Annotated in this window: 449 protein-coding genes, 2 tRNA genes, 1 other RNA gene, 12 pseudogenes and 1 riboswitch (2 of these 465 running past the window's edge); of the genes and pseudogenes, 203 read left to right on the forward strand and 261 right to left on the reverse strand. The window is 62.1% G+C overall.

Annotation, left to right across the window (positions count from 1 at the left end; all coding sequences use genetic code 11):
- Both DVR09_RS10725 and DVR09_RS10730 read left to right on the forward strand, forming a co-directional pair.
- Positions 1-160: the 3' portion of a type II toxin-antitoxin system ParD family antitoxin gene (locus DVR09_RS10725; RefSeq protein WP_115416920.1), read on the forward strand. It extends 92 nt beyond the left edge of the window; 160 of the gene's 252 nt are visible here — the last part of the coding sequence; its start codon lies beyond the left edge, outside the window; it ends in the stop codon at positions 158-160.
- Positions 157-447, forward strand: coding sequence for a type II toxin-antitoxin system RelE/ParE family toxin (locus DVR09_RS10730; protein ID WP_115416921.1), 291 nt, complete (start codon positions 157-159; stop codon positions 445-447). The genes DVR09_RS10725 and DVR09_RS10730 overlap by 4 nt, the downstream gene beginning before the upstream one ends.
- A 79-nt stretch (positions 448-526) precedes the next feature.
- On the opposite strand, the gene sdhA is transcribed toward DVR09_RS10730, so the two are convergent.
- The 3 genes from sdhA to sdhC are packed head-to-tail and all read right to left on the reverse strand — an operon-like array spanning position 527 to position 3,147.
- Positions 527-2,371 carry a succinate dehydrogenase flavoprotein subunit gene (gene sdhA / locus DVR09_RS10735; protein WP_115416922.1) on the reverse strand — a complete coding sequence of 615 codons (1,845 nt, stop codon included), beginning with the start codon at positions 2,369-2,371 and terminating at the stop codon, positions 527-529.
- Complete coding sequence (gene sdhD / locus DVR09_RS10740) at positions 2,371-2,757, reverse strand: succinate dehydrogenase, hydrophobic membrane anchor protein (RefSeq protein ID WP_115416923.1); 387 nt, start codon at positions 2,755-2,757, stop codon at positions 2,371-2,373. The genes sdhA and sdhD overlap by 1 nt, the downstream gene beginning before the upstream one ends.
- Positions 2,758-2,766: 9 nt before the next feature.
- On the reverse strand, positions 2,767-3,147 hold the full coding sequence (sdhC, locus tag DVR09_RS10745; RefSeq protein WP_115416924.1) for a succinate dehydrogenase, cytochrome b556 subunit: 381 nt from the start codon (positions 3,145-3,147) through the stop codon (positions 2,767-2,769).
- Positions 3,148-3,352: 205 nt separating this feature from the next.
- On the opposite strand from sdhC, the gene DVR09_RS10750 reads away from it, so the two are divergent.
- Genes DVR09_RS10750 through DVR09_RS10765 form a run of 4 tightly spaced genes read left to right on the forward strand, consistent with a single transcriptional unit; the run spans position 3,353 to position 6,548 of the window.
- Entirely contained in the window at positions 3,353-4,063 is a 711-nt protein-coding gene (locus DVR09_RS10750) for an SDR family NAD(P)-dependent oxidoreductase (RefSeq protein ID WP_115416925.1), read from the forward strand.
- A complete protein-coding gene (gene bla, locus DVR09_RS10755; RefSeq protein WP_115416926.1) occupies positions 4,053-4,964 on the forward strand; it encodes a subclass B3 metallo-beta-lactamase in 912 nt (303 codons plus the stop codon). The genes DVR09_RS10750 and bla (DVR09_RS10755) overlap by 11 nt, the downstream gene beginning before the upstream one ends.
- Positions 4,909-5,862: a 50S ribosomal protein L11 methyltransferase gene (locus DVR09_RS10760; RefSeq protein WP_115416927.1), complete on the forward strand. Its 954-nt coding sequence runs from the start codon at positions 4,909-4,911 to the stop codon at positions 5,860-5,862. The genes bla (DVR09_RS10755) and DVR09_RS10760 overlap by 56 nt, the downstream gene beginning before the upstream one ends.
- Positions 5,859-6,548, forward strand: a complete 690-nt coding sequence (locus DVR09_RS10765) for a DUF2459 domain-containing protein (RefSeq protein ID WP_234041405.1) — start codon at positions 5,859-5,861, stop codon at positions 6,546-6,548. Before DVR09_RS10760 ends, DVR09_RS10765 begins: the two co-directional genes overlap by 4 nt.
- Here DVR09_RS10765 and bla (DVR09_RS10770) read toward each other — a convergent pair.
- Both bla (DVR09_RS10770) and DVR09_RS10775 read right to left on the reverse strand, forming a co-directional pair.
- Complete coding sequence (gene bla / locus DVR09_RS10770; protein ID WP_234041406.1) at positions 6,545-7,672, reverse strand: class A beta-lactamase; 1,128 nt, start codon at positions 7,670-7,672, stop codon at positions 6,545-6,547. The genes DVR09_RS10765 and bla (DVR09_RS10770) overlap by 4 nt on opposite strands.
- Positions 7,673-7,713: 41 nt before the next feature.
- Positions 7,714-9,186: an FAD-binding protein gene (locus tag DVR09_RS10775; protein ID WP_162814941.1), complete on the reverse strand. Its 1,473-nt coding sequence runs from the start codon at positions 9,184-9,186 to the stop codon at positions 7,714-7,716.
- A gap of 141 nt (positions 9,187-9,327) precedes the next feature.
- Between DVR09_RS10775 and DVR09_RS10780 the strand changes: the two genes are divergently transcribed.
- Positions 9,328-9,999 (forward strand): SDR family oxidoreductase, encoded by a 672-nt coding sequence (locus DVR09_RS10780; protein ID WP_115416929.1) that lies wholly within the window; start codon positions 9,328-9,330, stop codon positions 9,997-9,999.
- Here the strand turns inward: DVR09_RS10780 and DVR09_RS10785 are convergent.
- From DVR09_RS10785 to recN, 4 genes are all read right to left on the reverse strand, one after another.
- Entirely contained in the window at positions 9,996-10,514 is a 519-nt protein-coding gene (locus DVR09_RS10785) for a CinA family protein (RefSeq protein WP_115416930.1), read from the reverse strand. The two genes, DVR09_RS10780 and DVR09_RS10785, sit on opposite strands and share 4 nt — an antisense overlap.
- Positions 10,511-12,637 carry an NAD-dependent DNA ligase LigA gene (gene ligA / locus DVR09_RS10790; protein ID WP_115417911.1) on the reverse strand — a complete coding sequence of 709 codons (2,127 nt, stop codon included), beginning with the start codon at positions 12,635-12,637 and terminating at the stop codon, positions 10,511-10,513. Before ligA ends, DVR09_RS10785 begins: the two co-directional genes overlap by 4 nt.
- A gap of 35 nt (positions 12,638-12,672) precedes the next feature.
- Complete coding sequence (locus DVR09_RS10795) at positions 12,673-13,326, reverse strand: hypothetical protein (protein ID WP_115416931.1); 654 nt, start codon at positions 13,324-13,326, stop codon at positions 12,673-12,675.
- A gap of 84 nt (positions 13,327-13,410) precedes the next feature.
- Entirely contained in the window at positions 13,411-15,075 is a 1,665-nt protein-coding gene (gene recN / locus DVR09_RS10800) for a DNA repair protein RecN (protein WP_115416932.1), read from the reverse strand.
- Positions 15,076-15,218: 143 nt separating this feature from the next.
- Between recN and DVR09_RS10805 the strand changes: the two genes are divergently transcribed.
- Positions 15,219-16,379, forward strand: a complete 1,161-nt coding sequence (locus DVR09_RS10805; RefSeq protein WP_162814942.1) for a GGDEF domain-containing protein — start codon at positions 15,219-15,221, stop codon at positions 16,377-16,379.
- 9 nt (positions 16,380-16,388) lie between these two features.
- Here the strand turns inward: DVR09_RS10805 and DVR09_RS10810 are convergent, their stop codons facing one another.
- Together DVR09_RS10810 and proB are read right to left on the reverse strand one after the other, a co-directional pair.
- Entirely contained in the window at positions 16,389-17,192 is an 804-nt protein-coding gene (locus tag DVR09_RS10810; protein WP_115416934.1) for an outer membrane protein assembly factor BamD, read from the reverse strand.
- A gap of 79 nt (positions 17,193-17,271) precedes the next feature.
- Entirely contained in the window at positions 17,272-18,441 is a 1,170-nt protein-coding gene (gene proB / locus DVR09_RS10815; RefSeq protein WP_115416935.1) for a glutamate 5-kinase, read from the reverse strand.
- Positions 18,442-18,689: 248 nt separating this feature from the next.
- Here proB and DVR09_RS10820 point away from each other — a divergent pair, with 248 nt between their 5' ends.
- From DVR09_RS10820 to DVR09_RS10830, 3 genes are all read left to right on the forward strand, one after another.
- A complete protein-coding gene (locus DVR09_RS10820; RefSeq protein WP_115416936.1) occupies positions 18,690-19,439 on the forward strand; it encodes a pyrroline-5-carboxylate reductase family protein in 750 nt (249 codons plus the stop codon).
- Positions 19,440-19,470: 31 nt separating this feature from the next.
- The gene (locus DVR09_RS10825; RefSeq protein WP_435867795.1) at positions 19,471-20,748 is read left to right on the forward strand and encodes a glutamate-5-semialdehyde dehydrogenase; all 1,278 of its coding nucleotides are present in this window, start codon (positions 19,471-19,473) and stop codon (positions 20,746-20,748) included.
- Positions 20,749-20,988: 240 nt separating this feature from the next.
- Positions 20,989-21,966, forward strand: a complete 978-nt coding sequence (locus DVR09_RS10830; protein WP_162814943.1) for a hypothetical protein — start codon at positions 20,989-20,991, stop codon at positions 21,964-21,966.
- On the opposite strand, the gene DVR09_RS10835 is transcribed toward DVR09_RS10830, so the two are convergent.
- Together DVR09_RS10835 and DVR09_RS10840 are read right to left on the reverse strand one after the other, a co-directional pair.
- Positions 21,883-22,641 carry a uracil-DNA glycosylase gene (locus DVR09_RS10835; RefSeq protein ID WP_199798571.1) on the reverse strand — a complete coding sequence of 253 codons (759 nt, stop codon included), beginning with the start codon at positions 22,639-22,641 and terminating at the stop codon, positions 21,883-21,885. The two genes, DVR09_RS10830 and DVR09_RS10835, sit on opposite strands and share 84 nt — an antisense overlap.
- A complete protein-coding gene (locus tag DVR09_RS10840; protein WP_115416940.1) occupies positions 22,619-23,788 on the reverse strand; it encodes a nucleoside triphosphate pyrophosphohydrolase family protein in 1,170 nt (389 codons plus the stop codon). The genes DVR09_RS10835 and DVR09_RS10840 overlap by 23 nt, the downstream gene beginning before the upstream one ends.
- Before the next feature lie 93 nt (positions 23,789-23,881).
- Here DVR09_RS10840 and DVR09_RS10845 point away from each other — a divergent pair, with 93 nt between their 5' ends.
- Both DVR09_RS10845 and DVR09_RS17930 read left to right on the forward strand, forming a co-directional pair.
- Positions 23,882-24,346, forward strand: coding sequence for a hypothetical protein (locus DVR09_RS10845; protein ID WP_162814944.1), 465 nt, complete (start codon positions 23,882-23,884; stop codon positions 24,344-24,346).
- 27 nt (positions 24,347-24,373) lie between these two features.
- A pseudogene (locus DVR09_RS17930) lies at positions 24,374-24,859 on the forward strand (Nmad2 family putative nucleotide modification protein); the annotation flags it as partial.
- A gap of 176 nt (positions 24,860-25,035) precedes the next feature.
- Here the strand turns inward: DVR09_RS17930 and DVR09_RS10850 are convergent.
- Positions 25,036-25,245 (reverse strand): annotated as a pseudogene (locus DVR09_RS10850) (elongation factor 4); the annotation flags it as partial.
- 59 nt (positions 25,246-25,304) lie between these two features.
- On the opposite strand from DVR09_RS10850, the gene DVR09_RS10855 reads away from it, so the two are divergent.
- Together DVR09_RS10855 and DVR09_RS10860 are read left to right on the forward strand one after the other, a co-directional pair.
- On the forward strand, positions 25,305-25,556 hold the full coding sequence (locus tag DVR09_RS10855) for a type II toxin-antitoxin system CcdA family antitoxin (protein WP_115416942.1): 252 nt from the start codon (positions 25,305-25,307) through the stop codon (positions 25,554-25,556).
- The gene (locus DVR09_RS10860; protein ID WP_115416943.1) at positions 25,556-25,855 is read left to right on the forward strand and encodes a CcdB family protein; all 300 of its coding nucleotides are present in this window, start codon (positions 25,556-25,558) and stop codon (positions 25,853-25,855) included. Before DVR09_RS10855 ends, DVR09_RS10860 begins: the two co-directional genes overlap by 1 nt.
- Positions 25,856-25,858: 3 nt before the next feature.
- Here the strand turns inward: DVR09_RS10860 and lepA are convergent, their stop codons facing one another.
- Positions 25,859-27,694 (reverse strand): translation elongation factor 4, encoded by a 1,836-nt coding sequence (gene lepA / locus DVR09_RS10865; RefSeq protein ID WP_115416944.1) that lies wholly within the window; start codon positions 27,692-27,694, stop codon positions 25,859-25,861.
- A gap of 63 nt (positions 27,695-27,757) precedes the next feature.
- Positions 27,758-29,977, reverse strand: coding sequence for an EAL domain-containing protein (locus DVR09_RS10870; protein WP_115416945.1), 2,220 nt, complete (start codon positions 29,975-29,977; stop codon positions 27,758-27,760).
- A 184-nt stretch (positions 29,978-30,161) separates the two neighbouring features.
- On the opposite strand from DVR09_RS10870, the pseudogene DVR09_RS10875 reads away from it, so the two are divergent.
- The 3 genes and pseudogenes from DVR09_RS10875 (at position 30,162) to DVR09_RS10885 (ending at position 34,142) form a co-directional block, all read left to right on the forward strand.
- Positions 30,162-31,471: pseudogene (locus DVR09_RS10875) on the forward strand (FAD-dependent oxidoreductase).
- A 94-nt stretch (positions 31,472-31,565) separates the two neighbouring features.
- Positions 31,566-33,254 carry a PHA/PHB synthase family protein gene (locus DVR09_RS10880; RefSeq protein ID WP_115416946.1) on the forward strand — a complete coding sequence of 563 codons (1,689 nt, stop codon included), beginning with the start codon at positions 31,566-31,568 and terminating at the stop codon, positions 33,252-33,254.
- Positions 33,255-33,275: 21 nt separating this feature from the next.
- Positions 33,276-34,142 (forward strand): alpha/beta fold hydrolase, encoded by an 867-nt coding sequence (locus DVR09_RS10885; RefSeq protein WP_234041407.1) that lies wholly within the window; start codon positions 33,276-33,278, stop codon positions 34,140-34,142.
- 408 nt (positions 34,143-34,550) lie between these two features.
- Here the strand turns inward: DVR09_RS10885 and DVR09_RS10895 are convergent, their stop codons facing one another.
- The 7 genes from DVR09_RS10895 to DVR09_RS10925 form a co-directional block, all read right to left on the reverse strand.
- Complete coding sequence (locus DVR09_RS10895) at positions 34,551-36,659, reverse strand: TonB-dependent receptor (protein ID WP_115416948.1); 2,109 nt, start codon at positions 36,657-36,659, stop codon at positions 34,551-34,553.
- 503 nt (positions 36,660-37,162) lie between these two features.
- Positions 37,163-38,029, reverse strand: coding sequence for a DUF2855 family protein (locus tag DVR09_RS10905; RefSeq protein ID WP_234041408.1), 867 nt, complete (start codon positions 38,027-38,029; stop codon positions 37,163-37,165).
- Positions 38,008-38,232 carry a DUF2855 family protein gene (locus DVR09_RS17635; RefSeq protein ID WP_234041409.1) on the reverse strand — a complete coding sequence of 75 codons (225 nt, stop codon included), beginning with the start codon at positions 38,230-38,232 and terminating at the stop codon, positions 38,008-38,010. The genes DVR09_RS10905 and DVR09_RS17635 overlap by 22 nt, the downstream gene beginning before the upstream one ends.
- Positions 38,233-38,288: 56 nt before the next feature.
- The gene (gene dnaN / locus DVR09_RS10910) at positions 38,289-39,413 is read right to left on the reverse strand and encodes a DNA polymerase III subunit beta (RefSeq protein WP_115416950.1); all 1,125 of its coding nucleotides are present in this window, start codon (positions 39,411-39,413) and stop codon (positions 38,289-38,291) included.
- Positions 39,414-39,730: 317 nt separating this feature from the next.
- Positions 39,731-40,483, reverse strand: a complete 753-nt coding sequence (gene fabG / locus DVR09_RS10915) for a 3-oxoacyl-[acyl-carrier-protein] reductase (RefSeq protein ID WP_115416951.1) — start codon at positions 40,481-40,483, stop codon at positions 39,731-39,733.
- Positions 40,483-41,421 carry an ACP S-malonyltransferase gene (gene fabD, locus DVR09_RS10920; RefSeq protein ID WP_115416952.1) on the reverse strand — a complete coding sequence of 313 codons (939 nt, stop codon included), beginning with the start codon at positions 41,419-41,421 and terminating at the stop codon, positions 40,483-40,485. Before fabD ends, fabG begins: the two co-directional genes overlap by 1 nt.
- A gap of 24 nt (positions 41,422-41,445) precedes the next feature.
- Complete coding sequence (locus DVR09_RS10925) at positions 41,446-42,270, reverse strand: LD-carboxypeptidase (RefSeq protein WP_115416953.1); 825 nt, start codon at positions 42,268-42,270, stop codon at positions 41,446-41,448.
- Between the two features lie 54 nt (positions 42,271-42,324).
- Here DVR09_RS10925 and DVR09_RS10930 point away from each other — a divergent pair, with 54 nt between their 5' ends.
- Entirely contained in the window at positions 42,325-43,752 is a 1,428-nt protein-coding gene (locus DVR09_RS10930) for a glutamate ligase domain-containing protein (RefSeq protein WP_115416954.1), read from the forward strand.
- On the opposite strand, the gene DVR09_RS10935 is transcribed toward DVR09_RS10930, so the two are convergent.
- On the reverse strand, positions 43,749-44,387 hold the full coding sequence (locus DVR09_RS10935; RefSeq protein WP_115416955.1) for a glutathione S-transferase family protein: 639 nt from the start codon (positions 44,385-44,387) through the stop codon (positions 43,749-43,751). The genes DVR09_RS10930 and DVR09_RS10935 overlap by 4 nt on opposite strands.
- Complete coding sequence (locus tag DVR09_RS10940) at positions 44,380-45,330, reverse strand: DUF808 domain-containing protein (protein WP_115416956.1); 951 nt, start codon at positions 45,328-45,330, stop codon at positions 44,380-44,382. Before DVR09_RS10940 ends, DVR09_RS10935 begins: the two co-directional genes overlap by 8 nt.
- A gap of 204 nt (positions 45,331-45,534) precedes the next feature.
- Here DVR09_RS10940 and rpsF point away from each other — a divergent pair, with 204 nt between their 5' ends.
- The 5 genes from rpsF to DVR09_RS10965 all read left to right on the forward strand — a co-directional run bounded on the left by rpsF (position 45,535) and on the right by DVR09_RS10965 (position 48,941).
- Positions 45,535-45,900, forward strand: a complete 366-nt coding sequence (gene rpsF, locus DVR09_RS10945; protein WP_050601122.1) for a 30S ribosomal protein S6 — start codon at positions 45,535-45,537, stop codon at positions 45,898-45,900.
- A complete protein-coding gene (gene rpsR, locus DVR09_RS10950; protein WP_102154155.1) occupies positions 45,900-46,124 on the forward strand; it encodes a 30S ribosomal protein S18 in 225 nt (74 codons plus the stop codon). The genes rpsF and rpsR overlap by 1 nt, the downstream gene beginning before the upstream one ends.
- A gap of 11 nt (positions 46,125-46,135) precedes the next feature.
- Positions 46,136-46,768 (forward strand): 50S ribosomal protein L9, encoded by a 633-nt coding sequence (gene rplI, locus DVR09_RS10955; RefSeq protein WP_115416957.1) that lies wholly within the window; start codon positions 46,136-46,138, stop codon positions 46,766-46,768.
- Positions 46,769-46,904: 136 nt separating this feature from the next.
- Positions 46,905-48,344: an AMP nucleosidase gene (locus DVR09_RS10960; protein WP_115416958.1), complete on the forward strand. Its 1,440-nt coding sequence runs from the start codon at positions 46,905-46,907 to the stop codon at positions 48,342-48,344.
- Positions 48,345-48,407: 63 nt separating this feature from the next.
- Positions 48,408-48,941, forward strand: a complete 534-nt coding sequence (locus DVR09_RS10965; RefSeq protein ID WP_115416959.1) for a GNAT family N-acetyltransferase — start codon at positions 48,408-48,410, stop codon at positions 48,939-48,941.
- On the opposite strand, the gene rimK is transcribed toward DVR09_RS10965, so the two are convergent.
- The 14 genes and pseudogenes from rimK to DVR09_RS11035 form a co-directional block, all read right to left on the reverse strand.
- Complete coding sequence (gene rimK, locus DVR09_RS10970; RefSeq protein ID WP_115416960.1) at positions 48,938-49,843, reverse strand: 30S ribosomal protein S6--L-glutamate ligase; 906 nt, start codon at positions 49,841-49,843, stop codon at positions 48,938-48,940. The genes DVR09_RS10965 and rimK overlap by 4 nt on opposite strands.
- A 10-nt stretch (positions 49,844-49,853) precedes the next feature.
- Positions 49,854-50,318 (reverse strand): ATP-dependent zinc protease family protein, encoded by a 465-nt coding sequence (locus DVR09_RS10975; RefSeq protein WP_115416961.1) that lies wholly within the window; start codon positions 50,316-50,318, stop codon positions 49,854-49,856.
- Entirely contained in the window at positions 50,315-51,331 is a 1,017-nt protein-coding gene (locus tag DVR09_RS10980; RefSeq protein WP_234041410.1) for a YncE family protein, read from the reverse strand. Before DVR09_RS10980 ends, DVR09_RS10975 begins: the two co-directional genes overlap by 4 nt.
- Positions 51,325-53,169, reverse strand: a complete 1,845-nt coding sequence (locus DVR09_RS10985; RefSeq protein ID WP_115416963.1) for a M2 family metallopeptidase — start codon at positions 53,167-53,169, stop codon at positions 51,325-51,327. Before DVR09_RS10985 ends, DVR09_RS10980 begins: the two co-directional genes overlap by 7 nt.
- 71 nt (positions 53,170-53,240) lie before the next feature.
- A complete protein-coding gene (locus tag DVR09_RS10990; RefSeq protein ID WP_115416964.1) occupies positions 53,241-53,759 on the reverse strand; it encodes a hypothetical protein in 519 nt (172 codons plus the stop codon).
- Positions 53,756-54,520 (reverse strand): alpha/beta fold hydrolase, encoded by a 765-nt coding sequence (locus DVR09_RS10995; protein WP_115416965.1) that lies wholly within the window; start codon positions 54,518-54,520, stop codon positions 53,756-53,758. Before DVR09_RS10995 ends, DVR09_RS10990 begins: the two co-directional genes overlap by 4 nt.
- Positions 54,517-54,966, reverse strand: coding sequence for a GFA family protein (locus DVR09_RS11000; protein ID WP_162814946.1), 450 nt, complete (start codon positions 54,964-54,966; stop codon positions 54,517-54,519). Before DVR09_RS11000 ends, DVR09_RS10995 begins: the two co-directional genes overlap by 4 nt.
- Positions 54,963-55,622, reverse strand: coding sequence for a 2-hydroxychromene-2-carboxylate isomerase (locus DVR09_RS11005; RefSeq protein ID WP_115416967.1), 660 nt, complete (start codon positions 55,620-55,622; stop codon positions 54,963-54,965). Before DVR09_RS11005 ends, DVR09_RS11000 begins: the two co-directional genes overlap by 4 nt.
- A gap of 25 nt (positions 55,623-55,647) precedes the next feature.
- Positions 55,648-56,190 carry a hypothetical protein gene (locus DVR09_RS11010; protein WP_115416968.1) on the reverse strand — a complete coding sequence of 181 codons (543 nt, stop codon included), beginning with the start codon at positions 56,188-56,190 and terminating at the stop codon, positions 55,648-55,650.
- A complete protein-coding gene (locus tag DVR09_RS11015; protein ID WP_115416969.1) occupies positions 56,190-57,215 on the reverse strand; it encodes an aspartate-semialdehyde dehydrogenase in 1,026 nt (341 codons plus the stop codon). Before DVR09_RS11015 ends, DVR09_RS11010 begins: the two co-directional genes overlap by 1 nt.
- 86 nt (positions 57,216-57,301) lie before the next feature.
- On the reverse strand, positions 57,302-59,593 hold the full coding sequence (locus DVR09_RS11020; protein WP_115416970.1) for a S9 family peptidase: 2,292 nt from the start codon (positions 59,591-59,593) through the stop codon (positions 57,302-57,304).
- Positions 59,594-59,715: 122 nt separating this feature from the next.
- Positions 59,716-60,084, reverse strand: coding sequence for a 50S ribosomal protein L19 (gene rplS, locus DVR09_RS11025; protein WP_115416971.1), 369 nt, complete (start codon positions 60,082-60,084; stop codon positions 59,716-59,718).
- 12 nt (positions 60,085-60,096) lie between these two features.
- Positions 60,097-60,820: pseudogene (trmD, locus tag DVR09_RS11030) on the reverse strand (tRNA (guanosine(37)-N1)-methyltransferase TrmD).
- A 59-nt stretch (positions 60,821-60,879) separates the two neighbouring features.
- Positions 60,880-61,179: a hypothetical protein gene (locus tag DVR09_RS11035; protein WP_115416972.1), complete on the reverse strand. Its 300-nt coding sequence runs from the start codon at positions 61,177-61,179 to the stop codon at positions 60,880-60,882.
- 206 nt (positions 61,180-61,385) lie between these two features.
- Here DVR09_RS11035 and DVR09_RS11040 point away from each other — a divergent pair, with 206 nt between their 5' ends.
- Complete coding sequence (locus DVR09_RS11040) at positions 61,386-62,300, forward strand: NAD(P)/FAD-dependent oxidoreductase (protein WP_115416973.1); 915 nt, start codon at positions 61,386-61,388, stop codon at positions 62,298-62,300.
- Here DVR09_RS11040 and rimM read toward each other — a convergent pair.
- From rimM to DVR09_RS11065, 5 genes are all read right to left on the reverse strand, one after another.
- On the reverse strand, positions 62,297-62,782 hold the full coding sequence (gene rimM / locus DVR09_RS11045; protein WP_115416974.1) for a ribosome maturation factor RimM: 486 nt from the start codon (positions 62,780-62,782) through the stop codon (positions 62,297-62,299). The genes DVR09_RS11040 and rimM overlap by 4 nt on opposite strands.
- An 8-nt stretch (positions 62,783-62,790) precedes the next feature.
- Positions 62,791-63,258: a 30S ribosomal protein S16 gene (gene rpsP / locus DVR09_RS11050; RefSeq protein WP_115416975.1), complete on the reverse strand. Its 468-nt coding sequence runs from the start codon at positions 63,256-63,258 to the stop codon at positions 62,791-62,793.
- A 34-nt stretch (positions 63,259-63,292) separates the two neighbouring features.
- Positions 63,293-64,780 carry a signal recognition particle protein gene (gene ffh / locus DVR09_RS11055; RefSeq protein WP_115416976.1) on the reverse strand — a complete coding sequence of 496 codons (1,488 nt, stop codon included), beginning with the start codon at positions 64,778-64,780 and terminating at the stop codon, positions 63,293-63,295.
- A 321-nt stretch (positions 64,781-65,101) separates the two neighbouring features.
- A tRNA-Ala gene (locus DVR09_RS11060) sits at positions 65,102-65,177 on the reverse strand.
- 92 nt (positions 65,178-65,269) lie between these two features.
- Positions 65,270-65,614, reverse strand: a complete 345-nt coding sequence (locus DVR09_RS11065) for a TIGR02300 family protein (protein WP_115416977.1) — start codon at positions 65,612-65,614, stop codon at positions 65,270-65,272.
- A 190-nt stretch (positions 65,615-65,804) separates the two neighbouring features.
- Between DVR09_RS11065 and aroA the strand changes: the two genes are divergently transcribed.
- The 7 genes from aroA to DVR09_RS11100 all read left to right on the forward strand — a co-directional run bounded on the left by aroA (position 65,805) and on the right by DVR09_RS11100 (position 72,962).
- Positions 65,805-67,094, forward strand: coding sequence for a 3-phosphoshikimate 1-carboxyvinyltransferase (gene aroA, locus DVR09_RS11070; RefSeq protein WP_115416978.1), 1,290 nt, complete (start codon positions 65,805-65,807; stop codon positions 67,092-67,094).
- A gap of 38 nt (positions 67,095-67,132) precedes the next feature.
- Entirely contained in the window at positions 67,133-67,348 is a 216-nt protein-coding gene (locus tag DVR09_RS11075) for a CBU_0592 family membrane protein (protein ID WP_115417913.1), read from the forward strand.
- Positions 67,345-67,965: a (d)CMP kinase gene (locus tag DVR09_RS11080; protein WP_115416979.1), complete on the forward strand. Its 621-nt coding sequence runs from the start codon at positions 67,345-67,347 to the stop codon at positions 67,963-67,965. Before DVR09_RS11075 ends, DVR09_RS11080 begins: the two co-directional genes overlap by 4 nt.
- Before the next feature lie 87 nt (positions 67,966-68,052).
- Positions 68,053-69,003, forward strand: a complete 951-nt coding sequence (locus tag DVR09_RS11085) for a bifunctional helix-turn-helix transcriptional regulator/GNAT family N-acetyltransferase (RefSeq protein WP_115417914.1) — start codon at positions 68,053-68,055, stop codon at positions 69,001-69,003.
- 383 nt (positions 69,004-69,386) lie between these two features.
- Complete coding sequence (gene rpsA, locus DVR09_RS11090) at positions 69,387-71,090, forward strand: 30S ribosomal protein S1 (RefSeq protein ID WP_115416980.1); 1,704 nt, start codon at positions 69,387-69,389, stop codon at positions 71,088-71,090.
- 146 nt (positions 71,091-71,236) lie between these two features.
- Positions 71,237-71,992: a hydroxyacylglutathione hydrolase gene (gloB, locus tag DVR09_RS11095; protein ID WP_115416981.1), complete on the forward strand. Its 756-nt coding sequence runs from the start codon at positions 71,237-71,239 to the stop codon at positions 71,990-71,992.
- 4 nt (positions 71,993-71,996) lie between these two features.
- The gene (locus DVR09_RS11100; protein WP_115416982.1) at positions 71,997-72,962 is read left to right on the forward strand and encodes an NADPH:quinone oxidoreductase family protein; all 966 of its coding nucleotides are present in this window, start codon (positions 71,997-71,999) and stop codon (positions 72,960-72,962) included.
- Between the two features lie 58 nt (positions 72,963-73,020).
- On the opposite strand, the gene DVR09_RS11105 is transcribed toward DVR09_RS11100, so the two are convergent.
- The 8 genes from DVR09_RS11105 to DVR09_RS11140 form a co-directional block, all read right to left on the reverse strand.
- Positions 73,021-73,599, reverse strand: coding sequence for a F0F1 ATP synthase subunit B family protein (locus DVR09_RS11105; protein ID WP_115416983.1), 579 nt, complete (start codon positions 73,597-73,599; stop codon positions 73,021-73,023).
- Positions 73,592-74,086 carry a F0F1 ATP synthase subunit B family protein gene (locus DVR09_RS11110; RefSeq protein WP_115416984.1) on the reverse strand — a complete coding sequence of 165 codons (495 nt, stop codon included), beginning with the start codon at positions 74,084-74,086 and terminating at the stop codon, positions 73,592-73,594. The genes DVR09_RS11105 and DVR09_RS11110 overlap by 8 nt, the downstream gene beginning before the upstream one ends.
- A 79-nt stretch (positions 74,087-74,165) precedes the next feature.
- Positions 74,166-74,393: a F0F1 ATP synthase subunit C gene (locus DVR09_RS11115; RefSeq protein WP_006832363.1), complete on the reverse strand. Its 228-nt coding sequence runs from the start codon at positions 74,391-74,393 to the stop codon at positions 74,166-74,168.
- Between the two features lie 36 nt (positions 74,394-74,429).
- Positions 74,430-75,188: a F0F1 ATP synthase subunit A gene (locus DVR09_RS11120; RefSeq protein WP_115417915.1), complete on the reverse strand. Its 759-nt coding sequence runs from the start codon at positions 75,186-75,188 to the stop codon at positions 74,430-74,432.
- 84 nt (positions 75,189-75,272) lie between these two features.
- Positions 75,273-75,593, reverse strand: coding sequence for an AtpZ/AtpI family protein (locus DVR09_RS11125; RefSeq protein WP_115416985.1), 321 nt, complete (start codon positions 75,591-75,593; stop codon positions 75,273-75,275).
- A gap of 188 nt (positions 75,594-75,781) precedes the next feature.
- Positions 75,782-76,171 (reverse strand): YdbL family probable chaperone protein, encoded by a 390-nt coding sequence (locus tag DVR09_RS11130; protein ID WP_370459096.1) that lies wholly within the window; start codon positions 76,169-76,171, stop codon positions 75,782-75,784.
- 11 nt (positions 76,172-76,182) lie between these two features.
- Complete coding sequence (locus tag DVR09_RS11135; protein ID WP_234041411.1) at positions 76,183-76,377, reverse strand: YnbE family lipoprotein; 195 nt, start codon at positions 76,375-76,377, stop codon at positions 76,183-76,185.
- A gap of 5 nt (positions 76,378-76,382) precedes the next feature.
- Positions 76,383-79,610 carry an intermembrane phospholipid transport protein YdbH family protein gene (locus DVR09_RS11140; RefSeq protein WP_115416986.1) on the reverse strand — a complete coding sequence of 1,076 codons (3,228 nt, stop codon included), beginning with the start codon at positions 79,608-79,610 and terminating at the stop codon, positions 76,383-76,385.
- Between the two features lie 72 nt (positions 79,611-79,682).
- Here DVR09_RS11140 and radC point away from each other — a divergent pair, with 72 nt between their 5' ends.
- Positions 79,683-80,381, forward strand: a complete 699-nt coding sequence (gene radC, locus DVR09_RS11145) for a RadC family protein (RefSeq protein ID WP_435867796.1) — start codon at positions 79,683-79,685, stop codon at positions 80,379-80,381.
- Between the two features lie 13 nt (positions 80,382-80,394).
- Here radC and DVR09_RS11150 read toward each other — a convergent pair whose 3' ends face one another.
- Positions 80,395-83,175 (reverse strand): DUF3857 domain-containing protein, encoded by a 2,781-nt coding sequence (locus DVR09_RS11150; RefSeq protein ID WP_162814947.1) that lies wholly within the window; start codon positions 83,173-83,175, stop codon positions 80,395-80,397.
- Positions 83,176-83,371: 196 nt separating this feature from the next.
- On the opposite strand from DVR09_RS11150, the gene purB reads away from it, so the two are divergent.
- The 9 genes and pseudogenes from purB to DVR09_RS11190 all read left to right on the forward strand — a co-directional run bounded on the left by purB (position 83,372) and on the right by DVR09_RS11190 (position 91,278).
- A complete protein-coding gene (purB, locus tag DVR09_RS11155) occupies positions 83,372-84,682 on the forward strand; it encodes an adenylosuccinate lyase (protein ID WP_115416989.1) in 1,311 nt (436 codons plus the stop codon).
- A 56-nt stretch (positions 84,683-84,738) separates the two neighbouring features.
- On the forward strand, positions 84,739-85,107 hold the full coding sequence (locus tag DVR09_RS11160) for a lipopolysaccharide assembly protein LapA domain-containing protein (protein WP_115416990.1): 369 nt from the start codon (positions 84,739-84,741) through the stop codon (positions 85,105-85,107).
- On the forward strand, positions 85,104-85,778 hold the full coding sequence (gene pyrF, locus DVR09_RS11165; protein ID WP_115416991.1) for an orotidine-5'-phosphate decarboxylase: 675 nt from the start codon (positions 85,104-85,106) through the stop codon (positions 85,776-85,778). The genes DVR09_RS11160 and pyrF overlap by 4 nt, the downstream gene beginning before the upstream one ends.
- A 12-nt stretch (positions 85,779-85,790) precedes the next feature.
- The gene (locus DVR09_RS11170) at positions 85,791-86,432 is read left to right on the forward strand and encodes a phosphoribosylanthranilate isomerase (RefSeq protein ID WP_115416992.1); all 642 of its coding nucleotides are present in this window, start codon (positions 85,791-85,793) and stop codon (positions 86,430-86,432) included.
- An 86-nt stretch (positions 86,433-86,518) separates the two neighbouring features.
- Positions 86,519-87,735: pseudogene (trpB, locus tag DVR09_RS11175) on the forward strand (tryptophan synthase subunit beta).
- Between the two features lie 105 nt (positions 87,736-87,840).
- Positions 87,841-88,032: pseudogene (locus DVR09_RS17640) on the forward strand (endonuclease domain-containing protein); the annotation flags it as partial.
- 126 nt (positions 88,033-88,158) lie between these two features.
- The gene (gene trpA / locus DVR09_RS11180) at positions 88,159-88,938 is read left to right on the forward strand and encodes a tryptophan synthase subunit alpha (protein WP_174223744.1); all 780 of its coding nucleotides are present in this window, start codon (positions 88,159-88,161) and stop codon (positions 88,936-88,938) included.
- Between the two features lie 181 nt (positions 88,939-89,119).
- On the forward strand, positions 89,120-89,968 hold the full coding sequence (gene accD, locus DVR09_RS11185) for an acetyl-CoA carboxylase, carboxyltransferase subunit beta (RefSeq protein WP_115416994.1): 849 nt from the start codon (positions 89,120-89,122) through the stop codon (positions 89,966-89,968).
- Between the two features lie 8 nt (positions 89,969-89,976).
- The gene (locus tag DVR09_RS11190) at positions 89,977-91,278 is read left to right on the forward strand and encodes a bifunctional folylpolyglutamate synthase/dihydrofolate synthase (protein ID WP_115416995.1); all 1,302 of its coding nucleotides are present in this window, start codon (positions 89,977-89,979) and stop codon (positions 91,276-91,278) included.
- On the opposite strand, the gene DVR09_RS11195 is transcribed toward DVR09_RS11190, so the two are convergent.
- The 3 genes from DVR09_RS11195 to DVR09_RS17650 form a co-directional block, all read right to left on the reverse strand.
- Positions 91,275-91,652: a PilZ domain-containing protein gene (locus tag DVR09_RS11195; RefSeq protein WP_162814948.1), complete on the reverse strand. Its 378-nt coding sequence runs from the start codon at positions 91,650-91,652 to the stop codon at positions 91,275-91,277. The two genes, DVR09_RS11190 and DVR09_RS11195, sit on opposite strands and share 4 nt — an antisense overlap.
- A 65-nt stretch (positions 91,653-91,717) precedes the next feature.
- Positions 91,718-92,563, reverse strand: coding sequence for an MFS transporter (locus DVR09_RS17645; RefSeq protein ID WP_234041412.1), 846 nt, complete (start codon positions 92,561-92,563; stop codon positions 91,718-91,720).
- A gap of 70 nt (positions 92,564-92,633) precedes the next feature.
- Complete coding sequence (locus DVR09_RS17650) at positions 92,634-93,470, reverse strand: MFS transporter (RefSeq protein ID WP_234041413.1); 837 nt, start codon at positions 93,468-93,470, stop codon at positions 92,634-92,636.
- Between the two features lie 71 nt (positions 93,471-93,541).
- Between DVR09_RS17650 and DVR09_RS11205 the strand changes: the two genes are divergently transcribed.
- From DVR09_RS11205 to rsmD, 3 genes are read left to right on the forward strand one after another with little or no spacing between them, the layout of a single operon-like run.
- On the forward strand, positions 93,542-94,705 hold the full coding sequence (locus DVR09_RS11205) for an aromatic ring-hydroxylating oxygenase subunit alpha (protein ID WP_115416997.1): 1,164 nt from the start codon (positions 93,542-93,544) through the stop codon (positions 94,703-94,705).
- Between the two features lie 18 nt (positions 94,706-94,723).
- The gene (locus DVR09_RS11210; RefSeq protein WP_115416998.1) at positions 94,724-95,491 is read left to right on the forward strand and encodes a pseudouridine synthase; all 768 of its coding nucleotides are present in this window, start codon (positions 94,724-94,726) and stop codon (positions 95,489-95,491) included.
- The gene (gene rsmD / locus DVR09_RS11215; RefSeq protein ID WP_115416999.1) at positions 95,488-96,042 is read left to right on the forward strand and encodes a 16S rRNA (guanine(966)-N(2))-methyltransferase RsmD; all 555 of its coding nucleotides are present in this window, start codon (positions 95,488-95,490) and stop codon (positions 96,040-96,042) included. The genes DVR09_RS11210 and rsmD overlap by 4 nt, the downstream gene beginning before the upstream one ends.
- Positions 96,043-96,049: 7 nt before the next feature.
- On the opposite strand, the gene DVR09_RS11220 is transcribed toward rsmD, so the two are convergent.
- Positions 96,050-96,508, reverse strand: a complete 459-nt coding sequence (locus tag DVR09_RS11220; protein ID WP_162814949.1) for a hypothetical protein — start codon at positions 96,506-96,508, stop codon at positions 96,050-96,052.
- A gap of 293 nt (positions 96,509-96,801) precedes the next feature.
- The gene (locus tag DVR09_RS11225) at positions 96,802-97,164 is read right to left on the reverse strand and encodes a hypothetical protein (RefSeq protein WP_234041414.1); all 363 of its coding nucleotides are present in this window, start codon (positions 97,162-97,164) and stop codon (positions 96,802-96,804) included.
- A 99-nt stretch (positions 97,165-97,263) separates the two neighbouring features.
- On the opposite strand from DVR09_RS11225, the gene DVR09_RS11230 reads away from it, so the two are divergent.
- Positions 97,264-99,573 (forward strand): ATP-dependent helicase, encoded by a 2,310-nt coding sequence (locus DVR09_RS11230; RefSeq protein ID WP_115417918.1) that lies wholly within the window; start codon positions 97,264-97,266, stop codon positions 99,571-99,573.
- Positions 99,574-99,621: 48 nt separating this feature from the next.
- On the opposite strand, the gene DVR09_RS11235 is transcribed toward DVR09_RS11230, so the two are convergent.
- Positions 99,622-100,956 carry a DEAD/DEAH box helicase gene (locus tag DVR09_RS11235; protein WP_115417002.1) on the reverse strand — a complete coding sequence of 445 codons (1,335 nt, stop codon included), beginning with the start codon at positions 100,954-100,956 and terminating at the stop codon, positions 99,622-99,624.
- A 119-nt stretch (positions 100,957-101,075) separates the two neighbouring features.
- The gene (locus tag DVR09_RS17225; protein WP_162814950.1) at positions 101,076-101,645 is read right to left on the reverse strand and encodes a hypothetical protein; all 570 of its coding nucleotides are present in this window, start codon (positions 101,643-101,645) and stop codon (positions 101,076-101,078) included.
- A 157-nt stretch (positions 101,646-101,802) separates the two neighbouring features.
- Here DVR09_RS17225 and DVR09_RS11245 point away from each other — a divergent pair, with 157 nt between their 5' ends.
- The 5 genes from DVR09_RS11245 to DVR09_RS11265 all read left to right on the forward strand — a co-directional run bounded on the left by DVR09_RS11245 (position 101,803) and on the right by DVR09_RS11265 (position 107,088).
- Positions 101,803-103,251, forward strand: coding sequence for an FAD-binding oxidoreductase (locus tag DVR09_RS11245; RefSeq protein WP_115417004.1), 1,449 nt, complete (start codon positions 101,803-101,805; stop codon positions 103,249-103,251).
- Positions 103,252-103,317: 66 nt separating this feature from the next.
- Positions 103,318-104,106: a SapC family protein gene (locus DVR09_RS11250; RefSeq protein ID WP_115417005.1), complete on the forward strand. Its 789-nt coding sequence runs from the start codon at positions 103,318-103,320 to the stop codon at positions 104,104-104,106.
- Positions 104,075-105,151, forward strand: a complete 1,077-nt coding sequence (locus DVR09_RS11255; RefSeq protein WP_115417006.1) for a PDZ domain-containing protein — start codon at positions 104,075-104,077, stop codon at positions 105,149-105,151. Before DVR09_RS11250 ends, DVR09_RS11255 begins: the two co-directional genes overlap by 32 nt.
- A 96-nt stretch (positions 105,152-105,247) precedes the next feature.
- Positions 105,248-106,285 (forward strand): mannose-1-phosphate guanylyltransferase, encoded by a 1,038-nt coding sequence (locus DVR09_RS11260; protein WP_115417007.1) that lies wholly within the window; start codon positions 105,248-105,250, stop codon positions 106,283-106,285.
- Positions 106,282-107,088 carry a class I mannose-6-phosphate isomerase gene (locus DVR09_RS11265; RefSeq protein WP_234041416.1) on the forward strand — a complete coding sequence of 269 codons (807 nt, stop codon included), beginning with the start codon at positions 106,282-106,284 and terminating at the stop codon, positions 107,086-107,088. The genes DVR09_RS11260 and DVR09_RS11265 overlap by 4 nt, the downstream gene beginning before the upstream one ends.
- A gap of 208 nt (positions 107,089-107,296) precedes the next feature.
- On the opposite strand, the gene DVR09_RS11270 is transcribed toward DVR09_RS11265, so the two are convergent.
- A complete protein-coding gene (locus DVR09_RS11270; protein WP_115417008.1) occupies positions 107,297-108,232 on the reverse strand; it encodes an N-formylglutamate amidohydrolase in 936 nt (311 codons plus the stop codon).
- A 220-nt stretch (positions 108,233-108,452) separates the two neighbouring features.
- Between DVR09_RS11270 and cpdR the strand changes: the two genes are divergently transcribed.
- Both cpdR and DVR09_RS11280 read left to right on the forward strand, forming a co-directional pair.
- Positions 108,453-108,845, forward strand: coding sequence for a cell cycle two-component system response regulator CpdR (cpdR, locus tag DVR09_RS11275; protein ID WP_115417009.1), 393 nt, complete (start codon positions 108,453-108,455; stop codon positions 108,843-108,845).
- A 78-nt stretch (positions 108,846-108,923) separates the two neighbouring features.
- Positions 108,924-108,998: transfer RNA gene (locus DVR09_RS11280), tRNA-Val, on the forward strand.
- 273 nt (positions 108,999-109,271) lie between these two features.
- On the opposite strand, the gene DVR09_RS11285 is transcribed toward DVR09_RS11280, so the two are convergent.
- From DVR09_RS11285 to DVR09_RS11300, 4 genes are all read right to left on the reverse strand, one after another.
- Positions 109,272-110,387 (reverse strand): hypothetical protein, encoded by a 1,116-nt coding sequence (locus DVR09_RS11285; RefSeq protein WP_162814951.1) that lies wholly within the window; start codon positions 110,385-110,387, stop codon positions 109,272-109,274.
- A 50-nt stretch (positions 110,388-110,437) separates the two neighbouring features.
- Complete coding sequence (locus DVR09_RS11290) at positions 110,438-112,606, reverse strand: GumC family protein (RefSeq protein WP_115417011.1); 2,169 nt, start codon at positions 112,604-112,606, stop codon at positions 110,438-110,440.
- Positions 112,603-113,331 carry a polysaccharide biosynthesis/export family protein gene (locus tag DVR09_RS11295; protein ID WP_115417012.1) on the reverse strand — a complete coding sequence of 243 codons (729 nt, stop codon included), beginning with the start codon at positions 113,329-113,331 and terminating at the stop codon, positions 112,603-112,605. The genes DVR09_RS11290 and DVR09_RS11295 overlap by 4 nt, the downstream gene beginning before the upstream one ends.
- A 70-nt stretch (positions 113,332-113,401) precedes the next feature.
- Positions 113,402-114,808 (reverse strand): O-antigen ligase family protein, encoded by a 1,407-nt coding sequence (locus DVR09_RS11300; protein ID WP_115417013.1) that lies wholly within the window; start codon positions 114,806-114,808, stop codon positions 113,402-113,404.
- Positions 114,809-115,235: 427 nt separating this feature from the next.
- Between DVR09_RS11300 and DVR09_RS11305 the strand changes: the two genes are divergently transcribed.
- Positions 115,236-117,200 carry a polysaccharide biosynthesis protein gene (locus tag DVR09_RS11305; RefSeq protein ID WP_115417014.1) on the forward strand — a complete coding sequence of 655 codons (1,965 nt, stop codon included), beginning with the start codon at positions 115,236-115,238 and terminating at the stop codon, positions 117,198-117,200.
- A gap of 12 nt (positions 117,201-117,212) precedes the next feature.
- Positions 117,213-117,317: pseudogene (locus tag DVR09_RS11310) on the forward strand (IS5/IS1182 family transposase); the annotation flags it as partial.
- 73 nt (positions 117,318-117,390) lie between these two features.
- Here DVR09_RS11310 and DVR09_RS11315 read toward each other — a convergent pair.
- The 19 genes from DVR09_RS11315 to DVR09_RS11410 all read right to left on the reverse strand — a co-directional run bounded on the left by DVR09_RS11315 (position 117,391) and on the right by DVR09_RS11410 (position 138,749).
- A complete protein-coding gene (locus tag DVR09_RS11315) occupies positions 117,391-118,524 on the reverse strand; it encodes a DegT/DnrJ/EryC1/StrS family aminotransferase (protein WP_275543157.1) in 1,134 nt (377 codons plus the stop codon).
- A gap of 2 nt (positions 118,525-118,526) precedes the next feature.
- A complete protein-coding gene (locus tag DVR09_RS11320; protein ID WP_115417016.1) occupies positions 118,527-119,174 on the reverse strand; it encodes an acetyltransferase in 648 nt (215 codons plus the stop codon).
- On the reverse strand, positions 119,171-119,767 hold the full coding sequence (locus DVR09_RS11325; protein WP_174223745.1) for a sugar transferase: 597 nt from the start codon (positions 119,765-119,767) through the stop codon (positions 119,171-119,173). The genes DVR09_RS11320 and DVR09_RS11325 overlap by 4 nt, the downstream gene beginning before the upstream one ends.
- Before the next feature lie 110 nt (positions 119,768-119,877).
- Positions 119,878-121,104 (reverse strand): glycosyltransferase family 4 protein, encoded by a 1,227-nt coding sequence (locus DVR09_RS11330; RefSeq protein ID WP_115417017.1) that lies wholly within the window; start codon positions 121,102-121,104, stop codon positions 119,878-119,880.
- 4 nt (positions 121,105-121,108) lie between these two features.
- A complete protein-coding gene (gene wecB / locus DVR09_RS11335) occupies positions 121,109-122,176 on the reverse strand; it encodes a non-hydrolyzing UDP-N-acetylglucosamine 2-epimerase (RefSeq protein ID WP_115417018.1) in 1,068 nt (355 codons plus the stop codon).
- Positions 122,177-122,225: 49 nt separating this feature from the next.
- Positions 122,226-123,275 carry a glycosyltransferase family 4 protein gene (locus tag DVR09_RS11340; protein WP_162814952.1) on the reverse strand — a complete coding sequence of 350 codons (1,050 nt, stop codon included), beginning with the start codon at positions 123,273-123,275 and terminating at the stop codon, positions 122,226-122,228.
- 19 nt (positions 123,276-123,294) lie between these two features.
- Entirely contained in the window at positions 123,295-124,575 is a 1,281-nt protein-coding gene (locus DVR09_RS11345) for a hypothetical protein (protein ID WP_115417020.1), read from the reverse strand.
- Positions 124,576-125,270: 695 nt separating this feature from the next.
- Positions 125,271-125,957: a phenylacetate--CoA ligase family protein gene (locus tag DVR09_RS11355; protein WP_115417022.1), complete on the reverse strand. Its 687-nt coding sequence runs from the start codon at positions 125,955-125,957 to the stop codon at positions 125,271-125,273.
- A gap of 10 nt (positions 125,958-125,967) precedes the next feature.
- Entirely contained in the window at positions 125,968-126,987 is a 1,020-nt protein-coding gene (locus DVR09_RS11360; RefSeq protein WP_234041615.1) for a CapA family protein, read from the reverse strand.
- Between the two features lie 41 nt (positions 126,988-127,028).
- A complete protein-coding gene (locus tag DVR09_RS11365; RefSeq protein WP_115417024.1) occupies positions 127,029-127,922 on the reverse strand; it encodes a carbohydrate deacetylase in 894 nt (297 codons plus the stop codon).
- Positions 127,923-127,948: 26 nt separating this feature from the next.
- On the reverse strand, positions 127,949-129,862 hold the full coding sequence (locus DVR09_RS11370) for an N-acetyl sugar amidotransferase (RefSeq protein ID WP_115417025.1): 1,914 nt from the start codon (positions 129,860-129,862) through the stop codon (positions 127,949-127,951).
- Entirely contained in the window at positions 129,855-130,493 is a 639-nt protein-coding gene (gene hisH, locus DVR09_RS11375) for an imidazole glycerol phosphate synthase subunit HisH (protein WP_162814954.1), read from the reverse strand. Before hisH ends, DVR09_RS11370 begins: the two co-directional genes overlap by 8 nt.
- A complete protein-coding gene (locus tag DVR09_RS11380; RefSeq protein ID WP_162814955.1) occupies positions 130,490-131,734 on the reverse strand; it encodes a lipopolysaccharide biosynthesis protein in 1,245 nt (414 codons plus the stop codon). Before DVR09_RS11380 ends, hisH begins: the two co-directional genes overlap by 4 nt.
- Positions 131,735-131,769: 35 nt before the next feature.
- Positions 131,770-132,849: a DegT/DnrJ/EryC1/StrS family aminotransferase gene (locus tag DVR09_RS11385; RefSeq protein WP_115417028.1), complete on the reverse strand. Its 1,080-nt coding sequence runs from the start codon at positions 132,847-132,849 to the stop codon at positions 131,770-131,772.
- Complete coding sequence (locus DVR09_RS11390; RefSeq protein ID WP_115417029.1) at positions 132,846-133,436, reverse strand: acyltransferase; 591 nt, start codon at positions 133,434-133,436, stop codon at positions 132,846-132,848. The genes DVR09_RS11385 and DVR09_RS11390 overlap by 4 nt, the downstream gene beginning before the upstream one ends.
- Complete coding sequence (locus tag DVR09_RS11395) at positions 133,433-134,377, reverse strand: Gfo/Idh/MocA family oxidoreductase (protein WP_115417030.1); 945 nt, start codon at positions 134,375-134,377, stop codon at positions 133,433-133,435. The genes DVR09_RS11390 and DVR09_RS11395 overlap by 4 nt, the downstream gene beginning before the upstream one ends.
- 4 nt (positions 134,378-134,381) lie before the next feature.
- On the reverse strand, positions 134,382-135,710 hold the full coding sequence (locus tag DVR09_RS11400; protein ID WP_115417031.1) for a nucleotide sugar dehydrogenase: 1,329 nt from the start codon (positions 135,708-135,710) through the stop codon (positions 134,382-134,384).
- A 36-nt stretch (positions 135,711-135,746) separates the two neighbouring features.
- The gene (locus DVR09_RS11405; RefSeq protein WP_199798572.1) at positions 135,747-137,081 is read right to left on the reverse strand and encodes an FAD-binding oxidoreductase; all 1,335 of its coding nucleotides are present in this window, start codon (positions 137,079-137,081) and stop codon (positions 135,747-135,749) included.
- 720 nt (positions 137,082-137,801) lie between these two features.
- Positions 137,802-138,749 carry a sugar transferase gene (locus DVR09_RS11410; RefSeq protein ID WP_234041417.1) on the reverse strand — a complete coding sequence of 316 codons (948 nt, stop codon included), beginning with the start codon at positions 138,747-138,749 and terminating at the stop codon, positions 137,802-137,804.
- An 872-nt stretch (positions 138,750-139,621) separates the two neighbouring features.
- On the opposite strand from DVR09_RS11410, the gene DVR09_RS11415 reads away from it, so the two are divergent.
- The 6 genes from DVR09_RS11415 (at position 139,622) to DVR09_RS17385 (ending at position 145,683) form a co-directional block, all read left to right on the forward strand.
- Complete coding sequence (locus DVR09_RS11415) at positions 139,622-139,849, forward strand: hypothetical protein (protein WP_115417032.1); 228 nt, start codon at positions 139,622-139,624, stop codon at positions 139,847-139,849.
- Between the two features lie 292 nt (positions 139,850-140,141).
- Positions 140,142-141,362, forward strand: a complete 1,221-nt coding sequence (locus tag DVR09_RS11420) for an NADP-dependent isocitrate dehydrogenase (RefSeq protein WP_115417033.1) — start codon at positions 140,142-140,144, stop codon at positions 141,360-141,362.
- 110 nt (positions 141,363-141,472) lie between these two features.
- Positions 141,473-143,128, forward strand: coding sequence for a bifunctional GNAT family N-acetyltransferase/carbon-nitrogen hydrolase family protein (locus tag DVR09_RS11425; RefSeq protein WP_115417034.1), 1,656 nt, complete (start codon positions 141,473-141,475; stop codon positions 143,126-143,128).
- A gap of 50 nt (positions 143,129-143,178) precedes the next feature.
- On the forward strand, positions 143,179-144,939 hold the full coding sequence (locus DVR09_RS11430) for a cation:proton antiporter domain-containing protein (protein ID WP_115417035.1): 1,761 nt from the start codon (positions 143,179-143,181) through the stop codon (positions 144,937-144,939).
- Positions 144,940-144,942: 3 nt separating this feature from the next.
- Complete coding sequence (locus tag DVR09_RS11435) at positions 144,943-145,464, forward strand: hypothetical protein (protein WP_115417036.1); 522 nt, start codon at positions 144,943-144,945, stop codon at positions 145,462-145,464.
- Positions 145,465-145,506: 42 nt separating this feature from the next.
- On the forward strand, positions 145,507-145,683 hold the full coding sequence (locus DVR09_RS17385) for a hypothetical protein (protein ID WP_174223746.1): 177 nt from the start codon (positions 145,507-145,509) through the stop codon (positions 145,681-145,683).
- A 9-nt stretch (positions 145,684-145,692) separates the two neighbouring features.
- Here the strand turns inward: DVR09_RS17385 and alaS are convergent, their stop codons facing one another.
- The 10 genes from alaS to dapA form a co-directional block, all read right to left on the reverse strand.
- Positions 145,693-148,359 carry an alanine--tRNA ligase gene (gene alaS / locus DVR09_RS11440; protein WP_115417037.1) on the reverse strand — a complete coding sequence of 889 codons (2,667 nt, stop codon included), beginning with the start codon at positions 148,357-148,359 and terminating at the stop codon, positions 145,693-145,695.
- Positions 148,360-148,431: 72 nt separating this feature from the next.
- Positions 148,432-149,262, reverse strand: a complete 831-nt coding sequence (locus DVR09_RS11445) for a class I SAM-dependent methyltransferase (RefSeq protein ID WP_115417038.1) — start codon at positions 149,260-149,262, stop codon at positions 148,432-148,434.
- Between the two features lie 4 nt (positions 149,263-149,266).
- The gene (locus DVR09_RS11450; RefSeq protein WP_115417039.1) at positions 149,267-150,289 is read right to left on the reverse strand and encodes an NAD-dependent epimerase/dehydratase family protein; all 1,023 of its coding nucleotides are present in this window, start codon (positions 150,287-150,289) and stop codon (positions 149,267-149,269) included.
- Positions 150,289-151,455: a nucleotide sugar dehydrogenase gene (locus DVR09_RS11455; RefSeq protein WP_115417040.1), complete on the reverse strand. Its 1,167-nt coding sequence runs from the start codon at positions 151,453-151,455 to the stop codon at positions 150,289-150,291. The genes DVR09_RS11450 and DVR09_RS11455 overlap by 1 nt, the downstream gene beginning before the upstream one ends.
- 95 nt (positions 151,456-151,550) lie before the next feature.
- On the reverse strand, positions 151,551-152,177 hold the full coding sequence (locus DVR09_RS11460; RefSeq protein ID WP_115417041.1) for a glutathione S-transferase family protein: 627 nt from the start codon (positions 152,175-152,177) through the stop codon (positions 151,551-151,553).
- A gap of 196 nt (positions 152,178-152,373) precedes the next feature.
- The gene (gene recA / locus DVR09_RS11465; protein WP_115417042.1) at positions 152,374-153,438 is read right to left on the reverse strand and encodes a recombinase RecA; all 1,065 of its coding nucleotides are present in this window, start codon (positions 153,436-153,438) and stop codon (positions 152,374-152,376) included.
- 148 nt (positions 153,439-153,586) lie between these two features.
- A complete protein-coding gene (locus tag DVR09_RS11470) occupies positions 153,587-156,061 on the reverse strand; it encodes a hybrid sensor histidine kinase/response regulator (protein ID WP_234041418.1) in 2,475 nt (824 codons plus the stop codon).
- Positions 156,058-156,666: a DUF2062 domain-containing protein gene (locus DVR09_RS11475; protein ID WP_234041419.1), complete on the reverse strand. Its 609-nt coding sequence runs from the start codon at positions 156,664-156,666 to the stop codon at positions 156,058-156,060. Before DVR09_RS11475 ends, DVR09_RS11470 begins: the two co-directional genes overlap by 4 nt.
- A gap of 127 nt (positions 156,667-156,793) precedes the next feature.
- The gene (gene smpB, locus DVR09_RS11480; RefSeq protein ID WP_115417043.1) at positions 156,794-157,276 is read right to left on the reverse strand and encodes an SsrA-binding protein SmpB; all 483 of its coding nucleotides are present in this window, start codon (positions 157,274-157,276) and stop codon (positions 156,794-156,796) included.
- 40 nt (positions 157,277-157,316) lie between these two features.
- Positions 157,317-158,198: a 4-hydroxy-tetrahydrodipicolinate synthase gene (gene dapA / locus DVR09_RS11485; RefSeq protein ID WP_115417044.1), complete on the reverse strand. Its 882-nt coding sequence runs from the start codon at positions 158,196-158,198 to the stop codon at positions 157,317-157,319.
- Positions 158,199-158,302: 104 nt separating this feature from the next.
- Between dapA and DVR09_RS11490 the strand changes: the two genes are divergently transcribed.
- The 3 genes from DVR09_RS11490 to DVR09_RS11500 are packed head-to-tail and all read left to right on the forward strand — an operon-like array spanning position 158,303 to position 161,215.
- Entirely contained in the window at positions 158,303-160,237 is a 1,935-nt protein-coding gene (locus DVR09_RS11490) for a lytic transglycosylase domain-containing protein (protein ID WP_234041420.1), read from the forward strand.
- A 23-nt stretch (positions 160,238-160,260) separates the two neighbouring features.
- The gene (gene greB, locus DVR09_RS11495; protein WP_115417046.1) at positions 160,261-160,740 is read left to right on the forward strand and encodes a transcription elongation factor GreB; all 480 of its coding nucleotides are present in this window, start codon (positions 160,261-160,263) and stop codon (positions 160,738-160,740) included.
- Positions 160,733-161,215 (forward strand): invasion associated locus B family protein, encoded by a 483-nt coding sequence (locus DVR09_RS11500; protein ID WP_115417047.1) that lies wholly within the window; start codon positions 160,733-160,735, stop codon positions 161,213-161,215. The genes greB and DVR09_RS11500 overlap by 8 nt, the downstream gene beginning before the upstream one ends.
- Before the next feature lie 77 nt (positions 161,216-161,292).
- On the opposite strand, the gene DVR09_RS11505 is transcribed toward DVR09_RS11500, so the two are convergent.
- A complete protein-coding gene (locus tag DVR09_RS11505) occupies positions 161,293-161,958 on the reverse strand; it encodes an outer membrane protein (protein ID WP_115417048.1) in 666 nt (221 codons plus the stop codon).
- A 278-nt stretch (positions 161,959-162,236) separates the two neighbouring features.
- Between DVR09_RS11505 and rlmN the strand changes: the two genes are divergently transcribed.
- From rlmN to DVR09_RS11540, 7 genes are all read left to right on the forward strand, one after another.
- On the forward strand, positions 162,237-163,484 hold the full coding sequence (gene rlmN, locus DVR09_RS11510; protein WP_115417049.1) for a dual-specificity RNA methyltransferase RlmN: 1,248 nt from the start codon (positions 162,237-162,239) through the stop codon (positions 163,482-163,484).
- Positions 163,484-164,092 (forward strand): class I SAM-dependent DNA methyltransferase, encoded by a 609-nt coding sequence (locus tag DVR09_RS11515; protein ID WP_234041421.1) that lies wholly within the window; start codon positions 163,484-163,486, stop codon positions 164,090-164,092. Before rlmN ends, DVR09_RS11515 begins: the two co-directional genes overlap by 1 nt.
- Entirely contained in the window at positions 164,089-164,736 is a 648-nt protein-coding gene (locus DVR09_RS11520; RefSeq protein WP_115417050.1) for an MOSC domain-containing protein, read from the forward strand. Before DVR09_RS11515 ends, DVR09_RS11520 begins: the two co-directional genes overlap by 4 nt.
- A 121-nt stretch (positions 164,737-164,857) precedes the next feature.
- Positions 164,858-165,244 (forward strand): glycine zipper 2TM domain-containing protein, encoded by a 387-nt coding sequence (locus DVR09_RS11525; protein ID WP_115417051.1) that lies wholly within the window; start codon positions 164,858-164,860, stop codon positions 165,242-165,244.
- 104 nt (positions 165,245-165,348) lie between these two features.
- Positions 165,349-166,119, forward strand: coding sequence for an SDR family oxidoreductase (locus DVR09_RS11530; protein ID WP_115417052.1), 771 nt, complete (start codon positions 165,349-165,351; stop codon positions 166,117-166,119).
- Positions 166,116-166,781 (forward strand): cytochrome b/b6 domain-containing protein, encoded by a 666-nt coding sequence (locus DVR09_RS11535; protein ID WP_115417053.1) that lies wholly within the window; start codon positions 166,116-166,118, stop codon positions 166,779-166,781. Before DVR09_RS11530 ends, DVR09_RS11535 begins: the two co-directional genes overlap by 4 nt.
- Positions 166,778-167,518 carry a molybdopterin-dependent oxidoreductase gene (locus DVR09_RS11540; RefSeq protein ID WP_115417054.1) on the forward strand — a complete coding sequence of 247 codons (741 nt, stop codon included), beginning with the start codon at positions 166,778-166,780 and terminating at the stop codon, positions 167,516-167,518. The genes DVR09_RS11535 and DVR09_RS11540 overlap by 4 nt, the downstream gene beginning before the upstream one ends.
- On the opposite strand, the gene DVR09_RS11545 is transcribed toward DVR09_RS11540, so the two are convergent.
- A complete protein-coding gene (locus tag DVR09_RS11545) occupies positions 167,519-167,956 on the reverse strand; it encodes a DUF1801 domain-containing protein (RefSeq protein WP_115417055.1) in 438 nt (145 codons plus the stop codon).
- An 85-nt stretch (positions 167,957-168,041) separates the two neighbouring features.
- On the opposite strand from DVR09_RS11545, the gene DVR09_RS11550 reads away from it, so the two are divergent.
- Entirely contained in the window at positions 168,042-169,337 is a 1,296-nt protein-coding gene (locus DVR09_RS11550) for an SAM-dependent methyltransferase (protein ID WP_115417056.1), read from the forward strand.
- Between the two features lie 116 nt (positions 169,338-169,453).
- Here DVR09_RS11550 and DVR09_RS11555 read toward each other — a convergent pair whose 3' ends face one another.
- The 3 genes from DVR09_RS11555 to DVR09_RS11565 all read right to left on the reverse strand — a co-directional run bounded on the left by DVR09_RS11555 (position 169,454) and on the right by DVR09_RS11565 (position 170,844).
- Positions 169,454-170,167, reverse strand: coding sequence for a helix-turn-helix domain-containing protein (locus DVR09_RS11555; RefSeq protein WP_115417057.1), 714 nt, complete (start codon positions 170,165-170,167; stop codon positions 169,454-169,456).
- Between the two features lie 177 nt (positions 170,168-170,344).
- Positions 170,345-170,623 carry a type II toxin-antitoxin system RelE/ParE family toxin gene (locus DVR09_RS11560; RefSeq protein ID WP_115417058.1) on the reverse strand — a complete coding sequence of 93 codons (279 nt, stop codon included), beginning with the start codon at positions 170,621-170,623 and terminating at the stop codon, positions 170,345-170,347.
- Positions 170,620-170,844: a hypothetical protein gene (locus DVR09_RS11565; protein ID WP_115417059.1), complete on the reverse strand. Its 225-nt coding sequence runs from the start codon at positions 170,842-170,844 to the stop codon at positions 170,620-170,622. Before DVR09_RS11565 ends, DVR09_RS11560 begins: the two co-directional genes overlap by 4 nt.
- Positions 170,845-171,060: 216 nt before the next feature.
- Here DVR09_RS11565 and DVR09_RS11570 point away from each other — a divergent pair, with 216 nt between their 5' ends.
- Both DVR09_RS11570 and DVR09_RS11580 read left to right on the forward strand, forming a co-directional pair.
- Positions 171,061-172,275, forward strand: coding sequence for an argininosuccinate synthase (locus tag DVR09_RS11570; RefSeq protein WP_115417060.1), 1,215 nt, complete (start codon positions 171,061-171,063; stop codon positions 172,273-172,275).
- Positions 172,276-173,220: 945 nt separating this feature from the next.
- Positions 173,221-173,736, forward strand: coding sequence for a septal ring lytic transglycosylase RlpA family protein (locus DVR09_RS11580; protein WP_115417062.1), 516 nt, complete (start codon positions 173,221-173,223; stop codon positions 173,734-173,736).
- Positions 173,737-173,795: 59 nt separating this feature from the next.
- Here DVR09_RS11580 and DVR09_RS11585 read toward each other — a convergent pair whose 3' ends face one another.
- Positions 173,796-174,428 (reverse strand): response regulator transcription factor, encoded by a 633-nt coding sequence (locus DVR09_RS11585; protein ID WP_162814956.1) that lies wholly within the window; start codon positions 174,426-174,428, stop codon positions 173,796-173,798.
- 259 nt (positions 174,429-174,687) lie between these two features.
- On the opposite strand from DVR09_RS11585, the gene DVR09_RS11590 reads away from it, so the two are divergent.
- Positions 174,688-175,458: a LuxR family transcriptional regulator gene (locus tag DVR09_RS11590; RefSeq protein ID WP_115417064.1), complete on the forward strand. Its 771-nt coding sequence runs from the start codon at positions 174,688-174,690 to the stop codon at positions 175,456-175,458.
- Between the two features lie 460 nt (positions 175,459-175,918).
- Here DVR09_RS11590 and DVR09_RS11595 read toward each other — a convergent pair whose 3' ends face one another.
- From DVR09_RS11595 to uvrA, 4 genes are all read right to left on the reverse strand, one after another.
- Complete coding sequence (locus tag DVR09_RS11595; RefSeq protein ID WP_115417065.1) at positions 175,919-176,119, reverse strand: hypothetical protein; 201 nt, start codon at positions 176,117-176,119, stop codon at positions 175,919-175,921.
- A gap of 237 nt (positions 176,120-176,356) precedes the next feature.
- Positions 176,357-176,914: a hypothetical protein gene (locus tag DVR09_RS11600; RefSeq protein WP_162814957.1), complete on the reverse strand. Its 558-nt coding sequence runs from the start codon at positions 176,912-176,914 to the stop codon at positions 176,357-176,359.
- Entirely contained in the window at positions 176,911-177,486 is a 576-nt protein-coding gene (locus tag DVR09_RS11605; protein ID WP_115417067.1) for a ComF family protein, read from the reverse strand. Before DVR09_RS11605 ends, DVR09_RS11600 begins: the two co-directional genes overlap by 4 nt.
- A 366-nt stretch (positions 177,487-177,852) precedes the next feature.
- Positions 177,853-180,840, reverse strand: a complete 2,988-nt coding sequence (uvrA, locus tag DVR09_RS11615; RefSeq protein WP_234041422.1) for an excinuclease ABC subunit UvrA — start codon at positions 180,838-180,840, stop codon at positions 177,853-177,855.
- Between the two features lie 417 nt (positions 180,841-181,257).
- On the opposite strand from uvrA, the gene DVR09_RS11620 reads away from it, so the two are divergent.
- The 7 genes from DVR09_RS11620 to DVR09_RS11650 all read left to right on the forward strand — a co-directional run bounded on the left by DVR09_RS11620 (position 181,258) and on the right by DVR09_RS11650 (position 190,698).
- Positions 181,258-182,388: a hypothetical protein gene (locus DVR09_RS11620; protein ID WP_162814958.1), complete on the forward strand. Its 1,131-nt coding sequence runs from the start codon at positions 181,258-181,260 to the stop codon at positions 182,386-182,388.
- 191 nt (positions 182,389-182,579) lie between these two features.
- A complete protein-coding gene (locus tag DVR09_RS11625) occupies positions 182,580-184,634 on the forward strand; it encodes a M13 family metallopeptidase (protein WP_115417069.1) in 2,055 nt (684 codons plus the stop codon).
- A gap of 326 nt (positions 184,635-184,960) precedes the next feature.
- Positions 184,961-185,881 carry a lysozyme gene (locus DVR09_RS11630; protein ID WP_234041423.1) on the forward strand — a complete coding sequence of 307 codons (921 nt, stop codon included), beginning with the start codon at positions 184,961-184,963 and terminating at the stop codon, positions 185,879-185,881.
- A gap of 77 nt (positions 185,882-185,958) precedes the next feature.
- Positions 185,959-187,116 (forward strand): GGDEF domain-containing protein, encoded by a 1,158-nt coding sequence (locus tag DVR09_RS11635; protein WP_115417070.1) that lies wholly within the window; start codon positions 185,959-185,961, stop codon positions 187,114-187,116.
- A gap of 38 nt (positions 187,117-187,154) precedes the next feature.
- Positions 187,155-187,700, forward strand: coding sequence for an RNA 2',3'-cyclic phosphodiesterase (thpR, locus tag DVR09_RS11640; protein WP_115417071.1), 546 nt, complete (start codon positions 187,155-187,157; stop codon positions 187,698-187,700).
- Positions 187,697-188,326 (forward strand): hypothetical protein, encoded by a 630-nt coding sequence (locus DVR09_RS11645; protein WP_234041424.1) that lies wholly within the window; start codon positions 187,697-187,699, stop codon positions 188,324-188,326. The genes thpR and DVR09_RS11645 overlap by 4 nt, the downstream gene beginning before the upstream one ends.
- Before the next feature lie 212 nt (positions 188,327-188,538).
- Positions 188,539-190,698: a M3 family metallopeptidase gene (locus DVR09_RS11650; RefSeq protein WP_435867816.1), complete on the forward strand. Its 2,160-nt coding sequence runs from the start codon at positions 188,539-188,541 to the stop codon at positions 190,696-190,698.
- On the opposite strand, the gene DVR09_RS11655 is transcribed toward DVR09_RS11650, so the two are convergent.
- Genes DVR09_RS11655 through DVR09_RS11670 form a run of 4 tightly spaced genes read right to left on the reverse strand, consistent with a single transcriptional unit; the run spans position 190,699 to position 195,078 of the window.
- Entirely contained in the window at positions 190,699-191,427 is a 729-nt protein-coding gene (locus tag DVR09_RS11655) for an ABC transporter ATP-binding protein (protein WP_115417073.1), read from the reverse strand.
- Entirely contained in the window at positions 191,424-192,377 is a 954-nt protein-coding gene (locus DVR09_RS11660; RefSeq protein WP_115417074.1) for a FecCD family ABC transporter permease, read from the reverse strand. Before DVR09_RS11660 ends, DVR09_RS11655 begins: the two co-directional genes overlap by 4 nt.
- Positions 192,374-193,189, reverse strand: coding sequence for a helical backbone metal receptor (locus DVR09_RS11665; protein WP_115417075.1), 816 nt, complete (start codon positions 193,187-193,189; stop codon positions 192,374-192,376). Before DVR09_RS11665 ends, DVR09_RS11660 begins: the two co-directional genes overlap by 4 nt.
- Positions 193,186-195,078 carry a TonB-dependent receptor plug domain-containing protein gene (locus DVR09_RS11670; RefSeq protein ID WP_234041425.1) on the reverse strand — a complete coding sequence of 631 codons (1,893 nt, stop codon included), beginning with the start codon at positions 195,076-195,078 and terminating at the stop codon, positions 193,186-193,188. Before DVR09_RS11670 ends, DVR09_RS11665 begins: the two co-directional genes overlap by 4 nt.
- A gap of 76 nt (positions 195,079-195,154) precedes the next feature.
- A riboswitch (cobalamin riboswitch) is annotated at positions 195,155-195,380 on the reverse strand.
- Between the two features lie 190 nt (positions 195,381-195,570).
- Here DVR09_RS11670 and DVR09_RS11675 point away from each other — a divergent pair.
- The 10 genes and pseudogenes from DVR09_RS11675 to DVR09_RS11720 all read left to right on the forward strand — a co-directional run bounded on the left by DVR09_RS11675 (position 195,571) and on the right by DVR09_RS11720 (position 207,262).
- Positions 195,571-196,656, forward strand: a complete 1,086-nt coding sequence (locus tag DVR09_RS11675) for a cell wall hydrolase (RefSeq protein ID WP_234041426.1) — start codon at positions 195,571-195,573, stop codon at positions 196,654-196,656.
- A 121-nt stretch (positions 196,657-196,777) separates the two neighbouring features.
- Complete coding sequence (locus DVR09_RS11680; RefSeq protein WP_115417077.1) at positions 196,778-197,119, forward strand: hypothetical protein; 342 nt, start codon at positions 196,778-196,780, stop codon at positions 197,117-197,119.
- A gap of 356 nt (positions 197,120-197,475) precedes the next feature.
- Complete coding sequence (mdh, locus tag DVR09_RS11685) at positions 197,476-198,438, forward strand: malate dehydrogenase (RefSeq protein WP_115417078.1); 963 nt, start codon at positions 197,476-197,478, stop codon at positions 198,436-198,438.
- A 95-nt stretch (positions 198,439-198,533) separates the two neighbouring features.
- Positions 198,534-199,424, forward strand: coding sequence for a succinate--CoA ligase subunit alpha (sucD, locus tag DVR09_RS11690; RefSeq protein WP_115417079.1), 891 nt, complete (start codon positions 198,534-198,536; stop codon positions 199,422-199,424).
- A gap of 100 nt (positions 199,425-199,524) precedes the next feature.
- Positions 199,525-202,358: pseudogene (locus DVR09_RS11695) on the forward strand (2-oxoglutarate dehydrogenase E1 component).
- A gap of 27 nt (positions 202,359-202,385) precedes the next feature.
- A complete protein-coding gene (gene odhB, locus DVR09_RS11700) occupies positions 202,386-203,621 on the forward strand; it encodes a 2-oxoglutarate dehydrogenase complex dihydrolipoyllysine-residue succinyltransferase (protein ID WP_115417080.1) in 1,236 nt (411 codons plus the stop codon).
- 11 nt (positions 203,622-203,632) lie between these two features.
- Positions 203,633-203,923, forward strand: a complete 291-nt coding sequence (locus DVR09_RS11705) for a GIY-YIG nuclease family protein (RefSeq protein WP_115417081.1) — start codon at positions 203,633-203,635, stop codon at positions 203,921-203,923.
- A gap of 87 nt (positions 203,924-204,010) precedes the next feature.
- Positions 204,011-205,429, forward strand: coding sequence for a dihydrolipoyl dehydrogenase (lpdA, locus tag DVR09_RS11710; protein ID WP_115417930.1), 1,419 nt, complete (start codon positions 204,011-204,013; stop codon positions 205,427-205,429).
- A gap of 21 nt (positions 205,430-205,450) precedes the next feature.
- A complete protein-coding gene (locus tag DVR09_RS11715) occupies positions 205,451-206,437 on the forward strand; it encodes a Rossmann-fold NAD(P)-binding domain-containing protein (protein ID WP_115417082.1) in 987 nt (328 codons plus the stop codon).
- Positions 206,438-207,262, forward strand: coding sequence for a hypothetical protein (locus DVR09_RS11720; protein WP_177822621.1), 825 nt, complete (start codon positions 206,438-206,440; stop codon positions 207,260-207,262).
- Between the two features lie 50 nt (positions 207,263-207,312).
- On the opposite strand, the gene DVR09_RS11725 is transcribed toward DVR09_RS11720, so the two are convergent.
- On the reverse strand, positions 207,313-208,998 hold the full coding sequence (locus DVR09_RS11725) for a DUF8614 domain-containing protein (RefSeq protein ID WP_115417083.1): 1,686 nt from the start codon (positions 208,996-208,998) through the stop codon (positions 207,313-207,315).
- Positions 208,999-209,121: 123 nt separating this feature from the next.
- Here DVR09_RS11725 and DVR09_RS11730 point away from each other — a divergent pair, with 123 nt between their 5' ends.
- The 3 genes from DVR09_RS11730 to DVR09_RS11740 are packed head-to-tail and all read left to right on the forward strand — an operon-like array spanning position 209,122 to position 211,793.
- On the forward strand, positions 209,122-210,456 hold the full coding sequence (locus DVR09_RS11730; RefSeq protein WP_115417084.1) for an amidase family protein: 1,335 nt from the start codon (positions 209,122-209,124) through the stop codon (positions 210,454-210,456).
- A gap of 15 nt (positions 210,457-210,471) precedes the next feature.
- On the forward strand, positions 210,472-211,176 hold the full coding sequence (locus DVR09_RS11735; RefSeq protein WP_115417085.1) for a PepSY domain-containing protein: 705 nt from the start codon (positions 210,472-210,474) through the stop codon (positions 211,174-211,176).
- The gene (locus tag DVR09_RS11740) at positions 211,173-211,793 is read left to right on the forward strand and encodes a trimeric intracellular cation channel family protein (protein ID WP_115417086.1); all 621 of its coding nucleotides are present in this window, start codon (positions 211,173-211,175) and stop codon (positions 211,791-211,793) included. The genes DVR09_RS11735 and DVR09_RS11740 overlap by 4 nt, the downstream gene beginning before the upstream one ends.
- Here DVR09_RS11740 and DVR09_RS11745 read toward each other — a convergent pair.
- The 38 genes from DVR09_RS11745 to DVR09_RS17230 form a co-directional block, all read right to left on the reverse strand.
- The gene (locus DVR09_RS11745; protein WP_234041427.1) at positions 211,790-212,563 is read right to left on the reverse strand and encodes a hypothetical protein; all 774 of its coding nucleotides are present in this window, start codon (positions 212,561-212,563) and stop codon (positions 211,790-211,792) included. The two genes, DVR09_RS11740 and DVR09_RS11745, sit on opposite strands and share 4 nt — an antisense overlap.
- A 116-nt stretch (positions 212,564-212,679) precedes the next feature.
- Positions 212,680-213,258 carry a hypothetical protein gene (locus tag DVR09_RS11750; RefSeq protein WP_115417087.1) on the reverse strand — a complete coding sequence of 193 codons (579 nt, stop codon included), beginning with the start codon at positions 213,256-213,258 and terminating at the stop codon, positions 212,680-212,682.
- A gap of 133 nt (positions 213,259-213,391) precedes the next feature.
- The gene (locus tag DVR09_RS11755) at positions 213,392-214,744 is read right to left on the reverse strand and encodes a serine hydrolase domain-containing protein (RefSeq protein WP_115417088.1); all 1,353 of its coding nucleotides are present in this window, start codon (positions 214,742-214,744) and stop codon (positions 213,392-213,394) included.
- A gap of 90 nt (positions 214,745-214,834) precedes the next feature.
- On the reverse strand, positions 214,835-215,254 hold the full coding sequence (gene rplQ, locus DVR09_RS11760; RefSeq protein WP_115417089.1) for a 50S ribosomal protein L17: 420 nt from the start codon (positions 215,252-215,254) through the stop codon (positions 214,835-214,837).
- 227 nt (positions 215,255-215,481) lie between these two features.
- Positions 215,482-216,537, reverse strand: a complete 1,056-nt coding sequence (locus tag DVR09_RS11765) for a DNA-directed RNA polymerase subunit alpha (protein ID WP_115417090.1) — start codon at positions 216,535-216,537, stop codon at positions 215,482-215,484.
- Between the two features lie 107 nt (positions 216,538-216,644).
- Positions 216,645-217,034, reverse strand: a complete 390-nt coding sequence (gene rpsK / locus DVR09_RS11770) for a 30S ribosomal protein S11 (protein ID WP_006831904.1) — start codon at positions 217,032-217,034, stop codon at positions 216,645-216,647.
- A gap of 56 nt (positions 217,035-217,090) precedes the next feature.
- Entirely contained in the window at positions 217,091-217,459 is a 369-nt protein-coding gene (gene rpsM, locus DVR09_RS11775; protein ID WP_115417091.1) for a 30S ribosomal protein S13, read from the reverse strand.
- A 332-nt stretch (positions 217,460-217,791) separates the two neighbouring features.
- Entirely contained in the window at positions 217,792-218,433 is a 642-nt protein-coding gene (locus tag DVR09_RS11780) for an SRPBCC family protein (protein ID WP_177822622.1), read from the reverse strand.
- Positions 218,434-218,498: 65 nt separating this feature from the next.
- Positions 218,499-219,146: an adenylate kinase gene (locus DVR09_RS11785; protein ID WP_115417092.1), complete on the reverse strand. Its 648-nt coding sequence runs from the start codon at positions 219,144-219,146 to the stop codon at positions 218,499-218,501.
- A gap of 31 nt (positions 219,147-219,177) precedes the next feature.
- The gene (gene secY, locus DVR09_RS11790; protein WP_115417093.1) at positions 219,178-220,542 is read right to left on the reverse strand and encodes a preprotein translocase subunit SecY; all 1,365 of its coding nucleotides are present in this window, start codon (positions 220,540-220,542) and stop codon (positions 219,178-219,180) included.
- Between the two features lie 105 nt (positions 220,543-220,647).
- On the reverse strand, positions 220,648-221,172 hold the full coding sequence (gene rplO, locus DVR09_RS11795; RefSeq protein ID WP_115417094.1) for a 50S ribosomal protein L15: 525 nt from the start codon (positions 221,170-221,172) through the stop codon (positions 220,648-220,650).
- A gap of 201 nt (positions 221,173-221,373) precedes the next feature.
- Positions 221,374-221,559, reverse strand: coding sequence for a 50S ribosomal protein L30 (rpmD, locus tag DVR09_RS11800; protein WP_115417095.1), 186 nt, complete (start codon positions 221,557-221,559; stop codon positions 221,374-221,376).
- 5 nt (positions 221,560-221,564) lie between these two features.
- On the reverse strand, positions 221,565-222,392 hold the full coding sequence (gene rpsE / locus DVR09_RS17655) for a 30S ribosomal protein S5 (protein ID WP_234041428.1): 828 nt from the start codon (positions 222,390-222,392) through the stop codon (positions 221,565-221,567).
- A complete protein-coding gene (rplR, locus tag DVR09_RS11810; protein WP_115417096.1) occupies positions 222,392-222,736 on the reverse strand; it encodes a 50S ribosomal protein L18 in 345 nt (114 codons plus the stop codon). Before rplR ends, rpsE begins: the two co-directional genes overlap by 1 nt.
- Position 222,737: 1 nt before the next feature.
- The gene (gene rplF, locus DVR09_RS11815) at positions 222,738-223,271 is read right to left on the reverse strand and encodes a 50S ribosomal protein L6 (RefSeq protein WP_115417097.1); all 534 of its coding nucleotides are present in this window, start codon (positions 223,269-223,271) and stop codon (positions 222,738-222,740) included.
- Positions 223,271-223,666, reverse strand: a complete 396-nt coding sequence (gene rpsH / locus DVR09_RS11820) for a 30S ribosomal protein S8 (RefSeq protein WP_115417098.1) — start codon at positions 223,664-223,666, stop codon at positions 223,271-223,273. The genes rplF and rpsH overlap by 1 nt, the downstream gene beginning before the upstream one ends.
- 11 nt (positions 223,667-223,677) lie before the next feature.
- Positions 223,678-223,983 (reverse strand): 30S ribosomal protein S14, encoded by a 306-nt coding sequence (rpsN, locus tag DVR09_RS11825; RefSeq protein ID WP_067690105.1) that lies wholly within the window; start codon positions 223,981-223,983, stop codon positions 223,678-223,680.
- 26 nt (positions 223,984-224,009) lie between these two features.
- Positions 224,010-224,588, reverse strand: a complete 579-nt coding sequence (gene rplE, locus DVR09_RS11830) for a 50S ribosomal protein L5 (protein ID WP_115417099.1) — start codon at positions 224,586-224,588, stop codon at positions 224,010-224,012.
- Positions 224,581-224,901 carry a 50S ribosomal protein L24 gene (rplX, locus tag DVR09_RS11835; RefSeq protein ID WP_115417100.1) on the reverse strand — a complete coding sequence of 107 codons (321 nt, stop codon included), beginning with the start codon at positions 224,899-224,901 and terminating at the stop codon, positions 224,581-224,583. The genes rplE and rplX overlap by 8 nt, the downstream gene beginning before the upstream one ends.
- On the reverse strand, positions 224,901-225,269 hold the full coding sequence (gene rplN, locus DVR09_RS11840; protein ID WP_067464754.1) for a 50S ribosomal protein L14: 369 nt from the start codon (positions 225,267-225,269) through the stop codon (positions 224,901-224,903). The genes rplX and rplN overlap by 1 nt, the downstream gene beginning before the upstream one ends.
- 65 nt (positions 225,270-225,334) lie before the next feature.
- Positions 225,335-225,625: a 30S ribosomal protein S17 gene (rpsQ, locus tag DVR09_RS11845; protein WP_067690112.1), complete on the reverse strand. Its 291-nt coding sequence runs from the start codon at positions 225,623-225,625 to the stop codon at positions 225,335-225,337.
- 10 nt (positions 225,626-225,635) lie between these two features.
- On the reverse strand, positions 225,636-225,845 hold the full coding sequence (rpmC, locus tag DVR09_RS11850) for a 50S ribosomal protein L29 (RefSeq protein WP_115417933.1): 210 nt from the start codon (positions 225,843-225,845) through the stop codon (positions 225,636-225,638).
- On the reverse strand, positions 225,845-226,279 hold the full coding sequence (gene rplP, locus DVR09_RS11855; protein WP_115417101.1) for a 50S ribosomal protein L16: 435 nt from the start codon (positions 226,277-226,279) through the stop codon (positions 225,845-225,847). Before rplP ends, rpmC begins: the two co-directional genes overlap by 1 nt.
- A gap of 21 nt (positions 226,280-226,300) precedes the next feature.
- Entirely contained in the window at positions 226,301-226,996 is a 696-nt protein-coding gene (rpsC, locus tag DVR09_RS11860) for a 30S ribosomal protein S3 (RefSeq protein WP_115417102.1), read from the reverse strand.
- Position 226,997: 1 nt separating this feature from the next.
- The gene (rplV, locus tag DVR09_RS11865) at positions 226,998-227,375 is read right to left on the reverse strand and encodes a 50S ribosomal protein L22 (protein WP_067690121.1); all 378 of its coding nucleotides are present in this window, start codon (positions 227,373-227,375) and stop codon (positions 226,998-227,000) included.
- Positions 227,375-227,650, reverse strand: a complete 276-nt coding sequence (rpsS, locus tag DVR09_RS11870) for a 30S ribosomal protein S19 (RefSeq protein ID WP_050599053.1) — start codon at positions 227,648-227,650, stop codon at positions 227,375-227,377. Before rpsS ends, rplV begins: the two co-directional genes overlap by 1 nt.
- 6 nt (positions 227,651-227,656) lie before the next feature.
- Positions 227,657-228,493, reverse strand: a complete 837-nt coding sequence (rplB, locus tag DVR09_RS11875) for a 50S ribosomal protein L2 (RefSeq protein ID WP_115417103.1) — start codon at positions 228,491-228,493, stop codon at positions 227,657-227,659.
- A gap of 14 nt (positions 228,494-228,507) precedes the next feature.
- Complete coding sequence (locus tag DVR09_RS11880; protein ID WP_115417104.1) at positions 228,508-228,816, reverse strand: 50S ribosomal protein L23; 309 nt, start codon at positions 228,814-228,816, stop codon at positions 228,508-228,510.
- Entirely contained in the window at positions 228,809-229,432 is a 624-nt protein-coding gene (rplD, locus tag DVR09_RS11885) for a 50S ribosomal protein L4 (RefSeq protein WP_067504748.1), read from the reverse strand. The genes DVR09_RS11880 and rplD overlap by 8 nt, the downstream gene beginning before the upstream one ends.
- 3 nt (positions 229,433-229,435) lie before the next feature.
- On the reverse strand, positions 229,436-230,302 hold the full coding sequence (rplC, locus tag DVR09_RS11890; RefSeq protein ID WP_115417105.1) for a 50S ribosomal protein L3: 867 nt from the start codon (positions 230,300-230,302) through the stop codon (positions 229,436-229,438).
- Between the two features lie 260 nt (positions 230,303-230,562).
- Positions 230,563-230,874 carry a 30S ribosomal protein S10 gene (rpsJ, locus tag DVR09_RS11895; protein WP_006831877.1) on the reverse strand — a complete coding sequence of 104 codons (312 nt, stop codon included), beginning with the start codon at positions 230,872-230,874 and terminating at the stop codon, positions 230,563-230,565.
- Positions 230,875-231,185: 311 nt separating this feature from the next.
- Positions 231,186-232,376 carry an elongation factor Tu gene (tuf, locus tag DVR09_RS11900; protein WP_115417106.1) on the reverse strand — a complete coding sequence of 397 codons (1,191 nt, stop codon included), beginning with the start codon at positions 232,374-232,376 and terminating at the stop codon, positions 231,186-231,188.
- 94 nt (positions 232,377-232,470) lie between these two features.
- Complete coding sequence (gene fusA, locus DVR09_RS11905; RefSeq protein ID WP_115417107.1) at positions 232,471-234,564, reverse strand: elongation factor G; 2,094 nt, start codon at positions 234,562-234,564, stop codon at positions 232,471-232,473.
- Positions 234,565-234,673: 109 nt separating this feature from the next.
- Entirely contained in the window at positions 234,674-235,144 is a 471-nt protein-coding gene (rpsG, locus tag DVR09_RS11910) for a 30S ribosomal protein S7 (RefSeq protein WP_115417108.1), read from the reverse strand.
- 221 nt (positions 235,145-235,365) lie between these two features.
- Positions 235,366-235,737 carry a 30S ribosomal protein S12 gene (rpsL, locus tag DVR09_RS11915; protein WP_006831873.1) on the reverse strand — a complete coding sequence of 124 codons (372 nt, stop codon included), beginning with the start codon at positions 235,735-235,737 and terminating at the stop codon, positions 235,366-235,368.
- A gap of 535 nt (positions 235,738-236,272) precedes the next feature.
- Positions 236,273-236,689, reverse strand: a complete 417-nt coding sequence (locus DVR09_RS11920; RefSeq protein ID WP_115417109.1) for a hypothetical protein — start codon at positions 236,687-236,689, stop codon at positions 236,273-236,275.
- A gap of 81 nt (positions 236,690-236,770) precedes the next feature.
- Positions 236,771-237,148, reverse strand: coding sequence for a cold-shock protein (locus DVR09_RS11925; RefSeq protein WP_234041429.1), 378 nt, complete (start codon positions 237,146-237,148; stop codon positions 236,771-236,773).
- Positions 237,149-237,354: 206 nt separating this feature from the next.
- Complete coding sequence (locus DVR09_RS17230) at positions 237,355-237,720, reverse strand: hypothetical protein (RefSeq protein ID WP_162814959.1); 366 nt, start codon at positions 237,718-237,720, stop codon at positions 237,355-237,357.
- Positions 237,721-238,255: 535 nt separating this feature from the next.
- Here DVR09_RS17230 and DVR09_RS11930 point away from each other — a divergent pair.
- Together DVR09_RS11930 and DVR09_RS11935 are read left to right on the forward strand one after the other, a co-directional pair.
- Positions 238,256-238,954, forward strand: a complete 699-nt coding sequence (locus tag DVR09_RS11930; protein WP_177822623.1) for a hypothetical protein — start codon at positions 238,256-238,258, stop codon at positions 238,952-238,954.
- Between the two features lie 43 nt (positions 238,955-238,997).
- Positions 238,998-239,645: a GNAT family N-acetyltransferase gene (locus DVR09_RS11935; RefSeq protein ID WP_234041430.1), complete on the forward strand. Its 648-nt coding sequence runs from the start codon at positions 238,998-239,000 to the stop codon at positions 239,643-239,645.
- A 57-nt stretch (positions 239,646-239,702) separates the two neighbouring features.
- Here DVR09_RS11935 and DVR09_RS11940 read toward each other — a convergent pair whose 3' ends face one another.
- From DVR09_RS11940 to DVR09_RS11955, 5 genes and pseudogenes are all read right to left on the reverse strand, one after another.
- On the reverse strand, positions 239,703-240,320 hold the full coding sequence (locus tag DVR09_RS11940; protein ID WP_115417110.1) for a TadE/TadG family type IV pilus assembly protein: 618 nt from the start codon (positions 240,318-240,320) through the stop codon (positions 239,703-239,705).
- A 1-nt stretch (position 240,321) separates the two neighbouring features.
- Positions 240,322-240,942: a TadE/TadG family type IV pilus assembly protein gene (locus DVR09_RS11945; RefSeq protein WP_115417111.1), complete on the reverse strand. Its 621-nt coding sequence runs from the start codon at positions 240,940-240,942 to the stop codon at positions 240,322-240,324.
- Entirely contained in the window at positions 240,942-242,132 is a 1,191-nt protein-coding gene (locus tag DVR09_RS11950) for a vWA domain-containing protein (protein ID WP_234041431.1), read from the reverse strand. Before DVR09_RS11950 ends, DVR09_RS11945 begins: the two co-directional genes overlap by 1 nt.
- Positions 242,133-242,453: 321 nt before the next feature.
- A pseudogene (locus DVR09_RS17935) lies at positions 242,454-242,567 on the reverse strand (hypothetical protein); the annotation flags it as partial.
- A gap of 173 nt (positions 242,568-242,740) precedes the next feature.
- Entirely contained in the window at positions 242,741-243,541 is an 801-nt protein-coding gene (locus DVR09_RS11955; protein WP_115417936.1) for a LysR family transcriptional regulator, read from the reverse strand.
- Between the two features lie 132 nt (positions 243,542-243,673).
- On the opposite strand from DVR09_RS11955, the gene DVR09_RS11960 reads away from it, so the two are divergent.
- Both DVR09_RS11960 and DVR09_RS11965 read left to right on the forward strand, forming a co-directional pair.
- A complete protein-coding gene (locus DVR09_RS11960; RefSeq protein ID WP_115417113.1) occupies positions 243,674-245,839 on the forward strand; it encodes an RNA degradosome polyphosphate kinase in 2,166 nt (721 codons plus the stop codon).
- The gene (locus DVR09_RS11965) at positions 245,836-247,365 is read left to right on the forward strand and encodes a Ppx/GppA family phosphatase (RefSeq protein ID WP_115417114.1); all 1,530 of its coding nucleotides are present in this window, start codon (positions 245,836-245,838) and stop codon (positions 247,363-247,365) included. Before DVR09_RS11960 ends, DVR09_RS11965 begins: the two co-directional genes overlap by 4 nt.
- 20 nt (positions 247,366-247,385) lie before the next feature.
- On the opposite strand, the gene apaG is transcribed toward DVR09_RS11965, so the two are convergent.
- Entirely contained in the window at positions 247,386-247,784 is a 399-nt protein-coding gene (gene apaG, locus DVR09_RS11970; RefSeq protein WP_115417115.1) for a Co2+/Mg2+ efflux facilitator ApaG/CorD, read from the reverse strand.
- A gap of 189 nt (positions 247,785-247,973) precedes the next feature.
- A complete protein-coding gene (locus DVR09_RS11975) occupies positions 247,974-248,588 on the reverse strand; it encodes a 2-hydroxychromene-2-carboxylate isomerase (RefSeq protein WP_115417116.1) in 615 nt (204 codons plus the stop codon).
- Positions 248,589-248,638: 50 nt separating this feature from the next.
- Between DVR09_RS11975 and DVR09_RS11980 the strand changes: the two genes are divergently transcribed.
- Positions 248,639-248,953 carry an excalibur calcium-binding domain-containing protein gene (locus DVR09_RS11980; RefSeq protein WP_115417117.1) on the forward strand — a complete coding sequence of 105 codons (315 nt, stop codon included), beginning with the start codon at positions 248,639-248,641 and terminating at the stop codon, positions 248,951-248,953.
- Positions 248,954-249,053: 100 nt separating this feature from the next.
- Positions 249,054-249,467 (forward strand): DUF6628 family protein, encoded by a 414-nt coding sequence (locus DVR09_RS11985; protein WP_115417118.1) that lies wholly within the window; start codon positions 249,054-249,056, stop codon positions 249,465-249,467.
- On the opposite strand, the gene DVR09_RS11990 is transcribed toward DVR09_RS11985, so the two are convergent.
- Positions 249,464-249,676 carry a PLP-dependent transferase gene (locus DVR09_RS11990; protein WP_369692533.1) on the reverse strand — a complete coding sequence of 71 codons (213 nt, stop codon included), beginning with the start codon at positions 249,674-249,676 and terminating at the stop codon, positions 249,464-249,466. The two genes, DVR09_RS11985 and DVR09_RS11990, sit on opposite strands and share 4 nt — an antisense overlap.
- A 179-nt stretch (positions 249,677-249,855) precedes the next feature.
- Between DVR09_RS11990 and DVR09_RS11995 the strand changes: the two genes are divergently transcribed.
- On the forward strand, positions 249,856-250,617 hold the full coding sequence (locus tag DVR09_RS11995) for a hypothetical protein (RefSeq protein WP_115417119.1): 762 nt from the start codon (positions 249,856-249,858) through the stop codon (positions 250,615-250,617).
- Here the strand turns inward: DVR09_RS11995 and DVR09_RS12000 are convergent.
- Both DVR09_RS12000 and DVR09_RS12005 read right to left on the reverse strand, forming a co-directional pair.
- Positions 250,614-251,819 (reverse strand): trans-sulfuration enzyme family protein, encoded by a 1,206-nt coding sequence (locus DVR09_RS12000; protein ID WP_115417937.1) that lies wholly within the window; start codon positions 251,817-251,819, stop codon positions 250,614-250,616. The genes DVR09_RS11995 and DVR09_RS12000 overlap by 4 nt on opposite strands.
- Positions 251,820-251,859: 40 nt before the next feature.
- Entirely contained in the window at positions 251,860-252,399 is a 540-nt protein-coding gene (locus tag DVR09_RS12005; protein WP_234041433.1) for a TetR/AcrR family transcriptional regulator, read from the reverse strand.
- A 69-nt stretch (positions 252,400-252,468) separates the two neighbouring features.
- Between DVR09_RS12005 and DVR09_RS12010 the strand changes: the two genes are divergently transcribed.
- Both DVR09_RS12010 and DVR09_RS12015 read left to right on the forward strand, forming a co-directional pair.
- The gene (locus tag DVR09_RS12010) at positions 252,469-252,855 is read left to right on the forward strand and encodes a DUF2834 domain-containing protein (protein WP_115417120.1); all 387 of its coding nucleotides are present in this window, start codon (positions 252,469-252,471) and stop codon (positions 252,853-252,855) included.
- Positions 252,856-252,898: 43 nt separating this feature from the next.
- On the forward strand, positions 252,899-254,170 hold the full coding sequence (locus DVR09_RS12015) for a phospholipid carrier-dependent glycosyltransferase (RefSeq protein WP_115417121.1): 1,272 nt from the start codon (positions 252,899-252,901) through the stop codon (positions 254,168-254,170).
- Positions 254,171-254,400: 230 nt separating this feature from the next.
- Here DVR09_RS12015 and DVR09_RS12020 read toward each other — a convergent pair whose 3' ends face one another.
- From DVR09_RS12020 to DVR09_RS12045, 6 genes are all read right to left on the reverse strand, one after another.
- Entirely contained in the window at positions 254,401-255,540 is a 1,140-nt protein-coding gene (locus DVR09_RS12020) for a glycosyltransferase family 2 protein (protein ID WP_174223781.1), read from the reverse strand.
- A 32-nt stretch (positions 255,541-255,572) separates the two neighbouring features.
- Complete coding sequence (gene leuB, locus DVR09_RS12025; protein ID WP_115417123.1) at positions 255,573-256,640, reverse strand: 3-isopropylmalate dehydrogenase; 1,068 nt, start codon at positions 256,638-256,640, stop codon at positions 255,573-255,575.
- 114 nt (positions 256,641-256,754) lie between these two features.
- On the reverse strand, positions 256,755-257,354 hold the full coding sequence (gene recO / locus DVR09_RS12030) for a DNA repair protein RecO (protein ID WP_115417124.1): 600 nt from the start codon (positions 257,352-257,354) through the stop codon (positions 256,755-256,757).
- 49 nt (positions 257,355-257,403) lie between these two features.
- Positions 257,404-257,649, reverse strand: coding sequence for an accessory factor UbiK family protein (locus DVR09_RS12035; RefSeq protein ID WP_115417125.1), 246 nt, complete (start codon positions 257,647-257,649; stop codon positions 257,404-257,406).
- Positions 257,650-257,934: 285 nt separating this feature from the next.
- Positions 257,935-258,483, reverse strand: a complete 549-nt coding sequence (locus tag DVR09_RS12040; protein WP_115417126.1) for a TspO/MBR family protein — start codon at positions 258,481-258,483, stop codon at positions 257,935-257,937.
- A gap of 99 nt (positions 258,484-258,582) precedes the next feature.
- The gene (locus tag DVR09_RS12045; protein ID WP_369692534.1) at positions 258,583-259,299 is read right to left on the reverse strand and encodes an SDR family oxidoreductase; all 717 of its coding nucleotides are present in this window, start codon (positions 259,297-259,299) and stop codon (positions 258,583-258,585) included.
- A 170-nt stretch (positions 259,300-259,469) separates the two neighbouring features.
- On the opposite strand from DVR09_RS12045, the gene DVR09_RS12050 reads away from it, so the two are divergent.
- The gene (locus DVR09_RS12050) at positions 259,470-260,606 is read left to right on the forward strand and encodes an NAD(P)/FAD-dependent oxidoreductase (RefSeq protein ID WP_115417939.1); all 1,137 of its coding nucleotides are present in this window, start codon (positions 259,470-259,472) and stop codon (positions 260,604-260,606) included.
- 37 nt (positions 260,607-260,643) lie between these two features.
- On the opposite strand, the gene gorA is transcribed toward DVR09_RS12050, so the two are convergent.
- The gene (gorA, locus tag DVR09_RS12055) at positions 260,644-261,996 is read right to left on the reverse strand and encodes a glutathione-disulfide reductase (RefSeq protein WP_115417128.1); all 1,353 of its coding nucleotides are present in this window, start codon (positions 261,994-261,996) and stop codon (positions 260,644-260,646) included.
- A gap of 94 nt (positions 261,997-262,090) precedes the next feature.
- A complete protein-coding gene (locus DVR09_RS12060) occupies positions 262,091-263,461 on the reverse strand; it encodes a DEAD/DEAH box helicase (RefSeq protein ID WP_115417129.1) in 1,371 nt (456 codons plus the stop codon).
- A gap of 270 nt (positions 263,462-263,731) precedes the next feature.
- On the opposite strand from DVR09_RS12060, the gene DVR09_RS12065 reads away from it, so the two are divergent.
- Both DVR09_RS12065 and DVR09_RS12070 read left to right on the forward strand, forming a co-directional pair.
- Positions 263,732-264,523, forward strand: coding sequence for an alpha/beta fold hydrolase (locus DVR09_RS12065; RefSeq protein WP_115417940.1), 792 nt, complete (start codon positions 263,732-263,734; stop codon positions 264,521-264,523).
- Positions 264,510-265,631, forward strand: coding sequence for a PAS domain-containing sensor histidine kinase (locus DVR09_RS12070; RefSeq protein ID WP_115417130.1), 1,122 nt, complete (start codon positions 264,510-264,512; stop codon positions 265,629-265,631). Before DVR09_RS12065 ends, DVR09_RS12070 begins: the two co-directional genes overlap by 14 nt.
- On the opposite strand, the gene pgi is transcribed toward DVR09_RS12070, so the two are convergent.
- Positions 265,628-267,178 carry a glucose-6-phosphate isomerase gene (pgi, locus tag DVR09_RS12075; protein ID WP_115417131.1) on the reverse strand — a complete coding sequence of 517 codons (1,551 nt, stop codon included), beginning with the start codon at positions 267,176-267,178 and terminating at the stop codon, positions 265,628-265,630. The two genes, DVR09_RS12070 and pgi, sit on opposite strands and share 4 nt — an antisense overlap.
- Before the next feature lie 67 nt (positions 267,179-267,245).
- Between pgi and lepB the strand changes: the two genes are divergently transcribed.
- Genes lepB through DVR09_RS12095 form a run of 4 tightly spaced genes read left to right on the forward strand, consistent with a single transcriptional unit; the run spans position 267,246 to position 270,997 of the window.
- Positions 267,246-268,142, forward strand: a complete 897-nt coding sequence (gene lepB, locus DVR09_RS12080; protein WP_115417132.1) for a signal peptidase I — start codon at positions 267,246-267,248, stop codon at positions 268,140-268,142.
- A complete protein-coding gene (rnc, locus tag DVR09_RS12085; protein ID WP_115417133.1) occupies positions 268,139-268,810 on the forward strand; it encodes a ribonuclease III in 672 nt (223 codons plus the stop codon). Before lepB ends, rnc begins: the two co-directional genes overlap by 4 nt.
- The gene (gene era, locus DVR09_RS12090; protein WP_115417134.1) at positions 268,807-269,721 is read left to right on the forward strand and encodes a GTPase Era; all 915 of its coding nucleotides are present in this window, start codon (positions 268,807-268,809) and stop codon (positions 269,719-269,721) included. Before rnc ends, era begins: the two co-directional genes overlap by 4 nt.
- A 22-nt stretch (positions 269,722-269,743) precedes the next feature.
- Positions 269,744-270,997, forward strand: coding sequence for an MgtC/SapB family protein (locus DVR09_RS12095; RefSeq protein ID WP_115417135.1), 1,254 nt, complete (start codon positions 269,744-269,746; stop codon positions 270,995-270,997).
- Positions 270,998-271,039: 42 nt separating this feature from the next.
- Here the strand turns inward: DVR09_RS12095 and DVR09_RS12100 are convergent, their stop codons facing one another.
- The 5 genes from DVR09_RS12100 to plsY all read right to left on the reverse strand — a co-directional run bounded on the left by DVR09_RS12100 (position 271,040) and on the right by plsY (position 277,818).
- Positions 271,040-272,863: a diguanylate cyclase gene (locus DVR09_RS12100; RefSeq protein ID WP_115417136.1), complete on the reverse strand. Its 1,824-nt coding sequence runs from the start codon at positions 272,861-272,863 to the stop codon at positions 271,040-271,042.
- 209 nt (positions 272,864-273,072) lie between these two features.
- Positions 273,073-273,255, reverse strand: coding sequence for a hypothetical protein (locus tag DVR09_RS12105; RefSeq protein WP_115417137.1), 183 nt, complete (start codon positions 273,253-273,255; stop codon positions 273,073-273,075).
- A complete protein-coding gene (topA, locus tag DVR09_RS12110) occupies positions 273,255-275,831 on the reverse strand; it encodes a type I DNA topoisomerase (RefSeq protein WP_115417138.1) in 2,577 nt (858 codons plus the stop codon). Before topA ends, DVR09_RS12105 begins: the two co-directional genes overlap by 1 nt.
- A 257-nt stretch (positions 275,832-276,088) precedes the next feature.
- Positions 276,089-277,198 (reverse strand): DNA-processing protein DprA, encoded by a 1,110-nt coding sequence (gene dprA / locus DVR09_RS12115; protein WP_115417139.1) that lies wholly within the window; start codon positions 277,196-277,198, stop codon positions 276,089-276,091.
- Complete coding sequence (gene plsY, locus DVR09_RS12120) at positions 277,195-277,818, reverse strand: glycerol-3-phosphate 1-O-acyltransferase PlsY (protein ID WP_234041434.1); 624 nt, start codon at positions 277,816-277,818, stop codon at positions 277,195-277,197. The genes dprA and plsY overlap by 4 nt, the downstream gene beginning before the upstream one ends.
- A 74-nt stretch (positions 277,819-277,892) precedes the next feature.
- On the opposite strand from plsY, the gene murI reads away from it, so the two are divergent.
- The 7 genes from murI to DVR09_RS12155 all read left to right on the forward strand — a co-directional run bounded on the left by murI (position 277,893) and on the right by DVR09_RS12155 (position 284,942).
- Positions 277,893-278,687: a glutamate racemase gene (gene murI / locus DVR09_RS12125; RefSeq protein WP_115417140.1), complete on the forward strand. Its 795-nt coding sequence runs from the start codon at positions 277,893-277,895 to the stop codon at positions 278,685-278,687.
- Between the two features lie 6 nt (positions 278,688-278,693).
- Positions 278,694-279,176 carry a globin family protein gene (locus DVR09_RS12130; RefSeq protein WP_115417141.1) on the forward strand — a complete coding sequence of 161 codons (483 nt, stop codon included), beginning with the start codon at positions 278,694-278,696 and terminating at the stop codon, positions 279,174-279,176.
- Positions 279,177-279,284: 108 nt separating this feature from the next.
- Positions 279,285-280,505 (forward strand): 5-aminolevulinate synthase, encoded by a 1,221-nt coding sequence (gene hemA / locus DVR09_RS12135; RefSeq protein ID WP_115417142.1) that lies wholly within the window; start codon positions 279,285-279,287, stop codon positions 280,503-280,505.
- A complete protein-coding gene (locus DVR09_RS12140) occupies positions 280,505-280,867 on the forward strand; it encodes a DUF6463 family protein (RefSeq protein WP_115417143.1) in 363 nt (120 codons plus the stop codon). The genes hemA and DVR09_RS12140 overlap by 1 nt, the downstream gene beginning before the upstream one ends.
- A 232-nt stretch (positions 280,868-281,099) precedes the next feature.
- Positions 281,100-282,143, forward strand: coding sequence for a cell wall hydrolase (locus DVR09_RS12145; RefSeq protein WP_234041435.1), 1,044 nt, complete (start codon positions 281,100-281,102; stop codon positions 282,141-282,143).
- A gap of 62 nt (positions 282,144-282,205) precedes the next feature.
- Positions 282,206-282,898, forward strand: a complete 693-nt coding sequence (locus DVR09_RS12150; RefSeq protein WP_234041436.1) for a nitroreductase — start codon at positions 282,206-282,208, stop codon at positions 282,896-282,898.
- Between the two features lie 142 nt (positions 282,899-283,040).
- On the forward strand, positions 283,041-284,942 hold the full coding sequence (locus tag DVR09_RS12155; protein WP_234041616.1) for a serine hydrolase domain-containing protein: 1,902 nt from the start codon (positions 283,041-283,043) through the stop codon (positions 284,940-284,942).
- 151 nt (positions 284,943-285,093) lie between these two features.
- On the opposite strand, the gene DVR09_RS12160 is transcribed toward DVR09_RS12155, so the two are convergent.
- Positions 285,094-285,666, reverse strand: coding sequence for a glutathione S-transferase family protein (locus DVR09_RS12160; RefSeq protein WP_115417146.1), 573 nt, complete (start codon positions 285,664-285,666; stop codon positions 285,094-285,096).
- Between the two features lie 34 nt (positions 285,667-285,700).
- On the opposite strand from DVR09_RS12160, the gene DVR09_RS12165 reads away from it, so the two are divergent.
- From DVR09_RS12165 to DVR09_RS12175, 3 genes are all read left to right on the forward strand, one after another.
- Complete coding sequence (locus tag DVR09_RS12165) at positions 285,701-286,483, forward strand: helix-turn-helix transcriptional regulator (RefSeq protein WP_234041437.1); 783 nt, start codon at positions 285,701-285,703, stop codon at positions 286,481-286,483.
- A 125-nt stretch (positions 286,484-286,608) separates the two neighbouring features.
- Entirely contained in the window at positions 286,609-286,947 is a 339-nt protein-coding gene (locus DVR09_RS12170) for a YciI family protein (RefSeq protein WP_115417147.1), read from the forward strand.
- A gap of 7 nt (positions 286,948-286,954) precedes the next feature.
- Complete coding sequence (locus tag DVR09_RS12175; protein WP_162814961.1) at positions 286,955-288,172, forward strand: RNA polymerase sigma factor; 1,218 nt, start codon at positions 286,955-286,957, stop codon at positions 288,170-288,172.
- Between the two features lie 9 nt (positions 288,173-288,181).
- Here the strand turns inward: DVR09_RS12175 and DVR09_RS12180 are convergent, their stop codons facing one another.
- The 6 genes from DVR09_RS12180 to DVR09_RS12205 form a co-directional block, all read right to left on the reverse strand.
- Positions 288,182-289,384, reverse strand: a complete 1,203-nt coding sequence (locus DVR09_RS12180) for a type III PLP-dependent enzyme (RefSeq protein ID WP_115417149.1) — start codon at positions 289,382-289,384, stop codon at positions 288,182-288,184.
- Between the two features lie 189 nt (positions 289,385-289,573).
- On the reverse strand, positions 289,574-290,752 hold the full coding sequence (locus tag DVR09_RS12185; RefSeq protein ID WP_115417150.1) for a carboxynorspermidine decarboxylase: 1,179 nt from the start codon (positions 290,750-290,752) through the stop codon (positions 289,574-289,576).
- Between the two features lie 31 nt (positions 290,753-290,783).
- Positions 290,784-292,085: a S41 family peptidase gene (locus DVR09_RS12190; protein ID WP_115417943.1), complete on the reverse strand. Its 1,302-nt coding sequence runs from the start codon at positions 292,083-292,085 to the stop codon at positions 290,784-290,786.
- A 178-nt stretch (positions 292,086-292,263) separates the two neighbouring features.
- Positions 292,264-292,656 carry a GxxExxY protein gene (locus DVR09_RS12195; RefSeq protein ID WP_115417151.1) on the reverse strand — a complete coding sequence of 131 codons (393 nt, stop codon included), beginning with the start codon at positions 292,654-292,656 and terminating at the stop codon, positions 292,264-292,266.
- Between the two features lie 63 nt (positions 292,657-292,719).
- Positions 292,720-292,953 carry a helix-turn-helix domain-containing protein gene (locus tag DVR09_RS12200; protein WP_115417152.1) on the reverse strand — a complete coding sequence of 78 codons (234 nt, stop codon included), beginning with the start codon at positions 292,951-292,953 and terminating at the stop codon, positions 292,720-292,722.
- A 37-nt stretch (positions 292,954-292,990) separates the two neighbouring features.
- On the reverse strand, positions 292,991-294,202 hold the full coding sequence (locus DVR09_RS12205) for a saccharopine dehydrogenase family protein (protein ID WP_115417153.1): 1,212 nt from the start codon (positions 294,200-294,202) through the stop codon (positions 292,991-292,993).
- Between the two features lie 67 nt (positions 294,203-294,269).
- On the opposite strand from DVR09_RS12205, the gene DVR09_RS12210 reads away from it, so the two are divergent.
- The 3 genes from DVR09_RS12210 (at position 294,270) to DVR09_RS12220 (ending at position 296,200) form a co-directional block, all read left to right on the forward strand.
- A complete protein-coding gene (locus tag DVR09_RS12210) occupies positions 294,270-295,229 on the forward strand; it encodes a threonine ammonia-lyase (RefSeq protein ID WP_115417154.1) in 960 nt (319 codons plus the stop codon).
- A gap of 68 nt (positions 295,230-295,297) precedes the next feature.
- Entirely contained in the window at positions 295,298-295,750 is a 453-nt protein-coding gene (locus DVR09_RS12215; RefSeq protein ID WP_115417155.1) for an MAPEG family protein, read from the forward strand.
- Between the two features lie 15 nt (positions 295,751-295,765).
- A complete protein-coding gene (locus DVR09_RS12220; protein WP_115417156.1) occupies positions 295,766-296,200 on the forward strand; it encodes an MAPEG family protein in 435 nt (144 codons plus the stop codon).
- 122 nt (positions 296,201-296,322) lie between these two features.
- Here DVR09_RS12220 and trxB read toward each other — a convergent pair whose 3' ends face one another.
- The 10 genes from trxB to DVR09_RS12270 all read right to left on the reverse strand — a co-directional run bounded on the left by trxB (position 296,323) and on the right by DVR09_RS12270 (position 309,734).
- The gene (gene trxB, locus DVR09_RS12225) at positions 296,323-297,288 is read right to left on the reverse strand and encodes a thioredoxin-disulfide reductase (RefSeq protein ID WP_115417157.1); all 966 of its coding nucleotides are present in this window, start codon (positions 297,286-297,288) and stop codon (positions 296,323-296,325) included.
- Between the two features lie 61 nt (positions 297,289-297,349).
- Positions 297,350-298,129 (reverse strand): tyrosine-protein phosphatase, encoded by a 780-nt coding sequence (locus tag DVR09_RS12230; protein WP_115417158.1) that lies wholly within the window; start codon positions 298,127-298,129, stop codon positions 297,350-297,352.
- A 55-nt stretch (positions 298,130-298,184) separates the two neighbouring features.
- Positions 298,185-299,525, reverse strand: coding sequence for an alpha,alpha-trehalose-phosphate synthase (UDP-forming) (locus DVR09_RS12235; protein WP_234041438.1), 1,341 nt, complete (start codon positions 299,523-299,525; stop codon positions 298,185-298,187).
- A 41-nt stretch (positions 299,526-299,566) separates the two neighbouring features.
- Entirely contained in the window at positions 299,567-301,354 is a 1,788-nt protein-coding gene (locus DVR09_RS12240) for a glycoside hydrolase family 15 protein (RefSeq protein ID WP_115417159.1), read from the reverse strand.
- Positions 301,351-302,001: a trehalose-phosphatase gene (otsB, locus tag DVR09_RS12245; protein ID WP_234041439.1), complete on the reverse strand. Its 651-nt coding sequence runs from the start codon at positions 301,999-302,001 to the stop codon at positions 301,351-301,353. Before otsB ends, DVR09_RS12240 begins: the two co-directional genes overlap by 4 nt.
- Positions 301,938-302,798: a retropepsin-like aspartic protease family protein gene (locus tag DVR09_RS12250; RefSeq protein ID WP_115417160.1), complete on the reverse strand. Its 861-nt coding sequence runs from the start codon at positions 302,796-302,798 to the stop codon at positions 301,938-301,940. Before DVR09_RS12250 ends, otsB begins: the two co-directional genes overlap by 64 nt.
- 51 nt (positions 302,799-302,849) lie before the next feature.
- Positions 302,850-303,848, reverse strand: a complete 999-nt coding sequence (gene egtD / locus DVR09_RS12255; protein WP_115417161.1) for an L-histidine N(alpha)-methyltransferase — start codon at positions 303,846-303,848, stop codon at positions 302,850-302,852.
- Complete coding sequence (gene egtB / locus DVR09_RS12260; protein ID WP_115417162.1) at positions 303,848-305,107, reverse strand: ergothioneine biosynthesis protein EgtB; 1,260 nt, start codon at positions 305,105-305,107, stop codon at positions 303,848-303,850. Before egtB ends, egtD begins: the two co-directional genes overlap by 1 nt.
- A 191-nt stretch (positions 305,108-305,298) precedes the next feature.
- Positions 305,299-306,672, reverse strand: coding sequence for a class II 3-deoxy-7-phosphoheptulonate synthase (locus DVR09_RS12265; protein WP_115417163.1), 1,374 nt, complete (start codon positions 306,670-306,672; stop codon positions 305,299-305,301).
- A gap of 122 nt (positions 306,673-306,794) precedes the next feature.
- Positions 306,795-309,734 carry a M16 family metallopeptidase gene (locus tag DVR09_RS12270; protein WP_115417946.1) on the reverse strand — a complete coding sequence of 980 codons (2,940 nt, stop codon included), beginning with the start codon at positions 309,732-309,734 and terminating at the stop codon, positions 306,795-306,797.
- Between the two features lie 101 nt (positions 309,735-309,835).
- On the opposite strand from DVR09_RS12270, the gene DVR09_RS12275 reads away from it, so the two are divergent.
- From DVR09_RS12275 to DVR09_RS12305, 7 genes are all read left to right on the forward strand, one after another.
- Positions 309,836-310,417 carry a NifU family protein gene (locus DVR09_RS12275; protein WP_115417164.1) on the forward strand — a complete coding sequence of 194 codons (582 nt, stop codon included), beginning with the start codon at positions 309,836-309,838 and terminating at the stop codon, positions 310,415-310,417.
- A 40-nt stretch (positions 310,418-310,457) separates the two neighbouring features.
- Positions 310,458-311,042, forward strand: a complete 585-nt coding sequence (locus tag DVR09_RS12280) for a malonic semialdehyde reductase (protein ID WP_174223783.1) — start codon at positions 310,458-310,460, stop codon at positions 311,040-311,042.
- 78 nt (positions 311,043-311,120) lie between these two features.
- Positions 311,121-311,690 (forward strand): tRNA (adenosine(37)-N6)-threonylcarbamoyltransferase complex dimerization subunit type 1 TsaB, encoded by a 570-nt coding sequence (gene tsaB / locus DVR09_RS12285; RefSeq protein ID WP_435867797.1) that lies wholly within the window; start codon positions 311,121-311,123, stop codon positions 311,688-311,690.
- Positions 311,687-312,139: a GNAT family N-acetyltransferase gene (locus tag DVR09_RS12290; protein ID WP_234041440.1), complete on the forward strand. Its 453-nt coding sequence runs from the start codon at positions 311,687-311,689 to the stop codon at positions 312,137-312,139. Before tsaB ends, DVR09_RS12290 begins: the two co-directional genes overlap by 4 nt.
- A 148-nt stretch (positions 312,140-312,287) precedes the next feature.
- Positions 312,288-312,728: a Ros/MucR family transcriptional regulator gene (locus tag DVR09_RS12295; protein ID WP_115417167.1), complete on the forward strand. Its 441-nt coding sequence runs from the start codon at positions 312,288-312,290 to the stop codon at positions 312,726-312,728.
- A 74-nt stretch (positions 312,729-312,802) separates the two neighbouring features.
- Positions 312,803-313,225, forward strand: a complete 423-nt coding sequence (locus tag DVR09_RS12300; RefSeq protein WP_115417948.1) for a Fur family transcriptional regulator — start codon at positions 312,803-312,805, stop codon at positions 313,223-313,225.
- Entirely contained in the window at positions 313,197-314,093 is an 897-nt protein-coding gene (locus DVR09_RS12305) for a lysophospholipid acyltransferase family protein (RefSeq protein WP_115417168.1), read from the forward strand. The genes DVR09_RS12300 and DVR09_RS12305 overlap by 29 nt, the downstream gene beginning before the upstream one ends.
- A gap of 5 nt (positions 314,094-314,098) precedes the next feature.
- On the opposite strand, the gene DVR09_RS12310 is transcribed toward DVR09_RS12305, so the two are convergent.
- The 7 genes and pseudogenes from DVR09_RS12310 to DVR09_RS12340 form a co-directional block, all read right to left on the reverse strand.
- Positions 314,099-314,983, reverse strand: coding sequence for a LysR substrate-binding domain-containing protein (locus tag DVR09_RS12310; RefSeq protein WP_115417169.1), 885 nt, complete (start codon positions 314,981-314,983; stop codon positions 314,099-314,101).
- 68 nt (positions 314,984-315,051) lie between these two features.
- Positions 315,052-315,918, reverse strand: a complete 867-nt coding sequence (locus DVR09_RS12315; RefSeq protein ID WP_234041441.1) for a hemolysin family protein — start codon at positions 315,916-315,918, stop codon at positions 315,052-315,054.
- Positions 315,919-315,990: 72 nt separating this feature from the next.
- Positions 315,991-316,482, reverse strand: a complete 492-nt coding sequence (gene ybeY / locus DVR09_RS12320; protein WP_115417171.1) for an rRNA maturation RNase YbeY — start codon at positions 316,480-316,482, stop codon at positions 315,991-315,993.
- A 37-nt stretch (positions 316,483-316,519) separates the two neighbouring features.
- Positions 316,520-316,786, reverse strand: coding sequence for a GIY-YIG nuclease family protein (locus tag DVR09_RS12325; RefSeq protein ID WP_115417949.1), 267 nt, complete (start codon positions 316,784-316,786; stop codon positions 316,520-316,522).
- A gap of 96 nt (positions 316,787-316,882) precedes the next feature.
- Positions 316,883-317,901, reverse strand: a pseudogene (locus DVR09_RS12330) (PhoH family protein); the annotation flags it as partial.
- 220 nt (positions 317,902-318,121) lie between these two features.
- Entirely contained in the window at positions 318,122-319,465 is a 1,344-nt protein-coding gene (gene miaB, locus DVR09_RS12335) for a tRNA (N6-isopentenyl adenosine(37)-C2)-methylthiotransferase MiaB (RefSeq protein WP_115417172.1), read from the reverse strand.
- Between the two features lie 130 nt (positions 319,466-319,595).
- Complete coding sequence (locus DVR09_RS12340; protein ID WP_115417173.1) at positions 319,596-320,057, reverse strand: peptidylprolyl isomerase; 462 nt, start codon at positions 320,055-320,057, stop codon at positions 319,596-319,598.
- Positions 320,058-320,158: 101 nt separating this feature from the next.
- Between DVR09_RS12340 and mgtE the strand changes: the two genes are divergently transcribed.
- The 3 genes from mgtE (at position 320,159) to DVR09_RS12355 (ending at position 324,143) form a co-directional block, all read left to right on the forward strand.
- Complete coding sequence (gene mgtE, locus DVR09_RS12345) at positions 320,159-321,610, forward strand: magnesium transporter (RefSeq protein ID WP_115417174.1); 1,452 nt, start codon at positions 320,159-320,161, stop codon at positions 321,608-321,610.
- 166 nt (positions 321,611-321,776) lie between these two features.
- Positions 321,777-322,166 (forward strand): DUF1489 family protein, encoded by a 390-nt coding sequence (locus DVR09_RS12350; protein ID WP_115417950.1) that lies wholly within the window; start codon positions 321,777-321,779, stop codon positions 322,164-322,166.
- A 174-nt stretch (positions 322,167-322,340) separates the two neighbouring features.
- Entirely contained in the window at positions 322,341-324,143 is a 1,803-nt protein-coding gene (locus DVR09_RS12355; protein WP_115417175.1) for a methyl-accepting chemotaxis protein, read from the forward strand.
- 91 nt (positions 324,144-324,234) lie between these two features.
- Here the strand turns inward: DVR09_RS12355 and DVR09_RS12360 are convergent, their stop codons facing one another.
- The 3 genes from DVR09_RS12360 to DVR09_RS12370 are packed head-to-tail and all read right to left on the reverse strand — an operon-like array spanning position 324,235 to position 327,086.
- Positions 324,235-324,918, reverse strand: coding sequence for a DsbA family oxidoreductase (locus tag DVR09_RS12360; protein ID WP_115417176.1), 684 nt, complete (start codon positions 324,916-324,918; stop codon positions 324,235-324,237).
- The gene (nudC, locus tag DVR09_RS12365; RefSeq protein ID WP_234041442.1) at positions 324,915-325,772 is read right to left on the reverse strand and encodes an NAD(+) diphosphatase; all 858 of its coding nucleotides are present in this window, start codon (positions 325,770-325,772) and stop codon (positions 324,915-324,917) included. Before nudC ends, DVR09_RS12360 begins: the two co-directional genes overlap by 4 nt.
- A 3-nt stretch (positions 325,773-325,775) precedes the next feature.
- A complete protein-coding gene (locus DVR09_RS12370; RefSeq protein WP_115417177.1) occupies positions 325,776-327,086 on the reverse strand; it encodes a serine hydrolase domain-containing protein in 1,311 nt (436 codons plus the stop codon).
- A 110-nt stretch (positions 327,087-327,196) separates the two neighbouring features.
- On the opposite strand from DVR09_RS12370, the gene DVR09_RS12375 reads away from it, so the two are divergent.
- The gene (locus DVR09_RS12375) at positions 327,197-327,418 is read left to right on the forward strand and encodes a hypothetical protein (RefSeq protein ID WP_115417178.1); all 222 of its coding nucleotides are present in this window, start codon (positions 327,197-327,199) and stop codon (positions 327,416-327,418) included.
- Between the two features lie 76 nt (positions 327,419-327,494).
- On the opposite strand, the gene DVR09_RS12380 is transcribed toward DVR09_RS12375, so the two are convergent.
- Entirely contained in the window at positions 327,495-328,514 is a 1,020-nt protein-coding gene (locus DVR09_RS12380; RefSeq protein WP_115417179.1) for an A/G-specific adenine glycosylase, read from the reverse strand.
- 14 nt (positions 328,515-328,528) lie between these two features.
- On the opposite strand from DVR09_RS12380, the gene DVR09_RS12385 reads away from it, so the two are divergent.
- The 5 genes from DVR09_RS12385 (at position 328,529) to DVR09_RS12405 (ending at position 335,422) form a co-directional block, all read left to right on the forward strand.
- Positions 328,529-329,074, forward strand: coding sequence for a DUF721 domain-containing protein (locus tag DVR09_RS12385; protein ID WP_115417180.1), 546 nt, complete (start codon positions 328,529-328,531; stop codon positions 329,072-329,074).
- Positions 329,071-329,778 carry a thioredoxin domain-containing protein gene (locus tag DVR09_RS12390; RefSeq protein ID WP_115417181.1) on the forward strand — a complete coding sequence of 236 codons (708 nt, stop codon included), beginning with the start codon at positions 329,071-329,073 and terminating at the stop codon, positions 329,776-329,778. The genes DVR09_RS12385 and DVR09_RS12390 overlap by 4 nt, the downstream gene beginning before the upstream one ends.
- A gap of 110 nt (positions 329,779-329,888) precedes the next feature.
- The gene (locus DVR09_RS12395; protein WP_115417182.1) at positions 329,889-330,629 is read left to right on the forward strand and encodes a thioredoxin domain-containing protein; all 741 of its coding nucleotides are present in this window, start codon (positions 329,889-329,891) and stop codon (positions 330,627-330,629) included.
- 27 nt (positions 330,630-330,656) lie between these two features.
- Positions 330,657-334,079, forward strand: a complete 3,423-nt coding sequence (gene smc / locus DVR09_RS12400) for a chromosome segregation protein SMC (protein WP_115417183.1) — start codon at positions 330,657-330,659, stop codon at positions 334,077-334,079.
- A 134-nt stretch (positions 334,080-334,213) separates the two neighbouring features.
- Complete coding sequence (locus DVR09_RS12405) at positions 334,214-335,422, forward strand: GGDEF domain-containing protein (protein WP_162814962.1); 1,209 nt, start codon at positions 334,214-334,216, stop codon at positions 335,420-335,422.
- A gap of 24 nt (positions 335,423-335,446) precedes the next feature.
- On the opposite strand, the gene DVR09_RS12410 is transcribed toward DVR09_RS12405, so the two are convergent.
- The 5 genes from DVR09_RS12410 to rpmF all read right to left on the reverse strand — a co-directional run bounded on the left by DVR09_RS12410 (position 335,447) and on the right by rpmF (position 338,451).
- Positions 335,447-335,812, reverse strand: coding sequence for a MerR family transcriptional regulator (locus DVR09_RS12410; RefSeq protein WP_115417185.1), 366 nt, complete (start codon positions 335,810-335,812; stop codon positions 335,447-335,449).
- Positions 335,813-335,819: 7 nt separating this feature from the next.
- Entirely contained in the window at positions 335,820-336,119 is a 300-nt protein-coding gene (locus tag DVR09_RS12415; RefSeq protein WP_115417952.1) for an integration host factor subunit alpha, read from the reverse strand.
- Between the two features lie 125 nt (positions 336,120-336,244).
- Positions 336,245-337,210, reverse strand: a complete 966-nt coding sequence (locus DVR09_RS12420) for a beta-ketoacyl-ACP synthase III (RefSeq protein ID WP_115417186.1) — start codon at positions 337,208-337,210, stop codon at positions 336,245-336,247.
- Positions 337,207-338,244, reverse strand: a complete 1,038-nt coding sequence (plsX, locus tag DVR09_RS12425; RefSeq protein WP_115417187.1) for a phosphate acyltransferase PlsX — start codon at positions 338,242-338,244, stop codon at positions 337,207-337,209. The genes DVR09_RS12420 and plsX overlap by 4 nt, the downstream gene beginning before the upstream one ends.
- A gap of 27 nt (positions 338,245-338,271) precedes the next feature.
- Positions 338,272-338,451, reverse strand: a complete 180-nt coding sequence (rpmF, locus tag DVR09_RS12430) for a 50S ribosomal protein L32 (RefSeq protein ID WP_067464131.1) — start codon at positions 338,449-338,451, stop codon at positions 338,272-338,274.
- 241 nt (positions 338,452-338,692) lie between these two features.
- On the opposite strand from rpmF, the gene DVR09_RS12435 reads away from it, so the two are divergent.
- Entirely contained in the window at positions 338,693-339,091 is a 399-nt protein-coding gene (locus DVR09_RS12435) for an MAPEG family protein (protein WP_115417188.1), read from the forward strand.
- 161 nt (positions 339,092-339,252) lie between these two features.
- Here the strand turns inward: DVR09_RS12435 and DVR09_RS12440 are convergent.
- Positions 339,253-339,893 (reverse strand): annotated as a pseudogene (locus DVR09_RS12440) (MBL fold metallo-hydrolase).
- A gap of 120 nt (positions 339,894-340,013) precedes the next feature.
- Here DVR09_RS12440 and DVR09_RS12445 point away from each other — a divergent pair.
- Positions 340,014-340,391, forward strand: a complete 378-nt coding sequence (locus DVR09_RS12445; RefSeq protein ID WP_115417189.1) for a hypothetical protein — start codon at positions 340,014-340,016, stop codon at positions 340,389-340,391.
- Positions 340,392-340,395: 4 nt separating this feature from the next.
- Here the strand turns inward: DVR09_RS12445 and DVR09_RS12450 are convergent, their stop codons facing one another.
- The gene (locus tag DVR09_RS12450; RefSeq protein WP_115417190.1) at positions 340,396-340,845 is read right to left on the reverse strand and encodes a GCN5 family acetyltransferase; all 450 of its coding nucleotides are present in this window, start codon (positions 340,843-340,845) and stop codon (positions 340,396-340,398) included.
- 44 nt (positions 340,846-340,889) lie between these two features.
- Positions 340,890-341,531 carry a S24 family peptidase gene (locus tag DVR09_RS12455; protein ID WP_115417191.1) on the reverse strand — a complete coding sequence of 214 codons (642 nt, stop codon included), beginning with the start codon at positions 341,529-341,531 and terminating at the stop codon, positions 340,890-340,892.
- A 173-nt stretch (positions 341,532-341,704) separates the two neighbouring features.
- On the opposite strand from DVR09_RS12455, the gene DVR09_RS12460 reads away from it, so the two are divergent.
- Both DVR09_RS12460 and DVR09_RS12465 read left to right on the forward strand, forming a co-directional pair.
- A complete protein-coding gene (locus tag DVR09_RS12460; protein ID WP_115417192.1) occupies positions 341,705-341,920 on the forward strand; it encodes a hypothetical protein in 216 nt (71 codons plus the stop codon).
- Positions 341,910-342,254 (forward strand): hypothetical protein, encoded by a 345-nt coding sequence (locus DVR09_RS12465; protein ID WP_234041443.1) that lies wholly within the window; start codon positions 341,910-341,912, stop codon positions 342,252-342,254. Before DVR09_RS12460 ends, DVR09_RS12465 begins: the two co-directional genes overlap by 11 nt.
- A gap of 67 nt (positions 342,255-342,321) precedes the next feature.
- Here the strand turns inward: DVR09_RS12465 and DVR09_RS12470 are convergent, their stop codons facing one another.
- From DVR09_RS12470 to DVR09_RS12525, 12 genes are all read right to left on the reverse strand, one after another.
- Complete coding sequence (locus DVR09_RS12470; RefSeq protein ID WP_162814963.1) at positions 342,322-342,654, reverse strand: hypothetical protein; 333 nt, start codon at positions 342,652-342,654, stop codon at positions 342,322-342,324.
- Positions 342,655-342,755: 101 nt separating this feature from the next.
- The gene (locus DVR09_RS12475) at positions 342,756-344,189 is read right to left on the reverse strand and encodes an aldehyde dehydrogenase family protein (protein WP_115417194.1); all 1,434 of its coding nucleotides are present in this window, start codon (positions 344,187-344,189) and stop codon (positions 342,756-342,758) included.
- 49 nt (positions 344,190-344,238) lie between these two features.
- Positions 344,239-345,177 (reverse strand): D-2-hydroxyacid dehydrogenase, encoded by a 939-nt coding sequence (locus DVR09_RS12480; RefSeq protein ID WP_115417195.1) that lies wholly within the window; start codon positions 345,175-345,177, stop codon positions 344,239-344,241.
- Positions 345,174-345,638, reverse strand: coding sequence for an RES family NAD+ phosphorylase (locus DVR09_RS12485; RefSeq protein WP_115417196.1), 465 nt, complete (start codon positions 345,636-345,638; stop codon positions 345,174-345,176). Before DVR09_RS12485 ends, DVR09_RS12480 begins: the two co-directional genes overlap by 4 nt.
- The gene (locus DVR09_RS12490) at positions 345,638-345,949 is read right to left on the reverse strand and encodes a DUF559 domain-containing protein (RefSeq protein WP_162814964.1); all 312 of its coding nucleotides are present in this window, start codon (positions 345,947-345,949) and stop codon (positions 345,638-345,640) included. The genes DVR09_RS12485 and DVR09_RS12490 overlap by 1 nt, the downstream gene beginning before the upstream one ends.
- A 2-nt stretch (positions 345,950-345,951) precedes the next feature.
- On the reverse strand, positions 345,952-347,394 hold the full coding sequence (gene cysS, locus DVR09_RS12495) for a cysteine--tRNA ligase (protein WP_115417198.1): 1,443 nt from the start codon (positions 347,392-347,394) through the stop codon (positions 345,952-345,954).
- A 142-nt stretch (positions 347,395-347,536) separates the two neighbouring features.
- A complete protein-coding gene (locus tag DVR09_RS12500) occupies positions 347,537-348,208 on the reverse strand; it encodes a nitroreductase (protein WP_115417199.1) in 672 nt (223 codons plus the stop codon).
- Between the two features lie 2 nt (positions 348,209-348,210).
- Entirely contained in the window at positions 348,211-348,621 is a 411-nt protein-coding gene (locus DVR09_RS12505; protein ID WP_162814965.1) for a GNAT family N-acetyltransferase, read from the reverse strand.
- 8 nt (positions 348,622-348,629) lie between these two features.
- Entirely contained in the window at positions 348,630-349,040 is a 411-nt protein-coding gene (locus DVR09_RS12510; RefSeq protein WP_115417201.1) for a hypothetical protein, read from the reverse strand.
- Positions 349,040-350,863: a cobaltochelatase subunit CobT gene (cobT, locus tag DVR09_RS12515; RefSeq protein WP_115417202.1), complete on the reverse strand. Its 1,824-nt coding sequence runs from the start codon at positions 350,861-350,863 to the stop codon at positions 349,040-349,042. Before cobT ends, DVR09_RS12510 begins: the two co-directional genes overlap by 1 nt.
- Positions 350,864-351,526: a fructose-6-phosphate aldolase gene (gene fsa, locus DVR09_RS12520; protein ID WP_115417203.1), complete on the reverse strand. Its 663-nt coding sequence runs from the start codon at positions 351,524-351,526 to the stop codon at positions 350,864-350,866.
- 65 nt (positions 351,527-351,591) lie between these two features.
- Positions 351,592-352,287, reverse strand: a complete 696-nt coding sequence (locus tag DVR09_RS12525) for a DUF4197 domain-containing protein (protein WP_115417204.1) — start codon at positions 352,285-352,287, stop codon at positions 351,592-351,594.
- Positions 352,288-352,352: 65 nt separating this feature from the next.
- Here DVR09_RS12525 and DVR09_RS12530 point away from each other — a divergent pair, with 65 nt between their 5' ends.
- Complete coding sequence (locus DVR09_RS12530) at positions 352,353-354,518, forward strand: primosomal protein N' (RefSeq protein ID WP_115417205.1); 2,166 nt, start codon at positions 352,353-352,355, stop codon at positions 354,516-354,518.
- On the opposite strand, the gene DVR09_RS12535 is transcribed toward DVR09_RS12530, so the two are convergent.
- Complete coding sequence (locus DVR09_RS12535) at positions 354,515-354,940, reverse strand: winged helix-turn-helix transcriptional regulator (protein WP_115417206.1); 426 nt, start codon at positions 354,938-354,940, stop codon at positions 354,515-354,517. The genes DVR09_RS12530 and DVR09_RS12535 overlap by 4 nt on opposite strands.
- Before the next feature lie 41 nt (positions 354,941-354,981).
- Here DVR09_RS12535 and DVR09_RS12540 point away from each other — a divergent pair, with 41 nt between their 5' ends.
- The 4 genes and pseudogenes from DVR09_RS12540 to DVR09_RS12555 all read left to right on the forward strand — a co-directional run bounded on the left by DVR09_RS12540 (position 354,982) and on the right by DVR09_RS12555 (position 359,830).
- Positions 354,982-355,578: an FMN-dependent NADH-azoreductase gene (locus DVR09_RS12540; RefSeq protein ID WP_115417207.1), complete on the forward strand. Its 597-nt coding sequence runs from the start codon at positions 354,982-354,984 to the stop codon at positions 355,576-355,578.
- A 34-nt stretch (positions 355,579-355,612) separates the two neighbouring features.
- Positions 355,613-357,162, forward strand: a pseudogene (locus DVR09_RS12545) (cryptochrome/photolyase family protein).
- A gap of 246 nt (positions 357,163-357,408) precedes the next feature.
- On the forward strand, positions 357,409-358,311 hold the full coding sequence (locus tag DVR09_RS12550) for an OmpA family protein (protein WP_174223749.1): 903 nt from the start codon (positions 357,409-357,411) through the stop codon (positions 358,309-358,311).
- 139 nt (positions 358,312-358,450) lie between these two features.
- A complete protein-coding gene (locus tag DVR09_RS12555; protein ID WP_115417208.1) occupies positions 358,451-359,830 on the forward strand; it encodes an NAD-dependent succinate-semialdehyde dehydrogenase in 1,380 nt (459 codons plus the stop codon).
- Positions 359,831-359,859: 29 nt separating this feature from the next.
- On the opposite strand, the gene DVR09_RS12560 is transcribed toward DVR09_RS12555, so the two are convergent.
- Both DVR09_RS12560 and ada read right to left on the reverse strand, forming a co-directional pair.
- Positions 359,860-360,600, reverse strand: a complete 741-nt coding sequence (locus DVR09_RS12560; RefSeq protein ID WP_115417209.1) for an isocitrate lyase/PEP mutase family protein — start codon at positions 360,598-360,600, stop codon at positions 359,860-359,862.
- On the reverse strand, positions 360,597-361,637 hold the full coding sequence (ada, locus tag DVR09_RS12565; RefSeq protein ID WP_115417955.1) for a bifunctional DNA-binding transcriptional regulator/O6-methylguanine-DNA methyltransferase Ada: 1,041 nt from the start codon (positions 361,635-361,637) through the stop codon (positions 360,597-360,599). The genes DVR09_RS12560 and ada overlap by 4 nt, the downstream gene beginning before the upstream one ends.
- Before the next feature lie 89 nt (positions 361,638-361,726).
- Between ada and DVR09_RS12570 the strand changes: the two genes are divergently transcribed.
- The gene (locus tag DVR09_RS12570; RefSeq protein WP_115417210.1) at positions 361,727-363,271 is read left to right on the forward strand and encodes a S1 family peptidase; all 1,545 of its coding nucleotides are present in this window, start codon (positions 361,727-361,729) and stop codon (positions 363,269-363,271) included.
- Between the two features lie 449 nt (positions 363,272-363,720).
- Here the strand turns inward: DVR09_RS12570 and DVR09_RS12575 are convergent, their stop codons facing one another.
- Complete coding sequence (locus tag DVR09_RS12575) at positions 363,721-364,587, reverse strand: TauD/TfdA dioxygenase family protein (RefSeq protein WP_234041444.1); 867 nt, start codon at positions 364,585-364,587, stop codon at positions 363,721-363,723.
- Positions 364,588-364,756: 169 nt separating this feature from the next.
- Between DVR09_RS12575 and DVR09_RS12580 the strand changes: the two genes are divergently transcribed.
- The 9 genes from DVR09_RS12580 (at position 364,757) to DVR09_RS12620 (ending at position 374,081) form a co-directional block, all read left to right on the forward strand.
- Positions 364,757-365,311 carry a F0F1 ATP synthase subunit delta gene (locus DVR09_RS12580; protein WP_115417212.1) on the forward strand — a complete coding sequence of 185 codons (555 nt, stop codon included), beginning with the start codon at positions 364,757-364,759 and terminating at the stop codon, positions 365,309-365,311.
- A 12-nt stretch (positions 365,312-365,323) separates the two neighbouring features.
- Positions 365,324-366,853, forward strand: a complete 1,530-nt coding sequence (gene atpA / locus DVR09_RS12585) for a F0F1 ATP synthase subunit alpha (protein WP_115417213.1) — start codon at positions 365,324-365,326, stop codon at positions 366,851-366,853.
- 30 nt (positions 366,854-366,883) lie between these two features.
- Positions 366,884-367,756: a F0F1 ATP synthase subunit gamma gene (locus DVR09_RS12590; protein ID WP_115417214.1), complete on the forward strand. Its 873-nt coding sequence runs from the start codon at positions 366,884-366,886 to the stop codon at positions 367,754-367,756.
- 11 nt (positions 367,757-367,767) lie between these two features.
- Positions 367,768-368,130: a hypothetical protein gene (locus DVR09_RS12595; protein WP_234041445.1), complete on the forward strand. Its 363-nt coding sequence runs from the start codon at positions 367,768-367,770 to the stop codon at positions 368,128-368,130.
- Positions 368,131-368,148: 18 nt separating this feature from the next.
- Complete coding sequence (gene atpD, locus DVR09_RS12600) at positions 368,149-369,606, forward strand: F0F1 ATP synthase subunit beta (RefSeq protein WP_115417216.1); 1,458 nt, start codon at positions 368,149-368,151, stop codon at positions 369,604-369,606.
- Between the two features lie 4 nt (positions 369,607-369,610).
- Positions 369,611-369,868, forward strand: coding sequence for an ATP synthase F1 subunit epsilon (locus DVR09_RS12605; protein ID WP_115417217.1), 258 nt, complete (start codon positions 369,611-369,613; stop codon positions 369,866-369,868).
- A 161-nt stretch (positions 369,869-370,029) separates the two neighbouring features.
- Complete coding sequence (locus DVR09_RS12610; protein WP_162814966.1) at positions 370,030-371,523, forward strand: ArnT family glycosyltransferase; 1,494 nt, start codon at positions 370,030-370,032, stop codon at positions 371,521-371,523.
- Between the two features lie 68 nt (positions 371,524-371,591).
- Positions 371,592-373,709, forward strand: coding sequence for a prolyl oligopeptidase family serine peptidase (locus DVR09_RS12615; RefSeq protein WP_369692535.1), 2,118 nt, complete (start codon positions 371,592-371,594; stop codon positions 373,707-373,709).
- Between the two features lie 132 nt (positions 373,710-373,841).
- Positions 373,842-374,081, forward strand: a complete 240-nt coding sequence (locus tag DVR09_RS12620; RefSeq protein ID WP_115417219.1) for a hypothetical protein — start codon at positions 373,842-373,844, stop codon at positions 374,079-374,081.
- 9 nt (positions 374,082-374,090) lie between these two features.
- On the opposite strand, the gene DVR09_RS12625 is transcribed toward DVR09_RS12620, so the two are convergent.
- Entirely contained in the window at positions 374,091-374,372 is a 282-nt protein-coding gene (locus DVR09_RS12625) for an HNH endonuclease (RefSeq protein ID WP_115417220.1), read from the reverse strand.
- Positions 374,369-375,736 carry a bifunctional UDP-N-acetylglucosamine diphosphorylase/glucosamine-1-phosphate N-acetyltransferase GlmU gene (gene glmU, locus DVR09_RS12630; RefSeq protein WP_115417221.1) on the reverse strand — a complete coding sequence of 456 codons (1,368 nt, stop codon included), beginning with the start codon at positions 375,734-375,736 and terminating at the stop codon, positions 374,369-374,371. Before glmU ends, DVR09_RS12625 begins: the two co-directional genes overlap by 4 nt.
- 62 nt (positions 375,737-375,798) lie before the next feature.
- On the opposite strand from glmU, the gene DVR09_RS12635 reads away from it, so the two are divergent.
- Positions 375,799-376,470: an HAD hydrolase-like protein gene (locus DVR09_RS12635; RefSeq protein WP_115417222.1), complete on the forward strand. Its 672-nt coding sequence runs from the start codon at positions 375,799-375,801 to the stop codon at positions 376,468-376,470.
- A gap of 116 nt (positions 376,471-376,586) precedes the next feature.
- On the forward strand, positions 376,587-377,516 hold the full coding sequence (locus tag DVR09_RS12640) for an SDR family NAD(P)-dependent oxidoreductase (protein ID WP_115417223.1): 930 nt from the start codon (positions 376,587-376,589) through the stop codon (positions 377,514-377,516).
- 60 nt (positions 377,517-377,576) lie between these two features.
- Here the strand turns inward: DVR09_RS12640 and DVR09_RS12645 are convergent, their stop codons facing one another.
- From DVR09_RS12645 to DVR09_RS12660, 4 genes are read right to left on the reverse strand one after another with little or no spacing between them, the layout of a single operon-like run.
- Positions 377,577-377,927, reverse strand: coding sequence for a DUF2794 domain-containing protein (locus tag DVR09_RS12645; protein WP_115417224.1), 351 nt, complete (start codon positions 377,925-377,927; stop codon positions 377,577-377,579).
- Positions 377,927-378,616, reverse strand: a complete 690-nt coding sequence (gene epsC / locus DVR09_RS12650) for a serine O-acetyltransferase EpsC (protein WP_115417225.1) — start codon at positions 378,614-378,616, stop codon at positions 377,927-377,929. The genes DVR09_RS12645 and epsC overlap by 1 nt, the downstream gene beginning before the upstream one ends.
- Before the next feature lie 26 nt (positions 378,617-378,642).
- The gene (locus DVR09_RS12655) at positions 378,643-379,257 is read right to left on the reverse strand and encodes an HdaA/DnaA family protein (RefSeq protein ID WP_115417226.1); all 615 of its coding nucleotides are present in this window, start codon (positions 379,255-379,257) and stop codon (positions 378,643-378,645) included.
- Between the two features lie 12 nt (positions 379,258-379,269).
- On the reverse strand, positions 379,270-380,541 hold the full coding sequence (locus tag DVR09_RS12660) for a heavy-metal-associated domain-containing protein (RefSeq protein WP_115417227.1): 1,272 nt from the start codon (positions 380,539-380,541) through the stop codon (positions 379,270-379,272).
- A gap of 69 nt (positions 380,542-380,610) precedes the next feature.
- Between DVR09_RS12660 and purM the strand changes: the two genes are divergently transcribed.
- The 3 genes from purM to DVR09_RS12675 are packed head-to-tail and all read left to right on the forward strand — an operon-like array spanning position 380,611 to position 383,911.
- Positions 380,611-381,720: a phosphoribosylformylglycinamidine cyclo-ligase gene (gene purM / locus DVR09_RS12665; RefSeq protein ID WP_115417957.1), complete on the forward strand. Its 1,110-nt coding sequence runs from the start codon at positions 380,611-380,613 to the stop codon at positions 381,718-381,720.
- 55 nt (positions 381,721-381,775) lie between these two features.
- Entirely contained in the window at positions 381,776-382,690 is a 915-nt protein-coding gene (gene purN, locus DVR09_RS12670; protein ID WP_234041618.1) for a phosphoribosylglycinamide formyltransferase, read from the forward strand.
- Between the two features lie 6 nt (positions 382,691-382,696).
- Positions 382,697-383,911, forward strand: coding sequence for a sulfotransferase (locus DVR09_RS12675; RefSeq protein ID WP_115417229.1), 1,215 nt, complete (start codon positions 382,697-382,699; stop codon positions 383,909-383,911).
- Here DVR09_RS12675 and DVR09_RS12680 read toward each other — a convergent pair.
- The 6 genes from DVR09_RS12680 to DVR09_RS12705 all read right to left on the reverse strand — a co-directional run bounded on the left by DVR09_RS12680 (position 383,908) and on the right by DVR09_RS12705 (position 387,605).
- Positions 383,908-384,321, reverse strand: coding sequence for a nuclear transport factor 2 family protein (locus tag DVR09_RS12680; protein WP_162814967.1), 414 nt, complete (start codon positions 384,319-384,321; stop codon positions 383,908-383,910). The genes DVR09_RS12675 and DVR09_RS12680 overlap by 4 nt on opposite strands.
- A 79-nt stretch (positions 384,322-384,400) precedes the next feature.
- Positions 384,401-384,823, reverse strand: coding sequence for a nucleoside-diphosphate kinase (ndk, locus tag DVR09_RS12685; RefSeq protein WP_115417232.1), 423 nt, complete (start codon positions 384,821-384,823; stop codon positions 384,401-384,403).
- A 78-nt stretch (positions 384,824-384,901) separates the two neighbouring features.
- Positions 384,902-385,435, reverse strand: a complete 534-nt coding sequence (locus DVR09_RS12690; protein ID WP_115417233.1) for a hypothetical protein — start codon at positions 385,433-385,435, stop codon at positions 384,902-384,904.
- A 34-nt stretch (positions 385,436-385,469) separates the two neighbouring features.
- Complete coding sequence (locus DVR09_RS12695) at positions 385,470-385,916, reverse strand: DNA polymerase III subunit chi (RefSeq protein ID WP_115417235.1); 447 nt, start codon at positions 385,914-385,916, stop codon at positions 385,470-385,472.
- 39 nt (positions 385,917-385,955) lie between these two features.
- Positions 385,956-386,114, reverse strand: coding sequence for a DUF2256 domain-containing protein (locus DVR09_RS12700; protein ID WP_115417958.1), 159 nt, complete (start codon positions 386,112-386,114; stop codon positions 385,956-385,958).
- A gap of 30 nt (positions 386,115-386,144) precedes the next feature.
- Positions 386,145-387,605 carry a leucyl aminopeptidase gene (locus DVR09_RS12705; RefSeq protein ID WP_115417237.1) on the reverse strand — a complete coding sequence of 487 codons (1,461 nt, stop codon included), beginning with the start codon at positions 387,603-387,605 and terminating at the stop codon, positions 386,145-386,147.
- Positions 387,606-387,705: 100 nt separating this feature from the next.
- On the opposite strand from DVR09_RS12705, the gene DVR09_RS12710 reads away from it, so the two are divergent.
- The 4 genes from DVR09_RS12710 to rsmA all read left to right on the forward strand — a co-directional run bounded on the left by DVR09_RS12710 (position 387,706) and on the right by rsmA (position 393,407).
- Positions 387,706-390,102 (forward strand): LPS-assembly protein LptD, encoded by a 2,397-nt coding sequence (locus DVR09_RS12710; RefSeq protein WP_115417239.1) that lies wholly within the window; start codon positions 387,706-387,708, stop codon positions 390,100-390,102.
- 143 nt (positions 390,103-390,245) lie between these two features.
- A complete protein-coding gene (locus tag DVR09_RS12715) occupies positions 390,246-391,580 on the forward strand; it encodes a peptidylprolyl isomerase (protein WP_115417240.1) in 1,335 nt (444 codons plus the stop codon).
- An 8-nt stretch (positions 391,581-391,588) separates the two neighbouring features.
- Positions 391,589-392,590 carry a 4-hydroxythreonine-4-phosphate dehydrogenase PdxA gene (gene pdxA, locus DVR09_RS12720; RefSeq protein WP_115417242.1) on the forward strand — a complete coding sequence of 334 codons (1,002 nt, stop codon included), beginning with the start codon at positions 391,589-391,591 and terminating at the stop codon, positions 392,588-392,590.
- On the forward strand, positions 392,583-393,407 hold the full coding sequence (gene rsmA, locus DVR09_RS12725) for a 16S rRNA (adenine(1518)-N(6)/adenine(1519)-N(6))-dimethyltransferase RsmA (protein ID WP_115417243.1): 825 nt from the start codon (positions 392,583-392,585) through the stop codon (positions 393,405-393,407). The genes pdxA and rsmA overlap by 8 nt, the downstream gene beginning before the upstream one ends.
- Here rsmA and DVR09_RS12730 read toward each other — a convergent pair.
- Both DVR09_RS12730 and DVR09_RS12735 read right to left on the reverse strand, forming a co-directional pair.
- The gene (locus DVR09_RS12730) at positions 393,404-394,183 is read right to left on the reverse strand and encodes a DUF2189 domain-containing protein (RefSeq protein ID WP_115417244.1); all 780 of its coding nucleotides are present in this window, start codon (positions 394,181-394,183) and stop codon (positions 393,404-393,406) included. The two genes, rsmA and DVR09_RS12730, sit on opposite strands and share 4 nt — an antisense overlap.
- A 58-nt stretch (positions 394,184-394,241) precedes the next feature.
- A complete protein-coding gene (locus tag DVR09_RS12735; protein WP_115417245.1) occupies positions 394,242-396,338 on the reverse strand; it encodes a malate synthase G in 2,097 nt (698 codons plus the stop codon).
- A 132-nt stretch (positions 396,339-396,470) separates the two neighbouring features.
- On the opposite strand from DVR09_RS12735, the gene DVR09_RS12740 reads away from it, so the two are divergent.
- From DVR09_RS12740 to DVR09_RS12760, 5 genes are all read left to right on the forward strand, one after another.
- A complete protein-coding gene (locus tag DVR09_RS12740; protein ID WP_115417246.1) occupies positions 396,471-397,679 on the forward strand; it encodes a hydrolase in 1,209 nt (402 codons plus the stop codon).
- Positions 397,676-398,692 carry an arginine N-succinyltransferase gene (locus DVR09_RS12745; RefSeq protein WP_115417248.1) on the forward strand — a complete coding sequence of 339 codons (1,017 nt, stop codon included), beginning with the start codon at positions 397,676-397,678 and terminating at the stop codon, positions 398,690-398,692. The genes DVR09_RS12740 and DVR09_RS12745 overlap by 4 nt, the downstream gene beginning before the upstream one ends.
- Positions 398,689-399,942: an N-succinylarginine dihydrolase gene (locus DVR09_RS12750; protein ID WP_115417250.1), complete on the forward strand. Its 1,254-nt coding sequence runs from the start codon at positions 398,689-398,691 to the stop codon at positions 399,940-399,942. Before DVR09_RS12745 ends, DVR09_RS12750 begins: the two co-directional genes overlap by 4 nt.
- A 114-nt stretch (positions 399,943-400,056) precedes the next feature.
- Entirely contained in the window at positions 400,057-400,338 is a 282-nt protein-coding gene (locus DVR09_RS12755) for a hypothetical protein (protein WP_417319463.1), read from the forward strand.
- 195 nt (positions 400,339-400,533) lie between these two features.
- On the forward strand, positions 400,534-400,839 hold the full coding sequence (locus DVR09_RS12760; RefSeq protein WP_162814968.1) for a GNAT family N-acetyltransferase: 306 nt from the start codon (positions 400,534-400,536) through the stop codon (positions 400,837-400,839).
- Here DVR09_RS12760 and DVR09_RS12765 read toward each other — a convergent pair.
- From DVR09_RS12765 to mscL, 3 genes are all read right to left on the reverse strand, one after another.
- On the reverse strand, positions 400,836-401,315 hold the full coding sequence (locus DVR09_RS12765; RefSeq protein ID WP_115417253.1) for a DM13 domain-containing protein: 480 nt from the start codon (positions 401,313-401,315) through the stop codon (positions 400,836-400,838). The genes DVR09_RS12760 and DVR09_RS12765 overlap by 4 nt on opposite strands.
- A 118-nt stretch (positions 401,316-401,433) precedes the next feature.
- Positions 401,434-401,778, reverse strand: a transfer-messenger RNA (tmRNA) gene (gene ssrA, locus DVR09_RS12770).
- Between the two features lie 69 nt (positions 401,779-401,847).
- Positions 401,848-402,315 (reverse strand): large conductance mechanosensitive channel protein MscL, encoded by a 468-nt coding sequence (gene mscL, locus DVR09_RS12775; protein WP_115417254.1) that lies wholly within the window; start codon positions 402,313-402,315, stop codon positions 401,848-401,850.
- Between the two features lie 138 nt (positions 402,316-402,453).
- Between mscL and DVR09_RS12780 the strand changes: the two genes are divergently transcribed.
- The 5 genes from DVR09_RS12780 (at position 402,454) to DVR09_RS12800 (ending at position 406,124) form a co-directional block, all read left to right on the forward strand.
- A complete protein-coding gene (locus DVR09_RS12780) occupies positions 402,454-403,077 on the forward strand; it encodes a LemA family protein (protein ID WP_115417255.1) in 624 nt (207 codons plus the stop codon).
- An 11-nt stretch (positions 403,078-403,088) separates the two neighbouring features.
- Positions 403,089-403,922, forward strand: coding sequence for a TPM domain-containing protein (locus tag DVR09_RS12785; protein ID WP_174223750.1), 834 nt, complete (start codon positions 403,089-403,091; stop codon positions 403,920-403,922).
- Positions 403,922-404,596 carry a TPM domain-containing protein gene (locus DVR09_RS12790; RefSeq protein ID WP_115417257.1) on the forward strand — a complete coding sequence of 225 codons (675 nt, stop codon included), beginning with the start codon at positions 403,922-403,924 and terminating at the stop codon, positions 404,594-404,596. The genes DVR09_RS12785 and DVR09_RS12790 overlap by 1 nt, the downstream gene beginning before the upstream one ends.
- A 173-nt stretch (positions 404,597-404,769) precedes the next feature.
- A complete protein-coding gene (locus tag DVR09_RS12795; protein WP_115417258.1) occupies positions 404,770-405,339 on the forward strand; it encodes an NUDIX hydrolase in 570 nt (189 codons plus the stop codon).
- 2 nt (positions 405,340-405,341) lie between these two features.
- Positions 405,342-406,124, forward strand: a complete 783-nt coding sequence (locus DVR09_RS12800; RefSeq protein WP_115417260.1) for an SDR family oxidoreductase — start codon at positions 405,342-405,344, stop codon at positions 406,122-406,124.
- 113 nt (positions 406,125-406,237) lie between these two features.
- Here DVR09_RS12800 and DVR09_RS12805 read toward each other — a convergent pair whose 3' ends face one another.
- From DVR09_RS12805 to DVR09_RS12810, 3 genes are read right to left on the reverse strand one after another with little or no spacing between them, the layout of a single operon-like run.
- Entirely contained in the window at positions 406,238-406,459 is a 222-nt protein-coding gene (locus tag DVR09_RS12805) for a PspC domain-containing protein (protein WP_115417262.1), read from the reverse strand.
- On the reverse strand, positions 406,456-406,572 hold the full coding sequence (locus tag DVR09_RS17435; protein WP_194294739.1) for a recombination protein F: 117 nt from the start codon (positions 406,570-406,572) through the stop codon (positions 406,456-406,458). The genes DVR09_RS12805 and DVR09_RS17435 overlap by 4 nt, the downstream gene beginning before the upstream one ends.
- Before the next feature lie 44 nt (positions 406,573-406,616).
- A complete protein-coding gene (locus DVR09_RS12810) occupies positions 406,617-406,736 on the reverse strand; it encodes a recombination protein F (protein WP_115417264.1) in 120 nt (39 codons plus the stop codon).
- A gap of 228 nt (positions 406,737-406,964) precedes the next feature.
- Between DVR09_RS12810 and recF the strand changes: the two genes are divergently transcribed.
- Positions 406,965-408,044, forward strand: a complete 1,080-nt coding sequence (recF, locus tag DVR09_RS12815; protein ID WP_115417266.1) for a DNA replication/repair protein RecF — start codon at positions 406,965-406,967, stop codon at positions 408,042-408,044.
- Here the strand turns inward: recF and DVR09_RS12820 are convergent.
- Positions 408,041-408,727: an arylesterase gene (locus tag DVR09_RS12820; protein ID WP_234041447.1), complete on the reverse strand. Its 687-nt coding sequence runs from the start codon at positions 408,725-408,727 to the stop codon at positions 408,041-408,043. The genes recF and DVR09_RS12820 overlap by 4 nt on opposite strands.
- Positions 408,728-408,789: 62 nt before the next feature.
- Between DVR09_RS12820 and DVR09_RS12825 the strand changes: the two genes are divergently transcribed.
- Both DVR09_RS12825 and DVR09_RS12830 read left to right on the forward strand, forming a co-directional pair.
- Positions 408,790-409,494, forward strand: coding sequence for an ABC transporter ATP-binding protein (locus tag DVR09_RS12825; RefSeq protein WP_115417270.1), 705 nt, complete (start codon positions 408,790-408,792; stop codon positions 409,492-409,494).
- The gene (locus tag DVR09_RS12830) at positions 409,491-411,998 is read left to right on the forward strand and encodes an ABC transporter permease (RefSeq protein ID WP_115417271.1); all 2,508 of its coding nucleotides are present in this window, start codon (positions 409,491-409,493) and stop codon (positions 411,996-411,998) included. Before DVR09_RS12825 ends, DVR09_RS12830 begins: the two co-directional genes overlap by 4 nt.
- Here the strand turns inward: DVR09_RS12830 and DVR09_RS12835 are convergent.
- Both DVR09_RS12835 and DVR09_RS12840 read right to left on the reverse strand, forming a co-directional pair.
- Positions 411,995-412,462: a GNAT family N-acetyltransferase gene (locus tag DVR09_RS12835; RefSeq protein WP_115417273.1), complete on the reverse strand. Its 468-nt coding sequence runs from the start codon at positions 412,460-412,462 to the stop codon at positions 411,995-411,997. The genes DVR09_RS12830 and DVR09_RS12835 overlap by 4 nt on opposite strands.
- 86 nt (positions 412,463-412,548) lie before the next feature.
- Entirely contained in the window at positions 412,549-415,230 is a 2,682-nt protein-coding gene (locus DVR09_RS12840; protein ID WP_115417275.1) for a TonB-dependent receptor, read from the reverse strand.
- A gap of 259 nt (positions 415,231-415,489) precedes the next feature.
- Between DVR09_RS12840 and typA the strand changes: the two genes are divergently transcribed.
- Positions 415,490-417,310 carry a translational GTPase TypA gene (gene typA, locus DVR09_RS12845; RefSeq protein WP_115417277.1) on the forward strand — a complete coding sequence of 607 codons (1,821 nt, stop codon included), beginning with the start codon at positions 415,490-415,492 and terminating at the stop codon, positions 417,308-417,310.
- A gap of 73 nt (positions 417,311-417,383) precedes the next feature.
- Here the strand turns inward: typA and DVR09_RS12850 are convergent, their stop codons facing one another.
- Entirely contained in the window at positions 417,384-418,229 is an 846-nt protein-coding gene (locus DVR09_RS12850; protein WP_115417279.1) for an outer membrane protein, read from the reverse strand.
- 199 nt (positions 418,230-418,428) lie between these two features.
- On the opposite strand from DVR09_RS12850, the gene putP reads away from it, so the two are divergent.
- The 4 genes from putP to DVR09_RS12870 all read left to right on the forward strand — a co-directional run bounded on the left by putP (position 418,429) and on the right by DVR09_RS12870 (position 422,868).
- Complete coding sequence (putP, locus tag DVR09_RS12855) at positions 418,429-419,907, forward strand: sodium/proline symporter PutP (RefSeq protein ID WP_115417281.1); 1,479 nt, start codon at positions 418,429-418,431, stop codon at positions 419,905-419,907.
- Positions 419,908-419,948: 41 nt separating this feature from the next.
- Positions 419,949-421,739, forward strand: a complete 1,791-nt coding sequence (ggt, locus tag DVR09_RS12860; protein ID WP_115417961.1) for a gamma-glutamyltransferase — start codon at positions 419,949-419,951, stop codon at positions 421,737-421,739.
- A gap of 11 nt (positions 421,740-421,750) precedes the next feature.
- Positions 421,751-422,122, forward strand: a complete 372-nt coding sequence (locus DVR09_RS12865; RefSeq protein WP_115417283.1) for a VOC family protein — start codon at positions 421,751-421,753, stop codon at positions 422,120-422,122.
- Between the two features lie 68 nt (positions 422,123-422,190).
- A complete protein-coding gene (locus DVR09_RS12870) occupies positions 422,191-422,868 on the forward strand; it encodes an extensin-like domain-containing protein (protein WP_234041448.1) in 678 nt (225 codons plus the stop codon).
- Positions 422,869-422,880: 12 nt separating this feature from the next.
- On the opposite strand, the gene DVR09_RS12875 is transcribed toward DVR09_RS12870, so the two are convergent.
- The 7 genes from DVR09_RS12875 to DVR09_RS12905 form a co-directional block, all read right to left on the reverse strand.
- Complete coding sequence (locus DVR09_RS12875; protein ID WP_115417286.1) at positions 422,881-423,510, reverse strand: response regulator transcription factor; 630 nt, start codon at positions 423,508-423,510, stop codon at positions 422,881-422,883.
- Positions 423,511-423,645: 135 nt separating this feature from the next.
- Positions 423,646-424,389: a proteasome-type protease gene (locus tag DVR09_RS12880; protein WP_115417288.1), complete on the reverse strand. Its 744-nt coding sequence runs from the start codon at positions 424,387-424,389 to the stop codon at positions 423,646-423,648.
- Between the two features lie 20 nt (positions 424,390-424,409).
- Entirely contained in the window at positions 424,410-425,225 is an 816-nt protein-coding gene (locus DVR09_RS12885) for a transglutaminase family protein (RefSeq protein ID WP_115417290.1), read from the reverse strand.
- The gene (locus DVR09_RS12890) at positions 425,225-426,169 is read right to left on the reverse strand and encodes an alpha-E domain-containing protein (RefSeq protein WP_115417291.1); all 945 of its coding nucleotides are present in this window, start codon (positions 426,167-426,169) and stop codon (positions 425,225-425,227) included. Before DVR09_RS12890 ends, DVR09_RS12885 begins: the two co-directional genes overlap by 1 nt.
- Positions 426,169-427,596: a circularly permuted type 2 ATP-grasp protein gene (locus DVR09_RS12895; RefSeq protein WP_115417292.1), complete on the reverse strand. Its 1,428-nt coding sequence runs from the start codon at positions 427,594-427,596 to the stop codon at positions 426,169-426,171. The genes DVR09_RS12890 and DVR09_RS12895 overlap by 1 nt, the downstream gene beginning before the upstream one ends.
- An 82-nt stretch (positions 427,597-427,678) precedes the next feature.
- Entirely contained in the window at positions 427,679-428,446 is a 768-nt protein-coding gene (locus DVR09_RS12900) for an esterase/lipase family protein (RefSeq protein WP_115417962.1), read from the reverse strand.
- A 55-nt stretch (positions 428,447-428,501) separates the two neighbouring features.
- The gene (locus DVR09_RS12905) at positions 428,502-429,050 is read right to left on the reverse strand and encodes a DUF3617 domain-containing protein (protein WP_115417293.1); all 549 of its coding nucleotides are present in this window, start codon (positions 429,048-429,050) and stop codon (positions 428,502-428,504) included.
- Positions 429,051-429,145: 95 nt separating this feature from the next.
- On the opposite strand from DVR09_RS12905, the gene uvrB reads away from it, so the two are divergent.
- From uvrB to DVR09_RS12925, 4 genes are all read left to right on the forward strand, one after another.
- Positions 429,146-431,341, forward strand: a complete 2,196-nt coding sequence (gene uvrB / locus DVR09_RS12910) for an excinuclease ABC subunit UvrB (RefSeq protein ID WP_115417963.1) — start codon at positions 429,146-429,148, stop codon at positions 431,339-431,341.
- A 110-nt stretch (positions 431,342-431,451) separates the two neighbouring features.
- Positions 431,452-432,243, forward strand: coding sequence for a class I SAM-dependent methyltransferase (locus DVR09_RS12915; protein ID WP_115417295.1), 792 nt, complete (start codon positions 431,452-431,454; stop codon positions 432,241-432,243).
- A 58-nt stretch (positions 432,244-432,301) separates the two neighbouring features.
- Positions 432,302-433,801 carry a S10 family peptidase gene (locus DVR09_RS12920; protein WP_115417297.1) on the forward strand — a complete coding sequence of 500 codons (1,500 nt, stop codon included), beginning with the start codon at positions 432,302-432,304 and terminating at the stop codon, positions 433,799-433,801.
- Between the two features lie 54 nt (positions 433,802-433,855).
- Positions 433,856-434,434, forward strand: a complete 579-nt coding sequence (locus DVR09_RS12925) for a hypothetical protein (protein ID WP_115417298.1) — start codon at positions 433,856-433,858, stop codon at positions 434,432-434,434.
- Here DVR09_RS12925 and DVR09_RS12930 read toward each other — a convergent pair.
- A complete protein-coding gene (locus tag DVR09_RS12930; RefSeq protein ID WP_234041449.1) occupies positions 434,382-436,487 on the reverse strand; it encodes a protein-disulfide reductase DsbD family protein in 2,106 nt (701 codons plus the stop codon). The genes DVR09_RS12925 and DVR09_RS12930 overlap by 53 nt on opposite strands.
- Positions 436,488-436,512: 25 nt before the next feature.
- Between DVR09_RS12930 and DVR09_RS12935 the strand changes: the two genes are divergently transcribed.
- A complete protein-coding gene (locus tag DVR09_RS12935) occupies positions 436,513-437,727 on the forward strand; it encodes an FAD-dependent monooxygenase (RefSeq protein WP_115417302.1) in 1,215 nt (404 codons plus the stop codon).
- On the opposite strand, the gene DVR09_RS12940 is transcribed toward DVR09_RS12935, so the two are convergent.
- From DVR09_RS12940 to hemC, 3 genes are read right to left on the reverse strand one after another with little or no spacing between them, the layout of a single operon-like run.
- Positions 437,724-438,611: a hypothetical protein gene (locus DVR09_RS12940; RefSeq protein ID WP_115417304.1), complete on the reverse strand. Its 888-nt coding sequence runs from the start codon at positions 438,609-438,611 to the stop codon at positions 437,724-437,726. The genes DVR09_RS12935 and DVR09_RS12940 overlap by 4 nt on opposite strands.
- A gap of 49 nt (positions 438,612-438,660) precedes the next feature.
- Positions 438,661-439,350: a uroporphyrinogen-III synthase gene (locus tag DVR09_RS12945; protein ID WP_115417306.1), complete on the reverse strand. Its 690-nt coding sequence runs from the start codon at positions 439,348-439,350 to the stop codon at positions 438,661-438,663.
- The gene (gene hemC / locus DVR09_RS12950) at positions 439,347-440,276 is read right to left on the reverse strand and encodes a hydroxymethylbilane synthase (protein ID WP_115417308.1); all 930 of its coding nucleotides are present in this window, start codon (positions 440,274-440,276) and stop codon (positions 439,347-439,349) included. The genes DVR09_RS12945 and hemC overlap by 4 nt, the downstream gene beginning before the upstream one ends.
- A 44-nt stretch (positions 440,277-440,320) precedes the next feature.
- Between hemC and tsaD the strand changes: the two genes are divergently transcribed.
- The 11 genes from tsaD to DVR09_RS13005 all read left to right on the forward strand — a co-directional run bounded on the left by tsaD (position 440,321) and on the right by DVR09_RS13005 (position 450,805).
- The gene (tsaD, locus tag DVR09_RS12955; RefSeq protein WP_115417309.1) at positions 440,321-441,349 is read left to right on the forward strand and encodes a tRNA (adenosine(37)-N6)-threonylcarbamoyltransferase complex transferase subunit TsaD; all 1,029 of its coding nucleotides are present in this window, start codon (positions 440,321-440,323) and stop codon (positions 441,347-441,349) included.
- Complete coding sequence (locus DVR09_RS12960; protein WP_115417311.1) at positions 441,346-442,338, forward strand: NAD(P)H-dependent glycerol-3-phosphate dehydrogenase; 993 nt, start codon at positions 441,346-441,348, stop codon at positions 442,336-442,338. The genes tsaD and DVR09_RS12960 overlap by 4 nt, the downstream gene beginning before the upstream one ends.
- Positions 442,335-443,837: a lipopolysaccharide biosynthesis protein gene (locus DVR09_RS12965; RefSeq protein ID WP_115417312.1), complete on the forward strand. Its 1,503-nt coding sequence runs from the start codon at positions 442,335-442,337 to the stop codon at positions 443,835-443,837. Before DVR09_RS12960 ends, DVR09_RS12965 begins: the two co-directional genes overlap by 4 nt.
- Before the next feature lie 283 nt (positions 443,838-444,120).
- Positions 444,121-445,626, forward strand: coding sequence for a vWA domain-containing protein (locus DVR09_RS12970; protein ID WP_174223751.1), 1,506 nt, complete (start codon positions 444,121-444,123; stop codon positions 445,624-445,626).
- A 42-nt stretch (positions 445,627-445,668) separates the two neighbouring features.
- Positions 445,669-446,409: an OmpA family protein gene (locus DVR09_RS12975; RefSeq protein ID WP_115417313.1), complete on the forward strand. Its 741-nt coding sequence runs from the start codon at positions 445,669-445,671 to the stop codon at positions 446,407-446,409.
- A 109-nt stretch (positions 446,410-446,518) separates the two neighbouring features.
- Positions 446,519-446,995: a helix-hairpin-helix domain-containing protein gene (locus DVR09_RS12980; protein WP_115417315.1), complete on the forward strand. Its 477-nt coding sequence runs from the start codon at positions 446,519-446,521 to the stop codon at positions 446,993-446,995.
- A gap of 64 nt (positions 446,996-447,059) precedes the next feature.
- Positions 447,060-447,422 carry a response regulator gene (locus DVR09_RS12985; protein ID WP_234041450.1) on the forward strand — a complete coding sequence of 121 codons (363 nt, stop codon included), beginning with the start codon at positions 447,060-447,062 and terminating at the stop codon, positions 447,420-447,422.
- A 79-nt stretch (positions 447,423-447,501) separates the two neighbouring features.
- On the forward strand, positions 447,502-447,888 hold the full coding sequence (locus DVR09_RS12990; RefSeq protein WP_115417316.1) for a four-helix bundle copper-binding protein: 387 nt from the start codon (positions 447,502-447,504) through the stop codon (positions 447,886-447,888).
- A gap of 84 nt (positions 447,889-447,972) precedes the next feature.
- Complete coding sequence (locus DVR09_RS12995; RefSeq protein ID WP_115417965.1) at positions 447,973-449,148, forward strand: acyl-CoA dehydrogenase; 1,176 nt, start codon at positions 447,973-447,975, stop codon at positions 449,146-449,148.
- On the forward strand, positions 449,148-449,789 hold the full coding sequence (gene maiA / locus DVR09_RS13000; RefSeq protein WP_115417966.1) for a maleylacetoacetate isomerase: 642 nt from the start codon (positions 449,148-449,150) through the stop codon (positions 449,787-449,789). Before DVR09_RS12995 ends, maiA begins: the two co-directional genes overlap by 1 nt.
- 5 nt (positions 449,790-449,794) lie before the next feature.
- On the forward strand, positions 449,795-450,805 hold the full coding sequence (locus tag DVR09_RS13005) for a fumarylacetoacetate hydrolase family protein (protein WP_115417317.1): 1,011 nt from the start codon (positions 449,795-449,797) through the stop codon (positions 450,803-450,805).
- Positions 450,806-450,830: 25 nt separating this feature from the next.
- Here the strand turns inward: DVR09_RS13005 and DVR09_RS13010 are convergent, their stop codons facing one another.
- The 3 genes from DVR09_RS13010 to DVR09_RS13020 are packed head-to-tail and all read right to left on the reverse strand — an operon-like array spanning position 450,831 to position 453,330.
- Positions 450,831-451,322: a GNAT family N-acetyltransferase gene (locus tag DVR09_RS13010; RefSeq protein WP_199798574.1), complete on the reverse strand. Its 492-nt coding sequence runs from the start codon at positions 451,320-451,322 to the stop codon at positions 450,831-450,833.
- A 38-nt stretch (positions 451,323-451,360) separates the two neighbouring features.
- On the reverse strand, positions 451,361-452,524 hold the full coding sequence (locus tag DVR09_RS13015; protein WP_115417320.1) for an acyl-CoA dehydrogenase family protein: 1,164 nt from the start codon (positions 452,522-452,524) through the stop codon (positions 451,361-451,363).
- 44 nt (positions 452,525-452,568) lie between these two features.
- On the reverse strand, positions 452,569-453,330 hold the full coding sequence (locus DVR09_RS13020) for a crotonase/enoyl-CoA hydratase family protein (protein WP_115417322.1): 762 nt from the start codon (positions 453,328-453,330) through the stop codon (positions 452,569-452,571).
- A 116-nt stretch (positions 453,331-453,446) separates the two neighbouring features.
- Here DVR09_RS13020 and DVR09_RS13025 point away from each other — a divergent pair, with 116 nt between their 5' ends.
- Positions 453,447-453,478 carry the start of an acetyl-CoA C-acetyltransferase gene (locus DVR09_RS13025; protein ID WP_115417323.1) on the forward strand. The gene runs 1,237 nt beyond the window's last position, so only the first 32 of its 1,269 coding nucleotides appear in the window; the start codon lies at positions 453,447-453,449; the stop codon falls past the right edge of the window.

The raw sequence follows: 453,478 nt of genomic DNA on the forward strand, positions 1-453,478 counted from the left end.
CGAAGTGGTGCGCGAAGCGATGCGGCAGTACATCGCGCAGGATACCAAACGCGAAGCGCTGGACCGCGCGCTGAAAGAAGGGCTCGACAGCGGGCCTGCCCGGCCATTCGATTTCGACGGCTTCCTCCGCGATATGCGGGCGAACTACAAAGCCGAATGATGCAATTCCGCCTGCGCGACGCGGCGAGGCGCGACCTTGCGGAAATCTGGCTAACCACCGCCGAACGCTGGGGCATCGATCAGGCCGACGACTATGTTCGGGCTCTTGAGGATTGCCTCCTACGCATCTGCGATTTCCCAGCGAGCTATCCGAACTACGAGGGTTGCCACGGAACCTTTCGCAAGGCCCTGAGCGGAGAGCACCTGATCTTCTATCGGGTTGGCCAGCAGGTGATCGACGTCGCCCGCATCCTGCACAACCGCATGGATGTAGAGGATATCCTCTAGCGCACAATCCACGCCGGGGGCCGATGAGCGCTGCCATGCAGGCCGCTTGTCCGGATGCGGTGACGCTCTCCCCCCGCGACTAGTAAACCCGCTTCTTCGGCTCGATATACTTCACATCGTCGGTCAGCGTGTATTCGTGGACCGGGCGGTAGTCGATCTTCACGCCGCCGCCGTTTCCGCCCCAGCCTTCGAACCAGGCGATGGTATGCTTCATCCATTCGCCATCGTTGCGGTCGGGGAAGTCCTCATGCGCGTGGGCGCCGCGGCTTTCCTTGCGGTTTTCGGCCGATGCCATGGTGACATTGGCCTGCGCCATGAGGTTGTCGAGCTCGAGCGTTTCGATAAGGTCGCTGTTCCAGATCAGCGAGCGGTCGTGGACCTTCACGTCCTCCATGCGCTTGTTGATCTGCTTCAGGTTTTCCACGCCCTCGGCCATCAGCTTGCTGTCGCGGAACACGGCTGCGTGGCGGGTCATGGTCTTCTGCATGTCCGCGCGCAGCGCCGCGGTCGGCGTGCCGCCATCGGCATGGCGGAAGTGGTCGAGACGCGTGAGCGACATTTCGGCGCTGTCCTTGGGTAGCTCGTCATGCGACGTGCCCGGCTTGATCAGCTCCTTGAGGCGATGGCCGGTCGCGCGGCCGAACACCACGAGGTCGATCAGCGAGTTCGAGCCGAGGCGGTTGGCACCATGGACCGAAACGCAGGCCGCTTCGCCCACCGCGAACAGGCCGGGGACGATCTTTTCCGGATCGTTCGCATCGCCCGCCATCACTTCGCCGTGATAGTTACAGGGGATGCCGCCCATGTTGTAGTGGACGGTCGGGGTGACCGGAAGCGGTTCGCGGGTCAGGTCGACACCGGCGAAGATCTTGCCGCTTTCGGTGATGCCCGGCAGGCGCTGCGCGAGCACGTTCGGGTCGATATGGTCGAGATGGAGGTAGATGTGGTCCTTTTCCGGGCCCACACCGCGGCCTTCGCGCATCTCGAGCGCCATCGAACGGCTGACGACATCGCGCGAGGCGAGGTCCTTCGCGCTCGGCGCATAGCGCTCCATGAACCGCTCGCCTTCGGAGTTGGTGAGATAGCCGCCCTCGCCGCGCGCGCCTTCGGTGATAAGCACGCCCGCGCCGTAAATGCCGGTCGGGTGGAACTGGACGAATTCCATATCCTGCATCGGAAGACCCGCACGCAGCACCATGCCGCCGCCGTCACCTGTGCAGGTGTGTGCCGATGTCGCGGTGAAGTAGCAGCGGCCATAGCCGCCGGTCGCCAGAACGACCGCCTTCGACCGGAAGCGGTGGATCGTGCCATCGTCGAGGCACATGGCGATCACGCCGACGCATTCCTTCTCGCCATTGGCCCCGTCCTTCATGATGAGGTCGAGCGCGAAATATTCGATGAAGAAGTCCGCGTCGTATTTCAGGCTCTGCTGGTAGAGCGCGTGGAGCATGGCATGGCCGGTGCGGTCGGCGGCGGCGCAGGTGCGCTGCACCGGCGGGCCTTCGCCCATGTTCTGCATGTGGCCGCCAAAGGGGCGCTGGTAGATCGTGCCGTCGTCGTTGCGGCTGAAGGGCACGCCCGCATGCTCCAGCTCGTAAACCGCCTGCGGGGCTTCGCGGACCATATATTCGATCGCGTCCTGATCGCCGAGCCAGTCGGAGCCCTTGACGGTATCGTACATGTGCCACGTCCAGTGATCGGGCGTGTTGTTGCCGAGGCTGGCGGCAATGCCGCCCTGCGCCGCGACGGTGTGCGAACGGGTCGGGAAGACCTTGGTGATATTGGCGGTCTTGAGGCCGCTTTCGGCGGCGCCCATCGTGGCGCGCAGGCCCGATCCGCCCGCGCCGACGACGACCACGTCATAGGTATGGTCGGTGATCGGATATTCGCGGCCGTTGATGCTGAAAGTATCGGTACGGGCCATCAGGCGGCTCCTCCGAGGGCGATGCGGGCGATCGAAACGAGGCCGAAGGCGCCGCCGCCGATGGTTGCAAGGTTGAGAAGGGCGAGAGTGCCGAACTTGGTGCCGGCGTCATGGACATAATCTTCGATCAGCACCTGCAGGCCGAGGCGCGCGTGCCAGAAGACCGAAATCACCAGCAGCGCCAGCGCGGTCGCGACCAGCGTCTGCGATGCCCAGCCGGTGACGGCGGCGTAGGAATAGTCCGGCAGCAGCGCGAGGCTCACCGCGAGAAAGAGCATCAGCACCAGATTGCCGATGGCGGTGAAGCGCTGCACCAGCCAGTGATGCGCGCCCTCATGCGCCGAGCCGAGCCCGCGCACGCGTCCGATGGAGGTTCCGTTACCCATGGGTGATGCTCACTTGAGAAGGACGAGGGCCCAGAAGCCCGCCGTAAGAAGAATGCCGATGACCGGTGCGAGGATCGACCAGGTCTTGTTGGTGTCGAGTTCGTAACCGGCGCCGATGTCGAGGACGAAGTGGCGAAGGCCGCTCATCATGTGGGTGAAGAAAGCCCACGACAGGCCAACCAGCACCACCATGCCCAGCGGCGATCCCATGACCGCTTCGAAAGTCGCATAGGCGTCCGGCCCCGCAGCCATCGCACCCAGCCACCACAGCAGCACGCCGAGGCCGACAAGGGCGAGCCCATCGCCGGTGATGCGGTGGAGGATCGAGACCGCCATATGCGGCCCCCATTTCCATATCTGAAGGTGCGGTGCGATCGGGCGGTTGGCCATGCGTTTCGTCCGGTTGGATAATTTGGAGGCCTTCCCTTAGCGAAGCTGGCGCATGGTGCAAGGCGTAGAGCCTCCTCTTTCCAACCTTCCCGTCATTCCCGCGAAGGCGGGAATCCAGATGCCCTTCCTGCCACTGGCAACGGTTGTAATGGACCCCCGCCTGCGCGGGGGTGACGTAGAGGGGTTGAGACGGTAACCGACGGCAATGACTAATATCCTTCTTACAGGCAGTTCCCGCGGGATCGGCGCGGCAGCGAAGACAGCGCTCGAAGCGCGCGGCGCCGAGGTCATTGGCCAGGCGACGCAGAGCAGTTCGGTCGACACCGTTCCGGCCGATTTTTGCGAACCGGGCGCGCCGCACGAATTGTGGGAAGCCGCCCGTGCCCGTCTCGGCGGCGCGATCGATGTGCTGGTCAACAATGCCGGCCTGTTCGATCCCAATCCGATCGAGCGATCGGACATCGAATGGCTCGATGCGTGGGAGGATACGATGCGGATCAACCTGACCGCCGCCGCGCAGCTCAGCCGTTTCGCCGTGAAGCACTGGCAGGAACGCGGCGTGCCGGGGCGCATCGTCCATGTTGCCAGCCGGGCGGGCCATCGCGGCGATTCGCCCGCGCACTGGCACTATGCGGCGAGCAAGGGCGGGATGCTGGCAATGCACAAGACCATCGCGCGCCAATATGCCAGCGAGGGCATATTGAGCTTCGCGATCACCCCGGGCTTTACCGACACGTCGATGGCGGGCGACTATCTCGAAAGCCGCGGCGGTTCCGGCCTGCTCGCCGACATCCCGCTGGGCCGCGTCGCCGAGCCGGAGGAAATCGCCAGGATCATCACCTTCTGCGCGCTCGATGCACCGCCGAGCATGACCGGCGCGACGCTCGATGCCAATGGAGCCAGCTATGTCCGCTAAATCGCTTCTTGCTTGCGCACTTGCGACTCTCGCTTCAGCCTGCGCCCCGCCGATCCAGCGGCCCGATCCGCTGCCCGAGCCCGAACGCGTCTCGCCGCAGCAATGGGCGTCCGGTTGCACGAAATGGGACGAATGGGACAAGCCCGCCCCACCCTATCGCATCCATGGATCGACCTATTACGTCGGCACCTGCGGCATTTCGGCGATCCTTATCGCGGGCGAGCAGGGCCATGTGCTGATCGACAGCGGGACCGAAGCGGGTGCCAAGGTAGTGCTCGACAATATCGGCAAGCTCGGCTTCCGCCCCAATGAGATTGCCAGCCTGTTGCATAGCCACGAACATTTCGATCACACCGGCGGACACGCGCTGATCAAACAAGCCAGCGGCGCGCATGTCGTCGCCTCGCGCAGAGCGGTCGAGGTCCTGAGAACGGGCGAATCCGGCCCGCAGGACCCGCAATTCGGCATGCACGATGCCATGGAACCGGTCGGGGTCGACGTGGTGGTCGGCGATGGCGACACGGTCCGCAGCGAAACCGCCACCCTCACCGCGCTCGCCACCCCCGGACATTCGCCCGGCGCGCTGAGCTGGACATGGCAATCCTGCGATGCAGCAGGGGACTGCCTCGATATCGTCTATGCCGACTCGCTGTCGCCGGTCAGCAGCGATGATTACCGCTTCGCCGATCATCCCGACTATGTCGCCGCCTATCGCGCCGGGCTGCAAACCTTGCGCGAGGTCGACTGCGACCTGCTGATCACGCCGCATCCATCGGCGAGCAAGATGGTCGAGCGAGCGGCAGGGGGATCGCTGGTCGGCGGCACGAGCTGCAGCCAATATGTCGATGCGATCGAGGCGCGGCTCGACAAGCGGCTCGCCAAGGAGCGTGGCGGTGAGTGACGCGTGGAAGATCCGTGCCGAAGTATCGAAGCCGGTCGCCAGGGCGGCGCTCGTCGCGCATGAGGATGCGCTCGACTGGCCTTGCGAATGGGTGGTCACCGGCATGGAGGTCGCCGACCATCTGCCCGACGAATGGACTTTCGAAGTCTATCTCGACCGCAAGCCCAAACCGGCCGATCTCAAGCGCGTGGCCGCGCTGTTCGAAGGCACGCCTCCCGCTCTTTCGGTCGAAAAACTGCCCGATACCGACTGGGTGACCGAAAGCCAAAAGGGCGTCGATCCGATCCGCGCGGGCCGGTTTTACGTCCGCACGCCAGAGCACGACGCCGATCCGGCGATGGTCGATTTCGTCATACCCGCCAGCCAGGCCTTCGGCACCGGACAGCACGAGACCACGGCGGGCTGCCTCGCCATACTCGACCTGATGAAGCGCGAAGGCGTGGTCGCGCGCAACCACGTCGATATCGGCACGGGCACCGGATTGCTGGCCTTCGCCGCCATGCACCTCTGGCCGAACGCCACGGCCACCGCATCGGATATCGATCCCGTCTGCGCGGACGTGGTGCGCGACAATATGGCGACCAATGCCATTGCCGAAGGCGACGGACCGGGCGAACTGACGATGGTGATTGCCGACGGTATGGACAACCCGCTTCTCGCGCTGCGCGGACCATACGATCTGTTCATCGCCAATATCCTTGCCGGGCCGCTGGTGGAGCTTGCGCCGTCCTTCGCTGGATCGATCGCACCGGGCGGCAACCTGCTGCTTGCCGGCCTGCTCGAAACGCAGGAGAGCCGCGTGCGCCGCGCCTACCGCGCACTAGGCTTCCGTCTGTCGCGCAAGCTGGTCAATGGCGACTGGTCGATCCTGTGGCTGCGCAAGAGCCGCATACGGTGAGACGCGCGGCGAAGTGGGCTGCCTGGGCACTGGCCGTTCCCGCGACGCTGCTGACCCTGTTCTTACTCGCCGCATGGATCGGCAGCGCCATTCCGCGCAATGCAGGCTGGACCGAGCCCGCCGTCGGCATCGACATCATGGTGGAAACCAATGGCGTCCACACGGCCATCGTCATGCCGCTGACCTCCCCGCAAAAGGATTGGCGTGCGGAGTTCCCGGCACGCGATCTGTCGATGCCCTATCGCCCCTACACCCATGTCTCGGTGAGCTGGGGGGAACGCGAAGTATTTCTCAACACACCGACCTGGGGCGATATCACGCTGTCGACGGCGGTCGGCGCGCTCGCCAATGGCGACGGTCTGCTGCATGTCGCGCACTATATCCGCCCTGCCCCAAGTCCAACGCTGCGCGTGCTGAGGATCGCGCCCGACGAATACGCCCGGCTGGTGACGGCGATCGAACGGGTCGTGCCACCGCTCGAAGGCCGCGCGATCCATCCCGGCTATTTCGACCACGACGTGTTCTACGATGCCCCCGGCACCTATCACCTTGGCAACACCTGCAACCAGTGGACCAGCGACACGCTCGCCGCAGCCGGTATCCGTACCGGGCTGTGGACGCCGCTGGCCGGCGGGGTCATGCGCTGGGTCCCCCTGCCGGAGACACGGGGGCATGCGGAGGGCTAAGGCGCGACGGCTCCGCGGCTGGGCTCGGTCGCATTCGCGTCGCTCGCCCGCATACCGTCATACTTGGCGATTGCCTGCACGATACTTTGCATCATCTCCATCCGCGTAAGCGTCGGCTCTCGCGTGCGGGCGATCATCACCGCGACGGCATAGCCGCGACCTTGCGGAGAGGTGACGATGCCGACATCGTTGTAACCCGATTGTTCGCCATCGAAAAATTGCCCGGTGCCGGTCTTGTGGCGCACGGTCCAGCCCTCGGGCGCCCCCGCTTTCAGTCGCCTCGGTCCGCTTTTGGTCTGCTCCAGCGTGTCCAGCAGCAAGCGAGTCGACTCTTCGGACAGCAAATCGCCGCGATAGAGGCGGGCCAGCGCCTCGACGATCGCCACCGGCGGCGCGCCGTCCGGCGGATCGGCGAGATAGGTTTCGAAGGCCTCGCGCCGACGCGCATCGGGCACCTGGTCGCGCGCATCGAAAAAGGCCGGCCCCTGCGAATAGGACTGGCGCCATTCCAGCCCGGCAATCGCGCTCTGCTTGGTCCGCTCGTCGGTGCCGAAACGGATGCTCGACAGACCATGACCGTCGAGGAAATCCTGCACCGCCTCCGGCCCGCCGACACGCCTTAAAACACGGTCATTCGCGGTATTGTCGCTTTCGACGATCGCACGCGCGATCAGATCGGCGTAATCCGAAGAAAAGCTGCCCTTCCGCCGCACGATCTTGCGGATCGGCTGATAGAACACCGTAAGGTCCCGGCTGCGGATTTCGACCATTTCGGCCAGATCGAGACGGCCCGCATCGACTTCGTCGAGAGCGGTCATCGCCACCCACAGCTTGCTGACGCTTTGTTGCGGGAAGCGCTCCAGCCCGTTGAAATGCAGCGTTCGGAGCGCCTCGATATCGTGCACGGCGATACCCACATGGCCTGCGAAGGTGCCGCCGATTCGGCTGATTTCGCGGTCAAGCTCTTGCTGGTCCGGTGAAAGCGCGATCGGTTTGATTTCGGCCTGGACCTGCTCGACGACGGGATCTTCCGCACCCGTCTGTGCCTGAGCCAGCCACACGACCAGCACGGCCAGCAGCATGACCGGAATGGCTATCAGCAGGAAACGGAGCGGGACGGACACACTGTCTCAACGCACGAAACCGTTCATGTTCCGCCGAAATTTCAGCCGACCAGCCCCGAATCCGCCGCCGCTTCGCCCGGTAGCGGACGGCCGACATCGAGCATCGTGCGCACGCGCTCCGAAAACATCAGCCTGCCCTGTGGGTAATGGGTACGATGAATGTCCATCAATCGATCGAGATGCGCCTGGCCGAGACTATCGCGGAAATGCGGCCCCAGCGCGCTCTTGCCGAAATGCGGGCGCGTATCCGGTTCGTACTGCATCACGAGAAGCTGGAGCCGCTCGAGCCAGGCATAATCGCGCGGGTCGGCGAACAGGTCGATCGCCGCCATCGCCTGCCTGGCATTGGCGGCGAAATGCGGGCCTGCCTCGCCGGGCAGTTCGCGCACCGAGATGATACCCTTGAGATAGAAGCCCAGATCGCGCAGCGCATCGGCCTCGTGAATGATGAATTTCACCACGGCGGGCGCTTTTTCGAGCGGTACGAAAAAGGCGAGATTGTACCCTGTGTACGTGGTCGAAAAGAGCCCGCGCGTAATGCTCGGCGCGCGGTTTTCCTTCAGTCCCGGTTTGGGATCGTAGAGATAATCGAGATCGCCCGGATCGGTGACCACGCGCTCGCTCTGCTTGAGATCGAGCCAGTCGATGAACCGCTGCATGGGACGGCGCAGTTTCGGTAGGAACCGGTCGAACTTGTAATAGCGCTTGAGGAACCACTTGGCGAACCAGCCGCTGCCACCCTTGGCCTCCGGGTGTGCGGAAGGCTCCTGCCCCTTGTCGCATTCGGCGAGGGCATGGAGCATGATCACCGGATCGTCGGGATCGGTATAGGGCAATACAGCCCAGTTCGCCGCGATAGAGCCCTGCTTCAGCTCGCCCAGTTTCGACAGGCGGCTCATCGAGCTGACCGATACATAGGGTTCGAGCGGCTTGGTCTCCAGCACCAGCTCGACGATCGGCGCGATCGTGCCGAAGGACAGGGCGACATAGGCGAAATCGGGATCGCCGCGTTTCAGCGTCACCCGCTGCCCCGTACCGTTCAGGAACGTCAGCTCGACGATACTGTCGGCCATCACCGCACGCGGGCCGAAGCCATGCGTGCCCGTCGCCAGGGCGCCGATGACCGACTGCTCCATGTAATTGCCCGAATTGTGCAAACCGCGGCCATGCTCGTCGCGCAGAAACAGCTTGAGATCGCGCACGGATACCGAAGCGCCCACGCGCACGGTTTCGGTCGCGGCATCATAGGTCAGCGTTTTCAGCCCGCCTTCGCGCATCATCATCGCGGTCACGCCGGGCACCACCTGCACGCCGTTATAGGAATGCGATTTGCCGATGCAGGTATATTCACCTTCACCGATCAGTTTACCGAGCCGCGCTTCGTCAGCCGGCACACGCGCTTCCGTTTCGCAGCGGAAGACGTTTATCCACGAACGGATCCAGCGCTTCCCTTCGGTTCCTGCCGCGCGCGCATCGGCGCGTCGCTCACTCCTGCTCAGATTGCTCCCAATCATGGCACCCCCCTGCCAAGCCACTGTCTTCCCGCCATAACCCGCTCGGCGGGCATTGGCGAGGACAGGAACGACATCCTCACAGGACCGGAACCAAGACCGCTCCGGGACACTGTCAGGGAGAGTCATTCTTCCGGAGACCTTATGACCAAGACCCTACTCATAACCGGCGCTTCCACCGGTATTGGCGCGGCCACGGCTCGCGCGGCCGCCAATGCCGGATGGAATGTCGCCTTGCTCGCCCGCTCGCAGGACGCACTCGAACGCCTTGCCGAAGAGATCGGCGACACCGCGCTGGCCCTGCCGTGCGACATCACCGATCGCGAGCAGCTCGACAAGGCGGTCGAACGGGCGGTGAACCGTTTCGGCGGGCTCGATGCGGTTTACGCCAATGCGGGTATGGGCGTGTCGAAACCGGGGATCGAGAAAGGCGCCCCGGAGGAGTGGCACGCCATGATCCATCTCAACGTGCTCGCGGTGCTGACCACCGCGCATGCCACGCTGCCGCATCTGCGCAAGACCAAGGGGCATTTCGTCGTCACCGGCTCGAAAGCCGGTCGCGATCACCTCAAGGGATCGGTCTATGGCGCGACCAAATGGTTCGTGCAGGGCTTTGCCGGCAATCTTGCCGAAGAAATGCGCGAATGGGGCGGCCGTTGTACGGTCATCACGCCGGGCATGGTCGACACACCCTTTTTCGACGAGCCCAAGCCCGAGAAGATTCAGCCCGAAGATGTCGCCAACTCAGTGGTTTTCGCGCTGGAACAGCCGGACACTGCCAGCGTGCGCGAAATCCACATCATGCCGAACGACTAGGAGCTGGCAGTCGAGGGGCCGACACCGGCCAGCGTTTCCTTCGCAAAATCCAGCGCGGCGCGCGCAAACGCCTCCATATTGGGGATGCGCGCGTCGCTGCCGGTCTGCGTGAGACATGTCCATTCGCCATCCGGCCCGACCAGCGCGGCACAGCTCTGGCCCGCCGGTGCACCGCTCGGATGGGTCGAACCGCCGACCGATCCGCTTTCCGCCAGACCCCATGCCGCGCCGAAATTGTCGCGAATGGCCCGCGCCTGGAGCAGCGCATACTTCTCGCTCGCGCCGCGCATTCCGCGATAGGCGTCGCGCGGCTGGGCAAACAGCACGTCGCGCGCCCTGAACGAATAGACCACCCCGCCCCCGACAAAGAAATCGAGCGCGCCCGGCACGGTCAGCAGCGATGCCGCGATCAGCCCGCCGCTGGCCCCATCGGCCACCGCAATTGTCTCGCCCCGCGCGCGCAAATGACCTGCGATGCGCGCGGCGATGGGGTGCGTCTGTTCGAGCCAGCTCATCCGGCCTCGGCGACGATTTTCGCCCAGCCTGCCTCGTCGATCACCTCGATCCCCAGTTCCTCGGCCTTTTTCAGCTTGCTGCCCGCGCCCGGTCCGGCGACGAGCAGGTCGGTCTTCGCGCTGACCGATCCGCTGGCCTTGGCGCCGAGGCGTTCGGCCTGCGCCTTGGCCTCGTCGCGGCTCATCGTCTCGAGCTTGCCGGTGAAGACCACGGTCTTGCCGCTGACGGGGCTGTCCTTCGTCTCGACCTCGTAGAGCGGGGGCGAGACTTCGGACAGGATATCGTCCCACACCGCCCGGTTGTGGTCTTCGTGGAAGAAGTCGGCCAGAGATTCCGCCACGGTTGCGCCGAACTGGTCCGCCACGCCGAAGATATCCTTCGCTCGTTGGTCCATCCGCATCTTGAACGGTGAAGGTTTCTCGCCTTCCTCGCGCGGGTTTTTGCGCCGGTACTCGTCAAACGCCTCCGCGCGTCGGCGGACCTCTTCGAGCACGGCAGCGGCCTTCATCAGATCGCGCGCCGTAACCGCACCGACATGACGGATGCCAAGGCCGAACAGCAGCCGCGCCGCATCGGGCTGTCGCCGGGCTTCCACAGAAGCCAACAGGTTGTCCACAGACCGCTCCTTCCACCCGTCGAGCGCGAGGATGTCCTCGCGGCGCTGGTTGAGGCGGAAGATGTCTGCGGGGCTTTCGAGCCAGCCGAGGGCGAAGAACTGATCGATCGTCTTCTCCCCCAGCCCATCGATATCGAGCGCACCGCGAGAGACAAAATGTTTCAGTCTTTCCGTGCGTTGTGCGGGACAGATAAGACCGCCTGTGCACCGGACATCGACTTCGCCTTCCTCCGCCACGGCCTCGCTGCCGCATTCGGGGCAGCGGGAAAAGTCCGGCATCTTCGCGTCGGGTCTCGGCTCGTCGCGGGTCAGATTATCCACAAGCTGTGGAATAACGTCGCCCGCCCGCTGGACCACCACGCGGTCGCCCGGGCGTACGCCCAGCCGCGCGATCTCGTCGCGATTGTGCAGCGTGACATTGGTTACCGTGACCCCGCCCACCAGCACCGGCGCGAGACGGCCCACCGGGGTCAGCTTGCCCGTGCGCCCGACCTGGATATCGATGCTCTCCAGCGTGGTTTCGGCGCGCTCGGCAGGGAATTTGTGCGCCAACGCCCAGCGCGGTGCCTTGGCGACGAAGCCCAGCCGCTGCTGGTAATCGAGCCGGTCGACCTTGTAGACGACGCCGTCGATTTCGTAGGGCAGCGTCGCGCGCTGCGTAGCGATCGTCTCGTAATGCGCGAGGATGTCGGATGCGCTGTCGAAACGGGCGAATAGCGGCGAGACGGGCACACCCCAGCGCTCGATCCGGCGCACAACCTCCGCTTGTGTCGCGCCTGGCACGTTGGACGCCGCGCCCCAGCCATGCGCCCAGAACTTCAGCGGACGCTGCGCGGTGACGCTCGCATCCTTCTGCCGCAGCGAGCCTGCGGCGGCATTGCGCGGATTGGCGAACTGGCGGACCTTGGCCGGGTCGAAATCCTCGCCCTTCTCCTGCGCGGCGGCGCGCGCATCGTCCATCAGGCGAGCGTTGAGCGCCTCGAAATCGGCGCGCGCCATATAGACCTCGCCGCGAATCTCGAACACTTCGGGCGCGTCCCCGGCAAGCTGCTGCGGAATGTCGGCGATATGCGCGACATTGGGCGTCACATCCTCGCCCACCTGCCCGTCGCCGCGCGTGGCGGCACGGACCAGCGCGCCCTGTTCGTAGCGCAAGCTGCAGGACAGGCCGTCGATCTTGTCCTCGGCGGTGAAGGCAACCGGCGCGTCCTCGGCAAGCGAAAGGAACCGCCGCACGCGCGCGATCCATTCCTCGACCTCCTCGGCGTTGAAGGCATTGTCGAGGCTCATCATGCGAACCTCGTGGCGGACCTTGGAAAGCGGCGAGGCCGACGCGGTATGCCCGACCTTCCGGCTGGGCGAATCCTCGCGCACCAGATGCGGAAACGCCGCCTCCAGCTCGGCATTGCGGCGGACCAGCGCATCGTATTCCGGATCCGAAATCTCGGGCGCGTCCTCGGCATGGTAAAGCCGGTCGTGCTTCGCGATTTGCTTCGCGAGCCGCATCAGCTCGTTGGCGGCTTCTGCCTCGGTGATGTCGTTCACAAGGTGACCTTTGCCGGTGGTGACTGACCATCAAAAGCACTATCGGCAAAGGCCCCATCACGCTCAACCCAGTGCATGAACAGGTGGGCCGACCATTCGTTCGGGTTCGGCAGGACGCGCCCATGGTGACGAGTGACACCTTGATAGAGCACCGCATCACCCACCTCCATCGGCGCGCTAGAGTAGGATTCGTCGTCACGAAAAGAAGCGTCAGCCCTTTCGTACGGTTTCCCTGTCGCCTCATTTGCAACGTCAAGCGGCCAAATTCTGTCATCTGAGTAGCCAAGCGTCAGTGACAAACTGTGTTCACACGCCGGGCGATCGCCGTGAACCTTACAAATGTCGCCTCTGCGGTAGATGCGAAAATACGCATATGTCGGAAGCAAATCTCGCCCAGTGTGCAGCGAAATCGCAGGGGTAAGGCCCCAATGAAAAGTTGCCATGGGCGGATAATGATAGCCGTAAAGTTCCGGTGCCGGTCGGTTCAATAGGGGCTGCATTTTCTCAAGTTTGTCGAAGCTAACCCCCTGACGGGAAAGATCATTCTTTAGCCGCACCAGAAAACCACTCGCGATCTCGCGCGGAACCATTTTTCGTATGTGGACGTAACCGTCCCTGTCATAATCTTGATTTTGACCCGTGGCAGTCATCCTGAACGATCCATTTTCGATTAGTCCCGTACCCGATTACTGCTGTATTAGTACGTCGGTGCTTTAGCCAAACCAGCGTGCCCATCACACCCCCTCCAGCAACCGGTCCGCCTGCGCCCTGGCCTCGGGCGTCACCTCCGCGCCCGACAGCATGCGTGCGATTTCTTCCTGCCGGCCGGCCTCGTCGAGCAGCGCGACGCTGGTCTTGGTGACGGTGCCGTCGCTCGACTTGGCGATCATGTAATGCGTGCGCCCGCGTGCGGCGACCTGGGGGCTGTGGGTGACGGCGAGCAATTGCCCGTCGGCGGAAAGCCGTGCGAGCCTTTCGCCGATTGCGCTCGCCACCGCGCCGCCGACGCCGCGATCGATCTCGTCGAAGATGACCGTCGCCGCCCCGCCCTGTTCGGCCAGCGCGACCTTCAGCGCGAGGATGAAACGCGACAATTCGCCGCCCGAGGCAATCTTGGCAAGCGGCGCGAAAGCGGCACCCGGATTGGTCGCGATGAGGAATTCGACAGCGTCCATCCCCTGCGCGCCCCATTTATCCTCGGGCAATTCGGTGACCGCCGTGCGGAATCGCGCGGCATCGAGCTTGAGCGGGGCAAGTTCGCGCGCGACCGCCTCGTCGAGCCGCAGCGCCGCCGCCACGCGCGCGCCATGCAGTGCCTCTGCCTCGGCGCGGTAGCGCGCGCCCGCATCCTTCGCCGCCGCCTCGAGCGCGTCGAGCTGCGCTTCCCCGCCCTCGATACTTTCGAGCGCGGTGCGCATTTCGCGCATCTTGCGCGGCAATTCGTCGACTTCGCAGCGGTGCTTGCGAGCCAGCGCGCGCAGTTCGAACAGCCGCGTTTCGGCCGCTTCCAGCGCGGCCGGATCATGGACCAGCGCCTCGGCCGCCGAAGCAAGCCGGTCTTCCGCTTCGCCCGCCTCGATCACCGCCCGGTCGAGGCTGGCTAGCGCTTCGGCGAGCAGCGGATGCTCGGGCGCGATCCGGTCGAGTCGCCGCGCCGCAACCCGCAAAGCCGCGAGCGGCGATTCCGAACCTTCCCACAGATGCCGCAACTCCTCGAGATCGCCCGATAGCTTTTCGCCCTTCTGCATGTCCGCCCGCGTTTCGGCGAGGCGAGCTTCCTCGCCTGCCATGGGTTCGAGCGCGGTCAGTTCGGAAAGATGCGCGAGCAGCAGGTCCTGATCGGCCTTGGCCGTCTCCACCGCCTCGCGCGCTTCGGCCAGCGCATCCTCGGCCCTGCGCCAGGTCGTCCAGGCCGCTGCGACCCGCGCGGTATCGGCCCCAGCAAACCGATCGAGCAGCGCACGGTGGCCGCGCGGATTGACGAGCCCGCGATCGTCGTGCTGGCCATGCAGCTCGACGAGATAGCCCGCCATTTCGCGCAGCAGACCGACGCTGACCGACTGGTCGTTGACGAAAGCTTTGCTCTTGCCGTCGGCCTTCAATTGCCGCCGCACGATCAGCGGTTCGCCCTCCTCGATCTCGATATCGGCATCGTCGAGCAGATCGGCCAGACCGCCGGGCAATTGGGCGAATTCGAATGTCGCGGTTACGCTGGCCTTGTCCTCGCCGCCACGCACGAGCCCGCTATCGGCGCGGTTGCCCAGCACCAGACCGAGCGCATCGAGCAGGATCGACTTGCCCGCCCCGGTTTCGCCGGTCAGGACGCCCAGCCCACGCCCGAAAGCCAGGTCGAGCGCCTCGATCAGCACGATGTTGCGAATGGATAGCCGGGTCAGCATGTTTCCGCTTCCTAGCCAAAGCGCAATGTCGAGTCAGCATGTCATCATCGGCAATCGACAAGCTTGGCTACGGACCGATTTGCGCGTCGATTTGTGCAGGTGCGTAAACGCCGAATTAGCATATTGCCCGGATAGTGCTCCCGGTGGACCTGCTTCGCACTTGCACTGGCCTCCTCGGGCCTAGAATTCCCACGCATCTGCGTGAGGATTTCACCCTGCTCACCGCGGAACATATGCACGGCCAGGCGCGTCTCCTGCTCGCCGGATTTATTTTCAGCCTGCCGATGTGCGTTTACGGAGCAAGCGCTGGGGCAGGCCCGTTTATCGCCTATGGTCTGCCCGCGCTGATCTTCGTGCTTTGCGTCACGGGCCTGGTGGCGCTGCGCACCCCGCCCGACCGCGACAAGGGTGGTGAAGAGGCACGGCGGGTCATCAGCCTTGTGTGGAAGCTCAGCCTCACGGCCTCGGTGCTTGGCGGCATCTGGTGTCTGGGAAGCTGGGCGACAGCCCCGGCGGAAACACGCGTGTATTATCCCGCGATCATGTCGCTTGGCGCATTGACCGTCGGGTACTGCCTGATGGCCGCGCGCGGTCTTGGTCCTACCGTATTGCTCATTACGCTGGTGCCCGCCGCGATCGCACTCACCACGACCGGCGAGACAATGGATTTCGTTCTCGCGATTTCGATGATTATAGCCGGTGCGTTTCAGATCACGATGATGAAGCGACACCAGGGCCTGCTTTTGAGCCTGGTCGAGGAACGCCATCAGTCGGCGAAACAGGCGCGCATGGATTTCCTGACCGGGTTGGCCAATCGCCGGGCCTTGATCGAACGCTTCCTCGAGCTTGCCAAAGGTCGGCGGACCTTGCGCCTGATGGTCATCGATATCGACCGATTCAAGGAGATCAACGATCGGCACGGTCACGATGTCGGCGACGACGTACTGCGCGCCTTCGCGCAATTGCTGCGCATCCATGCACGCGGCGAGATTTGCGCAGCGCGGCTGGGCGGCGAGGAATTTGCGCTTTTAGCCCCTGTCGAGGCCCTGGATACGGCCATTGCGCTGCAATTGCTGGTCGAGATTCGCGGCGCCTACATGCCGCATGGCGAGGCCGTCACCGCCAGTATCGGGGTGGCCGAAGGGTCGGCCTCGGAACTGGCGGACTGGACCGTGCTCTACGGACAGGCGGATCGCGCCCTTTATCGGGCCAAGAACGAAGGCCGCAACCGGGCAATGTCCTCGCAAGATGGCGATCTGACGGAGTACGATACAGCCCCCGAACCGCAGGCACGCACGGCCTGAAACTCGCGCTCAGTCGGGAACGACGCCCGCGGCGTGGTCCTGCACCAGCTCGTATGCCTTCTCGTACCATTCATTGCCGGGGTAGTTCGCCCCCAACACGGCAGCGTATTTCACCGCCTCTTCGGGAACACCCAGGGCAAGGCTCGTCTCGGTCAGGCGATAGAGCGCTTCGGGCGCGTGGCTCGTGGTCTCGTAATTGTCGATCACGTTCTGAAAGCGGATTTGCGCCGCGATCCACTTGCCCGAGCGTTCGTAATGGCGGCCGATTTCCATTTCCTTGCCCGCCAGATGGTCGCGGACGAGGTCGATCTTGAGCCGGGCGTCGGTCGCGTAATCGCTGCTGGGAAAACGGCGATTGATCTCGTTCAGCGCGATCAGCGCCTGATCGGTGATCTTCTGGTCGCGCTGTACGTCGCTGATCTGCTCGTAATAGCTGAGCGCGATCAGATAGAAGGCATAGGGCGCATCCTTGTTACCCGGGTGGATTTGCAGGAAGCGCTGCGATGCCTGAATCGCCTTATTGTAATCCTGCGCCACATAATAGCTGAAAGCCCCCATCAACTGGGCACGGCGAGCCCAGGGTGAATAGGGGTGCTGGCGTTCGACTTCGTCGAACAGCGCGGCGGCGAGCTGGGCCTGACCCATGTCGAGCCGGCTCTTGGCCTCCCTGTAAAGCGTTTCCACGTCGCGTGCGACATAGGCGGTATCGCGGGGACCGTTGTCGCGGCCCGCGCATCCGGCGGTGAGGAGCGTCGCACCCGCGAGCGCGGCGCCGAGGATGAGCTTGGTGGATGAGCGGGTCTGGGTCTTCATGGGAAGCAGCCTATAGCCAGCGTCCCGATGAACGCCAAGTGAAGTTCGCGCCGCTGTCCCCGGCCCCGCAGGCGCGCCCTCACCCCGCCGCCGAACGCGGCTCTTCGGTGCTGGCGATCTCGTCCGGCGCATCCCACAGCAAATGGCGGTTATCGAGCATTACGAGGTTCGCGCTGCGGATGACCTCGCCCTTGGTGCGGTATCCGAGCAATTGTTCGGCCTGCGTGTCGGGATTGCCGATCAGCACGCGGAGTTCTTCGGACGTGAAGTCGCTCAACCCGCGGGCACGCTCGATACCCTTGCTGTCGTAGATATGGAGCACGTCGCCGCGGGTGAAATCGCCCGTCATCGAGATCACATCGCTCCGGCGGATCGGTCGGTCACCGCCAAGCGCGGAGGCCGTGGCATCGGCAATCACGATGCTACCGGCCATCTGCAGGCGGTTGGCGATCCAGCTATCCCACCCCGACAGCGGATTGGGGTGCGGCAGGATCTTGGTGGAGCGCCGCATGCCGTTGAGCACATTCGATACAGGGCGATCGGCCTCGCCCTGCGCGATCCAGGTGGTGACACCGGCTTCCTGCGCCATATTGGCGGCCAGCAGCTTGGTTTCCATCCCGCCAGTCCCAAGCGTACTCTTGCCCTTGGTGGCATCCATATACATGCCGACATCCTCGACCTCGGGGACGAACCGGGCCTCGGGATCGTCGGGATTGCGATCATAAAGACCGTCGACGCCGGTGAGGATGACGAAATCGTCCGCGCCGACCATCTGTGCGACTTTCGCCGCAAGCCGGTCGTTGTCGCCGACGCGAATCTCCTCGGTGGTGATCGTATCGTTTTCGTTGACGATCGGGACGACATTGGATTCGAGCAGGCGGTGGACCGTATTGCGCGTATTGAGGAAGCGGCGATGGTCCTCGAAATCGCCCAGTGTCAGCAACACCTGAGCGATCTCGAAGCCGAATTCGTGCCCCACCTGCTTATAGGCATTGAGGAGAAGCGGCATGCCGCAGGCAGCAGCAGCTTGCTTGTCGGAAACCCCGGCGCTCTCGGGCGTTTCCCCGATGATGCGCAAACCGAGCGCGACCGAGCCCGAAGAACAAAGGATTACGCTTGTGCCCTCTGCGCGTAATTGAGCGATGTCTTCCAGCAGACGTTGGAGGAAACCGTAGCGCGGTGTGAGCAGTTCCTGGTTGGCGAGCAGCGCCGAACCGATTTTGACAACGATAGTTCGCCGATCTGTCATGGTATTCGAATGTTACCTTGGGTTGAAATTTACCGAACGCAATGTAGATAGCCCTTGTGCAGTGCACAACCGCAATTTGAAAAATATCCAGGACGAGAGAACTGGTATGTAATTGATACAGTGAAGCGCAAAAAATATATTTAATTGCCTTCTATATTTAAGAAACCACAACAAACAACAGAGGCCTCACCGCCCGGAAACGGATTTTAGTCATAATCAAAACTATTTGTATTGTCGGCTGCGGAAAGATGGGCTCTGCATTATTGTCGCAATGGATGCAAGGCGCCGAGGCGATCACGGTCGTCGATCCTGCCGGGAGCGTTGTCCCCGAGGGTGTGGCGCTGGTTGCCGACCGCGCCGAAATCGCCGATCGCAAATTCGATCTGATCGTCGCGGCGGTGAAACCGCAACTGATCGACGATATCCTTGCCGATTATGCCGATATGCTCGCGCCGGGGGGTTATGTCCTGTCGATCGCGGCGGGCTATTCGGCTGCCCGCCTGTCGTGCCTGATGGGCGATGCGCCGGTCATCCGCACCATGCCCAACCTGCCCGCCGCCATCGGCCGGGGCGTCAGCGGCATCTGCGCCGGCCCCCATGCCGGGGACAAACATATCGCCCATGCCCAGGACTTCATGGGGCGCGCCGGAACCACCGTAACCGTCGACAGCGAAGACAAGCTCGACCGGGTGACCGCAGTGGCCGGATCGGGTCCGGGATATGTCTTCGAAATCGCCCGTGCCTATACCGAAGCCGCCATGGCGCAGGGATTCGACGAGGAGGAGGCCCGCGCGATGGTGCTCGGCACGATCGGCGGCGCAATAGCCATGGCCAGCGAACCGGGCGCGCCCAGCCTTGAGGATTTGCGCAATTCGGTGACCAGCAAGGGCGGCACCACCGCTGCCGGGCTGAATGCGCTCAACGGCGATGGTGGCCTGTCCACCCGCCTGCATGATACGTTGAAGGCAGCCTATGACCGGGCGGTCGAGCTGCGCTAACGCCCAGCGGCTCCCGCCCCGAACGAACAGAATGAGAGAGACCATGACCGACCAGACACTCGACCCGCAAATTCACATTCACGATCTCGGCCAGCGTGCCCGCAAGGCCGCGCGCGGGCTGCTGTCTGCCGGGACTCAGGCGAAAAACACCGCCCTGCGCGAAGCTGCCAGGGCGCTGCGCAGCCGCATCGGCGAACTGCTCGAGGCCAATGGACAGGACGTGAAGAGTGTCGAGGGAAAGAAGCCCGAGAGCTTTATCGACCGCCTCCGCCTGACCGAGGACCGCATCGAGGGCATGGCGGGCGCGCTGGAGGAAATCGCCGAACTTCCCGATCCCGTGGGCCGCCAGCTCGCGAGTTTCGAACGGCCCAACGGCCTGACCATCGAACGCGTTGCCGTGCCCATCGGCGTGATCGGCATGATCTACGAATCGCGCCCCAATGTCGGCGCCGATGCCAGCGCGCTGTGCCTGAAAAGCGGCAATGCGGTGATCCTGCGCGGCGGCAGCGAAAGCCGCCATTCGACCCGCGTGATTGTCGAATGCATGCGCGCCGGGCTGAAGGCCGCCGACCTGCCCGAAGATGCGGTGCAGACCGTCCAGACCACCGACCGCGATGCCGTCGCCGCCTTGCTCAAGGCCGATGAATTCGTCGACCTCGTGATCCCGCGCGGCGGGCGCGGCCTCGTCGAACTGGTGCGCGACCAGGCAAGCGTGCCCACGCTCCTCCACCTCGACGGCAATTGCCACAGCTATGTCCATGAAGCGGCCGACATCGACAAGGCGGTCAAGGTCATCCGCAATGCCAAGCTGCGCCGCACCGGCGTATGCGGGGCGACCGAAAGCGTGGTGGTCGACCGTGCCGTGGCTCAGGCCTTCATCCCCAAATTCGCCGACGCCATGGCGGGCGATTGCGAATTGCGCGGCGATACCGATGCGGTCGCGATCGACGACCGGCTCAAGCCCGCGAGCGAAGAGGACTGGCACACCGAATATCTCGATCCCATCGCCAGCGTGAAGGTGGTCGGCGGGCTCGCCGAAGCCATCGCCTGGGTCGAGGAGTATTCGAGCCACCACACCGATGCCATCCTAACCGAGGACGCCGATGCCGCGCGCGCATTCATGACGAGCATCGACAGCGCCATCGTGATGCACAATGCCAGCACCCAGTTCGCCGATGGCGGCGAATTCGGCATGGGCGCGGAAATCGGCATCGCGACGGGCAAGATGCACGCGCGCGGCCCGGTCGGGCTCGAACAATTGTGCAGCTTCAAATATCTCGTCCACGGCGATGGGCAGACGCGGGATTAGTTTGCGTTTCGCACCCACCTCCGTGGATGCGTCCTCGCTAGACGTGCAGCAAGCTGCACCCGCTGCGGGCGGGCGGTCGCCCTTGCGACCCTGCGGGCCGTAGGACTAAGCTAACCGCTAAACTTTCCTACTCGGGCCGAATCTGCTCCACGCTCGGGGATGGAAGAAACCAGAAAGCATCCGACCGCAGGGAGGCAAGCGCGACCACGCGCCCGCAGCGGAATCGAAGCGACAGCGAAGATGGCCGAAGGCCACCCGCCCGGGGGGCGTGAGAACGAGGATATCGCGCCCGCGGAGGCGGGTGCGCAAGACACAGACTCGCGCGCCTCACCCCCCTCATCCCTCCTCGTTTTCACCCCGGTCCCGCGACAGCGCATGCGGCGCGGCGGGTGGAGCGCCGAGCGCCAGCGCCAATTCATCGAACTGCTCGCCGAAACCGGATCGGTGCGCGCCGCCTGTCGCCGCTTGGGCGTGGGCGAGCACCATATCTACAAGCTGCGCAACCACCCGGAGGCCGCCAGCTTCCGCAAGGCATGGGAGGCCGCGCTCGATCTGGGCATCGCGCGGATCGAGGACGTCGCCATGGACCGCGCGCTGAACGGCGTGGAGGAGCCGGTCTATCACCGCGGCGAACTGGTCGGCACGCGGCGCGCCTACAACGACCGCCTGCTGATGTTCATGCTGAGAAACCGCGCGCCCGAACGCTTTGCGGAAGGCAAGCCCAGGGCCATGAACGCAGTCGACAAGATGGAGCTCGCCCGCCTGAAAGCCCAGTGGCGCAAGGAGTGGGAGAAGGAATGGGGCGCCCGCCAGCTCGAGCAGGAAAGCATCACCATCGCCTCGATCAACGCCAAGATCGACGCGATGCGCGAGAAATCGGACAAGCTCGCCAGCCCCGAAGTGCGCGCCGCGCGCGAGGCCTATGACGCGGCGGTGGCCCGCGACCGCGAGGAGGATTACAGCCCCTGGCACGATCCCCGCCACGAACTCTACAACCCCGCCCTCACCAGCCGCGGCGCGCGCATACCGGTGTCGGACGATACGCAAGCCGACGCCGCCAAAGGCGCCCCCTTCCCCCTCTACGACACGCAGGAGGAAGCCGACGCCGCCGGGATGGTCTTCAACGGAGCAATGCTACCGCCGCCCGAGGAAGAGGCGGAGGGAGAGAAGCCGGAGAACCCGCGCTGGCGGTCGATCAAGGACGATGGGTGGGATTGAAGCTTGAGGATCGATGATCAGCGGGCTGAATAGATCACGCTCTTTCAAATGATAGAGCTTTGTCATCTGATCTTTGAACTCTGCTTGACCACCGTAACTCGGATGACGAATCTTTATGATGGGCAGTTCGATATTCAATCTAATCAAAGTGTTGAATGAATCGTTTCCGATGCCAATCAAACGGCGTGGCCGCAAAAGTTCGATTAGCCTTTCCAACAAGACGCCACCAGCTTTTCGTTCCATGGCTGTATGCGCACGATTAGAGAATGGGTTGTTTGGTTCGTGAGGGTGCAATGGAAAAACATTCCAGAGAAAAACCGGTGCCTCGACCCGTGAAAGAATATCCCACACCGCGGTAGCCGTGCGCTCCGGCATTAACTTTCCACTGGTTGGACGAGGCATTTCAATTTGCCACCGCGCCAAATGATCATGAAAATGAACATCGTCCGTAAGAGCAAGGCCGGTGCGTCTACCACCTCTGTGACCGAGATCACGACCAACCCAAATCGCATCTAATTGACGACTTTCCGCTCTTTCAAGCATCTTCGAAAGTATACGCTCTCGAAATACCGGTGCCCCGTCTGCGTCAAAATATCGGCACTTCTCGCGATAGGGGTTGAAGGTATTCTCAAAAGTTAGCGCTTTTAGTTTCTTAATGAATTCCACTCGGCTCATCGGCATCCCCCTTAGCGAGGGGCTTATACTCGATCGTGCGATTCGCACGATCCCCGACAACCACACCACCTCCATTTTTGCGGACTTTGCGGAACACCGCATATCCATCCAAAATTGCTCGCTCCCAAAGGCTGAGAGGGCATTCTTGAACTTCGTAGCCCCTTACAAAGCCTTCGACTGTTTTAAGCATATCGAACGATACGCGATCTTGTCCTTCGAAAAACTCTAGATCCTTCGCACGGGAAAATATCCACGCAGTCAAACCTTCCTCGACTACGATTGCACGCCCACTATCTTGTGCTTCATCAAAGTCGGGCACGCTTTTTCGCTTCTGCTTAATCAATGCACGCATAACAGGCGACCAGTGCAGGATTGCCGCATGCGCAAAATGAAAAACGTCATGGAAACGATAACCGTCTGGATCGCCGATATTGTCCGTGAGAGGGTCCCCGATAAACACGTTGTTCCATCGAAGATAGCTTCTACCGGTGGCGCGCTCCCGGATTTCTATCTCAAATTTCTCGGGTAGCTGCTCCTCTTCAAGAAAACCGCTGTCGAACATAGGTAGATGGGCTGAGTTTGGTGCTACAAAACGGCCAACTGTTTTCTTAAGGTTTGATCTCGCGATTTGCGCAAAAGAGAGCTGAGCCACCTCCAGCGCTTTAAGGTAGTGGTCAACAAAATCCACAAGTAGTGGTTTTGGATCGTTCGCCTCTTCTCCGATCACCAATAGATTTGCCGCAGCTTGACCCAAAGAAAGTAGGGCATCATCAATAGCCCGCACGACTTTTGGCGAAATTATCCGCGATATCGAACCCGTTGTGAGATCGCTTGCAGCGATGACCGAAGTGTATCCAGTGCCAGAAATTACCTCAGCGAAGATTTCCTCGAGATTGATTTCGACGCGGCGGCATACAGCTGCGAGATACCACAAAGTATCGCCAAACTCCTCCTCGACCGCTAATTGATATCCGTAATAAGCGTTACCCTCACGATGATGCTTCTTTGCGGTCGCCATTATTCCACCGACCTCGCCAAAAAGACCGAACAGGACCGGTCTGATGTCTGACTTCATACCGTCTGTGGCTGCAATTTTTTGGATGTAATCGGCCAGAAGGAACGTCCCGCTATCTGAATTCTCACTCATCCAAAGACCTCCCAAACCCTTTTGCCGTGTCGTCGCTATTGACAACATGAGCTTAAATATCAATGTTCCGACTTTGTTCAACCGGAGTTTACGATGAAAAAGGCGTGTGTGTTTGCAATCGAGGGACAAGCCAATCCGGCAAGCTTTATAAAAGAGCTTGGATCAAAGGGCTATGCTGTGGAATTGATCGAGCTCGAGTTGGCGCAATTTAACGAATACAGAAACTGTGATCCAATCAATCTGCCAGACAATATTCGTTCAAAAATTGAATCAGCAGATTTAGTGATTTTCTATTTGTCAGAAGCCTTCCTCGATGATGATGGTTTCGAGGGTCTAGCCCAGTGTGCCGCAGGTGCTGGAGCTGACATCCTCGGCGTTTGGCCTTCTGGCGTGGGCGTTCAGGAACTACCTAAGACTATTACTGATTTTGGTGCGAGTGTCGTGAGTGAAGATAGTGCGAAATTGGATTCGGCACTTTCAGGCGAGGAAGACCAATGGGAGTTACCAGACCAGTCGCCAGCGGAAAGCGCTGACAAAGAACACCAAAAGAAGTGCTGAAAAGAGTTGCGTGTTTTTTCCTATCTCGTGGCTAGAGATTGGGGGTTTGCCCCGAATCCTTTCTATGGATACTGCACGTTAGCCTGCTGTAAGCCAACGATCCGTCGCGTGGCAGGTGTGGGTGATCTAATTGTTGGATGCGGAACGTCAGGAAATAATTTGCGCGGCCATCTTATTTTCATGATGCGGGTCACTGAAAAGTTGGACTTTGCCAACTATTGGCACGACCCCCGCTTCGAACGAAAGAAACCGAGGCTCGACGCAAGTAAATTGGCCTTCTACGGGGACAATATTTACGAACCTAAAGGTCAAGGATACTCGCAACATTTTTCACATCATAGCCTTTCCGATGGGTCGCAGAACGACTACAATCTTGAGAAAGATACCGGCGCAGATCATGTTCTGATCTCCGACGACTTCGTCTATTTTGGTTCCAGCGCGCCCTCAATCCCTGCGCATCTGCGTGATTTCGAGGGAGTCGATTTATGTCCACCTACGCAAGGCCACATCAGTGAGAAAATATTCACGGAAATGGCCGAAGCCGTATCGGAGTATTTTGAGACACTAAAAGGGTCTAAGATCCGGGGACGCCAAAAAATTGGTAACGTTCAACAAAAAACTCATCTTATTCCGCGCATTTGTACGGTTTGCCAGCGGTTGAGCACCGGCATGCCTAATGGAAGGAACAATCACTCCTCCCCCATCCGCAGGGCAGCAATAAACGCTTCCTGCGGAATGCTCACATTGCCATACTCGCGCATCCTTGCCTTGCCCTTCTTCTGCTTTTCCAACAGCTTTTTCTTGCGCGTGATGTCGCCGCCGTAGCATTGGGCGGTGACGTCCTTGCGCCGCGCGGCGATCATCTCGCGGGCGATGATCTTGCCGCCGATCGCGGCCTGCGTTTGATCACCTTTTACGCACACTTGATATATATTGTTTACGCATATAGATGTGTCGTATGATCAATCAGTTTATCGATGAGCGCCGGGTTCCGCGCAAGCGCACCAGCATGACGATCCGTCCGGATTACCTGCAAAGAGCGAAGGAGCTGGGAATCAATACGTCGGCAGCGGCCGAACAAGGCGTTGGCGACGCCATTCATAAGGCCGAAACTGCCAAGTGGATCGAGGAGAACAGGGAAGCCATTGAAACGACAAATGATTGGGTCGCAGCAAACGAGCTTCCGCTTGCAGGGAAGCGCCTGTTTTAGTGTCCCGGTTCGATGTCTTCCGCATGAAGGATGGCGGAACTCTGGTGGTCGCCTGTCAGGCGGGCATCCTAGATGATCTCAACACAAGGGTCGTCATCCCTCTGCTCCCGCAATCCGAAGCACCCAAGCCCGCGCGCAACCTGAACCCCGTATTTGATTTTGAGGGTGGCCGGTTTGTGTTGATGACGCAGCTTCTATCGGCGGTCAAAATGCGTGAATTGGGGAAGAAAGCAGGTTCTCTCGAGAGTGAAGAGCGGGCGATTATCAACGCACTGGATTTCCTGCTGACCGGGGTGTGATCCCTACTCCTCCCCCATCCGCAGCGCGGCGATGAAGGCTTCCTGCGGGATGCTCACATTGCCATACTCGCGCATCCGCGCCTTGCCCTTCTTCTGCTTCTCCAGCAGCTTTTTCTTACGCGTGATGTCGCCGCCATAGCACTTTGCCGTCACGTCCTTGCGCAGGGCGGCGATGGTTTCGCGGGCGATGATCTTGCCGCCGATCGCGGCCTGGATCGGGATCTTGAACAGATGGCGCGGGATGAGATCTTTCAGCCGCTCGCACATGCCGCGGCCGCGCTCTTCCGCCACGGAGCGGTGGACGATCAGTGATAGCGCGTCGACCGGCTCGTTATTGACCAGGATGTTCATCTTCACGAGGTCGCCTTCGCGCAGGCCGATCTGCTCGTAATCGAAGCTGGCATAGCCGCGGCTGATCGATTTGAGGCGGTCGTAAAAGTCGAACACCACCTCGTTCAGCGGCAGCTCGTAGCTCACCTGCGCGCGTCCGCCCACGTAAGTGAGGTCGGTCCGGATGCCGCGGCGGTCCTGGCACAGCTTGAGGATCGCGCCGAGATATTCGTCGGGCGTGTAGATCACCGCCTTGATCCACGGTTCCTCCACCGTCTCGATCCGGTTGACGTCGGGCCAGTCGGCGGGGTTGTGGATGTCGACGACCTTGGCGTCCTCGGTCTTGGTGTGGGCGAGGTGGACGCGGTAGACCACGGAAGGTGCCGTGGTGATGAGGTCGAGATCGTATTCGCGGCTGAGGCGTTCCTGGATGATTTCCAGGTGCAGCAGGCCGAGGAAACCGGCGCGGAAGCCGAAGCCCAGCGCGGCGCTGCTTTCCATTTCGTAGCTGAAGCTGGCATCGTTGAGGCGCAGCTTGCCGATGCTTTCGCGCAGCTTTTCGAAATCGGCGGCGTCGACCGGGAAGAGGCCGCAGAAGACCACGGGCTGGACTTCCTTATAGCCGGCGAGCGCCTTTTCCGCCCCGCCCTTCACCGTGGTGATGGTGTCGCCGACGCGGGCCTGTTCGACTTCCTTGATCTGCGCGGTGATGAAGCCGATTTCGCCGGGGCCGAGTTCGGGCAAATCGGTGCGCTTGGGGGTGAAGCAGCCGACGCGGTCGATCAAATGCTGCGTGCCGCCCTGCATGAACTTGACGTTCAGCCCCTTGGTGATGACCCCGTCCATCACGCGCACCAGGATGACGACGCCGAGATAGGGGTCGTACCATGAGTCGACGAGCATGGCTTTCAGCGGGGCGTCGCGGTCGCCCGTGGGGGGCGGGATGCGCTTGACCAGGGCCTCGAGCGTTTCCTCGATGCCGATGCCGGACTTGGCCGATGTGAGGACGGCGCCGCCTTCCTCCCACGCCCCGGTGGCCTCGATGCCGACGATTTCCTCGATTTCCTCCGCCACGCGCTCGGGTTCGGCGGCGGGGAGGTCGATCTTGTTGATGACGGGGACGATCTCGTGATCGTGCTCGATCGACTGGTAGACATTGGCGAGAGTCTGCGCCTCGACGCCCTGGGCTGCGTCCACCACCAGCAGCGCGCCTTCGCAGGCGGCGAGGGAGCGGGAGACTTCATAGGCGAAGTCGACATGGCCGGGCGTGTCCATGAGGTTGAGTTCGTAGGTCTCGCCATCGCGGGCGGTGTAGTCGAGGCGCACGGTCTGCGCCTTGATGGTGATGCCGCGCTCCTTCTCGATGTCCATGTTATCAAGCACTTGCTCGGACATCTCGCGCTCGGTCAGGCCGCCGCAGTGCTGGATCAGCCGGTCGGCCAGCGTGGATTTGCCATGGTCGATATGCGCGATGATGGAAAAATTGCGGATCTTGGAAAGGTCAGTCATTGCGAGCGCCCTTTAGCCGCACTCAAACCGCCTGTCAGCTAGCAAAGCGCGCCCGGATAGCGATCAGTAGCCCGTGCCCGGCTTGGGATTTCCGACCTCGACCTCCATAAATTTCTTTCGCGTCCCCGCATTCACGCGTTCAGACATTATCAGCGCATAGGGATCGTGCGGAAGAGCCGCGAGTGGACGTCCCGCGGCCTCGATCTGATAGGGGGAGACCCGGTGACGTGTGCATAGACCGTCCGCACCATCGCTGATCAACGCCGTTTCGAATTCCACGCCTTGGGTCGTCCCTCTTGAACGACGCACCGTTGCAACTACGAGCTGACCACCGCCAAGATCAAGTACGACTTCAGTATCCCGTGGGACATCGAGCAAGCCTTCGATCATGGCGCCGGTTTTTGAAAGATTACGCATTACTACCCTGTAGCGACTGTCGTCGTGAATAAGAGCGATACGGCGGAACACGGTCTTGCGGTCCGCGCGATATTTCGCCGGTCCGCGCGGTTCGTATTTCAGCTTCTTCTGCTCGAGGCTTTCCAGGAATTCGTCATTCGGCATTGGACGGGAGAAAATATAGCCCTGAACCAGGGTAGCACCCCGTTCGGTAACCAGATTCAGTTCATCTTTCGTCTCGACGCCTTCGGCGACAGTTTCCATATTTAGCGCATCGGCTAGGCTTACTATAGCGCTCATAATGGCCGCGTTGTTGTTACCATCCTCGGTAGCACCGCGAACAAAGCTCTGGTCGATCTTGATCTTGTCGAAAGGCGCTTTCCGCAAGTAGCTCAAAGAACTGTAGCCCGTTCCGAAATCGTCCAGCGCAAGCTTGACGCCGATTGCCTTCAGCTCACTGAAGATACGCTGGGCACGGCCCGTATCGCCAAGAAAGACGCTTTCGGTAATTTCGAGCTCGAGGCGTTCCGGTTCGAGACCGCTTTGGGAGAGCGCACTCCTGACCACCTGCGGAAAATCGTCATGGGCGAACTGCACGGCGGAAACGTTGACCGCAACGCGTAAGTCCAACGGCCATGCCTTGGCCTGTCGACAGACCTCGTTGAGAGCCCATTCGCCCATTTTCTTGATAATGCCGATTTCTTCGGCAACCGGAACGAATTCGCCCGGAGAAATCATGCCGCGGTCGGGATGATCCCAGCGCATAAGCGCTTCACAACATTTGACCATATGCGTCTTGGTGCAGACAAGAGGTTGAAAATGCATCGAGAACTGTTCATTTTCAACCGCATCGCGCAAGTCTTCTTCGATCTGGCGACGATGCTTGGCTCCGTCTTTGAGATCGCTCGAATAAAATCGGTACTGGCCCCGGCCGCCACCCTTGGCCGCATACAGCGCTAGGTCTGCAGCCTTGACCAGCTCTTCGGTATCCAGTCCGTCATAGGGCGCGATGGCGACTCCCACCGACGTACCAATGATAGCTCGTGTCCCGTTCACCGAATAGGGCTGCGAAATCATCTGGATCAGGCGTTGTCCCAATTCACCCAATGTGCCGCGATCGTCGATGTCGGGAAGCATGATCAGGAATTCGTCGCCACCGATCCGCCCGATTTCGCCCTTGTCGCCAATGATCCGGCCAAGACGCGCCGCCACCTGCTTGAGCAGTTCGTCGCCGGCAGGATGGCCCAACGTGTCGTTGACATGCTTGAACCGGTCCAGATCGAGCATCATCAGCGCACAGCTGCGCTTGGAATTGCGAAAGGCCCTGAGCGTGGACGTCAACCGCTTGGTCATGCGGTGGCGATTGGCAAGATCGGTCAGCGAATCGTACTGCGCCAACCGTTCCGCATCCTTCTGGTTTTCGCGGGCGACCGTGATATCCTTTGCGCTGCCGCGATATCCAGTAAAGCGCTGCTTGCTGTCGAACTGCGGCTTACCCGCGATTTCCCACCAGACTTCCTGATCTTCAACTGCGAGACGTACGTTGAGTTGACTGATGGAGTTACGGGCGCTCAGCAGGAAGGCAAGCGGGCGCTCTGCCCTGTCTGGATCGTCTGCCTGCTCGGGAATGAAAAGCTCGCCGAGCGGCTTTCCGATAGCCTCCCCGTCGGTCCAGCCCAGCGCATGCGCGGCGTTTTCGGATAGGTAAATAAGGCGGCCTTTGGCGTCGGTCGCCCAGAACCAGCCCAGCCCGGCAGCCTCGAAACTGTCAAGCAACTCAACTCGACGGGCCGCGTCGGACGCATCGATAGGACGCAGCGGTGTATTACCCGAAGTCTCTTCATCTTCGGCAATTGCCCGCGCAGATCGCGAGAAGAATCCTGCCATTCCTATCGAGCTCCCAATGGACTTACCTGACTCTCGTGTCCTACGCCCTTCAACGGTTGACAGAGATAAGGACAAATCCTTGCCAAAGGGATAACCATGACCGCAAAGTGTCTTCCGCGCGGCACGGTCGCTTGCCAGCGGTGCGGGAGATGTGCATGGATCGTCTGTCTTGTGGGAGAGAGACATGCGGCACATCGCGATCGTGGGCTCTGGTCCGGCGGGCTATTACACGGCGGAAGCGGCGGTTAAGAAATGGGGCGAGGATGCCCTTATCGATGTCTACGACAAGCTACCGGTGCCTTTCGGCCTGATTCGCACGGGCGTTGCTCCCGATCACCAATCGATCAAGGCGGTTTCACGACGCTACGAGAAGACCGCGATTGGCGATACGGTCCGCTTTGCGGGTAACGTCACGGTGGGCGAAGACATCACTGTGGAAGAGCTAACCTCGCTCTACGATGCGGTCGTGCTTGCCACCGGCGCCCCCAGAGATCGACAGCTCGACATCGACGGAGCGGGAAGCCGCAACGTCATCGGCAGCGCAGCCTTCGTCGGATGGTACAATGGTCATCCGGAATTCGCCCAGCTGGATCCGGACCTTTCGGGCAAACATGCAGTGGTGGTGGGCATGGGGAATGTCGCACTCGATGTCGCGCGCATCCTGTCCAAATCGCAGCACGAATTCGCCGGTTCCGACATCGTTGCGCACGCGCTCGAAGCCCTGCGCGAGAGCAATATCGAGACGATTTCCATCCTCGGCCGCCGCGGACCGCACCAGATCATGATGACACCGAAGGAACTGGGCGAGCTCCTGCATCTCGACCGAGCAAGCCCGCATGTCGATAATGCCGATCTACCCCCGCTGGAAGATGATGCGTTTCTGGAACCGGGTATGCGCAAGTCGGTCACGCTCCTGCGCGATTTCGCCGCCATCCCGAGAACATCCATGGTGAGAAACCCATCGCCATAGAATTCGATTTCTTCGCCAATCCGAAAGCGATCGTGAGCGAAGGCGGAAAGGTGGCCGGCGTCGAGGTCGAACGGACCAAGGTCGAAACCGGACGCGCGGTCGGAACAGGGGAGACCTATAGCGTTCCGGCCGATCTGGTCGTTACTTGCATCGGCTACCGCACTTCTCCGCTGGAAGGGGTCCCTTTCGACGAGCGCGCGGGTTGCTTCGCCAATGACGAAGGGCGCATTCTGCCCGGTCTCTATTGCGTGGGCTGGGCCAAGCGTGGCCCGAGCGGCACAATCGGTACCAATCGCCCCGATGGCTATTCGGTAATCGATATCGTCGACCAGGACATCGGTGGGGGATCGCGCAAGCGCGGCCGCGAAGGCTTTGACGAACTGGCCCAAACGCGAGGTCTGGAAATCGTCACCTTCCGGGACTGGCAGAAGATCGAAGAGGCCGAGATCGCTGCCGCACGCAAAGGGGCGCCGAGAGAAAAGTTCGTCGATATCGACAGCATGATTGCCGCTCGTGGCGCATAGGCCGCGCCAACATCTGGAACAGCCGCGCCGCGCGAACCGTTCTAAGGCTCGCACCAGAAAAGAAGCAAAATGAATACCGGGGAGATCGTTCAACATGGCCAGACTCGAAGACGAAGCTGCACAACACACCAGCGCCCTCGGCCCCCTGGTGGGGTTGACGCGAGAGGATATCTTCGGCGCTATCGCGGTCATGTTGCGCGAAACGGCTTCCGACCCGCAACGCCTCATGAAGCACAGCCAGACAATGGGCGAGGACATGATCAAGATCATGACCGGCCAGAGCGATCTGGCGCCTCACCCCAAGGATAAGCGTTTCCAGGACCCGGCCTGGCAATACAACCCCTTCATGCGTGCGGGCATGCAGTACTATCTGGCCGTCCAGAAAGGAGCGGCACACTGGCTGGAAGACCTCGAGCTGGACGAGCTCGAGAAGGACCGGGCGCGCTTCATCTCGAACATCGTCATTGACGGGCTGGCCCCCACAAACACGTTGATCGGCAATCCCAGCGCGCAGAAGATGGCGATCACCAGTGGCGGTTTGAGCCTGATCAAGGGCCTCAAGAACGCCTATGACGATATGGTCAACAATAAGGGCATGGTCAGCCAGGTTGACAAGAAGCCCTTCAAACTGGGCGAGAATATCGCGACTTCGAAAGGCTCGGTGGTCCTGCGCACCGAGATGATGGAACTGATCCAATACGGCCCGACCACCGACGAAGTCTACGAGATCCCGCAACTGACCATCCCGCCGCAGATCAACAAGATGTACATCAACGACCTCTCGCCCGAGAAGTCGGTGGTAAAGTACCAGCTCGATAACGGCATCCAGACTTTCGTCATCAGCTGGAAGAATCCGAGCAAGGAACAGGGCGTGTGGGACATGGCCGATTATGTCCGTTCCTGTCGCGAGGCGATGGAAGCGGTGAGCAAGATCACCGGCAGCAAGAAGGTCAATGTATCGGCCGGTTGTTCGGGCGGTCAGACCGCCTCGATGCTGGCGAGCAAGATGGCGTCGGACGAGGACGATCTGCTCGGCGCGCTGACGCTGATGGTCTGCGTGCTTCATCCCAAGCAGAATGATATCGAGGCGGGCTCGCTGGTAAGCGAAAACGGTCTGGCGCTGGCCAAGCGCCGCGCGGCGAAAAAGGGCGTCATCAAGGGCGACGACCTCGCGCGCGGTTTCGCCTGGCTGCGGCCGAACGATCTCATCTGGAACTACGTCATCAACAATTACCTGCTCGGCCAGGACCCGCCGGCTTTCGACGTGCTGTTCTGGAACGCGGATGCGACCAACCTTTCAGCCAGTCTGATGGGCGATTTTCTGACAATCTTCGAAACGCTTGCCTTTACCAAGAAGGGCGAGGTCGAGATGGTCGATCACAAGATCGATCTGTCCAAAGTGACCAGCGATCTTTTCATCCTCGGCGGGGTGACCGACCATATCACGCCGTGGAAGGCCACCTACCGTTCGACCCGGTTGTTCGGATCGAAAGATGTAACCTATGTCCTCTCGCATTCGGGCCATATGCAAGCAATCCTCAACCCGCCAGGCAATCCGAAAGCAAAGTATTATGTCCACAAGGACGGTAATAACACGCTGCCGAAAACGGCCGACGAATGGCTGAAGGGTGCTGAGGAAGTTGCCGGGAGCTGGTGGCCCTACTGGATGGGATGGCTCCAGGCGCGAGCCGGCGAAAAGAAGAAAGCCCCCGCAAAGTTGGGGAACAAAAACTACACTCCGCTGGACCCGGCTCCCGGTCTCTACGTTATGGAACCTTGTTAACCCTCTTACGAAGGAACCCGCGTGACGGCATCGAAAGACGAACCCATGACTGCAACCATCGAGATGATGGAGGCGGGCGGGCGGACGCTAAGGGTCGCGCACTGGCGGCTGGGCGAAGCATCCGAGCACCCACCGATCCTGTTCTTCAACGGCATCGGTGCAAATATCGAAGCGGTTGCCCCGCTTGCCGAAATGCTCGCCGAACGCCCCTTCGTGATGTTCGACATGCCGGGCACGGGCGAAAGCCCCGATCCAACCCTGCCCTACAACCCCTTCACCATGAGCTGGACCGCAAATCTGATCCTCGACCAGTTGGGACTCGGCGAAGTCGATGTGATGGGCGTGTCCTGGGGCGGTGCGATGGCGCAGCATTTTGCCCTGCAGTATCCAAAGCGAACCCGCCGACTGGTGTTGGTGGCAACGACGGCAGGCATGCTGATGGTGCCGGGGAACCCGGCCGCCCTTACCAAGATGGCGAACCCGCGCCGCTATATCGATCCCAAGTTCATGAACGAACATTTCCAGACACTTTACGGCGGAATCGATCCCGACGGGCAGGCGCATCAGAAAGATAGCCATATCGGGCGCCTCAAACCGCCGTCCCCACGCGGATATTTCTATCAGTTGCTCGCCATGATCGGCTGGACCAGCCTTCCCGCCCTTCCCTTCATGAGCAAGGAGGTGCTCGTCATGATGGGTGACGACGATCAGATCGTTCCCCTCATCAACGGACGAATTCTCGCCTCGGCCATTCGCAACGCTCGGCTCGAAGTGATCGAGGGTGGCGGGCATTTGTTCCTGCTGACCCATGCGGATGAAAGCGTCGCCAGATTACGGACCTTCCTCGATGCCCCGGCCACCGAAGCGGAGCTTGCCCGGGCCGCCTGAGCGGACGAGGCCAAGGGATTTGTAAGACTGGAAAAATGGTTACCAATCCCGCACTTGCAGCCAATGCGCTGGCCATTCAACCAACGCGCCAGACCATTGGCGAAGGCGGCGCACCGGGCAAGACGGGTTCCGTCCCTGGGCGGCCTTGGAATGGCTACGCAAGCCCGATGATATCCTGATCGTCATCTACGTCTTCGCGCCCCATTTCGTGCGCGACATCATCGCGGCCGACTTTCCGGTCGGCGCGTTTTCGACGCGCTCTGATGGATCACGCAAGCCATTGGAAAGGCGAGCGGGCATACCTTATACCCACTCGCCCTTCGAAACACGTCGACAAGGCGGTTATGCGCCTTGTCCCGCTCAGTATGGAACTCTTTGATCGAGAGCCCCCAACCTACTCTTCAAAAATCAGAAAAAGCGCCTGAGCTGAACACCATATTGGCGTGGTTCTCCATAAACCGTCAACGGCAGGTCGGGATTGGAGACTCCCGACGCATCGGTGCCGAATGTCTTGTAAGTGGCGTAGCGTTCGTCGGTCAGATTCCGTCCGTAGAGCGCAACCTCCCACTGCCCGCCTGACGGCTCCCAAGATATCCGCCCATTCACCAGCGTCGTTGGTGAACTTGCATAGCGTGGATCATTGCTGGGCTTGAAATAGGCCGTACCTCGCCGCGCTACGTCGCCACGTAGTGTGAGAAACCCGGCGGAACCGAGTGGCGCTCGATATTCAGCACCAAATGTCGCATTCCATTTCGGAGCATTCGGCAAACGGTTGCCTTCCAGACTCACTTGATCGTCGAAGTATACATCATAGCGGGCATCGAGCCAGGAAATGGTAGAGGTGAGCGAGAGGTTTCTGGTGGGCTTCGCTTGAAATTCCGCCTCTACACCCTTGATCGTTGCTCTGCCTGCATTGGTCGTACTCGCGACGCCATTAATGTACTGGACAACCTGCAGATTTGAATAATCATAGTAGAACGACGAGAAATTGGCTTGAAGCCTCCGATCGAACAGCGTCGTTTTCAAACCTACTTCGTAGCTCCAAAGATATTCCGGAAGAAATGGTTTCGCATCACCTAATTGAAAGCCTCCCGACTTGAATCCGCGAGTTGCGGAGGCGTAGGCTAGGATGTCCTCGCTCAAATCCAGTTCCACACCGAATTTTGGCGTCCACGCAGACCAAGACGCTGTAGGCGAACCGCTATCTACCTCTTCCTTGTTGGAGAAGATGCGATATCCAAAGTCCTTCTTCTCATAGCTATATCGCAAACCTGTCGTAAAACGCAGGCTGTCGGTAAATTCATAGCTCGCTTGACCAAACAGTGCGAAAGCATTGGTCGTGTTCGATTCCGGTATCGCCAGCGCGCGATTGGGCTCCAATATCTGTATCTCGTCCTCGCCATCTTCCCTGAGGTAGAAGGCGCCCAATATCCAGGTCAGACGGGAAGGCGTTGTGCTTAAGATCTGGAATTCCTGAGTGAAAGATTTCGATGATTCAGAAAACTCGATATTTCGCAGAAAGATATCTGTCGCATCCACGTCGAGTGTCTGGTCAACATCGCTGGATCGAAATGCAGTAATGGACTTCAATTCGACAGGCCCTGCATCATATCGGATAGTGGAAGACACCCCCCATGCGTCGATATCGTAGCGAGGGACCGCATCCAGAGCTATCTCATTGGGCCGGGATGGAACGGTTGCACCTGCAGCAACAAGAGAGGCTGGATAGGTTTCCCGAATGGCGGGATAGCCCGTCTCACGATCGCGGCTTGCGTCCGCGCGAAGCACGATTTCGAGCCGATCGGTTGCGTCGACCGCCAGGGTAAATCGTCCCGCGAGATTGTTTTCGTCTTGATAGCGACGATCGAAATTTACGTCGCGATAGACCCCGTTCCTATCGTTCTTCACTAAGGTCAGGCGGGCTCTGGCACCGTCCGCGACAGCCCCCGAAATAGTTCCGCTGAAGTTTCGCTTCCCCAAATTTCCAAGGGTCACACCGATAGTCCCGGTAAGCTCATCAGTGGGCATTTTGGAGATGATATTTAACGTCCCCCCGGCGGAGTTGCGGCCGAACAACACACCCTGAGGTCCGCGCAAAACCTCGACACGCTCGACATCGAACATATCCTGATAACTTGTTGTCGGACGCGAAATGTATACGCCATCATAGTGGACCGTTGTACTTGGGTCGGTAGCAACTCCGAACGCCGATGTGCCGATACCGCGAATGTTTATAATGGCCATGGAGTCGTTTGTAACGGTCAGCCCCGGCACGAAAAATTGCAGATCTTCGACGTTCGAAATCCCGTTCGCGGTCAGCGTTTCACCACTCATCGCAGTGATTGCTATTGGAACGTCTTGGAGATCCTTCTCCCTTTTCTCAGCGGTCACGACAATCACGTTAATGCCTTCCGCCGGCGTGTTCTCCTGCCCCATAGCTGGAGTTGCAACCAGTATTGCAAGGCCGGTAGAACCTGCCAGCAGACCGCTGCGATAGGGGTTCGCCTTAAAACTCATTTATCACTCCCTGTACGTATAGCGCCACCGATTGTGGCGCGATCGTTGGCCGGTGGTCTTTCGCCCAGAGCCGAGCGCCCTACCGACATCACGCTCTACGCAGGGGCGATGGTCACCCCTCGGTTTTGTTTGGAACCAACCCGAATTCCGGCTGCAAGGGAGAGAGGAGGTGGATTTTGACCCGTTCGCGCATCGCCAGACTGGAATTGGCGGTCACGGAGCTCGAGAGGTTTGCCTGCTCTTCGCGCGTGTCTCGAAGAGTTTCGGTACCCTAAAGGAGCGGATGTGGGAATTGTTGTTGCAAAAACAGGAATATAGCGGATCGGTCGCCGCTACCGATCGGACAGGATTCCGCATGACCGCGCTCGGTGGATGAGCCGCTTTCCGAAAGGCTGACTGGCACAAGAACCGCCATTCGACGCGCCCTCTGCCGCACCTGCCACACGCGGTGCTTCATCGACCAACGAACGCAGCCGACGGAACTCCCCCGAAATCGGAATAGTCTAAGGCTCGATCACGATGCCCCTGGCGGGATCGACCTTGCCCCCGACCATTTGGACGAAGGCGTCCCGCGCCGCGGCGAGACCCGCATGGCGGGAGATCGTCACGCTGTTCCCCACATCGGCGCGGAAAGCGCGCCAGCTTTGCGCGATCTGCCGCCCCGTTTCTTCGGGGCCGACATTCTTGAACAGCGCCACTGCATGGTCGGGCGCGAAGAACAGTGTCGGTGTAGGGCCGGAAATCCCATCGAGCCCCTCGCCTCGCTCCTCGATATGCGTGACGCCGACGAGGCACGAATATTTCAGGGCCGCGCCGAAGTGCTGGTGAATAGCGCGAAGGAGCGAAGCATTGCCGGCGAAATCGACCGATACGCTGGGCTCGGCAACAATGCTGTCCACCGCTTCGTAGGAGAGCACCTGGTCGTAAAGCCCGCTTTCCTCGACGAAGCGGACATTGCCTGCCGAAGTCAGCCCGATACGTTTTACATCCGGCGAACGATGCCTGGCGACGCTCGCTAGACCCATGGCGGTCTTGGACGAAGCGCTGGTGAGGATAAGCTGCGTCGCACCGAACCAATGCTCGGAACGCAGGAAATACTCGATCAGGAAACCAGTCTTGAACAGCGGGCCGAAGATCATCCGCTCGCCTTCGCGTGCGGGATCGTGCTCGGGATCGGCCGCCAGGCGCGAATACTGATTGTAAATCGGGCTCATCGGCTGGCGATGTTCGGCCATATCGGTGAACCCGCTGGCCGTCACCTTGCCCGGCACCACATCGAGATGGCTGGCCATAGGCAGATAGCCATAGATCCGCTCGCCCACGGCAATATCGGGATGGTTGCTCTCGATCACGCGGGCATGCCCCCACATGGGTACGATGCCTTTGCCGTCGAGCGCCGGGAAAAATTCCAGTACCCGAAACCGTCGCCGACCGCCGCATAGGTCACATTGTTCGCCGTGACCGAAAAGCTCTCTACTTCGAGCCGGATAGCATTTTCCGCCAGCGCGCCCTGCTCGCACTCGACGAGTTCGGCTTCGCCGATGCTATCCTTACGGACATGTACCTGCTGCATTCGCATCTCCTCTTCGGAAGAAGACGCTAGCGTCAGCGATCGATCAATGCGAGCGCTTACACCCGCATCGGCATCAGGACATAGAGCGCGGGCGAATTCTCATCCTTGCGGATCAGCGTAGGCGCGCCAGCATCGGCCAGGTGTATTTCGACATTGTCGCTATCGATCTGCCCGAGGATGTCCTTCAGATAGGCCGCGTTGAAGCCGATCTCGAACCCGTCCGCCGCATATTCGGCGGGGACTTCTTCGGTCGCGGTGCCATTATCGGGCGAAGTAACGGTGAGTGTTACCTTGTCCTTGTCCAGCCCCATCTTGACCGCACGGGTCTTTTCGGTGGCAATGGTCGCCACACGGTCGACACCCTCATGGAAGCTCTTCGGATCGAGCTTGAGGAGCTTGTCGTTACCCGTTGGGATCACTCGTGAATAGTCGGGGAACGTGCCGTCGATAAGCTTGCTGGTGAGCACCACGCCACCTTCGCCGCCGAGAGTGAAGCGGACCTTGCTGGCCGAAAGGTCGATCTGCACGTTGCCGTCCATCGCTTCTTCGAGCAGCTTGCGCAATTCGGCCACGGCTTTGCGCGGAACGATCACGTCGGGCATGCCTTCGGCGCCCTCCGGACGCGGCAGGGTGAAGCGTGCGAGGCGGTGGCCATCCGTCGCGGCAGCCTTCAACACCGGCTCGGCCTCGTCCGAGACGTGGAAGAAGATACCATTGAGATAGTATCGCGTCTCCTCCGTGGAAATCGCAAACCGCGTGCGATCGATTAGTTCGGCGAGCGTCCTGGCGGGAAGCTCGAAACTGGTTGGCAGATCGCCTTCCACGATCACCGGAAAATCGTCCCGCGGCAGCGTGGGCAGCGAGAAACGGCTTCGCCCTGCCTTTACCGCCATACGGTTTTCGGCCGCCTCCAGGCTCACCTGCGACCCTTCGGGCAGCTTGCGCGCGATGTCGAACAGCAAGTGTGCCGAGACTGTGATCGAACCCGCGCTGTCGACACTGGCATCCATATGTTCGACAACCTGCAAATCGAGATCGGTCGCCATGACCTTGAGCGAATTGTCGCCCTCGGCCTCGATCAGCACGTTGGAAAGGATGGGAATCGTGTTGCGGCGTTCTACGACCGACTGCACGTGGCTGAGACAACGCAGCAGCGTCGCGCGTTCGATGGTGGCCTTCATGGTCCTACTTTCATCCCTTTTGGGCACCGAGAGGGCCGGAATCGCCCCACCAGCGCCGGAATACGGACAGTCACCCTAGCGGGGGTTGCATCGGGAGCAAGACCGCGCGCCGCGCTGGGCGGATTCCTTGGGGAAAAGTATGGAGGTTTTTGTCGAGTGGGATCAGAACACCCGTCCTGACCTTGCCCTTCCGTCCCGCTCTCCCTCTCGACCATGCATTGAGGATATTCCCGTGGGGCGTCGGGAGGGGGAGCGGTACGGAACTGCCGATGCAAGCGCGGAGGCGCTTCACGCACGAGACGAAGAGCGCTCTTCCCCTACCCTATCATCGCCATGCCGCCATTCACATGTAGCGTCTGGCCCGTGATATAGGCCGCTTCGTCGCTGGCGAGGTAGGTCACGGCTGCACCGATTTCCTCGCCCTCGCCCATACGGCCCATCGGAATGCGTCCATTGATTGCGGCCTTCTGGTCGTCGGTCAGCGCATCGGTCATCGCGGTGCGGATGAAACCGGGGGCGACGCAGTTGACGGTTATGTTGCGGCTGGCAAGCTCCTGCGCGAGGCTTTTCGACATCGCGGTGAGGCCGCCCTTGGCGGCAGTGTAGTTCATCTGGCCGGGGTTGCCCGTATGGCCGACAATGCTGGTGATGGAGATGATCCGCCCGCCCCTGGCCTTCATCATCGGCCGCGCGCTGGCACGCATCAGGCGAAAGCTGGCTTCGAGGTTGATGCGGATCACATCGTCCCATTCCTCGTCTTTCATCCGCATGGCGAGATTGTCGCGCGTGATCCCTGCATTGTTGACGAGGATATTCATGCTGCCGAGCGTATCGACGGTGGCCGGGATCAGTTCCTCGACCTGCTCGGGGTTCGACAGGTCGCAAGTGATCTCGACATGGTCGTGACCGAACTCGTCATTGAGCTGCTCGCGGAAGGCGCGCAGTTTGTCGCCGTTCGAACCCGACAATGCGAGCCGGGCGCCCTGCCTGGCCAACGCATAGGCGATCGACGAACCGATCCCGCCACTGGCACCGGTAACGAGGGCGGTTTTGCCTTCGAGACTGAACATCACGCGTTCTCCTTCGCGAAATTCTCGAGATCTTCCATGGTGACGAGGCTGACGGTAGTCGCCCCTTTATCGATGCGACCAACCATCGGGCCGAGCACTTTCCCGCCCAGCTCGACGAAACGTTCAACCCCTGCCTCGCGCATGGCAAGCACGCTTTCACGCCACCGCACGCGCCCGGTGATCTGCTCGACCAACAGGCCCTGTTCTTCCGCCGGATCGGTCACCCGCGCGGCGCTGACGTTGGCGAAGATCGGAACGGTGAAGGCTTGCGGCGGCATTTCGGCCAGCGCGTTCTTCATCCTCAGCGCGGCCGGTCCCATCAACGAGCAGTGGAACGGGGCCGAGACGGGCAACTTTATCCCACGCTTAATGCCATGCTCCTTCGCCATTTCTATCGCGCGGTCGATCGCCTCGGCATGGCCCGAGATGACGACTTGTGTCGGGTCGTTATCATTGGCGACTTCACACACCTGACCTTGCGCGGCCGCTTCGGCGAGAGCGGTCGCCTTGTCGATATCGGCACCCAGCAGCGCGGCCATGGCGCCGACGCCGATCGGAACGGCATCCTGCATTGCAATGCCGCGCAGACGCAGCAGCTTTGCCGTGTCGGTCAGCGAGAAAGCGCCGGCAGCGCATAATGCACTGTACTCGCCGAGCGAATGGCCCGCGACGCAGTCCGCCTTGTCGGCCAGGCTGAGGCCGAATTCCTTTTCCAGCACACGTGCCGTTGCGACCGAATTGGCCATGATCGCGGGTTGCGCGTTGGCCGTCATGGTCAGTTCGCTTTCCGGCCCGTCTTTCATCAGGGCCGACAGTTTTTGTTTGAGCGCCTCGTCGACCTCTTCGAAAACTTCGCGAGCATATGCGCTGGCTTCGGCAAGCTCAGCGCCCATGCCAACCTTCTGGCTGCCTTGTCCGGGGAAGATGAATGCAGTCATTATTCTCTCCTTGCGGAGCCGCGCCTAGGCGTGTGCCGCGCGCGCCTCAAGCCCGAAGGGGACAATCCTGTTGGCAGCGTCGTGCCCGATATCGGCCCGGCCGAGGTAGGGAATGCCGCTGCGCGCGCACCAATCCCGCACGATGGCGACTTCGTCTCTGCCGAAGGGCCGGTCGTTTTCCGGCACTTCGCTGATCCGCCCGAGCCTCAGTCCGGCGATACTCCGGAGGTGTTGAGTGACGTGGAAGAACAGGCGGTCGATGGCGTAAAGATGCTCGGCCACTTCCTCGACCATGACCACATGGCCGGAAAGATCCGGCGCCAGGTCGGTGCCGACCAGCATGGCGAGCGTGGTCAGGTTGAAAGCCGCGGCAGGACGCCCGTCGAGACCGGGCTCGAGACCGTTATCCTTGCCTTTCAACCAGTCGAGCGCGCGCGCGATCGCTTCCGCTCCACCCTCGCGCCGGATATCGCCCGCCAGCGGCCCATGCGCCACACGCCCGATCCCGTGCCGATAGAGCGCGCCGAGCAGGAACCCTGTGTCCGAATAGCCGAGATAGGATTTGGTCCGCGCGGCCCCGTTCATCTGCGCCACCGCCTGCGCGGCGATGCGGTTCGAACCATAGCCGCCCATGGCAAACCATACCGCATCGAAACCGGGATCGTTGGCACACTCCAGCAGCGCCGCCAGGCGTACCTGGTCGCTACCGGCAAAGTGCCCTTCTTCCAGGAAACACTGCTCATGGAAGTGGAGCGAGACATCCCTGCGTCGCGCCACAAGAGCTTTCAACGCATCGGACCGTTCGCGCTTCAGCGGTTTTCCGGGGGCACAGATCGCAATTTTGACCATCTGCGCCTGCTAGCGCGCTTGTATCGCCCGGCACAACTCAATAGCTGCACCGACATGAGCGATATGCCCACTCCAGACGAATTGTTCGCCCGCCCGTTTTTCTTTTGCGGCATCGGCGGATCGGGAATGCTGCCGCTGGCACAGATATTGAAAGGCCGCGGCTGCACGGTCGAAGGGTCGGACCGCAGCCGCGATCAGGGCCGCACACCTGAGAAATTCGGCGCGCTGGAACAGCAGGGCTTCACGCTCCACCCGCAAGATGGCAGCGGCATCGTTTCGGGCGAGCAGATCCTCGTCGCCAGCGCCGCGGTCGAGGACACCGTGCCCGAAGTTCAGCGCGCGAGGGAGCTCGATTGCTTACGGCTCAGCCGCGCCGAACTGAACTCGATCCTGTTCAACACCAGCGGCGCGGGGCTTGCCGTCGCGGGCACCAGTGGCAAGTCCACCGTTACCGGCATGCTAGGCTGGATTTTGCACGCTTGCGGACGCGAGCCGACGATCATGAACGGAGCGGTGATGAAGAACTTCGTCTCGCCCGAGCGGCCGTATGCCAGCGCCGTGGTCGGCGGTCGGAGCCTGTATGTCAGCGAAGTCGACGAAAGCGACGGCTCGATCGCGCTTTATCGCCCTGCCGTGGGCGTGCTGCTCAATGTCAGCCTCGATCACAAAAGCATGGAGGAACTGCGCCAACTCTTCGGCGACTATCTGGCGCGCAGCCGCATTGGCGTAATCAATGCCGACGATGCCGAAGCGCTCGCACTTTTGCCCCGTGCAAAAGAGGTCATCACTTTCGGAATCGAGCAGGAAAAGGCGCAGATCGGCATCGTGCCGGGATCGATCGCGGAAGGTCCGATGCGGCAGGCCGCGCTCGTGATCGATCGGCACGACGGCAGCGAACACGCTCTCACGCTCAAGCTGCCAGGACGACACAATTTGTCGAACGCGCTGGCCGCCATTGCGGGTGCGGCTGCGGCCGGTATCCCGGTAGAAAAGGCAGTCGAGGCGCTGGCCGGGTTCGAAGGTCTGGCGCGGCGTTTCGACGTGGTCGGCACCAGTGTCTCAGCCATCACGGTGATCGACGATTTCGGGCACAACCCCGAGAAATGCGCCGCGACGCTGCGCACGCTGAAGGCCCACCCCGGCCGCGTGCTCGCCTTCTTCCAGCCACATGGCTACGGGCCGCTGCGCCAGATGGGCGACGAACTCGCCGAGACTTTCGCGCACGAGTTGGGCAATGGCGATCGCGTGATTTTGTGCGACCCGGTCTATTTCGGCGGCACGGTCGATCGCAGCGAAGGCAGCGAACGGATTGTGCGGCTGATCGAGGATGTTGGCGGACAAGCGGAATATGTCCCCACTCGCAAGGCAGCGGGCGACCGGCTCGCCGACATTGCCCGGCCCGGCGACCGCATCGTCATCATGGGGGCACGCGACGATACGTTGAGTAGCTTCGCGCGCGAGCTGCTCGCCAAGCTTCCCTAAATCGCGGACGGGCCGGCGGACTCCCGGTCCACAGCCCGGCGATAGCCTTCACGGGCAACGAGTCTATCGCGGTAGTCTTTCAGCGATTGCGGCACGCCTTCGTCGAGCCCGGCCTTTGCGGCAAGAATAAGTGCATAGCCGCAGCAGATGTCCGCCACGGTGAAGCGATCGGCGCATAGAAACTCGCGTGTTTCGAGCCGCCGTTCGAGCTTCACCAGTCGTTTCCAGAACCATCTCGCATAGGCCTCCCCCGCTTCGCTCCAGCCTTTGTCCTTCTCGAACAGGGCGAAGCGCATGAAGACCGTCTGCGGGAAAGTTATCGTTGCATCGGCATGATAGGTGAAATCGAGATAGGCGCCGAAGTCGACCTCGTCGGGCGTCACCACGAGCGAAGGGTCGCTGCCCTTGACCGCGAGGTAGTGCGCAATCGCACAGCTCTCGGTCATCGTCACCGCGCCGTCCACCAGCATCGGCACTGTCCCGAGCGGGTTCAACTCGAGATATTCCGGGGCCTGATAGCGCGGAGGAAACGGCAGGAGCTTCAGCTCGATATCCGTGCCCGCCTCCTCGGCTGCCCAAGTCGCGCGAAGACCGCGCGACCCGGCGCAGGTATAAAGGATCGGCCCGTCAGCCATGACCGTGCGTATTCCCCACCTTGAGGACCTTGTGCAACAGAATCGCAATTACGAAGCCAAGTGCGAGGCCCACGAGTGCGGAAAAGGCAGCATATGTGAGCCAACCGAGAAAGCCCGACATGGCGCCTGTGGCAGACTTCACCGCATATTCGGCCCCATGGGCGATATCGTAGAGGCCATCGAAGCCCAGCTCGTGAGTCCCGTGCAGAATAATCCCGCCACCGACCCACAGCATCGCAATCGTTCCAATAAACGAAAGGAAGATCAGCAGATATGGCACCGAATTAACGAGGAAATTTCCGAATGCCTGCGCGGTAGCAGAAGCCTTCTCGCGCAGATGCAAGCCGATATCGTCGAGTTTCACAATCAGGGCGACCGCCCCATAGACCGCGAAGGTCACACCAATACCGACGACCGCAAGCACGCCGGCTCGAACGATGAAGTCTTCCGAGGCGACTTCGTTCAGCGTGATCGCCATGATTTCGGCGGACAGGATGAGATCGGTACGGATCGCGCCTGATATGCGCTGTTTCTCGAAGGCTACGGGATCGTCGATCTTGTCGTCGACCGTTTTGCCGTGCTTCTGGCCGCCCAGCTTTTCCATCACCTTCTCGGCGCCCTCGTAAGAAAGATAGGCCCCGCCCAGCATAAGGATGAAAATGATCGCGCTCGGTAGCAGCCAGCTCAGCAACAGCGCGCCGGGCAGCAGGATGATAAGCTTGTTTTTCAAGCTGCCCTTGGTGATGTTCCAGATGATCGGCAATTCGCGCGCCGGGGACAGGCCCGTGACATAGCTGGGCGTGACCGCCGCATCGTCGATCACCACACCGGCCGTTTTGGAACCGGCCTTGCTGGCGGCAACGGAAATGTCGTCTACCGATGCCGCCGCCGCGCGGGCGATGATCGAGACGTCGTCGAGCAGGGCTACAAGTCCACCAGGCAATAGAGGCACTCCTTCGTTTCACACCCAATGCGCCCCTGCCCGCCCCGTTCCGCGCTGCCAAGCCCCCAACTTGCCTTGCAATCTCCGCCAATACCGCTATGTGCGCGCATCCCTTGGACATCCGAGGGATTCGAAGAAAGCCGGAGGGGCCCCGCAATCCCGCGGACAAGCCAGCGATCGGCCATGAAGTGAAAGGACAAGGGCATGGCTCTCTACGAGCATGTTTTCTTGGCGCGACAGGATCTGAGCCAAGCTCAGGTCGACCAACTCGCCGCCACCGCCACCGAGATTGTCGAGAAGAACGAAGGCAAGGTCACCAAGACGGAGACCTGGGGCCTCAAGAACCTCGCCTACAAGATCGACCGCAACCGCAAGGCGCATTTCGTCATGCTCAACATCGAAGGCCCCGGCGCCGTCGTGGAAGAGCTCGAACGCCAGACCCGTATCAACGAAGACGTCATCCGCTACATGACCATCCGTGTCGAAGAGCACGAGGAAGGTCCCAGCGTGATGATGCGCAAGAACGAGCGCGATGCGAAGAAGCGCCGCGACCGCGAGGAGCGTAACTGATGGCCCGTCCGTTTTTCCGCCGCCGCAAGTCTTGCCCGTTTTCGGCCAAGAACGCTCCCAAGATCGACTATAAGGACGTCCGTCTCCTTCAGGGCTTCATGTCCGAACGGGGTAAGATCGTTCCCAGCCGCATCACCGCCGTCAGCGCGAAGAAGCAGCGTGAACTGGCCAAGGCTATCAAGCGCGCGCGTCACATCGGCCTGCTGCCGTACATCGTGAAGTAAGGGGAAAATCCATGGATATCATTCTCCTTCAAAGGATCGAAAAGCTCGGCTCGATCGGTGACGTCGTCACTGTGAAGGACGGCTATGCCCGCAACTTCCTGCTTCCGCAGAAGAAGGCTCTCCGCGCTAACGAAGCCAACAAGAAGGTCTTCGAAGCGAACCGCGACCGCCTGGAAAAGGAAAACGCGGAACGTCGCACCGAAGCCGAAAAGGCTGGCGAAAAGGTCAATGGCGAAGAAATCGTCCTGATCCGTGCCGCATCGAACACCGGCCAGCTCTACGGCTCGGTCAACGTGCGCGACATCGCTGCCTCGCTCGGCGACAAAGGCCACGACATCGACAAGAAGCAGGTCATCATGGGTGATCCGATCAAGACGATCGGCATGCATGAAGTCCGCATCGACCTCCACCCCGAGGTCTCGGTGACGATCAAGGCCAATGTCGCCCGTTCGGACGACGAAGCCGAACTCCAGAGCCAAGGCATCGACGTGATGGCGCAGATGTTCGAGGACGAACAGCGCGAGATCGAAGAGCAGGCCGATGCAGCCCGTATCGACCCGACCCTCGAGCCCGGCGAAATCCCCGAGGACATGCTCGAAGAGGGTGCCGACACCGCTACGGACGAGAACGAAGAGAACGCCTGAGGCCGATCTTCGCATCCAGCAATATGAAAGGGCGCGGCGGCTTCGGCTTCCGCGCCCTTTTTGTAAGAAGCGCCCGCAATCACTATCTGTTGGCGTGACACCAATCGGAAAACAACAAGAGGCAAGAAAACCGCCCATGGAAACCATCGAACAGACACTCGACCGGATCGAGACAATTTATGACGCGGCAGTCGAAAGGTTGCGCGATGACGTTATCGCCTTCGGGCGCGAACGCGCGCTTCCCGCACCAGAGCGCCGCAAGGATGGAAGCTACGCCTATCCCGAGCTGCGTCTGCGTTTCCGTGGCGGCGATCAGCCCGAGGATCGCAATCGCGCCTTTGGCCGCTTGAATGCACCAGGCCTCTATACGACCACCGTAACGCGCCCGGCCCTGTTTCGCGACTATCTGCGCGAACAGCTCGAGCTGATTTCCGAGAATTACGAAATCGAAGTCGAAGTGGGCTCGTCTCAGCAGGAAATTCCCTTTCCCTACGTGCTCGACGGCGAAGCCGGTGCCGAATTGGTGGGAGTCGATCCCAACCTGATCGCGCGGCACTTTCCCTCGACCGAACTGGCGGATATCGGAGACGAGCTGGCCGACGGCATCGTGCTCGAAAATGCGGAGGACCCGATCCCTCTCTCTTTGTTCGACGGGCTGCGCACGGATTTCAGCTTGGCGCGGCTGGCGCATTATACCGGCACGAGCACAGAGCATTTCCAGCGCTTCATTCTGTTCACCAACTACCACCGCTATGTCGATGAATTCGTGGACTGGGCCGGGTCCCAGCTCGGTTCGAATGGCTACACCGCACTGGCTGGTGCAGGCGGATTGATGCTGAACGAGAAGACCGACAATGCCCGCGCGCAACTCTCCGATACCGCATGGCGGCGGCACCAAATGCCCGCCTACCATCTCATCGGTCCGAACAGGGAAGGCATCACGCTGGTCAATATCGGCGTCGGTCCGTCCAATGCGAAGACCATCTGCGACCACCTTGCCGTGCTGCGACCAGAAGCCTGGCTGATGATCGGTCACTGCGGCGGTCTGCGTCCCAGCCAGAAGATCGGCGACTATGTGCTCGCCCATGCCTACCTGCGCGACGACCATGTGCTCGATCCCGTCCTGCCACCCGAAATTCCCCTGCCCGCTATTGCCGAGGTCCAGCAGGCCCTCGCCGGCGCGGCGGAAGAGGTCTCGGGCGAACATGGCGCGGACCTCAAGAAGCGCATGCGTACCGGCACCGTTGTCACCACGGACGACCGCAACTGGGAACTGCGCTACACAAACTCGGCCCATCGCATGAGCCTTAGCCGGGCAGTTGGGGTCGACATGGAAAGCGCCACGATCGCGGGGCAGGGCTATCGCTTCCGCGTGCCCTACGGCACGCTCTTGTGCGTATCGGACAAGCCGCTGCACGGCGAAATCAAGCTGCCCGGCCAGGCCAACGCCTTTTACGAGGAAGCAATTGCCGCCCACCTCCAGATCGGCGTGACCGCCTGTCGCTTGCTCCGCGACGAGGGGCCGCGCTTGCACAGCCGGAAACTGCGCGCCTTCAATGAGCCGCCGTTCAGGTAGTCTCGATAGTTTGAGCGCAAGCAGCGGGATGCGGTCGATCTGGCATCCTCCCAGAACCGAATAATGACCAATGCACTCATTATTCGACTCGCAATGGTAGATCACGCTTCCGCGCTTGCCAGTCTTGGTCGAGCGACGTTCAAACAAGCATTCGCTCACCTGTTCCAAGACCATGACGAAACGCTGGAAAGATATCTCGAACAGACCTTCACTCTAAACAAAATCGCAAAGAGCCTGCTGAAGCCGAACAACAAATATTGGCTTGCTTTGATCGACGAGAAGCTAATCGGGTATGCCAAGCTCAAACTGCGTTCGAGCCATCCACTGTGCAGGGGTCGGCGTATAGGACAGCTACAGAAAATCTACGTCGACAGCACGGAGATCGGTGGCGGCGTGGGCAGAGCATTGGTCAAAATTATCGAGGACGAGGCGCGTCGACAATTATGCGACAGGCTTTGGCTAAGTGTGCACGAGGGCAACGCGCAAGCCCGTGGTTTTTATGAGCACATTGGGTGGCGTGATATCGGCCAAGACACGTTCGCGATCGGCGAACTTCAGCTATCCTATCGCATCATGGTACGCGATCTGGAGAGCTAGCCCCTCCCCCTTGTCTTCGTCCTGCCATCCTTGGCGCTTTTCTCGATAAACTCGATAATCATCCCGGCGATATCCTTGCCGGTCGCTTTCTCGATCCCTTCGAGACCGGGCGAAGAGTTCACCTCCATGATCACCGGTCCGTGATTGCTTCGTAGCATGTCGACGCCGCAGACGTTCAGGCCCATGTGCTTGGCCGCGCGGACGGCGGTTGAGCGTTCCTCGGGTGTAATCTTGATAAGCTGAGCACTGCCCCCGCGATGCAGGTTGCTGCGGAAATCGTCGGCCGCACCGGTGCGTTTCATCGCCGCGACGACCTTGCCGCCGATCACCAATGCGCGGATATCGGTACCGCCGGCTTCCTTGATGAATTCCTGCACGAGGATGTTAACGTTGGCCCCACGGAAAGCTTCGATCACAGACTTCGCGCTGCTCAGGGTCTCGGCAAGCACAACGCCGATACCCTGCGTGCCTTCGAGCAATTTTATCACCACGGGTGGCCCCTTGACCGCCCGTATGATCTCTTCGGCTTGCTTTGGGTCGTTGGCATAGGCCGTCAGCGGCAGGCCGAGACCGTGCTTGGCGAGAATTTGCATGCTGCGCAGCTTGTCGCGGCTGCGCCCGATTGCGACGCTTTCATTGAGCGGCCAACAACCGCGCATCTCGAACTGACGCAGAATCGCGAGGCCGTAATTCGTGATACTCGCCCCGATACGCGGGATCACCGCATCGTAGCCCACGCATGCCTCACCATTATAGTAAACCTCGGGACGATGGCTAGCGATGTGGACGGTGCAGCGCGTGGTATTCAGGATATCGAGCTCGTGGCCACGCTTTTCCGCCGCCTCTTTCAGTCGCTGGTGCGAATAGAGGTTCGGATTGCGCGCCAACATGGCGATTTTCATTATGCGCTCCTCAGGGCTTGTGCCCTTTGACGGGGTCCAGTTCGGGCGTCTGCAACCACGAATAGCCGCTGTCCACGACAAATCGGCGGCGCAGCGACGAACGGCCGATCAGCATGGGGAATTTCATGTCGCTGCGATCGGCCAGGCTGATTTCGGCACGGAATTCGACCCCGCCGATCGTGAGCGGGGTTTTGATAACGTAGCGATATTGGGTCTTGCCATTCGAACTGGTGATTCCGCGCACGTCGACATGCACCGCCTCGCACACCTGGCGCACATGCTGCTGGTCGAAATCAACCGCGAAGCGCACGTATTTCTCGCCATCGCGTTCGAATTCCTCGATCACTTCGCCATGGAGCGAAGAGGTCCTCGCACCGGTATCGATCTTGGCCGGGACCGCGTGGAGGCCGAGCTCGGGTAGATGCACCAGTTCGCGCCAGCCGACGACCGGCAGTTCCTTGTATTTCTTATTCATTCGATGATCGCGATCCCGTCGCCGCCACCCGTGCCAGGCAGGCGGCGCAGCACCTTTCCTGTAGCGAAATCGACCTCGGCAATCGTGTCGTTGCGGGTTTCGGCGACATAGATACGCTCGCCATCTGGTGAGAACAGGATCGTCACCTGCGTCCGTGCCTCGGCCTGCGCGGGAGAGGAAACCGCGATGCTGCGCACCACATCGCCGCTTTGCGTGTCGATTACCGTCAGCCCACCATCGGCAAGATCCGAGGTGACCGCATAGTCACCCTGCGGGCGCAGCGTGATCCGTAGCGGGAAATTCCCGGTCTCGATCCGCTGCCGCACCTCCAGCGTCTGGGGGTCGAGCTTGAAGGCGGCATTCGATCCGCGCGCCGAAACCCATAGCGTTTCGCCGTCATCGGAAAGCCAGATGCCTTCCGGCTCCTCGCCAACTTCGACCGATGCGGGTGCGCGGCGGGTCTTGAGATCGACCCGCGTCACAGTCTTGCTGCCGAGATCGGTCGTCCAGGCGTGGTTTCCGCTGGGCGCGACGGCAAGCATATGGCTGCCTTCCTTGCCCGTGCCGCTTTCGAAGACCTCTGCCTGTTCCAGCGGATCGCGGATCCAGAAAACCGACTGGCGGCCCTCGGCCGTAGCGTAAAGATCGCCATTGGCATGCCAGACAATCCCGTGCGGACGCGCATTCGCACCAAGGTCGATACTGGCAACCTTGACCAGATCTGCGGTCCGGAAGATGTCCACCGTCTGCCCGCCATAGCAGGCGAGCGCGACATGCAGATCGTCGGGCGAAGTGGCCAATTCGTGCGGATTGGCACAGCTATCGACGCTGACGACTTGCTCACCGGAGGCGAGGTCGACCTTCGACAGCGTACTGCCGAACTTGCCGGCCACGAACAGCGCGCCTTCGACATCGCTGGCCACGCGCGGCGCGGCTGCCTCCCCCTCCCCGTCGACGGGCGCACAGGCGACCGCCAGCGGGAAAGCGAAGGCCAGGGTGAAGCGGCTTACCACCCTTCGGTCTTTCCGGCGTTCTGCTCGTCGAGCCATGCCTTCAGCGGGGCAAAGTACTCCGCCATCGCCTTGCCGCTCATCTGGCGTTCGCCGGTGAAGGCTTCGAGCGCGTCGGGCCACGGCTTGCTGGCGCCCATTTCGAGCATGGCATTGAGGTTCTTGCCGACTTCTTCGTTGCCGTAGAACGAGCAGCGATGCAGCGGCCCTTCCCAACCTGCCTGGTCGCAAGCGGCCTTGAAGAACTGGAACTGCAGGATTCGCGCGAGAAAGTAGCGCGTGTAAGGCACATTGCCCGGGATGTGATACTTCGCGCCCGCATCGAACTTGGTCTCGTCGCGCTCCACCGGCGGAACGATCCCCTGGTATTGCAGGCGCAGGTCGTTCCAGCCCTTGTTGAGCTCATTAGTCGGGATCGAGCCGTTGAACAGCTCCCAGCGATAACGGTCGACCAGAAGGCCGAATGGCAGGAAGGCGATCTTGTCCATCGCCTCGCGCAGCAGCAGGCCGATGTCCTTGTCGGCGCTCGGCACGTCGGCGCGGTCGAGCATGTCGATCTGCACGAGATATTCGGGCGTGATCGAAAGCGCGATCATGTCGCCGATAGCCTCGTGAAAACCGTCATTCGCGCCGTTCAGATGCAAATAGTCCTGCTGGTTGTAGGCACGCTGGTAGTAGTTGTGGCCAAGTTCGTGGTGGATGACCTTGAAGTCGTCCGCATTGCGCTTGATGCACATCTTGATGCGCAGATCGTCGACATTGTCGACGTCCCAGGCACTGGCATGGCAGACCACTTCGCGGTCCTGCGGCTTGGTGAACTGGCTGCGCTGCCAAAAGGTCTCGGGCAGCGGTTCGAAGCCCAATGAGGAGAAGAACTGTTCGCCCACGCGGACCATCTCGACCTCGTCGAGATCCTTCTGCTCGATCAGCTCAGTGAGGTCGTAGCCGATATCGCCTGCGCCCGCCGGAGCGACGAGCGGGTAGATATTGCCCCATTCCTGCGCCCACATATTGCCGAGCAGGTCGGCACGGATAGGACCAGTGGCGGGTTGCACCTCGTCGCCATATTTTGCGTTGAGCTTGCTGCGGACATAGGTGTGCAGCGCCATGTAAAGCGGCTTTACTTCCTGCCACATGCGTTCGGTCTCGGCAGCGAACTGGTCGGGCGACATATCGTAATTCGATCGCCACATCGCGCCGAGGTCATCATACCCGAGCTCGGCTGCACCTTCGCCGGCAATGGCGATCATGCGCTGGTAATCATCGCGCATCGGCGCGCCGACATTGTCGTGCCAGCTCGTCCACATCTCGGCCAGTTCGGCCGGGGTGCGGTCGAGATTGCCCATCTCGGCCTCTATATCGCTGCCGTTGATTTCCTCGCCATTGAGCGTGCCCTTGCCCTTGCCATAGGCCGAGCCAAGCTTGGTGGCGATTTCATTGAGCTCGGTCGCAGCGCCATCGCGGACCGGCGCGGGCATGACGATGCCATTGCGCAGGATGTCGAGCTTGCGCGCGACTTCGGGATCCAGGCCCGCAACCTGGGCATATTTCGCCGCCTCATTCGCATATTTGACCGACTTCTCGGTCGCCTGCGCGCCGTATTTGGCGGCAAGCTGGTCGCTATCGTGGATGATATAGGTCGAATTGATCCACAAAACCCGGCCATATTCGACCGAGAAATCGAACATGTCCTTTTCGACCATAGCCACCCAATCGGCGGCGCCCTGCGGAGTCATGGGATACGCACTGGCCATCTCGGACTGGGCCTCGTGTTGGTTCGCGAGCGCGGGGCTGGCGAGCGAAATGGCGAGCGCGGACAGGGCGACGGATGCGAATTTCATGCAGGACCTCTCGATGATGTTCTAGCGTGTGGTTTCACCTGCTACCGGATTGCACCTGCCAGGCCGGTTAATCAAGCAGGCGGCGCACCAAATCGACGAATGGCGAGTGCCATCAGCACACCTCCGAAGGTCGCGATCCAGGCGACGACCTTCACCGGGCGGGCCGTGGCCGCGACCGTAGCCATCCAGTCCGAACCCTGTTCGCTGAGAAGCTGGACCACCTGAAGAATGGTTTCGGTATAGTCGGTGACGAGAAAGGTGATTGCCGAAATGGCGATCAGCATGCCTAGCATCCTTGCCGCACCCCGCATCGCCATGAAGCTGCGCCCGGCCAGCCAGCTTCCCCAGCCATAGATGCCGATGAAAACCAGATCGCCAAGCATCGCAATAATGGCGAGAGTGCGAACACCACCTTCGCGCCATTGCCCCTGTATCTCGTCCACCCGCGCCGCGCTGCCCGCCGCCTGGTGTTCGGCAACACCCAACGTCACGCTTTCCGGATGCATGACCGCCATGCTCAGCACGATGACGATCGCGAAGGCCACCAGACCCCACAGCCACCAGCGCAAATTCGGTTTCGGTTCACTCATGTCTGCCCCCCAAGCCAACGTGCGATCGCCCGCCCCAGATCGGGCTTGGTCACGCTGCTCATATGCGTACCGGGGACCTCGACGTAATCGGCATTCGGCAGCAGGTCGGCGAGCTCCTCGGCCGAGCCATTGTCGCGATCCTCATCGCCGCAGACCACCAGAGTGGGCATGGTGATCGCATCGAGCAATACGAGGTCGAGATCGGGCATGGTATCGAGCAGCAGCCGAGCAGCCACGCGGTCGACTCCCTGCGACTTGAGGAACTGCATCGAGAAGAAGTCCGGATCGCCGCGCGGGATCGTATCGAACTCGTCGATCACGCGCCGGAACTTGGCCGCACGGCGATGCCATTCGCCCAGCCCTGCAGTCCCCATCCCGCCAATGACGAGGTTCTTCGGTTCGAGCACGCCATGCGCGGTCGCGTGCAGCGAAGTGCGCGCGCCGAGCGAAAAGCCGCCCAGATCGTATTCGTCGAGTCCGTAGTGATCCACCAGCGCTGCCACATCGCGTACCAGGACATTGGTGGGATATCTCTCAGGCTCGTGCGGAGCCTCGCTCTCGCCATGCACACGAAAGTCGAGCATCAGCACCTCGAAGCCCTGCGCCGCGATCGCTTCGTGATGCCCCCACTTGATCCAGTTCATCGCCGCGCTGGAGAACAGACCATGGAGCAAGACGAGCGGTCGCCCTTTGCCGTGCCGATGGACGGCCAGACGCGTGCCGTCGAAACTTTCGAATTGTTCGGTCACCGGTCCGCTCATGCCATCCCCACGAATTCGATCCACTCCTCGGTGGTTTGCGGCTGTGCGTCCATGACCCTCGCATCCGCGGGCAGGCCGATCCACGGCTGTTTGCTCTTCACCCACAGATGCGCCGCGGGAACCAGCGACGCGCTGTCGTCGAGCGTGCCGCAGCGCAGGCTGGCGAAGCCCTCGCGAGTGTCGTTCACCGCATAGATTCGCGCCTTGCATGTCGCGCAGCCGAGGATGCGCGAATGGGCTCCGCTGGGCTGATCGTATTCGCCCGTATCGAGATCGCCCGATATGTCGAGGTCGGTGAGCGCGAAGAGCATATGCTCGCTAAAGGCGCTGCCCGTCCGACTCTGGCAGTCGGTGCAGTGGCAGGCATAGGGCTTGAGCCGAAAGCCCTCGCGCAAGGTATAGCGTACTGCGCCGCACAGGCAGCCGCCGGTCAGCTCGCCCTTCATCGCACACCATCCCTTGGCGCAAGCCCCTTCTGCTCCATCCGCCATTGCGCCATCTCGATGCGGTCCTGACCGAAGAAGGGTTCGCCCTCGAATACCAGTGTCGGAACGCCCCAATGGCCGGCGGCTTCAAGCGCATCCTGATTGGCCGCGATCTCGGCGTCGAGTTCCTCCCCCTGCGCCTCGACCTCGGCAACGACTTCCGCCGCATCGAGCCCGGCAGCGGACAGGGCGTCCGCAAGATGGTCGCCCTCGTGCCAGTTCTCCTGACCGCCCCAGATGAGCTTGCCCGCCTCATGCGCGAAGACCAAGCCCTTGCCGTGCCGTGCAGCAGCCTGACCCATCCGAGTGACCCGGCGGATATAGGGCTGTTCGGCGCTGATCGCACGGGTGTTCGGGTCCTGAACGATCGGGTCGGGGCGCGGCGGGCCGAAGGCGATCGAGTGGTATTGTGCCACCCGCATCATGTCGCGGATCGTATAGGCCATCCAATTGGGATGGTTGCGCTCGAAAAAATCGGGCTGGCGGATCGCGAGCGGATAGACGGGCCTGAGCGCGATATCGACATCGTACTCTTCGGCCAGCGCGCGGTAGCGCCCGACCGAAAGGAAGCTGTAAGGTGAGCGGAAGCTGAAATAGAGGTCTGCGGACAGGGTCATGCCGCCCTTATACGCACAGGACGGCCTAGCGGAAGAAGCAGCTTATACCGGCCTGGAGCGCGGTAACGGTCTCGCCATCCTCGGCAAAGCCGGTGATGGTGCCAAAGTCCGCAGTGGTGTATTCAAACTCGCCCTCGAGCGTTGTATCGAGCTTGCGCACCTGTTTTTCGAGCCTGAGCCCTTCGAACTTGGTCGTGCCGGGCTGTATGCCGTCGGAGGTTGCTACCCCCTCGCCTTCGCGCAGGAACCAGCCGCGCAGTTCGCCATCCATATAAGCGATCTGCAGTGGGCCGAACTGGCTGAAATCCATCGGTCCGGCCCCGCACTCTTCGTTGCGCGACTTGCCCGGGGCAATGCCAAGTGCCTCGCCGATGGCCGCGTCGACATCCGCGCGCGCCGCGCCGAAGCGGAACGGCTCGGCGTCTGCCGGCCCGAGACCATTGGCGTCGACGAACACCTTTGCAGTCTCCACCGCATCGGTCGGGGCTTCGACCGGCTCGTGCGCGGGTTGGGCCTCACCACAAGCGGCAAGTACCAGCGGGAGGACGAGTAAGAGACTTTTTCGCATCATCCCTTCTTAAGGCACTCGCGCCCGAGGAGTTCCGCGATCTGGACCGCGTTCAATGCCGCGCCCTTGCGCAGATTGTCGGACACGCACCATAGGTTGATGCCGTTCTCGACCGTCGGGTCTTCGCGCACGCGGCTGATATAGGTGGCGCTATCACCGGCCGCTTCGACCGGCGTAATGTATCCGCCGTCCTCGCGCTTGTCGACGAGCATGCAGCCGGGCGCCTCGCGCAGGATATCCTGCGCCTGTTCGGCCGAGATCTCGTTCTCGAACTCGATGCTGACCGCCTCGGAATGGCCGACGAAAACCGGCACGCGCACGCAAGTCGCGGCGAGCTTGATCTTGGGATCGACGATCTTCTTGGTTTCGACCACCATCTTCCATTCTTCCTTGGTCGAGCCGTCATCAAGGAAGACGTCGATATGCGGGATGACGTTGAAGGCGATCTGCTTGGTGAACTTCACCGGGTCGACCGGATCGCCGACAAAGATGTTGCGGCTCTGCTCGAACAGCTCGTCCATGCCCGCCTTGCCCGCGCCGGAAACCGACTGGTAGGTAGACACGACGACGCGCTTGATGGTCGCAACATCGTGCAACGGTTTTAGCGCCACCACCAGCTGCGCGGTCGAGCAGTTGGGATTGGCGATGATGTTCTTCTTGGAATAGCCGTGAATCGCATCCGGGTTAACCTCGGGCACGATCAGGGGCACGTCCGGGTCCATGCGGTAAAGCGAGCTGTTATCGATCACCACACAACCCGCAGCCGCCGCCTTGGGGGCATATTCTTTCGCCGGGCCGCTACCCGCAGAAAACAGCGCAATATCCCAGCCCGACCAGTCGAAATGCTCGATATTCTGGCATTTGAGCATCTTGCCGGTATCGCCGAATTCAACCTCCGACCCATGCGAGCGGCTCGACGCGACCGCCGCGATCTCGTCGATCGGAAACTCGCGCTCGGCAAGCACCATCATCATTTCGCGCCCGACGTTCCCCGTCGCGCCGACCACGGCAACACGATAACCCAATTCACCATCTCCAACAGAACTGCGCCGCCGAGATAGCGATTACCTGCGCGCCCGCAAGCGCACATTCGATTGCGTGGGGTAAAGCCCTATTCGGGCGGCGTTACCCCGTGCGCTTCGAGGAAGCGGAACACCGTGTTGTAGCGATGCGGGCTGATCTTCTCGCCCGACACGCGGTGCGTATATCCCGGATAGAGCATCATTTCGAACGGCACATTGGCTTCCTGCATCGCGGAAATCACCTCGGTCGCGTTCTCGAACACCACATTGTCGTCCGCCATGCCGTGAATAATCAGCAGCGGGTCGGTGATCTTCCCCGCATTGGGGATCGCGCTGGCGGCTTCATAGGCCCCGCCATCCGCCTGCGGCGTGCCCATATAGCGTTCGGTGTAGTGCGTGTCGTAGAGTTCCCACTTCGTCACCGGCGCGCCCGAAATGCCCGCTGCATACAGCCCCGGATCCGCCTGGAGCTGCTTCAACGTCATGTATCCGCCATAGGACCAGCCATCGATAGCGATCTTGGCCGGATCGACGAAGGGCAGCGTCTTGAGATATTCCGCTCCCGCCTTTTGGTCGCGCACCTCGACCCCGCCCATTGCGCGGTAGATCGGCTGTTCGAACGCCACACCGCGATTGGCGCTGCCGCGATTGTCGAGCGCGAACCAGATATAGCCCTTGTCGACGATTGCCTGACGCAGCGCACCATTCCAGCCGCGATTGACGATTTGCGGCCCCGGCCCGCCATAATGGTAGAAATAGACCGGATAGCGCTTGCCCGGCTCCATCTCCGGCGTGACCATTTCCCAATGCAGCGGCGTTCCGTCCTCTGCAGGGATCGTGCCGTATTGCGTGGGCCGATGGCTGGCCAGATAAGGCGCATAGGGGTGGTCGGCGTCGAGCGCGTTCTCCTCCACCCAGGCGAGCCGCTTGCCCTCCTGATCCGCGAGATACATCTGCGGCGGCGTATCGTCGTTCGAGCGGGTGACGAGCAGCGTCTGGCCTTTCTTGTCCATGGTCGCCGAATGGGTAAAGCCCGGCTCCGTCAGGCGGTGTGGCATCGTCGGGGCCTGCGTCGCGAAATCATAGGCATAGACATGCTGTTCCAGCGGGTCCTGCTCGCTTGTGGCGAGGAAGAACAGGCGGCTGGTCTGCTGATCCACCCCGACAAGCTTGGTGACGACATACTGGCCCTTGGTCATCTGCTTGTATGCGCGCCAATCCTCTTCACCCATATAGCGGTAGAGATGGGCAAAGCCGTCACGCTCCGACCACCAGATAAGATCGCCATCGTCCAGAAAGCGGTAATTGTCCGACAGGTTGATCCAGTAGCCATCGCCGCCATGCTGCTGCGACGCCTCTTCCTGAACCACGATCTCGCTCGCGCCGGTGGCCGGATCGACCTTGAGCAGGTCCATCCAGGTCTGTTCGCGGTTCTGCCGCTGGACATAGAACACGCTGCCATCGGGCGCCCAATCGACGCGGGCGAGATAGAAATCGTCAGGGTTTTTCGGGTCGTAATAGGTCGCAGACTGGTTGCTGCGCAGATCGACCTCGACACGGTTCTGGCCGTTGGGGTCCATCACATAGAGCTGGACCTTGGCATTTGCGCTGCCCGCCACCGGGTATCGCTGGTCGAACACCTTCGTGCCGGTCGCGCCAATGGCCGCGCGCGTGACCACGCCGACCATGCTTTCATCGGTCCGCTGGACGACGATGCGGTTCTCGTCCGGGCTCCACCAGTAACCGTCGTGCCGACTCATCTCCTCCTGCGCGACGAATTCAGCTTCGCCCCAGCGGATCGTCTCGCCTTCCCTGGCCGTGATCGGGGCATGTTCGCCGGTCACCGGGCCGACCCATAGCTGGCGGTCGCGCACGAAGGAGATGTAGTTTCCATGCGGGCTGAGCGCGGGGTTGAGTTCGCTTTCCTCGGTATCAGTGACGCGCACCACATCACCTGTCAGCGCAGCGAGATAAAGATCGCCATCCAGCGGCACGAGCAGCGCCTCGCCGTTGCTGGTCCATTCGTAATCGATGATCCCGCGCAAATTGCCGACGCGGGCGCGTTCGCGCTGCATTTTCTCGTCTTCGGACAGTTCGCGGCCCGAACCGATTTTCTCGCTATCGACCAGCATCGCCCATGTGCCGCCGCTGCGGTCATAGGCCCACAGATCGTAGCGCTCGCGATCGTCCTCGCGATTGCGCAGCACGGTGAGATAGCGGCCATCAGGAGAGAGCTTGGGCTTGCGCGGGCTCGGCCCGTCGAGGCCGGGCGAGGCGAAGACCCGCTCGAAGGTGAGATCCGGTCCCTCGCTCATCGTATCGTCGCCAGCAAGGGCGGGCGCGGCGAGAGGCAGAAGAGCGGCGGCAAGCAGAAGGCGCATGGGGGTGTGGTCCCTTTCATCATTGCCACCCGCATGCCCAATCGCAGGCCATAAGAAAAGGGGCGCGGCGGTCATCCCGCCACGCCCCTTCCCTTGTTCGGTTGATAAACCGCCTTTGCCGCTTATGCCTTCGGCGCGTTGTCGCGACGTTCGGCGATACGCGCACGCTTGCCGGTGCGGCCGCGCAGATAGTAGAGCTTAGCGCGACGCACGATGCCGCGGCGAACCACGGTGATGCTGTCGATGATCGGCGAGTAGAGGGGGAACACACGCTCCACGCCTTCGCCGAAGCTCATTTTGCGGACGGTGAAGTTGCTGCCCATGCCACGGTTCGAGCGGGCAATGACAACGCCTTCGAAATTCTGGACGCGTTCACGGCTACCTTCGATAACCTTGACGCCAACGCGCACGGTATCGCCGGCGCGGAATTCGGGAATTTCCTTCCCGAGGTTCTCGATAGCTTCCGCTTCGAGCTGCTGAATGAGGTTCATCGAACCATATCCTTAATCTTTTCGCCGCGCGCCAGAGGCAGATCGGTCCCGAACGTCACTATAACGTTCCCAAAGGTCCGGCCTGCGTAACCGTGTGTCTTCCTCGCTCCTCGCCTTGCGCCAGGCAGCGATTTTCGCATGATCCCCCGATCGCAGCACTTCAGGGATCGTGCGCCCTTCCCATTCCTGAGGTCGGGTATATTGCGGATATTCGATGAGGCCGTTTTCGTAGCTCTCTTCGACTCCGCTATCGGGCGCGCCCATTACTCCGGGAAGCAGGCGAATGCAAGCATCGAGAATGGCCAAGGCGGCGGTCTCTCCGCCCGACAGGACGATATCGGCCAGGCTGACCTGTTCGATCTGCGGATAGGCCTCGAAAATCCGTTCGTCGAAGCCTTCGAACCGACCGCACAGGATGGCAACGCCCGGACCTTGTGCGATTTCGCGAATGCGTGCCTGCGTGATCGGCTTCCCGCGCGGCGTCATGGCGAGAATTGGCCTGCCCGTGCCTACGCTGGCGAGCGCCGCACCAATCACATCGGGCTTCAGCACCATGCCCGCCCCGCCCCTGCGGGCGTATCGTCGACCGTGCGATGCTTGTCCTTCGCGAAATCCCGGATTTGCACCGTCTCGCACGACCAATCCCCCGCTCCAGCGCGCGCCCGGCAAGGCTTATACCCAGCGGGCCAGGGAACATCTCGGGATAGAGCGTGAGAATGGTGGCGGCGAAAGTCATGCGCCGCCACCTAGCGTCAGACTGCGGTCAATTCCATCCCGGCCCAACGAAGAAGGCGATCAACGAGTGGTCAGGCGGCGATCGGTGGAATCAATCGTCGGCACGAATCTACCGACGACACTCGACGTGACCACACCGATGATTACCAGTCCGCCCGCTGAAAACAGGTCCATGCCGTCCAACGTGACGCTGCTGGCCCCTTCAAGGCGCGCGGCGAGCACTGCCGCCAGCGGGGCCGCACCCGAAAACAGGTGGCGAAGGCGCGGACCGATCGTCGGGGAGACCTTGGCTACGGTGGCGCTGAGCCCTGCCGCCATCGCGCCATATGCGCCGATCAGGAAAACCGCACTATCGAACATTTCGATCCCCTAGGCTTGGCGCGCATGCCGATGCGCAGCTTGCATATCTCAGACCACGAGACTTGGCTGTCTCCCGCGAGCAACGCAAAGCCCGTTCTATCTCTGTCAGATCGAGCTCTGCGAACAGCGTTTTTTCCTCGCCCACCCGCACCAAGCCACTGGCTGTCTTACCTGGCACCCTTTCCGATCCCGCGCGTATCCCTGCCATGGAGATCGACGACTGCATCATCGTGGGCGCAGGCCCGGCGGGGCTAACAGCGGCGATCTATCTTGCACGGTATCACCTCGATATCCGCCTGTTCGATTGCGGCACAAGCCGGGCAAGCTGGATCCCGACAAGCCACAACCACGCCGGCTTTCCCGACGGCATCAACGGCAACGAACTGCTCGAACGGATGCGCGAGCAGGCCGCGAAATACGGAGCCCTACGCGAGCCGAGGCGGGTGAGCGACCTCGAGCGCGATGGCGAATATTTCACCGTCCACTGCGACGAAGAGGAGTATCGCGCGCGTACCGTTCTGCTGGCCACGGGCGTGGTCAACAACCGGCCCGAGGGGATCGACGAGCAACTCCATGACGAAGCGATGGCGCGCGGCCTGATCCGCTATTGTCCGGTTTGCGATGGCTACGAAGTCACCGACAGACGTGTCGCGGTGATCGGCACCGGCGACCATGGCACCGCAGAGGCTCAGTTCCTCCGAACCTATACGAAGGATCTCACATTGATCTCGCCCGGCGGCGATCATGACGTGTCGGAGCGGTGTTCAGCGATGTTGGACGCGGCGGGAATCGCCCGCGTCGCGGGACCGTGCGGCGGTTTCGCGATCGAGAACGGCAGGCTCGCCTGCGATACCGCGGATGGCCGGATGGCGTTCGACAGCATCTATCCCGCACTCGGATCGGTCGTGCGTTCGGGGCTGGCCATGAAATGCGGCGCGAAAGTGAGCGATGGTGACTGCATCCTCGTCGACGACCACCTGGAAACCAGCGTGCCGGGGCTTTTCGCTGCGGGCGATGTGGTCCTCGGGCTGGACCAGATCAGTCACGCGATGGGGCAGGCAGGTGTCGCCGCTACAACCATCCGCAACCATTTATCGGAGAAGGCGCCCCTGCGCCGTTAATCGACGAAGTCGGCGTTCACGGTCAGCGTTTCGCTATCCCAGGTGGGCACGGCCTGCTTCGTCAAGGGAACCATGAATGTTGTGCCGTCGGGTCTCTCGATCTCGACAATATCGGTGGCGCCGAAATTCTCGACCGCGCAGACGCGGCCCACCGTATCGCCCCTGCCGGTGACAACGGAAAGGCCGATCAGGTCGGAGAAATAGAATTCGTCTTCGGCAAGGTCCGGCAAGACCTCGCGAGAAACGGAAAGAGCGGTGCCGCGCAGCTGCTCGGCCGAGGTACGATCCGTGACCTCGGCAAAACGTGCGATGGCACCGCCCTTGTTGTCGCCGCGGATTTTGAGGAGGGTCAGCGTCCCCCCATTGAAGCTCCTGAGCGGTTTGAGCGCATCGACACCCTCGCCGAAAAGCTTCAGGCGAACTTCGCCCGCGACGCCATGCGCACCGGTGACGGCAGCCAGCGTAACGGGCTTGTCCGACATGGCCGCGATTACTCGCCCTTGTCTTCAGCAGCACCTTCCGAAGCGGCTTCGGTGGCTTCCTCAGGAGCAGCCTCTTCCGCCGGAGCTTCGGCAGCAGCCTTGGCTTCTTCCTCGGCAGCCTTCTTGGCTTCCTCGGCTTCAGCGATCTTGGCGGCCTTTTCTTCGGCGCGTTCCTTGGCGGCTTCGCCCGGCTCACCCTTCTTCGGGTTGTTCCGCGGCGCGCGCTCGAGGATTCCTGCGGCATCAAAGAAACGGTGGACGCGGTCCGAAGGTTTCGCGCCGACCGACAGCCAGTGACGCGCGCGGTCTTCGTTGAGCTTCACACGCTCGCCCGAATCCTTCGGCAGCATCGGGTTGTAGGTGCCGATCTGCTCGAGATACTTGCCGTCACGCGCCGAACGCGAATCGGCGACGACGATACGGTAGTAGGGGCGCTTCTTGGCACCACCACGCGAAAGACGGATTGCAACTGCCATTTGATATTACCTTTCGAACGTAAACTTTTGAAACTTATTTCTTCTTGAGCATTTCTTGCAGGTCGGGCGGGAGCGTGCTGGGATCGACGCCCGGCCCCTTCGCCCCGGGCGCTCCGAGGCCGGGCATGCCGCCCATGCCGCCACCGCTGCCCATTCCGGGCATCCCGCTGCCGCCGAACAGCGCGCCGAGCCCCTTGAGGCCGCCCATCTTCTTGATCTGCTTCATTGCGCGGGACATTTCCTGGTGCATCTTCAGCACCTTGTTGACCTCCTGCACCTGCGTCCCCGAACCTGCGGCCACGCGTTTCTTGCGCTTGGCATTGAGCAGCGCGGGGTTCTTGCGCTCCTTCGGCGTCATCGATCCGATAATCGCATCCATGTGAACGAGCACCTTGTCGTCCATGTTCGACGCCGCCATCGCTGCCTTGGCCTTTTTCATGCCCGGCAGCATCCCTGCAAGCATGCCGAGGCCGCCCATGTTTTGCATCTGCTTCAGTTGCATGCGCAGATCCTCGAGGTCGAACTGGCCCTTCGCCATCTTCTTGGCGAGCGCCTCGGCCTCGTCCTGCTTGATGGTTTCGGCGGCTTTCTCGACCAGCGACACGACATCGCCCATGCCCAGGATGCGGCCGGCCACGCGTTTGGGATCGAACGCCTCGATCGCGTCGAGTTTTTCACCCGTACCCGCAAATTTGATCGGCTTGCCGGTGACATAGCGCATCGAGAGCGCCGCACCGCCGCGCGCATCGCCATCCATGCGGGTCAGCACCACGCCGGTCAGCGGCACTTCGCCGGTGAAGCTCTGTGCGACATTGACCGCGTCCTGGCCGGTCAGGCTGTCGACCACCAGCAGCACTTCGGTCGGCGCGGAGACGCTGGCGATCGCCTTCATCTCTGCCATCAGCGCTTCGTCGACATGCAGGCGGCCCGCCGTGTCGAGCAGCAGCACGTCGGCAGCCTGGAGCTTGGCGCTTTCCATCGCGCGGCGGGCGATATCGACCGGCTGCTGCCCTTCGATGATCGGCAGGGTCGCCACTTCGACCTGCTCGCCGAGAACCTTAAGCTGTTCCTGCGCGGCGGGACGATTGACGTCCAGCGACGCCATCAGCGCCTTTTTGCCATGCTTTTCGCGGATCAGCTTGCCGAGCTTGGCGGTGGTGGTCGTCTTACCCGAGCCCTGCAGGCCGACCATCATGATGACAACCGGGGGCTTGGCGGCAAAGTTCAGCTCGCGGTCGGCAGGATCGGCATCCTCGCCGCCGCCGAGCATGGCAGTAAGCTCGTCATCGACGATCTTGACGACCTGCTGCCCCGGCGTGACCGATTTCAGGACTTCCGAACCGATTGCCTTCTCGGTCACCGTATCGATGAAGCGGCGCACGACGGGCAGCGCGACATCGGCCTCGAGCAGCGCGATACGAATCTCGCGCATCGCCTCGCGCACGTCGTTCTCCGACAGTGCGCCGCGCCCTTTCAGGCGGTCGAAGACATTGCCGAGCCGGTCGGACAGAGTATCGAACATGCCTGCTTACTCCTCCCCAATGGCGAACCACCGGATTAAACGCGAAAAACGCCGGCGGACGAGAACTCGTCGGCCAGCGTGGGGAATTCCCCGATGAAACCCAAGTTTGCGCCCGGGTGTGGTGGAAGCAAGCCGCAGCCGTCGCCACGGCCTGCTACCATCAAACTCGCGCGGCGGTTTCGCCGGATGCCGGTTCGTGTTGACGGCGAAAATGGTGGGGCCGGAGAACCGGAGCGCAGCGACCATCAGGTCGTGAGCACCGGAAGCGGACGGACCCGCCATTTGCAGCCCAACACGGGCCGACAGACGGTGAAACCGAAATGGTGGAGCCTAGCGGGATCGAACCGCTGACCTCTACAATGCCATTGTAGCGCTCTCCCAGCTGAGCTAAGGCCCCGTGCCATTTTCAAATCGACGCATCCTGGGAGGTGCGTCACCCTTGCGGGAGGCGCCCAATATAAGCAGCCCTCCCGCAATGCAACAGCAAAATTAGCTATCGTCGGAATCGTCGTCGTCACCCTTGGACTTGGTCTCTACTCCAAGGTCGTCGTCACCGCCCAGATCGACTTCGTTATCGGGCGAATCATCGTCCTCGTCGATGTCGATATCCAGATCGTCATCGTCGTCGTCGCCGCCCAGATCGCTATCGGCTTCGCCCTTCTTGTCCTTCTTCTCTTCCTCGGCGATGATCGGCTGCTTCGACTTGAGCACCGGTTCCGGCGTCCATTCTTCCCCGCATTCGATGCAGGTGACCGGATCGTCCTTGTTCAGATCGTAGAAGCGGGTGCCGCAGTTCGGGCAGGTCCGCTTGGTGCCCCATTCCGGTTTGACCATGTGTAATCCTTAGAGTCTGTCGCCCCCGGCGAAGCGCCGCAGGGTCGTGAATGCGCAATTGTCTTGATGGGTTCCCGCTGGGCAGGAATCAACAGCGCGCGCGCCTTGCCAGAACGCATGTGCACTGTCAAAGCGCCGCAGCCGTATCCATCGCCAATTACGGGACTCTCGATTGACCACCCACCGCTTCATGCCCTCTCCCCCGCTGACCGGACGCATCCGCGTTCCGGGCGACAAATCGATCAGCCATCGTTCGTTGATGTTCGGCGCGCTTGCCGTGGGCCGCACCCGCATTTCGGGCCTGCTCGAGGGTGAAGACGTGCTCGCCACCGCAGCAGCCATTCGTGCAATGGGCGTCCACATCGAACGCGACGGCGATGAGTGGGTGGTGCACGGCGTGGGTGTCGGCGGCCTATTGCAGCCCGACCGGGCGCTCGACATGGGCAATTCGGGTACTTCGACACGGCTCCTCATGGGCGTGATCGCAAGCCACGGAATCACCGCGACCTTCACTGGCGATGCCAGCCTGTCGAAACGCCCGATGAACCGGGTTATCGACCCGCTTTCGACCATGGGCGCAAGCTTTACCCCCTCCCCCGGCGGCACGTTGCCGCTGACGATGGAGGGCATGCAGCCCGCCGTGCCGATCACCTACCGCCTGCCTGTGGCCAGCGCGCAGGTGAAAAGCGCGGTACTGCTTGCCGGCCTGAACACACCGGGCACGACTACGGTGATCGAGCCGGTGCCGACGCGCGATCATACCGAGCGCATGCTGCGCGGGTTCGGCGCCGAACTGACAGTCGAGGAGGCCGATGGCGAGCGGGTCATCCGCATTCACAGTCCCGCCGAGCTGCGCCCCTGCGACATCGCCGTGCCGGGCGACCCGTCCTCCGCCGCCTTCTTCGCCGTGGCGGCCAGCGTGGTACCGGGCAGCGACCTCGTGATCGAGAATGTCGGCCTCAATCCGACCCGCGATGGCATTTTCCGCACGCTCGAGCTGATGGGTGCCGATATCGAAAAGCTGGACGAGCGCGAAGTCGGCGGGGAGCCGGTCGCCGATCTGCATGTGAAACACTCGCACCTCAGGGGGATCGAGGTCGATCCCGCCATCGCGCCGAGCATGATCGACGAATTTCCTATCCTCTTCGTCGCGGCCGCAATGGCCGAAGGCACCACCACGACCAGCGGCCTGGAAGAACTGCGCGTCAAGGAAAGCGACCGCCTCTCCGCTATGGCCACGGCACTGCAAGAGGTTGGCGTAACGCTGGAAGAAACGGATGACGGACTCATCATCGAAGGTTCGCATGGCGAGCCTCTGCCCGGCGGTGGCACAATCGCCACGCATCTCGATCATCGTATCGCGATGAGCATGGCGATCGCCGGTCTCGTCAGCCGTAAAGGGGTAGAAATAGACAGCACCGAACCCATCGCAACCAGCTTTCCCAATTTCGCTGCCCTCCTGGCTACGGCGTCCTCGTGATCGATCTCGACATTTACACCCTTGTTGGTTTCGTCGGCATGGGCTGCATCATCGGCGCCTATGCCTATCTGACGTGGAACGACGAACCGAACCCCTTCGTTCTTCATGGCACGAACCTAACCGGCGCCGCGCTGCTCACCGTATCGCTGCTGGTCCACACCAACTGGCCGAGCCTCGTGCTCGAAGGGTTCTGGGCGGCAATCGCCATCTGGGGCCTGGGAAAAGCGCTTCGCGCGCGGAGAACGAAAGCATGATTATCGCCGTCGACGGACCAACCGCCAGTGGGAAAGGCACCATTGCCAAGGCGCTTGCCCGGCATTTTGGGCTGCCCCATCTCGATACCGGATTGCTCTATCGCGCGGCCGGGCGACAGGTATTTCTCGACGGGGGCGATCCCGACGATGGCGGAGATGCGCTGGCGGCGGCCAGCTTTCCCGACAGCCTGCTGGACGATCCGCAACTGCGCGATGAAGAAACCGGCGGGCTCGCCAGCCGCGTTTCGGTGCACCCAGCACTGCGCCAGGCGCTGTTCGAGCGGCAACGGGCTTTTGCGACCCAGGAAGGCGGAGCTGTGCTGGACGGACGCGATATCGGCACCGTCATCGCACCCGAAGCCGACGCAAAACTTTTCGTCACCGCCAGCGTCGAAGCGCGCGCCCAGCGCCGTTTCCTCGAAATGCGCGAGCGCGGGGCCGGGGTCACTCTGTTGGAGATCCGCGACGATCTGCGCCGCCGCGACGAACGCGACCGCAATCGCGCGGTGGCGCCATTGGTCCCGGCCGAGGATGCTATGGTGATCGATACCAGCGCGCTCGGAAAGGAAGAAGCGATTGCCGCAGCGATCGAGGCAGTGAAACAAGCCATCTCCTGAGGCCGGTGTCCGGCAACCAAATCCATCCCGGTTGCCAGCGATCCCTCATCTCCATATCATGTTATGTACCTGGTTATGGAGATGCGCATGATCGATGTCGTCGCCCAGATGGGGCCAGCCTTTCTGGGCAGCAGGCTAAAGCGGCTCGGTGAACGCATGCAGGCGGGCGCGGCCAGCGTCCTGACCGATGCCGGGGTTCCGTTGCAGCCCGGCCACATGACGGCGATGGCGGCGCTGAGAACCGGCCCCAAGACCGTCGGCCAGCTGGCCGAGGCGAGCGGGACCAGCCAGCCTGGCATGACGCGCACGGTTGGGCACCTGAAAAAGCTGGGCCTTGCCACGGACGAGGCCTGCGCCGATCAGCGCAGCCGCATGATCGCGCTCACCGAACGGGGGCAGAGCATGGCGCTGCGCATCGCGACCGAGGTATGGCCGCGGGTCGGCGCGGCAGCCGAGGAAATTCTTGCCCGCGTCGAGGGCGATTTTCTCCACCATCTGGCGATCATTGAAGACGCTCTGGCCGAAGCCTCGATCGCGGAACGCGCAGCACGAACCGGCCCGCAAACGCTTACCCTGCGCGAGTACACGCCCGCCCTCGCCCGCGAGTTCCACGACATCAACCGCGAATGGATCGAGAGCATGTTCGCGATGGAAAAGGCCGACCGCGAAATCCTCGAACATCCGCAGGAACGGATAGTCGATCCCGGAGGCGACATCATCTTCGTTGAAGCGGCGGGGCTTGGCATCGTTGGGACCTGCGCACTGCTCAAGACCGGCCCGGGCGCTTTCGAACTGACCAAGATGGGCGTGCGCGAATGCGCGCGCGGGCTGAAGGCGGGGGAATTCCTGCTCGCCGGAATGATCGATCGCGCGCGCGAACTCGGCGCGCAGAAGCTGTATCTGCTCACCAACAGCAAGTGTGCACCGGCAATACACCTCTACGAAAAGCTCGGCTTCGAACACGATCGCGGGATTTTGGACGCCTACGCCGCACGGTACGAACGATGCGATGTGGCCATGCTCTACAAGGGGGCCTAGCGCCGGAACGGGAGACTCGTTCCGGCGGCGCTTTGCCACGGGCATGATCTGGTAGATGCTGTTGCCCAACCGCGAAAACTATCGAACCCCGTCGTTTTCCGCTCCGGAATCGGCAATGCTCCAACCCCCCTTTACCGTGCAGCATACAAGCCATGGCTTTGCCCGGCGTCCGTGCAAACCGCTTGCCTTTTGGCACCGTTTCGACTAGGCGCGCGGCCGTTCTCCCAATCTCCGATTGAAGAACCTTCGCGGCGGCATCCGGCCTCGCGAAGACGTCGGCCCTCTTGCCCCGTACGGCCCGTGCAATGGTGCGCAGGCAGACGGGTAAAGACCCCGGTAAAACCGGTGGCCGGTAGCAAAACGAACGTTAGGACTACTCAATTATGGCAACTGCAGCCAACCCCACTCGCGACGATTTCGCCGCGATGCTCGACGAGCAACTCGGCGGCGCAGATGACGGCGGCTTCGAAGGCCGCGTCGTCAAGGGCACCGTCACCGCCATCGAAAACGGCATGGCGCACATCGATGTCGGCCTGAAAAGCGAAGGCCGCGTCGACCTCAAGGAATTCCAGCGCTCCGAAAACGAAACCGCGCCCGGCGTCGGTGACGAAGTCGAAGTCTATGTCGACCGCGTCGAAAACGCGGAAGGCGAAGCGATGCTCAGCCGCGACCGCGCCCGCCGCGAAGCCGCCTGGGACAAGCTCGAAAGCGAGTTTGGCGAAGGCAAGCGCGTCGAAGGCCGCATCTTCGGCCGCGTTAAGGGCGGCTTCACCGTCGATCTCGACGGTGCCGTGGCCTTCCTGCCCGGCAGCCAGGTCGACATTCGCCCCGTGCGCGACGTCACCCCGCTGATGGACATGGCTCAGCCCTTCCAGATCCTCAAGATGGACCGCCGCCGCGGTAACATCGTCGTCTCGCGCCGTGCGGTTCTCGAAGAAACCCGCGCCGAACAGCGCAGCGAGCTGATCGACAAGCTGGCCGAAGGCCAGGTGATCGACGGCGTGGTCAAGAACATCACTGATTACGGCGCATTCGTCGACCTCGGCGGTATCGACGGCCTGCTCCACGTCACCGACATGAGCTACAAGCGCGTCAACCACCCCAGCGAAATGATCGAAATCGGCGCGACCGTGACCGTCCAGATCATCCGCATCAACGAAGAAACCCAGCGCATCAGCCTCGGCATGAAGCAGCTAGAATCGGATCCGTGGGACGGCGTTTCGGCCAAGTACCCGGTCGGAATGAAGCTGACGGGCACCGTGACCAACATCACCGAATACGGCGCATTCGTCGAAATCGAACCGGGCATCGAAGGCCTGGTCCACGTTTCGGAAATGAGCTGGACCAAGAAGAACGTCCACCCGGGCAAGATCGTTTCGACCAGCCAAGAAGTCGAAGTCATGGTCCTCGAGGTCGACAGCGAGAAGCGTCGCATCAGCCTCGGCCTCAAGCAAGCCCAGCGCAACCCGTGGGAAGAGTTCGCCGAGAAGCACCCGGTTGGCTCGAAGGTCGAAGGCGAAGTCAAGAACGCCACCGAATTCGGTCTCTTCATCGGCCTCGATGGCGACGTGGACGGCATGGTCCACATGTCGGACATCGCCTGGGGCATCTCGGGTGAAGACGCGCTCGCCCTGCACCGCAAGGGCGAGCAGGTCGAAGCCGTGGTGCTCGACGTCGACACCGACAAGGAGCGCATCAGCCTCGGCATGAAGCAGCTCGAAAAGGGCGCACCGACCGAAGCGGGCGCTTCGGGCACGCTCCGCAAGGGCGAAACCGTCACCGTCACCGTCCTCGAAGTCCGCGATGGCGGCCTCGAAGTGCAGGTTGGCGAAGACGGCGCGACCGGCTTCATCAAGCGTAGCGACCTCGGCCGCGACCGCGACGAACAGCGCCCCGACCGTTTCCAGGTCGGCGGTAAGGTCGACGCGATGGTCACCGGCTTCGATCGCTCCAAGAAGCCGAACTTCTCGATCAAGGCGCGTCAGATCGCCGAAGAGAAGGAAGCGGTGGCACAGTTCGGTTCGTCGGATTCGGGTGCCTCGCTCGGCGACATCCTCGGCGAAGCGCTGAAGAAGAAAGAAGACTGACGGTAACAGGTTGGCGCCCGCGAAGCGGGCGCTTACCGCACCGTCATCCCCGCGCAGGCCGGGATCCAGACGATAAAGGAAGGCCCGCTTGCAACTCCGGCAGGCGGGCCTTTCCCTTTGGCGCGGCAGCGCTTACCTTGCCCGCCATGCTCGAAGTCCATCAGTTCCCCTGCCTGTCCGACAATTACGGATTCCTCCTCCACGATCCCGATAGCGGCGAGACTGCGGCCATCGATACGCCGGACGGCTCGGAATACCTCAGGCAGGCCGAAGCTAAGGGCTGGGAAATCACGCAGATCTGGAACACGCATTGGCATCCCGATCATGCGGGCGGGAACAAGGCCATCGTAGAGGCGACCGGCGCAACGGTGGTCGCGCCCAGGGAAGTCGAGAAGCTCAGTCCTATCGACCGCGTCGTGGGCAATGGCGACAGCGCGTCGCTGGGCAAGTGGCAGGCGCGCGTGATCGACGTTTCCGGCCATACCAATGGCCATATCGCGTATCATATCGCCAAGGCAGATATGGCTTTCGTGGGCGACAGCGTCTTCGCGCTCGGTTGCGGCCGGATGTTCGAAGGCGTGCCGGAACAGTATTGGAACAGCCTCGATCGCATTCGGAATCTGCCCGAAAACACGCTGCTCTATTGCGCACATGAATATACGCAGGCGAACGCCAAGTTCGCGCTTCATGCCGACCCTGACAATGCCGAACTGCGGCTCTATGCCGCACGCATCGACGAGAAGCGCGCCAAGGGCGAACCGACCGTACCGACAGTGCTCTCGCGCGAACTGGCAACCAACCCCTTCCTGCGCGCCGACGATGCCGATCTGCGCGATCGGTGGGGTGGCACCAGTCCTGCGGAGACATTCGCCGCGCTGCGCACTGCCAAGGACCATTTCTGACCCGATGAAGGCCCTCCTGGTTCGCACGCTGTCGCCCGACCTGTCGGGCGTCGAACTGGCCGAAATCGAGCGACCCGACGGTGAAGTGTTGGTGCGTGTGCGCGCGGCTTCGCTCAACTACCCAGACTTGCTGATGACGCAGGGCAAATACCAGTTCAAACCCGATCCGCCCTTCGTCTCCGGCCTCGAAATGGCAGGCGAAGTGATCGAGGCGCCCGCGGATAGCGGCTTCTTGCCGGGCGACAGAGTACGTGGCGGGGCAAAGACCGGTGCCTTTGCCGAATATGTCGCGCTGTCAGCGTCCACATTGCGCAAGATCCCCGATGGCCTCGATTACAGCACCGCAGCGGCGATGGGGGCGGCCTATCACACGGCCTATGTCGCGTTGATCGAGATCGGTGGGCTGGAGGCGGGGCAGAGCGTCCTGATTCATGGCGCGAGCGGCGGCGTGGGCCTGGCCGCCTGCGATCTCGCCCGCGCGCTCGGCGCGAAGGTCATCGCGGCAACGCATCGCGAGGACAAGATCGAACCTATACGCAGAATCGCGCAGCCCGATACGGCGATCCTCAACACCGGCCGGTTTCGCGAGGACATCTCGGACCTTACCCACGGGAAGCTGTGCGACCTCGTCTACGATCCGGTTGGCGGCGACGTATTCGACGAGAGCACGCGCTGCGTCACCTTTGGCGGCAAGCTGCTGGTGATCGGCTTCGTATCGGGCCGCATTCCCGAAATCGCGGTCAACATCCCGCTGATCAAGGGATTTTCGGTCGTCGGCGTACGCGCGGGCGAATATGCGCGGCGCTTTCCCGAACGCGGGACGCGCGTCGCCGCGGAAGTCGACCGGCTTGCGGCAGAAGGAAAGATTGTGCCGCACGTGGACCGGACCCTCCCCCTCGATCAATGGCGGGAGGCGTTCGACGCCATGCGGCGCGGCGAGATCATCGGGAAACTCGTGCTCGAGCCCTGAATCGAAAAGGGCGGCCCCACAGGACCGCCCTCGCGATTGTTCTTCCGATAATCGCCGGTCAGATCCCGGCGATCACCTTGTCGGCCAGGGCCTGATCGGCTTCGGCGTCGTGCTTTTCGGCAATCAGCTTGCGGCTCGCCGTGGTAGCGGCGTTGACGGCGCGGTTGCGCACGTCTTCGACCGCTTCACGTTCGGCAGCGGCGATCTTGTCTTCGGCCATGCGCTTGCGGCGCTCGACCATCGCCTTGCTGTCGGCCTCCGCCTTTTCGAGCAGGGCGTCGGCTTCATGCTGCGCATTGGCAAGCATGGCTTCCGCGTCCTTCTCGGCACCGGCGATCTTGTCGGCATATTCCTGCCGCAACGCTTCGGCTTCGGCGCGCAATTGCTTGGCTTCGTCGAGCTGTTCCTTGATCGCGGCGATCTTGCCATCGAGTCCACCGCCAATCGTCTTGTGAACCTTGGCGCCGAAGAAAGCGATCAGCAGCAGAACCAACATCGAGATGGAGACGATCTGGAAGGGCGCCAGGCCCCACAGCTCGGGCTCGACATGCTTGCCTGCCCCAGCGTCGATCTCGACAGTGGCCTGCGCGGCTTCGGTGGCGATCACTTCGGGAAGCTGGGATGTGGGATTAGCCATTGGCCATCGCCTCCTTCACCGCCTTCGAAACGGTCGGCTTGGTCACCTTCACGCCGGCAAGCGTCTTGACGATGTCCTGCGCCGCTTCGACCGCGACCGCTTCCACTTCGGTGAGCGCCGCATTGCGGGCTTCGGCGATGCGGCTTTCGGCTTCGGCCAGCTTCTTGTCGAGCCGCGCTTGCGCCGCTTTCAGCTTGGTTTCGGACTTGGCCGCAGCCTCGTCCTTAGCCTTGGCGACGATCGCCTGCGCGGCGGCGCGGTTCTCGTTCTCGCGCACGCGCCAGGCCTCTTCCTGCTCGTCGGCGGCGTCCCGCGCGGCCTTGGCGGCGGCGAGGTCGGCGGCGATCTGGCCGTCACGCTGGGCGACGGTTTCCATCACCTTGGGCACCATGCCCTTGCCGATGACGAAGAAAGTGATGCCGAAAAAGACCAGCAGCCAGAAGACCTGACTGGACCATGTTTCGGCAAGCTGTGCTATCTGTGGCATTGCAGCTCTCGAAAGGCGGGTACGAAAATTCGTGGGCCGGCCGGGACGATCCCGACCGGCTCAAATCCATGTCCGTCGATTAAGCGACGAAGATCAGGATCATCGCGACGACGAACGCCAGCAGACCGAGAAGTTCGGCGGCGGCGAAGCCGATGAACAGGCGGCCCTGCTGGCCGTCTGCCGCACCCGGGTTGCGCAGAGCGCTTTCGAGGAACGAACCGAAGACGTTACCCACGCCGATCGCGGCCATACCGGCACCGATTGCAGCGAGACCAGCGCCGATGAGCTTTGCAGCTTCCATTTCCATGACAAACTCCTTTGGAAAAACGTGTAAATTGAGGACTTAGTGAAGGTTCTCGGCGTCGTTGATATACAGCGACGTCAGAAGAGCGAAGACGTAGGCTTGAATGCCGGCCACGAGCAGCTCGAGAGCGCAGATACCGATCATCAGGATAAAGCTCGGCAGGCCGACCATAAGGCCGAAAGTGGCGCCGGCATTGGTGCCGTCGATCACGAAGCTCGACAGCACTTCGAGCAGTACGTGGCCGGCCATCATGGCGACGAAGAGACGCAGGCCGAGGCTGAACGGGCGCACCATGAACGAGATGAACTCGATCGGCGCGATCACCGGGACCATCGGCAAAGGCGTACCATGCGGCACGAACAGGCTGAAGAAATGGAGGCCGTGCTTCCAGAAGCCGACCAGCAGCACGATAGAGAAGCTGATGATCGCAAGCACGCCGGTAACGGTGAAATGGCTGGTGAAGGTAAACGGGTGCAACCCGAAAATGCCCAGCGGCAGCAGGCCGAGGAGGTTGGCGAACAGGATGAACATGAACAGGCTGAAGACATAGGGCACGTATTTGCGACCCGCCTTGCCGATATTGGCTTCCAGCATGTTGTCGATGAAGCCGGTGAAGGACTCCACCATCATCTGCCAGCGCCCGGGCACCAGCTCGCGCTTCATGCCGCCCAGCACGAAGAGGAAGAGCACCACTGTGGTGATCAGCATCCACAACGCGCTGTTGGTGAAGGCGATATTGTACCCAGCCAGTTCCCAACCGCTCGAACCGGCGAGCGGTTCGATGGTGAACTGGTACATCGGATCGACTTTGGCCTGCTCGGCTGCCACGTCTGTCTCGTCCCTAGATCCTGTAACTAACGCCCCGAAAACCCCTTCTCGGGATCACTCGTCGGGGCGCTGGTTTGCCGCACGGATAATGTTCCTGAAGGCGACCACAATTCCGAGGAACAGGCCGACCAACAGACCCCAGGGATTGGTATCGGTGAAATGCCCGATGGCATAGCCGATTACCGCACCACCAAGAAGCCCGCCAAGGAGGTCCGCCAGCACACGGTTGCCGCTGCGATAATTCGCATCGGCCCCGGAAGCCTTGGGACGGTTACGCTCATCTTCACGCTGACGGGCGGCTGCAAGCCGCTTCTCCAGCGCATCGATCCGCGCATCCTCCTCGATTGGTTCCCGTGCGGGTTCGTCGTCGCTCATGCCTTGCTCCTTTTCAGGGGGTTGCGCGGCACGGGCACGGACTTGCCCGCCGAGGGCGCCGCCCCCTTAGAAGGGGGGTCGTGGCGAGTCAACAAGAGGGAGGTACCGAAACAGCCTCTATGACGCAAAAAAGCCTCCCGACCCCATGGAAGGGCCAAGAGGCTTCTGACTTTTGGCGCGCCCGGGGCTTATGGGCAGCGCGGATCGCGCATCGGCGCGCCTGCACCGCGCGTCTGCCAGCTGCCGTCGGGCGCCTGGTACTTTTCACCTGGCTTGGTCGCGAGGATCGCCTGGCAACCCGCCGTCAGCGCATATTCCTCGAGCGTGGCGTTGTTGGCCTGCGCGCGTTCGGAATAGACCGCGCGACGCTTGATGTTGATATCGTTCACGATCCGCTTGAGCTCCGGCGTTTCGGAACCGACGACACCGAGATAGCCATCCATCTTCTCGCCCACCTGGCCAGCGGCACGCGCGGCAGCATAGGCCGGGTCGCGCTGGGCATATGCAGGTGCGACAAATCCGCCGAGCGCCGTGGCGACAGCCGCAGCCGCCAGCATCGATTTCGTGAGTCTGTTCATTGTATCACCCATCAGAAAATATCCGCGTTATCCTCAATCGTATTGCCCGCATCCTCGGCCAGCCGGTAAATCACCTCCTGGCGGATGTTGACGTTCAGCTCGATCACGATCGGCTCTTCGGGCGCATTGACAGTGATGCACCCGCCGAGCGCGGTCGCGGCAAGCGTGGCGCCAGCCATCCTTCCGGTCAATTTGGCATGATTCATAGCCCTCACTCGCTTTCCTGCTCCTGAATGGTGGGTTCATCGGGGACGATATCCCCCGGGTCGATATCGGGTTCGGCCTCTTCGCCGGTGATCGAGCGGCGCAAAAATCGCGTGCCATCGTCCGACAGGAGCCCCAGTTCGCGCGGATCGCGCACCGAGGCGGGATCGTAGAGCGACTTGAGACTGGTCAGCAATTGGTAGAACTGCGCCTTGATATTGATACGGAACTGCAAGGGCAGCGCGGCCAATCGCTTGGTAATGAAATTGGACTTGGCGCGATCACCCTGCTTGACGCCGTCGAAACGCACGCGAGTCACGATTTCGCCGGTCAGCGGGCCTTCCATGATGACGCGCATCTGCGAGTAATCGAGGCTCTTCAGGGCATCGAAAGCGAAATTGGCGATCGGCGAGAGGTCCTCGTAACTCAGTTCGCCGACATAGGATATATTGCCTCCCGGCGGTCGGGAGATCAGAACCCCGGTGTCGATCCGGCCATTGCCATCGGCATCGAACACGATCGGTACTGTCCCATCGAACAACCCGCTGGCGGACAGATTTTCGAACTCCATCTCGGCTACAAAGGTCGCGGCATCCAGTCCGACAATCTCGAAAATGTACCGCCGCTCTTCGCTTATGCCGAGATTGAGGTCGACCTCGCGCAGGATTAGCTGCCCACCCATGAAGGGCCAGCTCCCACCCGAGACCGCCAGCAATTCGCCATTGCGCAATTCGAACTCGACCTCGCCGTCCAGGACTTCGATCCCGGGATTGACCGAAGCGACGCGAATCTTCTGGCCCGGCGCGGTCGTGAGGTTCAGCAAGTCGGTGAATTCCACAGTGCCGCTGGCCCCCTCGACCGGACCAAAAGCGGCAGCGAAATCGAGATCGTCGCTGGAGAAGGCACCCGAGCTGGTAATCGTCCCGTCAGACGCCCAGTCGATACGCCCCTGTCCGGTGACGACACCTTCGGCATTGGCGATGACGCCGAATGTCAGCTGCGAAAGCTGGCCCGGCTGAAGACGGTCGTCAAACTGCAATCCCGGGACATCGATAGTGGCATGCCCTCGGCTGCTCTCCAGATTGTGGCGGATATCGACGATCGTGACGAGCCGGTCGCTCGCCGGATTGCGCATCCGTGCACGCGCGTCGATTACGTTATCGATCAGCGTCAAGCTCGCCTCGCGTGCGACGAGCGGTTCGAAGCGCGGCGGATTTTCACGATCGACCAGAGTGAACTCGGCCCCGTCGATCGACAGTTCGCCGCCCGCAAAACGCCATTTCCCGCTGGTCTGTTCAAGATTCATCGGAACCGCAGCCAGCAGGATATCGGCATCGGTGAAAGTACCCGATATATCCTCGCCGAGACGTCCTTCGAGGCCGGACACGCGGAACCGGCTGGGTGCATCCGGTGGCCCCAGCGCGACGTCTATCGAGCGCGCGGTCACGACACCGGGATAAGCGAAGCCGACCGGGCCGGAAGCGAGCCGAATGGGCGTCTCCCCGAGATGGCCTTCCAGATCGAGCGATGGCGCTCCTGCCGCGATCCGCATCCCGCCAGCATCGTTCTGCAAGATCGGGCGCCCACGGGGCGGGCATAGTGTGAAGCCCCGCTTTTCGAAGGACAGATTGGCCAGTTCCAGACGATCGAATCGCAGGTCCACGCACTTGCGCCACATCGACAAACGCCCGCTATCGTATCGCCCTTCGACAGGTAACAGGAGGTTCGTGGCCGAACCGCCAGGGAGCGTGCCGCTCGCCAGCACCCTGCCGGAAAAGCCCAGCGCCCCGCCCGCGCCTTGCGCGATCACGACCTGCGGCACGCTGAGCGCTGCATCACCCGCCTCATACCGTTCCATCGCCAGGCGAAAGATCGATCCTCCCGATTCGCTCCGCTCCATCCGTCCGGACACGCGCGGCATATTCGTGCCGCCGGTGGCGATATTGCCCGCGACACGGGGCATCTCATCGCCTTGGGCGGCAATCTCGACGCGGGATAGGGAGATGAGCCGGGCACCGCTCCCGCCGCGCAGTTCGGCTCTTGGCGTCAGGAGCGAATAGCCGTTCGGGTCAAGGCGCAGCCGTACCTCCGCATTCAGCGCGCTACCGCGGGTTTCCGCCTGCAGCGCTCTCGCCAGTTTACGGGTGAGCGGAGCGATGAACGTCCCGTCGCCTGTCTTTGCGAGCGATTCCACCGTGGCGATCAGTTCGCGGCCCAGCCGCAGACCATTACCCTCCAACTCGCCATCGAGCTGGAGGCGCTCGAAACCGTCGCTCGCGCGAAACTGCCCTTCGGCAGTCAAGACCGCGGCCAATGCTTGCGGCGTATCGACTCCGCGCGCCGCGAGCGAGAAGCGCGCGGTGGTCAACCGATCACGCATCTGTGCGCGCACAGTACCGAGCATCGCCGATGCAGAATTTTCCGCTATCCGCGTCTCGCCACCCTCGAGCCGCGCCTCGATCGAAGGATTGGACAGCCGCGTATCCGCCGCAACGGTGAGGTCCATCGCATAATTCGCCAGCTTGAGAGACCGTTCCTCGCAGATGAGCGATGCAAGGCGGAGCGGGCCGGAGAATTGCGGCTCTCCCGAAATGGTGGTGAGCTTGCCATAGGCGCTCACGCGCCCCGTTTCGCATCCTTCGACGACCAATTCGGGAGCGATCGCGGCCAGCGCCCCTTCCCAGCCATGGCTGACCAGTCCCGATCCGGCGAGGCTGAGCCCGATCGGACCGTAATCGGTTTCCACCAGCCCGCGCCCGTCGCGGATTGTAAGGTTCAGGTTCGGCAGACCGGCCGGTTCCTCGCTGGGTCCGAAAAGCAGGCTGTCGAGGGCTCCGAAAGTGAGCTCCCCGTTACGAAAAGCACCGTAGATCCGCGGCTCCACCAGCGTGACGCCGCCGATTTCCGGAGTGCCGAACCGGTGGCGCAGGCTGACGATGACACGTTTGGCCGTGAAATCGGGCTCATCGGGATCGCCTAGGACAACATCGGAAAATATCTGCGTCTGCCCGCCTACCCGATCGATCGTGTAGGTGGCCGGAATACCATTGGCGTCGAGCTGATCGCGGATGATATCATCGACGATACTCTCGCGAGAAAACCAGGCCGCTATGCCAGCGGCCACGAGCAAGGCGAGCAGAATGCCGGGTATGGCCCAGCGCTTCTGCTGCCAGCGTGCGCGGCGGACGAGATCGTCTTCTACCGCCACCGGATTGTCGTTTGCGTCCCGCTCCATCGAACCCACACTTGCGCCTTGTGCTCTCCAAAGGCAATGCAAGTGCCGGAAACGCCGTGCATGGGGGAATGGTTGCCGGGGAATCGAAAAAAATCGGCAGAACATGCTGGCAAAGGCCATCGCGATCGGCTCCGCCAGCGATTGCTGTCGGGCGGAGCCGAGGCCCTCGCCGACTACGAATTGCTCGAATTCCTGCTGTTTTCCGCCATTCGCCAAGGCGACACAAAACCGCTCGCCAAGTTGTTGATCGCGCATTTCGGCTCGCTGTCAGCCGTTTTGGCGGCCGACCCTCGGGCGCTCCAACAGGTAAAAGGCTTGGGCGAAGCGAGCGCCGCTGCGCTATACGCAGTCAACCTCGCGGCAAAACGCATGGCCCGCGGCGCGGTGCAGGACAAGCCGGTGCTCGGCAGTTGGCAGGCCCTGCTCGATTATCTCGCGATCGACATGGCGCACCTCAATCATGAACGGGTCCGCGTCCTCTATCTCAATACGCAGAATCGACTGATCCTCGATCATCTGCTGGGTGAAGGGTCGATCGACGAAGCCGCAATCCATCCGCGCGAAATCATTCGCAAGGCGTTCGACATCGGCGCGACCGCGCTGATTCTCGTGCACAATCACCCCAGCGGCAGCCCCGAACCCAGCCGGGCGGACATCGCCATCACGTCGCGCATTGCAGAGGCGGGACGTCTGCTGGGCGTGACCGTGCACGACCACATCATCATCGGGCGTCAAGGCAACGTATCCTTGCGCGCAAAAGGGCTTATCTAAAACCCGGCGGGACCTAGAATTTCAGGCCCCACGCCGCGTAGGTTTCAGCCAGGGACGGCCTGATGGACAGTGCCAGGTCGATATCCTCCTGGCCAGCATCATCACCCTGCATCACTCTGACCACACCACGCAAGAGACGCGACTCGGCTAAACCGGGGCTGGCCACCAGGACCGAGTTCAGATCGGCCAGTGCCGCATCAAGATCACCAAGACGCAGATGGGCGAAAGCGCGGCTGTCGAGCACGCCGGGAGCGTACTCGCTTTTCTCGACCGCCCCTACACAGGTCTTCATTCTGTCCGGGTTCACGATATCGAATGTGGCCGCGTGCCAGCAGATCGCATTCAGCAGTGGACCATCGCCCGGACGGCGAACCAACAGGTCTTTGAGCAGACGAAGCCCTTCTTCGGCTTCGCCCGACCATCCAAGCGCAGTCGCCATGGCAGTTTCCGCAGAGACCGGGTCGTCGGTTAGCGCACGATACTCCTCGGCCAACTGCAAGCCCTCGTCCGTCCGCCCCAACAGCGCGAGCAGTTCGATTTGGCTGTGGTAGGTCTCGCCCTTCCCGCTGAGCTCCTCGTACATTTGCAAATCGGCAAGCGCGGCTTCGAGATCGCCCATTTGGCGATGAAGGAAGGAACGGTCTCCGTAGAGAGCGCTGGTCGCCTCGATTTGGAGTGCCGCATTGATGTCTTCGAGCGCCCCTGCGAAATCGAAAACGCCCGAACGGAAGTTCGCGCGATTGAGCAACTGTCGAGACTCGTCCGGTTCCGCCTCGGCGATTAGCCGCGCATAGGCCGCCTCCAGCGCCGTCAGTCGTTTGCGCTGCGGCCCGGTATATTCCCACGCCTGTTGCACGTCCCCGGTGGATTTCAGCACCGGAAGCGCGCGATCGAATCTAACCAATTCCCGGCGCGCGGCGGATAGATCGGTGGCCGGTAGCTCGTCGGCAACACTGCGCATGGTTTGCATCAGCGTGAAGCGCGCATCCTCGATTTGCGCATCTGACGCCAGTTCCACCCCACCGATGGTTTGCGTCGCCTTACCAGCCCCGTCGATCCGAAAATTCTCGTCGCCTTCGGGAAGCAGTATTTCGAACTCGCTGCGATAAAAGAGCGGTCCGTTGAGCCGCAAAGGTATGCCCTTCCACGCCGCGCGTGCACGGTCGGCATCGAAGTTCACCATGCGGGCCGCTTCCGAGGGTATGTCGAGTTCGTAAATCGAACGATCCCTGCGCCACGAAGTCGTGCGAATACCCCTGGCACTGATCGTTGCGACACCCGTATCCGCATCGTACCGGACCGAGGGTTGGTACAGTGCCATGTCGCCGATAACTGAATGCAGCCCCGATGACACGGCATCCTCAATCACGGTTTCATCGTTCTGTTCGGCGATCACTCGCCACGGTGCGCCCGCTACGCCGCGGAACTCGACTTCGACATCGACCAATGCCGGCAAGACGACGCCGGCACGTTGATCCAGGCTGATCCGCACGATGCGATCGGGCGTCGATTGCGGGCGCGATCCGAGCGCCATCAGAGATGCGCCTTCGTTCCGCAAGGGCAGCGCGTAGTGAAATCGCGGGATCGTATCAATCGTATCGGCCCGCGTGCCCGATCCCGTACCATCCAGCCAATAGCTCTGACCGGCGATTTCCGCACGCACGATCATATGGTCGAAGTTGCCCGGAATAGGGGCAAGGTCAGGCAAGATATCGCCCCCTTTCGACCGCACCAGGACAACCTCGGAAGGCACCTCGAGTTCGCGCAACATGGCCAGCAGCAAGACCGATTTGGCCTTGCAATCACCGTACCGCTTTTCCCACGTTTCCTGGGGCATTTGCGGAAGGTAATTTCCACCGTCGAGACCATTGGAAAGATAGCTGATTTCGTCCTGCACGACGCGCAAAGCCGTTGCCGCGCGCTCGAGCGGATCGTCGCTCGCCCCGGCTATGCGCGCGATCTCGTCTGCCAGCGCTCCGCTGCCCACCGTCCCGGCGACGTCGTAATGCGAGGCCATCTGGCGCGACACGTCCCGCCAATCTGCATAGGTTCCCAACTGCATGAGATTGCCGGCCAAGTACCGATCTGGCGCGTCCGACGGCATTTCGGTGGGCTTGGCCACCGGCAGGTCGGCTTCCCAGATATAGAACCCATCGACGAGCTTGGGTTCAGGCACCTCCGCGTCCCCGAGCCGCACGCGACTCACCGGAAGGTCCCGCGGCCAGGAAACACGAACCCGGCCAACCGCCAGCGGAAACGGCTTGGCGATCAGGGCCGCAAACCATTGAACATGATCACCCATAGCCTGATCCTGCACCGTAGTCGAATAGGCGAGCCGCAATACATCGCCGATTCGTGCACCGGCGACCGGCATGGTCGCAGTCAGCATTCCGTCGAGCATCCGCGATTCGAGCTTTGCTTCGCGCCGCAAGACCTCGAACCGTTGATCTCCGGCCAATAAGTCGATGTTCTGCCCGTCGCGCATCAGCTCGGCGCGGTGCACACGCAGATCTCCCTTGTCGGGCATCCAGGATGCGGCGAGGGTCCCCAGTTGAGTCAGCGCCTCGGGTGAATCGAGCGCGATCGCGGTTTCCCGATACGTCCACAGCTGACCATCTTCGATTGTCGACTGCTCATCGATCAAGATGATCGGGGAACCGGAAGCGCGCGACGTGTCGTCGATCGTCGCGGCTTCCACCCATGCAGGAGTAGCCTCGTAGAGAACGGTCTCACCAGCAAAAGCGGAGGATGCCGATAAGGCAATAAACGAAACGGCAGCTATTTGGCGACGCATGCAGAAGACCCTGTTTGATTGCTGAATTTCGACTTTATTTGGAACTGTATTGTTTGCCAACGGCTTGTCGACAAAACAAATCGCTTCGCTCGGTCGCGGGTCGAAACATTCGTGCCCCTCGTCCCGTGCCTGCCTTGCTTTTCGCATCGCACATCCTTAGCGGGCTGGCTCGTTCCTCTCTTAGTCGGAGCTCCCCATGGTCCCCCGTTACGCCCGTCCCGAAATGTCCGCCCTGTGGGAGCCGGAGGCGAAGTATCGCATCTGGTTCGAGATCGAGGCCCACGCGACGGAGAAGCTCGGCGAACTGGGCGTCGTGCCGGAAAGTGCCGCAAAGGCTCTGTGGGACTGGTGGGCAACCGATCCCGCAATCGATGTCGAGGCGATCGATGCGATCGAAGCGGTGACCAAGCACGATGTGATCGCCTTTCTGACCTGGGTTGCGGATAATGTCGGCGACGAGGCCCGTTTCATGCATCAGGGAATGACCTCCAGCGATGTGCTCGATACGACGCTGGCGGTACAGCTCGCGCGTTCGGCGGACATCCTGCTGGCGGACTTGGATGCGCTGCTCACCGCGATCCGGCGCCGCGCCGAAGAGCACAAATACACGCCGACCATCGGCCGCAGCCACGGCATCCATGCGGAACCGGTCACCTTTGGTCTCAAGCTGGCGCAGGCCTATGCCGAATTCGACCGGTGCAAAAAGCGCCTGATCGCCGCGCGCGAGGAAATCGCCACTTGCGCGATTTCCGGCGCTGTCGGCACTTTCGCCAATATCGACCCGCTGGTCGAGCAGCACGTCGCGGACAAGCTGGGCCTATCGGTCGAACCGGTTTCGACGCAGGTCATCCCGCGCGACCGCCATGCCATGTTCTTTTCGACCCTGGCCGTGATTGCCGGTTCGATCGAACGTCTCGCTGTCGAAGTGCGCCACTTGCAGCGCACTGAAGTTCTTGAAGCGGAGGAATATTTCTCGCCCGGCCAGAAGGGGTCGAGCGCGATGCCGCATAAGCGCAACCCGATCCTGACCGAAAACCTCACCGGCCAGGCGCGCATGATCCGCGCCTATGCCCTGCCTGCTTTGGAAAACGTGGCGCTGTGGCACGAGCGCGATATTTCGCACTCTTCTGTAGAGCGTTTCATAGGCCCCGATGCCTGCATCACGCTCGACTTCGCGCTCGCGCGCCTCACCAGCGTGATCGACAAGCTGCTGGTCTATCCCGATCGTATGCAAGCGAACATGGATCGCATGGGCGGCCTTATCCATTCGCAGCGCGTATTGCTGGCTCTGACTCAGAACGGTGTCAGCCGCGAGGACGCCTACCGCCTGGTGCAACGCAATGCGATGAAAGTCTGGGAATCGGATGGCAAGCTGATGCTGCTCGACCTGCTCAAGCAGGACGAAGAGGTGACGGCGGCGCTGTCGGAACAGCAGCTCGAGGAGAAATTCGACCTCGAATACCACTTCAAGCACGTGGATACGATCTTCGCGCGGGTCTTCGGCTAGACGCACGCGCTCGCGCGGCCTAGCATTGGCTCAACGGACATAAGGGGAAGCCTCATATGCAGATCGTGCGCACCATCGTCTGGGCCTTGCTGCTCTTCGCCTTGCTGGCTTTCAGCTTCTTCAACTGGAAGCCTGTCGAGGTGCAGATCTGGTCCAATCTCGTGCTCGAAACCAAATTGCCTGCCTTGGTCATCGTCGCCTTCCTGCTGGGTCTGGTTCCGATGTGGTTGCTGCACCGGGCGAGCAAATGGCGCGCGGCACGGCGCATCAGCGCGCTCGAAACGGCGACGAACCGACTGGCCACGCCCGCGCCTGCGCCCGTTGCGAAGGACGCGCCTGTGCCCGGAGCACCGGACGCACAGGGCCAGGCTTCCGCATCCGCGCCGAACAATCCTGTCGATCCTGAGCCTTCGAAACCGGCATGACCAATCCGATTTACCTTGCCCTCGATGTCCCCCGGCTCGAGGACGGTGTCGCTCTCGCCAAGAAGGTCAAGGGCCACGTTGGCGGTATCAAGCTCGGGCTCGAGTTCTTCTGCGCGCATGGGGCGCACGGCGTCCATCTGATCGCTCAGGTAGGCCTGCCGATCTTTCTCGATCTCAAGTTCTACGACATTCCCAACACGGTCGCCGGGGCGATGCAGGCCATCCATGTGCTTGAGCCGTCCATCGTCACAGTTCATGCCAGCGGTGGCCGCGCAATGCTTGAAGATGCCAAGGCCGCGGCAGCAGAGCACACCAAGGTGGTCGGTGTCACGATGCTGACCAGCATGGACCAGCGGGACCTCGAGCGGACCGGAGTAGAGGGCAGCGCACACGATCATGTCATGCGCCTTGCCGAACTCTCGAAAGACGCCGGCCTCGACGGGATCGTCTGCTCGGGTCAAGAGATCAAATCGGTTCACGACCAATGGAAGGACGGTTTCTTCGTCGTTCCCGGTCTGCGCCCGGCGGGCAGCGCGGTTGGCGATCAGAAGCGTGTCGTCACGCCGCGCCAGGCGCGTGACCATGGGGCGAGCGTGCTCGTGATCGGCCGTCCGATCAGCCGCGCCGACGACCCGGCACAGGCAGCGCGCGCGATCGAGGCGACGCTTTAGAGAGGTCGCCACATGGCCACCGCGATCAAGATCTGCGGAATTTCCAGCCCTGACGCGCTCGACGCCGCAATTGCCGCACGGGCTGACTTCGCCGGCTTTGTGTTCTTTCCCCCCTCCCCCCGCCATATCGATGCCCGCGCCGCGGCAGCGCTGGCGGGGCGGGCGGGTGCGGCGATTGGCCGGGTTGGCCTGTTCGTCGATGCGGATGACGGGACCATTGCCGAAGCTGTTCGCGCCGGTCGGCTGGACGCCGTTCAGTTACATGGCAACGAAACGCCGCAGCGCGTGGCACAGGTGAAAGAGCGGTTCCGCCTTCCCGTCTGGAAGGCATTGCCGGTGGCGAATGCAGAGGATGTGGCTTCGGCGGATCGGTATCGCGAAATCGCCGACCTCATCCTTTTCGACGCGAAGACCCCCAAGGATGCGGCTCTTCCGGGTGGAATGGGGCTGCGTTTCGACTGGTCGCTCGTCGCCCCCTATCGCGGCGAGATCGGCTGGGGGCTTGCGGGCGGCCTGAGCCCCGCGAATGTCGCCGAAGCCATTTCTCGTACCGGAGCCCCCCTTGTCGACACCTCGAGCGGAGTAGAAAGTGCGGCAGGGGTGAAGGACTCAGACAAGATTTCGGCCTTCTGCAAAGCCGTCCGCGCTGCATAGTCCGTTCGCCGAGGCCAAGGCAGGGTACCACGAACGCAATCTAACTTGTCTCGACTTCGCGATGACAGGGCGGCATGGGGATCGCAATGACCGATTCCACACCCAATTCCTTTCGCAACCAGCCAGACGAACGCGGGCATTTCGGCGATTATGGCGGGCGCTTCGTGGCCGAAACGCTCATGCCGCTCGTACTCGATCTGGAGCGCGAGTATCGCGCGGCGCAGGCCGATCCCGAATTCCAGCGCGAATTCGACGATCTGCTGGAACACTATGTCGGCCGTCCTTCTCCGCTCTATTTCGCTGAGCGGCTGACCGAGGCGCTGGGCGGTGCGCAAGTGTGGTTCAAGCGCGACGAGCTCAATCACACCGGCGCGCACAAGATCAACAATTGCATCGGGCAGATCCTGCTCGCGATCCGCATGGGCAAGACGCGCATTATCGCGGAAACCGGCGCGGGCCAGCACGGCGTCGCCACCGCCACGGTCTGCGCACGCTTCGGCCTGCCCTGCGTGGTCTATATGGGCGCGGAAGACGTGCGGCGGCAATCGCCCAACGTGTTTCGCATGAAGCTATTAGGAGCCGAAGTCGTCCCCGTGACCAGCGGCCGAGGCACGCTGAAGGATGCGATGAACGAAGGGCTGCGCGATTGGGTCGCGAACGTCCACGACACCTTCTACATCATCGGCACGGCGGCAGGCCCGCATCCCTATCCCGAGCTGGTGCGCGATTTCCAGAGCGTAATCGGCAAGGAGGCGCGCCAGCAGATGCAGGACCGCATCGGCCGCCTGCCCGACCTGCTGGTGGCGGCGATCGGCGGCGGTTCCAACGCGCTCGGCCTGTTCCACCCCTTCCTCGACGATCCCGAGGTCAAAATGCTCGGTGTCGAGGCGGCGGGCCACGGCCTCGATGGCGATGAACACGCCGCCAGCCTGCTCGGGGGCTTCCCCGGCGTACTCCATGGCAACAAGACTTACCTGCTGCAGGACGAGGACGGCCAGATCACCGAAGGCCACTCGATCAGCGCCGGGCTCGACTATCCCGGCATCGGCCCCGAACATGCCTGGCTGAAGGACACCGGCCGCGTCGAATACACCGCGATTACAGACGAGGAGGCGCTGGAGGCTTTCCAACTCCTTTGCCGCACCGAGGGCATCATCCCCGCGCTGGAGCCCAGCCACGCCATCGCGGCGGTGGCCAAGCGCGCGAAGGGATGCCCAAGGACAGCGTGATTCTCGCGAACCTCTGCGGACGCGGCGACAAGGACATCTTCACCGTAGCCGAGCGGCTGGGAGTGCAAATCTAGCCCTCTCCCTTCAGGGGAGAGGGTTGGGAGAGGGGAATGAGAGACGCCAACTCGCTGAAACACGCGCAGAATATGCGCAAGAGCATGCCCGAGCCCGAGGCTCGCATGTGGAATGAACTGAGAGCGACGCGGTTTCGCGCGATCAAGTTTCGCAGACAGAAGGTCATCGGGAAATTCATCGCCGATTTTGCTGCGAATGAGCCAAAGCTGGTGATTGAGCTTGATGGTGATACGCACGCTGGCAGCGAAAACTACGACGTTATGCGGACGGGTTATTTGGAAGAACAGGGATATGCAGTGGTCAGGTTTTCGAATTCGGACGTAATGTCGAATATGGAGGGAGTCCTTCATCGACTGGGCGTGATTATCGATCGGATGACGCCCCCTCCCCAACCCCCTCCCCTAAAGGTGAGGGGCCATTCGATGACGCGCCTCTCCAACGCCTTCGCCAAGCCTCACCCCGCACTCGTCTGCTTCCTCACCGCAGGCGACGGCGAGACCGCAGCCAATCTCGACGCGCTGGTCGAAGGCGGCGCGGATGTCATCGAGCTGGGAATGCCCTTCACCGATCCCATGGCCGATGGCCCCGCGATCCAGGCGGCGAATTTGCGCTCGCTCGGGAATGGCACAACTACCCATGACGTGTTCGCTCTCGCTTTCGAGTTTCGCGAACGTCACAAGGACGTGCCCTTGGTGCTGATGGGCTACGCCAACCCGATGCTTCGTCGCGGGGCAGAATGGTTCGGCAGCCAGTGCGCAGCCGCCGGTGTGGATGGGGTGATTTGCGTCGACATCCCGCCTGAGGAAGACGACGCCTTAGGACCGGAACTACGTTCCTTTGGTGTCGCACCCATCCGCCTCGCCACGCCGACCACCGACGACAACCGCCTGCCCGCCGTGGTCGAGGGCTCGCAGGGTTTCCTCTACTACGTCGCGGTCGCTGGCATCACCGGAATGCAGCAGGCGGCCATCGAATCGATTGAAGCCAACGTCAGCCGGATAAAGAAGGCGACCGAAATTCCCGTCGCGGTCGGCTTCGGCGTGCGCACGCCCCAGCAGGCGGCGGAGATCGCGCGTGTGGCCGATGGCGTGGTCGTGGGCTCGGCGCTGGTCGATCTGGTCGCCGAGCATGGCACGGCCGCCCCCGCGAAGCTGCGCGAGCTGACTTCGGCACTTTCGCAGGCGATGCGGACCGCCCGATAACGCCCTCTCCTTCAGAGGACGGGCAACGAGACTTGCGTCTGCGCAGGGGCATTAAGTCGCAGTAGGGTTGTGCCTGCGGCATGCGCCTGCCGGATCCGGCCTGGGTTCTTCACCACCCCCAACCCCTCCTCTGAAGAAGAGGGGGCTTTTAGCTCCGGCCAACTCCGTTTAAGGCCCACGCATGAACTGGTTCACTCGCGTACGCAATTCGATCACCTCGCTGTCCAAGCGCAGCACCGACAAGGACCTGTGGGTCAAGTGCCCTAGCTGCCAGCAGATGGTGTTCGCGCAGGAATATGAAGAGAACGCCTTTGTTTGCCCGCGCTGCGACCATCATGGCCGCATCGGTGCGGACGAGCGCCTGCGCCAGCTTCTCGACGAGGGTTATGAGGTGCTCCCCATTCCCAATGTGAAGGAAGACCCGCTCAAGTTCCGCGATACATCGAAATACACCGACCGGCTCAAGAAAGCGCGCGCCAAGAGCCCGCATAAGGATGCCTTCCTCGTCGGTTCCGGTACGATCAAGGGCAAATCCGCGGTCGTGGGCGTGCAGGATTTTGGTTTCATGGGCGGTTCGATGGGCATGGCGGTGGGCACCGCCTTTTGTCAGGGCGCCGAACGCGCGCTGACGCGCCACTGCCCCTATATCGTGGTGACCGCAGCGGGCGGTGCGCGCATGCAGGAAGGCATTCTCAGCCTGATGCAGATGCCCAAGGCCACGGTGATGACGCGCCGCCTGAAGGAAGCAGGTCTGCCCTACATCGTCGTGCTGACCGACCCCACCACGGGCGGTGTCACCGCCAGCTACGCCATGTTGGGCGATGTCCACATAGCCGAACCGGGCGCGCTTATCGGCTTTGCCGGCCAGCGCGTTATCCAGGACACGATCCGCGAGCAACTGCCGGACGGTTTCCAGCGTGCCGAGTATTTGCACAAGCACGGCATGGTCGACATGGTGGTGCACCGCCACGACCTTAAGGATACGCTGTCGACCTTGCTCGACTATCTCGCCCCTGCCGAGGCTGCCTGAGCCGCATCATGCGGGACTTCGCCCGCTCCGATCATCCCGCCGTCCAAACCCAGCTCGACCGGCTGGCGACGCTCTCCGTGCCCGACGGGCGGCTTGGCCTGGAGACCATTGGCACGCTGCTCGACCGGCTCGGCAACCCACATCGGCGGTTGCCCCCCGTGTTCCACGTCGCCGGGACCAATGGCAAGGGATCGACCTGCGCCTTTCTGCGCGCAATGCTGGAAGCGGAAGGGTATGCGGTTCATGTTACCACCAGCCCGCATTTGGTGCGCTATAACGAACGAATTCGGCTTGCAGGCGAACTGATCGAGAACGATCGGCTGGCGGATTTGCTATGCGAAGTGCTCGATATGGGCGAGGATCTCAATCCGAGCTTCTTCGAGATTACGATTGCCGCCGCATTCACCGAATTCGCGCGCACTCCCGCCGATGCCTGCGTGGTCGAAGTCGGCCTCGGCGGGAGGTTCGATGCGACCAACGTGCTGGGTCCCGATGTCCTCCTCGCCTGCGGCATTGCAGCGCTTGGGATCGATCACGAACGGTTCCTCCTCGCGCCCGAGGAGGGAGTACCCATCGTCCCCATGGCGCGCATCGCCTTCGAGAAGGGCGGGATCGCGAAATCCGGCGTCCCTTTGGTGGTCGCGGGCGGCTATCCAGCGGAAGCGCTTGCCGCGATCCGGGAGCAGGCGGATAAGGTGTCGGCACCTCTGTTCGAGGCGGGTCGGGACTGGTTTGTCGATACGTTGCAGGGCGGGCATTATCGCGACCGGGAAGGTCGCTTCGAACTGCCCCAAATGTCTCTTCCCGGCGCGCATCAATATCGCAATGCGGGCCTGGCCGCAGCTATGCTGCGCCATCAGAAAAGCTTGCCGATCACCGAGCAATCTCTGCGCTCAGGGATGCAGAAAACGATCTGGCCGGGTCGCCTGCACGCCCTTTCGCAGGGGCCGCTGACCGCGCTGGTCGCAGAACGGCCTATCCTTCTGGACGGGGGCCACAATCGCAGTGCGGGCGAAGCGATCGCGGGCTCCCTGGACGGGCAGTTCCATCTCGTTCTGGGGATGCTGGCCAATAAGGACCCGCGCGCACTGCTGGATCCCCTGGAAGGCCGGATTCGGACGCTTCAGGTGGTCTCCGTGCCCGGCCATGATAGCCATCCCGTGTACGCATTCGGTCCGGAGGCCCGTGCCGCCGCTGGTATCGAGAATGCGCTACGCGCCATCGCGGCGGATGATTATCCGGTTCTCATCGCGGGCTCGCTTTACCTCGCTGGTGAAGTGCTGAGGCTAAATAACGAGATGCCGTCTTAGAGACGCCTGCTCCCCTGAGCCCAGTTTCTGGCCTCCTTTTCGACTTGGGCAGCTTCCTCTTCCAAGATCGACGCCGCATTTTTACGCGTTTCGAAAATCGTCGCGTGTGACAACGATTCGTCAAACGCAATGCCGATATGGGCGCCCTCACGCCAAGCAACCGTACCGAAGGCTTCGAAACGCAGCCAGCTAAGCAGGCAATCCTTTGCGTAGGCGTCCTTGCTCGGCAGGACGACATGCGCTCCGCCCTGCGAGATATCGACTATCTCGACTTTCAAGCGCCCATCGAGCGTTTGGAGGGTAGCCGGCACACCAAGAGCCAGCCGCGCGTAACCGCGGTTGGTTTCATCAGCTTGCTGCGCATCCTCTGCCATAGGAGCCAACCATAGACATAAATGGTTACCGCGAACTTGCCGCGCAGCTCGCTGGACTACGCAAGTCACTCCGCAGGCAGGGCTTCCCCCGCCTCGGGCGCGACGATCCCGGCCGCCAATTTGGACCTGCTCTCGCGGATCCATTCCAGAATGCACAACACCACCGCGACGATGCCGATCAGCGCGGTGAAGATGAAGACGAAGTAATATCCACGATCCTCGATCATCTGCCCGAGAGCGCCTCGGCCAAGCGTCCCGACAAGCAGGGTGAGGCTGGCAAGCAAGGCATATTGCACTGCGGCGTATCGCTTCGCCACGATGCTCGACAGCCAGGCGATATAGGCCGCCCCCGCGATCCCGATAGCAAGGTTTTCCCAGAAGATGGTGAAGGTCAGCCGCGCGAGGCCTTCGGATTCCGGCATCTGGAACACGCCCGCAATGAAGTTCACCAAGGCGGTGAAGCCGATGGCGTCACTGGCCGCCTGCATCGTCCCGCCGCCAATGGCGAGATCCGCGTAAAGCAGGTTTGTGGCGGCAGCCAGCGCCGCCCCCAGTGTGAGCGTGAACATCCTGCCCATGACGGTGATGATCCAGCCGCCCAGTGCCAGGCCGAGGATGATGGCAAATACGCCGAAGAACTTGGAGGCAAAGGCCACTTCGTCCCCGGTGTAGTTCAGCTCCCCGAGATAGAAAGGGTAAGCGAAGACACCCCAAATCGAATCGCAGATACGGTAGGTCAGCACTAGCGCCAGGATCAACACGAGCGACCAGCCCATACGCCCGACGAACTCGACCAAAGGAAGCACGAGCGCGCGGTAGAGATGGTCGGTGAACTTGACCGTGTGCCCTGACCCGACCCAGGGGCGGCGGTAATTACATTGGTGCCATCGCGCTTCTGCTTGGCGACCCATGCGGCGATGAACGCCGGGAGAACCACTGTAGCGATGACGATAAGCGGACCGTAAGTGGTGGTGAACTGGGTCACATCCGGGCGCGCGCCGGGGCCGCCGTCATGGATCGCACCATAAAGACCACGACCGTGCCGATCGCCCACGCCCACAGCAGGCCGACCGCCAAGAGCGCACGATTACGTACCTTCTCGGTGATCTCGCCCATATTGTATAGCTCGGCCACCTCTTCCTCATTGGCAGCCACCGATGCTGCGGATCGCTTGGCTACGTTCGCATCCGGCGCGAACAGGCCGGCAATGCCGATGGCCAGCATGATCGCGCCCATGATCACATAGGTCTGCGGCCAGCCGATCCTCTCTGCGATGATAAGGCCCAAAGCGCCGCCGATCAGCGCTGCGAGGCGAAAGCCCATCTGGGTGATGGTGGAAAGGATGTCGAGCGTCGCCTCCTCGTCCGCCACATCGATGCGCCATGCGTTGATGGCGATATCCTGCGTCGCGCTGGCGAAAGCTCCGATGGCCGCCAACAGGCTGAACCAGCCGAGTGCCGATTTGGGATCGAGGAAACTCATCACCAACAGGGCGATGCCCACGATCAGCTGCATGGGCGCGATCCACTGCTTGCGCTTGCCCAGCTTCCGAAGACCGGGAATATCGACCTTGTCGAGCAGCGGCGACCAGAGGAACTGGAAAGCATAAGCCAGCCCGACCAGCGAGAACACGCCCATGGTCTCCAGATCGATTTCCGCCTCGCTGAGCCAGGCATAGAGCGTTCCGAGAAACAATGCGGGCGGTAATCCCTGCGCAAAGCCGAACAGGGCCATATAACCGCTCTTGGGGTTTTTTAACGAACGGACAAGCGTACGCCAGCCGGGTTTTTTCTTCGTCGCGACCGCTGCGTCTGCCATTCCCTAGCGTCCTTCCGTTTGCGCCGGTTTTTTGCGACACTAGCCGGGAGAGAGAGCGAGGAACAGGCGTCATGAGCGCTGTCGACACCAAACAATCTACCCACCGTCCGACCGATGGCATGCTCGCGCTGGCGCGGGACATCGCCGAGGGTCGGAAGCGTGACGCCGCCGAAGCCAGTACCGTGCCAACGCACGTCTATACCGATCCTGAATACTGGGCGCGCGAGAAAGCCGCGATCTATGATCGCATGCCGCAGATCCTGTGTCCTTCGGCGCTTCTGCCCGATCCGGGCATGGCAGTACCGCACGATGCAACGGGCCGCCCCCTGCTGATCACGCGCGATGCGCAGGGGCTGGCGCATGTTTTCCTGAATGTCTGCCGTCATCGCGGCACACGGCTGGTCGAAGGCCATGAGGTGCAGTGCGGCAAGAAACTCGTTTGCCCCTATCACGCGTGGACTTATGCGGTGGACGGGCGCCTGCTCGCGCTCCCCCGTGCCGATACCTTCCCTGGCCTCGACAAAGGAGATTATGGCCTTGTCGAGCTGCCCAGCAGGGAAACCGGCGGGCTGATCTGGTTCTGCCCGAAAGAGGGCCATACCGACTTCTCCTTCGCCGAAGAGATCGGCGCGGATTTCGATGCGTTGGGCATGAGCGATCAGGTCCTGTTCCGCCGCAAGACCCACGAAGTCGCCGGAAATTGGAAGCTGATCATGGATGCTTTCCTGGAAAGCTACCATGTCACCCGCCTCCACGCGAAGACCATCGGGCCGTTCTTCAAGGACGGGGCCACCAGCGGCGATATGATCGGCCCCCATGCGCGCAGTGCGGTGGGGCGACTTGAGGATATGGAGAGCGTCGACCTGACCGACATGGCCGCGCTGCGAAGGGTGGTGACCTATGCCTATCAAATGCTTCCCGGTGCATTGGTCATTCCCAGCCCCGACTATATAAACGTCATGGTTATGATGCCCCAGGCCCATGACCGCACGCTAGTCGAGGATTTCATGTTGATTCCGGAACATCCCGCCACCGAAAAGGCGCGCGACCATTGGGAACGCAGTTGGGCGCTCCTGGACGGCGGGGTCTTCGCGAGCGAAGACTTCCGCGCAGCCGAACTCGGTCAACAAGGGCTTGCGACGGGGGCGATACCCCATCTCACCCTCGGCACCATGGAAGGCGGCATCCGTCGCTATCACGAGACAGTCGAAGAAGCCTTGCGGGCGGCAGGTTGAGCGCCTAGCTGCGGCCCCATGGCCGATAAGCGATTACCCGAGGAAGGCGACCGGATCGCCAAGTTGCTGGCCCGTGCAGGCGTTGCCAGTCGGCGCGAGGTCGAGCGCATGATTGCCGATGGACGCGTGGCGATCGGCGGCAAGGTGCTGGACACGCCGGCGGTCAAACTAACCAGCCTCAACGGCGTTACGGTTGATGGCAAACCAGTCGGAAAGCCGGAAGAAACACGCCTGTTCGCATTTCACAAGCCTGCTGGCATGCTCACCACCGAACACGACCCCAAAGGCCGCACGACGATCTACGCCGCTTTGCGCAACGCTTTGCCCAACGATGCCGGGCGCGTGATGCCGGTAGGTCGGCTCGACTACAACACCGAAGGCCTGCTGCTGCTCACCAATGATGGCGAAATGAAGCGGGCCATGGAACTGCCCTCTTCAGGTGTACCGCGCACATACCGTGCCCGTGCATTCGGAGACGTAACGCAGGCCCAACTCGACGAATTGATCGAAGGGGTGGAAATCGACGGCATCCGCTATGGCCGCATCGAAGCGAATCTCGAACGCGGTTCGGGTCGCAACCGATGGATCGAATTGACTTTGCGCGAAGGCAAGAACCGCGAGGTCCGCCGTGTGCTCGAACATCTCGGCCTCGAGGTGAACCGTTTGCTGCGTATCGGCTACGGCCCCTTCCATATCGGCGACCTGCCGCGCGGGCAGGCGACCGAGTTGAAGCGCGGCGATGTGATTGGGTTCAAGCGCGAACTGGCGCGCGGTGGCCGAGAATGAGGATCGTCGCTGGCGAATGGCGCGGCCGCAAGCTGGCCGCACCATCGGGCGAACTGACCCGGCCGACCGCGGACCGTACCCGCGAGACGCTGTTCAACATGCTCAACAGCCGCCTGGGGAGCTTCGAAGGCCTTTCGGTGGTCGACCTGTTCGCAGGCTCAGGCGCGCTGGGTCTCGAAGCGCTGTCTCGCGGCGCCGCCTCCTGCCTGTTCGTCGAGCAGGAAAGCACCGCGATCAAAGCGATCAAGGCCAATATCGAGAAGCTCGATGCGCAAACCCGCTCGACCGTCCAGCAAGCCTCGGTCATGGCGCTGGGCCCAGCCAAGCGGGCGCACGATCTCATCCTGCTCGACCCTCCATACGATACCAGCGCGGGCGCCGTGGCACTCGACCGGTTGCTGCGTCTCGGCTGGATCGAGCGTTCTACCTGGATCGCATTGGAGACCGGCGCGAAGGATGCAGTGGAGGTCAAATCCCTGCACTGCGTTGCGGAACGCCGCGTCGGGAAGGCACGCTTATGGCTATTGCGCCTGGATCCCGACGCGGCTTGACGCGCCCTTAGCTGCGACCCCTGGGCTCGGGACTTTCGGGCGTGTCCGTTTCTTCCATCGGTTCCGGCGCCGGTTCGGGCGCGGACATATCCTGATCCACAGGTTTGGCCGCAGCGCGGCTCTCGATTGTCGACCAAGCTTTGGTGCGATCAGCTTCGTCCATCGCGACCAAGACGCGCCGGTCGGCATCCCTCAAGCGGAAAAAGAGTTCCTGCCGCTCGGGCATGAGCGTCCAGAAATACTCTTGCGCATCGGCAGTCCAGCCATCGTAGGCCGCTTTGCGCTCGACCGGCCACGCCTCCATGGCGGCCGAATGGGCCGGTGTCTGATCGGTATTTTGGGCTTGCTCAGGCACGGGATGGCTTTGGACACTATGAGCCGGATCGGCCCCCACATCCTGCGCCATGGCCGGAATGCTGATGGTGGCGAGTTGGCCACCGACGATATACCAAAATGTCTTACGCATGGGATTCTCCTTGGAACCGAACATGCGCGACGAACGCGACCCTGTTACCCGCCCCATCGGGATGAACGGACGATGCAGGCCATGGGAAAAGCAAGCAATAGGACGGGGACATCCCCATCCCGCCCCGCAACCGCCTGAGCGTCAGACGTGACGATTTCGCGCCGGGATGAAAGCAGGATAGCTCGGCAAAGGCCAAAAAAGGAAAAGGGCGAGGCCGCCATGGCAGCCCCGCCCCCTCCAAGCGCCGCGCTCATGCTTTCCAGGAAAGGAGCGCGAGCCGAAAGCTTGCTGGATTATCTGCCCGGCTTTTTCGCGGGCAGCTTACCCGGGATTTCGCTGGCGGGCTTACCAGGCCAGTATTCCAGCGGGCGATTGCCCGTTTTGTTCTTCGCCCAGCTATTGATGCAGCCGTCCTGCTGTTTGGCGCTGCACACCGGAAGGTTGTCACCAGAAGCAGACTTATAGCTTGGCGGGGTGGTCTGCGCTACCTCGCGGGCAACGAAACGCGGGGCCTGCGTATTGGCGTTCGCGGCAGCGGTAGTAGCCGTGGTAGCCGTTTCGTTCGCATTGGCGTTTTGCGCAACGGCGGGGGCAGCGGTGAAAGCAAGCGCGGCAGCGCCTGCGGCCATCAATTTGTGCATCGGAGAACTCTCCATTTCGGTTTCCTACGCGCATAAATACGCAAGAGCGGGGTGGAGGGTTCCGAGGCGCCTCTTGCGCGCCGCACAGGTGTTCCCTACCTGTTCACTCAGACTATGACTTCCGAAATTGCCCCTGCAACCGCACCGGAAAATGCCCGGATTCCCGCCTATGCGGAGCGTTTGAACGAGCCTCAGAGAGAAGCCGTTCTCACCACGGAGGGGCCAGTCCTGATGCTCGCTGGCGCCGGCACAGGCAAGACTGCGGCGCTTACCGCAAGGCTGGCCCACCTGATCGCAACACGCCGCGCATGGCCCAGTGAAATCCTCTGCGTCACCTTTACCAATAAAGCGGCGCGCGAAATGCGCGAGCGTGTGGGACGTCACATCGGCGATGCAGTCCAAGGGATGCCCTGGCTCGGCACTTTCCATTCGATCGGCGCGCGAATGTTGCGCCGCCATGCCGAACTTGTGGGGCTCGAAAGCAATTACACTATCATCGACACCGACGACCAGTTGCGCCTTCTCAAGCAACTGATTCGGGAAAACGATCTCGACGAAAAGCGCTGGCCTGCGCGCCAGCTCGCCGGGCTGATCGACCGCTGGAAGAATCGCGGCCTCAATCCAGGTGATCTCGATGCGGTGGAGAACGAAGCCTATGCCAATGGCCGTGGCACGCAGTTCTACAAGCTCTATCAGGACCGGCTGAAAACGCTCAACGCCTGCGATTTCGGCGACCTGCTGCTGCACATGCTGAACATTTTCCGCCAGCATCACGACGTGCTCAGCCAGTACCAGCAGCGCTTCAAATACATTCTCGTCGACGAATATCAGGACACCAACCAGGTCCAGTATCTGTGGCTGCGCCTGCTTGCCCAGACCCGCAAGAATATCTGCGTGGTGGGGGACGACGACCAGTCGATCTATTCATGGCGCGGCGCAGAAGTCGCCAATATCCTCAAGTTCGAAAAGGATTTTCCGGGCGCGGCGGTGATCAAATTGGAGCAGAATTACCGCTCCACACCTCAGATTCTCGCTGCCGCCTCGGGCCTGATCGACGCCAATAGCGAACGGCTCGGCAAGACCTTGTGGACCGAACTGCCGGCGGGCGAGAAGGTGCGCATCATCGGCATATGGGATGCTCCCGAAGAAGCGCGCCGCATCGGCGAGGAAATCGAACGGCTCGAATCGGAAGGTGCGCCGCTGGACGAGGTCGCGATTCTGGTGCGGGCGCAATACCAGACGCGCGAATTCGAGGACCGCTTCATCCAGATCGGGCTCAACTACAGGATCGTTGGTGGTTTCCGCTTCTACGAGCGCGCCGAAATCCGCGATGCGCTGGCATACCTGCGCACCATTGCCCAGCCCGCAGACGACCTAGCGTTCGAACGCATTTACAATCAGCCCAAACGCGGCCTCGGGGCGAAGACGCTGGAGGCAATGCGCCGTCATGCTCGCCGTATGCAAGCTCCTCTCGCAGCCGCCAGCCTCGATCTGTGCGAAACCGACGAACTGCCGACGCGGGCGAGGAACAGCCTTGTCGGCCTGCTCGGACAGTTCGCGCATTGGCGCGAACTGGCGGAAAAGGTCACACCCTCGGAGCTGCTGCGCACCGTGCTCGCCGAAAGCGGTTACGAGGAAATGCTCCAGAAGGACCGCAGCCCCGAAAGCGCCGGTCGGCTCGAAAACCTCACCGAACTCGCCCGTGCGATGGAAGAATACGAGACGCTCGGCGATTTCCTCGAACATGTCAGCCTGGTGATGGACAACGACCGCGCCAGTGACGGCGAGAAGGTCACCATCATGACCATGCACGCGGCCAAGGGGCTGGAATTCGATCATGTCTTCCTGCCCGGCTGGGAAGAAGGCGTCTTCCCCAGCCAGCGGGCAATCGACGAAGGCGGGCTCGCCAGCCTCGAGGAAGAACGCCGCCTCGCCTATGTCGCGATCACGCGCGCCAAACGCCGCTGCACGATCCTGCATGCGGCGAACAGGCGCATATACGGGCAATGGACCAGTTCGATTCCCAGCCGTTTCATCGAGGAACTGCCCGAAGAGCAGATCACGAGCGAGACGACCATGACCGGCGGCGCCTCCTTGTGGCGCGCCAACTGGACCGAGACCGAAGACCCCTTTGCCCATGTTTCGTCGAACCGTCCCGACCGCTCCGGAGCGCGCGGCCCTGGCTGGCAGCGTGCGCTATCCACCGGTTATGACACGACACCCAAGCGCCTGGCCGAGCCCGGGCGCAGCGTCGCCAGCTTCGCTGCCAAGCCGCGCAGTGATATCGCCATCGGCGCGCGCGTGTTTCACGACAAGTTCGGTTATGGATGCGTCACCGGCCAGGAAGGCAACAAGCTGACGATCGAATTCGAAAAGGCAGGCGAGAAACGGGTGCTCGACAGTTTCGTGAAGCTGGCCGACTAGGAGCAACGGACGCAGGGCGGATGCGCCTGCCCCGTGAGCGATACGAACTCAGGTTGCGGAAATATCGAGGAAGGCCGGCTTAGGCCCGTTCCATTCGCCCGCTGCGACCGGCGCATCATCGTCATCGCGGCGCTTGCGCGGTTCGCCCTTGGGCTTCGTTCTGCGTGCGGGCTTCTCGCGGGGAGATACAGCCTCTTCGCGCGGCTCGGAGCGGCGCTTAGGTTCGTCCTCCCGTTTCGCTTCCTGCTCTACCAGATCGACCCTGACATCGTCCTTGCCGAAAACCTTGATGGTGGCTCCGGTCAGGGTCTCGACATTGGAAATTGCTTCCGCGTCTTCTTTCGCGACGAATGTGAAGGCGCGGCCCTTGGCCCCTGCCCTGCCCGTACGACCGATGCGATGGACATAATCGTCGGGATGCCAGGGGGTGTCGAAATTGAAGACGTGACTGACACCTTTGATGTCGAGCCCCCGCGCGGCGACATCGGAAGCCACCAGAATATTGATGTCGCCCGCTTTGAAACGATCCAGTTCCTTCAACCGGTTCGACTGATCCATGTCACCGTGAATCTCACCGCTGCGGAAGCCGTGCCGCTGGAGGCTCTTATTGAGCTCGCGCACGGTGGTTTTGCGATTGGCGAAAACGATCGCGGTTTCCACATGGTCGTGGTTGAGCAGCCAGCGCAGGGTCTCGCGCTTCTGGCGGCTCTGTACCGGAACCTTGAAGGTCGTGATGTCCTTGTTCGTGGTGGCAGCCCGGCTGACTTCGATCCGCTTCGGGTTCCTGAGAAACTTCTTCGCCAGTTTTTCGATCGGCGGGGGCATGGTTGCCGAAAAAAGCATGGTCTGCCGCGCTTCGGGAAGCTTGGAGCAGATGAATTCGATATCGGGAATGAACCCCATGTCGAGCATCCGGTCGGCTTCGTCGATGACGAGCAGTTCGCAGCCATTGAGCAGGATCTTTCCGCGCTCGAACAGGTCCATCAGGCGGCCCGGCGTGGCAATCAGGACATCGACCCCATCGTTTAGCGCCTTGACCTGATCGCCCATCTGCACGCCGCCGATCAGCAGCGCGAGCTTGAGATCGTGATTCTTGCCATATTTCTCGAAATTCTCGGCAACCTGCGCCGCAAGCTCGCGGGTAGGTGCAAGTATGAGCGAGCGCGGCATCAGCGCGCGGCGGCGCCCGCTGGCCATGATGTCGATCATGGGCAGCACGAAACTGGCCGTCTTGCCCGTTCCGGTTTGCGCGATACCGATGATGTCTTTCATCATCAGCACCGGCGGAATCGCTTCGCGCTGGATGTCGGTCGGCTGCGTATAGCCGGCTTCGCTTACTGCCTTGAGCAAGTCTTCGGAAAGGCCGAGATCGGCGAAAGTCATGCGGTTCGAAACTGTCCCTGGAATAATGGCCGACCCTAACCTGCGCGTCCGCAATATCGGCTCGTCGCGCCCTTTGCCGGAAATGCCGGAAAAGTCAAGGAAACGGCACGTAGGCCGTCTCAGCGATCCCGGTTGGAGGTCACGAGGCGATTGAATTTCGATATCCGGCACCTGGCCCCGGCGCGGGACATCAAGCGATCGCGATCGACGCACAATTTCCCGTCATCGCTGCGTTCGACATAGAAGCCGAGGTAGAAATCCCGCGGACTGCAGGCCTTCTCAAGCTTCGCAGTGATGATCTGCCTATCGCGGAGATAGATGACCAATCGGCTACCCCGGTCCGAAACTCCGACGATTTCGCTGGCATCGAGGCATTTTCCGTGCGGGCGCTCCACAAGGCGAGGCGCAGCCGCCCGACGTGGAAGTTGCGCGAGCAGGTCGCGTCGCGTGTTACCGGGCTGCGGGCTGATCCTCAGAATGACGCGGCGCTCTATCCGTACCTGGCGGGAAACCGGCACCTTACGACCGTCCTCGAACCCTGGCAAAACCACGCCCGATGCCGAGAGCGCCTCGACGTCAGGACGACCGTGCCGCGCAACATCCGCTTGAGGGACGTCCGCACGGTCCTCAAGGCCTTGGGGCGAGCCCAATGCGACCAGCATGGCAATGAGAGGGGACGGAAAGGGCATGGGCCTTGTTTGGAACGCTCCTCGACCGCAGTTCATTACGTGCGGGAAATCATATGCGTACCATTTGCGCCCCCACGCTTGAATACGGGCTTAATTGTTTGTCTCCGATTGGCAAGTGGTGGCGTCGGGGCGGTAAGCTGTGGCAGGAAGACCGCAAATGACCGACTCAGCCCTCTTCCGCAGTGCCGCCATCGACCTTCTTGGACCACGCGGCTTCACCACCGATCCGGAACTGGTCGATCCCTGGCTGACCGACTGGCGCGGACGCTATACCGGCGCCGCCATGGGGCTCGCTTCACCCGCGACAACCGCGCAAGTCAGTCAATTCGTCCAACTCTGCGCCGAACATCACGTGCCGATCGTGCCGCAAGGGGGCAATAGCGGTATGTCGGGCGGCGCTACTCCCGACGCAAGCGGAACGAGCGTACTCCTGTCGTTGCGCCGGATGAACACCATCCGCGACCTCCATATCGATGCGGCCCAGCTTACCTGTGATGCAGGCGTTGTCTTGCAGACGCTGCATGAGGCAGCATCGGCGCAAGGGCTGCGCTTTCCCCTCACCCTTGGCGGCAAGGGATCGGCGACCATTGGCGGCCTGATTTCGACCAATGCGGGTGGAACCCAGGTCTTGCGCCATGGGACCATGCGTGCCCAGGTGCTCGGCATCGAAGCGGTGATGGCGGATGGGCAAATATTCTCCGGCCTCGTCCCGCTCAAGAAGGACAATCGGGGTTTCGATCTCAAGCAATTGCTGATCGGCTCGGAAGGAACCCTGGGTATTGTGACCGGTGCGACGCTTCGATTGCTGCCGGCAATTGCGGACCGGCGCGTCGTCTGGGCCGGCTTGAAAAGCATCTCGGCAGCGCGCGATCTGCTGCGTCATTGCGAGAACACGGCGGGATCGGCGCTCGAAGGATTCGAGGTTCTGCCCGCACATTGCCTCGAATCGGTGGTGGCGTATCTGCCCGATGCCCGCGCTCCGCTGGCCGAGAACCACGCCTGGCATGCGCTGATCGAGGTAGTCACCGAAGATCGCGAATCGGAGCACCTGGACCAGATCGTGGAACAGATGTTCGAAACCGCAATGGAACGCGGTCTAGCCGAAAATGCCGTGGTGGCCGCCAATGAAGCGCAGGCCGAAGCCTTCTGGCATCTGCGCGAAAGTATCTCTCCGGCAGAACGCGCGATAGGCCCGGCAATGCAGCACGATATCTCGGTTCCGGTGGCCCGGATGCCCGAATTCATCGAAACAGCCACGCCGCGGATCGAGAACCGGTTTCCCGGAACACGCGCGGTTGGCTTCGGCCATCTCGGTGACGGGAATATTCACTATCACGTTCTCGCCCCCGCCGACGCCATTCGCGGCGCATGGGAAAATGCGGAAGGCAAGGCGATAAGCGCCTATGTTCACGATCTAGTGACCGAATTCGGCGGTTCGATAAGCGCAGAGCACGGTATCGGACAGATGAAACGCGAAGAACTCGGCCGTTTGTGCGATCCCGTGGCGCTTGATCTGATGCGTGTCATCAAGCGAGCAATGGATCCCCAGGGGATACTCAATCCGGGTAAGCTCGTGCCGCTTGCACCAAGGGCCGCAACGCCGTAAAGCGCCCGCTTCGTGCGGATGTCCATCGGGCCTGCCGCTCAATTCAATCGAATTTCGGAGAGATCCATGGCCAGCGCGCCGCAGCCCAATCTGCCCCTGTTCTTCAAAGACCTGATGCCCCTCAACAGCAAGGACCACGCGAATTATCGCACGCGTCCGATGGCCAAGGCCCCATGGCTGGCGAAGCAGCACGCCGTTCCCCTGACCGTCGACGAATTCGTCCAGGCTCAGCGCGACATGCCGATCGTTTTTTCGACCGGTTCGGACCCTGTTCCCCTCGCGCTGATGGGGCTGAACGATGGCGTCAACACCTTCGTCGACGATGAGGGCGTTGTTACCGAACAGGTTTACATCCCCGCCTATGTGCGCCGGTATCCCTTCATGCTGGCTCGACTGAAGCCCGATGCCGACGAACTTTCGCTGTGTTTCGACCCCACCGCCGACAATGTCGGTGAATTCGACGATGGTCAGGCGCTGTTCGAGAATGGCGAGGCGAGCGAAGGAACCAAGCAAATCCTCGAATTCTGTGAGCAGTTCGAGCATGCCGGTCAGCGGACGCAGCAGTTCATGAAAGAACTCAAAGACCACGATCTGCTGATGGAAGGCGAAATCGCGATCACCGAGCAGGGCAACGACAAGCCCTTTGTTTATCGCGGATTCCAGATGATCAATCAGGAAAAGCTTCGCGAACTGCGCGGCGATCAGCTCCGCAAATGGACGGAAAACGGGCTCCTGCCGCTGATCTGGGCGCAGATATTCTCGATGGACATGATGCGGACCATTTTCGGTCGCCAACTCCAGCAGGGCAAGGTTCCGCAGCCCGATGCCGCGACTGCCGGTGTTCCGACCGCTTAATCGCTTTATTCCGGGCGCGCGGCGATCTTCCTGCCGCGCGCCCTTTTTCGGTACGCTTCGTACCTTGGTGGCGACGGCGGCCTTCGCCCTGTCCGGCCCAGTGGCGGCAGAGGGCGATGCGGAGCAAACGGCCCGAGAGCCCGCTCCGCTCGAGATTTTCCAACGCCGCGAGGAACGCCTCTTCCGGGTCGGATATCGACTGGCCACGGCCAATGCTCCGTTCTGTGCCGAGGCCGTCAAGGTTTCCGGCCTCCTGATTCACGATGCCGATAGCTACGGCGATCCGAACGCCGTGCGTGCACAGTTCCAACTGACAGGCGACCTTGGCGTTCAGGCGGTGGCGCCCGGATCACCGGCTGCTGCGATGGGCATCGCTCAGAACGATACGATCCTGTCCATAAACGGAAAATCCATCCTTGGCGATTGGCCCAAAACGGACCCACGCTGGCAGCGCGCCTTCGCCATTCGCGATGCGATGGACGCAGCACTCGCCCTTGGACAGGTCGAGATTTCGTTCCAGCCTCTGGGCGGCGAGCAGCAAACCGCCCGGATCGCCGGCGTGGATGCCTGTCCCACGCGGTTCGAACTCATCGATTCCAAGAAGAACGCCGCGGCCGATGGCAAGCGGGTTATGGTCGGGGAGAATTTTCCGGGTTTCGCATATGACGAACCGTCTTTCGCAGCCGCTATTGCGCATGAGATGGCACACAATATCCTTCGTCATCCGCAGACGTTCGGAGATATCGGCTGGAAGCGCAGGCTGGTACGCCTTTCGGAACGCGACGCCGACCGGTTGATGCCGTGGCTGCTGCACAATGCGGGCTACGATCCACGCGCTGCCATCGCCTTCATGCGAACTTGGGGGCCGAAGCATGGTGGCTGGATTTTCCGCAAGCGCACCCATGATGGATGGGACGAACGGGTCGAATTCATCGAAGCGGAACTGCCCAAGATCGAACGGGCAAGACAGTTGAATGGTGACGGTCTGGCCGATTGGAAGACACATTTCTCGAGCGATCTCGAAAAGGAGTTGGCCAGACGATAGGTTATCACCTTCATCTCGACATGGCGGTGTGCCAGACTAAAGTCCTATCCGAAGATCAGCATTGCTGCGATCACGGTACGGCCTGGAGGTCAGGGTTTGTCGAATATCGTTCCAGTCGTTCTATGCGGTGGCAGCGGCACCAGACTGTGGCCGAAGAGCCAGGCCGCCAAGCCGAAACCCTTTATCCCTCTTTTGGGCGATAAGACACTTTTCCAATCCACCCTCGAGCGGTGTTCCGATCGTGATGTCTTTACGCGACCGGTCGTTGTGGTGGGCGACAAACACCTGCAATTCGCGCAGCAGCAAGCGTCCGAAATTGCCCCGGACGCGAACTTCATCGTCGAACCGGTCGGCCGGAACACGGCACCGGCGATAGCTCTCGCGGCGCTCGCGCTCGATGCGGACGATATCATGCTGGTGTGCCCGAGCGATCATCACATAGTGGATGCGCCTGCTTTCGAAGCCGCCGCCCGCGCCGCCGCGGGATTGGCCGCTGAAGACTGGTTGGTTTCGTTCGGTATTCAGGCGACCGCACCGGAAACCGGTTATGGATATATTCGCCGCGGCGAGGCCGTCGGAGACGGTTTCAGGGTCGAGCGATTCGTAGAGAAGCCGGACCTCCAGACGGCCCTCCAGTTCATTGCGGACGGTGGATACGCATGGAATGGCGGAATATTCGCTTTTCGGGCGGGGCGATTTCGTGAGGAACTGGCGAGGCATCGGCCGGATATGGCCGCGCGAACCAAGCAGGCTTTCGATAGGGGGCAGCACGCCGATACGACCATCCGGCCCGACGATGCCCTTTTCGCCGCCGTCGAGGGCGAATCGGTGGACTATGCGATCATGGAGAATACCGATCGCGCGGCCATGGTGGATGTGTCCATGGGCTGGTCCGACATCGGCAATTGGGATGCTCTATTCCAGAAGCGCCTTTCCCCTTCGCAGGAGAACGTCATCGCCGGACCTGGCGAGATCATCGGCGCCAGGGGCTCGATGATCGATAGTGACGGCCCTCATGTGACCTTGGTCGGGGCCGACGATATCGTGGTGGTCGTCAACGGCGATGACGTCTTGGTCGCGGCACGCAGCGCGGTTCAACGCGTAGGCGAAGCAAGTCGGTGCAAGAAGCAGTGATCCGCAAGCTGCCCAGCACGTTCGTCGACAAAATCTGGGGCGTCGACCGACTGCCCGCCCCCTTCCCCCATCCGTCACAGAACCGGATCGGCGAAGTGTGGTTCGCCCCCCCGGATGAACTCGACGAGTTGCTGGTCAAGTATATATTCACCAGCGAAAGACTGTCGGTTCAGGCTCATCCCGATGATCGCCAGGCGCAGGGCATGGGGTTGGGAAGCAAGGGTAAAAGCGAATGCTGGGTTATCCTGGATGCCGAACCCGGCGCGACCATAGCCGTTGGATTTCGCGATGAAATAACCCCGGAAGAAATGCGCGCTTCAGCTCTCGCTGGAACCATCGTGGATAAGCTCGTCTGGCACGAAATCCGGGCGGGTGACGTCTTCTATATACCCGCAGGCACGGTGCATGCGATAGGTGGCGGCGTCAGCCTGATCGAGATACAGCAGAATTCCGATATCACGTTCCGCCTGTTCGATTACGGCCGTCCGCGCGACCTGCATCTCGACCAAGCGGTCGAGGTCGCCACGACGGGCCCCTATCCCGAACAGTTGCGGACGAGGATGGGGAACGATGCCGGACTCCTCGTGGATGGCCCGCATTTCCGCCTGCACTATTGGCGCGCGCAGGGTTCTGTGCCCCTCCCCAAGCTCGGCCAGGCTCCCTCGCTGCTCATTCCCTTTTCCGGAGAAGTCTCGTTTGAGGGCGAAACGCTCGGCGCCGGAGACTGCGCATTGGCCTCGGCAATCCACGACAAGTCAGTTTCGGGTGATGGCCTCTTGTTGATCGCCCAAGCTCGCTACTAATTCGGAAAGCTGCTGCGATCCGCTCCCTTTTTGCGCCGAGCCGTGGCTTGGCGCCTGTGTCGGCAACCTTGAAACCCAGACGTTCGAGCCCCATTTCCTTCAGTGCCCGGTCGCGCTTTCCCTCATGGCGCTTCCGGCAAATGCACGCGAGTGCATTTCCTCCCTGAACCTTGGCCACCCCGCGTTATCGACGCGGGGTGGTTTTTTCTTACTCCGCCGCTTGGGCCATGTGGCTCAGGCGTCCCATGGAAGTGACCTCGGCCCCCAAGGTGTCCACCAGGCCCGTAAGCAGCTTCGCTATCGCCCCTAATCGCGCACTCGGCTGGTCGAGCCGGGCATCGAGATAGGTGCTGCGACAGACTTCGATCTGCAGCGCATGGATACCCCGAGCCGTCTGTCCATAGCGGTCGAGCACGTACCCGCCGGAATAGGGACGATTGTGAGCCACTCTCCTTCCCTGATTGCCGAGGTAACGGATCGCGAGATCGACGAGCCCGGGATCGCAGGATGCGCCAAATCGGTCTCCGATCACGAACTCTGCCGGTCGGCCCTCACCGTGGGCCTTCTTGAGGGGAGGCATGGAGTGAAGATCGACCAGCAGCGCCACGCCCCAGTTGTCGCGGAGCCGCTCCAGTTCCGCGGCCAGCGCGGCATGATAGGGAACGTAGATTGCCTCGATCCAGGCATCCAGTTCCGCCTTGGCCAGGGGACGCTGCCTGATTTCACCCATTCCGGGAATACGCCGCGGAACCAGACCGAGGCCGCTACGCGACCGGCGATTGGCCAGCGAGTGCCGCACTCGGCCAGGCTTTGCACCACGGACCATGCCCCAGTCGACATCGTCGACCGATCGGTTGAGATCGATCATCGCTCGTGGAGCTTCGGCCAGAAGCAGGCTGGAAGATGTCGCCTGCGCGACTGGTCGCGCCACTGCATCGATATAGCGGTCTTCCAGTCGCAGACGAGTTTGCTCGGGATCGCGCAAACAAGCCAACACGTCGTTCGGATAGGAGCGTCCACCATGGGGCGCTGCAACCAATATGGGGATGGACGGCTTCCCTTGCCGCCAAAGCCGGTAGGATGGCCCTTGCCGCCCGGGAATCGCACCGCCCGACACATGTTCGAAATGTTCGAAATCGGTCATCGCGCCTGCTTGTCCTTCGTCCACCGGCACATCGTCGGTTGCGCCCCCCGATTAATCAAGTCGGGATTTGTTTCGTAACGGGCCAAGCTACGCCTTGGTCCAGCGCTTCCTGCGGCAGCAGGGTACACACGCTCATCTAGCAGGTTCGGCCCGGCATGCGCGTTAACACTGCTTGTTTCGGATACATGCTTTTTTAAAACGCCCGGAGTACATAGAGCCCATGACGGAAACACCGACTCAGCGAATCTTGCTAGCCGAGGATGACGACGCAATGCGCGTCTATCTCGAGCGTGCGCTCGTCAATGCCGGATATTCGGTCGATTCGGTCGATCGTGGAACCGACGCGATACCCTTGCTCGAAGGCGCGCAATACGATCTGCTGCTTTCGGATATCGTAATGCCTGAAATGGATGGCATCGAGCTCGCTCAGCGATGCAACGAGGTAAGTCCGCACACGAAAGTTATGTTCATTACCGGGTTCGCAGCCGTGACACTGAAAGCCAGCCGCGAGCAACCGCATGCCAAGGTGCTGTCGAAACCCTTCCATCTGCGCGACCTCGTGCTGGAAGTAGAACGCGTGCTCGACGAACGGGTGAGCGCGAGTTTGCAATAAGTCCGCAATAGGGTCTTGCGTGGTTATCCAAGCCCCGCTAAACGCCCGCCTGCCCCACCAAGGGGCGCCCGATGGTGTGGGCGTATAGCTCAGTGGTAGAGCACTATGTTGACATCGTAGGGGTCCCAAGTTCGAACCTTGGTACGCCCACCATCGAAGCCTTTCGAGACATAAAAAAGCCCGCCGAATCGGCGGGCTTTTTTATGTCTCGAGCGAAAGGGAATGGAGGGCTCAGGACGCTAGCTGGATATTTCGTAACCCAACTATGGCCAAGATAGCCATCCGACTACTCCTGAGCCGCTCGACGCGGCGGAGCTGCCCATCACTGAAGCGACGGCGAAGCCGCATCGTGGCTCTCTGGCTATCGTGTTACGGGGAATGCACGGATTCCTGATGATGGTGGGGGCTACGCGCCAAGACAGCCCGTCACGTGACGATGCGGATGCCGACCAGTTCGGCATTGAGGGCAGAACGCCCCGACCAGGCTCTTGCCTCAACTAGAATTTCGACAAACGCACACGAGCTCGGCAAGCTTCCGATCTCGTAACCTTCGCCCTGTCTCGCCAGATTGGCATCCACGATAGCGGTCCCGTCGTTCGCGCATTGCAGGACGATGTTGATGTCCTGCACGGACTGTGGCGATCGGATGTCATGCTCCACTTGCACTACGAAGGGAACCTCCGGCGCTTTGATCAGGCGGCGGGCGACGACACCTCCCCTACCGGGCTTCACCGAAAGGTTCAGACGCTTCCCATCAAGGCTCGGCTGCGCTCGTAACCCGGCTTCATCGGAGAAGCTCCACTCGAACGGCGCATAGGCCGAACTCCAAGAAAGCGCGCCAAGCACGCCTCCTCCTCCTCCGCTGCTAGCTATCTGCTCGTAGAACCTAAAGGCCGCCGTGACTTCTCCCTGCTTGACGAGATTACTTAGGAGTTCCTGATCGAGTTCCTGATGGTCGAAGGAAACTTTCCCACGCAGCGCCAGCAGGTTCCGTAAGGCTTCGGGTTGCTTGACAGCATATTCGAAGAACGCTTGATGCCATGGTGAACTGCCGTCCAGAATGCGAGCGAATTCCGCGACCGCTCCATCTTGTACGAATACCGCGAGAAGGGTCGGGAACATATCCTGTGATCGCGAGGGCCGGACCCGCAGGATACGATCAAGCGTCGCGATCGCTCCTGGATAGTCGAGCGCCGCGACCTGTTCCTGGAGGACCACCGCCTGAAGCCTCGGCTCTCGGCGATCCAATCGCGATGCGAGGGCCACAATCCGCGACCGCGCCTTCTCGTCCTGCTCGGATAGTGCAAGGATCGCCTGTGCTTCAGGCACTAGCGGCTCATTGCGATATGCAGTGGCGGCCAGTTCTTCAGGAGACAGGGGACCCAAATCCGCGCCCCCCCCCTCTACCGAGGTTGCGAGGAACGTCACGGTAGCTAGACGTTCCAAGGCCAGACCATTGAGTGGAAACAACTCCACGGCGAGATCCGGAGACTTGCGAGCGAGCGCTATCCCGGCCGACTGGACCGCAAGTGCAGCCGCCAAAGCAAGCCCAGATACCGAAAGGACGGCAAGGCGGACTGGATGAGCCGGTTTCATTGGTCAGAACGAGCCCGTAGAGCCTCCCCTTCCGTCTTGTCCTCGCCATAGCCGTAACCATAACCATAGCCGTATCCGTAGCCATAACCATATGCCGAGTTCTTCTCGCTAACCTTGGTCACGATGCCACCATAGATATGCGCTCCCGATCGCTGAAGGCGTCCAAGCGCATTCTCGATGCCGCGAAGTTTGATCCGCTCCGCTTCGATCACAAAAACGACGCCGTCAGCGACCTTGGCAATCTCAATCGCATCGGCCAAAGCAAGCATCGGCGCACCGTCGATTAGCACCTGATCGTAGGTCGCTCGCGCTTCCTCGATGAGCCGGGCAAAGCGCTCGCCGGCCAGCAATTCCACTGGATTAGGAGGCGTACGGCCCATCGGGAGAAAATCGAAACCGAACCTTTCAAGATGGATAATTTGCGACGCCATGTCAGTTTCTTGGTTAGCCAGCAATGGTACCAGCCCCCCCCTGTCGTAGTCACGCAAGTCGAGCGAATCGCGAAGCCTGGAATTGCGCAGGTCGGCGTCGATCAGCAGGGTACGCTTGCCCAACTGCGCGAAGCTCGTCGCCACACCAACAGAGGAGATGCTCTTTCCTTCTGCCGGAACCGACGAGGTGAACATAAGCACTTCGGGCGCACCTTTCGGCGTCAGGAAGTTCATGTTTGTTCTGACAGTCGTATAAGCCTCGTTGATCTCGGACGAGCGCTCCGTGAGGCTCTCGATGATCGTACCTTGCTTATCACGAGGAATCGCGCCCAGCAGAGCAATACCGAGTCGCTTACGAACGTCGTCCGGATCTTGCAGGGTCTGGCTCAGGGCAACCTTAAGATAAACCATGCCTGCCACAAAAACCAAGCTTGCAACCAATGAGATCAGAAGATTCTTGATCAGCGATGGGGCATAAGGTCCGGTCGGCACGTCGGCATTGTCGATGATCTGAATATTGTTCTGGCCGGCGCCCGATGCCTCTAGCTCCTTGAAGCGTTGTAGGAGCGCATCGTAAATTTCGCGGTTGGTGTCGACTTCGCGCTTGAGAATACCGTAGCGTATACCCTGCCCCTGTTGACCCAGAAACCGCTGCTTGACCCGCTCGACCTGATCGCGCAATTCGGACTCCCTTATCCTAGCAGACTGGACAAGGTCTCGCGAGCCGGAAGCGATCGCCGAGCGCAGCGAACTCACTTCAGCCTGTTTTTCCCGAACTTGCGGGTAATCGGGGCCAAAGGTCGAGCGCAACACCGCGAGCTCAGCTTCGCTTTCACTTAATGTAGTCAGCAGCTCGTTGCGAGGATCATTGACAGGGAAATTGCCACCCATAGCCGCCGCTTGCGCGCTAACGCGATCCGCGACTGCTTCCGCCAATGCAGTATTTAGCGCCTGTAGGTCTGCACCAACAAGAGTCTGTCCCGCCCCCTCGGATCCTGAATCGCCTCCGGCGTTCAGAACCAAAATTTCATTTGCATTTGCATATTCGACCAGTTGCTGTTCGGATTCAGCCAGGCGCTCACGCAGCTCGCCAATCTGGCTTTGGAGGAAATCCCTCGCCTCGATATTGGCTCCGAAGCGTTTCTCGTAATTCGCGGCTACAAACTCTTGCGCCCAGAGATTTGCGATTCGGGCCGAGAGACCGGGACTGGGACTCGAAAATTTAATATCGACAAGGCTCGACTGTGTGATTGGATCGATACTTACGTTGGCGAAGAGCGTTTCTTCAATTCGGGACTCGAGATAGGGCCCGTCGACTAAGGTAAAGGCATCGCGAAACTCCTCATCGCGGCTCAAATTCCCCGCCTCCATCACGCGCTTTGCCATAAACTTCGAAAGGAGAAGCTCATACTGCGTGTTCAAATACTGGAGTTCCGAAATCTTGCTTTCGGTATCAAGCGTATCGAGGTTCGTGACATCAACCGTGATCTGCGAGACTTCGAGGCGTGCACTTGCTTGATAGAGTGGAGTAGAGAGCAACGTAAGGAGAACGCCAAGCATTAGGCCAAGCGCCACAATACCCGCCAGCCAATACTTCAGAGCGAATGCTTCATGCCAGTAACGCTCCAGATCGAACACAAAAGAACCATCACCGGCCGAATTCGCCCCAGCGAAATCGCCCCCCCGATTCTCTCGCGCCGCAAATTCGGGTGCATCAAAATCAAGAGTATTCAACGTCCAATCCGATCGATTAAGATGGCTGCAGTCGAGAGCAGGGGCACGAACTGCAAGATAGTGTCGAGGCGTCTGCGGCTGGGCGAATCACCAACGATGACGATGTCGTTAGGATATACTGTCGGATCCGCGTAATTACCACGCTGGATGGCCTGCATATTATAAGCCCCTATGTATTTTTGACCCCCAACACTTCTGAGTATTAGAACATCGTCAAGCTTCGCATATTGCGACAATCCACCCGCCTGATTCACGACCCGCAAAAGGGATTGGCGTCCCAGCACGGCGTATTCACCAGGCTTTTCGACTTGCCCCCCGACCGAGACTGTCGGCAGCGGGATATCCTCGGGGATTACACGGACCTGAGGATTAAGAAGATAAGCTCCGCGCAAGACATCCGCAATCTTGTCGGCCGCCTCATTTGGGGCCAGTCCATTGAGGTCAATGAGGCCGACAAGTGGGAACGAGATACCCCCTTGCCCATCCGTAAGATATTTGCCGCTCAGTCGCTCGGCTCCCACAACCTCGATTTCCAATGTTGCCTGAGGGCCGATAATGTACAGATTCTCAACGCCAGGCTCAGGCAACTCTTCAAGTTGCGCGATTTCGACTTCGGGTGCCTCCCCATAACTCCGGTCCGTCGTGGCACACCCTGTGAGTGCGGCGGCAAGCGCCAGACCGACCCCCGCATTTCTAATTCTGTTCACTGATCGATTAATCCTCATGATGGGCGCCTTAGCGCAACTCCAGGAAGAGAAAAGCCACCTCTAAATTCAACTCACCGATGCCAGTGGCCTATGTGGCTTTCATATCACGCAGATCGCGAGAAAGCCCAAGAAGAAGCCAAATTGAGACAAGCTGAAACAGGGGAGTGCGCAAAGGATAGTCAATTATAGACGAAAGCCCAAGGATGGCAAAAATGCTTATCCAGAAGATTGCTAGAACGCGTGTCTGCCGGCGCGCGGACAAGGCGATGACAGCCTTGGCCATCCAGACGAGCAACGTAGTTAGGATAAGGGCGGCAAACAGCCCCCCTTCGATGATCAATTGCGCCCAATCATTGTGCGCTTGATTGACATACTGAGGCATAAGCAATTTTGCGGGCTCATGGATCTGATAGACCTGCTCGAATGATCCGAACCCGGTTCCCAATACCCAATGCGCTCCTAGCATTTCAGCCATTACCGGCCATATGCTCCACCTGAGGTCGGCAAAGCTGTCGCTTGCAAGAATATCGCGAAAGGCAGGGGTACGGTCGAGCGCTATGAATGCTCCAGCGACGACCCCAATAAATATGACCGGAAAGGCCAAGATGAGGCGGGGGTGTTGATCGAGCCAGCTGGTATCTGAACGTGCCGCCGAATGGCCTCGGCGGGCACCCGGAGACCAGATCAACATGAGAGCCGAGATTACAATCGCACCCAGAGATGCTGCGAAACCAGCTCTCGAACCACCGGTTAGTGAAGCAATGGCGATCAAAAAGAAAGCGAAGGGATACGCCAGCGACTCCCATGTCCGCCCCGGCAGTTGGCGCACCCTTATACCGAGGATCGCTACGACCAGCATGGAGCAAGCCGCAAAGAAAGCGGCATGATTCTCGTTCGCAAAGACCCCGACTGCACCACCCCTGTTGGTGAGCGCGTAAAGGTAAAGGGGGCTCGCGCTACCCGCTATGATTTGGAGTAGGCTAAGGGTGGCATTGAGGACACCCAAGGCCGCGATAAGGCGCAAAAGCGTCAGGGTACTGGCACTGTACGCTACCGACAGCAGAAGCCCCGCCGCAGGAACCACGAGGCTGCCCAGCACATTCCAGGTTCGAGTGGGGGTCATCGTCAGCGGACGCCAGACGTCTTCGAGACCCAGCGCGGCATCCAAACGAAAGATTTCACTGCGGCCTGGCAATTCGTGCCATAACTCAGGCGGCAACGGCAGAAGCTGTATCACTACTAGCGATGCAAAACAGGCGAACAGGACGAGAAGTGTGCGCTCGTCTCTCGCCTTTGTCGCGCTGATATAGAATAGCGCTGGAATGAAAAAGAGCGCACTTAAGGTACGCAGAGGGATGATTTGAATTGCATCGAATCTCGACGCCCCACCGGTAAGCGCCACAAGCGCTGCCAGGAGCCCCAATACCACCCAGCCTTTTGTCGGACTCCGCTCCAGTCCCAGTGCGCGTTTCCCTCGTTCGTGGTCAAAACCCATTCTAAAAATGACCCCTGCCTCTCCAAAACAAGCAAAATATTCTCATTCCGACATAATCGCGCATTGCCTAACACATATTGCGAAGCCAATGTCCACAGGCAGTTATCGCTGAGAGACTGAATCATCCCATCAGCCGTGCGCCACTCGCACCCTAGGATATCCAAGCGCTTGCTACCTAGCGCACTACACCGCAGCCTGGACACCGCGTTTGCCTGCTGTTCGCTCAGTCATCGCAAATCCGAAATAACGCGAACCACACCGCCATCCATGGCCCCCTGTCTTATTGTGGTAGCTCGATTGCCGCGGCCGTGCTGAGGCTGGCTTGAACTCGAAAGCCCACTATCGGCGAATGTGTTGTGCACGACCCTCGCTTGCCCTACGCGAAACACGCGCTTTTGAAATCAAGAGTTGGTGCGGAATAATTTGAATGACTTATAACCTTGGGCATCTTTCGACCCTGAGCCGACCGCGGAAGGTTGCATTCCAGCTCATCCTCGATGCCGGACTGATCGTGTTTTGCTTCCTCGCAGCAATGACCATCCGTTTCGAAAGTATTGATTTTCTCAAAAACATCGAAATCTGGCTGCCTGTCGCGATCTCCTCCGCAGTGGCAATCGCCGTGTTTTGGTTTGCGGGCCTCTACCGTTCGCTAGTGCGTTTCGTGACAGGCAAAATACTAGCCTCGATTATGAAAGGTGTGCTCGCTTTCGCAGTGTCCCTTCTCCTCCTCAATAGCTTGCTCATCTCGGGCATTCCCAGGTCAGTGCCGATCATATCCGGACTTTTGTTGTTTCTGTCCATCGGAGGGTCACGATTTGTTTTCCGGCACATCTTTCGCAGGCCAATTCAGGTAACCAAGCAGCCCGTTGTGATTTACGGCGCGGGTGAGTCTGGCCTTGAATTGCTGAATTCGCTCTTCCACGGTCGGGACTACACCCCGATTGCGTTCGTCGATGACGATCGACATCTTCAGGGGCTCACGATAAGCGGCCTTCCGGTCTACTCCCCTCAACAAATCCCGCGCCTTGCCGATGGGACTGGACTGGAAGTCGTGCTGCTGGCCATGCCCAGCCTAAGCCACACGCGGCGCCGCGAGATCTTCGCTTCGCTTGAAAGCATGAATCTCGAGGTCAAGACCATACCGGGCCTCTCGGACATAATTAGCGGAAAGGCCAAAATCTCAGAACTGAGGAACGTGACCGCCGAGGATCTTCTCGGGCGCGACGCCGTAACGCCCAACGAAAAGCTGCTGAAGCGCAATATCACAAGCAAGGTCGTTATGGTGACGGGCGCCGGGGGCTCGATCGGCAGCGAGTTATGCCGCCAGATCCTCGTTCAAAAGCCAAAAACGCTTGTCTTATTCGAGATTTCCGAATTCGCGCTCTACTCAATAGAACAGGAGCTAAGCGAACTGGCCAAGCATCTCGAACCGAACATCAGAATTGTTCCCATTCTTGGGTCCGTCCAGAACGCAAAGAGGCTAAATGCGGCGATCACGGCATTCCAGGTTGAGACGATTTATCACGCCGCTGCATACAAACATGTACCTCTGGTCGAGGAGAACGTCGTCGAGGGAATTCGCAACAACGTGTTTGGCACATTGACAGTTGCCAAACTGGCGAGCGAGAACAACGTCAGCGACTTCATTCTGATCTCGACCGACAAAGCCGTTCGGCCAACCAGCGTGATGGGCGCTACCAAGCGAATTGCGGAGTTGATTTGTCAGGCGCTCGCCCAAGGGGAACACAGGACGACCTTCTCTATGGTGCGGTTCGGGAATGTCCTCGGGTCGTCTGGCTCGGTCATCCCGCGGTTTCGCTCACAGATCGAGGCCGGCGGCCCTGTGACCGTGACGCACCGGGATATCAACCGCTACTTCATGACGATTCCGGAAGCAGCCCAATTAGTCATTCAGGCAGGTGCAATGGCTAAGGGCGGCGATGTCTTTGTCCTCGATATGGGCGAACCGGTCAGGATCGCTGATCTTGCGGTGACAATGGTGAAGCTACACGGTCTCACGCCTTACTTTGTCGACAATCCCGAAGAAGTGGCCCCGGAGAATGGCGACATCCCGATATGCTTCTCGGGGCTTCGCAAAGGGGAGAAGCTTTACGAGGAATTGCTTATCGGGAACAAACCTCAGGGGACCGAACACCCTCGCGTCATGACAGCGCGCGAAATCGCCATGTCACCCGAGCAACTTATGCCCGTAATTGATCGTCTCTTGACGGCCTGCAAAGCCTTCGACCTTCCAGAGATTCATTCGATACTGAAGGCGCTTCCGCTCGACTACACCCCCCTTGATGAAGAACTTTCAGATCTCGTTTGGCGCGCAGCAAAGGAGATAGATCCCGCCCACCGGCAATCAACGGTCATGACCTCAATTGGATAAGCTTTAGTCAATCTCCAGGACTGGCGCCGCATCTACACCCGCTATGACCGCTGCGCCTACGCCTTTATGTCCGCCATCTACATCGCCGCAACCGTCATCTTCTGGCTGCCGCAATAAGCCTTGAATCCCATGCACAGTCGAGATTCATCCACGAGACCTAGCGTCAATTACGTTTGGAATAATATTCCCCTCAGGGCCCTGCGTTCAATAAAAAACTAACGCGCTCTATTATCTCGTCTTGCTGCTCATTTGTCATATCGCTTCCCGAAGGTAGACATAGACCTTGTTCAAACAATCGTTCGTCGACGCCCGAGCCGTGATACCGAGTGCCCGAATAGAGCGGTTGTGTATGCATCGGCTTCCAAAGCGGGCGTGACTCGATCTGATGCTCGAGGAGCATTAGCCGAATGTCCTCTCGCGACACACCAGTGTCAACCGGATCGATTGTTAGTGCTGTCAGCCAGCGCGTAGACCAAGAACCTTCAGGCTCTGGCATAAAGGAAATTCCCGGATGTGTTAGTCCCTGACGATATCGATCGAAGATTTCTCTTCGCCTTGTGACTCTTTCATCCAGAACCTCCATCTGACCAAGGCCTATAGCGGCACAAATGTTCGATAACCGGTAATTGTAGCCAACCGTAGAATGTTCGTAATGTGCCGCTGGATCGCGCGCCTGCGTGGCAAGAAAGCGAGCCTCGTCGGCCCATGCTTTATGCTTTGTCACTAACATACCACCACCTGAGGTGGTGATGATTTTGTTACCGTTGAAAGAAAGAATCGCCGCGTCGCCGCCAGTTCCCGCCTTGCGTCCGTCGAGATAGGATGCGCCGAGGCTTTCCGCGCTGTCGACGATAAGGGGTACATCGTATTGGGCGGCCAATGCTTCGAGCGGGTTAAGGTCGACGGACTGGCCGTAGAGGTCGGTGGGCACGATGGCCTTCGGCAGACGGTTTTCTGCGGCAGCCTTGGCAAGCTCCTCGGCAAGGAGCGCAGTGTCGACGGTCCAGCTCTTCGGGTCGAGGTCGAAGAAACGCGGCGAAGCTCCTAGATAGTTCACCGGAAATATGCCGCCTGCGAAGGTCATGGACGAAATCCAAACCTCACTGCCCGGGCCGACGCCCGCGATGCGCAAAGCGAGATGCAAGGCTGCTGAACCAGATGAGAGACCAACGCAATGTACTGTCGAGCCTAGGTAGGCGCGCACGGATGACTCGAAAGCGTCAAGCTGTGGCCCGAGCGGAGCCACGAAATTCGAAGCAAATGCCTCGGCCACGCGAAGTTCCTCAACGCCAGACATGTGGGGGCGGGAGAGATAGATACGCATCGTCAATCCTTGACCAAAGGTTTAGCGGGATTACCGATGACGGTGGTGCCCGGTGGCACGTCGCGAGTGACGACCGCGCCCATGCCGACGATAGCGCCAGCGCCAATGATCAGCGGTTTTCCGGGCTTGCCTTGACGCAACACCGCGCCCGCTCCAATATAGGCATGATCTTCGATATGCACATTGCCGTTGCACATAACTCCTGGAGCGAAGGTTACGAAATCGCCAATCACGGAATCATGAGCGACGTAGGAATATATATTGCCGTGGAAATGGTGGCCGATCGTAACATTGGATGTTATTGTCGCAAATCCGCATAGGATCATTCCTTCCGAAACTGGAGACTGGTCGAGAACCATGCAGTTTCTGGCCTTTACGGAAAGAAATCGAAGTCCTGCCGCCTTACACTTGGTCGCCAGTTTTCTTCGAATATTTCCGTCGGCTATTGCAAGAGTGATAGCTCGATCCGTGGATGGATAATTAACGAATTGCTCAAAGGTGACACACTTGTGGCCATTGATCGTCTCTTGGGCGGCGGAGTCGTCTACAAAAACGCAGTGGGCATCGGGATTGTCGCCTACCTGTGCGTATAGCAAAGGCATGACCTCGCGTCCGAAGCCGCTTGCGCCATAAACACCGTACAAAGTCATTCCTTTACCCCCTTGAACTTCGACATGGTGGCCTCTCCCGCGGCAGAAATCCCGTCTCGCCTCACTACCTTGACGATGGTGAGCCAAACAATTTTTAAGTCGAGCCAGATCGAGCGATTATCGACATACCAGACATCCAACGCGAACTTCTGGTCCCAGGAGATCGCGTTGCGCCCGTTCACCTGCGCCCAACCAGTAACGCCAGGTCGGGCCTCGTGTCGACGGGACTGCTCAGGAGAGTATAGCGGCAGATATTCCATCAACAGAGGGCGCGGACCTACCAAGCTCATCTCGCCCTTCAGCACGTTCCACAGTTCAGGCAGTTCATCAAGCGAGCTAGACCTGAGAAAGCGACCAAGACCGGTTAGCCGTTCGCCGTCTGGAAGGAGACGGCCCTGCTCGTCGACTGCATCACGCATCGTGCGGAACTTGATCATTTGGAAGGGTATGCCGTGCCGCCCGGGCCGCGTCTGCCGGTACAGAACAGGCGCACCCATCCGGCCCCTAATGATTAGAGAGATCACAAGTATAACCGGCGATAGAACAATCAGCCCGATCCCAGCCCCCAAAATATCGAAAGCACGCTTGATCAACTAATGGGCTCCTTACATTTCAAAAAGTCTATCGGCCCAAACGAGGTGCATCCGCATCGGGACTAAACACAACCGGGAGCAGCGGATCAACAGGTGCGCCAAGTCAGAGCTTATTTATTCGAATCAGCCACATCATCCAAGATTGCGGCGAGCTCTCTGGCAAGTTGCTGGTACGAGTGCTTTGCTTCAACATACTTGCGTCCCGCCCTGCCCATTTGTGCCCGTTGGTCAGCCGGTATCGCCGCTAACTGGACGATGGCATCCGCTAATGCCTGAGGGCTATCGGGCGGAACCGTGACCCCGGCCCGTGCCTCATCAATGGGGTTGTTCGCGGCATCACTACAGAAGATGATAGGCCGCGCCGCAGCTAAATAGTCAAATAACTTGTTTGAGCTGATACCATATTTGAAAACCGGCGCTGCGATCAGATTGAATACAAATGCATCAGCTTTTTCGGCAAGAGTAGGAATTTGGCTTTTGGGTACCGGTGGTTTAAAAGTGACTCGTTTGAGTTGAAGGTCATTCGCCAACTCCATCAATGTCGGCTTGGCAGGACCATCACCGATGAGTTGAAGCACGATTCCCTCTGTTCCCGCTCGTTTTTCGAGAATCGCAAAAGCTCTAAGGATATTTTCGATGCCATTCGCCGTACCATGCGCACCGAAGTACATAACGATGAACTCGTCGTCGTTCGCAGCTGGTTCAGGCACCTTAGCTCCCTCGAGCTCGACACCGTTCGGCAGCCAGATGATCTTGTGTCGGTCTATCCCAAGCGGCTCTATGTAGTCTCCAGCACCCGGCAGCAGGACTACAATCCTGGCAGCCCGCTGATAAAGCCACAGCTCAATTTTCCTCATCACCTTGGCCATGCCGCTATTTTGCTCTAAGCGACCCAAGTCAATCAAAGTTTGCGGCCAGAGATCGCGCACCTCAAAAATGAACGGCACACCGAACCGCCGGGCGAGAAATGCTCCACTCACGGCCGCGAATGGGTGCACGCTGGATCCGATAATCACATCAGGTCGAGGGAGATCGCGCGTGGACGCATGTTGGCAAGCGCGCAAACAATACGCGAGCATGTTCATCATGCGGCCGCCACCATTGCCGCGATAAGGCGGAGTCCTCAACCAAAGAAATCGGACCCCGTCGTGGAAATCGATCCGCCACTTTCTGCCGGTTTCGAGGCGCTGCTTACCATTATCATGTTCAATGCTGGCTGCGACGATGCTACTTTCCCACCCGTAATCGCGCAGATGCCGAGAAAGGCTGAAGTGCCGGGTGCCGCCGGATTCATTGGGGGCAATGGCGTAATGGTTTAGCATCCATACATTTTTCATAGGTTCACCAGTGCAGGAGCGAATCGACGATGATTTGCGATGCGTTCCCGGTTCCGTAAGGCTGTCCATCTTTGCGATTGCCTGAATCGGTCTGCCTAATTGCCTCGACCACAGCGTCCGCACTCGTGGGGCTCGCAAGGCGGTTCCATCCCATATCCACTAATTCGACCCACTCGGTTTCGTCCCGCAGGGTGACGCAAGGAACACCGTGAAAGAAAGCCTCTTTCTGTACACCACCGGAATCGGTCACGATCAGCTGTGCGTTTTTTTCCAACGCGAGCATGTCGAGATAACCAACCGGGTCGATAATTCTCAAGTTCGGCGGGAGTGTGATGCTGGACGTCGTGATCCGGCTCTTTGTTCTGGGATGCAGCGGTAGCACGATGCATCTCTGCAGTTCGCCAAATCCGCCAAAGATCGCTTTCAGACGCTGGGGATCATCAGTGTTCTCGGCTCGGTGAATGGTAGCCAGAATAAAGTTAACGCCTTCCAGATCGAGCTTCTCAACAATCGTGCTCTGCTCATCTGAGACGCGGCCATACTGGATTGCAACGTCGAACATAACATCGCCCGACTTTACAACGCGATCTCCGTGCAGGCCCTCGCTGCGCAGACATTCGATGGCAGTATCTGTAGGTGTGAACAGGGCGGTCGCCACATGATCCGTCACAACCCTATTGATCTCTTCTGGCATTCCCCGATTAAAAGAGCGCAAGCCCGCTTCGATATGGGCGATTGGAATGTGCAGCTTCGCGGCAGCAAGCGCCCCGGCTAATGTTGAATCCGTATCGCCGTAAACTACCACCCAGTCAGGTTTCAGGCGGACAAGCTCGGCTTCGAGCTGTTCCAGCATGCGCCCCGTGTTTTGTCCGTGGGATCCACCACCAATACCCAGGTTAACCACAGGTTCGGGGACGCCCATCTCGGACAGAAACACACTAGACATGTTGTCGTCGAAGTGCTGGCCCGTGTGAATTATAGCCTCATCGACCCCCCTACGCGCCATTTCGGCGGATACTACACTTGCTTTGATCAGTTGGGGACGTGCCCCCAAGATTGTAGCGACTTTCATAGCTTGTCTTTCAATAATATCCTGAGCGGATCAGCCACATGGCTAACCATTATGCCAAGAGATCTCGATACATCTTGATGAGCTTTGGTGCTTCGCGCCGTTCCCAGTTCAGGCGGGATACTACCGCAGCCTGGCCTGCTCGCGAGATCTGTTCTCGCCGCTCAGCATTGTTGAGCAACTCCAAGATGACGTTTGCATAGGTAGCTTGATCATCCCCTTCGACAAGCACCATTTCACTTGGGTCCAACTGTTCGGCCAACTCAGGAAATCGGGTACACACGACGGCAATGCCGCAGATCATATACTCGTAAACCTTCATTGGGATGGCCACTTTGAAGCGCTCGTCCATCGGATGATAATTAAACCCGATCCGCGCCTTTCGCAGGACGCCAGACACCTCTGAATGGGGCACTCTGGGAATGAAAGTAATCGCGGCCAACGTGCGTGGATGAGGCGCATTTGCCTGCATCCACGACTGGGTTTTGGTGGGCACTCCCAACAGCGCAACTTTGAAGCCCGGTCGCCGCTGACAAAGGATGTCCACGAGGTGGAGAAATGGTTCTGCCCGGAACGGCGACATGGAACCCATAAAGATCACGTCGAATTCCTTGTCTGACCGACCCTCGACATTCGGGAATTCGCCAACAGGTAACAGATTAACACAGGCAATCGCGTCAGATTTGTCGCAAATCGCGGCGCGCAAAGCTTGAGTTGGGAACACGGACCGGTCGAAGATAGCACAGGGCAGCTTCTCGACCAACGCACTGAGTAGAAGGCGCTTCACTGTTCGAAGAACCCCTAGCCGCATATGCGCTGTCTGAACCCTAGAGTAGTACTCATGGATATCCCAAACCATTTTGTGGCCAAGAAGCTTGAGCAGCAACGCTACCGGCAAGATCTCGGGATCGTGAAAATGCACGATCTTCGGATTAATGGAGCGTACCGTTTTGAACGCCTCGATAGGTGCCAACAAACGACGCAATAGCCGATGGTTTCGCTGCCGCAGGGAAACAATCGGAATCCCGCTATGACAACTCAAACCGGGCGCCTTTGTCGGCCCGACGACCACCGTGCGGATTCCGGCCTTGTGGGCGCTCAAAGCTTCTCTGTAGAATATCCTAGAATCGAGAACGTCGTGGACGGTTGTCAAATGGACGAGATCTGTTGGTTCTGGGGGTTGAGGCACTGATTTTCGCTTTCTCTCGTTTGCTTACCTGCAAACTGGCAGCCCCATGAAGGGCCAGAAAAACGAGCCCCCCGAATAGCAGGAATGATGTCAGAATGGTCCCACTTTTGACTGAAATCAGAAGGAAAAACACCATCATGAATTCGAAATTGGGAGACCTGCCGTGACGCTCGCGCACGCGCTTTTGCCCGGAGACCGCCAATAGCACAAGGGCAGCTGTCGTCACTAGCCCGAACGAAATAAGCATCTCGATCACCACGTTATGGGGATAGAGCGCCATAGGATAATGATAGTAGCTCTGAAAATAGCCAATACCACACCCAATCGTGAAACAATTTATATTGTCAAATAGTAGCTTAAAACTGTCGATAAGCAACGTATCGCGCATTCCGAGCGAATAACTAAAAGCCGCAAAACGACCGACCAAAACGGAGTATGCCGAGAGCGTCTCATCGACTGCACTCGAATAGACAAATCCTATAAGCACAAGAACAAAGAAAAAGGCTGCAAGGTAAAATTTTCGAAGCACCAACATCGATGTCAGTAGCGCGAAAATGAAATCGCCACGCCCACCCCCTATCAAAGAAAGAGCAAGGAAAACCCCAACAAATCCCACACATAAATATCTCAAGTGGGATGATGTCATTGATCTTGATAAAATAATAGCAGAAAATACTGCCGCCAAACCGAAAAATTTACTTATTCCCTGAGAGTACGATATAGTATTGCCTTCGTAATTTTTTACCTCATAAACAAAACGGGGGTAACCAGATATCAAAAGACCGCCTTCAACGACCGTGTATATCAGGATCAGTAAGGCGAAACATATAAACATCCAAACTGCTCGATCTGACACAATCGGCTTTCCGGCTGGCGTTAGATAGTAAACGCCAGCGATTGAGGAGGACAGGATGACCCATGTCATGTGCAAAGAAAAGCTACTAGAGGCTGTCGGAGACATAACTCCAAGCATCAGTATTGAGTATCCAGCAAACAACCCCATAAAGGCGCTGCCTACGAGTATTCTCGCCGCCTTGGACGGGTTTTTCACAATACCCCAAACAAGATATAATATAATAATGGCAATAAAACCGAGACGAAGCGTGGCTAAGTTCGCAATTGTCGACTCGGTAGTGCTGGCCCAGGAGACTGTGACCAATCCGATAGTAGAAAATGCGGCGAGATCTCGAACGATGGAATACGAAAGCTTCATGTCTGCGAAGCCTTTTCCTTTATTACGATCCGATGTTTAGCCCGCGCAGTCAACAAATCTTCCTTTGGAGCGAACGTGACACTGATTTGTGATGCCTCTCCCAATATCGACTTTAAGTACTTTATAACGGATTTCACGTCTGCGTCACGCATTTGCATGGGATCATCATAGATACGGAGGGTGAAAGCTCCTTTTGTTGCGTGCTGGACGATCGAGTAGGGGCGCATATTTTTCCAAGCGCTGCAATTCCCGTTCTGAGTACTACAGGTGCAACCAGCGAACCATTCGACGCGGTCAGATGCTCATCTACTCTGCCTTGTATTCCGTTTAGGCGCTGCCAGTATCGTCCGCTTGCACAGCGCTCGGACGAGAGGTGTTCTGCCAAGTCGCCGGTTCGATACCGAAGTAAGGGCATGGCGTCGTTAAGCAGTGATGTCCCGATTATCTCATTCCGTCCGTCAATTTGCTCAAGTTCACATAATCCGATGGCAGGATGCACGTGATAACCGTCGTTGTGCGGGCTCTCGCTCGCTGCGATAACATTTTCGCCGGAGCCGTAGGTACCAAAAATAGTCGCCCCGCCCAGCCATTGGCTAAGTTGCTGCCGCTCGTTCTCCGTCATATTCTCGCCGGTAAAGCTGACGAGAGGAAGCTTGGGGGGGGGTGGCCAGTTTGCTCAGAAAAGCGCTTGAGCATCAACAGGGCAGAGGGTGAGCCTGTAACAACTCAGGTGAAAATTTCTCGAGCGCGCTCATGTAGTCCTGAACCGACAACGTCGAGAGGGAATGAACACCGAGGAGTAGTTGATTTTCAAAATAATTTCGGATGACTACGCCGCGCGGTTTATGGCCCATATAGCGTCCCGCCATTGTCGCGCGCCTGCCAAGCGGCGAGAATCCGAACCAAGAATAAAACTGATAAAGCATCGCATAGCCTTGGGCAAAAGCCATACGTTTGGGTTGGTAGAAGGTCACAGGCTGTCCGGTCGTGCCGCTGCTGTGTCGCTTAATCCGTGGAGCCTTATTGCTCGTAACGATCATCTCGGCGCCGTGTTGGCGAAGGTCGTCCTTGCCCAACACGGGCAAGCGCTTGATGTCATCAAGACTCGTAATTTTTTCAGGATCGAATCCGACTTTTGCAAATACCTTCTTGTAGTAGGGCGTCGTATATGCAACTCGCGCGATATAGCGTAGGCGGTCAATTTGAAACGCTTCAAGCTCCTGCTGGTCGTATTTTTCCAACTTAAGCCACTCGGCAAGAGTGCGGCGCATTTCGCTCGAGTAGCGGTTCATACGATAATATCCGCCCAAACCATTGGCCAAAACGGCGATGCCCCAAACAGGAATAAGGTCGACTATCTTTGTTCTATAGGAAGCTGCCATCACTCCATTCCTAGCGCCGAAATAGTAAGTCTGTCAGTTTCCGGGCGTCGATGCGTTGAACCTTGGCAGCAACTGCCCCGAGCCCACCTGCTTTCCAATCCGCCCGAATGGATTGGAGAAAACGCTTCCACTTGCTTCCGCGCCATTCAAGATAGAGCGTGTCAGACGCGCCGGAGGAGATTTCTCGCGACAGATCGTGGAAACGTCGTAAAGCGATCTCTTTCGAAGAGCCAGATAAGAGCGATAGTCTGAGATCGCCCCCGCGCTGGACGATGTCGACTTCGATCTTGTCTTCGCTGACGGTCGCCCCCATGGCGATGGTCAATGCAAGCGCCTGATCGCGACCATCCTCCAACTTGTCAAAGACGAAATCGCCTAGACTGAAAAACACCACGCCGCTGGCTGCTTTATCAACCCCCTGCGCAACGTGCGGATGGTGTCCAAATACAAGGGAAAAACCCGCTTGACGCACTTCCGACATTAACCTCCGGATTGATGGTGCCGGATGGCACACATCACCCCCGCCCGCGTGCAAGTGCAATATGCAGCGATACCCCTTCCCGGAGAGGTCTTCCACACGACGATATAAGTCCCGGCCCGGTGTTGCCATAACGTAACGGCTATTCGCAGGCAGATTCCCTACAGTCGTCGCTCCGAAAATCGCGATTTTGCGCTCTGCTATATGGAAGATCGCCGGGTCAGCGGCGGCCTCGGCCGAATTCCCGATACCGACATGGCGGACCCCAATCTTATCCAGCCAATCCAAGGTCTCATCAACTGCGTCATCACCAAAGTCGCCAAAATGGTTGTTGGCGACACTGACCACGTCGAACAATTCAAGCAAAGGTCGCGCCATTTCAGGGTCTCCCTGGAAATGACTGTGACTCGCAGGATTAGGGGTTCCTCGAAATCCGATAAGACATTCAAGATTGCCGGTTACAATGTCTCCATCCAGTCGCCCCAAGAGGTCGGGCGCCACGAGCTCGGTGGCATCGGGAACGCCCGTGCGCCGGACACCTCGACCCAGCATTATATCCCCGACCGCAACCAATCTGGGAGAAGCGACATCCTTCAACTTGCACGTACCTTTTGAAGGTCCCAAAAATTGATAAGGGAGATATTCTGTTCTCGGAAATGCTCTAACACACGCGGGTCGGTCAGCACCTTCACCTCATCGGCGCGCGGATCGACATACTGCGAATTCGCTCTAAGAAGAGCATCCGGGAAACCGGGATGACAATATACCTCGCTGTAACCTTGGGCCAGCGTATCGGCCAAGGTGTGCCAAAATGCTCCGAGAGACTTGTGACTATCGTCAGCATATCCAGGGGTAATGAGCCTGTCAGCAGCAACGAAACCCCGGCGCTCAGCTTGGGCAGTTCTCCAGCGACCGCCAAGATGTGTAACGACTCGCTTGGGGTTTCGCAGGTAATAGGACGTCAACGCAGATGCTGCGATGGGCCCTTTGGTTGAATAGAGTTGTCTTCGGTGAGAACGAATTCCTGGGATATTGAACTTCTTAGCCACACGGCAAGCGACATCAAAATAAACGGGCCAAAGATGCTTGTTCTGATGCCCGTCCCAATGACTTATTGAGACGCCTTGGTCAGCCAATATTGCGGCTTGGGCCTCCAGCTCTATCTCCATTTCCTCGACCTTGACCTGACCTCGTAGCAGTTTTTCGCCTAAGGCCGGACCGTGAAATCTGCCATCATTGCCGACCAGAGACCTAACTTTCTCAATTGGGGCACACGGTGGCCCGACGTTGAGATTGAAATGGATGCCAAAAGACACCTGGGGAAATTGTTTCTGAACTTTACCCGCTTCGCCCAAGTGACCGAAATTTGGAGTGCAGCTTGTGCTCGTGATCATTCCGGACTCAAATGTCTTAATGATCCCTTCATTGACGCCCGGCGTGAACCCGTATCCATCGGCGTTTACGATTAAATTTCGACCGTTTTTCATAGCTATGTCCAGCGATTTAAATTTATTTAGAAGGGCAAGGAGCGACGGAGGGACCGCAATTGCTTCAATCGGGTATAGAACCCTGGGTAATCATCATGCGATGCCGCAGGCGCATTCATAATATCGCTCCACTCCTGCGCGGAGAAGCCCAATTTGCGGCACACATACTCGATATCCTGTTGCTGCCGAAGCAAGTCGGGATACAAGGGCTTTTCCAACTCACTCAGAGCCTCGTCTCGCTCCATCTGCCCGGCGACGATCAGGCTAGAAAAATGTCCCTTGCGCTTATCGAAGCCGAACTTCTCGGGCAGGTAATACTCTTGGAAAAACTGCGTAAACCTAGATTCACCGTGTTTACGCGGGTAAGGCTCATAGCCGAGCTTTTCTTGTAGTTCCTTGACAGCCCTTTTCTTGTCGAAATCGATATAGGACAGCAGCGACTCGTAGTGTATACCCTTGACGCGTTCGTAGTACGTAAAATCCCACGGATCGATAAGCGGGAAATTGGTCAGCTTGCGCTCGCCGAATTTCCGATGCACCGCACGAATATGGGCCGCATCACGTTTGGAATAAGTCCAAGCCTCTGGCATAATTGATTCGGTTGTGACATTCACACCGAAGATGACCGTCTTGATCCCGTGCTTTGCAGCTTCCTGAAATGTCGATGCGACGATAGCGTGGTCGGTGATTAACTCGACATCCGGCAGAGAAGCCTTAAAGAACGCGCGCTGAAGATCGCGCATATCCTCCCAGTTGATTACATAGGTATGTAAATCAATATCGAGAATATCTACGATGCGCTTGACATTCAGAACAGCTGTATTGGAATTCCATCCGTTGTCCAGATGCAACGCTAGCGGGCGAAGGCCTAGTTCCTTGACCATCATGGCGACATATGTGCTATCGACGCCACCGCTCAGGCCAATGATACAGTCGTAATCCTTGCCGCGGCCCTCAGCCTTGGCGCGCTCTGCGATATGAGCAATGCGCTCCCGGCCGGCGTCACCAGTGAGCCGATTTTCCCTCAACATAGCTTGACCCTTCCGGGCAAGAAGGGCCACCCCTTCGGCGTCCGTCTCGAATGCTGGGTCCGTATCGTCTAGAACCGTTAAGGTACACATACGCCGGTTAGGGCGCGGGGGATCCACTACCTCAGTGACTTCTGGCTTACCGCTCGGCGCCCCCGCCCAATCATCCTCGTCATCCTGCCAGTTAGGCATCGAAATAAGTACAGCACGCTTCCGGCCGGCAAACACGAAGAGACTCCCCGCAGCGGCCGCACTCGCGCCGCCCCGTTTCATCACGCGGCTTAGATCGTCGGCATCCGCAGCCCCTCCCAGAGCGATCAGTGGGACATTGAGGCCATCCGAAATACCTTTAAACAGGTCTATATCGTAGCCCTGTTGAGTGCCATCGCGCAGAACGTCCTGAACGAGGATTTCACCGGCGCCTGCGCTTTGCGCCGACTGTGCGTGAATGAGGGGAGGCATTTCCATGATAGCCCCATCGGAAGGTCGACGCACTTTCAACAGCCCAGCTTCGTTCACAACATCAATAGATACTACGACAGCTTGCCTCCCATAGATCTCCGAAATATCCTGGACCAAGGTGCCTTGATCGAGCGCAGAACTGTTTAGAACTATTTTTTCGACGCCGAGATGAAAAAGCCGGGCCGCCTGATCGACAGTCGATATGCCCCCACCATAAGCTAAGGGCATAAAACACTGCGAAGCTAAGCGTTCGATCATTTCGAAATTTGGTGCGCGCCCTTGAACCGATGCCTCAATATCTAGGACTATGATTTCATCGGCCATTTTCTGATTGAATAGGGAAACCGTATTGATGGCATCACCAAGGTAAATCGGGTCGGCGAACTTACGGGTTTTTACCAAACCGCTACCCCTAAGGAGAAGCACCGGAATTACGCGCTTGTTAATCATTGATACACTTGATCCAGTTGCGGAGAAGGGTCATGCCGAACGTGTGGCTTTTCTCGGGATGGAACTGCAGTCCAGTGACGTTGGCATGCGAAACGGCGGAGGTGAACCGATACCCGTACGTGGATTCCAATATTGCATCAGCCTTATTCGCGCAAACGGCGTGGTAGCTGTGCACAAAATAGAAACGCGGGCGCCGCGGCATATTCTGCATAAGTCGACTACCGATGCTATTTGTGGGATCGGTGTACCCCCACCCCACATGCGGTAAGGGCAAACGTTCGGCAAACCTGTCTCGGTCAAAGTGACAAACTTTTCCCTTCAACAAGCCAAGTCCAGGTACATCTCCTTCGCTGCTATTTTGGAATAACAGTTGCATCCCCACACAGATTCCCAGCAACGCCCCCCCAGCGTCAGCATGTTCCAATACCGCTTTCGCCAGCCCGCTCTTTTCCAGCTTCTCGGCAGCGCGACCAAAGTGCCCTACGCCAGGAAGCACCAGCGCAGTATCTTTAGGGATTTTATCGGCATCCGATACAACATGAACTTCCGCACCGATGTATTTGAACATGTTATAAAGGGATCCTATGTTCCCACTACCATAATCAACAATCGTAATGCCTCGATTATTCATTGTCTTTTTCTCGCCACAGCTAACATCACGACCAGCATGCTCAGATAGAAGGCTGCCCCGGATAGTGCGTATGCTTCCATCGCCCAGCCTGGTGCCATCGAGATTGCTACCAGAACGACACCAAAACGGAGGCACAGACCTATGAGCTGAACAAGCAAGGCAAGCCACTGTTTTCCCGCAATATAAAAGATGGTCGAAAGCGGGGATGACAAAAACTGAAGGATCATCCAAGGCGTAATCCAAGCGATCAGCTCGCCAGTACGAGTCCATCCTTCACCGAGAATTGGGCCCGCCAGAAACGGGGCAATCAGACCGGCTAGCAGCAATAAAGGCGCGCCAGTCAATGTCAGGCCGCGTAGTACGCGTTTTGTAAAATGCCAGAGTTCGCCCCTACGAAAATATTCGGGTGCGTCGGCAATGAATGCTTGGCCAACCGAACTACCTATGAGCATCATTGGAAGCATCATGATGCTTTGCGCGAGATAAAGCTGCCCAACCTCGCCTGTTTCAGGATTCGCCGCGATCGCTAAAACCGGCAATTGTATGGCCGCAACGTTCGCTAAGTTTTCGGGAGTTGTGAAAATTGCAAATTTCTTATTCGAGCGAAGGCCTTGGCGGACATCGGCGACTGTGAGCTCCTTCAGCTTCCCAGCTTCGTCGCGTATTAGGCGTCTAGAAAGCCCAAAAACGCCTAACCCATTATATAACAGGTGCCCAAGTACCAAACCGACAGGACCGCCGCCAGCGAAGCCAAAGGCCAACTGCGTGCCAGTGCCCCCAGCAGACCTCACTACTCGGGTTCTCGCGACAAGCCCAAACTGTTTTCGGCGGCTAAACCACATTTGTAGCAAAGCATAGCCCCCGCCCAGAAGACAGCCGGGAATTAGCAGAGGAAGGTAGGGTTCGAAGTCCGGTCGACCCAATGCGCCAATGATCCAATGGCTGCCAAATACTACAGCGAAGCTTAGAACGACTGTAAATATCACGATAATTAGCGCCGACCCCGCAACTAGCGACAAAGCTTGGCGATGCGTGGCCGCGATCGGAATACCCAAGTGCATACTTAGAGTTACCAAGGTCAGCAATATCGACAAAATTGCCGAGTATATCGCCAGGATGCTGAACGCTTCTGGGTTGAATAATCGTGTTGTAATAGGGATACCCGCGACCGTGATCATATGGGCAGCAATGGTCCCCGCCATTAGAACGGAGATATTCCTGAGGAAGCCTTCGCCCCTCATGATCCGACCACGTAGATTTCTGAACATTGTTTCGCTTAGCTACGCAATGAACTAGCAACCTGAATGGGTATAGACGGGTCTGTGTACCCGCAAATCGGCAGACTTAAGACTTCATCCGCGACTTTATCGCCGATCGGCAAAACCGCTCGCGCGTCGGCTACAGCAGGCTGCCGGTTCAGCGGTAAGGGATAATGTACAGAAGTAGGGATGCCTGCCGCCTTGAGAACTTTCTGAACGGCCTGGCGATTATCAACACGGATTGTATACTGAGCCCACGCGCTTGCGCACTGGGCTCCAACGCTCGGCGTGAGGATTTCGAGTTCGTCTAATGCAGCGGTGTAAGCCCTTGCGGTATTCTGCCGTGCTAAAATTTCGTCGTCCAAGACGTCCAACTTAGCCAGCAAGATTGCGGCTTGAATCGTATCTAATCGCGAATTTACACCGACCCGTATATGATGATAGCGTTCCGCTTGCCCGTGGCGGGCAATCTGGCGAATTACCTTAGCCAAATCAGAGTCAGAGGTGAACAAGGCCCCACCATCGCCATAACAGCCGAGCGGTTTCGATGGGAAAAAACTGGTGCATCCTATAGTGCTGAGATTGCCCGACTTTCGCCCACAGTAACTCGCACCGAAGCTCTGGGCAGCATCCTCCACTACTGCAATATCATACTTGTTCGCAATCGCATTGATCGCGTCGAGATCCGCAGGCTGACCATAAAGCGAAACTGGAATTATCGCCTTAGTACGCGACGTTATAGCTTTTTCCAGCAGGCTTGGATTCATATTATAGCTATCTTCATCGATATCGACGTAAACAACTTTTGCACCTAAAAGAACAGCTGCCTCAGCGGTGGCTATATAGCTAAACCCCGGAGTGATTACTTCGTCCCCGGGACCGACACCCAACGCCATAAGAGCAATTTGCAGTGCATCAGTTCCATTAGCCACCGTGATACAGTGTGCTGCGCCGGTGTAAGCCGCAAGCCTGTCTTCCAGATCGGCAACTTCTGGGCCGAGAATAAACTGGCCATGAGCTAAGACACGCGCAATATTAGCCTCAATCTCTGGGCGCAATCGCTCCTGCTGGGCGGCTAGATCAATGAAAGGTATCACGAGGTGGGGGCCTCCTTACGGGTCACGGATGTTCCGGATAGTGTATAGATATCACCGGTATGAACGCAGGTGACACTGCCCTCACCAGACAATGGAAGATCGAGTTGCTCACCGTGAGCACTCATCCAGCCGCGATGTCGGCCCGGAACACCAACAATGAGTGCGAAATCGGGGACATCCTTGTTAACTACGGCTCCTGCCCCGATAAATGCATAGGCCCCTATGGTTACCCCACAGATAATTGTACAGTTTGCGCCTAGAGTCGCCCCCCGCCCAACCAACGTGTCGCGGTACTGGTCCTTGCGCTCGATCAAGCCGCGTGGATTGTAAACATTGGTAAAAACCATGGAAGGACCACAGAACACGCCCTCCTCCAATCTCACATTATCATAAACCGAGACATTATTCTGTACTTTGCAGCGGTCATTGATGACGACCTTATTACCGACAAATACATTCTGGCCGAGCGAGACTTCCGAACCTATTTTAGCGCCGGCGCAAACGTGAACGAAGTGCCAAACCCGGCTACCTTCGCCGATCTGTGCGCCCTCGTCGACAATTGCGCTAGGATGTCGATAATAGCTCATCCCTCTACCCTTGCGAAGGGATGGGCCAAATCGCCAGCAGTCGCGATTGGGCCATTGCGGATGGTCGAGACAGTTTCGATAGCAACGCGATTGTCCTCTACTCCAAAGCCGCCCCCAGATAAAATGTCCTCGTAGACTCTAGTATGCAAGTCCGTGAAACCGTCCGAAAATTCGAGATTTTCGCCATCCGCAACCACGGCGCGGAAGGTACGCTTGCCTTTTGCAATTTCTTCAGCTGGCACATCAGCAACATCCAAAGACAGGAACCAACGCACCCTCGCCCTCTCGTATTCGAGATATCCTGCAGCTTTGGTTGGCGTGTTCAAATGGACGATGTTTTCCTGCAACTTACCGTAGACGAAATGCAGCATGTCGTAGAAGTGCACGCCGATATTGGTAGCAATACCTCCAGATTTCTCGGCAAACCCCTTCCAGCTTTTTAGATACCAGTTTCCGCGGGAAGTGATATAGGTTAAATCGACATCGACTTTCTCATTCTCAGGCATTTTTGCAACCCGGTCGCGCAAAGCTACGATTGCCGGGTGCAGACGCAATTGCAGAATTGTGTAGATCTTTCGACCAGTGTCAGCCTCAATCGCCTGAAGCTCGTCTAGCTGCTCGGGATTTAGAACAAGCGGTTTTTCGCAAATAGCATCAGAGCCAGAGCGCAATGCCCATTGCATGTGAGCGGCATGTAGAAAATTTGGAGTAGCGATGGCTGTATAATCCACTCCACGCCCCGCGCGGCGTTCAGCGTTTACGAACGCGTCTAATAGCTCAAAATCGGTGAAAAATTGCGCCTCAGGAAAATGGCTGTCGATAACTCCCACAGAGTCGTTAGAGTCCATTGCGACGACTAATTCGTTCCCAGTGTCGCGAATGGCCGCCATGTGCCTTGGAGCAATATATCCGGCAGCACCGACTAGAGCAAACTTCTTCATCGTTTCAAGCCTTTATAACGTTATTTGCCGGGTCGCGATAAACCCCCCGACTGTCAACGATAACTTGAGCGTTCTCGCGGATCATGTCGTAATCAAATTTTGCGTGATCGGTGGTCAACACGACAGCATCAAAACCAGCTACGATCTTCGGTGTCAGCTCCACCGAAGCTAAGTCAAATTTATGCTCTCGCATTTTGGGGAACATTGGCACGTGAGGGTCTGAATAGGCAATTTCAGCCCCCGCAGTGCGCAAAAGCTCCATCACTTCAACCGAAGGGCTCTCACGCATGTCATCAACGTTCCTTTTGTAGGCGATGCCCAGCACAAGGATCCTGCTACCACGGAGCGACTTACGCGCCTCGTTCAGGGCCTTCACGACTTTACCAACGACATATTCGGGCATCGCACGGTTAATCTCGCCAGACAGCTCAATGAAACGAGTATGGAGTCCATACTCGCGAGCCTTCCAAGTCAGGTAAAAAGGATCAATTGGGATGCAATGACCTCCCAGTCCAGGACCAGGATAGTATGCGGCAAAACCAAAAGGTTTGGTAGCCGCTGCATCTATAACTTCAAAAATGTCAATCCCCATCCGATCGGCGACAATCTTCATCTCATTAACGAGGCCAATATTCACAGCCCGATGGATATTCTCCAGAAGTTTCGTTAGCTCAGCAGCTTTCGTAGACGATACCGGCACAACTCGATCGATAGCCTTCTCATACAACGCTCTACCCACCGCCAAACAAGCTAAGGTATGGCCGCCGACCACCTTAGGGATAGTATTCGTCTTGAAATTTTCGTTCCCAGGATCTTCACGCTCAGGAGAGTAAATAAGGAATATGTCCTTGCCAATTGTCATCCCTTTTGAGCTAAGACGAGGCAAAAGCTCTTCTTCTGTAGTTCCCGGATAAGTTGTGCTCTCGAGAGATACCACCTGTCCAGCGCGCAAGTGTGGGGCGATCAGCTCTGTAGTGCTGATCACATAACTCAAATCCGGCTCCCGATATTTATTGAGCGGCGTCGGTACACAGAGGATCAATGCGTCGGCCTCAGAGGTACGACTGAAATCTGTCGTGCACTCCATCCCCGACTCGACAGCGGAAGCGATATCGGCGTCGGCAATATGCTCGATGTGCGATATCCCAGAGTTGAGTTGCGCAACCTTGTCCGCATCGATATCAAACCCAATAACCTTGAACCCCAGTTCAGAATAGCGAAGGGCCAAAGGCTGACCGACGTATCCCATGCCGAATATGCCGATGACTGCCTTATTGGCGTTGATCTTGGCTAACAGGGTATTTGCTTCCTCAGAAAATTTCTCGTTTTCCATTTTTCTTCGCTTTCGGGGAATAGTCTGGATTTGCGTCTAAATGACGGGACGAACCAGTTTCAGAGATGCAGTAAGGGTACCAGGATTGAGGTTTCGAGTACTGTCGATCGCCGACTTGAGATTTGTCATTAGCCGACGCTCAACCGGATTGCGTAGCCTGTCCGCCAGCCAAACTTTAGTCCGGCCCAAGCCATGCTCTGCGGCAAAACTGCCCCCCATTTCCGAAGCCAACTCGCCCAGTTGCGACGCGAATTCCGCCTCTTGCCCGGCAAAACTTTGCTGCCCCAACGGTGGCGAGAGGTTATAATGCACATTGCCATCGGCGATGTGACCGAACGGATTGATCCGAACGCCAGGCAAGATCGACATGCAGATTTTCTCGGCTTCCAGCAAAAACACCGCCAATCGACCGGGGGAAACGGAGATATCATGCTTAAGCTGTGGCCCAGCCAACCTTTGACCTTCAGGTTGCTCCTCACGCAAACGCCATAATTCTGCGCGCTTCGATAGTGAAGTGGCGATAACTCCGTCAAGGATAAGGTTTGCGTCAAAAGCGCGCTCTATCACATCGTTTAATATATCCTCCAAGGGAACCTTGGCTGAGCTCGAGGAGACCTCAATCAGCAAATAGTGGGGAGCTCTTTCGCTAAATGGAAATCGGAGGGTCGGTATATGCGCCAAAGCCATTTCTAGACCGAAGTCCGAGAAAAACTCTACCGCCGTAAGGAAATCGCCCGCCTCGCGGCGAAGACTGGTCGCTAGCCGTGAAGCAGAGTTGAAGTCAGGCAAAGATACACAAGCAGTGACATGCTGAACAGGTTCAGGGTGTAACTTCAAATTCGCCTTTGTGATAACGCCTAGCGTGCCTTCAGAACCACAAAAAAGCTTTCGCAGTTGGTATCCAGCGTTATCTTTTTGTACATTTCGCATCCCATTCCAAATTTGTCCGTCCGCCAAAACAACTTCCAAACCGAGAACGAGATCTTGCATCATGCCGTATCGAAAAGCATGACTCCCACCTGCATTTGTCGAAATCAATCCACCAACCTGAGCGCTTCCCTCAGAACCAAGACGCATAGGCAGCATAAAGCCAGAGCCTTCCAAACCTGAATGGATGTTAGCGAGAACCGCCCCCGCCTCGACCTCAATCGTACCACTCTCAACATCGGGGCTTGAAATACGATTCATACGGGACAACGATACGATTACCCCGCCGGATTCACCCAACACAGAGCCGCCCGCCAAGCTTGTATTGCCGCCTTGAGGAACAACAGGCACTTGCGCCTGATGACACAACTTCAATATTTGCGTGACCTCCGCAGTAGAGGCTGGCATGGCAACCCCCAGAGGTTCCTCACCTGACTGGTTCAACCAATCTCTTTGCCAAGGCTGACAATTGGGTGGGCTCCGCCACCCCCTTCGCCCAAGAAGGCAACTGAGTTCGTCCGCTAAAGCCATCACAAGATCAGTCAGTATGCTGCCGATAACCGCGAGAGGCAGCGAGATTAACGGACATCGAAACCGAATATCCAATATTTATCAATTCTAAGAAGAATTTCCCGAAATACAGTATTATACAAGACATCGACTTCAACCATTCTACACCGCATATTCGCAAAATCGGCTTCATCGCTGACAACAGCATCCTTCTTTCAATGGCAGTAGACCCCAAGACGCGAGAAATTACCTCCAGTACGGCAGCTATACTGGAACGATCAAGAAAGCCCAAGATACTGTACATGACATTTGCCCACCACCCATTCCTTCACCTCTGTCAGAAAATACACACCGGTCTGGTTCATATATGCGGTAGGGCGAAGCCAGATCCCTTAGTGGTTGCGCATATGGTGTCAACTGTGAGGAACAACCGGCGACCGGATTGTACGCCCGGGCCCAACATCAAGCAATCAGAAGCAGGCACCCACTGCACGAAGCTCGAGCAGGACGAAGCAAGAGCTCCCTGTCCGCGAAGAGCCCGACAATCTCGGCAGACGCCTACCAAGCATAACGCACTCCGCGTAAGTGAATCGCCTCGAAAGCTTAAAGGACTGCAATTCGAACGGCACGCAACGAAGATCCTCGCGGATACACTCATTGAAATCTAGGAGTGAATTCACAAAAAAGTCCGGAAGACACGACCCTAATAGTCCTAATTAGTATTAGAAGATCCAGCCAATAGGAGAGGTTCTTGATGTAATAAAAGTCATACTGAAGTTTTTCGTTGACTTCATCTAAGTCAGCCACGTGCCCCTGGTTGACCTGCGCCCATCCCGTGATCCCTGGGCGAACAATATGGCGATAGCGATAGAACGGGATCTCGCCCTCGTACCATTGAGACAGGCTTACGGCCTCGGGCCGAGGCCCAATCCAGCTCATCTCACCACGCATGATATTGAATATCTGCGGGAGTTCGTCGACCCGCGTCCGTCGCAGAACAGCCCCTACCCTCGTGATACGCTTATCATCATTACGCGTAATGGAAAGGTCGCGGTCGTCGCCGACATGGCTTTCTGTCATGGTCCGCAATTTGAGGACATTGAATTCGACCCCGCGAAAGCCCATCCGTCGTTGACGAAAAAAGATCGGTCCCTTGCTATCCCACCTGATCGCAGCGGCACATATCGCCATCAGCGGAATGATGAAAGGAAGCGCCAGTACAGAAAGCACCACGTCGATCGCACGCTTCATTTTCTGATAGGCAAAACTGGGAACAAGAGCCCCGAAACCATTTTCGGACATGTGCTCGATCTGGACCTTTCCGGTCTCCGCCTCCCAAACCTGCTTGTAATGATAAACAGGACGCCCAGAAATCGCGGCTTCTGCGAGAAAACGCTCCCACTCAGGGTCGAGGTCGGCATAGAGATCAGCGACGATGGCACAGTCGGGCAAGCTTTCGAGAGAAGGATTGTCCATGACAAAGATCGGCGCACCGCGCAGCTGACTAACGACGTCAACCCGGCCCCCGGAACGATAAAGTACAATAATCCCTTCGCTCGAGATCGCATTGCCGTGATCGCGAAGCGGGCCAGCAACACACACAGGAAACTCGTCACAATGAGCCTGTTAGAATACTCGATCCTCAGTCCGGCTATCACAGCAAGTAACAATCCGAAGGATATGCCCAAGACGGGAAGAATTGAACTGGCAACAGCGACACCCGGATAAAACCGCAAGCGACGGAGAATAGCGATCGACACGATCGTGCTGACCGTAACGCCCAGAATCGAATTTGTGACGACAGGTTGAGCAATCCAATTCACCAATCGTGCTGGACCCTGGGAAATTCCTGCCTCGAAGATGGCTAGGCCCAGAACCGGTGCGACCACACCGAAAAGCAGCACGAAAGCAAGCTCGAACCGCAAAGAATGGAACATGCCGCGGCGCACGATCGCCGAGGGGAGATTTACCGACAAAACTCTACTCCAGAAGCCCTACAAGTCCCTTGGGCCGAACTTCGCAAGCAACCGGCGATAAAGCCAAGCCCGCCACCGCAATCACAATTCAGGCACTCCGCCGCGTATCCATAGTATCGTTACCTGCAAAAGGCCATTCATCGTTTTCCGTCAATACCACCCCGCACATCGGATACATCAAGGCCTGCACACGACCTACAGTTCCAAAACGAGGCTTGATGACAAGCATAGCCTATATCGAACTTTTCTCTTGTTCGGGGACCAACCTCAAAGAGCATCGTGATCTGCAATTCGGGGCAGGAACAAGGTAAGACGTCAACCTTTTGGGAACCTTCATTGAGCTAGTCGGTGGCGTGTCAGACCAAAAGGACAAATTTTGCGACCAAGCGGGTTGCTAACGCCCGCAGAATCAAATAGGTAGGGAATCGAAGACGGGCGCGGCTGGCGCAGCTCATTAGGTGCGTCAGTCAAGAATCTATGTCGACAATGGAGAAAAATATGATTGCGAAGAAGATCTTGATTTCAGCTACGGCTGCTACGATGGCTTTCGCGCCGGTAGCTGCTTCGGCTGCCCCGGTGGCTGTTGAGCGTCAGACCGCCACTTCCGAAGAGACTTCGGAACTCGGTGGTGCCGGCCTCATCATCGCTATCCTCGCTGGTCTCGCTGTCATCGGCGGCATCATCGCTGCTGCCAGCGACGACGACGATACGCCGGTTAGCGTTTAAGCAAGTTTTCTTGCTCAAATAAATTCGGCCGCGGACCTCGGGTTCGCGGCCGTTTTTGTGCGTGGAGCCAGGCTTATCGGTGGTAGGTCGATTAGCGGCTACGCGCAGGTGGGGGAAACTCTGCGCGGCACCCCGCAGCATGTTCGACCCGGCCCCGGTCCTGACGCAATCCGGAAGGCGCAACCAGGCTGAGTCGATCTCTCGAGAGTCTGCACTCCCCGGTTCGAACCTTGCCCTCGGCCCGCGCTCTGCTATGGCGCGCGCAACCTACATGCGAACGAACAGGAACCCCATGGCGAAGATCAAGGTTGCGAACCCGATCGTCGAGCTCGACGGCGACGAAATGACGAAAATCATCTGGCAGTGGATTCGCGAGCGGCTGATCCTGCCCTATCTCGACGTGGACCTGAAATATTACGATCTCTCGATCGAGAAGCGCGACGAGACCGACGACCAGATTACGGTCGATGCGGCCAATGCCATCAAGGAGCATGGTGTCGGCGTCAAGTGCGCCACCATCACTCCCGACGAGGCGCGCGTCGAGGAATTCGACCTCAAGAAGATGTGGGTGAGCCCGAACGGCACGATCCGCAACATCCTCGGCGGCGTCGTCTTCCGCGAGCCGATCGTGATCGACAACGTGCCGCGGCTCGTCCCGGGCTGGACCGACCCCATCGTCGTCGGCCGCCACGCCTTCGGCGACCAGTACCGGGCCAAGGACACGCTGATCCCGGGCGCCGGCAAGCTGCGCCTCGTCTTCGAAGGCGAAAACGGCGAGAACATCGATCTCGACGTCTACGAGTTCCAGAGCTCGGGCGTCGCCATGGCGATGTACAACCTCGACGACAGCATCCGCGACTTCGCACGCGCCTGCATGAACTACGGTCTCGACCGTGGCTGGCCGGTCTACCTCTCGACCAAGAACACCATCCTCAAGAAGTACGATGGTCGTTTCAAGGACCTTTTCCAAGAAGTGTTCGACAACGAATTCAAGGACAAGTTCGCTGAGGCGAAGATCACCTACGAACACCGCCTGATCGACGACATGGTCGCGGCGGCGCTCAAATGGAGCGGCAAGTTCGTCTGGGCCTGCAAGAACTACGATGGCGACGTGCAGTCGGACGTCGTGGCACAAGGGTTCGGCTCGCTCGGCCTGATGACCTCGGTCCTGATGACGCCCGACGGCAAGACCGTCGAAGCCGAAGCTGCGCATGGCACGGTCACGCGTCACTATCGCCAGCACCAGGAAGGCAAGGCGACCTCGACCAACCCGATCGCCAGCATCTTCGCCTGGACGCGCGGCCTCATTTACCGCGGTCGCTTCGACAACACTCCGGATGTTGTGAAGTTCGCCGAGACGCTCGAGCGGGTCTGCATCAAGACCGTCGAAAGCGGCAAGATGACCAAGGACCTCGCGCTGCTGATCGGGCCGGACCAGAGTTGGATGACCACCGAGCAGTTCTTCGAGGCGATTGTCGAAAACCTTGAGAAGGAAATGCAGGCCTGGGCCTGAAACCTTCCGCTGATTTCGTCATTGCCTAGGCAGTGACGCACGAGACCGGGATCGGCGTGACGCCGGTCCCGGTCTTGTCGTATGGGGTCCGCCAACAAGACGGGGAATGCATGGCCAAGCCGGTACAGAAGAAGCGCACCACGAAACGCAAGGGAACCGAGAAGTTCGGCCAGCGCCGCCTCGAGGTGCGCAATGCGATGATCAAGGACATTCCCGGCATCGCGCATCTCGTGCGCCGGGTTTACGAAGACATGCCGGCCTATACCCACGGGGAAATCCGCGGCCAGATCAACAATTTCAAGGAAGGCTGCTTCGTCGCGCTGCTCGACGACGAGGTGGTCGGCTATTGCGCGACCATGCAGCTCGCCGAGGCACTGGCCTTCCAGCCCCACGACTGGGATGAGATCACCGGCAATGGCTATGGCAGTCGGCACGATCCCACCGGCGACTGGCTCTATGGTTACGAGATGTGCGTCGATCCCAAGGTACGCGGTGTGCGCATTGGGCGGCGGCTTTACGAAGAGCGGCGAGCGCTCGCCGAAGAGAAGGATTTGACCGGCATCGTCTTTGCCGGACGGATGCCCAATTATCGCCGTTTTCGCCGACGGGTCGACGGACCGGAAGACTATCTCGACAAGGTGGTCGAGGGAAAGCTGCACGACCCGGTGCTTCGCTTCCAGCTCGCCAATGGCTTCGAGCCCGAACGGATCATGGAAGGCTATCTGCCCGAGGACAAGGCCTCGATGGCGAACGCCGTCATGATGGTCTGGCGCAACCCCTATGTCGAACGCGACCAGCCGGTTAAGAAGCGCCTGCCGCGCGGTGTCGAGGCCGTCCGCGTGGCAACGTGCCAGCTCCAGGCGCGGCAGGTCGCTGACTACGCCGAATTCATGCGCGCGATCGAATACTTCGTCGATGTAGCAAGCGATTACGAGGCAGATTTCATAGTCTTCCCCGAACTCTTCACGCTCATGTTGCTGAGCTTCGAGGAAAAGGAACTCTCCCCAGTCGAGGCGATCGAGCGTTTGTCGGAATACACCCCGCGTCTGCGCACCGACATCTCGGAGATGGCGATGCGCTACAACATCAACATCATTGCCGGTTCGCACCCCACGCGCATGGACGATGGCGATATTCACAATGTCGCCTATGTCTGCTTGCGCGACGGTGCGGTGCATGCGCAGGAGAAGATTCACCCCACCCCGAACGAACGGTACTGGTGGAATATCAAGGGCGGCGACAAGGTCGAAGTAATTCAGACCGACTGCGGCCCCATCGGTGTGCAAATCTGTTACGACAGCGAATTTCCCGAACTCAGCCGCCGCCTGGCCGACGAAGGCGCACGGATCATCTTCGTGCCGTTTTGCACCGACAGTCGGCAGGGCTACTTACGCGTGCGCTATTGCGGACAGGCGCGGGCGATCGAGAACCAGTGCTTCGTCGTCCTCTCGGGCAATGTCGGCAATCTGCCCAATGTCGCGAATATGGATATTCAATATGCGCAAAGCTGCATCCTCACACCGTGCGACTTTCCCTTCGCGCGCGACGGTATTGCCGCCGAGGCAAGCGAGAATGTCGAAACGCTGACGATCAGCGACATCAACCTCGCCGACCTAAGCTGGGCACGCGCGGAAGGCACGGTGCGCAATCTCGCGGATCGGCGCTTCGACCTCTACCGCATCGAATGGGACGAAGACGGCAAACACCCTGGCAAACCGCGTCCGCGCCGCGAGCCGCTCGGTCCTTCGCATGCAGGCGGGGGTTAGAGAGGCCAAGCGTCGTGACAGCATAGCAAGGCGCGGTTACGGGTAACGCCATGGCATCGGCAGAATTCGCAAGCCCGGCAATATCGGACGCGCTCGTCATTCTTGGCGCGGCCGGGCTCGTCATTCCGGTTTTCACGCGTTTTCGCGTTACGCCGATCATCGGGTTCATCCTGATTGGCCTCGCGGTCGGGCCATACGGTCTCGGGCGGCTCGTTTTCGAATATCCATGGCTCAATCACATAACGATATCCGATCCCGAGGCTCTCGAACCGTTCGCGGAATTCGGGATTATCCTGCTACTCTTCGCGATCGGCCTCGAACTCAGTTTCAACCGCCTGTGGCAAATGCGCAAACTGGTCTTCGGCCTGGGTGCCATGGAACTGATCGTCATTGGCAGTTGTCTCGCCGTCGCCCTGTCGATGATGGGGCAATACTGGACCGGAGCGCTCGCGCTGGGCTTCGCCCTCGCCTTCTCTTCGACCGCCATCGTCCTGCCCATAGCCGGCACGCATTCTCCGGTCGGCCGCGCCGCGCTCGCAATGTTGCTGTTCGAAGATATCATGATCGTGCCGATCGTTTTCATTCTCGGCGCCATGGCCCCCAATGCGGCGGGCGAAGGGTGGGAAGGCATGCTGACCACGCTTTGGCAGGGCGGCCTTGTCATCGCGGCCATGATGATCCTGGGGCGATTCGCTTTGCCGCGCCTGTTCGGCCAGGCCGCGCGTACCAAAAGTCCCGAGCTCTTTCTCGCTGCCTCGCTGCTGGTCGTGATCGGCGCAAGCCTGGCGACGGCCGCAGTCGGCCTGTCGCCCATCGTCGGTGCGCTGATCGCCGGCCTGCTGATCGCGGAGACCGAATATCACAGCGAGGTCGAAACGATCATGGAACCTTTCAAGGGCCTTGCCCTGGGGATTTTCCTAATCACGGTCGGCATGAGCATCGACCTGCAAACCATATGGGAAAACATCGGGATTATCGCGACGGCTGTCCTTCTTATCCTGCCGTTCAAGGCGCTGGTGACCGGCGTTCTGCTTCGTTTGATGGGCGCCCGCCGCAGCACCGCGGCGGAAACGGGCATATTGATGGCCAGCCCATCGGAAACCAGCCTGATCATTATCACAGCAGCTAGTTCAGCCTTGCTCATTCAACCGGGAACCGCGCAGTTTTGGCAAATCGTCACTGCCATCGGCCTTACCGTCACTCCACTGCTTGCCCGCCTGGGGCGCGCCATCGCGCGGCGCGTCGAACCGATGCCCGAATTGCCTGCCGACAGCGAGGACGAACCGCGCGTGATCATCGTCGGTGCGGGCCGCGTCGGCCTGCTTGTCGCGCAGATGCTCACGGCGCATGACAAGCCCTATGTGGCTCTCGATGCCGACCCGGATTTGATCGAGGCTGCTAAGCGTAGCGGTTTCAGGGCAACCTTCGGAGACGCGGCGCGGGGCGATGCGATGAACCGCCTGGGAATCGAGAATGCGCTCGCTGTTGTTCTGACCATGGACGAACCGGTGCTCGTCCAACGCCTGGTGTCGAAGCTACGCAAGGAACATCCCGATCTCCTGATCGTTTGCCGCGCCCGGGATGTGCGGCATGCCGCCGCGCTCTACCGCGTGGGGGCCAGCCACGCCGTTCCCGAAACACTTGAAAGCTCGTTGCAGCTATCCGAGGCTGTGCTGGTCGATATCGGCGTGGCCATGGGTCCTGTAATCGCTTCGATACACGAGAAGCGTGACGAGTTCCGTGTGCAGATCGAGCAAGAAGGCGCGCTCGCCTACAAGCCTAAGTTGCGCACGAGCACATCGGACGCCTGAGCCGTGGTCGCCGCGCTGGAGACCCGCTCGGACTGCGGCCGCTGCGCCGCACTGTGTTGCATCGCTTATCCGTCCGACGACATGCCGGGCTTCGCGGCGCGAAAAGCGGCAGGCGAACCCTGCCCCAAGCTGGCCAGCGACGGACGATGCACGATATACGAGAGCCGCGCCGAAGAGGGGTTTGCAGGTTGCATCCGATACGAATGCTTCGGCGCGGGCCAGCATGTCGTCCAGACGCTCTTCGAGGGACGCGACTGGCGCGGCGATCCGTCGCTGCTCCGCCCCATGGTCGAAACCTTTCTCGCCATGCGGCCTGTCAGCGACCTCGCCTATCTGGTCGAAAAAGCGCTCGGCGCAGCGCCGAACGCTGATGTGGTCGAGGATCTGCTCAACGTCAAAGGCGAGTTGCAGCATATTGCGCAGTCTCGCCAATCGCTTGCTGACAGCGCGCGGATCGCGCGCTGCGAGCAGGCTCTCCGCCGTATCTATGCCTCGCTCGATCCTGCCACGCTAGGGCGGGCCTGAACCTTCGACGCAGCAGAGCGTTGATCGGGAAAGGAGACAGACATGAGCAATCCCGACCCGACTAAGCCAACGCCCAATGGCGAGAAGTTCAAGCCGCAGAACGTGCAGGATCCGGTCAGCACCGTCGAACCGCCGACGGCCAATGCCGACAAGCCCGCCGATACGGACGGTCAGGACATTCCGCGCGGGAGCGAGCCCGACGTCAAACGTCAGGGCTAGGTCGGACGATCAGCCAGCAATCGTGCTCCGCACTGCAGCCAGTGCCACATCGGCCTTGCTGCCGTCGGGGCCGCCGCCCTGGGCCATGTCGGGGCGACCGCCGCCGCCCTTGCCGCCAAGCGCCTCGACACCGGTGCGTACCAGCTCGACCGCGCTGAAGCGGTCGGTCAGATCGTCGGTAACCGCCACGGCAAAGGCGGCCTTCCCGTCGTTAACCGCGCAGATCGCCGCGATACCCGAGCCCATACGCGTCTTCGCCTCATCGAGCAGCGGGCGCAGTTCCTTGGGGTTCAACCCATCGATCACTTGCCCGGAGAACGTTACGCCCCCGATATCCTCATCGGCCGGGCCAGCATCACCCGAACCGCCGCCGCCCAGCGCGAGCGCACGTTTGGCTTCGGCCAGCTCCTTTTCGAGCCGTTTGCGCTCCTCGACCAACGCAGCGACACGAGTGGGCGCATCGTCTGGCGAAGTTTTGAGCGCGCTGGCGATGGCCTTCACCGCTTCATCGCGTGCGACCAGCCATTGGCGCGCAGCCTCGCCGGTCAGCGCCTCGATCCGGCGCACACCCGAACTAACGGCGCTTTCCGACACGATCTTGAACAGACCGATATCGCCGGTCGCCTTGACGTGGGTGCCGCCGCACAGTTCGACCGAGTAGTCGCGCCCGCTCCCATCCCTGGCACCGCCTTTGCGCCCCATCGAAAGCACGCGGACCTCGTCGCCATACTTCTCACCGAATAAGGCAAGCGCGCCTGCCTCGACCGCATCTTCGGGGGTCATCAAGCGCGTACCCACGGTTTCGTTGGCACGGATTTCCTCGTTCACTTCGGCCTCGATCGCGGCGACGTCCTCCTCGCTCAGCGGTTTCGGATGCGAGAAGTCGAAGCGGAAGCGGTCGTCGGACACGAGCGAGCCCTTCTGCGTCACATGCCCGCCGAGCCGGTTCCGTAGCGCGGCATGGACAAGGTGCGTCGCCGAATGGTTGGCGCGGATGCGGTCGCGGCGCTCGGCATCGACTTCGAGGTGGACGGCATCGCCAAGCTTTACCGAGCCCTTGGCGATCGTGCCGACATGCGTGTGCAAGCGGCCCAAGGGCTTGTTGGTGGTCTCGACCGCGAATTCGAGCCCTTCGGGCGTCCAGATGCGACCCGCATCGCCCGTCTGGCCGCCGCTTTCGCCATAGAAAGGCGTCTGGTTGGTCAGGATGACGACCGCATCGCCCTCATTGGCCGAATCCACTTCGGCACCGTCCTTTACGATGGCGACGACCGCCGCCTCGCCCGTGGTCGAGTTGTAACCGGTAAATTCGGTCGAGCCCTCGCGCTCGGCAATGTCGAACCAGACGTCCTCGCTGGCGGCCTCGCCAGACCCCTTCCACGCGGCGCGCGCGGCGGCTTTCTGCTGCTGCATCGCCGCGTCGAAACCGTTCCTGTCGACGCCGATCCCGCGGCTGCGCAGCGCGTCTTCGGTAAGGTCGTAGGGAAAGCCGTAGGTGTCGTAGAGCTTGAACGCGGTCTCTCCGTCGAGAGTCCCGCCCTCGCCCATGTCGCCGGTCGCCTCGTCGAGCAGCTTGAGCCCCTTGTCGAGCGTGCGGCGGAATTGGGTTTCTTCCCGCTCGAGCACTTCCTCGATCAGCGCCTGGCCGCGCTGGAGCTCGGGATAGGCCTGCCCCATCTCGGTGACGAGCGCGGGCACAAGCCGGTGCATCAGCGGCTCGCTCGCGCCGAGCAGGTGCGCGTGGCGCATCGCACGGCGCATGATCCGGCGCAGCACATAGCCGCGCCCTTCGTTCGACGGCAGCACACCGTCGGCCATCAGGAAGCTGGTCGAGCGCAAATGGTCTGCGATCACGCGGTGGCTGGCGGTGCGATCGCCTTCTGCCTTCACGCCGGTCAGCCCCTCGCTCGCCGCGATCAGGTGCTTGAAGGTGTCGGTATCGTAATTGTCGTGGACCCCCTGCATGACGGCCGCGACGCGCTCGATGCCCATGCCGGTGTCGATGCTGGGCTTGGGCAGATCGGCGACGATCTCGTCGTTCTCCTGCGCATGCTGCATGAAGACGAGGTTCCAGATCTCGACGAAGCGGTCCCCATCCTCTTCGGGGCTACCCGGAGGGCCGCCCCAGATATGATCGCCATGATCGTAGAAGATTTCCGAGCACGGACCACACGGCCCGTCCGAACCCATCGCCCAGAAATTGTCCTTGGTCGGTATGCGGATGATCTTCTCGTCGGCAAAGCCGGTAAGCTTCTTCCACAGGTCGAACGCCTCATCGTCGGTATGATAGACCGTGACCAGAAGGCGTGCGGGATCGAGGCCCCATTCCCTGGTCAGCAGCGTCCATGCATGATGGATCGCCTGCTCCTTGAAATAGTCGCCGAAGCTGAAATTGCCGAGCATCTCGAAAAAGGTGTGGTGCCGCGCGGTGTAGCCGACATTGTCGAGATCGTTGTGCTTGCCCCCGGCCCGCACGCATTTCTGCGCGCTGGTCGCACGCGGTGCGGGCGGCTGTTCGAGGCCGGTGAAGGCGTTCTTGAACGGCACCATCCCGGCATTGACAAACATCAGCGTGGGATCGCTGAACGGGACGAGCGGCGCGCTGGCGACTTCGGCATGCTCGTGGGAGCCGAAATAGTCGAGAAAGCTGCGGCGAATGTCGTTGGTCGAAGTCATGAGCGCGCAGTTAGGCAATCGCGCATCGCCCGACAAGCGCGAATGCCCGGACAGACTGTGTAGTACCGGCGATCAGCGGGGCGAACGAGCGGTCACGATCCAGCAGGCAGCGGGAAGCGATACTGCGTCGCCGCGATGATGGGCTTCCAGCACGCCGCGTAGCCTGGCGAGTGCCTCGCCCCGCTGCGACCCGTCGAGCGATGCGATAGCGCGCGCTGCGGGGCCGATGCGCAGGAAATAGGAAAGCGCCTCGTCCACCGCATCCTCACCCTTGCCCACGACCATTGAATAGTCGATCGGTTCGAAACCGATCTCCTGCCATCCGGCTTCGGAAAGTATGCCCTCGACCCGCTCGCGATCGCCGAATGCAAAGGGGCCGGGCGCATGCGGATCGGGTTTCGGACCGTCTCCCGGCGGCAGGGCAGAGGCGAGCTCGCGAACCCAACCGTTTTCGCCGCGCTCGCGGAAGCAGGAAAAGACGAGGTTCGCACCGGGCATCGCCTGGCCCGCAATATGCGCGAATGCGGCGACGGGATCATCGAAGAACATGACGCCATGGCGTGAGACCAGCAGATCGGGCCGTTCGCCCTCGCCCGCGGTCCACGCAGCAGCATCGCCGAGCGCGAAGCGAAGATTGCCGAGCTTGGAGGCGCGCACCCGTGCAACGCCGAGCAGATCCGTGCTAACATCGACGCCAGTCACCCGAGCGGAGGGTGTATCGGCAGCCAGCGCTACCGAGAGTTCGCCCGCACCGCACCCGATGTCCATTACCCGCGTGAAAGCATGCGCGCGCGCAACCTCAAGCAGACGCTCGGTCACCGGGGTGAAACTGCGGTCTGTCCGCTGCCATTCCTCGGCCCAGGCGTTCCCGACCTGTCCAGTCCATTCGAATTGATCGGTCATGTTCTCACTTTTGATAGAAGTCGCGATACCATTCGACGAAGCGCCGTACGCCCTCGCCTATATCGGTGTTCGGTACATAGCCGGTGAGCGCGCGGAGCAGTTCCGCATCGGCCCAGGTCGCGGGCACATCGCCGGGCTGCATCGGCATGAGATGTCGCTTGGCTTCGACCCCGAGTGCCTTTTCAATCGCCGCGATCATCGCTTCAAGCTGCACCGGTCGCGAATTACCGATATTCACCACACGCCATGGGGCAACAGGGGAGAGGCTGTCGCCTTCGGCGATGTCTGCCAGGTCTGCGGGACGCTGCGGCGGCGCGTCGATCAGCCGCCGTACGGCTTCCACGAGGTCTTCGACATAGGTGAAGTCGCGCATCATCTCGCCATGATTGTAAACGTCGATTGCTTCTTGGTTGAAGATTTTAGCGACGAACTTGAACGGAACCATATCTGGACGTCCCCAAGGGCCGTAGACAGTGAAGAAGCGGAACATCGTTACCGGGAGGCCAAACAGATGCGCATAGGAGTGCGCCATCGCCTCGGTCGCCTTCTTCGTCGCCGCATAGAAGGACATCTGGTGATCCGCCTTCATCGTCTCGCGATAGGGCATCTCGGTATTCGCGCCATAGGCCGAGGAGGTCGAGGCGAGCAGCATGTGTTGCGGCGGATGGGCACGCGCCGCCTCGAGCAGTTCGAATGTGCCGACGAGATTACTGTCGAGATAACTGCGCGGATTGTCGATCGAATAGCGCACCCCGGCCTGCGCGGCGAGGTGAACGACGATGTTCGGCCGGTGTTCGGCGAAGAGATCGGCCAATAATCCCGGGGTTTCGATGGGCTGGTTGATCGCGGAAAAGCCCGCACTCTGCAGCAGCGCGGCCTGACGCCTGCGTTTGAGATCGGGATCGTAATAATCCGAAAGGCTGTCGATTCCGATAACCGTGAATCCGTCGGCCAGCAGTCGACGGGAGAGGTGATAACCGATAAACCCTGCCGATCCCGTGACCAGCGCGGTGCGTGTCTCGCCCATCAATCGGCGCCGAACAGGTCGCGGGTGAAGACCTTCTCGCGCACATCGGCGAGATCGGGATCGAGGCGATTGGCGACAATGACGTCCGCGTCCTGTTTGAACCGGCCGAGATCGCGTTCGACCCGGCTGCCGAAGAAGCTATCCTCCTCCATCACCGGTTCGTAAACGATCACCTCGATCCCCTTGGCCTTGACCCGCTTCATGATGCCCTGGATCGAGGACTGGCGGAAATTGTCCGAACCGGCCTTCATGACCAAGCGGAAAATGCCCACCGTTTTCGGCGCCTTGGCGATGATCCGATCGGCGAGGTAATCCTTGCGGGTACGGTTGGCATCGACAATCGCGCGGATGAGGTTCTGCGGAACCTCCGAGTAATTCGCCAGCAATTGCTTGGTGTCCTTGGGCAGGCAATAGCCGCCATAGCCGAAGGACGGATTGTTGTAATGCGAACCGATGCGCGGATCGAGACCGACACCATCGATGATCTGGCGCGTGTCGAGGCCGCGCGAGAGAGCATAACTGTCGAGCTCGTTGAAGAAGGCGACACGCATGGCGAGATAGGTATTGGCGAAGAGCTTGATCGCTTCCGCCTCTTCGGCATCGGTCAGCAGAACCGGGACATCGTCGACCAATGTGGGTTGGACCAGCAGATTGGCGAAGCTGCGTGCCCGGTCCGAACGCTCGCCGACAACGATACGCGACGGGTGCAGATTGTCGTACAGCGCCTTGCCTTCGCGCAGGAATTCGGGGCTGAAGATGATCCGGTCGCTCGCGAACCGCCTGCGGGCCTCGGTCACGTATCCGACGGGCACCGTGGATTTGATGACCACGACGGCGCGTTCACTCCCGACCAAGACCTGTTCGATCACCGCATCGACCGCGCTCGTGTCGAAGAAATTGGTTTCGACGTCGTAATTGGTCGGCACGGCGGCGACCACGAATTCCGCGCCCTCGATCGCAGCGGAGGCATCGGTGGTGAAGGACAGGTCGAGATCCTCCCGGCGGAGATATTCCTCGACCAGCTCGTCCTGGATCGGCGAGGTCCGCTTGGCCAGCATCGCGACGCGCTCGGTAGAAACGTCACATCCGACTACCGTATTGTGCTGCGCCAGCATGATGGCATTGGAAAGGCCGACATAGCCGAGCCCGAAAACCGCGATCTTCATCGAACCACCCGTCAATCAGCATCCAGCCGCGAGACGCGGCAGCGCGGGCCTTCTGTGGGGTGGCGGAGACGAATGCAAGCCTTGCTCCGATCCTCTCACCATATGAAATAGGCACCGCCGCGTTCACGCGCGCGCTGCCAGGCAGGCCGGGCGTGGATCGCTTCGACGAATTTCGCCAGCTTCGGGGCCTTTTCCGCATAGCCCTGCATCACCGCGATTTCGGCCGGGAAGCTCATCATCACATCGGCCGCCGACCAGTCGGCACCGACGAAATGCAGATCGTCGGAGATCTTGTCCTCGGCGAACTGGATGTGCGCGGCGAGCTGTTCCTCGATGCGGGGCATTATCGGGGCGGCCGCATCACCGAGATGCCCGGCATAGATCTTGAGCATGACGGGGACGAAGAAACTGCTTTCGCCGAACTGCATCCATTCCAGATGGCGGATGTGGTCCTCGCCGTCCGGCGCGGGGAGCCAGTCCTCGCCGCCATGGCGCTTGCACAGATACTGAATGATCGCCCCGCTTTCCGCCACGCATACGCCATCGTCCTCGATCAGCGGCGACTTGCCGAGCGGATGGGTCTGCTTGAGTTCGGGCGGAGCCAGATTGGTTTGTGCGTCGCGCTGATAGTGCATGATATCGTACGCGGCCCCCAATTCCTCGAGCAGCCAGAGGATACGCTGCGAACGGCTGTCGTTGAGGTGGTGGACGGTGATGGTCATGTGGCAGGCCCTCTCTTGCGATTCGCCCGCACCCTATCTGCGCGGAGCAGCCTCGACCATGCCGGAAACGGAAAAGCCGGTGCGGCCAAGAGGAGGCGCGCACCGGCTTTCCGTTTGTTCGGGAGCGCCGGGGGACAGTCCAGCTTCCGCGCCGCCCCGGGGGATCGGGGCCGACGCGCTCCCGCTTGAAGAGAGGTCAGTCCTCGTCCGCGTCCGGGCCGGTCATCATCTCTTCGGCGACCTCGTCGGTGCGGCCGCGAATGGCGGCTTCCAACTTGGCACACATCTCGGGGTTTTCCTTGAGGAACTTCTTGGCGTTTTCGCGCCCCTGGCCGATGCGGACGCTGTCATAGCTGAACCAGCTGCCCGATTTCTCGACCACGCCCGCCTTGACGCCGAGGTCGAGGATTTCGCCGATCTTCGAAATGCCCTCGCCATACATGATGTCGAACTCGACCTGCTTGAACGGCGGGGCGACCTTGTTCTTGACCACTTTCACGCGGGTCGAATTGCCGATCACCTCGTCACGATCCTTGATCTGCCCAGTGCGGCGGATGTCCAGACGAACCGAGGCATAGAATTTGAGCGCGTTGCCCCCGGTGGTTGTTTCGGGATTGCCATACATAACGCCGATTTTCATGCGGAGCTGGTTGATGAAAATCACCATGCACTTGGAACGGTTGATCGAGCCGGTCAGCTTGCGCAGCGACTGCGACATCAAGCGGGCCTGGAGGCCGACATGACTGTCGCCCATCTCGCCTTCGATTTCGGCGCGCGGCACGAGAGCCGCAACCGAATCTACCACCAGCACATCGATCGCGTTGGAGCGGACCAGCGTATCGGTTATTTCCAGCGCCTGTTCGCCCGTATCGGGCTGCGACACAATCAGTTCGTCGATATCGACACCCAGCTTCCGGGCATAGACCGGATCGAGCGCATGCTCGGCGTCGACGAAAGCGACCGTGCCGCCCGCCTTTTGCGCTTCGGCCAGCACATGAAGCGCCAGCGTGGTCTTGCCCGAGCTTTCCGGACCATAAATTTCAATCACGCGCCCTTTGGGCAGACCGCCCACGCCCAGTGCGATATCCAGGCCGAGCGACCCGGTGGAAATCGCCTCTACCTGCATGGTTTCCTTCTGGCCCAGCTTCATCGCCGAACCCTTGCCGAACGCACGATCGATCTGTGCGAGCGCGGCGTCCAATGCCTTCTGGCGGTCTGCGTCCACTTTCTTGTCCTCTACGAGCTTCAGACTTGCCGCCATGACATTACCTCCTGCACTTGGCCAGAGCCGCATCCCGACTCTTCAACTGGCAAGCGGTGTACCCGGTTCGTTCTCATAGAACAAGAGGGGAACGAAAATATTTTCGGCAAGCCCCTCCCTCGCCGTCGATTTCCGCGCTGTGGCTGGCTCAGTCGCGCTGTTCGCTCAATACCTCGGCGACCTTGGAATTGATCTGCTGGACGCTGAAAGGTTTGGGAATGAAGTGCATATTGTCGATGTCGATATCGTTGCGAAGCTGCTCTTCGGCATAGCCCGACATGAACAGAATGGGGATGTCCGGCTTCACCCTACGAATGGCGCGCGCCATTGCCGGTCCATCCATCACCGGCATGACGACATCGGAAACGATGAGATCGAACTCGGTCGAACCGTTGGCCACCTCGGCCAGCCCTTCTTCGCCATCCGTCACCGTGGTGACGGTGTAGCCGGCGCGGACCAGCGCCCGCTCTGCCACGGCGCGAACCATGTCTTCGTCCTCCACGAGCAGCAGCTTGCCGCCGGCGGACCATTCGGTGGCCTTGGGCTCCTCGGGCTCCTCCGTGGTCATATCGGCGGGCATTTCGCCCTTGTGCACGGGCAAATACATGGTGAACCGCGCACCTATGGGAGCGCCGTCAGGCCCCTGCACGTTGTCGGCAAATATGAACCCGTTGGACTGCTTGACGATGCCATAGACTGTCGACAGGCCCAGCCCGGTTCCCTTGCCCTGCTCCTTGGTCGTAAAAAAGGGCTCGAAGATCTTGTTGAGATGCTCTTCGGGAATACCCCCGCCCGTATCCTGCACGATCAGCACGGTGTAATCGTCGGCGGGCATGATATCGATGCCCATCTTGCGCACATCCCGCGCCGATACGCGGCGTGTGGCGAGGGTGAGCCGACCCTTCCAGTCCTGCTTGCCACGCTTGTGAGCATTGGCCTGCATGGCATCGCGCGCGTTGACGGCAAGATTGATGATGACCTGCTCGAGCTGCTGCGGATCGGCCCGCACCGAGCCCAGTTCGCGGTCGTGACGGACTGAAAACTCGATCTTCTCACCCATCAGGCGTTTCAGGAGCTGGCTGACCTCGCTGACGACATCGGGCAGTTGCAGCACGACCGGGCGCAGCGTCTGCTGACGGCTGAAAGCGAGCAATTGGCGTGTCAGGCTGGCCGCACGGTTCGAATTGGCCCGGATCTGCTGGATATCGTCATAGTCGCTGTCGCCCGGCGTGTGACGCAACAGCATCAGGTCGCAATAGCCGATGATCGCCGTCAGCACATTGTTGAAATCATGCGCGACGCCCCCCGCCAATTGCCCCACCGCCTGCATCTTGGTGGCTTGGGCGACCTGGCGGCGCAGGCGCTTTTCCTCGGAGGAATCGGAAATGGAGAGCAAAACCGCCGCATCGCCCAGCCCGCGCACACCGGCAAGGCCGATCGACACCGGCTCTTCCTTGTCGTTGGCTAGTCGCACGGCCATGTCGCCGCTGGATGTCGCCCCCTTGGCAAAGCGGCGGACGGTATCGGCCATCGCGGCCTTGTCCTCGCGCACGACCAGATCGGACGGGAATTGCGGTAGTCCTTGGCTCTCGCGCTCGACCGCGCGCAGGAAAGCTTTGTTGGCGAACAGGAAACGGCTGTCGCGATCTGTCAGGGCAAGACCCAGCGGCAATGCGGAAAGCAAGGCTTCGAGTTGCGGAACCGCGGCTTTGCCGTTATTTTCCCAACCCCCGCCGATCCCCACGGTGCTGTCGACAAGCAACATCATGGACGGCGCCTGATCGGCATCGCTCAACCTGCCGTCCGCCGCCACATCGAGCGGTACATGGACCAGCGTCTGGGGCGATCCCTGCTGGCCTTCGCGCGCGAAATAGATGCGGTCGCGATCGTCGGAACGTAGCAATTGTACGAATTCGACCCCGCCGAGCGACTTTTCCCGACTGCCCGTAACGCGCTCCGCCAGGCCCGGCGTGGTCGAAAGCACAATGCCATCGGGCGCCACCAGAGCAAGCTCGATCCCCGCACGCGAAATTACTTCGCCGAGCCGACCCGACATCCGTTCCGCCAACCCGTCATAGCTGCGTTCCTCGCGAATTTCCGCGAAGCGCCATACAAGATAGGCTTCTCCGCGTCCGCTGCGATCGATGCGCAAACGGTACCGCATGTCGGAATCAGTTACGCGCACGTCGTCCAGCTTGGCCGATCCATCCCTCCATGCATCGCGAACCGCGCCCATCACGGCTTCGCGCGTTTCCGTCTCGAACGGCAGATCGAAGGGCATCACATTGCCTCCGTACCAGCGTTCATAGGTCGAATTGGCGCAGACCATGCGATTGGCCCGATCGATGATGGCCACGCCGCGCCTGCGGTTCTCGATGGCCGCGCTGGTCACCGACCAATCGGGCTGAAGCGTCGTTTCTTCGATCGGCACAGTTCTCAGGCGGGCGGTCAGCAGGATTGTCAGAAGAACGGCGACCAGCGCACCACCATAAGCCAAGGCGACCATGCTCTGCTCGCCGACCAGCCATATCAGGAGGACCGAGACGACACAGGCCGCCGCAATCCCGAGCATGAGTGGCACGGGGGGCAGCGTCGCGGCGGCACTGTCCTCGCGCATGATCATGCGTCGGCACCCTTCTGCAAACGTTCGTCGAGACGGCTCTCCATGGCTTTCAATCGCCGCTGACGTCTGCGCGCTACGACAAAGCGCCATACGAAACCTGAAAGCAGATACCCGATCGCCGCACCGACGATGGCGAGCACGGTGAAGCCGAAAATCGTCACCAACACGGTCACTCCGACACCCTCGAACATTTCGATGAACCAGGCCCAGCGTCCGCTATTGATCTCTTCCTGCGCGGCGCCGCCGGTGGCCGCGAGATCGACCTTGAGAATGAAAACGCCGAGCTTGTTGGCGATCACCGCCCAGAATGGAAAAGTGAACGGATTGGTGATGAAGGTCACGATCGCCGAGAGAGGAACGTTAGCCCGCGCGGGCAGCGCCAGAAACGCGGCAAGGAATATCTGGCCGACCGGGATGATGAATCCTGCGAATATGCCGAGCGCAACGCCGCGCGGTACGCTCCGGCGGGTGAACCGCCACAATTCCGGCGTCAGGAACCGATGGGCGATCGGACGCAAATATCTGTTCCGCGCCATTTCCTCGCGCGTGGGCATATGCGCGCGGATCCAGTCCGCCAGAAAGGTCTTCGATCTGCGCTTGTTCATGGCCACGCCCCTGCCATGCGCCGCCTCATCGGCGAGTTCAAGGGGGTGAGAGAGGCGGCTTGCGACGAATGCGGCATGTCTGGCAATGTGGTTAGCCCGGCGTGTTTTATAAGGGCATGGGTGCAGATCAGCCGCGTTCGCGCATCAATCGAGCCTTGTCGCGCTTCCAGTCGCGATCCTTGATGCTGGCGCGCTTGTCATGCGCCTGCTTGCCTTTGGCGAGCGCCAGCTCGACCTTGGCCCTGCCGGTACTGTTGAAATAGACAGACAGGGGTACCAACGTCATGCCCTTGCGCTCGACAGCGCCGAACAGCTTCTCGATCTCGCGCGCGTGAAGCAGAAGCTTGCGCGGTCGGCGCGGTTCGTGGTTCAGCCGGTTACCGTGCGAATATTCCGGAATATTGGCGTTGACCAGCCACACTTGCCCGTCGCGTATCTCGGCGTAGCTTTCCTTGATGCTGGCCTCGCCGGCCCGCAAAGCCTTCACTTCTGTGCCTTGCAGCGCCAGCCCCGCTTCGAACGTATCCTCGACATGGTAGTCGAAGCGCGCGCGACGATTGTCGGCGACGACTTTCTGCTTGTCGAACGTAGAGGGTTTGGGACGAGCCATAAGGCGGGCGCATGTAGGCGCTTGCGACGCGCCTGCCAAGTCAGACCAGGCCGGCGATCCCAAGTGCTTCGTCGACGGCTTCGCGGCTTTCCTTGCTGGCGTTGCACAGCGGCAGGCGGACATCGGGCGAAAACCAGTCGTGAACGCGGCTAAGCGCATATTTGACCGGGGCCGGGCTGGCGTCCGAGAACATGGCGTAGTGCAGCGGAAACAGCCGGTCGTTCAATTCGCGTGCCTTGACCAGATCGTTGGCCGCGATTGCTTCATGGAACTCCGCGCATAGCGCCGGTGCGACATTGGCGGTGACCGAAATGCAGCCCGCCCCGCCAGCGGCCGAATGCGGCAGCCACAATTCGTCATTGCCCGAAAGCTGGCAGAATTCGTGATCCAGCCCCATGCGGTGATCGGCGACGCGGGACAAATCGCCGCTGGCGTCCTTGATGGCGACGATGCGGCTGGGATATTTACGGACCAGTTCGACAACCGTCTCATCCTCGATGTCGGTTACCGTGCGGCTGGGGACATTATAGAGCACGATCGGCAGATCGCTGTTTTCGGCAAGATAGCTGAAATGGGCAATGAGCCCGGCCTGGCTCGGGCGGTTATAATAGGGCGCGACGCACAGTCCCGCCGCAGCCCCGGCTTTCTTGGAAAACTGCATGTGTAGCAGCGCATTGCGCGTATCGTTCGAGCCGCATCCGGCAATCACGGGTACGCGGCCCGCCGCCTGTTCGATGCATATCTCGACAACGCGGTGATGCTCGGCGTTCGACAGTGTCGACGCTTCGCCCGTGGTGCCGCACGGCACCAGCGCTTTGCTACCGTTTTCGATCTGCCAATCGACCAGCTTCCGGAAAGCCGCTTCGTCCAACGACCCGTCGCGAAAAGGAGTCGCCAGAGCTGGAATCGAGCCTGAGAACATTTACGGGAGTCCTGCGTTAGGGGTATGAAACAAGGCGATTTTCGGCGGTTCGCGCCACAATTCATTCAGCGCCTGATAAGGAGGGGCCGGGCACGATGTCCAGCATGGGTCGAAAAACTATTTTCTCACTCGCTCTTATGGCCGGTTCTTCACTGGTCTTTCCCACCATCGCGCAGGCGCAGAATACCTCACGCGCCGATATGGTCGCGCAGCAGCCAGGGCGGATGGATCAGGCCGTGGGCCAATGGGAATATCTGACCAAGCAGGAGGAGCTGCCCTTCGCTTCCTATGCGGGTTTCGTCACAACCTACCCCGATTTTCCCAAACAGGAATTGCTGCGCTACCGTGCCGAAGCCGCGCTGGACCGGGATGCTCCCTCGTCGCAATCGCTGGTCGCATTTTTCGACAAGTACCCGCCGCTGACCAATGGCGGCAAGGCGCGTTATGCTCTGGCGCTCGCGTCGCTCGATCGCCCCGAAGCGTTCGACGTGGCGCGGAAGGCCTGGCGGGGCGGACCAATGAGCGGCCCGTCCGAGCTCTACATACAGGGCCTGTTCGGCGGGCGCTTCGGCCCGGAAGATCACGATGCGCGCATGGATGCCTTGCTTTGGCAAGGTGATTACGAGGCCGCGTCGCGCCACGTCGTGCGCGTCTCACCGGCCTATCGCGAGATGGCACAGGCGCGTCTTGCCCTATTGCAGGGCAGCACTCCGACACAGGCCGGGCTTGCCATTCCGGACGGTGCGCTGAGCGATGCGGGCTATGTCTATAACCTTACTCGCCACTATCGCAGCTCGGGTCAGCCCTTCCGCGCGGTCGAGCTCCTGGCGACACGGGCGCAATTCGCCGCGCCCGCCATCGATGGGACACTGTTCGTTTCCGAAGCGCTGGCAGTTGCGAAGAGCGCGGGTGCGAGCCAGGCGGTCAGCATCGCGTCGAAAGTCGACGATGTCTTCGCGCCGGGCACCGATATCTCGGAAGGCAGCTTCACCCTGCGCGACAAATATACCGATCTCATGTGGCTGGGCGGGACCAAGGCGCTGTGGTCGCTCGACGATGGCGCGCGCGCGGCCCCGCTCTTCTATCGCTACGGTACCGCGGCCAAAACGCCGCTCACCCGTTCCAAGGGGTTTTACTGGGCCGGACGCGCCGCAGCCCGTGCGGGTGACCGCGCCGAGGCGGAGCGGTATTGGCAGATGGCCGCAGATTTTCCCGACTGGTATTACGGCCAGCTTGCGCTCAGCGAACTGCGGCAGCCAATGCCGAACTTCGCCCAGGTGCCGCAGCCCGATGCGGCCGAACGCGCGGCCTTCGAAGCTGATCCGCTGACCGGCGCATTGCGCGCGATTGCGCGCAACCGCCGCGATTGGCGTACCGAACGCGCCTTTTTCGAAGCGATTGCCGACAAGGCAGACACGCCCGGCGAGATGGCACTGGTCGGCCAGCTTGCCCGCGAAACGGGTCTTGAAGAAATGGCGGTGGTCGCCGGTCTGGTTGCGGGCGAGCACGGCCTCAAGGGTTTCGAGCGGCTCGGCTATCCGACCGTGCCCACGCATTCGGGCGCCAACTGGACCATGGTCCATGCGATCGCACGGCAGGAAAGCGAATTCGACCGCAATCGTATCAGCCATGCCGGTGCGCGCGGCATGATGCAGCTCATGCCCGGCACCGCGCGCGAGGAGGCCGGCAAGATCGGCGTGCGCTACATGTCCGCCAGCCTGACGGAAAGCCCGAGCTACAATATCCGCCTTGGCGATGCGCATTTCGCCCGGCTGATGGATCGGTACGATGGCGCTTATCCGCTCGCCATTGCAGCGTATAATGCGGGCCCCGGGCGGGTGAACCAGTGGCTGCGTCTCAATGGCGACCCGCGTACAGGCGCGGTCGACTGGGTCACGTGGATCGAGCAGATACCGGCGAATTTCGAGACGCGTTATTACGTCATGCGTGTGATCGGGAATGCTGTCAGCTATGCCAATATGCACCCGGACAAATCGGCCGGGCACGAACGCGATATCGCCAATTACCTGCGGCGCTGAATTGCGCTAGGGCCGCAGCCCTAATGCAAGGCAAGACCAATCCCGTAACGCCCGCAGGCTATGCCGCGATGAAGGCGCGCTACGACCATCTGCTCGGCACCGAGCGGCCGGAAATCGTCGAAATCGTCAGTTGGGCGGCGGGCAATGGTGATCGCAGCGAAAATGGCGATTATCTCTACGGTCGCAAGCGTATGCGGGAAATCGATCGCGAGCTGGCGCATCTGGCCCGGAGAATGAAAGCCGCGCGGGTGATCGATCCGGCCGAACAACCCGACAAGGCACGCGCCTTCTTCGGGGCCACCGTCACACTCGCCGACGAGGACGACAGGGAAAAGGTCGTGACTCTCGTCGGCGACGACGAACAGGATGCCAGTGCGGGCCGGATAGGCTGGTCTTCGCCGCTGGCTCGCGCCTTGAAGGGGGCAGCTATCGGGGATTTGCGCAGCGTGCGGCTTCCCGGCGGGCTGAAAGAGTGGGAGATCGTGGCGATCGACTATGCGTAAGCTCGCGGCCCTGTTCCTGATCGTACTCGCCGCCCCCCTCTCGGCCAAGGATGATCTCGGGGTATTTTCCGATTGGGCGGCCTTTCGCGACCCTTCGGTTCCGCGCTGCTATGCCATTGCCATGCCCACCCCTAGTCGCCTGAGCCGAGAGTTCGAGCCTTTCGCGACCATCGGCACTTGGCCGCGGCAAAACCGGCGTGGAGAGGTGCATTTTCGCCTGTCCCGCCAAATCATGCACAGCTCGGCCATCACGCTCGCCATCGGCGGCAAGCGCTTCCGCCTCAGCGGCGGCGGTGGCGATGCCTGGGCGCATGACCGCGCGATGGACGCAGCGATCGTCGCCGCCATGCGTTCGGCCGAGCGCATGACCATCAGCGCCACGGACAAACGCGGTCGCCGATTTGCGAACAGCTACTCACTGTCGGGCGCGGCGACCGCGATGGATGCCGCCACCCTCGCCTGCGCCCGGCGCTGAACCGCGGAAAAAGGAAAGAAAAAGGGGCCCGAAAGCGCCATCGCTCCCCGGCCCCAATTCATGACGCGGGCTATCGCTTAGAAGCGAACGCCAACGCCCGCCATGATCTGGTGACGGTCCAGATCGACGTCGAAACGATCGCTGTCGGGCAGCGTGCCGTCGAAGTCCACTTCGCCTTCGGTGTAGTTCGAATAGCGATATTCGACATTCATGAAGGTCCGTGGATTGATGGCATATTCGATACCCGCACCGGCGCGCCAGCCATCGAGGTCGAAGCTTTCGCGGAACTCGCTGGTGCCGTCATTGGCAAGGATATCGAGCTTGGCGTTGGTATAGCCGCCCTTGGCATAGAGCAGCAGGTCCGGGGCGACCTTGGCACCGACGCGCGCGCCGAGGAACAGGTCGCGTCCCGCTTCGACTTCGCCGAAGCCGAAGCCTTCGAAATCGCCATTGTCGAATTCGGTCTTGGCGGTTGAATCGGTCAGTTCCGCCTCGAGCCCGATGACTGCGCCGCCGAGGTCGAAATCGTAACCGGCCTGCACACCGTAAACCAGGCCGTCGATCGACTGGTCGTTGTTGTCGTTGCCGTCGTCATCGACACTGCTGCCGGCCTTCAGCGCATCATAGCCCGCCACGCCCTGGACGCGGAAGCCATCGAAATTGCCGCTGGCATCCTGCGCCATGGCAGGCGTGGCAAAGGCGGCCATCGAACCGGCTACGAGCAGGGTTGAAATCTTCTTCATGTACGAACTCCGTTTTGTTGACCCGCAGCTTTCATGCTGCGTGGACTGGGAGAACGCCGCGAGATTGCAAACAGTTTCATTAACCTCAAACAACAGGATATTGTTGCAAATTGAACACATGTTGCGCGATGAAAAGGTGATTTTAGTAGACGGGGCGTTGGGAACACGACTTCTAAAGGGGATTTGCATGGCTGAGGCGCGTCAGCCCGATGGACGCTCGGCTCACGCGGCGCGTGCACTTTGCTTTCGCCGCAACAGGCCCTATATGCGCCGCTCCCATGGCCGATACGACACTCATGAGCATCCCCGGGCAGGTGGACCCGGTTCCCGTCGCGCGTGACATCACGCCGCGCGAAGATGGCCGCGTGGACCTGATCGGCCTGCCGAAAGACCGCATTCGCGAATTGTTCGCCGAAGCGGGACTGGACACAAAGCAGGCCAAGCTGCGCGCCAAGCAGGTCTTCCACTGGCTCTATCATCGCGGCGTCACCGATTTCGCGGCGATGACCGATATCGCCAAGACCATGCGCCCCTGGCTCGCCAAGCGGTTCTACATCGGGCGGCCCGATATCGTCGAAGCCCAGCATTCGACCGATGGCACGCGCAAATGGTTGCTGCGCACCTCGGACGGGCACGAGTTCGAAATGGTCTTCATCCCCGATGCGGATCGCGGCACGCTGTGCGTGTCGAGCCAGGTCGGCTGCACTCTCAATTGCCGTTTCTGCCACACCGGCACCATGCGCCTCGTGCGCAACCTCACCCCGGGCGAAATCGTCGGCCAGGTCCTGCTCGCGCGCGATGCGCTGGGCGAATGGCCGAAGGGCAAGATGGATTTCGCCGACGAAGAGAGCGAAACCGAATACCGCGCCGATGGCCGCCTGCTGACCAACATCGTGATGATGGGCATGGGCGAACCGCTCTATAATTTCGACAACGTCCGCGATGCGCTGAAGTTGGTGATGGATGGGGAAGGTCTGGCCCTGTCGAAGCGCCGGATCACGCTATCGACCAGCGGCGTTGTTCCCATGATGGACAAGTGCGGCAAAGAAATAGGCGTCAACCTCGCGGTCAGCCTTCATGCTGTGACCAAGGACGTCCGCGACGAAATTGTGCCGCTCAACAAGAAATACGGCATCGAGGAATTGCTGCAGGCGTGCTCGGATTATCACGGCGCCAGCAATGCGCGCCGGATCACCTTCGAATATGTCATGCTCAAGGACAAGAACGACAGTGACGAGGATGCGCACGAGCTTGTACGGCTGATCAAGCAGTACAAGCTGCCCGCCAAGGTGAACCTGATCCCGTTCAACCCCTGGCCCGGGGCGCCTTATGAATGCTCGACGCCGGAGCGGGTAAAACGCTTCTCCTCGATCGTCTTCGAGCACGGCATCAGCGCGCCCGTGCGCACGCCGCGCGGCCGCGATATCGACGCCGCCTGCGGCCAGCTCAAGACAGCAGCCGAGAAGAAGAGCCGCGCCCAGCGCGACCGCGAAGCTGCCGAAGCCACAGAGGCTGCCGCCTCCTGATGACCGACGAGGCGACCCTCGCCTGGTACGAGCGCGAGGCGCCCCGTTACACGGCGAGCGGCACCCAGGGGCAGAGCCGCCATCTCGATGGGTTTCTCGACCGCCTGGCGCCAGGCGCTCACATCCTCGAACTGGGCTGCGGCGGCGGGCGCGATGCCGCGTATATCCGTGATCGCGGGTTCTCCATCGATGCGACCGACGGGACTGCCGCCATGGTCAGGAAAGCGAAGGAACGCCACGATATCGCGGCGCGCCAGATGCGCTTCGACGAACTCAACGCGGTGTCCGAATACGACGCCGTCTGGGCTCATGCGAGCCTGCTCCACCTGCCGCGCGCTGCATTACCGCCGGTTCTTTCAGCGATCCATCGTGCGCTGCGGCCAGGCGGTCTTCACTTCGCCAATTACAAGCTGTCCGACCATGCCCATCCCGACGAAGGCCGCGACCTGCTGGGGCGCTGGACCAATCTCCCCTCTCCCGAATGGCTGAAAGAAGTCTACCGCGAGGCGGGCTTCACGCCCCTGGCCAGCGAGCGCTATCCCGGCAAAGGCCGCGACGGAACGCAGCGGGACTGGTTCGCGCTCACCCTGCGCAAGGAGGATCGATGACTGCCGAAGTGCTCGCCATCTGTGTCGGCCTGCCCAAGCCTTTCAACGGCGCCGAACTGAGCGCCATCGACAAGCAGCCAGTCGACGGGATCGCCCATATTCGCTCTTTCGGGATTGAGGGCGACATGGTCGCCGATACCAAACACCATGGCGGGCCGGACATGGCCGTGCATCACTATCCGCGCGATCATTACGCGGGATGGAGCGATTGGCTCGGCGGCCATGATCTGCTTTCCCGCCCAGCCGCTTTCGGAGAGAATATCCATGCCGAGGGGCTGACCGAAGAGACAGTGCGGATCGGCGACCGCTTCCACCTTGGCAGCGCCCTGCTCGAAGTCAGCCAGCCACGCCAGCCCTGCTGGAAGATCGACCATCGATTCGGCCAAAAGGGAATGGTCGCGCGGATCGTCAAGCAGCACAATTGCGGGTGGTACTACCGCGTCATCGAGGAGGGCGACGCCAAGGCTGGTGACAGGCTGGAGCAGATCGAAACGGGCCACGAGGATTGGACCGTGGGGCGCCTGTTCGCGAAGCTCTTCGATCCGGCGCAAAAGGCCACGCGCGAAGAACTCGAACAGATCACGACACTCGAAAGACTTTGCCTGCCATGGCGTGATCGCGCCCGACAAAAGCTCGATCGTTAGCAATTCGTCGCGCGTCTCCGCACGGCTCATCGCGAATTTCGGCGAGCCGCCATTCGTTCAGCCGATGTTGTAAATCGTCCGCGCAGGGTCGCGACGGAGACAACCGAATGGGGACGCAATCATGAAAAAACTCACTGTCGCATTGGCTGCAGGGGCGCTCGCCTTCACCGGCATCGGCATGGCCGCACCGGCCGCTGCGGACCCGCCTGCCTGGGCGCCCGCACATGGCAAACGCGCCAAGGACCGGGCTATCTACGACAGCCGCGGCTACTACATCGAACCGCGCCGTATCAGTCGTGCCGACCGCATGTGGCGCGGCGGCGACGGGCGCTATTATTGCAAGCGCGACAATGGCACGACCGGTCTCGTCATCGGCGCGGGCGTCGGCGCGCTGGCGGGCCATGAACTGGCCGGGCGCGGCGACAAGACGCTTGGCGCAATCCTCGGCGGTGCCGTCGGGGCCATCGTCGGACGCGAGATCGATCGCGGCAGCCTGAAGTGCCGCTAACTTTCTGACGCAACCTGCGGGTTGCGAATGCGGCGCGCCGTCACCTTCCCCTCGGGTGGCGGCGCGCCTTTCCTTTGCTCCGTGTGCCGCTATGCTCGCGCGCGATGACGGACAGCAAGCCATCGATACTCGTAACGGGCGGTGCGAAGCGTATCGGCGCGGCGATCGCCCGCGCCTTCGGCAAGGCGGGATGGCATGTGGTCGTGCATTACGGCTCGTCGCGCGCGGGGGCCGAGGCACTGGTGGAGCAGCTTCCCTCGGCGGAGGCGGTGCAGTGCGATCTCGAAGATGGCGATGCGGCGGTCGCCATGGTGGAAACGCTGGCCAACCGCCTCGCGGACTGGCGTGCGCTGATCAATTGCGCGGCGGTGTTCGACAGGGACACTGTAACCGCGCTCGATCCGGCGACGAATGTCCGCGCGATGCAGATCAACGCGCGCAGCCCCGCTCGTATGGCCCAGACCTATCTCGCCCATGCACAGGCATCGGGCGGGCGGCGGGTGATCCATTTGACCGATCAGAAGCTCGCCAATCCCAATCCGGATTTCTTCAGCTACACGATGAGCAAGCACGCGCTGGCATCGACCGTGCCGATGCTGGCCATGGGCGCGGCCAGCGTGGAAGACCGGGTCTATGCGCTGGCTCCAGGGGCGATCCTCGCCAGCCACGACCAGAGCGAGGAGGAGACCGAGATTTCGCACCGCATGAACCTGCTTGCCCGCAAGACCGACCCCCAGGAAGTCGCCGATGCCGCGCTGTTCCTCGCGCAGGGCCATCTCGCCAGCGGGCAGACGCTTTATGTCGACAGCGGCCAGCACCTGCTTTCCCAGCCGCGCGACGTGATCTATCTCGCCCGCGAGGGAACCGGGGCATGAAGCGCCACGCGCTCAGCACCCGGCTGTGGCACTGGGTGAATCTCTTGTGCGTCGTCGTGCTGTTCATGTCGGGCCTGACGATCTCCAACGCGCATCGCCGGCTCTATTGGGGCGATTGGGGCTTTGCCGCCGAACAGGCCTGGCTCACCGTGCCGCGCTTTCCCGACTGGATGACGATCCCCGGCTATTACAGCCTCGCCGTGGCGCGCGACTGGCACATCCTGATGGCCTGGCCCTTTGCGCTGGGCCTGCTGTTCATGTGGATCGTCATGCTCGCCAACCGGCATTTCAAGCGCGATATCGCCACCAGCCGCAAAGAATGGAAACCCGCCGCGATCCGGCATGACATCGTCCAGCACCTCAGGCTCGATTTCGACCATGAGGGCGGCAAATACAATTTCCTCCAGAAGCTCGCCTATGGCCTTGTGCTGGGCGTGTTCCTGCCGATGATGGTCTTCACCGGCATCGCCATCAGCCCCGGCATGGAGCCGACATTCGGCTGGCTGGTCGAGCTGCTGGGCGGGCGGCAATCGGCGCGCAGCCTGCATTTCATCTTCGCCTTCGCCATCGCGGGCTTCTTCGTGGTCCATATCGTGTCGGTGATCCTTGCCGGGCCGATCCGCCAGATCCGCGACATGATTACCGGGGGGCGCGAGGGATGAAGCGCAGGAATTTCCTCGTCGCCGCCGGTGCCGCCTTCGTGGCAGGCTGCAACAGAATCGCCGAAACCGATGTCGGCAAGTCGTTGCTCGATGCCGCGGAAGGCTGGCACAAGGGCGCGCACCGGCTGCTGACCGATCGCACGGCGCTCGCGCCGGAGTATCCGCGCAGCGCGATCTCGCCCTATTTTCGCGGCAATGGCTCGACCGATCCGCAGAACGGCGACTACCCGCGCCATGCCGAGGAAGGCTTCGCCAATTGGCGGCTCGAAGTGCGCGGCCTGGTCGAGAATCCACTCAGCCTCAGTCTCGAGAACATCCGCAAGCTGCCCCAGCGCAGCCAGGTCACGCGCCACGATTGCGTCGAAGGGTGGAGCGCGATCGGCGAATGGACCGGGCCACAGCTCTCGCTCCTGCTCAATGCCGCAGGCCTGCTCAGCCAAGCCAAGTTCATCGTCTTCCGCTGCGCCGACAATCTCAACGGGCAGGACTATTACGAGAGCGTCGACCTGGTCGATGCCTATCACCCGCAGACCATCGTCGCGCACAGCCTCAATGGAGAGCCGCTGCCGATCCGCAATGGCGCGCCGCTGAGAATGCGGATCGAGCGGCAATTGGGCTACAAACACGCCAAATACCTCACCGCGATCGAAGCGGTCGCCAGCCTCGACGAGATCGGCAAAGGCCAGGGCGGTTACTGGGAAGACCGCGCCGGGTATCAGTGGTATGCGGGCATCTGATCACTCGGGATAGAGGCGCGCCATCGCTTCCCAGTCGTTGCGCAGCAACTCCTGCAAAACGTCCATATCCACATCGGCCAGCTTGTTGACATACAGGCAGCTCTTGCCGGTCTTGTATTTGCCCAGCCGTGCCAGCAATTCGTCGCGGCGCTGGCCCGTGGCCTCGTCGCAATAGCCGCCCATCAGATAGAGCGAATGCTTCGCCTTGCGCGGGCTGAAGCCGGTGCGCAGCCAATGTACCTTGCGCCCGCTGGCATAGGTGGTGCGGTAGCTGCCGTAGCCGATGATGCTCGGCCCCCACATCCTGGGCTCTTCGCCCGTTACCCGGCGAAACAGCGCATCGAGCAGCTTCGCCTCCTCCCGCTTCCTTTCCGGTTCGACCGACGCGATGAAGTCCGCCGGGTCGACATCGGTAATCTGCGTCTTCGCTTCACCCACGGCGTCGTTCCTCCCTTCGATTGACTTGCGTCTCTGTGTGCCACAGTCTCGCGCTCGGGGAAAACAAAAGGGGAGAGGCGCGCCCATGTGGCTGCTCGACACATTCCTGAAATCCGCGATCAAGCGCGGGCATTTGATTGTTACGAACCATGACGGGACGACCCTTCAATACGGTGCGCCGGAAAATGGCGTGCAACCCCTGCGTATCCGCCTGACGCATCGCAAGGCCGCCAACCATATCGCACGCTATCCGCAGGTCGGCGCGGGCGAGGCCTTCATGTGGGGCTGGCTCGAAGTGGAGGAACCGCACGATATCCGCGACCTCGTCCTGTTCGTGACCAGGAACGCCAAGCGCGAAGCGGGCGCATCGCTCAAGCCCAAAGGCCCCTTGCGCAAGGCGGCACAAAAACTGCTCGCCAAGGCCGACAGCGTGAATTTGCGCGGCAAGGCCCGAAAGAACGCCGAGCACACCTACAACCTCACCCGCGAGCTGTATGAGCGTTTCCTCGACGAGGACCGCCAATACACCATGGCCTATTACCGCGAGGACCCGGAGACGACCTCGCTCGAGAAAGCGCAGCTCGACAAGAAGGCGCATCTCGCCGCCAAGATGTACATAAAGCCGGGCCAGCGCCTGCTGGATATCGGCTGCGGCTGGGGCGGCTTCGCGCTCTATCTCGCGCGCCATTACGATGTCGAGGTCATGGGCGTTGCGCTCGCGCCCGACCAGATCGCGTTCTGCAAGGAACGCGCCGAGGAAGCGGGCCTCGCCGACCGCGTGACGTTCGAGCTGATGGACTATCGCGATGTGCAGGGAGCCTTCGACCGGATCAGCTCGGTCGGCCTGCTCGAACATGTCGGCACGCCGCATTACCCGCAGTTCTACGAGCACACCAACCGCCTGCTGAAGGCCGACGGCGTGATGATCAGCCATTGCTGCGGGCGCGCAGGCCCTCCCGGCTTCACCGACAAATGGACGCGCAAATACATCTTCCCCGGCGGCTATATCCCCGCCCTGTCCGAGCTCGTCACGCAGAGCGAGAAGCACGGCTGGCAGGTGATGGACGTGGAGGCAATGCGCTTCCATTACAGCCACACGCTGGAGGAATGGTACAAGCGCACAGTGCTGCACCGGCGCGAGATCACCGAGCTTTACGACGAGCGTTTCTATCGCATGTGGCTGTTCTATCTTGCGGGAGCCGAACAGAGCTTCCGCCACGGCGATATGGTCAATTGGCAGATCCAGTATGTGAAGGACCGCGCCGCCATCCCGATGACGCGCGAATATATCGAGGCCGAAAGCGCCCGGCTGCGCGCGGCGGATGAGGGCAAGGTGCCGCGCTGGCACCTCGACCCGGCCCTGCGCGAGGCGGCGGAGTAGCGCGCTGCGCCAGGGTTTCCGTGTAGGTTACACAAGGTGACAGGGGTGTCCGCCTTTTCCTACAGGTCATCGTATTGAAATTGCAGGAAATGTTGGAGACGGGGTGACACATCGGGTCAATATTCCCAGTCGCCGCTTTCATCCTTGTCCTTGTCCTCCGCGTCGTCCGCAGCCCAGCGGGCGTCCTCCTCCGCTTCCAGCCGGAGCAGGTGATGCTCGCTTTCATCGGCCTCGAAATGGTCGGGTCCGGTCTCGACACGTTCCAGCAAACCGCGAAAGTCGGTCGAAGGATAGGCGCTGCCCGGATAGACCGCAGGCAGCTCCGCGGGGGCAGGCGTCGGCATGGCCAGCAGCGCGAGCGTGAGGCGCTCGTCGAACTTGCGCGAGGTGCCGACCAGCTCGCCCCCGGCGAAATGCGGCACCTCCACGCCTTCGATCGCGCGTTCCAGCGCTGCACGGTAAAGGCTGTGGCGCGCGCTGGCATAAGCCGCATCCCAGGCCCTGCCGAAGGGCTGTTCGCGCAGGCGCTGGCGCAGGCGATAGGCCGACTGACGGCTCATCCCCACCCGCCGCGCCGCCTCGGCCACCGAATGGGTTTCCGCCAGCGCGACAAGGAAATCGACCTGCCGCGCCCTGGTCCAGCGCGGCCCGCGTTTGCCCGTGGCGGTGCGCTTGCGCTGGACCGCAGGCAAGGCCGCCTGCGCCGCAGCCAGCACGGGCAAGGACAACCCGGCGGCGAGATTATCGGGCGGATCGCCGGGCGCGGGATCGACACGCGGCGCGGCAAGAGGTGGCTGTGCGGGCGGAATACGGGGCGGCTGCTTGCTCATCGCATAGCGTAAGGCACAAAAGGGGGGCTGTAGGAAAGGATGATCGTGAGGCGGCCGCTGCGGGTGCGGAGGATGCGGCCGTGGCTGACTTCGCAGGAGACTTCCCTTGGTCTCCAACGGAGGAAGCAATTCCTCGCACAATTTAGGATATGCGAGCTATGAAGCCTGCCAGCCCCGTCAGCTTTCACGATCCTGATGTCGGAATATGCCCAGCACCGTCACACAATCGCGCTCGTTAAGATAAGCGATCTTAAACTTGTAACGCCGCGAAACCACTCGCCGGAAGCTGCGGCCTTCGATCCGCACACCGATCGCCGGAAACTGACGAATCAGTTCCAGCGCTCGCCATATGTCGTCGGCTATGCGCACAAGTGCCTCCGGCGCGACGCCATCGAAATAGGCGATTATCTCACGTAGGTCGTGCTCCGCCTCGCGGCGGAAGCGGATCGGTTTCACGAGGCTATGGACCTGCCCAGAAGATCGGCAATCGCTTCAGGAGCGACATACTCCGCATTCGGTTCGGCAACGCGGCGATCGAGTTCGTCCAGTTCGATGGAGGTGAATGCACCCTCGTCTGAATAGCTCGCCATCATGACAGCCAGCGCACCCTCGACCGCGTGCCTGCTTTCCGCCGGGAGCGATTGGGCGAAAGCCACGAACTTTTCGAGCATCGTCATGTAACCGATGTATCACCTCTCGCCCGTCATTGCGAGGAGCCAAAGGCTCCGCGGCAATCCAACTTCCGGCTACACGCCGAGGTGCCAGGAAACGCACCCCGCTCTCCAGGTCGCGAACATGGCCAGTTACGCCTTTCCCCCCACCAAGCTCTTCCTGATTGCCACCGCGCCCTCACCCCTGCTAGCGGCGCGGCCAAGTCAACAAAGGTGCCCGCAATGTCCGATATCAAGCGTGTCGTCCTCGCCTATAGTGGCGGTCTCGATACTTCCGTCATCGCCAAATGGCTCGAGGTGGAGCGCGGGCTGGAAGTGGTCACCTTCACCGCCGATCTCGGCCAGGGGGAAGAGATCGAACCCGCGCGGGCCAAGGCGCGTGCGATGGGCATTCCCGACAAGCACATCTTCATCGAGGACCTGCGCGAGGAATTCGTGCGCGATTACGTCTTCCCGATGATGCGCGCCAATGCCCGGTACGAAGGCGATTACCTGCTCGGCACCAGCATCGCCCGCCCGCTGATCTCCAAGCGCCTCGTCGAGATCGCGCATGAGACCGGTGCGGACGCCATCGCGCACGGCGCAACCGGCAAGGGCAACGACCAGGTGCGCTTCGAACTGTCGGCCTATGCGCTCGATCCGGATATCAAGGTCATCGCCCCGTGGCGCGAATGGGACCTTACCAGCCGCACCGCGCTGATCGCCTGGGCCGAGGCGCACCAGATCGCCGTGCCCAAGGACAAGCGCGGCGAAAGCCCCTTCTCCACCGATGCGAACCTCCTCCACACCTCGTCCGAGGGCAAGGTGCTCGAGGACCCGTGGGAAGAGACCCCCGACTACGTCTATTCGCGCACCGACCATCCCGAGGATGCGCCCGATACGCCCGAATACATCACGATTACGTTCGAGCGCGGCGACGGCACAGCGCTGAATGGCGAGGCGATGAGCCCGGCAACGCTGCTGACCGCGCTCAACGATCTCGGCCGCAAGCACGGCATCGGCCGCCTCGACCTGGTCGAGAACCGCTTCGTCGGCATGAAAAGCCGCGGCATGTACGAAACCCCCGGCGGCGAGATCTACGCCCGCGCGCATCGCGGGATCGAGCAGATCACGCTCGATCGCGGCGCGGCGCACCTCAAGGACGAACTGATGCCGCGCTATGCCGAACTGGTGTATAACGGCCTCTGGTTCAGCCCCGAGCGCGAAATGCTGCAGGCGGCGGTCGACCTCAGCCAGGAAAAGGTCTCGGGCACGGTCCGGCTGAAACTTTACAAGGGCAATGCGAGTGTTGTGGGCCGCAAGTCGGAAGAGTCGCTCTATTCCGAAGCGCATGTGACCTTCGAGGACGATGCCGGTGCCTACGACCAGAAGGACGCCGAAGGGTTCATCAAGCTCAACGCGCTGCGCCTCCGCCTGCTGGCCAAGCGCGACCGTTAGTTGCGTTGCACCAAGGTTTTGCGGTGCAATATTGCGCCTGCAACATAGATCGCGATCATAATTTGCGATGAAGCGTTGACTTTTCCACCCCCCTCCACAGCGAAATCGGGGGATGGTGGAAAAGTCGGGTCTCGTCGGCTGGACGAATCGCCCGATCGGGCGCAGCTTCAAGGCATCGGAACGGCGAGGATCTTCCACCGGGTTGATGGCTTAACGGCCTGAAATCACGGAGAAAATCCAGACCGGAAAGACATGGGAGATGCTGTCCATGTGTTTTCCGAGATCGGCATGAGGAAGACTTCGGTCGGATGCAAGCGGGTCGATGACGAAACGCAGCCTACGTCTTTCATGGATCGGACCAACCCGGTCGGATGCCGAGGAGGTATCGCATGGAAAAGGTCTTCGGACCGGATCGGCGATGCAGCCGCTTGAGGTTTCGGCCATTGACGGAAAGTTCGATCGCGGCACCGCCTGTCGAAGGCCGGTCCGGAACGGAAAGCGAGGGTCTTTATGGCCTGGCGCACTCGACCGGATCAGTTGGAGGGTGGAGCCGGATGCCGGTGCGAGCGCCGGTGACAGAACCGGATGCGGCGTCTTCGGACGCAGCGGAAGGGAAAACGTCGGATGCCAAGTTCCTGCCCGTTTCATTCAGTTGGCGGTCAAGACCACGCATCGGTGAGAGTGGGGTCGGCAGCGATGTCGGCCCCATTTGCTCGTAAAGACTTGCTCGTGGGAGCTTGCTGGAAAGGGCAACGTCAGGCTCACGCCGCGATCGGTTAGACGGCGATGTGCCCCCCCTTGCATGTCCGAAAAGGTTTGTCCCAGCGCATAAAAGATCCCGATCCGCGATGAACTGTGGCTGGAATGGGGCGGGAACCGTCCACGTTAAGGACTCGGGCCGCAGCCTTCGATATAGACGCCGAAACCGAACGGGAGGTCCACATTATGGCCAATCGCGCGTTTCGCAGCATGCTTTTCCTCGCCGCCCTGGCCTTGCCGGCAACGGCCGCCCAGCCAGAGGAAACCATCCAGATGGCAATTCCCCAAGCCGATTTCGACGCGAGTTTCGCGAGTTTCGAGGCCTTGCCTCCCGCTCCCGAACCCGCAGGCCATGTCGTGGATCTTGGCGCGATCGAGGTGCCGATCGAACTGCCGCCCGCAGCAAGCTCAATTGGCAGCGGAGTGGCCTCCTATTACGGCAAGCGCTTTCATGGCCGCCGAACCGCCAATGGCGAACGCTTCGACATGCATGCGATGACTGCGGCCCACCGCACCCTGCCCTTCGGCACATTGGTGGCGGTGACCAATCCGCGCAATGGCAAGACAGTCACGGTCCGAATCAACGATCGCGGCCCCTTCGCGCACGGTCGCTTGATCGATCTCAGCCGCGTTGCCGCGACCGAACTCGGCCTGATCCGGCGCGGGCACGGGACGGTCGAACTCGCCGTCCTCGACCGTTAGGCGGCATTACCCGCCCGAAAGCGGCGCGCCGTTTCGCTTCGCCCCTAAGCTTCGCCCCCCTAAAGCGCCAGTTCGCGCTGTTCGTCGGGCAGTTTGGTCCCGTCGAACCGGGCTTCGACCGAAAGACGCACCGCCGCGGCGACATTGCGCACGCCCAGCTTGTTCAACACATTGGCGCGGTGCAACTCGACCGTGCGCGGGCTGATCCCCAGCGTGCGGGCGACTTCCTTGCTCGAAAAGCCTTCACACACCCCGGTCAGAACCTCGCGCTCGCGCGGCGAAAGCTGGCCGATCTTCTGCTTGGCCCGGGCCTGCTCGATCGTCGTGGTAGAATTCTGCCATTTCCGCGCCAGAATATTCGCGAGGCTGCGCTGCAGCCGGTCATCGGGGGTGGGCCATTCGAAATAGCCCGCGGCACCGCCGCTGAGGACGTCCATGATGTGAGAAATGCTGGCTTTCTTCGAATAGGCGACCAGGGGATAGAACCGCCCCGCCTGGCGCAGATCCCGCATCGCCCGGGTGAGTTGAAGGCCATGATCGTGGACCAGCACCCAAGCCTCTTCCGGCCAGCGACCGCCCAGATCGTCGAGACTGTCGGCGGGCACCACGTACCCGATCTTGCCGAGAGCCATGGTGAGTTCATTGCGACTGCGATAGTCGTTGTCGACGACAATGAACGTGTTTTCCTGCATAAGCGATTCGACCCCCATACCCTGTCAAGTTCACCGACGCTCAGGATCGCTTGTTTTCCCCAGCCGTCGCCCGAACTCGTATGGTTACTAGGGGAATAACCGTAGTCATCCGTTCGGATGTCATCCTATACAATGTCATCTGAACGAACTACGTAAAATATCCAATTCTCACGTCGCGACGGCTAAGTGCGGTGCCATTTTACCGGCAAATATCCGCTTGCAATCCACGGCGAATCATAAAAGGATATACGTAGTCCGAATGGATGACATTCAATCGGAATGCCGCGCGGAGCGTGCCGAACACAGGATGGGAGAGAGCGCGACCATGGAAGATAGTTGGGCCATACGGCAGATTGCCGCCGCAGAAACCCGGGATGACGTATTCACCATCGCCAGGGCCTTCTATCGCACGCACGGCTTCCACGCCTTGAGCTATCTCAAACCCTCGCGCGAGCATCCCGGGCAGGCCGATGTCATATCCTTCGGCTTTCCCGAGGAGTGGATCGCCAGGTATAATGACGGCCTCAACCTGCTCGACCCCTTCCCTTCGCTGATCGCCCGCGCCGGGCGGCCGGTGCGGCTCAGCCACATGGCGGCCGACAAATCGCTTACGCCCGATCAGCGGCATTTCGTCGAACAGGCGCGCGAACACGGGGTGACCGATGGCTATGCCTTCCCCACTTTCGGCCCGCATCAGCACCTGGCCGCCTTCGGCATCAACCAGATCGACCATCAGGACCGGGTCGAACATGCCGACATCCCCATCCTCCACGCCATCGCCCAGGCCGCCCATCTGCGGATCGACCAGCTCGAGGCGGGCCTGGTCGAACGGCCCCGGCTGGCGCCGCGCGAAGTGGTGATCCTGCACTGGATCGCGCAGGGCAAGAGCAATGAGGAAATCGCCCTCATCCTGGGCAGCAAGCGCCCGACCATCGCCACCCACATCAAGCGGATATTCTTCAAGCTCAACGTGTCCGACCGCGCCTCGGCGGCGGTCAAGGGCGTGAAATACGGCATTATCGACATCTGAGAACCGGGGCCTCCCCGGATCGGGCCGGGGTCACGATCGGCTTTATCGCTCCCACGGCCTGCTGCGGGGATTGCGGGACCCGGCCCGCACGCTCACCGGCGACGGCGGACGCGGCGCACCAGCAACTCACCCAGCAACGACGCCAGCGCGAAGGTGCCGAGCACGGCGAGAACAACGATTAGCCATTCGGGCATGATGGGACTCCGATGCACGAGGCGGGAGCAATGCCGAAGCTTCTCTCGGTCGCCGGAAAGCCTGAAAAGAGGCCGACGATGCGCGGGAGTCTAGCAGGTACACGGGCAGCGCGCGTTATCAATTGATGTAGTGTGTGGGGGTGCGGTGCGCGAACGGGCAACACTGCCCCTCGCCGCGAGGACCGGCCTGCGAGCACGGGCGCGGGACGCCCGGAATCACCACAATCCTATCCCGATCCCCCGCGCAGGCGGGTGTCTCAGTCGGACTAGCGCCGCGCGCGGTAGCAGGTCTGATGCGAAACCCCCGCCCGCCGCGCCGCCCCGCGCACAGAGCCGGTGACCGCGAGCGCCTCGAGAAACCCCACCTGCCGCTCGGCCACGAACTGCGTCCGCGGAGCGCGGTCGTCGTCCTCCGCGGCGAGGAGATCGGCGTGGAGGACGATGGGGTGGATGCTCATATCGCTCATGCCGCACCTCCTGCCGGTGAGGCTGGCGAAAGTATCCGAACCGCAGGCGAGGCAAGCGCGACCGCACGTCGGCCGGTTAGGCCGAAAGCCAAGGCGCGCAGATGCGCCTCGCCCGGCGCTTGAGGGTCAAAACAGAAAACGGCGTTCATGGTTCACCTCATGCGTTTGAGTGGACCCGTTTAGATATATTGGGATTGGGGTATGGGACAGTGCAGAGTCCGTTGCAAACTATTCGATTCAGAGATCGAACTGATGCTGCTTTTTTGCGCCTTCGCGGAAGAACTCTGGCAGACCAATCTTCCTGTCGATCTCAACTAAGTCGGATTCTTCTGCGAGACCAAAGACGAACTTTAAATCCTCTAATTCCTTGATTTTGGTGAATGTTTTCGAAGGGTTATGGAAAACCAGTCCCTTCTTTTGGTTGTTCGTAAGCCAAATCATATTCTGCACAGAACCGGGACTCTTTCCATCCCACAGAACAAGACCAAAATCCGCCAAACTCGCCATAAATTTATCTTTTTGGGCGTAAAAATCGCGACCGCGAGCTGTAGATGGCACCTCCACCCGCTTTTTAGGCCAATTACCAATATTGTTTCGTGGAGCTTCGCCAACATAGTAAATAATGACGTTCTCGTAGTCATTGTCAGCCAAGTATCGTTGCATAGCTTTGTCAGCGCCGTTCGCATCGCCTGTCACAACATTGAACTCACAAGACATGATGTTGTCCAATCGTCGCCGAACCGCATCTGGCAAACGGGAGACTTTCCTTGAGCCTGACAGAAAAACAGTCGTCACCGGTTGCTCCTGGTTTTTGTCATCGTGAACACCGACACTTTTGCAGGTTTCCCTTTTTCGCGCAGGTTTTTGGTCGCCACTTTCAACGTCGAACCAGACCGATAAAGATCATCGATAAGCAAGACCTTTTTGCCGTTGAATTGCTCTGGCTCAACGACACCGATCGCCTCGGCAAGCAACTCGTCACGCGCCACAGGATCAGTAACGCTCTTGAGCTCCTCTTTCCCGTCGTTGGACAAAGCGCCCAAAAGCACTTTGACGCCGCGCCTTTTCCCGATTGCGAGTGAAATAAGGTCAACAGGCTGATAAGGTCGATTCTTGTTTGTCGCAGGGATCGGTACGATGAAATCGAAATCCTCGATCCCACCAATATCATCAGTCAGCTTTGCGATTTTCTCAGCAGCTGACTTGTCTCCCCGGTATTTTAGCTGGAATACGAGTTCGCCCATCTCGCTTCGGACATTCTCAAACCGGTCATGACCGTGTTCGTCGACGCCCAAATGCGTGCTTGAAACCGTGTGCAGATCGAACGCTAGTCCGGAATCCCAATTCCCGTGAAGTTTGTGTGTCATTCTCTGCACCACCCAATTCCCCTACAATACGCTGACCTTCTTAAACTGTCCAATCTAGCTTGGCCCAAATCGAGGAAGGAGATGTGTATCAACTAACTGATTATTTAGGGAATGATATGTAATCCTGACTGTCGCCGCCGACTTTCCACAGGCAAAAGGGATCGGCGCTCCTACTCCGCTGCCTCCCGCTGCCGCTCCAGCATCGGCTTGAGGTACTGCCCCGTATAGCTCCCCTCGACCGCAGCAACCTCCTCCGGTGTGCCCTCCGCAACGACCTCCCCGCCCCGGACGCCGCCGCCCGGCCCCAGATCGAGGATGTGGTCGGCCCCCGGATCAAGTCCGGGGCAGGCTAACCTTTGATTACATTCACTCGGCAGCTTCTTTCGCCCTTTCCAGCATGGGTTGGAGATAGCGGCCCGTATAGCTCGCTGGAACAGCGGCGACCTCTTCCGGTGTGCCTTGGGCGACCACTTCGCCTCCTCTCACGCCTCCTCCCGGTCCGAGATCAAGAATGTAATCAGAGGTTTTTATCACATCCAGATTGTGCTCGATCACCACGACAGAGTTCCCCTGGTCCACCAGCCGGTGGAGGACTTCGAGGAGCTTGCGGACATCCTCGAAATGGAGGCCCGTGGTGGGCTCGTCGAGGATGTAGAGCGTCTGGCCGGTGCTGCGCTTCGACAGTTCCTTGGCCAGCTTCACGCGCTGCGCCTCGCCGCCCGATAGCGTGGTCGCCTGCTGACCGACCTTGACGTAGCCCAGCCCCACCTCGTTCAGCATATGCATCTTGTCGCGGATCGGGGGGACGGCCTTGAAGAAGCCTTCCGCATCCTCGATCGTCATGTCGAGCACGTCGGCGATGGAGTGGCCCTTGAACTTCACCTCCAGCGTTTCGCGGTTGTAGCGCTTGCCGCCGCATTCCTCGCAGGTCACGTAGACGTCGGGCAGGAAGTGCATCTCGATCTTGATCAGCCCGTCGCCCTGGCACGCCTCGCAGCGGCCGCCCTTGACGTTGAAGCTGAAGCGGCCCGGCTTGTAGCCGCGCGCCTGCGCTTCCGGCAGGCCGGCGAACCAGTCGCGGATCTGGGTGAAGGCGCCGGTATAGGTCGCCGGGTTGGAGCGCGGGGTGCGGCCGATGGGCGACTGGTCGATCTCGATCACCTTGTCGCAATATTCGAGGCCGGTGACCTTGTCGTGCGCGCCCGCGACCACGCGTGCCCCGTTGAGCGTGCGTGCGGCGGCGGCATAGAGCGTGTCGATGGTGAAGCTGGACTTGCCCGAACCCGATACGCCGGTGATGCAGGTGAAGGTGCCGAGCGGGATGGAGGCGGTGACGTTGTCGAGATTGTTCGCCCGCGCGCCGTGGACGGTGAGCTGGTGGCCATTGCCCTTGCGGCGCTTGGCCGGAACCTCGATCTGGCGGCGGCCGGTGAGATAGTCTGCGGTAAGCGATTTCTTCGCCTTGAGCACCTGTTTGAGCGTGCCTTGCGCCACCACCTCGCCCCCGTGGACGCCAGCGCCCGGGCCGAGATCGACCACATGGTCGGCGGCGCGGATCGCGTCCTCGTCATGCTCGACCACGATCACCGTATTGCCGAGATCGCGCAGCCGCTTGAGCGTTTCGAGCAGCCGGTCGTTGTCGCGCTGATGGAGGCCGATGCTGGGTTCGTCGAGCACGTAGAGCACGCCCGACAGGCCCGAGCCGATCTGACTGGCGAGGCGGATGCGCTGGCTCTCCCCGCCGGACAATGTGCCCGAAGTGCGGTCGAGGTTGAGATAGTCGAGCCCGACATTGTCGAGAAAGCCCAGCCGCTCGTTGATTTCCTTGAGGATGGCCTTGGCGATCTGCTGCTGCGTGTCGGTGAGCTTGTCGGGCAGCGCGAGGAACCACTCCTTCGCATCGGCAACGCTCATCTTGGTCGGCGTGGCGATGTCGGTGCCCGCGATTTTCACCGCGAGCGCCTTCTCGTTGAGGCGCTTGCCGTGGCAGGTCTCGCATGGCTGCGCGGTCTGGAATTTGGACAGCTCCTCGCGCATCCAGGCGCTTTCGGTCTGCAACAGGCGGCGGTTCAAGTTGCCGATCACGCCTTCGAACGGCTTCTTCACCGTATAGCTTTTGCGCCCGTCCTTGAAGGTCAGCGGTATGGCGCGGCCCTTCGTGCCGTAGAGGATGATCTCGCGAATTTCCTTGTCGAAATCCTCCCACGGGGTCTCGAGGCTGAACTCGTATTCCTTCGCAAGGCTGGCGAGCACCTGCATGTAATAGGGGCTCGGTGGGTTGCTTTTCGCCCAGGGCACCACCGCGCCCTTCTTCAAGGACAGCGCCTCGTTCGGCACGACCAGTTGCGGATCGAACAACTGCTTCTCGCCGATCCCGTCGCAAGTCGGGCAGGCGCCTTGGGGGCGTTGAAAGAGAACAGGCGCGGTTCGACTTCCTCGATGGTGAAGCCCGAGACCGGGCAGGAGAACTTCTCGGAAAAGACGATGCGATTGGCGGGCAATCCGGCGCCCTTCATTTTCTGAGTCCCTTCCCTTGAGGGAAGGGTTGGGGATGGGTGTTCGGCACCCGCGAGGTGGCACCCCCACCCCGGCCCTCCCCCGCGGGAGGGGAGGCATAACCTCGGTGACAGTCCCGTCAGCCAGATCGACATAAGCCAGCCCTTCGGCCAGTTTGAGCGCGGTTTCGAAACTGTCGGCCAGCCGCGTTTCGAGGCCCTCCTTCACCGCCAGCCGGTCGACCACCACCTCGATGTCGTGCTTGAACTTCTTGTCGAGCGCGGGCGCTTCCTCGATCGGGTACATCTCGCCGTCGATGCGCACGCGGGTGAACCCGGCCTTCTGCCACTCGGCCAGTTCCTTGCGGTATTCGCCCTTGCGTCCACGCACGACGGGGGCAAGCAGATAGAGCCGCGTGCCTTCGGGCAGCGCCATCACCCGGTCGACCATGTTGGAAACCGTCTGCGCCTGGATCGGCAGGCCGGTGGCGGGGCTGTAGGGCACGCCCACGCGCGCCCAGAGCAGGCGCATATAGTCGTAGATCTCGGTTACCGTCGCGACGGTCGAGCGCGGGTTGCGGCTGGTGGTCTTCTGCTCGATCGAGATCGCGGGGCTGAGCCCGTCGATATGCTCGACATCGGGCTTTTGCATCATTTCCAGGAATTGCCGCGCATAGGCGCTCAGGCTTTCGACATAGCGCCGCTGCCCTTCGGCATAGATCGTATCGAAGGCGAGGCTCGATTTGCCCGATCCCGACAGGCCGGTGATCACGATCAGCGCATCGCGCGGCAAGTCGATATCGACGCCCTTGAGGTTGTGCTCCCGCGCGCCGCGGACGGAAATTTTGGTGAGTGCCATGGGTGGCGTATGTTCCTGTTGTGTTCGACCAAGTCAAGAGCGGCCAGCTTCCGGAGCGCATAGCGACCATCGCGGTTCCAGCCATGCGAATGGCAGGATGCCGGATATAGGAAGCGCCGACGCAGTTCCAATCACTGCGGCAACCAGTGTGGCGCCGAGAAGCGCGAGCGGGCTATCTGCTGCGGATTGTCGAATAATCGCACCCATGGCATAGAAGCGATGCCGCTTCGACAAGAGTGGAAGCACCGGGTAGCCAATAAATGTAGCCCGTTCGACAGCACTGCGCCCCATTCGCCGGCGTGTCGCTTCCATGGGCCAGGCGATTGACTGTTCGAATACAGGTTTGCCGCCTGTTTCGGATCAATCGGTTCGACCCTACGCTTCGATCGAGCCGTCAACACATCTGAAGGGGGGAAGATGATGGAACAAACCAAACCGCAAGCGGGAGATGCCGCCCAGGCCCAAAGCGGCACGGGCGGGGGAAATGGCAAGAAACGCGACTGGCGCACGAGCGACATCCATTTGGGTGAGCGATGGGACATAGCCCGCTTTCATCCCAACGCCACGAAGGAGAATCCCGCGGCCGATGATGAAGACCTGTTCCTGTGGGACATTTATTTCGGTGCCAACTATCTGGAACGGGAAGAGCCCGCCCCCGTGGACGAGCAGGAGCTGGCCTTCAAAAGCAAGATCGAACAGACGCTGGGCGTGCTCAAGGCGATTTACCGCCCTGCCCCGGCGACCGAGAACGGGGAGAGCAGATGGGCTCGTTTCGGCAAAAAGCTACGCCGGATGATCATCGGCGCGCAGGCCGATCACCAGACCGATGCCTGGGAAAAAGAGTGCGAGGTCAGATTCAAGGAGGCCTTCGACCGGCTGTTCAGCCTGACAACGCTCGCTTTCACTGTGAAAAACGTCGATCTGCGGGCCGCCGACAGCGCCCTCGAAACGCTGCGGAATGAAACCTTGATGCGCGAAGGGAGCCGGATCAAGAACCACTACATGTTCAAGCTCGGCGCGCCTGCATTCGGCGCCGCGGTCATCTTTCTTCTGCTGTACCTGCTTTACGACAAATCCCCGGGCTTCTTCGCCACGCTGTGCGGTGCCTATGGCGATCGGCTCGACTGGATGTGCGCGAAACCCAGCGAAACGCGCGAATATGTCGCCCTGTTTCCTTCCGAAGTCTATCGGTTTCGCGCCATGTTCCTGTTGCTGGCGGGCTGCATGATCGGAACCTGGCTGTCATTCGCCGCGCGCAAGGTGACGCTGGCCTTCACCGATCTGGCCGAGCTGGAGGGAGATCGGCTTGCCCCGCGAATGCGCCTGCTTTTCACCGGTTCGCTGGCAGTGGTCTTCTCGCTTTTCTTTATCACCGGGGTGGTCGAATTCCGTTTCAGTTCGATGAGCACGGGCCAGGTCATGCAGAGCGGCACGATCGCCCTGCTGATCGGGTTGATCTTCGGCCTGTTGGAACAGAGCCTGCCCGCCGCGGTCATGGATCGGGCGCGCGGGGTGTTCGAAACGGGCAAGACGAAAACCGCGCCTTAGAAACGAGAACCATTCCCGACTCTCCCCCGTCCGGATCGGGGGAGCCGCACCGACAAGCACGGCCGACGAACTATCGAGACCGCGCACATGCCGTCGCTTGCCGATGGTTCTGTGTGGTTCACCGAGTTCATATGCCGCCGCCATCGCGGGCGTGTTAGCGCATGCCATCACTACAATTCAGGGGACTTTTCATGCCACGCATCCATTCGCTCGCCAGCACGGCGGCAGTCTCGGCGCTCGCGCTGGGCCTCGCGCTTTCCACACCGGCCTTCGCCGAAGAAACCACCGATGATGAAAACACCATTGTCGTCACCGGTTCGGCCAAGATCGGCGAATACGGCCTCGACCTTACCGCCCGAGATCTCACCGCCGATCCGGGCGACGATTTCGAACGCTACGCATCGGGGGCCTGGATCGACCGTACCGAGATTCCTGCGGATCGCCCCTCGGTCGGCTCGTTCTACAATCTGCGCGAGGACGTGACCGAGCAGGTCAATGGTCTCATCACCGAAGCGCCGGCGGGCACGCAATACGGCGCGCTTTACGCCAGTTTCATGAACGAGAAGGCGATCGAGAAGGTCGGCATCGCCCCGCTCAAGCGCGAACTGGCCGCGGTCGACGCGCTATCCGACAAGAGCGCATTCGCCCGCTACATGGGCGCGACTTACGCCAAATTCGGTGGCACGCTGTTCGGTGCGGCGCCCTATGCCGATCCCGACGATCCCACAATCAACGCGCTATGGATGTTCTCGGGCGGCCTCGGTCTTCCGGAAAAGGACTACTACTTCAATTCGAAGTTCGATGAGAAACGCATCGCCTATTACGAATATCTGGTGCGCACCTTCCGCAATATCGGCGAGGAGGACCCTCGCGGCGCGGCCAGCCGCGTGATGACGTTCGAAACCTATGTCGCCCAACTCAACTGGGACGTCGAGCAGACCCGCCAGATCGAGAAGATCAACAACCCGATGTCGAGCGACGAACTGGTCGCTTATGCGCCGGGTGTCGATTGGGCCGCATTCTTCGACGGGCACAACATCCCGCCGCAGGATCGCATCATCGTGACCGACAATACGGCGATAAAGGCAATCGCGGAACTCTTCGCCAGCACCGATCTGGAAACGCTCCAACTGTGGCAGAAGGCCCGTGTTACGCACCAGGCCTCGCCCTATCTCAACGCAAGGATGGTCGAGAGCCGGTTTCGCTACACCAGCGCCCTGAACGGTACGAGCGAGCAGCGCGCGCGCTGGAAACGCGCGGTCGACACGATCGATGGCTCGCTGGGCGAGCTTGTCGGCGAAGCCTATGTCGAGGAATACTTCCCCAAGATCGCGAAGACGCGGATGGACGAGCTGGTGAAGAACCTGAAGCTGGCCATGGGCGACCGCATCCGTGAAAACGACTGGATGACTCCGGAAACCAAGCAGGCCGCGCTCGAAAAGCTCGCGCGGATGGATGTGATGGTCGGTTATCCAGAGGAGTTCCGCGACTATTCGCAGTTGCCCATGTCGCCCGACGACCTGTTCGGCAATATGGTCCGCGCGACCCGGTTCAACGCGGATTACCAGATGAGCGATCTCGGCAAGCCGGTCGACCGCAGCAAATGGGCAATGAACCCCCAGACCGTGAATGCCTATAATGGCGGGCTGGAAAACAAGATGGTCTTCCCGGCCGGCATCCTCCAGCCGCCGTTCTTCGATGCCTGGGCCGACCCCGCGGTCAACTACGGCGCCATCGGGGTGGTGATCGGCCACGAAATCAGCCACGGCTTCGACGATCAGGGCCGCAAGATCGACGCCGATGGCGCCATCAAGGATTGGTGGACGGCCCAGGACGCGGAACGGTTCAACGCCGAAGCCAAGAAGTTCGGCGAACAATACGCCGCCTTCGAAGTCGTGCCCGGCAGCTTCATCAATCCGGACCTGACCATGGGCGAGAATATCGCCGATCTGGCCGGCGTATTGGTGGCTTACGATGCCTACAAAAAATCGCTGAATGGCGAAGAAGCGCCGGTGATCGACGGGCTGACCGGCGACCAGCGCTTCTTCCTCGCCTATGCGCAGGTGTGGCGGGCGAAGGCGCGCGAGGATTCGCTGCGCAATCAGGTCGCGACCGACCCGCACAGCCCGCCGCGCTATCGCACGATCGCGCCGCTGCGCAATGTCGATGCGTGGTACGAGGCATTCAACATCACGCCCGAGGACGAAATGTACATTGCGCCCGAGGATCGCGTGCGCATCTGGTGACCGATCGGGCGGCGCGCGGACCCTTGTCCGCGCGCCGCCACGAGGTTTTCCGTCCGCGCCTTTGCTGAGCCATGGCCGCAAGCGGGGCCAGCCGGAGACCCTTCCCGGACCGCCCTCGCAGGGTCTATCGCGTAGGCCGATTCCGTGTTGCACCCCATCGATTGACCGCCCGGACGTGGCTGCGCAGCGACGAATCGGGGACCAATGAGGCTTCGCGAACCGTTTCATAGGCAAGTCAGACACCACCGAGAGCGCATGAAATCGCATGCGCCCCGTCGCAGCGCCGGTGTCCCAACACGTTGATACTATGAAAGGTGCCTCTCCACATGGACAAGGACACCGCGCATTATTCGAACGAGACCGCCGGGAAACCGCCGTCTCCGGCACAACGCGCGCAGAACGACGCCAAGCTCAGGGCGATCCTCGACGATCTCAACCGTCCGCTCGACGATGTCGATTGGGCGCATACCACTTTGCGCGGCAAAAAGGGTGAAAAGCCCGAGAGCTTTCTGAAACGCCGTCGCCGCGAGCGCCAGCATCGCCGCGATCTGCGCCAGGCGCGCCGGGCGGCCGCGCGGGCCTTCGATGTTAGGCCCAAAATGTCCACCCGCAAACGGGCCACGCTGATGCTGGGTGCGGGCGCGCTGGGGCTGACTGCATTCACCGGCCCGCCCAAAGCGCGTAAGGCCATGGCCCCTTCCAGCGCCATCGAGATGGTTCACGATGCCCGGAGCGCACGCCAGCCCGCCCCGTTAATCAAGGCGAGCGATACGTTCAAACAGGCCCTGATCGAAGAAGAGGGCGTGCGATTCACCGTCTATCGCGATGTCGCGGGCTATCCGACCGTCGGCGTTGGCCATCTCGTCGAACCCGAAGACGGATTGAGAGTTGGCGACCGGATTAGCGAGCAACAGGTCTTGGAATTTCTCGAGGCCGACCTCGCCGAAGCCGAACAGGGGGTCCGCCAACTGGTCGGCGATCTGCCGCTCTACCAGCACGAGTTCGATGCCCTGCTCGATCTCGTTTACAATGTCGGTATCGGCAATGTGTCGCCGGAAAAGAGCCCCCGCCTCAATGCCGCCATCGATGCGGGCGATTACGAGCGTATCGCGGCCGAGCTCGATTACACCCATGCGGGCGGCAAATTCGCCAAGGGGCTGCAATATCGCAGCGAACGCCGTGCCAAGATATTCATGGACGCGTCTTACGACGATCCGCGCGAAACCGCCGGATGGAATTCCGCCTAGGATCCGGGCCTTGGCTTACCTTGCCTTTACAATCGGCATGGTAGTGCTTCCTTCGCAAGAGCAACAGGCGCAGGACCATGGCGGCGGCAGAGAACGACGAGTACGATGAGGATTGGCGCACGGAGCGTCTCCATCTTCTCGTCCATTCGACGGCCGAGACCGAGCGCCGGACCCTACCCGCCAATATTGCCGGAACCCTGTTGGTCATCGGGGCCGCCCAATCGCTACCCAATGCGACCGACTTCCATATTCCCATGCTGCTCCGCTTCGTGGCGTTGTTCGCGACGGCGCTGCTCTACCGAACGATCCGCCAAAGGCTGGACGCGAAGGCGAGCACGCTGGTCCCGATGCGCATGGCTTCGGGCGTCGCGGCTTTCGGCGGAGCGAGTTGGGCGAGCATAGTCCTTCCGATATTCCTCGATCCCTATCTGCATCCCGCATCCTATATCGTGACGGCGGGGGTATTCATCAGCGTGGCGCTGGTCATAACCAGCACTTCGGCGATCAAGCATATCGCGATCCCCTACACTATCGGCTTCGTCGCGACATTTCTCGGCGCACTGGTATTCATACCGCTGAACACCGCGATCTGGCTCGCGGGCGGCTTGGCCTTCATCATGAGCGGGATCGTCATCTTCAGTGTGGGAAGCGGCCGCCAACGACTGGAGACGGCGAACACCTGGGTTCACAACCGGCGACTCACCGAAGATCTCGAGGAAGCGCTGGCACGGGCGGAATTTCTCGCCATACGCGATCCGCTGACGGGATTGTACAACCGGCGGGCCTTGTTCGAGGACCGGATATACGAGAATGCGCCGGGCGACCGCTATCACGTGCTGATCGTCGATCTGGATCACTTCAAACAGGTCAACGACCGGTTCGGCCACGATACGGGCGACCGCGTTCTGATCGGCGTCGCAACCGCCATTCGCGATGTCCTTCGCAGCCTTCCCGGCGAAGGGCATCTCGCCGCGCGGCTGGGCGGCGAGGAGTTCGCAGTGTTTCTCGCCATCGCCGACGATACGAAAGCCGAAAACGCTGCCGAACGCCTGCGCGCGGTGTGTCATCGGGTTGCCGTCAGGTTCGGGCTCCCGCCCGGCGTCGGCACGGCATCGATCGGGATTTCCTCGATGCCGCGCGGAGAACATGTTAGCGAAGCCTTGCAGCGCGCCGACAATGCACTCTACGAAGCCAAGGAAAGTGGCCGCAATCGCGTCAAGCGGCAGGTCGCCTGAACTTTTCCAATACGCCGGTCGAGCGGCGCTGCCCATCTATGTCCCATCGCCTTTTCATCGGTATTTGCCCCCCTTCGGCAATCCGCGATGCGTTGATCGACCTGATGGAAGGTGTCGACGACGCGCGCTGGCAGGACGAGAACCAACTGCATCTGACACTTCGCTTCATCGGTGAAGTGGACACTCACCGCGCCGACGATCTGGCCGAGCGGCTGCGCATGGCCATCGGGGCGGACTTCGCGCTGACAATTCGCGGGGTTGGCGTTTTCGAAAAGAAAGGCCGCGTGCACACGCTGTGGGCGGGCATCGAAAAAACGCCCGAACTGTTGCGCCTGCAACGCCGCATCGAACGGATCTGCATCGGCGCGGGTCTGGAACCCGAACACCGTAAATATCACCCTCACATCACCCTCGCACGATGCAACCTGGCAACCGGTCCTCTCGAACCGTTTCTCGCCAGGAATGCCGGGTTGCGCCTTGGCCCATGGAAGGCCGGGGCCTATATTCTGTATGAAGCTTTCCTGCGGCCCGAAGGTTCTGTTTACGAACCGGTCGTCCGCTATCCACTCGAACCAGGCCCATGAAGATCGTACCCCTGCCCCTGCTGATATTGTCCTGCGCGGCGCTTGCCGGATGCGCACCGGAACGCGCGCCGGAAAAGGAGGCCAACGCGCAGATCCTGGCCGAGGCGGTAGCCAAGCCGGAGGATTGCCTGCTGCTGGTATGGTCGAACCAGGAAGAGCGCCGGGTCGACTTCGATCGCGAGAACGATTTTGTCGAAGGCGGCGCGATTTCCTGCGCCACGGGCACCAGCGCCAGCCAATTCGACGCCGCCATCGCCGCGCTGCGCGAAGCGGCGAAGAGCGGTAACAAGGCGCGTATTCTCGAGGAAATCGGCCTTCCGCTGCTCTATATCGATGCACAAGGCAATCGCCGCGAAATCGAGGATCGCCAAGAGGTCGAAGCGGTATTCGACGAGATATTCGATCCCGCAATGCTCGACTTGCTGCAACAGCTCGATCTTTCGAGGATGAGCGTTGCCAAGGACCAGGGTGCCTTTTTCGACCTCGGCGCCCTGTGGCTGGTGGTCGATCGGGATGGCGGCCGCCCGCGTCTGATGACCGTCAACCGCCAGGCGTTGGACGAAGCGATCGCGGCGGCGCGCGACCAGGCCGAACGGAACCAGGGCCATCCCGTTCCGTTCGACTAACGTAGAAGGAGCGCCGACCGGCGACTTGTGCGGCCTTGCGCGCATGTGACGAGCGGTCCAAGCGCACACCCATTGTCGCATTTCTGCGCCGCGCGTCCGCGCGGCATACCATTTCCGAGGGGAAAATCATGAAGGCCCAGATCCTGGCCACCGTCGCATCCGCCGCACTTCTCGCGGGCTGCTCCGCCGCTTACGGAGAGGACATCGAAACCATGGCCGAAGCCAATACCGAGACAACCGCGATCCCGGCCGGAACCGGCTATTTCGCCGCCGACAGCACGCTGCCTTTCAAAACACCCGATTTTTCGCAGATTACGGAAGAGGATTATATTCCCGCCTTCGAACAGGGCATGGCTATCCAGAAGGCGGAAATCGCTGCGATCATCGACAATCCCGCCCCGCCGACCTTCGAAAACACAATTGTCGCGCTGGAAAAATCGGGCCGCATGCTTGGCCGCGTGGCGCGCGTGTTCTTCGCGCTGACCGGATCGAACACGACCGACCGGCTTGACGACATCAATACGGAAATCAGCCCCAAGCTGACCGCGCATGGGGATTCGATCACGCTCAATCCCGAACTCTTCGCGCGCGTGAAGGCGGTTTACGATAACCGCGCCGCGATGACGATGACGCGCGAGGACGCCAAGCTGCTCGAAGATACCTATAAGGGTATGGTGCATGCCGGGGCGCTACTGACCGAGGCCCAGCGCGAACGGGTGAAGGCGATCAATTCGGAACTGTCGACCGTGACCACCGAATTCAGCCAGCTCGCCCGCGCGGCGATGAACGACAATCCGGTGTTCTTCGACAGTCGCGAAGATCTCGCCGGTCTGTCGGACAGCGACATCCAGGCTGCGGCCGACCTCGCCGCCGAGAACGGCCAGCCGGGCAAATTCGCCATCGCGCTGCAGAACACCACGCAGCAGCCGCTGCTGCCGAGCATGGAGAACCGTGCGGCGCGCGAAAAACTGTTCATGGCCAGCTATCACCGTGCCGACGGCCGCATGGATGTCGACACGCGCATGCTGATCGCCAAGATCGCCACGCTGCGCGCGGAAAAGGCCGCGCTGTTCGGCGAGGCCGACTGGGCAAGCTATGCCATGTGGGACCGCATGGCGGAAAAGCCTGCCACCGCGCTCGGCTTCATGGAACAGATGGTCCCCGCCCTCGCCGCGACGCAGCGCCGTGAAGCCGCGATGCTCAACGAAGCGATCGCCGCCGAGGGCGGCGATTACGAAGTGAAGCCGTGGGACTGGTACCGTTACGCCAACAAGATCAAGGCCGAACGCTACGATCTCGATGAAGATGCGGTGATGGAATATTTCGTGCTCGACAAGGTGCTCGAGGACGGCGTGTTCCACATGGCCGGAAAGCTCTACGGCCTGACCTTCCAGCGCCGCACCGACCTGCCGGTCTACCACCCCGACGTGTGGACTTATACCGTGTTCGACCGCGACGGCAGCGAACTCGGCCTGTTCTACTTCGACCCGTTCCAGCGCTCGTCGAAACGCGGCGGAGCGTGGATGAGCAATTTCGTCGACCAGAGCCATCTGTGGGGCACCAAGCCGGTGATCTACAACGTGCTCAACATCCCCAAGGCGCCGGAAGGCGAGGTGCAGCTCGTCAGCTTCGACTGGGTCAACACCACCTTCCACGAATTCGGCCATGCGCTGCACGGCTTCTTCGCCAACCAGAAGTATGAGAGCCTTTCCGGCACGGCGACCGCGCGCGACTTCGTCGAATATCCCAGCCAGGTCCACGAAATGTGGGCGACCTGGCCAAGCGTGCTGTCGAACTACGCCAAGCACTACAAGACCGGCGAAACCATTCCCGACGAAATGATCGCCAAGATCGAGGCGGCGGCCAAGTTCAATCAGGGTTACGATTTCGGCGAAGTCGTGGAAGCCGCCCTGCTCGACATGAAGTGGAGCGCGCTGTCGCCCGAAGAAGCCGCCGCGATCGACACGCCGGAGAAGGTCGATGCCTTCGAACGCCGCTCGCTCGAGGAACTCGGCCTCGAAATCGACCTGGTGCCACCGCGTTACCGCAGCACCTATTTCAACCACATCTTCAGCTCGCCCTCGGGCTATTCGGCCGGCTATTACAGCTATCTGTGGACCGAAATGCTGGATCGCGACAGCCGCAAGTGGTTCATCGAAAATGGCGGTCTGACCCGGGCCAATGGCGATCATTATCGCGCCACCGTGCTCAGCCAGGGCGGCACGATGGATTACTTCAAGATGTTCGAGAACTTCGCCGGTCGCAAACCCGACGTAACCCCGATGCTGGCCGCGCGCGGCCTGATCGCGGGCGAAGAAGCCGCCGACAGCGAAGTGTCGGATGGTGCGCTACCGGCGGAGAATGCGCAGTAATCACCCAGTGACCAAAGCCCGGTGGCCCGGTTCGCCGATCCACCGGACAGGCACTTTCCAGACGCGCTCGATCGTATCGCGGTCGAGCGCGTCTTCGCATGCGCCGTCGGCGGCGATATGCCCCTGATCCAGCACGATCGCGCGATCGGCATGGTTCATCGCGTGGGCCAGATCGTGCAGTACCAGCACCACGCCGGCGCCACGTGCCGCCGCCTTGCGCAGATGGCGCAGCAGGGCGATCTGGTGACCGATGTCGAGCGCGGCGAGCGGTTCGTCGGCAAGGATCCATTGCGGTTCCCCCGCCAGCACGCGAGCGAGCAGGACGCGCGCGGTCTCGCCTCCCGAAAGCGATTGCGCACGGCGATGTGCCAGACGTTCGATGTCGAGCGCCCGGAGCGCTGAGTCGATCGGATCGGCCAGCCGGTCGCCATGCGGCATACGTCCCAGTTCGACGATACTGCGCACCGGAACATCCCATGCAATTTCATGCGACTGCGGCAGATATCCGACACATTTCGCCCGTTCGCGGGGCGGCATGTCGCGCAAGCCCTGCCCGCCAAGGGTGATGTCCCCGGCATCGGGTTGGAGCAATCCGGCCAGCGCTTCGAGCAGGCTGGATTTGCCCGCGCCGTTGGGGCCGCAAATCGCGGTGATGCTCCCCGGTGCCAGATCGAACGAGACGCCCGAAAGGCGGCCTGCAAGTGTCAAATCGCGTGCAGCCAGTCTCATGCCAGCCCCTTCCGCATACGCAGCAGCAAAAGCAGGAAGAAGGGCGCGCCCAGCAGACTGAGCGCAATGCCAAGCCGCAGTTCGGTTACCAGCGGCAGGACCCGCACCACACTGTCGGCGACGAGGACCAGCAAGGCGCCCGCAAGCGCGCTCGGCACGATCAGTTGCGATGGACGCCGGTCGGTCAGCGGGCGGACGAGGTGCGGCACGATCAGTCCGACGAAGCCAATGATCCCGGCAACCGCCACGCTCGCGCCGACGGTCAGTCCGACACCCACGATCAGCAGCCACAGCAAGAGGCGCGTATCGACGCCGAGCGACCGCGCCACCGGCTCGCCCAGCGTGAGCGCGTCGAGCGATTTCCCGCTGCGCCATAGGAGCGCTATTCCCAGCACGACCAGCGGTGCGGCGAGCCATACTTCCCGCCAGCTACGGTCGGTCAGCGCGCCGTTGAGCCACATCACGATTTCGCTCATGGCGAAGGCGTTGGGGGCCATGCTGATCGCCAGCGCGGTCAGCGCCCCGGCCAGGCTTGCCACCATCAGCCCGGCGAGCGTGAACAGGGCAATTCCGCCGGTCCTCCCCGCTATCGCCGCCAGCAACGCCATTGCCCCGCCCGCCCCGACCAGCGCGAACAACGGAAGCAGCCAGGGCGATGCGGCATAGCCGAACCACAGCGCGGCAACCGCACCCAATGCCGCGCCCGGGGCAATGCCGAACAGGCCCGGATCGGCAAGTGGATTGCGCAGATAGCCCTGCATCGCCGCCCCGGCGGCCCCCAGCCCCGCACCGACGACGATGGCCAGCAAGGCGCGCGGCAGCCGCAATTCAGCCAGGATAATACTGGCGTTCGGGGTGCTCGCCGGATCGAGCCAGACGCGCCCCGCCAGCAGCGAAAGCGGAATGGCGAGGAGCAACAACCCCGCGAAGACGAGCGTCGCGCGGTTCATGACGCTGCTTTCCTGATTTCCGCCAGCCGCCGCGCTGCACCGATGATCGTCGGCCCTCCGCAATAGAGCAGGCCGGTATCGAAACGCTCGCGGCGCAATTGCGGCAATTGATCCAGCACGGGATGGCGCTGGCCCATTTCTCCCCCGGCGACGAGCAGAACCTGTGGAGGCGCTGCCACCACATCCTCCAGCGCAACATAATCGGCCTGAGAAAGTCCCCGCAACGGCGCCACATTGTCCAGACCGGTGCGGGCCAGAAGATCGCTCACGAGCGTTTCTTCGCCCGCCACGATCCCGCCCGGTTGCCACAGCAGGACATCGACCCGCTCGTCGTCGCGCGGGCGGGCCTCGGCAAGAGCACGTTCGATCCGCGAGACCAGCCGCTCTCCCGCATCGCGATTCCCGGCCAGTTCGGCCAGTTTGCGCACCTGCGCCTTGCTCGCCGATACGTCCCCGGCAATGCCGAGCGTCACAACTTCGATCCCTAGGTCCGCAAACGCGGCGCGGGTGGCAGGTGCGAGGAAGCTGCCCGCCACCACCATGTCGGGGTCGAGCGCGAGGACTTCCTCGACCGTCCCCCCCGTTGCCGCGAAGCGCGCCGCAATCGCCGCCTCCATCGAGCTGGAGCGCGGGTCCTTGCTGTAATGGGAAATGGCCAGCAACTGTCCGGGTTCAGCCACCTCGGCGAGGATCGCATCGGAGCACGGGTTGAGGCTCACGATGGTCGGTCGTCCACCGTCGGCGACCCGCGCCGGACCTTCGCCCGCGCAGGCCGCGAGCAGCAAGACCAGCGCGGGCAGCAGGCGTTTCACATCCGCGCCCTTACCCCGACGAACGCTCCGCGGCCCGGCGAAGCATAGCCCGCAACCGTCTGGTAATCGCTGTCGAAGACGTTCTCGACCCTGCCGTATATCTCGACGGTTTCGGTCACCGGCAGGGCAGCGCGCAGGTCTAACACCTCGTATCCGTCGAGCCGGGCAAGGTTGCCCGCATCGTCGAAACTCGGCCCCACCAGCCGCAGGTCCGCGCCCAGGGTGAGCCCGAAAAGCGCTTCGTAATCGGCGAACAGCGTGCCCATATGCCGCGGACGCCGGGCGAGCCGAAGGCCGGTGGTGCGATCTTCCGTATCGACATAGCTATAGACAGCCGAGAGACGCAGCCCCCTCGCGATGTCGAAACCGGCCTCGGCTTCGATACCCTGGGCTCTTGCGCGGTCCGTGTTGTCATAGGTGCCGAAAGGCCGATCGGCGCAGATACCGCCGGTGATGCCGAAACAGGATACGAACCCGATCAGATCCTCGCCGTCTCGGCGAAAGGCGGTAAGTGCCAGGTGCGTACCTTTGCCCCTGCTGCCCTTTTCCAATCCGATATCGAGACTGGTACTTTCTTCGGGTTGCAGCTCCGTATTGCCGTAATTCGACAGCAACTGAAACAATGTCGGGGCCTTGAACCCTTCACCCAGGCTTGCCCGCAGGCGCCAGTCGCTGCCAAAGCCGTAGGAGACATCGGCCCCGTAGCTCGCATTGCTGCCGAACAGCGAATGATCGTCTACGCGCGATCCGATATGCGCCGCGAACCGGCCCATCACGAAGCCGAGCTGAACATAGGCGCCGAAGATATCCGCCTCGCCATCGGGGCTGAAGCTGGCCGAATAGTCGGTCCATTCCTGTTCCGCGCCGAAGGCGACGGTGACAGGCCCGATGGCGCGGTATTCGCCGCGCAGGCTGAGCCTTTCGGAGCGACCATCGGAGGCGAAAGTGGTCGCGCCGTCGGCATCGAGATTGTCGCGCTCGGTATCCGACAGACCGTAGGAGCCCCTCAGCGTGAGATCGTTGCCGTAATAGGCGAAACCCACATCGCCCCAGAGGCGGCGCGTTTCCTGCGTGTCGAGCGTGTCGGAAAACGCGAAGGTCGGCGGCGGGAAACCATCGAGATCGAGATCGCCCTCGCTCCAATTGGCATGGGCGAAGACTTCGAGATTGCTGGCCAGATCGACGAAGACCTGTCCGCCCAGGGCAAGCTGTTCGAAGCCGTCGCGCTCCGTACCCGATGCAGCGGTCGAAAAACCATCGGTGCGATACCACGATCCGGTCAGACCAGCGTAATATCCATCACCGCCGATCCCGCCTGCCGCGCTGGTGAACAGCGTGTCGCGCGAGCCATATTCCGCATTGCCCAGGAAGCCGGTCTCGCCCCGCGTGGAGATATCGACAACCCCGCCAATGGCATCCGATCCCCAGATCGTGCTGTTGGACCCGCGCAGAATATCGAATTTGCCCGCTGTGCCGAGCAGGAGATTGCCGAAATCGAATCCGCCGCCGGGCGCGGCCGGATCGGCCACCCGGACGCCATCGACCAGTACCAGGACCTGCTGCGAATTCGCCCCGCGCAAATTGACCCCGGTAAAACCGCCATTTCCGCCATTGCGGCTGAACGATAGCCCAGGCGTGCGGCGCAAGACGCGGGTGGCATCGGCCCCCTGAACACTATCGATCTCTTCGCGGTCGATAATCGTCACGGCCTGCCCGGTATTGGCGATAGCGGTGCCCAGGCCGTTGGCGGTTACAGTAATCGTGGGCCGGACGGAATCCGCAAGGACGACGTCGGATTGGTGGACGGCACCGTCTTGCGCCTGAGCGGCCACGGAAATCGAGGAAACAGTCAAGAAAAAGAAGAATTTACGCACAAGAACTCCCATCATAGACGAAGTGCCGTCCATGACGGGAAAGGGCGGAATTGCGCCTTTCCGCGTTTGCCACCGGTACACCCCGCCCGTGGCCGAACGACGGTCAAGGGCAGGTCTCCTGGCTCCCGGATCGACACTCTCCCGCCGCCTTCCCGCCCTTCGACTAGCTCAGGACAGTGGCATATGGCGGGATCGCTCCCCGGTCACAGTTGCGGGGGCAGCGAAGGATTTCCCGTTCCGCCTTACGGCGGCCTTGGGTCACCTTCTTCCCTCTTCGGGCCTGTGCAAACAGGCCAACCCGTGACTCGGCGGCCCGATTAGCCTGCGATTTTGCATTGCACAAGATCGGTCTTCGTTAAGCATTGCGGTGCTAAGGTGCCGAACAACCCGCATGTATCGCCAGGCCCGAAGCCGGGGGCGATGGTCCCAAACCGGGATGGACCGCACGCGAAACTGTTGAATCGGCTGCAATTAGGCTATGTTACGGGGCTGATGAAAGGAAACGCTTTGACCGCACGCGAAAGGGAGGCCGGATCGGCAAGGCGCGCCAGCCGCGCGCCGTCCTCTCGCGTGTCTCGCCTCACCGAAAAGCGCCGCAAGCGGCACCAATTGCTGGCACGCGGCGGTATTCTGGCAGCGGCCATCGCCCTGCCCACAGTGGCCGCACAGGGTCAGTGGTCGGACTTCAAGCAGGCTCTGGGATTGGCCGAAGAACGTGTCGCGCTTACCCCGATGCCGTTCGAGACGGCGGGAGAAAGCTTCCCCGGATCCGCTTTCTACTATCTCGAGGATGCGCCGCGCCTCGCCACCGATCTTTCCGATCTGCGGGAGGCGGAGGGGCAACTCGAAACCGTCGAGTTCGCGGACAGTCACGGTGCGGGGGCGGCCGCGCAGGCCTTCCGCCAGGCCGGCAGCGGTCTCGACAAGGCCCGCGCGCTGCAATGCCTATCGATGGCGGTCTATTACGAAGCGGCAAGCGAGAGTTTCGGGGGCCAGCAGGCAGTGGCACAAGTGGTGCTCAACCGGGTTGCCCATCCGGCCTATCCAGCCAGCATATGCGGCGTGGTATTTCAGGGGTCGGAGCGGACGACCGGGTGCCAGTTCAGCTTTACCTGCGACGGATCGCTGCAGCGCAAGCCTTCGCGCAGAGCCTGGGCGGTGGCGCAATCGATCGCGCTGGGTGCGCTGGCGGGCGAGGTCTACAAACCTGTGGGGCTCGCGACCCATTACCACACCGATTATGTAAACCCCTATTGGGCGGCCAGCCTCGATTTCATCGGCGCGATCGGCACCCACCGCTTCTATCGCTGGAAAGGCGGCGCGGGAACGGCGGGTGCCTTTACCGACACCTATGCCGGCAGCGAACCGCTGGCCGCGCCCAATGTGCGGCGCGCGCAGGCCGAAGTGCCCGGCCCGGTTCGCCCCTCCCCGCCCTCGAACGCCGCAATCGCCCTCGATGCGCGGCCCGCCGCCACACCCGTAGGCGCGGCTACCACGCCTTCGGAGCACGAGGATACGCTGCCGCAATCGGGGCGCGTGCGCGATGAATACGCCAATTCGGGCAAATGGATCGCCGAACCCGGCAAGAAATGACATTCTGCGGGGGGAGGGTGAACGGCGTTTACACTCGGACAACCATGTCGCGGAACCGATGCTTAGTGTCGACCAGCTAGGGCACTGCAGTCAGCCCAGTCGCTTCACGAGGTCAGAGGCAATGCCCCTACATTTCGCCGCCGCCCGTTCCACCGCACACTCGCCGATTGCCCGCGCGCTGGCCAAAAAGGCGCATGCACGCGCTGCCAACGACAATGGCGACATCGCCCATATCCTGGCGCGCAAATCGAACTTCGACCATATGATGCGAGCCGCGCTACGGCATTTCGCCGAACACGGGCTGGGAGCGGCCGAGGCTGCGCGCCAGCAGGCGGAACAGGCGTATTCCGACGGCGACCGCGAAGCCTATGACTGGTGGCTGGGCGTATGCCGCACACTCGACCGGCGGCTAGCCAGGCAATTGGAAGATAGGATCGCGATCGAGACCCTGCTGGCGCGCTGATCCCCGGCGTTGCCTTGCCCGTCCGCATTCCGGGCGGCCACGCGGCAATCGCGCCTTCGGCCGGTTTCCACCGGATCGAGCCCTGCCGACCGACGCGGCAGGAACCTTGCCGGACACCAAGCGTCAAGACAGGAAGCACTGCCAAAACTCCGCCCTTATTGCAATTGCGAACTATTTGCAAAGATAGTTCGCAGCCTATACTTATTGCTGGTTGCAATCCCGTCCTCACGGGCCTAGGCCGCACTCGCAATCGACCGGGTGCCGTGCTTCCTTTGCGGGACACATGAAGCGCGGCCCCAATTATGGTCCGGGCATCATCATTGTCCCGCACGGCAGGAACAAGGACGCTACCCTCCATGGCACGCAAGAAGATCGCCCTCATCGGCTCCGGTATGATCGGAGGCACCCTCGCCCACCTCGCGGCGAAGAAGGAAATGGGCGACATCGTCCTGTTCGACATCGCCGAAGGCATGCCGCAGGGTAAGGCGCTCGATCTGTCGCAATGCGGCCCGATCGAAGGCTTTGACGCCAAGATCACCGGCACCAATGACTATGCCGACATTGCCGGTGCCGACGTGGTCATCGTCACCGCTGGCGTGCCGCGCAAGCCCGGCATGAGCCGCGACGACCTGCTCGGCATCAACCTCAAGGTGATAAAGTCGGTCGGCGAAGGCATCAAGAACAACTGCCCCGACGCTTTCGTGATCTGCATCACCAACCCGCTCGACGCGATGGTGTGGGCGCTGCGCGAATTTTCCGGCCTGCCGCACAACAAGGTCGTCGGCATGGCCGGCGTGCTCGACAGCGCGCGCTTCGCCACGTTCCTCGCCTGGGAATTCGACGTGTCGGTGAAGGACGTGAACGCCTTCGTCCTCGGCGGCCACGGCGATACCATGGTCCCGGTCCTGTCCTACTCGACGATCAACGGCATTCCGGTGAAGGACATGGCCAAGATCAAGGGCGTGTCCGAAGATCGCCTGGATGAAATCGTCAAGCGCACCCGCGCTGGCGGCGGCGAGATCGTGAAGCTGCTCGGCAACGGCTCGGCCTATTACGCCCCCGCCACCAGCGCGATCGCCATGGCCGAAGCCTATCTCGGCGATCAGAAGCGCATCCTGCCGTGTGCGAGTTACGTCGAAGGTAAATATGGCCTCGACGGCCTCTATGTCGGCGTCCCCACCGTGCTCGGCGCGGGCGGCACCGAGGAAGTGGTGGAGATCGAGCTGTCGGACGAGGAAAAGAGCAACCTCAAGGTCAGTACCGACGCGGTCGAGGAACTGCTCGATGCGTGCAAAGGGCTTGACGAAAGCTTGAAGTAAACCCGTCACCCCAGCGAAAGCTGGGGTCGCGCGCCGCGAGGTGCGACCCAACCGACAGCGATCCCAGCTTTCGCTGGGATGACGAAAGGACAAAGATGAGCATCCTCGTAAACAAAGACACCAAGGTCATCACCCAGGGGATGACCGGCGATACCGGCACCTTCCACACGCAGCAGGCGCTCGCCTACGGCACGCAGATGGTCGCGGGCGTCACCCCCGGCAAGGGCGGCACGACGCATATCGACCTGCCGGTCTACAACACCGTGTCCGAAGCCAAGGCCGAAACCGGCGCGACCGCATCGTGCATCTACGTCCCGCCGCCGTTTGCTGCGGATTCGATCCTCGAGGCGATCGATGCCGAAATGGAACTGATCGTCGCGATCACCGAAGGCATCCCCGTGCTCGACATGGTCCGCGTGAAGCGCGCGCTGCAGGGCTCGAAGTCCCGCCTCATCGGCCCGAACTGCCCGGGCGTGCTGACGCCCGGCGAGTGCAAGATCGGCATCATGCCCGGCAGCATCTTCAAGAAGGGCAGTGTCGGCGTGGTCTCGCGCTCGGGCACGCTGACTTATGAAGCCGTCCACCAGACCACCATGGTTGGCCTTGGCCAGACCACGGCTGTCGGCATCGGCGGCGATCCGGTCAACGGCACCAATTTCATCGACGTGCTCGACCTCTTCCTCGACGATGAGGAAACCAAGTCGATCATCATGATCGGCGAAATCGGCGGCAGCGCCGAGGAAGAAGCCGCCGAATTCATCAAGCAGGAAGCCGCCAAGGGCCGCAGCAAGCCAATGGTCGGCTTCATCGCAGGCCGCACGGCGCCTCCGGGCCGCCGCATGGGTCATGCCGGCGCCATCGTGTCGGGCGGCCAAGGCGGCGCGGACGACAAGATCGCAGCAATGGAAGCTGCGGGCATCCGCGTTTCGCCCTCACCCAGCGAACTTGGCACCACGCTCGATGCGATGCTGAAGGAACTCGCCTGATCCGCTTTGCGGAACGGTTCATTCCTCCCCGGGAGCCTTCCGCACCGCCGATGCATTGGCAATAGTAAGCCGACACCAAAGTCGGTGCGAAAGGGACCCGATGGGTAACGAAAGCCACGATTTCCTGCCCGAGATGGGCGATCAGGAAGGCCCGCAACAAGGCCCCAGCTGGGCAACCCGCGCTGGCTGGCCGAAGTGGTCGACAGCGGGGCGGATCTGACGGCCGCGCTCGATCCCACGCAGATGCGCGCTGCGGTTAAGCAGGCGGCCGAAAAGGCTGGCAAGGCGACTGACCCAAAGGCGATCGAGCAGGCGGCGGATGATTCGATCCGCGCCATGCTGCTCGTGCGGCTCTATCGCGTGCGCGGCCATCTGGCGGCCAATCTCGACCCGCTCGGCCTCTCCAATCGCGATGTCCCCGAAGACCTGACGCTCGAATGGCATGGTTTCGCCGGACAGGAAGACAGGGAAGTCTTCGTCGGCGGCATCTTTGGCTATGAATGGGTGGCGGTGGGCGAGCTCTACCGGGCGCTGCGCGCGACCTATTGCGGCAATGTCGGCCTCGAGTACATGCACATTTCGGACACGGAGGAACGGCGGTTCCTCCAGGACAAGTTCGAAACGCCCGAAGACACGATCCAGTTCACCGACGAAGGCAAGAAGGCCATCCTCGCAGCGGTTATTCGCGGCGAGCAGTATGAAGCCTTTCTCGGCAAGAAATATGTCGGCACCAAGCGGTTCGGCCTCGATGGCGGCGAATCGATGATCCCCGCGCTGGAGGCGGTGATCAAATATGGCGGCCAATTGGGCGTGCGCGAGATCATCTACGGCATGGCCCACCGCGGCCGACTCAACGTCCTCGCGAACGTGATGGGCAAGCCCTACAAGGTCATCTTCCACGAATTCTCCGGGGGGAGCGCCAATCCCGACGATGTCGGCGGCTCGGGCGATGTAAAATATCACCTCGGCACCAGCACCGACCGCGAATTCGACGGCATCAATGTGCATATGTCGCTGGTCCCCAACCCCAGCCACCTCGAGGCGGTGAACCCGGTCGTGCTCGGTAAGTCCCGCGCACAACAGGCGATCCGCGACGACCTCAAGCAGCACGAGCAGGTTCTGCCCGTCCTTCTTCACGGCGATGCGGCCTTTGCCGGTCAGGGTATCGTGTGGGAATGCCTCGGCTTCTCCGGCGTGCGCGGTTACAACACCGGTGGCTGCCTGCACTTCGTCATCAATAACCAAATCGGTTTTACGACAAGCCCGCAATTCGCCAGATCGTCACCCTACCCCAGCGATGTGGCCAAAGGTGTCCAGGCGCCGATCCTGCACGTCAATGGCGACGATCCCGAAGCGGTGACCTTCGCCTGCAAGCTGGCGATCGAATATCGTCAGACCTTCGGCCGCGATATCGTGATCGACATGTGGTGCTATCGCCGCTTCGGCCACAATGAGGGCGACGAGCCGAAATTCACCCAGCCGCTAATGTATGACGAGATCCGCCAGCACCCCAAGGTCAGCCGGATCTACACCGCCCGTCTCGAAGAAGAGGGCGTGATCGAGAAGGGCTATGCCGACGGTCTGATATCCGAATTCACCGACCATCTCGAACAGGAATTCGCTGCCGCCAAGGACTACAAGCCCGACCAGGCCGACTGGTTCGGAGGTCGCTGGGCAGGGATGAACAAGCCGGCCGATCCGGAAACCGCACGCCGCAACGTGGAAACGGCGATCGGGAAAAAGCTGTTCGATAGTCTTGGCCGGACGCTGACGACGGTTCCCGACGATCTCACGATCCACAAGACGCTGGGCCGCGTGCTCAAGGCCAAAAGCGACATGTTCGACAGCGGCACCGGCTTCGACTGGGCCACGGCGGAAGCGCTCGCCTTCGGCAGCCTGGTGACCGAAGGCTTCGGCGTGCGCCTGTCTGGCCAGGATTCGGGGCGCGGCACCTTCAGCCAGCGCCATGCCGTCTGGGTCGACCAGAAGGACGAGCGCAAATACATTCCGCTGACCACGCTGCCGCACGGCAAGTTCGAGGTCTATGACAGCCCGCTGTCGGAATATGGCGTGCTCGGCTTCGAATACGGTTTCGCGATGGCCGATCCGAAGAGCCTGGTGATGTGGGAAGCCCAGTTCGGCGATTTCGCCAATGGCGCGCAGATCATGATCGACCAGTTCATCGCCGCAGGCGAAGTGAAGTGGCTGCGCGCAAACGGCCTCGTGCTGCTGCTGCCGCATGGCTATGAAGGCCAGGGTCCCGAGCACAGCTCGGCCCGTCTCGAACGCTTCCTGCAACTCTGCGCGAATGACAATATCCAGGTGCTCAACATCACCACGCCGGCGAACTACTTCCACGTTCTCCGCCGCCAGATGCTGCGCAGCTTCCGCAAGCCGATGGTCATCATGACCCCCAAATCGCTACTGCGCCATCCGCTGGCGAAGTCCGATGCGGAAGAGTTCATGGGCGATCACCACTTCATGCGGATCAAGTCCGACATGACGGAGATCGACGACAAGAAGGTCAGGCGCCTCGTGCTGTGCAGCGGCAAGGTTGCCTACGATCTGATGCAGCGCCGCGACGAAGCCGGTCTGGACGATGTCTCGGTGGTCCGGATCGAACAGCTCTACCCCTTCCCCGGCGAGCCGCTGGCCGTGCGCCTCGAACGCATGACCAATCTCGAAACCGTGGTCTGGTGCCAGGAGGAACCGAAGAATAACGGCGCCTGGTTCTTCGTCGACCGCCTGATCGAGGAATCGCTTACCGCCGCGGGCAAGGACGGCATGCGCCCATGCTATGCCGGCCGCGAAGTCGCCGCCTCGCCCGCCACGGGTTATGCCAGCCGCCACCAAGTGCAGCAGGAAGCCCTTGTCAACATCGCGCTCGGACTGAATGGCGGTGATACGCCCAAGGTCCGCAGCGACTGCAACTGATCCCATAAGGCCGAAGGAACCCATCACATGGCCACCGAAGTCAAAGTCCCCACGCTGGGTGAATCGGTCACCGAAGCAACTGTCGGCGAACTGCTCAAGAATGTCGGCGACGCGGTCGCGGCGGACGAGCCGATCATCAGCCTCGAGACCGACAAGGTCGCGGTGGAGGCCCCCTCCCCCGTTGCCGGTGTCATCACCGAGTTCAAAGTGGCCGTGGGTGACACGGTCGAGGTCGATTCGGTCATCGCCGTGATCGAGGAAGGTGCGGCTGCGGCGAAGTCCTCCGGCGGCGAAGCCCCTAAAGCCGAGGTAGCCGACGCGGGCGTCGAGAAGGCCGCTCCGGCGCAGGCCAAGGCCGCAACCGGCGGCGATGCCGCACAGACGCTGTCGCCTGCCGTGCGCCGTGCCGTTCTGGAGCACGGGGTCGATCCCTCGACCATCAAGGGCACCGGCAAGGACGGCCGCCTGACCAAGGAAGACGTCATCGCCGCAGCGAAGAATAAGGGCGCTTCGGGTGACGCCGCTCCCGCTCCTGCCGCAGCCCCGGCCTCGACCGGCGGCGAGCGCCGCGAGGAACGCGTCAAGATGACGCGCATGCGCCAGACGATCGCCAAGCGATTGAAGGGCGCGCAGGACAATGCGGCGCTGCTGACGACGTTCAACGATGTCGACATGTCGGCGGTCATCGAAGCACGCGGCAAGTACAAGGACATGTTCGCCAAGAAGCACGACATTCGCCTCGGCTTCATGGGCTTCTTCGCCAAGGCCGCCTGCCTTGCGCTGAAGGACGTGCCCGCGGTCAACGCCTATATCGAGGGCGACGAGATCGTCTATCACGACTATGTCGACATCTCGGTTGCCGTGTCGGCGCCCAACGGCCTCGTGGTCCCCGTCATTCGCGACGCGCAGGACAAGGGTTTTGCCCGCATCGAGAAGGACATCGCCGATTTCGGGAAGCGCGCCAAGGAAGGCACGCTGACGATGGAAGACATGAAGGGCGGCACCTTCACCATCTCCAATGGCGGCGTGTTCGGATCGCTGATGTCGACCCCGATCATCAACCCGCCGCAAAGCGCTGTCCTCGGCCTCCACCGGATCGAGGACCGTCCGGTAGTGGTGAACGGCGAGATCGTCATCCGCCCGATGATGTATATCGCCCTGTCCTACGACCACCGCCTGATCGACGGCCGCGAGGCCGTGACCGCACTGAAAATCATCAAGGAAGCGATCGAAGATCCGACCCGAATGCTGATCGATTTGTAACCCGGTAACGCGTGAAGGACGGATGGCTATACATCGTCGCCAGCAAGCGGAATGGCACGCTCTATCTCGGCGTAACGAGCGATTTGGCGACGCGTATCTGGCAGCACCGGATCGGTGCTGTAGAGGGCTTCACGAAGAAATATGGATGCAAACACCTCGTTTGGTGCGAGCATTTCGAAAACCTGCACGATGCGCGCGAGCGCGAATGGCAGATGAAGAAATGGAAGCGCGCCTGGAAGATCGAGCTCATCGAAAAGGAAAATCCGGAATGGCGCGATCTTTGGCACGATATCAACCGGTGAGCTCCTGCGAAAGCAGGAGCCCATTGCGGCACAGCGTCGCGCTATCTGGGTTCCTGCTTTCGCAGGAACTCACGAATGGAGTTTGGAATGGCTGACCAGAATTACGACTACGACGTCCTCGTCATCGGCGCTGGCCCGGGTGGCTATGTCGCTGCGATCCGCGCTGCGCAGCTGGGGCTGAAGACCGCCTGCGCCGAAAGCCGCGAGACGCTGGGCGGGACCTGCCTCAATGTCGGCTGCATTCCGTCGAAGGCGATGCTGCATGCAAGCGAGTTCTACGACGCTGCCGCCAATGGCGCGATGGCCGCGATGGGCATCGAAACCAGCCCGAAGCTTAATCTCGACACCATGCACGCCCAGCGCCGCGATGCGGTGAAGGGCCTTACCGGCGGCATCGAGTTCCTGTTCAAGAAGAACAAGGTCGACTGGAAGAAGGGCCACGCCACCTTCCAGGACGCGCATACGGTCAAGGTCGGTGACGAGACGGTTACGGCGAAGAATATCATCATCGCTACCGGCTCCTCGGTCACCCCGCTGCCGGGTGTCGAGGTCGATAACGACAAGCATGTGGTGGTCGATTCCACCGGTGCGCTCGAACTACCCAAGGTGCCCAAGAAAATGGTCGTCATCGGTGGCGGCGTGATCGGGCTCGAACTCGGCTCGGTCTGGAACCGGCTCGGCGCCGAGGTTATCGTGGTCGAATTCCTCGACAAGCTGCTGCCCGGCATGGACGACGACGTGCGCAAGGAAGCAGCCAAGATCTTCAAGAAGCAGGGCATGGAACTGCGCCTGTCGACCAAGGTCACCGGCTGCACCGTCAAGGGCAAAAAGGCGACGCTGACGCTCGAACCTTCCGCTGGCGGCGATGAAGAAACGCTCGAGGCCGATTGCGTGCTCGTCTCGATCGGCCGCCGTCCGAACACCGAAGGTCTCGGTCTCGACACCATCGGGCTTGAGGTCAACAAACGCGGCCAGATCGAAACCGATCACGATTTCCGCACCGCGGTCGACGGTGTGTGGGCCATTGGCGACGTGGTGCCCGGCCCCATGCTCGCCCACAAGGCCGAAGATGAAGGCATTGCCTGCGCGGAGAACATCGCGGGCCAGACCGGCATCGTGAACCACGATGTCATCCCCGGCGTGGTGTATACCTGGCCCGAATTCGCCGGTGTCGGCCTGACGCAGGAAGAAGCCATCGAGAAAATGGGCGGCGACAAGACCAAGGTGAAAATCGGCAAATTCCCTATGATGGCCAACAGCCGCGCCAAGACCAATCACGAGCCCGACGGCTTCGTGAAGATCATCGCCGAGGCAGAAAGCGACCGCGTGCTGGGCGTCTGGGCCATCGCCAGCGTGGCCGGCACGATGATCGCACAGGCCGCGCAGGCGATGGAGTTCGGCGCGACCAGCGAAGACATAGCCTACACCTGCCACGCCCACCCGACGCATTCCGAAGCAATCAAGGAAGCGGCGATGGCGGTCCAGGGCAAACCGATCCACATCTGATCCGGCGGAGAAGACACGATCATGGCCCGCAGCGTTGCAATCATCGGTGCGGGTCAGATCGGTCATGCCGCATGGCAGTGCCTCGGCGATACAGCGCATGTCGTCACGGTCCACGCGCGCTCAAGGCCGGACTGGCTATCCGGGTTCGCGGATCACTTCTTGCCCTACGCCCTCAACGAGCAGGCCACGCCGGAAGCGGAAGTCGTATTCGACACGATCGCCTTCGATGCCGCAGATATCGAGCGCTACGATCCTGACCGTATCGGACGCCTTGTCGTGGTTTCATCTGCCAGCGTGTATTGCGATGCCGCCGGGCGAACACTCGACGAGGCAGCGCAAAACGGCTTTCCCGAACTCGAAGGACCGATCACCGAGGCACAGCCTACTGTATCCGCCGGGCCTGAAACCTATTCCACCCGCAAGATACGAATGGAAGAGTGTGCGCTTGAACTGTTCGGCGACCGCGCGACCATCCTCAGGCCCTGCGCCATATACGGATCGCATAGTCGGCATCCCCGCGAATGGTGGTTCGTCAAGCGAATGCTCGACGGCAGGCGACGCATCCCCTTGGCCTGTTCCGGCAACTCGAAATTTCAGACAACAAGCAGCGGTTTGATCGGCGATTTTGTCTCGTCGGCGATCGAAAGGGAACTGGGTGGCATTTACAATATCGCAGATGGTTCTTCTCCATCTGTGCTTGAGATCGGCAAAGCGATCTCGCGGATAGTGGGGGCCGATGTGGAATTCGAACCCATGGAAGGCTACCCCGACAAATTCGTGGGCCGCACACCGTGGTCGGTACCGCGTCCCTTCGTCGTCAATGGACGCAAGGCGATGAAAGATGGCGAGCTGGCAGCGATCGGATACGAGGTCGCGGCTGAAGAGGCCGTGACGTGGCTCCGCGACCTCGCTCCTGCGGATTGGCGCACGACGTTCCCGCAGCTTGCCGCATACCCTTGGGAGCTCTTCGACTGCGCGGCGGAAGACGCCCTCCTGGGCGCCGTTTGAATGCGGGAGCGCCTGATAGGCCTCGCCGCGCTGGCCGTGCCGGTCCTCTCGGGTATCATCTATCTACGCTTTTACGGCGCACCATCGGCTTATGTAGTCATCAATACGGTGGCGTTCGGTCTTGCGGCAATCGCGGTTCTGGGTTTGCCCGTCATTGACGGACCGAAAGCGCAACGCGTTGCGGCAATCATACTTCTGGCCCTCCTTTTCCTACCGCTTGTGACCGGGCCTTACGTCAATGGCATCGCGCGATGGCTTCCGCTCGGCCCGTTCGCTGTGCATAGCGGCGCGCTGGCGCTGCCCCCGCTTGTGGTCCTGGCCGCGCGCGACGAGGATTTCGCGCCGTCCATATTGCTTGGTGCTCTGCTCGCTGCCTCACTCCAGCCCGACGCGGCGACAGGCCTTGCGGTCATGCTGGCGGCTGTCGGACTTTATAATGCGACCGGCGACTGGCGGCTCGTCCCCGTTGCTGGGATCGCTCTCCTTGCCAGCATGGTCGCGGGGCTTCGAGGCGAACTGCCCGCTCAACCCTTCGTCGAGCGCATCCTGATCCACCTCGCAATCGACACGCCGCTGGCCGCCTTCGGCCTCGTCATCGCCCTGCTGGTGAGTTTCTTCCTCCTAGCCTACGCAATTCCCGCCCCCAAACCGGTCCGACACGCCTTGGCGGGCGCCCTGTTCGGCTTCTCGCTTGCCGCGTTGGTATCGAATTATCCGACTATTCTCGTCGGCTATGGCGCCGCGCCGATTCTCGGTTTCGGTCTGGCCATCGGACTGGCGATTACAGGTAGGCCGCGTCGGGCGACAAACGGACCCGCAAGCTAGCGCTCGATTGACTGTTCGGGAAGCGACGGCCTTCGTCGCCCCCTCGTACATCATACTTCGTCGGGATAAACCGGCGCGATATCGACCGGAATATCCGACATGGCGGCGAAGCGCGAGGCCGCCGCATCGTCGAGCACGGCATAGCGATCGAAAAAGGCCTTGGTGCCCGCGTAATCGCCGGTCGCCTGCAACATGAGCTGGGCGTTGAGCAGGTCGCGTATGCCTGCTTCCATCCTGTCGTAATCGACCGTGTAGCGCTGGCGCGCCTCGTCCCAGGCGAAGGCTCCTTTCTGCTTCAGGTAGCCGTATTGCAGCTTGGCGCCCCTGCCATGCGCGCTTTCGGTGCCGAAGCGCATTGAGCGGAACAGGCCGGTGAAATAGGTCGAGAAAAGCTGCGGCTTTTCCGCTGCGGGGATCTCGCCTTTTTCCATCATCAGCAGGATGTTCCAGATGCCCATGACGTCGGCCTTGGACTCCTCCAGCGCCGAATACTGATCCCTGAGTTCTTCATTGACCGTGGTCTGGCGCCCGTCGACAGTGATCGTGCCCGGCCCGAGGCTGTGCGACAGCTCATGAAACAGCGTGTTCGCTTCCATGTATTTCTTCATCACCAGACCGGATTGCGCATCGGTCAAAACGATTTCGGCCATGGGCGCCAGGATGCGGTCGTATTTCGCGCCCAGGACATTGGCGAGAATGACCTTCTTGGCCCCCTTGGCCTCGCGCACCCGCTCGTCATTGGGCAGGTTGAAGGCGATGGTTTGCGTGCCCGGCACGTTGTCGCCCCCGCCATGGACCTGATCCGCCACCGCGATCGGGCTTTCGAAGCCGCGCTGGAAATTCTTGTGCTGATCCGGGATGGGGAGGTTTTCCTCCATCGTGCGCAGATAGTTCTTGTACTTCGCCAGCGCCGCGCTTTCCTCCGGGTTGCGCAGTGTGACGAAGCTCTCGAAAGCGGTCTTGGTGCCATAGAGGCGGTCGGTATAGACTTCGTAGGGGCCGATCGCGATTTCGATCGGCGTTCCCTCCAGGTCCATCCACGCCATTTCGCTTTCGAAGTAATCGTCGGTCAGGAAGCTTGCCGCACGCAGCGAGAGGAAGCGCTTGAGGCTGGGATTGGAGGTCCGCTGCGCGGCCTGTTCGAGCAGCCGCGCGGCGGGCACCAGCCATTCGCGATAAGCCTGCGAATAGGGCACGGCGACGAAGCCGTCCGCGCTGCGCCGGACGACCGTATAGGGGCTGGTGAGTGCCTCGCGCTGATCGGGATTGGCCGCGAGATACGCATCGAATTCCTCGCGTGTCAGGTCTGCCGGGTAGAAACCGGCTCCTTCCGGCATCGGCTCAGCGCCCCAGAAGGGATGCAATTCGGCGACCTCGTCCCAAGGGCCGAAATTGCGATCGAACATGGCCAGCAGAAGATCGCGATCGGCGCGGCGGTTGCGCGAAATCGCCTCGCGCATTTGCGGCAGATCCGCCCCGCGCTGACGCAGATAGATCTCGTCCATATAGCCGCTAGCTTCGATCAAAAGATTGACAACCTCGCGCTCTTCGTGCGTCAGGAAGGACGTATCGGGATTCATTTCGATCACCGCCAGCTTGGCGTATTGCGCGCCCAGATCGTATCCCTCGGCCGTGGCGGCCGGAGGCGGCACAGCGGTCGAGACGACCTGCGTTTGCGTGGCGGCGGGGGTGCAGGCGGCACTGGCCAGCAGCAAGGGCAGTAGGGCGCGGCGCATCGATAGTCCTCCGGTATTCTGGTTCTGGCTAAACGCCATGCGTCGGCGATGTGTCCTGCGCAAGTGCGTGATTGACCCTGCACCGTGCTTGTCCGACAACGCGCGCACGAGGTGGAGACGTGCATGACCTATCCCAAGCTGACCAAAAAACCAGGCGCAATCGAAACGGCCGCCGCCATCAGCCGGGGCGAGATGTCGCCGCTGGAAGCGGTCGATGCCGCGATTGCCCGGATCGAGCATCAGGACGCGCATATCAACGCGGTGGCCGTGACCGATTTCGACCGCGCGCGCGAAACCGCACGGGCCATGACGGGCCAGTCCGCCACTCCCGACCAACCGCTGTTCGGCGTGCCGATGACGATCAAGGAAAGCTTCGACATCGCAGGTCTGCCGACCTGCTGGGGTCACGAGGAATACGCGAATAACATCGCCACCAGGGATGCCAAGGTCGTCAGCCAGCTCAAAGCGGCCGGAGCGATCTTTCTGGGCAAGACCAATGTCCCGCCGGATCTGGCCGACTGGCAATCGAACAATCCGGTCTATGGTCGCACCAACAATCCGCACGATCACGAACGCTCGCCCGGCGGGTCCTCCGGCGGAGCGGCGGCAGCGGTCGCGAGCGGGATGGTGCCGTGCGAATACGGCACCGATATCGGGGGCTCTGTCCGCGTGCCAGCGCATTTCTGCGGCGTCTGGGGACACAAGAGCAGTTGGGGCCTGGTCTCCAAGCATGGTCACGATCATCCACTGATGGCGGGTCGGGATTCCCATGATGGCGCGCTGTCGATTGCGGGGCCGCTGGCGCGCAACGCCGCCGATCTTCGGCTCCTGATCGAACTGACCCGGACCATCCCCCTATCTGAACGCAACAAACCGCTCGCGGATTGCCGCATCCTGGTGATGCTGGACCATCCCTCTTGCCCGACCGACGATGCGGTGCGCGGACCGCTCGAGGCGGTCGCCGCCGAACTCACACGGGCGGGGGTCGCGATCGACCGGGCGAGCGAACTTCTGCCCGACCTGAAGGCGCAACAAGCCGACTACATGCGCATGCTCAATGTCGCCATGGCGCGCGGAATGCCAGGTCCCAACGGCAAACGTGCCAGCGCGACCGATTGGTTCGACATGCTGGATACGCAGACGCGCAACGCAAACGCTTGGGCAGAGCTGTTCGAGACATACGACTTCGTGCTCGCCCCGCCCGCCCCCGTGCTCGCCATACCGCACCGCGAGGGGCGCGTTTTCGACGGGACGGTCACGATCAACGGCACCGAACAGCCCGGTGGGAGCGTGCTGTGCTGGGCGGGCCTCGCGACCTACCCCAACCTTCCCGCAACCGTCTTGCCTGTGGGCGAAACAGATGGCCTGCCTTGCGGCATGCAGGTCATCTCGCGCAGATGGGCGGATCTCGATTGCATCGCCGCGGCGGAGGCGATCGGCACGATCCTCCACGGCTAGGGAGCCACGACGGCAATGGGCAATCAGAGCGTGATGCAGCGCTTCGCCAAATGGCATATATGGCTGGGATGGCTGGTGGGTTTCCCCATCTTGATGTGGACGGTGACCGGTCTCGTGATGGTGATCAAGCCGATCGAGGAAGTGCGCGGCAACCATTTGCGCAAGGAAGTGCCCGAACGCGCCCTGCCCGCCGACACGCAAATCGCCGTCTCGCTACCGGCCGAAAGCACCAAGCCTGTCCGCTCGGTCACGACGCAGGTAGAAAGCGACGAGACCATCACGCGGATCGCCTATATGGACGGCACCATTGCCCGCTTTCGCCCCGATGGCAGTACAATGGGGCCGCTATCCGATGTCGAGGCACGGCTGATCGTGGCGGCAGGGATCGAGGGTGGTGACAAGGTCGCACGAACCGAACGCTTCGAGGCCGCCAATGTCCCGTTCGACTTCCGCCGCCCGGTGCCGGTCTGGCAGGTCGTGCTGGAAGACGGGACCCATGTCTATGTCGGCACCGAGACAGGACGGATCGAAGCGGTGCGCACGCGCTGGTGGAGAGTTTTCGATATCGCCTGGGGACTGCACATCATGGATCTGCAAACGCGTGAAGACACCAGCCACCCGATCCTGATCCTGTTTGCCATCCTGTCTGTCATCGGTGCGATGTTCGGCTCCATCCTGATGTTTCGCCGCCGCAAGGCGCGCGTCGGAGGGGCCACATGAACGCTGCCGTGCTCACCCCCTTGCTGGACTGGCTGGACCTGGCCGGAGTGGCCATCTTCGCGCTGACCGGCGCCTTGGTCGCCGCAAAAGAACGCCAGACCTTCGTCACGCTGGCCTTTTTCGCACTGTTGACGGGTGTCGGTGGCGGGACGGTGCGCGATCTGCTCATCGGTGCGCCGGTCTTCTGGATCCACGATGCCTGGGTAGCCGGGGTGTGTCTGGCGATCGCGCTGTTCGCCTGGTTCACGCCCACCCGGTGGTGGGAAGGTCGTCTTCTCTCGATCGCCGATGGCCTCGGTCTCGCCGCTTACGCCGTGCTGGGCGCAGCCAAAGCGCTCGAATACGGCCTACCACCAATTCCAGCGGCGCTGATGGGCGTCATCACCGGCTGCGTCGGCGGGATCATTCGTGATGTTCTGGCCGGCCGACCGTCGATCCTCATGCGGCCCGAACTGTATGTGACTGCGGCGGCGCTTTCCGCCTCGGTTACCGTGATCGGGGATTGGGCCGGGATCATCCGCGAGTGGGTCTGGGTCGCAGCGACGGGAGCAGGTTTCGGCCTGCGCCTCGCTGCTATCCAATGGAACCTGGCGCTTCCCGCCTACAAGCGGGATTAGGTCCCCGCCCCCTGATAGCCGGTGCCGAATTCGATATCGGCATCGACTTGTCCATCGTCCTCGCCAGGCAAAGGGCCACCGGGATAGGAAGGCTGGACGGTGCCCGTGCGGGCGCGCGCGGCAGCATAGACATCGTCGCCATACTGGCGGTCCGCGCCTTCAGCACGCGCGGAATAATCGAAATCGCCCGCCTCTCTGCCATCCCATGCATCGCTGCGATAACCCGAGCCACCGCGCCCATAATCGATCGCCTCGATCCGGCCATCTTCTCCGATCGAGCAGGTAAAGTCTTGGCCATCGAACAGCGTGCCGGTAACGCTCCACCCGCGTGCATTGCGATCGACTCGATCGACCGTCTCGACCCGCGCATCGCGCTCGATCTCGTCCACGCACATCGTCACCGCGCGGTCGATCCCGCGCCCGTCATTATAGCGGTAATCGCCCCGACGTGGCTGCGGATAGCGTGTCTCGCGGCGGGGATAGCGATCGCGCGACTTCTCGGCAGCGCTGGCGATGGCGGCAATACCGCCGATGATCAAAACTCCAGCGAGAATATCGCCCGCGCCAATGCCGCGATGGCGGTGGTGCCGATAGTGTCGATAGCGACGGTGCTTGGCAGCCGTATCGTCGCCAGGCGCCCATGCGGGCGCGACGTGGACAGCCGACGGCACGCCTGGCCCAGGCAGGTCGGCGGCCTGAACCGGAGCGGTGGTCAGGGAAAGCACTGCGAGCATGGCTGGTGCGGCTAAGAGCGATTGCTTGGACGGCATGGTCCGTTACCCCGTTTGGCGCCCCCACCAAGGCGCATGATTGACATTCCGATAAGCATAGGCGGTCCAGGCTAAATACTGCCTGAACCGCCCATGGTGCTCGGGTAACGCCGAACTTAAAGCCCTCGAATACCGCGGAAATCGACCCCGGCGACGCGCCCCCGCTCGATATAGCAGGTGAACTTGCCCCGATCGCGATCGCGATAATCGCGGTCATAGCGGCCCCGGCGATCGTAATTGCTGCGATAGTAACCACGCTCTCCTTCGACCACGATCCGGCCCTTGACGCGCCAGCCATAGCGCGTGTCGTCCACATCGCGGATGTCCGTCACCTGGGCGTAGCGGTAGCCACTACGCCGCGCATCGCGCTGAGCGGCCCGGACGCAGCGGTTGACTGCCTTGCGCGGATTGCCGCGGCGCGAATAGGCGTGGCGGCGGTAGTCACGGCCATCGCGATAATAGCGCCCGTCACGATAATAGCGGCCATCACGGTAATAATCGCGATCCTTGCTGGCGGCACTTGCGACGGCGGCGATACCGCCGATGATAACGGCACCGGCGATCACGTCGCCAACAGAAATACCATCATCGTCACGGTCGCCCGCATGGGCGGGGGTAGCTCCAGCCAGCGCCATCGCGCCGACGGCAGCCGTTGCGATCCCACCCTTCGCGAACGTCTTGGTGAACAGTTTCATTTCGAGGTCCTCCTCATCGGGGCCAGGGCGGGAGTGCCTTGGCTGTGAGAAGCGTTCTAGGTGAGTCGCCGTGAGGTCACGCTGAACTTGGGTTACAGGAAGCATTCAGTTTAACGGTGACTTTTCTGAACACCTATTCCCCAAGGCTTTCAAGAACATCGCGTGTGAAACCGGCGATATCGAAGCGGTGCCCGGCGGCATCTTCGCCCCGCCGGACGATGACCGTATTCAGGCTCGGGACGATCACGATGAACTGCCCGCGATTCCCCATGGCCGCGAATGTATCGGAAGGCACGCCCTCGGACTTGTTGAGCAGCCAGAAGCCCGCTCCATAACCGAAAGCGCCGTCGGGCTGGGGGCCGGAAGGGGACGAAACATACTTCGCCCAACCTTCGGGCAGGACACGCTCACCCGACGGTAAAACCCCATCATTGAGATAAAGCTGGCCAAGCTTTGCCAAGTCGCGCGCGGTGGACCAGACCTGACTCGAAAGAATGTAATCGCCGCGCCAGTCGGTCTCCGCGACGGTATCGCGCATGTCCAACTGCGCGAAGAATTGCGCTGGCGGATGATCCTCGAGAGCTTCCTCGATCGCCTTGATCGCGGCGAGCGTGTCGTTGTTGGCGTAGCGGAAGACTTGGCCCGGCTCATGGACCAAGGGCCAGTGCAGTGCCGTCTCCGCTACCGTCGAGCCGCCGTAATAAAGAGGATTGGTACGGTTGCCCGGCGTGTCCGAATAACGGCCCGAAGCCATCCGCAGAAGATGATCGATCGTGATCCCTGTGCGCCGATCGTTCAAACCGAGACCAAGCCCCGCCCGATTCGCCACGTCGGCCTGCCCTCGGTGTACCGCGGCGCCGACAAGGGTCGCGGCGATGCTTTTGGCGACCGACCAAGTACGCTGGGGTACTGCAGGCCCGAAATCGGTTGCATAGACCTCGCCCAGCACTTGTCCATCGCGCATCGCCAGCACGGCGGTCGTACGCGTGCCTTCCCCGTAAGTGGAGCCGAAAGCCTTGGCGAAGCTCGCCGAAAGTGTCGTGCCCGGGGCGAGAAGAGCTGCACGGTCACGCTGGAGCGCGGGGCGTTTCGTGACAATCGGCAAGGGAGCGCCGCCAATGGGAAGCTGCGAGCACCCTCTGCGCGAATTATGCACCGCCATGCGCGGGAGAGCGTCGTCGGTCCATTCCACCGAGACGCTATGAAGCTCCCCAGAGCCATCGCGGTGGATCCGGTAGGGAAGGTCATCGATGATGCTGTTCAGCGGCGCCTGGATGCCGGTTAGTTCCCATGCCTCGACGCTTTCGGGCGTCCGCGTCGCTCCGTTGCGTTCGGCATTGGCAATCGCGCTGCACAGGAACAGCGCCTTGTAACCTGCCGCGAGAGCACGGTCGTAGCGCACTTCGATTTCGTCTTGTGTGGTCGACTGCGCGGCGAGCGGGACGGAGGCGAGCAGCGCTGCGGCTGCCAAGTTATGTCTGATCATCCGCGCCTTGTGGCACGGCTTCTCCCACGCGCAAAACAAAAGGGCCGGAAGGTCTCCCTCCCGGCCCCGCTTGTCTGGTTTTGGTATCGCTTACGCTTCTTCCATGTCCTCGTCGTTCATGACGGGACCCGAATCCTGGCCCTTGGCGTCTTCGTCGCGGTCGACCAGTTCGATAACGGCCATCTGGGCGGCGTCGCTGGCGCGATAACCGGCCTTGATCACGCGGGTATAGCCGCCTTCACGGTCGGCATAACGTTCGGCCAGCACGTCGAACAGCTTCTTGAGCTGGGTTTCGTCCTGCAGGCGGCTCATGGCGAGGCGACGGTTCGACAGGCCGCCACGCTTGGCCAGCGTGATCAGCTTCTCGAGGTACGGACGCATTTCCTTCGCCTTGGGCAGCGTGGTCATGATCTGCTCGTGCTTGATCAGCGCGGCAGCCATGTTGCGGAACATCGCGTTGCGGTGGCCGGTCTTGCGCTGAAGCTTACGGCCGGAAATCTTGTGACGCATTGTATCTTGTCCTTCGTTCGTAAGGGGCCCGTTTCAGGTAGCCCAATTCTGGTCGATTGATGTTCGACCGGGAACCTCTCTCCCATCTCGGGAGAGAAAGCGAGACTTGGCAGCTTGCTGCCTAGTCGCAGCAGAGGGGGCATGCGGAGCCGCACCCCCTCTCCAACTTCGCCTAGCGAGCAAGCTCGCAAGACTGCGTATCCTCTCCCGCCCGGGAGAGGATCACATTAACCCAGCAGCTCCTGTTCGAGCTTCTTGGCCATTTCCTCGATGTTTTCCGGCGGCCAGCCCGGGATGTCCATGCCAAGGCGCAGGCCCATCGAGGAAAGGACTTCCTTGATCTCGTTGAGCGACTTGCGGCCGAAGTTCGGCGTACGGAGCATCTCGGCCTCGGTCTTCTGGACCAGGTCGCCGATGTAGATGATGTTGTCGTTCTTGAGGCAGTTCGCCGAACGGACCGACAGTTCCAACTCATCGACCTTCTTGAGAAGGTAGCGGTTGAGCTGGTTGGTGTCGCTTTCCTGCGGCTCGGCGGCCTGGCCGATCATGGCCGTGGTCGGCTGCGGGATGCCGTCTTCGAAGTGGACGAACAGCGTCAATTGATCCTGAAGGATGCGCGCGGCATAGGCCACGGCGTCTTCCGGAGTGACCGTACCGTCGGTCTCGACGGTCAGCGAGAGCTTGTCGTAGTCGAGCTCCTGGCCGACGCGGGCATTCTCGACCTTGTAGCTAACCTGGCGGACCGGGGAGTACAGGCTGTCGACCGGGATGAGACCGATCGGTGCATCGGCCGGGCGGTTCATGACGGCCGGGCGGTAGCCCTTACCAGTGTCGGCGGTCAGCTCCATGTTGAGCGTGGCGCCTTCGTCGAGATGGCAGATCACGAGGTCCTTGTTCATGACCTCGATGTCGCCCGAAACGGCGATGTCGCCAGCCTTTACTTCGCCCGGGCCGGTGGCCGAAAGCTGCAGGCGCTTCATGCCTTCGCCTTCCATCTTCAGCGCGATCTGCTTAACGTTGAGCACGATGTCGGTCACATCTTCGCGCACGCCGGCGAGGCTGCTGAATTCGTGCAGCACGTTTTCGATCTTGATCGACGTGATCGCGGCGCCCTGGAGCGAGCTCAGGAGCACGCGGCGCAGAGCGTTGCCGAGCGTCAGGCCGAAGCCACGCTCGAGCGGTTCGGCCACGAAGGTTGCCTTGCGGGCCTTGTCGCCGGATTCCTTGATATCAAGGACATTGGGTTTCTTGAGTTCCTGCCAGTTCTTAATGTTGACGGACATAAAAATCCCCTGGTTCGGATGCGGGCAGGACCGGCGCTCTTCGATAGAGCGTCCGGTCCGTGAGAGGGTGTTGGCGGCCCGTTACCGGACCGCCAGGCAGGTACGGATCAGACGCGACGACGCTTGGAAGGACGGACCCCGTTATGCGGGATCGGCGTCACGTCACGGATCGAAGTGATGGTGAAGCCCACTGCAGCGAGACCGCGCAGCGCGCTTTCACGGCCCGAGCCCGGACCCTTCACTTCGACTTCGAGGGTGCGCACGCCGTGTTCGGCAGCCTTGCGGCCTGCGTCGTCGGCGGCGACCTGCGCGGCATAGGGAGTCGACTTACGGCTGCCCTTGAAGCCCATCATGCCGGCGCTGGACCAGCTGATCGCATTGCCCTGCGCGTCGGTGATGGTGATCATCGTGTTGTTGAAGCTGGCGTTGATGTGCGCAACGCCGCTCGAAATGTTCTTTTTGTCGCGGCGCCTAACGCGGCCGGGTTCGCGTGCCATGGTGTATCTTCCTTACAGTCTATCAAGAAGGGAAAAGCGTACGGACGAGCCGAAGCTTACTTCTTCTTGCCGGCGATCGGCTTGGCCTTGCCCTTGCGGGTACGGGCGTTGGTGTGAGTGCGCTGGCCGCGAACGGGCAGACCGGCACGGTGACGCAGGCCGCGATAGGAACGCAGGTCCATCAGACGCTTGATGTTCATCGCAGTGTCGCGGCGAAGGTCGCCCTCGACCATATGCTCTTCGTCGATCGTTTCGCGAATGCGCAGGATTTCCTCGTCGGACAGATCCTGAACCCGCGCGGCGTGATCGATGCCGAGCTTGTCGGCGATCTCGACGGCCTTGGTACGGCCGATACCGTGAATGTAGGTGAGCGCGATGATAACGCGCTTGTTGGTGGGGATGTTTACCCCGGCAATACGAGCCACTTACTTCTCCATGCTCCACAGGGGCCGGTCTATCCGGCTTTCCCTATCTCATCGCTCAATTCATCCGCCGGATGCGGCAGCCTGCCTAACGCAAAAAGCCCGGATGGCGTGCAAATGGCTGCCGCCTGCCGGACTCACCGCAATGTCGAATGAACCGCGCGCTTAGGAGGATTCGCTGGCCGCGTCAACCACCGAGCGCACACAAGGTGGCGAGACCGCCGATATGGGCGGCTCGCCAGATGATGCAACCCTTGTAGCGTTTCGTGCGGCTGGGGTCAAAACCTCCGCACTGCTCCTTCCACGAGAAGCGCGAGCGTTCCGTTCAACATCGGTCATTCCGCCCCTTGAAGCGCGTCGATCTGCGTTTCGATGCTGGGCTCCTCTTCGGGATCCTCGACCGGCTCCGGCTCCGATGCCTCACCCTCCAAAGCACCGAGATGATCGCGGAGCCCCGCAAGCTGTTGGCTCATCACGCCATCGACAGCCTTGGCGATGGTCTCGACATCGTAGCGCATATATCCGCCCACGACATATTCCCAACGAATACGCGTGCCGCCATTGATTTCCTCGAGTGTCACCGTGAGGACGCCTGTTGCCGGTTCACCCTGTAGCGGCCCCAGGCCACCACGCATGCGCAGGCTCTTGAGCGGATAGGCCTGGATGACGGACATGTGCCCTGCGCTGCCGTCCAGGGAAAAACCGTCTTCACGATCCTCGCCCGGGACACGCTCGCAAAAGCAGCCGCCCGCCTGCGGCGTAAGCGTCATATTGGCGGCATCGCCCGACCATGTGTGAGCATCGTTCCACCAGTCACCCGGCTTGATCAGCGCCAGCCAGGTTTCCAGCGGCGTCGCGGCCACTTCGGCAACGTTCTGTGTGACAAAGCCGTTGGCGCTCGTGTCGGCTACCTTCGCCGAAAGCGGGGCGGCAGCCACCATCGCGGCTAATGCAAAAACGGTGGCGGGACGACGCATAAGACCTCTCTCCATTGACGGACAGAGGTCCTAGGGCAAGCCGGAACGCATTGAAAGTGGCAGGATCAGCCCGCCAGGATCGCGTCGATTGCCTGGGTGACGTCTTCGATCGAGGCCATGCCGTCGACCCGTGTCACGATATCGCGCGCCTCGTAGCCCGGCAGAATCGGCGCGGTCTTCCCACGGTATTCCTGCATACGGGTGCGGACGGTTTCCTCATTGTCGTCCGGGCGGCGCTTGAACTCGGTCGAACCACATTTGTCGCACACGCCTTCCTGCTTGGGCTGCTTGAAGACATCGTGATAGCCCTCGCCGCAATTGGCGCAGGTAAACCGGCCGGTGATACGCTCTACGAGCGCGTCTTCGTCCACTTCGAGCTCGATCACGTGGTCGAGCTTGCGCCCGTGCCTGGCGAGGATTTCGTCGAGCTGATCGGCCTGCGCGGCGGTGCGCGGATATCCATCGAAGATCGCGCCCACCTCGGGTCCCATGTCCGACAGCTTGGCGTCGATCATTGCCGACACGATCTCGTCCGAGACCAGACCGCCCGAATCCATGATGTCCGCAACCTTGCGTCCCAGATCGGTATCGGCCTTGCGCGTTTCGCGCAGCATGTCGCCAGTCGAAAGCTGACGCATGCCATGGTGCTCGACCAATCGCTGCGCCTGTGTTCCCTTGCCGGCGCCCGGAGGGCCGAGGAGGATAATGTCCATAGCGTAAAGTCCCCTTCGCGCCCGCTGTGCCTTAACGCACGCGCCCCTTCAACTTCGCCTTTTTGATGAGATCGCCATACTGGTGTGCCAGCAGATGCGATTGTATCTGACTGATGGTATCCACCGTCACATTCACCACGATGAGCAGGCTGGTCCCGCCGAGAAACAGCGGCACGCCGGTCTGCGCGATCATATATTCGGGCACCACACAAACAAGCGTCAGGTAAATCGCCCCGATCACGGTGATGCGCGTCAACACGTAATCGAGATATTCCTCGGTGCGCTTGCCCGGACGGATGCCGGGAATGAAGCCGCCGTTCTTCTTCAGATTCTCCGCGGTCTCTTCAGGATTGAAGACGATCGCGGTGTAGAAGAAACAGAAGAAGATGATGCCCAGCGCATAGAGCGCCATATAAAGCGGCTGGCCATGCTGCAGATATTGCAGCGTGGTTTGCAGCACCCCGCCCGCCGTCGTGTCGGTATCGACCGAATTACCGGCGAACTGCGTGATCGTCAGCGGCAGCAGCAGCAACGAGCTGGCGAAGATCGGCGGGATAACGCCGGCAGTGTTGAGCTTGAGCGGCAAGTGCGAGCGATCCGCCTGCATCATGCCGCGCTGCGTCGCGCGCTTGGGATACTGGATCAGCAGGCGGCGCTGCGCGCGTTCCATGAAGCAGATCACGAGGATCAGGATCACGACCATGGCGATCAGGCCGACGATGATACCGGTGGCGATCGAACCTTCCGAATAGCCCGAACCCAGGTTCGAAACGAAGGTCGGGAACTGGGCCACGATGCCCGCCATGATGATGAGCGAAACGCCGTTGCCGATACCCCGGCTGGTGATCTGTTCACCCAGCCACAGCAGGAACATCGTGCCGCCGACGAGACTGATGACCGCGCCGACGCGGAACATGACGCCCGGATCGACCACCGCCTGCATCCCGCTCTGCGCCCCGAAGCTTTCCAGCCCCGACGCCAGGAACCAGCCCTGGATCGCGCACAGGAACACCGTGCCATAGCGCGTGTACTGATTGAGCTTCTGCCGCCCGACGGTGCCCTCTTTCTTGAGCGCGGCCAGCGTCGGATGGAGAGCCGCGGCCAACTGCACGACGATCGAGGCGGTAATGTAAGGCATGACGCCGAGCGCGATGAGGCTCATCCGCTCCAGGCTGCCGCCCGAAAACGTATTGAACATGTCCAGGATGCCGCCGCGCGTCTGATCGTAGAGGTCGCTCAGGATCAGCGGGTTCACACCCGGGAGCGGAACGAAGCTCAGGAAGCGGAAGACGATCAGGGCACCGATAGTGAACCAGATACGGTTCTTCAGCTCGGTGGCCTTGGAGAAATTAGCGAGACTCATGTTGCTCGCGATATTGTCGGCGCGTGATGCCATGGGAATCTGTTCAATCCTGAATTGGCGCCGGTCCCTCCCGGCACAGGAAGGCTAGATAGGAAGCGGGGAGCGGAATGTCGAACCCCGCTCCCCGAATTTTCCCGCTTACTTTGCCTTCGCAGCCTTGTTGGCTTCGGCGCGAGCAGCCTTCTTTTCGTGCTCGGGCTTGTCGGCAGCGATCACTTCGACCTTGCCGCCTGCCTTTTCGACCGCCTCGATGGCGCCCTTGGAGGCACCGGCGACCTTGAAGCTGACCTTGGCCTTGATCTCACCCTTGCCGAGGAGACGAACACCGTCCTTGCCACCACGGGCAAGGCCAGCAGCCTTCAGCGCTTCGTGGTCGACAACGTTCTTGCCGTCGAGCTTCTTGGCGTCGATGAACTTCTGGACCATGCCGATGTTCACTTCCGCGTAATCCTTGCCGAACGGATTGTTGAAGCCACGCTTCGGCAGGCGCATGTGCAGCGGCATCTGGCCGCCCTCGAAGCCCTTGATGGCCACGCCCGAACGGCTCTTCTGGCCCTTCTGGCCACGGCCACCGGTCTTGCCCTTGCCCGAGCCGATGCCACGGCCGATGCGGATGCGGCTCTTGCGTGCGCCGGAATTGTCGCGGATATCATTCAGTTTCATAGTGCACTCGCTTTCGCTTTCTAACGCCCCATAACGGGGTTCGCGCTGTTGGGAAGTGGGCGCCGATAATCGGTTTACCCACTCTTGTCGACCCCGAATCCAGAGCGCTGGAAAACTCTCTGCCGAAACAACATCCCGAAAGAAAAGGCCGGGCTACGCTGCTGCGTGGCCCGGCCCTTGCTGTTCCATGGCAGCGGTCGCTTAGTCGACCACGGTCACCAGATGCGGGATTTTGGCGATCGCGCCGCGCACCTCGGGGGTGTCTTGCCGCTCCACGATCTTATGCATCTTGTCGAGGCCCAGGCCGACCAGGATTTTCTTCTGGCTTTCCGGGCGCCGGATCGGCGAGCCGATCTGCTTGATCTTGATGGTTTTAGCTTTGGCCATCTCGATTACTCCGCGATTGCGGCGGCATCGGCTTCAGCCTCTGCCTCCGAAGCGCCACCACGGCCAAGCAGGTCGGCGACCTTCTTGCCGCGACGCTGAGCTACCGACTTCGGCGAAGTCTGGTTGGTCAGCGCATCGAAAGTGGCGCGGATCATGTTGTAGGGGTTCGAAGTGCCGACCGACTTGGTCACCACGTCGGCGACGCCGAGGCTTTCGAACACGGCACGCATCGGACCACCGGCGATGATGCCGGTACCCGGAGGCGCGGTGCGGACGGTAACCTTGCCGGCACCGAAATGGCCCTTGCCGTCGTGATGGAGGGTGCGGCCCTCCTTCAATGCGACGCGGATCATCTTCTTGCGCGCAGCGGCGGTCGCCTTGCTGATCGCTTCGGGAACTTCGCGGGCCTTGCCCTTGCCGAAGCCGACACGGCCCTGGCCGTCACCGACAACCACGAGTGCAGCGAAACCGAAGCGTTTACCGCCCTTCACCGTTTTGCTGACGCGGTTGATGTGGACGAGCTTCTCGATGATGCCGTCGTCTTCTTCCTCGCGGCGGTTACCGCGACGATTGTCACGGCCGCCACGACCGCGTCCGCGATCATTGCCACCGCGGCCACCGCGGCCACGACCTTCGCGCTGCTGCGGCTGCCCTTCTGCACCCTGAGCCGGGCTCTGGTTGGCGGCAGCTTCCGAGGGAGTATCGGCTACTGCCGGCTCTTCCTTGGTCACGGCCGCTTCGGTCTCGGCCTTTGCCTCGGTCGCTTCGACCTTGGTCTCTTCGACCTTGGTCTCGGCTTCGGTGTTTTCGGTTTTCTTGTCGTCAGCCATCATCAGAACTCCAGCCCGCCTTCGCGAGCGGCGTCGGCCAGCGCCTTGACGCGGCCATGGAATAGGAAGCCACCGCGATCGAACACGACGGTGGTCACGCCGGCCTTCTTGGCAGCAGCGGCGATGTCGCCACCGACCTTCTTGGCGGCTTCGACATTGGCGCCTGAGCCCTTGGCACCGAGCGTCGAGGCGGCGGCAACGGTCTTGCCGGCCGCATCATCGATGATCTGCGCGTAGATGTGCTTGCCGGTGCGGTGCACCGACAAACGGGGCTTGCCACCCGACACGTTGCGGAGCGCGGTGCGGACCCGGCGACGGCGACGTTCAAAGAGAGAGAGCTTTGCCATCTTACTTCTTCTTCCCTTCCTTGCGGAAGATATACTCGCCGCGGTACTTGATGCCCTTGCCCTTGTAGGGTTCGGGCTTGCGCCACTTGCGGACGTTCGCCGCAAACTGGCCCACGGCCTGCTTGTCGATACCGCTGATCTCGACGGTCGTCTGGTCGGGCGTCTTCACCTCGAGGCCTTCCGGCACGTCGAGGTCGACGTCATGCGAGAAGCCGAGCTGAAGCTTGAGCTTCTTGCCCTGCGCCTGCGCACGATAACCGACACCGTTGATCTCGAGGACCTTGGTGAACCCTTCGGTCACGCCCTCGACCAGGTTCGACACGAGCGTGCGCTGCATACCCCAGTGGTTGCGAGCGGCGCGCGTGTCGTTGGCCGGCTTGATCGAGATTTCGCCGTCTTCGAGCTTGTACTCGATCAGGTCGGACAGGCCCATGCTGAGGGTACCCTTGGGCCCCTTCACGCTGAGCGTGCCGTTGTCGATATTGGCGGTGACGCCGCTAGGGATCGCCACCGGCTTCTTGCCGATGCGGCTCATCAGAACACCTCCGCCAGCACTTCGCCGCCGACGTTTTCGGTACGCGCTTCGACATCCGAAAGCACGCCCTTGGGCGTCGAGACGATGGTGATGCCGAGGCCGTTGCGCACAATCGGAAGTTCCTTCGAACCCGAATAGACGCGACGGCCAGGCTTGGAGACGCGGGCAACATGCTTGATCGCAGGTTCGCCCTCGAAATACTTAAGTTCGATCCGCAGCGCGGGGTGCTTGCCCGAAGCGTCTTCGCTGTAGCCACGGATGTAGCCTTCGCGCTGAAGCACTTCGAGAACGTTCGCACGCAGCTTGCTGGCGGGCGACAGGACACTGTCCTTCTTCGCGCGCTGGCCGTTGCGGATGCGGGTGAGCATATCACCCAAGGGATCGGTCATAGCCATCTGTCTTTACCTCACCAGCTCGACTTGGTCAGGCCTGGGATCAGGCCCTTGTTGCCGAGGTCGCGCAGTTCGATGCGGTTGAGGCCGAACTTGCGGTAGTAGCCGCGGGGGCGGCCGGTGGTGGAGCAGCGGTTGCGCACCCGGGTCGGGTTCGCATTGCGCGGCAGTTCCGCCATCTTGAGGCGCGCGATAAGACGCTCGCTCTCATCGAGGCTTTCGTCGTTCGCGATAGCCTTCAGCTTCGCGTACTTGTCCGCATACTGCTTGACGAGCTTCTTGCGACGCTCGTTCTTGTTGATCGAACTCAGTTTCGCCATTGGACTTAAGTTCCTCTATTAGCGGCTCACGCCGCCTCCTTCTCTTCCGACTCTTCAGCCGGGAACGGGAAACCGAACAGGCGGAGCAGTTCGCGCGCCTCTTCGTCGGTCTTCGCCGTCGTGGTTACGATGATGTCCATCCCGCGGACCTTGTCGATCTGGTCGTAGCTGATCTCGGGAAAGATGATCTGTTCCTTCAGGCCCATGGCGTAGTTGCCACGGCCGTCGAACGACTTCGGATTGAGGCCACGGAAGTCGCGGATGCGCGGCATGGCCACGGTCACGAGACGATCCATGAACTCGTACATGCGCTCGCGGCGCAGGGTGACCTTGCAACCGATCGGCATGCCTTCACGCAGTTTGAACTGCGCGATCGACTTCTTGGCCTTGGTGATAACCGGCTTCTGGCCGGCGATCAGAGCCATTTCCTCGGCGGCCGTCTGAACCTTCTTCTTGTCCTGGCTGGCTTCGCCGACGCCCATGTTGAGCGTCACCTTTTCCAGCTTCGGAACTTCGAGAGCGTTCTTGTAGCCGAACTTCTCGGTCATCGCCTTGACGATCTGCTCGTCATAGCGCTGCTTCATGCGAGGGGTATAATCAGCCATCGATGGTCTCCCCGGACTTCACGGCGACGCGCACCTTCTTGCCGTCCTTCTCTTCGAAACGGACGCGGGTGGGCTTGCCATCCTTCGGATCTGCCAGAGCAACCTTGCTGATGGCCATCGGCGCCTCGAAGCGGTCGATACCACCCTGCGGGTTCTGCTGGGTCGGCTTGCGGTGACGGGCAGCGATGTTGACGCCTTCGACGACGATCTTGCCGTCCTTCGGCATGACCTTCGCGACGGTGCCGGTCTTGCCCTTGTCCTTGCCGGACAGGACGACGACGCTGTCACCCTTCTTGATCTTAGCGGCGGCCATTACAGCACCTCCGGAGCAAGCGAGATGATCTTCATGAAGCCACGACCGCGCAGTTCGCGCACGACGGGGCCGAAGATACGGGTGCCGATCGGCTCTTCGCTCTTGTTCACGAGCACCGCGGCGTTGCTGTCGAAGCGGATCACGCTGCCATCGGGGCGGCGAACATCCTTCTTCGTGCGTACGATGACAGCGCGATGGACATCGCCCTTCTTCACCTTGGTGCGCGGCTGGGCTTCCTTGACGGAAACCACGATCACGTCGCCCACGGAGGCAGTCCGGCGCTTCGAGCCGCCCAGTACTTTGATGCACTGGACGCGCTTGGCGCCGCTGTTGTCCGCGACGTCGAGATTGGATTGCATCTGGATCATCGATCCGGTTCCTTCTCAATGGCTTGCCGGGACCGATGCCCGGCAGTTCCTACGTCTAATTGCCTTCAGTTACCTGCGGCTTCGACTTCGAGGTCGGCCTCGACAGCCTGCGTGCCGCCTGCGGTAACGCGGTCGATCACCTGCCAGGTCTTGGTCTTGGAGATCGGCTTGGTTTCTTCGATACGCACGACATCACCGAGCGTGAACTCGTTCTTTTCGTCATGGGCATGGTACTTCTTCGAACGGCGGATGATCTTCCCGTAGAGGGGATGCTTCACCTTGCGCTCGACGAGCACGGTAACGGTTTTGTCGGTCTTGTCGGAGGTGACGGTCCCGATAAGAATACGCTTGGGCATGGTCTACTCCTTAAGCCTTGGCTTCGGCGCTGGTCGCGCGTTCGGTCTGCAGCGTCTTGATCTTGGCGATCGTGCGACGCACTTCGCGAATGCGGGCCGGAGCCTCAAGCTGGTTCGTGGCCGCCTGGAAGCGGAGGTTGAACTGCTCGCGCTTCAGCGTGGTCAGCTCTTCGGCCAGCTGGTCGTCCGACTTCTGGCGCAGGTCTTCAATCTTGGCCATCATTCGCCTCCCAGGTGCGAGGTGTCGCCCAGGCGGGCAACGACTTTGGTCTTGATCGGCAGTTTCATCGCCGCACGCTCGAACGCCTCGGCAGCAAGCGGACCGGCGACGCCGTCGAGTTCGAACAGGATGCGGCCCGGCTTCACGCGGGCGGCCCAGTATTCGACCGAACCCTTGCCCTTACCCTGACGGACTTCGGCAGGCTTCTTGGACACCGGCACATCGGGGAAGACGCGGATCCAAAGGCGACCCTGACGCTTGATGTGGCGGGTGATCGCACGACGCGCAGCTTCGATCTGGCGCGCGGTGATCCGCTCGGGCTCCAGCGCCTTCAGGCCATAGGAGCCGAAGTTCAAGGTGGTTCCGCCCTTGGCGTCGCCCTTGATCTTGCCCTTGAAGGCCTTGCGGTACTTGGTTTTCTTCGGTTGCAGCATGGTTCTTTCCTAATCCTGCAATCAGCGCGCCGGACGGACGCCCGAGGTCTGGGCTTCCATCATGAGGCGATCCTGGGCGGTCGGGTCATGCGCCATAATCTCACCCTTGAAGATCCAGCACTTGATGCCGATGATCCCGTAGGCGGTCAGCGCTTCGGCTTCCGCATAGTCGACATTGGCGCGCAGCGTGTGCAACGGCACGCGGCCTTCGCGATACCATTCCACGCGGGCGATTTCCGCACCGCCGAGACGGCCGCCGCAGACAATCTTGATGCCTTCCGCGCCAAGGCGGAGGGCCGATTGCACGGCGCGCTTCATCGCGCGGCGGAATGCAACGCGGCGGATCAACTGGTCGGCGATACCCTGGGCGACGAGCTTGGCGTCGATTTCCGGCTTGCGGATTTCGACGATATTCAGCTTCACTTCGCTTTCGGTCATCTTCGACAGCTTGGCGCGCAGCTTTTCGATGTCCGCGCCCTTCTTGCCGATGATCACACCGGGACGGGCCGCGTAGATCGAAATGCGGCACAGCTTGGCCGGGCGCTCGATCACCACCTTCGAGATCGCTGCCTGCGGCAGGTTCTCGACGATGTGCTTGCGGATTTCGATGTCTTCGCTGAGCAGCTTGGCATAGTCACGCCCTTCGGCGTACCAGCGGCTGTCCCAGGTACGGTTGATCTGCAGGCGCAGACCGATCGGATTGCTCTTCTGGCCCATCTTACGCCTCTTCCTGCTCGCGGACGACGATACGAAGGCGGCTGAACGGCTTCAGGATGCGCGTCGACTTGCCGCGACCACGGGTGTGAAACCGCTTCATGGTAATCGACTTGCCCACCGAAGCCTCGGCAACGACCAGCGCGTCGACATCGAGGTTGTGGTTGTTTTCCGCATTGGCGATCGCCGATGCGAGAACCTTCGTGGCGTCCTTGGCCATCGCCTTCTTCGAGAAAGCGAGGATGTTGAGCGCCTCTTCGGCCTTCTTGCCGCGGATCAGCTCGGCCACGAGGTTGAGCTTCTGCGCCGAACCACGGATCGTGGTTCCGACGGCGAGCGCCTCGTTGTCGGCTACGCGACGGGGTGCTTTCTGCTTGCTCATCAGCGCTTACCCTTCTTGTCGGCAGCATGGCCCGGGAAGGTGCGCGTGGGCGCGAATTCACCGAGCTTGTGGCCGACCATCTCTTCCGAAACGGAGACCGGGATGAACTTATGACCGTTGTAGACGTTGAACGTCAGACCAACGAACTGCGGCAGGATGGTGGAACGGCGCGACCAGGTCTTGATCGGCTTGGAGCCACCAGCGTCCTGAGCGGTCTCGGCCTTCTTCAGAAGGCTGAGCTCGACGAACGGACCTTTCCAGACGGAACGAGCCATGTCGGATTACCTCTTCTTCTTCGCGTGGCGCGAACGGATGATGAACTTGTCCGTCTGCTTGTTCTTGCGGGTACGGGCGCCCTTGGTCGGCTTACCCCACGGAGTGACCGGATGACGGCCACCACTGGTACGGCCTTCACCACCACCATGCGGGTGGTCGACCGGGTTCTTGGCGACACCGCGGGTCAGCGGCTTGATACCCATCCAGCGGCGACGACCGGCCTTGCCCAGGTTCTGGTTCTGGTTGTCCGGGTTCGACACGGCACCGACGGTGCCCATGCAGTCGGCGCGCAGATAACGCTGCTCACCACTGTTGAGACGCACGATTACCATGCCGCGATCGCGACCGACCAGCTGGACGTAGGAACCTGCGGCGCGGGCGATCTGGCCGCCCTTGCCCGGCTTCATTTCCACATTGTGGCAGATCGTTCCGACCGGCATCTGGCCAAGCAACATGGCGTTGCCGGGCTTGGTGTCGGCCTTCTCGGCAGCGATGACCTTGTCGCCGACAGCCAGACGCTGCGGAGCAAGGATATAGGCCAGTTCGCCGTCGTCGTACTTCACCAGCGCGATGAACGCGGTGCGGTTCGGGTCGTATTCCAGGCGCTCGACGGTGCCTTCGACGTCCCACTTGCGACGCTTGAAGTCGACATAGCGGTACTTCTGCTTGTGGCCGCCGGCCATGCCGCGCGAAGTGACGTGGCCCTTGTTGTTACGGCCACCGGTCTTGCGCTTGCCTTCGACGAGCGACTTGACCGGCTTGCCCTTGTAGAGGCCCGACTTGTCGACGAGGATCAGGCCGCGACGGCCCGGGCTCGTTGGTTTGTAGTTCTTGAGTGCCATTACTCTCTAGCCCCTCAGATACCGCTGGTGACGTCGATGGAATCGCCGTCCTTCAGGGTGACGATGGCCTTCTTCATGTCCACGCGCTTGTAGGGCTTGCCCTTCCAGCGCTTGGTCTTGCCCTTCGTCACGATGGTGTTCACGCCCGTCACATTGACGCCGAAGATCGCCTCGACCGCTTCCTTGATCTGCGGCTTGGTGGCATCGTTGGCGACCTTGAAGACGACGGCGTTGTGTTCCGACGCCAGCGTGGCCTTCTCGGTGATATGCGGTGCGAGCACGACGTCGTAGTGACGCGCTTCCACTTCCTGCTTCTTAGCCATTGAAACGGGCCTCCAGCTTTTCGACCGCGTCCTTGGTGAGAACCAGCGTGTCGTGCTTCAGGATGTCGTAGACGTTGGCACCCATCGCCGGCAGCACATTGACGCCGGGGATGTTGCGGGCAGCCTTGCTGAAACCGTCATTGACGCTTTCACCGTCGATCACGAGGACCTTGCCGCTCCACCCGTTCTTGCCGAAGGTTGCGACAAGCGCCTTGGTCTTGGCGTCCTTGAGCTCGAGGCTGTCGACGACGACGAGGCCGTCCTTCGCCTTGCTGGACAGAGCCATCTTGAGCCCGAGAGCGCGGACCTTCTTGTTCAGCGACTGCTCGAAGTCACGCTTGCGCGCACCGTGAGCCTTGCCGCCCCCGATAAAGATCGGAGCGCCGCGATCGCCGTGGCGAGCCGTGCCGCCACCCTTCTGGCGACCCCACTTCTTGCCGGTGCGAGCAACGTCCGAACGCTCGCGCGTAGGGCGGGCGGTGCCGCGGCGGTTTTCGAGCTGCCAGGTGACAACCCGGTGCAGGATGTCGGCACGCGGCTCGAGACCGAACACGTCATCGTTCAGTTCGATGTCGCCCGACGCCTTGCCGTCGATTTTCTGGACCTTCACCTTCACGGATCAGCCCTCCTTGTTCTCGTCCGAGCCGGTGTCGGCTGCGGGCGTATCGGTGGTGGTTTCGGTGTCGGCACCGGCTTCCTGTTCCTTCAGCAGTTTTTCCTGCTGTTCGGCGGAAACTTCGGTACCCACTTCGTGCTCGGCAGAGCTCTCGACCAGGCCGGGAGCCGCTTCTTCCGAAGCGAATTCGTCCTGGTTGCGATACATCACGCCCGGGAACGGCAGTTCCTCGTGGTTGATCTTGACCGCGTCCTTTACCAGCAACCAGCCGTTCTTCGCACCCGGGACCGAGCCCTTGACGAAGAGCAGGCCGCGATCGGCGTCTGTGCGCACGATTTCAAGGTTCTGCTGGGTGCGCTGACGATCACCCATGTGACCGGCCATTTTCTTGCCCTTGAACACGCGGCCCGGATCCTGACGGTTACCCGTCGAACCGTGCGAACGGTGCGAGATCGAGACACCGTGGGTGGCACGCAGACCACCGAAGCCCCAACGCTTCATGGCGCCGGCAAAGCCCTTACCCTGGGTGTGACCCGTGATGTCGACCTTCTGGCCGGCAATGAAGTGCTCGGCCGAAATGCGGGCACCGACGGGAAGCAGGGCCTCTTCGGTGTCGACACGAAATTCGGCGACCTTCATCTTCAGCGGAACCTCGGCCTTGGCAAAGGCTTCGCGCTGCGGCTTGTTCACGTTCTTCTGCTTGGCTTCGCCCGAGCCGACCTGGACTGCGAAATAGCCATCGCGGTCTTCGGTACGGTGAGCGGTAACCTGGCAATTTTCCAGCGCGAGAACGGTAACCGGCACGTGCCGACCGTCCTCCTGGAAGAGGCGGGTCATCCCGACTTTCTTTGCGATAACGCCAGTGCGCATCGTAAAACTCCTAAAACAGAGGCACCCCGGCCCATCCGAGGTGCTTGCCAGCCCGTTTGTGATGCGTCGCCCCGTCCGGGCTGAGTGCCACCGCAGCTCTTGAAGAGCCTTGGCAGCGAGACGGGGGACGCAGACCCGGATCAGATCCGGCGGTATCCCGATGTCTTGCCTGATCTTGTGATCCGGCGGGGCTATCGAGCGCCCCTTAACTTCCCTACCCACTTAACGTCCGGCAGGAGGACGGAAAATCATGTCGCGGATCAGGCGAGTTTGATTTCCACATTCACGCCCGCAGCAAGGTCGAGCTTCATCAGCGCATCGACGGTCTGGGCGTTGGGCTGCACGATGTCGAGCAACCGCTTATAGGTGCGCACCTCGAACTGCTCGCGCGACTTCTTGTCGATGTGCGGGCCGCGGTTCACAGTGAACTTCTCGATGCGCGTCGGCATGGGAATGGGGCCACGAATAAGAGCACCCGTACGACGCGCGGTGTCTGCGATTTCGCCAGTTGCCTGGTCGAGAACGCGATGGTCGAACGCCTTGAGGCGAATGCGGATATTCTGAGCTTCCATTACCTACACCGATGCGAAAGAGCCAAAGGAGCGTGAGCCCCTCAAAAAACAAAGGCCAGCCCCACGTTGCGGTTTCCCGTCAGTGGGCGGCCCTACTGAAATTGTGTGTCGGGGACGAATCCCCGTCTGTTGGCGCGCGTATACGGGCCTAACCCGTATCTGGCAACCCCCGAATTCCGTCCAATTTTGCCAGACGGGACGGGAAGCGACAAACCGTGCTCCCGCACGGTTCGCATGCCCTCACTAAAACGCGAAGGCCCGCCCCCGTTTCCAGGAGCGGGCCAACGATTTGATGCGCTTTCGCGGGAAGATTACTTGGTGATCTTCGCCACAACGCCCGAGCCGACGGTACGGCCGCCTTCGCGGATAGCGAAGCGCAGACCTTCGTCCATGGCGATCGGAGCGATCAGCTTGACGTTGATCGTCACGTTGTCGCCCGGCATCACCATTTCAGTGCCTTCGGGAAGGATCACTTCGCCGGTGACGTCGGTGGTGCGGAAGTAGAACTGCGGACGGTAGTTCGCGAAGAACGGCGTGTGACGGCCGCCTTCGTCCTTCGACAGGACATAGACTTCTGCGCTGAACTCGGTGTGCGGCGTAACCGAACCCGGCTTGGCGAGGACCTGGCCACGCTCGACTTCGTCACGGCCGACACCGCGGATCAGGGCACCGATGTTGTCGCCGGCTTCACCGCGGTCGAGCAGCTTGCGGAACATTTCGACGCCGGTCACGGTCGTCTTCGTGGTGTCCTTGATGCCAACGATTTCGACTTCGTCGCCAACGTTCACAACGCCGGTTTCGACGCGGCCGGTAACAACCGTACCACGGCCCGAGATCGAGAACACGTCTTCGATCGGCATCAGGAAGTCCTGGTCGACCGGGCGGTCGGGCTGCGGGATGTTTTCGTCGACGGCCTTCATGAGCTCGATGATCGAGTTCTTACCGATTTCGTCGTCACGACCCTCGAGGGCGGCCAGAGCCGAACCCTTGACGATCGGGATGTTGTCGCCATCGAAGTCGTATTCGCTGAGCAGTTCGCGGACTTCCAGCTCGACGAGTTCGAGGATTTCCTCGTCGTCGACCTGGTCGACCTTGTTCAGGTAAACGACCAGCGCAGGTACGCCGACCTGACGCGAAAGCAGGATGTGCTCGCGAGTCTGGGGCATCGGGCCGTCGGCTGCGTTCACGACCAGGATCGCGCCGTCCATCTGTGCGGCACCGGTGATCATGTTCTTCACGTAGTCGGCGTGACCCGGGCAGTCGACGTGCGCGTAGTGACGTGCGTCGGTTTCGTACTCGACGTGCGCGGTCGAGATGGTGATGCCGCGCTCGCGCTCTTCGGGCGCCTTGTCGATGTTCGCGAAATCGACGGCCGCACCTCCGTAGGTTTCTGCCATCACCTTGGTGATCGCAGCAGTCAGCGTGGTCTTGCCGTGGTCGACGTGACCGATGGTGCCAACGTTGACGTGCGGCTTGTTGCGCTCGAACTTTTCCTTCGCCATTTTCCAATAACCTCTGTCTAAAAATTTGGGATTTCTGCGGGGGAGGAAACGGCGCCCGCGGAATCAGGCGCCGCCCCTAGACCTCAAAGCTGGCTTACGCAAGCTTCTCCTTGACTTCCTGCGCGACGTTGGCCGGCACTTCGTCATAGTGGCTGAACTGCATCGAGTACTGAGCGCGGCCCTGGGTGAAGGAACGCAGCTCGTTCACGTAACCGAACATGTTCGCCAGCGGCACGAAGGCGTCGACCGCCTGCGCATTGCCGCGGCTGTCGGTGCCCTGGATCTGGCCACGACGCGAGTTGAGGTCGCCGATGACGTCGCCGAGATAGTCCTCGGGGGTCACGACTTCGACCTTCATGATCGGCTCGAGCAGCTTGATACCCGCACGGTCTGCGACTTCGCGCATCGCACCGCGACCAGCGATCTCGAACGCGATCGCGCTCGAGTCGACGTCGTGGTACGCACCGTCATACAGATTGACGGTGAAGTCGATGATCGGGAAGCCGACGAGATGGCCGCTTTCGGCCTGCTCGCGGAAGCCCTTTTCGATCGCCGGGATGTATTCCTTCGGAATGTTGCCGCCCTTGATCTCGTCTTCGAAGACGAAGCCCTGGCCGCGCTCACCCGGGGTGACCTTGACCTTGACACGACCGAACTGACCCGAACCACCCGACTGCTTCTTGTGGGTGTAGTCGACGTCGACCGGCTTGCCGAGATATTCGCGATACGCCACCTGCGGCGCACCGACATTCGCCTCGACCTTGAACTCGCGCTTCATGCGATCGACCAGGATGTCGAGGTGAAGCTCGCCCATGCCCTTGATGATCGTCTGGCCCGATTCGTGGTCGGTCGTGACACGGAAGCTGGGATCCTCGGCTGCCAGGCGATTGAGCGCAACGCCCATCTTTTCCTGGTCGGCCTTGGTCTTGGGTTCCACCGACAGCTCGATCACCGGCTCGGGGAATTCCATCCGCTCGAGAATGATCGGAGCGTTGGACGCACACAGCGTGTCGCCGGTGGTGGTTTCCTTGAGACCCGCGATCGCCACGATATCGCCGGCGAATGCCTCGTCGATGTCCTCGCGATTGTTCGAGTGCATCAGCAGCATGCGGCCGATCTTTTCCTTCTTCTCCTTCACCGAGTTCAGCACCGAACCCTTGGTGAGGTGACCCGAATAGATCCGGGTGAAGGTGAGCGAGCCGACGAACGGGTCGTTCATGATCTTGAAGGCCAGTGCAGCGAAGGGAGCCTCGTCCGAAGACGGACGGGTGTCTTCCTTGTCGCTGTCGGGCAGGACGCCCTTGATGGCCGGAACGTCGAGCGGGCTCGGCATGTAATCGACCACGGCGTCGAGCAGGGGCTGAACACCCTTGTTCTTGAACGCCGAACCGCACAGCACGGGCACGAAGTCGCGCGCCATGGTGCCCTTGCGGATGAGCCGCTTGAGCGTCGCTGCGTCGGGCTCGTTACCTTCGAGGTAAGCTTCCATGACATCGTCGTCCTGCTCGACGGCAGTCTCGATCAGCTTCTCGCGGTATTCGGCGACCTTGTCGGCCATGTCGGCGGGAATATCGACATAGTCGAACTTCGCGCCCAGGTCTTCGGCCTGCCATACGATGCCGCGGTTGTTCACCAGGTCGACAACGCCCTGCAGATCGCTTTCCGCGCCGATCGGGAGATAGAGCACCAGCGGGTTCGCGCCGAGGCGGTCGATGATCGACTGAACGCAATAATAGAAGTCCGCGCCGGTGCGGTCCAATTTATTCACGAAGCACATCCGCGGAACGCCGTATTTATCGGCCTGGCGCCATACGGTTTCGGATTGCGGTTCGACGCCGGCAACGCCGTCGAAGACTGCGACCGCACCGTCGAGCACGCGGAGCGAGCGTTCGACTTCGATAGTGAAGTCGACGTGGCCTGGGGTGTCGATGATGTTGATGCGGTGCTTGGGGCCTTCACCGTCTTCGGCCGACCAGAAGGTCGTGGTCGCAGCCGAGGTGATGGTGATGCCGCGTTCCTGTTCCTGCTCCATCCAGTCCATGGTCGCGGCGCCGTCGTGGACTTCGCCGATCTTGTAGGACTTGCCGGTGTAGTAGAGGATGCGTTCGGTCGTGGTGGTCTTGCCGGCATCGATGTGTGCCATGATGCCGATATTGCGGTACCGCTCGAGCGGATATTCGCGGGCCATGTGAAATTCCTCGTGGGTTCGGGGTGACAGATGCGCCGCCCCTTGGGTCCTTAATGTGACCGCCCGGCGACCGTTCCGCGTTTCGGCGGAACGGCCTGCCAGACGAGCCTTACCAGCGGTAGTGCGAGAAGGCGCGGTTCGCGTCCGCCATGCGGTGCGTGTCCTCGCGCTTCTTCACCGCGTTGCCGCGATTGTTGGCCGCATCCATCAGCTCGCCCGAGAGGCGGGCCGACATGGTGGTCTCGGGGCGACCGCGCGCGGCCGAGATCAGCCAGCGAATGGCCAGCGCCTGGGCACGCTCGGGACGCACTTCCACAGGCACCTGATAGGTCGCACCGCCGACACGGCGGCTGCGCACTTCGACCTGCGGCTTGATGTTGTCGAGCGCTGCGTGAAACAGCTCGACCGGATTGGCCTTGGCCTTGTTCTCGACCGTGTCGAGCGCGCCATAGACGATCTTCTCGGCAACGGCCTTCTTACCGTCGAGCATGAGGTTGTTCATGAACTTCGACAGGACCTGATCACCGAACTTGGGATCGGGCAGGATTTCCCGCTTCTCGGGACGACGACGACGTGACATTTCGTATAACTCCTTCGGAGTGCGGCAGCACCTCCGTGCTGCCTTTGGGGTCGGTGCCGGCCCTCTCCCCACCCGACCACCCATAGCTTATGGGCATCATTGGGTGGTCGGGTGGGGGAGAGGGCTGGAACCGCAAGGTCGAGACGGAGGTCTCGACCGCACCCCATAAAAAACTCGAAACCTCGCCACCCACCTCAGCGCGGGCGGCGAGCCCTTACCCCTTACTTCGGACGCTTGGCGCCGTACTTGGAGCGGCTCTGCTTGCGGTCCTTGACGCCCTGCGTGTCGAGCACGCCGCGAAGGACGTGGTAGCGCACGCCGGGAAGGTCGCGCACACGGCCGCCGCGGATCAGCACGACGCTGTGTTCCTGCAGGTTGTGGCCTTCGCCCGGGATGTAGGAGATGACTTCGCGCTGGTTGGTCAGGCGAACCTTGGCAACTTTACGCAGAGCCGAGTTCGGCTTCTTCGGGGTCGTCGTATAGACGCGGGTGCAAACGCCGCGCTTCTGCGGGTTCTGCTCCATCGCAGGGACCTTGCTCTTGGCCTTCTGCGGAACGCGGCCCTTGCGGACCAGCTGGTTGATCGTCGGCATATGAGTTCTTTCTCTTCACCTTGCTTGCTGACCGGGCGACTTGCCCGGTCAGGTCACCTCATCCGGGCGGGAAACCGGTTCCCACTTTCCCCGATGAGGTTCCGTTCAAAGCCACACAGGGCGGCCCTTCGCGGATTGGCGACAACTTGCGGGGGTCGGATGGATTGTCCGAAGCTTCGCGTTCCAACGTCGTCCCGGACCCGATCTGGGACAGTGCTGGACAAAACGCCGCGCTCTTCGCGCGTCATCTTCGCGAGCCTGAAACACTCCACCCATCGGCCCACACGGCCACCGGGTTACTTTGACGGCTGCCCCAAGGTTCCCGGAAGGCGCCCCTTCCGGGGACCGCAGCCCCGGACCTGATCCGGGGCGCTTCGCCTCCTGGTCTGCCTCAATAGAAAAGAGCCCGATCGCTAGTGGCGACAGGCCCCGGGACATGACCGGCAATGTTCAGCTCTATCTGACCGATGGGGGAATCACGCGAGGCGGCTCCAACACCGGATGGCCGCGCACATAGTGCGGAAGGGGGGGGTGGTCAAGCCGTGGGTCGAGCGGCAGCGCTCAACTGACGCAGATGTTCGGCAACCGCCAGGTCGAGGTCCTGGTAGACATAGGGCCCGACATAATACTGCCGAAGCGCCTTGCTCGTCACACCTCTCGGAAGGGTGACCTCGGGCGGGTTCAATGCCCCACCCTCATCTTCCCACGATGCGATCGGGGCGGAGTGCGAAGGCGCGGAGGTCTCGCCCGCATAGGATCCATAGATTATGGTAGGTGGACCGTCGGCGGATGCGGGGGTCTTGGTCATGGGATCGATCCTTCTCAGCGCGCGAACGCGCTCGGCATATTCGACGACCTTGGCGAAATGGTTGTCTCGCGCCGACCCATCGCCTGAGGCGGCGGCTTTCATGACCGCGACCTGGTGTTCGTGGAGTAATCCGTTGAGGTCCATGGCCCGGCCTGCCTTCGATATTTCTGTGAGCGTCAAAAAGGCCCGGGCGCGGAGTGAGTGCGCCCGGGAAGTGGTCTCGGATCAGCTCTGCTGCTGCTTTGCCTGGTCGCGATGCTTGGCGCCCTGGCCTTCGCCCTGCTCTTCTTGACGCAGGTTGATGGCCTGCGGCTGTCCACCGCCGACCTGCTTGGTTTCATAGCCGAAACGCTGGCCCTGCTGGGGAGCCGAGGATTCCTTCTTGAGATCGGACTTTTCGAACTTCAGCACATCACCGCCCTGTTCGGGGGTGATCATGCCCTGGCCCTTGCCGGCGTCGTAGCTCTTGATGGTGCCATAATGTGTCATGGGAAATCTTCCTTCGATTTCGCGCAGGCGCTCAGGAGCGACCGCTTGTGCGCGGTGGCTAGAAGGCGAAATGGAAAGAAGGGAGGGCAACTGGCCCTCAGGACCGTCGATCACGACTGGTAGCTGAGTGTTAGATGGGGTGTTTTTTCGGCGTTACAAGGGGTTGTGGGTCGCCCGTTGTACGAGGAGAGAGCTTTGTCGCGGGAGCGACAGGCCCCGGGACATGACCGGCAATGTTCAGCTCTATCTGACCGATGGGGGAATCACGCGAGGCGGCTCCAACACCGGATGGCCGCGCACATAGTGGAATGGGGGATGGGTCAAGTGGAGGCAGCCACCACATTCCCGCTCGGTATTTTTCGGGGATCGTTCTTGTACATAATGACATATCCGGGAAGCGCCGTAATTTTCCAACCACTTGGAAGAGACTGAACCAAGTGTCGGAATACTTTTCGCGCCGTAGTGGCACCTCCGAGCGCGGGCAATTCTGAGTCAGTCAAATCAGAATGCGGGGTCTGACTTCGAGGCGCGATCATTTCAAATCGCAATGTGAAAGGTAACGCTGCCTTCAGTCTAGAAAGCACTTGGGCCACGGTTTCGCCCTTTTCAATTTCAAATTTGATTGGGCGATCAATATCGATTGGGTACTGAGCATCGAAATTTGACGCTTTGGCTTCCTCGCTCATGCGGACTTCGTCCGCGTCGTTGCGGGCGCGCGGTCGCCCTTGCCTCGCCCGCGGCTCGGTTATTCGCCAGCCAGAAACCATTTTCCTACTTCGCGGGAATGTGCATTGTGGGGTGGGTTATGGACGACCCCAGCCCCACAGAGCCCTTCGTGTCTTCGCGCCTTTGTGTGACTCCAACCGGCGCAGAGCCCGCCGATAGCCGGACTGGCGCGGATGGCGGACCGGCGGAGATGCCGGACATGCCCCTCCCCCATCCCGAGGATGGTCCCCCTCCCCGGTTCGGGGAGGATACCAGCCTTACCCGCGAGTTAGTGTTTCGCCCTCAAGCGCCGGGCGCGACGCATCCGCGCGCCTTGCGTTGGCGCTTCGCGCCGCCTCCGCCTGCGGCTCGGTTATTTTGCCGGATGGAGAGCATTTTCCTACTCGTCATTGCGAGCGTAGCGAAGCAATCCATCTCCTGCCCTCGCCGCATTTTGCAAGGTCGGAAGCTGGATTGCCGCGTCGCCTGCGGCTCCTCGCAATGACGGAGAGCAATATGACCACCCCCACCCGCGCTATCGCTCGCCAAGCCACCTCGGCCGTTGCCCATATCGCGCCCGAGCCTGCCGCGGACGATCCGCTGCTCGGTTTCGCGCCCTATCTCCACAAGGCCCCCCGCCGCAATTCGATCACGCCGACGCTCCAGCGGCGCTTCGTCGCCAGCCTGGCCGCCACGGGGATCGTCACGCAGGCGGCGCGTTCCATCGGGAAGAGCATGGAGGCGCTCTACAAGCTGCGTAACAAACCCGGCGCGGAGGGGTTTGCCGCCGCCTGGGATGCGGCGATCGAGCGCGGGGTGCAGCGGCTGGAGGACAGCGCGCTCGCCCGTGCGATCGAGGGCGTGCCCGAATGGAAGAGCGATGGCGATGGCGGCATCGTCACTTACGGCGTGAAGCATAATGAGGCGCTGGTGATGTTCTTCCTGCGCAACCGCCGCCCCGAACGCTATTCCGAGCATATCCGCCCCGGCCACCCCGTTTACGAACGCATCCGCCGCGAAGTGCTCGCGGGCCTGCCCCCCGCCCGCGCTGCCGGGTGCGGGAGCGGGAGCGGGAGCGGGAGCGGGGAGGATGCGCGGGAATGCGCGCTCTCCCGCCATTTTGCCGAGCGACTGGCGCGAGAGGGCGGCGGCGACGGGACCTGTGCGAACTCCGCCGACATCTCGGCACTGGCAAGCTCTGCGCAAAAGCCCTAGCTTCGATCCCGATCGCAAGTGCGCGCGGGAGCCAAGGATACCCATGGGTGACGACACGAACCGCAAGGCCGCGCCGCGCTGGCAGGAAGCCCGAGGCGATGCCTCCATCCTGACGCGGCTGGAGGACGGGCGGGAGATCTGCATCCGGACCGTCTCGCCCCAGGATGAGGGGCGGCTGCGCGAGGGGATTGCGCGGATGAGCCCGCGCTCGCGCTATCTGCGGTTCTTTTCCGGCGCCACCACGCCCCCCGACTGGGTGATCGAGCGGCTGCTGGATGTCGACGGCGTGCTGCATCTCGCCTGGGGGGCGATCGACCTGTCGGACCCTGCGCAGCCCGCCATGGGCGTGGTCCATGCCATGCGGCCCGATGCGGGCGACCGGGTGGCGGAATTTTCGGTCGGGGTGGTCGACGACTATCACGGGCTCGGCCTGGGGCGTTTGCTGGCGGCGACGCTGCTGCTGGATACGCGCGACGATGCGCTGGAGGCGCTGACCGCGCATGTGCTTTACGAGAACACGGCGGCGATGCGCTTTATCCGGCGGCTGGGCGGGCAGCGCGTGGCGCAGGACGGGCCGACGCTGGAATATCGGCTCGACATCGCCGAGGCGCTCGCCCGGCTGCGCCAGGAGCAGGACCCGCCGGGCCTGGCCGATATCTTCGCCCATTTCGACGCTTCGGACGCTGCCTAGGCCCGAACGCCCGCCCGAGGATCGCGGCCCGCAAAGGCGCGTGGGCGCCCGGGCAGGTCAGCAGCTCATCACGGCGAGCCTCTGCGTGTTACTGATCCGATTGTTCTGCCGCCCGCGCACATTGAAGGCGCTTTCGTGGCGGATCCTTGGCGGGTCGAAGAACCCGGTCGAGATCAGCGGCTGGTAATCGTAGGTCACTTCCACGAACATCACTGCCGTGCCAGGAGCCGCGGTGATCCTGCGGCCCTCCGCGCCCAAACCGTCCGCCAGACTGGCATCCCTGCGCCCGTCGCCTTCTTCGCCATAAGCGGGTTCGATCGAGGTATCCCCGCCCCAGCAGCGCTGCCACCCAATCATCTGCCCGGCCCCTCTGTTCCTTCTACCGTTGTCCTCCAGAGAGGAGAGCACCATCCGCCCATTGGATTCGAAATCGAGCCCCTTGGCGATCACCGCGGCCCCGGCAAAAACTTCGTAGATATTCGCCTCGTCGATGCCCGCATTCACGCGTCCGGCATTGTCGGCTACGGTCATGGCCATCTGGCTCACCCGCATATTCGCGAGCGCAAGGTTGGACAATTCCAGCCCGGTAAGCACCAGTGTGAGGAAAATCGGCGCTGCAAAGGCAAATTCGATCAGCGCGAGGCCGCGTGTATCCTGGCGCAGGGTTTTCAGCATATTACCCACAGATCACCGCCGGGGCTGCCTGCCGGTCGTATGGCTGGTTCCTCACTGCCGTTTCCAGCGTGTATTCGATGGTCGATCCCAGCGTGGGAATAAAGGCATGGATCGGCATCAGCCGCGGAGCCGAAATGGTCGCGGTATAGAGAACCACATCGTCCGCTCCGCCAATACCGTCCGACCCGGCATCGGTATCGTACCTGCCGTTACCATTGGAATCTTCGAAACAATCGTCGTCACCGGCATCGTACTGACCGTTTCCGTTGTTATCCCGCATCAACGGCTCGGGATTTCCAATGGAGGAGAAATCGAAATAGCTTTTCTGGGTAACGGCGATGGTGGCATTCGGCGCGATATGCGATACAGTCTGCTGGATCAGGGCTTCGACCTGTGCCTCGACCGTATCCCCGGATACGCCGAGGACCGGATTTTCCACCGAAGCAGTACGAGCCGCATCGTTCAAGGCACCCTGCATGGTCGAGCGGACATAGCTCTGATAACCCAGATCCAGTCCGCCCAGGAGCAGCAGCAACATCGGCCCTACGATCATCGCGAATTCGACGATGGTCGCACCGCGTTCATCCATACGGAGCCGGTGAATGAGAGGGGTCTGACGCATCAGCGGCTCAATCTCAAACTGCCGATACCGCGACCGATTTCCGCGAAGACCTCTTCAAGATCGGAACCATCGCTGTTGAAGAAATGCTCGTCGCTCGTCGCGCAGTTTTCGACGGCTTCATCGGCATTGACGTCGAAGGCGATGATCCAGATCGTCACCCCCCGCGCTCTCAGCACGTTGCAGATCGACCGGAACCGCTCGGCGTGCCTTTCATTGAGCGTGCCAGCGCCCCTCACACGGTTTTGAAAGCGTTGAACGCCGTATGCGGAATAAGCGCTGTTGTCCGTCCTCAGTTCGCCATCAGTCATGAAAATCATGTGCTGGTTTATCGGCAAAGCTCCGGCCGCATTGGGGTTGTCCGCCGCGAATATGCCAGTGCGAGACAGGAAGCGCGCGCCCCATAGCAAACCGATATCATGATACGTCCAACCTCCCACTCTCGCGGTGGTATTGTTGATCGCAGTCTGGAAGGCTTGCTCTGAATCGTAGGTATCCAGTTTCAATGCTTCTGACGGACAAGAAGCGAACCCAATACCTATGCCCGATGGTAGAACGCCAGGGTCATAACGACCGAATTGAAGCGCTGCATCGTTGCCATTGGCTGCAGCCCGGTCGATATCATCAGCAGTTACATTCGTAGTGATCTGGATTGGATTGCTTGGCGATCCGATGCTTGCGCGTTCTTCGATACAACCATCACCACTGGTACGGAATCTTTGGCGGTTCCCATTCTCGTCGCCGCCGCTGCCCCAGCTCGAATTGTTGATATTTATCAAGGCTTCCCCCCGATAGACCAAGCCGAGAACCTGGCCAAAATCACGGACCCCCCTACGAACATTCCGGTATCCTACGAAGGGAATATCGCCATAGTTATTGTAGGTTCCCACGCTCCCGCAATAGGAGGTATCCCACCTTCGCCACCAAAAGCTGTATTCTTGTCGGCAAGACCTCCAACGGTATGCGCCACTCGGGTAGAGCTGTTCCCTGAGAATATCTCGGTTTCGGAGCTGGCGGGCGACATTCACGGTTTGCGAATATGGCACGATGCCGAACCGGGTCGTCGATCTGTCGCCATCGTCCTGCAAAGCGCGAAACAGACCGATCGCACCTCGGCGCAGCCGGACAATCCGGCGATCGCCACCGATGCTGGGCGGTTCGTTCATCGACCCGGTGACGTCGAGCACCAGCATGACGTCATTCGCGCCGAAATCGCGCGTTGCGTCACAACTGGCCGAAATCGGTATCCGATCGTAACCGAAGATGAACATCAGCGAAGTCGGCACGGTCGTGCTGGCGGTCCCGATGATTTCGGCCGTGTTAACCTGGTTGTGGGTGACGCTGAACGCGGTAGGGCTTGTGTTGAGCGTGCCATCGGGGAAATTGAAATCGAAGAACCTGTTCGCTTCTTCCTCGACGGCATCCGACCATGTCGAGCCATTCATCGACTGGCGGCCTGCCAGCACGGCGGCGTCGCAGGCGTTCTGCAGTTTGGCCTTGGCCATGTATGCGATGCTCAAATCCAGACCGCTGCCGATGACGATGGTCAGCGGAATCAGGGCGGCGGCGAAAATCGCCAGCGTGTTGCCTTGCTGATCCGCTATAAGCTTTCGGAAAAAGCCCGTCATTCCGTTTGTCCCTGTTCAGCCCATCAGGCCCTATCCAGGGAAAACAGAAATAATCCGGAACCTATTATGGTTTACGCCCGGTAAAGCATATTATAGTCGTTAAAAAACAAGGGTCTGATCCCCGGCAATAATGTCGCGGCCAGTCGCCGAGAGCCCCTCACCCCACCGACCCCTCACCCCGCCGAAAGGAACGATACCAGAGACTTGACCTTCTTGGTCCGCCATTGCGGTGTCGGGGCAACCAGCCAATAGGCCCGCGTACCGGTGTGCGGTCCATCGAGCACCTCGAGCTTGCCGGCCTCGATCGATTCCTTCGCCAGGAGTTCGGGCAGAATTGCCTTGCCCAGGCCGGCCAGGGCCGAGGACAAAGCCTGTCCTGCGTTGGAAACCGTCACATGCGCCGCCATACCGTCCTGCAGCGGAAGGCCCCAGTCGATCCACTGGTCGGGCGCGCCGCCCTGATCCCCGGGCCGCGCCACGGTAACACGGCGCGCCTCGTCCAGTTCGATGCCTTGCAGGTCACCCGGCCCGTCGACCAGGCGAATCGCGCAATCGAGATTTGTTTCGGTGAAGTCGGCATTTTCGTCCGCGACGAAGGTGAATTTGATCTCCGGATTGGCTTCCCCGAACTTCGCCAGGCGCGGTGCCAGCCACTGGGCATAGAATTCGCGTGGACAGGCGATGGTATAGCTGTCGGATGCCTGCCCCGCCTGCATCGCCGAAACGCTTTCCTCGAATTTGAGGAACCCTTCTCGCAGCGCATCGAGCCCGGCAGCCCCTTCCTGCGTCAGTTCAAGCCCCTTGCTGGTACGGCGAAACAGCACCGTGCCCAGATGATCCTCCAGCGCGCGAATCTGCTGGCCGACCGCTGCCGGGGTCACCGCCAGCTCGTCCGCGGCGCGGGTGAAGGACAAATGCCTTGCGGCGGCATCGTAGACGCGCAAGGCGTTCAGGGGCAGATGGGTACGCTTCATGGTGCGATGCGACATAAATGCGGCACGCCCAGGAAACAAGGTGCGTCTGTCAACCCTTTCCTTTAGCGCGCCTTTCAAGCATTCTGTAACCCGACCGTCACAATCGAGGCCCATGGCCGCAACCGTACCCGCATGACTGCCGAAGCTGCCCGGACCACCCCGGCCAATGACGCCGGAACGAACGCGCCGCCAGCGCGGGGCGACCGCTATACCAATCGCGAACTCAGTTGGCTTTCGTTCAACCGGCGCGTGCTCGCCGAAAGCGAGAACGAGCGATATCCCTTGCTTGAACGCCTGCGGTTCCTGTCGATCTCGGCCAGCAATCTCGACGAGTTCATCATGGTGCGCGTCGCCGGCCTCGAAGGCCAGGTACAGCGCGGAATCGAAACCCAGGGAATCGACGGCACCAGCCCGCGCCAGCAAATTGCCGCCATTCGCGAACAGTTTTCGGCATTGGAAGACCGACAACAGGAAAGCCTGGAGACGCTGCGCGGCCTGCTGGCCGAAGAAGGTATCCTGATCGCCGCGATCGACGATCTGCCGGAAAGCCAGCAGAACTGGCTGGCCGAGTATTTCGAAAGCGACATTCTGCCGCTCATCACCCCTCAGGCGATCGATCCCAGTCACCCCTTCCCCTTCGTGGCCAATAAGGGGATCGGGGTGATTTTTCGGCTGAAGCGCGGGAAGCGCCAGGCGGACTTGATCGAAATGGTGCTGATCCCCAGCGGCGCTCCGCGATTCGTGCGCGTGCCGGGGGACGATGCGATATACGTTTCGATCGAACAGCTCGTGACGCGATATGCCGACCAGCTATTCCCCGGCTTCAAAGTGCTGGGGGACGGAATTTTCCGCGTCATCCGCGACAGCGACATCGAAGTGGAAGAAGAGGCCGAGGATCTGGTGCGCTATTTCCGCACCGCCATTCAACGTCGCCGCCGGGGGCGCGCCGTCCTGTTGGAACTGGACGACGATTGCGACGAAGTGGCCGAAACGCTCCTGCGCGAACAGCTCGAGGTGGAAGAGGCGATGGTCGTCAAGACCGGCGGTATGCTGGGCCTTGCCGACCTTTCGGCGATCTGCAACGAGCCGCGCCCGGACCTCAAGTTCGAACCTTTCAGTCCGCGCTATCCCGAACGCATCCTGGAACATGACGGGGATTGCTTCGCCGCCATCCGCGAAAAGGACATCGTCATTCATCACCCGTTCGAGAGCTTCGACGTGGTGGTCGATTTCCTCAGCCAGGCCGCACGGGATCCGGCGGTGGTCTCGATCAAGCAGACGCTGTACCGCGCGGGCGATCAGTCGCCGGTAATCGCCGCGCTTATCGAGGCCGCGCAGAACGGCAAGGCGGTAACCGCCGTGGTCGAGCTGAAGGCCCGCTTCGACGAGGAGCGCAACATCCACTGGGCGAGCGAGCTGGAGCGCGCCGGGGTGCAGGTGATCTACGGCTTCACCGACTGGAAGACCCATGCCAAGGTCAGCCTGGTCGTGCGGCGCGAGGAGGACGGGTACCGTACCTACTGCCATTTCGGCACGGGCAATTATCATCCGGTCAATGCGAAGATCTACACCGACCTGAGCTTCTTCACCGCCGATCCGGCGCTGGGGCGCGATGCCGCCAAGATGTTCAATTTCATCACCGGCTACATCGAGCCCGACGATCTCGAGAAGCTGGCGCTTTCCCCTATCGGCCTGCAGGAAAAGCTCTACGAACTGATCGACGCCGAAATCGCCAATGCGAAAGCGGGCAAGCCGGCAGGCATCTGGGTCAAGCTCAATTCGATCACCAACCGGGCGATGATCGACAAGCTCTACGAAGCGAGCCAGGCGGGGGTCGAAATCCGCATGGTGGTGCGCGGCATTTGCAGCCTGCGGGCGGGGCTGCCGGGCATTTCGGAAAATATCAGCGTCAAATCCGTCATCGGCCGATTCCTCGAACATTCACGCGTCTGGGCCTTTGCCAACGGCAAGACGATGCCGAGCCGCCAGGCCAAGGTTTTCCTGACCAGCGCCGATGCGATGAGCCGCAATCTCGAACACCGGGTCGAGGTGATGGTGCCGATCACCAACAAAACCGTGCACGATCAGGTATTGGGACAGGTCATGCTGGCCAATATCCTCGATACCGAACAAAGCTGGGTACTGGAGCCGGACGGCCAGTATCACCGTATGCGACAGGGAGATGGCGGCTTCAACTGCCACCAGTATTTCATGGCCAATCCATCACTTTCGGGCCGCGGTGCCGCGCTTGCCGATCACGAAGTCCCGCGATTGACGCTGCGGGACGGCACCACGTGAACAAATCGCGTTCGGCCAAGTGGCAGCGTCGACTGATGCAGCCTCCGCGGGCAGTGATCGACATCGGTTCGAACACCGTACGGATGGTCATTTACGAAGGCACCGGACGCGCGCCCGAAGTGGTTTGGAACGAAAAAGTCGCCGCCCGGCTCGGGCGGGACCTGTCTTTGACGGGCCGCATCCCCGACGAAGCCGCCGACGAGGCGCTGGGCGCGCTGGCGCGCTATGCGCTTATCATCCGCGATCTCGGGATCGACGATGTCCAGACGGTCGCGACGGCCGCCGCGCGCGAGGCGGAGAACGGCGCGGAATTCCTCGATCGGGTCGCCGATCTCGGGCTCGAACCACGGCTATTGTCGGGCGAGGAAGAGGCCCGCGCCTCGGCAATGGGCGCGCTGGGAGCCTTTCCCGGCGCAAAGGGAGTGGTCGCGGACCTCGGTGGGGGTAGCCTCGAACTCGTTTCCATCGCCAAGAACGCGTGTCACGAGGCCGCCAGCCTGGCTCTGGGAACCTTGCGCCTGCCCGCGCTGCGCGCCGCCGGACAAGATGCCTTCGCCCGGCATGTGCACGATCGGCTCGCCGGCGTCGGCTGGGCTGTCGCGCATCCCGGCCCGATATATATGATCGGCGGCACCTGGCGGGCGCTGGCGGCCTATGCCATGCGGTATTTCGACTATCCGCTGACCGACCCGCACGGCTTCACCCTGGCACCCGACGATGCGCGGCGGCTGGCCGGCGAGCTGGTCGCGGCGAAGCCGGAAGCGTTGATGGACATCAGCGGCATCACTCCGATGCGCGCGCATTATCTGCCCGATGCCGCCGCCCTGCTGCGCCCGCTGCTCGACGCGGTCGAACCGGACGAGCTGGTCTTCTCCTCCTGGGGTATCCGCGAAGGGCTGCTCTATGCCCGGCTCGATCCGGCGCAGATGCGCGCCGATCCGCTGCTTGCCGGGGTCGCCGCCTATGCCGGGCCGCGCGATGCCTCGATCACCGAAGCGGCTCTGCTCGCCGCCTGGACGGTGGAGCTGGCGGATGGCGATGGCCGCGTGAACGAACGCCTGCGGCTGGCCGCGGCGCAATTGTCCGGCGCGCTCCAGCGAGTCGAGCCGAACCTGCGGAGCAGCCACGCGATCGAATGGGCCTTGGGCAAACGCTGGATCGACCTCGACGCGCGCGGCCGGGCCATGATCTGCGCCGCCCTGTTCGGCAGCATGGGACGTACCGAATTACCCGATAAGCTGCGCGAGCTCGCCAGCGACGACGATCTGCGCGAAGGGATGACCTGGGGCCTCGGCTTTCGCCTCGCGCGCAGGCTGGGTGGCGGAAGCAAGGTCTCGCTCACCACCAGCGCGCTGCGCCGCAAGAAAAAACGCCTGGTCCTGCGCCTCCATGAAAGCCGCGCCGCACTGGCGAATTATCCCGCGACCCTGGATTTCGAAGTGCTCGCCAATTGGCTCGACCTCAGCCCCAAGATCAAGATCGGCAATTTCGAGTTTTCGGGGCTGGACGAGGAAGAGGACGGGTAAGCGGTGCGCCCCCGCGAGGCTTAATCCGCGGTTGCCGGGGCGGCGAGCGGGAAATACGGAATGCGCACTTCCAGCGGAGAGCCATCCTCGCCGCGGAACGTGTAGAAGCCTTCCATCGAGCCATGAGGGGTGTCGAGCGGGCAGCCCGAAACGTAATCATGGCTCTGCCCCGGCATCAGAACCGGCTGTTCGCCAACCACGCCATCGCCATCGACATGGCTGACTAGCCCGGCCCCGTCGGTGATCCGCCAATGCCGGGTCATAAGCTGGACGCGCTCGTGAGAGCCGTTTTCGATACGGATGTGATAGACCCAGAACCACTTTCCCGCTTCCGGGCGCGATTGCTCGGGCAGGAAATTCACCGAGACGCGAACCGTAATCCCATCGGTAATCGCGGCATGTTGGAAGAGCTCTTTCATCACAAACCCAAATTAGAGCACCTGCCAAGCTGTGCAAGCAAAACCGTGCGATTTTCCACCTTAAGCGTCTCGCCTGCCCTCCCGGCGTTCCTCTCGGTAAGGCTCGATCAACCGCGAAATTCCGGCCTTTTTGCCGCGATACCCCGGCCTCGCCGATCCGGCGAACCGAAGACGACTGGCTGCGCCGCGTTAGGGCCGGCCGCCGGCCAGATAGCTTTCGAGCTGGCCGAGGCGTTCCTTACCGAACCACATTTCGTCGTCGACGAAATAGGTCGGAATGCCGAAAGCCCCGCGCGCAACCGCCTGTTCGGTATTGTCCGCCAGTTCCGCCTTCACCGCCGCATCCTGCGTGGCGGCGAGCAAGCGCTCCGCATCGAGCCCTGCCCCGGCCAGTTCGCGCCCCACCACCTCGATATCGCCGCAATCGATATTACGCTCCCACACCGCCGGAAGCAGGGCTTCGACGATGGCGTGTCGCTCCGCCTCGTCGCCCGCCGCCACCAGTACACGCTGGGGCAGGATCGAATTGAACGGCAGAGCGGGGTGTATCCTGAACTTGTCCATCCCGTGACCGTCCAGAAAGCGCTGGAATTCGAGCGCGGCATAGGCGACCTTGCCCTTCACCCCGGCATCGCGCACCATCGGCGGGGCATTGCCGGTGAGCTTGTGCATCCCGCCGAGAAAGACCGGCGTCACCACCAGGCGCGCATCGGTCCGCGCCGCGATATCCTTCAGTGGATACCATGCAAGATAGCCATTCGGCGCGCCGAAATCGAAAATGTATTCGATGGTCTTCCGAGCCATTCGTTTCCCCTCGCTCCCCCCGATAGCCGTTTGATGCTATGCTTGCGAGGATGAAAGGCATCGCCCTCCTCCTGCCGCTCGCGCTGCTGGCCGCTCCGCCACCGCCCGCGCTGGCGCATCCGGGCGGGCTGAATGCGCAAGGATGCCATAACAACCGCAAGACGGGCGATTATCACTGCCACCGCAACCGGCGCGCAACGCCTCAACCACCCACATCGCAGATCAGGGGCGGCGTCTATTTCCCAAACTGCGATGCCGCCCGGGCGGCAGGCGCAGCGCCGATCCGGCGAGGAGAGGCAGGATATCGGCGAGCGCTGGACCGCGACAATGACGGGGTGGCCTGCGAAGCATCCCGCAGACGATAAAGGCACGTTATCGAAAAAGGGTGCCAAACGATACGGATCATATCCAGTCGCTACTTGCGAATGACTCGCATTAGCGTAGAAGGGCTGCAAAGGAGATCGCATGGCCCGTTCGCATGATTCGACCGCTCTCGAGTTGCCGTTGCCCGCCCGCCGCCACCAGACGCTCGGGCTGATTCTCATGCGGCGACTGGCGGCACACGGACTGCACGATGCCCGCGCAACCATGCTGGCGCTCGATGCAAGCGGTGCGGAATTTCGCAAGGTGTTGGTGCTGGCGCGGGCGCTGGTCATTGATCTGGCCCGAACCTCGCAGCGCCGGATTCTGCTCGCACCGTGCTGCGCGACCGGAATGACACGCGACGAAGGTCTGCTCATGGCGCTTATCGGCGGCGCCGGTCTCGACGTTCACGGCGTGCTGACCGACGATGCGCGCTGTGCCGTGGCGATGACGAGCGCCCATGCGCTGGGCGGAGAGCTGGAACGGATCGCGATCCGCAATAACTGGCGGCGCTAAAGCCCGGCGGCGGACAGCGCCCGGTCGAGGTCTTCCTTCACATCCTCGACATCCTCCGGCCCCACATCGATCCGCAGCAGGCCCTCGGTCACGCCTATGCAAACGTGATCGTCCTGCGTCATGCCCGCATGGGCGATGCTGGCCGGGTGGCACATCAGACTGCGCGCATCGCCGATTGTGTTGGGAGGTATCGACCAGCCCGAACGCATTGTCGCTCCGGCACCGGGGACACAGGTCGAGTGTTTCGAGCCCCGTCGGCCGATATCAGGCTGGATAGCCGTTGGGCGCGGCGAAATCGCAGATCTATTCGAGAGCCCAGGTCAGTCCATCATCGTCGATCCGTGGCGCACGCATGGCAACCGTTTTCGCACTCGGCAGTTGAGACGGCATGATCGCCCGTGCCGCACCCACTCTTCTGCTTCTGGCCGCCTGCAGCGCGCCATCGCCTTCTGGCGACAGTTCGCCTGCTTCCGCCGGCCCCTCCCCCGGCGCGAACGGAAATGTGCCTGCGGCATCATCCGATCCCTATTCGGAAAAGCTGCAATGGATGCTCGATCGGGCGGCCTTTGCCGAAGACCCCGAGGTACCGTGCCTCAAGCGCGAGTTCGAGCGGCCCGAATGGGTCGAGGACCCGGCCACGCGAACCCGGCTGCGCGAAGTGCGTTCCGACAGTTTCTGGCTCGGCCGCTGGGCACGCGAAGAACTCGGCGACCGGCTGGCCTATGCCACATTGACCTACGACTGGACGCCGGGGCCGGAGCGTATCTTTCCCGATGCGCCGCCGCCTTTGGTCTATGAAATCGCGGTGACGGGCTCGGAGCCTGTCAATCCCCCTCCGCTGGGCGACCGCGCCAAAGGCGTTCCGGTTAAGGTGCTCTACGATGTTCCCTACAGCCACGACCAGTTCATGGAACGGCGGCGGATCGGGCACGAGACCACGCGCAAACTGCTCGATACCAATGGCGAAGGCGGTTCACCCGAGACGGGCTGGGCGGTGATGATCGACGTCTATAGCGAGAACGGCAAACCCGACCCGCAAGCGCTCGCCCAGTGCGACCGGCTGCGGCGCGCCTACGATCTGCCGGTGCTGATGCAGTTTTCGAGCGGGCGCATGACCATGGACATGGGCGAGCTGGACCAAACCGACTAGAGCCCCGCCGCGCCAAGCGCGCGGTCGATATCCTCCTTGAGGTCCTCGACATCCTCGAGCCCCACATTGATGCGCAGCAGGCCCTCGGTCACGCCCATCTCGTCACGTGCTTCCTGCGTCATGCCGGCATGGGTTGTGCTGGCCGGATGGCACATCAGGCTGCGCGCATCGCCGATATTGTTGGAAATATCGACCAGTTCGAGCGCATCGAGAATGCCGAAAGCCGTCGCCCGGTCGCCCACGTCGAGGGCGAAGATCGGGCCGGTCGCGACCATTTGTTTGCTTGCGAGATCGTGGCGCGGGTGGCTGGGCAGGCCGGGATGCAGCATCTTCGGTACGCGGCCTTCCATGAATTGGCCGAGTTCGACTGCGTTCTCGCTCTGGCGCCGCGCGCGCAGGTCCAGCGTCTCGAGGCCCTTCATCACCACCCAGGCGTTGAACGGCGCGATATTGGGGCCGGTATTGCGCTGGAACGGCAGCAGCACCTCGTCGATCCACTCCTGCGATCCGCAGACCGCGCCTGCCAGAACCCTGCCCTGCCCATCCATCAGCTTGGTCGCGCTGTAGGCGACCACATCGGCGCCGAAATCCATCGGCTTTTGTAGCGCGCTGGTGGCAAAGGCGTTGTCGACCACCGTAGTAATGCCATGCGCCTGCGCGACGCCGCAAACATGCGCGAGATCGACCACGTCGAGCGTGGGATTGGCGGGCGTTTCGAAGAAGAAGACCTTGGTATTGGGCCGGATCGCGGCCTCCCAGGCGTCGTCGTCGGCGCTGTCGATCACCGTCGTCTCGATCCCGAAGCGCGGCAGCAGATGGTCGAGCAGCCAGCGACACGAGCCGAACGCCGCCCGCGCACCGACCACATGGTCTCCTACAGAAAGCTGGCACAGCAGCGCAGTGGTCATCGCCGCCATCCCGCTCGCCTGCGCGCGGCAGGCCTCCGCCCCTTCCATCAGCGCGATGCGCTCTTCCAGCATGGCGACGGTCGGGTTCTGGAGGCGCGAATAGGTCATCCCTTCCGCCTCGCCCGCGAAACGGTCGGCCACGGTCTGCGCGTCGTCATAGCTATAGCCGCTGGTGAGAAACAGCGCTTCGCTGGTCTCGCCATGCTCGCTGCGCCAGGTGCCGCCCCGCACGGCCTGAGTCGCGGGGCGCCACCCAGAGGTGATCGAACGGTCGGTGCCGGTAGTCTTCTTCATGGCTGGCTCGATAGCATGGCGCGTGCGTGCGGCAAGCAGGTCAGCCTTCCAAGGCGGCAAGCCCGGCTTCGGCGGTATCGCCCAGGCCCAGCGCATCGAACATCAGCGCCCCCTCCACCAGCGTCGCGACCAGCCTCGCCCCGCCCTTGGGATCGGGATCGTCGGGAGGCATGTGCGCCTCGAACCAGGCAAGCTGGCTGTCCATCATCGCCGAGGCGCTGGCGCGAAAGGCCTTGCCGCCCTTCGCCGAACCCGCGACGATTTCCCACCACAGCCGCAGGAAAGGCGCGAACATGGGCGCCCGGGCGATCGCGAGGAGGCGCTGGGCACAATCCTTGCGGCTGGCCGCGGGCTCGCTGGGATAGGCCATGTCGAGCGCCTGGGCATACATGGCCGCGACATGCGCGAGCAGCGCCTCGACCAGTGCGTCCTTCGAACCGAAATGATAGATCAGCATCCGGTCGCTGGTCCCGGCGGCCTTGGCCAATGGGCGCAGGCTGGCCCCGGCGAGCCCATGTTCGAGCACATGGGCGGCGAGCAGCGGCAGGAGGGCATCGCGGGACAGGGCGGGCTTGGACATTATTGCTTGTAGCACCTGCTACATTGAGCTACCAGTGTAGCGAGTGCTACATAGCCATCGGAGCCCATCATGACCACTCTCGATATCCTCTTCGTCGCCGGTATTGCGGGCGCCCTGCCCTTCGTACTGTTTCTGGCATTCGGCCGCCAAGTGCAAGAAAGCTTCCTTCTGGTCGCGCTGCTGGCCGGGGCCTTCTGGGTCTTCAGCGCCATCACGATCCTGCGCGAAGGCGTGCTCGGCTTCGTGCCCAACCACACGGTCAATCTGTGGGGCACGCAGGTGTGGTACGACCTGGTCATCTGCGTGGTCGTGGCGCTGACCTTCATCGTGCCGCGCGCGCGGGCGGTCGGCATGAATGTGCCGCTGTGGGTCATCGCCTGCGGGCTGAGCGCCTCGATCGCCCTGCTGCCGATGGTCGCGCGGCTGTTCTGGCTGGAACGGCGCACAACTTCCTGAACCCGCTTGAAGCGGGCGCGCGGCTTTCCTAAGCCGCTTGCCAATGAGCCGCGCGCCCGAGCAACCCAAGGATCCCTTGCGCTGGTGCGCCGCGCTGGCACTGCTTTTCTGGCTGGCCTGCCTGCCGCATCTCACCGTCGCCCAGAAACCCTATTTCGACGAGGTCCACTACCTCCCCGCCGCGCGCGAGCTGCTGGTCATGGGAGAGTTCACCAATCGCGAGCACCCGCTGCTGGGCAAGCAGCTGATCGCGCTCGGCATGGCCATGTTCGGTGACAATCCCTGGGGCTGGCGCCTGCTGCCCACGCTGTTCGGCACGCTCGCCCTGTTCGCCGCCATGCGGGCGCTATGGTTCGGCACGCTGAGCCGCTTTGCCACGCTTGCCTATGGCGTGTTGCTGGCGACGGGGTTCCACCTGTTCATCCACGCGCGGATCGCGATGCTGGACATCTTCTGCCTCGCCTTCCTCAGCCTCGCGGCCTGGCACTATGCCGCCGCCATCCGCCAGCCCGAACAGGGACGCTGGCGGCTCGCACTGACCGGTATCGCGCTGGGTCTCGCCATGGGCGCCAAATGGAACGCGCTCGTTATCGCCATGCTGCCCGGCCTCGCCTTTTTCTTCGTCCGCGCCGCAGCCGGGCGCCGCCGTTTGTTCCTGAGCCGCCGCGGCGCGCCCGTTCCAGGCACCACGCTGGTCGAGGCGACGCTGTGGCTCGGCGTGCTGCCGCTGGCGGTCTATGCCGCGACCTATCTTCCGGCCTTCTTCTTCCGCGTGAACCCGATTACCGAAGGTCTGCTGTTCCACCACCAGTTCATGCTGTCGCAGCAGGAACAGGTGCTCAAGCCCCATCCCTACCAGTCGACCTGGGAGCAATGGGTGCTGAACGCGCGATCGATCTGGTATCTCTACGAGCCGATCGATGGCGTGCAGCGCGGAATCATGCTGATCGGCAATCCGCTGACCATGCTGCTCGGCCTGCCCGCGCTCGCCTGGTGCGCCTGGCACGGCGTGGTCCGCCGCCACTGGACCGCATTGGGCGTGGTCGCGCTCTATGGCGTGAGTCTAGGGTTCTGGATCATGGCGAGCAAGCCGGTTCAGTTCTATTACCACTACGCCCTGCCCAGCATGGCGCTGCTCGCCGCGCTGGCGCTGGCCTGCGACGCATTGTGGCAGAACGGCTGGCGGAAAACCGCGCTTGCGCCGGTCGTCGGCAGCGTGCTGGTATTCGCCTGGTTCTATCCCATCATCAGCGGTGCGCCGCTGAAAGGGCCTGACAGTTTCGCCGTTTGGACCTGGCTGGAAAGCTGGAGGTGAGTTTTTCGCTGCGTGCGTGAGGCGCAGCCGCGCTTCCCTAGGCTGTGCCTTCCCGCTCCCCTCCCGGAGTCTTTGGTGGATGCGCCTTCGACATCCGTCGAAGGCTTGCGGCACCAGCCCACTCCCCACCCGGCCACCCATTCAGCATGATCCCATGGGTGGCCGGGTGGGGGAGTGGGCTGGTGCCACCGCAGGGCCGGGACCGATGTCCCGACCGCACGCAACAATCCCTAATACCTGCCCCACACGAAGCGGCTCGAAAGCGCGTAGTTCCACACCGAGCCGATGCCGATGCCGACCAGTGCGGCCAGCACTTCGTGAAGGCCGCGATCATACAACGTGGTCGCCACCGCGACATTGGCGAAGGCGCCGATCGAGCAGGCCACGATGAAACTGAGCCAGCCCCAGAACACCTTGTCCGCTTCTTTCAGGCGGCGATCGCGGTAGGTCAGGAAGTTGTTGAGCCAGAAATTGAAGGTCATCGCCCCGAACGTCGCGACCGCCTGGCTCCAGCCGAAATTCGTCCCGACGATCAATAGGAAGGCATAAAGGATCGCCATGTGCACGCCGATGCCGATAACCCCGACCGTCCCGAACAGCGCGAAGCGTGTGGGAATGACGCGGCCGAAGCTCTTGTCATAAAGACCGGCGAGAAAATCGAGGGCAATCGCACGATCGAGCTTGCTTTCACCGGAGCGGCGAGCGGAGAAGTTCATCGGAAAATCCTTCACCTTGAGCGGTGTGTCGGAAGTGGCGAGCAGGTCGAGCAATATCTTGAAGCCGATGCCCGACAGGTTGGGCGCCAGGCGGCGCGCCGTCGCGGTGGGCAGCAGGAAAAAGCCGCTCATTGGGTCGGACAGGTCCACGCCGGTCAGCTTGCGGGCGAGGAAATTGGCCACGCTCGACAGCTTCTCGCGGTCGGGACGCCCCCATTCCTCCATGCTCGCGCCTTCGGCGAAACGGCTGGCCACGGCCACCTCTGCTTCTCCCGATTTCACCGCTGCAAGCATATCGACAAGCAGCCTGGGATCGTGCTGGTGGTCGGCATCCATCACCGCGACATAGGGCGCGGCAGTGGCGCAAAAGCCTTCGATCGCCGCACTCGACAGGCCCCGACGGCCGATCCGCTGAATGACCCGAACGCGCGGGTCGGACAGCGACAGACGGCGAGCCTCGTCGCTGGTCCCATCCGACGAATTGTCGTCGACGATCAGCACCTCCCAGCCCGAGATGCCCAGCGCATCCTCGATCCGCTCGACCAGCGGTTCGAGATTGTCGCGCTCGTTGAGCGTCGGCAGGATGATGGCGAGGTCCAGCGGACGGGCGCTGGAGACGGTATTGGCTATGGAGGGCTGCGTTTCCGGGGTCATATCCATTGCATGACCCGGTTATGCCGCATTCCTCAAGATATGGTTACCAGCTTCCTAACAATCGCATCGCCGATCTCGCCCGTCGAAGCGCTGCCGCCGAGGTCGCCGCCAAACACGCCATCGGCCAAAATGCCCTCGACCGCGCGCTCGATTCGCGCCGCGTCTTCCTCCCGCCCGAGCGAGTGGCGCAGCAGCATCGCGAGGCTCAGCGCGGCGGCCACCGGGTTCGCCTTGCCCTCACCCGCAATGTCGGGTGCGCTGCCATGGATCGGCTCGTAAAGGCCGAAAGTGCCATAATCGGTCTGCCGTTCGCCGAGCGAGGCGCTGGCGAGCAGGCCAATCGACCCGACGCAGGCAGAGGCCTGATCCGACAGGATATCGCCGAACAGATTGCCGGTGACGATCGTGTCGAACTGGCCCGGCGACTTCACTAGCTGCATCGCGGCATTGTCGACATACATGTGATCGAGTTCGACCTCGGGATAGTCTTTCGCCACCTCGATGATCGTCTCGCGCCAGATCCGGCTGGTTTCGAGGACATTGGCCTTGTCGACGCTGGTCAAGCGCTTGTTCCGGCCCATCGCGGCGCGGAAGGCGGTATGCGCGATGCGGCTCACTTCGGCCTCGTTATAGGACATGGAGTCCCACCCCTCGCGCCCGCCATCGCTCACCCGTTCGCCCTTGTCGCCGAAATAGACATCGCCATTCAGCTCGCGCACGACGAGCAGGTCGATGCTGCGCGCGACTTCGGGTTTGAGCGAGGACAGGTGTTCGAGGCCGGGAAAGCCAGCCGCCGGGCGCAGGTTCGCGAACAGGCCAAGCTCGCTGCGCAGGCCGAGGATCGCCTGTTCGGGCCGCAAGTCGCGCGGCAGGTCGTCACAGGTGAAATCGCCCACCGCGCCGAACAGCACGGCATCGGCGGCGCAGGCCATTTGCAGCGTTTCCTGAGGGAGCGGATGCCCATGGCGGCGGTAGGCCACAGCGCCGACATCGCCCTCTAACAGCGTCAAACCGGGCAGCGCGAGTTCATCGAGCACGCGCAGCGCCTGTGCCGTAACCTCGGGACCGATCCCGTCGCCTGCGAAAACTGCAATCTTCAAGTCACTACCTCGCCATTGCGAGCGGCACGGCCGCGCGGCAATCCATGGACCGACAATGCGGCTACCGAAACGCCATGGATTGCTTCGTCGCCAGCGGCTCCTCGCAATGACCGATCAGGATATCATCCGTGCCAGCCGCTGCCTGAGGAGTTGCCGTGCAGCTAGGACGTCGGCCCGGGTATCGGCAAGCAGGTAGCGTGCGATAAGCGGTTCCTGGCGGTCGAGAATTTCCAAGGCCTGCCCAAGGTCCGCTATCGCGGGCCGCTCGCCACCATAGCCCAGCTCGCGCAGCAGCAGCGTCTCGTAGATGGCCAGCGCCTCAACCCACTGGCGCGCAGCATCGGCCGAACAGATCGCATCGAGCAGTCCGCCGAGCGCCGCGTAAAGCGTGGGATAGGGGTTGCGCTCGGGCAGTGCCGCGGCGGTGAGCGCGGTGGCCCATGCGATGGCGGCGGACGATAGCGGTTCGGACAGCCACGGCCCCCGGCTCCGCACCAGCTCCAGCCTGGCGAATGGTAGCTGGCTGTCCGACTTGGCGCGGATGTCCGCCTGCACCACGTTTCCGGGGATCATTACCGGCCGCAACTGCCGCCCGCGCCCGCCCGCGACATAGGCGGCAACCACTCCGCTCTCTTCGGTGAGCAGCCGCGCGATCACCGCCGTTTCCCCATGCGGGCGCGCGGCGATCAATATAGCGGGTGCGGTGAGGTGCATGGGCTGCCCTGTAGCACCATCCGTGGCCCTGCCTTCGCAGGGGCGACGGTCACTTGATCTTGGCTTCCAAAGCCGCGACGCGGGCCTTGAGGTCTTCCGCTTCTTCGCGGGCCTTGCCGGCCATCATCTTCACCGCGTCGAATTCCTCGCGGCTGACGAAATCCATCCCACCGAAGGTTTCCTTCGCCCGTTCGCGCGCGGCATCGCGTGCCTCGCGCCCCATGCCGGCAAGCGTACCGGCCGCCGAATTGGCGAGTTTGACGAAATCGGCGATCAACGGGTTCTGAGATTGCATCCCGTCCCCTTGGGACGCGATGCGGTTTTTGTCTAGCCTCAAGCGCCGGCGGCCGCATCCGCAGCCTTAGGCTTTCCTCGCTCATGCGACCTGAAGGTCGCATCGCTGCGGGCGCGCAGTCGCGCTTGCCTCGCCTGCGGCTCGGATCGGCGCAGGACAGCTTGATCGCGCATGATCCGTCCACGACCAGTGGACGGCAAGGCCGACCGGCCGCCCGCAGCGGGCGCAGCTTGCTGCGCGTCTAGCGAGGACGAACCCGCGGAGGCGGGTTCGAAAGACAAGAATTCAAATCCTCACCCGTTCGACCGCGCCGTCAGGATCGCCACCATCCGCATCGGGATTGAGCTGCAAAAACTGGTAATTCAGCGCGGTCGCGAAGCAGACCCAGGCGAGATAGGGCAGCAGCAGAACTGCAGCCAGTTTCCGCACGCGCCAGAACAGCGCGATGACCACCAGCAGGGTGAGCACGATTGCAACCAGCAGGAAAAGCGCCCCGGCGATCTGCTGCGCCCCGAAGAACACATAGCTCCACGAAAGGTTGAGCAGGAAATGCACCGCGAAGACCCATAGGGCGGCGGTGCGCCCGCGTGCGCCCCAAGCCGAAGCGACGAGCGCCACCGACAGGCCGATCATCGCATAAAGTATCGTCCAGACGATACCGAACCATTTGGGTTCGGGGTAGATATCCGGCTTTGCGAGGCTCTGGAACCAGGCGGTGTCAGGGCTGCCCAACATCCCCGCAAGGAAGCCCAGCAACACGCAAAGTGGAACCGTGAAAAGTGCCCAGCGAATGAAACTTGCGCGCAGCTGCCCGCGCGACGCCAGCATGTTCATGCGAATATCCCGTCAGCGATTCGTTTCATGCGCCTTGTGACGAGCCCTTGGCCCAGTGGCAATGCGCCGGCGCGATTCGTACCCGGGTGGGGCGGTGTTTTAAAACCGCAGCATCACTTTACGCGCCAATGCCGGCGAAGCGGAGTGAACCGCCTTCAGTATCTTGACCATGCCGACATTGGCTTCCGACTGCCCCTTCTCCAGCGCGTGGACGATCTGCCGCGCGCATTCTTCGGGCGGCATCTTCTTGTTGGTGCGTCCGGCGGTCATCTGGGTGTCGACCACCGGCGGCAGCGCCTCGATTACCGCGACATTCGTATCGGCCAGTTGCGCGCGGATCGCCTGCGTATAGCTGCGCAGCGCCGCTTTGGTCGCGCAATAGACCGGGCCGCCCGCGCGCGGCGCGATGGCAAGCCCGCTGGTGACATTGACGATCGCCGCCTCGGGCCGCTGTTTCAGCCGCGGAACAAGCGCGGTAATCAGCCGGATCGGCGTGTTGAGATTGGTATGGATGCAATCGTCCGCCGCATCCGCATCGGGCGCGGCTTCGCGGAAATCGTGGTCGACCCCCTGGCCGGCATTGTTGACCAGCACATCGATGATGCGGTCTCCCAGCGCATGAAGAATGCGCTCGGCGCCGAGCGGGGTGTGAAGATCCGCCTCGATCGCCTCGAACCCGCGCTTGCGCATTGCCTCCAGCCGCTTGAGCGAACGCCCCGTCACGATCACCTCGGCGCCCTTGTCCCTGAGTTGGAGCGCCATCTGCTCGCCGATACCTGCCGTGCCTCCGGTGAGGAGCACACGCTTGCCATTCATGTCCATCAGGCTTTCACTATCCTTTTTTCCACGAGGCTGCGAACGATGGGGCGCGGTGTGCGTTCCGGCAAATCCCCTTCCGAAACATCGCGCCAATTGCCGCGCCTGCCCCTATCTCTTGCCGGGCGGGAGGCTACGCCGCAAGGGCATGAGCGGCAATGGAGACGCGTATGAAACAGGTCGACTACCTCGTGGTGGGTGCTGGCATCGCCGGATTGTCGGCGGCCGCGCGGCTGGCGCGCCATGGCGAGGTCGTCGTGTGCGAAACAGAGGCGGCGCCGGGTGTGCATTCCTCGGGCCGCAGCGCCGCCTTTGCGCATTTCGACATGGATGCGCCGCTGGTGCGGGCGCTGACGGCGGCGAGCCTGCCGCTGCTGGAAGAGCCCGCCGCCCGCCCTCACCCCGCGCTGTTCGTCGCGCTCGATGGACAGGAAGACATGCTCGACCGGCTGGAGGTGAACTATCGCCAATGGTCACCGCAGGCACGCCGCCTGTCGGCAGGCGAAGTGCGTGACCATGTTCCCGTACTGCGCGAAGGCGAAGGCGGGATCACTGGAGCGCTGCTCGATCCTGCGGGCCGCAAGCTGGATGCCCATGCCTTGCTCGAAATGCATCGCAAGGCGCTGATCGCGCGGGGCGGATCGGTTGCCGTCAAGGCGCCGGTGGCTTCGCTGCATCACGATGGCACGTGCTGGATCGTCGATACGCCGGGCACCAGCTATGCCGCGCGCGTGGTGATCAATGCGGCGGGAGCATGGGTGGACGAAGTGGCGCGTCTCGCCGGTGTGGCTCCGATCGGTATCCGCCCGCTGCGCCGCACGGTCATCACCTTCGACGTGACGGTGGACGTTTCCGCCTGGCCCTTCACCAAAACAGTCGGCCCCGGTTTCTACATCGAACCCGAGGGGAGCGGCCGCCTGCTCGCCAGCCCGATGGACGAAGGCGAAAGCGGCCCGTGCGATGCCCAGCCAGAGGAGGAGGACGTGGCGCTCGCCGCCTGGCGGGTGGAGGAGGCCACCACGCTTGCCATCCCCCGCCTGGCAAGCAAATGGGCGGGACTGCGTAGCTTTACCCCGGATCGCTTGCCCGTGGCTGGCTTCGACGTGGCAGCACAGGGCTTTTTCTGGCTGGCGGGCCAGGGCGGCTTCGGCCTCCAGACCTCACCTGCCATGTCATTGGCCACAGAAGCGCTGGCCATGGGGGGCGAATGGCCGGAGGAATTGCGGGCGGTGGGGTCGACCAAGCGGCGCTGGCAACGGATCGGCTGCGCTAAAAGTCCCAAGCCACCCGCCTCCCGGTTCCTGTAGCAAGGGGGCGGACTGTGGACCGCCCTTTGCAGCTGCCCTAGCGCATCAGCACCAGCTCTTCCGCCATGGTCGGATGGATAGCGGTGGTCGCGTCGAAATCGTCCTTGGTCAGCCCGGCCTTCACAGCGATCGCGGCGGCCTGCATCATTTCCGCAGCCTCCGGCGCGATCATGTGGATGCCGACGATTTCGCCGCTCTCTCCGTCGCAGACCATCTTGAACAGGCTGCGCTCGTTGCGTCCCGCCAGAACGTTCTTCATCGGCCGGAAGTCCGACTGATAGACCTTGACGCTGCCAAGCTTGTTCTTCGCCTCGCCCTCGGTCATGCCGACCGCCGCGATGGGAGGATGGCTGAAGACGGCACTGGGAATGCAGGAGTGGTCGACCGCCAGCGGCTCGTGCCCGCCGAACACGGTGTCGGCAAAGGCCTGCCCCTCGCGGATCGCCACCGGCGTCAATTGCACTCGATCGGTCACGTCGCCCACGGCATAGATGTGATCGATATTGGTCTTGCTGAACCGATCGACCTTGATCTCGCCATTGTCGCCCACTTCGATACCTGCCTTGTCGAGGCCGAGCCCTTCCACATTGGGCACGCGCCCGGTGGCGAACATCACCTGGTCGACGCGCTCCTCGTCGCAATCGGTCAGCTTGACGAAATAGCCGCCATCCTCGCACGGTTTGATATATTCGAACTTCGTGTTGAACTTGAACTCGATGCCTTTCATGATCGAGATCTGCAGCAGCCGGTCGACCAGTGCGGGCTCATAGCCGCGCAGCAGCTTGTCGCCGCGGTTGACCAGCGTCACCTTGCTGCCGAACTCGTTAAAGATGCCCGCGAATTCATTGGCGATGTAGCCGCCGCCAGCGATGATGATGCGCTCCGGCAACTTGTCGAGATGGAACGCCTCGTTCGAGGTGATGGCATGTTCCGCACCCTCGCATTCGGGCAGGCGCGGCCGAGCGCCGGTGGCGATCAGAATGTATTTCGCCGTGACCTTCCTGCCGCTCGCCAGCGTGATCTCGTGAGGGCCGGTAATCTCCGCGCGTTCATGGAAGATGGCGACATCGTGGTTTTCGAGCGTGTCGGTATAGGCACCCTCGAGCCGGTCGACATCCTTCAGCACATTTTCGCGCAGAACCGCCCAGTCGAATTCGCAATTCTCGGTTTTCCAGCCGAAGTTTCGCGCATCCTTCAGATCCTCGGCGAAATGCGCCCCATAGACGAGCATCTTCTTGGGCACACAGCCGCGGATGACGCAGGTGCCGCCGACCCGGTGCTCTTCGGCGATCGCGACCTTTGCCCCGTGAGCCGCCGCCACGCGGCTGGCGCGCACGCCGCCGGAACCGGCACCGATGGTGAAAAGGTCGAAATCGTATTGCTCGGACATGCGGCAGCTCCGTAATTAGCGCAGGCGTGCGATATGGCCCGCCATACGCATTTGCCAAGGCAGGAGTTACAGGGAAGCCGCCCCTGGCTTCGGATTAACGCCCCGCGCGGCGTCGGTTGCGATTGCGCGAAGGACGACCGCCGCCCGGCTTGCCACCGGGTGCACCGTCGCGCTTGGGCGCGCCGGCGCGGTTGGGGTGCTTGTTCTTGGGCTTGGACCGGCGCGCCGCGGCATCGCCGGTGGGGCGAACCTTGGGTTTGGCCATGCGCTGGCCGGGAGCCGCGCGCTTGGTCGGCCCGACACCTTCAACAACTGCGCGGAAATTGTCCGGCAGCGGCAGGCGCTCGAATTCGGCGTCGGTCTTCTTGCGAATGTCCTTCAAATAGTCGCGCTCGTCCTCGGCACAAAAGGCAATGGCGATGCCGTCCTTGCCCGCGCGCGCCGTGCGCCCGATGCGGTGGACATATTGTTCCGGCACATTGGGCAGTTCGTAATTGATCACATGGCTGACGCCCGGAATGTCGATCCCGCGCGCGGCCACATCGGTCGCGATGAGGATCGGGGTCTTGGCGCGCTTGAATTCGTCGAGCGCGCGTTCGCGCTGCGGCTGGCTCTTGTTGCCATGGATGGCATTGGCCGGGATGCCGACCTGCGACAGCTTCTTCACGATCCGGTCGCAGCCGTGCTTGGTCCGCGCGAAGATCAGCACGCGCTCGAACTTGCCGGGCACCTGGTGGCGTTCGGACAGGATCATTTCGAGCAGCGTCTGTTTTTCGTCCTGCTGGACCATGAAGAGGAACTGGTCGATCCGCTCGGCCGTGGTGCTTTCGGGCGTCACCGAGACCTTGACCGGATTGCGGCAATATTTGCCGACCAGTTCCTGGATCTGCTTGGGCATGGTGGCGCTGAAGAACAGCGTTTGGCGGTCTTCGGGCACGAGCTGGCTAATGCGGCGCAGCGCGTGGATGAAGCCGAGGTCAAGCATCTGGTCGGCCTCGTCGAGCACCAGCACTTCGACCTTGTCGAGGGTGAAGGCCTTCTGGTCGATCAGGTCGAGCAGGCGGCCCGGCGTGGCCACGAGGATATCGGTTCCGCGATGCAGCTTGTTGCGGTCCTTATTGACCGAGGTGCCGCCGACGATGCTGTGCACCTTAAGGCCCGCAAGCGCGCCGTAATCCTTGGCGCTCTGGGCGATCTGGCCTGCCAGTTCGCGCGTCGGTGCAAGCACCAGCATGCGGCAGGACTTAAACGGCGTCTGCCTGTCGGCTTCGCGCAGCCGGTCGATACTGGGCAGCATGAAGGCGGCGGTCTTGCCGGTGCCGGTCTGGGCGATCCCCATGAGATCGCGGCCTTCGAGCACGGGCGGGATCGCCTGCGCCTGGATCGGCGTGGGTTCATTGTAGCCCTTGAGGTCGAGGGCCTGGAGGACGGGCTGCGATAGCCCGAGGTCGGAAAACTGAGTCATGATTACTCGCATTAAACATGCGGCGCGCCGTCGGTTCCAAGGCGGAATCCGGGCGCGGTCGCGGGGTTTGAAACCACCCGCGTGAATTGGGAAGTCTTGGAAGATGAACCGAGGCGCGGCCGGGGCGATGGATGTAACGTCATCGCCGCTTCACGCTGGCTAGCGCGCTTCGATGGCGTGCATGTGGTGCAGGGCGTGATGAAAGTCAAGCCGTACGAGGGTTTGCGTGTAACCTTGGAATTAACCGATAGGCTGGTAACAATCCCCCACATGATTGAGACGCGCAATAATATCCGGACCTTCGGCTCGGGATCCCCCACCCTCCTGTTCTCCCACGGCTTTGGCTGCGACCAGAGCATGTGGGAACCGGTGGCCAACCGGTTGGCAGATTCCTTCCGCATCGTGCTCTTCGACCATGTCGGGGCCGGACGCAGCGACCTGAGCGCATATGACAAGGCGAAATATGCGAGCCTGGACGGCTATGCACGCGACGTCGTCGAGGTTGCGCGATCGATCGACACGCCGGATCTGGTGTTTGTCGGCCATTCGGTCAGTGCGATGATCGGCGCGCTCGCGGCCATCGAGGCGCCCGATCTCTTCAAGCAGCTAATCATGGTCGGCCCCTCGCCTCGCTACATCGACGACGGGGACTATACTGGCGGCTTCGACCAACAGCAGATCGAAGAACTGCTCGAATTCCTCGACAACAATCACCTCGGCTGGTCGGCCGCCATGGGACCGGCGATCATGGGCAATCCCGACCGCCCCGAACTGGGCGAAAGGCTGACCAACAGTTTCTGCAACACCGATCCGGATGTCGCGCGCGATTTTGCGCGGGCTACCTTCTTCTCGGACAATCGGGCGGATCTGTCGGCGGTGCCCGTCCCCACGCTGGTTCTGCAATGCAGCGAGGATATCATCGCCCCGGTCGAGATCGGCAAATATGTCGCCGAGAATGTACCCGACAGCTCGTTCGTGCAATTGGAGGCGACCGGGCACTGCCCCAACCTGAGCGCACCGGATGAAGTCGCGCAGGCAATCCGGCACTATGTCCGGGCCTGACCCGACCGAGGATCTCCTCGACCTCTATGAAAACGCGCCGTGCGGCTACCTGTCGCTCGCCCCAGATTCAACGATCGTACGGGCCAATCGAACCCTGCTCGGCTGGCTCGATCTATCGGCTGACGATCTGGTCGGGAAACCCCTGCGCGACTTGCTCGGAACCGGTGGGCGCATCGCCTACGAAACGCACCTTGCCCCGCTGCTGCGCCTGCAGGGCTTCGTTTACGAGATCGCCCTCGACTTGAGATGCGACCACGGGCTCGTGCCCGTAATTGCCAATGCATCGGAAAAGCGGGACGAATCGGACAACCATCTTTTCACGCGCCTGACGCTGTTCCTTGCGGAAGACCGCCGAAAATACGAACGCAACCTTCTCGAGTCGAAAATCCGCGCGGAATCCGAAACGGAACAGCGCGATCGCGAGGCCGAATTGCGCGAGCAGTTCATCGCGGTCCTGGGCCACGATCTTCGTAACCCCGTGGCTGCGCTGAAAGCGGGAACCGGCCTGCTTAAGGACTCCGGCAATCTCGACACCGAAGATCGTGAAATCGTCACCCACATGGACTCGACGATCGATCGCGCGATCGAGCTGATCAACAATGTCATGGATTTTGCCCGCGGCAGGCTGGGATCGGGTATCTCGCTGGAACTCCAGCCGACGCCGGACCTCGACAGGAAGCTGGAAATCGTCATTGTCGAAGCGAAAACGGCAAGGCCCGACCGCGACATCCGCAGCGAGATTGCGATCGGGACATCGGTGGAGTGCGATCCAGATCGTTTGGCCCAGCTCCTTTCGAATCTTCTTTCGAACGCCCTGCATCACGGCAGGCACGATGCCCCGGTCATGGTGAAGGCAATAACGACGCGGGACAAACTGGAAATCTCGGTTACGAATTCGGGCACGCCCATTCCTGCCAATGTCCTCGAGACTCTGTTTCAACCGTTCGATCGCGGCTCGAAACAGGGCAATCACGATGGCCTGGGACTGGGCCTGTTCATCGTCGACCAGATCGCCACGGCGCATGGCGGACGGATGGAAGTCGCCTCCGATGAGGGCGGGACAACCTTCAAGCTCGTCATCCCGTCCAAGGAAAGCGAACAGCGCTAGGCCAAGCCGGCCGCCTTCACCAGCGCCTCGGTGCTGGCGTCGAACGCCTCTCCGCCCTTTTCGATCGCCTTGGCCATCGCCTTGCCGAGTTCGACGCCGAACTGGTCGAAGGGATTGATGCCCATCAGCACGGCATTGGCGAAGGTGCGGTGTTCGTGGAAGGCGATCAGCGCGCCCAGCGCGGCGGCGTCGAGATCGTCGCACAGGATCGTCGCCGAGGGGCGGTCGCCGGGGTAGTTGCGCGCGGGGTCCTCTCCCGCCTTGCCCGCCATCAGCGCGGCGCCTTGGGCGAAGCAGTTCATCAGCAGGATGCGGTGGTGCGCAGGGTCGAGCTCGTCGCCCGGCGCCACGCTGGCGATGAAATCCACGGGGATAAGGTGCGTGCCCTGGTGGAGGAGCTGGAACACCGCGTGCTGCGCATCGGTGCCCACCCCGCCCCAGGTAATCGGCGCGGTCGGGCCGTCCACTGGCTGCATGTCGGCAGTAACGCGCTTGCCGTTCGATTCCATTTCGAGCTGCTGGAGGTAGTCGGGGAACAGACCGAGGCGTTCGTCATAGGCGAAGACCGCGCGCGTTTGGCAGCCGCGCACACGGCTGTAGTAGAGATCGGCAAAACTCGCGCGTAGCACGAGATTGGCCGCCCCGTCGGTGTCGCGAAAGTGTTCGTCCACAGCCTTGGCGCCCGCCAGCATGACGCGGAAATCGTCCATCCCGACCGCCATCGCGATGGGAAAGCCGATCGAAGACCAGATCGAATAGCGCCCGCCAACGCTTTCCTGGAACGGCAGGATGCGCGTCTCGTCGACGCCCCATTCGACCGCGCCTTCGGGATTGGCGGTGAGCGCGATGACGCGGCCGCCGGGGTCCGAAACACCGTTATCGGCAAGCCATTTGAGAGCCGACCGAGCGTTGGTCATGGTCTCGATGGTGGTGAAAGTCTTGCTGGCAACCGCGATCAGCGTTTTGGCCGGATCGCACTTGGCAAAGGCCGCTTCCAGCGCGACACCGTCGATGTTGGAGACGACGTGGACGTCGCAATAGGACAAATCGCGGCTCAGTGCGTCGACGCCCAGCGCCGGCCCCAGCGCGCTGCCACCGATACCGATGTGGATGAGGTGCTCGATCTCGCCCAGCGCGCCCTGGTGGATCGCGTCCACCAGCATGCCCATACGGTCGATCAGCGCCATCGCCTCCTCGACCTTGGCTTCGTCGCCCGTGCCGCGCAGCGTAGCATGGTCGGCCGCGCGTCCTTCGGTCGGGTTGACCACCTCGCCGCCGAACAGCTTGGCGCGCATGCCGGTAAAGTCCATCGCTTCGGCCAGCTCCTCGAACGCCGCGATTACCGCGCGGTCGAGATGCGTCTTCGACCAGTCGAACAGGATGCCGCCTTCGCCCAGCTCGATCCGGTCCGAGAGCATCGCCACGCGCTCCGCCCCGCCGGGTTCGTCCGCGCCCTCGCCGCCGTCGCGGACCGCGCTGAACAGCTCGCCCAGCGTCGGGCGCGGCAGGTTTTCGAGCTTGTCCCAGATCGCGGCGGAAGAAGTCATGGCTCAAAAATCCTTTCGTGTGCGCAGGTCGGCGACTAGGGACTTCGGCGATGATTGAGAACCCCGCATGACAGAGCAAGCGCTGAATAGGAATTCGAGCCCCGCACCCGCCAAGGACGAACCCGAAAAGGAAACGCTCGGCAGTTTCCTGTGGTTTGTGGCCAAGCTGGTGATCGCGGTGCTGATTTTCCGCAGCTTCATTTTTTCGCCCTTTACCATTCCGTCGGAATCGATGCTGCCGAACCTGCGCAATGGCGATTATCTGGTCGCGGCCAAATGGCCCTATGGCTATTCCAGGCTCTCGCTGCCGGGCGAAGTGGCCTTGTGGGAGGGGCGCCTTTTCGCCGACCTGCCCGAGCGCGGGGATGTTGCGATTTTCAAGCATCCGGTGACCGGCGCCGATTACGTGAAGCGCGTGATCGGCCTGCCCGGCGATACGATCGCCACCCGCGATGGCGTGGTGATCCTCAATGGCGAGCCGCTGCCCAAGGAGGCGGCGGGCTATGCCGACATTCCGATGAGCGCCAATACGAGCTGCCGCCGGGATGGAGGCATCGTGGTCGACGGCACGATCTGCCGCTATCGCCAGTTCCGCGAGACGCTGCCTTCCGGCAAAAGCTACATGATCGTCGACTTCGGCCCGGTCGGGGCGCGGTTGCTTGCCGATGGCGCGGGCGGGTTCGTCACTAATTCGCGCGGCCAGCCCGTGCGGATCGATCCCGATAATTTCGACCCCGTAATCGTCCCCGAAGGTCAGCTTTTCATGATGGGCGACAATCGCGACAACTCGCTCGACAGCCGCTTTCCGCCCGTGCCCGATGGCGGTGTGGGGCTGGTCGATGCAGACCTGCTGGTCGGCCGCGCCAGCCGTGTGCTGTGGTCCACCGATGGCAGCGCGCAGTGGCTGCTGCCCTGGACCTGGTTCACCGCCGCGCGCTGGGACCGGATCGGAAGCGACATATGAGCGCCCTCGCCCCTGAAACGCGCGAATGGCTGGCGAAGACCGGCTTTACCGTAAAAAACGAGGCGCTGTGGTTCGCCGCTTTCACGCATGGGAGCATGGGCGAAAAGCGCGACTACGAACGGCTGGAATTCCTCGGCGACCGTGTGCTCGGCCTGTCCATTGCCGATTGGCTCTATGCGCAAAGCGATGCGCCGGAGGGCAAGCTCGCCCAGCGTCTCAACGCGATCGTCAGCCGGGCAATGTGCGCGACCATTGCGCGCGGTGTCGGTCTGGCGCCGCATATCCGCATTTCCAAGCAAGCCAGCAGCGACGGTGGCCGCGATAGCGACAATATCCTCGGCGACGTGATGGAAGCGCTGCTCGGCGCGCAGTTCCTCGATAACGGGTTCGATGCCTCGCGCGATCTCGTCCGCCTGCTTTGGCGCCCGGCGCTCGAAAGCGGCGCGGGCAAGTCGAAACACCCCAAGAGCGCGTTGCAGGAATGGGCTGCGGGCAATCAGCGCAAGCCGCCCGAATACGAGCTGATCGACCGGTCCGGCCCCGATCATGCGGCGCGCTTTACCGTGCGGGTCAGTGTGCACAGGGTCGGCGCGGCGGAAGGCAGCGCGGGCAGCAAGCAGGAAGCCGAAAAGGAAGCGGCACGCAAATTCATGGAGAAATTCGGGTGAGTGATACGCAAACCAGATGCGGCGTCGTCGCCGTCCTCGGCGCGCCCAATGCGGGCAAGAGCACGCTGGTCAACCAATTGGTCGGCCAAAAGGTCGCGATCACCAGCGCAAAGGCGCAGACCACTCGCGCGCGGATGATGGGCATCGCGCTGCACACAAGCGACGATGCGGAAACGCAGATGATCCTGGTCGATACGCCGGGCATCTTCGCTCCCAAGCGGCGGCTCGACCGCGCGATGGTAAGCGCGGCCTGGGAAGGTGCGGAAGCGGCCGACGCGGTGCTTCTGCTGGTCGATCCGGTCAAGCAGCGACGGCATGAACTCGAACCGCTGCTCGAACAGGTTGCCCAGCGTCCCGAACGCAAAATCCTCGTCCTCAACAAGGTCGATGTGGCGAAGAAGGAACCGCTGCTGGCGCTGGCGCAGGAGCTTGGTGAGAAGGTCGAATTCGAGACGGTCTATTTCGTCTCCGCGCTGACCGGTGACGGCGTGCCGGAAATGAAGGAAGCGCTGGCGGGGATGATGCCCGAAGGCCCGTGGATGTATCCCGAAGATCAGGTGAGCGATGCCAGCGAGCGCCTGCTCGCCACCGAGATTACCCGTGAACAGCTCTATCAGCAGCTTCACGAGGAATTGCCCTATGACAGCGCCGTTCGCCCGGAAAAATACATCCAGCGCAAGGATGGCAGCGTCGAGATTCACCAGCAGATCGTCGTCATGCGCGACAACCAGCGTGCCATCGTGCTCGGCAAAGGCGGTAGCCGGATCAAGGAAATCGGCAAGGCCGCGCGCGAGGAACTCTCCGAATTGCTCGGCCAGAAGGTCCATTTGTTCCTCCATGTGAAGACCGACGAGCGCTGGAGCGAGGACAAGGAAATGTACGAGGAAATGGGGCTCGACTGGAAGAGCTGAGCCGGGAGATTTTCCGCTGGACATGCTTGCGTCCCACTTCGTACCCCAGCTCGCCGCAGCACTCGCGGTCGGGCTTCTGATAGGAATCGAACGCGGCTGGAAGCTGCGCGACGAAACGCCGGGAATGCGGGTTGCGGGCATCAGGACCTTCACCCTGCTCGGCATGACAGCGGGGCTAGGCGGCATCATCGGCCTGCTGGGATACCCCATCGTCTCGGGTATCGTTTTCGCGCTCGCCGCGGCGCTGGTGGCCATCGGTTATTCGCGCTCGGTACTCGACACCGGGCGGCCCGACGCGACCAGCGCGGTGGCGGCCATGGTCACGCTCGGGCTGGGGTTCCTCGCGGGAATCGGCCAGGGAGCGCTGGCGGTGGCGGGCGCGGCGGTGGTCACGCTAATCCTTGCGCTGCGCACCGAGGCCCATCGCTGGGTCGGCGCGCTCGACGAGGCCGACATCAAGGCCTTCGCCCGCTATGCGGTCATCGCGCTGGCGGTACTGCCCTTCCTGCCCGAAGGCCGCTACGGCCCATACGACGCGTGGGAGCCGCGTGTGCTGTGGCTGGTGGTTGTCATCGTCACCGGCTTTTCCTTCGTCGGCTATGTCGCCAACCGCATGTTCGGCGCGCGCCGGGGAACGATCGCCACTGTGGTGATCGGCGGGGCCTACAGTTCCACGGCAGTCACCCATTCCTTCGCCCAGCGCCTCGGATCGGGCCTGGGCGGCGGCGCGGAGAATGCGGGGATCGCGCTGGCCAGCGCGGTCATGTATCTGCGGGTCATCATTCTTGTCGCGGTGCTCGCGACCAGCCTGCTCGAACCGTTCGTGGTGGTGGTGGCGCCCGCGCTTATCGCCGGCTTGGCGGCGAGCTACTGGCTCTACCGCAAGGCCCCCAGCACGACCGGACCGGCACCGCCGGGCAACCCCATCGCCATGCTGCCCGCCCTGACCTTCGTCGCCTTCGTTGCCCTTGCCGCAGTGGCCGCGCGCTGGGCGCAAGGCGAATTCGGCGAGCAGGGCATCGCCATCCTGCTGCTGCTGATGGGCAGCATGGATGTGGATGCGGCCATCGTGACTGCGGGAGGGCTGGAACCCGGCACGATCGCGCCGCGCCTCGCCGCGCTCGCCATCGCGGGAACGATCCTCGCCAATATGAGCGTGAAGCTCGGCGTGACCGTGGCCTATGGCAGGCACGAGGCACGGCCCGCCGCCATCGCCCTGGCGGCAAGCATGGTGGCATTGGCGGCAAGCCTCGTGTTCGGCTACGCAAGGCTATGAAGCAATTGGCGACCAGGTCTGCGATCGGTGGGTCGGTCGGGATCAACCCGTTTGCAGGGTGCTTCCCCTCATCTCCCGCCGACACTGGGCCAGTTCGACCCGGTCGCGCCCACCCTCCTTCGCGCGGTACAGCGCGGCATCCGCAGCTTGGACCATCTGGCTCAGATCGCAATGTTCCGGAACGCTTGCAACACCGATCGATATCGTGATCCGGCCGAGCCGTTCGCCGTCGTGGTGAAGATTGAGCGCGGCAATCCGCAAACGAATGTCTTCCGCGCGGGCCGCTGCCTGCTCGCTGTCGAAATCCGGCAATAGCAGCACGAACTCTTCGCCGCCGTAGCGGAAGGCGAATTCGGGTTCGCGCGTGGCTTTTTGCAGGACCTTGCCCACTTCGCTCAGCACGAGGTCGCCGGCCTCGTGACCGAAACGGTCGTTGAAGCTCTTGAAATGATCGACGTCCAGCATCAGGCAACTCATGCGCGCGGCGGCATCCCCCTCGCCCGTGCGGAGCTTTTCCATGACGTGATCGAAGCTGCGGCGATTGGAAAGGCCTGTCAGCGTATCGTGCATGGCCATCTTTCGAAGCGCGTCGCGCAATTTGAGATTCGCCAGCGCCAGGCTGATGTTTTCGGCCAGCATCTCGATATAGTTGGCCGGCGTCGGTAATACGTCTGCGCTGTCATCGCGGACCTCGAGATAGAGCAGTCCGAGTGTTTCGTTCTGAGCCATCAACGGCAGGCAAAGCGAATCGGATATTTCCCCATCCGCCAATGCGAGATGCTGACAAGGCACATCTATTCCGTCGCTTTGTGGCCTGTGGGGCATTCCCCGTCGCAGAGCCCAGCAGGAGGAGGGCGCGAATTCGGCCTGCGAATGGACCGGTTTCTGCCATGTGCAAGCCTCGACCATTGCGTTGTGGGATTCGTCGAACAAATAGAGACGTCCAGCCCGTCCCGGGTCGATCTCCGGCACGAACCGGCGCACCACGTCTTCGAAGTCTTCCAACGTATCGCAGCTCTGCATACGCTGGGTCATGCGCGAAAGCAGTTCGCGAAGGGCGCTGTCGGCATCGCGTTCGGCCTGGAGACGCTGCCGTGCCAAGCCGTTTTCGCGGAAAACGCGGATAGCCTGCGCCATGTCCCCGATTTCATCGATCTGGTTCACTTCGGGTAGCTCGGTAGCGTAATCCTCGGCAGCTAACCGGCTGACCACATCGCTCAGCCTGACCACGGGGTGCAGCACGCGGCGCTTGAAAATAAAATACAGCACGCACAAAAACAGGAGACCGGTGATCGCCAGCACGATTTCAGCCAGCAATTTCCACATGGCCGCAATCGCCGCCGCTTCGTTCACCACTCTTTCTATGCGCCCGTCGAGCTGGTTCTGAAAACGTTGCACCAGCATTTCGGCGCGGTTTAGCTCGCGTTCGTATTCGGGGCCAAACAGGATCTGCCTCGCGCGCGCTTCCTCGCCCCGCTCGTAAGCTGCGATCGCTGCGACTTGTTCATCATGCAGCGTATCCGCCCAGCGGATCGCCTCGGTCAGCGTGGCGAGTTCGTTTTGGCTGGCACCGGCATCGCCGATATGTTCGATCCGCCGCTCGACCGATTCCAGCTCCTCCTCGTCGCGGCGATAGACCACGGCGTAGGTCTCGTCGCCCGTATTGATGTACTGCCGCGCATGCTCGCTCATCGCGTAGATGTCCGTGCCGAGACGGGCGGTCGCCTTGTCGAGCTGATAGCGCTGTTCGACAGCGGCCCGTTCGCGATCATGCGCATTCGATGCCAAAAGCATCATAACGCCGGATACGACCGTCAAGGCGACGGTCGCCCCATAGGCCACATTGGTGATGGTTGCCAATCGCATGGCTGCCTTATGGCAGGGAAGACCAACCGAAGCGTTAAGACCGAGTGGGTATGCTTCCTGACGCGGTATTCAGCCAGGAGCCTTCAACCATCGGCACCTCACGCAGTAGGCTTCACTTTCGCCGCCCGCCGCCGCCGCCGATGGACTCGAAACGGACTCGAACATGCCGCGCCGTCAGTCAGCCTTGGTTGCGGGAAAATGCAGCGTGCCTACCGTTTCTTTGCAATTTTGACCTTGTTCTTCTTGGCGAAATCCTTGGTCGATTCCTCGCTGCGCCCCAGCGCCTTGGCAATTTGCTTCAGCCCCTGCCCCTTTCCGGCAAGCGTGCGCAGTTGGCCCGCTTCCTCTCCGGTCCAGGGCTGCTTGTGCCGTTCGAACCGTTCCTTGGCCATCAGCCCGCCGCCTTCTTCGCGGCAGGCTTCTTCTTCGCCGCGGGCTTCTTTGCCGTAGGCTTCTTTTTCGCGGCGGCCTTTTTCTTCGGCGCGGCCTTCCCCTTCTTTGCCGGTCCCTTCGCGGCACGTGCATCGATCAATTCGATCGCCTGCGCCTCGGTCACGTCCTCGGGTTTCACATCCTTGGGGATCGTGGCGTTGGTGGTGCCGTCGGTCACGTAGGGGCCATAGCGGCCCGGCATCACCTTGATCTCGCCGCCCGAGGTGGGGTGTTCGCCCAGCGTTTTGATCGGTTCGGCCTTGCCGCGCCCGCCGCCCTTGCGATTGGCGGCCTGGGCGAGAATATCGACCGCACGGTTCATGCCGACCTCGAAGACTTCGCGGGTCGACGACAGTTTGCCGTACTTCCCATCGTGACGCAGATAGGGGCCGTAACGCCCTATCGCAGCTTCGATTTCCTTGCCGGTTTCCGGATGCGCGCCAACGATGCGCGGCAGGCTGAGCAGCTTCAAGGCCCATTCGAGATCGAAATCGTCGAGGTCCTTCGGAATGCTCGCGCGCTTGGCGTCCTTGCCCTCGCCCAGCTGGACATAGGGGCCGAAGCGGCCGCTCTTGCGCTCGACCGGCAGGCCGGTTTCCGGATCCTCGCCCATGACGCCGTCATCGGCGCCGTCATCGCCGTCGGAACCGCCCGGCTTGGCGAACTGGCGGGTGTATTTGCATTCGGGATAGTTGGCGCAGGCAACGAAAGCGCCATAGCGGCCACCGCGCAGCGCCAGCCTGCCGCCCTCGCGCCCCTCGGTTTCGCATAGTGGGCAATGGCGCGGGTCCTTGCCGTCGGCACGTTCGGGGAAGAGATAATCGGCGAGGAAATCGTCGAGCACCTCGGTCACTTCCGAAGGCTTCTTCTCCATCACCTCTTCGGTCTTGGGCTTGAAATCGCGCCAGAAGGCTTCGAGCAGCTTCTTCCAGTCCTCGCGCCCATCGGACACGATGTCGAGCTCGTCTTCCAGGCCCGCCGTATAATCGAAGGCGACATATTGCGGGAAGAAACGTTCGAGAAAGGCCGTCAGCAGACGCCCGCTTTCCTCGGCGAAGAAGCGGTTCTTTTCCATCCGTACATAGGCGCGGTCGCGCAAAGTCTGGATGGTGCTGGCATAGGTCGAGGGGCGACCGATGCCGAGCTCTTCGAGCCGCTTGACCAGACTGGCTTCGGAAAAGCGCGGCGGCGGCTGGGTGAAGTGCTGGTTCGCATCGACGCTTTTCTTGAGCGGACTATCGCCCTTCGCGATCGTCGGCAGCAGGCCGTCTTCGTCGTCCTCCGCATCGTCACGACCTTCCTGATAAACCGCGAGGAAGCCCGGATACTTGACCACCTGGCCGGTCGCGCGCAGCTCGTGCTGGCCGGTCGCGTCGCGCAGGGTAACGCTGGTGCGTTCGAGGCTGGCCGCGGCCATCTGACTGGCCATCGCGCGCTTGTAGATCAGGTCGTAGAGCTTGCCTTCATCGCCCGATCCGGCGCGGTCCTGATTGAAGTTGGTCGGTCGGATCGCCTCGTGCGCTTCCTGCGCGTTCTTGGCCTTCGACTTGTACATGCGTGGGCTATCGGGGAGCGCATGGCCGCCATAACGATCGGCCACCGCCTTGCGGCAATCGGCAATCGCGCCGCCATCCATGCTCACGCCATCGGTACGCATATAGGTGATCGCGCCCGCCTCGTAGAGCGACTGCGCGCAGCGCATGGTATGGCTGGCCGAGAAGCCGAGCTTGCGGGCGGCTTCCTGTTGCAAGGTGGAGGTGGTGAACGGCGGAGCCGGATTGCGCTTGAAAGGCTTGGTTTCGACTTCCTCGACCGTGAAGTTCGCCGCCTCGACCGCATTCTTTGCGGCCATGGCGCTGCCCTCGTTCCCGAGGGTGAGCTTCTCCAGTTTCTTGCCGTCATATTTGACCAGCCGCGCGTCGAATTCGGTGCCGTCATGCTGCAACTTCGCGATGACCGACCAGTATTCGTCGGCGCGGAAGTTCTCGATCTCGATCTCGCGATCGACGATCAGACGCAGCGCGACCGACTGCACGCGGCCGGCGCTCTTCGCGCCCGGCAGACGGCGCCACAGCACCGGAGACAGCGTAAAGCCATAAAGATAGTCGAGCGCGCGGCGGGCGAGATAGGCGTCGATCAAATCCTGGTCGAGATCGCGCGGCGCCTTCATCGCGTCGGTCACTGCCCGTTTGGTGATCGCGTTGAAGGTCACGCGCTCGACATCCTTGGGCAACGCCTTGCGCTTGGCCAGCAGTTCGCGCACGTGCCATGAAATCGCCTCGCCCTCGCGGTCGGGGTCGGTCGCGAGAATCAGGCGGTCGGCCGCCTTCGCATTGTCGGCGATTTCCTTGAACCGCTTCTGCTTGTCCCGATAGAGCTCCCAATCCATCGCGAAACCTTCGTCGGGGCGCACACTGCCATCCTTCGGCGGCAGGTCGCGGACATGGCCGTAGCTGGCCAGAACCTTGAAGTCCTTGCCAAGGTATTTCTCGATGGTCTTCGCCTTCGCGGGCGATTCGACGATAACCAGTTGCATGGGGGTAATTACAGTCCCTTACGTGTGTACGTGCGTATACGCGCGAAAATGGGGACCGGTCCCGATTGGCGTCAAGCGCCAAAAACCGAACGGGCCGCCCGGCCTAGGAGGTACACGGGCGGCCCGTCGCGAGCGCCGTTGGGGGGTGCCCGCTATTCAGTCCGGAAAATCGCGATGGCCGAATCGGCCACCTGGTGAATTCACCATAAGACGCGTCTGCGAATCGCGCTTGCAAGAACGCGCCAATTTCGCCGCCATCAGAGCGAAAGGCTGACCCGGGCGCCCGCATGCCGCTCGAGCCGTCCGGCGATCTCGAGTTCGAGCAGCGCAAGGTGCACGGCGCCGGCATCGGCGCCCGACTGGCGGATGATTTCGTCCACCGGTACCGGCGCGCTTGTCAAAAGACCGGCAATGTCGGCCGGGTCGGTCTCTGCCAACCCGCCGGGCTCGAAATCGAAGGCCGGTGAGGGTTCGCGAAAAGTGGATCGGGGCTCGCCGTCGAAGGTCGACAGCAGCTCGGACACGTCTTCGGGCGTCTGCACCAGCACCGCGCCTTCGCGGATCAAGTGGTTGCAGCCGTGGCTGCGCGCTTCCAGCGGACTGCCTGGAATGGCCATGACCTCGCGCCCCGCCTCCCCCGCCAGCCGCGCGGTGATCAGGCTGCCCGATTTGACCGCGGCCTCCACCACCAGCGTTCCGCCCGCGAGCCCGGCGATGATCCGGTTGCGGCTGGGGAAGTGGCTGCCGCGCGGTTCGGTGCCCGGCGGCTGTTCGGCCAGCAGCAGGCCTTCGTCGGCGATCCGCTCCTGCAATTCGGCGTGCTGTGGGGGATAGGCGATGTCGATGCCGCTGGCGATGACCCCGATGGTAGTGGGAAAAGCCCCCTCATGCGCCGCGCCGTCGATCCCCCGCGCCAGGCCGGAAACCACGGTGAAACCAGCTTCGGACAATCCTTGCGCAAAATCGCGCGCCAGCTTGACTGCGGCGGCACTGGCATTGCGCGCGCCGACCATGGCGACGCAGGGTTTCGACGCCAGCGCCAGATCGCCGCGCCAGATCAGGATCGGCGGCGCTCCATCGATCTGACCGAGCAGTGCGGGATAATCGGGCTGATCGTGAAACAGGTACTTCGCGCCCGCCTTGCGCACGGCCTCGACCTCGCGCTCGATCCTGTCGGCGGGGCAAGCGCGGTACTGCCGCCCGCCGCGCTTGCCGAGATCGGGTAGCGCGCCCAGCGCCTCTGTAGCGCTGCCGAAACGCTGCAACAGCATGGCATAGCTGACCGGCCCGATATTGGGCGAGCGTAGCAGGCGGATGCGGGCGAAAGCCTCGTCCTGCGACAGTGCGGGCTGCGCCCCGCCGCTCACTCTTTCGAGCCGCCGATCCTGGGTTCTTCGCCCTTCATCAGCCGGGCGATATTGGCGCGGTGGAGGTAGATGATCAGTAATGCGATCGCGGCAAGAACCGGGAAGAACTGCGGATAGCCGAACAGCGGCGCGGCGGCAGCGGCAGCGACGACCGCCGCCATCCCGGCGAGCGAGGAGACGCGAAAGATCGCGAGTACGCTCAGCCAGATGAAGGCATAGGCCAGCCCCAACGGCCAGGCGAGGCCGAAGGCAACGCCCGCATTGGTCGCCACGCCCTTGCCGCCTTTGAACCCCAGCCAGACGGGAAAGCAGTGGCCTAGCACCGCGGCACCGGCTGCAAAGGCCATCGCCACTTCGCCCCAGAGCTGGCCCGCGATTGCCACCGGGGCGAGTCCCTTGACGAGATCGAGTACCAGCGTAGCGGCGGCGAGCCCCTTATTGCCCGTGCGCAGCACGTTGGTCGCGCCGATATTGCCCGAACCGATCTGGCGCACGTCGCCCATGCCCGCTGCTTTGGTCAGCAACAGGCCGAAGGGGATCGATCCGACCACATAGCCGAGCAATGCTGCGTAAAATGCGTCCACGGGAACCTCCGCTGCCGGGCGCCCGATCGCGGCCACGCCCTTCCTCTTTGATTGTGCTGTAAAGTTAAGTACGGCCCTTCGACAAGCTCAGGCCGCACGGAATATCCGCTTTGGACGCAACCTCCCCCATTCTCCTGTTCGATTCCGGCGTTGGCGGGCTCACCGTGCTGGACGAACTGCGCAAGGTGCTGCCCGATGCGCCGGTAATCTACGCCGCCGATGTGGCGGGCTTGCCCTATGGCACGAAGAGCGAGGCGGAGGTGGCCGCGCGTGTCGCCGGGCTGCTCGGGCGGATGGCCGAACGATACCAGCCGCGCCTGATCTGCATTGCCTGCAACACCGCCAGCACGATCGCGCTCGGCATGGTGCGCGACGTGCTCGAAACGCCGATCGTCGGCACCGTGCCCGCGATCAAGCCCGCCGCCGCGCTCACCAAAACTGGCGTTTTCGGTCTGCTCGGCACCGAGGCAACGATGCGGCAGAGATATGTCGACGATCTCGAACATGCCTTTGCGGTGGGCAAGCGGTTGCTGCGCCACGGTGCCAATGGCCTGGTCCCGTTGGCCGAGGCCAAATTGCGCGGCGAACGCGTACGCATCGACGACGTGGCCGATTCGGCGAAAGGCCTCATGCTGCAGGCGCATGGAAGCGATATCGACACCATCGTGCTCGCCTGCACCCATTTCCCGCTGCTCGAACAGGAACTGCGCGAAGCCTTCGGTCAGGGGGTCGAATTCGTACATGGAGCGCAGGGGATCGCGCGGCGGATCGCGCATCTGACCGAAGGCCAACCCTTCGCCCGCAGCACCGGCGACTGCGCGATCACTACCGGCGCGCTGGCGAATTTCGAAAGACTCGCACCGGCATTTGCCGAGCGGGGTATCGACCGACTGGAGAGATTCTGACCTGCCATGACGCGCGACCGCTCCGAACTCGCTCAAAGAAGCCTCGAACGTCTTGCCGAGGTTGGCGGTGATGTTACACGCCCGGTGCTCGACGCCTATTACGCCCGCCATCCCGATGCGCGGGCCTCGTTCGAGCACCACGGGCTGGGTCACACGGCGGAGCTCGAAGGGCGCATGGTGGCCGAAAGCCTCTACCTGCTCCTGACCTGGATCGAAGACCCGGCGACCGCGCGCATCGACCACGGAACCGCCATCGTGCACCACAACGATTCGCTGCATATTCCCCCGCGCTGGTATCTCGGGCTGGTGGATGCGGCGCTCGACGTCCTGCTTCGTACCGTTCCAGAAGATTCCCCCGACGAACGCGCCCTGTGGATCGCGATCCGCGAGGAGTTCGCGGCCTTCGTCGAGAGCCTGCGCAGCGAGTTCGTCCATGGCGACGGGGGCGATCCCCTGCCCGGATTCGAGCCGCCACCGGCAGCCCACTGACTTGCGAGTCGCTCGCAAAGATCGCGGTAGCGATTTGAAACCGTTTCGATTAGGGCGAGGCTCACAGTCAGCCGCGGACGGGCGGTGCAGCGACGGGCGAATACGCCAGTGAATTACGACCAGATCTTCGACGAAGCGATTTCCCGACTGCATGAGGAAGGCCGCTACCGGGTCTTCATCGACATCCTGCGGAACAAGGGCGCCTTTCCCAATGCGCGCTGCTTTGCCGGCCACAATGGCCCGAAGCCGGTCACCGTGTGGTGCTCGAACGACTATCTCGCCATGGGCCAGCACCCCAAGGTCATCGCCGCGATGGAAGAAGCATTGCACGATGTCGGCGCGGGTAGTGGCGGCACCCGCAATATCGGCGGCAACACGCATTATCACGTGCAGCTCGAGGGCGAACTCGCCGATCTCCACGGCAAGGACGCCGCGCTGCTGTTCACCAGCGGCTATGTCTCGAACGACGCGACACTATCGACCATCGCCAAACTGCTGCCCGGCTGCGTGATCTTTTCCGACGAACTGAACCACGCCAGCATGATCGCGGGTATCCGCAATTCGGGCTGCGAGAAGCGCGTCTTCCGGCACAACGATCTCCACCACCTCGAGGAACTGCTGGCTGCCGAGGACGAGGCGACGCCGAAACTGATCGCCTTCGAAAGCGTCTATTCGATGGATGGCGACGTCGCCCGGATCCACGATATCTGCGACCTGGCCGAGAAGTACAACGCACTGACCTATATCGACGAGGTCCATGCCGTGGGCATGTACGGCCCACGCGGCGGCGGCATTTCCGAACGCGACGAAGCCGCGCATCGGATCGACATCATCGAAGGGACGCTGGGCAAGGCGTTCGGCGTGATGGGCGGGTATATCGCGGCGGACAAGAAGATCGTCGACTGCATTCGCAGCTATGCGCCCGGCTTCATCTTCACCACGTCGCTCAGCCCCGCCCTCGTCGCGGGCGTGCTGGCATCGGTGCGGCACCTCAAGGCATCCTCGGTCGAGCGTGAAGGCCAGCAGGCCGCCGCCGAATTGCTCAAGCAGAAGATGCGCGATGCGGGCCTGCCCGTGATGGACAGCGTAACCCACATCGTCCCGCTAATGGTCGGCGACCCGGTGCGCGCCAAGAAGATCAGCGACATCCTGCTCGCCGAATACGGCGTCTACGTCCAGCCGATCAACTTCCCGACCGTGCCTCGCGGGACCGAACGCCTGCGCTTTACGCCCGGCCCGGCCCATACCCCCGCGATGATGGACGAGCTTGTCGGCGCGCTGGTCGAGATCTGGGATCGGATGGATCTGGAGCTGGCGAAAGCGGCGTGATGCGGCGGTGGATCGGCCTGTCGATCGCGGCCGTTGCTCTTCTGCATCTGGCAGCCACTTTTGCTATTTACCCCGTCGGCATCGCCGTCGCGGCATCCTATACGCTTTCGGGCAGCATTCCTCCCGCCTCGATCGAATCCGAGGCGTTCTGGTTCGCGATGTTCGCCCCCTTCCTTTTTCTCTTCGGGGTCATGGTCGACCGGGCGGAGCGCGGCGGCACATCGCTCGGATGGCTGGTTGTCCTCGTCTTTTCGCTGTCATTGGTCGCACTGATAGCGCCGATGCCCGCAACCGGAGCCTGGCTCCTCGTCCCGGCGGGCGTCGGAATGTGGGTCCGCGAATTGCGCTTGGCACGAGTCTGACAGAACCGGCAACTCTACGATAGCGCCAGCATCCCTGCCGCTTGCGTATATTGTGCGACGGTGAGCCCACGGTTAGATCGCAAGGATGAATGGGGAACCTGTCTCACGCCGCGCCTTGCGCGATGTCTTTCCCGTATGCGTCTTTGCAGGGCTGGTGCTGCTGCCATTTCTGGTTTTGGCAATTTTTGCTCGGGACGCCAGGGTTGAAGCAACCGGCCTCGATGAAGTTGCGATGACAATCACCCCCGACATCGCGATCGCCGATCTCCCCGGCGCTGCGGATGACACTGTCATTCTGTCCGAACTCGAATCGAACGTTGCGCGCGCGCGCAATGCGGCGATCGACTTCGCAGCGGCAGGTCCTGGCACGGCAAGCCCCTTTGGCTTTCGCGGCAGCGAGGCCGATCGCGTCCGCGCGCGCGATTGCCTGGCGCTCGCGGGCATGGCCGAGGCTGGTGGCGGCGATGCGGACCAGCGGGCAGTGATGCAGGTGATCCTCAACCGCGTGCGCCATCCGGCTTTTGCCGGAACCGTATGCGGCGTGGTGTTCGAAGGCTCGCAGCGCCCCACCGGATGCCAGTTCAGCTTCACCTGCGACGGTTCGCTGGCCCGCCGCTATTCCGACGCCGCCTGGCGCACGGCCCGCGAGCGGGCCGAGGAAATGCTTGGTGGGGCAACCCATGCGCCGGTGGGCAATGCCACGCATTTCCACGCCGATTACGTCTATCCCTGGTGGAGCGACCGGCTCGACAAGGTGGCACAGGTGGGTCCGCACATCTTCTTCCGCTGGCGCGGTTACTGGGGCAGCCGCACGGCGCTTTCGGCCTCCTATCGCGGAGCCGAGCCCGATCCCCTGGCCCTGCGCCAGACGGCTCTGGCCGTCGCCGAGGCCAATCCGCTGCCGACCCTGCTCCAGAGCGGCGAGGCAGTGCGCAGCATCACCAGTCAAATCCCGGCGCAGGCGACCGAAGGCGGCCAGGGCGCGCCACCCTCGCCGGGCGCGGGCGTGCATTTCGTTCTCGTTGCAAGGGGCGAATCGCCGCAGACTCTGGTCGAACGTGCGCGGGGCCTGTGCTCGGGCGAAGGCTATTGCCGCGTACAGGGATGGAGCGAGGCCGACGCCATTCCGCGCGGCCTGCCGCTGACCGACGAGGCACGCCGCGCCATGCGCTTCAGCTTCGTTGCCGCGGGTGCGGGCGGGCAGGAAGCGATCTTTCTCGACTGCCGCACCTTCCCGGCCCCCGGCATAGGCACCTGCCTGCCCGCAAGGCCGTAGGGGATTTTGCGCGACCGAGTCGGCGCGCTAAGCCTCCCGCCATCGACAAGGGAGAGGTTGGAATGAGCGGCAATCAGGACATGACCTATGAAGAGGTGGTGATGGATCGCCGCTCGATCAGGGGCTATCTCGATAAGCCGGTGCCGCGCGAGCTAATCGAGGAAATCCTGACGCTCGCCATGCGCTCGCCCACCTCTATGAACACGCAGCCGTGGCACTTCCACGTCATCACCGGCGAGCCGCTGAATCGCATTCGCAAGGGCAATACCGAGAACATCCTCGCCGGCGTTCCCGACAGCCGCGAGTTCCGCCGCGGCGAACCCTTCGTCGGCGTCCACCGCGAACGGCAGGTTGGCGTCGCGAAGCAATTGTTCGGCGCCATGGGCATCGCCCGCGACGACAAGGACAAGCGGCAGGACTGGGTGCTGCGCGGTTTCCGCCAGTTCGATGCACCGGTCTGCGTGATCGTGACCTATGACAAGGAATTATCGGGCAGCGATGATACCGCTTTCGATTGCGGCGCCGTCACCACCGCGCTGGTCAACGCCGCCTGGTCGCGCGGATTGGGCTGCGTCATCAACAGTCAGGGAATCATGCAGAGCCCGGTGGTGCGCAAACATGCCGACATTCCGGACGACCAGGTGATCATGAAGGCGGTCGCCATGGGCTGGCCCGACGAGAGCTTCCCCGCCAATGCCGTCGTCAGCGAGCGCAAAGGCGTGGACGAGGCGGCGCGTTTCGTCGGGTTCGACTAGCCCGGCAGCCTTTTTCAACCCAATACCCGGTTTCCATTTAACCGACACTCCCTTATCGCTGCATGATGCCGCATGCCTTGGTTCGATCTCATGCCCCCGTGGAGAGAGAAGATTTGTGCGACTAGGAATCGCCGCCTTGTTCATGATCTTGCTTGTGGCCATCGCGGGCGTGACGGTAGTGCCCGCCAGCAATGCGCAACAGCCGATACAGGCACAGACACCCGCACAAGTCCGCAGCACTAGCATCGCCGATCTCGAAAAGTTCACCGATGGTTTCGTGACAGCCAAGATCGAGGATCTCGATCCTCCGGGGATGAGTGTCGCGGTCGTCACTCCCGACGGTGTCATCGCCAAAGGCTATGGCGTGGCCGACATGGATAGCGGTCGCATGAACGATGCGGATACGCTGTTCCGCATCGGATCGATATCCAAGCTGTTCGTCTGGCTCTCGGCACATATGTTGGCCGAGGAGGGCAAGCTCGACCTCGATGCCGACATCAATACCTATCTCGACGGTTTCGACATTCCAAACAGCTATGACGAGCCCATCACGATGCGGGATTTGATGGCTCACCGTGCTGGATTTGAGGACAGCCTGCGCGATTTTCTGGATTCGGAACGGGACATTTCGCTTCGTGACGCTGCGAAGCGGTCGATGCCGCGCTTGGTTGCCCCGCCGGGAGAGCGGGCGAGCTATTCCAACTACGGCACCAATCTCGCCGCCTATGTGGTGGAACGAGCGGCGGGCATGGATTATTTCGAATTCGTCCACATGCGTATCCTGCAACCGGCCGGCATGAACGCGACGACGCTGCACGATCCGGGGCAGGGAAAGAACCCGACTGTGCTCGACGATCGTATGGCACGTCCACACATCCCGGAGAACGGTACGGCGACGGTCTCGAATTATTTGCCGGTGCGCCCGCAAGAACCGGTAGGCGCAGTCGCGATAAACGCGAAGGACGCGGCCACCTTCATGCAATTGATGCTGCGCGGCACACAGCTTGAAAACGGCGATCGCCTGCTTTCGGAACAAGGATGGGCACGTGTGCAGACCAATGCCTTTGCCGATGCGGCCGGAGGCGACGACATGGGCTGGGGTTTCATGCTCAATGAAATCGATGGCGAGAACACGATCGGCCACGGTGGAGCGACCAAGTTTCTGAGCTGGATGTTCGTCCTGCCCGATCGCGGGATCGGGGTTTTCGCCTCTTCGAACATGACCTCTATGGAGAGCCTCCCTGTCGATGTGGCGGTGGCCATCGTGCGCCGTATCACCGGCAGCGATCCGGTCACACGCTATCTCGAACATGCGGGAGATGTCGAAGCCGCCGAGGAAGTCGCCGGTCTCTACTGGACCAACAGGCGGACATTCGGCGGACCGCTCGCCCTTGCGGGGCTGGGGTCGGAAATGACGCTGACCGCCGACAACGGCTTTCTGGTCACCTCCGGTCCTATGCCGACTCGCTACGCGCCCATCGGCAATGATATCTGGATAGCGCTGGATGGATCGCGTCTGCGTGTCGCGAGGGACGAGGTCGGCGAGATCGTCCGTATCCACGGATCCCGCGGCTCGGAAACCTACGAACGGGTCGGGTTCTTTCAGTCCAGTCGCCCGTTCCTATTTGCCACCGGCTTATGCATGGTCCTCTCGATCACCACCCTGCTGGGCATGTGGTATCGCTGGCGACGCCCCAACAAGGTGACAGAGCGAGGGCCCAAGGCGATGTGGATCGCGCTGGTTTCGGCGCTGCTGTGGCTTGCCTTCGCGGCAAGCCTTATCGCCCTCATCCTAGACGTCAGCAATATCGACCTGGGTGCCGACGACCTGCGATTCCCACCCCTACCCATGAAGATCATGCTCGCCTTGATCGTAGCGCTGACAATCCAGTGCATCGTCCATATCGCTGGGGTCTGGCTCGCCTGGACGGGCAGCGGGTGGACGCTGTGGCGGCGTGTCCATTTTACCATCTTCGCCGCCTCCTTTGTCTTCGCGATCACCCAGTTCGCGCGCTTCGACTTGATCGGCACCCGCGTGTTTTGATGGGAGGTGTGGACCGGATAACCGTATTCTTGCCCATCACGGCTCGGCGCAGACTCGCCATGTCGACCGCTTCCCTGCAAACGCGGTCGCCATCGGAGCAGCTCGTCTCATGATTTATCGCTGATTGGCGCAGCGGGCTTGGCCTACCGCATTATGTTCCAAGCCCGGCCACTGTCTTCGCACAGCGGTCAACCCAGTCGCGGATTTCGGCCTGTTCGGGCAGCATGTCGGAAAACCACTGGAACGGCGAACTGCACAGCATGTCCGCCGCGCTGAACCGCTCGCCCAGCAGCCACGGCCCCTTGCGCAGCGGTGCGGCCAGTTGCTCCAGCATCGTCGCTTCGCTGCCCAGCCCGTCCTCGACCACCGGATGCGTCACCCCGGCCCATTTCAGGATCAGCAGCGGCTCCATCACGCCCTGATAATAGGACAGCCAGGACAGATAGGCCCCGCGCCCCGCCTCGCCCGGCAATGACCCCAGTTTCGCCTGCGGATAGGCATCAGTCAGATACAGCATGATTGCCCCGCGCTCGCGCACATGCTCGTCGCCATCGACCAGATAGGGCACTTTCTTTTCGGGATGCGGATTGGCCGGATCGGACATGCCCGACCCGTCCTGCCGGGGGATGGTGACTTCTTTCACATCCACATCGGCGCCCAGCATATGGATCAGTGTCACCACCGTATCGGAGCGCGATTCGGGTGCGTGATAGAGGGTCGGCATAAGGTTCTCCTTTCGATTGCGATGCGCGCAGGATATGCCTGCCCTGCTGACAGAAAGAGGCAGTAGCGATGGCGCGACAGGACCGGCTCATGCGATTGCTCGCCGCGCTGCGGCGGCTGTCCTCCCCGTCACTGCGGAGCGGCTGGCGGCGGAGACCGAGATCTCCCAGCGCCAGCTCTATCGCGATATCGCCACCTTGCGCGCGGGCGGCGCGCTGATCGACGGTGCGGCTGGCTATGGCTATACGCTTACCGAAGACCCGGCCCTGCCCCCGCAGAGCTTCTCGCGGCTGGAAACCGAGGCGCTGATGCTGGCGGTGGGCAGTCTCGACGAATTGGGCGACGAGCGCCTTGCCCGTGCAGGCCGCGACGCGCTGGCCCGCATTATCGCCACCCTGCCCGACCGGCAGGCACGCCAGGCCATGCACGCGATCATGCGATCATGGCGTCCGGCAAAGGAGCGCCCGGATATCGCCGTCGATCTGGATTTGCTGCGCCAGGCCTGCTGGGACGAGGTGAGCGTGCGGATCGCCTATCGCGACCGGCAGGACCGCCGCAGCACGCGCGAAATCTTCCCCCTCGGCCTGTCCTACAGCCCGACCACGCTGATGCTGGTTGCCTGGTGCCTGCTCCGCGAAGACTACCGCACATTCGAAGTTGCGCGAATCGATAGCCTCGATGCGGGAGAAACCAGCTTCCGCCCGCGCCGGGTGGAATTGCTGCGCCGCTACAAGGCCCTGCGCATGGCGGAGTGGCGCGAGCGCGATGCGGCGGAGAGGCGCAAAAGCCCGCCCGCAGCCGACGGACCGACCTCCTGACGGATGGGTAAACATTCGTTCCCCCGGACCGCTGCAATAATTTTCATCGCCGCTGTCGAAATGGTAGGTGCCCATTCGTCTTGAAGGCGAGGCCGCTCCCGGTCTCGGCTCGCAGGAGACCTACGATGAAATACGCCCTTCTCATCCATGAAGATCACGCCAACTACAAAGACGAGGATGGCTGGAACGAGATCATCCGGCGCCACGAGGCCTTCGGTGAAGCGCATGCTTCCGCCATCGTTGGCGGCGAAGGGTTGAACGGCCCCGAAACCGCGACGACGCTGCATCGCAAGGGCGAAGAGACGATGGTCCATGACGGCCCCTTTGCCGAGGCGCGCGAGCAGCTGGGCGGGTTCTACCTTGTCGAGGTCGCATCGCTCGATGAAGCGATGGCCATCGCCAAGGACATTCCGTTCGCGGGCGACGGATCGGTCGAAATCCGGCCCTGTATCGACGAGGGTTAAGACAGGTTTGGCGAACAGCGTCGATCTGGCCGAGACTGTCAGAGCAAAGCGGCTGCGCATCGTCGCTGCGCTTTCCGCCCGCTTCGGCGATGTCGAACTGGCCGAAGACGCTTTTGCGGAAGCATGCGTGCGCGCCGCCGCCACTCGCTCGCCGCCGCAGGATTGGGCGGCGTGGCTCTATGCCGTGGCGCAAAGAATTGCGGTCGACAGCCTGCGCCATTCGCGTGTCGTGCGCGCACATGCCGAGCCGGCGGCATCGTTTGACGAGGAGGTGAGCGTGAGCGAACGCAGCATGATTCCGGATCGCCGCCTCGCGCTGTTCTTCGCCTGCTGTCATCCGGCGATCGACATCGCCTCGCGCGTTGCCCTCGCCCTGTCGACCATCTGCGGTTTCAGCGCGAAACAGATCTCGCGTGCCTGCCTGCTCAGCCCCGCGGCGGTTTCCCAAAGGCTGGTACGCGCCAAGAAGAAACTCGCCGGCAGCGGGATCATGTTCGAAATTCCCGACAGCCGCTTTTTTGCCGAACGGCTGGAAGCCGTGCTGTGCACGATCGAGATCGCCTATTCGCAAGCGCACGCATCGAGCGATCCGGATGGCGAGCAGGCACTGCTTGCCCGCCAGACGCTCGAACTGGTCGATATTCTGGCCACACTCATGCCGGGCAACGCGCAGGTGAACGCGCTGGCCGCCGCCTTGTGGTTTTCGGAAGCGCGACGACCGGCTCGGCGCGATGCCATGGGCAAGATGATCCCCCTCGAGGACCAGGACCCGCAGCTATGGGACCGGTCCATGCTCGCACGTGCCAGAGACTATTACGGGCAGGTCGATACAGCACAGGACGCGTCGCTGCGGACGCTCCAGGCCGATATACAGGCTCTATGGTGCTCGCGGCGCCGACAGTCCGACCCAGCCCCGTGGAACCGCGTCCTCGCGCGATACGACCGCATGATCGCGATCAGGGACAGCGCCTTCATTCGGCTCAACCGAGTTGTCGCGATCCATAAGCTCCAAGGTGCCGCAGCGGCGCTGCGAGAGTTCGAGGAGCTGCCTTGCGCCGCGCTGGAAGGATCGCCCGCCTATCACGCCGTCGGGGCCGAACTGCTTTCGCATACCCAGAGCGTGCGGGAAGCGATCCAGGCCTATGACACGGCGATCGGCTTGCAGGAAGGCTCCGCCGAGCGCGCATGGCTTATCGCGCAGCGCGACGCACTCACCCTTCGCTAAACTGGGTATCTAGCGCAGGCTCACCACATTGTCCGCTGCCGGACGTGTGCGGCTGCCGTCGTATAGGCTCGCCATCGGCTCGTCGGTGACGACGATCCGCTCGGCCGCGCCGAAACCGTTGAAATCGGTCTTCATCGCCGCGCCATAAGCGCCGAGCATACCGATCTCGATATAATCGCCAGCCTGAATGTCCTCGGGCAGGACGAAGGGGCCTTGCATGTAATCGGCATCGTCGCAGGTCGGGCCGTAGAAGGCGAAATCCATCTCCGGCTTGATGAGGTCGTCTTCCAGCGCGCGGACAGGGAATTTCCAGTCGACATGCGCGGCATCGAACAGCGCGCCATAGGCGCCATCATTGATGTAGAGTTCCTCGCCGCGGCGCTTCTCGACCTTGACGATCAGCGACGAATATTCGGCGCACAGCGCACGGCCCGGCTCGCACCACAGCTCGGCATTGTAGGCGACCGGCAGATTGTAGAAGTTCTGATGGATGATCTGGAAATAGTCCTCCAACGGCGGAGGCTCCATCCCCGGATAGACCGACGGGAAGCCGCCGCCCACATCGATCATGTCGATCACCACCGAAGCCTCGCCGATGGCGATGCGCACGCGTTCCAGCGCCTGGACATAGGCAAACGGCGTCATCGCCTGACTGCCCACGTGGAAGCAGACGCCGAGCCAGTCGGCATGCTGGCGCGCTTGCTGCAGCAGTTCGGGCGCTTCGGTCAGGTCGCAGCCGAATTTGGACGCGAGGCTGAGTTCGGAATATTCGCTCGAAACGCGCAGACGTACGCATAGCCGCAGGTCCTGCGCCGGTTCGCCATCTTCGCTGCGACAAGCCTCGACGATCTTCTCCAGTTCCTCGGCCGAATCGAGGCTGAAGGTCTTCACGCCATGCGTGTGATAGGCTTCGCGGATGGCGCTGGGCGCCTTGACCGGGTGCATGAAGCACAGGATCGCATCAGGCAGCGTCGCGCGCACCAGGCGCACTTCGGCGATCGACGCCACGTCGTAATGCGTGACGCCGTTGTCCCACAGTATCTGCAGCAGGTCGGGCGAGGGATTCGCCTTCACCGCATAGAGCGACTTGCCCGGGAATTTCTCGACGAAGAAACGCGCCGCGCGCGCAGCGGCGTGCGGGCGGTTGAGAATGATCGGTTCGTCCGGCGAAAGGGCGCGGACCACGGCCTTGGCGTCAGGGAAATGCGGCAACTCAAGGGACCCCCTAAACAGTCCTTGCGGACCATGAAACGACAAGCTGCCTTGCGGTTAGGAAGTCCCCTTGGGGCAGCGGGAGCGGCGCATATAAATTCTGGGTCATGAAACGCAAGTGAATATGCGCCGAAAATGCACAAGCCCCGCGTGGGGCGCGGCGGGCATCACATGCGGCGGATCGCGCCCTCAGCTCAGCCGGTCGCGGAAGGTTTCGTAACCGAACTCCTTCACCAGCTCGAGCTGGTCGGTCTCGCTGTCCCAGAGGTAGATCGAGGGCAGCTGGACGCCGTTGAACGTGTTCGTCTTGACCATCGAATAATGCGCCTGATCGAGAAAAGCGAAGCGCTTGCCCACCTCCGCCCCGCCGTGGACGCGATAATCGCCGATCACATCGCCTGCGAGGCAGGAAGGGCCGCCAATGCGTATCTCGGGCACATCGCGCTCTCTGCTCTCACCCAGCATTGCCGGGCGATAGGGCGCTTCGATCACATCGGGCATGTGACAAGTGGCCGAGATATCGGCGACGGCAATGGGCACTTCGTTGAAGCCCGTATCGAGGATCGTGCCCACGAGGATACCCGCGTCGAGCGCCACCGCCTCGCCCGGCTCGAGATAGATTTCCGCGCCGGTATCGTCCTTGGCATCCTTGAGGAATTCGACCAATTCCTCGCGCTGGTAATCGGCTCGGGTGATGTGATGCCCGCCGCCCATATTGATCCATTTGAGGTGCCCGAACCACGGTTCGATCGCGTCGAACACCTTGTCCCAGGTGGCATGCAGCGGTTCGAAATCCTGCTCGCACAGATTGTGGAAGTGGATACCGTCGACCTGCGCCATGATCTCGGGCGTGAGCTGGTCGATCGGGAAGCCGAGCCGACTGCCGGGGCTCGACGGATCGTAGCGCGGCACCTCCCCCGTCGGATGCATCGGATTGATGCGCAGGCCGACGTCGAAATTCTGCCCTGCCGCCCGCGCCTGTTCGAGAATCAGCGCGGCGCGCTCGAGCTGGCCGGGCGAATTGAAGATGACATGATCGGACAGGCGGCAGACCTCTTCCAGTTCCTCGGGCTTGTAGGCGGCCGAATAGGTCGCGATCTCGCCATCGTAGAACTCGCTCGCCAACCGCGCTTCCCACAGGCCCGAGGTGCACACGCCGTCGAGATATTCGCCGATGATCGGCGCGGTCGACCACATGGAAAAGGCCTTGAGCGCGGCCAGCACCTTGATGTCCGCTTCGTCGCGGATGTCGGCCAGAATCTGGCAATTGGCGCGCAGCTTTGCTGCATCCACCACGAAGGCAGGACTATCGACGCGCGACAGGTTGAAATCGGCAAAGGCGCCCGGATCACCGGCTTTTGTTTCCATGTCAGACGCCTTTCAATGCATGTGTCGTCGATCAATTCTTCGCGAGCGAAGCGAAATAGTCCAGCGCCGCCGCGACGGCGGGATCGCTGCCATTGGGGGTGCTATCTGCCGGGGTGACTGGGATATCGGCCACGTAATCCTCACGCGGGGTTCCGTCGACATGGAACATGGCTTCCCCGCCCAGATCGACCCGCGCATGGCTCTTCTCAAGCGTGAAATTCCACAGCGCACCCAGCAGATCGCCCATGTCGGAGCCAATGGTGACGGCATTGGGCGCGGCGGCATCCATGCCGATCACCACGCCTTCGCCCATGCTACCCGTCCAGCGGCCATGCAGCACAGCAACCGGCCCCGCATAATGCGGCCCGCGCGGGAAGACATATTCGACAAACTGGCGCGGCACGGTGAACTCGCGCTCCAGCGCGGGGATACGGTGCATCTGATAAGGGCTCACCTCGGTCACGAAATGGCCGATGATCGACCGGCCCACTTCGGTGTTGCCGCCGCTCGGCGTGTCGCGCAGGTCGAGGATCAGCGCCTTTGCCCCTGCCTTTATCGCCTTTTCGAGCGCACCGTCGAATGCGGTAATCGTCTCATTGTTCCCCAGCGAGTTCAGCGGACGGAGAATCGCGATGTCGCGATCCTTGCCAACAAATTCCAGCTCCACCGGCTCACGCCCGCGCAAGGAATTCGCCCAGTCGCGCGTCGACCTTAGCTCAACCGCCCTGGCCTGCTGGTCAGGCGAGATAACCTTCAGATGACGCGAGCCTGCGCGCTTGCCGTTGACCGCCAGCATCAATCCATAGTCGAGCTGTGCTACAGTCGGCTCGGGCAGCACGTCACCAAAGGGCAGGCGCGCCGCGAGGTCTGGCGCAGCTCCATCCACTTCTGCGATTATATCACCCGGCCTGATGCCCGCTTCGAAAGCCGGCGAGCCGCGCCTGACGTCGGTTATCACCGCCCTGCCCGCCACGAACTGCGCGTCGAGATCGGCCGCCGTCATGACAATGGCGTAATCCGTGTCGGCGAATGGACCGACGATCAGATGCGGGTCCATGAATGTCAACGCGGTGCGATGGAAGATGCTGCGCAACTCGACCTCATCGGCTGCTTCCGCCGCGAGTGCGCGGGATCGGTCCAGTTGCGCCTCCACATCAATATCGTCGCGGTCGATATAAGCATATTTGCCCCGCAGCAGCTGCTCGAACTCGTCCCATGCGGCAGAAGCATCGAAGGCTTCGGTCTGGGCGGCTGTGTGATCGGCATCGGGCGATTGCGCGATCGCGGGCACGGTCGAAGCGAAGGGAAGCGCGGCTATAGCGAGCAAAGGCATGAGGTTGCGCCAGTTACATCGCGCCCTTTTGGTATCTTTGCGCGATACAAGTCCTTCGGCTCTGTTCAGACCGGAACAGGGTGTGAGCCGCGATCCGCAGGCTTTGGTTTTCATTGAAATATTCTGCCTTTTTCGGGTTCGCGCAGAGAACGCAGAGGAAAGGAGATCGCAGAGGGAATTACTCGGGGCGGTAATTGTTCACCAGCCTTCTGATGCCTTCGCGCATGGTGGGCGCAGAGAAGTTGAGGAGCAGCCCTACGGGCTGTTTGGTCAGACGCAAATAGGTGAGCATCTGCTTGGCGTGAACCTTGCTCAACTGCTCGACCGACTTGATCTCCAGGATGAGCGCATTTTCGACCAGAATATCGATCTTGAATGCCGCGCCGAAGGCGTGGCCGTCGAATTCTATGGGCACCGGCACTTGCCGTTCCGCCCGCAAGCCACGCTTCTCGATACGACCGGCCAGGACCGTTTCATAAACAGTCTCGAAGAGGCCCGGTCCCAACTCCCGATGGATACCTATCGCCTCCTCGATAACGACAGAGGAAATCTGGTCGTTTGATCCCCTCACTCTCTGCGACCTCCTTCCCTCTGCGTTCTCTGCGCGAACCAACCACTGGTAGAGACAGCCCCACTATTTCATTATTTTATGTGTGTCGCGCGCTGCAAGAAGGTCACCGACGGACACCCCAAGAACCCGAGCCAACGCTCTCAAGTTCGACAGAGAGGGGTCGCGACGCTCAAGCTCCAAATGACCGATATTTACCGCCGTCATTCCCAAGGCGTTGCCCAACTCCTTCTGTGTCATGCCACGCAATTTGCGGAACTCTCTTATCCGGTTAGGGTATTCCTCAAGCCGAGTCGTCATGCGCCTTCTCCGTTAAATCGGATAACGCATAGTTATATTAGAACCCAACCGGCCCGTCGAGCTCCTTCACCTGCCAGGGCAGGCCGTGTTCATTGAGCATGTCCATGAAGGGATCGGGGTCCATTTCTTCCATGTTGAAAACCCCGTCGCCGTCCCATTTTCCGGTGACCATCATGGCCGAACCGATCATCGCCGGAACGCCGGTCGTATAGGAAACTGCCTGGTTGCCAGTTTCTTCGTATGCGGCCTCATGGGAGCAGATGTTGTTGATATAAAATGTCTTTTCGCCCGATCCGTAGAGCGCCTCGCCGGTCGCGATCACGCCGATATTGGTGTTGCCCTTGGTTGTTTCGCCCAGCGTTTCGGGCTTGGGCAGCACGGCGGCAAGGAATTGCAGCGGGATGATGTCTTTGCCCTGATAGCGGACCGGATCGATGCGCGTCATGCCGACATTCTGCAGCACGGTCAGATGCTTGATGTATTCGTCGCCAAAGGTCATCCAGAAGCGCGCGCGCTCCAGCTCGGGATTGAACTTGGCGAGGCTTTCCAGCTCCTCGTGATACATCATGTACATGTTTTTGGCGCCGACCGCCTCGAAATCGAATTCGACTTTCTTGCCCATCGCCGGTGTTTCGACCCATTCGCCACCTTCCCAGTGACGCGCGGGCGCGGTCACTTCGCGAATATTGATTTCCGGGTTGAAGTTGGTGGCGAAGGCCTGGCCGTGATCGCCGCCATTGCAGTCGAGAATGTCGAGTTGGCGGATGGTCTTCAGCTTGTGCTTCTTGAGCCACATGGTGAACACGCTGGTGACGCCCGGATCGAAGCCCGAACCGAGCAGCGCCATGAGCCCCGCCTCTTTGAAGCGGTCGTGATAGGCCCACTGCCACTTGTATTCGAATTTGGCTTCGTCCTTGGGCTCGTAATTCGCGGTGTCGAGGTAATCGACGCCCGCTTCGAGGCAGGCGTCCATGATTGGCAAATCCTGATACGGCAGCGCCAGGTTGACCACGAGGCTCGGCCCGACCTTGCGGATCAGATTGACCATCGCGGGGACTTCTTCCGCGTCGATTTCGTAAGTCGCCACGTCCTGCCCCGTGCGCTCCTTCACCGAAGCGGCGATCGCATCGCATTTGGACTTCGTGCGGCTGGCAAGGTGGATGTCCGAAAAAATTTCGGCGTTCATCGCCATTTTATGGACGCAGACGCTGCTGACACCGCCGGCACCGATCACCAGGACTGTCGACATGGGTAAAACCTCTTTCGTGAAAATTCGAATCTTGCGCGCCCCCTAGCGAAATGCGTTAGGTGCGCCAATGATCCGAGACGAAATCCGCATGCCGACCCGCCAGGGCGTTCTTGCCGCCGCCGATTCCATCGGTCGCATCTTGCCGCCGACGCCGCTGCTGCCGATCGAGATCGAAGGCGTGCGCTGTCATGTTAAGGCGGAGAGCCTGCAACCGGTGGGCGCGTTCAAGATCCGCGGCGGCTGGTGGCGGCTGTCCAACCTGTCCGACGAGGAGAAGAGGCGCGGCGTGGTCGCGGTGTCTTCGGGCAATCATGCACAAGGGGTGGCCTGGGCGGCCCGGCGGCTGGGTATCGCGGCGGCTATCGTCATGCCGCGCAATGCGCCCCGGGTAAAGCTGGAGGCGACGCGGGCGCTGGGGACGGAGATCGTGCTCTACGACCGACCCGGCGAGGATCGCGACGAAGTGGCTGCAAGGCTGGTGAAGGAACGCGGCGCCGTGTTGGTGCATGCTTTCGGCGATCCCTGGGTAATCGAAGGCCAGGGTAGCGCGGGCGTCGAGATCGAGGCGCAGCTCGGCCGCAGCCCTTCGCGACTGGTAGTGTGCTGCGGGGGCGGCGGATTGGCGGCCGGTCTCGCCCTCGCCTGTCCGGATAGCGCGATTCACGTGGTCGAGCCCGAAGGGTGGGACATGGTGGGTCGGGCGCTCGCAAATGGGGAGATCGTGCATGTCGGGGACGATCCGCCCTCGACGATCTGCGACGCCTTGCAACCCGATGCAACCAAGCCCATCAACCTCGCGGTTCTCTCAGGCCGCGCCAAACCGGGCGTGACGGTAACCGACGAAGAGGTGCGCGCCGCGCAGCGTTTCGCCTTCGCGAGGCTCAACCTGGTGGCCGAACCGGGCGGTGCCGCCGCGCTGGCCGCAGCGCTTGCCGGAAAAGTGCCGGTGGACGAGGATACCGTGATCCTGCTCACCGGCGGCAATACCGACCCCGCAAGCTTTGCCGCGACACTGGTCGATACATAGTTGCGTTTGACAATCGATCCTGCGGCCCGCAATCCTTCGGGCTGAGATCGAGAGGGGAGAATTCGACAATGCAAGCCCAGATGCTCGCACCTGCCGCGGTGCTCGTGGCATGGTCGCTCGTCATGCTGTTCTGGATGGCCTTCACACGCTTTCCCGCGCTGGCAAAGGTCGGCATCGCTGTCGGCAATGCGCCGGCCGGTGTGCGCGGGCAGGATAGCGAAGCCGCGCTGCCGCCGCAGGTGAACTGGAAATCGCACAATTACACGCACCTGATGGAACAGCCCACGGTCTTCTACGCGGCCGTGGTCATCATCGCGATCATGGGTCCGAGCGCCGGAGACGCACTGGCGGCGTGGATCTATGTCGGCCTCAGGATCGTCCATTCGATCTGGCAGGCAACGGTGAACAAGGTTCCCGTCCGCTTCATGCTTTTCCTGGCAGGATCGCTGGTGCTGGTCTTCCTCGCCTACCGTGCCCTATCGCTGACCCTCTTCCACGATCCCGGCCTCGCGCCGGCCTGACGGAGTTCCCGACCGATGATCGAATCGCAAATCCTGCAGCCCGTCGTCGCGCTCATGGTATGGACCATGATCATGTGGCTGTGGATGTATGCCACCCGTATTCCGGCGATGTCGGAGGCGGGAATCGAACCCAACGATGCGCGCCGGACAAAGGCGCTCGACGAGGAGCTGCCAGCCGAAGTCCAGTGGAAAGCGCATAATTACAACCACCTGCATGAGGCACCGACCGTCTTTTATGCGGTTGCCCTGCTGCTGGCCTTGGTCGGTTCGGGCGACGGGATGAATGCGCTGATCGCGTGGATTTACGTCGGTCTCAGGGTGATCCACTCGCTGGTGCAGGCGACCGCGAATGTCGTGATGGTGCGCTTCGTGCTCTACGCGCTGTCGAGCGTGGCGCTGATGGTGCTGATCTTCCACGCAGCCATCGTGGTGTTCGACATCCACATGTAAGCACCGACAGTCATTGCGAGGAGCCGGAGGCTCCGCGGCAATCCATCTTCCAGCGCGGCAAACCGCCGCGACGTCCGAAGAGGGATTGCTTCGTCTTCGGCTCGCAATAACTGGAGCGGGCTTTATTCCGCCGCTTCGCGCTCCGCCACGTCGAGCGTGGCGAGGAAGCGCTCGGCATCGAGCGCGGCCATGCAGCCCATGCCCGCCGCAGTCACCGCCTGGCGATAGGTATGGTCGGTGACGTCGCCTGCCGCGAATACGCCCGGGATCTCGGTCTTGGGCGAGCCGGGTTCGGTCAGCAGATAGCCGCCCTCGTCCATCGGCAGCTTGCCCTTGAACAGTTCGGTCGCGGGCGCGTGGCCGATAGCTACGAAGGCGCCGTCGACTTCCAGCGTGCTGTCCTCGCCGGTCACGGTATCGCGCAGGTTGAGGTGGCCCAGCGCGCCACCCGGGCCGGCCTCGAAGCTTTCGACGGTCTTGTTCCAGACACAGGTGATCTTGGGGTGGTTGAGCAGGCGCTCCTGCAGAATTTTCTCCGCGCGCAGCTCGTCGCGGCGGTGGATCAGGGTCACATCGTCCGAGTGGTTGGTGAGGTAGAGCGCTTCCTCGACCGCGGTATTGCCGCCACCGATCACAGCGACCTTCTTGCCGCGATAGAAGAACCCATCGCAGGTCGCGCAGGCGGACACGCCCTTGCCGCCCAGTTCCTGCTCACCCGGAACGCCCAGCCACTTGGCCTGCGCGCCGGTACAGATCACCAGCACGTCGGCGATATATTCATCGCCGCTGTCGCCCACGGCCTTGAAGGGCGAACCGTTCGACAGGTCGACATCGACGATCGTATCCCACATCATCCGCGTGCCGACGTGTTCGGCCTGCTTCTGCATCTGTTCCATCAGCCAGGGGCCTTGGATAACGTCGGCAAAGCCGGGATAGTTCTCGACATCGGTGGTGATCGTCAACTGGCCGCCCGGTTGGAGGCCCTGCACCACGATCGGCTCCATCATCGCGCGCGCGCCGTAAATGGCGGCGGAGTATCCCGCCGGGCCGGAGCCGATGATGAGCATTTTGGTGCGATGGGTAGCCATGTCGTCAAATCCGTCAGTCTGAAAAGGTATCGCGGCTATATGGGAACCGGCGAACCGAGAGTCACGCCACGAAGCGTGCAATCAGCGCATCGCGCAGTGCGTCATCCACACCTATCGCCCGTTCGAGATAGCCATCGAAGCTGCCATGCCGCTGGCTCGCGATTTCGAGATAGCGGTCGAGATATTCTTCGCGCACGCCGAGCAGGTCCTTCGCCGCGCCTTCGTCGAGCTTGCGCCCCAGCCGCGCCTCGATTCCCGGAAGCGACTGGCGCGCGAGAACATCGAAGGTCGGGCTGTCATTGGTGCGCAGGAATTCGCGGCGCTGATCGTCTTCCGACACGCCGAGGATATGCAGCAGCATGGTCGCCGCAACACCGGTGCGGTCCTTGCCGGCATAACAATGCACCAGGCTCGCGCCCTCCCGCTCGACGAGGATATTGAGATAGCGTCCGAACATGTCGATCATCGCCGGGTTGTCGGGCATACGGGTGTAGACCGCTAGCATCCGTTCGCGCGCGAAGTCGGAAGCGGCCATGTCCGGATCGATATCCATATGTGGCGGGCTGCTGGTCGTCTCCCCGTCGTAGAAGACCACCTCGCCATCGAATCCTTCGACCCTGCGGCAGGGATGGGCCGAACGCTCGCTTTGCCCGCGCAGATCGATAACCGTGTGGATGCCGAGGTGGGCGATGGCCGAAAGGTCTGTATCGGTGGCCTCGACATGGTGGCCCGAGCGGTAGAGCAGGCCGGTGCGCACCGTCCCGCCGCCGCGCGTCTTCCAGCCGCCGTAATCGCGGAAATTGTGGATGCCCTGGGTGTCGAGAAATGCGTCGCGAATCATGCGCGGGACGGTGGCAGCCGCGCAGGGTATGCGCAATCGCGCAGCGGACCGCGCCTTACGAAAGGTCGCGCAGGAAGTTCGCGGTCCATTGCTGCACATTGTCGTCGCGCACCGTCGCAATCATCTTCTCATGGCGGCTCTTGCGCTCTGCGAGCGGCATGTCGAGCGCGGTGCGGATCGCATGGTCGATATCGTCGGGGCTGTGCGGATTGACCAGCACGGCATCGGGCAATTGCGCGGCGGCCCCGGCGAAGCGCGACAGGATCAGCACGCCCGGGTCCTCCGGGTCCTGCGCAGCGACATATTCCTTGGCTACGAGGTTCATCCCGTCGCGCAAGGGGGTCACGAGACCGATCTTCGCGGCGCGAAAAAAGCCGAATAGTTCGGCATGGCTGTAGCCGCGATTGACGTAGCGGATCGGCACCATGTCGACCTCGCTGCGCGCGCCGTTGATCTGGCCGCATTTCTGTTCCAGCTCGGCGCGGATCGCCTGATAGCTCTCGACATCTTCACGGCTGGGCGGTGCGATCTGGATGAAAACGAGATCGCGCACGCGCTCGGGATTTCTTTCGAAGAAACGGCCGATCCCGTCGATACGTTCGGGCAGTCCCTTGGAATAATCGAGCCGGTCGACCCCGATCATCGCGGTGCGACGGCGGGTCGAACTGAGCAAGCGCTGCTGTGCCTGCCGCGCGTCACCGGTTTCGCCGAGGCGGGAAAAATGATCCCAATCGATGCCAATGGGATAGGCACGCGCCAATGTGGTGCGCCCTTCGAACGTGACCGCGCCGCTCCCCTTGTCGACCTGGGCGCCAAGCTCGTTCTCGCAATAGTGCAGGAAGCTGTCGAGCCATTCTTCCGTCTGGAAGCCGACCACGTCGTAGTAGAGCAAGGTGCGTACTAGGCGCTCGTGGTAAGGGAGCGAAACGAACAGGCGCGTTGCAGGCCAAGGGATGTGGAGGAAGAAGCCGATCCGGTTTTTAAGCCCGCGCGAGCGCAGCCGTTCACCGAGTGGGATCAGGTGATAATCGTGGACCCATACGACATCCTCGGGCTCGATCAGCGGCGCGGACAAGTCGGCAAAGCGCTCGTTGACCCGCTCGTAGCCCTTGCCCGTCTCGCGTTCGTATTCGGCAAGGTCGAGGCGATAATGGAACAACGGCCAGAGTGTCGAATTGGCATAGCCATTATAATATTCGTCGATATCGCGCTGCGAGAGGTCGATCGTGGCGGTGGTCACGCCATCGCTGGTCTGCGTGTCGATATGGCCGGTCCGCCCCGAGCCGCTTTCCTGTCCGGACCAGCCGAACCACAGGCCCTTGCGCGATTTCAGCGCCGCATGAAGCGCACCCGCCAAACCACCCTGCGCCCCCGCCGCGCCGCGCGCCTTGGGCACCGCGACACGGTTCGAGATGACAACAAGGCGGGGATCGGTGCTCAGCGCACTTCGCTCCAGGGTTTGCTCAACAGTCCGGCACAATTGATTATACCAACCAGCGAGTAGGTCTGCGGGAAGTTCCCCCACAGCTCGCCGGTTTCATAATCGAGATCTTCGCTTAGTAACCCCGAACTGGTCGTGTGACTGAGCATCGAGCAGAAGATCTCGCGCGCTTCCTCCTCCCGACCGACCAGCCCCAGAGCCTCGATCAGCCAGAAGGTGCAGACGTTGAAGGCCGTCTCTGGCGCGCCGAAATCGTCCTCGGCGGCGTAGCGCAGCATGTGATCGCCCCGGCGCAGGTCGCGTTCGACCGCGGCGAAGGTTTTCAGAAAACGCTCGTCGTCCGGCTTGAGATAGCGCAATTCCACCAATTGCAGCAGGCTGGCATCGAGATAGCCGTTTTCGAAACTGGCTCCATAATGCTGGCCCTGCTTCTTCCAGGCATTCGTCTCAATCGTCTCCCGGATCGCTTCGGCGCGCTTCTTCCAGAAAACCACCCGATCGCCTTTGCCCAGCGTCGCAGCGACATTGGCGAGCCGGTCGCACGCTGCCCAGCACATAACGGCCGAATAGGTGTGCACTTCCTGCCGGGTGCGGAATTCCCACAGGCCCGCATCGGGCTTGTCATGCTTGGCCCAGGCCGCCTCGCCTACTTCCTCCAGATGGGCGAAATCGCGCTCGTCGGCCATGCGCAGCAAACGTGTGTCGAAGAAAGCCTGCGCGGTCGGCATGACGATCTGGCCGTAGCAATCGTACTGCACCTGCTTGTAGGCGGCATTGCCAACGCGGACAGGCCCCATGCCGCGATATCCGGCAAGATGCTCAGCCTCGGACTCGTGGAGGTCGTCGGCACCCATGACCGAATAGAGCGGCTGGATCTGCCCGCCGCGCGCCTGGTCGACGATATTGCGCAAATAGGCGAGGTATTTCTCCAGCACGTCGAGCGCGCCGAGGCGATTGAGCGCCTGCACGGTGTAATAGCTGTCGCGGATCCAGCAATAGCGATAGTCCCAGTTGCGCTGGCTGTTCGCGGCTTCGGGAATCGATGTGGTCAGCGCGGCGACAATCGCGCCGGTTTCCTCGTGCTGACACAGTTTGAGCGCAATCGCCGCGCGGATCGTCTCTTCCTGCCATTCGAGCGGGATGTGCAGGCCGCGTACCCAGTGCCGCCAGTACCGCGCGGTCATCGCCTCCATCCGGCGTACCTCGTCGCGGATGTTGCCGACGAAGGGTTCGTCCGGACCAAGGAAGAAATGCTGGTCGCTCTCCACGCGGTAGCTGCGCCCTTCGAGGATGTAGCCGACAGGCGCATCGGTCGACAGGCGCAGTGCCTGCGGGCCGATCAGGTAGCGGACGTGGTTGGTGCCATTGGTGGTTGCGGCCAGCCCCGCCCCGTAATCCTTCATCGGCGTGAGTACGACGCGCATGCGCGGAGCGCCGGCCACGGGCCTTACGATACGGGCATAGGCTACAGGCCGGTACATTCGGCCCGAACGCTCGAACCGCGGCGCGAAATCGTGGATTTCGACCGCACTGCCATCCTCACTCTCGAGGCGGGTGACCAGGATCGCGGTGTTGCGTTCGTAGCGCTGCGTGGCCTTGGTCTGGCCGTCGAGTTCGAAGCGCCAGATGCCCCGGTCGCGAACATCGCCATTAAGCAGCGAGCAAAACACCGGATCACCATCGACTCGCGGAACGCACCCCCAGACGAAGGCGCCCTCGCGATCCAACAGCGCGCTGACCTGACAATTGCCGATGGGGGACAGCTCGAGATCGGCCTGCATCATATCTCCAACCAATGGTGCACTGCAGCAACGTTGTCGAGCCTGTATTGTGCCCGCTCGCTGGGGCGTTCGCCCACGGCAATGCCGAAACCGCCAAAATCGGCCGCGCCTGCAAAACCATCCTCATCGGTCACATCGTCGCCGATGAAGAGCGGCATCGCGCCGACAAAGGGCGGTTGTTCCATGAATGCTTCAACGGCGCCCCGTTTGCTGGCACCGGGTCGGACCAGTTCGACCACTGCTTTCCCGCGTTTGACCGCCAGCCCGTGTTTGTCGGCAAGGTCGGCGGCAAAAGCCTGCGCCTGTTTTTCGTATTCAGGCCGCTGGCGATAATGCAGGGCGCCGCCATGGGTCTTCAGCTCGAAGAGCAAGCCATGATCCTGAGCAAAATGGCGCAGCTTCGTAATCACCTCGTCCGGCAGCGGCGCGGGTATCGATCCGGCGGGACGCCCATCGGCATGGATTCGATCCAGGCCGTGCGATCCGGCCCGCGCGAGGTCGAGCCGGCCCAGATGCCGTTCCACATCATCCAGCGCGCGCCCGCTGACAAGTGCCAACCGGCCCTCCAGCCGGTCCCGCAACACCCTCAGCCGATCGCCCATATCCGGGGGAACGAGGATGGCATCGGGATCGGATGCGATCTCGACCAAGGTCCCGTCGAAATCGAGAAACACCGCCAGGGAACCCTGCGAAAGCAGAGTGCCAAGTGGCGGGGTGCGGGAAGCGCGATCGCACGGTCCATGGATGGCAGGCCTAGCGGCTCGCGCCGCGCGATCCAACGGCGGATTTTACGAAATCGTATCCTCGGTGCGGGGACCAGGATCAGGGTATTGTCCTCCACCCGCCACGATCCCAGCCGCGCAAGCACATTCATGCCGATGACGTTGAAATCGCCGAAGCTCTCCGCGATCGCCGCATCGGTCCCGCTGGCGCTGACATTGCCGAAGGTCAGGCTGTCGACCGTGGCGACATGGGCCTGGACCGTGCCATTGGCCGTGCCGAGCATGATCGGAATGCCGCCGCGCCGCGGCTCAAGCCCCGCGCGTTCGGCCAGGGGCGCGGATATCGCGGTCAAAGTGGCTCCGGTATCGATCATGAAATTGCCGGGCACGCCATTGACCTCGGCACGCACCCAGAAATGCCCGTCCGCCGAAAGGGGAATGCGGGTTTCGCCGCCCTCGACCATTTGTTCGGGCAGCCCGATCTGTGGCACCGCCACGTCGAAGCGCGGATCGAAACGGGACAGTTGCAGCACCACCGTCAGCAGGATCAGCCCAAGCGCGAGCGAACTCGCAATGCGCAGAATGCCGCCCAGCGCCGAACGCCTGGCGACTACGGCACCGATCCAGCCCAATGCCATCGCCGCCAGCGCCGCGATCAGCAACTCCGAACGCGGAATCGCGCGCAGGGTATCGGCGACTGCCTGAAAGACGGGTTCGAGATCCATTTATCCCATATAGGAACGGGGCCATGAAGCGTCCATGACCCCTGTAGTCGGTCAGGGCGCTTCGCGTTGCTCCGTCGCAATCGCCAGGATGACCGAGAACCGTTCTTCCTCGTCCAGCCATCGCCGGACCGGCGTCCAGCCACCGGCAAGCAACAGCGTGTAGGCACTGCGCCGGGTGAACTTGTGGCTGTTTTCCGTATGGATCGTCTCGCCCTTTCGTAGCGAGAATTTCTCTCCCGAAACCTCGAAGGAGAAATCACGCGTCGCGCGCAGATGCATTTCGATCCGCGCCAGATCGTCGTTCCACACCGCGCTGTGCTCGAGAGCGGCCGGGTCGATCGTGCCGTCGAGTTCGCGGTTTATCCGCCTGACCAGATTGGTGTTGAATGCCGCCGTCACGCCTTCCGCGTCGTCATAGGCCGCTTCCAGGACAGCCCGATCCTTGACCAGATCCATCCCGATCAACAACATCGGGCTTTCGCCCTCGTCGGCGCCGAGCGTTGCACGCATCGAACGCAGCAGATCGACGGCCGTGCGTGGCACCATATTTCCAATCGTCGAGCCGGGGAAGAAACCGAGCTTCGCCAGCGCGGATACCTCGTCTGGCAGGCTGACGCGGCGCATGAAGTCCGCCTCCACGGGGTAGACTGGCAGGCCGGGGAATTTTTGTGCCAGGGCGGCCGCGCTCTGACGCAGAAAATCGCCCGATATATCGAGCGGAACGTAAGCGGCGGGCGCGATCGCCTCGAGCAATAGCGGCGTCTTCACCGAGCTGCCGGAGCCGAATTCCACCACGGCCCGTTCCGGCCCGATGAGATCGGCGAATTGCGCACCTTGCGCGCCGAGTATCTCGGTTTCGGCACGGGTCGGATAATATTCGGCGACCCGCGTGATCTGTTCGAACAGGCGAGACCCTTCCTCATCGTAGAACCACCGGGCGGGCACCGCCTTCTGTTGCTGGCGAAGACCTTTCAGGACATCGGCGCGAAAAGCCCGGTCGACGCCGTCCTCGTCCAGATCGACGAGGGAAATTCCGGTTTCGGCTTTCATCAGATATCCTTTGCCAGACGCAGGCCGGTGAACTGCCATCGCTGGTGCGGGTAGAAGAAGTTTCGGTAGCTGGCGCGCGAATGGCCGCGTACCGTCGCGCAGCTCGCGCCCTTCAGCACGAACTGACCGCTCATGAATTTGCCGTTGTATTCGCCCACAGCGCCAGCCGCTGGCTTGAAGCGGGGATAGGGCAGATAGGCCGAACGCGTGAATTGCCAGCAATCGCCAAACAGGCCGTCAGCGCCAATTGGAAGCGGCGGCGATGCGCCATCCAACTGATTTCCGCCATTTGGGTCGTGCGCGGGGCCTTCCCCTTCTTGGCCACGGGCTATCGCCTCCCACTCGAACTCGGTCGGCAAGCGCTTACCCGCCCAGGTCGCAAAGGCGTCCGCCTCGTAATAGGAGATATGCGTGACCGGCGCATTCGGATCGCGCTCTCGCCAGCCGGAATGGGTGAACTGTTCGCCATCGCGCCAGTAAAGCGGCGCATCGATAGCCTTATCGCGCACCCAGGCCCAGCCGTCGGAAAGCCACAATTTCGCCGCCTGGTAGCCGCCATCGGCTATGAAATCCGCCCATTCGCGATTCGTCACCAGGCGCGAGGACAGCGCAAAGGGTTCGAGCAGGACGCGGTGCGCAGGCCCTTCATTGTCGAACGCAAATCCATCCGATTGATGGCCGATACGCGCGATACCGCCTGGATGGCGCAGCCACCCGTCACTTCGTGACTTCGCCTGCTTCCCGGCCACATCCCACATCGCCGCGCCGAGCGGGTTCTGGAACAACGCATGTTTGATATCGGTCAGCAGCAATTCCTGATGCTGCTGTTCATGCGCCATGCCAAGCTCGATAAGCGGTGCAAGCTCTTCGCGGTCGATCAACCGGGCCATCGCCGCATCGACATGCGCGCGCCAGGCCAGGACCTCTTCCAGTGTGGGCCGCGACAGCATCCCGCGCGAAAACCGCGCAATGCGTTCCCCCTCCGCCTCGTAATAGGAGTTGAAGACGAAGGGCCAATCGTCGTCGAACAACGCGTATCCATCAAGGTGATCGCGCAGAAGGAACGTTTCCCAGAACCACGTCGTATGTGCGAGGTGCCATTTGGCCGGGCTGGCATCTTCCATCGACTGGATGGTTGCATCGCCATCGCTGAGCGGTGCGACCAGCGCTTCGCTCAGATTGCGCAAGGCGGCATAGCGAACCGCGAGCGCATCGCCGAGCGCCGGAGCGGGTTGGGATCTGGTTTGGGCATGGGACATTCCATCCCCCCTTCATGACGGTCACCGACACATGGCGACCGTCTCCCACCATGGCGTATTTCAGTGACCGTTTAAAGGCCGGAGGGCGAAAAACCCCTTTCGAACAAGCGTATGGCAGGAAGTTCAGGTAAGTTGCTGCGCATCCCGAGCGATCCCTGCAGGCGCCGGTTCTGCCCTGTTTCCCGCGAAGCTCAGGCCGCGTTCGCTTGCCGCACGCCGTGTTCCTCATTGAGCATCTCTGCGATGAGGAAAGCCAGCTCGAGCGACTGCGCGGCGTTGAGGCGCGGATCGCAATGTGTGTGATAGCGATCCTTTAGCGCCTCGTCGGTGATGGCCACCGCACCCCCCACGCATTCGGTCACGTCCTGTCCGGTCATCTCGATATGGATGCCGCCCGGATGCGTGCCTTCCGCGCGGTGCACAGCGAAGAAACCCTTAACCTCTCGCAGAATGCGATCGAAAGGTCGTGTCTTGTAGCCGCTTTCCGACTTCACAACATTGCCGTGCATCGGATCACAGCTCCACACCACCGGATGGCCTTCCGCCTTCACCGCGCGAACGAGGCGCGGCAGGCCGTCTTCCACCTTATCGTGGCCGAAGCGGCTGATCAGGGTGATGCGCCCCGGCTCGCGCGCGGGATTGAGCGTGTCGAGCAGTTTCAGCAGCGCATCGGTTTCCAGGCTCGGCCCGCATTTCATGCCCAGCGGGTTTCCGATGCCGCGCGCGAATTCGATATGTGCACTATTTTCGAACCGGGTTCGGTCGCCGATCCAGACCATGTGCGCGGACGTGTCGTACCAATCGCCTGTCAGGCTGTCGCGCCGGGTCAAGGCCTGCTCGTAAGGCAGCAGCAAGGCCTCGTGGCTGGTGTAGAAGCTGGTGCGCTGCAATTGCGGCAGCACTTGCGGATCGACCCCGCAAGCCTCCATGAAGTCGAGCGCTTCGCCGATGCGGTCGGCGATATCCGAGAAACGGTCGGCCCATGGGCTGCGCCCCATGAAATCGAGCGTCCACTGGTGAACCTGGCGCAAATTGGCATACCCGCCAGTCGCGAAGGCGCGCAGGAGGTTGAGCGTAGCCGCCGCCTGCGAGTAGGCGCGGACCATACGCTGCGGATCGTTGGTGCGGGAATCCGCATCGAATTCGATGCCGTTGATGTTGTCGCCGAAATAGCTCGGCAGCGTAACGGAGCCTTGCGTTTCGGTATTGGAACTTCGCGGCTTGGCGAATTGGCCTGCCATGCGGCCGACCTTCACCACCGGCTTTTTGCTGGCGAAGGTCATCACCACCGCCATCTGCAACAGCACACGGAAAGTATCGCGGATATTGTTGGGATGAAATTCGGCGAAGCTTTCCGCGCAATCGCCGCCCTGCAACAGGAAGGCGCGGCCTTCGGCCACATCGGCAAGGTCGGCCTTGAGCGCGCGTGCCTCGCCCGCGAAGACCAGCGGGGGATGCGTTTCGAGCGTGGCGGTTGCCGTTTCGAGAGCAGCCGTGTCGAGATATTCGGGCAAGTGCCTTGCCTCATATCCCTGCCAGCTATCGGGTGCCCAGTTCGTCGCCATTGTCTCTTCCGTTTGCGGCGCCGGTCAAGGCGCCTGAGTGATCGCCTGTAGCAGACGAGCACGCATCATGGCGCAAGCAGCATTTGCTTGGCCAGCTTAAAACGTCGATTGCAGTGACCGCTTCAGCGGCCCGCTCCAGCATCGCCGACGGGTGCCGACCTTGCCAGGTCCTGACCCTGCGGAATGACCGCCAGCCGCCACGCCTCGCGCGAGGCGAAATACTTCTGGGCCAGCGCCTGCAGCGCGGCGGGCGGCGTCTGGGTATAGTCCGCCAGAAGGTACCGCAGCATCGGAACACGGCGGCTGTCCACGGTCGCACCTTCCAACTGATACAGCCAGAACAGATTGCCGGTCGAAGCGCGGCTGACATATTGGCGCAGCGGTTCCACCACACGATTGTATTCGTCTTCGCCAACCGGCTCGCTGGCCAGTTCCTTCGCGATACGTTCTGCCTCGGCGAAGAAGACGGGCACGTCTTCGGGCCGCAACTGCGCAAGCGCGGCGATGCGCCCGCCGCTATTCACGTCGCTGGGCCAGTCGGAACGGACCACCGGCGAATAGCTGGCACCGGCATGTTCGCGCATGGCGTCCATCAGCCGGTTGTTGAACAATGAGGCGAGCACTTCGAGGCGGCGCGATTCGCGCAGGTTCTCGACCCCCGCACCGCTGGGCCAGGCGAGGACCGCCGCGGCCTGATTGGCATCCCCGCGATGATAGCGCACCTCGGTCTCACCAGCTTCGGGAAAAGGCACGGGGCGATTCAACACCGCCTCCGGGGGCGTCTCGCGCGGTTCCAATGCGCCGAAGGTCTTGCGCAAGGTCTCGATCGTCGCATCCTTGTCGAACTCGCCGAAGACAAGGACTTCCACCGGCCCCTGCTTGAGCAGGGGTTCCCACACCGCGCGAAATTCCTCGGGCGTCGCCGCATCTAGCATGTCGGGCGTCGGCGTGCGGAAACGTGGATCGTTTCCGCGAAGGAGATATTCCAGATCGCGCTGGAGGATTCCGCTCGGATTGGCCGAATAGCTTTCATAAGCCAGTTTGCCCGCAGCCTTGGCCCGCGCCACGGGATTGGGATCCCAGCCCGGCATCGCCAACTTGGCCGCGAAAAGATAGAGCTGTTCGTCGAGGTCCGCTTCCCGCGTCTGCGCATAGAAGGTGAAAGCCCCGTCGCCGGTTTGGAACTCGAATCCGAATTTGCGGCCAGTCGAAAGCAGATCGAGCTGTTCCTGGTCCAGTTCGCCGATACCGGCCCCGATCAGTGCGGCATATCCGAGATTGGCATAAACCGACTGGTCCGCTTCGATTGCCCGGAACCCGGCGCCAAAACGGACCTTCACCGCCACCCGGCCGGGTTCGGCATCGTTAGACCAGAGGATCGCCTTTACACCATTGGAGAAATCGACCCGCTCGATATCGAGCACGCCGATCGGCCCTTGCACCTCGATTTCCCCGGGCTCGCCGACCGGCGGCAAATCGTCGAAGGAAATCGCCTCTGCGGCGATGCGCGCATTGCCATCGGCCTCGATCGGTTCGAGCAAGGCGCTGCGAATGGCCTGTTCGGTCGCCTCGCCGGTTGCCGGGGTGACATAGGCGGCGCGGATCACGTCGCCGGAAAACAGCGCGCGGGTGTGCTCGAGCACCAGTTCCGGCGTCACCGTTTCCCGCATCGAATTGAACACCATCAGAACCGTCTCCGGCGCGGCGATCGCTTCGCGGATATCGACTGCATTCACCACGTCGTCGGCAAGCCGTGGACCGGGCAATACGCGGCGTTGCTCGACCTGGCTCTTGAACACGATTTCGAACTCGGCGAGTTCACGGTCGATCTCTTCCCGGGATGGCGGGGTTGCCAGAGCATCGGCGATCACGGACCGGATATCGTCGAGAGCAGCGCGCCAGTCTTCGGTCAGCGGCGCGAAATTGACGAAGGTCATATCGGCCGATCGGCTGACATCGTCTTGCGCGACCTGTGCGTAGAGATAGCTGCCGCCCGCACGCGCACGCGCTTCGAGGCGGCGATTGATCAACGCCTGCGCCAGCGCATCGCGCAGCAAACCTTCGTTATAGGCGACGGTATCCAGAACCGGCCGCCACGGTCGCATGACCGCATAGGAAAAGGACCGCGGCAGGTCGGGTTCGACGACAACGCCGATTTCGCCAACCGGATTGGCCGGATCCGCCCCCGGGGGCGCGACCGGATCACCGAAGTCGGGCGCGGGAACATACGGCCCCTCGCCCTGCCAGTCGCCGAACCATTTCTCGATCTCCGCGGCGAGTTGCATCGGGTCCATGTCACCCGCCGCCGAAACCACCACATTCTCGGGTCGGTACCAGCGTTTGTAGAAGGCGCTTACGCTCGCTCCGGTAGCGGCGCCTAGGGTTGCTTCGGTCCCGATCGGAACGCGGTTTGCCAGGCGCTGACCCGCAAACAGGATTTCGCGGCTTGCGTTACCCGCCCGTTCCGAAGCGCCGCCGCGCTCGCGCTTTTCGGCCAGGACGATCGGCACTTCTGCCCCGACATTGGTATCGCTGAGGACCGGGCTGCGCACCATGCCCGAAAGCAGCTTCATGCTTTCGGCCAGCTTCGCTTCGTCGATATTGGGCAAATCGAGCTTGAAGACCGTTTCGGTCGGGCTGGTATGCGCGTTGGTATCGCTGCCGAAGGTCGCGCCAAGACGCTGCCAGGTGGGGATCGCCTCGCCCACCGCGAGATAGCGGCTTTCGCGGAACAGCAGATGCTCGAGCAAGTGCGCATATCCGCGCTCGCTATCTTCTTCATGGAGCGAGCCTGCATCGATCCGCACACGGATCGAAACCTGATCGGGCGGAACGCCGTTCTTGCGCACGGCATAACGCAAGCCGTTCGGCAACTCGCCGAAGATCCATTCCTTGTCACGCGGAACGTCGCTGCCTTCGTATATCCACGGCGTTTCATCGGGCTGAGCAACGAATTGAGGTGACGGCTCGGCCGGTTCCTGCGCGAGCATGGGCTGCGGGAAGAGCAGCGCGGCGGGAAGGATGAGCGCGAAACGCCGGAAAGCACGCGAGAAATGAGTCATGCAAGGCATATAGGCGGGCAAAGCGTGAAGGCTAGGTGAATGTTCGCTGGACAAGCGATCCTTCCTTGTCCCGGCCTTCCCAGCTTCCTACATCGTGACCCATGTTCATCGAGACCGAAACCACGCCCAATCCCGCGAGCCTCAAATTTCTGCCCGGTCAACCGGTCATGAGCAAGGGGACGCGCGAATTCGCCACGCCGGAATCCGCCGAGGCCAGCCCGCTGGCGCAGGCCATCTTCGATACCGGCGAGGTCGTGAATGTGTTTTTCGGAAGCGATTTCGTCACCGTGACCGCTGCCCCTGGCGCCAATTGGACCGATCTCAAGCCGCAGGTTCTGGCTATCCTGCTCGATCACTTCGTGTCGCAGGCGCCGCTGTTCGCGCCCGGTACGGCGGGCGGCATCGCGGTTCCGCCGGAAGAGGACGGCATGCTGGTGGAGGAGCGCGACGAGGATGCCGACATCATCGCGCAGATCAACGAATTGCTGGAAACCCGTGTCCGCCCGGCAGTCGCGGGTGATGGCGGTGACATCCAGTATCGCGGCTATCGTGATGGCGTGGTTCATCTGCAGATGCAGGGCGCATGCTCGGGCTGCCCTTCGTCCACCGCCACGCTCAAGCACGGGATCGAGGGCCTGCTGAAACATTATGTTCCCGAGGTCGTTGAAGTCCGCGCAGCCTGACTTCCTTCATTCAACCAAAGGAAAAACAACCTTGGCCGATATGCTTTCCGCCGACGCACTCGACCTGATCTTCCGCGACGCCCGCAGCTATAATGGCTGGCTCGACAAGCCGGTGAGCGACGAACAGATCAAGGCAATCTATGAGCTACTAAAGATGGGTCCGACCTCGGCCAACATGCAACCTGCACGGATCGTTTGGGTGAAATCGGACGAGGCCAAGGCTAAGCTGGCCGAGTGCGCCTCGGAAGGAAATCGGGACAAGATCAAGACCGCACCGGTCACGGCGATTATCGGCTACGACATCGATTTCCACGAGGAACTGCCCTGGCTCTTTCCGCATACCGACGCGAAAAGCTGGTTCGAGGGCGACGAGGAAGGCCGCAAGGAAGGGGCCTTCCGCAACAGTTCGCTCCAGGGTGCCTATTTGATGATTGCCGCCCGAGCCCTTGGCCTCGACTGCGGGCCGATGTCCGGTTTCGATAACGAAGCGGTCGACAAAGCCTTTTTCGGCGATAGCCCAAGGCATAGAAGCAACTTCATCTGCTCGATCGGCTATGGCGATCGCAAAAGCATTTTCGATCGCAGTCCGCGCCCCGACTTCGAGACCTTTAACAGTATCGCCTGACTTGCAGCCCAGCCCTGGCTGGGGCAGTGCGCGCCCATGCGCATATTGGCAATAGAAACCGCAACGGAAGCCTGCTCGGTGGCGCTGTTCGAAGAGGGCGCGCTTGTCGATGCGCGGCATGAGGTACTCGGCCGCGGTCATGCCGAAAGGCTCGTCCCGATGATTGCCGAATTGCCCGATAGGGGCCGCGCGGAGGAGATACGTGTCTCGCTCGGCCCCGGCAGTTTTACCGGGGTGCGGATTGGCGTCGCAGTGGCACGGGCGCTGGGGATCGCCTGGCGGGCTCGGGTCCGTGGATACCCGACGCTCGCCCTGGTGGCCGCAATGGCGCGGGGCAATAACGACGCTTGCGTCACCGTATGTATGAATGGCGGCCATGGCGAATGGTTCGTCCAGGACTTCGGGGGCGATGGCCTGCCGATCGATGCCGTCGCCTCGGTCGCTCCGGATGTCGCCGCAAACCGTGATCTCCGGGCCGTCTTGGCGGGTTCGAAAGCGGAAGACCTCGCCCTGCAAGCCGGGGCCGCTTCCCCCACGGTTGCGCTACCTGACGCGCGCAGTGCGCTGAGAGTGCCAACCAGCCTTTTGAGCGACAGTATTGCCCCGCTTTACGGGCGGGCACCCGACGCTAAACTGCCAGGTCGATGAGCGAGATCGACCAGCTCATGGCTGTGATGGATGCCGCCTTCGAGCCTTTCTGGCGCGAGGCATGGACACGCCAGCAGGTCGCCAACTCTCTGGCCATGCCCCACACTTATGCGATTCTTATCGATGAATATGGGAATCGGCCCGCAATCGGGGGCGACGCGGCTGGTTTCGTCCTTGCCCGGCGCGCGCCCGGCGAGGAAGAGTTGCTGCTTATCGCCGTGCGTCCGCAAATGCGCGGCAAGGGGCTCGGCCGGAAGTTGATCGAGATGTTCGCGACTATGGCACGGGACGCCGGCGCGGAACGCATTTTTCTCGAAATGCGCGCCAACAATCCCGCCGAAATACTTTATCGCAGCTGCGGATTCGAACCCATCGGAAAGCGGCGCGCTTACTACCGAACTCTGGATTCGACCACGGTCGATGCCATTACTTTTGCCCGAAACTTGTAGCAGCGCGACAAAACAACGAAAAAAGTTGTAGTAATGCGTCAAAATATCGGCCTACTTCATTTATTGCATTTTCTTGTCTGTTTTATACAATAGAGACATAGAACAGGTCGCAGGGCGAGCGATCCGACGCAATTCAGAAGGGCAAATAATGCAAGATTTCGATACGGACATGACCGAGACCCTAATCACCCTAACTTCGGACATTGTCGCGGCACATGTAAGTAACAACAATGTCGATGTTAATGAAGTCCCGACCTTGATTAACAACGTCTATTCGGCCCTGTCGGGGCTGGATCCCAGCGGTGCCGCTGCGGAAGAAGTCCCCGAACCGGCCGTTTCGATCCGTTCGTCCGTAAAGAAGGATCATCTCGTCTGTCTCGACTGTGGCAAGAAGATGAAGATGCTCAAGCGTCACTTGTCGACTGAACATGGTCTGACACCGGATGAGTATCGCGCGCGCTGGAATCTTTCGGCCGACTATCCGATGGTCGCCCCCGACTATGCGGCGACCCGCCGCGATCTGGCAGTCAAGATCGGCCTCGGCCGCAAACCGGGCCAGAAGCGCGGTCGTAAGAAGAAGGCTGACTAAACCTTCGCGATCGCCTTGAGGAAGACGCTCCGGCCCGGTAAGGGTACGGGGCGTTTTTCATGCGGGAAGCCAAATTGCACCAGAGAATCGATCTCGAACAATTATGTGCCGATAAGGGGCTGCGCATAACCGAGCAGCGCCGGGTTATTGCGCGCGTGCTGTCGGAAAGCGACGACCACCCCGATGTTGAACTGTTGCATGAGCGGGCGAACAAGATCGATTCCGGCATCTCGATCGCGACCGTTTACCGCACGGTCCGCCTGTTCGAAGAGGCGGGGATACTCGACCGCCATGACTTCGGCGATGGGCGTGCCCGTTACGAGGCGGCGCCCGAAGCGCATCACGACCATCTTATCGACGTCGAAAGCGGCAAGGTGATCGAGTTCGTGGATCCGGAAATCGAAGCGCTGCAAAAACAGATCGCCGCCAAGCTCGGCTATCGCCTGGTTGATCACCGGCTGGAACTGTATGGCGTCCGCCTCGACCGCGAAGACTGACCGTCGGCTCACGAAATACACGGCACGGCGGCTGGCGGCAGCCCGGGGAGAAATTGTCCCGCTGACCGTAGCGGGCTGGGCGCGGTTCATCCTTCGCACCCTCGCCATCCTTGTTTTGCTCAGTGCGCTGGTGCCGCTGCACTATCTTTATCGCGTATTCGCCTATGGCTCGCCGATGCCCATGCTCTTCCTGCGCTATACCGCATGGATAGTGGGCGCGCGGGTAACGATTGTGGGCACACCGCTGCGGCGCGATGTCTTCTTCATCGCCAATCACATAAGCTGGATCGATATTCTCAGCATGGCTGGAGCCAGCGGCACCGCATTCGTGGCCAAGCAGGAATTATCGGACGTGCCGGTGATCGGCTGGCTGTGCGGTCTGAACCGCACGGTTTTCGTCAAGCGGGAGAACCGCGTCGGTGTGGCGGAACAGATCAATGCGCTCAAGGAGGCCCTGGCCGATAACTGGTCGGTGACCATATTCCCCGAAGGCACGGTGACGGACGGCCATTCGCTCTTGCCGTTCAAGTCCAGCATGATCTCGGTACTCGAGCCGCCACCTCCGGGGGTGATGGTTCAGCCCGTAGTGCTCGATTACGGCGAGAATTCGGAGGAAATCGGCTGGGTCGGCCAGGAAAGCGGGCTGCACAATGCGAAGCGGATCATGGCGCGCCGGGGCAGCTTCCCCCTGACGCTCCACTATCTCGAACCCTTCAGTCCGGCCGATTATCGCGGGCGCAAGGCGATCGCGGCAAAGGCTCGCGAAGAGATCGAGAAGCAGCTCGTGGCCAATCTCGGCAAGCCACTGCGCAACTTTCAGCATGTGGTCGAAGCGGTCCGATACCGGCCCCAACCGACCGACATATAGCCAGTCTAAAGCTCGGCCTTTACCAGCCAGTCGTGGAACAAGCGGACCGGACGCTCTTCCAGCGCCGTGGGCTTGCAGATGAACCAGTAGCTGTAAGGACTTTCGACCTCGACATTGAACAATGTCGCCAATCGGTTGTCCGCTGCGCGGCGCATGTGGTCATCATGCATGATCGCAATGCCGAGCCCCTGCGCGGCCGCTTCCAGCATGATCTGACCCGAATCGAAATGGTCGATCGCTGTCGGCTCCAGTTCTGGCAAGCCGATCTCCGCGCGCCAGGCGGTGAAGCTTTCGGACAATTCGTTATGAATGAGGAACGTCTGCCGCGAAAGCCTGTCCGCGTCGGGTTCCGGGCCGATCCGCTCGGCCAGGTCCCGGCTGCAGATCGCATGGACTTTGTTGTAGTCGAGCCGAACGGCATGCAGCCCGCGCGACGGGCCTCGCGACAGGATGATCGCGGCATCGAGCACATCGCCAACACGGTCTTCCAGATGCGCCCCGGTGTCGATGTCGATATGCAAGAGTGGATGCCGCTCACGCAATTCGCCAAGTCGCGGAAACAGACGCTGTGTGCCGAACAGCGGCAAAACCCCCAAATGCAATCTCAGCAGCGACAGATTGTCCGATTGGCTTTCCACCGCCCGCGCCAGCGCTTCCAGTTGCGGGTTCACGGCCTCGAAAAAAGCATGTCCGTCATCGGTCAGCTGCATTGCCTGCCGCGCCCGCGTAAACAGCTTCTTGCCGACGAATTCCTCGAGGTTGCCGATCCGTCGCGACAGCGCCGATGGGCTGAGACCGAGTTCCTCGGCCGCTGCGCGCGCGGAGCCAAGACGCACGGTGCGCACGAAGGCTTCGAGAGCGCGCAGGGGAGGAAGACGACGCGTTGCCATGACGCTTGCACGCTATGAGCGTGCGATGCACGTGTCGAGGGAGAATGTGCAGAAATCTGCAACAGCCGTCAGGCCGGGGGTATCGCTTCCTCCGGCGCATGCAACCGCAACCGCTTCACATGGGTCTCGTCTCCATCCGTGACCTCGATCCGCCAGCCGCTCTTATGCTCGAGCACTCGGCCGGTCTCGGGCACCTGTTCGGCCAGCACGAAGGCCAGCCCGCCCAGCGTATCGACGGATTCCTCGACCTCCGCGAGCGCGGGAGAGACCTGCTCCGCGACATCGTCGAGCTCGGCGCGGGCATCGCAGTCCCACATCCCCTCGCCGATATCGACGATCCATTCTTCGGGTGTTTCGTCATGCTCGTCCTCGATCTCGCCGACGATTTCCTCGACCAGATCCTCGATCGTGATGATCCCGTCGGTACCCGAGAACTCATCCACCACCACGGCCAGATGCATTCGCTGCGCGCGCATGTCTGCCAGCACGTCGAGCGCATTGCGCGTCTGCGGCACATAAAGCGGCTGCCGCATCAGCACGGTCCAGTCCTCGGGCGGGGTTTGTTCGCGCGCCAGGATGGTGAAGACATCCTTGATGTGGATCATGCCGATTACATCGTCGAGCTGCTCGCGATAGACGGGCATTCGCGAATGGCCGTGCTCGGCGAAGGTCTCGACCAGCTCGTCCCAGCTCGCACTGGCATTCATCGCGATGATCTCGCCGCGCGGCACGGCGACGTCGTCGGCATCGTGCTCGGAGAAATGCAGCAGGTTGCGCAGCATCTGCCGCTCGACCAGCGACAAGTCGCCGGTGCCGCTGTGCTCCGGCGCCTCCGCGCCGTTCTCGCCCTCATGCTCGTCGATGGCGTCTTCCAGCTGCGCACGCAACGAGCGTTCGCCGTAATCGGGGTCGAAGAATTTCCGGATTGCGAGCATCAGCCCGCTGCTACTCTCCGCGTCTCCCGCGGGTGATGACGAATCGGGCATGGCCCTAACGATGCACTCCCATCAGTTGCGGTCCCCATATGGGTCCGCGATACCCAGTTTTGCAAGCGCCGCGATTTCGAGCGCTTCCATCGCCTCCGCCTGGGCGTCGGATTCGACATGATCGTGGCCTGCGAGGTGGAGGAAGCCGTGTATAATCAGATGCGCGGCGTGATCCTCCAGCGCGATGCCCTTCTCCGCCGCTTCGCGCTCGCAGGTCCCGGAGGCCAGCGCGAGATCGCCGAGCATCTCGGGAGGGCCGTCTTGTGCAAGAGCGAGCAGGTCCTCGCGCTCCAGCATGGGGAAGGACAGCACGTTGGTCGGCTTGTCCTTGCCGCGCCACTCGCGGTTGAGCGCGTGGACTTCCTCGTCCGAAGTGAAGAGTAGCGAGGTCGATAGGCGCGGGTTGGCGATTGCAGGCTCCACCTGCGCAGTCGCCGAGAGCGCGCGCTCGGCCAACGCGGCCCATTCGCCCGACGGCCAGCCATCGATATCGATATCCAGTTCCAATTCCACCTCGTCATCCCCGCGCAGGCGGGGATCCCGCTCCCTTTCACATGTTCAGCGTCTCGAACAAGTCATCCCAATCGGGATTTTGTTCTTCTATCCGCCTGATCTTCCAGGCGCGGTTCCATTTCTTCATCGCCTTTTCGCGGGCGATAGCATCCTCGATATCGTCATGGTGTTCGACAGAGACAAGCCGTGTCAGATCGTAGCGAGCGGTGAAACTCCCACCCTTCCTTGCGCGATGTTGAACCGTTCTTGCGGCTATGTCCGCAGTCACGCCGATGTACAGCGCGCCGCGATAGCGATCCGCCATGATGTAAACGTAACCGCCCTTCTCGAGAGTCACACCAGCAGGTAGCGGGACCCCCGCCTGCGCGGGGGTGACGAGCAAGGGCTGGTCACGAACTCGGCCCTCGTAGGCCTCCACGATCCGCCCAACGATCGGATGGCGCACGACGTCGGCAGCCGTAAAGCGGATCGTGCCGAAGCCCTCGACGCCTTCCAGCTTGCCGACCGCATCGGCGAGGCCGCTCATGCCGTCGCCGCCGGGATGTCGACCTGGCGCGGATCGCCGCAGATCACCATGCGGCTGTTCTGGCCGAAGCGGGTGAGGAACATCTTCATCTGCTCGCGCGTGGTGTTCTGCGCCTCGTCGAGGATCACGAAGGCATCGGCGAGCGTGCGGCCGCGCATGAAGGCGATCGGCGCGATCTCGATCTCCCCGCTCGCCAGCCGCCGTTCGACCTGTTCGGGCGGCATGCAATCGTACAGCGCGTCGTAGAGCGGGCGCAGATAGGGATCGACCTTTTCCTTCATGTCGCCGGGCAGGAAGCCGAGCTTTTCGCCCGCCTCCACTGCCGGACGCGACAGGATCAAGCGCTGCACGCTGCCACTGATGAGCTGGCTGACCGCCTGCGCGACCGCGAGGTAGGTCTTGCCCGTGCCCGCCGGACCCAGCGCAAAGATGATGTCGTCGCGCACCAGGCTGCGCATGTAGGTCGCCTGCATCGCGCTGCGCGGCACGATCGTCTTGCGCCGCGTGCGGATCATGATCGGCGGCCCCTTGGGCTCGGCGTCGACAATGCCGTCGAGCGTGGGTTCGTCCGACATGGCGATTAGCGCCTCGATCGCGCCCTGATCCAGATCCTGCCCGATGGCGAGCTTGTCATACATTGCCTTGAGTACGTCGCGCGCGCGGGCGACGCTATCTTCCGGCCCTTCTATATGCAGCTCGTTGCCGCGCGCCGCGATGAACACGCCGAGACGGTTTTCCACCTGGACGAGGTTCGCATCGAACTGACCGAACAGCGCCCCTAGCAGGCTCTGATTGTCGAAACTGATATCGACCTGTGCCCGGCGGATTTCGCGCTGGGGCGACGGTGGCGGGGTGAAGGCAGTGGTATCCTTCGATGCGGGTTTGCGAGCCATATGCTCCTTTCGCTTGCGAGTCGGAATGTAGGCGTCGCTGCCGGGGGCGCAAGTTGCGAGCGGTGAGATGACGGTGGAAAGTCACCGGTCCGTCACACGCCGAGCCACGCGCAGCGCTTTTTTGTCTCACGCCAAGGCGCAAAGAGCCTGGTACGCACGGCTCTACGTATTCTTTGTGCCTTGGCGCCTTTGCGTGATGAAATCCGGCGTAGCCGGGTGGTCAAACCGCGACGGTCTCGCGCAATTTGCCTGCGAGCGAATTGGGGCCAGCTTCGACCAGTTCGACTTCGACGAGGTCGCCGATCGCGGCATCGCCTTCGAACCACACACTCTGAAGCCAGGGCGACTTGCCGAGCCATTGGCCGGGATGCTTGCCCTTGCGTTCGACCAGCACTTCACAGGTTTTGCCGACACTCGCCCCGTTGAACGCCATCTGGTCGCGGTTGAGCGCGGCCTGGAGGCGCTGCAACCGCTCGTCCATGACCTCTCTCGCAATCTGGTCATCCATCGTCGCGGCGGGCGTTCCCGGGCGTGGGCTATATTTGAAACTGAAGGCCTGCGCGTATTTGACCTCATCGACCAGAGCGAGCGTTTCCTCGAACTCGGCATCGGTCTCGCCGGGGAAGCCGACGATGAAGTCGCCCGAGAGCGCCAAGTCGGGCCGCGCGGCGCGGAAAGCTTCGAGCAGCTTGAGATAGCTTTCCGCCGTGTGGCTGCGGTTCATGGCCTTGAGCACACGGTCGCTGCCCGCCTGCACCGGCAGGTGGAGGAAGGGCATGAGCTTGTCGATCTCGCCATGCGCCGCGATCAGATCGTCGTCCATATCGGCCGGATGGCTGGTGGTGTAGCGGATGCGCGCGAGGCCATCGACCTTGGCAAGGTGGCGGATCAGGCCTGCGAGGCCGACCGTGTGGCCCTTCTCGTCCTCGCCCGACCAAGCGCTGACATTCTGGCCAAGCAGCGTGATTTCCTTCGCGCCCGCATCGACCAGTTTCTTCGCTTCGACCACCAAATCGCTGTAAGGCCGCGATATTTCCGCGCCGCGCGTATAAGGCACCACGCAATAGGTGCAGAACTTGTCGCACCCTTCCTGAATGGTGAGGAAGCTGGCCGGATTGGTCCGGCGGCGCTCGGGCAATGCGGCAAACTTGGCGATGGCGGGCATGTCGGTATCGGTCGCCCGCTCGCCCTTCACCGCCTTGTCCAGCATCTCGGGAAGCCGGTGATAGGCCTGCGGGCCAACGACCATGCTGACCGCCGGAGAACGCTTCATGATCTCCTCGCCCTCGGCCTGCGCGACGCAGCCCGCGACCGCGATCAGCGGTTGTCTGCCCGCTTCCGCGCCCGCCTTGGAGATGCGGCCGATATCCGAATAGACCTTCTCCGCCGCCTTCTCGCGTATGTGGCAGGTGTTGAGCACGACGAGATCGGCATCCTCGCCTTCGGGCGCGGGCACGATGCCCTGCTCGCCCAGCATCTCGGCCATGCGCTCGCCGTCATAGACGTTCATCTGGCAGCCGAAGCTCTTGACCCTGTAGGTCTTGGGGGAAGTGGTCGGTTTCATGGGAGGGGGCGCTTTAGCGGATATCGAGGACACCGTCACCCCGGACTCGATCCGGGGTCCAGCCACTTCTCGCATGGTGCTAGCAAAGCTGGACCCCGGCTCGGAGGCCGGGGTGACGAGATTGATGGTGTTAGCCGACGGTCGCCTTCACGATCTTGCCCGGGTTCGCCGGCGGCTCGCCCTTGGGCAGTGCGTCGATGTTTTCCATGCCGCTCTCGACCTGGCCCCAGACGGTATACTGGCCGTCGAGGAATTCGGCGTCGTCGAAGCAGATGAAGAACTGGCTGTTGGCGCTGTCGGGCACCTGGGTACGGGCCATCGAGCACGTGCCGCGCGTGTGCGGTTCGCTGTTGAATTCGGCCTTGAGGTCGGGCTTGTCGCTGCCGCCCATGCCGGTGCCGGTCGGATCGCCGCCCTGCGCCATGAAGCCGGGGATCACGCGGTGGAAGACCACGCCGTCGTAAAAGCCCTCTCCCGCCAGTTCGGTGATGCGCTCGACGTGACCTGGTGCCAGGTCCGGGCGCAGCTTTATCACCACGTCCTTGTTTTCACCGTCGCCGGTATCGAGAGTGAAGGTCAGCTTGTCCGCCATCGGTCGTTTCTCCTGTGAATTGGCTGGCGCCTACATAGGGATTGTGGGCGGCCTGTCACCCGTTGCTTGCAATCCAGCCCCGCCCGCCTAGACCGCTGCACATGAGCGAGAGCAACCGCCCCCTCGACGAAGATGGCATCCTGCTGGCGCGTGAGCCGGAGGAAGAAGCACGCCCGGACGACCGGATCGACGACGAGCGGATGGACGAAGAGAACACGCTCAAGCCCGAATTCGTCCGCTCGGTCGAGGACGCGCTCGACGAAGGGGACGTCAAGGCGGTCTACGAGCTGGTCGAACCGCTCCACCCGGCTGATATCGCCGACCTTCTCGAACTGTTCGAGCGCGACGAGCGTTACCAGCTTGCCGCGGCGATCACCGATCTGATGACGTCCGAGGTCGTCGCCGAACTTAACGACTATGTCCGCGAGACCATGATGGAAGCGCTGCCGCCGGAAGCGGTGGCGCAGATCGTCGACCAGCTCGAGACCGACGACGCCGTCCAGCTCATCGAAGACCTCGACGAAGAAGATCAGCGCGCGGTCCTGGCCGAAATCGAGATCGAGGACCGGATCGCGATCCAGTCCGCCCTTGCCTATCCGGAGGAGACTGCCGGACGCTTGATGAGCCGCGATTTCGTCGCAGTACCCGAACATCTGACGGTCGGCGATCTCATCGATTACCTGCGCGATGGGCGCGACCTGCCCGACGAGTTCTACGAAATCTTCGTGGTGGACGAGAAGCATCACCCGGTCGGGACCTGCGCGCTTTCATGGGTGCTGCGCGCGCCACGCGCGATCGCTCTGGCCGATGTGATGAAGCGCGACCAGACGCTGATCCCGGTCACGCTCGACCAGGAAGAGGTCGGGCTGATGTTCCAGAAGTACAACCTCATCAGCGCTGCCGTGGTCGACGAGAACGAGCGGCTGGTAGGCCAGATGACGGTGGACGACGTGGTCCACATCATCTCCGAGGAAGCCGGAGAGGACGCGCTGCTGATGAGCGGCGCGGGCGAAGGCGACATCAACGAGCCGATCCGCGAGGCCTATTCCGCGCGCGTCCGCTGGCTGGTGGCAAACCTTGGAACAGCATTGGTCGCATCGCTGATCATCGCCCTGTTCGGCGCGGCGATCGAGAAGCTTGTGGCGCTCGCGATCCTCATGCCGATCGTCGCGAGCATCGGCGGCAATGCGGGCACGCAGACCATGGCGGTGACCGTGCGCGCCATCGCCACCAATCAGCTCACCCGCAGCAACACGCGGCGTATTCTGATGCGCGAGATGCGCGTTGCACTCCTGAACGGCGTGACCATAGCGGTGCTGATCGGCCTCGCTACGGGCGCGATCTTCACTCCCATGCTCGGCGGCGTGATCGCGCTGGCGATGGTGATCAACGTGGTGATTGCGGGCCTTGCCGGCGTGCTGGTGCCCGTGGCCTTCGACCGGCTCGACCAGGACCCGGCAGTGGCGAGCAGCGTGTTCGTGACGATGATTACCGATTCGATGGGTTTCTTCGCATTCCTCGGCCTCGCCGTGGCCAGCGGGATCGTCGGTTAACCTTCCTACACATGCACCGGGTGTTACACGGACCCACGTGGAAAGGCTGCGAGCCGGGATCGGGGCTGCCTTCACTTTCTGATTCACTGGCGCGCAAGAAGCACCGGCCCCGGATCCAGTCCGGGGCGACGCTTGAGATATGGTCGGGAAGCGCTACATCCTCCTCATGCCGCTCAACCTGACCAAGATCGCCTTCGGCGCGCAAAGCTATGGCGATATCGAAAGCTGGTATGCACAGCGGCGCAGCCCGAACCTCACGACGCGCTATCGCCCGACCAAGTGGGAGCAATGCATCGGCGGCTCGCTCTACTGGATTCACCAGCACAGCATCGTCGCGCGCAGCGAAATCCTCGGGTTCTCCGAGACGAAGGACGGGCGCTGGTCGATCGACCTCAAACCCGAACTGATCCGCGTCCACCCTCGGCCCAAACGCGCACATCAAGGTTGGCGTTATCTGAAGGGCGATCCCCCGCGCGATCTCGCGCCCGGCGAAGACATCGGTGACGCGCTCCCCGGGAAGCTTGCGGGCAAGCTGGAACGGCTAGGACTGATCTGAATCCGTATGCTGCAGTGCACAAGCGCCTGTTTTCTAAACATTGTGACAGAAGTATTGCAGTGAGATTTCTAAAATAAGTCACTGCTTTTGAATGTTTTTCTGCGGAATGGTTTACGGCTTGGCAAGTTCTGCTCCTTAAGCGGGAGGCATCGTCAACAGCGCAGCGTCCCTCCGATGACCTTCCAGCCCCAATATGCCGATGCATTCGTTTGGGAAGCCGATCCGGACACTCCTCCAGAACCGGTAAGAGCGAAGCCTGCCGTGAAAAAGCTTGCTCGGACCGGGGCGGACTCGTCGTACAGCAACAGTTTCCTGGAACGCTATGGGCTCATGCGCTCCAGCATTGCGGGCAAGGTGCGCGTCTTCGCCTTTTCCTTCACCGTTATCCTCGTCCTGCTCGGTGCGATCCTCGGCGGGGCGCAGGCGGTGCTCGCCGATCGATCCGATCGGGCAGCGGTGAATGCATCGCGCGCCATGGCCGCTTCGCAACTCGCGACATCGATCGCCGAAAGCCGCTATTTCGCTTCGCGTTATGCTGCGGATGGCGATCGCACAACGATCGCCTCCGCTTTCGCGACGCTGGCCCAGGCACGCGACGAGATTGATGCCGCCATCGCGCTTGACGGCGGCGACAGCGAATCCCGCGCGCAGATGGAATGGTTGGTGACGCAGGTCGAGGGCTTCGAACCGGAGCTGCGTGCCTTGCAGGCTTCGATCACCGTTCACGGCCCCTCCATCACGGGCAATGCGTTGGCGGATGCGATCGACATCAGTGGCGGTCAGCTCGCCCGGCAGGCCGCAGAAATCGAAGCCGCGCTGGCGGTGCAGTCCGATACAGCTCAACAATCGCTCGCCAGGGTCAAGGCCTGGACCATGATCGTTGCCCTGGCGCTCATCGCGGGTTGCATTGCCCTTGTCCATTTCGGCGCACGGGGCCTCTCACGCCAGGTTTCCGGTTCGCTGGCAGAGATCACCGGGGCCATGACCCGCTTGGCGGGCGGCGACCGATCCATCGCGATCCCGGCGACCGACCGGCATGACGAGATCGGCGAAATGGCGCGCGCATTGGTGGTTTTCCGCGAAAGTGCCGATGCCCTGGCCGATCTGCAACGCAAGGCCCGCGAGGACCAAAATGCAGTCTTACGCCGCCTGGTGGATAATTTCGAGGGAGGCGTGGGCGAAGTCGCGGGCAGCGTAACGCAAGCCTCGCGCGAGCTGCAATCGACTTCGAGCGAGATGGCGGGAGCCGCAACACAAACCATCGGCGTGGTCGAACAGGTTTCCCGCGACATGTCCGAGACGCAAGGCGGCGTTACGGCCGCCGCTTCGGCAAGCGACCAGTTCGCCATGTCGATTGCCGAAATCGGCCGCCAGGCAGGCATCTCGGCCAATATGGTCCAGGATGCGCGCCAGTCGACGGAGACCGCCGATACGAAGATGTCCGAACTGGCCGGGGTCGCCGAGGAAATCGGCGAAGTCGTCGATCTGATCGGCGCGATCGCCGATCGCACCAATCTGCTGGCACTCAACGCCTCGATCGAGGCGGCGCGCGGTGGCGAGGCAGGACGCGGCTTTGCCGTGGTTGCTTCGGAAGTGAAGGAACTCGCCCGTCAGACTCGCGAAGCTACCGGCAATGTCGCCTCGCGCATCGTCGGGATGCAGGTGATGACGCGTGAAAGCGTCGAAGCCCTCGCCCGGATCGGCGAGCGTATCCGCGAAGTGGAGACAACCGCGACCGCCATTGCACAAGCGGTCGACGAACAGTCTCTTTCGAGCCGCGAACTTGCCCGCAATCTCGATCGCGCAGCCAATGGGGTCGACAACATCGGCGGCGGAATTGCACAGATCGGTGAAACGGCCCGCAGCACCGGTGCAGCGGCCGACAAGGTACTCGCATCCGCAGCGACACTCGACCACACGGCCCGCGATCTAGAAGGCCGCGCGCGCGAATTCGTGAGTTCGGTTCGCGCGGCGTGACGATACGACGATTGTCCGGGAGTGTCCCGGATTGCCAAGCCAGTGAAGGCATAGGGGCGATGCAATCGCGCCCGACCTGGCAAGCCTTTTTCTAGGTGGCAGTCTTCTCAGCCACCCTCCTTAGCGCATCGGCATAGGCCTCGGGCGGCTGCGCACCGGGGATCATGAACTTGTTCTCGACCACCATTGCGGGCACGCCGGTAATGTTGAGATCCCAGGCGGCGCGCTCTTCGGCGCGAACCTTATGCGTGAGTTCCTCGCTGGCGAGCGCGGCTTCGGCACCCGCGCGGTCGAAACCGACAGCCTCCGCCACGTCGAGCAGCACGTCGTGATCCGCAATCTTGCGGCGCTCGTTGAAATGCGCCCGGAACAGCGCAAGCTTGAGCTCGGTCTGCTTGGCCGCCCCATGTTCCTCGCGCGCCCAGGTCAGCAGCTTGTGTGCATCGAACGTGTTCCACATCCAGCGCTGCGGTTCGGGATCGGGGCCAGCGTAGTCGAGCGACACACCGGCATTCTGGGCAGCTTCGCGCATGCGGCCCTGCACCGCCTTGGACTGTTCAGGGGTGGAACCGTATTTGCGCGCGATATGCGCCGTGCTTTCCTCGCCCTCGGGCGGCATGTCCGGATTGAGTTCGAAGGCATGCCAGCGAATGTCCGCCTCGATCTCGCCATCGAGCTGTTCGAGCCCCTTCTGCAGGGAGCCCCAGCCGACCAGGCACCAGGGGCACATGACATCGGACCAGATATCGATCCGCAAGGTTCTCGGCTCGCTCATCTCTTCACCCACCATTGCATCAGGTGATGCGCGATAGCATGGCGCGGCGGGCAGCGGAACGGACCGTTACCGGCCAGCGCGGCTTCCACCTCTTCGCGCGTATAGAAGTTGATCTCGGCCATTTCGGTTTCGTCAATGGTCAACTCGTCACTGTCGGCATGGCTATGGCAGCCGATCATCAATTGGCTCGGGAAGGGCCAGGGCTGGCTGGCGATGTAGGAGACATCGCGCACCGTGATGCCCGCCTCTTCCAGCACCTCGCGATTGACCGCTTCTTCGATACTCTCGCCCGGCTCGACGAAACCGGCAAGCGCGGAAAAGCTCCCCTCCGGCCATCCGAGACCGCGACCGAGCATCAACTTGCCCTGATATTCGACCAGCATGATGGTGACCGGATCGGTGCGCGGGAAATGGCTCGCGCCGCAAGCGGTACAGTCGCGCTGCCAGCCACCCTTGGCGAGCTTCGTGGCACCCCCGCAGGCCGCGCAGAACCGGTGCCGCGCATGCCAGTCGGTCAGGCTGCGCGCGCCGCCGTAGATCGCTAGATCGTCGGGCCGCAACGTCGCCATGAGCGACCAGAGCCGCGGGTTTGCCATGCGCGGGCTGGCATCGCCTTTGGGCGGTACGACAGCGAAACAGGCCTTGCCCTCGTCGAGCCCCAGAAAGCACAGTTCGGCATCCTCCGGCGCATCGGCCAGCGTGCCCCAGACCAACCCGCCATCGTCGCCGATCGCAGGCATCAGCCCATCGAGCGCGAGCACCCGCGCTTTCCAGTTCATGTAACCCGCCAGCCGTTCGGGATCGGCACGGACGTGGTCGGCGCGGTCGAGGCGCGAGCCGGTAAATGCGAGCATACCTTATGCCTGCGCGGCTTGCATCGCGGCCAGATCCTTGCCCACCGCTGCGGGAAAGCCGGTATGGATCGGATAGGCTTCGGACGGCATATATTGCGTCATCAGGGTAGCGCGCAGGCCGGCCTTGAAATTGACGAAGGCGACGGTGCCCGCCGCCCCGCCCCAGCCATAGGCGCCGTCGGTCACGCGGCCGCCCGCACCGAAGCCCTGTCCTTCGACCCAGGTGCCCTCGGTCGTCGCGGTGGCGGGCAGCAAGTTCGACGTGCCCACCCGCACGGCAAGTTCGCCCATCACGCGCTTGCCGTCGATCATGCCGTAGCCGAGCAGCATGGTGAGGAAACGATCGTAATCGCGGGCAGACGAGACCAGCCCCGCGCCGCCGAAGGGAAACGGCGGCTCGTCGAGATAGATCGAGGCCCTTGCCGGATCCATCGGCAGCGGCGTGTTATTCATGATTCCGTAATTGGTGGTGAAGCGCCCGACATCGCTTTCGGGAACCGTGAAGAACGTACTGGTCATGCCCGCCGGTTCGAAGATTTGCGTGTGCAGGAATTCGTCGAACGGCATGCCACTGGCTACCTCGATCACCCTACCGAGCAGATCCAGACCGACCGAATAACTCCACTTGGTGCCAGGCTGCAGCACCAGCGGCAGTTTGGCGAGGCGATCGGCGAAGGTGTCGAGCCCGGTGACTGCCTGACCCCGGCCAAGACCAGGAATTGGCAGACGGCTGACCTGCCCCGGGATCAGACCCTGTTCGGTGTAGGCGGCACTGATCGGCCCCTTCTGCACGATATTGTAGCCCAGCCCCGCAGTATGCGTAAGCAGTTGGCGCACGGTGATCGGGCGTTCGGCCGGGACCAGATCGGTCAGCGATCCGTCATAGGTTCTCTGCACCTGCATGTTCTCATAGGCCGGAAGCAGTTCGGCGATCGGCTGGTCGAGACCGAGGCGGCCCTCGTCGATCAGCATCATCGCGGCCATGCCGGTGATGGGCTTGGTCATCGAATAGATGCGATAGAGGCTGTCGGCATCCACCTTGCTCGGCCCGCCCAGAGCCAGCGTGCCGCGCGCGATATAGAGCGGGTCCTGACGCCCCCACCCCAGCGCCGCGATCATGTTGGCAACCTTGCGTTCGGAGACATAGCTGTCGACCATGGCGGTAACGTTGCGCCAGTTCGCCGCATACTCGCGGGCGGCGGCCAGCCTTCCCATCGGCGCCCCCGCCAGCGCTGCCCCGGCAGTGAGCCAGGCGCCCCCGCGTAGCAGCGCGCGGCGGGACATCTGCGGGGTATCGAAGGTGCGATAGGGCATTCGTGTCTCTCCGGATTTCAAATCGGCGGGTTTGTGCGGGAGCGGCGGCAGAGCGTCAATTGCCAATCGAAACTGTTGCAATCGGCCAGTGTCCTAACCATATAGGACACATGCTCAACCTGCTCTCCATCCTGTTCGGGATCGTCTCGCTCGTCGTCGTCATTCCGGCGACCATCCCCCTTCTCGGCTGGGCCAACTGGCTCGCGCTGCCGCTGATTGCGGTCGGCGTGGTGCTGGGCCAGCTTTCGTCGAGCAATACCGGGCGCAATTTCTGTCTGATCGTGCTGCTGATCGCCGCTGTGCGGCTGACGCTGGGCGGCGGGATTATCTGACGATCGATCTCCCGCGAAGGGGGAGCCTCAGGCGGTCGAGCGCATCGCTGTCTGAAGATCCCGCCTGCGCGGGGAATCATGACGTTACCAGCCGGGCGGCCTTGGTGAAGAGCGTCGGCAGGCCCGCTTCGTTAAGCGTGTCGAGAGGCCACCATTCACCCTCGCCGCTGGGCTGTGTTGCATCACGCTGCACCTGCACCGACAGTTCGAGCGCGAAATGAGTGAAGGTGTGCCGCACCATTCCCGCACCTTCCCAGTCCCCATCCAGCGGCGGCTCGCCCAAGCCATCGCCGCGTGCGCTCCAGCCATCATCGGGCAGCGCGCGCATCCCACCGAGCATCCCCTTGCCCTCGCGCCGGACGAGCCACACGGCATTCTCCCGCTCGATCCAATAGGCGCGCCCCTGCCGCACAGGCTTGGCCTTTTTCGGTGCCTTGACCGGGAACCGCGCCGGATCGCCCGTCGCCCGAGCCCGACAGTCTGCGCTTAGCGGGCAGAGCAGGCATTTGGGATCGCGCGTCGTGCAGATTCCCGAACCCAGATCCATCATCGCCTGCGCGAAGTCTCCCGCGCGCTTCTCCGGCGTAATCTCAGCGGCTGCAGCACGGATCGCCTTGCGCGCAACCGGTAGCGGGTCTTCGATAGCGAATAGCCGCGCAACTACCCGCTCGACATTGGCATCGACGACCACCGCGCGCCGGTCGAAGGCGATCGCGGCCACGGCGGCCGCGGTATAGGCACCCAGCCCGGGCAGTTCGCGCAATTCCCCCTCGGTCATGGGAAATCCGCCACGCTGCGCCACCTCTCCCGCGCATTTCACAAGATTGCGTGCGCGCGAGTAATATCCCAGCCCCGCCCATGCCGCCATGATGTCCTCCTGCGGAGCTGCGGCAAGCTCTTCGACCGTGGGCCAGCGCGAGACGAAGGTTTCGAAATAGGGTTTCACCGCCGCAACAGTCGTCTGTTGCAGCATGATTTCCGACAACCATACGCGATAGGGGTCGGGTGGCGGCGCTCCGGGCCGCGCGCGCCACGGCAAATCGCGCGCATGCCCATCGTACCAGTCGAGCAATCTATCGGAGACGGTGGCGGTCACGGCCCGCCTATGGCATGAGCGCTCCCACGATGGGAAGCGACAAGACCAGATCCGGATCGAAGAAGTACCAGCGCCCGCGCGGGGGCGGGGCCAAACCGATCAGCGATCTGATGCCGCAGATCGGGCGCAGCGCGTTCCGCCGCTTCGGCTTCGTCCAAAGCTCCGTGGTGAGCCGCTGGCCGGAAATCGTGGGTGAGACCCATGCGAAGGTCTGCACACCCGAGATGATTCGCTTCCCCCCGGGCGAGAAATCCGAAGGCATCATGCATCTGGTCGTCAAACCTGCGCACGCGCCGCTGGTGCAGCAGGTGATCCCCGAAATCGTCGACCGGGTGAACCGGTTTTTCGGCTATCGCGCCATTGCCCGCATCAAGTTGCGGCAAGGCCAGGTTAAGCCACCACCTGACAGGGACAGGCGGAAGGCACCGCCATCGCTAAAACCGATTCCGATGGAATTGGGCGACAGCCTGCGCGATATTGGGGATCCCGAATTGAGGACAGTGCTGGAATCGCTGGCCCGCAGTCTCGGATCGCAAGAAGACGGGAACGAGAACACGTGAAAATCAAAAGCATGATGCTGAAGGGCCTTGCCCTGCTGGGCGTCGGAACGCTCGCTCTGAGCGCGAGCGCACAGGAACGGCCGATCCTTCCCGGCGGCAATTGGGGCAGCATGCTGGCCGAAACCGATGGCGGGCACCTGTTCGGCAATCCGGATGCGGACCGTAAGCTGATCGAGTTCATGAGCTATACTTGTTCGCACTGCGCCACTTTCGCGCGCAATGGCGAAGGAGCGATCAAGGTGGCCTACGTTCCCAGCGGCCGTATCAGCTACGAAATCCGCCACCTGATCCGCGATCCGGTGGATCTGTCCGCGGCCCTGCTGACCCATTGCGGCGATGCCAGCAAGTTCGGCGGCAATCACGAAGCGATCATGTATCGCTTCGACGAATGGATGGGGAAAGCCGCCAAGGCTACGCAGGCGCAGCGCTCGCGCTGGCAATTTGGCTCGCTTCCCGCGCGGCTACAGGCGATCGCCAGCGATCTCGATTTCTACGATATCATGGAAACGCGCGGCTACGGCCGTGCCGAGCTCGATGGTTGTCTGTCGGACGAAGCGAAAGCCCGGGCGATGGCCGATACGTCAGCCGCCGATGTCAAAAAATACGGCCTCACCGGCACTCCCAGCTTCGTCCTAGACGGCGAACTGCTCGAAGGCACGCATGACTGGCTCAGCCTCGAAAAACATCTCGCCGACGTGTTCTGAACCCGGGCGAACCTGTTTTTCGGGGGAAAGGCCTGTGGATAGGCAGTGGCGCGCCTTCCCTTCGCCGTGCCCCCTGACCTAGCCTCCCCAGTCCAGATAAGAGGATTCCGATGACCAAGACCCTGCGTTTCGCTCTCGCCGCACCGATCGCCCTCGCGCTTGCCTCCTGCGGTTCGGGCGCTGACGAAACAGGCGAGATCGCCGGCGAAGCAATCGCCGCCATTCCGGCACCCGAGGGAACCGAGTGGCGCGACATGGTGACCGTTACCGACATGGACGGGTACATGATCGGCAATCCCGACGCGCCGATCAAGGTGGTGGAATATGCTTCGCTGACGTGCCCGACCTGCGCGCGCTTCGCGGAAGAAGGGATGGAGCCCCTGGTTTCCGAATATGTGAATTCCGGCCGGGTCAGCTTCGAATTGCGCAACCAGATCCATGGCCCCCACGACCTCGCCCTGGCCACGATGGTGCGCTGTGCAGCGGACGAAGCCTTCATTCCGCTATCGGATCAGGTCTTTGCCAACCAGCAACAGGTACTTACTCCCATCTTCGAAAACCAGGCTGCAGTCGAACAATCGCTCAACCTGCCTCCCGAAGAGCGTTTGGTCCGGCTGGCGGAGGTCGGGGGATTCTACGATTTCTTCGCCGCCCGTGGACTGAGCGAGGACCAGGCGCGTCAGTGCCTTGCGGATACAGACGCCTATTCCAAAATCGCCGATAACTCGACCAAGCAATCCGATGAACTCGACATCCAGGGCACGCCGACCTTCCTGATCAACGGCAACCATGCCGATGCCAATACCTGGGCAGCACTGGAGCCCATCCTCCAGCGCGCCGGCGCCAGGTAGGGCGCCGGCCGGGGGGAACGGACACCGATGAAGATCTCGAAGCTCAGATTGAGTGGCTTCAAGAGCTTCGTAGAACCCGCCACCTTGTTCATCGAACCGGGTCTGACAGGTGTCGTCGGCCCCAATGGCTGCGGCAAATCCAATCTGCTCGAAGCGATCCGCTGGGTCATGGGCGAAAACTCGCCCAAATCGATGCGTTCAGGCGGGATGGAAGACGTCATCTTCGCCGGTACGCAAAGCCGCCCGCGACGCGATTTCGCCGAAGTCGTCCTCCAGGGCGAAGACGACGGTGGCGACGAAATGGAAGTGGTCCGCCGGATCGAACGCGGGGCCGGCAGCGCCTATCGTCTGAATGGACGCGATGTACGCGCCAAGGACGTGGCGCTGATCTTTGCCGATGCCGCCACCGGCGCCCACAGCCCGGCGCTCGTCAGCCAGGGCAAAATCGCCCAGGTCATCGCCGCCAAACCCACCGAGCGCCGCCAGATGCTGGAAGAGGCCGCCGGGATTGCCGGTCTGCATGTTCGCCGCCGCGACGCCGAGAGCAAGCTGCGGCAGACCGAGACCAATCTCGAACGGCTTGAAGACATCATGGCCGGGCTCGACAGCCAGATCGCCTCGCTGCGACGGCAGGCCAAACAGGCCGAGCGCTACAGGAAGCTCTCCGACCAGATCAAGACCGCCGAGGCGCGGCTGGTCTTCGCCCGCTGGCGCGATGCCGCAGCGGCAGCCGAGGAGGCCAAAAAGGCGGCGGGCGAAGCCGAGGCTCGCGTTGCCGAAGCGCAGCGGGCGGCCGAAGAGGCTCAGAAAGCCCAGCGCTCGGCTGCCGAAACGCTGGCAGAAGCGCGCGAGGAACAGGCCGACCGCCGCGACGATGCCAGCGCCCACGGGCACCGCATGGCGGCACTCACCAGCCAGCTCGAAGCTGCCGAGCAGCGCCTCGCCGACCTCGACCGCCAGAAGGCGCGGCTCGAAGCCGATCGCGGCGATGCCGACCGCCTGACCAAGGACGCCGCCGAAGCGCTGGCGCGGCTCGAACGCGAGCTGGCGGAAAGCGAGAAGGCATTGGCCGAAGACGAGCAGAAGCGCCCCGTGCTCGAACGCGCGCGCGAGCAGGCCGAACGCGATAGCCGCGCCGCCGAACTCGCGCTGGCCAAGGCCACAGCCGATAATGCCGGGGTGGAAGCCGAATGGCGTGTCGCCGAAGCCGAAATCGCCCAAGCGAAGGCGCGGCTCGATCGCTTGGAATCCGAGGGACGCCGGATGGCCGAACAGCGCGCGGCGCTGATGGGCGAAGATCCGGATGCCGGTGTCGATACGGCGAAGGCAGCGGCCGAACACACTGCGGCGGCGATGGAAGACCTGCGTAAAAAGGTCGAGGAAATGCAGGCGCGCAAGGCCAAGCTCCAGGCGACACGCGATACGGCTTCTTCCGCGCTGGCCGAAGCGAAAGCAGAGCTTTCGGGCATCCAGCGAGAATGGGAGGCGCTCAAGCGCGACCGCGAGGCGCGCGAGCGGGCTGCCTCGAAGCGCAAGGGACGCCAACAGGCGATCGACGGAGTACGCGCGGCCAAAGGATACGAACGTGCGGTGGCGGCGGCGCTGGGGCGCGATGGGAAGGCACTGCTCGGCCCGCCCGACGATCAGGCGGAAGGGCGCTATTGGACCGGGGCGGACGCGCCCGCGGCCGCGACCGACAGCCTATCCGCTCATGTCGACACCTGTCCCGACGAACTGCGCGCCCTGCTGGCATTGGTACATGTCGCCGAGGCCGATGACGGACGGGTGCTGCCCGCTGGCCATGCGCTGGTCAGTCTGGACGGCCATTTGCGCCGGTGGGATGGTCTCGTGGTGCGTGGTGAAGGCTCGGCGGAAGCCGCGCGACTGGAAGCGGAAAACCGCTTCACCGAACTCGACCGCCGCCTCCCCGCCCTGCGCGAGGCTGCCGAGGATGCCCGGCAATCGCTCGATGCTGCGAGCGAGGAGCTGGGGCAGCTTCAACGCGATCTCGTAACGACCGATCGCGAGCTGGCCGGTGCCGCCGACGCGGAAAGGCAGGCGCTGCGCGCGCTCGATCAGGCCGAGGCAGCGCGCGAACGGTTCGCCGCGCGGCTGGCGGAACTCGATCGTAGCGAGGTCGAGCAGGGCGAGGTGATAGCTGCCGCCAAATCCGATCTGTCCTCTGCCGAAACGAAGCGCGACGCCCTGCCCGATCCCGAGGCCGGGCGCGCTACGCTGGAAGCGGCCCGGGCGAAGAACGAAGCCGCCCGCTCGACTCTGCAAGCGCGCGCGGCCGAGCTTGCCAGCCACGACCAGGCGCTGGCGGTCGCGCGCGAACGGGCTTCGGCCCAGCGCAGCGACATGGCCAACTGGCAGGCGCGCAGCGGCGATGCGGCGCGGCGCCTGTCGGAAATGGAAATCCGCGCCGAGGAAATCGAGGAAGAGCGTGCGATCACCGCCGCCAAGCCCGAAGGCCTGATGCGCGAGATCGAACAAGGCGACCAGGTGCGCGAGCGCCTGACGCGCGACCTTGCCGAAGCCGAGAAAGCCGTGGGCGAGGCCAATGCCGCCGCGCAGCAGGCCGACCATGCCTTTGCCGCCGCCAATGAGAGGCTGGCCGAGGCACGCGAAAGCCGGGCTGGCCTGGCGGAACGGGCAGAGAATCAGGATGGCCGCCGGATCGAAATGGCGCGGATTTCTGGCGAGCGCTTCCAGTGCCCGCCCCCGCTGCTGCCCACGCGGTTCGAATTCGACGAGGACACGCTCGGTTCCGCCGAGGCCGAGGGAGAAGAAATGGACCGCCTGACCGCCAGCCGCGAGCGGATCGGGCCGGTCAATCTGGTCGCAGCCGAGGAATTGGAGCGGATCGAGAACGAGCATGGCTCCAACGCGGCCGAACAGGAGGAGCTGCGCGAGGCGGTGAGCCGGTTGCGCGGATCGATCGGCAATCTCAACCGCGAGGGCCGCGAGCGTTTGCGCGCCGCATTCGAGCGGGTCAACGATCACTTCAAACGGCTCTTCACCCGCCTGTTCGAAGGCGGCGAGGCGCATCTGGCGCTGATCGACAGCGACGATCCGCTCGAGGCCGGGCTCGAAATCTTCGCCCAGCCGCCGGGCAAGAAGCTGCAATCGCTGACCCTGCTTTCGGGCGGCGAACAGGCGCTTACCGCCACCGCGTTGATCTTCGCGCTGTTCCTTACCAACCCCGCCCCTATCTGCGTGCTCGACGAGGTCGATGCGCCGCTGGACGATGCCAATATCGACCGGTTCTGCGATTTGCTCGACGCGATGACGCGCGAGACGCAAACGCGCTATCTGATCGTCACCCACAATGCCGTCACGATGAGCCGCATGCACCGCCTGTTCGGCGTGACAATGATCGAAAAAGGCGTCAGCCGCCTGGTCAGCGTCGACCTTGGCGGAGCGGAGGAATTGCTGGCAGCGGAATGATCCCAGACCCTGCTCTCAAGGCTTTAGCCCTCGGGAAAAGTCCTAGGCGCTTTCACTTAGTTGCGAATTTGCGCGACTACAAATGGTGGTGGGCTAGACATTCCTCAACCATTTCGGAAATGGGGGCCGAGGGTATGACTGCACGATTGTTGCCCAAGCGAGCCGAGCAGGATTTGGCGAGAAAACACGGGATCCCTCGCGAACGAGAGGTCCGGCGCGCAATTCTAAAGGGGCTGGTCGATACCGAGCAACGCTCGGTCATCGCCAATCTTTCCTGCTGGTTCGTTACTGCCGGGGCAGCTTTCTTTCTGCCCAATGCCTCTTATTTCATTCTGCCCCTCCTCTTCCGTCTGCTTGCGATGGTCGGCACGCGCGCCGGCTTTGCAAACATGCGCTCGGCTTTGCGCGAGGAACGCGGCATTGCGCGGGCATTCAATTGGCTCGCCGCGTCGCTCTTCGTCGGCGGAATGGCCTGGGGATCGACAATGCTGCCGATCCTCGCCTTCCCGACGCTTCACCCTGCCCGCCTTTTGGTCGGCGGTGGCACCCTGATAGGGATGAGCATCATCGTGACGATGCTGTCGCCGATGCGCGGGCTCGCGCTCAGTTTTTCCAGCGGTTTTCTGGGCGCATTCGGCCTCGGCCTGTATCTGACAGGCGCCGCCGACGGTTTGGCCCTTATGGCCGGGATGACGATCCTCTTCCTGATCTTCATTGCCTATTCGCATGCCTCGACCTTCGGGCACGAACGCTCTGCCAAGCTTCTGGTCGAAAACCGGCGCCTGGGCGAAAGTCTGCGCGTATCGCTGGAACGCGCTATGCACATGGCCGATCACGACAGCCTGACCGGATTGTTCAACCGGCGCGCATTCTTCACTTATGCGGAACGGGTGGGTTGGCCGCGGCGGCTTGTGATCATGATCGACATCGATCACTTCAAGTCCATCAACGACCGGTTTGGTCACGCCACGGGCGACCGGGTGCTCGAAAGCGTCGGAGAGGCGATAGTCGAGGTGCTTAAGACGCAGGTGGGTCCCGACCATATTGCCGCACGGCTGGGCGGCGAGGAATTCGCCATCATGATGCCCTTCCGCTCAATTGCCGAGAATCGTCATACGACCGAAGCGCTTCACAAAAACATCGCGGAGATCGCCGCAAAGCTTGATGTCTCGGGCTTGGTCACCACGGCATCGCTCGGCGTGTTCATAGCCGATGGCGATGCCAAGCTCGACGATGCGTTGCACGAGGCCGATACGGCACTATATCGCGCAAAGGCTCTGGGCCGAGACCGCACCGAATATGCCGAACCCACCGATGAACCGGCGGTAGTCAGTCGGGCTTGAGCGGCACGGAAGATAGGTGGCCGTTCAGGTTGCCAGCGCGGCCTTCAGTTCGTCCCGGATCGATTTGAGTTTTTCCACGGTGGTTCCCTGCGTCGAGGCCGGGGTCGGCGCTTTCTGCGCCATGGCCTGCGGATCGGGTGTACCACGCAATGCGGCCTTGGCCCCTTTCAGCGTATAGCCTTGCTCGTTGACGAGCGCATCGATCCGTTCGACCAGTTCGATGTCGTCGGGCCGGTAATACCGCCTACCGCCGCTGCGGGTCAGCGGCTTGAGCATCGGGAATTGCTGTTCCCAATACCGCAGCACATGCGCTTTGATACCGGTTGCCTTGGCGACTTCACCGATGGTGCGCAGTGCGCCTTCGTCCTTGCCGTCGTCGAATGTCGCCATCAGGGTTTCAACCGTTCGCAATACGCTCTTTGAGCAATTGACTGGCACGGAAAGTCATCACACGGCGCGGCGTAATCGGCACCTCGATCCCGGTCTTGGGATTGCGTCCGACGCGCTCGCTCTTGTCGCGCAGCACGAAACTTCCGAAGCCGGAAATCTTCACATTCTCGCCATCGGCCAACGCATCGCACATCTTGGCGAGGATCGCTTCGACCAGCTCGAGCGAATCCGCCCGGCTGAGCCCCATCTTTCGATTGATTGTTTCGGCCAGATCGGCCCGAGTTAGCGTGCCTACGGAACGCATCATATCCATTCTATCCTTCCCGTCAGAAGCGACCCTGAGCGAGAATACGAGCCATCTCGAAGTTCACCAAGCAATATAGGGATTTGCGGCGCGTCTGGCAAACCCCGGAGGAGATCGCCGAACGCCAACTACATGCGAACCAGCGACGCGCCCCAGGTGAAGCCTCCACCCATCGCTTCGAACATGACCAAATCGCCGCGCTTGATCCGTCCATCGCGCACGGCTGTATCCAGCGCCAGCGGCACCGACGCAGCCGAGGTGTTGGCATGCCGATCGACTGTCACGACGACCTTTTCTGCCGGCAAGCCGAGCTTGCGCGCCGTGGCATCGAGAATGCGAGCATTGGCTTGATGCGGCACGACCCAGTCGATATCTCCAGCGTCCCGGCCCGCATCGACGAGCACTTCCCTGAGCACTTCGGCAAGGTTGACCACCGCATGGCGGAAAACCTCGCGCCCCCTCATCCGCAAATGGCCAACCGTGCCCGTCGTGGACGGGCCGCCATCGACATAGAGCATGTCCTTGTGCTGGCCATCGGCGTGCAAGCGGCTCGACAAGATGCCCGGCCCGTCCTCGGCCACGTCCTGCGCCTCGACCACGACCGCGCCCGCACCGTCACCGAACAGAACGCAGGTCGTGCGGTCCTCCCAGTCGAGAATGCGGCTGAAGGTTTCAGAACCGATCACCAGCGCCTTTGTGGCCATACCCGTCCGCAGCAGCGAATCCGCCGTGGCCAGCGCATAAAGAAAGCCCGAACATACCGCCTGCACGTCGAAGGCCACCCCGCCGCCGCAGCCGAGCGCGGCCTGAACCTGAGTGGCGGTGGCCGGAAAGGTATGGTCGGGGGTGGCCGTGGCGAGGATGATAAGGCCGATCTCGGACGCATCGACGCCCGCCGCCTCCAATGCGGAACGCGCGGCATCGGTGGCGAGGCTGGAGGTCGTCTCGTCCTCTTGGGCGATATAGCGCTGGCGGATGCCGGTACGTTCGACGATCCACTCGTCGCTTGTGTCGACACGCTCGGCAAGGTCGGCATTGGTGACGCAGTTGCGGGGCAGCGCCGAGCCCGTGCCGGTGATGACCGAGCGGATCATTTCGCCGCCACGCTCGCGGGTTCGATCGCGCCGAGATCCTGCTTGATGCGGTTGGTGATATCGTCCTCCAGCAGGCGTGCGGCCACTTCGACGGCATTGGCCACGCCCTTGGCATTCGCGCTGCCGTGGCTTTTCACGACCACGCCGTTGAGCCCCAGAAAAACCGCGCCATTGTGGTTGTTGGGATCGAGGTGGTGCTTGAGCAGCTCGGTCGCCGGGCGCGAGACGAGAAAGCCGATCTTCGAGCGCAGCGAGCTGGTGAAAGCATTGCGCAGCAGATCGGTGACGAAACGTGCCGCGCCCTCGATTGCCTTCAACGCGATATTGCCGGAGAAACCATCGCACACGACCACGTCGCATTCGCCGCGATTGATCTTGTCGGCTTCGACATAGCCCTCGAAATCCATGGCCAGCCCGGTGGCGGCGCGCAATGTTTCGGCGGCGGCCTGGATATCCTCGGTACCTTTGGTTTCTTCGGTGCCGATGTTGAGCAGGCGCGTACGCGGACGTTCGCGCCCCGTCACGATGCGCGAATAAGCGGCCCCCATAATCGCGAACTGGACGAGATTGCGCGCGTCGCATTCGCGGTTCGCGCCGAGGTCGAGCATGACCACGTCGTCATCGGTCAGCGTCGGGAGCAGCGCGGCCAGCGCGGGGCGGTCGAGCCCAGGCATGGTGCGCAGGGCAAGCTTGCTCATCGCCATCAGTGCGCCGGTATTGCCGGCGGACACGGCAGCGCCCGCATCGCCCTGCTTCACCGCATTGACCGCGAGGCCCATGCTGGTGGTTTTGGCGCGGCGCAACGCACGGCTCGGCAATTCGTCGCCGCCGACCACGTCGTCGCAATGCAGGATCTCGGAAGCCCCGGCCATGCCGGGATGCGTTTCGAGCGCGGCCTTGATCCGCGTTTCGTCGCCGACCAGCAGAAACTTGAACTTGTCGTGACGGCGACGGGCCATGGCGGCACCGTCGACCATCACACGCACGCCCTCATCCCCGCCCATCGCGTCAACAGCGATACGCGGCAGGCTCATGCGCAAACTCCGGCTAATCTGACGGTCTTAAAGACCGACGGCGATGATTTCGCGGCCGTTATAATATCCGCAATGCGGGCACAGATTGTGCGGACGCTTGAGTTCACCACAGTTCGAGCACTCGTGATGAGCTTCGACCTTGAGCGAATCATGCGCACGGCGGTTGCCGCGACGGTGGGGCGATACTTTCCTCTTGGGGACGGCCATGGCGGCACCTGTTCCTCAAACAATTACAATCAATTTCGGTGGCCGCCCTAGGGGAAGGTCCGGCACGCCGCAAGAGCGCGTGAACCCGAATATCCCGACCATGGCGGTGAAGGCGCGCGCTATAGCGAAATTCTCAGGGGACGCAACCCGTGTTCCTGGATACCCGGCATTGCACGTTGGGTTACATCACCCTAGCAGTCGAGATGGGTCCTATACAAAGAAATCGCGAGGGAGGGATCGCATGGGAGTTTTCCTACCGGTAACACTGACAGCAGCCGCAGCGGCGGCCATCATCAACATCTGGCTCAGCATAAGGGTCGGCCAGATGCGCCAGGCGACCAAGACCGCGCATGGCGACGATGCCGGAGGGCCACTGACACGGCGGATGCGTGCGCAACTCAACTTTGTCGAAAATACCCCATTCGTCCTGGTGCTGATCGCGGCGATCGAATTGTCGGGCCGCGGAGACCAATGGCTTGCATGGGTTGCAGGGATCTACATGCTTGGCCGTGTGGCACATGGGTTCGGCATGGACGGCGAGAGCGTGACCAAGCTGCGCATGGTCGGCGTGCTGATTACCATGCTCACCCTTCTCGGCCTGGCGGTGGTCGCTACATTGATCGCGATGGGGGTGATGTAGGGGGAGTCTTTTGTTGGGTGCGCCTTCGACATCCGTCGAAGGCTTGCTGTTCCGTCCCGCTCCCCTCCCGGCCACCCACGGGACGATATTCGATGGGTGGCCGGGAGGGGGAGCGGGACGGAACAGCCGCAAGGGAAGCGCGGACGCGCTTCACGCACATATCAGGAAAGCGCGTAATCGCTCACGAAGGCGTTGGTCTTGCGTTCCTGCCCGAAGGTGCTGGTCGGGCCGTGGCCGGGGATGAAGGTCACGTCGTCGCCCAGCGGCCAGAGCTTCTGCGTGATCGCATCGATCAGGTCCTGGTGGTTGCCCATCGGGAAATCGGTGCGACCGATGCTGCCCTGGAACAACACGTCGCCGACGATGGCGAACTTGCTCGGGCGGTGGAAGAACACCACATGGCCGGGCGTGTGGCCGGGGCAATGGATTACCTCGAGCGTGAGGTCGCCCACGGTGACCGTGTCGCCATCCTCCAACCAGCGGTCGGGTTCGAACACCTGGCCGTTGACCCCGTATTTCGCGCCGTCCTCGTCGAGTCGGCTGATCCAGAAGCGATCGGCTTCCTGAGGCCCCTCGATCGGCAGGCCCAGTTCCTTCGCCAGCACGCCCGCCTCGCCGCAATGGTCGATATGGCCGTGGGTGATGAGAATCTTTTCAAGTTCGACCCCGGTCTTGGCGACCGCGGCTTTCAGCTTGTCGAGATCGCCGCCCGGGTCGACCAGTGCCCCTTGTTGGTCGCGGTGCACCAGATCAAGGAACAATTCTGCTGCAACGGGGTCACAGGCACGATTCCGGCTTTCATCGGCGGTGCGGCGGGAGTTTGTTTGCTGTTTTCCATTGCCGGGGAAAATGGTCGGCTTCGTCATCGAAAACAAGCCGCATCTGCGGCATAATGGCGCGATACGCGCGAAGGAGCGAACGGATGAGACATATCGCAGCCATTCTTGCAGCCTCGCTGCCGCTGACGGCTTGCCAGACCTACGATACCCAGCCCGACCCCGCGCCGGATGCCGTGGCGGTTGTGCCCAGCGAAGATGCGGCGCCGACCTATGTCATTGCGATATGCGGGGAATGCCATGCGGTGCAGGACAATGCCGTTTCGCCCAACCCGCAGGCGCCCGGCTTCGCCGACATTGCCAACAGCCCGGGCCTGACGCGCGACACCCTTGTCACCTTCCTTGCAGACGCGCACAATTATCCGATGCAGATGGATGTCGACCTGGTCGAAGAGGATATCGAGGTGATCGCCGATTACATGCTGACCTTGCAGTCTGAAGATTATGTAAGACGGCCGGGGTAAGGTTTCAGTCAACCTCACCGCGTAGGATTTCCAGCCTGTTGGGCGGCGCGTCTGCGCTGAGGAAGTCGGGGATGGTGTTTGCGGTCCTGCGCGAGCGGCTAAGCCACTCGACTTTCCACTCGGTGATACGCTCTTGCGTCACATGCTCGAAAACACCCGGCCGGGGCTCGTTGATGTGCTCGCGCTGGAGCACCAGAGCTAGCGGCCTCTCGGTGCCTTCCCGAGACTCCGAAAAGGCCAGCGCGTCCGGATAGCTATCGAATGCGTAATAGTAGTCGCTGCCATCGCACTCATCGGGCGCACCGCGTTCAGGGTGCGACCACACCCGATACTCGAGCACTTCGTCCCAAACGTAACCGCCGCCCGACTTCGTCAAGGCGGGATAGGAACCGACCTTGGCCGCATCGAGAGCCGGTGGATATGCCGGAGTTACGTCATTATCGGTCTCCCCCACGACGCTCCACCGAAACTACCCGACCACTTTCCCGATCAGCTTCATCATACTCGTCCCCCCTTCCACACCACACGGCCGATCACCTCTACCTCGTCGCGGTCTAGCTCGATCGGGGCGTAGCTTTCATTGGCGCTGATGAGGGTGATGCGGCCCGGGGCGCTGGCCTGGACCTGCTTGACGTGCAGTGCATCCCCGATGCGGACCACATGGATGCCCTCGCCCGAACGCTTGTTGCGGTCGACGAAGATCTCGTCGCCGCTGCGCAGGGTCGGTTCCATGCTGTCGCCCTCCACCCGGATCGCGGTGAGATCGGCGCCTTCCAGGCCCATTTCGCGCAACCAACGGCGGCTGAAGCGGTAGCTGTCGAAAGAAATTTCCTCTGCCGAGAAGGCTCCCGGCCCGGCCGAAGCGTCGAGCGGCAAGCGCGGCACGGCAATGAAATCGTCCGCATCGCGCGGACGCGCATGGTCGGGATCGGCCCCCAGCTCGACTTCGCTCACGCCGAAGAATTCGGCCAGGCGGCGACGGTCGGCCTCCTCCAGTTTGCGAGGGCTGCCCTTGCGGACGAATTGTTGCAAATAGCTGGGATTGCGGCCCAGCATGGCGGATAAAGAAGCAAGGCTCGTACGCCCGGCCTCGGCCAGCTCGACCAGCCGAGCGCGCTCGGGCGTCATGACGTCACCCATATCGACACCTCCTCCCACTCCATCCGAACGCTGCCGAAAGGACGCTGAAGCCCAGCATGCGAGAAAATTCCTATAGCATAGGATTTTTCCTAGACAAGTAGGACTTCGATTGGAACATAAACGGAACAAATACGGCGAATCGCCACTTTCGGCCATCATTAGGGGAGCCCGACATGCTGATCCGTTCCATCGAGAAATTTCTCCGCCAGCACGAGATGGCGGCAACGAAGTTCGGCCGCCTTGCCGCGCACGATCCGCGCTTCGTGCTCGACCTGCGCATGGGCCGTGAACCGCGCGACCGGACCGAGCAGCGTATCCAGGGGTTCATGGCTGGATACGCTGCTGCGCGCGAGGTCGTTCGCGAACAGGAGACCGCGCATGTCGGATGAAGCAGCCCCGCCGCGCACACGCCGCACTGCCGCCGATCGCCTGCGCGCCGCGCTGGCCGACCTGCACCAGCATCGTGGACAGGTCCTCACGCATACCGAGAAGGCGTGGGCGAGCATCACCTTTGCCGGCACGCGCCATAGCCTCGCAATCCTGTTCGCGGGCGACGAGGCGGTGGAGGCAGGAGAGCAATTCGTCGCTGCCCTGCCCGATCACGAATTCGCCATCCCCGGGCAGCTCGTGGCCGATGCAGGCGTTATCGAAGTCGAACATCGCCTGACACCCGAACCGCGGCTGCTGGTCCAGTGCGAACTGCTGCTGCTGGAAGAGGGGTGAGGCGAGCGTTGCAGCCGTCTGTTTGTGGAGCTTCCAGCTTCACACAGGAATGGCGGCAATTGGATGGTTAGCTGACGTTGCTACGGTAGAACTTCCATCGCTTGAAGGCTTGCCAGACGGCGCTGCTGATCAGCACGATAGACAGGACAAACCCGCCAGCGAAGATCGAAATTCCACCCATCAGCAACATCATAAGAAGCAGATCGCCCTCTATCGCTGCGGGTTCGGGGAGCAAACTGAATACGACGAACAAGGTAGCCGCTGACCCTAGAAACGCAGCAATACCAAATCCGAAACGGGTCCTTGGTTCAACCATGCGCAACTCTTCGCGAACCCATGAGATCGCAAGAAGTAATGGCAAGAGAAACGCCATCATCAAAGCTGATTCAACTGCACCCATGCAACCCTAGTAGATCACATCGGCAAACGTCCGCAATGTCGTCGGTAACGGGACTACCGCTTTCAGGCGGCCAAAGCGAAACACTGCCCTCCCCGCCCCAATCACCCCCGCCGGATAACGAGGTTCCGGATTTCGGTCATGTCCTCCATCGCGAAGCGGATGCCCTCTCGGCCGAGCCCGGAATCCTTCACCCCGCCATAGGGCATGTTGTCGACCCGGTAGCTGGGGACGTCGTTGATCACCACGCCGCCGACCTGGAGCCGGTCCCAGGCGTCGAACATCTTGAACAGGTCACGCGTGAAAATGCCCGCCTGCAAGCCGAAAGTGGAACGGTTCACTTCGGCGAGCGCCTCGTCGAAGTCGGAGAATTTCTGCAGGATCGCGAGCGGGCCGAAGGCTTCTTCGTTCAGTGCCTTGGCATCCTTGTTCACGCCTTCGAGCAAGGTCGCCTCGAGCATGTTGCCCTCTCGCCCGCCGCCGGTGAGCAGGCTCGCCCCGCCCTCGACCGCCTCGTCGATCCAGCCCTTGAGGCGGCGCGCCTCGCCCTCGGAGATCATCGGGCCGATGAAGGTATCGCGGTCCTTGGGATCGCCTGCGATCAGCGACTTGGTCTTCTCGATCAGCATGTCCTTGAACCGATCATAGACATCCTCGTGAATCAGGATGCGCTGCACGCCGATGCAGCTCTGCCCGCTTTGATAGAAGGCGCCGAAGATAATCCGTTCGAGCGCATCGTCCAGATCGGCATCGTGGTCGACGATCACCGCGGCATTGCCGCCGAGTTCGAGCACGACCTTTTTCTTGCCGCAGCGCGCTTTCAAATCCCAGCCGACTCGGGGCGAGCCAGTGAAGCTCAGCAGTTTCAATCGTTCGTCCACCGTGAACAGGCCGGCCCCGTCGCGGCTGGCGGGCAGGATCGAGAAAGCGCCTTCGGGAAGGTCGGTTTCAGCCAAAATCTCGCCGATGATGAGTGCGCCGAGCGGCGTTTTGCTCGCGGGCTTCATCACGAAAGGGCAGCCGACCGCGATCGCGGGCGCGACCTTGTGCGCGGCGAGATTGAGCGGGAAGTTGAACGGCGAAATGAAGCTGCACGGCCCGATCGGATAGCGCTTCCAGATCGACTGATAGCCCCTCGCGCGCTGCGAGATATCGAGCGGCATGACCTCGCCATACAGGCGGGTCGACTCCTCGGCGGCGATCTGGAAGGTGTCGATCAGCCGCGTGACCTCGCCTTCGGAATCGTTGATCGGCTTGCCCGCCTCGACGCACAGGGCGTAGGCCAGCTCATCGAACCGTTCGCGAAACCGCGTGACGCAATGGTCGAGCACGGCCTTGCGCTCGTAACTCGCCAGCCGCGCCATGGGATCGGTGGCCCTGACCGCCCCCGCAATCGCCGCATCGATCACCTCGGGGCTGGCCAGCGCGGTGCGAAAGGCGACCTCGCCGGTGAACTTATCGGTTACTTCCAGATCGGTGTTGGGCTGCTCGGCTGTGTTGTTGAGGTAGAGCGGGTAGGTATCCTTGAGCGTGGGCATGGCGTCTCCTGTTCACCACCAGAACGGAGGCAGGCCAGCGGACGTTCCGTCAGTATCCGAGGTCGAGGTCCAGTTGCGGCTGAACCGGCTCTCCGATGCGCCAACGCTCTAGATTCTCGATGAAGCGATCGGCGCTGCGCTGGAACATCTTGGTCTGGGCTCGCCCGGAGAGATGCATGGTGACCTGCGCATTGTCGAGATCCCACAGCGGATGATCTTCGGGCAGCGGTTCAGGATCGGTGACGTCGAGCAACGCGGCCTCGATCTTCTGTTGCTGGAGCGCCGCGACCAGCGCCTCCTGATCGACCACGTCTCCGCGCGCGATGTTCACCAGCACGCCATTGGGCCGCATCGCGGCAAGTTCCATCGCCCCGATCATGTGCCGGGTCTCGGGGGTCGAGGGGACCGCCAGCACGACCCAGTCGAATTCGCCCAGCTTCTCGCGCCATTCGCCCGGCTTGAGCGCCCCTTCCGCACCCGAGCGGCGCACGGGCACGACCTTCATGTCGAACGCCTCGAGCCGGGCCTTCACCAATTGACCGATCGCGCCGAGGCCCAGCAACAGCACGCGCTCACCCGAAAGCTCGCGCTTGCCCGGGCTGTCGAGCAGCCATTCGTGCCGATCCTGCGCGCGCACGACCTCGCGATAGCCCTTGGCATGGGCCAGCATCAGCATGACGACATATTCGGCGATGGTGATGGCGTTGATGCCGACGCCGTTGGTTACCGTGACACCGCGTTCCTTCAACAGGTCGAGCGGCATGAAATCGAGCCCGGCATATATCGAATTCATCCACTTGAGACCGGTGGCGGCGCGCGCGATCTCCGCCATTGGTTCTTTCTCGTTCAGGTCGAACCAGCCGATCTCCGCCTCCGGCACATATTCGAGCGCCTGCTCCTTGCTGGCGAACCACAGCGGCTCGACCCAGTCAGGCAGACGCGGTTCGACCAGCGGGCGGATCAGGGCGGACAGGACGGCTTTGGTCATGGATTGCTCCGGTAGGTGTCAAGCATGGGAGGACGATGGAGACAGGCATCGAAGTCGAAAGGTCGAGTGACCAAGGGAGTAACCGTTCTCGCATCGGGATGGAGCGGGTTCATCATCACGATATCGCCTTCGGGAAGCACGCGCGATGCAATTGCGGCGAGCAGCGAGCGACGGTTGGCCAACCAGTCGGCGACCCAGGCGCGCACGGCGGTCTCGGCCGTGCCGGTTTCCGGTCCGCGTTCAGGCTCAGCATCGACCTCAGTCCAACCAAGCACGAAATCGTTCGGGCGCTCGCCACGATGCTCGGGAAGGTAGCGCAGCGCCACCAATACCGCGAGACCGGCTTCGGAAGCAAAATTGACCACAGGAACACCTGGTGGAGAATAGCGCGCGCCATGACGTTCCGGGCCAGAGCCGTCTAGCGCGACGAATGGCGCCCGGGTGAGGCGCCAGAGTTTCATCAAAGCCCGTTGGCGAAACGCGCCTTGCGTCTTGTCGCAATGTCGACGATCGCTGCGGCGACGTCGCTGGCATTGCGGCGCACATGGCTGGGCGGGACCTGCATGATGTCGACGCGGTGCTTTTCCTGCCAGCGTTCGCGCTCGCTGTTGTTCTTCGGCTTGAACGGATCGTCGTCGACTTCGATCGCGAGATGCGCCTCGGCACAATAGAGCGGGAGAACGAAACCCTCCGCCTCGTGATCACGGACGAATTGCAGGCCCTTCGGCGTATCCTTGAGATGCTGCCAGAGGAGAGTCTGCGGATCGGCCATGGTCAGAGCTTCCATTCCCAACCGAGGGGGTCGCCGTCCATCACCTCCACGCCTTTTTCCCCAAGGCTTTCGCGAATCGCGTCCGAAGTGGCGAAATCTTTGGCCATGCGCGCCTCCTTGCGACGAATCAGCTCTGCCTCGATTTCGGCCGCGGTGATCTGCGCGCCTTTCGGGCGGATGCGCAGATCGGTGCGCGTCAGACCGAACAGGCCGAGGCCGAGGACAGCGTCCATATCTTCGATTACCGCGCGCTTGATGCCCGCATCGACCTTCTTGACCGCAAGCGCCTCTTCGAGCGCGACCAAGGCAACGGCGGTGTTGAGGTCGTCCGAAACGGCCTCGGCGAATTTCGCGCGCATGGGGGCGAATTTCTGGTGCGAGGGATCGCCTGCGGGTGCGTCCTTCAACCGCTCTACCGCCATCACGATGCGCTTGAGCCGCGTGAGCGCGGCGCCCAGCCCCTCCCACGAGAACTCCAGCTCGCTGCGGTAATGCGCCTGCAGGCACATCATGCGGTAGGCGAGCGGGTGATAGCCCTTGTCGACCAGCAGTTGCAGCCGCAGAAACTCGCCCGACGATTTCGACATCTTCCCCGAGCGTTCGACGAGGAAGTTGTTGTGCATCCAGATCTTCGCGCCCGAATGGCTCGCATCGTCCAGCCCGCCAGTGCAGCAATAGGCCTGGTTCTGCGCGATTTCGTTGGGATGGTGGATTTCGCGGTGGTCGATCCCGCCGGTATGGATGTCGATGGGGAAGCCGAGCAGCTTCTCGCCCATGACCGAGCATTCGAGATGCCAGCCGGGCGCGCCCTTGCCCCAGGGGCTGTCCCATTCCATCTGCCGCGTTTCGCCCGCCGGGGTCTTGCGCCAGATGGCGAAATCGGCGGCGTTGCGCTTGCCCTCGACCGTGTCGATGCGCCCCTCGCCTTCATCCGTGACGGCGCGGGCAAGACGACCGTAATCCGCAACAGTCGAAACGTCGAAATAGAGCCCGCTATCGAGTTCGTAGCAGTGCTTGTCTGCGATCTTCTCGCCCCAGGCGATCATCGCCTCGACATATTCGGTCGCGCGCGGATGCTGTTTGGACTGGACGTTCAACCGCGCGAGGTCGCGTTCGAAATCCTCCTGATAGAACTTTGCGATGTCCCAGGCGGACTTGCCCTCCTTCGCCGCCATGCGCTCCATCTTGTCCTCGCCCTCATCCGCATCCGAGGTGAGGTGGCCGACATCGGTGATGTTGATGACGTGGGTGAGCTTATAGCCCTTCCACTGCAACACGCGCCCCAGCGTGTCGGCGAAGACATAGGCGCGCATATTGCCGATGTGCTGGTAATTATAGACCGTCGGCCCGCAGGAATAGACGCGCGCCTCGCCAGGGTGGACGGGCTCGAAGACTTCGATTGCGCGAGTCAGCGAGTTGAACAGCTTCAGCGGCGTGTCGGTCATGCGGGGCCTGATACAGTCACGTCATCGCAGCGCAAGACGGGATCGGGTGCAATCCATCACCGAACTGTTCTGCGGGAAGCGAGGCTGGACAATGGATTGCCGCGTCGCCTTCGGTTCCTCGCAATGACTGCGGGTTGGGTGGTCACCACCCTTCCCACCGCACGCTCTCGTCCAGCGGGGCGCGTTTGACGTCGAAATTGTTCACAGCCGCATCCGGGTCGCGGTAACCGATCGCCACTCCGCAGAAAAAAGTATGGTCCTCGGGGATGTCGACCACTTCACGGATCTGCGGGGAATAGACCGCCCAGGCTTCCTGAAAGCAGGTGTCGAGCCCTTCCTCGCGGCACAGCAGGCCGATGGTCTGCAGCCACATGCCGATATCGCTCCACTGCGGCGGCCCCATATATCTGGGCGTGTGGACCAGCATCAGCACCGGCGCCCCGAAGGCACGGAAATTGTTGGCGAACCACATCAGCCGCTTGCCCTTTTCCTCACGCGAGATTTGGAGCGCGCCATACATGTCCTCGCCCACCCCGCGGCGGCGCTGTTCATAGGCCCCGTCGAGCTCGGGCGGATAGACGTGATACTCGGGCGCAAAAGCCTCGCGCCCCTTGGGCAGATCCTGCGCGACACGCGCGAACAGGGTCTGCATCGGTTCGCCGGTGAGGACGATGCCGTGCCAGGGCTGCGTGTTGCCGCCGGAAGGGCTGCGTTGCGCCTTTTCGAGGATGCGGACGAGCACCTCGCGCTCGACCGGCTGATCGGTAAAGGCGCGGACGGAACGGCGGCTGGCTACGGCTTCGGATACGTTCATTCTTACTCCCATTCGAACACGATCGCGCCGCGCTCCTCAATATCTGAAAGCGACCGGTAGAAGGCGATTGCCTGCGCGTCATTCCCTTCGGCAGCAAGCCAGATCGGCCACAGGCCGTGCTCCCGGCCGTATTGCTCTACCGTGCGCATCAGACGCGTCGCAATGCCCCGCCGTCGATGGTCTTCATGCGTTGCAAGCTCGTTGACGAACAGGTGGGGTCGCTTGTCGGGATGGAGAATGCTGGTCGCGCTGACAAAGCCGACCGGTTGCCCTTTCACGATGGCAAGCCACAGGAACTCGCGTTCGCTGGCAAGAAAAGCGCGTGTCTGCTCGGGAAGCGGCTCATGGTCGAACAATTCCGCAGCGGCCTCGACAAGCGTTTCGTCGCCCGGCCCCAGCAAACGGATTGCCACCTCCGGTCTCATTCCGCACCGCTACTCTCGGTCGTCTGTCGCCATGCCAGCCACAGCGCCCAGACCATGCAAATCGCCACGACCACCAGGCCGAAGGCGATCAGAGGCAGGACGAAGCTGGCCTCGCCGTTGGTTGCGGCCTTGCCCTGCTGCAGCAATTCGATACGCCCGAAGACACTGCGCCAGCCGAAGCCGAGGTAGAAGCACCACGCGCCCGCCAGCAGACCGGCAGCGCTGCGAGGGCGCACGCGGAGCGAGGCGATGGCCCCGCCGAACATCAAGGCATTGCCGATGTAATCGACGATCAGGGCCTGGAGCGGCTGGCCCCATACCAGATGATACCAGGTTTCGAGCACGAAATGGACCGACGTCGCGAACAGCGAAAACCATGCAAGCGGTGTCTCGCTGCGATGCCTCATCACCCCTCAATCTCGAACAGATCGGCCAACTGCTCGATAATCGTGCCGCCAAGTTGCTCTACGTCCATGATCGTCACCGAGCGCTTGTAATAGCGGGTCACATCGTGCCCGATCCCGATTGCCGCCAGTTGCACCGGCGACTGCTTCTCGATCCAATCGATCACCTTGCGCAGATGGCTTTCGAGGAAGCCCGCCTGGTTGACGCTCAGCGTGCTGTCGTCGACCGGCGCGCCATCGCTGATCACCATCAGGATGCGGCGGTCTTCCGGGCGGGCGAGCAGGCGGTTGTGCGCCCAGAGCAGCGCCTCGCCGTCGATATTTTCCTTGAGCAGCCCCTCGCGCATCATCAGGCCGAGATTGCGGCGCGCGCGGCGCCAGGGTTCGTCGGCCTTTTTGTAGAGGATGTGGCGCAAATCGTTGAGCCGCCCCGGATTGGCGGGGCGGCCATCGGCAAGCCAGGCCTCGCGGCTCTGCCCGCCCTTCCAGGCGCGGGTGGTGAAGCCGAGGATTTCGGTCTTCACCCCGCAGCGTTCCAGCGTGCGCGCAAGGATATCGGCGCTGATCGCGGCGATGCTGATCGGCCGCCCGCGCATCGAACCCGAATTGTCGATCAGCAAGGTGACAACCGTGTCCTTGAACTCGGTGTCGCGCTCGATCTTGTAGGAGAGCGCATGGCCCGGGCTGACGACCACGCGGGTGAGCCGCGCGGCATCCAGAAGCCCCTCTTCCTGGTCGAAATCCCAGCTCCGGTTCTGCTGCGCCATCAGGCGGCGCTGCAGCCGGTTGGCGAGCCGGGTGACAACGCCCTGGAGGCCCGCAAGCTGGCTGTCTAGATAGGTACGCAGCCGTTCGAGTTCCTCGAAATCGCACAGCTCGGCCGCCTCGATCTCCTCGTCGAACTTGTCCGTGTAGGCCTTGTATTCGAAGGTTTCGGGGAAGTCCGTCCACGGGCGGTTCGGGCGGACGGGCTGCATGCCCTCCTCGCCATCGTCCGACGGATCGCCATCGGACATTTCCTGTTCGCCCTCGACCTCCTGATCGGCATCGCCCTCGGCCTCGCCGTCGCTGAGCTCGCTGCGTGCATCGGCGGCCTCGGGCTCGGCGCCGCCCTCGTCTTCCTCGTCGCTTTCCTGATCCTCGGGGTTTTCGCCCTCCTCCTCGTCGCCGTCCTCGGCGTCGGTCGGATCGGGACTGTCAGGCAAGGTGAGATCGAGATGGCGGAGCATGTCGAGCGTCAGGTTCTGAAACGCGCGCTGGTCGTCGAGCGCCTCCGCCAGCCCTTCCATATCGGTGCCGATCTTCGCGAGGATATCCCCGCGCACCAGATCGACGCCTGCGCGGGCGCGCTCGGGCACGGCCTCGCCGGTCAGCGCCTCGCGCAGCATCAGCGAAAGCGCGGTCGGCAGCGGCACCTCGCTCGCCTCCTCCGCCCGCACGATGGCATCGGCGGCGGTCCGCAGCTCGACCGCCGAATTGAGGTTGTCGCGAATCCCCGCATAGCGGTTCGATCCGATCGCCTCGTAGCGGACCTGCTCGATCGCATCGTAGCAGGCGCGCGCGATCGGTTCGGGCGGCGCGCCCTTGCCGTGCAGCGCCTCGTTATGGTGGCGCAGGCGGAGCGAGAAACTGTCGGCGAAACCGCGCGCCTCGATCGCCTGATCGCGCGGCAGATTGCGGCCCGGCAGCGGCACGCGGAAATTCTTGCCGCTCTGTGCCGGGGCGTCAGCACTCCAGGCGACTTCGACTTCGGGTTCGTGCGCAAGTGCACGGGCAGCACCGGTCAGCGCCTGCTTGAAGCGATCGAGGGGAGTCTGTTCGGTCACTTAGGCGGTAGGAATCGACTGGCCGGTCTTTTCCCAATCCTTGAGGAAACCCTCGATCCCCTTGTCGGTCAGGACATGCTTGAACAGCCCCTTGATGACTGCGGGCGGCATGGTCGCGACATCGGCGCCGATCCGCGCGCTTTCGAGCACGTGAACGGGATTGCGGATGCTGGCGACGAGGATCTCGGTCGTGAAGCCGGGATAGTTGTCGTAGATCAGGCGGATGTCGCGGATCAGCGCCATGCCGTCGAAGCCATTGTCGTCGTGACGGCCGACAAAGGGCGAAACGAAGGTCGCCCCCGCCTTGGCCGCGAGCAACGCCTGGTTGGCGGAAAAGCACAGCGTGACGTTGACCATCGTGCCATCCGAAGTGAGCTTCTTGCAGGTCTTGAGCCCGTCGATCGTCAGCGGCACCTTGATGCAGACATTGTCCGCGATCCTGCGCAGCGTTTCGGCCTCTTTCATCATCGTTTCATGATCGAGCGCGACCACCTCGGCGCTGACCGGACCATCGACGATATCGCAGATTTCCTTGGTCACCTCCATGAAGTCCCGCCCCGATTTGGCAATCAGCGAGGGATTGGTGGTAACGCCGTCGAGCAGGCCGGTATCGGCCAGTTCCCTGATGTCGGCGATGTCGGCGGTGTCGACGAAGAATTTCATGTGTGTGCGGCTCCGGAAGGAAAATGCGATTCCCGGCAAGCCTTAGCGATGCTGTCGCGGTGCGGCTAGTACCCCGCACCGGTACCGAACACACCGATGATCAGCGGATCGCGCGTGGCCTGCGGATCGCGGCGGATGGCAGCTTCCTCCACGCCGATCTCGCGCCAGATGGTGTCGTCGATATTGGTTGCAAAGCGATTCGTCGCACCGGCGAGATCGACTCCGGTGAGGCCCCGCAGCAGCTCGCCAACCAGTGGATCGCCAGCCACGCGCATCGCGGTGCCGAGTTCGGGCACCATCGCCTCGACCAGCGTGGTGCCCATCGATACGCGCAAAAAACTGGTTGCCGCTGTCGGCCCGCCGCGCACGAGATCGATGGCGTTCTGGACGCCGATGGTGCGCACCGCATCGGTCACCAGCGGGGCCGCGCGCTCGGCACCTTCATAGGCAATATCGGCAAAGGCATCTTCCAGCCGACTCTTGAACAGCGCCGAAGTGAGGATGCGGGTCATCACATCGCCACGCGTGCCGAGCAGATTGCCCAGCCCAAGCTGCGCGACCTGCTGGTCCCAGAAGCCGTCGCCCTGCAGCATGCGGCCGAAGGCGCGCTCGCTCGACAGGAAGAGGATGCGCTGAACTGCATCGACCATGCCGAAGCCGGGCAGGCTTGCGCAGCCGGGCAAGGCCAGCAACCCGCCGCCTGCGGCCAGACCGCCAAGGACAGCGCGCCGGTGGGTGGGTTTCACGAGAATATCGGTCATATCGTTGCTCCTCACTGTATCCCACCCTTGTTTCGCACGCCTGCCGCCGCCCATATGGCTCGGCCATGAACCGCGTGCGCTGCCTCGTCCTCAATGCCGCTCTCGGCCCCTTGGATTACAAGGTGCCCGAGGGTCTGTATGTCGAGCCCGGATCGGTGGTCGAATGCCCGCTTGGGCCGCGCACTGTGATCGGGATCGTCTGGGAAGCTGAACGGCTGCCCGGCACCGAGGTTCCGGCAGAGAAGCTGCGGAACTTGAGGGGATTGCTCCCGATCCCCCCGCTCTCCGCGCCGCTGCGCCGCCTGATCGAATGGACAGCCGATTACTATGTCGCCTCGCTGGCCAGCGTGGCGCGCATGGCGCTGTCGTCGGGCGGTGCTCTCAAGGGTCCGGCCACCATGACCGAATATCGCCTGACCGGCGGCATGCCCGAACGCATGACCCCGCAGCGGGAAAGGGCAATGGAAGCGCTCGAGGGAGAGCAGGCCAACATCCGCGAACTGGCGGGTATCGCCGGGGTATCCGAAGCCGTCCTGCGGGGCCTCGTCAATCAGGGTGTGCTCGAGCCGGTCGAGGTCGATTGCGACCGCCCCTATGACGCGGCCCGCCCCGATTTCGCCCATGTGGAACTCAGTGCAGAGCAGCGCGCGGCCTCGGACATTCTCGCCGAGGCCGTTCGCAAGGCGGAGTTCGCCCCCTTCCTTCTCGACGGGGTGACCGGATCGGGCAAGACCGAGACCTATTTCGAGCCCGTCGCCGAGGCGCTCGATATGGGACGGCAAGTACTCGTGCTGCTGCCCGAAATCGCCTTGACGGAGAATTTCCTCCACCGCTTCGAAGAGCGTTTCGGCGCATCGCCCGTGCTGTGGCATTCCTCGCTTAAATCAACCGAGCGCCGCCGCGCCTATCGCGCGGTCTCCAACGGTTCGGCGCAGGTCGTCGTCGGCGCGCGTTCGGCCTTGTTCCTCCCCTTCGCGCAGCTCGGCCTGATCGTTGTCGACGAGGCGCATGAGACCAGCTTCAAGCAGGAAGACGGCGTGCGCTACAATGCCCGCGACGTCGCGGTGATGCGGGGGCATTTCGAGAAGGTGCCGGTGGTTCTCGCCAGCGCAACGCCAGCGCTCGAAAGCCTGCAGATGGCCGAGAGCGGCGTCTATACCAAAATCGACCTGCCGAGCCGGTTCGGCGGGGCACAATTACCCAGCATCGACACGATCGACCTGACCGAGGAAATGCCCCCGCAGGGCATGTGGCTTGCCCAACGCCTGGTCGACGGGATCGAGGAACGACTGGAGCGCGGCGAACAGTCGCTGCTGTTCCTGAACCGCCGCGGCTATGCGCCGCTGACGCTGTGCCGCAATTGCGGCTTTCGCTATCAATGCCCCAATTGCAGCGCCTGGCTGGTCGAGCATCGCTTCACCAATCGTCTGGCCTGCCATCATTGCGGGCACGAAGCCCCCGCACCGCAGGCCTGCACCGAATGCGGCGAGCCCGATTGCCTCGTCGCCTGCGGCCCTGGCGTCGAGCGCATTGCCGACGAGGTGGCTGAGCGACTGCCTGACGCGCGGGTTTTTGTCGCCACCTCGGACACGCTCAATTCGCCCGGACGTGCGGCGGAGTTTATCGCCGCTGTCGAGGCGTGCGAGATCGACGTGATCGTGGGCACACAACTGGTCACCAAAGGATTCCACTTTCCGGAGCTGACGCTGGTCGGGGTGGTCGATGCCGATCTGGGCCTGGAAGGCGGCGATCTGCGCGCGGGCGAGCGGACCTATCAGCAGGTGGCACAGGTCGCGGGGCGCGCGGGGCGCGGATCGAAACCGGGCGAGGTGCTGATCCAGACACGCCATCCCGAAGCGCCGGTGATCGCCGCGCTCGCCGCCGGAGACCGCGACGCCTTCTATTCCGCCGAAACCGAGATGCGGCGCGAGGCGGGCGCCCCGCCCTTCGGGCGTTGGGCAGCGATTATCATTTCGAGCGAGGACGATGCCGAAGCGCGCGAGGCCGCCAACCGCCTCGGCGCCTTCCGCCCGCAGGTTGCCGAATGCGTGATCCTCGGCCCTGCGCCAGCCCCGATGGCGCTCCTGCGCGGCCGTTACCGCTACCGATTCCTCATCAATGCGCGGCGCAGCGTGCACTTGCAGGACGTGATCCGCCACTGGCTGCGGCAGGTCGACCACCCGCCCGGCGTGCGCGTGGCGGTGGACATCGATCCCTACAGTTTTGTTTAGTCCTGCTCGCCGTCGAACACCGCACGGGCGGCTTCGACCCTGCCGATGTTGGCGATCGCCCAATTGCCGAGCCGTGCGACGGGATCGCATAACGACTCGCCGAGCGGCGTCAGCGCGTAGTCCACCCGCGGCGGGACGCTCGGCGTGACCGTGCGGCTGACGAGGCCGTCGCGTTCTAGCAGGCGCAGCGTGCGCGTCAGCATGCGCTGCGAGATGGCTGGAATGTCGCGCCTCAACTGATTGAAGCGGCGCGATCCGCCTTCCAGCGCCATCACCACGCGCACCGACCACTTGTCTCCCACGCGCGCGAGGATATCGTTCACCGCGGAACATTGCGGCGCGTCGTGGACTTCGAGGGTTACACCGGTGTCCCTATCTGACGGCAAAGTGCCTTCTTGCGCGGGACGGGTTGCAGTTTCCATATGGCCTCCAGGTTATCAAGAGTAACTACGGAGATACTTGAATGCAAATCCTTCGCATCGACAGTTCGACCACGGGCGATCAGTCCATCAGCCGCAAGCTTACCGGTGAGCTGCTGGCACATTTCACTGCAAAGCATCCCGACGCCAAGGTCGTCACCCGCGACCTTGTGGCCGAGCCCCTGCCGCATATCGACCCGATCACAACCAGCGCGATCCGCACTCCGCCCGAGACGCACGAGGAGGCGGTCGAGGCCGCCTATCCGGAACAGAAGGCGGTGCTCGACCAATTCCTCGCCAGCGACGTCGTGATCGTCGGCGCGCCGATGTACAATTTCTCGATCCCGAGCCAGCTCAAGGCCTGGCTCGACCGGCTGGGCGTGCCGCGCGTGACCTTCCAGTATGGCGAAAACGGACCCGAAGGCCTCGCCGGCGGTCGCAAGGTCGTGGTCGCCTCGGCACGCGGCGGCGAATATTCGAACGACCAGATGGCCGAGAACCAGGAAAGCCTGCTGTCGACGTTCTTCGGCTTCATCGGCGTGGACGACCTCCACTTCGTCCGTGTCGAGAAAGCGGGCTACGGCCCCGATGCCATCGCGGCAGGCATGGAAGCGGCGAAGCAGGAAATCGCCGCGCTGTAAGGCACGAATGGACGGGCCGGGCATTGGAAAAACCATGTCCCGCCCCGTCCTCGTTCCCATCCTCGGCGACCAACTGACCCGCACCCTCGCCTCGCTTCGCGGGCGGACCAAGGACGACACCGTCATCCTGATGATGGAGGTCTGGGACGAGGCGACCTACGTCAAGCACCACAAGCAGAAGATCGTCCTGATCTTTTCCGCCATGCGCCACTTCGCCGAAGAATTGCGCGAAGCGGGGTGGACCGTGGATTACGTCAAGCTCGACGATACTGACAACGCCGGCAGCTTCACGGGCGAGGTCGCCCGCGCTATCGAGAAGCACTCTCCGCGCCTCGTGAGCGTGGTCGAGGCGGGCGAATGGCGGGTTCGCGAGGACATGGACCAGTGGGCCGACAAATTCGACTGCGAGGTCGACATCCTGCGGGATGATCGCTTCGTCTGCTCGCAGGCCGAGTTCGACGAATGGGCGGAAGATAGGAAGGAACTCCGCATGGAGTTCTTCTACCGCAAAATGCGCCGCAAGACCGGCCTATTGATGGATGGCGACAAGCCCGAAGGCGGCGAGTGGAATTACGACAGCGAGAACCGCAAGCCGCCCAAGGAAGGCTTGTCGGCTCCCGAACGGCCCAAGTTCGAGCCCGATACCATCACGCAGGAATGCATCGAACTCGTGGAAGAGCGCTTCGGCGACCACTTCGGCAGCCTCGACACTTTCCAGTGGCCCGTCACCCGCGAGGAAGCCGAGGAAGCCGCCGATGCCTTCTTCGCCGAGCGGATCGAGTGTTTCGGCCCCTATCAGGACGCGATGGTCGCGGGCGAGGACGACCTGTTCCACTCCATGCTCTCGACCAGCATCAATCTCGGTCTGCTCGATCCGTTGGAGCTGTGTCGGCGCGCGGAGAAGGCGTATCAAGACGGCAAGGCCCCGCTCAATTCGGTCGAGGGTTTCATTCGCCAGATCATCGGCTGGCGTGAATATGTGCGCGGCTTCTACTGGCACCAGATGCCGCAACTGCAAAAGGCCAACGCCCTGAATGCCCAGCGCGGTCTGCCCGAGTTCTACTGGACCGGCGAAACCGACATGGCCTGCCTTGCCGATTGCATCCGAACCACGCGCGACAATGCCCATGCGCATCATATCCAGCGGTTGATGGTGCTCGGCAATTTCGCGCTTCTGGCAGGCATCAGTCCGCGCGAGGTGCAGGACTGGTATCTGGTCGTCTATGCCGATGCCTATGAATGGGTCGAACTGCCCAATGTCGCCGCGATGATCCTCTATGCCGATGGCGGCAAGCTCGCCTCCAAGCCTTATGCAGCCAGTGGCAATTACATCAACAAGATGAGTAACTACTGCTCGGGCTGCATATACTCGCCAGCCAAGAAGACCGGCGAAGGCGCCTGCCCGTTCAACCCGCTCTATTGGCATTTCATGCACCGTCACCGCGATCGCCTAGAGAAGAACCACCGCATCGGCCGGATTTGGATCGCATGGGCGATGAACGCCAGCAGGACTATCTCCGCAGCGCCGACGTGTTCCTTGACTCGCTCGAACCGGCCCGGCCCGGATGGGCGCGAAAGGACTGACGGTTCGGAAAACGGCTCGTCGCAGTGCTCCCTCGCGCCATCCGCCTTCGTCACTATTTCGCCGTAATTGTTCATCCGACCGACAGGTTCGGATCGACAACCGGCGCGCAGCTGCGGCCCCAAAGCCGCTCGTTCACATCATGGGGACCGGAGACGGTTCACCATTCCGCTCGCGCAAGGCTCCCGGCGCCTTTTCTTTTCAGCCGTATCGGTCGCGTGGCGGGATCACGAATGAGGAGTATACAGATGAACGCATTTTCCACCGGCACAGCTACGTTTGCCGCAATCGGTCTGCTAGCCGCCCCGGCAATGGCGCAGGAGCTTGAAGCGCAAGCGAGCTATGACGACCGGCAGGGTGAAGTTCTGACGACCGTCACCGGCCATACGCCCAGCGATCTTTCGGACATGCCCGAAGGCCCCGAATTCGAAGGCGTCATCTCGGCCCGCAAGGACAACAAGATTCAGATCACCGGCATCGATGGTACGCGCACCGTGGTGGCCATAAGCCCGGCGACGGAAATCCGCAGCAGCGGCGGCTTCCTCGGTCTCGACAAAGACGCGCTGACCGAGGCCGACCTGCTCAACGGCTTGCCGGTGGATGTCGAGACGGTCGAGTGGGCCGATCGCGGTCTGATTGCCACCAAGGTGGCGGTCAAATCGCGTGATCTCAAAACCGCGCAAATGATCCACACCGGAACCGACCAGCGCTTTACCGCCAATGAAGCGGCAACCGAGGCATTGCGCGGCCGCGTCGCCAATATCGACGAATACAACATCAAGGGCACGACCAACGTCTATTTCGACACGGCCAAGTACAACCTCTCGCAAGAAGCGCGTTACGAGCTGTGCCAGACCGCCCAGCAGGCGCAATCGACCGACAATGCGCTGCTGCTCGTGGTCGGTTACACCGATTCGGTCGGCGACTATGAATATAATCAGGAACTGAGCGAAAAGCGTGCCACGCGCGTCGTGAACTTCCTCCAGCAGGAATGCGGCTGGAAGCCCTATCGCATGATGGTTCCCACCGGCATGGCCGAGGCCGACCCGGCAGCCGATAACACGACCGAAGCCGGCAAGGCGCAGAACCGCCGCGTGGCGGTGAACATCCTCGTCAGCAAGAGCGTCGACGGGATGCAGGCCGGGCTCTGACCGGACCGGGTGGTTGCAGTTTGTGGGACGGGCGAGCCTATCGCCCGTCCCTTTTTTGCGCGCGTCGTCATAGGGGGTGTCGCCGGAACGTCGAGGCGTCTCGACCCTTTCCATTGCAAGGCAGATAGGAAAGGGCCTCATGTCCGATATAACCACCGTCAATCCCGCCACCGGCGAAGAAATCGCAACTTACAGCAGGCTTTCGCGCGAAGAAGCCTGCGCTGCGGTCGACAAATGCCACGCCGCCTTCGAGCAGTGGCGCCTGCGCAGCCTCGACGATCGCGCACAGGTGATCAAGAATCTCGGCAAGGCGCTGCGCGACCACAAGGAAGAGCTCGCCCGGCTGATGACCGAAGAGGTCGGCAAGCTGATCGGCGACAGCCGCGACGAGGTCGAACTGTGCGCCGCGATCTGCGACTATACTGCCGCCAACGGCCCCAGGGAACTGGCCGACGAGCAGCGCGATCCGAACAATGCGGGGCGCGGTATCGTCACCTATTCGCCGATCGGTGTGATCTATGGCGTCCAGCCGTGGAATTTCCCCGCCTATCAGGTGATCCGCTATGCCATTGCCAATCTCATGACCGGAAATGGGGTAGTGCTGAAACACGCATCGAACTGCACCGGCAGCGGGCTCAAGATCGCCGAGATCTTCGCCGAAGGCGGCCTGCCCGAAAACCTGTTCACCGTGCTCGTCATCGATCACGATACCTCGGATGCGATCGTCGAACACGACAAGGTTCGCGGCGTGACGCTGACCGGCTCGGATGGCGCGGGCAAACATATTGCGGAAGCGGCGGGCAAGGTGCTCAAGCCGCTGGTGCTCGAACTGGGTTCGAACGATGCCTATCTCGTGCTGGAAGATACCGATATCGACAAGGCGGCGGAGGTCTGCGCGCGGGCGCGGCTCTACAATAACGGCCAGACCTGCATCAACGGCAAGCGGTTCATCGTGACCGACAAGGTCTATGACGCCTTCCTCGAGAAATTCGTCGCAAAGTTTGAGGCGACCAGGATCGGCGACCCGCTGGCCGAAGACAGCGATATGGGGCCGATGGCGCGCAGGGACCTGCGCGAAGACGTGCAGAAACAGGTCGACCAGTCGGTCGAGAAGGGTGCCCGAATCGCCTGCGGCGGCGAAATCCCGGACGGCCCCGGCGCCTTTTACCCCGCCACCGTGCTGGTCGATGTCGCCCCCGGACAGCCTGCCTATGACGACGAGATTTTCGGCCCCGTCGCCAGCGTCATCCGCGCCAAGAACGATGAAGACGCGATGCGGCTCGCCAATGACAGCCGCTACGGTCTCGGCGGCGGGATATTATGCGGCGATACCGATCGCGCGATCGAGCTCGCCAAGACGCATTTCGACACCGGAATGGTGTTCATCAACACCTATGGCGTGGCCGATCCCTCGATGCCGTTCGGCGGGGTGAAGAATTCCGGCTACGGGCGCGAACACGGCGGCTTCGGCATCAAGGAATTCGCCAATGCCAAGGCGATCTTCGTCGGCGCGGAGTGACGCCTGGCCGCCGGCGGACGCCAAGGCTATCAGGTGTAGATCGCCCTGGCATCCTCGGCCAGCTTCTCCATGGCCCAGCCCCAGGGCTGATGCCCGTAACTGATCCGCGCCACGCCCAAATCGGCAAGTTCCGCGGTCGTCCCGCGGCCCGGCGCCCACAAGACGTTGACCGGCAGGGACGCCCCTTCGCAGATCGCGCGAATGGTCGGATGATCGCCGAGGAAGGGGACGAACAGGCTCCCTGCCCCGGCTTCGGCATAGGCCCTCGCGCGGGTCAGCACGGCCTCGATCATCTCGGGCGAATAGTCCGCCGGGTCGACGCCGCGATAAACGTCGGTACGGGCATTGACATGAATGCCGGTTGCTGCGGCTGCAGCGACACGCTCGGCCGCCACGTCTACGGATAGCAGTTCGGTTTCGCCCGGCATCCGGTCCTCGATGTTGATGCCCGCGGCACCAAGATCGAATGCCTTGCCGACAGATCGGCCCACCTCAGCGGGCGTATCGCCATAGCCTGCCTCCATGTCGATCGTGACCGGCAGGTCGGTAACCGTGAGAATGCGGCGCAAATTCTCCAGCACGATATCGAGCGGAAGTGTCTCGCCATCCTTGAAGCCATTGGCTTCGGCCACGCCGTAGCTGCCCGTTGCGATCGCACTGGCCCCCGCTTCGGCGACGGCCCGCGCGCTGCCCGCATCCCAGATATTGTACAGCACCAGCGGTTTGCCTGGCACATGCAGCGCCCGGAATTGCTCGATCTTGCTCGTCATTTCGTTTCCCTTCTCAGCAGCTCGGCTTTGATTTCTGTGCCATAGGCATAGCCGCCCAGCCCGCCATCGGCAGCGATCACGCGGTGGCAGGGGATCAGCACGGCGATGTTGTTCGCCCCATTCGCGCCGCCGACCGCGCGGCTCGCCTTGGGATTGCCGAGTGCGGCGGCGAGTTCGCCATAGCTACGCGTCTCACCCGCCGGGATTTCGCGCAGCGCCTGCCACACGCGTTGCTGGAAAGCGGTGCCCTTCACGTCGAGCGGGATCTCTGCGGTGGTGGCATTGACGGGCTGCTCGACCGCGGCGGTGGCCTGTTCGAACAGCCTGCGGAACTCATCGCCCGCTTCGACCAGCGCGGCATTGGGGAAACGCGCGCGCAGCTCCTCCTCGCCCTCGTCGAAAGAGAGGCAGCACACGCCCTTTTCGGTCGCGGCGACAAGCATGCTGCCGAGCGTTGTATCGACGAGCGTCCAGTGGATGATGCGGCCCCTGCCCCCATCGCGCCAGTCGCTCGGCATCATGCCCAATCGTCCTTTCGTATCGTCATAGAAGCGCGAGGCGGAGCCATAGCCTGCTTCGTAAATCGCGCCGGTCACGCTATCGGCCGCGGCCAGCGCATCGCGCGCCCGCTCTTCGCGCAGCGCGCGGGCATAGGCGGCGGGCGACAGCCCGATCGCGCGCTTGAACACGCGCTGGAAATGAGTCGGCGAATAGCCGGTGAGCTGGGCCAGCGCCGCCAGCGAAGGCGCGTCCTCGGCGCCGCGAATTTCGTCGATCGCCGCCAGCACCGCCGCCTCGTCGCGTCCGACATCGTCCGGCAGGCAGCGCTTGCAGGCGCGTAGCCCCGCCGCACGCGCCGCCGCGCCATCGGCGAAGAACCGCACGTTCCCGCGCGATGGATGCCGCGCCGCACAGGAGGGGCGGCAATAGATGCCAGTGGTCAACACACCGGTCACAAAGCGCCCGTCGAAGGCGCGATCGCGGCGCAAGACGGCTGCCCAGGCTATATCGTCGGTGATCGTCACGATATTCTCCATAGCGTAAATGCAATCCTTTTGCGCGCCGATCGACTGCCTCGCATCCCGCAGCTTGCGATCAAAGCCAATGATCGTCACAAGGCGCGCAAATGAGACGCCTCCCTGCACTTCTCGCCGCGCTTCTCGCACTAATCGCTCCCGCGCTCGCGCTGGCCGAACCGGCCGACATCGACGCTGCCGCGCGCGGCGTGGTGCGCGTGGTCATTATCGGCGAAGACAATGGCGAACTGCTTCCGATCAGCCACGGGACCGGTTTTGCCGTTGCCGCCGACCGGGTCGTCACCAATGCCCATGTGGTGCGCGATGCGCTGCGCGATGGCGAGCTTAGAATCGGCATTATTCCGAGCGGCGGCGGCGAAGCCGTCTATGGCCAGGCGCTGGCGGTGAGCGCGCGCAACGATCTGGCGCTGATCCGCATCACCGGCGATTTGCGCCTGCCCCCGCTTGCCCTGGCCGGCGGCGCACCGCCCGACAGCGGCGAAGTCACCAGCGTGGGCTATCCGATGAATGTCGACCGGGCGCAGGGGCTGGATTTCAACGACATCTTCCGCAGCCAGCCGCCGGTGAAAAGCCGCGGCTTCATTTCGGGCGCGCGGCCTAGCCGCCAGTTCGACACCATTCTCCACACGGCACCCATCGCACGCGGCAGTTCGGGCGGTCCGCTGCTCGATCCCTGCGGCCGCGTGGTGGGGGTGAACAGCTTTGGCGCGGACAGCGATGGCGGCGATGCGGAGTTTTTCTTCGCGGTATCGAACCGCGAAATGGTGCCTTTCCTGCGCGCCAACGACGTCGAGCCGCGCGTCAACAGCTCCGCCTGCCGCTCCATGGCCGATCTCGACGCGGCCGAGCGCGAGCGGTTGCAGCGCGAACAGATGACCGCGCGCGCCGATCTCGCGCAGCGTTTCGAAGCGCAGCGCGAAAAACGCGAACGCGCCCTCCTCGAAGCCGAACAGGGGGTCATGACCGAACGCGAAGATCGTCTGTTTCTCTCGATCGTCCTGCTGCTGATCGCCTTCGGCCTGGGGCAATGGGCCATGGCCTTGTGGCGGAAAGACGAAGAAGAGCGCGACGAAACCCGCCTGAGAATGGTCGGGGGGGCAGCCGCCGCAATCGTGCTCGCCGCGCTTGCCGCCTATCTCACCCGCCCCGGCCTCGACGAAATCGACCGCCGTGTCGCCGCCGTCATGCAGGCCGGGGAGGATGATCCGGAAGAGGCGGGGATGTCTGCATCGGGCGATCTCGCGCTGACATGCACTCTCGTGCCCGAACGCAGCCGGGTCACCAGTGCCCAGGTCGAAGACATAGAATTCGACTGGACCGCAGACGGCTGTGTCAACAGCCGAACGCAATATGGGTATTCGGGGGGCATCTGGAGCCGCGTTTTCGTACCCAATTCCGAAGACGCGGTGTCGGTCAACAGCTTCGACCCCGACCGACGCATCTTCCGTACCGAACGCTATCTTCTGTCGCGCAAGGCCATGAACGAGGCCCGCGAGGCGCGCGGCAAGTACGAGGCCCCCCAATGCGGGGTCGAGGGTGCAGCATCGCGGCTTGGCGACATGCAGGCCGAAGTTCTCGGAAAACTACCGCAACAGGCAAATGAGAGATTGGTGTACGAGTGCATTTCGAAATAGCATCGGTTTCGGTGGAAAATGGGCCAGAGATCTTGAGAACAGAAAGCTAACATCCTATATTGCATGTAGTCCTCACAAGAGGGGATCGAATGGAGGCCTGATTTGCAAGGTTTTCTGAAGTTCCCGACTTTGTCGCAAGCGTGCCAGCGTTTGATGGCTTAGCCAAACCGGGGATAACTGAGTAAACAGTGAATTGGTGGAGCCAAGAGCCCCGGGTGACCGGCCAAGTTCTTTGCTCACCACCACCAAAGGGAAGCTGGCACTGAACTTTGGCAAAAGGCAATGATCGGTTTGGAGAGGTTCCGAGCCCTTAATCCTTGCCAAGTAGATAAGCTGGGAGGTCGCGGCTAAGCGACTGACAGAGCGGCGCCATCGGACGATGGCCTTCCCGCAAAATCAGCCCGACAAAGGCGACCTCCTACTCACCTCAGTCTGATGGATTGGATGCCTCACGCAGCCAGCGGTTCGCCGGTCAGCGTGATGCGGTGCATCTCGCGGGCATGGCCCTGATAATCGTTCATCGCCAGATGCCAGGTCGTGCGATTGTCCCAGATCGCCACCGAACCCGGTTCCCACGCCACGCGGCAGGTATTGTCCGCCGCCGTGGCGGCCGCGTAGAGTTTCTGTAGCAGCGGCAGGCTCTCTTCGCGGCTCCGCCCGACGATGTTCACCGTGAAGGCGCTATTGACGTAAAGCAGTTTGCGGCCGGTCTGCGGGTGACGGATCACGATCGGGTGCCTCGCGCCGGTCTTGAGCGCCTGGCCGCGCAAATCGCCGCCCATGTCGGTCTTCGCATAAAGCCCGCCCTCGTCATATATATGGTCGGCGGTGTGATAGGCCTCGAGCCCTTCGATCTCGGTCTTGAGATCGTCGGGCAGCGCGTCATAGGCTTCGCCCATATGCGCCCATAATGTGTCGCCTCCGCTCGGTGGAAGAGTCCGCGCGACCAGGATCGAGCCCATGGCCGGCACTTGATCGTAGGAATGATCGGTGTGCCATCCGCCGCCGATATTGGTGACCTGATCGGCGCGCTTCTTGACCACGGCGATTTCCGGATGTTCGTCGGTCAGCGGAAAGTAATTGTTGATGTCGATCCCGCCCCAACGCCTGGCGAAGGCAATATGCGCTTGCGGAGTGAAATCCTCCTGCCCGCGAAACAGCGCAATTCCGTGAGTGTAGATCGCATGCCTGATCGCATCGAGCGTTGCCCCGCCCGCCTCGGCCAAACTCACCCCTGTAATCTCGACCCCGCATTTCGGGGCCAGTGCCACCATCTCCATTGCCTCTCTCCCCTGCGAATGGTTGCTTTGTGCCACGCAATCTACGCCCCTTACAGGCGGAGTCCAGATTCCCTAGCCGGACTCGGCTTGCCATTGACGGGGGGCTTTGCTAGGCGCGCGCCGACCTTGCCGGGCGACTCCTGTCTGCCCAACTCGGCAAGGATCGCACAGACTTTTCTTCCGGACCCGAGAGGACCTCAAGCGCGTGGATATTTCCGCCGGTATTCAGGCTAGCCTGGCAGGGCGTTACGCTTCGGCCCTGTTCGATCTCGCTAGCGAAAACGGAACCGTGACCGCAGTCGAATCGGACCTCGACAAGGTCGAGGCCGCGCTCGCCGAATCGGCCGAGCTCGCCGCCGTCACCACCAACCCCAAGGTTTCGCGCGATGCCGCGCAGAAGGCACTGTGGGGCGTCTCCGCCATTCTCGGCGTGTCCGAGCTGACGCAGAACTTCCTCGGCGTGCTGGCGCAGAACCGCCGCCTGTCGCAGCTGCCGCAGGTAATCCGCGCTTTCCGCGCGATCGCCGCCGCCCAGCGCGGCGAAGTGACTGCCGCAGTCACCAGCGCCCACGCGCTGACCGATGCGCAGCTCGATGCGCTCAAGACCAAGCTGACGGCCCGCGAAGGCCGCACGGTCAAACTTTCTACCAAGGTCGATCCCGAGCTCCTCGGCGGCCTCGTCGTCACCATCGGATCGAAGCGCATCGACGGCTCGATCCGCACCCGTCTCAATTCGCTTTCCCAGGCCATGAAGGCTTAAAGGACAAAACTCATGGATATCCGCGCCGCAGAAATCTCCAAGGTCATCAAGGACCAGATCGCCAATTTCGGTACCCAAGCCGAAGTCAGCGAAGTCGGTACCGTGCTGTCGGTGGGTGACGGTATTGCCCGCATCCACGGCCTCGACAACGTCCAGGCCGGCGAGATGATCGAATTCGCCAACGGCGTTCAGGGCATGGCGCTGAACCTCGAAGCCGACAATGTCGGTGCCGTTATTTTCGGTTCCGACCAGGAAATCGGCGAAGGCGACAGCGTAAAGCGCACCAACACCATCGTGGACGTCCCCGTCGGCAAAGGGCTGCTCGGCCGCGTGGTCGACGCTCTCGGTAATCCGATCGACGGCAAAGGCCCGATCGAAACCACCGAACGGCGCCTGGTCGAGCAGAAGGCTCCCGGCATCATCCCGCGTGAATCGGTCAGCGAACCGGTGCAGTCGGGCCTCAAGGCCATCGACGCCCTCGTTCCTGTTGGCCGCGGCCAGCGCGAACTGATCATCGGCGACCGCCAGACCGGCAAGTCCGCCGTCGCGATCGACACCTTCATCAACCAGAAGGAAGTCAACGCTTCGGACGATGAAGGCAAGAAACTCTACTGTATCTACGTCGCCGTCGGCCAGAAGCGCTCGACGGTCGCGCAGATCGTCAAGCAGCTCGAAGAAAACGGCGCGATGGAATACACCATCGTCGTCGCCGCGACCGCTTCGGAGCCCGCTCCGCTGCAGTATCTCGCGCCCTACACCGGCGCCGCGATGGGCGAATTCTTCCGCGACAACGGCATGCACGCGGTGATCGTGTACGACGACCTTTCGAAGCAGGCCGTCGCCTACCGCCAGATGTCGCTGCTGCTGCGTCGTCCTCCGGGCCGCGAAGCCTATCCGGGTGACGTGTTCTACCTCCACAGCCGCCTGCTCGAGCGTGCGGCCAAGATGAACAAGTCGCAGGGTGGCGGCTCGCTGACCGCGCTGCCGATCATCGAAACGCAGGCAGGCGACGTGTCGGCTTACATTCCAACCAACGTGATCTCGATCACCGACGGCCAGATCTTCCTCGAAACCGACCTGTTCTACCAGGGCATCCGTCCGGCGATCAACGTCGGCCTGTCGGTCAGCCGTGTGGGCGGTGCCGCCCAGACCAAGGCGATGAAGAAGGTTTCGGGCTCGATGAAGCTCGACCTCGCGCAGTATCGCGAAATGGCTGCCTTCGCTCAGTTCGGCTCGGACCTCGACGCCGCGACGCAGAAGCTGCTCAACCGCGGTGCGCGCCTGACCGAGCTGCTCAAGCAGCCGCAGTTCTCGCCGATGCCGTTCGAAGAGCAGACCGTGTCGATCTTCGCCGGCACCAACGGCTATATCGACGAAGTGCCGGTCGACCGCGTGACCGACTACGAGGCCCAGATGCTGAGCTTCATGCGTGCCGAACACGCCGATGTGCTCGAAGAGATCCGTACTACCGGCAAGTTCGAAGACGACACCAAGAACAAGGTCGTCGACGCGCTCAAGACCTTCGCCAAGCAGTTCGCCTAAGCCCACGAGACACGAAGATAGGGAGCCGAAATGGCTAGCCTCAAGGAACTCAAGGGCCGGATCAACTCGGTCAAATCGACCCAGAAGATCACCAAGGCCAAGCAGATGGTCGCGGCGGCCAAGTTGCGCCGTGCGCAGGCGGCTGCCGAAGCCGCGCGTCCCTATGCCGAACGGCTGGCGGGCGTGATGGCCTCGCTCGCCGGCAAGGTGAGCGGCGACAGCGCACCCAGGCTGCTTCAGGGCACCGGTTCGGACAAGCGCCACCTGCTGGTCGTGGTCAACACCGACAAGGGCCTGTGCGGCGGTCTCAACGCCAATATCGTCAAGGCCGCCAAGGCCAAGGCATCGAAGCTGATCGGCGAAGGCAAGGACGTCACCTTCTACCTCGTGGGCAAGAAGGGCCGCGCCCCGATCAAGCGCGACTACGCTGAGCGGATCGAAAAGCACTTCGATACCTCGAACGTGCGTCAGCCGGGTTTCGAGGAAGCCGAGACCATTGCCGACGATCTGATCGAACGTTTCGAGAAGGGGGAATTCGACGTCGCCCACCTCGTCTACCCGATCTTCAAGTCGGCGCTGGCGCAAGACCCGACCGTCGACCAGCTGATCCCCGTCCCCTCGCCCGAAGGCGAAGGCACCGGCGGCGATGCCGTGGTCGAATATGAGCCGGGCGAAGAGGAAATTCTCGAGGAGCTGCTTCCGCGCTACGTCAAGACGCAGCTATTCGGTGCGCTGCTGGAACGCGAAGCCTCCGAACAGGGCGCCTCGATGACCGCGATGGACAATGCCACGCGCAATGCGGGCGATCTCATCAACAAGCTGACGATCCAGTACAACCGCAGCCGCCAGGCCGCGATCACCACCGAACTCATCGAAATCATTGCCGGCGCCGAAGCGCTGTAAGGACTATCGACGTGAAAAATCTCGCCCTCATCCTCCCCCTTGCCCTGCTCGCCGCTTGCGGCGAAGAGCCCGCTGCCGAACCTGTTCCCGAACAGGTCGTCTCGCCCGAACCCGCCAATACGCCGCCGGCACCGGACGAAGCCCTGTTCAAAACGGTCTTTGCCGAAACCTGCGAAGGCGCGGAACCCGTCAGTGTCGCCATGTGCAAGCGTGCCATGGGATCCGATGTCGTGAGCTGCGAATTCGGTTTGGGCGACGATGAATACATGCGCAACAAGGCGCAGCTTGAAGTCAATGAAGACAGCACCGGCTGGAACCTCGCCGATGCCGCCGCCATCTGCGCCGAACACGGCGCCACCCTCGCAGACTCCTGAGCCAGTAGGATAGATATCATGGCCACCGCACCCGTACTCAACCAATCGCCCAACGGCACCATCAGCCAGGTCATCGGCGCCGTCGTCGACGTGCAGTTCGAAGGTGAACTGCCCGCCATTCTGACCGCTCTCGAAACCAAGAACGGCGATAATACGCTGGTTCTCGAAGTCGCCCAGCACCTCGGTGAAAACACCGTGCGTACCATCGCGATGGACGGCACAGACGGCCTCGTTCGCGGCCAGGAAGTCGTCAACACCGGCGCACAGATCTCGGTCCCCGTCGGCCCGAAGACGCTCGGCCGCATCATGAACGTCGTCGGTGAACCGATCGACGAGCGCGGTCCGATCGGTGCCGAAAGCACCAGCCCGATCCACGCCGAAGCCCCGCTCTTCGTCGACCAGTCGACCGAAGCGGCCATTCTGGTCACCGGCATCAAGGTCATCGACCTGCTCGCACCTTACGCAAAGGGCGGCAAGATCGGCCTGTTCGGCGGCGCCGGCGTGGGCAAGACCGTGCTGATCCAGGAACTCATCAACAACATCGCCAAGGGTCACGGCGGCGTGTCCGTCTTCGCCGGTGTGGGCGAGCGTACCCGTGAAGGTAACGACCTCTACCACGAATTCCTCGACGCAGGCGTTATCGCCAAGGACGCCGATGGCAATGCCACCAGCGAAGGTTCGAAGGTTGCCCTCGTCTTCGGCCAGATGAACGAACCTCCGGGCGCACGTGCCCGCGTGGCTCTCTCGGGTCTGACCATGGCGGAATATTTCCGCGACCAGGAAGGCCAGGACGTTCTGTTCTTCGTCGACAACATCTTCCGCTTCACCCAGGCGGGTTCGGAAGTGTCGGCGCTGCTCGGCCGTATTCCTTCGGCCGTGGGCTACCAGCCGACGCTGTCGACCGACATGGGCAATTTGCAGGAACGCATCACCTCGACCACCAAGGGTTCGATCACCTCGGTCCAGGCCATCTACGTTCCCGCCGACGACCTTACCGACCCGGCCCCGGCAACCTCGTTCGCCCACTTGGACGCTACGACCACGCTGAGCCGCGCAATTTCGGAGCTGGGCATCTACCCGGCCGTCGACCCGCTCGATTCGACCAGCCGCGTTCTCGAGCCGCGCGTCGTCGGCCAGGAGCACTACGAGACCGCTCGTAAGGTCCAGGAAACGCTGCAGAAGTACAAGAGCTTGCAGGACATCATCGCCATTCTCGGCATGGACGAACTGTCGGAAGAAGATAAGCTGACCGTGGCCCGCGCCCGCAAGATCCAGCGCTTCCTCTCGCAGCCGTTCCACGTTGCCGAGGTCTTCACCAACATCCCGGGCGTGTTCGTCCAGCTCGAAGACACGATCAAGTCGTTCAAGGCTGTCGTCGAAGGCGAATACGACCACCTGCCGGAAGCTGCCTTCTACATGGTCGGCGGCATCGACCAGGCGGTCGAGAAGGCCAAGCGTCTGGCCGAGGACTCGTAAGAACATGGCTCTCCACTTCGAACTCGTCACGCCGGCCAAGCTGGTCCGCTCCGAAGACGTCCACATGGTGGTCGTTCCGGGCGCGGAAGGCGAATTCGGCGTGCTCGAGGGCCATGCGCCCTTCATGTCGACGATCCGCGACGGTGCGGTGCAGGTCTACAAGACCGACGGCGCCGCCCCGGAAACCATCGAGGTTCGCGGCGGCTTCGCCGAAGTCGGCGACAAGGGGCTGACGGTCCTTGCCGAACACGTCGAGAGCTAAGGCTTCTCCGCCATAGCAGACAAGTGAAGGGCGGCCCTGCGCAGGGCCGCCCTTCGTCGTTTTGCTGGCGCTATTGATCCGCTCGGCAACCGATAATTAACCACGAGATGCGAGGGACTGCTCGCAATCACGGTGGGGGTACGGTCGGACAGATGACGGCGATGAGCCTTGATAGGGCGGATTCCACGCCCAAGTCCGGAGCATCGCGTGGCGCGTTGTGGCTCGTCGCCCTGTTGACCTTGGGCGCGCTTGTGGTGCGCCTTCCCTTCCTGGGCGATCACAACGCCGATCTCGACGAACAGCTATATGCGCTGATCGGCAGCCAGATGCTGCAAGGCCAACTGCCTTTCGTCGATCTGTGGGACCGCAAACCCTTCGGCCTGTTCCTGCTATTTGGACTGGCCGATGCGAGCGGTCTGCCCGCCCCCTGGTCCTATCAGCTCATGGCGACGGGTTTGATCGTGATCGGCGCCCTGCTGCTGCGCCGCCTGGCGCTGCTCCTTGTCGATAGGGGCACCGCGACGGTGGCGGCTCTTCTCTATATCGTTCTGATGACGATCTACGGGTCGCACTCGGCCCAGACAGAAGCGTTCCACGTGCCTGCCATGCTCGCCATGGCGCTGCTGGTGCGCGATATCCGGCATCCCAATGCGCTGAGGCGCGCCTGGTTCGCAATGCTGATCGGCGGGCTGGCCCTGCAGGTGAAATACACTGTCTTCCCGCAATGCGTTTTCTTCGGCCTGTGGGCGCTTTGGGGCCGATATCGCGCGGGACGCACGCTATCTCAGCTAGTAGCGATCGCCGCCGGTTTCGCAGCGCTCGGCCTGCTTCCTACGATAGGGGTCGGCCTGTTCTACCTTGCCATCGGTGGGTGGGAAGAATTCTGGTTCGCCAATTTCGTCAGCTTCTTCTTGCGCGAGCCTGCTCCTATGGGGCGCTTCGCCGACGATTACGCGATCTTCCTGCTTCCGCTGATGGCCTTGAGCATAGCGGGCCTTTACACTCGCTTCCGGATGAAGGTGGCCGAGAATGGCCTCACCTACACTTTCTTCTGGGGCATGTTGGGGGCAACGCTTGCAACGGTCTTCCTGCCATCGACCGTCTATGCCTATTACTTCGCCGCATTGGTCCCGGCGGTGTTGCTGGTAGCGCTCCCCTTTCTCGACGGACGCGGCCCGTTGGGGATGGCTCCGCTGCTCGCTGCGATGATCGCCAGCGCTGGCCTTCTTTACCTTCCCCAACGGTTCGAGGCTTCGCAGAGCCACCGCGCCGCGATGGAAAAACTCGTTGCGGCCATCCGCCCCCATGTCGACAGCAACAGCGCGTGTTTATGGGTCTTCGACGGCCCAACGGCGCTGTACACGGCCACGGAGAGCTGCCTGCCGACGAGGCTGATTTATCCAGACCACCTCAACAATGCGCTCGAACGTGGTTCGCTCGGCCTGCTACAGATCGACGAGGTCCGTCGCATTCTCGGCACACGCCCGACGGTGATAGTCACGGCTGACCGGCCCTTCACGGTCCAGAACGAACAGGTTCTCGCCCATGTCCAAACCGCTCTGTCGCGCGGCTATGTCGTCATCGCCGAACAGCGTATCCATGATCGCGGCCTCAGGGTCTGGTTGCGACGCGATCTGATGGGCAGTAGCCGTTGATCGACAAGGGGTTGCCGCCCACTTCAACAAACGGCACATAGTCTCTCGAAAAATCGGGAGACACGACCTTGAAACTCGCATCCGCGCTGGCCATGGCGGCTGTCATGACGCTTGCAACCAACACGCCCGCCATCGCGCAGGATGGCATTCCCGGCCCCGAGGAAGACAGCTACATCTGGCTCGAGGAGGCCCGCAGCGATCGGGCGCTGGATTGGGTCCGCACAGAAAACGAGCGGACGATGGAATTGCTGGCGGGCGACTCTCGTTTCGAAGCCGTCAAGGCCGAAGCGCTGGCGATCTACGACAGCGAGGACCGGATTCCCTATGTCTCGATCCGCCCGGATGGCCTGTATAATTTCTGGCAGGATAAGGAGAACCCGCGCGGTCTGGTGCGCCGTACCACGCTGGAAAGCTACCGCAGCGACAATCCGGCATGGGAAACCGTGCTCGATGTCGATGCCCTGGCGGAGGCCGAGGGGCGCGAGTGGGTTTACAAGGGCTATCAATGCCTGCCGCCCGAAGAACGCCTGTGCATGGTCGCCCTGTCCGACGGAGGCGAAGATGCCACCGTGCTGCGCGAATTCGACATGGCGACCGGGAGCTTCGTCGAGAATGGCTTCGTGCTCGATGAAAAGAGCCAGGGCGGTGTCCAGTGGGTGGACAAGGACACGCTGCTCGTCAGCCGCGATTTCGGCGAAGGTACCCTGACCGAAAGCCAGTATCCACGCACCACCCGCGTCTGGAAGCGCGGCACATCGATCGAGGAGGCGCAGGAAATCTGGCGCGGTGAGGAGACCGACGTATGGTCGGGCGCCACGCTGCTGCGCGACCATACCGGCACTGCCCATGGCTACTATGCCTTCCGCGCGGTCAGTTTCCACGAGACCGAGTATTACTGGCAGCATGATGGGGAGTGGCTGCGGCTGGACATACCGCTCAAGGCCTCTCCCTATGGGCTGATCGATGGGCAGCTCTTGTTCTCGACCGATGTGGACTGGGAAGCGCAGGGGCAGACCTTCCCCGCCGACGCGCTCGTCTCGGTCGATCTGGAGGAATTCAAGGTCGATCCCAACGGCGCGGCCAAGACGCTGGTCTGGGCGCCCGAGGACAAGCAGACCAAACAAGGGGCGGCGAACACCAGCGAAAGCCTTTACGTCAGCCTGCTGGACAATGTCCGCGGGCGCGTGCTCAAATTCGATCATGTCGACGGAGAGTGGGTATCGAGTGAAATCGGCCTGCCCGACAATTCGACCGTGGGCGTGGTTGCCGCGTCCGACAGCTCTGACGAAATCATGTATTCGGTCACGGATTTCCTGACACCCTCGACGCTGTACTATGCGGATGGCAGCGGCGCGCCCGACATCATCAAGACTTCGCCCAGCTATTTCGATGCGCAGGGCATGGAAGTCGAACAGTTCGAGGCGACCAGCGCGGACGGGACGAAAATTCCCTATTTCCTCGTCAAGCCCAAGGGCATGGTGATGGACGGGACCAATCCCACGCTGCTGACCGGCTACGGCGGCTTCCAGGTCCCGCGCCTGCCCTCCTATCTCGGTTCGATCGGCAAGATCTGGCTCGAGCGCGGCGGGGCCTACATCCTCGGCAATATGCGCGGCGGTGGTGAATTCGGCCCCGGCTGGCACCAGAGCGCGATTCGCGAGAACAAGCAGCGCACCTGGGACGACTTCATTGCCATCGCGGAAGACGCGATCGCACGCGGCATCACGTCGCCTGAGCACCTGGGCATTCAGGGCGGTAGCCAGGGCGGTCTGCTGGTCGGCACGGCCTTCACCCAGCGGCCCGAGCTGTTCAATGCGGCGATCGTGCAGATCCCGCTTTTCGACATGCTGCGCTATCACCTAATCGGACGCGGCGCATCTTGGACCGGCGAATATGGCGATCCGCGCGTGGACGAACAGCGCGCCTGGATCGAGCCCTATTCGCCCTATCAGAAGCTGCTCGAAGGCAAGGATTATCCCGCCCCGTTCTTCTGGGCCTCGACCGCCGACGACCGGACGCATCCCGCCCATGCCCGCAAGGGCGCGGCGCGCGTCAAGGAACTCGGGCAGGACTATTTCTATTTCGAGGATATGACCGGTGGCCATTCGGGCGGCGTCGACAATGAACAGCGCGCCAAGATCCAGGCACTGCAGATGATCTATCTGCTCCAGCGGCTGGCGGACTGACAAGAGCCGCGGAGGGGGCCGGACCGGCGCCCTCCGCCTGTTCCAATTTAACGCTTCGGCAATCGACGCGGCCTATGTCCGCGCGAGAAGGGGTCGCATCCGACGATTTCACGCATGGAGATGCGAACTACAATGACCAGCCTAGTCCATAAACCCCGGATTGCCGTTAGCGAGGCCGCCATTCTGCGAGGCGAGCGTATAGAGGACATCGCCTGCACGATCGTCGATGTTTCGAGCGACGGCTTTCGGCTGACGGTCCCGCGCGGCATACCCTGCGGCGGCGGTTATCGTCTCAGCTACGGGGGCGAGGAACACGGAGTGGTCATTCGCTGGGCATCGCTTGGTGAAGCGGGTGGCCAGTTCCTCGACTGACGATCGAACTTAGCGTGGCCCCCGGGTCGGCGCATGGAAATCGGGCGGCTTGTCGGCCACCCATCGCACGAATTTCGCAATCGATGGGTGGGCGAGCAGCGCTCCTCGATCTTCGCCTATCCGCGCCAGTTCGGCATTGCTGAAATTGGCGTGGATCGCACGGTGGCAGATCGGATGTACCGGCACCGTCACACGCCCCTTCTTTGCCTTCGGCACCGGGTGATGATGCTGGACCTTGCGACCCAACCGGCGTTCGCACAACCAGCAGGCGGGATCTACCGGTTCGCTCAGCCCTTCTTCTCCTTCTCCGCCGCTTTCTTCTTTTTCATCGCGTCGTGGAAGCGGTCGGCCCAGCCGGGCTTCACCACCTGATCGCCGCGCACCACGCGCAGGTCGCCATCGCCGACATCCCGGCTGACCGCGCTGCCCGCGGCGACGATCGCGTCCGCCCCGATCCGCACCGGGGCGATGAGCGCGCTGTTCGAGCCGATGAAGGCACGCTCGCCGATCACGGTCTTGTATTTGAAATAGCCGTCGTAATTGCAGGTGATCGTACCCGCGCCGATATTGGCGCCCGCCCCCACCTCGGCATCGCCGAGATAGGTCAGATGATTCGCCTTGGCGCCTTCGCCCAGCGTGGCTTTCTTCATCTCGACGAAATTGCCGACCTTGCTGTCTTTCTCCATCACCGCGCCGGGCCGCAGGCGGGCGTAGGGGCCGACCGAGCAGCCTTCACCCACGCTGGCGCCTTCGAGATGGCTGAACGCGCGAATGGTCGCGCCATCGGCCACGCTGACACCGGGACCGAAGACGACGTTGGGCTCGACCGTCACATCGCGGCCCAGTTCGGTGTCCCAGCTGAAAAACACGGTCTCGGGCGCTTTGAGCGACGCGCCGCCAGCCATCGCTTCCTCGCGCTTGAGCGCCTGCCATTGTGCCTCGGCCACGGCCAGCTCGGCGCGCGAGTTGATTCCCGCAACCTCATCGGCGTCGGTCTCGATCACCTTGACCGTGTCGCCCCGCGCAATCGCCCCTGTCGCAACGTCGGGCAGATAATATTCACCCTGCGCGTTGTCGTTGCCGACCGCGTCGAGCAGCGGCCACATGTCGTCCGAATGCGCCACGATCAGGCCCGAATTGCACAGGTCGCAGGCGCGTTCCTCGTCATTCGCGTCCTTGTATTCGACCATCTTGGCGACTGTGCCGTCCGAATCGGCGATGATGCGGCCATAGGCGAGGGGATCGGCGGGACGGAAACCGAGAACCGCGACCTTGGCCCCTTCGTCGAGCGCCGCGATGAGCCGGCGCACGGTATCGGCGCGGACCATCGGGCAATCGCCGAAGCAGACCAGGATATGGCCGGAGAATCCTTCGAGCGCCGCGCGTGCCTGCAGGGCCGCATGCGCCGTACCCAATTGCGGTTCCTGAAGCGCGGTTGTCACGCCCCGGTCGGCCAGCGCCGCGTCCAACTGTTCGCGTTTGTCGCCGACCACGACCACGGTACGCTTGAGATCGAGCTCGGCGAAACTGTCGAGTAGGTGCAGCAGCATCGGATGCCCCGCAATCGGGTGGAGCACCTTGTGCAGGTCGCTTTTCATGCGAGTGCCCTTGCCCGCGGCAAGGATGATGGCGGCGAAATCGCGGTTCGTGTTCATGACGAAGCGCCTTGCCACCAATCGCTTGCAGTTTGAAGGACCATCCTTCACCGCTTTCGCCAATGACCGACCTGCCATTCGCCATCATCGGCTTCGACCTCGACGGAACCCTGCTCGAAACGCATCGCGATCTCGGTGCGGCCGTCAACCATGCGCTCGAACTGGGCGGTTTCGACCCGGTCCCCGCCGACCATGCAAGCGACCTGATCGGCGGCGGGGCCAAGATCATGCTCAAGCAGGCGGTCGATCGGCAAGGCGGGTTGCCGGACGACGAATTTCGCAAGCTCTACAAGCAGATGCTCGCCTATTACTCCGCAAACAACGCGGTTCACACACAGCCCTATCCCCACGCGCGCGAGGTGCTGGCCGAGCTTGGCGAACGCGAGATCGCCATGGCGGTGGTGACCAACAAGTTCGAGAGTTTCGCCCGTCAGATCCTTGATACGCTGGACCTTGCGCAGCATTTCGTCGCGATCATCGGCGGCGATACGATAGGCAAGGGGCGCGCCAAACCCGCGCCGGACCCGATCTTCGAAGCGATCAGGCGCGGCGGCGGTGGCAGCCTCGCCTTCGTCGGCGACAGCTCCTATGACGTCAGGTCGGCACGCGCCGCCGATGTACCGGTGGTCGGCGCACGCTACGGCTATTGCGACAAGCCGCGCGGGGAACTGGGCGCGGATGCCGAGATCGATTCGCTCGCCGAGCTGATTCCAGCGCTTGCCCGTTTGGGGTAAGCAACCCGCCGCTACGGAATCGCGGCCCACCATACCCGGTGTTGCAAGTGCGAAGGGAACGTGCCACCTCACGCGCCAATTGACCTTTACGTAAACGATAAAGCAGGAGCAGCCCCATGAGCATCGATTTCAAGGACAAGGTAGCTATCGTCACCGGCGCAGGCGGCGGTCTGGGCCGCGAATACGCGCTCGAACTCGCGCGCCGCGGCGCGAAGGTCGTGGTCAACGACCTCGGCGGTGCGCGCGACGGCACCGGCCATTCGGACATGGCGCTGCAGGTTGTCGAGGAAATCGAGAAGGCTGGCGGCGAAGCCATGTCGAATGGCGGCTCGGTCACCGAATTCGAGCAGATGGAAAAAATGGTCGCCGACGCCAAGCAGAAGTGGGGCGGCGTGCACATCGTCATCAACAATGCCGGCGTGCTGCGCGACAAGACCTTCGCCAAGATGACGATGGACGATTTCGAATTCGTCGTCGACGTGCACCTCAACGGTTCGGCCAATGTCGCCAAGGCCGCCTGGGAAACCATGCGCGAGCAGGCCTATGGCCGCATCCTCATGACCGCATCGTCGACCGGCCTGTTCGGCAATTTCGGCCAGGCGAACTACGGCGCCGCCAAGCTCGGCCTCGCGGGCCTCACCAAGACGCTCCAGCTCGAAGGCGCGAAGTACAATATCAAGGTCAACACGATTTCGCCGGTCGCCGGCACGCGCATGACCGAAGACCTGTTCCCCGAAGAAGCCTTCAAGCTGTTCGATCCGGTGAATGTGGTTCCGGCCGCGCTCTTCCTCGTCAGCGAGGACGCGCCGACCAACGCCATTGTCGGCGCGGGCGCAGGCGGCTTCCACAGCGCCTGGACCGTCATGAACGACGCCGTGTGGCTCAAGGACGAAGACCGCACTGTCGAAGGTTTCGCCGCCAATTGGGACAAGATCAGCGAATTCTCGAACCTCAAGGCCCCGCAATCGGGTAGCGAGCAGTCGGGCGCAATCCTGACCGCGATGCAGAAGGTCACCGGCACCGGGCCGGGCAGCGCCCGCGGCTAAACTGCCGGATACGCTTCGCAAAAGGGGCTCGTGCTGCGGCACGGGCCTTTTTTCGTGCAGCTATTGATCGATCGCCTTGAGCAGGCGGCGTTCGACCGGCGCGATCACGCCCGGCAGTTCGTGGCCGCGCTTGAGCACCTGGCCATGTTCGCCGAACAGCGTCCACATACCCTGTTTGTTGCGCAGGGCCGGGCGTTTCTCGATCCGCGCCTGCGGACGTTCGGCGGCGCGCCGAAAAGCAGCGAACACGGCGAAATCCCGGGTGAAATCCATCGCATAGTCGCGCCACTCACCGGCAGCGACCATGCGCCCGTAGAGATCGAGAATACGGGTCAGTTCGTCGCGACTGAAGCCGATCTGCTGGGGTTTGCGACCCGGGAATGCGACGACCGTCTCGCCGAGGAAGCTCATCAATCCTCGGTCCCGCTGCGCCGCGCCGGTTCGCGTTCGGCACGCAATGCTTCGATTTCGCTGCGGAGCGATTTCAGCTCTCCCTCCAGCTTCTCGATACAATCGCGGCTCGGCTCGCACGGATCGTCGCAAGGCGTGCCGTAGGGGATGAACTCCTTCACCCACTCTTCCGCCGGAACCAGTGTGCTGCGCGCCTTGAGGCCGATCATGGTCGCCCCTTCGGGCACTTCGTCGGTGACGACGGCATTGGCCCCGATGCGCGCGCGGCGGCCGATGGTGATCGGCCCGATAACCTGTGCGCCCGAACCGATGATGACCTCGTCCGAGATAGTCGGATGGCGCTTGCCGCCCTTGCCGTTCGTCGGGTTGGTGCCGCCCAGCGTTACGCATTGGTAGATGGTCACATTGTCGCCGATTTCGGCGGTTTCGCCGATGACCGAGAAGCCGTGATCGATAAACAGATTCTTGCCGATCTTGGCGCCGGGATGAATGTCGATCGCAGTCAGCCAGCGGCTCCAGTGATTGACCAGCCGCGCCAGAAAAAACAGTTCGGCCTCGAACAGCCAATGCGCGATACGATGATAGAAGACCGCCCACACGCCGGGATAGGTCAACACCTCCCAGCGGCTGCGAGGGGCCGGATCGCGTGCCTTCACGCTGTCGAGATAGGCGACAAGCCGTTCGAACATCAGGCTATTCTCCCATTTGGGGGCGATTAAAGCAAGCGGCCCTGATCCGGCCCCTGGACCGCCTCCAGCGCGTCCCGCCAGATAGATAGGGTTGCCGGAACCTGCCGTTCAAGGCTGAGCCGGTCGATTTCGGCGACGATTTTCTCTATCGCGGCGTAGCTGCGCTCCATCCGCGGGACGAGATAGGCGGGTGCGCCCTCGCCCAATGCGAGACCCCGCTGGGCCGCATGGGAGAGCATCAGATCCGCAGCCAATGCGTCATCGGGTGGGCCGATCCGCAGTTGCAAGGCCGCGCCCATCCGGCTGCGCAGATCGGGAAGCGTAATGTCCCACCGTTCCCCGCCTGCCACCAGCAGCAGCGGAAGCCCGCTTTCCTGCGCGCGGTTCCAGCGATGGAAGATCTCTGTCTCGTCGAACGTGACAACATCATCCATCACCGCGTCGGGATGATGTCCGGCGAACCAGCGCGCGAACAGCGATTTGCCCGATCGCGGAGGGCCATGGAGGATCGCGGTACGAAACGGCCAGTTCTCCGGTGCGCCAAGCGCTTCGGCAACCGCGCGGTTGCTCGATCCGATGACTATACTCGCGGGCTCCCCCGAACCGGCGGGACTCAGCGGGAGAGCGATTTGCGAGGCCACCGCTCTCGCGTCTCAGCGGCTGATGGCAAGCGCGTTGCTGCCCTGATTCACGGTGAAACCGCGCGCGCGCAGGGCTTCGGCCAATTGCCCGATCGACCCCGAATAGCTCACCGTCATTACCGAAGTCCCGCCGATCGCCGTGCTGCGGATGCCGGTGCTGCGAACGCCGGGCGTCCCCCTCACCGCGCTGACCGCGCCATCGAAGGCAGCGGCATCGGGCGTAGCGACCTGGACGGTATAGAGTGCGACCGAACCTTCGGGAGGCGGCGTGCGGACCGGCGCCGCAGTGATGGCATCCCCGCTTTCGGCGGTCGGTTCCGAAGCGGCGGCGGCAGCCTGTTCCTGCGCGCGCAGCGCGCGGCCCAGCTCGAGCAGTCGCTGAAGCGCCGGGTCGAGCTCGGGCGTGCCGATATTGAGCGTGGGGTCGGGTCGAAGTTTGCCATCCGCGAGGGCAAGTTCGAAAATGCGATCGAACCGGACGACCGCACGTTCGAGCATGACCGGCAGTTCGGCAGGCGACGCGGCGGTCATATCGAATTCGTCGAGAAATGTGTTGTCGGGGCCGAAGCGCGCAGTGAACGTCCCTTCGATCGGGCCGCCGGGATAAGTGTAGCGCAGCTTGGCGATAGGTATGAGCACATCCGCTGCACCGAACTGGTCGAGCGCATTGCGCCACCAGGTCCGGCTGCGGCGCCCGGTCTGACCGTAGGTGAGAAGAAGCGAATCGCCCCCAGCCCCCGTTGGCCTTACGTAATCGATCCGGCTTTGCCCCGCCTGATATTCGGCCCAGGCACGCTGCCAGGGGTTGCGCCGTTCATAGACCATCTGGGTGCCGGCCGAGACCGTGACCGGAAGCAGCAGCATCGGGGCCGACCGCTGGGCTTCGCCTTCCGAACCGAGATAGCGCGAGGCGCGCTGGCGATCGAACACGACCCCGAGCGTGGCGATATAGCGCTTCGGCCCAAGCCGTTCGCGCTCGATCACGATGGCGGAAACAAGACCTTCTATCTGCGAATCGCTCAGTTGTGGTCCATCCAGTTTCTCCCAGGCTTTGCGCTGCGCCTCTTCCCATGCCTGCGCGCGCGCCTCGCTCCCGCTATCCGCGCGCACGTCCACCTCTATGCCCGAAACCTGTATATCGCTGGTGGAGGCAACCGGCGCGATCCCGCGCTCTCCCCCGACCTGGGCCAGGACAGCCACGCCCAGCATCGCGAGCAGGGCGAGTATCAGCGCCAAAACGGCGGGGCGGCGAAAGGCTGGATGGATGGAAATAGCGTGGCTCATGGGGAAAACAGGCCGCCTTTTGCCGAAAGGCAACTGGAAATCCAAGCGCGAATGCGTAAGGCGGAAAGGATGAGCGACCAACCGAGCAGCAATACGCCATCCTACACCTATGAGCAGGCCGGTGTCTCGATCGAAGCGGGCAATGCGCTCGTCAAGGCGATCAGCCCTCTGGTGAAAGCGACGATGCGCCCCGGTGCTGACGGCGAAATCGGCGGTTTCGGGGGCTTTTTCGATCCCAAGGCCGCGGGCTACAAGGACCCGCTGCTGGTCGCAGGCAATGATGGTGTGGGCACCAAGCTCAAGCTCGCCATCGACAGCGACAAACACGATACTGTCGGGATCGATCTCGTCGCCATGTGCGTCAACGATCTCATCGTCCAGGGTGCGGAGCCGCTGTTCTTCCTCGACTATTTTGCCACCGGCAAGCTTGAAAACGGCGTTGCCGAGCGCGTGATCGCGGGCATTGCCGAAGGCTGCACCAAGGCCGGATGCGCGCTCATCGGCGGCGAGACCGCGGAAATGCCCGGTATGTACGCCGAAGGGGATTACGACCTCGCCGGCTTCTGCGTCGGCGCGGTCGAACGCGGCGAGCAATTGACCGGCGAGCGTGTCGCACCGGGCCATATCCTCCTCGGCCTTGCCAGTTCGGGGGTCCATTCGAACGGCTATTCGCTGGTCCGCAAGCTGGCGGCGGACAAGTTCTGGAAACTCGACCGACCAGCGCTGTTCGACCGTGATCGCCTGCTGATCGATGCGCTGATCGAGCCTACCCGAATCTACGTGAAGAGCCTGCTGCCTGTCGTGCGCGACGGGCTGATCGACGCGCTGGCGCATATCACGGGCGGCGGTCTGCTGGAAAATATCCCACGCGTTCTGCCCGAAGGCGCGCATGCCGAAGTCGATGCCGACGGGTGGGAGCAACCCGGTCTGATGGCCTTCTTGCAGGCCCAGGGAAATATCGAACCGGGTGAAATGGCGCGCACGTTCAATTGCGGTGTCGGCATGGTGCTCGCCGTCGATCCGGCGAATGCCGAAATCGTGCGCAGCCGCCTTGAGGAGGCAGGCGAAACAGTGCTGGCAATCGGCCGGATCGCCGAAGGGGACAAGGGCTGCACCGTACGCGGTTCTGCCGGAACCTGGGCTGCACGCGAAGGCTGGACGGCGACCCACATTGCCTGATCCAGGCCCCGATAAGGCCAAGGTCGCCATCTTCGTATCCGGCAAGGGAACGAACATGGCAGCCCTGCTCTACGCCAGCCGCCTGCCCGGCTCCGCCTATAAAATCGTGCTCGTCGCCGCCAATGACCCCGAAGCGGAAGCCCTGACACTGGCCGAGGCAGAGGGTGTCGCGACCTTTTCCCTCTCGCACAGAGGCATCGCCCGCGCGGAACATGATGCGGCTATGGAGCGGGCCGTGCTCGATGCCGAGGCCCAATATATCGTGCTGGCCGGTTACATGCGCATCCTAACGCCGGAATTCGTTGGGCGCTGGGAAGGGCGGATGCTCAACATCCATCCCTCTCTCCTTCCGAAATACCCCGGGCTCGACACCCACGCTCGCGCAATCCAGGCGGGCGACACTCATGCAGGCGCAACCGTCCATCTGGTCACCGAGGAACTCGATGCGGGCGAGGCATTGGGCCAAGTCGAGGTCGCGATCTGGCCGAACGACACGGCAGAAAAGCTCGCCAACCGTGTCCGGGTGGCCGAACATCAGCTATATTCCCGAGTGCTCTCGGACTACGTCTCGCGCGGGAACGACCCGGAATACCTGCTGGAACGCGTGCGCGAATGCGCGCTCGCCCTGCCCCGGACATATGAGCGGGAGAGCCACGGCGCGCCGGGATTCCGTGTGGGAGCCGAGAAGTCGGGCAAATTCTTCGCCTATTTCTCCGACCGGCATCACGGTACGCCGCATATCTGTCTGCTGGTGAAATGCTCGAGCCAGGACGAACTCGAAAACCTCGTCGAAACCCAGCCGCAAACCTATCACCGGCCTGCCTATTACGGAGCGAGTGGCTGGATCGGCGTGATCCTCAACCGCCCCGATGTCGATTGGGACGATGTGGCCGAATGGCTCGAACGGAGCTGGCGCCTGATGGCACCCAAAAGCGTGACCAAACTGCTCGACGCGGCGGACACGTTCTAGACGGTCATGGCCGCCCCGCCCCGCCCTCATCCCCTGGCACGCGCGAAAGCGGCCCAATGGGCGGATCGCGCCGTACAGGCCTTGTGGGACAAGGGCGTCACGCCAAAACCGCCGCTGGACCCCGACTATCTATGGCAAGTCGGCAGCCGGGGGTTCGATACCGAGGATGAGCGTTCGATCAGAAGCGACGCCGAGGTGGACGATTTCCGCGAACGGCTTGATCGGCTTTGTGCGAGCCTGCGCGACGAGGCGCAGCTCAACGCGCTAGGTCACACCATGGCTTATGGCCAATTGACCTCGGCGATCCGCAAACGACATGCGCTGGGCCGGTTATGGCGCGACGAACCCGGCCTCGCGCGCGCCGATATCGCCCCTCCGATCATCGTGATCGGTCAGATGCGCGCGGGCACGACCCGCCTGCATCGGCTTCTGGCCGCCGATCCACGGCATGCGGGCACACGCTTTTGCAACAGCCACGATCCCGTCCCCGCGACACCCGACCTGCGCCCGCTCAAGGCACGGGCCGCCCTGATCCTTGCGCGGCGCATCAATCCGTGGCTCGAAACCATTCACCCCTTCGGTGCGACACGAATAGACGAGGAAATCGGCTGGCTTGCGGGCGCGCTCTCCCCCGCCACATTCGAAACGCAATGGCGCATCCCGTCTTTCACCGCTTGGAACGAAGCGCGCGATGCCCGGCCCATCTACGTCGAATTTTCGCGAATCCTTCGCACCGATGCGTCGACAATGGGCAATGCGCACCGACCGCGCGTCCTCAAATGCCCGCAATTTTCCGAAGACCTGCCGAACCTGAGAGCGCAATTTCCCAATGCGAGATTCGTCGTCACGCACCGCGACCATGAAGACGTTCTCGACAGTTCGGTCTCGCTCGTTTCGAGCCAGATGGCCTTCCAAAGCGATCACGCCGATCTTTCCGCGATCCGGACGGAATGGCGTCGCAAGCTGGTGTTGCGCGATGAACGCCTCCAGGCCCAGCTCACCCCGGAAACGGATGGCGTGGTTCATGTCGATTTCGATGCATTGGGCCATGACTGGCAGGCCGAGATAGCCCGCACCTACGCGGAATGGGGGATTGAGTTGTCCCGCGAGGCGCTGCTCGCCATGGTCCGCGAACAGCATATTGCCGCGGCGGGCCATCATCATCGCCACCGAACCGATATTACCCGGTTTGGGTTAAGCCAGAACCGCGCGAAAGCCTAAGCCTGCATCATCGCGGCAAATTTCGGCAGCGTCATTCCATTGTCGGCCCGTGTGACAGTGATCGCGGAAATAACAGGGCCATCGAAATCTACCCGCCACATGGTGTCCCCGGCGACTTCGGCCATGTCGCTTTCGAGATATCCGCGAACCAGCACCGCATCGTCATGCGCATCGATTGTCCGGATGCGCACCTGAGCGTTGTCGTTGGCATCGCGAAACGCGTCATCGACAGCGAGTATCTCGTCTCGCCCCGTTATCTTCGTGCCGCTAATGTCGACGAAAGCCATGTGGTCCGCCATCAAGGGCAGCGCATCGGCATGGTTGCGCGCATTCATCGCATCGACAAAGGCACGAGTCGTCGCAATTCGCCGGTGCTTGCAGCGCAGGGCAGGGACGATTCTCTTCAACACAGCGGGGACGATCCTAACCCAGATCGCCCCCCCAGCATATGGTCTATTGCGAAGCCCGCCTTAACGGGCCGCGGTTGGCCTAGCCGACGATTTCGTCTTCGTTGAAGAAGAAGTCGATCTCGATCTTGGCGTTTTCCTCGCTGTCCGAACCGTGGACCGAGTTCGCTTCGATCGATTCGGCATAGGTCTTGCGGATGGTGCCTTCATCGGCATCGGCCGGGTTGGTCGCGCCCATCACGTCACGGTTGCGCTTCACGGCGTCTTCGCCTTCGAGCACCTGCACCACGACCGGGCCGGAGATCATGAAATCGACCAGTTCACCGAAGAAGGGGCGTTCCTTGTGGACAGCGTAGAAGCCTTCGGCCTGTTCGCGGGTCATCTGGATGCGCTTCGACGCGACAACGCGCAGGCCGGCGTCTTCGAGCATCTTGGTAACCGCACCGGTCAGGTTACGGCGGGTGGCATCGGGCTTGATGATCGAAAAGGTGCGGGTAACCGCCATGGTGAATTCCTTGCGTTCTGTACGGGGGAGAGGGTTCTCGCGCGCGCCCCTAGCGCCGCGCGCGCGCGCGGGCAAGAATCATTCTAGACCACGACCGATCGAAAGCTGCGCCGTGGTAACCTCGCCTTCGCGGGTCGCGGTGAAGGAAAAGCTGGTGCCATCGCCCGCCTCGCCCCCGATCATGGTCATCGGGCCGCTCTGGATCGAGGTGGCGACGTCCACCCCTGCGGCTTCTGCCTGCTTGCGGTAATAGGAGACCATGTCCTCGAGTGGAGCTTCGCTTTCCAGGTCGAGCAGAACCAGCAGCCCGCCGGCCTGCTCGACGCGGGTGTTGTTGACGATCCTCGCACCAGGATAAACCGCAAAGCCGGCGGGCAGCGCGACCGGCACGCTCTCGCCCGAACGCATGGTGGTGGTCGTGCCGTCATCGTCGGTGTAGCGAGCGCGGGTTTCCCCGGTCGCGGCGTCGATATCGTAGGAACCGCGCGCAGCAGTCTCCTCCTCGGCAGCGGTGGGGTTTTCACCACCACGGTTCTCAGTCCCGCACCCGGCGAGCGAAAGGGTCGCAATTGCATAGGTGGCAAGGCGCGCGGTGCGGACAGAACGTTTCATGTTCCATCGACCCACGAGACGCGGAGTGGTTCCGTCAGGCCCCTTCGCGCCAGGCGCCGTTCTGATCCTGCTTGTTGATGCGGTTGTCGATGGCGTTCTCCTTCGCGAAGCGGCGCCAGAGCTCGGCAGCCGCATCGCGTCGGGCCGCATCGAACAACAGAAGGACTCGCTCGAAGCCGAGGGCCTCATCGCGCCAGACGCCATCGGCAATTAGCAGCATACGCGCATCGTTGGGCGCGGTGCAGCTTTCAGAGAGCAAGATCGGCTGGCGCGCATCGTGCGGGCCGCCTGCCAGGCCGTTGGCAAGAAAAGTCGCGCCGCCTTGCTGCCAAAGAACCCTGGAAAGGTGCTGCCGCTGCGCTTCGTCCTCGCTGACCACAACCAGCCGCTCGCCCGCCTGCAACACTTTGCGCGCGAGCTTGGCGACTGTGACATCGACCGGATCGCGGCTGAGCTGGTAGAAATCGACGCGGGTGGTCATTCTGGCTGCCCTATCGCCTTGCTACTTGGGGACACTTGCTCATCCTACCGCTCCGCCAATCGGGGAAGGCCTATTCCTCCGGCACCGCTCGGAACAGTATTTCACCTCGTCCCAGTCGCGTTCCCATTTCTTGCGCCAGGTGAACTCGAGGCTGCAGGCAAGACAGGCCTTCGAGGGCAGATCGCCCTTCCTGCGCATCTTGCCCGTGCCCTTGACCACCGTCCGTCGTCAGCCCTCCAGCGTGTCGCGAACGAAGCGGTCGACGAGGCGCACGCCATAGCCTGTCGCACCCTTGCCCCAGGTACGGCCCGGCTTGTCCGACCAGACCATGCCTGCCACATCGACATGCGCCCAAGGGGTATCGTTCTCGATGAAACGCTGCAGGAATTGTGCCGCCGTGATCGATCCGGCCGCCTTGCCGCCAATGTTCTTCATGTCCGCGATGGGCGAGTTGATGAGCTTGTCGTAGGCTGGCCCGATCGGCATCCGCCAGTTGCGGTCACCGGTGACCTCGCCCGCCTCGTGCAAATCCTTGGCCAGCTTGTCATCGTTCGAGAACACGCCGGCAAACTCGTTGCCGAGCGCAATGATCATCGCACCCGTGAGCGTCGCAAAATCGAGGATGCGCTCGGGCTGGAACTCTTTCTGCGTCCAGTGCAGTGCGTCGGCCAGCACCAGACGGCCTTCGGCATCGGTATTGAGCACCTCGATGGTCTGACCGCTCATCGACGTGACCACGTCGCCCGGGCGCTGCGCCTTGCCATCGGGCATGTTTTCGACCAGCCCCATCACGCCCACGACATTGGCCTGGGCCTTGCGCGAAACCAGTGTCAGCATGGCCCCGGCGACCGCGCCTGCGCCCCCCATGTCCCACTTCATATCTTCCATGCCCGGCCCGGGCTTGATCGAAATGCCGCCGGTATCGAAAGTGACACCCTTGCCGACGAGCGCGGTCGGTGCGTCGCCAGGCTTTCCGCCATTCCAGCGGATCGCCAGAATCCGCGATTCACGTTCCGAACCAAGGCCCACGCCGAGCAGCGATCCCATGCCCAGCTTTTCCATGTCCGCTTCGTCGAGCACGATCAGTTCGGCCCCGGTCCCTTCGAACCGATCCTGGCAGCGTTCCACGAAGCTTTCGGGATAGAGAATATTGGCGGGCTCCGTAATGAGCTGGCGCGTGAATTCCACGCCCGTCGCGACATGGGCCATGTCGTCCCACGCTGCCTCGGCCTCCTCGGGCGCGCCGACAACGTGAACCGAAGCCAGCGTGACCTTCTGATCGTCCTTCATCTTCGTACGATAGACGTCATAGCGCCAGTTGCGCAGACGCAGACCGAGCAGCACGCACGCCGCCTCCTCGCCCGACAATCCGCTGTCCGACAGGTCGAGTACAAGCTCCTCGTTCCCGCTCGACTGATACTTGGCGGCGAGCGCAGCCCCGGCCTTTTCCAGGTTGGCCAGGCGCGCTTCGTCGTTCTTGTCGCCCGCTCCGGCGATGGCCACACGCAAAACCTGCCCGTCGCGCTCGACGAAACCGTCGAAGATTTGTCCGGCATTGCCTTTGAAGCGCGCGGCTTCCATGCCTTCGGTCATCGCCCTATCGAGACCGGCGGGGATCTTGCCCTTATCCGTGACTTGAGCAACAAGGCGCGCAACCTGCGGACGGGACTGGCTGAACTGAATCTTCATGGAATCTCCGGAAACAATATCTGGTCGGGGCGGCGGGGTCCACGGCCGCCCATCGAGGATGGCGATTGCGATTAGGCGTGGCCGGTGCGATAGGCAAGCCATGCTCCCGCCTGCAGAGATAGCATTGCCAGCCAGCCGGGAGGCCGTCAGGCCCGTGACCTGGATCGCCAGCGGGGTCGCTCTCGCCCTGGCTGCGCCACTGGCCGCGCAGTCCGCCGCCGACGACGTCGGGACGGTGGTCGACCCGCAAGATGAACCGGGGGATCCACAACCCGACCAACCGGCCCTCGATCCCCAGGGCGACGTGGACGATCTCCTAACGGTCCCCGATCCCAATGCCGACCTCGACCCGCCCCCCGTTGCGACCGGCGAGGAAGGGATCGACACAGATGGCAATCGCGAGATCGATTTCGAGGCGGATATCCTCGAATACAGTGCGGACAGCGACAATGTGACCGCCAGCGGCAATGTGGTCCTGCGCAGCGGCGATCGTTCGCTGCGGGCCGATACGGTGAGCTGGAACCAGCAAACCGGCGTGATCGTGGCATCCGGCCGGGTGCGCTTCGTTGACGAGAACGGCAACCAGCTCTTTTCCGAGCGCGTAGAGCTGACCGATGAGTTCGAAGCCGGCGCGATGGAGAACCTTCTGCTTGCCCTGCGGCAAGGCGGGCGCCTCGCGGCCCTCCGTGGGATGCGGGAGAGCGACGGCACGATTGCCTTGCAGGAAGCCGCCTATAGCGGCTGTTCCGTCGTCACGCCGCAAGGCTGTCCGAAAGATCCGAGCTGGCGGATCACGGCAGAACGGGTGGTTTACGATCCGCAAAGCCAGAGAATCAAGTTTACGGGCGCGTTTCTGGAATTGTTCGGCGCGCGAATCCTCCCCCTTCCCGGCCTGGCGGTGCGGACCGATGGCGGCGCCGTGTCGGGGCTACTCGTTCCCGACCTGCGGTTTTCCAAAAGCAACGGGGTGGAGGTGTCGGGCAGCTATTTCCTGCGCTTCGCGGATAATCGCGACCTGACACTGACCACCCATGTCTATACCCAGGCCGCGCCGATGGTCGCCGCGCAATGGCGGCATCTGACGGAAAGGGGCGCCTATCAAATCACCGGCTATGCCACCCATTCGCAGCGCATTTCCACCTTCACGGGCGCGCCCAATAGCGAGGAAGAGTTTCGCGGCTACATCTTTGCCAACGGCAAGTTTCAGCTTTCCCCGGACTGGAGCTTAACCGGATCGATCCGCCGAACGACGGACCGCACGTTCCTGCGCCGCTATGATATCAGCCGCGATGATCGGCTACGCTCCACCCTCGAGCTCGAGAGGATCGGCAGCAACACCTATTTTTCCCTCGCCGGCTGGGCGACGCAGACACTGCGCCTCAACCAACCCCAGGGCGAAGTGCCGATTGCCCTTCCCGTGCTCGACGCCCGCTGGCGGCCCGACATTCCGCTAGTCGGCGGGCAGCTCGAGCTTCAGCTCAATACGCTCTCGATTTCTCGGGATATCGGGCAGGATACTCAGCGCGCTTTTGCCCGCGCGCAGTGGGATTTGCGCCGCATAACCGGGCTGGGGCAGGTGGTTACGCTGACCGGCATGCTGCGCGGCGACGTCTACCATTCGGATGAGAACTTTCTGACCACGACAGCCAGCTATCGTGGCAATCCGGGCTGGGAATATCGCGGCGTCGCTCTGGGTGCTCTCGATGTTCAATGGCCCTTCGTCGGAGAGGCTTTCGGCGGCACGCAGGTATTCACGCCGCGCGTCCAGTTGGTGGCCACCCCGCCGATCAAGAACCTCGCCATTCCAAACGAGGATGCCCGCGCGATCGACCTGGAAGATTCGAACCTGTTCGCGCTCAATCGCTTCCCCGGCTACGATCGGGTGGAAGACGGGGCGCGGATTACCTATGGCCTGGATTGGTCGCTGCGTATCCCCGACTGGGAGCTCAAGACAACGGTCGGGCAATCCTACCGGCTCGACAGCGATCGCGACATCCTGCCCGTCGGAACCGGCCTCTCGGAAAAATTCTCCGATTTCGTGGGCCGTACCGAAGTCCGGTATCGCGACTTTCTCAAATTTACCCACCGCTTCAGACTGGACAAGGACAGCCTGGCCATCCGCCGCAACGAAATCGACGCGGCGGTCGGGTCCAGCAAGACCTACGCCGAACTTGGCTATGTCCGGCTCAACCGGAATATCACGCAGGTAGAGGATCTACAGGACCGCGAGGAATTGCGCGGTGCCGTGCGCATAGCTTTCGCCAATTACTGGTCGGTTTTCGGCTCGGGAGTGTTCAACCTGACCGACCGCGAAGAAGACCCGATGTTGTCTTCGGACGGGTTCGACCCCATCCGTACTCGTCTGGGCGTCGCCTATCGCGATGATTGCCTCGAGCTGGGCGCGACCTGGCGCCGTGACTATATCACCTCGGGCGATGCCCAGCGCGGGGATACCTTCCAGTTCTATTTCAGCTTGAGAAATCTGGGATTCCGCTAGCCCGCGCTTATTGGCACCTTGCGCCAAACACGCTATCCGGCGCGCAACTATCAGCTTTGGTTAAGCCGCGCCGCTGCATGACAGGCGGCATAATCGGGCATCGAGACGATGCCGCAAAACAGGTTCGACACGTGACTGCAAAAATGTTTTCCCGACTGCTCTCCGTCGCTGCAGCCGCTGGCCTCGCCGCTACGCCCATTGTCGGTCAAGCCCAGCAGGCCACGGCACAGGGCGATTTACTCGGCCTTCCAAGCGATCTCAGCATGTTGGGTGAGACCGACCCCAATCGCCGCGTGGCAACGGCACTGGTTAACGGTTTCGTCATTACGGAAACCGACGTCAATCACCGCGTCGCCTTGCTTCTAGCGGCGAACCAGCGCCCAGTGAGCGATGAGGAAATGATCCGTATCCGCATGCAGGTGCTACGCAATCTCATCGACGAGACCCTGCAGATCCAGGCTGCCGAAGCACAGGAAATGGAGCTTCCCCAAGCTGAAGTCGACCAGACGTACAACCGCGTCGCGGCGCAGAACTTCGAACAGAACCCCCGGGCGATGGACGAATATCTTCGTTCGATCGGCTCCTCGCCCGAATCGCTGAAGCGCCAGATCAAAGGCGAAATGGCATGGAACAACCTTCTGCGCCGGAACGTCTCGCCCTTCATCAACGTCTCGGCCGAGGAGGTGAACGAGCTTATCGAACGGCTCGAAGCTTCGCGCGGCACCGAAGAATATCGGCTCGGTGAAATTTACCTCTCGGCCACCCCGGAAACGCAAGCAGCGGTCGAGGCCAACGCCAACAAGATCGTCGAACAGTTGCGCCAAGGCGGCAGCTTCGTTGCCTATGCGCGCCAGTTTTCCGAAGCCTCGACCGCGGCGGTCGGTGGCGATCTGGGCTGGATCCAGCTCGCGCAGCTCAAGAACGCGGAACTGGAAGCCGTCGCCCGCGAAATGAACCCCGGCCAGCTCGTCGGGCCGATCCGTATTCCGGGTGGTTTTTCCATCCTCTACCTGATCGACAAGCGGCAGGTGCTGATGGCAGATCCTCGCGATGCCGTACTCAGCCTGAAACAAATCCAGATCACTTTCGATCCCGGCACTTCGGAGGCAACCGCGCAGCAGCGAGTTGCCCGCTTTACCGAAGGTGTGCAGGCGATCCGTGGCTGCGGCGATGCCGAAAATGCCGCCTCGGCATTGGGTGCCACCGTGGTCACCAACGACCAGATCCGCGTGCGTTCCCTGCCCGATCAATTGCAGAATATTCTCCTGCAGCTTCAGGTCGGCCAGTCCACTCCGCCCTTCGGTTCGTTCGAAGAAGGCGTGAGGGTTCTGATGCTATGTGGCCGCGACGACCCTCAGGTCGCGGAAGGCCCGGACTTCGACCAGCTGATGGGTCAGCTCGAGAACGAGCGTGTCGAAAAGCGCGCTCAGCGGTATCTCCGCGATCTGCGCAACGACGCTTACATCGAGTATAATTGACGAAGGACATGGCTGCCCTCGCCGTCTCGCTTGGCGATCCGGCGGGGATCGGGCCTGAGATCATCGCCGAAAGCTGGGCGCGGCGCCACGACATGGCGCTTGCGCCCTTCTTCGTGCTGGGGGGAGCGGGCGTTCTTGCCGAAGCGGCAGGGGCGCGCGGTCTAGCTGTCGAAATTCAACGCATCGAGGCGCCCTCGCAAGCGGCACGCGTCTTCGAAAATGCCCTGCCGGTCCTGGGGCAGGAAGATTGCGATGCGATACCCGGCAATCCGGACGATCAAGGCGCCGCGCTGGCGATGCATTCGCTCGCAGAGGCAACCCGGCATGCTTTGCTGGGGACAGCCTCGGCAGTGGTGACTGCACCGATAGCTAAGGCCCAGCTAGCCCGCGTCGGTTTCGAATATCCCGGCCAGACCGAATTTCTTGCGGATGTGTGCGGGCTGGAGCGCGAGGATGCAGTCATGATGCTCGCGGGACCAAGCCTGCGCGCCGTACCGCTGACCGTCCACTGCGCGCTTGCCGACGTGCCCACGCGGTTGACGCAGAGCCTGATCGAGCACCGGGCGCGCATCGTGGCCCAGGCATTGGCACGCGATTTGGGCATTACCTCCCCGCGTCTTGCCGTCTGCGGATTGAATCCTCATGCAGGCGAAGGGGGGCGTTTCGGTGACGAGGAAGCGCGCATTATCGAACCGGCGATCGAGGCGCTATCCGCCGAGGGGCTGCGCATAACCGGCCCGCATCCGGCAGACGCCCTTTTCACGCCGCGTGCCCGCCAGACTTACGATGTGGCACTGGCGATGTACCACGATCAGGCGCTGGTACCCCTGAAAGCTCTCGATTTCGACGAGGGCGTGAACGTTACGCTCGGCCTGCCCATCGTGCGAACCAGCCCCGACCACGGCACGGCCTTCGACATCGCGGGCAAGTCGCTTGCTCACCCCGGTGCCATGATCGCCGCGCTGAAACTGGCAGGCGACATGGCGACGCGGCGTGCCAGCCATGGCTGATCTGCCCCCCTTACGCGAAGTGATTGCCCGTCACGGGCTCAGCGCGTCCAAGGCGCTGGGCCAGAACTTCCTGTTCGACGAACAATTGCTGGACCGGATCGCCGCCATTCCGGGCGATCTTTCAGGCAAGCAGGTGCTCGAAGTCGGCCCTGGACCCGGAGGCCTGACCCGCGCCCTGCTGCGCAGCGGTGCGAGGGTTACCGCGATCGAGATGGACAAGCGCTGTCTCCCGGCTCTGGCCGAGTTGGGCGAGGCGTTTCCGGGGCAGCTACGCGTGATCGAAGGCGATGCGCTCAGGCTCGATCATGCCGAGCTGATGGGCGGCGAGCCCTTCGCCGTGCTCTCCAACCTGCCATACAATGTCGGAACAGCGCTGTTCGTCCGCTGGCTCGGTGGAGAGCGTTGGCCGCCCCTCTGGACCAGCCTCACGCTGATGTTTCAGCAGGAGGTTGCCCAGCGGATTGTCGCCCGGCCCGGCGGCTCGATCTACGGTCGGTTGGCGGTATTGGCACAATGGCGCAGTGACGCGAAGCTGGCGATGAAAGTCCATCGCAGCGCCTTCACCCCGCCGCCCAAAGTCATGAGCGCAATTGTCCATGTCGAACCCGGCGCGATGCCCGAAGGCGTTTCGGCGCGGATACTGGAACGGCTGACCGAAGCCGCATTTGGCCAGCGCCGGAAAATGTTGCGCCAAAGCCTCAAAGGCGTTTCCGGCGCGGTCGAGGCGCTGGCAAAGGTCGGGATCGACCCGCAAAGGCGCGCCGAGACTGTCTCGGTGACGGAATTCGTTGAGCTGGCGAGAATCCTCTCCGTTTAGCCGACCTGGCCGACGATGCGCCGGTATAGGTGCCAGGTCGCATGGCCGAAAACGGGCAGAACGATGAGAAGGCCCAGAAAAGCGGGCAGCATCGCCACCAGCAGCGACGCAGCGATCACCGCTGCCCAGACACATAGCAAGACCATATTCGCCCTGAACGCCGCAAGGCTCGCGATGATGGCAGTGAGGAAATCGACTTCACGATCCACCAGCATCGGCAGGCTGACAACCGTCACCGCATAGAAGGCCAGAGCCAGGATTGCGCCGACCAGCGTACCGACCGCCAGCATTGCCATCCCCTCGGGCGTGGCAAAGGCGGCCAGCGATTCCGATCCAACACCGGATTCGGCGAGGAAAATCGCGAAAATTCCATGCGCGATGATCATCCAGAAACTGAACGCGACGAACACGATGCCACCCATCATGATGAGCTGTTCGTCACCCCTGCCGCGCAGAGCCCCGAGTACGGCGCCCCAGCCAATCGGCAAACCCGCCTCGCGGCGGCGGCTGACCTCGTATAATCCGACTGCGGTGAACGGCGCGATCAGCGGAAATCCGGCCACCGCCGGGACGAACCACATCGGCTCGCCCCAGCGCATCAAGGCCACGAACAGGAACAGACCGGCCGCCACATAGATCGACGCGAAAAACAAGCCGAATAGCGGCCTGGCGAGGAAATCCGCCAGCCCCGCTCTAAGCGCACGGCCAAGATCCCCGATGGTGAGATCATTCGCGACCTGTTCCACGGATGCTGCGACATTGTTGGCGGCCTGCATGACACCGTTCCTCCCTTCCCACTTCCGGGAGATAGTCTGCATCAGGCCGCCCAGTGCATCAAGCGCTCGCCTTCTTTCTGAGCCTCCAGGCGTGCAGCAGCGGTTCGGTATAGCCGCTCGGCTGTTCGACGCCCTTGAAGATGAGGTCCTTCGCCGCGTTGAACGCCGCGCCGTCTTCGTTTTCCAGCAGCGGCTCGTAGGACGGGTCGCCCGCATTCTGCTGGTCCACCTTGGCGGCCATGCGGCGCAGGCTCTCCATCACCTGCTCTTCCGAGATCACGCCGTGCAGCAGCCAGTTGGCGATATGCTGGCTGGAGATGCGCAATGTCGCGCGGTCTTCCATCAGGCCGACATCGTTGATGTCCGGGACCTTGGAACAGCCCACACCCTGGTCGACCCAGCGCACGACGTAGCCGAGCAGACCCTGGCAATTATTGTTCAGCTCCTCACGGATTTCCTCTTCGGACCAGTTCACCCCATCGGCCAGCGGAATGGCGAGCAGCTCGTCCAGCTTTGCGGCATCGCCCAGACCCTTCTGGATCTCGAACACGTCTTCGCGGTGATAATGGATCGCATGCAGCGTCGCGGCGGTCGGGCTGGGAACCCATGCCGTATTGGCGCCGGCGCGCAGATGGCCGATCTTCTCGATCATCATCTGGCCCATCAGATCGGGCGCGGCCCACATGCCCTTGCCGATCTGCGCCCGGCCCGAAAGGCCGTGCGCGAGGCCGATGCCAACATTGCGCGCCTCATACGCCTTGAGCCAGGCGGAGTTCTTCATCTCGCCCTTGCGCATCATCGGCCCGGCGCGCATCGAGGTGTGAATCTCGTCACCCGTCCGGTCGAGGAAGCCGGTGTTGATGAAGACGATCCGGTCCCTCACCGCATGGATACAGGCGGCGAGATTGGCCGAAGTGCGGCGTTCTTCGTCCATAACGCCAACCTTGATCGTGTGGCGCGGCAGGCCGAGCAGGTCCTCGACCGCGTCGAACAGATCGTTGGTGAAGGCGCATTCCTCCGGCCCGTGCATTTTGGGCTTCACGATATAGATCGAGCCGCAGCGCGAATTGCCGTGCTTCCCCAGCCCCGCAACGTCCTGCGCGCCGATGGCGCTGGTGACGACCGCATCGAGAATGCCTTCGGGAATGTCCGCCCCGTCCCAGCGCATCGCCGGATTGGTCATCAAATGGCCGACATTGCGCACGAACATCAGGCTGCGGCCGGGCAGTGTGTGCTGCGTGCCATCGGCATCGGTGTAGCTCTTGTCGCCTGCCAGCTTGCGCGTCAGCGTCTTGCCGCCCTTGTCGAAGCTTTCTTCCAGATCGCCGCGGATAACGCCCAACCAGTTGGTGTAGGCGAGCAGCTTGTCCTCGGCATCGACTGCCGCGACCGAATCCTCGCAATCGGCAATGGTCGTCAGCGCGGCTTCGAAATTGATGTCGGCCAGGCCCAGCCGATCGGTCTTGCCGACCTGGCTATCGGGATCGACGACGAGTTCGATATGCAGGCCGTTATGCCGGAAAAGCGGCCCTTTGTCGGTTGTGCCGACCTGTTGCGAAGGGTCGGCGAGGGTCGCGTTTTCCAGACTGTCGAGCTCGCTCCAGCTGCCCGATGCCAGCGGCACGATTTCGTCGAGCAGCTCGCGCCCTTCGGCGATCACCGCCGCGCCGCGATCCTCGTCATAGCCGCCGGGGCGCGCGGGCGGCGCGTCGAGCGCATCGGTCCCATAGAGCGCGTCATACAGACTGCCCCAGCGCGCATTGGCGGCGTTGAGCAGGAAGCGTGCGTTGAGAATCGGCACCACGAGCTGCGGCCCGGCCATGGTGGCGATTTCGGGATCGACATTCTCGGTCCCGATGGTGAAATCGCCCGGTTCGGGGACGAGATAGCCGATATCGGTCAAGAAAGCGCGATAGTCTTCCGCGTCGTGCGACTTGCCCGCGCGCTCCGTATGCCACGCATCGATTTTGGCCTGCAAATCCTCGCGTTTTGCCAAAAGCGCACGATTGCGCGGGGCGAAACTGCCGAGCAATTGCGCAAGGCCCTGCCAGAATTCATCGACATCGCGGCCAAGCGGGCCAAGCACTTCGGTTTCGATGAACTCGGCAAGCTGCGGGTCGGCTTCGATCCCGGCGCGCGTAACGTATTGGGTCATGGAACTCCTCAGGCAGATGTAAGGCTGGCAATGTCGAACCCGGGGAGGAGCGGCACGGTCTATGCCGCCACCGGTTGATCAATGCAAGGTGCGGGGTGGACTTGCTTCTGCACACGATTAAGGACGTTACACATGAAACCAGGCACTGCCCCACAGGCCCTCATCGATACTATCGACGCAGATACCATGCTGCGTCAGGTTCAGGAATGGGCAGCGATCAATACCGGGACCGCCAACATCGAAGGGCTCGACCGGATGGCGGGCGTGCTCGCCGATGCCTTCAGCACGTTGCCGGGCAATGTCGAACTGGTCGACCCGGCCACGGTCACCGCGATATCGAGTGAAGGCCACGAATTCGAAAAGCCGCATGGCAGGCACATGGTTTTGCGTGTGCGACCGGAGGCCGAACGCCGCTTCGTGCTGACCGGCCACATGGACACCGTCTTCCCCGTCGATCATCCGTTTCAGGAAACCACCTGGCTCGACGACGACACGATCAACGGCCCCGGCACTGCCGATATGAAGGGCGGCCTCAACGTCATCCTGCACGCGCTCATGACTTTCGAAACAATCGAGGGGGCAGAGCGCGTCGGTTACGATGTGATGATCAATTCGGACGAGGAAACCGGCAGCCTCGCGAGCCGCGGACTGATCGAGGAGCTCGCACGCGGGAAATATGCCGCTCTGACCTACGAGCCCAGCGCCCTGCCCGATGGCACGCTTGCCCATGCGCGCGGCGGGACGGGCAATTACTCGATCACCTTCACCGGCAAATCCGCCCATGCGGGCCGCAATCCGCATGACGGGCGCAACGCTATCGTCGCTGCCAGCGACCTGGTGCTGCGGATCAAGGCGCTGGAGGCGGAGGACATCACCGTGAACCCGGCCAAGATCGAAGGCGGCAGCGCGAACAATGTCGTGCCCGATCTGGCCATCTTGCGGTTCAACATTCGCCCTAAATCGACCGACGCGATGGCTCGCTTCGATGGCGAACTGGCTTCGATCCTGCGCTTGATCGAAACCGAACACCAGGTCGGCATCCACCGTCATGGCGGTGTCACCCGCCCGCCCAAGCCGGTCGATGAAAAGGCCCAGCGCCTGTTCGATCTGGTCAAGGCCTGCGGTGCCGAACTCGGTCAGCAGATCGGCTGGAAGAGCACGGGCGGGGTGTGCGACGGCAACAATATCGCCGCTACCGGCGTGCCAGTGGTCGACACAATGGGTGTGCGCGGCGGGGCGATTCACTCGCCCGACGAATTCATGATCGTACCTTCGCTTCGGGAACGCGCCGCTTTGTCCGCGCTCGTTCTGGCGAAGCTATCCACCGGAGACCATTTGTGACCTTTCGCCTGCGCGCTGCGCATATCAGCGACCTCGAGCACCTGTATGAGATGGCCAAGCTGACGGGCGGCGGTTTCACCAACCTTCCGGCTGATCGCGCGGCGCTCACCAGAAAGCTCGAGCGCGCGGACGAGGCGTTCTCGCGCACCGAAGACGTGCTCGGCGACGACATTTTCACTCTCGTTCTGGAAAACACCGACACGGGTCAGGTGCGCGGAACCTGTCAATTGTTCAGCCAGGTCGGCCAGCAATGGCCATTCTACAGCTATCGCCTCACCACTCTGACCCAGCAAAGCCAGGAACTCGATCGCACGGTACGCGCCGAATTGCTGAGCCTCGTCACCGATCTGGAAGGCTCCTCCGAGGTGGGCGGGCTGTTCCTGCATCCGGGCGAGCGGGCCGGCGGGCTCGGCTTGCTGCTGGCGCGCAGCCGCTATCTCTTTATCGCGATGCACCGCCACCGCTTTGCCGACCGGATTTTGGCGGAACTGCGCGGGGTGATCGACGATCGTGGCGGATCGCCCTTCTGGGACGGTGTGGCAGGCCGGTTTTTCGGCATGACTTTCCAGGAAGCCGACTATTTCAACGCCATCAACGGGAACCAGTTCATTGCCGACCTGATGCCCAAGCATCCAGTCTATGTCGCCATGCTGGACGAAGAGGCGAAAAAGGTGATCGGCGTGCCCCACCCCTCCGGTCGCGCTGCCATGCGTATGCTCGAGAACGAAGGCTTCGCCGCCGAAGGTTATGTCGACATTTTCGATGGCGGCCCGACTATGACGGCGCGTACCGACAACGTGAAGAGTATTGCCGCATCGACGCCGAGCCGTGTTTCTGCGACCGATCTGGATAGCGGCGAGCGCGCACTGATCGCCGCCGGCACGCTGGGTACTTTCCGAAGTGCCTACGGTATGCGCGAGATTGCGGATGACGGTTCGGTCGTCATTGATGCGGCCTGCGCCGAACTGCTCGAAGTGAGCGAAGGCGACCAAGTGTGGAGCGTTGCGCGATGAGCGGACTGGTCGAAATCAATTTCGACGGGATCGTCGGACCAAGCCACAATTACGCGGGCCTCAGCCTCGGCAATATCGCCAGTGCGAGCCACAAAGGCGATGCGTCCTACCCGCGCGCCGCGGCGCTGCAAGGCATCGCCAAAATGCGCGGCAATATGGAACGCGGCCTGGTGCAGGGATTTCTGCTGCCGCTACCGCGTCCCAACTACGGCTTGCTTCGCGATCTCGCGGTCGCCGAGGATACAGAGCGCCCCCTGCTTGCGGCGGCCTGGTCGGCCAGTTCGATGTGGACTGCCAATGCAGCCACCGTCAGCCCGGCGCCCGACACCGCCGATGGGCGATGCCATCTGACCCCGGCCAACCTCGTCACCATGCTTCACCGCGGGCAGGAATGGCGCGACACGCAGGCGCAACTGAAGATCGCATTCGGCAACGAACGCCACTTCGCCGTGCACGATGCCGTGCCGCCCAGTTTCGGCGACGAGGGCGCAGCCAATCACATGCGCTTTTGCGAAAGCCATGATGCGCCGGGCGTCGAAGTCTTCGTCTATGGCAGGCCCGGTGGACGCTTCCCGGCGCGCCAGCACGAACAAGCAAGTCGCGCGGTCGCCCGACTTCATGGGCTCGATCCCGGCCGCTGCGTGTTTGTCGAGCAGAACCCCGAGGCGATCGAAGCAGGCGCGTTTCACAACGATGTGGTCGCCGTGGCGAATGAGACGGTGCTTTTCGCGCATGAACGCGCCTTTGCCCGTCGCGAGGATGCCTATGGAGCGATTCGCGAAGCGTTCCCCAAGCTGCAATTGGTCGAGGTGCCGGAGAGCGCCGTCAGCCTCGAAGAGGCGATCAAGACCTACCTCTTCAACGCTCAATTGCTGACGCTACCGAGCGGCGACATGGCGCTGGTCGTGCCAAGCGAATGCCAGGAAAGCGCCAGCGTATGGGCATGGTGCGAGCAGATGCTCGCCTCGAACGGTCCGATCCGGCAGGTTATTCCCGTGGATGTGCGCCAGTCGATGGCCAATGGCGGTGGCCCCGCCTGCCTGCGCCTGCGCGTGGTTGCCGATCCAGCCACGGTCGATGCGCGATTCCTGCTCGACGATGCCAAGGCGGATCGAATCGAATCGGTCATCGCCCAGATGTGGCCCGAGCGAATCGAGCCCTCCGACATCGGTTCAGAAAGCTTGGCGAAAACAGTGATCGAGGCGCGCGAAGCCCTGCTCACCGTCCTATCGCTGGACGAACTCGCTTAACCCAGCATTTCAAGAGTTAACGCGCTGGACCGGTTTGTCGGGCATTCTTACACTGGCGCTTGTATTAACCACCGAATCACCCGGAAGTCCTGCGCTGGCACGGGCTTTGCTGGTATGGTCGTTAACCAGGAGATCGACGCGCACGTGCTTACCAGGGTGAAACGGCTATTCGTGATCAAGACGCGTTTCGAGGCGTATCTGATCATCTTCGCACTCGCCCTGGGCGCGATGACACGCGGCGCGCATTACACAGTCGAATATCCCGGCATCGGCGGTTATCTGCTGTTCGCAGCCACGGCGGGCGCGGTCTTCCTCGGCGGCGCCAAGATCCTCGATGCGCTCAGATATGAGCGCGAAGCCCAGGCGGCAGAACTGCAAGACGCCGGTACCGACTGACGCGGCAATACCGATGCCCCCCTTTTTGGGTCAAAAAGGGGGCTTATCCTGCACGCTTTGAGGGAAAGCGAACTCCCTGCGACATCGAGTCTTTGCCTGCGTTCCAAGGCCTATTGGGGCTAGGACGAGGAGTTCCTCCGCCGATGCGAGAGCGAGCTTGCTCTAAGCACCCCCAATCTCATCGAAAGCGAGGTAGTGGCTGCAACACGTACAGGTCATGTGATCGCCATCGCCCAGGTCCAATGCGATGGCGCAGGCTGCCTTCTGGAAAAACTCTTCGTCGATCCCGATGCCATGGGGCTGGGTGCAGGACGTAGGCGGTTCGAATGGGCAGCATCTGCCGCGCGTCGCATGGGCGCTACCGAGCTGATCGTCGAAGCCGACCCCGACGCCGGTTCGTTCTACCTCGCAATGGGATGTGCAGTGCCGACAGAGCCCCGTCTGGATCGATATCCGGATGGAGCCTGCCGCGCTTTGTTTCAGACTTGGGATAGCGGTTAACCGGCAGTGCGATACTGCCCTGCTGTAATAAACTCACCGAAACTCTCACACCACACGACGACGGTGGTGAAATCCTCGATATTGATGCCCTCGGGTACATCCAAGACGAACCCATCATAGCTTCTTACCTCGCCTATCCGGACCGCCTCGGAACGAGCCGCCTCGAACTCGGCCTCGTCCGCGACGAATTCACGGGTCAGATAGACCTTATAATCCGGCCCCGGCGCTAGCTCGCCGATGTGCGAAATTGTCTCCGGGCTCAGGCTGATCCTACCCTCGCCCCAATGCAGGCTGTCACTACCGCGCAAATCGCGGCTTAGCGTGGCACTGTAGGACGCGGTTTTAGCCGCCTGTTCGAGGACCGCCACGTCGGGCGCATCTTCAGCCGTCAGAATCGGGAGGGAATAGACCCCGAGCCCGAAGCCAAGACCAAGCGCGGCGATATGCGTAGCTGCAAGAACAATTAGGCGTTTCATATGGGCTTCCCTAGGTGTCTTGTGTGTATAACAAAGCCGCATTCGGCCCGAAGGCCAGCATGGTTACACCTATATGGGAATGCGGTGGGGATTCTGTTGCTAGGCTCCCCAGGCCCCCGGAATCCGCTTCTGTTGCCCGGTGGGTCCGACCGCGCTTTAGCTTTGTAAGATCAGGCCGTTAGGCCGTCAGATTACGCAGCAAGAGCGAGTGCTTCATTGTCATTGGCACTTGTGTGTTTTGAACAGTTTTACGGGGTACTCAGCCCGGGCGAAAACACTGTCTTTCAGCACACGTCGATCCTAGTTCGGCCCCGTCAAAAACCGCCCTTTAACAGCGGGTTATGGTGGAGCCGCCGGGTACTGCCCCCGGGTCCGTTGTACCTATTACACAGCGCCATTTATCGCCATATCCGGTCGAAACCGGCAGATCCCATATAGCGATTCGAGGCTTAATGTGAAGTGAGCGGGCTTGCGTAGATGGTCCGTGGTCGCGAAACGGCGCTGCACAAGCCCGCTTGTATCGAGCCCCACTCTATCCCATAGGGCCTTTTTCGGGCGCGTAATCGGGCCGCGCGGCACGCAATTCGTCGCGAATTTCCTTGAGCAGATCGAGTTCGGTTGGGCCGGAAGGTGCGGCTGGCTTCTCTTCCTCGAACTCGGCCATTACCTTCTTGGCATAACGTACCAGCAGGAAGACGATGAACGCCAGGATAAGGAAGTTGATGACTGCGGTGATGAAGCTTCCATAGCCGATCATCGCAGCGCCGGCTTCCTGCAAAGCGGCGTAATCATCCATCGCCCCTTGATAACCTTCAGGTACGCTCAGGAGGATGAAATAGCGGCTGAAATCCGCTCCTCCGAAGATCGCTCCGACCACCGGCATGATGATCTCGTCGGTCAGCGACTTGACGATCGCTCCGAAGGCCGCGCCGATAATCACCGCGACCGCGAGATCCATCACATTGCCCTTGGCAATAAATTTCTTGAATTCTTTAAACACGTGGACAGTCCCCTAACCCTTGTGATCGGCCTCATTCCTGCCATGGCCGCATTCCCGTCACAAGAACGCGTTAATCTTGATTGCCCGCCAAGGTGTGCTATCTAAGCAAGACACATTGACCAATTAGAAGGAACGTTCATGAACCGCCTGGCTGCATTTCGCACCTCCATCGTCGCTGCCGCGGCACTTGCGCTGTCAGCCTGCGGGATCAATTCGGTCCCGGCTGCCGAGGAAGCCGCCAAGGCCAAATGGGCAGACGTCGAAGCCGCGTTCCAAGAACGGGCCAATCTCGTCCCCAATCTCGAACAGATCGTAATGAGTTCGGCCGAGCAGGAACGTGAGACGCTCCAATCGGTAATTCAGGCCCGCGCATCAGCCACACGCCCCGAAATCCAGCTCGATGGCGACGATCTCGGAGATGCGGACAAAATGGCGCAGTATCAGGAAGCGCAGAACACATTCGGCGGTGCGCTCTCGCGCCTGATGGCCAATGTCGAAGCCTATCCCGAACTGCGCAGCCAGGAAAATTTCGGCCGCTTCATGACGCAGATCGAAGGGCAGGAGAACCGCATCCGTGTTGCAATTCGCGATTACAACGAAGCGGTCCGCCAGTATAACACCACGATCCGCACCTTCCCCGATACGATCGGCGCGAACATCATCCATGGCGCGGAACCGATGGTTCCCTACGAGGCGGTGACGCAGGGCGCGGAAGTCGCACCCGAACTCAACATGCGTTCGGATAGCGACGCCGCGAACTGAACGGCGCGACGATGCGCATGATTGCACGTTTAATCCTGCCGGTAGTGGCGGGGCTTGGCCTCCTCGGCGGCTTTGCCCTGCCCGCTGCCGCGCAGACCTTCCCCGAACGCGGCAGCGCGCCGGTCGTCGACGCGGCAAACATCATCGATGATGCCACCGAGGCTGCGCTGACGGAAAAGCTTGATGCGTTCGAGGAACGTAGCCAGCGGCAGTTCGTGATCGCCACAATTCCCGATCTCGAGGGATACGACATTTCCGATTACGGCTACCGACTGGGCCGTGAATGGGCGCTTGGCGACAGCGAGAACGATGACGGCATATTGCTTATCGTCGCACCGAACGAGCGGAAAATGCGTATCGAGGTCGGCTATGGGCTCGAAGGCATTATTCCAGACGGGCTCGCCTTCGAATATGTGGAGGGCATGAAGCCCTTCTTTCGCGACGGCGATTATTCGGGCGGTATCGCCTGGGGCGCGGACCAGATCATCACCCAGCTCGAACTGCCGCCCGAGGAAGCCGCACGCCTGGCGCAAGAACGCAGCGAGGCGCGCGAGAGCGACGGCGGCTTTCCCATTGGCGCGCTGATCTGGCTCGGCTTCATCTTTTTCTTCTTCATCCTGCCGATGTTCGGCCGCGGACGTCGACGGCGCTATCGCCGCAGCGGTATTGGCGGCGCGGTGGGCGACATCATCCTGTGGGAAGCCGGAAAGGCGATCGCCCGTGGCCTCTCGGACGACGACTGGGGCGGCGGTGGTGGCGGTTTCGGCGGCGGAGGCGGCGGCTTTGGCGGCTTCTCCGGCGGGGGTGGCAGTTTCGGGGGCGGCGGCGCCTCGGGGGGGTGGTAATGGGCTATTTATCGCAAGCCGATCACACAATCGTATCCGACGCCGTGGCCGAGGCCGAACTGACCACGAGCGGCGAGATCGTCACCGTGTTGGCCGACCGCAGCGACGGCTACGGCGATGTCGTGCTGGTCTGGGCAGTCGCCCTATCCTTTTCGGCGATGAGCCTGTTTGCGATGGTCCCGCAACCCTTCATGGATTTATGGGACTCGCTGGTAGGCGGGTGGACGCATGTGTGGACTACGGGCGAGCTGGCTACCATGACCATTTCGCTAGGGCTGCTGGCCTTCGCACTTGGCTGGCTGCTGCTGAGCTGGGACCCGTTGCGTTTCGCCCTTACCCCCAGTCCGGTGAAATCCGCGCGCGTGCATGCGCGGGCAATCAAACATTTCAAGGTCGGCGCCGAACGGCGCACCCACGGCCGCACCGGCGTGCTCCTCTATCTCTCGATGCGCGAGCACCGCGCCGAGATTGTCGCCGACCAGCCGATCGCCGAAAAGGTCCCGGCAGAGGTCTGGGGCGAAGCGATGGCGGACATGCTGGCGGAGATCAAAGAGGGCCGCATTGCGGAAGGTCTCGCAGCCGGTGTGCGCGACGTAGGCAAGGTCCTGTCCGAGCATTTCCCGCGCGCCGAGGACGACCAGAACGAATTGCCGGACCGGCTGATCGAAGTCTGATCGCCCAGCCCGGGCGAGGGACCATTTGCCTTTCCTACTGCGCTGCGATTTGCCACGAGGATGGCGAGGGCCCTGACGCGTCTCCGGGGGGGGGGGGGCGCCTCGGTCGAAGTGTCACCCGGGCGATACCGGATGAAAAATGTCCAATTTCAGAATGTTGAAAGGAGAATGCCATGGGTGACACGGTGTCGCCTTTGTCACCCAGTCTGACGGTGCCCGATCATGACGCGGACGAGGAGATCGTCTGGCAGGGCAAATTCCTGACTACTTGCAAGCGCGGTCGCTGGGAATATGTGACCCGTCCGCGTGGCGTACGCGCTGCTGTCATCCTCGCGGTCGAGAACGGCCATGTCCTGCTGGTCGAACAGTACCGCGTACCGCTGGGCAGAAGCTGCCTCGAACTGCCCGCCGGCCTGATCGGCGACGAGACCGAGGGCGAAGCACCGCTCGCCGCCGCGGCCCGCGAGCTGGAGGAAGAGACCGGCTATCGCGCAGCGCGGCTGGAGGATTGCGGCGAATTCTACTCCTCGCCCGGCCTGCTCGGAGAGAGTTTTACCATGGTCCGCGCGCACGATCTGACCAAGATCTCCGAAGGCGGCGGGATCGAAGGCGAGAACATCACCGTCCATCGCGTAGCGCTGGCCGATCTGCCCAGTTTTATCGTTGCCAAACGAAACCAAGGTTGCGGGATCGACGTACGCATGCTCCTGTTGCTCGGACAAGGGATTCTGGCAGGAGAGTGACAATGACTGGACGGTGTGCGGGCAAACTCGCCCTGGTAACGGGGGCGGCCCAAGGCCTCGGGCGCGCGCATGCGACGCGGCTTGCCGAAGAAGGCGCGCGGGTGCTGTGCACCGATATCAACGGCAAAGGCGCGGCGGAGAGTGCAGCGCTGATCAACGATGCTCTGGGCGATGGCACGGCCTTTTCGATCGCGCATGACGTCACCGACCCAGCGGCATGGGAAGCGGCGGTCGATGCGGCTCGCGAAAACCTGGGCGGGCTCAACGTGCTGGTCAATAATGCCGGGATCGGTGTCGCGGGCAATATCGAGACTTGCGATTTCGACGACTGGAAGCGCTGTTTCGCGATCAATGTCGATTCGATCTTTCACGGCTGCCAGAAAGCGTTGCCCCTCATGCGCGAACATGCGCCCGGGTCGATCGTGAACATTTCGAGCATTGCCGGGCTGATCGCCAGCGATACCATGCCTGCTTACAATGCCAGCAAGGCATCGGTGTGGATGCTGTCCAAATCGATCGCGCTGCACTGCGCCAAGAATAACATGCAGATCCGCTGCAATTCGGTGCACCCGACCTTCGTCGATACGCCAATCCTCGATGGCACGGCCAAGCACCACAATCTCGACAAGGGCGTGCTGCTCGACAAGCTGGCGCGGCAAATCCCGCTGAAATTCGTCGGCGAACCCAATGATATCGCCAACGCTGTGGTCTATCTGGCGAGCGACGAAAGCCGGTTCATGACCGGCGCCGAGCTGAAACTCGATGGTGGGATTTCGGCGATGTGATTTTCAGGGGCCGGAATCACAAGAGGGGCCAGATGGCCCTCCCGGTTCTCTTTCAGTTCTGGTGGGCACGGCCGCCCGTATGAAAACCGGGTCGGTCTGGCGAGTGGCCATGCTCAGTCGGCAATCAGGGCGATTGCCAGATAGATCAGGATGAAGCTGCCGAAGCCGAGCAGCGTCCCTGCGACGAAGCCCAGGCGGACCCAGGTGGCATCGATGCCGAAATAGCGGGCGATGCCGGAGCAGACCCCCATCAACTTGCCGCCGGTGCGATCGAGCGTGAAGCTCTTGGCCGGACGAACGGCGTGGTCGGTTTCGCGGAATTTCAGGTCATTCATGCTATCAGTCCATTGGGCGAGGCGGGGATGATGGCCGTGGCGAAGAAGGCTGTCGACAGGGCCAGTGAGAAGGCAGCCGCGAAAAGCCTGCTGCTGTTTTCGTGAGAGAACATATTTCCTTTCCTTCGGGTTTTAGGTTGGGCGGCCGGCGGACCGATCAGGCGACGAGGCCGGCGGGGCTTGCGGGGATGATGGCTGCGGCCATGAACATCGCGGAAACGCTGAGAGCGAAGACGGCGGCGACAGCGCGGTTGCTGGCATAATCGAAGATGGACATTGGTAACTCCTTGAACCTTGGTTTGTTTTCCCGGACCATCCGGGATGCCCAATACATTGCAATCGGCGTGCCAAACTCAAGAAACCGCAGAAAACAGCCATTCCCGCCTGAACTCCTCCGTCCACCTTCGTTCAGCAATCCGAAAGGTTGGGAAATTTCACCAATTGTTGGAATGACGCCTTTCGAGTGGCGGCAAGAGGCAGCGCGCGCTATCGCGCGTGGCATTCTATGGCGCTCGACCGCATCTCCCTGACCGATTTCCGCAATCATGCCGCGACCGAACTGGGCGAGACCGGCCAGTTCAACCTGCTGGTCGGCGAGAACGGTGCGGGAAAGACCAACATTCTCGAGGCACTCTCGCTGCTCGCGCCCGGCCGTGGGCTGCGCCGCGCCGCAATGGCAGATATGGTGCGCGGCGATAGTGAGACCGGCTTCGGAGTGGGGGCAAGTCTCGTACAGGGTGACGAAACTGTCCGTCTCGGCACCTATGCGGAGAGCGCCAATCCGGGACGACGACGCGTACGGATAAACGGGGCGGAGACCACCGCTACCAGTCTCGGCGAATGGCTCGCCATTACCTGGCTGACCCCGGCAATGGACGGTCTGTTCACCGGGCCGGCGAGCGACAGGCGACGCTATATGGACCGCCTCGCGCTCGCACTCGATCCCGCCCATGCGACCCATGCCGCCCGCTACGAGGCCGCGCTACGCGAACGCAACCGCCTGCTATCCGACATGCGCGAACCCGAAAGCGCTTGGCTCGATGCCGTCGAGGCGCAGATGATCCAGCATGGTTCCGCGCTGATGCAAGGTCGCGCGCGACTGGTCGAAACGCTCGCCGTGCGCCTGGCGGAAATGCCGGCCGAGCCCTTCGCCCGCCCGGCTCTCACCTATAATCCGGGCGCGCCCGATCATGTCGACGGGCTCAGCCAGGCGCTTTACGACAATCGCGGGCGCGACCGGGCCGCGCAGCGCACTCACGAAGGTCCCCATCGTGACGAGCTCGACGTGATCCACGCGGCCAAGCGTGTTTCTGCGGCGCAAAGCTCGACCGGCGAACAGAAGGCGATGCTGGTAGCCATGACGCTGGCGCATGCAGGGCTCGCAGCGCAGGGACGCGCGGGCCTGCTGCTGCTCGACGAGGTGGCAGCCCATCTCGACCCCCTACGCCGCGCGGCGCTGTTCGAGCAGTTGCGCGGCAGCGGAGCGCAGGTCTGGATGACGGGCACCGAACCGGCACCTTTCAGCTCGATCGCGGAAGAAGCAGCGATCTGGCGGGTGAGCGGCGGAGCCGTGGAGCGCGTCTAACCGACCGGCGGCAGCGCCGCTTCGACATCGTCCACCGTATCCTCGACCAGCTCGGTGATACCTTCGGCGGTGGGATGGATACGATCGTCGAGAAACAGGCTCTGGTCCTCGTAAATGCTCTCGAGCCAAAAGGGCACCAGCCCCACACCGTATTCGCGCGCGAGTTCTCCATAGAGGCTATCGAACTGCTGCTGGTACTCCGCGCCATAATTGGGCGGCGAGCGCATGCCCATAAGCAGGACGGGAATTTCGCGGCCCCGCAGCTCTTCCAGCATGGCTTCGAAATTGGCGCGCGTCTGGTCGGGCTGGATGCCGCGCAGCATATCGTTGCCGCCCAGTTCGAGGATCACGAGGTCGGGCTTTACCTTTTGCGCGTCGAGCGTGAAGGCAAGCCGCTGGCGACCGGCTGCACTGGTATCGCCCGATACACCGGCATCGATGACGCGCGCATTGATGCCCCGCCCGCGCATCGCATCTTCGAGCTGCTCGGGATAGCCCTGCTGCTCCTCCAGGCCGTAACCCGCAAACAGGCTGTCGCCGAAGGCCAGGATACGGCGCTCTGGGCCGTCGACCACGATGTCGGGAGCAGCAGCCACATCGCCACCCGTTGCCTCGGGCGCTTCCGCAACATCCTCGACGCTGCCGCAGGCAGCCAGTGAGAAAACGATAAGTGTAATCGACAAATGCCTTAGCCGCATCGGCGAGTTTCCTTGTGCAAGCCTGGACCCCATGCCATCGCAGCCTCGTGACGAACTCTCAAGCCGCGATTTCCGCCCGCAACCTCACCCTCACTCTCGGCAGTAGCGAAGCGCCGGTCGATATTCTGCGCGGTATCGACCTCGATATCGCGCTAGGCTCGACTGTGGCGCTGCTCGGCCCGTCCGGTTCGGGCAAAAGCTCGCTCATGGCCGTGCTGTCCGGCCTCGAACGCGCGAGTGGCGGCACGCTGACGGTCGCGGGCGAGGATTTCGCCACGATGGACGAGGATGCACTGGCCCACGCCCGGCGCGGCCGGATCGGGATCGTGCTCCAGGCTTTCCACCTGCTGCCGACCATGACTGCTCTGGAAAATGTGGCCACACCGATGGAACTGGCTGGTGAGAACGATGCTCAGGACCGCGCGAGGACGGAACTCGAAGCGGTAGGCTTGGGCCACCGGCTCGACCATTACCCGCAACAGCTTTCAGGGGGCGAGCAACAGCGCGTTGCCATCGCCCGTGCCATCGCGCCGCGCCCCGCCCTTATTTTTGCCGACGAACCCACCGGCAATCTCGATGCCGCGACCGGCCACGAAATCGTCGAGCTGCTCTTCGCCCGCCGCGCGGAAACCGGCGCGACACTGCTGGTTATCACGCACGATCCGGAGCTGGCCGAACATTGCGAGCGCGTACTCCAGCTCGCCGACGGGCGTGTCGTCAGTGATACGCAGTCGGCCAAGAGCACCGCATGAGCTGGGCCACCGCCTGGCGTATCGCGCGGCGCGATCTCAATGCGCGTTTCCGCGGCTTGCGTCTGCTGCTGGTTTGCCTGTTCCTGGGCACCGGTGCGCTTGCCGCGATCGGATCACTCACCGCAGCGATCGAGCGCGAGATCGAATCCAATGGCCGCGAATACCTCGGCGGCGATCTACAGGTCGAACTCTGGCAGCGCGGTCTCGACGAGGAGGAGCGCGCTGCACTCGAGGAGCTTGGCGATGTTTCCGCTGGCATCCGCATGCAGGCAATGGCGCGCTTTGGCGAGCAGGCCGCCCCGATCGAATTGAAGGCAGTCGATGCCGCCTACCCGCTCTATGGCGAACTGACGCTGGAAGACGGCCGCTCGGTCGGCCGACCCCGCCCGGACGAGGCGTGGTTGTCTCAAGGTGCGGCAGACCGCCTCGGCGCGGCACCGGGCGACACCATTGCCATCGGCACCGAAACGCTGGCCGTCGGCGGTATCGTGGCTAATGAACCCGATCGGTTGAGCGAAGGTTTCCAGCTCGGCCCCACGGTCATCGTGGCGGAAGACATGCCGATGCGCGGCGGGTTGATCGCACCGGGTTCGATGTACCAGACCAAGACCCGGGTCCGCTTCTCGGGCAATCAGGACATCGGTGATGCGCGCGAGGCGCTCGAGGAACGGTTCCCCTCGCAGGGCTTCGATATCGACACGGCCGAGCGAGCCGCACCGGGCACCGACCGTTTCGTCGACCGCATGGGCGAATTCTTGACGCTGGTCGGCCTTGCCGCACTGGTGATCGCCGGGATCGGAATCGGCGGCGGCGTGACATCCTATCTCGATGCCCGGCGGCAAGGTATCGCCACGCTCAAGATTCTCGGCGCTTCCAGCAGCGATATCGCGCGCATTTACGCCTTGCAGATTGTCGCCGCCTCGCTGGTCGGCAGTGTGGCCGGGATTGCCGTTGGCGTGGCTCTCGTGCCCCTTCTGGCAACCGCGCTAGACGGACTGCTACCGGTTTCCAGCGGCCTCATCCTAGATCCTGGCGCGATCCTGCTGGCGCTGGCTTATGGAATGCTGGTAGCGCTGGTATTCGCTGCCCCGCCCTTGCTGCGCGCACGCCATTTTCCCGCGATGGCTCTGATGCGCGCGCGTGTCGCCCCACTGGCACGCGATCCGCAAGCCTTGCTGGTGGTCGGCAGTGGCCTCGCCGCCATCGTCGCGCTCGCATTGCTAACGGCCGAGAATCCGATGCTGTCCGGCGGGTTTCTCGCCGGGGCCGCTGCGGTGCTGACCCTCCTCGCGTTGCTCGGCCTGGGTATTCGCAAACTCGCCGGTGCCCTGCCCCGCCCCAAAAGCCCCATCGCCCGCAATGCGCTTGCCAATCTGCATCGGCCCGGTTCGTCCACCGGCGCGTTGGTCACGGCGCTCGGCTTCGGCCTTGCCGCTTTCGTATTGCTCGCCGCCGTCCAGAGCGCGATCGACGGGAACATTGCCAAGCGCGTACCCGACCGTGCGCCCGACTATTTCGTGCTCGACATTCCGCGCGACCAAGTCACCCAGTTCGAGACACTGGTTCGCGAAGCCGATCCCGATGCGAGTTGGCGGACCGTCCCGGCGCTGCGCGGTTCGGTGCTCGCCTTCGGGCCAGAAGGCGCCATGACCCGCACGCTCGACCTCGAGGAAATCCCCGACGGTGCCTGGGCGCTGCGCGGCGAACGCGGGCTGACCTATGCGGATACGCTTCCAGAGGGCAACGAGCTGAACCAGGGACAATGGTGGGGTCCTGCCTATGACGGCGAACCGCTGGTTTCGGTCGACGAGGAATTCGCCGCGGCCGCCGACCTGGAAGTGGGTGACATGCTGACCTTCGGCGTGCTGGGTATCGAGCGCACAGCGCGGATCGCGAACACCCGGCGGATCGACTGGGAAAGCATGGGCTTCAACTATGTCTTCGTGTTGAGCCCCAATGCAATTCAGGACGCACCACACAACCTTGCGGCCACGATCGAACTCAGTCCGGGTACGCCGACGGGGCCGCTGCTCCAGGCGCTGGTCGCGGCGCTTCCCTCGACTTCGGTGATCGAGGTCGGCGGCGTGCTCGAGCAAGCGCGCACCATCCTGGAACAGGTAGGGCTTGCCACACTGGCTGCGGCAAGCGTCGCCGTTCTGGCGGGCCTCGCCGTTCTGCTGGGGGCGATCGCCGCGGCGCGCGCTGCACGCACTTACGATACCGTGGTCCTGCGCGTCCTCGGCGCCGACAGAAGGCAAGTGCTGGTCATGCAACTGATCGAATACGTCGTTCTGGCAGGCGCGCTCGCGCTTGTGGCGCTCGGCATCGGCAGCTTCGCTGCCTGGCTCGTTGTCACCCAGTTGTTCGAATTCGACTGGCTACCCGATTGGGGCGTGGTGATCGCCGTTCTCGGGCTCGGGATCGCAATCGTCCTGACCTTTGCTATCGGCGCCTCGCTGCCGCTGCTACGGGCCAAACCGGCGCAGGCGCTGCGGGCGCTCTAACCGCTGTCGGCGATCTGGTAGCAGAGGAGCGGAAGGCTCCTTCCCGGAATCGATGCCGAAGAAATGTGCCCGGCATCGACCGCCCCCATCCGACGGTAGAAGTCAGCGGCCTGCGGATCGGCGGCAATGTGCATCGTCTGTCCGCCCCTTGCGCCGACCGTTTCCACGGCCCAGGCGAAGAGCTGCCCACCGATGCCTCTACCCATGGCAGGCGGATCGACGAACAGCTTCTCCAGTTCCCAATTTTCGCCCTCGCTGATCACTTGCGCGACACCCGAGAGCACACCGCCGTCGCACATGCCGACTGACAATCCGCCCTCCAGGTCGGTAGCGCTGAGGGTCAGTTCGTCCCGGCATGCTTCCATAAAGGCCGCATCGTAACCCCAATATGCCTTGGGCCGCCGACACAGGGAGCTGGCGTCTTTCAATTCTTCCTTGATCGAGGGTCGAATGGCGGCAGGCATGGCGGTATCTCGCCGTTCCACCCTCTTTAGGCAAAAGAAAAGGGGGCTCGAAAGCCCCCTTCCCCGTTTCGAATTGCCTGGTCCGATCAGAAGCGGAAGCGTGCCGCCACGCCATAGGTTCGCGGCTGGTTCGGATAACCCGAAATCGCCTGGCCCTGCGCCACTGCCGGGAAGACAGTGGTGATGTAGCGATCGTCCAGAAGGTTGCGACCCCAAACGGTCAGCTCCAGCCCCATGTCGAAGGCGTAGGTGAGCGATGCGTTGAGGTTGTTGACTTCCCGCTTGAAAGCGGCAGCCGCTGCACGTGCTGGACCGAAGTCACGCGCGCCGGTAGCAGGGTCGACCACGATGAAGTTGGTCAGTCCGTTCACGACTTGCACCGGCGACTGATAGGAGAAGTCACCACGCAGGATGATGCGGTCGCCATTGGAATTGACTTCCTTGTCGTACTGCGCGCCGAAGACTGCCGAGAGTTCGGGTACGCCCGCAACCGGCTCGCCCGACAGATCGCCGACCGGCGAAGCGACGAAGCTGTCGTACTTCGCATCGAGATAAGTCATCGCGACGCTAAGCGTCAGTTCGTTGCTTGCGTAGAATTGGCCGTCGAATTCGACACCAAAGGTTTCCTGCTTGCCCGCATTCGACAGGATGAAGGACGTTCCGGTGAAGGTGTTCGCCTGGAAGTCCTTGATCGACTGCTGGAACACCGTCAGGTTTGCCGCGGCCCGGCTCCAATTGCCCTTAATCCCGACTTCGTACACTTCCGAATTCTCGGCATTGGCAAAGCGGGTTCCCGGCCGCAGATTGGTGACCGCAAGGCCCTGTGCCCGAAGCGCGGCGAAATCGGCCGGAAGCGGACGGCTGTCGCGCGACAGGTTGAAGCTCGGCGCCTTGTAGCCGGTCGCCCAGCTCGCATAGACGTTGAGCGTCGGGGTAACCTCGTAGGCGAGGCGGACGTTCCAGCTCCAGTCGTCGTCATTGGTCGAGCAGTCTTCCACCGCGTTCGGGCAGTTCTGCAGCGGCGGCAGGAACTGGAACGGGGTAAGCGCCAGCAACGAGTTGACCGCGGGATTGGTGTCGTTCGCATCGGCGAAGGCCTGCACACCCGCCGAGACCTGTGCGAAGGCAGCCGGATTGCCGCCGGCAAAGGCACCGATTTCGGCTTGCGTTGCCGGGCGACCGAGGTCGAGCAGCGTACCGACCTGGGTTGCGAGACCCTGAGCGAAAATCGCGCGGTTGCCCGATGCCACCAGATCGACGTTCGAAAACACATCGGTGCTCGTCGAGTTGGTCACGATCTGCTTCTTGTCCTTGGTGTAGTTCGCACCAAGCGTCAGGACCAGTCGATCGGTGATCTCGAAATCGACATTGCCGAAGATCGAGAACGCTTCGTTGTCCTGCACGATGTTGTTGAAGAAGCCCTGACCACTTGCGAAGAACTGGCCGGTATAATCGGTGCCGTCGAGTGCCGACAGCGTGGCTTCGAGCGAGTCGACAGTCTGTGTACCGCCGGTCGCGCCCTGCAGCAGCAGATTGGCGTAGGGGCGGAAGCCGTCACCATAGACGATTTGGTCCGACGTATCGACGCGCTCGTCGAAGTAATAGCCGCCGATCAGGAAGTTGAGCGGACCGTCGAAGTCCGAGGCGATCCGCAGTTCCTGCGTGAAAGTGTCGATGTCGGCATCGCCGATATTCGCACCGCTAACCGCATCGAGGCTGGTGAAGTCGACATCCTGATCCGCCATCAGGCCGGTCTTGCGATAGGCGGTGATCGAGGTCAGCGTCAGAGCACCGAGTTCATAATCGATCTGGCCCGAAATACCGTAATTCTCGACCTCGTTGATCGGATCGACATCGGTGAAAATAACGTCGCCATCGGGATTGTTGCGAAAATCGTTGACCTGTCCGCCGAGCAACTGGATCGCACCGATCTCAGCCGAAGGCGCGACATTGATCACGCCGCAGCAACGCTCTTCGATCTTGTCGTAATCACCGATTACGCGAACACGCAGCGGGCCGCCATTATCGAACAAAAGCTGGCCGCGAGTGAACCAACGGTCGCGATCGTTGATATCCTGGCCGTCGACGCCATTGGTGAGGAAGCCATCGCGCTTGTTGATACCACCGCCGAAGCTGACGGCGAAGGAATCGGTTATCGGGCCGGTCACGTAGCCCTTGGCCACGATAGCGTCGAAATTGCCATAGCTGGCCTCGACCATGCCGCCGAAGTCGAATTGCGGTTCCTTGGTCACGATCGAGATTACGCCGGCGCTGGCGTTCTTGCCGAACAGGGTCGACTGCGGGCCGCGCAGAACCTCGACCCGCTGAATGTCGGGAAGGTCGGAAATCTGCGAAACAGCGCGGCTGCGATAGACGCCGTCGACGAACATCGCGACCGACGGTTCGAGGCCGATATTGTTACCGTCGGTGCCAAAGCCGCGAACCGAAAAGCTGGTCGCGAACGAGCTCTGGTTCTGGCTGACGCGCAGCGATGGAACCACGGTGGCGAGATCGGCGACGTCGCGGATCTGCGCGCGCTCGATGGTCTCGGAACTGGTCACGCTCACGGCGACCGGTGTTTCCTGCAACGTCTGTTCGCGCTTGGTCGCGGTGACGACGATGACATTGTTACTGGCGGGTGCCTCGACTTCTGCCTCGTCTGCACCGGCGTCCTGCGCCTGTGCGGTGGCGGGTACAACCAACCCGGCAGCACTGGCAAGCAAAGCGGTACGAACGGTCGCGGCGCGGCCGAAAGTAATGAATTTCATGAAAGGTCCTCTTCTCTCAAGACGTATTCTGGTCTGTTGCGCAGTCCCCAAAAATACGCAAGCGAAGGCGAGTTACCAGACCAGCATGACCTCTCAAGTATTTAGCCGACGAGTGTCATAGCTCATCCGACGACTGTGCCTTTCGCGTTACACCGGATGACCTTGCCGCAGTGCAGCAACTCGGCTAGGGGCGCGCCCGGAACGCGTCACCTGCTCCGTGCACCGACGCTACGGCACCCTGATTAGAAAGCAAGCATCCATGTCCCGCGACCTGCGCAACGTGGCGATCATCGCCCACGTCGACCACGGCAAGACCACTCTCGTCGACCAACTTTTTCGTCAGTCGGGCACATTCCGCGAAAACCAGCGCGTGGAAGAACGCGCGATGGATTCGAACGATCTGGAGAAGGAGCGCGGGATCACGATTCTGGCCAAGTGCACCAGCGTCGAATGGAACGGCACCCGGATCAATATCGTCGACACGCCCGGCCATGCCGACTTCGGCGCCGAGGTGGAACGCATCCTCAGCATGGTCGATGGCGTCATTCTGCTTGTCGACAGCGCCGAAGGCCCGATGCCGCAGACCAAATTCGTTACCGGCAAGGCGCTGACGCTTGGCCTCAGGCCCATCGTGGTCGTTAACAAGATCGACCGCTCCGACGCCCGTCCGCAGGAAGTGCTCGATGAAGTGTTCGACCTGTTCGCCTCGCTCGACGCCAATGACGACCAGCTCGATTTCCCTTCGCTCTGGGCCTCGGGTCGCGATGGCTATGCCAGCGACGACGAGCACGCCCGCGAGGGCAATCTCGAGCCGCTGTTCAAACTGATCGTCGACCACGTGCCCGCGCCGGGGCTCGATACCGAAGCGCCGTTCAGCTTCCTCGCTACCCTGCTCGACCGCGACAATTTCATGGGCCGCGTGCTCACCGGTCGCGTCCAGTCGGGCAAGCTCAACGTTAACGACCCGATCCATGCGCTCGACGCCGACGGCAATGTCATCGAAGTCGGCCGCGCGACCAAGCTGCTCAGCTTCGACGGGCTCGACCGCGTGCCGGTCGAGCATGCCGAGGCGGGCGACATCATTGCCCTCGCCGGTCTCGAAAAGGCGACCGTTGCGAACACCATTGCTGACCCAAGCGTGAAAACGCCGATCGAAGCCCAGCCGATCGATCCGCCGACGCTCGCCATGCAGTTCTCGGTCAACGACAGCCCGCTCGCGGGCCGCGAAGGCAGCAAGGTCACCAGCCGCATGATCCGCGACCGCCTCTACCGCGAGGCAGAAACGAACGTCGCCATCCGTATCACCGAGAGCGCCGACAAGGACAGCTTCGAAGTGGCCGGGCGCGGCGAATTGCAGCTCGGCGTGCTCATCGAGACGATGCGCCGCGAAGGCTTCGAGCTCGGCATCAGCCGCCCGCGCGTGCTGTTCCGCGAGGAAAACGGCCAGCGCATGGAGCCGTTCGAAACGGTCGTCATCGACGTCGACGACGAACACTCCGGCACGGTCGTCGAGAAAATGCAGCGCCGCAAGGCCGAGCTGACCGAAATGCGCCCCTCGGGCCAGGGCAAGACCCGCATCACCTTCTCCGCCCCCAGCCGCGGCCTGATCGGCTACCACGGCGAATTCCTGTCCGACACGCGCGGTACGGGCATCATGAACCGCCTGTTCGAGAAGTACGACACCTATCGCGGGCCTATCGAAGGCCGTCAGAACGGCGTCCTCATCTCGATGGTCCCCGGCGAGGCAGTGGGCTATGCGCTCAACGCACTGGAAGACCGCGGCGAGTTGTTCATCCGCCCGCAGGCGAAGATCTACGAGGGCATGATTATCGGCGAGAACGCCAAGCCCGACGATCTCGAAGTCAATCCTATGAAGTCCAAGCAGCTGACGAACTTCCGTTCGACGGGCAAGGATGACGCCATCCGTCTGACCCCGCCGCGCGTCATGACGCTGGAGCAGGCGATTGCCTATATCGACGACGACGAGATGGTCGAAGTCACGCCGGAAAGCATCCGACTGCGCAAGGCGATTCTCGATCCGCACGAGCGCAAGCGGGCAAAGCGCGCCGCGCAGGCATAGTCGCGCACCATCAAGCCGAACGAAAAAGGGCCACCGCAAGGGTGGCCCTTTCCATTTCAGACGTCGCTAACGCTCAGAAGCGGAAGTTCAGCGTGGTGCGGAACGAGTGGATCGCCAAGTCGGAGTCCGACGGGCGCAGACCCGTTTGGCCCGAATCGAGCAGGAACGGGTTTGTCGCGGGGGCCGTACCGGGACCGACCAGTACATAGGCATCGTCGTCGTCATAGCGCGAATAGAGATATTCGAGCCCCAGCGAGATATTGTTGGTCAGGTAAAGTTCGCCGCCGGCACCGATCTGACCGCCCAGCTGCCAGTCGTCATCATCCGTCATGGTAAAGGAGTTGGCGCCATTGGTGGTGACGAAATCATGGTCGATGTCGGCATAAGCGAGACCGCCCGTCACATATAGCAGACCACGACCACTGCCCGGCGAGATACCGAGGCGTCCACGCAGCGCGACCGATTTGTCGAGCTCGCGCACGAAGGTGTAGCTTGCCGGAGTAGTGCTGAACCCGCTCGAATACTCTTTCGAGTCCGACATCGCTCCTTCGACGAGCAGGCCGGCTACGAACGGACCATCACCCACACGCTTGTCGATGCCGAGGCGCACACCATAGCCGAAGCGCGACTTATCGTCTCCGCAACCATCGATGGCACGCGAACCGTTGGCAATCCCATTGCAGAAGCCGGGGCTGAAGGCGTTTGCGCCGGTGGTGGTACGAACGACATCGTCATATTCGCCATCTCCATCGGTGTCGAAGACGATGCCATCGTTCGCCCCGTCATCGATCGCATCGAGCCCGAAGCTACCACCGATATAGAAGCCATCAAAGAAATCAGGATCAGCATCCTGTGCAAGAGCAGGGTGAGCGAAAGTACCCGCGAGAAGCGCGGTGACCAGAATTGTCGATTTTTTCATTGAAATACCTTTATTTTGCATGGACCCTGTTTGCCGAAGAGACGCGCGACAAGGAAAGGCGTTCCAAAGGCTTTTGCGAACCAAATGAAACCGTCGCAAAATTGCCACAGACATGGCTGCGCTACGCAAAGAATGACCCACAATGTGGTATTCTAGGCTGCGGTGGTCAGCGCAGGTTCAGTCTGTTAGGTGCCGCACCATGCAGACGGGAACATATATTTCACTCGCCTTATACTTTATTCTCATGCTCGCGATCGGTCTCTGGGCCTGGAAGCGTTCTACCGACACGAGCGAAGGCTATCTGCTCGCTGGACGCAATCTTTCTCCTTCGGTCGCGGCACTGTCCGCAGGCGCATCGGATATGAGCGGTTGGCTGCTGCTCGGCTTGCCCGGCGCACTTTATGCCAGCGGCCTGGTCGAGGCGTGGATCGGTATCGGCCTGTTCATCGGTGCGCTGGCCAACTGGTTCGTGGTCGCCCCGCGCCTGCGCGCGCAGACCGAAAGCTATGGCAATGCACTGACCATTCCCGAATTTCTCGCCAACCGCTTCCCCGATAAGGCAGTGGCGCTGCGGGTTATCTCCGCCTTGATTGTGGTGGTCTTCTTCGCAGTCTATACCGCCGCGGGCCTGGTCGGGGGTGGCAAGCTGTTCGAAGCGAGCTTTGCCAGCGCTTTCGGCGATGTCGGGATAAGCGATTATATGCTCGGCATCTGGATTACAGCCCTGGTAGTGCTCGCTTATACCATGGTCGGCGGCTTTCTGGCCGTCAGCCTGACCGATTTCGTCCAGGGTCTGATCATGGTTGTCGCCTTGGTGGTGATGCCGCTGGTGGTGATGTTCGGCGACGGCGGCAGCGCGGGCGGCTCGCTCACCGATGTCCCGGTCGAAGGGTTTCTCAGCCTAACCCACGGGCTCACCTTGCTGGGTTTCATCAGCGCAGTGACCTGGGGTCTCGGATATTTCGGTCAGCCGCACATCATCGTGCGTTTCATGGCGATCGATACGGTCGAGAAAGTCCGTCCGGCGCGCAATATCGGCATGACCTGGATGGGCGTGGCGCTACTCGGGTCGATCGGCATCGGCATCGCAGGTCGCGCCTTTGTCGAGCGCAACGGACTGGTGGTGGACGATCCGGAAACGATCTTCATCGTGCTCGCCAACCTGCTGTTCCATCCGCTGATCACCGGCTTCCTGCTGGCGGCCTTGCTGGCGGCGATCATGTCGACCATCAGCTCGCAGCTACTGGTCGCCTCTAGTTCGCTGACCGAAGACTTCTACAAACTGTTCTTCCGCCGCAACGCGTCGGAACGCGAAAGCGTCAATGTCGGCCGCATTTGCGTCGCCCTGGTCGCCTTCGCGGCTATCGCCATCGCGAGCGATCCCGACAGCCAGGTGCTGGGGCTCGTCGCCAATGCTTGGGCCGGTTTCGGTGCGGCTTTCGGCCCGCTGATCATCCTTTCGCTGACATGGGACCGGATGACAGGCGCAGGCGCAGTGGCAGGTCTCGTGACCGGCGCGGCAGTGGTGATCGCGTGGATCGCATTGGGCTGGAACGCCGCTCTGCCTGGCATGGATGCCGGACTTTACGAAATCGTTCCGGGCTTCATCGCCGCCTGGTTCGTCATCTGGTTGGTCAGTAAGGCGACCGCCAAAGGCGCGCGGCCCTTGCCAGCCTGACCCGGCTTCGCCACACCGTCTCCCGATAGGAGGAGATGGACATGCGAACGATACTGGCGGGCGTTGCTGCCCTCGCCCTGACGACCAGCCCGGCGACAGCACGAGAAGCGGAAGAACGGCCCACTGTCGAGGAGCAAATCAGTGGAGGCGGGCGCCCGGTGGGAGCCAACTGGGCACGCAGCCCGGTCATTGCCCAACACGGCATGGCGGCAACCGCGCATCCGCTGGCGACGCAGATCGCGCTCGATATCCTCAAGGCGGGCGGTAATGCAGTCGATGCCGCCATCGCTGCCAATGCGGCGCTCGGCCTGATGGAACCGACCGGCAACGGAATCGGCGGCGATCTCTATGCGATCATCTACGATCCGAAGACCGGCAAGCTGCACGGCATCAACGGGTCGGGGCGCAGCCCCAAGGGCCAGACGCTCGGCCAGTTGCTCGAAAAGCTCGACGGGGCGGACGCCCTGCCGCCGGTTGGCCCGTTACCGGTCACGATCCCCGGCACGGTCGATGCGTGGTTCGCCATGCACGAAAAGTTCGGCAAGCTGTCAATGGCCGACAACCTCGCGCCGACCGTACGCTATGCCCGCGAAGGCCACCCGATCGCGCCGGTGATCGGTATGTATCTCGACCGCGCTCTGCGGGCCTACTCTGCCCGGCAAGAGGTCCATCCCTTCGAATTCGATAATGCCCGCAAGGTCTGGTTCGCCGACGGTGCCGCGCCCGAAGCGGGCGAGCTGTTCAAGAATCCAGACCTTGCCACAACGCTGGAGACCATCGGGCGCGAGGGACGCGATGCCTTCTACGACGGCGCCTTGACCGAGGTGATGGTCGGCTATTTGCAGGAGCAGGGCAGCGCCTTCACGCGGGAGGATTTCGCCAGCCACACCAGCGACTGGGTCGAGCCCGCCTGTGCGGAATACAAGGACGGCTACGAGCTGTGCGAGCTGCCGCCGAACGGTCAGGGTTTCGCCGCGCTGCAAATGGTCAACATCCTCAAGAATGTGGACCTTTCCCAATGGGAGCGCGGCAGCCCCGAAGCGCTGCACTACATGGTCGAGGCCAAGCGGCTCGCTTATGCCGATGTCGCGCGCTTCTATGCGGACACCGATTTCGCGCCCTTCCCCGAGGAGCTGCTGAGCGAGGAGTACGGCCGCCAACGCTTTGCGCTGATCGATCCCGCCAGGGCCACGCCCGAATTCGAGCCCGGTGAACCCAAGCTGGAGGGCGAGGGTGACACCACCTACCTCACCGTAGTCGATGGCGACGGGCTGATGGTCAGTCTCATCCAGTCGAACTATCGCGGCATGGGCGGCGGGCTGGTCGCGCCGGGTACGGGCTTCATGTTTCAGGATCGCGGCGAACTGTTCAGCCTCGATCCGGCGCATCCCAATGCCTATGAGCCCGGTAAGCGCCCCTTCCACACGATCATCCCGGCCTTTGTGAAGAAGGATGGCAAGCCCTATATGACGCTGGGCCTGATGGGTGGCGGGATGCAGCCGCAGGGCCACGTCCAGATCCTCGTCAATATCGTCGATTACGGCATGAACCTGCAGGAGGCGGGCGATGCGGCGCGCTTCAACCATGATGGCGGTCGTCAGCCGACCGAGCCGTTGACGGGGTCCTCGGCCGATCCGCTCGGCACACTCCACGTCGAACCGGGTATTCCGGCCGAAACGATCGCTGCGCTGCGCGCCATGGGCCACAAGGTAAAAGTGGTCGATAACGGCATCATGTTCGGCGGATATCAAGCAATCGCCCGGGATCCGGAAACCGGCGTGCTTACCGGGGCGACGGAGATGCGCAAGGACGGGCAGGCGAGCGGCTATTGAGGGAGAGCAATGTGGCGAAGGTGACCGGTTTGGGCGGGGTCTTTTACGTAGTGAAGGACCCCGCCGCGACGCGCGCATGGTACCGCGACACGCTGGGTATCGATGGCGAATACGGACCGCAGCTCAACTGGTCGGAGGAAACGGGGGACCAGCCCTATTCCCTGATCAGCCATTTCCCAGACGGGGAATATATCAAGCCCGGTATCGGTGGATTCATGATTAATCTGCGCGTGGACGACTGCGATTCAATGGTCGCGCAGCTAAAGGATAAGGGCGTCGAAATACTCGGCCATGTCGACGAAGGTTACGGGAAGTTCGCCTGGATACTCGATCCCGATGGGGTAAAGATCGAATTGTGGGAACAGCTTCGGGCACCCGAATAGGCCAGGAATTCGACCGATCACGCTTGCCCCGAGGGCGTTAGCGGGAAGTTAACCATGGCTGCGAAATAATGCGTGCCATGCGACTGCGGCTCGCCTTCTCTATCCTCGTCCCCCTCGCCTTGGCGGGATGTGGCGCGGTTCCCCCAACAAAGCCCGCCGAACGGGGCGCGCGGACGGCCGGTTCGGCACCGATCAGCGTCACCCGGCCGGACGCCCGGCAATGCCACGCCGAACTGGGGCAGACAGGTTCGCGCTTCGCCCCGCTGCCCGACAAATACTATGGTGCCGGATGTTCGACCACGAATAGCGTAAGCCTCGAAGGCGTCGGCGGTGATCGCCACCAGTTCGCGGTGACCAATCTCGGCGCCGTGGCTTGCCCGCTTGCCAATAGCTTCGCCGCATGGGCGCGTTTCGGCGTCGATCGCGCTGCTCAGCAAATCCTCGGCAGTCCACTGCAGCGGATCGAAACGATGGGTAGCTATTCCTGCCGCAATGTTGCCGGAACCGCCCGGCGCAGCGCACATTCGCGCGCTGAAGCCGTCGACGTAGCGGCCTTCGTACTAGCTGACGGGCGCCGAATTTCGGTCCGATCAGGATGGAATGCCTCGCAGGATGAGCGCGAATTTCTCCGGGTTATTCACCGCAGCGCCTGCAAACGTTTCGGCACCGTGCTCGGCCCAGACTACAACAAGGCGCACCACGACCATTTCCATCTGGAGCATGGCGGCGGAAGCTATTGCCGCTAGTGTCGAACCGGCCTATCCATTCGTCATCAGGGCTTCGTCCACGAGATGCGCTTCGAGTTGAAGCTTGACTGCCTGCGCGGTGCGATCCGTTTCCAGCTTGGTCATCAGATTGGCGCGGTGATTCTCTACCGTTCGCGGACTTATGTTGAGTTTGCGCGCGATTGCCTTGCTGCTGCAACCTTCCGCAAGCCAATCGAGCACTTCCCGCTCGCGCGGCGATAGGCTGGCGATCCGATTGCGGGCCTCGACTATCCGGCGCCGGGCACGGGCATAGGCATCCGCCTCTCGAGAGATGCGTTTGACCGATTGTGCCAACCGCTCGGGCTTCATAGGCAGCGCAATATAATCCAAGACGCCTGCTTTCACCGCTTCCACCACGCTGAGCGGACGCGGGCGCGGAGCGGTTGCGATGACCGGCAGCCATCGACCCGTTTCCGCCAGTAATTCCAGGACCTTTGAAGCGCCGCCTTCGGCTGGATCATCTCTAGCGAGGACGATACCGTCTTCCGGCGGACGTTCCATGAATTCCGCTATGTGCGCATAGGTTTCGCAACGGTACCCCAGTTCGAAACCCAGCCGGGCCTGCTCCGCCCTGCTGCGACTCGAGCCTCCCACGATATGGAGAATTGGGTCATCGCTCATGTGCAATGCCTTAGGCAAAAAGATACGTTTTCGCCACCGATTCCTTGCCACCTCAGAGGCGCGAAACAGCCGATATACTCGATGCGCCAAAATCGCGAGCTGCCGGAAAGTCCGAACCTTCTCATTGCTTCGGTGTCATTCCCCGACAAAGCTGTAATCGGGGAGAGAATGAAACGCGCTTTTCAGAGCATCACCCCAGCTCGAGGAAATCGACCGAAAATAGGGATCGTCGTGAGTGACGCGATGTTCGTGCGCAGGCTCGAAGACATCGCGCTCGATGACCTGGAGATCGAGGGGCAGACCGACCGACAGGTTGGCCTTGAGCGTGGAATCGAAGCTGACCATCAGGAGCTTCACGGCATCTTCCATGCTCATCGTGCGATCGTACCCGCGGATGATGATCGGACGGCCATACTTGGTCTCGCCGATCTGGAAAAACGGAGTATCGTGGCTCGCCTCGATGAAATTGCCTTCGGGATAAACCATGAACAGGCGCGGCTCCATCCCGGCAATCTGTCCGGCGACAATGATCGAAGCGGTGAAGCGCCCCTTTCCCCTGTCTCCGTTGGCGTTCTGGCGCTCAGCTATGATCGTCCGCAACAACTTGCCAATTTCGGTGGCCACCTGAAACATGGTGGGTGACTTAAGGAGAATGTTGTCACGTTCGTCGGGCGCCTTCGTCCGCTCTTCAAGCTGGCTGATGACGGCCTGCGTGCTCGCGAGGTTTCCCGCAGTCATCACTGTGATTATGCGATCACCCTGCACGTTCCAGGTGAACATCTTGCGGAAAACAGAAATGTTGTCGACGCCCGAATTGGTACGCGTATCGCTCATCAGGACCAGACCCCGGTCGAGTATCATTCCCACGCAATATGTCATGCTCTATCCTTTAGGCAGCTTCACTGCTGCACTTGTTGCTGTTCTACAGCGACATCGACTTCGAGCACGGTCGACGTGGTGCCGAAGCTTATCCCGGTAATCGGCGCTGCATCCTGATAGTCGCGCCCCGTGGCTACTCGTACATAGCGCGCATCGGGACTGATCCCGTTGGAGATATCGAATCCCACCCAGCCCAGTTCGTCGACATGGGCTTCGGCCCAGGCATGCCCGGCCTCCTGATCGATACGGTCGTTCATCATCAGGTAGCCGCTGACATAGCGCGCCGGTATGCCCAACGTCCGGGCAATACCAATGAAGATATGCGCGTGGTCCTGGCAGACACCGTTACCGGCGGCGAATGCCTCTTCCGCACTGGTGCGCGAATGCGTGGTGCCGGTCTTGTACTCCACTCGATCGAGAACCGCCGCCGACAGCCGGTGGAGCGTTTCCAGCCGGTCTTCGCCACTCGTCTGTATGTCGGCGGCGAGCTTGCGCATTCCCTCGCCGGGGCGCGTCATATCGGTCTGGCTCAGGAAACTCCAAAGCGGCAGGTGCCCTGCGTGGCGCCCGATTACACCTGCATGATCGTGCGTGTCGACACGGCCCCGGCAGGTCACCGTGACGTCCTGCGCACCCTGCTCCACCGAAACGAGAGTCACCGTATTGTGATGCTGGTCTTCGTAGGTGATTTCGGGATGGGCGTTCTCGTATTCCATTTCCCATTCGAGAATTTCCTGCCCCTGTGTCTGCTTGGGCGTCAGGCGCAGTCGCTGGAGCGCATGGAAGACCGGGGCATCGAAACGGTAGCGGGTGGTATGACGGATCGAGAGGCGCATCAGGACAGGAACCTGTAATCTTTCGCGATCGCATCGCCGATCGCCGCGTTGGACGCCGTGAAATCGACCAGGAATTCGTGCAGGCCCTGTTCGAAAACGTCATCGATGGTGAGATCGGCAATCCGTGTGTCGGCGGCGCGCATGAGAGTGTTGCTCTCCCCTTCCGAGCCGTGCAACCGGGCGAGCGCGGCGAGACTTGCGCGCAGGGCGGAATGGCAGAAGGCCAAGCTGCGCGGAAAACAATCGTCGAGTATCAGGAATTCGCATATCCCGCGCGCATCGATCTGCCCGGCATTGAGCCAGCGATAGGCGCGATCGCCCGACACCGAGCGCAACACTTGGTCCCACTGCCCGGTATCCAGGCTCGAGCCGACGTAAGATAGCGATGGCAGCAAGAGATAATATTTGATGTCCAGAATGCGCGCGATGCTATCGCCGCGTTCGAGGAAGGTACCCGCCTGCCCGAAGTGATACGCTTCGTTGCGCAGCATGGAGCCTTCCATCGCACCATGCGCCATGGTGCCGGCACGGCGGATGGTTGCGACCGTATCGAGTACGCGGTTCTCCCCGACAGGCTTGGCTAGCTGATCCTGAATTTCCAGCCAATTTTCGTTGATCGCTTCCCACAATTCGCCGCTGATGGCATTGCGAGCGAGACGGGCGTTCTGGCGAACCTGCCCGAACATGGCGAGAACCGAGGATGGATTATCCTTGTCGCGCAGGATGTAATTCCATGCCTGCATACCCGTGTAGGTGCCGTGCTTGGCCTCGTAGCCTGCGCGCTGCCCGGCAGTGGACATGACCGATCGCCATTCCTCCTCCGCCGTCACCAAATCGCGCGTCAGCGCCATGCGCAGTCCCGCATCGAGCAGGCGTGCCGTGTTCTCCGCCCGCTCGAGATAGCGGAACATCCAGAAAAGCCCGTTGGCGGTCCGTCCCAACATCAGTCCTTGAGCACCCAGGTATCCTTGGTCCCGCCGCCCTGGCTGGAATTGACCACCAACGATCCCTCATCCAGGGCCACCCGCGTCAGGCCGCCAGGAGTAATGTCGATCTTGTCCGGCGAGACGAGCACGAAAGGCCGCAAATCCACATGGCGCGGCGCGAGGCCTTTCTTGGTGAAGATCGGACAGGTCGACAGGGCCAGCGTCGGCTGGGCGATATAATTCTCCGGCTTGTCGGCGATCTTCTTGCGAAACTCCGCGATTTGCTTCTTTGTCGCGGTAGGCCCAATCAGCATGCCGTACCCGCCCGAACCGTGAACTTCCTTCACCACCAGTTCGGCGAGGTTATCCAGCACATATTTGCGCGATTCCTCGTCGGCGCAGCGATGCGTTTCGACATTGGGTAGCAGCGGTTTCTCGCCAGTGTAGAATTCCACGATTTCCGGCATGAAGGAATAAATCGCCTTATCGTCGGCAACCCCCGTGCCCGGTGCGTTGGCGATGGTCACGCCGCCCGCGCGATAGACATCCATGATAGCCGGCACGCCCAGCACACTGTCCTCGTTAAAGGTCAGCGGATCGAGGAAATCGTCGTCAACGCGGCGGTAGATCACATCCACCGGCTGATAGCCCGATGTCGTCCGCATCGCGACCCGCCCGTCGATCACGCGCAAATCGCTGCCTTCGACCAGTTCGGCACCCATCTGGTCGGCGAGAAACGCATGCTCGAAATAGGCGGAATTGTAGATCCCCGGCGTTAAAACAGCGACAGTCGGCTTGCCTACGGTGCAATCGGGAGCGCAGGCCGCCAGGCTCTTCGCCAGACGCCGCGGGTAATCGGATACGCTTTCCACCGGCACCCGCATGAACAGTTCGGGGAACATCGCCATCATTGTTTCGCGGTTTTCCAGCATGTAGCTGACACCCGACGGCGTGCGCGCATTGTCTTCGAGTACATAGAACTCGTCCGGCCCTGTCCGCACCAGATCGATACCCACGATATGGGTGTAGATGCCGCCCGGCGGAGTAAAGCCAACCATATGCGGCAGCCAGGCATCGTTGTTACGAAACAGCCGTTCGGGAATACGCCCGGCGCGGATGATTTCCTGCCGGTGGTAAAGATCGTGCATGAAGGCGTTGAGCGCGGAAACACGTTGTTCGATGCCGCGCGTCAGTTTGCGCCATTCCGCCGCGGTAATGACGCGCGGAACCATATCGAACGGGATCAGCCGTTCTTCGGCTTCCTCTTCGCTGTAAACGTTGAAGGTGATGCCGGTCTTGCGAAAATTGCTTTCCGCCTCGGTGTGCTTGCGCCGGAGCAGCGCGGTTTCCTGATCGTCGAACCAGTCGCAATAGCCCGCATAGGCCTCGCGGACAGCACCACCGGGATCGCGCATCTCATCGAAAAATTCGGCGTCGCCGGTCATGGTCCCCCGATCAGGATTAAACCGCTGCACAATCATCATGCCAGCGCGAGAGCAGGATACCCTCCATCAGGAGACTAAAGGTTCAGTCCGCGTCCAGTTCCCTCAGCAGCGCCTCGACCGCCTCATGCGTGAGTACGAAGCCCATGTGTGAACACCGCAGCGCCACTGCGCGATCGCGCTCGCCCGGCCTGCCGCAAGCGGCCCGGGGGTGGACGACGCCGTCTCGCGGACTCCAGAAGGCGACGGTTTCGACCGGTGGTTTTTCGTGGGTCACAGCGTCGATCTCGGGTTCGTCCACACGGTGCCCAGCAATCGCCTGATAGGCGCGCCACCCATTATTGGCACGCGGAGACCCCGAGAAGGGCGAGCCCAGGGTGACGACCTTGGCCACCTTGTCGGGATGGGCCTTCGCCAATTCGCGCGCCATGACCCCGCCCAGACTCCAGCCCACCAGGTAGATCTGTTGCCTCCTGAGGCGGTGGAGCTCTACCAGCCGATTCTCGACCTTGCGGAAACGGGCCTCGGTCGCGCCCAGATTGTAACCCAAACCCCATTTTTTAGTCGTGTGCCCGGCCTTTTCCAGCTTTCGCGCCATCCAACGCATGCGGATTGGATGGGCGCCGAAACCGGGCAACAGCATGACGGTTTTCGGATTGCGAGCCGCAGCGATAGACAGCGGCGGCGAGATCAGCCGACGCGCCGGTTCGAGCGGCCAGAGGAACTCACGCAGCAGCAACTGCCAATGCGGCCCCCGCGCATCATCGGGAGAGGGCTCGGCAGCCAGTGCCCAGCGACGCGCGAGTTCCTCGCGATTGGCCAGTGCGGTGTCTTTGAACGGTAATGTTGCCATCACCACGTCATAATACGCGGAGCCGATTAATGGCTCCCGAATTTCACCCGGTCATTTACGCGTCGCAATCGCCAATGCGCTCCTGCGAACTCTTCATGGTCATTTCCATCGACTGACCGTCTGGCCCTTCACCGACCATTGTCATGGTCATCTGCGACGAGGTCTCGCCGCCCGTGCCCTGCAGGGTCATACGGGCAGCACCCTGCCCGTCGGCATTGCAATTCATGATCGCATCGATACTGCCACCCTCGGCCTCGAACTTTTCGAAAGTGCAATCCGAACCGGACTCTTGCGATTGCCGGGCCATTTCCTCGAAGCCCTGCTCGGCCTCCTCCGCAGTCAGACAATATTCGTGAGTCTGCGGACCGCGATCGAACATGCTGCGCATCATGTCCTGCACCTGTTGCGGGGCGCCGGGCATTTCGACATCGACGAACTCCACCGTGGCGCGATATTTGCCAGGTTGCGGCTTGACCATGTCCTCGGTCTTGGCTGCGGCCTCGGCCATCGTGATCTCGCCGTCCCCATCGGCATCGGCACTGGTCCCGCCGCCACACGCGGCAAGAGCGAAGCTGGCGGCGGCGGCAATCACGATACGATGCATAACAGGTCTCCTAAGTCGTCTCCCGAAGCTAGCAGCCGGATGGCGCGAGGCAAGCACCGTTGCACGCCGCCACGATGTTCCCCATATGTGCGCGCATGAGCGAACTCGTTATTCGAAGAGGGCTGGAAGAGCCGGACACCACTGGCGAGTTCGTACCCCATAAGCCCGCGCGCCCCGAAAAATCGATGCCGGGCAAGAAATTCAAGCTCGTCAGCGACTATACGCCAAGCGGCGACCAGCCCACCGCGATCGCCGAACTGACAAGCGCGGCAAAGGATGGCGACCAAACGCAGGTGCTGCTCGGCGTCACCGGCTCGGGAAAGACCTTCACCATGGCCAAGGTGATCGAGGAATTGCAGCGCCCCGCGCTGATCCTGGCGCCCAATAAGATCCTCGCCGCCCAACTTTATGGCGAGTTCAAGAGCTTCTTCCCGGAAAACGCGGTCGAGTATTTCGTCAGCTATTACGACTATTACCAGCCCGAAGCCTACGTCCCGCGCAGCGATACCTATATCGAGAAGGAATCGAGCGTAAACGAGGCGATCGACCGGATGCGCCATTCGGCCACGCGCGCCCTGCTCGAACGCGACGACGTGATTATCGTTGCCTCGGTATCCTGCCTCTACGGTATCGGCTCGGTCGAAGCCTATTCGGCGATGATCTTCGACATCACGAAGGACACGGCTGTCGACCAGCGCGAGCTGATCCGCAAACTCGTCGCCCTCCAGTACAAGCGCAACGATGCCGCCTTCGCGCGCGGCAATTTCCGCGTGCGCGGCGACAGTCTCGAAATTTTCCCCTCGCACTACGAAGACATGGCCTGGCGGATCAGCTTCTTCGGCGACGAGATCGAGGAAATCAGCGAATTCGATCCGCTGACCGGCAAGAAGGGCGCGAGCCTCGACAAGGTCCGCGTCTATGCCAATTCGCACTACGTCACGCCCGGCCCGACGATGAAACAGGCCAGCGAGGCCATCAAATTCGAGCTGCAGGAACGGCTCAAGGAACTGCACGAGGAAGGCCGCCTGCTCGAAGCCCAGCGGCTGGAGCAGCGCACCAATTTCGACCTCGAAATGATCGCCGCCACCGGCTCCTGCGCCGGAATCGAGAATTACAGCCGCTTCCTAACCGGACGCCTCCCCGGCGAACCGCCGCCCACGCTGTTCGAATATTTGCCCGAAAACGCGTTGCTCTTCGTCGATGAAAGCCACCAGACCGTGCCGCAGATCGGCGCGATGTCGAAAGGCGACCATCGGCGCAAGATCACGTTGGCCGAACATGGTTTTCGCCTGCCTTCTTGCATCGACAACCGCCCGCTCCGATTCAACGAATGGGACGCTATGCGCCCGCAGACTTTCTGCGTATCGGCGACGCCCGGAACGTGGGAAATGGAGCAGACCGGCGGTGTGTTTGCCGAACAGGTCATCCGCCCCACGGGCCTCATCGACCCGCCGGTCGAGATAAAGCCGGTGGAGGATCAGGTCCAGGACTGCATCGAGGAGTGCAAGAAGACTGCCCAGATGGGCTATCGCACACTCGTCACCACGCTGACCAAACGGATGGCGGAAGATCTGACCGAATTCATGCACGAAGCGGGCGTGAAGGTCCGTTACATGCACTCCGATGTGGAGACGTTGGAGCGTATCGAGCTGATCCGCGACCTGCGCCTCGGCGTTTACGATGTGCTGGTGGGCATCAACCTGCTGCGCGAGGGGCTGGATATTCCCGAATGCGGGCTGGTCTGCATTCTCGATGCCGACAAGGAAGGCTTCCTGCGCTCCGAAACCAGCCTCATCCAGACCATCGGCCGCGCCGCCCGCAATGTCGATGGCCGCGTGATACTCTATGCCGACCGGATCACCGGCAGCATGGAACGCGCAATGGCGGAGACCGAGCGCCGCCGCGAGAAGCAGCGCGCCTATAACGAAGAACACGGCATCACGCCGCAGACGATCAAGCGCCAGATCGCCGATATCGTCGCGGACACCGCCAGCCGGGATGGCGTCACGGTCGATACGGGCGACGAGGGTCGCAACAACCTCGTCGGCCACAATCTGCGCGCCTATATCGAGGACCTGGAAAAACGCATGCGCGCCGCCGCCGCCGATCTTGAGTTCGAGGAAGCCGGACGCCTGCGCGACGAAATTCGGCGGCTGGAGAACGACGAGTTGGGTCTAGGGGACAACGAGAAGAAGGCGCCAAGGGTCGGGCGAAGCGATGCGGGGCGGCCCGGCACACGCAAGACGCGGTATGGCAAGACGCGCTACAAGCGGATGGGCGGCAAGCCCTAGGGCTCGACTATCGACCGGCGTGGCCGATGCCTCGACGAGCGGCGCCACCGGGACTTCCCCTCGGCAGCTCGCAGGTCCATCCTCCCGACAAGTCTGTGGGAGGAAAGCCAATGAAATTGCCGATCACCCTTGCGAGCGCGCTGGCCTTGTCGTTGGCGGCTTGCAGTGAAGCCCCCGTGGCTGAAGCCGAAGCGCCCGCCGCGCAGGTCGTTTCCGACGACATACTCGCCGCTGCGGTGGCCAATGAGGCCCGTCCCGAGGCGGCACGCGCGCTCGACGAGAGCCGGAAGCCCGCCGAAGTTCTTGCCTTCCTTGGCCTCGAACAGGGCGACCACGCAGCTGATCTGATCTCGGGCGGAGGGTACTGGGCCGAAATCCTCGCCGAGGCGGTGGGCGAGAATGGCAGCGTGACCGCGCTCGAGCCCGAACAATTCTACAATGAGGAGCGCTGGACCGCGCTATCCGCAACCCAGCCCGACATCGCGCTCGAGCGCTACCGCTTCGAGGATTTCCAGAGCGAGGCCGATCGCTTCGATTTCGCGGTGATGAACCTAGTCTACCACGATCTTTACTGGGAATCGGAAGAGTTCGACGTCCCCCGGTCCGAACCCTCCGCCTATCTCGCCACGCTCTATGCGGCGATGAAACCCGGCGGTGTCGTTGGTGTGATCGACCATGTCGCGAACCCGGGCGATACGCGCGAAGCGGTCGAGGCTTATCACAGGATCGACCCTGCGGTAGTACGCGCCGATTTCGAACGGGCCGGTTTCGTGCTGGAGGCGGAAAGCGACATGCTCGCCAATCCGGATGACGATCGCACGACCAGTGTCTTCGAGCCCGAAATCCGCGGGAAGACAGACCGTTTCGTGATGAAATTCGTCAAGCCCGAAGCCAGCGAATAGGGATTGGGACAGGGTTCGGAACCTTTACCCGAACCCTCTCTCTCGTCATAGAAACACCATGATAACGCGCCTGCTCGCCGCCGCTGCGGTTCTCGCCCTTCCCATACCCCTTGCCGCGCAGGAAGAGTCCGCACCGGCTGCCGAACAAGCCGCGACTATCGAACCGCAGGTTCGTACGCGCGACCTTGTCGGCACCTTCGGCGGGCAGCGTATGTCCTACCGCGCGACCGTAGGCGAAACCGTGCTCACGTCGGATAGCGGCAAGTCCGAGGCGGTGATCGTCACCACCAGCTATGTGCGCAGCCCGCGCGACACCTCGCGGCCGGTGTTTTTCATCTACAATGGCGGCCCAGGCTCGGGATCGGTGTGGTTGCAGATGGGCGCCTGGGGACCGAAACGAGTCGCCATCCCTTCCGACGCGCGCGACGATGGGGCGCCGCCCTATCCACTGGTCGACAATCCGGAGAGCTTGCTCGACGTCGCCGACCTCGTCTTCATCGACCCTCCCGGCACGGGCTTCAGCTATCTCACCCCCGGTACCGATCCGAAAAACTATTATGGCCTGCGCGAGGACGCGCGCGCGGTGGCCGAGGTGATCCGCCGCTGGATCAACGACAACGGACGCTGGAACAGCCCCAAATACCTCGGTGGGGAAAGCTACGGCACAACGCGCACGGCGATGGTCGTGGACGAGCTGGAAGGCGGCACCTTCAACGATGTCGGGCTCAACGGCTTGATCCTCGTTTCGACCATCCTCGATTTCGCCGCGCGCGAGCCGACACCGGGCAACGAAATGGCCTATGTGGTGACACTGCCGAACATGGCGGCGGCTGCCTGGTTCCACGGCAAGGCCGAGGCTCCCTCGGTCGAGGCTATCGCGGAGGAAGCGCGCCGCTTCGCGATCGGACCCTTTGCCAGCGCGCTGCTCAAGGGCCAGGATCTTCCCGATGCCGAACGCGCTGCCGTGCGCGCGGAACTCTCGCGGCTCACCGGCCTGTCCGAAACCTATCTCGACCAGGCGAACCTGCGCGTCACCAGCCAGCGCTTCTACAAGGAATTGCTGCGCGACCGGGGCCTCACCATCGGCCGTCTCGATGCACGCTATACCGGCACGGATTACGATAATGCGGGGGAATATCCCGACAACGATCCCAGCTTCTATGGCATCGATGCAGGCTATACCGCTGCGGTCAATACTTGGCTGCGCGAGGGACTGGGCTTCGAAACTACTCGCGAATACCAGTCGATCGGGCGCGAGCCGGGGCAGCACTGGAATTGGAGCCTGTCAAGCGGACCGGGGCGCAGCGCCTATCTCAACGTGGCCCCGCTTATCGGCAAGGCCATGCGCCAGAATGCCGGGCTGAGGCTGTTCAATGCGCAGGGCTATTATGATTTCGCCACGCCCTTTTTCGGCGCCGAGTATTCGCTCAACCGGATCGGTATTCCGCAGGATCGGGTGGAGCTGCACTACTATGGCTCGGGTCACATGATGTATGTCCGCGACGAAGACCGCGCGAAACTGTCGCGCGACCTGCGTGCCTTCATCCGCAATCGCTGAGGATAGCGCGGCCCGCCCGCTTGAACCTGCGCGCGCCTGTGCCATAGCGCGCTGATGCGTCGCGCTCCGGCTTTGCTTCCGATCCTTGTCCTCGCCGCCTGCAAGCCGCCGGCGGCCGATGACTATGTCGAGCGCACACGCATCGGGGGCGAGGTTCAAGGCCCGTCCGAAGCGATCGATTCTCCCGATACGCAAGGCGCGGTCTGGGCGCCTGCCGACAAGGCCCGGCGCCTGCTTTACGGCAAGCCGGGCGAACGCCCGCTATTCGCCATCGAATGCGTTGGACAGGGGGCCGTGCCGATGCTCGCATACACCCGTTTCGCCAAGGCGGACCCGCATGCCAAGGCGGTGCTCGCGCTTATCGGGAACAGCCATGTCACGCGTCTGCCGATCGACGCGATACAGATAAACGACATATGGCGCTGGGAAGGTGCGGCGCCGGTGACCGATCCGCGCTGGGACGTGCTGACCGGCACGCGCGAGGTCGAGGCGACGGTGCCGGGCGCGGGCAGCGTGATTCTCAATCCGAGCGCCCTGCCCGGCGCACTGGTCGAGGAGTGCCGGGCGCTGGCGCAGCCGCCTAGCGACGACGAGCCGAATCCTGCGCCTTCTGCACCAGAAGGTCCGGCGTAAGCACTTGCGGCAATTGCTCGGCCTCACCGCCCGGTTCATACCACAGATAGAGCGGCACACCGGCCGCGCCCTGGCGGGTCAGCATGCGGCTGATTTCTTCATCGGGCTGCGTCCAGTCGCCGCGCATGGCGATGACGCCCGCTTCCTCGAAAGCCTTGCGCGTGGCCTCGCGTTCGATCGCGACGCTCTCGTTGACCTTGCAGGTGACGCACCAGTCGGCAGTGAACCATATGAACACCGGACGACCCGAGGCACGCGCCTCGGCTAGCGCGGCCTCGCTGTAGTCGATGGGATCGAGCAGGCTTTCGGCTGACGCGGCTTGCGCCTCTGGCTTTGGGAGCAGAGTGACCCCGATCCCAAGCACCGCAACGAGGCTGGCGAAAACCACCAGCGCACCAGATCGCGCCCGACGCTGGAACAGGCCGATAAGCGCAAGCCCCGTAAGCGCGAGCACGGCCAGAACAAGCACCGGACCGAGATAGTCCCATCCGCCGATGCGCCAGACGAGCCAGGCAAGCGCCAGCGCGGTCAGCCCCATCGGCAGCGCCATCCAGCGCCGGAAGCTATCCATCCAGGCGCCCGGTTTGGGCAGGTACCGACGAATCGCCGGGACGAAGCCGACCAGCAGGAAGGGTAGCGCGAGGCCTACACCCAAGGCGACGAAGACGAGGAGCCCGTGAATCGGCCTGATGACCAGCGCCGCACCCAGCGCAATGGCCATGAACGGGCCGGTACATGGTGTCGCCACGAAGGCCGCGAGAAGGCCCGTCGAGAAAGAACCCCCTCGCGAGGGCGCGCCGCCCGAAACGGCCATGCCGGGCACTTCGAACAGCCCGAGGAAATTGACCGTGATCGCCAGTGCCAGCAGGAAAAGGCCGACCACGACGACCGGCTCCTGCAACTGAAAGGCCCACCCGACCTGCTCGCCCGCCGATCGCAGGAGCAGGATGGCTGCCCCCAGCGCCGCGCAAGCCAGCACAACGCCCGCCGTATAGGCCAGCGCATCGCGCCGCGCCGCGCGCTCGTCCCCGCCCGCCTTGGCCAGCGACAGCGCCTTGAGGCTGAGGATCGGGAAGACGCAGGGCATGATGTTGAGCAGCAATCCACCCGCCAGCGCGGCGATAAGCAATTGCCACAGGACCGGCTCCGCCCCACCACCACGGATCGGCTTCACCCCTTCGAGCGGCACGTCTCCTGGCACAGCGGTAAAGCGCACGCCGCGGCCGCTGCCGAGATCGAGGATGCCGGTGATCGTCTCGGGGCGCGGCTCGGCCGCGAACTCGACATTGTCCGGCACCGCGAGCCGCTCGATCGCCATTTCGGCCACCAGCAGATTGCCTTCGCTGATGAAGGTCTGCACGCCGGTGTAATCGGGCCTGTCGCCTTCCCCCAGTTCGGGCGTACCGAGGAAGAAGTGAAGATCACCGAGCGCGGTTTCGGTAGGGATCGGAATGCCGACGCGCAGATGCGTAGGTGTGAATTCGAATTGCGCGCTGCTGTCGAGCTGCGGGACGATGGCCGCGCGCCACGCACCGAAACGAGGGTCGGCACCAGCCTGTGCGGGATCGAGCGTCAGACGTGCCTGCTGCGGAACGCAGATCTTGTCTGTGCAGGCCAGATAGTTTGCCATGACGGCGATGGGCGCCACATTGGCGACCGCCGCGCTTTCCGGAACGCCAATCGGCACGAGGACTGCATAGTCGCCCTCGTAAACATGATTCATCAACCCGCCTATCACCAGCCGCTTGGGCAGCGGATAGAGCGGTTCGCCCGCCTCCCATCCCTCGGGCAGGTCCCAGTCCAGTTCCATGCCCAGCCCCGCATCGCCGGGATTCGACCAGTAGCCGTGCCATTCGGGCGTCGAAGGCATGAAATGCAGCGCGACCATCCACGTCTCGCCGGGTTGCGGCGCGCCCTCGGCCACGATTTCCACGGGCATGCGTTCGCTGCCCGGCCCACGCACCTCCTGCTGCGCGCTGGCGGGCGCGATCAGGACCAGTGCGACCAGCATCACCAGCGCGGCGATCCGCTCCAATATCCTTGCGTCGATCACGCTCGCCGCTCTAGGGACACACCCCATGACAGACAAGCGAGACCTGCTGATCCTGGGCGGCGGCCTGGTGGGCATGACACTGGCGCTGGCGGCGGCGAAAAAGGGGCTTTCGAGCCACCTCGTCGACCGCGCCGATCCGGCAAGCCTGACGGCGGAGGGCTTCGACGGCCGCGCCTCGGCGATCTCGACGGCAAGCTGGCGCCTGTTCCGCCATATCGGCCTCGAAGACGCGCTGGAACCATATGGCTGCGATATCGCCGCCATCGCCGTGCTCGACCAGATGAAGGCGGGTCGGCTCGATTTCCGCCCCGAGCCGCATGAGGGCACACTCGGCCGCATGTTCGCCAATCGCCAGCTGCGCTTGGCGCTGCACGAGGCGGCGGCGAAGGAGCCGCTGATCGAGTGGCATGCGCCGGTCGAGGTCGTAGCGCGCGAGCGCGGCGAGTTCGGTGTATCGGCGACGCTAGGTGACGGGCGTGTGCTCGAAGCCGCATTGATGATCGGCGCGGAAGGGCGCGGATCGCCTAGTCGCGAGGAAGCGGGCCTGAAAATGGCGAACTGGGATTACAGCCACCGCGCCATGATCGTCGGGCTCAACCACTCAAAGCCGCATGAGAACGTGGCGTGGGAAATCTTCTATCCCGACGGGCCTTTCGCACTGCTGCCCATGCTCGACGGCCCCGACGGCCAGAATCGCAGCGCACTGGTTTGGACGGTCGACGAAAAGGACGCGTCAGGCGTCCTGAAGCTCTCCGACCGCGCCTTCCTCGCCGAGGTTTACAAGCGCATGGGCGATCTGCTCGGTGAGCTCACAATCAACAGCGCGCGCTCGTCCTATCCGCTGAGTTTCCAGCACACGGCGAAGATCGTCGAGCATCGCCTCGCGCTGGTCGGCGACAGCGCGCATGGCATGCACCCGATCGCGGGTCAGGGCCTCAATCTCGGCCTGCGCGATGTCGGCGCGCTGGTAGAAGTGCTCGACGAAGCGGTCCGGCTGGGTCTCGACCTCGGCGATGCGCAAGTCCTGAAAAAGTACGAAGAGTGGCGCGCGCTCGATTCGCTCATGGTGATGGGCGCGACAGACAGCCTGACCCGGATATTCGGCATTCCAGGCAAGGCGGCAAGCGCCGCGCGCCGCCTCGGCATGGCGGGGATTCAGCGTAGCGGGTGGCTCAAACGCTTTTTCATGGATGAAGCACGCGGCATATCCGGAGAACTGCCCGAATTGCTGAAAGCCTAATTCTCTTCGGCCGGGCTCGGCTGCTCGATCCGGTTGCCCGCCCCGTCGCGCAGGCGACGCGGCTCGAGAACGGCTGCGGTCTCGATCAAATCGAGCGCCCGCTGGGCGGCGGCATAACGTTCGGCATCGCGGATCCACCCTTCGGCCTCGTCGGCGCCGGGAAGATTGCGCACCTCTGCAATCGCCGACTGCGTGCGCCCGCTTTCGAGGAACAAACGCGCGCGTTCGAGCCTACGCTCAGGCTGCGGTGAAGGGGCGCTTTCGCGGCGGATGACAAAGAGCTGCGACAGCTCCTCGCCGAACCGGGCCCAACCGCGTTGATCGTTCGGCTGGGCTAAACGCGGGGACAGGCCCTCAAGCCGCGCGATCAGCTGGTCGAGCGTGATCGGATCGCGGCTTGTCCGAATGATCGTGTCTACCGCATTGGGCAGCGCATCTCCGAACCGCAACCGTAACTGGTCGGCCAAATAGCCGAGCTCCGCCCCTTTCTCGAGAGCCCGCCGAGTAGCGAAAGCAATCAGCAGGCCTTCGGCACGTGCAGCATTGCCTGCAGCAGCCTGCGCCTGCAGGTCGAGCCGCGCCAGACGCTGTTCGGCAGCCGCGAGGCGCTGGTCGATCCCGCCCTGCTGCTGCTCGACCCGTTCCACAGCCTGCTGCGCCGCCTCGCTGGCGGTGGCGCTTGGCGTAGGCGTGGGGTCGGCAGTAGGGCTGGCGAGCAGCTGTGGATCCTGCGCAGTCGAAGCAGTCTCGGGCGCATCGCGATCTGTCATCGAATAGACCGCATAGCCAACGATCGCACCGCCGAGCAGGAAACTGGCAAGCACGGCGACGAGAACCGGCCTTGCCGAAGGCCCCTTGCGCCTGGTGCTTATGTAATCGTCCATCGAATTCCGTTCCGCGACCCCGTGGGCCGGTTCTCAAGGCCCCTTCCTATCATTGGTCCTCGGTCTGGCACAAAGCTCTCGCCAAGGCCAGTAGCTCGCTGTCTCCGGGTGCATCGGCGATGTGGATGGATCGCCAACCCTCTCCCGCCATTTCGGCAACGCGAGGGCCAATGACGGCGAGATCGACAACCGCGCTGTTCAGGTCCAGGCGATCGAATTCGTCACGCAGCCGCGCAGCGGCCGCACCCGAATGCAATACCGCCACGCCGCCATCGCGCAGCAGCTCGGCGCTCTCTTGCGACAGGTCTTCCGCCACCGCCCGATAGAGTACCCGGGTTTCGACCTCAATGCCATCGGGCGGACGCAGCGCCACCCTATCCTGGCCTGCAAGGCGCAAGAGCTGGAGCTTCCGATTACCGAGTTCGTCGACAAGTCCTTGTAGCCCTCCCCGACCGGTTAGCCCGACCAGGAACCCGGCAATGCGCGCGGCATCGGCAGTGGCTTCGCCAACCGCATGGACGGGCAGCCGGGTCAGTTTTTCCAAGTGCTTGCCGCCATGCCGGAAGGCATTTGCGCTGCCGACAAGAATGCCGTCGAAATCATCCGGGGACGGAACGGTCCACTCTACCGGCTCGATCGTAAAGAGCGGCGCGCCATGCACGTCGAGTCCCATGTCGCGCGCCGTTTGCGCGCTGACCGACCAACCCGGTTCGGGTCGGAATAGGAAGAGCGGCTTCATACCGAATAGCCGAAATGTTCGGCCACTTCAGGCGGCGCTCCATCAAGCAGCGATTTCGCCAAATCGAACGGGGCGTTCTCGTCGCCGATTGCAAATTCGGTATTGCCGGCGATCCGCACCTTGCCATCGGGGCTGAAGATGGCCGCGTTCAAGGACATGCGCTCGCCGATACGATGCGACAAAGCGGCGATCGGACTGCTGCACGATCCGCCCAACCCCTCCAACAGACGGCGTTCCGCACGAATTTCCGCATGGCTTCCGGGATGATCGACCGGGCCGAGAAGATCGCACATGCGCGCATCGTTGCTGCGACATTCGAGACCAATCGCGGCCTGCGCAGGCGCCGGCAGCCATGCTTCGGGGTCGAGCCGCACCCCTTCCTCGTCCGCGCCCAACCGGTCCAGACCCGCCGCGGCGAGGAAGGTTGCATCCACCGCGCCCGCTGCAAGCTTCGCCATTCGGGTGGCAACATTGCCGCGAATGCCGACCACGTTAAGATCCGGCCGCAGGTTTAGCAGTTGTGCGGCGCGGCGCGGCGCGCTGGTTCCCACTCGCGCGCCTGCGGGAATGTCGGCGATGGACGCCGCACCCAGCAGACGGTCGGCCTTGTCCGCGCGCGGCAGGATGGCCCCAATGGCGATGGCCTCGGGCCGGATCGTCTCGACATCCTTCATCGAATGCACCGCTGCATCGATGCGCCCCTCGAGCAGCCAGTGATCGAGTTCGCGTGTCCACAGCGCCTTGCCGCCGATTTCGGCCAGCGGACGGTCCTGTATCTTGTCGCCGCTGGCCACGACGGGGACTAGTTCCACGGCCGATTCGTCCCAATCATGCGCTGCGCAAAGGCGCGCACGCGCTTCGAGGGCTTGTGCCATGGCAAGCGGAGAACGGCGGGTTCCGAGGCGGATAAGGGGCTGGTCAGGCATAGGTCGGCTTGCCCTAGCGATCCACTTCGCTAAGGGGAAGCGGGATGGCACTGGTTCTCGGCATCGAAAGCTCCTGCGACGAAACTGCGGTCGCACTGGTCGACAGCCAGCGGCGCATCGTCGCGCAGCGCATCGCCTCGCAGGATGCGGAACACGCGCCCTTTGGCGGCGTCGTGCCCGAGATTGCCGCTCGCGCGCATGCCGAACGGCTGGCTCCGATGATCGAGGGTGTGCTGGCCGATGCGGGCATCGCCTTGGCCGACTGCGATGCGATTGCAGCAACCGCCGGACCGGGCCTGATCGGCGGGGTCATGGTCGGGCTGGTTAGCGCAAAAGCGCTGGCCATGGCCACCGACACGCCGCTGATCGCAATCAACCACCTCGAAGGCCATGCGCTGAGCCCGCGCCTCGCCGACGAGACGATCGAATTCCCCTATGCATTGCTGCTGGTTTCGGGCGGGCACTGCCAGATCCTACGCATCGACGGCGTTGGCCAATACCGCCGCCTGGCCACCACGATCGACGATGCGCTGGGCGAGGCGTTCGACAAAACCGCCAAGATCCTCGGTTTCGGCTTTCCGGGCGGTCCGGCAGTCGAACGCAAGGCGCTGGTAGGCAACGCTGCTGCAGTGCCCCTGCCCCGCCCGATGGTCGGCAGCGGCGAGCCGCATTTCTCCTTCGCCGGGCTCAAGAGCGCGGTCCTGCGCGCGCATGAGAGCCGCCAGTACGCGGTCGCCGATATTGCGGCGAGTTTCCAGCAGGCGGCGGTCGATTGCGTAACCGACCGGTTGCGGATCGCACTCGCAGGCATGGAAGATGTCGATACACTTGTGGTTGCGGGCGGCGTTGCGGCCAACACGGTGGTGCGCAACGCGCTCGAACAGCTCGCCGCCAACCGCGCGATGCGGTTTGCCGCGCCGCCGCCCAAACTGTGTACCGACAATGCAGCGATGATCGCCTGGGCGGGGATCGAACGGCTCGGCCAGAACGACCCGCTCGACATTGCGGCACGCCCGCGCTGGCCGCTCGATCCCGACGCTGAACCGGTGCGTGGAGCGGGAGTGAAAGCATGAGCACGGTCGGCGTTCTAGGAGCTGGTGCCTGGGGCACGGCGCTGGCGCAAATGCTCGCCAGCGACGGACGCGATGTACTGATCTGGGCGCGCGAGAAGGAGCTTGTCGAGGAGATCAATTCCGCGCACAGCAATTCGCTCTTCCTGCCCTCTGCCGCGCTCGCCGATACGGTACGGGCGACCGGTAACCTCGCCGATATGGCGCGACTCGACACGCTGCTGGTGGTGACGCCAGCGCAGCATATGGGCAGCGTCCTGGCCGATATGCCTGCGCATCCGCGCGACCTGGTCCTATGTTCGAAAGGGATCGAGGCGGGCACCGGGCGGCTGATGAACCATGCCGCGAAATCCGCAGCACCGGATAGCGCGATTGCGGTGCTCTCCGGCCCGACCTTCGCGCATGAGGTGGCGGCTGGCCTGCCCACTGCGGTTACACTCGCTTGCGGGGACGGCGAAGCGCAATGGGAGCGCCTTGCGCCGGTCATCGCCCGCCCGGCCTTCCGGCCCTATTATTCGGACGATGTGACCGGCGCGGAAATCGGTGGATCGGTCAAGAACGTGCTCGCCATCGCCTGCGGCGTGGTCGACGGCCTCGGACTCGGACAGAACGCGCGCGCAGCGCTGATCGCACGCGGCTATGCCGAAATGCTACGCTTCGGTGAGGCACTGGGTGCGCGGGCGGAGACGCTGGCGGGCCTGTGCGGCCTCGGCGATCTCGTGCTCACCTGCTCCTCGACTTCGAGCCGCAATTTCTCGCTCGGCAAGGCATTGGGTGAAGGTCAGCGGGCCGAAGACCTCATGACAGACCGCCGCACCGTGGCCGAAGGCGCGCATACCGCGCCCGTGCTGGTCGAACTGGCCGCGCGCCATGCTGTCGCCATGCCGATCGTTACGGCGGTTTACGGCCTGCTCAAAGGCGATGCCCCGCGCGAGGTCGTATCCGGCCTCCTGTCGCGCCCGCTGCGCGCCGAACAGGGCAGCGCCGAGTGACAGCGGAAAAACCGGACGAAGACCTTTCCGCCCTCGCCAAGGGCGGGCGGCAGAATTTCTTCGGCTTCATCCTCCGCCTCGTCGCACGCCTGCCGTTCCTATTCATCGCGGGACGTCTTTACGGACCGGACGCTTTGGGGCGTTTCGCCTCTGCATTGGTGGTGGTCGAACTGGTCGCACTGGTCTGTGCGATGGGCGAAAAGCGCGGCCTGGCGCAGCGCCTTTCCGATGGGGAAGAGAGCCATCCGGCCAATCTCGTTTATGATGGCATGTTCCTCGCGCTGCTGTTCTCCTCGCTGGCAGCGCTGTTTTTCTGGTTCGTCCCCGCCCCGCTATTCCCGAGCGGCGAATTCACCGAACTGGACCGTTTCATCGTGCTGGCAATACCGGGCTATGCGCTGACCGAGATTGTCCTCGCCGCGCAGGCCTATCGCTACGATATCGCGACGACGGTGCGCGCGCGAGCGGTGGTCGAACCCTGGACCATCTCGATCATGGCCGGGGTGTTCTTCTTCATACCCGGCATCAGCGATTCCGGGCTCGCTATGGCTTATCTCGCCTCGATCTATGCTGGGCTGGCGACCGGGCTGTGGTCCTTCTTCCGCAGCTATGGTCCGCCCAAGGCATGGCGCCTCCACCCCGTCTACATGGGCAAGATGACCGTGCGCGCCTTACCGCTGGCCACGGCCGATGCGATCGAATGGGGCACACGGCGCGTCGATATCTTCATCCTCGGCCTGTTTGCCGCGCCGGCCGCTGTGGGCGTCTACTACATCGCCCAGCAGGTCGCGAGCCTGCCACAGAAGCTCAAGACCAGCTTCGAGCCGATCCTCGGCCCCGTCATCACCAAGAACCTCAAGACCAAGAATTACGAGGCAATCGCCAAGCAGATCTGCCAGGTCGGTTTCTGGATCGTCGCGATGCAGGCGGGGATTGCGCTCGCGCTCGGCGTGCCGGGCGAGGCGGTCATGGGCCTTGTCGGGCCGGAATTCGTCGGCGGCACCGGTGCGCTCGCCTTCCTGCTTATTGCGGAGGTCGTCGCGGCGACGGCGGTCGTGTCCGAAGCCGTGCTCGTCTATGTCGCGCGGGTGCGTAATCTATGGATATCGATCGGCACAATCGCGCTCCAGGCAGTGCTGACCGTGGTCCTGATCGAAGCAATGGTACGCGGCGGCTACGGCGAACCCTACAAGGCAGCGGCGGCGGCGATCGCGCTGATGCTGGCGCTCGGCACAGCCAGCCTCGTGAAAGCCCTCATGCTTTCGAAGTTCCTCGGCCACACGATCAACACCTTCCGCTGGCCACTGGTCTGGGCGGTGCCCCCGGCAGTGCTGGTCGGCTGGCTGGCAACCCGATTGCCCGAATGGGCTGAGCTGATCTTGGGCGTTCCGGCGATCCTGGCCGTCTATGGCTACATTATCTGGACACGCGGCTTCGGGCCGGAGGATCGGGTGCTGTTCCGCCGTAATCTCGACAAGGACGAACCGACCCGGAAATGATCGGATCGTCGCATGTGCGGCGCGTTCAGTCGGCATTCACCGCCCGGTGAAGTAACTCTGAATCATCGGAATATCGGGGAGGACTGCCCATGCGTTTCGCCACATTTACTGTCACTTGCGCCGCTGCTGCATTGCTTGCCGGGTGTGCCTCGCAGCAAGGGGGCGAGGAAATTGTCCTGACCGGCTCGAAGGCCGAAACCTCGGATAATGGACGGGTCCCGCCGCCGCCGCCCCCCCTCCTCCTCCGCCCCCGCCAGCTTACAGCCTCGCAACGCCGGCCCCCATGGTCGTAACGGGCTCGCGCGTTGACGCGGAAGCTGCCGCGGCGCCCGAACAGGGTGAAACCGCCGACAGCAGCTATCGCTATTTCCCGCCGGTCTTCGTGCCGTCACCGCCCAGCCGCGATCAATATGACGGCGAGGAAGTCTCTTCGGTGAAGGTCGTCGCCAATGAACCGGTTTCGACCTTCTCGGTCGATGTCGACACGGGCGCCTACACCAATGCGCGCCGCTTCATTTCCGAAGGCCAGTTGCCGCCCAAGGGAGCCGTGCGGACCGAGGAATTCGTCAACTACTTCCGCTACGATTACGGTCGGCCGGACAGCGTATCGCAGCCCTTCACAGTGAATACCGATGTCGCGGTGACACCATGGAATTCGAACTCGCGGCTCGTGCGGATCGGGCTTGCGGGATACGAAATGCCCGCGCAGGAGCGCCCCCCGGCCAACCTCGTCTTCCTGCTCGACGTGTCGGGTTCGATGGCGAGCCGGGACAAGCTGCCGCTGGTAAAGACCGCGATGCGCCAGCTTGCGGGCCAACTGACCAAACAGGATCGCGTCTCGATAGTCGTCTATGCCGGCGCGGCGGGCCTCGTGCTGGAGCCGACCAATGACGAGCGCAAGATCAAGGACGCGCTGAACCAGCTCGAGGCAGGCGGGTCTACAGCGGGCGGCGCGGGGATCGAACTTGCCTATCGTGTGGCGGAAGCGAACAGAATTAAAGGCGGCGTAAACCGGGTAATCCTGGCGACGGATGGCGATTTCAACGTCGGCACTTCCGATCGGGAATCGCTGGTCGAGTTGATTGAGAAGAAGCGCGAAACCGGCATCACCCTTTCAGTGCTCGGCTTCGGACGCGGCAATCTGAACGATGCGATGATGGAGCAGGTCGCCAATAACGGGAACGGCAACTATTCCTACATCGACAGCGCGCTGGAGGCGCGCAAGGTACTCGGCGATGAGATGGGTGCGACGCTGTTCACCATCGCCAAGGACGTGAAGATCCAGGTCGAATTCAACCCGGCGGTGGTCAGCCAGTACCGCCTCGTCGGCTACGAGAATCGCATTTTGCGCGAACAGGATTTCGACAATGATGCGGTCGATGCGGGCGATATCGGTGCGGGCCATCAGGTCACCGCGATCTACGAGGTCGTTCCGGTCGGTGCCAAGGGCTGGATCTCGACGCGCCGGTACGAGGACAAGCCCGATACGCGCGCTACCGAGCTGGCGGCCGAAGCGGCCTATGTCAAACTGCGCTACAAACTGCCTGGTGGCGACAAATCGACGCTGCTGACCCACTCGCTGCCCGCATCGGCACTGCGCACCACTCGCGCACCGACCGGCGATTTCGCCTTCGCCAGTGCGGTCGCCGCCTTCGGACAGAAGCTGCGTGGCGATGCCTTGCTAGCGGATTTTTCCTATCCGCAAATTGCCGCGCTGGCCGGGAAGCAGAGCAATTTCTGGCGGCAGGAGTTCATCCAGCTGGTGCAGACTGCGGACGGGCTTGAATAGTCCGCTTGGCAGGCGGGTCGACACACGGCTAAAGCCCGTGTCATGCCGATCCGCCCCTCGCTCGCCATTTTCACAGGAGCCGCGTTGACCGTGGCCAGCGCCTATCTGCTGGCCGAGCCCGTAGCCCCCGGTTTCATCGAGCGACTGGAACGGGACACCGCCGCCGCCATAGTGGAAGCGGGCGGAAGCGGTGTGACTGCACGGTTTGCCAACGTCACGGGATGGCCCTCGCGCCACCCGTTGCTGAGCGGGGGCGAGCGGCTCGACGAAAAGACACGCGCCCGGATCGCGCGAGCCGTCTACAATGTTCCGGGCGTCGGCGGCATCGTCTGGAGCGACGGAACCGCTCGTGCCGAAAGCGATGAGCCGACGTATCAGCCGCTGCATTGCCAGGAAGACGTCGAAGGCCTGCTACGTACCCGTTCGATCCGGTTCGAAGAGGCAAGCAGCGCGATACTTCCTGCGAGCCGTATGCTGCTCGATGAGGTCGCCGATGCGCTGCGCCCCTGTCTCGGCTCGATCATCGCGATCACCGGCCATACGGATCAATCGGGTCCGGAGCCCGGCAACATCGCCCTGAGCATGGAGCGTGCGCGCGCCGTGCGCGAGGCACTGGTGCGCCGGGGGATCCCCCGCGACGGCTTGCGCGCGAGCGGCGTCGGGTCAAGCCAGCCGGTCGAAGGGCTCGCCCCTACCGATCCGGCCAATCGCCGCATCGAATTCTCGGTCATCCGCACCGAACCGCTTCGCCCCACACCCGTCGACACGCCGGGAGCGCGTTGACATGCCTCTATGGTTCGAACTCGCCGCTCTGATGCTTGTCGCCTATATCGCGGGGATCGGTATCGGATGGGCCTTGTGGGGCCGCCACGACACAGACAAGGAATAACGCATGAGCGAACTGCTCCAGATATATTGGCCGCTGATCGTCGCCGCGCTGGTTCTCGGCGTGGCCATTGCCTGGTATGTTTTCAACGCCTCCCGCAAGACGCGTGTGACAGGCACGAGCCGCGATGTGCTGGACGAAGGCGCCGCTCCCGCAGAACGCAACAAGGCGCTGATCGACAGCGCACCGGCAGCGACACCGATGCAACCCGCCGTCGGTGCCGCCATCCAGCCGGATGCGAGCGGCGATGACCTGACACGGATCAAGGGCCTCGGGCCGAAGCTGGCAGCAACCCTGCGCGATCTGGGCGTCACCACCTTTGCGCAGATCGCTGCCTGGGACGAAGCCGGGATCGACCGGATCGACAGCCAGCTCGGCCGCTTTCAGGGACGCATTCGGCGCGACGACTGGGTCGGCCAGGCGCAGTTACTCGCGCAAGGAGACGACGCCGGTTTTGCCGAACGTTACGGCAAATTGTCATAACTCGCGGAACCGATCCCGGATTACGGTTTTCCCTTAGATGGGTCGGCATAAGAGGAGAGCCAGGATGGGGCAGCCTTTGCGTGTGCTCGTCGCCGAAGACGAGCTGATTGTAGGATACGACCTTTGCGACACGGTGGCCGAGGCCGGGTATCTGGTCGAAGGTCCGTATGACGATCTATCTTCAGCAATGCTCGCTTATCAGAAGGCCAAGCCCGATATCGCTATCCTTGATGTGCAATTGGGCGATGGTATCGTCTATCCGCTCGCCGAACAGATGATGGCGGAAGACGTCCCGGTCATCTTCCATTCGGGTCAGCTCACTCCCGACGAGGTTGCCGAGCGCTTCCCGCGGGCACAGGCGTTGTCCAAACCCTGCCCTCCGGCAGCGGTGATCGAATCCGTCCAGCGGGCAGCCGCGCACGGTTGATCGCGCTTTCCGGGACGCTGCCGGAACTTCGGATTGCCACGATCCATTCCCTGGGTGAACCTCAAGGAAAGGAAATCGCATGTCGCTTCAAAAAATGGTCGCCGCCCACCCGCAGGTCGATGACGAGACCGAAGGCCTGATCCTCGCCGCACGGCATGCCATGCTGTGTTCGCTGTTCTGCACGAGCTGCGCCGATGCCTGTGTGGCCGAGGGTATGGATATGGCGCAGTGCGTCCGCACCTGCCTCGACTGCGCCGATATCTGCGCCGCCACCGCGCGACTGGCCGTGCGTCGCACCGCGCAGAATATCGATGTTCTGCGCAGCCAGCTCGAAACCTGCATCACGGCCTGCGAGACTTGTGCAGCAGAATGCGAAGGCCATGACAATCCACACTGTCAGCTTTGCGCGAAGATGTGCCGCGAATGCGCCGACGATTGCCGCAAGGCCCTGCCGGATGTGAAGTGACGGCGCCCACGGGCACGCCCCCTTGCCCCGCGCCCGCAAGCCTGCCATCGGCTGGATCGTAACAAAGGAGACAACATGGCCGGAATGGTGCCCTTCGCCTGGGACGATCCCTTCAATCTCGACGACCAGCTGACCGAGGACGAGCGGATGATCCGCGACGCCGCGCACGCCTTTGCACAGGGCGAATTGCAGCCGCGAGTGATCGAGAATTTCAGCAAGGAAGTCGACGATCCCGAACTGTTCCCGATGATGGGCGAAGCTGGCCTGTTGGGCGCGACCGTGCCCGAGGAATATGGCGGCGCAGGTGCAAGCTATGTCGCCTACGGCTTGATCGCGCGCGAGATCGAACGGGTCGATAGCGGCTACCGATCGATGGCCTCGGTCCAGTCCAGCCTCGTGATGTATCCGATCCATGCCTATGGCTCGGAAGAACAGCGTAAAAAATACCTGCCCGGTCTGGCCAGCGGCCAACTGATCGGTTGCTTCGGCCTGACCGAGCCTGACGCCGGCAGCGATCCGGGCGGGATGAAGACCACTGCCAAGAAGGTCGAAGGCGGCTATGTCATCTCCGGATCCAAGACGTGGATCTCGAACGCGCCCTTTGCCGATGTCTTCGTGGTCTGGGCGAAGAGCGATGCGCATGGCGGCGGCATTCGCGGTTTCGTGCTCGAAAAGGGTATGAAGGGCCTGTCCGCGCCCAAGATCGAAGGCAAGCTGTCCTTGCGCGCTTCGACCACCGGCATGATCGTGATGGACGAAGTGGAAGTCGGCGATGATGCCCTGTTGCCAGAAGTGCAGGGTCTCAAAGGCCCGTTCGGCTGCCTCAACCGCGCGCGTTACGGCATTAGCTGGGGCGCGATGGGCGCCGCCGAATTCTGCCTCCACGCCGCGCGGCAATATGGCCTCGACCGGCATCAGTTCGGTGTGCCGCTCGCGTCGAAGCAGCTTTACCAATTGAAGCTGGCCGACATGATCACCGAGATTTCGCTCGGCCTGCAATCCTCCTTGCGCGTCGGACGGCTGATGGATGAAGGCAAGTTCGCCCCCGAGATGATCTCCATCGTCAAGCGCAACAATGTCGGCAAGGCATTGGATATCGCCCGCAAGTCGCGCGACATGCATGGCGGCAACGGCATTTCGGAAGAATACCAGGTCATCCGCCACATGGTGAACCTGGAGACGGTCAACACCTATGAAGGCACGCACGACGTCCATGCGCTGATCCTGGGCCGGGCGATCACCGGGATCGCCGCGTTTTGATAAGGCTCCATGGATATTATCGCAGCTCGACCAGCTATCGCCTGCGCATCGCGCTGGAATTGAAAGGGCTGGAATACGAATACGTCCCGGTGAACCTGCTCAAGTCCGAACAAAAGGGAAAGGATTTCACCAAGCGCAATCCATTCGGTTCGGTTCCGCTCCTCGAGGTCGACGGCAAGGATTACGTCCAGTCGATGGCGCAAATCGAATGGCTCGACGAAGCCTATCCCGACAAGCCGCTGCTGTCTGGGGACGTGTCGGATCGCTACATCGCGCGCGAACTGGCCTATGCCATCGCGACTGAACTGCACGCGCCTTTGAACCTGCCCGTCCTCAAATATCTGGCCAACGAACACGGCAAGTCGCAGGAGGACATCGGTGTGTGGTATCGCCACTGGCTCGCGCGCACGCTCGACCCGCTCGAGGCGCGGCTGGCGCAGCTCGACACGGCTGACTTCCTGTTCGCCAAGCCCGGCTTCTTCGAGGTTTGCCTGCTGCCGCAGGTCTACAATGCGCGGCGGTTCGGTTTCGACTTCGGCGACAAGCCGCATATCACCCGGATCGAAAGCGCCTGCCTCGCATTGCCCGAATTCCAGCGCGCACATCCGGACAACCAACCCGACAATCCCGAGAGGACCTGACACCCATGAAGCTCGCAACACTCAAGGACGGCACGCGCGACGGTAAGCTCGTCGTCGTCTCCAAGGACCTCACCCGCTATTGCGCCGCCGACAACATCGCGCCGACGCTGCAGGCCGCGCTCGACAATTGGGACGAGATCGCGCCCAAGCTTGAGGCGCTCTATACCGATGTCGAACACCAGGCGGTGCCCTGCGAGCGTTTCCATGAGCGCGAGGCGCATTCACCGCTCCCGCGTGCCTATCAGTGGGCCGATGGCTCGGCCTACATCAACCATGTCGAGCTGGTGCGCAAAGCGCGCGGCGCCGAAGTGCCCGAAAGCTTCTACCACGACCCGCTGATGTATCAGGGCGGCTCCGACAACTTCCTCGCTCCACGCGACGACATCCCGCTGAAGGACACTAAGTGGGGCTGCGACATGGAAGGCGAGATCGCGGTCGTCACTGACGATGTGCCGATGGGCGTCACCAGTGAACAGGCCGCCAACCACATCAAGTTGGTCATGCTGGTCAACGATGTGTCGCTGCGCGGCCTGATCCCGGGTGAACTGGCCAAGGGCTTCGGCTTCTTCCAGTCCAAGCCCGCCAGCGCCTTCAGCCCCGTCGCGGTCACGCCCGACGAGCTGGGCGATGCGTGGAAAGGCAGCGTCATCCACCTGCCGCTGATGGTCGATTACAATGGCGAGCCCTTCGGCCGCGCCAATGCCGGGGTCGATGCGACCTTCAGCCTCGCCGATCTCGTCGCCCATGCGGCGAAGACCCGCAATCTGGGCGCAGGCACGATCATCGGTTCGGGCACGGTCTCGAACCAGGACGAGAATGGCGGCGCGGGCAAGCCCGTTAGCGAAGGCGGCCTGGGCTATAGCTGCATTGCCGAGATCCGCATGATCGAAACCATTGCCGATGGCGAAGCCAAGACTCGCTTCATGGCGCCCGGCGACACCGTCCGCGTCGAAATGAAGGATGCCGAAGGGCATTCGATCTTCGGCGCGATCGAACAGGAAGTGGTCGCCGCCTGACACTCGGGGAGGCAGGTGGTGGCCGTTAGTGCCGCCCCTGCGCTTCCGGGTCGAACCGCAGCGTAAGAAAGCGGGCATCCGCGCCATAGCCGGCAAGCTTGCCTTCGCTCGCCTGCGTATCGCGGAAGCCGAACCGGCGCCAGAACGGCGCGGAATCGGCTACGGCGATCAGGCTGACCGAGGCCAGACCTGTCTCGCGTGCGTGCCGGATTATATGTGGCACGATAATACCGGCTGCCCCCAGGCCGCGCGCGCCGGGGAGGAGCGCCAGATCGTGAAGGTAGAAGGTGTCCGGACGAACGGGCAGACGCTCGATCCGTGCATCGAGCGGCAGAGGTTCCGCCTCGAGCCAGGGATGCCCGATACAATACCCCGCCACCGTGCCGTCGCGCTCCAGCACGAAGGCTCCGGCGGGATAAAGCGCCTGCCGGTCGGCAAAGACCGCGCGGTTTTCCGGCAGGGTGGGATGAACCGCCTCGGATATGCCATGAACCCGGTCGATGTCCCCGGTGCCCATAGCCCGCCATGGTCCAAGCCCACCCATCTGGGTGCTCATCACATCGAGCGGGCGATGAGCATCTTCATGACTTCGTTCGATCCGCCGAAGATGCGGGTGATGCGTGCGTCACGGTACATTTTGGCGATGGGATATTCGTTGATGTAGCCTGCGCCGCCGTGAAGCTGGAGGCACTTGTCGACCACCTCGCTCTGCAACTCGGTGACCCAGTATTTGGCCATCGCCGCCGTGGCGACATCGAGTTCGCCCTTGAGCAGTTTGGCAATGCAGTCATTTACGAAGATGCGCGCCGCGGTGCCGCGCGCCTTGAGGTCCGCGAGCACGAACTGCGTGTTCTGGAAATCCCAGATCGTCTGGCCAAAGGCCTTGCGGCTCTTGACGTATTCGACCGTGACATCGAGCGCCTTCTCGATCCCCGTCGCCGCGCCCATCGCGATGACCAGGCGTTCCTGCGCCAGCTCGCCCATCAGCTGGTAGAAGCCCTTGCCTTCGACCCCGCCGAGCACGTTTTCGGCCGGCACGAAGACGTTGTCGAAGAACAGCTCCGACGTGTCCGCAGCGTCGAGCCCGATCTTGTCGAGCTTCTTGCCGCGCTCGAAACCTTCCGCCCCTTCGGTCTCGAGCAGCAGGAGCGAGATGCCCTTGGCGCGCTCGTTCGGGTCGGTCTTGGCGACGACCACGATGAAATCCGCGGTCTGGCCGTTGGAGATGTAGGTCTTGGCCCCGTTGATGCGGTATCCGTTGCCATCCTTGAGTGCGGTGGTGGTGATCGACTGAAGATCGGACCCCACACCCGGTTCGGTCATGGCAATGGCGCTGACCAGTTCGCCGGTCACGAGCTTGGGAAGGTACTTCTTCTTCTGCTCTTCGGTGCCATGCCGCACGAGATATGGGAGGATGATCGTATTGTGCAGGCTGGCGGCGAATCCATCGACACCGTGCTTGGCCTGCTGATCGATGACCACCATGTCGTGACGGAAATCACCGCCATGGCCGCCATATTCCTCTGGCACCGACACGCCGAGCAGACCTGCCGCCCCCGCCTCGTTCCAGAATTCGCGTTCTACCTGGCCGTCCTCGCGCCATTTCTCCACCCGCTTTTCCGGCGCGTGTTGTTGGTAGAACTTGCCCACGGCGTCGGCGAAGATGGCGATTTCCTCGTCTTCCATGAACTCGGGCTGGGGTACGTCGATTACGGGCATCTCTCGGGTTCCTCTCGAATATCTTTATGGCGTGCCGAAGGGTCTTACTTGCCCTTCCAATTCGGCTTGCGCTTTTCGGCGAAGGCGGCAGCGCCTTCGCGGGCGTCTTCCGATATAAAGACCGGCGCGATCAGCTGCGTCTGGCGGGTATAGCGCTCTTCCATCGGCCAGCCGCGCGATTGCTTGATGACCTGCTTCGAGACGCGAACCGCCAGCGGGCCGTTGGCGACAATGCTGGCGGCAAGTTCTTTCGCGCCCGCCAGCGCGCCGCTCTCGGTCACGCGGTTGATCAGGCCGAGCTCATAGGCACGGGCTGCGTCGATGAAATCGCCGGTCAGCGCCAGCTCCATCGCGATCCTCTCGGGGATCTGGTCGGGCAGCATCATCACGCCGCCCGCAGCTGCCACAAGGCCACGCTTCACTTCCGGAATGCCGAATTTCGCGCCCGCATTGGCGACCACGAGATCGCAGGCGATCATGAGTTCCAGACCGCCAGCCAGTGCATAGCCTTCCACCGCCGCGATCAACGGCTTTTCGGGCGGCTTCTGCACGATACCGCCAAAGCCGCGACCTTCGATGCTCGGCGATTCGCCGCGCAGGAAGCCTTTCAGGTCCATGCCCGAGCAGAAGGTCCCGCCCGCGCCCGTCAGAATGCCGACGCGCAGGCTGTCGTCGCTGTCGAGCCGGTCCATCGCCGCGGCAATCCCCTCGGCGGCAGCCTTGGTCATCGCGTTCTTGGCTTCGGGCCGGTTGATCGTGACGACGAGAATGCCGTCCTCTTCGCTCGTCAGGACTTCCTCGGACATAGCTGCTCTCTCCCATTTCAATTCGAAACTTGTCTTGCACCCTTGCTGCTCGACGTTTACGCAAACGTCAACCGGCATTTGCCGCACAAAACGACAAGTCGAGAGGAGTTCACACCATGGCCGAAGCCTATATCATCGATGCTGTCCG

The sequence above is a fragment of the Erythrobacter aureus genome (assembly GCF_003355455.1).
Taxonomy (GTDB): Bacteria; Pseudomonadota; Alphaproteobacteria; order Sphingomonadales; family Sphingomonadaceae; genus Qipengyuania; species Qipengyuania aurea.

Coding starts and splice junctions, on each gene's coding strand:
- DVR09_RS11535 (WP_115417053.1), top strand. CDS start 166,116: ATGAAGCGCCACGCGCTCAGCACCCGGCTGTGGCACTGGGTGAATCTC.
- DVR09_RS10905 (WP_234041408.1), bottom strand. CDS start 38,029: ATGTGGGGGCATGCCCGCGTGATCGAGAGCAACCATCCCGATATTGCC.
- gloB (WP_115416981.1), top strand. CDS start 71,237: ATGCTCGAAGTCCATCAGTTCCCCTGCCTGTCCGACAATTACGGATTC.
- rpsJ (WP_006831877.1), bottom strand. CDS start 230,874: ATGGAAGCTCAGAATATCCGCATTCGCCTCAAGGCGTTCGACCATCGC.
- DVR09_RS13010 (WP_199798574.1), bottom strand. CDS start 451,322: ATGGGCACCGGGGACATCGACCGGGTTCATGGCATATCCGAGGCGGTT.
- DVR09_RS12660 (WP_115417227.1), bottom strand. CDS start 380,541: ATGAGCCACGCTATTTCCATCCATCCAGCCTTTCGCCGCCCCGCCGTT.
- DVR09_RS11190 (WP_115416995.1), top strand. CDS start 89,977: ATGCGGGACTTCGCCCGCTCCGATCATCCCGCCGTCCAAACCCAGCTC.
- DVR09_RS12220 (WP_115417156.1), top strand. CDS start 295,766: ATGATCGAATCGCAAATCCTGCAGCCCGTCGTCGCGCTCATGGTATGG.
- DVR09_RS11735 (WP_115417085.1), top strand. CDS start 210,472: ATGGGCAATCAGAGCGTGATGCAGCGCTTCGCCAAATGGCATATATGG.
- DVR09_RS11740 (WP_115417086.1), top strand. CDS start 211,173: ATGAACGCTGCCGTGCTCACCCCCTTGCTGGACTGGCTGGACCTGGCC.
- DVR09_RS11655 (WP_115417073.1), bottom strand. CDS start 191,427: ATGAGACTGGCTGCACGCGATTTGACACTTGCAGGCCGCCTTTCGGGC.
- DVR09_RS11580 (WP_115417062.1), top strand. CDS start 173,221: ATGGCCAATCGCGCGTTTCGCAGCATGCTTTTCCTCGCCGCCCTGGCC.
- DVR09_RS12935 (WP_115417302.1), top strand. CDS start 436,513: ATGACAGACAAGCGAGACCTGCTGATCCTGGGCGGCGGCCTGGTGGGC.
- DVR09_RS11295 (WP_115417012.1), bottom strand. CDS start 113,331: ATGAGGATTAATCGATCAGTGAACAGAATTAGAAATGCGGGGGTCGGT.
- DVR09_RS13005 (WP_115417317.1), top strand. CDS start 449,795: ATGAAGCTCGCAACACTCAAGGACGGCACGCGCGACGGTAAGCTCGTC.
- rplS (WP_115416971.1), bottom strand. CDS start 60,084: ATGAACCTCATTCAGCAGCTCGAAGCGGAAGCTATCGAGAACCTCGGG.
- DVR09_RS11430 (WP_115417035.1), top strand. CDS start 143,179: ATGGCATCGGCAGAATTCGCAAGCCCGGCAATATCGGACGCGCTCGTC.
- DVR09_RS12130 (WP_115417141.1), top strand. CDS start 278,694: ATGACGCGCGACCGCTCCGAACTCGCTCAAAGAAGCCTCGAACGTCTT.
- DVR09_RS12870 (WP_234041448.1), top strand. CDS start 422,191: ATGCGTGCCATGCGACTGCGGCTCGCCTTCTCTATCCTCGTCCCCCTC.
- DVR09_RS12210 (WP_115417154.1), top strand. CDS start 294,270: ATGATCCGAGACGAAATCCGCATGCCGACCCGCCAGGGCGTTCTTGCC.
- DVR09_RS12780 (WP_115417255.1), top strand. CDS start 402,454: ATGAACCGCCTGGCTGCATTTCGCACCTCCATCGTCGCTGCCGCGGCA.
- DVR09_RS12470 (WP_162814963.1), bottom strand. CDS start 342,654: ATGGGTGCAGTTGAATCAGCTTTGATGATGGCGTTTCTCTTGCCATTA.
- smc (WP_115417183.1), top strand. CDS start 330,657: ATGAAGATCTCGAAGCTCAGATTGAGTGGCTTCAAGAGCTTCGTAGAA.
- rimK (WP_115416960.1), bottom strand. CDS start 49,843: ATGAAAATCGCCATGTTGGCGCGCAATCCGAACCTCTATTCGCACCAG.
- DVR09_RS11730 (WP_115417084.1), top strand. CDS start 209,122: ATGACCTATCCCAAGCTGACCAAAAAACCAGGCGCAATCGAAACGGCC.
- DVR09_RS11225 (WP_234041414.1), bottom strand. CDS start 97,164: ATGGAGAGTTCTCCGATGCACAAATTGATGGCCGCAGGCGCTGCCGCG.
- pyrF (WP_115416991.1), top strand. CDS start 85,104: ATGACCAATCCGATTTACCTTGCCCTCGATGTCCCCCGGCTCGAGGAC.
- egtB (WP_115417162.1), bottom strand. CDS start 305,107: ATGTCCCATGCCCAAACCAGATCCCAACCCGCTCCGGCGCTCGGCGAT.
- DVR09_RS11745 (WP_234041427.1), bottom strand. CDS start 212,563: ATGCCGTCCAAGCAATCGCTCTTAGCCGCACCAGCCATGCTCGCAGTG.
- DVR09_RS12695 (WP_115417235.1), bottom strand. CDS start 385,916: ATGACCACCCGCGTCGATTTCTACCAGCTCAGCCGCGATCCGGTCGAT.
- accD (WP_115416994.1), top strand. CDS start 89,120: ATGAACTGGTTCACTCGCGTACGCAATTCGATCACCTCGCTGTCCAAG.
- DVR09_RS11555 (WP_115417057.1), bottom strand. CDS start 170,167: ATGAGCAAGCAGCCGCCCCGTATTCCGCCCGCACAGCCACCTCTTGCC.
- wecB (WP_115417018.1), bottom strand. CDS start 122,176: ATGAAAGTCGCTACAATCTTGGGGGCACGTCCCCAACTGATCAAAGCA.
- DVR09_RS12640 (WP_115417223.1), top strand. CDS start 376,587: ATGAGCATCGATTTCAAGGACAAGGTAGCTATCGTCACCGGCGCAGGC.
- DVR09_RS11985 (WP_115417118.1), top strand. CDS start 249,054: ATGGCCCGTTCGCATGATTCGACCGCTCTCGAGTTGCCGTTGCCCGCC.
- DVR09_RS11475 (WP_234041419.1), bottom strand. CDS start 156,666: ATGAACAAGCGCAGATCGAAGACCTTTCTGGCGGACTGGATCCGCGCG.
- DVR09_RS11445 (WP_115417038.1), bottom strand. CDS start 149,262: ATGACCGATCAATTCGAATGGACTGGACAGGTCGGGAACGCCTGGGCC.
- DVR09_RS11650 (WP_435867816.1), top strand. CDS start 188,539: ATGGCCGAAGCCAATACCGAGACAACCGCGATCCCGGCCGGAACCGGC.
- DVR09_RS11005 (WP_115416967.1), bottom strand. CDS start 55,622: ATGACCCTGTCCGCAGACCTCTATTTCAGCTTCCGCTCACCTTACAGC.
- typA (WP_115417277.1), top strand. CDS start 415,490: ATGTCCCGCGACCTGCGCAACGTGGCGATCATCGCCCACGTCGACCAC.
- DVR09_RS12485 (WP_115417196.1), bottom strand. CDS start 345,638: ATGAAACTCTGGCGCCTCACCCGGGCGCCATTCGTCGCGCTAGACGGC.
- DVR09_RS10975 (WP_115416961.1), bottom strand. CDS start 50,318: ATGAATAAGAAATACAAGGAACTGCCGGTCGTCGGCTGGCGCGAACTG.
- rpsF (WP_050601122.1), top strand. CDS start 45,535: ATGGCTCTCTACGAGCATGTTTTCTTGGCGCGACAGGATCTGAGCCAA.
- DVR09_RS12610 (WP_162814966.1), top strand. CDS start 370,030: ATGAGCCTTGATAGGGCGGATTCCACGCCCAAGTCCGGAGCATCGCGT.
- fabD (WP_115416952.1), bottom strand. CDS start 41,421: ATGACTGCATTCATCTTCCCCGGACAAGGCAGCCAGAAGGTTGGCATG.
- purM (WP_115417957.1), top strand. CDS start 380,611: ATGAGCGACCAACCGAGCAGCAATACGCCATCCTACACCTATGAGCAG.
- rpsL (WP_006831873.1), bottom strand. CDS start 235,737: ATGCCGACGATCAACCAGCTGGTCCGCAAGGGCCGCGTTCCGCAGAAG.
- lepB (WP_115417132.1), top strand. CDS start 267,246: ATGACAGAGCAAGCGCTGAATAGGAATTCGAGCCCCGCACCCGCCAAG.
- DVR09_RS10775 (WP_162814941.1), bottom strand. CDS start 9,186: ATGATTGGGAGCAATCTGAGCAGGAGTGAGCGACGCGCCGATGCGCGC.
- DVR09_RS11300 (WP_115417013.1), bottom strand. CDS start 114,808: ATGGGTTTTGACCACGAACGAGGGAAACGCGCACTGGGACTGGAGCGG.
- DVR09_RS11880 (WP_115417104.1), bottom strand. CDS start 228,816: ATGGCTAAGAAGCAGGAAGTGGAAGCGCGTCACTACGACGTCGTGCTC.
- DVR09_RS12995 (WP_115417965.1), top strand. CDS start 447,973: ATGGTGCCCTTCGCCTGGGACGATCCCTTCAATCTCGACGACCAGCTG.
- DVR09_RS17645 (WP_234041412.1), bottom strand. CDS start 92,563: ATGGGTCGCCAAGCAGAAGCGCGATGGCACCAATGTAATTACCGCCGC.
- DVR09_RS11660 (WP_115417074.1), bottom strand. CDS start 192,377: ATGAACCGCGCGACGCTCGTCTTCGCGGGGTTGTTGCTCCTCGCCATT.
- DVR09_RS12445 (WP_115417189.1), top strand. CDS start 340,014: ATGAGACATATCGCAGCCATTCTTGCAGCCTCGCTGCCGCTGACGGCT.
- DVR09_RS11345 (WP_115417020.1), bottom strand. CDS start 124,575: ATGAAGCTTTCGTATTCCATCGTTCGAGATCTCGCCGCATTTTCTACT.
- DVR09_RS12885 (WP_115417290.1), bottom strand. CDS start 425,225: ATGCGCCTCTCGATCCGTCATACCACCCGCTACCGTTTCGATGCCCCG.
- DVR09_RS10840 (WP_115416940.1), bottom strand. CDS start 23,788: ATGAGTGAGAATTCAGATAGCGGGACGTTCCTTCTGGCCGATTACATC.
- DVR09_RS11270 (WP_115417008.1), bottom strand. CDS start 108,232: ATGACCGATTTCGAACATTTCGAACATGTGTCGGGCGGTGCGATTCCC.
- rplO (WP_115417094.1), bottom strand. CDS start 221,172: ATGAAACTGAATGATATCCGCGACAATTCCGGCGCACGCAAGAGCCGC.
- DVR09_RS12385 (WP_115417180.1), top strand. CDS start 328,529: ATGAGCGCTCCCACGATGGGAAGCGACAAGACCAGATCCGGATCGAAG.
- DVR09_RS12715 (WP_115417240.1), top strand. CDS start 390,246: ATGTTTTCCCGACTGCTCTCCGTCGCTGCAGCCGCTGGCCTCGCCGCT.
- DVR09_RS17225 (WP_162814950.1), bottom strand. CDS start 101,645: ATGCCCTTTCCGTCCCCTCTCATTGCCATGCTGGTCGCATTGGGCTCG.
- atpA (WP_115417213.1), top strand. CDS start 365,324: ATGGATATCCGCGCCGCAGAAATCTCCAAGGTCATCAAGGACCAGATC.
- DVR09_RS11725 (WP_115417083.1), bottom strand. CDS start 208,998: ATGCGCCGCGCCCTACTGCCCTTGCTGCTGGCCAGTGCCGCCTGCACC.
- recN (WP_115416932.1), bottom strand. CDS start 15,075: ATGCTGACCCGGCTATCCATTCGCAACATCGTGCTGATCGAGGCGCTC.
- DVR09_RS11305 (WP_115417014.1), top strand. CDS start 115,236: ATGACTTATAACCTTGGGCATCTTTCGACCCTGAGCCGACCGCGGAAG.
- DVR09_RS12095 (WP_115417135.1), top strand. CDS start 269,744: ATGCTTGCGTCCCACTTCGTACCCCAGCTCGCCGCAGCACTCGCGGTC.
- DVR09_RS10995 (WP_115416965.1), bottom strand. CDS start 54,520: ATGAGCGGACCGGTGACCGAACAATTCGAAAGTTTCGACGGCACGCGT.
- rsmA (WP_115417243.1), top strand. CDS start 392,583: ATGGCTGATCTGCCCCCCTTACGCGAAGTGATTGCCCGTCACGGGCTC.
- DVR09_RS12305 (WP_115417168.1), top strand. CDS start 313,197: ATGGCGTCCGCCTCGACCGCGAAGACTGACCGTCGGCTCACGAAATAC.
- DVR09_RS12350 (WP_115417950.1), top strand. CDS start 321,777: ATGCCGCTCAACCTGACCAAGATCGCCTTCGGCGCGCAAAGCTATGGC.
- DVR09_RS11955 (WP_115417936.1), bottom strand. CDS start 243,541: ATGAAGCGTACCCATCTGCCCCTGAACGCCTTGCGCGTCTACGATGCC.
- odhB (WP_115417080.1), top strand. CDS start 202,386: ATGGCCACCGAAGTCAAAGTCCCCACGCTGGGTGAATCGGTCACCGAA.
- DVR09_RS10795 (WP_115416931.1), bottom strand. CDS start 13,326: ATGACTGCCACGGGTCAAAATCAAGATTATGACAGGGACGGTTACGTC.
- DVR09_RS12890 (WP_115417291.1), bottom strand. CDS start 426,169: ATGTTGGGACGGACCGCCAACGGGCTTTTCTGGATGTTCCGCTATCTC.
- rpmC (WP_115417933.1), bottom strand. CDS start 225,845: ATGGCCAAGATTGAAGACCTGCGCCAGAAGTCGGACGACCAGCTGGCC.
- DVR09_RS12490 (WP_162814964.1), bottom strand. CDS start 345,949: ATGGCCGATCCGCAGACTCTCCTCTGGCAGCATCTCAAGGATACGCCG.
- DVR09_RS17230 (WP_162814959.1), bottom strand. CDS start 237,720: ATGAGCGAGGAAGCCAAAGCGTCAAATTTCGATGCTCAGTACCCAATC.
- DVR09_RS12985 (WP_234041450.1), top strand. CDS start 447,060: ATGGGGCAGCCTTTGCGTGTGCTCGTCGCCGAAGACGAGCTGATTGTA.
- DVR09_RS10870 (WP_115416945.1), bottom strand. CDS start 29,977: ATGGCAGGATTCTTCTCGCGATCTGCGCGGGCAATTGCCGAAGATGAA.
- DVR09_RS12165 (WP_234041437.1), top strand. CDS start 285,701: ATGCCTGCCCTGCTGACAGAAAGAGGCAGTAGCGATGGCGCGACAGGA.
- pdxA (WP_115417242.1), top strand. CDS start 391,589: ATGGCTGCCCTCGCCGTCTCGCTTGGCGATCCGGCGGGGATCGGGCCT.
- DVR09_RS10730 (WP_115416921.1), top strand. CDS start 157: ATGATGCAATTCCGCCTGCGCGACGCGGCGAGGCGCGACCTTGCGGAA.
- DVR09_RS12000 (WP_115417937.1), bottom strand. CDS start 251,819: ATGAAGAAGACTACCGGCACCGACCGTTCGATCACCTCTGGGTGGCGC.
- DVR09_RS11320 (WP_115417016.1), bottom strand. CDS start 119,174: ATGACTTTGTACGGTGTTTATGGCGCAAGCGGCTTCGGACGCGAGGTC.
- DVR09_RS12535 (WP_115417206.1), bottom strand. CDS start 354,940: ATGGAAACTGCAACCCGTCCCGCGCAAGAAGGCACTTTGCCGTCAGAT.
- DVR09_RS10825 (WP_435867795.1), top strand. CDS start 19,471: ATGAGAGAGACCATGACCGACCAGACACTCGACCCGCAAATTCACATT.
- rpsN (WP_067690105.1), bottom strand. CDS start 223,983: ATGGCGAAACTGAGTTCGATCAACAAGAACGAGCGTCGCAAGAAGCTC.
- DVR09_RS12675 (WP_115417229.1), top strand. CDS start 382,697: ATGGCCGCCCCGCCCCGCCCTCATCCCCTGGCACGCGCGAAAGCGGCC.
- DVR09_RS11075 (WP_115417913.1), top strand. CDS start 67,133: ATGGGCTGCATCATCGGCGCCTATGCCTATCTGACGTGGAACGACGAA.
- epsC (WP_115417225.1), bottom strand. CDS start 378,616: ATGTTCGAACGGCTTGTCGCCTATCTCGACAGCGTGAAGGCACGCGAT.
- DVR09_RS11205 (WP_115416997.1), top strand. CDS start 93,542: ATGAGCGCTGTCGACACCAAACAATCTACCCACCGTCCGACCGATGGC.
- DVR09_RS11245 (WP_115417004.1), top strand. CDS start 101,803: ATGACCGACTCAGCCCTCTTCCGCAGTGCCGCCATCGACCTTCTTGGA.
- DVR09_RS12970 (WP_174223751.1), top strand. CDS start 444,121: ATGGTCGTAACGGGCTCGCGCGTTGACGCGGAAGCTGCCGCGGCGCCC.
- rpmD (WP_115417095.1), bottom strand. CDS start 221,559: ATGGCCAAAGCTAAAACCATCAAGATCAAGCAGATCGGCTCGCCGATC.
- DVR09_RS11085 (WP_115417914.1), top strand. CDS start 68,053: ATGATCGATGTCGTCGCCCAGATGGGGCCAGCCTTTCTGGGCAGCAGG.
- DVR09_RS10750 (WP_115416925.1), top strand. CDS start 3,353: ATGACTAATATCCTTCTTACAGGCAGTTCCCGCGGGATCGGCGCGGCA.
- DVR09_RS12540 (WP_115417207.1), top strand. CDS start 354,982: ATGCAAATCCTTCGCATCGACAGTTCGACCACGGGCGATCAGTCCATC.
- DVR09_RS12945 (WP_115417306.1), bottom strand. CDS start 439,350: ATGAAGCCGCTCTTCCTATTCCGACCCGAACCGGGTTGGTCGGTCAGC.
- DVR09_RS11945 (WP_115417111.1), bottom strand. CDS start 240,942: ATGCGTCAGACCCCTCTCATTCACCGGCTCCGTATGGATGAACGCGGT.
- DVR09_RS12015 (WP_115417121.1), top strand. CDS start 252,899: ATGAGCCGCGCGCCCGAGCAACCCAAGGATCCCTTGCGCTGGTGCGCC.
- DVR09_RS11765 (WP_115417090.1), bottom strand. CDS start 216,537: ATGTCCGTCAACATTAAGAACTGGCAGGAACTCAAGAAACCCAATGTC.
- DVR09_RS11975 (WP_115417116.1), bottom strand. CDS start 248,588: ATGGCTCGGAAGACCATCGAATACATTTTCGATTTCGGCGCGCCGAAT.
- DVR09_RS11550 (WP_115417056.1), top strand. CDS start 168,042: ATGTGGCTGCTCGACACATTCCTGAAATCCGCGATCAAGCGCGGGCAT.
- DVR09_RS12500 (WP_115417199.1), bottom strand. CDS start 348,208: ATGAACGTATCCGAAGCCGTAGCCAGCCGCCGTTCCGTCCGCGCCTTT.
- DVR09_RS12690 (WP_115417233.1), bottom strand. CDS start 385,435: ATGAAACGTTCTGTCCGCACCGCGCGCCTTGCCACCTATGCAATTGCG.
- DVR09_RS12830 (WP_115417271.1), top strand. CDS start 409,491: ATGAGCTGGGCCACCGCCTGGCGTATCGCGCGGCGCGATCTCAATGCG.
- topA (WP_115417138.1), bottom strand. CDS start 275,831: ATGCAACTGGTTATCGTCGAATCGCCCGCGAAGGCGAAGACCATCGAG.
- DVR09_RS11530 (WP_115417052.1), top strand. CDS start 165,349: ATGACGGACAGCAAGCCATCGATACTCGTAACGGGCGGTGCGAAGCGT.
- recA (WP_115417042.1), bottom strand. CDS start 153,438: ATGGCGGCAAGTCTGAAGCTCGTAGAGGACAAGAAAGTGGACGCAGAC.
- DVR09_RS11595 (WP_115417065.1), bottom strand. CDS start 176,119: ATGAGCGATATGAGCATCCACCCCATCGTCCTCCACGCCGATCTCCTC.
- DVR09_RS11395 (WP_115417030.1), bottom strand. CDS start 134,377: ATGAAGAAGTTTGCTCTAGTCGGTGCTGCCGGATATATTGCTCCAAGG.
- rplF (WP_115417097.1), bottom strand. CDS start 223,271: ATGAGCCGCATCGGCAAGAAGCCGGTGGCGATCCCTAGCGGCGTCACC.
- rpsK (WP_006831904.1), bottom strand. CDS start 217,034: ATGGCACGCGAACCCGGCCGCGTTAGGCGCCGCGACAAAAAGAACATT.
- DVR09_RS11960 (WP_115417113.1), top strand. CDS start 243,674: ATGACTGCCGAAGCTGCCCGGACCACCCCGGCCAATGACGCCGGAACG.
- DVR09_RS11680 (WP_115417077.1), top strand. CDS start 196,778: ATGCCCCTACATTTCGCCGCCGCCCGTTCCACCGCACACTCGCCGATT.
- DVR09_RS17435 (WP_194294739.1), bottom strand. CDS start 406,572: ATGTTCTCTCACGAAAACAGCAGCAGGCTTTTCGCGGCTGCCTTCTCA.
- rlmN (WP_115417049.1), top strand. CDS start 162,237: ATGGCCGATACGACACTCATGAGCATCCCCGGGCAGGTGGACCCGGTT.
- DVR09_RS12570 (WP_115417210.1), top strand. CDS start 361,727: ATGAGACGCCTCCCTGCACTTCTCGCCGCGCTTCTCGCACTAATCGCT.
- DVR09_RS10760 (WP_115416927.1), top strand. CDS start 4,909: ATGCGATCGAGGCGCGGCTCGACAAGCGGCTCGCCAAGGAGCGTGGCG.
- DVR09_RS11040 (WP_115416973.1), top strand. CDS start 61,386: ATGGAGATCGACGACTGCATCATCGTGGGCGCAGGCCCGGCGGGGCTA.
- recF (WP_115417266.1), top strand. CDS start 406,965: ATGGCGCTCGACCGCATCTCCCTGACCGATTTCCGCAATCATGCCGCG.
- DVR09_RS17650 (WP_234041413.1), bottom strand. CDS start 93,470: ATGGCAGACGCAGCGGTCGCGACGAAGAAAAAACCCGGCTGGCGTACG.
- sdhD (WP_115416923.1), bottom strand. CDS start 2,757: ATGGGTAACGGAACCTCCATCGGACGCGTGCGCGGGCTCGGCTCGGCG.
- DVR09_RS11115 (WP_006832363.1), bottom strand. CDS start 74,393: ATGGAAATGGAAGCTGCAAAGCTCATCGGCGCTGGTCTCGCTGCAATC.
- DVR09_RS11230 (WP_115417918.1), top strand. CDS start 97,264: ATGACTTCCGAAATTGCCCCTGCAACCGCACCGGAAAATGCCCGGATT.
- rplX (WP_115417100.1), bottom strand. CDS start 224,901: ATGGCCGCCGCTAAGATCAAGAAGGGTGACAGCGTCGTCGTCCTGTCC.
- DVR09_RS10935 (WP_115416955.1), bottom strand. CDS start 44,387: ATGGCTGACGGGCCGATCCTTTATACCTGCGCCGGGTCGCGCGGTCTT.
- DVR09_RS12590 (WP_115417214.1), top strand. CDS start 366,884: ATGGCTAGCCTCAAGGAACTCAAGGGCCGGATCAACTCGGTCAAATCG.
- DVR09_RS10990 (WP_115416964.1), bottom strand. CDS start 53,759: ATGAGTGAACCGAAACCGAATTTGCGCTGGTGGCTGTGGGGTCTGGTG.
- DVR09_RS11785 (WP_115417092.1), bottom strand. CDS start 219,146: ATGGACATTATCCTCCTCGGCCCTCCGGGCGCCGGCAAGGGAACACAG.
- DVR09_RS10985 (WP_115416963.1), bottom strand. CDS start 53,169: ATGAAATTCGCATCCGTCGCCCTGTCCGCGCTCGCCATTTCGCTCGCC.
- sdhA (WP_115416922.1), bottom strand. CDS start 2,371: ATGGCCCGTACCGATACTTTCAGCATCAACGGCCGCGAATATCCGATC.
- dapA (WP_115417044.1), bottom strand. CDS start 158,198: ATGTTCTCAGGCTCGATTCCAGCTCTGGCGACTCCTTTTCGCGACGGG.
- DVR09_RS11100 (WP_115416982.1), top strand. CDS start 71,997: ATGAAGGCCCTCCTGGTTCGCACGCTGTCGCCCGACCTGTCGGGCGTC.
- DVR09_RS12035 (WP_115417125.1), bottom strand. CDS start 257,649: ATGCAATCTCAGAACCCGTTGATCGCCGATTTCGTCAAACTCGCCAAT.
- DVR09_RS12475 (WP_115417194.1), bottom strand. CDS start 344,189: ATGCCCACGCTCAAGGATACCTACCCGCTCTACCTCAACAACACAGCC.
- uvrA (WP_234041422.1), bottom strand. CDS start 180,840: ATGGCACTCACCAAAATTTCCGTCCGCGGCGCGCGGGAGCACAACCTC.
- alaS (WP_115417037.1), bottom strand. CDS start 148,359: ATGACTTCGACCAACGACATTCGCCGCAGCTTTCTCGACTATTTCGGC.
- DVR09_RS12785 (WP_174223750.1), top strand. CDS start 403,089: ATGCGCATGATTGCACGTTTAATCCTGCCGGTAGTGGCGGGGCTTGGC.
- DVR09_RS11625 (WP_115417069.1), top strand. CDS start 182,580: ATGCCACGCATCCATTCGCTCGCCAGCACGGCGGCAGTCTCGGCGCTC.
- DVR09_RS11400 (WP_115417031.1), bottom strand. CDS start 135,710: ATGGAAAACGAGAAATTTTCTGAGGAAGCAAATACCCTGTTAGCCAAG.
- sucD (WP_115417079.1), top strand. CDS start 198,534: ATGAGCATCCTCGTAAACAAAGACACCAAGGTCATCACCCAGGGGATG.
- hisH (WP_162814954.1), bottom strand. CDS start 130,493: ATGAATAATCGAGGCATTACGATTGTTGATTATGGTAGTGGGAACATA.
- apaG (WP_115417115.1), bottom strand. CDS start 247,784: ATGAAAGAGCTCTTCCAACATGCCGCGATTACCGATGGGATTACGGTT.
- rpsP (WP_115416975.1), bottom strand. CDS start 63,258: ATGGCAGTTGCAATCCGTCTTTCGCGTGGTGGTGCCAAGAAGCGCCCC.
- DVR09_RS12160 (WP_115417146.1), bottom strand. CDS start 285,666: ATGCCGACCCTCTATCACGCACCCGAATCGCGCTCCGATACGGTGGTG.
- DVR09_RS12550 (WP_174223749.1), top strand. CDS start 357,409: ATGAACGCATTTTCCACCGGCACAGCTACGTTTGCCGCAATCGGTCTG.
- DVR09_RS11605 (WP_115417067.1), bottom strand. CDS start 177,486: ATGACACACAAACTTCACGGGAATTGGGATTCCGGACTAGCGTTCGAT.
- DVR09_RS12940 (WP_115417304.1), bottom strand. CDS start 438,611: ATGGACGATTACATAAGCACCAGGCGCAAGGGGCCTTCGGCAAGGCCG.
- DVR09_RS10785 (WP_115416930.1), bottom strand. CDS start 10,514: ATGAGCTGGCTCGAACAGACGCACCCCATCGCCGCGCGCATCGCAGGT.
- DVR09_RS11490 (WP_234041420.1), top strand. CDS start 158,303: ATGGGTCGAAAAACTATTTTCTCACTCGCTCTTATGGCCGGTTCTTCA.
- DVR09_RS12835 (WP_115417273.1), bottom strand. CDS start 412,462: ATGCCTGCCGCCATTCGACCCTCGATCAAGGAAGAATTGAAAGACGCC.
- DVR09_RS12190 (WP_115417943.1), bottom strand. CDS start 292,085: ATGCCTTTGCTCGCTATAGCCGCGCTTCCCTTCGCTTCGACCGTGCCC.
- DVR09_RS12700 (WP_115417958.1), bottom strand. CDS start 386,114: ATGCGCAGGAAGGGCGATCTGCCCTCGAAGGCCTGTCTTGCCTGCAGC.
- DVR09_RS12880 (WP_115417288.1), bottom strand. CDS start 424,389: ATGACATATTGCGTGGGAATGATACTCGACCGGGGTCTGGTCCTGATG.
- DVR09_RS11930 (WP_177822623.1), top strand. CDS start 238,256: ATGACCACCCCCACCCGCGCTATCGCTCGCCAAGCCACCTCGGCCGTT.
- DVR09_RS12915 (WP_115417295.1), top strand. CDS start 431,452: ATGAAATTGCCGATCACCCTTGCGAGCGCGCTGGCCTTGTCGTTGGCG.
- DVR09_RS10780 (WP_115416929.1), top strand. CDS start 9,328: ATGACCAAGACCCTACTCATAACCGGCGCTTCCACCGGTATTGGCGCG.
- DVR09_RS10965 (WP_115416959.1), top strand. CDS start 48,408: ATGACCAATGCACTCATTATTCGACTCGCAATGGTAGATCACGCTTCC.
- DVR09_RS12560 (WP_115417209.1), bottom strand. CDS start 360,600: ATGACGAGCAAGATCGAGCAATTCCGGGCGCTGCATGTGCCAGGCAAA.
- DVR09_RS12975 (WP_115417313.1), top strand. CDS start 445,669: ATGCCGATCCGCCCCTCGCTCGCCATTTTCACAGGAGCCGCGTTGACC.
- rplC (WP_115417105.1), bottom strand. CDS start 230,302: ATGCGCACTGGCGTTATCGCAAAGAAAGTCGGGATGACCCGCCTCTTC.
- DVR09_RS12395 (WP_115417182.1), top strand. CDS start 329,889: ATGACCAAGACCCTGCGTTTCGCTCTCGCCGCACCGATCGCCCTCGCG.
- egtD (WP_115417161.1), bottom strand. CDS start 303,848: ATGAAAGCCGAAACCGGAATTTCCCTCGTCGATCTGGACGAGGACGGC.
- DVR09_RS10880 (WP_115416946.1), top strand. CDS start 31,566: ATGGCCAGACTCGAAGACGAAGCTGCACAACACACCAGCGCCCTCGGC.
- DVR09_RS12410 (WP_115417185.1), bottom strand. CDS start 335,812: ATGGCGACATTCGACGACGGCAAGGACGAAGGCGCACTGCGCACCATC.
- rpsQ (WP_067690112.1), bottom strand. CDS start 225,625: ATGCCCAAGCGTATTCTTATCGGGACCGTCACCTCCGACAAGACCGAC.
- DVR09_RS10810 (WP_115416934.1), bottom strand. CDS start 17,192: ATGAAGACCCAGACCCGCTCATCCACCAAGCTCATCCTCGGCGCCGCG.
- DVR09_RS12990 (WP_115417316.1), top strand. CDS start 447,502: ATGTCGCTTCAAAAAATGGTCGCCGCCCACCCGCAGGTCGATGACGAG.
- DVR09_RS12290 (WP_234041440.1), top strand. CDS start 311,687: ATGAGCGAGATCGACCAGCTCATGGCTGTGATGGATGCCGCCTTCGAG.
- DVR09_RS12340 (WP_115417173.1), bottom strand. CDS start 320,057: ATGGCGGACAAGCTGACCTTCACTCTCGATACCGGCGACGGTGAAAAC.
- DVR09_RS11010 (WP_115416968.1), bottom strand. CDS start 56,190: ATGCGAAAAAGTCTCTTACTCGTCCTCCCGCTGGTACTTGCCGCTTGT.
- DVR09_RS12415 (WP_115417952.1), bottom strand. CDS start 336,119: ATGATGCGTTCCGTAGGCACGCTAACTCGGGCCGATCTGGCCGAAACA.
- secY (WP_115417093.1), bottom strand. CDS start 220,542: ATGGCATCACGCGCCGACAATATCGCGAGCAACATGAGTCTCGCTAAT.
- DVR09_RS12310 (WP_115417169.1), bottom strand. CDS start 314,983: ATGGCAACGCGTCGTCTTCCTCCCCTGCGCGCTCTCGAAGCCTTCGTG.
- DVR09_RS11110 (WP_115416984.1), bottom strand. CDS start 74,086: ATGCCACAGATAGCACAGCTTGCCGAAACATGGTCCAGTCAGGTCTTC.
- DVR09_RS11235 (WP_115417002.1), bottom strand. CDS start 100,956: ATGACTTTCGCCGATCTCGGCCTTTCCGAAGACTTGCTCAAGGCAGTA.
- rpsG (WP_115417108.1), bottom strand. CDS start 235,144: ATGTCACGTCGTCGTCGTCCCGAGAAGCGGGAAATCCTGCCCGATCCC.
- rnc (WP_115417133.1), top strand. CDS start 268,139: ATGAGCGCCCTCGCCCCTGAAACGCGCGAATGGCTGGCGAAGACCGGC.
- ggt (WP_115417961.1), top strand. CDS start 419,949: ATGCGAACGATACTGGCGGGCGTTGCTGCCCTCGCCCTGACGACCAGC.
- DVR09_RS12100 (WP_115417136.1), bottom strand. CDS start 272,863: ATGCGATTGGCAACCATCACCAATGTGGCCTATGGGGCGACCGTCGCC.
- DVR09_RS11540 (WP_115417054.1), top strand. CDS start 166,778: ATGAAGCGCAGGAATTTCCTCGTCGCCGCCGGTGCCGCCTTCGTGGCA.
- tuf (WP_115417106.1), bottom strand. CDS start 232,376: ATGGCGAAGGAAAAGTTCGAGCGCAACAAGCCGCACGTCAACGTTGGC.
- smpB (WP_115417043.1), bottom strand. CDS start 157,276: ATGGCTCGTCCCAAACCCTCTACGTTCGACAAGCAGAAAGTCGTCGCC.
- fabG (WP_115416951.1), bottom strand. CDS start 40,483: ATGTTCAGTCTCGAAGGCAAAACCGCCCTCGTTACCGGTGCCAGTGGC.
- DVR09_RS12755 (WP_417319463.1), top strand. CDS start 400,057: ATGGTCGTTAACCAGGAGATCGACGCGCACGTGCTTACCAGGGTGAAA.
- DVR09_RS12620 (WP_115417219.1), top strand. CDS start 373,842: ATGACCAGCCTAGTCCATAAACCCCGGATTGCCGTTAGCGAGGCCGCC.
- DVR09_RS12155 (WP_234041616.1), top strand. CDS start 283,041: ATGATCTTGCTTGTGGCCATCGCGGGCGTGACGGTAGTGCCCGCCAGC.
- DVR09_RS17635 (WP_234041409.1), bottom strand. CDS start 38,232: ATGCAGCAGGTACATGTCCGTAAGGATAGCATCGGCGAAGCCGAACTC.
- DVR09_RS11315 (WP_275543157.1), bottom strand. CDS start 118,524: ATGCGTATCTATCTCTCCCGCCCCCACATGTCTGGCGTTGAGGAACTT.
- DVR09_RS12215 (WP_115417155.1), top strand. CDS start 295,298: ATGCAAGCCCAGATGCTCGCACCTGCCGCGGTGCTCGTGGCATGGTCG.
- DVR09_RS12905 (WP_115417293.1), bottom strand. CDS start 429,050: ATGCATCGTATCGTGATTGCCGCCGCCGCCAGCTTCGCTCTTGCCGCG.
- DVR09_RS10895 (WP_115416948.1), bottom strand. CDS start 36,659: ATGAGTTTTAAGGCGAACCCCTATCGCAGCGGTCTGCTGGCAGGTTCT.
- DVR09_RS10835 (WP_199798571.1), bottom strand. CDS start 22,641: ATGAGCCGAGTGGAATTCATTAAGAAACTAAAAGCGCTAACTTTTGAG.
- rplQ (WP_115417089.1), bottom strand. CDS start 215,254: ATGCGTCACAAGATTTCCGGCCGTAAGCTTCAGCGCAAGACCGGCCAC.
- DVR09_RS11380 (WP_162814955.1), bottom strand. CDS start 131,734: ATGAGGGGCGAAGGCTTCCTCAGGAATATCTCCGTTCTAATGGCGGGG.
- DVR09_RS11750 (WP_115417087.1), bottom strand. CDS start 213,258: ATGAAACTGTTCACCAAGACGTTCGCGAAGGGTGGGATCGCAACGGCT.
- rplE (WP_115417099.1), bottom strand. CDS start 224,588: ATGGCTGATTATACCCCTCGCATGAAGCAGCGCTATGACGAGCAGATC.
- DVR09_RS11935 (WP_234041430.1), top strand. CDS start 238,998: ATGGGTGACGACACGAACCGCAAGGCCGCGCCGCGCTGGCAGGAAGCC.
- DVR09_RS11080 (WP_115416979.1), top strand. CDS start 67,345: ATGATTATCGCCGTCGACGGACCAACCGCCAGTGGGAAAGGCACCATT.
- DVR09_RS13020 (WP_115417322.1), bottom strand. CDS start 453,330: ATGTCCGAGGAAGTCCTGACGAGCGAAGAGGACGGCATTCTCGTCGTC.
- DVR09_RS12265 (WP_115417163.1), bottom strand. CDS start 306,672: ATGGCGACGAACTGGGCACCCGATAGCTGGCAGGGATATGAGGCAAGG.
- DVR09_RS11455 (WP_115417040.1), bottom strand. CDS start 151,455: ATGAAGATCGCGGTTTTCGGGCTCGGCTATGTCGGCCTTTCCAATGCC.
- DVR09_RS12555 (WP_115417208.1), top strand. CDS start 358,451: ATGTCCGATATAACCACCGTCAATCCCGCCACCGGCGAAGAAATCGCA.
- DVR09_RS12065 (WP_115417940.1), top strand. CDS start 263,732: ATGATTGAGACGCGCAATAATATCCGGACCTTCGGCTCGGGATCCCCC.
- atpD (WP_115417216.1), top strand. CDS start 368,149: ATGGCCACCGCACCCGTACTCAACCAATCGCCCAACGGCACCATCAGC.
- DVR09_RS12875 (WP_115417286.1), bottom strand. CDS start 423,510: ATGAGCGATGACCCAATTCTCCATATCGTGGGAGGCTCGAGTCGCAGC.
- DVR09_RS12275 (WP_115417164.1), top strand. CDS start 309,836: ATGTTCATCGAGACCGAAACCACGCCCAATCCCGCGAGCCTCAAATTT.
- DVR09_RS12850 (WP_115417279.1), bottom strand. CDS start 418,229: ATGAAAAAATCGACAATTCTGGTCACCGCGCTTCTCGCGGGTACTTTC.
- DVR09_RS11505 (WP_115417048.1), bottom strand. CDS start 161,958: ATGAAGAAGATTTCAACCCTGCTCGTAGCCGGTTCGATGGCCGCCTTT.
- DVR09_RS12645 (WP_115417224.1), bottom strand. CDS start 377,927: ATGAGCTTCCTCGGCGAGACGGTCGTCGCATTCCCGGGTCGCAAACCC.
- DVR09_RS12200 (WP_115417152.1), bottom strand. CDS start 292,953: ATGACGACTCGGCTTGAGGAATACCCTAACCGGATAAGAGAGTTCCGC.
- rpsA (WP_115416980.1), top strand. CDS start 69,387: ATGGCAACTGCAGCCAACCCCACTCGCGACGATTTCGCCGCGATGCTC.
- DVR09_RS11780 (WP_177822622.1), bottom strand. CDS start 218,433: ATGCGTCGTCCCGCCACCGTTTTTGCATTAGCCGCGATGGTGGCTGCC.
- DVR09_RS11250 (WP_115417005.1), top strand. CDS start 103,318: ATGGCCAGCGCGCCGCAGCCCAATCTGCCCCTGTTCTTCAAAGACCTG.
- DVR09_RS12895 (WP_115417292.1), bottom strand. CDS start 427,596: ATGACCGGCGACGCCGAATTTTTCGATGAGATGCGCGATCCCGGTGGT.
- DVR09_RS12705 (WP_115417237.1), bottom strand. CDS start 387,605: ATGAAGATTCAGTTCAGCCAGTCCCGTCCGCAGGTTGCGCGCCTTGTT.
- bla (WP_115416926.1), top strand. CDS start 4,053: ATGTCCGCTAAATCGCTTCTTGCTTGCGCACTTGCGACTCTCGCTTCA.
- ada (WP_115417955.1), bottom strand. CDS start 361,637: ATGGAGAATATCGTGACGATCACCGACGATATAGCCTGGGCAGCCGTC.
- hemC (WP_115417308.1), bottom strand. CDS start 440,276: ATGCCTGACCAGCCCCTTATCCGCCTCGGAACCCGCCGTTCTCCGCTT.
- DVR09_RS12060 (WP_115417129.1), bottom strand. CDS start 263,461: ATGACTCAGTTTTCCGACCTCGGGCTATCGCAGCCCGTCCTCCAGGCC.
- plsX (WP_115417187.1), bottom strand. CDS start 338,244: ATGAGCCTGCCGCGTATCGCTGTTGACGCGATGGGCGGGGATGAGGGC.
- DVR09_RS10830 (WP_162814943.1), top strand. CDS start 20,989: ATGGCCGAAGGCCACCCGCCCGGGGGGCGTGAGAACGAGGATATCGCG.
- putP (WP_115417281.1), top strand. CDS start 418,429: ATGCAGACGGGAACATATATTTCACTCGCCTTATACTTTATTCTCATG.
- rpsR (WP_102154155.1), top strand. CDS start 45,900: ATGGCCCGTCCGTTTTTCCGCCGCCGCAAGTCTTGCCCGTTTTCGGCC.
- rplP (WP_115417101.1), bottom strand. CDS start 226,279: ATGCTGCAACCGAAGAAAACCAAGTACCGCAAGGCCTTCAAGGGCAAG.
- rpmF (WP_067464131.1), bottom strand. CDS start 338,451: ATGGCCGTCCCCAAGAGGAAAGTATCGCCCCACCGTCGCGGCAACCGC.
- nudC (WP_234041442.1), bottom strand. CDS start 325,772: ATGCTCGCATTTACCGGCTCGCGCCTCGACCGCGCCGACCACGTCCGT.
- DVR09_RS11670 (WP_234041425.1), bottom strand. CDS start 195,078: ATGATGGGAGTTCTTGTGCGTAAATTCTTCTTTTTCTTGACTGTTTCC.
- DVR09_RS11220 (WP_162814949.1), bottom strand. CDS start 96,508: ATGCGTAAGACATTTTGGTATATCGTCGGTGGCCAACTCGCCACCATC.
- ligA (WP_115417911.1), bottom strand. CDS start 12,637: ATGCGGCTCGCGAAGCAAATCGCGAAGCACGACCGGCTTTACCATGCC.
- DVR09_RS11210 (WP_115416998.1), top strand. CDS start 94,724: ATGGCCGATAAGCGATTACCCGAGGAAGGCGACCGGATCGCCAAGTTG.
- DVR09_RS12525 (WP_115417204.1), bottom strand. CDS start 352,287: ATGACCGATATTCTCGTGAAACCCACCCACCGGCGCGCTGTCCTTGGC.
- DVR09_RS11360 (WP_234041615.1), bottom strand. CDS start 126,987: ATGCTGGGTCGAGGTGTCCGGCGCACGGGCGTTCCCGATGCCACCGAG.
- DVR09_RS12315 (WP_234041441.1), bottom strand. CDS start 315,918: ATGCTCGCAATCCGGAAATTCTTCGACCCCGATTACGGCGAACGCTCG.
- DVR09_RS10925 (WP_115416953.1), bottom strand. CDS start 42,270: ATGGTCAAAATTGCGATCTGTGCCCCCGGAAAACCGCTGAAGCGCGAA.
- DVR09_RS11980 (WP_115417117.1), top strand. CDS start 248,639: ATGAAAGGCATCGCCCTCCTCCTGCCGCTCGCGCTGCTGGCCGCTCCG.
- DVR09_RS11355 (WP_115417022.1), bottom strand. CDS start 125,957: ATGGCAGCTTCCTATAGAACAAAGATAGTCGACCTTATTCCTGTTTGG.
- mdh (WP_115417078.1), top strand. CDS start 197,476: ATGGCACGCAAGAAGATCGCCCTCATCGGCTCCGGTATGATCGGAGGC.
- fsa (WP_115417203.1), bottom strand. CDS start 351,526: ATGAAATTCTTCGTCGACACCGCCGACATCGCCGACATCAGGGAACTG.
- DVR09_RS11255 (WP_115417006.1), top strand. CDS start 104,075: ATGCCGCGACTGCCGGTGTTCCGACCGCTTAATCGCTTTATTCCGGGC.
- DVR09_RS11500 (WP_115417047.1), top strand. CDS start 160,733: ATGCGTAAGCTCGCGGCCCTGTTCCTGATCGTACTCGCCGCCCCCCTC.
- rsmD (WP_115416999.1), top strand. CDS start 95,488: ATGAGGATCGTCGCTGGCGAATGGCGCGGCCGCAAGCTGGCCGCACCA.
- DVR09_RS12980 (WP_115417315.1), top strand. CDS start 446,519: ATGAGCGAACTGCTCCAGATATATTGGCCGCTGATCGTCGCCGCGCTG.
- DVR09_RS11460 (WP_115417041.1), bottom strand. CDS start 152,177: ATGACCATCACCGTCCACCACCTCAACGACAGCCGTTCGCAGCGTATC.
- DVR09_RS11635 (WP_115417070.1), top strand. CDS start 185,959: ATGGCGGCGGCAGAGAACGACGAGTACGATGAGGATTGGCGCACGGAG.
- DVR09_RS17385 (WP_174223746.1), top strand. CDS start 145,507: ATGAGCAATCCCGACCCGACTAAGCCAACGCCCAATGGCGAGAAGTTC.
- lpdA (WP_115417930.1), top strand. CDS start 204,011: ATGGCTGACCAGAATTACGACTACGACGTCCTCGTCATCGGCGCTGGC.
- DVR09_RS11590 (WP_115417064.1), top strand. CDS start 174,688: ATGGATGACATTCAATCGGAATGCCGCGCGGAGCGTGCCGAACACAGG.
- DVR09_RS12925 (WP_115417298.1), top strand. CDS start 433,856: ATGCGTCGCGCTCCGGCTTTGCTTCCGATCCTTGTCCTCGCCGCCTGC.
- DVR09_RS12730 (WP_115417244.1), bottom strand. CDS start 394,183: ATGCAGGCCGCCAACAATGTCGCAGCATCCGTGGAACAGGTCGCGAAT.
- DVR09_RS11020 (WP_115416970.1), bottom strand. CDS start 59,593: ATGCGCCTTCTGCTTGCCGCCGCTCTTCTGCCTCTCGCCGCGCCCGCC.
- DVR09_RS11420 (WP_115417033.1), top strand. CDS start 140,142: ATGGCGAAGATCAAGGTTGCGAACCCGATCGTCGAGCTCGACGGCGAC.
- DVR09_RS12070 (WP_115417130.1), top strand. CDS start 264,510: ATGTCCGGGCCTGACCCGACCGAGGATCTCCTCGACCTCTATGAAAAC.
- DVR09_RS12145 (WP_234041435.1), top strand. CDS start 281,100: ATGACAATCACCCCCGACATCGCGATCGCCGATCTCCCCGGCGCTGCG.
- DVR09_RS11995 (WP_115417119.1), top strand. CDS start 249,856: ATGATCGCCCGTGCCGCACCCACTCTTCTGCTTCTGGCCGCCTGCAGC.
- DVR09_RS12710 (WP_115417239.1), top strand. CDS start 387,706: ATGCTCCCGCCTGCAGAGATAGCATTGCCAGCCAGCCGGGAGGCCGTC.
- DVR09_RS11525 (WP_115417051.1), top strand. CDS start 164,858: ATGAAAAAACTCACTGTCGCATTGGCTGCAGGGGCGCTCGCCTTCACC.
- DVR09_RS12205 (WP_115417153.1), bottom strand. CDS start 294,202: ATGTCGACAGTCCTGGTGATCGGTGCCGGCGGTGTCAGCAGCGTCTGC.
- DVR09_RS11720 (WP_177822621.1), top strand. CDS start 206,438: ATGCGGGAGCGCCTGATAGGCCTCGCCGCGCTGGCCGTGCCGGTCCTC.
- DVR09_RS12480 (WP_115417195.1), bottom strand. CDS start 345,177: ATGACCAAAGCCGTCCTGTCCGCCCTGATCCGCCCGCTGGTCGAACCG.
- rpsC (WP_115417102.1), bottom strand. CDS start 226,996: ATGGGCCAGAAGAGCAATCCGATCGGTCTGCGCCTGCAGATCAACCGT.
- DVR09_RS11195 (WP_162814948.1), bottom strand. CDS start 91,652: ATGGCAGAGGATGCGCAGCAAGCTGATGAAACCAACCGCGGTTACGCG.
- DVR09_RS11470 (WP_234041418.1), bottom strand. CDS start 156,061: ATGATCATGCGCGAGGACAGTGCCGCCGCGACGCTGCCCCCCGTGCCA.
- DVR09_RS11570 (WP_115417060.1), top strand. CDS start 171,061: ATGTCCGATATCAAGCGTGTCGTCCTCGCCTATAGTGGCGGTCTCGAT.
- ndk (WP_115417232.1), bottom strand. CDS start 384,823: ATGGCGGTTACCCGCACCTTTTCGATCATCAAGCCCGATGCCACCCGC.
- DVR09_RS11390 (WP_115417029.1), bottom strand. CDS start 133,436: ATGAGCTATTATCGACATCCTAGCGCAATTGTCGACGAGGGCGCACAG.
- miaB (WP_115417172.1), bottom strand. CDS start 319,465: ATGAAACCGACCACTTCCCCCAAGACCTACAGGGTCAAGAGCTTCGGC.
- DVR09_RS12405 (WP_162814962.1), top strand. CDS start 334,214: ATGACTGCACGATTGTTGCCCAAGCGAGCCGAGCAGGATTTGGCGAGA.
- DVR09_RS11140 (WP_115416986.1), bottom strand. CDS start 79,610: ATGGAGCGGGACGCAAACGACAATCCGGTGGCGGTAGAAGACGATCTC.
- DVR09_RS12150 (WP_234041436.1), top strand. CDS start 282,206: ATGAGCGGCAATCAGGACATGACCTATGAAGAGGTGGTGATGGATCGC.
- DVR09_RS11065 (WP_115416977.1), bottom strand. CDS start 65,614: ATGGTCAAACCGGAATGGGGCACCAAGCGGACCTGCCCGAACTGCGGC.
- DVR09_RS12355 (WP_115417175.1), top strand. CDS start 322,341: ATGACCTTCCAGCCCCAATATGCCGATGCATTCGTTTGGGAAGCCGAT.
- ffh (WP_115416976.1), bottom strand. CDS start 64,780: ATGTTCGATACTCTGTCCGACCGGCTCGGCAATGTCTTCGACCGCCTG.
- DVR09_RS12170 (WP_115417147.1), top strand. CDS start 286,609: ATGAAATACGCCCTTCTCATCCATGAAGATCACGCCAACTACAAAGAC.
- DVR09_RS12020 (WP_174223781.1), bottom strand. CDS start 255,540: ATGACCCCGGAAACGCAGCCCTCCATAGCCAATACCGTCTCCAGCGCC.
- DVR09_RS11365 (WP_115417024.1), bottom strand. CDS start 127,922: ATGAAAAACGGTCGAAATTTAATCGTAAACGCCGATGGATACGGGTTC.
- DVR09_RS12005 (WP_234041433.1), bottom strand. CDS start 252,399: ATGTCCAAGCCCGCCCTGTCCCGCGATGCCCTCCTGCCGCTGCTCGCC.
- DVR09_RS11150 (WP_162814947.1), bottom strand. CDS start 83,175: ATGCGTCGCCAAATAGCTGCCGTTTCGTTTATTGCCTTATCGGCATCC.
- lepA (WP_115416944.1), bottom strand. CDS start 27,694: ATGACTGACCTTTCCAAGATCCGCAATTTTTCCATCATCGCGCATATC.
- DVR09_RS11630 (WP_234041423.1), top strand. CDS start 184,961: ATGGACAAGGACACCGCGCATTATTCGAACGAGACCGCCGGGAAACCG.
- DVR09_RS11135 (WP_234041411.1), bottom strand. CDS start 76,377: ATGAATCATGCCAAATTGACCGGAAGGATGGCTGGCGCCACGCTTGCC.
- DVR09_RS12790 (WP_115417257.1), top strand. CDS start 403,922: ATGGGCTATTTATCGCAAGCCGATCACACAATCGTATCCGACGCCGTG.
- mgtE (WP_115417174.1), top strand. CDS start 320,159: ATGAGCGAGAGCAACCGCCCCCTCGACGAAGATGGCATCCTGCTGGCG.
- aroA (WP_115416978.1), top strand. CDS start 65,805: ATGCCCTCTCCCCCGCTGACCGGACGCATCCGCGTTCCGGGCGACAAA.
- DVR09_RS12805 (WP_115417262.1), bottom strand. CDS start 406,459: ATGAATGACCTGAAATTCCGCGAAACCGACCACGCCGTTCGTCCGGCC.
- DVR09_RS12900 (WP_115417962.1), bottom strand. CDS start 428,446: ATGGCAACATTACCGTTCAAAGACACCGCACTGGCCAATCGCGAGGAA.
- uvrB (WP_115417963.1), top strand. CDS start 429,146: ATGAGCGAACTCGTTATTCGAAGAGGGCTGGAAGAGCCGGACACCACT.
- DVR09_RS11330 (WP_115417017.1), bottom strand. CDS start 121,104: ATGAAAAATGTATGGATGCTAAACCATTACGCCATTGCCCCCAATGAA.
- recO (WP_115417124.1), bottom strand. CDS start 257,354: ATGCACCTCACCGCACCCGCTATATTGATCGCCGCGCGCCCGCATGGG.
- DVR09_RS11415 (WP_115417032.1), top strand. CDS start 139,622: ATGATTGCGAAGAAGATCTTGATTTCAGCTACGGCTGCTACGATGGCT.
- DVR09_RS11520 (WP_115417050.1), top strand. CDS start 164,089: ATGACTGCCGAAGTGCTCGCCATCTGTGTCGGCCTGCCCAAGCCTTTC.
- fusA (WP_115417107.1), bottom strand. CDS start 234,564: ATGGCCCGCGAATATCCGCTCGAGCGGTACCGCAATATCGGCATCATG.
- DVR09_RS11585 (WP_162814956.1), bottom strand. CDS start 174,428: ATGCAGGAAAACACGTTCATTGTCGTCGACAACGACTATCGCAGTCGC.
- purB (WP_115416989.1), top strand. CDS start 83,372: ATGGTCCCCCGTTACGCCCGTCCCGAAATGTCCGCCCTGTGGGAGCCG.
- DVR09_RS12435 (WP_115417188.1), top strand. CDS start 338,693: ATGGGAGTTTTCCTACCGGTAACACTGACAGCAGCCGCAGCGGCGGCC.
- DVR09_RS11035 (WP_115416972.1), bottom strand. CDS start 61,179: ATGTTCGATAGTGCGGTTTTCCTGATCGGCGCATATGGCGCGATGGCG.
- DVR09_RS12325 (WP_115417949.1), bottom strand. CDS start 316,786: ATGGCGGATCGCTATCGCGGCGCGCTGTACATCGGCGTGACTGCGGAC.
- DVR09_RS12510 (WP_115417201.1), bottom strand. CDS start 349,040: ATGAGGCATCGCAGCGAGACACCGCTTGCATGGTTTTCGCTGTTCGCG.
- DVR09_RS12605 (WP_115417217.1), top strand. CDS start 369,611: ATGGCTCTCCACTTCGAACTCGTCACGCCGGCCAAGCTGGTCCGCTCC.
- DVR09_RS10930 (WP_115416954.1), top strand. CDS start 42,325: ATGAGCGATATGCCCACTCCAGACGAATTGTTCGCCCGCCCGTTTTTC.
- DVR09_RS12050 (WP_115417939.1), top strand. CDS start 259,470: ATGAAACAGGTCGACTACCTCGTGGTGGGTGCTGGCATCGCCGGATTG.
- DVR09_RS11120 (WP_115417915.1), bottom strand. CDS start 75,188: ATGTACCAGTTCACCATCGAACCGCTCGCCGGTTCGAGCGGTTGGGAA.
- DVR09_RS12800 (WP_115417260.1), top strand. CDS start 405,342: ATGACTGGACGGTGTGCGGGCAAACTCGCCCTGGTAACGGGGGCGGCC.
- DVR09_RS12635 (WP_115417222.1), top strand. CDS start 375,799: ATGACCGACCTGCCATTCGCCATCATCGGCTTCGACCTCGACGGAACC.
- thpR (WP_115417071.1), top strand. CDS start 187,155: ATGTCCCATCGCCTTTTCATCGGTATTTGCCCCCCTTCGGCAATCCGC.
- DVR09_RS12735 (WP_115417245.1), bottom strand. CDS start 396,338: ATGACCCAATACGTTACGCGCGCCGGGATCGAAGCCGACCCGCAGCTT.
- tsaD (WP_115417309.1), top strand. CDS start 440,321: ATGGCACTGGTTCTCGGCATCGAAAGCTCCTGCGACGAAACTGCGGTC.
- DVR09_RS12295 (WP_115417167.1), top strand. CDS start 312,288: ATGCAAGATTTCGATACGGACATGACCGAGACCCTAATCACCCTAACT.
- DVR09_RS10820 (WP_115416936.1), top strand. CDS start 18,690: ATGGGCTCTGCATTATTGTCGCAATGGATGCAAGGCGCCGAGGCGATC.
- rplR (WP_115417096.1), bottom strand. CDS start 222,736: ATGGCAAAGCTCTCTCTCTTTGAACGTCGCCGTCGCCGGGTCCGCACC.
- rimM (WP_115416974.1), bottom strand. CDS start 62,782: ATGTCGGACAAGCCCGTTACGCTGGCTGCCGTCACCGGTGCGCATGGC.
- rpsE (WP_234041428.1), bottom strand. CDS start 222,392: ATGATGGCTGACGACAAGAAAACCGAAAACACCGAAGCCGAGACCAAG.
- DVR09_RS13015 (WP_115417320.1), bottom strand. CDS start 452,524: ATGCCCGTAATCGACGTACCCCAGCCCGAGTTCATGGAAGACGAGGAA.
- DVR09_RS12230 (WP_115417158.1), bottom strand. CDS start 298,129: ATGATTCGCGACGCATTTCTCGACACCCAGGGCATCCACAATTTCCGC.
- DVR09_RS12740 (WP_115417246.1), top strand. CDS start 396,471: ATGAAACCAGGCACTGCCCCACAGGCCCTCATCGATACTATCGACGCA.
- DVR09_RS11450 (WP_115417039.1), bottom strand. CDS start 150,289: ATGGGCGAGACACGCACCGCGCTGGTCACGGGATCGGCAGGGTTTATC.
- DVR09_RS12280 (WP_174223783.1), top strand. CDS start 310,458: ATGCTTTCCGCCGACGCACTCGACCTGATCTTCCGCGACGCCCGCAGC.
- DVR09_RS12040 (WP_115417126.1), bottom strand. CDS start 258,483: ATGAACATGCTGGCGTCGCGCGGGCAGCTGCGCGCAAGTTTCATTCGC.
- rplI (WP_115416957.1), top strand. CDS start 46,136: ATGGATATCATTCTCCTTCAAAGGATCGAAAAGCTCGGCTCGATCGGT.
- DVR09_RS12105 (WP_115417137.1), bottom strand. CDS start 273,255: ATGGCCAAGGAACGGTTCGAACGGCACAAGCAGCCCTGGACCGGAGAG.
- DVR09_RS11565 (WP_115417059.1), bottom strand. CDS start 170,844: ATGACGATGCTCGAAAAGTTCGTGGCTTTCGCCCAATCGCTCCCGGCG.
- DVR09_RS11000 (WP_162814946.1), bottom strand. CDS start 54,966: ATGAAGGGCGAGCTGACCGGCGGCTGCCTGTGCGGCGCAGTACGCTAT.
- DVR09_RS12840 (WP_115417275.1), bottom strand. CDS start 415,230: ATGAAATTCATTACTTTCGGCCGCGCCGCGACCGTTCGTACCGCTTTG.
- gorA (WP_115417128.1), bottom strand. CDS start 261,996: ATGTCCGAGCAATACGATTTCGACCTTTTCACCATCGGTGCCGGTTCC.
- DVR09_RS12010 (WP_115417120.1), top strand. CDS start 252,469: ATGACCACTCTCGATATCCTCTTCGTCGCCGGTATTGCGGGCGCCCTG.
- rplN (WP_067464754.1), bottom strand. CDS start 225,269: ATGATCCAGATGCAATCCAATCTCGACGTCGCGGACAACAGCGGCGCC.
- DVR09_RS11425 (WP_115417034.1), top strand. CDS start 141,473: ATGGCCAAGCCGGTACAGAAGAAGCGCACCACGAAACGCAAGGGAACC.
- rplV (WP_067690121.1), bottom strand. CDS start 227,375: ATGAGCAAGCAGAAAGCACCCCGTCGCGTAGCCGACAACGAGGCGCTC.
- DVR09_RS11920 (WP_115417109.1), bottom strand. CDS start 236,689: ATGGACCTCAACGGATTACTCCACGAACACCAGGTCGCGGTCATGAAA.
- DVR09_RS12240 (WP_115417159.1), bottom strand. CDS start 301,354: ATGATGCAGGCCGATCTCGAGCTGTCCCCCATCGGCAATTGTCAGGTC.
- DVR09_RS12750 (WP_115417250.1), top strand. CDS start 398,689: ATGAGCGGACTGGTCGAAATCAATTTCGACGGGATCGTCGGACCAAGC.
- DVR09_RS11645 (WP_234041424.1), top strand. CDS start 187,697: ATGAAGATCGTACCCCTGCCCCTGCTGATATTGTCCTGCGCGGCGCTT.
- DVR09_RS11170 (WP_115416992.1), top strand. CDS start 85,791: ATGGCCACCGCGATCAAGATCTGCGGAATTTCCAGCCCTGACGCGCTC.
- DVR09_RS12795 (WP_115417258.1), top strand. CDS start 404,770: ATGGGTGACACGGTGTCGCCTTTGTCACCCAGTCTGACGGTGCCCGAT.
- DVR09_RS11940 (WP_115417110.1), bottom strand. CDS start 240,320: ATGCTGAAAACCCTGCGCCAGGATACACGCGGCCTCGCGCTGATCGAA.
- cysS (WP_115417198.1), bottom strand. CDS start 347,394: ATGACCGACACGCCGCTGAAGCTGTTCAACTCGCTGACTCGCGCAATC.
- DVR09_RS12185 (WP_115417150.1), bottom strand. CDS start 290,752: ATGGAAACAAAAGCCGGTGATCCGGGCGCCTTTGCCGATTTCAACCTG.
- DVR09_RS12460 (WP_115417192.1), top strand. CDS start 341,705: ATGCTGATCCGTTCCATCGAGAAATTTCTCCGCCAGCACGAGATGGCG.
- DVR09_RS12465 (WP_234041443.1), top strand. CDS start 341,910: ATGTCGGATGAAGCAGCCCCGCCGCGCACACGCCGCACTGCCGCCGAT.
- DVR09_RS12140 (WP_115417143.1), top strand. CDS start 280,505: ATGCGGCGGTGGATCGGCCTGTCGATCGCGGCCGTTGCTCTTCTGCAT.
- rpsS (WP_050599053.1), bottom strand. CDS start 227,650: ATGGCTCGTTCCGTCTGGAAAGGTCCGTTCGTCGAGCTCAGCCTTCTG.
- trpA (WP_174223744.1), top strand. CDS start 88,159: ATGACGCGCCTCTCCAACGCCTTCGCCAAGCCTCACCCCGCACTCGTC.
- DVR09_RS12270 (WP_115417946.1), bottom strand. CDS start 309,734: ATGACTCATTTCTCGCGTGCTTTCCGGCGTTTCGCGCTCATCCTTCCC.
- cpdR (WP_115417009.1), top strand. CDS start 108,453: ATGACGGAAACACCGACTCAGCGAATCTTGCTAGCCGAGGATGACGAC.
- DVR09_RS10855 (WP_115416942.1), top strand. CDS start 25,305: ATGATCAATCAGTTTATCGATGAGCGCCGGGTTCCGCGCAAGCGCACC.
- DVR09_RS11755 (WP_115417088.1), bottom strand. CDS start 214,744: ATGATCAGACATAACTTGGCAGCCGCAGCGCTGCTCGCCTCCGTCCCG.
- glmU (WP_115417221.1), bottom strand. CDS start 375,736: ATGAACACGAACCGCGATTTCGCCGCCATCATCCTTGCCGCGGGCAAG.
- DVR09_RS11160 (WP_115416990.1), top strand. CDS start 84,739: ATGCAGATCGTGCGCACCATCGTCTGGGCCTTGCTGCTCTTCGCCTTG.
- greB (WP_115417046.1), top strand. CDS start 160,261: ATGCAAGGCAAGACCAATCCCGTAACGCCCGCAGGCTATGCCGCGATG.
- DVR09_RS11620 (WP_162814958.1), top strand. CDS start 181,258: ATGATGGAACAAACCAAACCGCAAGCGGGAGATGCCGCCCAGGCCCAA.
- DVR09_RS10960 (WP_115416958.1), top strand. CDS start 46,905: ATGGAAACCATCGAACAGACACTCGACCGGATCGAGACAATTTATGAC.
- DVR09_RS12045 (WP_369692534.1), bottom strand. CDS start 259,299: ATGAATGGCAAGCGTGTGCTCCTCACCGGAGGCACGGCAGGTATCGGC.
- DVR09_RS11950 (WP_234041431.1), bottom strand. CDS start 242,132: ATGCTGGTGCTCGACGTCACCGGGTCGATGAACGAACCGCCCAGCATC.
- sdhC (WP_115416924.1), bottom strand. CDS start 3,147: ATGGCCAACCGCCCGATCGCACCGCACCTTCAGATATGGAAATGGGGG.
- DVR09_RS12455 (WP_115417191.1), bottom strand. CDS start 341,531: ATGGGTGACGTCATGACGCCCGAGCGCGCTCGGCTGGTCGAGCTGGCC.
- rpsH (WP_115417098.1), bottom strand. CDS start 223,666: ATGGCTATGACCGATCCCTTGGGTGATATGCTCACCCGCATCCGCAAC.
- DVR09_RS10845 (WP_162814944.1), top strand. CDS start 23,882: ATGAAAAAGGCGTGTGTGTTTGCAATCGAGGGACAAGCCAATCCGGCA.
- DVR09_RS12530 (WP_115417205.1), top strand. CDS start 352,353: ATGAACCGCGTGCGCTGCCTCGTCCTCAATGCCGCTCTCGGCCCCTTG.
- trxB (WP_115417157.1), bottom strand. CDS start 297,288: ATGGCTACCCATCGCACCAAAATGCTCATCATCGGCTCCGGCCCGGCG.
- DVR09_RS12375 (WP_115417178.1), top strand. CDS start 327,197: ATGCTCAACCTGCTCTCCATCCTGTTCGGGATCGTCTCGCTCGTCGTC.
- dnaN (WP_115416950.1), bottom strand. CDS start 39,413: ATGAAGGCCACCATCGAACGCGCGACGCTGCTGCGTTGTCTCAGCCAC.
- DVR09_RS12420 (WP_115417186.1), bottom strand. CDS start 337,210: ATGATCCGCTCGGTCATCACCGGCACGGGCTCGGCGCTGCCCCGCAAC.
- DVR09_RS11125 (WP_115416985.1), bottom strand. CDS start 75,593: ATGAGCGACGACGAACCCGCACGGGAACCAATCGAGGAGGATGCGCGG.
- DVR09_RS11105 (WP_115416983.1), bottom strand. CDS start 73,599: ATGGCTAATCCCACATCCCAGCTTCCCGAAGTGATCGCCACCGAAGCC.
- DVR09_RS11715 (WP_115417082.1), top strand. CDS start 205,451: ATGGCCCGCAGCGTTGCAATCATCGGTGCGGGTCAGATCGGTCATGCC.
- DVR09_RS12370 (WP_115417177.1), bottom strand. CDS start 327,086: ATGCCCTATCGCACCTTCGATACCCCGCAGATGTCCCGCCGCGCGCTG.
- DVR09_RS12810 (WP_115417264.1), bottom strand. CDS start 406,736: ATGTCCATCTTCGATTATGCCAGCAACCGCGCTGTCGCCGCCGTCTTC.
- DVR09_RS12960 (WP_115417311.1), top strand. CDS start 441,346: ATGAGCACGGTCGGCGTTCTAGGAGCTGGTGCCTGGGGCACGGCGCTG.
- DVR09_RS12765 (WP_115417253.1), bottom strand. CDS start 401,315: ATGAAACGCCTAATTGTTCTTGCAGCTACGCATATCGCCGCGCTTGGT.
- pgi (WP_115417131.1), bottom strand. CDS start 267,178: ATGACTTCTTCCGCCGCGATCTGGGACAAGCTCGAAAACCTGCCGCGC.
- rplB (WP_115417103.1), bottom strand. CDS start 228,493: ATGGCACTCAAGAACTACAAACCAACGAGCCCGGGCCGTCGCGGCCTG.
- DVR09_RS12360 (WP_115417176.1), bottom strand. CDS start 324,918: ATGAGCGAGCCGAGAACCTTGCGGATCGATATCTGGTCCGATGTCATG.
- DVR09_RS12920 (WP_115417297.1), top strand. CDS start 432,302: ATGATAACGCGCCTGCTCGCCGCCGCTGCGGTTCTCGCCCTTCCCATA.
- purN (WP_234041618.1), top strand. CDS start 381,776: ATGGCAGCCCTGCTCTACGCCAGCCGCCTGCCCGGCTCCGCCTATAAA.
- proB (WP_115416935.1), bottom strand. CDS start 18,441: ATGACAGATCGGCGAACTATCGTTGTCAAAATCGGTTCGGCGCTGCTC.
- DVR09_RS11515 (WP_234041421.1), top strand. CDS start 163,484: ATGACCGACGAGGCGACCCTCGCCTGGTACGAGCGCGAGGCGCCCCGT.
- DVR09_RS11130 (WP_370459096.1), bottom strand. CDS start 76,171: ATGAACAGACTCACGAAATCGATGCTGGCGGCTGCGGCTGTCGCCACG.
- DVR09_RS11990 (WP_369692533.1), bottom strand. CDS start 249,676: ATGCGTTCGGGCTGGTCGATACCTCCCAACACAATCGGCGATGCGCGC.
- DVR09_RS11370 (WP_115417025.1), bottom strand. CDS start 129,862: ATGATTAACAAGCGCGTAATTCCGGTGCTTCTCCTTAGGGGTAGCGGT.
- DVR09_RS12250 (WP_115417160.1), bottom strand. CDS start 302,798: ATGGATCTCGAACCCGTCTTTCAGGCAGTCGCCGATACCCTGCGCGCG.